Source organism: Halopolyspora algeriensis, from assembly GCF_003337235.1.
Taxonomy (GTDB): domain Bacteria; phylum Actinomycetota; class Actinomycetes; order Mycobacteriales; family Pseudonocardiaceae; genus Haloactinomyces; species Haloactinomyces algeriensis.
On the sequence record NZ_QPJC01000002.1, the window covers coordinates 286,184 to 647,379 of the forward strand.

The following is a 361,196-nucleotide window of genomic DNA, read 5'->3' on the forward strand; positions in this document are numbered from 1 at the left end:
GCAGATCCGCGGTGGCCGCGGCTTCGAGTCCGCCGAGTCGCTGGCGGCCAGGGGTGAGCGCGGGGTCCCGGCCGAGCAGGTCCTGCGCGACATGCGGATCAACCGGATCTTCGAGGGATCCACGGAGATCATGCACCTGCTGATCGCACGGGAGGCCGTGGACGCCCACCTGTCGGTGGCCGGCGACATCATCGACCCGGACGCCGGACTCGGCCGCAAGGCCAAGGCCGCGGCGCGGGCGGCCAAGTTCTACGCGGGCTGGCTGCCGACGCTGGCGACGGGCAAGGGACAGCTGCCGAACTCCTACGCCGAGTTCGGCCCGCTGGCCGGTCATCTGCGCTACGTGGAGCGCGCCAGCCGCAGGCTGGCGCGGCAGACGTTCTACGCCATGTCGCGCTGGCAGGGCAAGATGGAGCTCAAGCAGCGGTTTCTGGCTCGGATCGTCGACATCGGTGCGGAACTGTTCGCGATGAGCGCGAGCTGCGTGCGTGCGGAGATGCTGCGCAAGCAGGATCCGGAGCAGGGGCGCTCGGCCTACGAGCTGGCAGGGACCTTCTGCGCCCAGTCCAGGCTCCGGACCGAGGAGCTTTTCCGCCGCCTGTGGACGAACACCGACACGGTGGATCGATCCCTGGCCCGGACGGCCCTGGAGGGCAGGCACACCTGGCTGGAAGAAGGCGTGCTCGACCCGTCCATCGAAGGCCCCTGGATCGCCGATACCCCGCCGGGGCCGTCGGCGAAGGAGGACGTCCACCGCAGAGCGGGATAGGCGAGCCGGAGACTGCGCCCGGGACGCCGGTTCGCCGGCGTCTCGGGCGGTCGCTGTCCGCGGTGAAGTGCGAGACCATGTCGGCACGCTCTCGGTGACCGGCGAGGCGTGCGGTTTCTCGGCAGGCGGCCACCGCCGCGAGCAGTACCGTGCGAATCGGGGCGGTCACGCAGGGTGGATGCTCGTAGGGTGGGTCGAGGGGCGCAACCGTTTCCTGACAGGCTTGCACCGAGGCCGACGTTCGGCTCGCCCAGCCGTCGCAGGTCGGCAACGACAAGATCGCTTGTCCGAAGGAGGAAATACCGTGTTCAGCGACGATATGCGGCTGATCGCACAGCAGATGGTTGCCGAGGGTAAGGGCATCCTCGCGGCTGACGAGAGCACCGGCACGATGGAAAAGCGCCTGCACGCCGAGGGGCTGGACTCCACCGAAGAGGTGCGGCGGCAGTACCGCGAGCTGATCGTGTCCACGCCGAAGCTCGGCAACTCGATCAGCGGTGTGATCCTGTACGACGAGACGATCCGTCAGTCTTCGGACGAGGGAACTCCGCTGCGCCGGATCGCGGCGGACAACGGGGTCATCCCCGGCATCAAGGTGGACAAGGGAGCCAAGCCGCTCGCGGGCAGCGACGGTGAGAAGGTCACCGAGGGGCTGGACGGGCTGCGCGACCGTCTCGCCGAATACGTCGAGCTCGGCATGAAGTTCACGAAGTGGCGGGCCGTGCTCGACATCGGCGACGGCCGTCCGAGTGACTACGCCATCCACGCCAACGCCCACGCTCTGGGCCGGTATGCGGCGCTGTCGCAGGAGGCGGGACTGGTGCCGATCGTCGAGCCCGAGGTGCTCATGGACGGCGACCACTCGCTGCAGGCCGCCGAGGAAGCGACCACGCGCACGCTGCTCGCGGTCTTCGACGAACTGGCCAAGCAGAACGTCGAGCTGGAGGCGATGGTTCTCAAACCGAACATGGTGGTGGCGGGCAAGGACCACCAGCCTCAGCCCAGCTCCGAGGAAGTGGCCGAGGCCACCGTGCGCACGCTGCGGCGCACCGTGCCCGCCGCGGTACCGGGCATCGCCTTCCTCTCGGGCGGGCAGAGCGACGAGATGGCCACGACGAACTTGAACGCGATCAACCAGCTCAGGCCGCTGCCCTGGCAGGTCACCTTCTCGTTCGGGCGGGGCCTGCTGGCGCCGACGCTGCACGAGTGGGCGGGCAAGAGCGAGAACCTCGGCCGTGCCCAGGAGACACTGGCCCACCGGGGGAAGCTGAACGCGGCTGCCCGTGACGGCCGCTACAACGCCGAGCTCGAACACGCCTGATCCCACTCACGGCGTTTTCGCCGTGCCGTGGGGCGCTGCCGGGACCCGGGCTCGCACGCTCGGCTTCCGGCACCGCCCGGCTACGGACGGACCGGCACTCTTGCTGTGGTGCCGGCCGGACCGGGATCAGGAGGAAGCGTTGCCGAAGTCCTCCGGGGAGATCCGATCCAGGAATGTCCGGAACTGGGTGATCTGATCCTCCGAGGGCTCGTCCTCGGCAGCGGTCTCATCGGTGATGTCGTCGGCGGCGATACCCTGCTCGGCCAGCAGGGTGTCGTCGGCGACGATCGGGGTCCCGGTGCGCACCGCAAGGGCGACCGCATCGCTGGGGCGGGCCGACACGGTCCGGCCCTCGGGAAACACCAGCTCGGCGTAGAAGGTTCCCTCGTGCAGCTCGGTGATGCGGACTTCGTCCACGTGCGTGCCCAGAGCTTGGATGACATCGGCGAGCAGGTCATGGGTCATCGGCCGGGCAGGGCGCTGCTGGGTGCGAGCCAGCGTGATGGCCATTGCCTCGGCTTCCCCGATACCCAGTGCCAAGTACCGCTGGCCGGAAGTCTCCCGCAACAGCAAAAGAGGCGTGTGTTCCGGCTCCGTGATTCCCACCGTCTGGATGTGCATTGGCAACCACACCGCGCTGCACCTCCTCGATCGACTGTCCGGCCACGTACGGACCGGTCGGCGTGGGCTCGGGCGTTTTTCGCCCGGATGCGCCGAGACCGTCCGGCCTCGGCGCGAGGCCCTACGCCCCACCCTAGAGAAGTGGTTCCGACATGGTGGTTGCGGCGCTGCGGTGGACCACCACGTACGGCGCTCCGTAGCGCTCGCGGAGCTGCTCGTTCACGAGAAGAGAATAGTCTTCTGGTATGAAGAACAAGCCGCCGTATGCGCTGGCGTCCGTGGACAACGCGTTGCTGCTGCTGCAGATGCTTCGCGATCACGGGAGTCTGCGGGTCAGTGAAGCCGCCGAGGAACTGGACATCGCCCGCTCGACCGCGCATCGCCTGCTGTCGATGCTGGTCTACCGGGATTTCGCGATGCAGGACGATCGCCGCACCTACGTTCCCGGCCCCGCGTTGACCGCCAGCCAGGTGGTCGGGCGCCCGCTGCAGCAGCTCCGCCGCTGCCTCGGTCCGCACCTGGACGCGCTGTGTGAGCGGGTGCAGGAGACGGTCAACCTCATCGTTCGGGTCGGTGTGCAGGCACGCTTTTTGGCCAGCGTGGAATCCACGCAGGTCCTGCACGTCGGGGACCGGCAGGGCACGATTCTGCCCGCGCATCTGACCTCAGGTGGTAAGGCCTTGCTCGCGGAGCTGGAACCCGAACAGCTCGAGCGGCTGTACGCTTCCTCGGCTGCCGGCCCGAAAGAGCCCGGCGAGACCGGAACCGGCGATCCGCACCTGTCCGAGCAGGCGTGGGCGGAGCTGCTGCGGGAGCTGGAAGCGGTGCGCACGCGCGGCTACAGCCTCAACATCGAGGGAACCGAAGCGGGCGTGTCGGCGGTCGGTGCTTGCGTCTACGGTGCCTCGGGGGAGGCGCTGGGGGCGGTATCCATTTCCGCGCCCTCGGCGAGGTTCGACAAGCAGCGCATCCCCGGCTTCGTGCGCGAGCTCAGGGCCATGGCCGCCGACGCGCAGGGTGACCTGCGTTCCCTGTCGCAACTGTGAGCGCCGGACGTGCCCGGTCATTCTGGAGAGTGGCAGGGACCGATCCCGGCAGAGCGATGTCGCCGATGGTGAGCAGTTCCTCCGGAGGGTGCCGGAGGTTTCGCTACCGGCGCCGCTACGCACAACGGCCCCAGCCACTCTCATTCACTCGAACATGCGGTAGACGGCTTCGGCGATGCAGGCGGGCCGCTCGCTGCCTTCGAGTTCGATGGTGGCGTCGACGGTGACCTGAACACCGCCTTTGGGCAGTTCCTCGTGCTGTGCGAGGGTGGCGTTCAGGCGCACTCGGCCGTCTGCGGGGACGGGGTTGACGAAGCGGACCTTGTTGAGCCCGTAGTTGACCTTCGTGGTCACGCTGTTCACGGTGAGCACTTCCTCCCACATGGGGATGATCAGTGACAGGGTGAGGTAGCCGTGGGCGATGGGGCCACCGAAGGGGCTTTCGGCCTGGGCACGTTCGGGATCGGTGTGGATCCACTGGTGATCGTCGGTGGCGTCGGCGAAGGTGTTGATGCGGTCCTGTCCGATGGCGAACCACGAGCTGGCTCCGAGTGACTTGCCCTCGAATGCTCGGAGTTCGGCCAGGGTGTCCAGTGTGGTCGTGTTCGTGGCAGTGTCGGTGGACACGGTTCCTCCTGTGGGAGTTGACCTGTGGGGTGAGGAGCTCTCGCGTGACGTGCTGGGTCAGTCGCCGAGGCCCAGCACCCGGAGTGCGTTGTCCTTGAAGATCAGCGGGCGGACCTCGTCTTTGATGTCGAGCTTGTCGAAGTCGCGCATCCAGCGGTCGGGTTGGATGACGGGGAAGTCCGAGCCGAACAGCACTTTGTGCCGCAGGAACGAGTTGGCGGCCTGCACCAGTTGCGGCGGGAAGTACTTCGGCGACCAGCCCGACAGGTCGATGTGGACGTTGGGTTTGTGGGAGGCGCTGGAGATTGCTGCGTCCTGCCAGGGCACCGACGGGTGAGCCATGATGATGGTCAGCTCGGGGAAGTCGGCGGCGACGTCGTCGAGCAGCATCGGGTCGGAGTAGCGCAGCTTGATGCCGTGCCCGCCGGGCAGTCCGGCGCCGATGCCGGTCTGCCCGGTGTGGAACAGGGCGGGCACCCCGCATTCGGCCAGCGTTTCGTACAGGGGGTAGAAGTCGCGGTTGTTGGGTTCGAATCCCTGCAGGCTGGGGTGGAACTTGAACCCTTTGATCCCGTAGTCGTCGACGAGTGTGCGCACGCGCTTGATGGCCGTTTTGCCCTGCCAGGGGTCGACGGAGCCGAAGGGGATGAGCACGTCGTTGTGGCGGGCGGCGCCTTCGGCGATCTCCTCGACGGAGTTGACCGGGTGACCGGTGGCGGAGGAGGCGTCGACGGTGAACACGATCGCGGCCATGTTGCGCTCGCGGTAGTGCTCGGCCATGGTCTCCAGGCTCGGGGTGCGCTCCTGGCCGGACTTGAAGTACTTCTCCGAGGCCGTGATCAACTCGTCGTCGAGCGATTTGTGGCCGCAGCCGTCGATTTCGACGTGGGTGTGCACGTCCAGCGCGGTGATGGCCTCGGAGTCGAGGCCGTATTCGTAGCGGCTCATTGCGCGGATGCCTCCTCGGGGAGTTTCTCGCCGACGGATTCGAGGTGATCGGCGAAAGTGGTCGGCCATTCCTGCTCGATCGCCTCGGCGTCCCAGCCGCCGTCGTGGTAGGCGGTGGTGGTCATGTCCGGGTGCGACCACAGCGCCAGGCGGTCGCCGCCGACGCCGACGGCTTGGCCGGTGACCTCGGCGGCGGCGTCACCTGCGAGGAAGGCCACGATGCCTGCGGCGTCTTCGGGGCCGCCGAAACCGAGCTCGCGGCGGGCGAAGGACGGCAGCTGTTCACCGTTGTGCATGGCTTCGACGTAGGGCTTGAGGAACGGCACCGTTTCGGTCATCGCGGTGGCCGCCACCGGCACGACCGCGTTGACGGTGATGTTCGCCCGCTGCAGTTCCATGGCCCAGGTGCGGACCATGCCGAGGATGCCCGCCTTGGCGCCGGAGTAGTTGGTCTGGCCGAAGTTGCCGCGCTGGCCGGCCGGGGAGCCGATGCAGATGATGCGGCCGCCCTCGCCCTGTTCGCGCATCCTGATCGCCGCGGCGCGCACGCAGGTGAACGTGCCGCGCATGTGCACGTTCAGCACCTGGTCGAAGTCCTCGTCGGTCATCTTCCACACGACCTTGTCGCGCAGCATGCCGGCGTTGGTGACCAGGATGTCCAACCGTCCGAAGGTCTCGACGGCACCGTCGACCAGTGCCTGGGCGACCTCCGTGCTGCCCACGGCGCCGGTGACGGCATGCGCCTTGCCGCCTTCGGCGGTGATCGCGGCGACGGCGGCGTTGGCGGTGTCGGCGTTGATGTCGTTGACCACGACCGCGGCACCACGCCGGGCGAGTTCCCGGGCGTAGGCCAGACCGAGTCCCTGGCCGCTGCCGGTGACGATGGCGACCTTGCCGGTGAGATCCATGGCGACTCCTGATGTTCGAGGCCGATTGCCTAATTTAGATGAAAACAACTACTATTGAGAATGTCAATGATTGATGAATGGTGTATTGTGCGCGGTACGAACGAGAGGACTGTTGATGAGTACGAACCATCCGTTGGCCGAGGACCTCGGCTTCCTGCTGTCCCGGGCCAGTGGCGTGGTGGCCCGCTCGGCCAGCGCGTCGCTGGCGCCGCTGGGATTGCGGGTGCGCTCCTACTCGGTGCTGGCCTTCGCCGGCGAGGACAGCGCCGGGGTGACCCAGCGACGTCTGGCCGCCCTGATGGGGTTGGATCCCAGCCAAGTCGTGGCCCTGGTCGACGATCTGGAAAGCAGCGGTCTCGTCACCCGAGCCCCCGACCCGACCGACCGCCGCAACAAGCTGATCATCGCCACCGAGAAGGGGCACCGGATTCGCGAGGAGGCCCAGCAGCGGGTGGATCGGGCGCAAAGCGGCCACTTCGACGGGGTGCCGCAGCAGCACCTGGAGCAGTTGCGCTCCATGCTGCGACGCATTGCGATCCCGGAGGAGGTGCCGGCGGGCTCCGGTACCGAGTCGGCGAGCGGTGCGCAGTGACGGTCGACCCCCGGGGCGCCGAAGCGGCCCCGGGTCGATGACCTCGACGAGACGCCATCACTGCTCGAGACGCGGAGAGACCTGTCAGAACTTTTCCTGGGTGAGCTCGTTGTCCTTGCTTTCGCGGGTGAGCAGGATGGCCACCATGCTGGCCGAGCTCACTGCGGCGAGGATCCCGAAAACGGACAGGATGTTCTTGCCGGAGGCGGCATACAGCGAGGTGAGCAGTATCGGGGTCAGTCCGGCACCGATGAGGGTGGCGAGCTGGTATCCCAGAGAGGCGCCGGTGTAGCGGGCCGTGGTGCCGAACTGCTCGGAGATGAACGCCGCCATCGGACCGTAGGTCATGGCGTGGCAGTTCAGACCCAAGAAAAAGGCCAAGAAGATGAGCACCACGTTTCCCGAAGCCACCCAGTGCAGGATCGGGTACAGCAGGGCTGTGAAGAGGACGAGACCGGCGACCATGACGGGGCGTCGGCCGAGGGTGTCGGACAGGCGCCCCAGGCCGATGACCGTGAAGATCTGGCTGAAGGAAGCCAGGCTGAAGCAGAACAGAAGGACCGACTCCTCGGATCCCTGGGCCGCTCCGTAGGTGATCGCGAAGGTCGCGAACAAAATCTGCATCGCGAAGCTCGCGCTGCATCCGAACGTGGTCAACAGCAAGTTCTTCGGCCGGCGCAGCACCTGCAGGACCGGCACGGTGGGTTTCTTCCCGGTGGGTTCGGCCGTCGCCGCCCGGAAGATCGGACTCTCCGAGACACGGGCGCGAACGAACAAACCGACGACCAGCAACACTCCGGACAGCAGGAAAGGCACGCGCCAACCCCAGTTCAGGAACTGGTCGCGGGGCAGGGATGAGAAAATGCCCATCATCACGGTACCCAGCACCGCGCCGGTGGGGGCTCCGGCGTTGGTGAACGAGGCGGCGAACCCGCGCCGCTTCTTCTCCGAGTGTTCCAGGGCCATCAGCGCGGCACCGCCCCACTCGCCACCGAGGGCCACGCCCTGCCCGATCCGGAGCAGGACCAGAAGGATCGCTGCCCAGGACCCGATGAGAGCGGGCGGTGGGATGAGGCCGATGCAGAAGGAAGCCAGTCCCATGATGCTCATGGAGATGAGCAGCATCCGCTTGCGTCCGAGGCGGTCACCGAAGTGCCCGAAGAGCGCGCCACCGAGTGGGCGGGCGAGGTAGCCGGCGGCGAAGGTCCCGTAGGAGGCCACCGTGGCCGCCAGCGGATCGAGTCCGGCAAAGAAGACCGGACCGAAGACCAGCGAGGCGGCGGTGGCGTAGAGGAGGAAATCGTAGAACTCGATCGTGCTGCCGAGGTAACTCGACAGTACGACTCTTCGGATTTCTTTTCTGCGTTGCGCAGCCGGCATGGCGGCGGCGACATCGGTGACCGTCATGGATACTCCCGGTCGGTGGTGGGCGGTTTTCGGGCAGGATCGGGTGCGACAGCGAGTCCCGGATGAAGAAAGTCCCGGGGATCGAAGGTGTTTGGAGCCTGCGGTCGAGGAGTTATCCGGCGTAGTGTTCGCGGAGTTCGTGCTTGCGGATCTTGCCGCTGGCGTTGCGCGGGATCTCGTCGAGAACGAGGAACGTTTTGGGGATCTTGTACTTGGCGAGGCGTTCGGTGAGGAAATCAACCATGTCCTGTTCGGACAGATGGGTGCCGCTTTCGAGGGTGACGGCGGCGCGACCGACCTCACCCCACTTCTCGTCGGGAACGCCGAAGACCGCGCAGCTTGCCACGCCGGGCAGGTCCATCAGCGCGGCCTCCACCTCGGCGGGGTAGATGTTCTCGCCACCGGAGATGATCATGTCCTTCATCCGGTCGACGACGGTCACGAAGCCGTCCGCGTCGGCGACCCCGACATCTCCGGAGCGGAACCAGCCCTCATCTGCGGAAGCATCGGCGGTGGCGTCCGGGCGGTTCCAGTAGTCGCGCATGACGTTGGGACCGCAGATCTGGATCTCACCGCGCTGCCCGGGATCCACCGGTTCGCCTTCCGAATCGGCCAGACGGACGTCGGTGAAGAAGTGCGGAACACCGGCGGTGCCCAGCTTGTGCTCGACGTTGCCGGGGGTGAGGATGAGCGCGCCCGGACCGGTTTCGGTCAGGCCGTAGGCCTGGCACAGCTTGATCCCGCGGTCGGCGTAGGTGCGCAGGGTGCGCGGCGGGACCGGTGCGGCGGCGACGATCATCCGGCGGATCGACGACAGGTCCGTGGCCTCCCAGTTCGGGTGGCTGCTGAGGGAATCGCACATCGTCGGCGCGCCGAACATGTAGGTGATGCCCTCGCGTTCGACGACGCTCAGCACCCGCTCGGCGTCGAAACCCTCCTCGACGCACACGGTGCCGCCCTTGAGCAGGGTGGGCAGCGCGACGAAATCCAGGGCCGCGGTGTGGAACAGCGGCGCGCAGACCAGCGACACCTCGTCGCTGAGCAGGTCGAGGTCGACGATCGCGTTCATCGCGGAGAACACGATGTTGCCGTGGGTGAGCACCACACCCTTGGGGCGTCCGGTGGTGCCGGAGGTGTACATGATGAAGCACGGATCGTCATGGGAGACCGGCTCGTCGATGCGCGCCGTGTCGGCACCGGCGATGATCTCCTCGTAACCGACGGCGTCGGTGTCGGGCGTGCCGTCGACGACGACCCGCTGTGGCGTTCCGGCCTGCTCGGCGGCTGCGATGCCGACCTCGGTCAGCTCGGCGGAGTGGAGGAACACCGAGACACCCGCGTCCTGCAGGGAGAACGCGACCTCGGGAGCCGTCAGACGTGCGTTGAGCGGGACGAAGATCGCTCCCAGCAGGCCCGAGGCGAACAGTGCCTCGAGATAGGAGGGATGGTTCCTGCTCAACAGGGCCACGCGGTCACCCTTACCGACACCGAGGTCGCGCAGGGCATGGGCCAGGCGCGTCACCCGGTCGTCGAGCTGGGCGTAGCTCCGGTTTTCCCCGCGGAAGGTGATCGCGGTCTTGTCGGGATTCAGCCGGAGCCGGCGGTAGGGCCAGGAGCCCACACCTTCATTGCGCATGGTTGCGTCTCCTTGCGGAAAATGCGGACTATTGTTTGGTGAGCTTGCGGCCGATGATTTCCTTCATGATCTCGGTGGTGCCCGCGTACAGGGTGCCGCCGCGACAATCGAGGTAGTCCTGTGCGACGTCGTACTCGGCCATGAAGCCGTAGCCTCCGTGCAGTTGCAGGCAGCGTCCGACGACCTTCTGCTGCAGTTCGGTCACCCACCACTTGGCCATCGCCGCGGTGACCTCGTCGAGCTTTCCGGCGGAGGCGTCGAGAATGCAGCGGTCGACGAAGGTCTGGGCGATCTCGATCTCGGTGGCCAGTTCGGCGAGGTAGAAGCGGTTGGCCTGGAAGTCGGCGATTCGCCTGCCGAAAGCCGTGCGCTGGCAGCTGTGGCTCAGTCCCTGCTCGAAGGTGCGCCGCAGGGCCGCCATCGCGGTGACCGCCACGCTGAGCCGTTCCTGCGGCAGGTTTCCCCGCAGGTACTCGAAGCCCCTGTTCTCCTCGCCGAGGATGTTGGCTCGGGGCACGCGGGCGTTGTCGAAGGCGAGTTCGGCGGTGTCCTGTGCGGACAGACCGACCTTGCGCAGCGGGCCGCTGCGGGTGAACCCGGGGGTGTCGGCGTCGACGAGGACGATGCTCATGCCCTGCCGCCCGGCGGAGGGGTCGGTACGTGCCACGACCAGGAAGACATCGGCGATCATGCCGTTGCTGATGAAGGTCTTGGCGCCGTTGAGCACGAGGTCGTCGCCGTCGGGGATCGCCGTGGTGGTGATGGCGGCGAGGTCGCTGCCTGCCTCGGGCTCGGTCATCGCCAGGGCGCCGATGAGTTCCCCGGAGCACAGCGGTGCCAGCCGGCGCTGCTTCTGTTCGTCGTCGGCCAGGGAAGTCAGATAGGGCGCGACGAGATCGTTGAAGCCGCTGAGGTTCATCGCCACCGCGGTGGCGCCGACCCGGCCGAGTTCCTCGATGAGCACGGCGTGGAACCGGAAGTCGTCGACCCCGCCGCCGTTGTACTTCTCCTCGGCGCTGATGCCGAGCAGCCCCAGCTCACCGGCACGGCGGTAGATGTCGCGGTCGACGTGCCCCTGCTCGGCCCACTTCTCCAGGTACGGAGCGACTTCCTGCTCGGCGAAGGCGCGTGTGCTCTGGCGGAATATGTCGTGTTCGTCGTCGAAGATCGTCCGTTGCAGCGAGACCGAACTCATGCTCGTCCTCTCCTCGTGTCCGGAGCAGGTCGCACCGTGATCCGCCGGACTGGTGGAGCCTGCCGCGCACGACCGCCGTGGCCGTGAAGCTTCGGCACGGTTTCCATGGTGCGAATCACAGGGAAACACCAACCATTGAATATGTCAATGGAGTTATTTCTCAATGGTCTGGCGGCGAGCTCCGTCCGGCGGTGCTCGGGCTCGGCTCCGCGGCGCATTCGGGAAGGACGGTGCTATGCCCTGTCGTCGCCGGGCTCGGTGCGGAAGCGCGCGGCGAGCTCGCCGCGCGAGCCGATGCCCAGCTTGGCGTAGATCCGTGTGAGGTGGAACTGCACCGTCTTCACCGACACGAACAGTTCCACGGCGGCCTGCTTGTTGCTCATGCCCGCGGCCACGAGCTCGGCCACGGCCTGTTCCTGGGCGGTGAGCTGCGTGAGATCGGCACCCGAGCGTTGGGCCTTGAGGCCGCTCGCCTTCAGTTCGCGGTCACAGCGTTCGACATAGGCTCGGGCGCCCAGGGTCGCGTAGGCGTCTCTGGCGTTGCGCAGGACGACATCGGCTTCCCGTCGCTTGCCCGCTCGGCGCAAGGTCTGCCCGTAGGCGAAATTCACCCGCGCCCGGTCGTAGGGCAGTGGCAAGTCGGTGAGCTGGGCAAGAGCGTTGCCGAAGTGGCCCTTCGCCGCCTCGATATCGCCTTCCGTCCCCGCGATGCGCCCGCGTACGTAGCCCAGGCGCGCCAGGGTGGAACGATGCCCCCGCTCGGCAGCCAGGGCCTCGTACGGGGTCAAGAAGGCGTCGGCCTCCGCTGCCCGGTTGGTCATGACGAGCGCGTTGGCGTAGACGTCCTGCCAGGGCCAGAGGCCGGGTTCGTCGATTCCCTGCCGTGGCTGTATCTGGAGGAGGGGTTCCAGGGAGCGGATGACGGTCTCGTAGTCGGCACGGGCTTCGGCGTACTGGGCTCGCGCCAGGCAGGCGGGCACCAGCATGATCTCGTAGGTGTGTGCTGCCACCGAGGCCCGCTGCAGGTGCTCGTGCGCGGCTTCCCAGTTTCCGCGCAGGGCATGGGTCTGGGCTCCGGTCCAGTGCACCAGGGGACGCACCAGCTCCAACCCCGTGTGCTCCAGTTGCGTCACGGCGCGGTCGACGGTGTGCATGGCATCGTCCCAGGCACCGAGGACGAACTCCGCCCGGGCCAGCCAGGCCTGCGCCCACAGCGAGATCCGCGCGGACCCCCTGCGGTACCTGGTGGGGGAGGCGCCTTCCAGTTCCCTTCGGGCGGTTTGCGGGTCGTCGAGGGCCAGATCCAGCCAGCCCTTGCCCATCTGCACCCGTTGCAACTGGGCTCCGGCGCCGACTTTCGCCGAGACTTCCCGATAGGCGGATTTGGCTTCCCGGATCCGTCCGGTCGCGGCCAGGCCGAGCCCTATGATGGCTTCCGATTCGATGGCCGACGGGTTCTGAGGATCCACCGCCAGCTCCACGGCCCGGCGGGCCCATGTGACCAAGTCGGCTCCATGCAGGCGACTCAACGAGTGCAGCACCCGGCGTTGACAGATCAGGGCGGCCGTGTCCGGTTCCCGGTTCGGGTCACATTGCTGCCAGGCGCGTGCCAGGAGCAGCTCCGCTTCGTCCGGACGGCCGAGCAGGATGGCGAGGTAGCCGAGCACGGCATCGCGGGGAGCGCCGGCCGGAAAGCTTTCGATGGCCGGGGAGAATGCGATGGCCTTGGGCAACTCACCCGCACCGACCAGGGCATCGACGGCTCGGACCAAGCGGCGCTCGCGGTCCGCCTGGGCGGGGCTGAGGCGGATCGCGCTGATCAGTGCGTCGCCGACGGCCGACCACGCTCCCAGGGCGGCTTGCCGGGAGGCGAACTCGTCGAGCTCATCGGCCAGACCCGCGTCCGCGAACGGGGCGGCTGCCACCCGATGCATCAGTCGTGTGCCCTCGTTCTCGGTGATCTCCGCTGCTTTCCGGTGCAACTCCTGACGTCGCAACGGCTGCAGGTCGGCGTAGACGGCGGCCTGTACGAGAGGGGACGGGAAAGTGAGTGTGGTCAAGCCGCGACCGACGCCGACGGTCAGCAGGCTCGCCTTGCTGGCCTCGTCCAGCGCGAGGACGGGTTCTTCGAGTTCCGCCAGTGCCGTGGCTTCGGTGAAGGAGATGGTCTGCCCCAGAACGGCGGCGGATTCGACCAGGGCACGTGCCGACGGGCCGCAGGCATGCATGGCGCGCACGACGGTGGCTGCCAGCTGCCGAGGTGCCGGCAGCATCGGTTGCCATTCCAGCCAGACCTCGGAGGGGGCCTCGTTCAGCAACTGCCTGACGTGGAGGGGGTTGCCGCGGGTGTGGTCCGACAGGCGCTGCGCGGTCGAGGAGGACAGGTCCACCCCGGCCCACCGGATGGCCAGGTCCTGCACTTCCGCGGGGGTCAGGGGTGCCACCCGCACGGTGGGACCACGGTGGCCGGAGAGGAACTCGTGGACCTCCGCCGGGGAGTTGTCCTGTCGGTCCTCCCGGGTGGCCAGAATGATCAGCACCTTCTCGCGGGCCATCCGTCGGAAGGCCGACGACAGTGCTCGCAGAGATTCGACGTCCGCCTGGTGAGCATCGTCGACGACGATCACCACCGGTTCTTGCTCCTGGATCCGGGACCAGGAATCGAGCAGGTGACAGCCCGCGTCGACCGGATCCTGTTCCCCCTCGCACGGCCGGGCCGACGCGGCGAACTCCCCGGTGCCGCGCTTCAGCTGCTCCACGACACCGAAAGGCAGGGAGGATTCCCAGGAAACGCCGCTGGATCGGAAAACCCGAACGCCGCCCTGGTGCGCGAGGAACTGCTCCAGCAGTGTCGTCTTGCCGATTCCCGCGGGGCCTTCCACCAGGACCATGGTCGACCGCCCCCCGCGAGCAGTGGTGAGCAGGTGCTCCAGCTCGGAGAGTTCTCGTTGACGGCCGACCATGCCATGCAGTCCTTCGGAGTCCGTCACAGCGTCGACAGTAGTCCCGGCAATCGGCCGGGCACCGGGCACCGCGTCAGGTGTGGAACGCTCTCCTACCCGAGATCACCACCGGCGACGGGCAGTACCGTCCCGGTGATGTAGGAGGCCTCGTCGGAGGCCAGGAACGCGATCGCAGCCGCTTGCTCGTCCAGGCTGCCGTAACGCTTCAGCAGGGACGATTCCGTGGTCTGGTCGACGACCTGTTGGGCCCACCGCTTCTCCTGCTCGCTCTCGGTGCCGGGGCCGCGCGCGATCCGTCGGGGAGGTGCTTCGGTCCCACCCGGTGCGGTGGCCACCACCCGGATGCCGTGCTCGGCGACTTCCCAGGCCAGCGAGGCGGTGAGCGCTCTGACTCCGCCCTTCGACGCCGAGTAGGGGATCCGGTTGATTCCCCGGGTGGCCACCGAGGAGACGTTGACGATCGTCCCGGAGCGCTGCTCGATCAGGTGCGGCAGCACGGCCCGGCAGGTCCACAGCGTGGGGAACAGGGAGCGCTGCACTTCCGCCTGGATCTGCTCGGCGGTGAAGTGCTCGTAGGGCCGCATCCGGATCGCGCCACCGACGTTGTTGATCAGCACGTCGATGCGACCGTACTGCTGCCGGGCCTCGTCCATCGCGGCCTCGGCACCGGCGAACTGCTCCAGGTCGGCGGTCACCCCGTGCGCCCGACCACCGCCGTCCCGGATCTCCTCGGACACCTCGTGGACCAGTTCGGAGCGGTCCACCAGCACGACCGAGGCCGCTTCGGCGGCCAGCCGCCGGGCCACGGTCATGCCGATGCCCTGGGCCGAGCCGGTGACCACCACCACCTTGTCGCGAAAGCGCTCGGGAGAGATCGTGCCGGTCATGCGGGCACGCTCGCTTCCGCGTCCGCCTCCTGCACGGCGGCCACGTTGAACTTCTCGAAGAAGAAGTTCGCCGGGGCGATCCCCTCGGCGCTCAGGTAGGCCCGGACCGCCTCGACCATGGCCGGAGGCCCGCACAGGTACACGTCGACGTCGCCGCCGTTGAGGTGCTCCTGCTCGAGGTGGTCGGTGACGTAGCCCTTCTTGGGGGCACTGCCGGCCTCGTCGGACATGCAGTAGTCGAAGGTGAATCCGTCGATGACCTCGGCGTAGTGCCGCAGCTTGTCCAGCTCCACCAGGTCGGCATCCCGGGAAACCCCGTAAACCAGGTGTATCGGGTGTTCGAGCTCGGTGCCTGCCAGCTTCTCCAGCATCGACAGCAGCGGTGCCAGGCCGGTGCCGCCTGCCAGCATCAGCATCCGGCGTTTCGGCTCGCGCAGGAAGAAACTGCCCAGCGGGCCGGTGAGTTCGAGCTTGTCACCCACCTCCGCGCGGTCGCGCAGATACTCGGACATGAGACCGCCCTCGGTGATGCGCACCAGGAAGGACACGGTCTTGTCCTCGGGACCGCTGGAGAACGAGTAGGACCGCGTGGCCTCGGTGCCGGGAACGGAGACGTTGACGTACTGGCCGGGCAGGAAGGCCAGCGCGTCGCGGTCGTCGAGCTCCAGCCTGAAACCGACCGTGGTCTCGGAGAAGCGCCGGATCTCGGTCATCGTGGCCGAGTGGGTGGCCGCCTGCGTCTTGGCCGCTGCTGAGGTGCTCGGAATCTGCAGCACGAGGTCGCTGTGCGGCGTCATCTGACACGGCAGCGCGTACCCCTGCTCGGCCTCGGAATCGGTGAGCGCGTCCTCGATGTAGTCGCCACCGTCGTAGTCACCGGACTCGCAGAAGGACTTGCAGGTGCCGCAGGCACCGTCCCGGCAGTCGAGGGGAATGTTGATTCGCGCCTTGTAGGACGCATCGGCCACGGTCTCGTGCGGAGCGCAGGTGATGAACCGGGTAACACCGTCCTCGAAGCTCAAGGCAACCTGATGAGTCATGGAAAAGCTCGATTCGCCAACGAAAGAGGGATAGAGGAAAAGAGAAAAAGAGCAGGAGAATCAGATGTGGTAGATGTCCACCACGTGATGGATGTAGTCGTTCGTCAGCACGACCTTCTTGCGGGTGATCAGCGGACTCTCACCCGAGAAGTCGATGGTGTAGAACGACGTCCCGAAGTACGTGTCGGTGTGGTGGTAGCGGTAGTACAGCGTGAACCAGTTGAACCGGACGTCGACCACGTCGCCGCGCTGCTCGGTGATCTCCACGTTGGTGATGTTGTGCCCGGTGCGGGGCTCGGGCATGCTCGTGGCCGCCGAGCGGTCGGTCCGGATGCGAAACACCCGGTCCTCCAGCCCGCCCTTGTTCGGGTAGTAGATCAGCGAGATCTCGCTCTGGGGGTCCGTGGTGAGTTCGCCGTTGTCGTCCCAGGCCGGCATCCAGAACTCGACGTCCGGGTGGTAGCACTCCAGCCAGGTCTCGAACTCGCGGTCGTCGAGAAAGCGCGCCTCGCGGTAGAGGAACTGCCGCACGTCCTCCACGGTCACGGTCGCGGTATCGGCCACTGCGGTCATGGTGCTCGCCCTTCTTCTGCTGCTGAAAAGCCTTACCGGCTGCTCTCGGCGGACTTCTTCTCCTCGGCTTCCACGGCCTCGCGCATGGCCTGCTTCCAGTAGCCGTGCTGAACGGGGTACAGGCCCTCGTCCTCGTTCTTCTTGCCTGCCGACAGGACACCGGTCATGCCCAGCGACTGGGCCACCTCGTCCGGGCCGGAGAGCTCATGGGTCATGCCGCGGGTCATGTCGTTGAACGGAGCCGCCGTGGCCAGGTAGGTCTTCTGGCAGGAGCGGAACTCCTCGAGGTCGTCCGGGGTGGCCATACCGGAGGCGTTGAAGAAGTCCTCGTACTGCCGGATCCGCCACGCACGGGCCTCGGCGCTCTCGCCCTTCGGGGCGATGCAGTAGATGGTGACCTCGGTCTTGTCCGGTGCGATCGGGCGGAAGTGCCGGATCTGGGTGCTGAACTGGTCCATCAGGTACACGTTCGGGTACAGGCACAGGTTGCGGGATCCCTTGACCATGAACTCGCCCTTGGCCTCGCCGTGCTCGCTTTTGAGCTCGTCCATCTTGTCCCACAGCGGGCGGTCCTGCGGGTTTCCCGCCCAGGTCCACAGGCACAGGTGCCCGTTGTCGAAGGACCAGTAGCCACCGCCGGACTTGCCCCAGCTGCCCGCGTCGAGCGTCTTGGTCTCGTTCTTCGACTCGCCGGTGTCGCGACGTGCCGTGGTGGCGGCGTAGTTCCAGTGCGTGGCGGAGACGTGGTAGCCGTCGGCGCCGTTCTCGGCCTGCAGCTTCCAGTTGCCGTCGTAGGTGTAGCTGGAGGAACCGCGCAGCACTTCCAGACCCTCGGGGGACTGGTCGACGAGCATGTCGATGACCTTGGTGGTGTCGCCGAGGTGCTCGAGCAGCGGCTTGACGTCCGGGTTGAGGCTGCCGAACAAAAAGCCCCGGTAGCTGTCGAAGCGTGCGACCTTGGTGAGGTCGTGCGAGCCGTCGGTCTTGAACTGCTCCGGGTAGCCGGCCTCGCGCGGGTCCTTGACCTTGAGCAGCCTGCCGTCGTTGCTGAACGTCCAGCCGTGGAACGGGCAGGTCAGCGTGGTGCGGTTGTCCGTGCGGCGGCGGCAGATCATGGCGCCGCGGTGGCTGCAGGCGTTGATGAGCGCGTTGAGCTCGCCCTTCTTGTCCCGCGTGATGACGATCGGCTGGCGACCCATGTAAGTGGTGAAGTAGTCACCGACGTCGGGGATCTGACTCTCGTGGGCGAGATAGATCCAGTTGCCCTCGAAGATGTATTTCATCTCGAGCTCGAACAGCTCCTCGTCGGTGAAGACATTGCGGCGGATCCGGCGGACACCTTTCTCGTGATCCTCCTCCACCGCGTTGTCGAGGATGCTGCGGGCATTGTTCAACGTCTCGATCATCGATGCCTCCAAATCGCCGGTGCGGGTCCCGCCGAGTCACTCGGTGTCGAGCAGTGCGCAACCCGCTCGCAACGTTGTCGCAACACCCTGGCACCGACGTGTCCGCCGTCACGTCAGGTATTTGCCTAGTGTTGACCTAGACATCCACTAAGAGGCATTGACTCTGAATCGGATGGCACTGAGTATTTGTTGACACTCAATGGTGTGGCTTACGCTCGGCCGGACACACTGCTGTGTCCGGCAGCACAGGCGAGCCGGCCGCGCCACCGTTCGAGCCGCCGTTCTTCGGCAATCACGCGCAAGCCCGACAGGTGTGCGGCGTGGTGCCGTACTCGGCAGGGCAGCTTGTGGGGCCGGTTTCGTAGGGAGGCGTCCGTGGAGCTCAGGCATCTTCGCTATTTCGTCGCCGTTGCCGAGACACGCCACTTCGGCAAGGCGGCGGAGCGACTGCACATGGCACAGCCCCCGCTGTCGCAGGCCATCCGGCAGCTCGAGGCCGACCTCGGAGCCGAGTTGTTCACCCGGACCACGCGCCGGGTCCAGCTCACCGGTGCCGGGGAGGCCTTCTACGACGATGCACTGCGCATCCTGCAGTCCGTGGACGACTCCGCACGCCGGGTGAAGCGCATCGCCGAGGGATCCCATGGTGTGCTGCGTCTCGGCTTGACCGGGCTGGCCTCGTACCGCTACCTGCCGGAGATCGCCCAGGTCGTGAAGCGGGACATGCCCGGCGTCGCTCTCGAGATCCACTCGGAGATGCTCACTCCGGCTCAGGAGCTCGCTCTGATCGGTTCCACCATCGACGTCGGGATCCTGCGACCGCCCATCCGCGAGGACGGGATCGCCCAGCGCGGCATCGCCCGCGAACCGCTGGTGCTGGCGCTGCCGGAGAACCACTGGCTGGCGGACGAGCCCACCGTCAACGTGGGAGACCTGAGGATCGAGCACTTCATCATGTACTCGGCCGCATCGCGGTCGGTGGTCAACGATGCGGTGGTGCGGAGCTGTCTGGCCGCCGGCTTCTACCCGCACCGGGAGCACGAGGGGGCTGAAACCTCCATCCTGCTGGCTCTGGTGGCGGCCGGACTCGGAGTCGCCCTCGTACCGGATTCGGTGCGGGCCATCGCGCTGAACGGCGTCGTGTTCAAAACGGTCCACGGTGCCGAGAGTGTCGAGCTGGCGCTGGCCTGGCGGGAGAACGACCCCTCCCCGCTGCTGCGGAACCTGCTGTCCACGTTGGACAACAACAATCTTTTCGTCACCGCTGATGCCGTCGAGGATGTCCGTGAAGATCACCAGAGTTGAGGCGATCCCGTTCGCCATTCCCTATACGAAGCCGCTGCGATTTGCCAGTGGAGAGGTGCACACCGCCGATCACGTGCTGGTGCGGGTGCACACCGACGAGGGCCTGGTCGGTGTGGCCGAGGCTCCACCGCGGCCGTTCACCTACGGCGAGACCCAGGCTTCCATCGTCGCCGTGATCGAGCAGGTGTTCGCGCCGGAGATCGTGGGCCTGCCGGTGACGGACCGGGAGGGGATCCGGGACCGGCTGGAACGGACCGTGGCCAACCCGGCGGCCAAGTCCGCCATCGACATGGCGGTGTGGGACGTGATCGGCAAATCGGTGGGGCTGCCGGTGACGGAACTGCTGGGCGGCTACACCGACCGGATGGCGGTGGCGCACATGGTCGGGTTCGCCGCACCGGAGAAGATGGTGGCCGAGGCCGAGCGGATGCGGGCCGAGTACGGGATCACGACGTTCAAGGTCAAGGTGGGGCGCCGACCGTTCAGCCTCGACGTCGAGGCCTGCCGCGCATTGCGGGAGGGGCTCGGCGACGACGTCGAGCTCTACGTCGACGGCAACCGGGGCTGGACTGCCTCGGAAGCCGCCCGGGCGTTGCGCGCGATGGAGGATCTGGATCTGACCCTGGCCGAGGAGCTGTGCCCGGCCGATGACGTGCTGAGCAGGCGCTGGTTGACCGGGCAGAGCCGGATCCCCGTCGTGGCCGACGAGAGTGCCACGACCCCGGGCGAGGTCACCCGGGAGTTGCTGGGCGGATCGGCACATGCGATCAGCATCAAAACCGCCCGGAGTGGTTTCACCACCTCGCAGCGCATCCTGTTCCAAAGCGAGGGGATGGGGGCCGAGGTCGTCATGGGCAACCAGGTCGACGGCCAGATCGGCACCCTGTGCACCGTCACCTTCGGCACGGCCTATTCGAGCACCTCCCGACGAGCGGGCGAGCTGTCCAACTTCTTGGACATGAGCGACGACCTGCTGACCGAGCCGCTGGAAATCGTCGACGGCACCGTGTTCGTCCGTCAGCGTCCCGGTCTGGGCATCGACATCGACGAGGACAAGCTGGCCCACTACCGCCAGGACCGCTGACCGGTAAAAGTTCCGCGCAGGACATGTCCCCGACGCGGTTGTTGAAGTGACGAAACAGGAGTAAGGCAATGACCGAACAACTCACCGAGCAGACCGCGACCGCCGCCGCCTCGGGCAATTCCGCCACCGAACGCTTCCTCGAGAAGGGGGTGGGCGCCGACAGCAGCACCGAGCGTGTGGACATGCTGGCGTCCGAGCTCGTCGGGGCGGTGCACGACATCATCCGCCGCCACAAGGTCACCTACGCCGAGTACGACGCCCTGAAGGCGTGGTTGATCCAGGTCGGCCTCGACGGGGAGTGGCCGCTGTTCCTCGACGTGTGGATCGAGCACGTCGTCGAGGAGGTCGCCAACGAGAGCCGCGAGGGCACCGCAGGCAGTATCGAGGGGCCGTACTACGTGCCCGACTCGCCGAAGCTGCCCGCCGAGGCCACGCTGCCCATGCGTGACGACGAGCCCGGCACGCCGCTGCTGTTCCAGGGGCAGGTCACCAGCACCACCGGGCAACCGCTGGCCGGGGCGCACGTGGAGATGTGGCACGCCGACGACTACGGATACTACTCCCAGTACGCGCCGGGGCTGCCGGAATGGAACCTGCGCGGCACCGTGGTGGCCGACGACCAGGGCCACTTCACAATCCGCACGATCCAGCCCGCGCCGTACCAGATCCCGCACGACGGGGCCTGCGGCAAGCTCATCTCCGCCGCCGGCTGGCACGCCTGGCGCCCGGCGCACCTGCACCTGAAGGTCTCCGCCGCCGGCCACCAGTTGATCACCTCGCAGCTGTACTTCGCAGGCGGCGACTACGTCGACAACGACATCGCCCAGGCGGTCAAGCCGGATCTGGTTCTGCACCCCACTCCGGCAGGCAGTGGTAACGGCAACGAGGTCACCTACAACTTCGTCCTCGACCCTGCCTAGAGGGATTCGTGATCGCTTTGCGTGGCGGTGCCGGTGGCGGAACCTCAGCCGCCGCCTCGCTGCGGGATCCCGGACTCAGGTAGCCACCTACATCACGCTCGGGCTTTCCTCGCGAGGCGACGGCTGAGAACCCGCGGCGGTGCACGTTGCTTACGGGGGTGCAATGCGGCTTCGCCGCATTGTGAAGAATCCCTGAGGAATGGTTCCGACAATCGACCGTATGATTCGGAGGAGGAGACCGTGCTGTTTGCGGTGAAAATGGACGTGCACTTGCCGCCGGACATGGATTCCGACGTCAAGGCCGATATCCTCGCGCGGGAGAAGGCCTACTCGCAGGAAGTGCAGACGTCGGGTGAGTGGCCACACATCTGGCGCTGCGTGGGCCAGTACTCCAACCTGAGCATCTTCGATGTGGACAGCAACCAGCGGTTGCACGACATCCTGTCGCAGTTGCCGTTGTTTCCCTACATGCACATCGATGTGACCCCGCTGGCCACGCATCCCTCCGACATCGCATTGCTGGAGCGGAACCCCTGACCTTTCCCGGGCTCCTTCCGTTCCCGGGCGAGTCCGCCGCCGGAGCCGTGGGTGAACGCGCCGATGCCACGCGCCGCCCACGGCTCCGGTGACTGTGCACCGTCCACACCACTGACGATTCCACTGCCGCACCGCCGAATGCGAGGCATTCGGCGGTGCCTTCGGCGTGCGCGAGAGGCGAGGACACGGCGAGTATGACCATCGAGCAAACGGAACGCACGGACAGCGGAAACCGCCTGTTCGAGCCTCCCGTGCGGCCATTTCCCACCGTGCGCCGCATGGCCCGGGATTTCGGCGCCCTCTACGCCGCAAACGGGCTGATCGGCCTGATCTTCGCGGCCACCGGACCGGTTGCGGTGATCCTCGCGGTCGGCAAGCAGGGTGGACTGTCACAAGCGCAGCTGGCCTCGTGGATCTTCGGGGTGTTCTTGCTCAACGGCATCCTCACGGTCCTGGCGTGCTGGGCCTACCGGCAGCCGCTGTCCTTTTTCTGGACGATCCCCGGCACCGTGCTGGTCGGTCCCGCGCTGGACCACCTGGCATGGCCGGAAGTGGTCGGCGCGTTCCTCGCCACCGGGGTGTTGATCCTCGTTCTCGGCCTGAGCGGATGGGTCGGCCGGGTGATGGAAGCCATCCCGATGCCGATCGTGATGGGCATGGTCGCCGGAGTGTTCCTGAGCTTCGGTCTCGATCTCGTGCATGCGCTGGTCGGCGACATCGCGATCGCGGGCCCGATGGTGCTGCTGTTCTTGCTGTTGAGCCGGCGCAGCTCGCTGGGCCGATGGATCCCGCCGATCATCGGGGCATTGCTGGTCGGCGGGATCGCGGTGGCACTGTCCGGGCGCTTCGCGCCGGATCCCGCTGCGACGCAGTGGATCGCCACCCCGATGCTCCAGGCCCCGCAATGGTCGTGGCAGGCAATGCTCGAACTGGTCGTTCCGCTGGCGATCACGGTGCTGGTGGTGCAGAACGGGCAGGGCGTGGCAGTACTGCGCTCGGCAGGCCACACCGCGCCGGTCAACACGGTCGCCATCGCCTGCGGAGCCTGGTCGATGCTGACGTCGTTCGTCGGATCCGTGTCCACCTGTCTCACCGGGCCGACGAATGCCCTGCTGACGGCCTCGGGGCAGCGGTCACGCCACTACATCGCCGGAATTTCCTGCGGAGTGCTCGCGATCGTGTTCGGGCTGTTCGCCCCGTTGTTCACCGACCTCATGCTGGCCACGCCCGGTGCGTTCATCGCCACGCTCGGCGGGTTGGCGATGCTGCGGGTGTTGCAGTCCTCGTTCGTCACCGCGTTCAACGGCCGGTTCACCTTCGGTGCGTTGATCACCTTCGTCGTCACCGTGGCCGATGTGGAGATCCTCAACATCGGTTCGGCCTTCTGGGGTCTTCTCGCCGGCCTGACCGTGTCGTGGCTGCTGGAGCGCTCCGACTTCACCACGCTCGACGAGGAGCGGGCCTGAATCCACGGGCCGGCGAAAAAATCGTTCCCGGTGGGTTGCCGGTCGTTCTCAAAGGGCAGCCGAGCAGTGCCTGCTGCACGTGGCAGCCGAGCAGTGCCTGCGGTAATTTCCTGCGGGATGACACGTCGAGCGGTGATAGTGGCAACCGATCCGACGGGACGTAGCCGATGAGTGCCGTTCTCCGATGGACGGGGATCGGAAAGCTGATCTCCTTCTACCGACACATCCAGTTCAGTGCCCCGTGGACGACCACGGGATCGGCGAGCATGCTCGTCTGCGGCATCGGTGCGATTCATCTGTACCTGCTGAGCGGCAACTTCGGTTTCCCGACCTACCTCAATGCCTATTTCGCGCTGCTGTCGGCCGCTGCGCTGCTGTCGGCGGTGGGGATGCTGCTCGGGCGCAGGCCGGGATGGGGACTGGGAAGCCTGGTGGCCCTGGCGGCGATCGCGGTCTACGTCGCAAGCCGCACCCTGGGACTGCCCGGCCTTCCCGAGTTGGTGAGCCGGTGGGACGACCCGCTGGGTACTTTTTCCCTGGCGCTCGCGGTGCTGTTGTTGTTCGTGCACGTGTCGGTGGTCACCGGCATGAACGTCGCCGTTCCCCGGCGGCGGGACTGGCACGACTAGGAAGTCACCGGCACGATCCGCGCGAAAGGAAAGCGCGATGTACGAGCTTGATTTTCCCGTCTGGATCCGCATCACACACTGGGTCAATCTGCTGTTCATCACCCTGCTCATCCGCAGTGGGGTGGAAATCCTCGGTACTCACCCCAAGCTCTACTGGCGCAACGACAGCAAGCCGGGCACCGAGTGGGCGAGATTCACCCGCAAGACCATGCCGACCGACAAGCTCTACGACACGTTGGACGAGGAGGAGAGCTACTCCTCACTGGTGTCCATGCCCGGTCACAAACAGCTCGGGCTGGGGCGGCACTGGCACTTCTTCAGCGTGATCGGCTGGATCCTGACCGGCCTGACCTATGTGATCCTGCTGCTGGCCACCGGTCAGTGGCACCGGTACTGGCCGTACTCGTGGTCGATTTTCCCGACGGCGTGGCACGACCTGCTCACCTACCTGAGCTTCAACCTTCCGCCTCTGCTGCCGGGACAGCCCTACGACGCGCTCCAGAAGCTGACCTACGCCTTCGTGGTGTTCGTCCTGGCGCCGTTTCAGATCCTGACCGGGGCCGCGCAGTCACCGGCGATCGAGGCCCGCTTCCCGCGGTACGTCCGCTTGTGGGGAGGGCGCCAGGCGGCCCGCAGCCTGCACTTTTTCGGCCTGATTCTCTTCGTGCTGTTCATCGTCGTCCACGTGACGCTGATCGCCGTCTGGGGCTGGGGGATGCTCACGTCCCTGATGATCTTCGGTGACGTCGAAAGCAGGCAATGGGCCATTGTCCTGTCCCTGGTCATCATCGCCGCGGTCGTGGCCGTGCACTGGGCAGCCACGAAATACACCCTGAGATATCCCCGCCGCACGCAGCGAGCGCTCGGTGCGGTGGTCATGGGAGTTCGGAAGTGGTCCCTGAAACCGCTGGTGTCCAAGCAGAACTACTCGGCAGCCGAGCTGTCCCCCGAACACCGGGTCAACGGCAAACCACCGATCAGCGACGATTACAAGATCATGGCTGCGCACAACTTCGCCGACTGGAGACTCGAGGTCGCGGGCCTGGTCGAGAATCCCATGACCTTCACCCTGCAGGAGCTGCAAGAACTGTCCGGCACGCAGACTCAGCGAGTCCTGCACAACTGCGTCCAAGGCTGGTCCAGCATCGGGGAGTGGAGCGGCGTGCCACTGCGGACGATCGTGGAGCTGGTCGGGCCACTGCCTGAAGCTCGCTTCCTCTGCGTGCTGAGCATGCAGGACTCGGGTCGGGACGAGCCGAGCGCACCGGGTCAGGGACAGTTCTACGAGATCATCGACCTGAGCCTGGCACGGCATCCCGACGCCCTGCTGGCCTACGAGATGAACGGCGGCTTGCTGCCCATCGAACACGGCGCCCCCCTGCGTCTGCGACTGGAGAACCAGGTCGGTTTCAAGATGGCCAAGTGGATCGACCGCATCGAGTTCGTCTCCGACTACTCCGGTATCGGCGAGGGAATGGGGGGATGGCGCGAGGACAACGTGTTCTACGACAAGAACGTGGAGATCTGATGGGCACCGAGAAGACCCGTCCGGAGAGCACGGTGCTCAGCGACCGGCAGAAGCACCGGGTCACCGAACAGCTCCGGCACGAGCAGACCACGTGCGCAGGCTGCGGTTCCGGGGATTTCACGGTCGGACAGGCCCTGTATGTGGGATTCTTGTTCCTCGACGAGGAAAACGGGAATTACATGGTGGCACTGACCTGCAACAATCCCGAATGCCCCGCTCCTCGTACCGGGATCACCCTGCACGAGTCGGCGTTCCTCGACGTCGGTTAGCCGACCGGGAGCAGGCGGGACGTCGGCTGCGGCCGAAAACGGCTCCCGGGCGGCCACCGGCAGGCCCGGGAGCCGGTCAACGGCGGTCCTCCAGCGGGATGGTTGGGCGCGCGATGCCCAGTCGCTCGGCCAGCGGCTGCACATCGCGCAGCTCCGTTCTGAGCTTTTCGTACCGTGCCTGCTCGTGTGGGGTGAGCTCTCCCCGGTGGTGGTAGTGCGCCAGGCGCTGCAGCCTGCCCGACAGCAGCGCTCCCCACCGGATGCCGAAGTCGTAGACCCGCGCACTGTCCCGCGCCTTGTCCGAATCGGAAGCCAGCTCCCGCAGCGCCTCCACCTCGGCGAACAGCGAGTCGAGGTCGGCACCCACTCCCACCACGCCATTGTTGTCCCGCTCGCCGGTCATGCTCCTCCTTGCTGCGGCCGGGCGTTCTTCGTCTTCACGGATCCGGCTCCTCACAGGCTCGGTTTGTCGATGCTCACGGCAGCCGGTTGCCCGCGGAGCGTGAGGTAGACCCGGTCGGAGCCGACGGCCAGGCCCGACAGCGGTGCGTTCCTGAGTGCCCGGTTTTCGAGGTGTCGCCGGAACTCGATGGTGTCGACCTTCGTGAAGTGCCCGTGCTCGAAGCCGGTGAAACTGTTCGTCTCCAGCACCACCAGCTTGTTGTGGGTGGCCGCATAGATCCGGGTGTGATCCACGCCGAGGTGTTCCACCGGCTCACCCAGCCTGGCCTCGGCCGCGACCCTCAGGTGCTTTCCCTGCTTGTCCAGCCCCACGGCCAGAAGGCGATCGGTTCCGGCTTCGGCGACATAGACCCGCGAGACCTTGATGGTGTCGCCGGCGACCGCACTGACACCGATACCGATGTCGTCGGTCTTTTCCAGCGGGGCCGGGTGGCCCTCGTAGACAGCGATGCCGCGAGGACCGAGCACGAAGAACTCGGCCGGTCGTCCCCGTTCCGGGCCGTGCAGTTCCGCCTCGGGCCCCGCTCGCACCTCGACAGGAGGGATACTGGTGGAGTTGTTCAGGTTCGTGCCGGTCACGGTTCTGCCGCTCTTCGACAGGGCGAACAGGATGTCCGATCCCACGTCGGTGGCCACCCGTGACGGAGTATGCCCGGTGGGCAGGGTCCCAACCCGGTGCAGGTTCGCGATGTCGAACACGGCGATCCGGCCGAGAGCGGGCTGAGGCAGGTAGACCTCCTCGCTGCCGGTGGGGCTGAGGGCGAGGTTCTCTCCGGTATCGGGCAACCGCGCGGAGAGGGTGGTGCGGGCCGTGGAGCCGGTGCCGGAGCTCCGCGCGCCCGGATCGATCCGGGCGATCCGGGACGACTTCTCCGTCAGGGCGAGCATGTCGCCCGTGTCGTGGGACCAGATCGGCTCGTGCACGGGGACCTCGATGGGCAGGGTCGTGACGCTGTCCGCGCTGCCGGCCGCACCGCCGCCCACCGCGCACCCGGTGAGCACGGACATCCCTGTCAGCACCAGTGCGAGCGCGCTGCGGAGGCTCCACCACAGCCGCATGAACATGATCGCTCCTCCTCGTCCGTGGCGGTGCACGAATGGCCCTGACCCGCGAGGTTGCTGGGTGGGGGCGGTATGCGGCCGGGCCGCACGGCGGATGCCGGTGTTCGCTCGTTCGTACCGCAACTCTTTCGATGATCTCGCACGCTGGGTGAGCCGCAACCGGATGGCTTCACGCGCGTCTACTCTGGTGGTGAAGCGAGAGAGGACGGGCGGTACAGCGGATGTGGCGTCGGCTGCTGTTCATCGTGGCGGCGGGTCTCCTGGCGGTGAGCCTGCTCGTGGCGCTGGGCGTCGTTCCGGTCCCGCCGCTTCGGGAGTCCTCCGACACCGCGGGACCGTCCGGAGCCACGAACCCACCGCCGACCACGGCCTCGCCGCCTTCCCCGTCTTCGCCACCACCGTCGCCCGCACCGACGGCGGGGCCACCGGTACTCGCGGTCAAGGTGGACAATGCTCCCGTGGCCCGGCCACCGGTCGGCATCGGTGCCGCGGACGTGATCTACGTCGAACCGGTGGAGGGCGGGATGAGCCGGTTGATCGCGGTGTTCGGTTCGCACAAGCCACCCGTGGTGGGGCCGGTGCGCAGCGCGCGGGAAACGGACCTGCGGCTGCTCCCGCAGTTCGGGCACCCGGCGCTGGCGTTCTCGGGTGCGGCGCCCGAGCTGCTGCCCCGGGTGAGGAGTTCTCCGCTGCGGAGCGTATCGCAAGACCGCGTGCCCCGAGCCTACTTCCGGGGCGAGTCGCGGGACGCTCCGCACAACCTGTTCGTCCGCCCGGCCGAGCTGCCTCCGGGAGGACGGTGGGCCCCGGATGCCCGGCTGGAATTCGGCCCCGCACCTCCGGGAGGCGTGTCGGACGGGAGTCACACGGTGCACTACACGTCCGCCACCATGGGCTTCGACTGGGCACCGCAGCAGGAGCGATGGCTGGTCTCCCTGGACGGGCGCCCGTTCCACGCCGCCGACAGCGGGCGGTTGAGCCCGAGCACCGTCGTGGTGCAGCGGGTCCCGGTCGTGAACTCGGCCATCACCGACGTCCTGGGCAACCCGTCTCCGGTTGCCCGGACGGTCGGCGAGGGGCGGGCACTGGTCCTGCGCGACGGCCGTGCTTTCGAGGCGAGATGGTCGCGCCCCGCGCCGGAAGCCGCCACGACCTATACCACGCCTTCCGGGCAGCCGATCCCGTTTGCCCCCGGCCAGGTGTGGGTCGTCCTGGCCCCGGCCGGAAGATAAGGCGGTAAGGCACCCTGGAGAGGACGAATCGCGTGCCCGTGAGGCGCTCCGGCGCCACGACGGGTCGCAAGTATCGAACGGAGGTCCCCGTGTCCGCTGCCAGTTCCGCATCCCCGCTGCCCACCCGGCACCTCGGCACGAAAGGCCCGGAGGTCAGCGCCATCGGGTATGGCGCCATGGGGCTGTCCGGCGTCTACGGGCCGGCCGACGATGCGGAATCGACGGAATTGCTCCGGCACCTGCTCGACACCGGTCTGACGTTCCTCGACACCGCCGACGTCTACGGCGACGGCCACAACGAGCGGCTGATCGCACGCGCCATCGCGGGCAGGCGCGACGAGGTGTTCCTGGCCACGAAGTTCGGGGCGGGCAGCGACACCGGGCGCGGCCGGCCGGAGTACGTGCGCACCGCGATCGAGGCGAGCCTCGGTCGCCTGGAAACGGACCGCGTCGATCTCTACTACCTGCATCGGGTCGACCCCACGACGCCGATCGAGGACACCGTCGGTGCCCTCGGTGAGCTGGTGCAGGAAGGCAAGGTGCGCCACATCGGGCTGTCCGAGGTCAGTGCCGAAACCCTGCGCAGAGCCCACGCCACGTATCCCGTCACCGCGGTACAGCAGGAGTACTCCCTGTTCACCCGGGAACCCGAGACTCGTCTGCTGCCCACGTTGCGCGAGCTCGGGGTCGGTTTGGTGGCCTACTCACCGCTCGGGCGGGGCGTGCTCGGCGGTGGCATCCGGGATGCCGAGCAGGTGGAAAACCTGCAGCAACGCAGGCAGCGCTACCCGCGCTTCAGCGAGGAGAACCTACGCCGGAACCTGACGCTGGTGGAGCGTCTGCGGCAGCGCGCCGAGGAGCTGGGACGTACTCCCGCCCAACTGGCGCTGGGGTGGTTGCTGGCCCAGGGTGAGGACGTCGTACCGATCCCGGGCAGCCGCAAGCTCGGCAACGTGATGGCCAATGTCGAGGCCGCTCGCCGGCCGCTGGAGGACTCCGTCGTCGCCGAACTGGCCGAGCTGTTCCCGGTCGGCGCAGCGGCCGGGGACCGCTACGCCCCGGAACTGTCCGCCCGACTGGAGCAGTGATCCTTCTGCGCGGTGCCCTCCTCCGCGCTCGCGGGATTCCGAAAGCTGCGGGACCGTCCCGTTCTCGTCCGGTGCAGGTGAACGGGTCACCGGGTGTTGCCGGGACCGCTCGCGGAGTTCCGCCGCACTGCGCGGGTCAGGGACCAGAGCATGGCGGTGAACGTCGCCGCCCACGCGGTGAGGGCGATCCAGAGCTCGTGTGTGCCGATCATGGTCAGCAGGGGAAGGTGCACGGTGTCGCCGAGGGTGCGGGTGGCGACTCCGTACATGCCGAGTGGAAAAACGATGTTCCACCACAGGGATTCGTACCGCAGCGGAACCCGGTGCGTGACGTGTCGCCACCATCCGGCGGCCAGCAGCGCGGGAATGAGCCAGGTGCCGAACGCCCAGAAGAGCACCGAGACACCGGTGACGAGTTCTCTCGTGGCGGTGATCACTGCCGTGTCGGCCATGCTCAGGATCCGCGCACCGGCCAGGACGGTGATCGCGGTGGCGCCCATGCCCACCCAGTACGGCGGGCTGAGATCCGCCGGGCTCGGTCGGTCGAGCATCAGCCGAGTGGCAACGAGGATGCCGACGACGGCATAGCAGAACACGCCGACCGACCAGGCGAATACCGCGAGCAGGGCCAACTCCTGCCTGGCGGTGCCCGTCCCGCCCTGTAGCGCTGCTGCGAGCACCGCAACCGACTGGGCGGCGACCACCCAGGTGAACCACGTGCCGTCGGCGCGCGTGGCAGCCGACCAGCCACGGTGATGGAGCATCACGGTGACCGGAAGGAGGTAGCCGAGCACGAGCCAGGCCAGTCCACCCACCACGAGCAGGACTGCCGCGGTGGTGGTGTGCCCGTCGAAAGCCAAGCGGGTACCGAGCACGTTGGTTCCGGCCACGAAGGTGAAGAACCCCACTCCTCGACTCGAGCGCGTCAGGTCCTGCCGCATGTCGTGGCGGAACACTGCGGCCCGCCGCACGTTCAGGGCGACGAGGACGAGGTAGCAGGCTGCCGCCAGCCACAGCAACGCGGTGGACAGGGTCCGCAGACCCTGCATGAGCAGGCCGACCGAGACAATGCCGGTCGCCATGACCAGAGCGAACAAGCCCGGATTGAGGGTTCGTACGGCCTCGTGGGCCGTGGCACGGGGTCCGACTGCGAACTGTGAACTCAGCAGAGCCTCCCCTCTTGCGCCGACTGCGCCCGCTGGTTTTCGGATTCGGGCGGCCAGCCGGGAACGCGACTACGGTAGATGATGGAGGAGAGCCCGGGAACGGCGGCGGCACGCTGCTCGGCAATGCCGGCGACAGTGGCTTTGGCGGTGCGGTCGTGTGTGCGCGGTCTACCGCGCAGTGGTCGCCGTGGAGTCCTGGAGGTCTCTCCAAGTGGGAACGGCGAGTGCTGTGGCCAGATCCTGCAGGAGCTGGATGAGGCGATCCAGCAGGTTGAGGGTGCGGTGCAGCGAGGTGGGATCGCTGGTGACCGACTCCACGATATCGTGCAGGCTCTCGGTCCGGGCGCAAGCGGCTTGCAGCGCTTCCCGGAATTCCCGGGAGGCTTCGCCGGTCAGCGACTCGGCGGCGTCGGCCGTCTCCCAGAGCGTCTCGGCCAGGCGCTCTCGCGTGTCGGCATCGACCATCTCCATCGTGCTCGGCAGTACGCTGGCCAGGTTGCGCACGTAGTACGCGCATCCGTCGACCATGGTCAGCCACCGGTCGAGCTGGCTGCGATGGGGGCGTAGCCGATAGTTGGTCAGCGGCCGGACACCGCTGCGCAGCCGATGCAGGCGATCATCCAGCTCGCGTACCGACTCCCGCATGCTCGTGACGGTGCCGCGGGTACCGGCCTCGGTGCCGGTTCCACGCAGCACGTCACGCAGGCACAGCAGGAAATCCTCGGAACGGGCTTTCACGATCGAGCGGGTCCGAGTCGGCAGGATCACCAATGCCGCGAAGATCCCGGAGGCCGCTCCCGCGGCGGTCTCCACCAGTCGCGTTCCCAGCACCGTGATGGTGAACGTGCCCAGGATCCCATAGACGATGCCCAGCATGGTGGTGAGGAAAAACGTCATCGCCGCATACGAGTATCCGAGGAAGTAGAAGGCCAGGAACACGCAGAGCAGGATCAAGGCCAATTCGGTGGCGGGATGGCCGACGACCTGGCCGGCGACCAGGATGCCCGCCACCACGCCGAGCACGGTTCCCGCCGTGCGCTGCCACGCACGAACCAGGAGTTCACCCCGGCTGTGGGCGCTGATGAACACCACGAAGGCGGTGATCACCGCCCAGTACCAGCGGTTGGGTGAGATGAGTTGGCCGAGAACGATGGCCAGCCCCGTCGCGCAGGTGACCTGGATGGCCGTGCGGACCTCGGGACGTTGCAAACCCGTTTCCTCGGCAGTGTCGCCTGCGCGCTCCTCGTCGGTGTCCTCCTCGTCTTCGGTGCCGTTTCGCTCGTCGTGCCGGTCGGTGTCGGGGCTGCTGCTGCCGAGCTCGGCGGTGGCGGTGGCCAACTCCGCGATGCCGGTACCGAGCCGCCGGATCGTCATCGCGACCTCGGCCGATTCCTCCTGCTCGAGCCGGTCGGCCACGTTCCTGCCGATGTGGCGGATTTCGGTGGGGTCGGTGCCCAGCATCTCGAGCAGGGGGCGGAGGTCGTGCGGCAGGGGCATCGCGCCACCGGGAGTGTCGATCGCGCGCAGAAACGGTGCGAGCAGATTTTCGGCCGCGAGTTCGATGTCGAGAATGCGCTGGCGCAGGTTCTCGCGGTCGGATTCGTCGAGACTGTCGAGCTGTTGCACGGTGCTTTCCAGCATCAACGCGGTCTCGTTGAGCCGCATGGACCGGATGCGCAACTGTCTGCGGCGCTGCGAGGACTTCGGGTTCCGGACGACGTCCCGCAGCGCGTGCAGCAGACCGTGCACCTGGGCACGAAGGGTGCGCCGCCCTCGACTGAGAATGCCCTGGGGATCGTCGTGCAGCACCAGAAAGCGCAGAACGAGTGCGACCAGGGCACCACAGCCGGCGGCCACGGCCATGGAGGGAAGCTGCGGCGGGTCGGGACGCAGGAACATCGCGAAGAAGTAGCCGAAGAAGCCGACCATCCCCAAGGCGAAGTAGCGCGGGCCGAAGCGCCGGATGTAGGTCGCCAGGAAGATCACCACGAGGAACACGAGGATGTTGCCCACCGGCCAGGGACTGATCGCCGTGGACAGGGCCAGAGAGGCTGTGATGGGCAGGGGCATCAGCAGCGTGGTGATTCGGCGCTGCCGGTCGGTGCTGTCCTTGACCGATACCGACGACTGGATCGCCACGATGGCACCGATGATGGCGTTGGTCAGTGGCTGCTCCCACCATGCGAGCAGAGGTAGCATGATCAGCAGGGTGAGTGCTGTCGACAGAGCCACGCGGAAGGCTGTGCGCAGCCGGCGCAGAGCCGGGTCAGAGGCGACGAAGCGATTCCACCACTCGCTCCACATCCGAGGTCGGACCCCTTTCCTCGCCGTGCGTGGTGTTCCCGGACGTCCGGGTGCCGAAAAGCGCAAGATTACGCGCCGGCGTTCGCAGCGGCATCGAAAGTGCTCTGCGCCGGGGCGGTCAGGGGCCGCGGTGGCGGCGGACGCTCTCCTCGACCAGATCGAGCACCGGCCCGAGGTCGTCGGCGGGGAGCCCCATGGCCAGGTGGGAGACGAGTCCTTCGAGAACCAGTTCGAGGTAGGCGGTCAGGACATCGACGTCGACGTCATCGCGCAGATTGCCCGCACGCTCCTGCCACTTCAGGCGGGCTTTGGTGGCGTTGGTGAGCTGCTCGGAACGCTGTGCCCACCGCAGGCGGAAATCGGCATCGGTACGCAGCCGGCGAGACACCTCCAGCCTGGTTCCCAGCCAGTCGGCCTCGGGCATCTCGCCTCCGTCGCTGCCGGGATCGGCAAGGAGGTTGCGCATGACCTGGACCAGTCCTTGCTCGGCCACGACATCGGCCATCCGCCCGGCGTCGTCCTCGGCCAGAGCGAGAAACAGCGACTCCTTGTCCTTGAAATGATGGAAGATCGCGCCTCGGGACAGACCGGTGGTCTCTTCCAATCTGCGGACGGTGGCGCCCTCGTAGCCGTGGCGTGCGAAGCAGGCCCGCGCCCCGTCCAGGATCTGGCGACGCCTGGCTTGCAGATGGTCCGGACTTACGCGGGGCATGCTCTGATCGTCCCAGGTCGACGGAGCTTCTGGCAATCCGTACGTACGTTTTGCTTGCTGCTCACGCGGACCGCGGTCCTGTCGCTGCCGGGTACGGCATGGCCGGTGCAGGAGCATTGCTTTAGCAAACCAGCGCGGGCGGTACAAGAGGGTGCGGTCCTCGTCCCGTGCCGGTAGCGTCGATAACGGACAACGACAGGTGGTGATCCACGTGACCGTGTCGATCGACCCGAGTACCCACGATTTCCCCACGTCCCGTCTCCGTACCCGCGCAGAGGCCGAAGCCTACGTCGCCTCCGTGTGCTTCAAACACGGCCCGCCACGATTACTCGGTATCGAACTCGAGTGGACCGTGCACCATGCCGACAATCCCGGCAAACCCCTCGACGTCGAGGTGCTGACCGAAGCTCTCGGCGTGCATGCTCCCCCCTCCCTGGCCCCGCAGAGCCCGCACCGACCGTTGCCGAACGGCTCGGTGCTCACCATCGAGCCCGGTGGCCAGGTCGAGATCTCCAGCCCGCCACTGCGCTCCCTGTGCTCGCTGTTCGACGCGGTCGACGCCGATGCCACCTACGTTCGGGAGATGCTCGCCACCGCCGGTCTGATGCTCGGTGAGCAGGGCATCGACCCCTGGCGACATCCGCGGCGAGTCCTGCAGGTGCCGCGCTACGCGGCGATGGAGGCCGCCTTCGACCGCATCGGCCTCAACGGGCGACTGATGATGTGCAGCACCGCCGGGATCCAGGTGTGCCTGGACATGGGCGAATCCCATCGGGTGGCGCTGCGCTGGGCGGCGCTGCACGCGCTGGGACCGGTGATGATGGCCACCTTCGCCAATTCGCCGACACTGTTCGCGCGCCGCACCGGGTGGGCCTCGACCCGAACGCGCGCGCTGCTGCGCACCGACCCCCCGCGGACCCGGCCGGGACCGATCACGGCCGACCCGGCAGCAGGCTGGGCCAAGCGGCTGCTGGACACGGCGCTGATGTGCCTGCGGCGCGATGGCGACGACTGGAGCGCGCCGAGCGGAATCAGCTTCGCCGAGTGGATCCAGGGCGCGCTGCCCGCACCGCCGACCCTGGAGGACCTGGACTACCACCTGACCACGGTGTTCCCCCCGGTGCGGCCGCGTGGCTACTTCGAGGTGCGCTACCTCGATGCTCAAGCGGGCCGGGACTGGATGCTGCCTGCCGCCGCGCTGATCGCGTTGCTGCGGGAGGAATCCACCGTGGACGAGGTGCTTCGGCTGACCTCGCCGACCACCGGTCGGTGGATTCACGCCGCCCGGCACGGTCTGGCGGACCCCGAGCTGGCCCGCAGCGCTCGGGCGGTCTTCGCGCTCGCGAGCCGGTGCCTGGACAAGCACTCCGATGCCCCGGAGGGGATGGCCGAGTGGCTGGACACGGCTGTCGAGCAGCGACTTCGTGCGGCACAGCACCGTCAGCGATGAACCGAAGGGAGATGCCGGTGGCAAGCGAGACGGTTCGCCCGGATCCGGCCGATCTGGGTATCGAGGCCCTCAGGACTCACGTGGCCGGTGAGATGCAGCGGACACGGGACCGCAGTATCACGTTGACCAGCGCTGTCGACGACGACGAGCTCGTCGAGCAGCATTCGCCGCTGATGTCTCCCCTGGTGTGGGACCTGGCACACGTGGGCAGTCAAGAGGAGATCTGGCTGGTGCGTGATGTCGGTGGCCGGTCCGCGGTACGGCCGGACATCGACGATCTCTACGATGCGTTCCAGCACGCGCGAGCCGATCGCCCTTCGCTTCCGCTGCTGGGGCCGACCGAGGCCAGGCAGTACGTGACGACGGTGCGGGACAAGGTCCTCGACCTGCTGGAACGGACTCCGCTGGAAGGGCGGCGCCTGGTCGAGCGGGCGTTCGCCTTCGGCATGATCGTGCAGCACGAACAGCAGCACGACGAAACCATGCTGGCCACCCACCAGCTCCGCAGGGGAGCGCCCGTTCTCGACGACGTTCCCCCGCCCGCGGCGATGGAAGCGGACTCGCTGCCCGCGGAAGTGCTGGTACCGGGTGGCCCGTTCGTCATGGGAACCTCCACGGAACCGTGGGCGCTGGACAACGAACGCCCCGCCCACGAGGTGCATGTGGCGGACTTCTGCATCGACACCACTCCGGTCACCAACGGTCAGTTCCTGCGGTTCATCGACAGCGGCGGATACGACCAGCCACGGTGGTGGAGCGAGCAGGGCTGGCAGTACCGACAACATGCCCAGCTGCACGCCCCCTTGTTCTGGAGCAACGAGGACGGCACGTGGTGGCGGCGCCGCTTCGGCCGCGTGGAACCGGTGGCGCTGGACGAACCCGTGGTGCACGTGTGCTTCCACGAGGCCCAGGCCTATGCCAACTGGGCGGGCAAGCGCTTGCCCACCGAGCAGGAATGGGAGAAGGCCGCGCGGTTCGATCCGCACAGCGGTCGCTCACTGCGCTACCCCTGGGGTCAGGAGGATCCCCGGCCGGAGCAGGCCAATCTCGGTCAGCGGCACCTGCGGCCGGCGCCGGCCGGGGCCTATCCGGCCGGCGCGGCACCGTGCGGGGCACGGCAACTCCTCGGTGACGTCTGGGAGTGGACGGCCTCGGACTTCCTGCCGTATCCGGGCTTTGCGGCGTTCCCGTATCGGGAGTATTCCGAGGTGTTTTTCGGAACGGGGCACAAGGTGCTGCGCGGGGGCTCGTTCGGCACGGATGCCGCCGCATGCCGCGGTACCTTCCGCAACTGGGATTACCCGATCCGGCGTCAGATTTTCGCCGGGTTCCGCTGTGCCCGGACACCCGGCCGGGACGAGCTGAGCTGAGCGGCAGCCGATGTGTCGCCATGTGGGGTACCTGGGGCCACCCGTGTCCCTGGAGGAACTGTTGCTGCGACCGACGCATTCGCTGCGTGAGCAGACCTGGGCGCCCAGCGACATGCGTTCGGGTGGAACGGTGAATGTGGACGGTTTCGGGGTCGGCTGGTATCCGGCCGGATCCGACGTGCCGACCCGGTACCGCGCCGCGGACCCGATGTGGACCGATGCGAGTTTCACCGCGCTGGCCTCCACGGTCTCGAGTCCGGCGATCGTGGGAGCGGTGCGATCGGCGATGGTCGGCACTCCGGTCGTGCCGACGGCCTGCGCGCCCTTCGGCGACGGGCACTGGTTGTTCAGTCACAACGGGCGCGTGTCCGGCTGGCCGGAGTCGCTGGCCTGCCTCGCCGAGAAACTCGATCCCGTGGATCTGATGACGCTGGATGCACCGGTGGATTCCGCCGTGGTGTGGGCCCTGCTGCGGCATCGCCTCCGCCGGGGGCAACCGGCGGAGGAGGCCGTCTGTGACGTACTTCTCGAGATCGTGGCAGCTGCCCCGGAATCGCGGATGAACCTGTTGCTGACCGACGGCACCGTGCTGATCGCCACTACATGGACCCACTCGCTGTTCGTGCGGCGTGACCGCGGAGCCGTGACCGTGGCCTCGGAACCATTCGGGGACGGCACCTGTTCGCAAGATCCCGGAGAGGGTGGGGTCCGCTGGGAGGAAGTCCCGGATCACCACCTTCTCGTCGCCAACACCGACCACGTCGCCCTTACTGCACTACCGGAATCGGGAGCATCATGAGTCGACCGGAACTGATCGTCGGATTCACCGAGGCCGAGGCGGCCCGCGCACTGCGCGCCGATGCCCACGCGGGATTGAGTGACACGCCGAAGTGGTTGTCCCCGAAATGGCTCTACGATGCCCGCGGCAGTGAGCTCTTCGAACGTATCACCGAGCTCGACGAGTACTATCCCACCCGCGCCGAGCACCGGATCCTGCAGCGCCGCGCGATGGAGATCGCCGAGATGACCGAGGTGGACACGCTCGTGGAGCTGGGATCGGGATCGTCGGACAAGACCAGGCTTCTGCTCGATGCCATGCGCAAGAACGAGACACTCGAGCAGTTCATCCCGCTGGACGTGTCCGCCTCGGCGCTGCGGGCCGCCACCGACGCGATCGCCGTCGACTACCCGGAGTTGACGGTGCGGGGTGTCGTCGGCGACTTCACCACCGGCCTGGCGAACCTGCCTGCCGGAAATGCCCGCATGGTGGCCTTTCTCGGAGGTACGATCGGCAATCTGCTCCCCGCCGAACGTGCCGAGTTCCTCGCCGCCGTGCGCACGGCCCTGCACCCGGGGGAGTGGTTGTTGCTCGGCACCGACCTGGTCAAGGATCCGGACCGCCTGGTGCGTGCTTACGACGACGCCGTCGGGGTGACCGCCGAGTTCAACCGCAACGTGCTGCACGTGCTCAACCGCGAGTTGGGTGCGGACTTTCCGGTCGCCGAGTTCGAGCACGTGGCTCGCTGGAACCCCGAGCGGGAGTGGATGGAGATGCGGCTGCGTGCCACCCGCCCGATGCGAGTGTCGGTGCCGGAACTGGAGCTGGTGGTGGATTTCGCCGAGGGCGAGGAGATCGGCACCGAGATCTCGGCGAAGTTCCGGCTCGAGCGGGTTCGCGACGAACTCGACGCCGCCGGATTCGCCCTGCATCGGTGGTGGACCGACGAGGCGGGGGATTTCGCGGCCTCGCTGGCCTCGGTACGCTGAAGCCGCCTCGGAAGATCACCCGGTCGCCGGCGTGATGTGGCGCCGGCCGCCGCGTACGGCCGTGCGGCGGCCCGGCACTCGACTCACTCCGACAGCTGTACCGATAACCCGCACTTTCACTGTGGTCGGTCGCGCCTTTGCCACGAAAGCCGGGTCTCGGGTGCAGCGGGCCTCGATGCCTGGTATGCCGTGTTGCGGCGTCGGAATTCGCTGCTTTCGCGCGACGCGACGATGTCCGGGATGGACGGTGAGCGTTCACGTGCGAAGTAACGTGAGACCGACCGTGGAGACCGCGAACAGGGATCGGAGAATGAATCGTGATGGCCGCAGACATCGAGTGGGTGGTCTTCGACCTCAACGGCACCGTCCTCGACCCCTCGGGGATCAGCGCGGAGCTGCCCGAACCCTTCGACACCGAATCGGTCGCGCTCGGCCTGCTCGACGAAGCGGTGCAGCAGGCGATGGTGGACACGGCAGTCGGGCAGTACCGCCCGTTCACGCAGTACCTTCGCGCGGCGTTGACCCGGCGGCTGCTGCTGGCCGGGATCGACACGGTGCAGCCGCACGTGGAGACCGCGCTGGATGCCGTCGGGCGGCTGCGAGCCTTCCCGGAGGTTCCGGCGGCCCTGGACGCTCTGCGCCGCGCCGGATTCCGAGTGGCGGCGATCACCAACAGCGTGACCGGGTCGGCCGAGGCGACGCTGGAGTCTGCGGGAATCGGGGACTACTTCGAGAGCGTGGTCGGCAGTGACCAGGCGCGGGCGTACAAGCCGGCCGCGGTCGTCTACGAGACCGGCCTCGCCCGGATCGGTACCGAGCCGTCCCGCGCCTGCATGGTCGCCGCGCACGGATGGGACATGCACGGTGCGAAAGCCGCCGGGATGGTCACCGCATGGGTGAGGCGCAAAGAGGGGATGCTGCTGGACACGGTCAATCCCCCGGACTTCTCCGGCGGTGATGTCGCCGAGGTCGGCGATCACCTCGCCGGGCACTCATCCGCATGAGTCCCCGGCTTCCACGGCGGGCCCGGTTCCTGCCGCCGAGTGCATCAGGCACGGCAGGCACGGCATCCCGTCCGGCCCCTGGGACACCTCGGCGACTTCGACGGGGATGTGCATGCCGCAGAAGGTGGTCCAGAACTCGTGTGTGGCGCCCGGAGCGGGGACGGAAGCCAGGTGGGCCTGCCGCCGCGTTTCCCCGACCACGCCGGAGGCGAACCGAACGGCCACCATGGTGCTCAAGCCGGGACACCGATGCGGCGCTTGGCGGCTTCCATGCATTCGCTGCAGGTGGGCCACAACCACGTGATCTCGGTGCGGACAGCGGCCTCGACGGAACGCTCGCACAGCGTGACGATCCGCTCTCCGGCCTCGTGCTTCTGTCCTGCGGGCAGGCGCCCGGCAATCGCGTGCCGCTGCTTCTCGGCGGGCTGCCAGTGATGCTTGAGTTCAGTTGTCATGATCACACCTCCGGGAAGAAGACGGAGACACCGGCACGGTGCGATGCACACCCCTGCGCTGAATGTGACTCATATCACTATTGTGTGGCGTAGCCTTCTGTAACGCGCGCTGATTCCAGCCCCGGAAGGAGGAAATCTCCCGCTTGGAATCCGCGGCTCACGGTACCGGCGCCCGCTCATGGCCGGTGCACGGGCATCGCCGATGTCGCCCGAGGAACGGATCTGCGGTGACCTCCCCGGGGCTTGTGACAACAACGGGGCCGCCACGGCGAGAGCGTGGCGGCCCCGTTGCGTTCCGGCGGGTGGATCAGGAACGGATCATGTTCCGCAGCACGTACTGCAGGATGCCACCGTTGCGGTAGTAGTCCGCCTCACCGGGGGTGTCGATGCGGACATCGGCATCGAACTCGACGGTGGAGCCGTCGCTCTTGCGAGCGGTGACCTTGACCGTACGCGGGGTTTCGCCCGTGTTGAGTGCGGTGATCCCGCTGAGGTCGTAGGTCTCGGTGCCGTCCAGCCCCAGCGACTTCGCCGTGGAACCCGCCGGGAACTGCAGCGGGATGACGCCCATGCCGATGAGGTTCGAGCGGTGAATGCGCTCGAAGGACTCGGCGATGACCGCCTGCACGCCGAGCAGCCGGGTGCCCTTGGCCGCCCAGTCGCGGGAGGAGCCGGAGCCGTACTCCTTACCGGCCAGCACGACCAGCGGGGTGTCCTCGGCGGCGTAGTTCTGCGCGGCGTCGTAGATGAACGCCTGCGGACCACCCTCCTGGGTGAAGTCGCGGGTGTAGCCGCCCTGCACGTCGTCCAGCAGCAGGTTGCGCAGCCGGATGTTGGCGAAGGTGCCCCGGATCATCACCTCGTGGTTACCGCGACGGGAACCGTAGGAGTTGAAGTCCTTGCGCTCGATGCCGTTGTCGCGCAGGTACTGCCCGGCGGGGGAATCCGGCTTGATCGCACCGGCCGGCGAGATGTGGTCGGTGGTCACCGAGTCGCCGAGCAGCGCGAGCACACGCGCACCCGAGATGTCGGTCACCGGATCGGGCTCGGTGCCCATGCCCTCGAAGTACGGAGGCTTGCGCACGTAGGTGGATTCCGGATCCCACTCGAAGGTCTCGCCCTGGGGCGTGGGCAGCGAGCGCCACCGCTCGTCACCGCGGAACACATCGGAGTAATCCTTGGTGAACATCTCCTGGGTGATCGCGGAGTCGATGGTCTGCTGGATCTCCTGCGGGCTCGGCCAGATGTCGCTCAAGTAGACCGGATTGCCCTCGGTGTCGTGGCCCAGCGGGTCCGTCTCGAAGTCGAAGTCCATCGACCCGGCCAGCGCGTAGGCGATCACCAGCGGCGGCGAGGCCAGGTAGTTCATCTTCACGTCGGGGTTGATCCGACCCTCGAAGTTGCGGTTGCCGGACAGCACCGACACGACCGACAGGTCGTTGTCCTGCACCGCGGAGGAGATCTCCTCCGGCAGCGGTCCGGAGTTGCCGATGCAGGTGGTGCAGCCGTAGCCGACCAGGTGGTAGCCCAGCTTCTCCAGGTACGGCCACAGGCCTGCCTTCTCGTAGTAGTCGGTGACCACCTGCGAGCCGGGAGCCATCGAGGTCTTCACCCACGGCTTGACGGTCAGGCCCTTGTCCACCGCGTTGCGGGCCAGCAGCGCGGCACCGAGCATCACCGACGGGTTCGAGGTGTTGGTGCAGGAGGTGATCGAGGCGATCGCCACCGCACCGTGGTCGAGTTCGAATTCGCCCCGCTCGGCGGAGGAGACCCGCACCGGGTTCGACGGGCGGCCGTTCGCACCGTCGGCCGCCGAGAACAACTTCGGTTTGTCGCCCTCGTCGTGGTGGGTCACCGCGGGCGCGTCGCTGGCGGGGAAGGACTCCTCGCCGGCCTCGTCAAGAGCGGTGTCGTCGGAGTGGACGGTGACGTAGTCGGTGAGCGACGCGCGGAACGAGGACTTGGCCTCGGACACGGCGATGCGGTCCTGCGGCCGCTTCGGGCCGGCGATCGAGGGCACCACGGTGGACAGGTCGAGCTCGAGGTACTCGGAGTACTCGGGCTCGTGGTTCGGGTCGTGCCACAGGCCCTGCTCCTTGGCGTAGGTCTCGACGAGGTCGAGCTGGTCCTGCGGGCGGCCGGTGAGCTTGAGGTAGCGCAGGCTCTCCTCGTCGATGGGGAAGATCGCCGCGGTCGAGCCGAACTCCGGGCTCATGTTGCCGATCGTGGCGCGGTTGGCCAGCGGCACCGAAGCCACCCCGGAGCCGTAGAACTCGACGAACTTGCCGACCACACCGTGCTCGCGCAGCATCTCGGTGATGGTCAGCACCACGTCGGTGGCGGTCGCGCCGGGCGGGATCTCCCCGGTGAGCTTGAAGCCGACCACGCGCGGGATGAGCATCGACACCGGCTGGCCCAGCATCGCGGCCTCGGCCTCGATACCGCCGACGCCCCAGCCGAGCACACCCAGACCGTTGACCATCGTGGTGTGCGAGTCGGTGCCCACGCAGGTGTCCGGGTAGGCCTGCCCGTTGCGGGACATGACACTGCGGGCCAGGTGCTCGATGTTGACCTGGTGCACGATGCCGGTGCCGGGCGGGACGACCTTGAACTCGTCGAAGGCGTCCTGCCCCCAGCGCAGGAACTGGTAGCGCTCCTTGTTGCGTCCGTACTCGAACTCGACGTTGCGTTCGAAGGCATCCGGCTTGCCGAACACGTCGATGACCACCGAGTGGTCGATGACCAGTTCCGCCGGTGCCAGCGGGTTGACCTCGGAGGCCTCGCCACCGAGCTCGGTCACCGCCTCCCGCATGGTGGCCAGGTCGACCACGCAGGGCACACCGGTGAAGTCCTGCATGATCACCCGGCCCGGGGTGAACTGGATCTCGGTGGACGGCTCGGCCTGGGAGTCCCAGTTGGCCAGAGCACGCACGTGCTCGGCGGTGATGTTGGCACCGTCCTCGGTGCGCAACAGGTTTTCCAGCAGAATCTTGAGGCTGTAGGGCAGGCGCTGCGCGCCGCCGACCGCATCGAGTCGGAACACCTCGTAGGAGGCGTCACCGACCTTCAGCGTGCTGCGGGCGCCGAAGCTGTCCTTGCTCGCAGGTGCAGTCACGTTCAACTCCATCTCGCGACGGGCGCAAGTTCGGGAATGACAGCGAGTCTCGCGCACGTCGGCCGAGCGTGCGCGGGGACCCGAGTCTCACCGTAAACAGTACGCTTGTCCTGTATTTGCCCTCAAGGCAGGGTCGTCGAAGAAGCGCCCCGACATCACCATGCGTGCAATCGCGCACTTTTTTCGCCGCAATCGGTGCGATGCGATCCGATACGGGCAACATGCCCGTCGGGCAGCAGGCGGATGATCGGTCTCGTTCCGGGGTTTCCCGCGGCTGCAGTGTGCAATATATTGCATTCCGGTTGGGAGGTGGAGCATGGCGAAGCTCGGGCGGGCCGCACTGCCCAGAGTCAGTGCGGCCGAGCAGGTGTACCGGGTGTTGCGCGAGAAGATCGAGGACGGCTCACTCGCTCCGGGGGAGCACCTTGCCGACGGCGAACTGGCCGAGGAGCTCGGCGTGAGCCGGACACCGGTGCGGGAGGCGCTGCGCCGGCTGGTTGATCAGGGCGCGGTGGAGACGGTGCCCGGCAGGTACACCCGGGTCGCAGCGCTCGACGAGACCGAAGGAGCCAAGGTCTTTCCGCTGCACGCCCTGCTGTACGGCTTCGCCACGGAATCGGCGTTGGAGACCCTCGACAACACGGACCTGACGGAGATGACCGCGTACAACGAGCGCATGCGCATCGCCGTGGGAGAGGGCGACCTGGAGGCCGCCCGGGAGGCCGACCGGCAATGGCACGGTGTGGTCCTGCGCCGCGTGGACAATCCGTACCTGTCCTTGCTGCTGGACACTCTGTCTCTCCACTCACGACGGCTGGAAGCGCTGTACTTTCAGGACAGTCGGCGTGCGCGGGACTCCTACCGCCAGCATGCGGACATCATCGCCGCCCTCCGGCAGGGGGACCGGGCAGCGGCATGCGCGCTGGTCCGCGCCAACACGGGGCAGGGCCCGTGTCCGCGGTGACGGCCTCGAACAACATCCGAGCGGTCGGACTGTCCTGTGCGGTGGCATCGGCGTTCTGCTTCGGCGGTTCGGGACCGTTCGCCAAACCCCTGATCACAGCGGGCCTGACCCCGCTGCAGGTCACCTGGCTACGCCTGGCCGGGGCGGCCCTGCTGATGCTGCCGTTCGCCGTGCGTCATGTCGATCTCGTGCGTCGCGCTCCGAGATTGCTGCTCGGTTACGGGTTGTTCGCCATTGCGGGAGTACAGGCTTTCTACTTCGCCGCGATCGCCACGGTCCCTGTGGGGGTGGCGTTGCTGATCGAGTTCCTGGGGCCGGTGATCGTGCTCGGATGGCTCCGCTTCGTCCTGCGCAGGACGGTGACGCGGGCGGCCGCTGTCGGTGTGGTCATCGCCGTGGCCGGTCTGGCCTGCGTGGTGGAGATCTGGGCGGGGCTGAGCTTCGATCCGCTCGGGCTGCTGCTCGCACTGGGAGCGGCCGGATGCCAGGCGACGTATTTCCTGCTGTCGGACAGTGGAGCCGACGTCGAGCCGCGCGCATTGGCCGCTTATGGACTGGTGCTCGGTGCGGCGGTGGTCACCGTGATCGCCGAGCCGTGGCACCTCGACTGGTCGACACTGGGCTCCGGGATCGTGCTCGCCGGGTACGAGTTCCCCGCGATGTTGGCCGTGTGCTGGATCGTCGTGGTCAGCACAGTTGCCGCCTACCTGACCGGCATCGTCGCGGTGCGCAGGCTGTCGGCCCCGATCGCCGGTGCGGTGGCCTTCCTGGAACCGGTGGTCGCCACGGTATTGGCGTGGTGGCTGCTCGGCCAGCATCTCGGCCCCGTTCAACTCGTGGGGGGCGCCCTCGTGCTCACAGGGGCGTATATCGCCCAGCGCTCGGCGCCGCACACCGTTCGTGAGGACGAACCACTGATGACGTGAGGGGCCGCGGTCCGACTCGGCGAGGTATCCGAGAGCGTTTCCGGAAGGCCGAGTGGGACTGTGCCTCAGGCCGGACCGTTCACGGTCACGCGGGCCAATGTGGCCTTGGCCAGGCGTACGAGCAGTGCCTCGACCACGGCGGCAGCCACACCGGTCAGTACGGTCGTGAAGAAAGCGGGCATGGTGATCCGTTCGTATCCAATGCTTGGGGTACTGCCACGGACAGCATGGCCGGTCCGGGTGAGCAGCGAGTGCGCTGCAGGTAACCAGCAGGTGAATCGGCCGCGAAAACCCGCCGTAACCCCTGTGGGGGTCATCACGGTCCGCCTGCACCGGGCGGGTACCGCGTTCGATATGCCGTCCAGTGTGCCAGATCGTGGCGGCGAGGGCGGTCATGATCGCCGTGCCGAGTGCGGTATCCCACCGGAGGCGACAGCAGTGGTCGGTTGCCGCAGATGATCCCCGGCGGTTGCACTACTGTCGGGACGTGCCCTGTGTGCCGGGAACCGGCGGTAGGGCAATGGCGTGCCGGGGAATGCGTGCGTGCTCGACGAGGGCAGGTCTGCCTGCGGCTTGCATGCCCGAGAACGTGCCGAGCCCGAGGGCGCACAGTGTCGCTGCGTGGACCGGCATCGAGGCGCGGGAATCGGCGCCGAGTTCGGGCCCGAGCGCTGCCAGCAGGGCACCGAGGCCGGATCCCGTCGCCGAGAGTGCGGCGCTGCGCCTGCTGAGGGTGCGGGCGTTGTCGGCAGCAGCCAGCAGAGTGCCCACATGGGCCGGACTCGAGCACAGCACGTGGGCGTTCCACGGGACGGCGCCGGACTCGGCGGGTATCCCGAGGCCGATATCGGCGGCAGCCAGCGCGGCATGCCCGCGGGCCGAGACGAGGGCCACGGCACGGCCGTCGGCTTGCAGTTCACCGATCGAGTTCAGCAGGCGGTTGCCGCCCGCCACAGCGCCGTCGAGCGAGAGCCGCCGGTCGAGATGACCATCGAGGCCCGCCACCAGGACGGTCCCCGCCCCGCGGGCGGCTCCGGCGAGAGCCTCGGCGTACGGATCGAGTTCGGCGACCACCCGGACCAGCGCGACCGGATGTGACCGGTAGGACAGCGCGAGGACGTTACCGCCGTGCTCGGCCTGCTCACGAGCGGTGTCGCGGGCATGCTCGGGGAGTTGTTCGGTGACCTCGCCGACCGGGGCGACGGCCCAGTCGCCGTGCTGGGCGTGCTCCCGCGGTCGTTGTGGATCGAGCAGTTCGTCGGCGCGGTGGAACAGGGCGGTCGGATCGTCGTCCTGGTCGACGGGGATGACCGTGTCCACCACTTGCCGCCCGGTCAGCAGGATGGGTGCGTCGAGTACCACCGTGTCGACCCGGTCCAGGCGTCGCAGTGTATCGGGCTCGAGAATCAGGTCGCCGCGTGTGGAGATCGTGCCGGCCAGATGCGCGGCGAAGGCCTCTCGGCCTGCCTTGCTCGCGCGAGGCAGGCCGGCCTGCAACAGGGCGCGAGCGCGCTGAGGTGAACCGATGATCGCCGACGCGGTGCCGTAGCCGGCAAGTGCGAGCGCTCCCGATATGTTGGCGACGTATTCGACGGGCCCATCGGGCAGCGGGCCGGGGCGGGGCGGAGTTTCGACAGGCTCGGTGCGATGCGAACCGGGGCGGCTTCCCGTGGTGCGTTCCCATCGACGCCACGCCTGATTCCTGGCGAAGGCCTCCTGTGCGGTGCAGAACCGCTGACAGGTGGCGATGAACAGGGGGAGTGGCTGCTGAGCGAGGGTCTGGGCGACCGTGGTGCCGAGAGCGAGAGCCGTGTCGGTGGCAGGACGTCCGAACCGGGATTCCACTGTCGAACGGATCCACGGTACGGAATCCGTCAAAGACAGGGCTGTGGGCAGCAATGGGGGCAGGGTGCGCACCGGCAGCAGCGAGGTGATCGCCGTGTACCCGATCCCGGTCAGGCTCGTTGCGAGAGCTCCGACTTCGCGCAGGACGGGAGCGGCGTTGCCGGGGTGGCGGGCACTGGCGGGCGCGTAGCCGGAGCTTTCCAGGCCGTGCTCCCGTTCGACCTCGGCGATCACGTCGGTCAGCACGGTCGGGGCGACGGGTTCGGCGCCGTGGAAGATCACCACCCGGCCGAGGGCGGCGTTGACTTCGGCGCTGTGGACGTGTTCCACCTCGGTGAGCCTGCGTTCCAGCGCACGTGCCGCTTCCTCCGTGCCCGGGCGGTGCATTCCCCGGACTTCGAGGTGGATTCGGCCGTGGCCGGCCCAGCTGCGCCTGTCCGCGGGAGAGTCGGTCAGGGTGCGTACTGCGTCCAGCATCGGGCTTGCGATCTCCGAAGCTGCGGAGACCAGTCGGCCAAGCGCCATCGGCGTTCCTTTCACATCCGCAGGCGGCAGGAGCGGCGCGCGGTCACCCGAAGGGCTCTCGCCAAGCCGGTGGCACGACCGGTGTCATCCGGAGGAGGGTTCGGAGTGCTGGTGGCGGTTCAGCAGCGCGTGCCCTGCACCGATGGCCAGCGCTACGGGCCATTCGATGAATGCGAATGCGGTTCCGAGAGCGAGACCGCCGTAGAACAGCGAGTGTTCTCGGGAAGGCATGTGCGCGCGCACCGATTCCGTGACCGAGGAGAGGTCCTGCCTGCTTGTGGGCAGAGAGATTTCGGGTACGTGGAATCGTGCGGTGACGAACGGAAGCTCGACCGTGGTGCTGTAGCCGTGGTCGTGCCCCTGCTGCGCGCCGTCCGAGCGTTGCGTGCCGGCCGACTGCTGTGTGCCGGTCGAGCGTTGTGTTCCGCTCGACCGCTGTGTGCCGGTCGAGCGTTGTGTTCCGCTCGACCGCTGTGTGCCGGTCGAGCGTTGTGTTCCGCTTGACCGTTGTGTACCGCCTGAGCGCTGTGTACTCGACTGCTGCGATTGCTGCTCCGGTTGCTTGGCGGGCCGACTGGCCCGGCGAGACTGTTGCTGCTTGGTTCGGCCCGAACCGGCTGCCGTGGTCATCGCCCACTCCTCTCGCGCCTCCCGGAATCCTTGCAGATTACGACACGATAAACAGCGAACGCGGTGCTCGCATGTGGCGTCCTTCGAACGAGTGGCGTGCTTGCGCGCTGGCGACGCTGCGTCATGCAGCACAGGAGCACCCACGGCTCGCGCTGCGGTAACGCCGGCTGATCAGATCCACCACGTGTGGATGCGCACGATCGGCTCGGCCACGGCATCGGCTCCCCGGATCGCCTGCCTGACCAGGGGCGTGGCACGGTGGACGTGTGACTGAGCGTGGTAGCGACACCGCTGTGGAGTGGCAGCGGGCGCGGGAGTTGTTCGCACAAGCGCAGCGGATCACCGCATTGACCGGTGCCGGGCTGTCCACCGGATCGGGGATCCCCGACTTTCGAGGACCCAACGGCGTGTGGACGAAAGATCCCGATGCCCAGCGCCTGAGTGACATCAACAGTTACGTCGCCGACGCCGAGGTACGGCGCCAGGCCTGGCAAAGCCGTGCGACTCACCCGGCCTGGGGCGCCGTGCCCACTGCCGGGCACCGCGCTTTCGTGGACCTGGCCTCCTCCGGACGCCTGCGCGCAGTGCTGACCCAGAACATCGACGAGCTGCATCAGCGAGCCGGTCTCGATCCGGCTCTGGTTCTGGAGTTGCACGGCTCCATGTTCGGCACGATATGTCTGAGCTGTGATCTCCGCGGGGAGATGCGCGAGGCTCTCGACCGGGTCGCAGCAGGGGAGGACGATCCCGACTGCCCCGACTGCGGCGGGATCCTGAAATCCGCCACCATCTCGTTCGGGCAGTCCCTGGATGAAGAGGTCGTGCGTGAGAGCCAGCGCGCCGCGCTGGATTGCGACCTGTTCCTCGCGGCGGGAACCTCGCTGACCGTGTTCCCGGCCGCCGGGTTCGCCGAGCTGGCCGCCAGGGCGGGCGCGGAACTGATCATCTGCAATGCCGAGCCCACACCGTTCGACGAGCAGGCCGCCGCCGTGCTGCGGGAGCCGCTGGACGAGGTCCTGCCCGAGCTTGTGGCCGTGCCGCAGAGCACGCAGCAGCACGCGGTACGTACCTGGGGCGACCCCAGCACCTGGAGCTGAGCATCGCCGGTCGGCCCGTGGTGCCGTGCCGATGTCGACTCGTGGCTGTCCCCGCCGGTGCGGTCCCCGGCCCTCATATCACCTGAGTAGTGGATGTTGGACGTGTGGCCGGGGTTCCAACTGGTGGAGAAGTGATCGGGATGGCACAGTCCGTGATCGTCTCGCCAGTCCATTCGGAGTAGTCCCGCGCGGGTTTTGCCTCCCTCCACCCGGGACTGCGGTAGGAGGTGACGGTCGTGACGCGATCCCGGGACAGCGGCCACTTCGGGCAATACGGCCGCCTGCGATGTCTGTCCGTGCTGCTGGCTGCCACCGTCGTCGGCCTGGTGCTTCCGGCGGGCAGCGCCGCCGTGCCACCCCGGCCTCCCAATCCGGGCGAGGAGCGCATCGACGCCGAGCGTGCCCGGGCGCGCGCGATGGCCGAGCGAGTGGGCGCACTGGCCAATCGGCTCGCCGCCACCGACTCCCGGTTGCGGAAACTCTCCGCTCGCGTCGAGAGACGGATGGAGGAGGCCAACAAGGCCAGAGTGGACCTGCGCCGTGCCGAACAGGCTTACCGGCGGGCGAAGCAGGATGCGGAATTCGCCGCCGCCGAGGCCGATGCGGCCCAGCGGCGGGTCGACGAGCAGCGCCACCGGCTGGACGAGTTCGCTGCGAACAGCTACCAGCAGGGCAGTCGCCTCGGCTCGATCCCGGCATTCGTCGGTGCCGAGAGCCCGCGGGAAATGCTGGATCGAGCTGCCCTGCTCGACGCGGTCAGTGACTCGCAACTCGATGTTCTCGGCGCACTCCGGCGCGCTCGAACACAGCAGGCGAACAAGGATTCCCTGGCACGTCAGGCAGTCCGGGAAGCCGAGAGCAAGCGCGCTGCTGCCGACCGCGCCCGTGCCGCTGCCGAGAAAGCCAAGGACGCCGCCGTGTCGGCACGGCAGGGACAGCAGGAGCAGGCTCGCCGGCTCCGTGCCGAGAAGGCCAGGGTCGAACAGCGGCTCGAGCAAGCGCGTGCGGAGGTGGCCGGGCTCGAACAGCAACGTGACCGCTACCGGGAATGGCTGGCGGCCAAACGGCGTGAGGAGCGCGCAGCTGCGGCGGTCGCGCAGTCCGGAGCGGGCACCACCGAGCAGCAGACCTCGCCCGGCGCTGCTCCGGAGGACAGCAGTGCCGTCGAGACCGTCGTCCAGCGTGCGGTCTCACAGGTGGGAGTGCCCTATGCGTGGGGCGGCGGCAATGCCCACGGGCCCACCCGGGGCATCCGCGACGGCGGAGTGGCCGATGCGCACGGCGACTACCGCAAGATCGGCTTCGATTGCTCGGGGCTGATGGTGTACGCGTTCGCCGGAGTCGGCATCGAACTCCCGCACTACAGCGGCTACCAGTACCAGTCGGGCCGGAAAGTGCCGGTGTCGCAGCGGCAGCGCGGGGACATGCTGTTCTGGCGGGACGGGGGAGGGATCCACCACGTCGCGCTGTATCTCGGCCAGGGACGGATGGTCGAGGCCCCGTACTCGGGCGCACATGTGCGGGTGACCTCGGTGCGCTACGACGGGCTCGCTCCCTACGCCGTCCGCTTGCTGTGAGCTGCGCTGTACGCGTGCGGGAGCATGTCGGGTATGGCAGAGGAATTCGCGGCGATCATCCTGGCGGGAGGCCGAGGCAGCAGGCTCGGTGGAACGGACAAGGCCGCGCTCCGGATCGAGGGGCGTTCCCTGCTGGAACGGACACTGGCGGCGGTGGAGTCGGCGGAGCCGGTGGTGGTGGTCGGTCCGCCGCGTGTGGTGAGCCGCGAGGTCGTGTGGACACACGAGGATCCGCCCGGTGGGGGGCCGCTGGCGGGACTGGATGCCGGGCTGCGGGCCGTGCCACCTGCCGTGGAGTTTGTCGCGGTGTTGGCCGTCGACCACCCGTATCTGGCGCCGGCCACACTGCGCCGCTTGGTGCGGGCGGTGGTCACGGAGTCGAGAGGAGCGGGGGCCGTGCTGACCGATACCGAGGGCATTCCCCAGTGGCTGCTGGGGGTGTGGCGCACCGGGGCGCTTCGTGCCGGGATTCCCGGACAGGTGGGTGGTGGGTCGGTTCGGTCCGTGCTGCAGCCGCTGGAGCCCGTGCTCGTGCCCGGGGAAGGCTCCGAAGTCTCCGATGTGGACACACCGCGGGATCTGTGGCGCGCGGGTGAGCAGCCCCTGAGTTGACCCGACCCTCTCCCGGGTCGGCTCGTTTCCTGGGCTGTTCGACTCGACGCCGCCGTTCTCGAGTGCGCGACCGAGGGTTCTGATACGTTTGTTGAAACTGTTGTTTCAGTGCAGACAAAAATAAATCCACGACCAACGACCACACGACCAAGCCGGGAACCGGCGGCCTCCTTCACAATGACCACACGGTTCCTCCGTTTCACTGGCACCGAGTTGGTGGAGCAATACCGACGCATGCCACGATCCTTTCGGAGACCGTGTGGCACTGGTGGGCGGTGAATCCCGCTGTGGTTTCGACAGGAGGATGCTCAAGTGACCGATCCCGGGCAGGGCGAGGGTGGGAACGGCAGCGCGGGGCCGGACACGGCTGCGTCGGCCCCTTCGGCAGGCCAGGTGAATACGCCTGCTCGGGACGCGCAGTTGCTCGAGCGCACGGTGTTCGAGGTCAAGCGCGTGATCGTGGGGCAGGACCGGCTGGTGGAACGTGTCCTGGTGGGCCTGCTGGCCAAGGGACACATCCTGCTCGAAGGTGTTCCCGGGGTGGCCAAGACGTTGGCCGTGGAAACGTTCGCCTCCGCCGTGGGCGGGACGTTCTCCCGCTTGCAGTTCACCCCTGACCTGGTGCCCGCCGACCTTCTGGGCACCCGCATCTACCGCCAGCACAGCGAGCGGTTCGATATCGAACTCGGGCCGGTGCTGGCCAACTTCGTGCTGGCCGACGAGATCAACCGTGCTCCGGCGAAGGTCCAGTCGGCTCTGCTGGAGGTCATGGCCGAGCAGCACGTCTCCATCGGCGGTGAGACCTACCCGATGCCCAGCCCTTTTCTGGTCCTGGCGACGCAGAATCCCATCGAGAACGAAGGGGTTTATCCCCTTCCGGAGGCGCAGCGGGACCGGTTCCTGTTCAAGCTGCAGGTCGAGTACCCCACGGCCGAGGAAGAGCGCGAGATCGTCTACCGGATGGGGGTGGCCGCGCCGGAGCCGCAGACGGTGCTGACCCCCGGCGAGCTGACCCGGCTGCAGACCGTGGCCTCGAACGTGTTCGTCCACCATGCCCTCGTCGACTACGTCGTGCGGTTGGTGCTGGCCACGCGGATGCCCAACGACCACGGGCTCTCCGACATCGCGGGGTGGGTCTCCTACGGCGCCTCGCCGCGCGCCACTCTCGGCGTCGTCGCCGCCGCGCGAGCGCTGGCACTGGTCCGTGGACGCGACTATGTCATCCCGCAGGACGTGGTCGACGTGGTGCCGGATGTCTTCCGGCACCGCCTGGTGCTGTCCTACGACGCCCTGGCCGACGGTGTCCCGGTCGATCACATCGTCAACCGGGTGCTGCAGACGATCCCGTTGCCCCAGGTCTCCGCCCGCCCGCAGCCCGGTACGCAGGGTCCATCGGCGTATCAGCAGGCACCGGCCGGTGCGAACCCCCATCAGTGAGGAGCACATAGCCGTGTCGGCAGCCGATGACCAGCGGCCTTCCTGGTCCCCGCCCTCCCTGCACAGCGGCCGGCTACAGGTGGCGTTGCGCAGCCTCGAGCTGACCGTGCGCGGACGCCTGGACGGTCTGCTGCAGGGAAACCACCTGGGGCTGGTGCCGGGCCCGGGAACCGAGCCGGGGGAGGCGCGGGCCTACCAACCCGGTGACGATGTGCGCCAGATGGATTGGGCGGTCACCGCCCGTACCGCCGAGCCGCATATTCGCCAGACGATCGCCGATCGTGAACTGGAGACGTGGGTGGCGCTGGACCTCTCGCCGAGTCTCGATTTCGGTACGGCGGCCTGTGACAAGCGGGAACTGGCGATCGCCGGTCTGGCCGCCGTCGCGCACCTGACTCAAGGAGGCGGCAACCGGATCGGCGCGGTGGTGGCCAACGGCCAGCAGACCTGGCGACTGCCTGCGCGGGGAGGCACCGAGCACGCGCGTGCGATGCTGCGTCGGGTGGCCGAGACGCCGCGTGCTCCGGAAGGCACGCGCGGCGACCTGGCGGAGGTCCTGGAGTCGCTGCGCAGGCCACCGAGGCGGCGTGGGCTGGCCGTGGTGATTTCCGATTTCCTCGGCAGTGTCACCTGGCAGCGCGCCCTGCGCGGGCTGGCCGCGAGGCATTCCCTGCTGGCGATCGAGGTGCTCGACCCGCGCGATCTGGAGTTACCGGATGTCGGCACCGTGCTGTTGTCCGATCCGGAGACGGGCAAGCAGCGCGAGGTGCGTACCACCCCGGTACTGCGCCGCGAGTTCGCCGCTGCCGCGGCGGCGCACCGCAGCGAGGTGGCGACTGCGCTGCGCCGTGCGGGCTGTGCCCACCTGACCCTGCGGACCGATTCCGACTGGATCGCCGACATCGTCCGGTTCGTGGTGGCGCGCAAACGTGGTTGGTCCGGGGGCGTGGCGTGATGCTGAGTCTGACCGGATTCACCGCACCGGGCTGGTTTCTGCTGCTGCTGGTGGTGGCTGCCCTGGCAGCAGGCTACGTCTGGGTTCAGCGCAAGCGTGAGCGTCACACCCTGCGTTTCAGCAATCTGGAACTGCTGGAGCGAGTGGCGCCGAGGCGGCAGGGCTGGTCCAGGCACGTGCCGATGGCGCTGCTGGGAGTGTCGCTGATCCTGCTGACCGTCGCGCTGGCCGGTCCGACCGCCGAGCAGCGGATTCCGCGCAACCGCGCGACCGTGATGCTCACGATGGACGTGTCGTTGTCGATGATGGCCAAGGACGTCCGCCCGAGCAGGTTCGAGGCGGCCAAGGCGGCGGCCAAGGAATTCGCCGACAAGCTCACTCCGGGCATCAATCTGGGGCTGGTGTCGTTCGCCGGCACGGCCACGGTCATGGTGATGCCCACGACGGACCGCAAGAGCGTCAAGCAGGCGATCAGCAGTCTGCAGCTGTCCGAGGCCACGGCCACCGGTGACGGCATCAAAGCCGCCATGACGGCGATCGACTCCTTCGGCCGGATGGTCGGCAGTGCCCAGGGGCCACCCCCCGCGCGGATCGTGCTGATGGCCGATGGTGGCCAGACCATCCCGCGGGAGCTCGACGCGCCGAGGGGGGCCTATACCCAGGCGCGGGAAGCCGGCCGGGCCCACATCCCGATCTCGACGATCTCGTTCGGTACCGAGTACGGCACCATCCGCATCGAGGGTGAGTCGCAGCGCGTCGAGGTCGACGACGAGGCGATGCGTTCCATCGCGGAACTGTCGGGGGGCGATTTCTACAAGGCCGCCAGTGCCGAACAGCTTCGGCAGGTCTACGACACGTTGCAGAAGCAGATCGGCTACGAGACCAAACGGACCGATGCCAGCAAGCCGTGGCTGGTGCTGGGCACGCTAGCGGCGATCGTTGCGGCCGGGGTGTCGCTGTTCGTGGGCCGTCGCCTGCCGTAGACGGGCTATCGCGGGCCTCGGCGTGTGGGGCGGCCCTTTTGTGGACGGTCGGTGTCGACTGCTCGGCTCATCGGCCGGTGGTCGGCGCTTCCACGGGATGGCAGTAGGGGAGATCGTCGATGGCTTGGTCGGTGCAGAACCTGGTGACCAGTTCGGAGAATTCCCGCATCCGTTCGAGGGGGAGCAAGTGGTCGGCTTCGTGCACGGTGGTGAACCGGGCGTTGGGGAGTTTCGTGGCGAGTTCGCGGCCCATCGCAGGAGGGGTGAGGGTGTCGGACTCGCCGGTGAACACCAGCGAGGGTGTCTCGGGCACGATGTCGGGCCGGTAGCAGTCGTGCGTCACCAGCCGCTCGTTGTGTTCGGCGGCCATCCGTATCTGGTTGCGGGTCTGGCTTCGGAACTGGTGGTAGAGCATCCGTGAGACCGCCCCGTGCTTGCGGACCGGTTTCGTCGCTGCCGAGGGTGACATGAATTGGGCGACCAGCTCGGCAGCCACGGTGTCGTGTTCTCCGCGTTCGATCATGCGCCACCAGCGTGGCACCGCATCCCAGTAGTCCTGCGGGATGCGGGTCGTCATGCCGACGAGCGCCATGCGGCGTACCAACTCGGGATGGTGCTGGGTGAATCGGAGTCCGATGATGCCACCGAAGCACGCGCCGACGAGATTGACGCGGGAAATGCCGGTTTCGTCGAGCATGTGCCGGACGGCCTCGGCGAGGAAGTCGATGCCGTACCGGGAGGGCAGGAAGTCGGAATCGCCGTAGCCGGGCAGGTCCACCGTGATCACGGTGCTCACCGCGGCCAGCCACCTTTCGTGCCGCGTCCACGAATATCTGTCCTGCGATGATCCTCCGAGTATCACGATGGGTTCGGTGCGGGGTTCGTTCTGGCCGACGATGCGGCAGCGATACTCGAATCCCGAGAACGCAAGGTTCCGTTCCGTCACCTCTCCGGTTTCGGAGGGGACTCGAGTGGGGTCTGCAAGATCCGAACCGGGTCCTGGTGCGGTGGGAGTGGACATGGATGACTCCGCAGCTGTGATCGGGGATCGTCCCCCTTGCCTACCAGCCGGCCGCGTGGTTTCTCTCTGTGGCGACACGGTGGAAGGACAGAGGGAATCCGCACGGGTGAAGCAGGGGCAGGAGCCATTCTTGTCGCCGAGCCCGGTGGTTCGATGATGGCGCGGCGAGCCGAGGACGGGGAGGCACCCCGCTTCGGGGAAGCTCGGAGGTGAGGGGCGGATCACGAGTGTGTGACATGCCCGCTCTCGGCCGGTTGCGTTAGGTTCGTCCGATGAAGGGTGCGCTGCCGGGACTGGCCGAGCTGCCACTGCTGGTGGAGCTGGGTGCCGCGCTGCTGCTTTCCAGTCTGATCGGGCTGGAACGCGAGGTTCGTGCCAAGAGTGCGGGGCTGCGTACCCATGCGTTGGTCGGGGTCGGCGCCGCCCTGTTCGTGCTGGTGTCCAAGTACGGCTTCACCGACATGCTCGGCTGGGAGAATGTGCAGTTGGGGCCCTCGCGGGTGGCGGCCCAGATCATATCCGGGATCGGTTTCATCGGCGGCGGATTGATCTTCGTACGCCGGGACGCGGTGCGGGGACTGACCACTGCGGCCACGGTGTGGGTGGTGGCCGCGGTCGGCATGGCCTGCGGCAGCGGGCTTCTCGTGTTGGCCGCGGCCACCACCCTGGCCCACTTCCTGGTGGTGGTCGGCTACCAGCGTCTGGCGATGCTGCTGCGCAAGGCCATGCGCGAGCCGCAGCTGGTGCGCATCGGTTATCTCGACGGCCACGGTGTGCTGCGCAGCGTGCTCACGATCTGCACCAGTCGCGGATGGCGGGTGCTGGATCTGCAGGTCGAGCAGGAGGACACCGACGACGAGCAGGGCCGTACGGCCGTGGTCGCGTTGCGGCTGCAGGGCAAGGGGCAGATCGCGGCACTGGTCGACGAGCTCGGCGAGTTGGGCGGTGTGCTGCACGCCGCCGTGGGAGAGACGGCGGAAACCAGCTTCTGAGCCGCCGTGCCCCGAGATGTGCCGACCCGGCGGGCACGCTCGATCAGCACGATCCGGCCACGCCGAGGGCGCGGGCGACGAGCGTGGCCAGGTGCACCGGTTCGGTGCCGAGAGCCTGGCGCAGCTGGGTGCGGCAGCTGAACCCGTCGGCGACCACCTCGGTGCCGTCCTCGGCGGCACGCACGGCAGGCAGCAGGGAATCCTCGGCACAGGCCATCGACACGTCGTAGTGCCCGCGCTCGAATCCGAAGTTGCCCGCCAGCCCGCAGCAGCCCGAGTCCAGCACCCGCGCCTGCACCCCGGAGGCCTCCAGTATCGCGCGGTCGGACGCGAACCCCATCTCCGCGTACTGGTGGCAGTGCCGCTGCACCAGTGCCTCGGGCACCGTCTCCGAGGGGGTCTGCTGCCAGTGCCGCCGAGTCGGCTCGGCCCACTCGGCGAAGGTCTTCGTCGCTCCCGCCAGCGCTGCGACATCGGGATCGTGGGGGGCCAGTTCGAGCGCGTCGTTGCGCAGGAACGCAGTACAGCTCGGCTCCAGCCCGACGACCGGCATCCCGGCTTGCACCTGCGGACGCAGCACGCGCGCGGTGCGGCGCACCACCGCACGTGCCACCTCCAGCTGCCCGGTGGAGTGCCAGGTGAGTCCGCAGCAGACCTGTCCCGGTGGCAGTTCGACCGACTGTCCCAGCGCCTCCATCGCGGTGATGGCATCCCGGCCGATCCGGGGATCGAAATGGTTGGTGAACGTGTCCGGAAACAGCACGAGCCGTTCACCGCCCGAGGGACCGGCGCCGCCGCCGGCGCGGCGATGCCGGTCCCACCATGCACGCAGGGTCTGCGACGCGAGTGCGGGCAGGTCACGTTCCGGGGCGAGCCCGCCCAGCCGTTTGAGTATCGGCGCCATCCGTCCGGCCAGCACCCGGTTGATCACGTGGGGAACGTACTGCCCGGCTGCCAGCCACAGCGGCAGGAACCCCATCGAGTAGTGCGCGGCAGGCCGTAACCGGTTGCGGTAGTGCTGATGCAAAAACTCCGCCTTGTAGGTGGCCATGTCCACGCCGACCGGGCAGTCGGTCTTGCATCCCTTGCACGACAGGCACAGATCCAGGGCGTCATGGACCTCGGTCGAGCGCCAGCCGCCCGTGACGGTCGTGCCCGCCAGCATTTCGAACAACAGGTGGGCCCGCCCGCGGGTGGAGTGCTTCTCGTCCCGGGTGGCCCGGTAGCTCGGGCACATCACTCCGCCGCTGGAATTCAGGCACTTGCCGATTCCGACACAGCGGCGCGTGGCCGGGGCCATGTCCCCGTCATCGTGGTGCAGCGCCAGCATGGTGCGGCTGGGAATGCGTGGCGGGGCCACCAGCACCCGCAGGTCGGCATCGAGCGGGCGCGGGTGCACGATGTGACCGGGATTGAGCAGATCCTCCGGGTCGAAGGCGGCTTTGAAGCGCTCGAAGGCGCTGATGATCTCGGGTGGGTACATCCGCGACAGCAGCTCCGAGCGTGCCTGGCCGTCGCCGTGCTCGCCGGAGACCGAGCCGCCATAGTCGGTCACCAGGTCGGCCGCCGACTCCAGGAACGCCCGGTAGTCCGCCGCGCCGGTGGCCGAGCGCAGCTCGAAGTCGATGCGGACGTGGATGCATCCGTCGCCGTAGTGGCCGTAGGTGACACCGCGCAGACCGAACCGGTCCAGCAGCGCATCGAACTCCCGCAAATAGGCGCCGAGATGCTGCGGGGGCACGGCGGCGTCCTCCCAGCCGGACCAGCGTTCGGACCCGTCGGCCATGCGGGTGGAGTAGCCGGAGCCCTCCTCGCGGATCTTCCACAGCGCGGCCATCCGGGTGGGGTCGGTGTGCACCACGGTCTCGGCACGGTCGCCGAGTGCGCGCACGATGCGCTGGGCGGCGGCTTCGGCCTCGCCGGGTTCGTGGCCGCCTGTCTCCACCAGCAACCAGCTGCGCCCGCCGGGCAGCAGCCGCAGGGCGGGAGAGTCGGGGTTGCGATGGGCCACGACGTCGACGAGTTCGGCGCTGAGCCCTTCGATGGCCAGCGTGTCCAGGTCGCGCAGCCGGGTCACCTCGTCGGCGGCGGCGTAGGTGTCGGCGAAGCCGAGCACGACCATCGCGCGGGACCGCGGTGATTCCACCAGCTCCACGGTCGCGCCGAGCAGGGTGGCGCAGCTGCCTTCGGTACCGACCAGGGCGCGGCCCAGATGGAAGCCGTTCTCGGGCAGCAGCTGGTCGAGGTTGTATCCGGAAACGCGCCGTGTGAGCTCGGGGAAGCTGCGCCGCACCTCGTCGCCGACGTCGTCGGCCAGTCCTCGCAGCGCCTGATACAGCCGTCCGGTGCGGTCGCCGCGCGCGCACAGTGCCTCGAGTTCGGCCGCCGAGGTCGGACCGGCCTGCAGTCGAGTGCCGTCACTGAGCAGCACATCGAGTTCGCGCACGTTGTCGACCGTTTTGCCCCAGGCCACGGAATGGGTACCGCAGGAGTTGTTGCCGATCATCCCGCCGAGCGTGCACCGGCTGTGCGTGGAGGGATCCGGGCCGAAGGTCAGCCCGTACGGCGCGGCGGCCGACCGCAACGTATCCAGGACCACACCGGGCTGTACCCGGGCCAGACGCCGCTGGGGATCGATGTCGAGGATGGTGTTCATGTGCCGCGAGAAGTCCAGGACCAGCCCGACCCCGGCGGCGTTGCCCGCGATGCTGGTTCCCGCACCCCGGCTGGTCACCGGCAACCGGTGGGCGCGGGCGACGGCGAGAGTGGCTGCCACGTCGTTGTCGTGCCGCGGGAAGACGACCCCGGCCGGAACCCGGCGATAGTTCGACGCGTCCGTGGCGTACAGCGCGCGGGTGCCGGGATCGAACCGGGCCTGGCCGTCGAGGCCGGAGCGGAGCTCGGCGGCGAACTCCGGAAGGGGCGCCGCCGCGGAAGGTGTGGTGGTCAACGATGCGCGCTCCTGGACGGGTCGGGACGTGAAGGCGGCACCGAGAAGCCCGGTCCCGGCAGGCCCCAGTCTGTCGTGTGGAGGCTGCGAGGGAAAGCCACGACAGGTGAGCGACCACGCCGAGATCGGGTCCGATGCGGGGATACGCGCCGGTAGCCGATAATCTCGCGCTCGATCGACGACAGTCGTGGAAGACACGTCTCAGCGGTGCGCACCTCGGGTTGCCGCGTGGTCACACGCCGGCGGCGGGGCACAGGGCCCGTGACGGCGGTTTTCGCAACGAAACGCCTTTCGTGCAGGAGGAGGATCGACAGTGGCACGGTCCGTACTGGTGACCGGCGGCAACCGCGGTATCGGGTTGGCCATCGCCAAGGCATTCCAGGCTGCCGGGGACAACGTGGCGGTGACCCATCGCGGTTCCGGTGCTCCGGAAGGCCTGCTGGGTGTCCAGTGCGATGTCACCGACCCGGACCAGGTGGCCGCCGCTTTCGACGAGGCCGAGGCCGCCCACGGCAGGATCGAGGTGCTGGTGGCCAATGCGGGGATGACCGACGACGGGTTGCTGCTGCGAATGGGCGAGGAGCAGTTCGATCGGGTTCTCGACGCCAACCTCGCCGGCTCCTACCGGGTGGCCAAACGCGCGGCAAGCAGCATGCTGCGCAACCGCAAGGGACGGATGATCTTCATCTCGTCGGTGATCGGTTTGTCCGGCGGAGCCGGTCAGGCCAACTATGCGGCGAGCAAGGCCGGACTGGTCGGACTGGCGCGGTCGATCGCCCGTGAGCTGGGGTCGCGCAGCATCACCGCGAATGTCGTGGCCCCCGGCTTCGTCACCACCGACATGACCGACGCGCTGCCCGAGGAACGCAAGCAGGAGATCCTCGCTCAGGTCCCGCTGGCGCGTCTCGCCGAACCCGACGAGGTGGCCGGGGCGGTCACCTGGCTGGCTTCCGACGCGGCGGCCTACGTGACCGGGGCGGTGATCCCGGTCGACGGTGGTGTGGGTATGGGCCACTGAGCGGTTCGTGTCTTCCCTGCTGTTCCCCTCTCCGTAGTTTTCGATTCGCGAAAGGATGCAACATGGCCGGACTGCTCGAGGGCAAGCGGATCCTGATCACCGGTGTGATCACCGATGCCTCGATCGCCTTCCACGCCGCCAAGATCGCCCAGGAGCAGGGCGCCGAGGTCGTCCTGACCGCCTTCGGTCGTGTGCGGCTGGTCGAGCGCATCGCCGATCGGCTGCCGAAGAAGGCACCGGTGATCGAACTCGACGTCACCAACTCCGAGCACCTCCACGGCCTGGCCGAGCAGGTGCGCGAGCACGTCGACGGGCTCGACGGTGTCGTGCACTCCATCGGTTTCGCCCCCGAGTCCTGCCTGGGCGGGGATTTCCTCGAAGCGCCGTGGGAGGACGTCTCCAACGCCCTGGAGATCTCGGCGTACTCGCTGAAATCGTTGACCACGGCCTGCCTGCCCCTGATGAGCGAGGGCGGCTCGATCGTGGGGATGGACTTCGATGCCCGCGTGGCCTGGCCCGCCTACGACTGGATGGGCGTGGCCAAGGCGGCGCTCGAATCCACCTCGCGCTACCTCGCCCGTGAACTCGGACCGAAGGGGGTCCGGGTGAATCTCGTCTCGGCCGGCCCCGTGCGCACCATGGCGGCCAAGTCGATTCCGGGATTCAAGGGTCTGGAGGACACCTGGGGCGAACGCGCGCCGCTGGGTTGGGACGTGGAGGACCCGACCCCGGTGGGGCGGTCGGTGTGTGCGCTGCTGTCGGACTGGCTGCCGAAAACGACCGGTTCGATGGTCATGGCCGATGGGGGTTTCCACGCCGTCGGCGCCTGACCGAGCGAGAGATCCCACCCGGCTGCTGCACAGCGGTCGGGTGGCCGCGCTCGCAAGGGTGATTGCCGTGCGCAACGGGTGCGCAGCCTCTGTGGAGATGATCACGCGTGTGGCCGCTCACCTGGGCAGACCCCGGGTGGGCGGCTGCGAGTGCGCAGCGTCATCATGGTCGGGTGAGCTACCCGGGAAGCTATGATGCGTTGCTGTATCTGTCGTTCGGCGGGCCCGAGGGCCCCGAGGAAGTCCGGCCGTTTCTGGAGAACGTGACCCGGGGTAGGGGAGTGCCCCCGCAGCGCCTGGACGAGGTCGCCGAGCACTACCACCACTTCGGGGGTGTCTCGCCGATCACCCGTCTCAACCGGGACATCATGGCGAGGTTGGGGACCGAACTCGCCGACCGGGGGATGGACCTGCCGGTGTACTTCGGCAACCGCAACTGGCATCCACTCGTGGAGGACACCGTCGGTCGGATGGCCGATGACGGGGTGCGGCGGGCGCTGGTGTTCGCCACCTCGGCCTGGGGTGGCTACTCGGGCTGCAAGCAGTATCACGAGGACATCGCCCGGGCCCGTGAGGCCGTGGGGGACCGAGCACCGGACCTGGTGAAACTGCGGCAGTTCTACGATCATCCGCTGTTCGTGCACGCCAATGCCGATGCCGTCCGCCGTGCGTACGCCGAGTTGGACACCTCGTCGCGTGAGCAGGCCCGGCTGGTGTTCACCGCGCACTCGGTGCCGCTGAAGGCCGACGAGCAGCCGGGAGCCGACGGCAGCCCGTGGTGGTACTTCCGGCAGGTGCACGAGACGGCACGGCTGGTCGCCGAAGCAGCCGGGGTCGACGGCTACGACGTGGTGTGGCAGTCCCGGTCCGGTCCGCCCAGCGTTCCGTGGCTGGAACCGGACATCGTCGATCATCTCGACGAGCTGCACGCCCAGGGCGTCGGCGCGGTCGTGACCAGCCCGATCGGGTTCGTCTCCGACCATCTCGAAGTTGTCTGGGATCTCGACAACGAGGCCCGCCAGAAGGCCGAGGAACTCGGGATCGGATTCGCCCGGGCCGACACGGCAGGCACGGATCCGCGGTTCGCCCGGATGATCGTCGACCTTGTCACCGAGCATCTCGACGGGCAGGAGCCTCGGAAACTGTCCGCGCTGGCCAGTGCGGGATGCACCACCAACGGCGAGCCCTGCGCCCCCGGTAGCTGCTGAGACCGTGCCGCCGGGCGCTTCAGCTCGGGTGTGTCCCGGCGGCACGGCGGAAACGGGTCAGTGGTGCTCGGCGCGTTCGGCCAGGACCCGCACCATTTCCGCCACGGCCGAGCGCCGGGCGGCGCGCACCGAGTCGAACAGCGGCCGCAGCGCATCGGTACGCGCGCGGGTGGCCGACGCGGACAGCGCACCACCGGGGGTGTCGTCGGTGGCCGCCCAGAGAATGGCCTCCACTTCCGAGGCTCGCTGCAGGATCCGCAACGAGCGTTGCGGCACACCCTCGGGCCACGAAAGATCCGGGCGGGCCGAGACGGTCTCGGCGATCTCGGCGCGAACACCGGGACGGTGCTTGGCGATGTCGAGATCGGTCAGGGCACTGGCGGCCTCCCGCATGGCCGAGGACATGCCGTGTTCGGCCTCTCCCAGGGGCAGATGTTCGGCGGGGGGCATGTCTCCGAGTTCGAACACCGTCCACCGCAGGATGCCCTCGGCGGCAGGGTCGGGGCGCTGGGGCACCAGTCCCAGACCCGCGTCGGCGAGCACGGCTGCCTCACCCCGGCTCAGCGCCGTGCGGGAGAACGCGGTGGCCCCGTCGAGGCCGCGCACGTCGCCGGCCACCGGCATGACCAGTTCCCCGCGGGACGCTCCGGCCTTGCGCAGGGACGCCAGGAGCAGCGCCGGGCCGGCGGGAGTGTCCTCGGGTCCCGGAAGCTCCAGCCGTGCGGCCAGGTTCTGCTCGGCGGCGCGCACTTCATGCGCCTCGGCCCACACCTGCAGGGCATCGAGCACGTCGTCCGATGCGGCGGTCCCGTGCAGCCACGCGGACGCCCAGACGACCATGGTTGCGCTTGGGCATGGCACGCTGACCAGGATACGGATGTGCGTGCCGCGTTCGCGATCGGGCCTGCGATCGTGCGCGTTCTTCGCTGTGTCGCTGTGCCGGTGGCGAGTGATCGCGGCTAGGGTGGCGCATCGTGCGTTCGATCGACTATGGCAGTGCTGTGGGCAAGGGTGGCAGGACTCGCCGGACGGTTCCGGAGATCGCCGCGGAGACCGGCCTCGTGGTCGAGGACGCCGCCAGCGGCTTTTGCGGTGCGGTCGTGCGCGTGGAACGCGGTAACCAGGTCAAGCACAACGTGGTGCTGGAGGACCGGCACGGCCGCCACCGGGTGTTTCCGATGCGCCCGGCGGCCTTCCTGTACGAGGGCACCCCGGCCACCCTCGTGGCGGTACCGGAAGCTGTCGGCACCACGCCGGCACGGTCGGCTTCCGGCTCGGTGCGCGTGGACGGGCTGGAGGCTCGTCGTGCCCGTGGCAGTCGCCTCTGGGTGGAGGGGCTGCACGATGCCGAGCTGATCGAGCGCGTGTGGGGACACGACCTGCGCGTGGAAGGTGTGGTGGTCGAACCGCTGCACGGCCTCGACGCCCTGCCTGCCCTGCTGGCGGAGTTCGAGCCCGGGCCGGGCCGGCGTGTCGGGGTGCTGGCCGACCACCTGGTGCCGGACAGCAAGGAATCGCGCCTCGTGGCCAGTATCGACGACGCGAACGTGGCGATCGCCGGCCACCCGCACGTCGATATCTGGCAGGCGGTCAAGCCGCAGTCGCTGGGCATCACCGCCTGGCCCCGGGTGCCGCGCGGCATCGCGTGGAAAGACGGCGTCTGTGCCGAACTCGGCTGGGGTGAGCCGGCCGAAGGGTGGCGCCGCGTGCTGGGGGCGGTGTCGAGCTTCCGCGATCTGCAGCCGCCGCTGATCGGGGCCGTGGAGAGACTGATCGACTTCGTCACGGCCGAGGCCGACTGACCCCGGGTCGGCGGTACAGCGTCGGCCTGGTGAAGCAGGCGCCGTGATGGCTGGTGCCACGTCCCCGGCGATCAAGCTTCGATTACTTCTGTGATCGAGTGGCCACGGTATGTGGACACGTCTGACACTATTGGGGTATGGCCGCATTGCTGTGGCTGATCGCGGGAGTAGTCCTGGTGGCAGCCGAAGTCGTCTCCGGTGAACTCGTGTTGTTGATGCTCGGCGCCGCGGCGATCGGTACCGCCGGGGTGGCGGCCCTGGGTGCGCCGCTGTGGGTCGACGCCATCGTGTTCGCGGTGCTGTCCGGCGGGCTGACCGTGCTGGCCAGGCCCGCGCTGAAGCGCCGCCTGGAGCGGGGACACGAGCTGCGCACCAACGTGGACGCCCTGATCGGGGCGCGGGCGACGGTCGAATCCACGGTGGATGCCACGGATGGCCGCGTGCGTATCGGTGGTGACGTGTGGTCGGCGCGAGCGTTCGACGAGACACAAGTACTGGAGCAGGGCCGAACGGTGACGGTCATGGAAATTTCCGGGGCCATCGCCGTGGTGTGGGCCGAACCGTGAGGAGGCTGATGTGGACGCGGTACCGCTGATCATCGCGGCCGTCGTCGTACTGCTGGTGATCGTCATCGCGGTGAAGACGATCCTGTTGATCCCGCAGGCGACGAGTGCGGTCATCGAACGGTTGGGGCGCTTTCGCACCGTGGCCGAGCCGGGACTGAATTTCCTGGTGCCGTTTCTGGACCGCGTGCGCGCCAAGATCGACCTGCGCGAGCAGGTGGTCTCGTTTCCGCCGCAGCCGGTCATCACCCAGGACAACCTCACGGTCTCGATCGACACCGTGGTGTATTTCCAGGTCACCGACTCGCGCTCGGCGGTCTACGAGATCTCCAACTACATCCTCGGCGTGGAACAACTCACCAGTACCACGCTGCGCAACGTCGTCGGGGGGATGAGCCTGGAGGAGACGTTGACCTCCCGCGACCAGATCAACACCCAGCTGCGCGGCGTACTCGACCAGGAGACCAGCCGGTGGGGGATCCGGGTCGCGCGGGTGGAGTTGAAGGCCATCGATCCACCCCCGTCGATCCAGGACTCGATGGAAAAGCAAATGCGCGCCGACCGTGAGAAGCGCGCCATGATCCTCAACGCCGAGGGCGAGCGGGAGTCGGCGATCAAAACGGCCGAGGGCTCCAAGCAGGCGGCGATCCTGTCCGCCGAGGGAGCCAAGCAAGCGGCGATCCTGTCGGCGGAAGGGGAGCGCCAGTCCAGCATCCTGCGGTCGCAGGGTGAGCGGGCAAGCCGCTACCTGCGGGCGCAGGGCCAGGCGAAGTCGATCGAGAAGGTCTTCGCCGCGGTCAAGCGGGGTAAGCCGACGCCGGAGTTGCTGGCTTATCAGTACCTGCAGACCCTGCCCGAGATGGCGCAGGGGGATGCCAACAAGGTGTGGGTGGTGCCCAGCGACTTCAACAAGTCGCTGGAGGGCTTCGCCCGGATGCTGGGTGCCCCCGACGAGCAGGGCGTGTTCCGCTACGAGCCCCCGGAGGAGGAGCCGCCGGAAACCGCCCCGGAACAGGACGAGGAATCCATCGCATCCTGGTTCGACATCTCGACCAGCCCGGAAGTGGCCGAGGCGGTGCGTGCGGCCGAGGCCGTGGCCCGCAAGGAGGTTCCCGACATGGGCAGTCTCGGCGGTGGCCGGTCCTCCGCGCCGTCGCCTACCTCGCCGACCGCAGCCCAGTCCGCGACGTCGTCCGGGACGACCGAGGAGTCCGAATCGTCTGCGGCCACGGAGCTCTCCCGGCAGGACTCGGAATCCGGCCGGCCCAGCTGAGCAGCTGAACGCAGCGAAGTGACCCGCTGGGGTCTGCGGCACCGGATGCCGCAGACCCCAGATCCGCTGTGACGGCTGCGCCCTGCTGTGTCGCAAAATTACAGTAATCATTATTTCTTCAGTACTCGCCGAAACAGACGCATCAATAATCATATGAAGTCCGAGCAGCAGACACTCAGAACCCTCCACTGAAAACGGTCATCCCTGGTCAGGATGACATTCAGGGAGCCGATGCCGATTTGACGAGCACTGCGTGAGGCATCCGGCAATCCGAGTCGGCGAGCCAGTCCGCTGATCCGCTGCCCGCGCACGCTACAGGAGTGTCCGAAGTGGTCTCGACTGGTCTTGTTCACCGGACCCGTCCGGAAGGGTCGTCACTGAGCTGGTCGAACGGCGTGACCGTGCCGTCCTTGACGGTCTGGATCGTATTGCGATAGTTCCAGGCGAACTGGGCGATTGCGAGTATCCCGTACAGGATCGACAACACGATGATCGTTATCCGGTTGACCTGAGTGCCTGCGGAAACGCTGACGAAGAACTGTACGAGGAACAGCGACAGCAGGGCGATCGCGCCTTTGAAGGTGAGGCTGCGGTCGATCAGGATCGACACCGCGAACAGCGACTGTGCCGCCGTGATGAGCAACTCGAAGCGCTGTTGGGTGTCGATCGGGAGCCCGTGCATGGTCAACGCCGATATCGCGAACACGAGCGGCAGGCTGCCGACCAGCAAAGTCCACTGGTTGACCTTGCTGGACAGCAGCGTGCCCAGCGAGTCGCCCGCCTTGAGTCGCCAGGCGTACAGGCAGGCCACGATCAGCTCGGGCGATTCACTGGCCAGCGGTGCGACCCATTGCACGAGCAGGAACTGGGATATCCCGAGTTGCTCGCCGGTTTGTACCAGGCTCTCCGCGAAGTGTTCTGCCGTCAGCAGGATGATGATGGCCGCAACCACGAACATCCCGATCACCCAGCTACGCCTCGGGCGTTTCTCCTTCGAGCCCACCCAGTGCGACACGCCGATCAAGTCCGGTTCGGTCGGGCTCATCCGCGACAGCCGCCACGCGTACAGCGCGAAGATGAGTATGAACACCGCCGAGTCCCACAGCGTCAGAGTGCTCTTCAGCGGCAGGGTCAGCGAGTAGAGAGTCGCGATGCCGAGAAAGGTGACCTCCGTGGCCATCGCGGGGGCCAAGCGCACCTCCCCGCCACGAGTGGAGGGCGAAGTGGACTCCTCCGAGGCCGTCCCGGCCTTGCGTGCGCGCCACACGGCGAGAGCGGCCACCAGCACCACCAGCGGCCAGCCGATACCGACCAGCACTCGGTTCGCGCCCGTCATATTGGCCAGTGCCAGCGAGCACACGTTCGATTCACCGGTCAGCCCCGGCGGGCCTTGTGCCCACGTGTTGCCGCATCGCCAGGTGAACACGAAGTCCACGGCGTACTCCGGCAGCACCGCCAACAACGCCAGCAGTGCCAGCGCGAGTCCTGCGTTGATGTCGACCTGCGCTGCTTCGGCCGCCCACGACAGGATGAAGGCGCCACCGACGATGGCGATGCCGTAAACAAGCGCGGCCAGCACGGGCGGCAGGTCCAAACTGGGCAGACCAAGGTAGGCCGCCGCGCCGAGGTAGGCACCGAAAGCGGAGGCCAGCGCCGCGAGCGGCAGCTGGTATGGCAACTTGTGTGAGGCCTGCTCGTCCTGCGCCGATGTGGTCACGTCCGACTCTTACCCGCTGCGGCAGCGACCACAAACTGGCGCTGGGCATTGAGTCCGCCCGGAGTCGGGGAAAGCAGCAGCGTCATCACGGCGAGCGGAAAAGATGCCAGCACACGGTCATTATAATATAATTAGTACTGTCATTTCAGTATTGAATGAATTCAAAAACCAGCACAACTAACACCCCCACAGCCTCCAAAAACAAGCAACGAAGACGTCAACCCTCGTTCATCGGTGTCAGGAATGTGCTTCCTGCCGTGCCGAGGGCTTGCGCGGTGTGCGCGAGGTGTTCCCGGAGCCGGGTTTTGGCGAGCTCGGGGTTGCCGTCGCGGAGGGCTTCGGCGACTTGGGTGTGTTGGTGGGCCACGGTGGCTCGGCGGGACGTCTCGTGGGTGCGGGCGGTGGCGGTGATGCGCAGTTGCCGGTCGCGCAGGGTGTTGTAGAGGTCGGCCACGACGGGGTTGCCCGCTGCGGTCACGAGATGGGCGTGGAAGGCGCGGTCGGATTCGTGCATGGTGGCGTCGGGAAGTTCGGCGGGGTGGCAGGCGGGGTGTTCGAGGAGTTCGCGGCCGACGGTGCGTAGTGCGTCGGTGCTTTGTCCGGCGAGTTTGTCGATGGCGAAGCTTTCCAGGGCCAGCCGCGTTTCCAGGAGAGCTTGTGCCTCGGCCGGGTTCACCGGGACCACGAGGGCTCCGCGCTTGGGATACAGGTGCAGGAATCCCTCGGCTTGCAGGCGCAGAAAGGCTTCGCGGACCGGGGTGCGCGACATCTGCAGGGTTTGGGCGATCTCGCCTTCGGACAGCAGGTCGCCGCCCGGGTAGTTGCCGTCCAGCAAGCCGGCCTTGACGTGCTGGTAGGCGCGATCGGCGGCCGGTTGTTCCCCTCCTGCGCGACCGGAACCGGTCCGGGTTGGGGAGCCGGGTGTTGAGGAGTTCGAGGGTGTTGCGCGCGACACGTGCCCATCGTCTCACATACGGCTTGTATCTAAGCTGTATACGAGTTGAGGAGGTGGCAGTGCGCGCGACTGCGGAAGAGGTGATCCCTGCCGGTCCGGATGCCGCCGGGCGGGCGCTGAACCGGGCTGTGCGCTCGTGGCGCGGGGCCTGGGTGGTGTGGGGTCTGGCAGCGTTGTGCTATTTCACGTCGCTGTTTCACCGGGCGAGTCTCGGGGTGGCCGCGCCGCAGGCATTGGAGAGGTTTTCGGCCGGTCCTGCCGTGTTGTCGCTGTTTTCGGCGCTGCAGCTCGGTGTGTATCTGGCACTGCAGGTCCCCTCGGGGTTGCTCGCCGACCGGCTCGGGCCGCGCAGGGTCATTACCGGCGGCATGGCCGCGCTGGCGGCGGGGTCGGTGGTGTTCGGTCTCAGTGGTTCGCTGCTGGGCGGGATCGCCGGCCGGATGCTGATCGGCTTCGGGGACGCGTTCATGTTCACCAACGTGCTGCGGCTGGCGGCGCACTGGTTTCCACCCCGCCGGTTCGGCAGGATCGCGGCACTGACCGGTTTGGTGGGTGGTTTCGGTCAGGTCGTGGCCACCGTGCCGCTCAGCGCCGCTCTGTACGGTCTCGGCTGGGTGCCGACCTTTGTCGGGGCCGCTGCGGTGACCGCGGTGCTGGCCGGAGTGGCTGCCGCGATCATCCGGGACAGACCGTCGGTCGACGCGGCGAGGGAGTCCGGCGGATATGAGCCTGCCGAGGGGATCGGGCAGGCGCTGCGCACGGTGTGGGCGCAGCGCGGTACGCGTCACTCCTTCTGGGTGCATTTCGTGCTGATGGGCCAGTTCGTGGCGGTGACCGCATTGTGGGGGCCACCGTGGCTGACCCGGGCTCAGGGCTACAGCAGTGCGGATGCGGGGATGCTGGTGTTGGTGTGCGTGCTCGGTTTCCTGGCCGGGTCGTGGTTGGCGGCGCAGTACGTTGCCGGTCGGCCGCAGCGCCGCGAGGGGGGCACGCTGGTGGTGTCCTCGGTGGTGGTGCTGGCTTGGGGCCTGGTCATCGGGTGGCCCGGTGCGTTGCCGTTGCCGCTGCTGCTGGGGGTGCTGATCGTGATCGGCGCAGGCGGGGGCGCGGCGATGCTGGCGTTCGACGGGGCTCGCGCGGCCAATGCCGCACACCGATCGGGTGCGGCGTCCGGGGTGGTCAACATGGGAGGTTTCACCGCGGCGGTGCTGATCCAGCTCGGGGTCGGTGGCGTGCTGCGGATGGTCGGGGAAGTTCCGGCGGTGCAGGCCTATCGGTGGGGGTTCGTGCCGGTGCTGGTGCTGCTTGCCGCCGGTACGGTCGCCCAGTGGTTGCGGTGTGCGCGGCGTGTGGGCCCATCGGTGAGTCGGTGCGATGGTTCCGGGGCGAGCACCGAGGTCTCGCCGCGCTGATCGCCGGCCGCGGCGGGCACGCGTCTCGGGGCAGCGGGATCGGCTACGGACGCTCGTGCGGTGTGCGGCGGGGGCGGTCGGATTTCGGCCACTCGTAATCGAGGTCGGGTGGTACATCGGCGAACCAGCGGCGATAGTGCTCGGGAGCTTTGCGCAGGAGTGCGGATTGATGGCTGTGGTGGAACTGCGGGTCGCCCAGCCACGGGGGCAGCTCGCCGGCTGCGGCCAGCGAGTCCTGCGTGCGTATCTCGGTGGTGCCGGTGGCCCGTTCCAGCTCGTCCCGCAGGGAACGGGCGCAGGTGTCGGCTCGCCCGGTCGCGCACCACGCCCGGCATATCTCGATGCCGTAGCGGGCCAGGGCTTCTTCGTAGCCGGACCACATGCTCGCGGCGGGATGGTGGCGCCAGCCGTATCCGGCGGTGGTCAGGGCACGGAGCACTTGCAGCGCCTCCACTCGCTGCTTGCCCAGTCGCCGTGGATCGAGAATGTGTGCGGTCGCCGAGAAATCCGGCCACGGGAGAAACGTTTGCACCACAACCAGTTTCCCCCGGTGAACGGCATGTTGTCGACGGAGGGCGGTGTCGGTGTGTCCCCGCATGGCGCGACGGTGACCGGCCCGGATAGTGTTGCCGTTTCCCGGAGTGTGCGCGGGAGGGTGGTAGGACTTGTTGTTGCCATACCGAGCGGGAAGCTCTCCTGACATCGCCTTGCGGTTCTCCCGGTATCGGTGAGACGAGAAAGCGCTCCTCGGCATTCCCGAAAAGGCCCGGAAGGCGTTGCCATGTCCTCGTGTTCGTCCCCGTGCTCGCGATCGGCCGTCGTCAACAGGCTTCGAGTTGCCGGTTGTGTCTTCGCCGAGGAGGAGGCGCGGTTGCTCATCTCCGCGGCGCGGACGCCGTCCGAGCTCGCCACGATGGTCGACCGGCGGGTCGGTGGTCTTCCGCTGGAGGTCGTCCTCGGCTGGGCGGAATTCCGCGGTTTGCGGATCGCCGTGGACCCCGGGGTGTTCGTGCCTCGCCAACGTAGCCGTTTCCTGGCCGAGCAGGCCGTTTCCTTGGCTCGGCCGGGAGCTGTTGTCGTCGACTTGTGCTGCGGCTCGGGCGCGCTCGGTGCCGCGGTGGCTGCGGCGCTGGGGCGGGTCGAGTTGTATGCCGCCGACATCGACCCGGTCGCGGTGCGATGCGCCCGCCGCAACATCGCCGCCGCCGGTGGGCGGGCCTACGTCGGTGACCTGTACTCCTCGTTGCCTGCGACGGTGGCCGGCCGCGTCGACATCCTGATCGTCAACGCCCCGTATGTTCCCACCGGCGCGATCGAGCTCATGCCCGCGGAGGCTCGTGAACACGAGCCGCAGGTCGCGCTCGACGGTGGCCCGGAGGGGCTCGATGTCCAACGGCGGGTGATCGCCACGGCGCCGTTGTGGCTGGCCCCGGGTGGCCACCTGTTGATCGAAACCGGCGAACATCAGGCGCCGCGGACTGTCGAAGCCATGGCCGAGAGCGGATTGGTTCCGCGGGTGGTCGGTTCCGAGGAATCGAACGCCACCGTCGTCATCGGAACCGGCCCCGCCCTGCAGCGAGGGGCCGAATCGGGGGTGCCTGCATAGTTCCGTGCCGGTGTGCGAAAACGTCGGTCACGTTTGGGCAGGCGCCGCCACGGGAAACCTCCGCGTGTTCGGCGGGAACATGTGCCCGGGCAGAAAGGTTGTTTTCGGTGCGGTGGTTGAGCCAGCAGCTGCCGACGAATTGTCCCCTGATGTTGGGAGCTGCTGATGGCTTTCGTTTTTCGTGCCTCGTCCACCGATGATGGTGGTTCGTCGGCGACTTCTTCGCCGCGGACTTGCGAGGTGTGCGGCAGGAATGCCCTGGAAGAAGCCACTCCCCACGAGTACGCCACCGGACTGTCCGACCGTCTGACCTGCGGTGTCTGCGGTGCCCACCACGCAGGCACGGTCTGATCCACCTTCGTTCGCCCACACACGCGGGCTTGCCGGGTCGGGGCTGCGCGGGGAATATCCGGTGGTGATCGGTTGGTTGTGGGGGAGAGCTGCCGATTTTTTCGAGTTCGTGCAGGACTCGTGAGCCCATCGGCTTTCCGCCGTCGTGTGGATGACCGGCAGTTCGATTCAGTGACGAGTTCTCCAGAGCCCCAGGCGTACCGCAGGCCGGCGGCGTGCGCGCGTTGTGATCCCCTCTCCGATGGTGCCTCGGCCGGCCAGGCTGCCGTCGGCAGGCAACCCCCGGGGTCCCAGAATGCACAGCCCCCTTTCCACTGTGGGGAGGGGGCTGTGCGGATTCGGTTCTCTCCGGGGGAACCTGCCAAGATCAGGAAGGAACTTCATCACCACGCCAACACAGCACCGCAACCAGATCACGCATCGACAGGACATCCCCTTCCACCGTGGCCTGTTCCGAGCCGCTGCCGGGGCAGGCGCCCCCGAATCTCGGCCACCGGCCGGCCATGGGGGCACCCGCACCACCACACCGGTCCGCCCGGTTCGGTTTCAGCAACCGCCGGGCCGCACCGAGACCACCGAGCGGCACTGCCCGGCTGTCGACAGCAGCGAGGCCGCGATGCGCCGACTGCGCCACCCTTTCGAGGTCGATCCGGCCTGAGTCTCCGTGGCCGGCCACAGCACCCGGCGAGCCCGTGCCGGCGCTCTCACGTCCTGATCCGGTAGCGGACGTGGACCATACCGTTGCCGAAGCGGCGTTCCTCCAGCAGCTCGAGCTTCACGCGAGCATGGTCGGGGAAGAACCGCGTGCCACCTCCCACCACGACGGGTGCGAGAAACAGGTGGCACTCGTCGATCAGCCCGGCCATGAGCGCATGGGAGGCGAGGTCGGGGCCGCCCACGGCGAGGTCATGCCCTGCGGCTGTTTTGAGCTGCCGGATCGTTTCGGGGTCGAAGTCTCGTTCGATCCGCGTCCTGGCGGTGGAGACCGTCTCCAGCGTCCTGGAGTACACGATTTTGTCGGCTGCCTGCCAGAGTTCCGCGAAGTCCCGCATGACGGGCGATTGGTCGGCGAGGGTGGGGTCGGTCTCCCAGCCGATCATCACCTCGTACAACCGGCGTCCGTACAGATACGTGCCGATCGGTCGTTGAAGGTCGTTGATGAAGGCGTGCACCTCTTCGTCCGGCACGGCCCAGTCGAATGTGCCGTCCTCGTCGGCGATGTAGCCGTCGAGCGACGCCAATGACGAGTAGATCAGCTTGGCCATGGTGTTCCTCCGCTCTGCGGTGCACTCAGCCGGCGCTTTTCGCCTCCACCGGTGGATCGGCGATCCTCTCGTGCCTCGCCGTCGACGACGCCGGGAAGAGCGCTCATCACATTCGGACCTTCGCGTGTTGCCGCACTCATCGGCACATTGCGCATGAACGACGGACAGGCTTCGCCTGCCACATCCGACCGCGTGTGCGTCCTGCTGGTTTCAGGGGCTGTCCTCGTCGGTGACGAGGGGGACGAAGCCGACGGAGCTGAGGGTTTCGCGGTGGCCGTTCCGCAGGCGCACGAGGTCGCCGAGGCCGCCTTGCCCGACCGGGCACACCAGGGTGCCGTGCGGGGTGAGCTGGTCCAGCAGGGGCTGGGGCAGTGACTCGGCCATGGCGGTGACCGAGATCGCGTCGAAGGGCGCGCGGTCGGGGGCGCCCCGAGCGCCGTCGCCGTCGCGGACCTCGACGGTGGAGTAGTTCAGCTCGGACAGTCTGCGGCGGGCCTGTTCGGCCAGGCCCTGGTGGCGTTCGATGGTGGTCACCCGGCGGCAGCACTGGGCCAGCACCGCGGCGGCGTAGCCGCTGCCCGTGCCGACTTCCAGAACGTTTTCGGTGCCCGACAGTTCCAGCGCGGCGGTCATGCGGGCCACGATCCAGGGCACGGAAATCGTCTGCCCGGATCCGATGGGCAGCGGCTGGTCGTCGTAGGCCTCGTCGGCCCATGCGGGGTCGACGAACCGCTCGCGGGGCACGGTGGCCATGGCCTCGAGCACGAGGCGGTTGTGGATGCCGTTGTGGCGCAGGGTGTCGACCATGGCTGCTCGCCGTGTCCGGTCGGCTTCTGTCACGGCGTTCCTCCCGTGACCGCGGGCTGCGATGGTCTCGACGATAGTGGTAGTTGTCTCCAGCGGCAGCTTGTCGACGTGGAGACGTGGCCGGCCCTGGCGTGCTCGATACCCCTGTGGATGCCAAGCCGTATCGGTCAGGTGCTGTCCGACCCGCTGACGTAGCCGCGGTGCTTGTCGACGGCATTGGCCGGTTCGTTGCCGTGGAAGTACTCGCGCAACTGGGTGGTAAACAGCTGCACCAGGTTCTCGGTCCAGCCGGTGGCGTCGCCGGACATGTGCGGCGAGATCAGCACGTTGGGCATGTCCCACAGCGGGGAGTGCGGGGGCAGCGGTTCGGTGTCGAAGACGTCCAGGGCCGCTCCGGCCAGATGCCCGGCGGTCAGTGCCTGCACGAGGTCGTCTTCGACGAGCAGCCGGCCGCGGCCGACGTTGATCAGCCGGGCGGTCGGCTTGAATTGGGCCAGGACGGCACTGTCGATCATGCCCGTGGTCTGGGGGGTCAGCGGGGCGACCAGGATGACGTAGTCGAACTCGCCGACGATGTCGAGCAGGTCTGCCGAGGCGTGGACGGTGCCGAAGTCGGGGTCGCCGTTGCGGGCGGTGCGGCCGGCGCCGGTCACCGACAGCCCGGCGGCGGACAGTTGCGCGGCGATGGCCCGGCCGATCGGGCCGGTGCCCACGATCAGTGCCGCTTTGCCCGCGATGCGTTCGGTTTCGCGGTGCTGCCAGCGTTTGCGGTCCTGCAGTCGCAGGCTGGTGTGCAGATCTTTGGCGAAGGTCAGGATGAGCCCGAGGACGTATTCGGCCATGGGGCGGTCGAAGACGCCACGCGAGTTGGTCACCGCCACCGTCGAGCGCCGCAGCTCGTCGAACAGGAGCCGGTCGACACCGGCGCCGGCGACGTGGATCCAGCGCAGGTGGGTGGCGGCGGGCCAGGCTGCGGCGACGGCCTCGGACAGGAAGTGCCAGACGAACAGCACGTCGGCGCCGGGCAGGGCGTGGGCAAGCTCGTCTTCGGTGGCGTAGCGAACGTGGGCGAGGCGTTCGATCTCGCCCATCCCGGGAGGGTGGGTGCCGTCGTGCAGGACGACGACGGTGGGTGCCGTGTCGATCATGACCTGCTTTCGCTGCCGAAACGAAACGATCGCCACCTGGGGATCTCGGACAGGGGCACACTACGAAGCGCTCGCAGGAGGGTCAACGATCTGCGAAGTCGGCGGGGCGAGCACGCCGGCCCAGCAGGGGCCGGCCCATCGTGCCACGGTCGCACGCCGTGAGATCTCCCCGATGATGCCGCGCCTCGCAGGCCTGCACTCCCGAAGCTGTCCTGAGCTGCAAAGTAACTGGCTGGTCAGCCAGCGCTCGTGGTCCATGCTCGATAGCGTGCACGTGTGCAACGTGAGTGGGCTCCGGATGAGCTGGTGGGGTCGTGGACGCTGGTTGGCGACGACTGGCGCTGGGTGGGCAACAGTCCGGAGTGACTCGGCTGGGGTTTGCCCTGCTGCTGAAGCTCTTCGAGGTCGAAGCGCGGTTCCCGCGGTATGCCGAGGAGGTCCCGCCACAGGCAGTTGGCTACGTCGCCGAGCAGGTCGGTGTGCCGGTCGAGGAGTTCCGCCGCTACTCGTGGCGTTCCCGCTCGATCGAGTATCACCGCGCCCAGATCCGGACCGCGTTCGGCTTTGGTGAGTTCTCCCGCGGTGATGAGGACAAGCTGGCTGGGTGGTTGGCCGAGGAGGCCTGCCCGGTCGAGCTACGTGAGGACCGGTCAGGTCGGGTTGGAGACGGTGCTGGCCGAGATCGACAAACTGACGTCGGTGCGCCAACTGGGGCTGCCGGGCGGGTTGTTCACCGACGCCTCGGAAAAGCTGGTGGCCGCCTGGCGGGCGCGGGCGATGCGTTCGCACCCGTCCGGCCTGCGTGAATCCCCACGCGAGGTGTGGCTGACGCTGTTGGCGGCGCTGTGCTGGATGCGGCAGAGCGAGATCGCCGATGCGTTGGTCGACCTGCTGATCGAGCTTGTGCACAAGATCAATACGAAGGCGGAGCGGAAGGTCGAATGCGAGCTACGACGGCACGTGCGCCGGCACTTCATCACCCGCGGCAACCTCCGCCCGGATCGCGGGTCAGGTCGGCGTGGTTGAGTCTTGGCCCTTGGTCCGGGCGGACAGCGCGATCATGGCTCGTCGCCTGACTCGGCGAGAAGGTGGCGGATTTGTTCAGCGGCGGTGGGGTCGTGCTGGGCCGTGGTGGTGATCATGGCGAGGAGTTGGTCGGTGAGCCAGGTTTCGAGTTGCTCGCGGGGTAGGTCGGTGTGTTGCAGCCAGGACAGCAGGGTGGTTTCGACCACGGCGATCCAGCCGCGCAGCGTTCTCTCCAGCATCGGGGACGATGAGCTGTGGCCGAGGCGTTCGCGGAAGAGGTCGACGACGTGGTCGCGGACTCGGTCGACGAGAGTGTCGGTGGTGCTGGTGGCGATGGTGGAGCCGCTGCGCAGCAGGGCGGTGTAGCTGGTCGCGTAGGTTTCGACGAAGGTGACAAACTCGGCCAGCGTGTGGTGCAGCTGCTGCCGAAAGTCGCCGTCGGGTGGCAGGGTGAGCCGGCCGATGAGCTCGTCGACGACGGTACTGAGTGCGGCGACGTGGACGTCGCGGATGTTGGTGAAGTAGCGGTAGAACAGGGCGCGGGAGACGTCGGCGGTGGTGACGATGTCGTCGATGGAGACGTCTTCGAGGGACTGTTGGCTGTAGAGCCGCAGTGCGGTGTTGATGAGGTGTTCGCGGCGCCGTGCGGGCGTCATTCTGCGGGGTGAGCGGCCACCTGCTTGCGGGTGTCGGGCGCTACCGGCCGGGTGGGGGGTCATCGACTGCTCGTTGTGGACGACATCGGTGTGCATGGTGGCATCACAGATCGAGTTTCAGGTGTTGGCTGGTGGCGCGGGAGACGCAGATCATCATGTTTTCAGCACGTTCGGTGTCGGTGAGCACGTGGTCGCGGTGCTCGACCTCACCGGCCAGCACACGGGTCTTGCAGGTGCCGCAGAAGCCTTGTCGGCAGGAGTAGGCGACCTCGGGCACGTGCTCGCGGATGACTGACAGCGCGGAGCGGTCGGCGGGTACCTGCAGGCTGTGGCCGCTGTGTGCCAGGTCGATGTGAAACGGCGTGCCGTTGACGATGGGTGGGGCGGAGAAGCGTTCGAAGTGCAGTGCCTCGGCGCGACTGGCCGGTAGGTCGAGGCGCACGCCGGTGATCATGGGAGCGGGCCCGCAGCAGTAGACGGTGGCCCCCTCGGGGGCGTGTTCGAGGAGTTCGGCGCCGGAGGCGGGGATGCCGTAGTGGGTGTCGGGGCGGATCCACACGCGGTGCGGGTCGAGCTGGGCGATCTCGTCGAGGAACGGCATAGATTCACGAGAGCGCCCGGCGTAGACGAAATGCCAGTCGACGCCGCGGGCAGCGGCCGTGCGCACCATCGGCAGGATGGGGGTGATGCCGATGCCGCCGGCGAGGAACAGGTAGCGCTCGGTGGTGACGAACGGGAAGGCGTTGCGGGGTCCGCGCACCGTCACGCCGCTGCCGGCCTGCAGGGTGTCGTGGACCTCGACCGAGCCACCGTCGCCGTCGGCGAGACGACGCACGGCAATGCGGTAGGAGTGGCGGTCGGTCGGATCTCCGCACAGCGAGTACTGCCGCATTCGGCCGGAGGGCAGCACCACGTCGAGGTGCGCCCCGGGCTGCCAGGCCGGCAACGTGTGCCCGCGCGGGTGCACCAGGCGCAGGCTGACGACCTCGTCGGCCTGCTGGCGCACTTCGTCGACGACGAGGTGCAGGTCCCGGTTGACGGCCACGACCGGAGGGCGGCGGCGCCAGCTGTACCGGGACAACCGTTCGTAGCCGGTGATCAGCGCGCCGAGCATGCGGTAGGAACGGTCGGCCCGGCGGCGTCGATACAGGTCAGGAGGAATCTGCTCGTGGCCAGCCATACTCGTCGTCGTTCCTGTCTTCTCCGGAGCGGTCATGATCCGTGCTCGGCTGCCTGCGCCGCGGGAGATTTCGCGAGGTAGGCGATCGCTTGGCTGGTCGAGCCGTGCTGCGACGGGTGGTACTGCGCCCGGAAGTAGGGCGGCAGCGAGCGCAGGAACTGCCGATAGCTCGGGGTCAGGCCGCGTTTGCCGGTGCGCAGCCAGTCGCGCCACCGGGCCTTGGCTTTTTCGTCGAGTGTGGGGTCGTGGGCCATGAGGTAGCGCACCCCGCGGGCCCACAGCCACGCGAAGACCGGGGCGGCGATGGCCATGGTGCGCACACGCCGGAAGTAGCGCCCGTCGAGGTGGAGGAACAGGTCGTAGGCCACCGAGCGATGTTCGACTTCTTCGGCGCCGTGCCAGCGCAGCAGGTCGAGCATGGTGGCATCCGCTCCGGCGCGGTCGAGTTCGGCGGCATCGAGGACCCACTGGCCGAGGAACGCGGTGAAGTGTTCGATCGCGGCCACTATCGCGACTCGTTCGATGATCCATTCCTGGCCCTGCTTGCCGCCGTAGCCGCGGTCGCCTAGGACTTTTCCGAACAGCCACGCGATCTGGTCGACGTAGGGCCGGGTGTCCAACCCGTGGGCGTCGAAATGATCGAGCACGCCCTGATGGGACTCGGCGTGCATGGCCTCCTGGCCGATGAACCCGCGCACGTCCTCGGCGAGCTGTTCGTCGCGGATCAGCGGCAGGGCTTGCTTGAACACGTGGCAGAACCAGCGCTCCCCTTCGGGCAGCAGCAGGTGCAGCACGTTGATCATCTGGGTGGCGAACGGATCGTTCGGCACCCAGTGCCTGGGCAACTCGGCCCAATCGAAGGACACGTTGCGCGCGTGCAGCGCCACGCGGTCGGGATCGCCGACATCGCCTGGCGGGGAAACGTTCTTGTCGCTCGACATGTGCTTGTCCTCCTGGTTCGTGGTGTGTGGCTCAGCCGGGGGTGAGGTCGGCTCGAGCGGCGGCCCGCAACAGGCCGGGTGTGAGCCGGGACAGCACCAAACCGGCCGTGGCCTCCGGGGTGATCGGGGTGAGCGCGGCATTGGTTTCGACCGTCCGCAGGATCTCGCGTGCGGCCCTGTCCGGCGTGAAATTGCGGCGCCGATACATCCGGGTGGCAGCCTGTTGGCGCTGCTGCTGACCGTCGTCGTTGAGACCGACGAACCGGGTGCGTGCGGTGATGTTGGTGTGCACGAAGCCCGGGCACACGGTGCTCACCCCGATGCCGGAGCTGGCGAGTTCGGCGCGCAAGCACTGGCTCAGCGTCAGCACCGCCGACTTCGTGGTGGCATACGCCGACAGCGTGCGCGACGGCAGGTATGCCGCCGCCGAGGCGACATTCACGATCTGACCGCCCTCGCCGCGGTCGGTCATCTGTGCGGCGAAGGCGCGGCAACCATGGATGACGCCCCACAGGTTGACGTCGATGACCCGTTGCCAGTCCTCGACACTCGTCTCGGCAAACGGGCCGGCCACGCCGATGCCGGCGTTGTTGACCACCACGTCGGGCACGCCCAGCTCGGTCTGCACGTGCTTGGCGAAGTCCTCCATCGCCGCCCCGTCGGAAACATCCACCGCATACGGTGTGGCCTGCGGCCCGAGCAAACCTGCCAGCTCGGCGGTGCGGGCCGCGGCGGTCTGGTCGCGGTCGGCCGCGACGATCTCGGCGCCCTGCTCGGCGAACGCCAGCGCCGTCTCGCGCCCGATCCCGCTACCCGCTCCGGTGATCACCACAAGCTGGTCGGCGCACCGGGGCCGCTTCCCACCAACCCGAGCACGCCGCAGTGGCCGGGCCTGTCGGCCGTGCTCGACGTCCTCGACGAGTTCGCTCGTGCATCGGGTGACCACGTCCGGTCGTGTCCGGGGCAACCAGTGTCCGCCCGGCACTCGACGAATGCGCAGATCGGGCACCCACCGGGCGATGTCGGTCTGCAGCGCCGGAGACACGAACGGGTCACCGGTCGGTGCGAGCACCTGGACCGGGATGTCCGCGCGACGTTCACGCGGCCCGCCGAGGCGGGCGAGCATGTTCGCGCGATACAGCGCCAACCCGCGCAGCCCGTCAGAAAGGCTCGGCCGCGCCGGCTGGGCAGCGGCTGCCGGGTCGAGGCGTTCGAGCGTGCCGAGCAGGCGAGGCAGCAGCCGGCTGCGCCAGGCGAGTTCCGGCAGCAACGGCAGCTGGAAGAAGCCGATGTAGCCCGAACACGCCAACTGGGTCACCAACTCGCGCAGGCGCTTCGGACTCGGGCGACGCAGCCGAGAGCGGAACCAGTGGCCCGCGTGGTCCAGGCACGGTCCCGAGACCGAGGTGAACGAGGCGATCCGCCCGCGCATCCGGTCGCCGGTGACCGCGTGCCAGGCCTGAATGGAGCCCCAGTCGTGGGCCAGCAGATGCACCGGTGCATACGGGCTGACCTCCTCAACCACCACGGCGAGATCGCACTCGAGCTGATCCAATCCGTAGGCCGATCGCTGCGTCGGTGCCTCGGAGTGACCCGCGCCCCGCACGTCGTAGGTCACCACGTGATAGCGCTCGGCCAATGCGGCCACAGCGCCGTCCCAGACAACGTGATCGTCCGGGTAGCCGTGTACCGCCACGATCGTCGGATTCGTTCGATCACCGTGCTCCTGCACGGCCAGCCGCACCCCGTCGGAGGCGGTGATCTGTCGCGTTCTCATGCCGTGGCCACCTTCCCGGACCAACGCCGCACGTGCGGCAGGTCGTCATCGAGCCAGTACGCGTCCCCGTCGGTAGTGACCACCAGGATCTCCTCGAACTTGACCCCCACGCCGCGGAAGCCGATGTGCGGTTCGACGGCCCACATGCCCGGCGTGGCCGGGTGGTTGGAGATCTCGCCGTCTGCCCACAGCGGCGAGCGGTGGTGCATCCGCTCCACGAGCAGGTCACCGAAGAGGGTTTGCAGCGAGCGGATCCCGAAACCACCCACCATGAACGTCGGCAACCGCGAGTGCACTTTGCCCACCTGGTGTGCGATCACCCGGCCGGGATAGACCTGATGCCGGTTGTCGTAGCCCTGCTCGGAGATCAACGCATCGACGGCACCGTAGATATCACGCAGCGTGTTGCCGGCCCGAACCTGCTCGACGATCAGCTGGCGATAGGCACCCAGGTCGTCCATGAGCCGCTCGAAAACCCGGTTCTCGCCCAGGCAACCCGCGTAGCCGATATCGGCGACGTAACCGTCCCGCACCGGGGCGCAGTCCAGGATGAACGGCATCCCTTCGGCCAATCGGCGGTTCGTCGGGAAGAACTGCAGCGGCACCTTGAACCGGCGAAAGGCGGTGCGGTCCCCGAACCACGCGAACGGCGTGTGAAACCAGTCCTGCACTCCGCGAGCAACGAGGTACTCCCGGATCCGCCGCGCGGCCTGGCGCTCGGTCACCCCCGGCTCCAAGCCCTCGCCGACGGACTGAGCCGCCTCGTAGGCAAGCTGCTGCAACTCCCGAAACCGCGCCAACTCCGCAGCGTCCACCACCGCACTGTGAGACATAGTGTCAAGGTAGACATCATGTCAATAGTTCGTTCGGTAGGGGCCCTTGCGCACACCCGCCGACGAAGCGACCGGCGGCCCGTGGCCTGGACCTGCGGCGTTGCAGTTGCCCCGTACGGTGAAAATTCCGGTCGTCGGGGGTAGACGTACGCTCGCGCGCCATGAGCGAGACGATCATCGGCTACGCGCGGTGCTCCACCGACTAGCAAGAACTCACCGCCCAACGCCAACGGCTGGGCGAGGCGGATCTACCTCGATCACGGACTGACCGGCACCACCCGAATCCGCCCTGCTCATGTATGGGACTGGCGAGTACACCATCGCCGACCTCGCCGAGGCCTTCACCGTCTCCCGGACCACGGTCTACCGCACCCTGCATCGAGACCCGACCTCAGCCAAGGCTCGATGACCACCGACTTCCCACTACTTTGCGGCTCAGGACAGCTTCAGGAGCACAGGGCCTCGCAGGGCTGAAACCGGCGAAAGTCCTTCTCTGCGGGGAGGGCGTCGAGCAGCACGGGTAGCATTGTCGACAATCGACCGGCCAATCGGCGTGGTGTGGCTCGACGAGCTCGAGGTGTGCTTGGGCAAATCGGTGCTCACCGCCAACACCGCCGGGCCGGCAGGGGAGAGGGAAACCGCCCCGGAGTGAGGAAAGGGTGTGTCGTGCTCGGAATCGACGAGCAAAATCAGCCCGGCGAGTTGGAGCCGGTGCAACGCAAGTCCACGGCGGCGATCGTGGCCGACCAGCTGCGGTCGGCGATCATGTACGGTTCGCTGCCGCCGGGCAGCCAGATGGGCGAGGCGGACCTGGCCGCGCGGCTCGGAGTCAGCCGGGGCCCGTTGCGGGAGGCCATGCAGCGCCTGGTGCAGGAGGGTCTGCTGCACAGCGAACCGCACCGGGGGCTGTTCGTGGCCACGATGGACGCCGACGACATCCGCGACCTCTACACCGCGCGGCTGGCGGTGGAGCGGGCGGCCTGCGAACAGATCATCCGGTATCGCCGAGTGGAGGCAGTGGCCGAGCTGACCGCCGCGCATTCCCGGATGGTCGCGGCGGCGAGCAGGGGCGACCGCGGCGAGCTCACCGATGCCGACCAGGAATTCCACGAAACCCTGGTGCGGGGCTCGGGTAGCCCGCGACTGCAGCGCATGGCCCGGACACTGCTGGTGGAAAAGCGGATGTGTCTGACCGCGCTGCAGGACAAGTACCCTGCCGACGCGCAGGCCCTCGTCGACGAGCACCGTGGCTTGGTCGCCGCGCTCGAGGCCGGTGACGAGCTGTTGCTGCTGACGCGTTTGGAGGCGCACATGAACGATGCGCTGGAGCGGCTCAACGGCTCTCTGGCCGAGTAGCACTGTTGCCGAACACGCCCGGGCGTGTTCGGGGCGTGCTGCGGTCCTTTCCCCGGCGGCCGCGCTGCACAAGCAGGTGTGGTCGGGCAAGGTCGTCGAGGACGACACCCTTCCTGTGCGGAAAGGACATGGCATGGCAACGCTGACCCTGGACGATGCGCGGACGGTGATCGCCGCGGCAGAGCAGAAGGCCACCGAGATCGGGCAACCGATGAACATCGCCGTCGTGGACGGCGGTGGCAACCTCGTCGCGCACGTGCGTATGGACGGGGCCTGGATCGGCAGCATCGACATTGCGATCAACAAGGCGTGGACGTCGCGGGCCTTCGACCTCGCCACCCGGGACCTGGCCGAGAATGCCCAGCCGAACCAGCAGTTCTACGGCATCCACGCCAGCAACGGCGGCAAGGTCATGATCTTTGCCGGTGGGATCCCGCTGAGCCGGGACGGTGCGGTCGTCGGAGCGGTCGGCGTCAGCGGCGGAACCGGCGAGCAGGACCAGGCCGTCGCCGAGGCCGGAGCCGGGGCGTTCTGATCCGGCCACCGCCGGCCTCGAGCGTCGGGCCGGTGCGTGCGCTGCAGGCCCTTTTCGGGGGTGGGGTCACGGGGATGGTGTCGTGGCCCCATCCCGCTGGTGTGTGCGGCTCACAGGCCGCCGATGGCGACGTATTTGGTTTCCAGGAACTCCTCGATGCCGACCTTGCCGCCCTCGCGGCCCAGCCCGGAGTGCTTGACCCCGCCGAAAGGCGCCGCCGGGTTGGACACCATGCCCTGGTTGAGTCCGACCATGCCGGTCTCCAGTGCTTCGCTGATGCGCAGCGCGCGCTGCACGTCGCGGGTGTAGACGTAGCTGACCAGGCCGTATTCGGTGTTGTTGGCCTCGTCGAGGACGGCCTGCTCGTCGGTGAAGGTGGTGATCGCCGCCACCGGCCCGAAGATTTCCTCGCGGGTCAGCCGAGCGTCGGTGGGCACCCCGGTCAGCACGGTGGGCTGGTAGAAGTGGCCCTCGCCTGCACCCGGCCGGCCGCCGGTGACGACCTCGGCGCCGCGCTCGACGGCGTCGTCGACCAGTTCGGTGACCTTGCTGCACTGGTCGGCGTCGATGAGGGGGCCGACCTCGACGTCGTCACTGACTCCTCGGCCGACGCGCAGCCCCTGCATCCGCTCGGTGAGCTTGGCGGAGAACTCCTCGACGACATCGGCGTGGACGTAGAAGCGGTTGGCCGCCGTGCAGGCCTCGCCGATGTTGCGCATCTTGGCCAGCATCGCGCCGTCGACGGCGGCGTCGATGTCGGCGTCGGCGAAGACGAGGAACGGGGCGTTGCCGCCGAGCTCCATGGAGGTTTTGAGCACCTGCTGGGCCGACTGCTCGATGAGTGTGCGGCCGACCGCGGTGGAGCCGGTGAAGGTGAGCTTGCGTGCCCGTGGGTCCCGGATGACCGGTTCCATCACCCGGCCCGCGCTCTGGGAGGTGATGATGTTGAGCACGCCGTCGGGCAGCCCGGCTTCGGTGAGCAGGTCGGCCAGGGCCAGCATCGTCAGCGGGGTCTGGTGTGCGGGTTTGAGCACCATCGTGCAGCCGGCGGCCACGGCGGGCCCGATCTTGCGGGTGCCCATGGCCATCGGGAAGTTCCACGGGGTGATCATCACCGCCGGGCCGACCGGTTGGCGCAGCACCAGGAACCGGCCCTTGCCGTTGGGGGCCACCGCGTAGTCCCCGTCGATGCGCACGGCCTCCTCGGCGAACCAGCGGAAGAACTCGGCGGCGTAGGTGATCTCGGCGCGGGATTCGGTCAGCGGCTTGCCCATCTCCAGGGTCATCAGCAGCGAGAGATCCTCGTGGCGGGCGGTGATGAGCTCGAAGGCCCGGCGCAGGATTTCCCCTCGCTCGCGGGGTGGGTACTGCGCCCAGTCGTGCTGGGCCTCGTCGGCGGCGGCCAGGGCCGCCAGCGCGTCGTCGGGGCCGGCGTCGGCGACCGTGCACAGGCTGCGGCCGGTGGAGGGGTCTTCGACGTCGTAGGTGCGGTCCTGCTCGGCTGCGCGCCACTTCCCGCCGATGAGCAGTTGTTTGGGGGCCGCCTCGACGACGGTGCTCTCGCGGGGGTGGGAGGGCTGCTCGTGCGCATTCATGCTCGGTGACGCCTCTTCTTGGCTCGGCGGTGGACAGGACGCAACCGCGATGGTTGCATGTCAGCATAGATTGTCAACAATCATACCGATTGTGCCGCGTTGACAGGGTCCACGCGGGCGGTGACCTGCCCGAGGAGGTTGGGTTCGATCATGGCTGAACTCTCACCGGTGTTGAAACAGGCCACGCCGGTGCTGGCCGCCCGGGGCGAGGGGGTCCATCTCTACGACGAGGACGACCGTCGCTTCCTCGACTTCACCGCCGGCATCGGCGTGACCAGTACCGGCCATTGTCACCCGCGCGTGGTCGAAGCGGCCCAGCGCCAGGTGGGTACCCTCATCCACGGCCAGTACACGACCGTGCTGCATCGGCCGCTGCTGCAGCTCACCGAACGACTCGGGCAGGTCCTGCCCGCCGGGCTGGACCGGTTGTTCTACGTCAACTCCGGCAGCGAAGCCGTGGAAGCCTCCGTGCGTCTGGCGCGGCAGGCCACCGGGCGCCAGAACATCGTGGCCTTTTCCGGCGGGTTTCACGGCCGCACGATGGGAGCCGGCGCACTGACCACCTCGGGCACCAAGACCCGCGCCGGGATCGGGCCGATGATGCCGGGGGTGGCCTTCGCTCCGTTCCCGGAGCCCTACCGCCACGGGTGGTCACAGTCCGAGGCGGTGCGTTTCGCGCTGACCGAACTCGACCACGTGCTGGCCACCGTGAGCCCTCCGGCCGACACCGCGGCGTTGATCGTCGAACCGGTGCTCGGCGAGGGCGGCTACATCCCGGCACCGCCGGAGTTTCTGACCGGGTTGCGGCAGCGCGCCGACCGGCACGGTGCGCTGCTCATCGTCGACGAGGTCCAGACCGGGGTGGGCCGCACCGGCCGGTTCTGGGGCCTCGACCACGCTGGGGTGCGCCCGGACGTGGTGATCACCGCCAAGGGACTGGCCAGTGGGTTTCCGCTGTCGGCGGTCGCGGCGCCGGACGAGCTCATGAGCCGGGCCTGGCCGGGCTCGCAAGGCGGCACCTACGGCGGCAATGCCGTGGCCGCCGCCGCGGCCGTGGCCACCCTGGACATCGTGCACGAAGAGGGGCTGGTGGCCAACGCCGCCGAGCAGGGCGCCCGGCTGGCCGAAGGGCTGCGCACCGTGGCCGCCGACCACCCCGTCCTCGGTGACGTGCGCGGGCGTGGGCTCATGATCGGCAACGAGTTCACCGCCCCCGACGGAAGCCCGGATGCGGCCGGTGCGGCGCGGGCGCAGCAGGCCGCCGCCGAGCGGGGGCTGTTGCTGCTGACCTGCGGTCCGCACGGCAACGTGGTGCGGATGATCCCGCCGCTGGTGGTCACCGCCGAGCACGTCGACGAGGCGGTGGCGGTGTGGGCCGAGGCGATGCAGGCGGCCACCGCATAGGACATCCGGGCGGCCCCGCCAAGGAGGCTTTCCGCCGGGCGGGCGTGACCTGCGGTGATTGTCGACTGTGGCGGTGATGCGGTAGTGGTGTGTCGGCGACCGCGGCGCTTCTGGAATGCTGCCGGGCGCAGGTCGGCATGTCACCACGGGTGCCGGCGAGTCGATACCGCGGGTGTGAGGTCATGAGCGATTGGTCGGCCAACCAGCCCCCTCGAGGTCGGCGGCCCCAGCCGAACCGGCCCCAGGGTGGCTACGACTACTACCAAGGCATGCAGCCACCGCAGCCCCCACCGCCCCAGCAGCCACCCCGGCAAGCGGCCCCGCCGCCCCAGCAACCCACTGCCCCGCGCCGCCCGCAGGCGGGCGGGGGACGGCCCCCCGCGCCGCCGCGGAAGAAGCGGTGGCCGCGCCGGGTCGGCATCGCCTTGGGGCTGGTGGTGCTGCTGCTGGCGGGCCTGATCGGCTACGTCGACAGCGTGCTGCAGCGCACCCCGGCCCTGGCCGATTACGAGGGGCGGCCGGCCGACACCCCGGGGACGAACTGGCTGCTGGTGGGTTCCGACAGCCGCCAGGGGCTCGACGAGTCCCGGCGGGAGGAACTCTCAGCCGGTGATGCCGGAGGACGCCGCACCGACACCATGATGCTGGTGCACATCCCCGCCGGAGACGGGCAGCCGTCGCTGATCAGTCTGCCGCGGGACTCCTCGGTGCCGATCGCCGGGCACGGGCGCGGCAAACTCAACGCCGCCTTCTCCTACGGCGGCCCGAAACTGCTCGTGCAGACGGTGGAAACGGTCACCGGAGTGCATCTGGACCACTACGCCGAGATCGGCCTGGGAGGATTTGCCGAGCTGGTCAACGCCGTCGGCGGTGTCGAGATGTGCCTGGATCAGCCCCTGCGCGACCCGAAGATCGATCTCGCCCTGGAAGCCGGCTGCCAGCAGCTCGACGGGCCCCAGGCGCTGGGTTTCGTGCGCAGCCGCGCCTTCGCCCAAGGCGATCTGCAACGGGTGCAAAACCAGCGCAAACTGCTCGGGGCGCTGATCGGCAAGGCCACCAGCCCAGCCACCCTGTTCAACCCGTTCCGGCTGTTTCCGCTGATCTCGGGAGCCGGCGACACCTTCCTGGTCGACAACAACGATCACGTCTGGCATCTGGCCTGGTTGGCCTGGACCATGGGCGACATCAGCAGCGGCCAGGGCGTGACGGCCACGGTGCCCATCGCCGGGTTCGACAGGCTCAACGGCCAGTCGGTGGTCAAATGGGACTCGGCGCAGGCCTCGGCGATGTTCGAAGCCATCGCCAACGACCGGCCCATCCCGCCCGGGGTGCTGCCGGACTGAGCCGTGTCAGCCGGCGAACCGCACCAGCTGCCGTCTGTCGCCGTTGAACGTGTTCTGGTCACCGGGAAACGTTCCGTGGTCGTTGAACTGCCAGATGGTGTGGTAGTTCCACCCGGCGGGCAGCGCCCCCACCTCGGGGCCGTAGCGGGCCACCCACAGCGGGTGGGTGGCCGCGAAGCTCTCGTTGCCGCCGGTGCAGGTGTTCCACCAGTGGCGGGTGGTGTAGATGGCCGGATATCGGCCCGTGCGGGCCTGGTAGGTAGTGCTGAACTCGGTGATCCACTGGGACAGCTCGTCCGGGCTCATGCCGTAGCACATGGGCCCGTACGGGTTGTATTCGATGTCCAGGGCCCCGGGCAGGGTGCGCCCGTCGGCCGACCAGCCGCCGCCGTTGTCGACGAAGAAGTGGGCCTGGGCCGCCCCGTCGGAGACGTTGGGCAGCGCGAAGTGGTAGGCGCCGCGGATCATGCCGACTCGGTAGGAGCCGGTGTACTGCTGGTTGAACACGGGGCTGTGATACGTGGTGCCCTCGGTGGCTTTGACGTAGGTGAACCGAGCGCCGTCGGCCCAGGCCTGCTGCCAGTTCACCGTGCCCTGGTGGCCGCTGACGTCCATGCCGGCCACCCCGTCGCCGGAGGGGCCTGTCGAGGCCGTGCGGGCCGTGCTGCTGTGGCCGAGGCTGTAGCCGGCCCATGCGCCGTGCGGGGCGCGGGGATCCAGCAGCGGCGCACTGCGGCCGGGGGAGGGCGCACCGGCCGAGGAGGCGGCACCGCCCACACCGGGGGCGGCCAGGGCGAGCAGCATCGTCGAGAAGGCCACGACCACCCGGCGGGTCGTGGGCAGGCAGCGGTGGAGCACGCGGGTGCCACGCGGGACAGGGGTGGTGCACGGCAGTACCACTCGGTTCGCCTCCTTGGCGACGCGTTACCGGGCCACCGCGCGGCGACCGCAGTCGCCACTGCCGGCCCGTCACACAGAGTAAGAGATCATGTGCGCGCCGCAGAATAACCCGATCTTGCCGGCTTCGCCGTGTGAAGCCGGCCCCGCACCCGTTGCAGGCCTGCGGTGAGCTGTGCCTCGGCGGCCGAGACCGGCATTGGATATTCCCCGCGCTGTCGGGTACTTGTCGGGGAGATGGCACAGCGAACAGGCAGGCAGGGCGGCCCGGCAGGCCGCGGTCGCAGCACCCCCGCAGACCGGCGCGATGCCGCCGGTCTGCGCCACGAGCTCCGCGGTATGCACGGCTCCAGTTACGGCCGGTACAAGGCGTTGATGGGCACGTGGCACTTCGACGGTTTCACTCTGGAAGTGCACAAGGTCCAGCCGGACCCGTACGCGCCGGCCAGTCGCTGCCAGGTGCGGGTACCGGCGGCCACCGCCGGTTTCCCCGAACAGCTGTGGTCCACGCCGGTGCGGGCCCGGGGGTTGGCCGGGGTGCTGCTGCGTGCGGTGCACCGGCAGCTGCGGGACAGCCGGCTGCGGGTGGACGCCGGCCACCAGCAGGTTCTCGACCGCAGCGCCTGCCAGATCCTCGACGGTGAGGTGGTGCTGCGGCTGGGCATCGACCTGCCCGGCAAGGGCCGCACGATCGACGGGAAGCAGGCCGAGCAGGCACTGTGCACTGATCTGCCCGAGGCTGTGGCGGCCGCACTGCGGTGGTCGAGCGCCGATCAGCAGCGTGTGCGGGAATTCGTGCACTCGGTCGAGGACACCGACGCCCTGCGGCGGCAGCTGCCCGAGCTGGGGCTGGTGGCGTTCGTGGCCGACGGGGCGGTGCTGCCTCGCCGCAGCGGGGTCGACGACCGGCCTCTGCCGGACGGGTTGCCGTTTTCCTCCCCGGATTCGCTGCGGGTGCACGTCGATCTGCCCCACCGGGGCCGCATCAGCGGCATGGGCGTGCCCGAGGGGATCAGCCTCATCGTCGGTGGGGGCTTTCACGGCAAGTCGACGCTGCTGCGGGCTTTGGAAAACGGCATCTACGACCACATCCCCGGCGATGGGCGCGAACTGGTGGTCTGCCGGGACGACACGGTCAAGGTCCGCGCCGAGGACGGCCGCCGCGTGCACCGGGTCGATGTCAGCCCGTTCGTCAGTCATCTGCCCACCGGCACCGACACCAGCGACTTTTCCACCGACAACGCCTCGGGATCGACCTCGCAGGCAGCCTCGCTGGTGGAGTCGGTCGAGGCGGGAGCACGGGTGTTGCTGCTCGATGAGGACACCGCCGCGACGAACCTGATGATTCGTGATGCGCGGATGCAGTCGCTGGTGGCCAAGGAATCCGAGCCGCTGACTCCGTTTTTGGACCTCATCCGCCCGCTGCACCGTCAGCAGGGCGTGTCCACAGTGCTGGTCATGGGGGGCTCGGGCGACTACATGGACGTGGCCGACCGGGTGGTGATGATGGATTCCTACCGGACCTATGAGATCACCGACCGCGCTCGCGAGGTCGCTGCCAACCCGACCGGGCGGCATGCCGAGGCCGAGCACTTCCCGTCCGTCCGCGCCCGCGTGCCCGACCCGCGTTCGATCAGCACCGACCGCCCGAAGGTGCGCAGCCGGGGCACCGACGCGCTGACCCTCGGGGAGGCCACGGTGGAGCTGCGGGCCGTGGAGCAGCTGGTCGATCCCAGCCAGGTCACCGGCATCGGCCTGGCCCTGGTGACGTGTGTGCGCTCCGGCCTGCTGGATGGCACCCGCACGATCGCCGAGATCCTCGACGCGTTCGGCGGCGAGGTCGACAAACGTGGTATCGCCGCGGTCGACGAGCGCTATGTGGGCGACTTCGCCGTTCCCCGCCGGTTCGAACTGGCTGCGGCGCTGAACCGGTTGCGCACCTTGCGGGTGTCGGCGTTTCGCCGGTGACGTCGCCGGCGGCACCGCCGCGACGGGTGGTGGTGTTTTTCCCGACGCGATTGCGGGCATCATCGAAGGCAGCAACAACGCGCACCTGCCGAGACCGCTTGCGGGCGGGTTGCTGGAGGAGACCACCGATGTCGCGTCCGGATCTGCCCGGACCCGCCGAGCACGGCTTCGCCGACCGGCGCCACGGCGGGCGGGTTCTAGCCGAATCGTTCACCGCAGGCGAGCTGGTCGATCCCGTCGTGATCGGTCTGGCCCGCGGTGGGGTACCGGTGGCTGCCGAAGTGGCGCGGGCCCTGCACGCCCCGCTGCGGGTGGGGGTGGCCCGCAAGATCGGCGCGCCGGAGCAGCCGGAACTGGCGCTGGGTGCGGTCACCGCGCACGGCCCGGCCACCTACGATCAGCGGCTGCTGCAGTCCTTCCACACCGACGAGCAGCGCCTGGCCGAGGCCTGTGCCCGGGAGCAGGAGGAGGCCCGCAGGCGTGAAGAGCTCTACCAGCAGGGTCCTGCACCGGCGCTGGAGGGCCGTGATGTGCTGCTCGTCGACGATGGTCTGGCCACCGGTGCCACGGCCCGTGCGGCTGTGCGGATGGTGCGCCAGTACGCGCCCCGCAGCATCGTGCTCGCCGCCCCGGTGGGGGCTGCCGATGCGGTGGCCGCGCTGAGCGAGGAAGCCGACACGGTGCTGTGCCCGCTGCAACCGTCCTCGTTCCACGCCGTCGGTCACTGGTATCGCGACTTCCGGCCCACCGAGGACGCCGAGATTCTCGCCCTGCTGGGCGAGTTCGCACCCGGTTGACCGGCCCCGCCCCGGTGTGTGCACCGGGGCGGGCCGTCGTTGTCAGTCGCTCGGCCGCTCCTGCGGGGGAGGGGGTTCCGGCCGCATCCGGGTCTCGGGGTCGTCGTCGGCCGGGGGTTCGGCGTCGAGGGACTCGTCGGACCGGGTGGGGTGATTGCCCTGCAGCAAGCCCTCCACGTCTTCTTCCAGGGCGTCGTCCTGGCGGGGGTTGTGCTTGTCGCTGCCTCGTTGCACGGTGCTTCTCCTTTCGCCGTCACCGGGGTGCTACCCACCCTCGGGGGTCACCAATCCGGGTGCTGCGGGGTGGGTGGGGCAGGACCGGCGGGTTTGCCGGAGGCCGCAGCGTGGATATCCCCCGGCTCGGCGGCCTTGCCCGACGCCGGAAGGGGACATCGACGATGAAGGCAGTGACATGGCACGGCAAACGCGATGTGCGCGTCGACACCGTGCCCGATCCCGCCCTGCAAGACCCCACCGACGCCATCGTGCGGGTGACCACCACGGGGGTGTGTGGTTCGGATCTGCACCTGTACGAGGTGCTGACCCCGTTTTTGGAGGAAGGCGACATCCTCGGTCACGAACCGATCGGCATCGTCGAGGATGTGGGCAGCGAGGTGACCGCGATCCAACCGGGTGATCGCGTGGTGGTGCCCTTCCAGATTTCCTGCGGTTCCTGCTTCATGTGCGACCGGGGCCTGTACACCCAGTGCGAGACCACCCAGGTGCGGGAGCAGGGCACGGGCGCGGCCCTGTTCGGCTACACCAAACTCTACGGGCAGCTGCCCGGCGGCCAAGCCGAGTACCTGCGGGTGCCGCAGGCGCAATTCAGCCACATCAAGGTTCCCGACGGTCCTTCCGACGACCGGTTCGTGTACCTGTCCGATGTGGTGCCCACCGCCTGGCAGGCGGTGGAGTACGCCGAGATTCCACCCGGTGGCAGCGTCACCGTGCTCGGGCTGGGGCCGATCGGCAGCATGTCCTGCCGGCTGGCGCTGCAGCGCGGCGCCGGTCAGGTCATCGGTGTGGACCGGGTTCCCGAACGGCTCGACCGGGCCCGCGCCGATGGGGTGCAGGTGTTGGATCTGCGGGAGCACAGCGGCGGCGGCACCTCCCTCGGTGACGCGGTGCGCGAGCTCACCGACGGGCGCGGCACCGACTCGGTCATCGACGCGGTGGGGATGGAAGCCCACGGTTCCCCGGTCGGCCGGTTGGCCCAGCAGATGGCCACGGCCCTGCCCGACAGCCTGTCGGTTCCGATGATGAATCGGATGGGGCTGGACCGGCTCGGGGCGTTGTACTCGGCCATCGACGTGGTGCGCCGGGGTGGGACGATCTCGCTCAGCGGGGTCTACGGCGGCCAGGCCGACCCGATGCCGATGCTGACCCTGTTCGACAAGCAGATCACGCTGCGCATGGGCCAGGCCAACATCAAACGCTGGATCGACGACGTCATGCCGCTGGTGACCGACGATGCCGACCCGCTGGGGTTGGAAAGTTTCGCCACCCACCACCTGCCGCTGCAGCAGGCCCCGCACGGCTACGACATGTTCCAGAAAAAGGACGACCAGGCGATCAAGGTACTGCTGCAGCCCTGAGACGGTCCGGCCAACCGGAGGGCGGTGACGGCAATGGTACGGCTGGGTCTGATCTGTGACCCGGACTTTCCCACCCGTATCGCGAAGAACCTGGCCGAGGTACTGCCCGACAAGCTCCAGCACCGCGGGGAGGATCCCGCCTCCTGGTCGGTGGAAGTGGTCAGCGACCCGCTCGCGGCGGGCCGCACCAGCAGCGAGGAGATCCTGGCAGCCACCCGGGACCAGCTGCGCCACCACGGCTGGGATTATGCGGTGTGCCTCACCGATCTTCCGCTGCGCCGGCACAAGCACCCCGTGCTGGCCGACATCGACACCGACCACCGGGTGGGGGCGGTGTCGTTGCCCGCCCTGGGCGGGCTACAGCCGCACCGGCGGGCACGGCAGATGGTCCTGCAAGCCCTCGACGACGTGGGCGCCACCACCCGGCAACCCCCGGGCGGTTCCCAGCACGAATTGCGCAGCAAGCTGACCGAGATTCTAGCTCCGGTCCGGCGCTACACCCCGCAGCACGACCGCATCGACATCCGCTACACCGCCACGGCCGGACGAGGCCGGGTTCGGCTGCTGACGGGCATGGTGCGCAGCAACTCCCCGTGGCAGCTGGTGCTGGGCCTGTCCAGCGCGCTGGCGGCCGCGCTGGCCACCTCCGCTTTCGGGCTGACGTCGTCCACGGTGTGGCAGATCGGGGATCTGCTGGGGCCCTGGCGCAAACTCGTGGTCACCTTCGGCGTGATCGCGCTGATGACCACCTGGCTGGTACTGAGCCACAACCTGTGGGAACAGCGCCACCGCATCGGTGACCGCGAACAACGCTTCTTGTACAACGCCTCGACCGTACTCACTCTCGGCATCGGAGTGGGGTGCCTCTACGCCGCGCTGTTCCTGATCAACCTGACCGCGACCGTGTTCCTCATCGATGCCGCGCTGCTGCAGAGCAAACTCGGCCACCCCACCGGGTTCGGCAGTTATCTCGTGCTCGCCTGGGGCGCGACCTCGATGGGAGTCGCCGCTGGTGCCCTGGGATCGGGACTGGAATCCGACTCCGCCGTGCGCCAGGCCGCCTACGGCTACCGCGAGGAGCAACGCCGCGCCGAGCAGCAAGAACTCGACCGGAACGCCCGGCAGCAGGACCGGTGACCGACCGGCGTCGGACACAGCGGCAGGCAACCCCGGTGCCGGCTGCTGGGACACCGGGGGACGATGACGACCATGACCGAGCAGACAGCAGGCCCTGCGTGGGTGTCGTTCACCACCGACTACGGGCTGGCCGACGGGTTCGTCGCCGCGTGCCACGGCGTGCTGGCGCGGCTGGCACCGCAGACACGGATTCTGGATGTGACCCACCAGGTGCCCCCGCAGGCCGTGACGGCCGGGGCGGCGGTGCTGGCCCAGACCGTGCCGTACCTGCCGCAGGCGGTGCATCTGGTGGTCGTCGATCCCGGCGTGGGCACCACTCGCCGCGGCGTGGTCGTCGCCGCCGAACAGGGGCTGCTGGTCGGGCCGGACAACGGGGTACTCCTCCCGGCTGCCGAAGCGCTCGGCGGGATCCGCGCGGCGGTGGAGCTGACCGAGCCACAGTGGTGGCTGCCGCAGGTGTCGCAGACTTTCCACGGCCGGGACATTTTCGCCCCCGTGGCCGCGTGGCTGGCTCGCGGAATCGCTCCCCAGCGGTTGGGGCCGCCGGTGCCGGTTTCCGAACTTCTGCGGCCGCCTGAACCCGAGTGCACCGTGGACGGTGACGCCGTACGGGCCGAGGTGGTCACCATCGACCACTTCGGGAACCTGCAGCTGGCGTTGCCCGCCGAGCGCAGCCCGCATCGCCCGGGAACACGGCTGCGGCTGCACGCCGGGCCGGTCACGGCCGAGGCCCGCATGGCCACCACCTTCGCCGACGTCGCCGCCGGCGAGTGCCTGGTGCTGGCCGATTCCGCGGGGCAGCTGGCCGTCGCGGTCAACGGCGGTTCGGCTGCCGAGAGACTCGGCGCCGGCCGGGGCCTGCTGGTGCAGCTGGAACCGGCGGCCACCTGAACGCCACCGCAGAGGGGAATACCGCACTCGGTCACCGGGTATGCCGGGGCCATGGCCGCCCCGCGGGTATTTCCCTTCCGTTTCGCCCCCGCCTACCGCCTGGCCGGGCTCCCGTTCGGCGTGACCGGCGCGACCACCCGGGTCGAGGTCACCGACGGGCAGCTGCTGGTGCGTTTCGGGCCCTGGAGTCTGCGCAGCCCGGTGAGCAACGTCGTGGCCACCACGACGACCGGGCCGTTTTCGTTCTTGCCCACGGCCGGTCCGGCACATCTGTCGCTGACCGACCGCGGCCTGACGTGCGCCACCAACGGCGAGCGCGGCCTGTGCATACAGTTCGCCGAGCCGGTGGGCGGCATCGAACCGTTCGGGCTGATCCGGCACCCGGCCGTCACCGTCACCGTCGCCGACTGCCGCGGCCTGGCCCGGATGCTGCACCGGACACGCCCACGCAGGCTGCGCCGGTAAGTCACCGAACCACACGACACGATCCCGTGCTACAGCTGCTCGCGGACTCCGGCCTCGTTGTCGATCCCGACGAGCTGCTCAGCCGTCGTTGCCCGCATCGATGTTGCGCCCATGCCCATGCGCAGCACGGGCAACACCGTGCGGCGCCGGACGTCTTCCAGCGCCAGCGCCAGCGCGGCATACAACGCGATGGCCACCAGCACCACCCCCACGACACCGGCCGCGAACTGCACCGGCGCCAGGGTGGTGACCTGGTGGGCCCCGCTGAGCAGGAGCCGGGCCGCGGCGGTGAACAGCACCAGAGCCGGTACGAGCTTGCCGAAGGAGGCAGCCAGCGCCGGGATCATCAGCGCGGCACCGGCGAACAGCAGCAGAATCCCCAACGCCGCGCTGGTGGCCCCGGGCGGGGACAGGAACTTGACGATGCCGGTGGTCAGCCAGCTCACCGCGAGCACACCCATGCCGGTCGCGGCTGCCCCGTCCCGAGCCAGGAACCCGAAGATCGACGCCAGAAGCTGCAGCGGGAACCCGAACAGCACCAGCACCAGCGCGGCGATGTTCGTCTCACCGGAAGCCAGCCACCCCAGCTGCAGCCCGCTCAGCACGAGCGTGGCCCCGCCGAGCGCGATGAATCCCAGAGCCATCGGTGAGGCAATCGGCCGCAGCACGATCCGGGCCCTGGCCGCGCTCTCACTCGTGGGCTGCTGTGTGCCGCTCTCGCCGGCCATGGTCACTCCCTTGCCGCGTCAGCCGTCCGCGCGAGCACCGCATCGCGCGCCGCGTGCGGTGCTCACTGTGCACCAGGACCGTGCCGGTGGCAGGTCGAAGGATAGGCTTCACCCCGAAGGAACAGGCGCGGCACACGGCAGGAGGCACCGGCAATGACAGTGCGCAGGCTCGGTTTCCTCGCTGTGCGCACCGCGGTGTTCGTCGTCGTGGCCTGGATCCTGGCGGTCACTACCGGGTGGTCCATGCCGGCTGCAGTGGCCGTGGCGCTGACCACGGCGGCACTGGTGGTGCAACTGGCCGGCATGGTCTGGCTGCGCCACCGGACACAGGGCTCGGTCACGCAGAACTCGGCGAAGCACTAGCCGGTTTCGCACCGCTTCCTGGCGACATGGTCGGCAGGCAGCGAGCGCCACCGAGGCGCAGCACCCGGGTCCTCTCCGCCGGCGCGCACCGGTGATCGTTTCAACGTCCGGGACCGCGGGTAGTCCCACCGTGGACGGCGGCACTGGTGGACCGTGCAGAAAGGGTAGCGTTCGATGGCACGCAATCTCGCCCGCAAACTCATCGCCTCCCACCTGGTCGAGGGCGATATGTCGCCGGGCTCGGAGGTGGCCGTGGCGATCGATCAGACGCTGACCCAGGACGCCACCGGAACGCTGGTGATGCAGGAACTCGAGTCGCTGGGGCTGCGCCGGGCCCGCACCGAGGTCAGCGTGCAGTACGTCGATCACAATATTCTGCAGACCGACGAGAAAAACGCCGAGGACCACGAGTTCCTGCGTTCGGCCGCGCAGCGCTACGGCATCTGGTTTTCCAAACCCGGCAACGGTGTCTCGCACCCGACACACATGCAGCGGTTCGGGATCCCGGGCAAGACGATGGTGGGATCGGACTCGCACACCTGCGCGGCCGGCTCGCTGGGCATGCTCGCCATCGGTGTGGGCGGGCTGGAGGTGGCGCTGGCCATCGCCGGGCAACCGCTGCGGATCCGCATGCCCGAAATCTGGGGGGTGCGGCTGACCGGCGAACTGCCGCCCTGGGTCTCGGCCAAGGACGTGATCCTGGAGATGCTGCGTCGTCACAGCGTCAAAGGCGGCGTCAACCGCATCATCGAGTACCACGGTCCCGGCCTGGCCGACCTGTCGGCGATGGATCGCCACGTCATCGCCAACATGGGCGCCGAACTCGGGGCGACCACGACGGTGTTTCCCGCCGATGAGGCGGTGCGCGACTTCCTGCGCAGCGAGGGACGCGAGCAGGACTTCGTCGAACTGGCCGCCGACGACGGCGCCGACTACGACGTCACCGACGAGATCGACCTGTCGCAGCTGCAGCCGCTGATCGCCGCACCCTCGGCGCCGGACAAGGTCACCCCGGTCAGCGAGGTCAGTGGCACCCCGATCAGCCAGACGGTGATCGGTTCCTCGGCCAATCCGGGATTGCGCGACTTCGCCATCGCCGCGGCCATGGTGCGCGGCCGCCAGACCAGCGATGCGGTCAGTTTCGACATCAACCCCACCTCGCGGGAAATTCTCGAAGACCTCACCCGCATGGGCGCCACCTTCGACCTGATCACCTCCGGTGGGCGCATCCACCAGTCCGGCTGCATGGGCTGCATCGGCATGGGCCAGGCCCCCGCCGTCGGGCAGAACTCGCTGCGGACGTTTCCCCGCAACTTCCCCGGCCGTTCGGGCACTGCCGAGGACTCGGTGTGGCTGTGCTCACCGGAGACCGCCGCTGCCTCGGCGTTGACCGGGCAGATCACCGACCCGCGTGTCTTCGCCGAGCAGACCGGGATGGAATATCCGAAACTGGCCCTGCCCGAGACGGCCTCGGTCAACACCTCCATGCTGCAAGCCCCGCCCGACGAGCAGCAGGCCCTGTCCGTGCAGCTGGTCAAGGGCCCCAACATCTCCGCGCTTCCGGAATTTCCGCCGCTGCCGGATCGCCTGGAACTGCCGGTGCTGCTGAAAACCGGCGACAACGTCTCCACCGACGAGATCTCCCCGGCCGGGGCGCGGGCACTGCCGCTGCGCTCCAACATTCCCGCGCTGTCCGAATTCACCTTCACCCGCCTCGACGAGACCTACCCGGCCCGAGCCGCCGACCACCGCGACTCCGGGGGACACGTGGTGGTCGGCGGCGCCAACTACGGGCAGGGCTCCTCCCGGGAGCACGCCGCGATCACCCCTCGCCATCTGGGGCTGCGTGTGGTGCTGGCGCTGTCGTTCGCCCGGATCCACTGGCAGAACCTCGTCAACTTCGGGATCCTGCCGCTGGAGTTCGCCGATGCGGCCGACTACGACCGCATCGCCGACGGCCACACCCTCGTGTTCGACAACCTGCACGAGACACTGCCCAACGGGGCCGAACTCACCGTGCACAACACCACCCGCGACGAGAGCTACTCCCTCCGGCACCGGCTGTCGCCGCGGCAGATCCGCGCGGTTCTGGCAGGCGGGCTCATCCCGATGCTGGCCGAACATTCCCCCGCGTGACACCACCGGCATTGTCACTCGAACGTGGCAGCGCTTGTTGCCGTGACGTGCGGATTCTAGGGTTGGAAGTGCGGTTGAGCAGACAGCCACGACAACCACCGTCGCCGGCGTGAATCGAACTCACGAACGCGTGGCTCGACCGACCCGGTGCCGAGTCCGTCACGCGGCGCTCCCGCGCCACCGGCGGCGGCTGACCGAGGGAGGTAGTGTGATTCTTTCGCACTCGGCCGCGAATTCACCCACGCAGGGCGGTGACGCGGCGACCACGCCCCCACAGCCTGCCCCGCCCGTTTCCCACGCTTTCGTCCCACCTCGCCGAGCACCCGACCACGACATCAGCCGGGATCAGCAGCGCATCGATCCCACACTGCGTCTGGCCGTCGAGCGTCCCGTTCCCGGCGTGTCGGTGGTGCACATGCACGGCGAGATCGACCTGTCCTCGGTGCCGCGCCTGACCGAGCTCATCCGGCAACGGTTGACCGCTGCCGTGCTGAACGCCCTGGTGCTCGACTTGACCGAGGTTTCGTTCGTCAGCAGCCACGGCATCGAGCTGCTGCTGCACACCCAGCACCGCGCCGAGCAGCGCGGCATCGAGTTGTCTGTCATCGCCGAGTCCACCTGCGTGTGCCGCATGCTGGAGCTGACCGGCCTGGTCGGACGGTTCACCTGCTACAGCAGCGTCACCGAAGCCGTCGCCGCGGCCCGAGCCTGAAGCCGCGGCAGGCATCCGGCGGCCGGCCAAGCGAAACACCCACTCGGCACGGCTCCGCGGAAAATGCGGGATGCTGTGGCGATACGGTGCACGGGCACCGCATCGCACCACAAACGGGAGGTTCCGTGGACACCGGCCACACAGCCGCGCACCGGCCCGCCCTCGGTTTCGAGGGCCATGAACCGCAGCTGGCCGAGCAGGCCTGGGCCGCACCGGGCAGCACCGTGCTCGGACAGGTTCGCCTGGGCGAGCAGGCCAGCGTCTGGTACGGCGCGGTCCTGCGCGCCGACCTGGATGCCATCACCATCGGTGCCCGCAGCAACATCCAGGACGGCTGTGTCCTGCACGCCGACCCCGGATTTCCTCTCACCGTCGGTGACGGGGTCACGGTCGGGCACCGCGCGGTCCTGCACGGCTGCACAGTCGGGGAGGGGTCGCTGATCGGCATGGGCGCGGTCGTGCTCAACGGCGCCACGATCGGTCGGGGCTGCCTCATCGCGGCCGGGGCGGTGGTGCTGGAAGGCACCGACATTCCGCCGGGCTCGCTGGTGGCAGGCACACCGGCCAAGGTCCGCCGGGAACTCACCGAGGAGGAGCAGGACGCGCTGCAGCTCTCGGCGCAGCAGTACGTCGACCTGGCCGGGCGGCACCGCCACGCTGCCGCCGATTCACCGGCCCGGTGAGGGAGTCCGAGCAACACACGTCATCGTCCCGGCCTCGCCGTCGAGCTCCACCAGCTGGCCGTCCGAGACCTGCTGGGTCGCCTTGTCGATACCCACGATGCACGGCTTGCCGTACTCCCGGGCGACGAGAGCACCGTGCTGGAAGCTTCCGCCGGTCTCCAGGACGATGCCTGCAGCGTTGACGAACAGCGGGGTCCAGCCCGGGTCCGTGGCCCGGGCCACCAGAACCTCGCCGGGCAGCACGGGTTTCTCGCCGACGTGGCTCAACACCTTCACCGGTCCGCGTGCCGTCCCGGTCGAGACGCCCTCCCCGGAGAACACACCGGGCCCTGCCGCCGTGCTCGCCGGGCGCGGTATGTTGCCGCGGGAATCCACCAGGACCGGGAATCCGGCACCCGGCGTGCGAGCGATCTCTCTCCGGTAGCGGGTGTTGCTGTGCGCCCGGGCGCGCAGATCCGGCTCCGAGACGTCGAAGCCGCCGTGCAGATTCTCGTAGTCCAGGTCGAAGACCTGCTCCGCCGAGTCCAGCCGTCCCCGTTCGACGAGTTCGCCGCCCACCTGCAGCGCGCGCCGGCGCACCTCGTAACCGGCCATCACGAGATGGTACTTGTGGATCTCCCGGAAACCGCTGAATGTCTCGGCGGCGCGGTAGAGCCTTGTCACCAACCACCTCGTGACAGGGTTCCGCGTTCCGTCGAGCAACTTGCGGTAGGCCTCGCGGCGCTCGCGCTGGCGGCGCTCGTAGGCGTGCCCGGGGCGCTCCTGGGTCGACTCGTCGAGCAGCACGTACTGCCGCATCTGCTCGAGGGCCAGCATGGGATCGTCGGCGTAGCGGACCGAGGCGAGGTCCAGCTCGTTGGGCCCGCGGAACCCGTAGCGGTCCATAAACGCGTCCCACTCGCGCAGGAACTGCTCGGGCAGCTCTCGCGTTTCGATCCGCCGGGCCAGAGCGGTGAGGTCGGCGTAGCCCTCCTCGCCGACGGACTCTTCGAGCGACCGTGCGAGGCGATACAGCGCAAGACCCATCTCGATGGTGATGTTGTGCGGCATCGAGCGAAAAGCCGCATCGAGCAGCTGCCGCTGCCGGCTCGGAGCACCCAGGTAGAGCAGCCGGAGGAGCGCTTTGGCCGCCTCCGCCGCGTACGTCAGCGGCAGTCCCTCGCGCATCAGCAGGTGCACAGCCGGCATCAGCACCCCGTCACCGAGCTCCGGCACCGACCGTGCCTGGCGCGCCACCTCGGCCAGTTGCCGGCGATGCCGCTCCACAGCGGCCTCGTAGCGCCTGCGAGCGCGGTCCGGTGCTGCCACCCCGGCCAGCATTGTGCCGACCGGTCCGGCGAAGCCGGTGAGGGTGCCCCACGCCAGGCCCGCGATCTTTGCGACCTTCGGCTGTGCGGCCGCTTTCCGGTAACGCTGCACCTCGACGTTGCGCATGACCTGCGCCGCGTGGACGTCGAGAGCTTCGAGGGACGTCGCGAGCCGTTGCCTGCCCAGCCACAGAACCCGGGAGACGTTCATGTACCACCGGCCTCCGACGGTCAGCACGAGCCCATCCCCGTCCTGCGTGGAGATCCGCCGACCGGTCGCCTGCCGGATCATCTCGACGATGGCATCGGCCATCCACCGACTGCCGAGCACCGACAGCGGCTCGTGCAGGCCCTCCTCGAGCAAGGTGCTGTCCGCATAAAGCCGCCTGGGAGCACCCGGTGCCGTGCGGAGTTCTGCGGGCAGCGGGAAATACGTCGTGACAGGGCGAGCCTGCAGCAGAGACAGCGTTCCGTCGGAGCCGTAGGCCCACTCGACGTCGACCGGCACCGCGGTGATCGTCTCGACGCGCTGCACCATCCGTGAGATCTGCACGGCCTGCCGGTCCGTCAGAGCGAACCGGCCGCCGTTGTTGCCGTGCTCGTCGTGTGCCTGCACAGAGCCGCCCTCCGGGCGGGACCACAGCGAGGTCTCCTTGGTGCCGGGCTTTTTCTCGACGAGGCGCTCGGAGGGCTTGTCCACGATGAACCGGTCCGGGCCGACGCTGCCCGAGACCACTGTCTCGCCCAGTCCCCAGTTGGCGTGGACGACGGCCTCGTCGTAGTCGTTGTTCTGCGGATTCAGTGAGAAGGCGACCCCTGCCGACTCGCTGTCGACCTGCTGTTGCACGACGACGGCGATTTCCACCTGGAGGGGGTCGAAGCCGCGGCGGCGCTTGTAGGAGACCACCTTGAACGCCAGGCCGGAGACGAACACCGCGCGAACCGCCTCCCGGAGATTCCCGGCCGTGATTCCCACGAAGCTCTCGTACACCCCGGCGAAGGACGCTCCCACCAGATCCTCCTGCGGCGCCGACGAGCGCACGGCGACAAGGCCGGAGCCCGACACGGGGCCTGACGGGGACTCCGGGTCGCGCAGTTCCTCCAGCGCCTCGGACAGCTGCCGCTGTTGCGGTTCGCTGAACGACAGGTCCTCGCAGGCAGCCTCGAGGTCCGCAGTGCGCTTGCGCAGTTCCTCGTCCGATGGTTCGTCTGCGCCGACAGCCGCCACGAAAGCGTTCCACTCCGCCGTGGCCCGCAGCTCTTCGAGCCAGGGCCGGAAAAAGCCGGTGGTCAGGACGAAGCCCGGTGGGACCGGCAGTCCCGCGCGGGTCATCTCGATCAGTGCCGACCCCTTGCCGCCGACCTGCGCCGGATCGGGTGTTCGAGTGGTTGCCAGTGAATACAGCGCTTCGTTGCTCTCTGGGCGCATACCCTTTCCTCTGCCCCCGGGGGCTGTAGGACTTCATGGTATGCCGCGCTGCGCCCAGGAGTCGTCCTGGTGATCGCCCGTCCGGACCGGGACGGGCGCTGCACTGCTTACCTGATCGGATTACTCGACGAATTCGGCGCATCTCCGTCGTGCCGGGGCCGCACTCCACGGTGCGGCCCCGGCACGACCCGGCACCACGATTCGTTCCCGTCGCATGCTGCGGCGGTGCCCGATCGTCACCGTGCCGGAGACTGTGGGTGCCGCATCATCTCCCGAGCCCGTTCCATCTCGCGGGCGAGGTTCCCGAGCCAACGAACCAGACCTGTCATTGTTGTGCCTCCGGCTTCTTTTTCACCGACGGTCCAGTGAAATTCGGTACCGGAAACTCTCGGTTCCCGGTGAAGGAGACAACTTCTCTCGGCGCGAGGATTCCCCGGTGCATGCCACCCCCGCAGGGCCAGTGCCACGGGAGCGGAAAGCAAGGAAAACGACCACCACGGCCGTCGACCGCCGCGACATCACCGTATCCGGGCCGAGGAGAACGCGTTGCTTCTTCTGCCCGGAATATCGCCGCAGGCGCCATTTCCGTTACAGCCTCGAATCCGGCCACATCGCCGATGCCGATCACGGCCCCACGCCGTCACCCGGGGTGGGCTCCCACGGCATCGCGCAGCTCGCCGGCCATCGACGCACCCGCCTGCCGGGCGCAGTGTGCACAGCAGAAAAACTGCCCACTGTCTTCCACACCGTGTCCGAGAACGCGGCACCCGCAGTGTTCACATCGCGGCGCCAACCGGTGCGCGGCGCACTCGAACGAATCGAACACGTGCACATTTCCGCCGGCGGTGTGCACTTCGAAAGTCATCCAGTACTCGTTGCCGCACACTTCGCATGTGGCCATGATCTGCCTCCTCACCGGTCCTGCGAAGTATCCAGCATGAAAGGTGCCCTCCGGACCGGCAACCGCAGAAACCCGGGCAGGCCACCACACCTTCGCCCGTGTTTGTCGACTCCGCTTCGCATTCGTCAGCGAACAGGCCCGCGGCTACCCTCGATGCCATGCATTCCTGTTGACAGTTCCTTCCCCACCAGGCACGCACCCTGGCCCGACGCAGCCTCGGCTGGGCGCTGCTGGCCGACAGCGTGCCGCTGTATCCGCTCTACGCACTGCTGTTCGCCGACACGGGCCTGTCCACCGCCGAAATCTCGGCCCTGTTCGCGGTCTGGTCCGCCGTGGCCCTGCTCGCCGAGGTGCCCTCCGGCATCCTGGCCGACCGCTTCTCCCGCCGCAGCGCTCTCGTGGCCGCAGGCATCCTGCAAGCCCTCGGATATGCACTGTGGACCGTGCTGCCCGGCTTTCCCGCCTTCGCGGCCGGATTCGTGCTCTGGGGAATCGGCGGCTCCCTGGTCTCCGGCGCGCTCGAGGCGCTGCTCTACGAAGGACTGGCCGCCGCAGGCGCCGAAACCCACTACGCACGACTGCTCGGCCACGTCCAGGCCGCCGGACTGCTCGCACAACTGCCGGCCGCGGCCTCGGCCGCGGCACTGTTCTCCCTCGGCGGCTACGTCCTCGTCGGCTGGGTCAGCGTCGGCTGCTGTCTCACCGCCGCCGCACTGGCCTGCCGACTGCCCGAACCGCCTCGTGCCGCAACACCCCCCACCGGCTACCGGGCAATGCTGCGTGCCGGCTTCACCGAATCCGCGGCCCGGCCGACAGTGCGCTACGCGGTCCTGGCCGTGGCGGTGCTGACCGGGCTGGATGCCTTCGAGGAATACACCCCGCTGCTGGCCCAGGCCTGGGGCTGGGCGACCGGACTGATCCCCCTGGCCGCGCTGAGCGTGCCGATGGCCGCAGCCGCAGGCGCCGCACTCAGCGGGCCCGCCCACCGGCTCCATCCCCGCGCCCTCGCCGGAATCCTCGGCGTCGCCGTGCTCGTCCTCGTCCTCTCCGGCCTGCTGCAGCATCCGGCCGGGCTTGTCGGGCTCGCCGCTTTCCACGGCCTGCACCAGCTGGTCCTGGTCGTCACCGAAGCCCGGCTGCAGCACCACATCGAGGGATCGGCACGGGCGACGGTGACCTCGGCAGCCGGGCTCGGCGGGGAAATCGCCGCCCTGGCGCTGTATGCAACATGGGCGCTGGGAGGACTCATGCCGGTGGCCGTCCTGGCCGCGATGATCGCGGTCGCCTTGCCCTTCTGGCTGCGCACACCGGAGCCCGCCCCGCATCCGGATTCCCTGCCGAGCCCTCACTGAGAGCAGGGCATGGGGTCGACAGCTGCCAGCGCGCCCACCCCAGCATCGAGGTCAATGCCACACCGGGAGGAATCCGGCAGCCCGACCCGGTAGCGTGGACACGCACCCCGTCGAGATCCGGAGGACACTCGTGCGCCTGGAACGCCCCACGCGCCAGGCGTGGCTGGTCTGGGGATGCGCAGCCCTGATCTACCTCGCCGCCGTGTTCCACCGCGGCAGCCTCGGCGTCGCCGGCCCCCAGGCACTCGAGCGATTCGCCGTCGGCCCGGCCGCCCTGAGCACGTTCACCGTGCTGCAGGTCGGCATCTACGCCGCGATGCAGATCCCCACCGGCATCCTCGTCGACCGCTTCGGCGCCCGCCGCGTCCTCACCGCCGCCGCGCTGCTGCTGGGCTTCGGACAGGTCCTGTTCGCCGTGGCCGAAAGCTACCCGCTGGGGCTGACCGCTCGCGCCGTCCTCGGCATCGGCGATGCCCTGACCTGGGTCAGCGTGCTCCGGCTCGTGGCCGCGTACTTCCCACCACGCATCTACCCCCTGGTGGTGACCTTCTCCTCGGCCCTCGGCGCCCTCGGCGGAGTCGCCGCGACCTTCCCCTTGACGATCCTGCTCGACCAACTCGGCTGGACCGGCACGTTCCTGCTCGTGGGCGCTGCGACCGCCGGCTACGCCGCTGTCGCGGCGACCGTCGTGCGAGACGTCCCGCGAGGCGAGCACGCACCATCCCGCCCCCGGGTGGGCTCACCGGCCGAACTCGCCCACGGGGTCCGCTCCACCTGGACGATCCCCGCAACCCGGTTGGCGTTCTGGGTGCACTTTTCCACCATGTTCGTGATGAACGCCCTGACCCTGCTGTGGGGATACCCGTACCTGATCGAAGGGCTGGGCATGCGCCCACGCCTGGCCGGCGTGGTCCTGAGCGTGCTGATCATCGGCCAGATCGTCGGCGGCCCCATCATGGGAACGATCATCGGACGCACCCCACCGCACCGCATGCCGATCGTGCTGACCTACCTGGTGATCGCGCTGCTCGGCCTGGCACTGCTGATCGCCTGGCCGGGAGGGCAGCCGCCGCTGCCCGTGGTCGTCGTGGCCTTCCTGATCTTCGCCTTCGGCGGCCCCGTCTCGGCCACCGCCTTCGCGCTGGTCCGCGACTACAACCCGCGCTCCAGCGTCGGCACCGCCACCGGCATCGCCAACACCGCCGGGCACACCGCCACCGCCCTGGCCGTGCTGGCCATGGGGATTCTGCTGCAGCTGACTGCCGACCCGACCGACATCACCGACTACCGCATCGCACTGCTGGCACCGCTGACGCTGCTGCTGCTCGGCCTGGAACGCACCACCACCTGGTGGCGACGTACCCGCTCAGTGGTGCTGGCCGCCCAGGAACGCGGTGACGAAGTCCCCGTCCGCGTGCGCCGCCACCGATGGGATCGCCGTTCGACTCGATGAGCGAAAGCCACCGGCCGTGCTCGGGAAGCGGCCGGCCGAGTGGCTGCTGACCAACACGACCAGCGAAAAAGGCTTCGGCGCCGGACTGCTCACTCGTTCCGTGCCCGAACAGCGGTCACTTCATTCGCCGACTCCCGGTCGCAACCCGAGCAGCACACGATCGAGGGTGCGACCGGTCTCCTCGCGCGCCGTGGCCGGGTCGGTGGACCGGGCGATGTAGAGACTGGCCTCGGCGATGAGCGCGGCCAGCAGCCGTGCGAGCGGGTCGACGGGCAGCGCGTCGATCTGGCCCTCGTCGACGGCCTGGCGCAGCCAGTCACGCAGCAGACCCAGACCGTGCTCCTCGACCAGGGCGTCCCAGGCGGCATGGCCGAGTACGGCCGGTCCGTCCACGAGCACGATCCGCTGGAAGTCACCGTCCAAACAGGCGCCGAGATACGTCTGGATGCCGTTGCGCAGCTGGTCCCACACACCCGCGGTGGACTCCTCGGCCCGGGCGGTCTGTTCCTCGACCAGCCGCCCGGCGAGCTCGGCGGCGACCGTGCGCATGACGGCGCGGAACAAGTCGGCCTTGTCGCGGAAGTGGTGATACAGCGCGCCCCGGGTGACCCGGGCGCGCGTGACGATCTCCGCCGTGCCCACCGCCGTGTAGCCACGCTCGGCGAAGAGCGCGCGTGCGGCCTCCAGCAACGCGTCGCGGGTATCGGCCACGTGCTCGGCGCGGCGGGAATCAGCAGGCATGCGCAAAGCCTAGAACATACACTGCGTTTCGGGCATACACGTTGTATGTTGGCTGAGTCCGGAGCGTATCGAACACACAACCGCACGTCACCGACGATGAATGGGGCGAGGCAGTATGGCCATGCCGGCACGGTTGAAGGCTCGGATGGGCACCTACGTGCTCAAGCAGAAACTCGCAGGCCGCAAGAAGTTCCCCCTGCTCGTGGAGCTGGAGCCGCTGTTCGCCTGCAACCTGTCGTGCGGGGGCTGCGGCAAGATCCAGCATCCCGCCAGCGTTCTCAAACAGCGGATGCCGGTGGAGCAGGCCGTGGGGGCCATCGAGGAAAGTGGTGCGCCCATGGTCTCGATCGCCGGTGGCGAGCCGCTCATGCACCCGCAGATCGCGGAGATGGTCGACGAGCTCATCAAGCGCAAGAAGTACGTCTTCCTGTGCACCAACGCGCTGCTGATGCCCCGCAAGATCGACCAGTTCACCCCCTCGCCGTATTTTACCTGGACGGTGCACATCGACGGGCTGCGCGAGCGTCACGACGCCTCGGTCGAGAAGGAAGGCGTGTTCGACCAGGCCGTCGCCAACATCAAAGACGCCCAGCAGCGCGGCTTCAAAGTCGCCACGAACACGACGTTCTTCAGTGACGACACCCCGCAGAGCGTCATCGACGTGCTCGACTACCTCAACGACGAGCTCAAGATCGACAACATGCAGATCTCGCCGGCCTTCGCCTACGAGAAGGCTCCCGACCAGGATCACTTCCCGGGAGTCGAGCAGACACGGGAGCTGTTCAAAAAGGCTTTCGCCAACGGCCGCCGCAAGCGCTGGCGTCTCAACCACTCACCGCTGTTCCTGGACTTCCTCGAGGGGCAAATCGACTTCGAGTGCCAGGCATGGGCGATCCCCTCCTACTCGCTGTTCGGCTGGCAGAAGCCGTGCTACCTCATGTCCGACGGCTACGCGCAGACCTACCGGGAACTCGTCGAGGAGACCGACTGGTCGAAGTACGGCCGTGGCCGCGACTCCCGGTGCGACAACTGCATGGCCCACTGCGGCTACGAACCGACCGCCGTCATGGCCACGACCAACTCCCTCAAGGAATCCATCCGCGCCCTGACCGACGTGTAACAACGGGTACCGCCACAGGATGTTCACCCGTCCTGTGGCGGGGGAGCACAGCGCTCTTTGCCGGGCGGTGAACCCGAACCGGCGCGGTGGCAGCCCGCCCCCGTCGTCCACGAATGGGACTACCGGGGGCGGCCATCGCTTCGAGGTCGCTGATCTCCCTGACGCTCGGTACCGCGTTGGGAACCCCGGAGTTGCTTACGACCGCTGGGGGATTCGGGGCCCGAAGGCAGCCGAACGAGTTGCCAGCACTCCCAGTATGTCGTGCGCCTGGCCGGCGCACGCGCTCACCACATGCAGCGTCTCGTCCGTGCGCTCGTCCAGCCACGACGTGATGTGGCCCTGGAGCAGGCGCAGCCGACGAGACAACGGAGAATCCTCATCGGCATACGGCTCGTGCCATGCTGCCCAGTCCCTCGCAGCTACCACGGTCAATGATCCTGCCACCCCGCATCGAGCTCCCGAGTCAGGCATACGGTGCATTCCGGAACGGGATCCCTGAGCGCGCAGAGTCAGAAACGTGCGGAGAACGCTCCGTCGGTGTGAAGAAGCTGTCCAGACACCCAGCGGCCCTCTCCTGAGACCAGGAAGGAGACGACGCCTGCGATCTCTGTTGGTGTTCCCAGCCGTCCGAGCGGATGGTGTTCAGTGAGGCTGCCTCGCAAGCCATCGTCCATCCAGCCGGTGTCGATGGGGCCGGGGTTGACTACGTTTGCCGAGATGCCCCGAGGGCCGAGTTCACGTGCTGCGGAGATGACGATGCGGTCGAGGGCACCCTTGGACGCTCCATACGGCAGGTTTCCAGTGGTGTGATCGCTGGTCAATGCGACGATCGCCCCGCCGTCGTCGGGAATCTGTCGCGCGAACGCGGCGATGAGCAGCAGGCTTGCGCGCGCGTTGACGGCCACGTGCCTATCGAAGCTCTCGGCCGTCGTGTCGAGGATTCCCGACTCGACGACAAGACGGGCCCAGCAGCTGATAGGGGTCTACTTTGCAGCTGGCCGCAACCGGAGAACTGGGCCTATTCCGCCTGTTCTTCGGGCTGTTGGGGTGGTGGATGGAGGGCTGTGGCGGTGGTGGTGATGGTGGTCAGGGCGGTCGTGATGACGGGATGATCGCGGCTGCCGAGACGGGTGGCGGCAAGGATGCGGCGCGCGGGGGCGGGTTCGCCGTGCAGGGGGATGCGGGCGACGGGCCAACCTTCGTGGAGCCGGGCGAGTCGGGGTACGAGGATGATGCCGAAACCATGGGCGACCAGGGCGGTTCCGGTGTCCCACTCATCGGCGTAGTGGGCGATGTTGGGGGTGAATCCGGCGGTCATGCAGGCAGTACGCACGAGATGGTGGTAGGTGCTGCCGGGTCGCCCCAGGATCCACGGCTCGTCGGCGGCGTCGGCGAGGGTGACAACCCGGCGGGTGGTCAGCGGGTGCCCGCTGGGCACGACCAAATCGAGGGGGTCGTCCAGCAGGGGCTGCTGGTCGAAGCGGGTATCCGATGCCGGTGGAGTGTCGGCGGTGGCGATCAGCAGTGCGAGGTCGGCATCACCGGCCAGTAGCAGGTCGAAGCAGCGGGCGGGTTCGGCTTCGATGACCCGCACCGCGGACTGGGGGTAGTGGTCCCGCAGGGTTGCCGCGGCCGGGGGCAGCAGGTGGGTGGCCGCAGTGGAGAAGCCGCACAGGGTGACCGAGCCGCCGGTCTCGTCCGCGGCGGCGGCCAGTTCGGCCCGGGCGCGCTCGGCTTGGGCCTGCAGCACGTTGGCGTGACGCAGCACGGTGGTCGCTGCGGCGGTCAGTCGGATGCCGCGGCCGGACTGGGTCATCAGCTCGACGCCGAGTTCTGCGGCCAGCTGGCGCAACTGGTGCGAGACCGCGGAGGGCGTGTAGTGCAGTGCCGCTGCGGCGGCGGTCACTGTGCCGTGGTGGGCCACCAGCTGCAGCACGCGCAGCTTCGGATCGATCATGTCATGATTTTACACGGTTGCGTGTATGAACGTTTGCTTCTCTTCACCAATTGTGCGCGCCACGCTGGGAGTGTGCTGCTTAAAGGGATCTTCGACGATGGTTGTGCCGGTGCCTCCCACAGCCGGATCGTGCACCGGACTCGCCGCGACACGCGCGAGGTGCGCACGGCGGTATACCTGCTGGTGGTACTCACGGCCGGGGCATACCTGCCCAGTCCGCTGTATCCGAGCTATCAGCACGCCTTCGGGTTCAGCGACCTGACGATGACACTGATCTATGCGATGTTCGCGCTGGTCAGCGCGCCCGCGCTGCTGCTGTTCGGGTCGGCGGCGGATACGTTCGGGTGTCGAGCAGTGCTGCGGATCAGTGTGGTGGTGGCCGCGCTCGCCTCAGGTTGCTTCGCACTCGCGACCGGCCCGAGCTGGCTGCTGGCCGGCCGCGCCGCGCAAGGGCTGGCGTTGGGCGCGGCCACGGGAGCAGCCACCGCGTTGATCACGGAACCTGCTCCCGCAGGAAACCGAGCCCGGGCATCGGTGCTGGCCAGCACGGCGTTCGTGGCCGGCACCGCCGCGGGCCCGATCGCCGCGGGTGCGCTGGCGCAGTACGCTCCGGCACCGCAGGTGCTGCCGTACGGGGTGCACCTGGTCCTGCTGGCGATCGGGTGGAGCCGCATCTCCACCCTGGCCGTCCCCGCGTCGCGCGTGCGCCGCTGGAGGCCCACGCGACCGCACATACCGGGCGGCATGCACCTGCTGTTCACCACCGCTGCGGCGACCGGCTTTCTCGCCTGGACCGTCGCCGGTCTCTTTTTGGCGGTCATACCGACAATACTCAGTCGAACAGCCCAGATCGACAATCTGGCGACCATCGGAGGCGTCGTCGGCGCCGTACTGGCCAGCTCCGTACTGTCCCAACCCCTCGTGGCCCGCTGCGGCGCAAGCCTGGCACAGCTCACCGGCCTCAGCGCCCTCTTGATCAGTCTCGGCACCCTGTCCTGGACCGGCGGGGGCTCGGTACCTGTCACCGTGCTCGCGGCCGTGGCAGCCGGAATCGGACACGGACTGGCCTACGGCGGGGCTTCCGCTGCCATCGATGCGGCCGCACCGGCGGGCAAACGCGCGGCGATCAACTCCACGCTGTATCTCGCGTTCTATCTCGGCGCCGGAGGACCGGCGATCACCATCGGCCTCCTGACCCTCTGGTACCCCCTGGCCACGGCGGTGTCCTGGCTCAGCGCCGCCGCAGCCGCACTCGTACCGTTTGTCGGAACCGCCATCGTGCTCACCCACCGCACGCCACGACCGCCACTCACCGACTCCGGGCAGAACCACCACCGCAGGCAACACACGACGACCCCGACCGGAAGGACGCAGCAATGACGACGATGACCGCGGCTGTCCTGAGAGGACACGGTGGGCCGGACATGCTCGACGTACGCACCGACTGGCAGGCACCGGTCGCTGGCACCGGCCAGGTGCTGGTACGGGTCACCGCTGCAGCGATGAACAACACCGACATCTGGACGCGGGAAGGTGCATACGGACTGCCCGGCGATCCCGACGCCTCAGCGGGATGGCGTGGGGAACTCTCGTTTCCCCGGGTACAGGGCGGTGACATCGCGGGGGTGGTCGCCGACGTCGGAACCGGAGTGCCTGCAGGGTGGAGGAACTGTCGCGTACTCGTCGATCCGGCCCTCTACGCACACGAGGGAGACGACGCGCCCCCGGCCGGGCTGCTCGGCAGCGAGGCCGATGGTGGCTTCGCCGACTATGTCGCAGTGGCAGCGGACCAGGTCCATGACATGAGCGACTCGCCGCTATCGGATGAAGAGCTGGCCTGCCTGCCGGTCGCCTACGGCACAGCGCTGGGCATGCTCGAACGTGCCGGGATCGAGCCCGGGGAGACCGTGCTGGTCACCGGGGCCTCCGGCGGGGTGGGGTTGGCACTGGTTCAGCTCGCAGCCGCCCGCGAGGCCAGGGTGATAGCCCTGACCAGCGGCGCGAAACAGGATGCGGTCCGGGCCGCCGGAGCCACCTCGGTCGTCTCCCGCGAGACCGGTGACCTCACCGACGCGGTCGCCGCAGCGGCCGGTGGGCAACATCTCGACGCGGTCGCCGACGTCGCCGGCGGGGCGTTTCTCGACCAGTTGATGCCTCTGGTGCGCGACGACGGACGCTGGGTCATCGCCGGTGCGGTCGCCGGGCCGGTCGTGACTGTCGATCTGCGTCGGCTATACCTGCATAACCGGCAACTCATCGGGTCCTCGATGCACACCCGGGCACACTTCCGCCGGCTCGCCCGCATCGCCGCGAACGGCACCCTCCGCCCCCGCATCGCCGCGCGCTACCCGTTGACCGACATTCACCACGCCCAACAGGCCTTTCTCAACCACCACCACGTCGGCAAGATCGTCCTTACCGTCTGATCCAGCACCGACCGCGCAACCGGATGGTGCGCGATCGCCCGCGGACCCTTTCCGTACGTCAGGGGAGTGCGGTGCCGAGGTGGGGTGGGGTAGTGCTGGTTTCGCAGATAGTCGGTGCCTGTCTGCGGTAGCGTGCTCGACGATCTCGGAGAACACCGCCCGCCGGCGCGGTGGCTCCACTTGCTCATCTGCGATAGCGCTGGGAGGGCCGGTGGTCACTGCAGCAGCTGGAGCCACTGCGGGTCGAGCATGCCTCGGAGGCTTTCTCCGTATTCAACGACGTGCGACTGCATGTCTGGACCGGCGGGTCACCGTGCTCACGGGAACAACTCGAAGCCCGATACCGGCGGCAGTCGGCCGGGCAATCGCCGGACGGCACGTACGGGTGGCTGAACTGCTCGAACGACTGTGGACCTGTTCATGCTTGCTGGTTCTGTCGTTCGGAGAAGCGGCGTATCACCTCCGCGGCGGCGCCGAGCGTGATTCCTACGGCCACTGACAGCAGCAGGGTCAGCCACGGCTTGCCCGAGAACGCCTCGCCGAACGCCACGGTTGCGCCCACGTGGTATCCCGCCCATAGGACGACGGCGACCACGTCGGCGAGGATGAAGCGGCGCCACGGTACTCGCAGAGTTCCCGCGGCGAACATCACCACAGTGCGACCGCCGGGAAGAAACCGTCCGCCGATGATGATGACGTTGCGGTGCCGATGCATCCGCCGACGCGCCCAATCCAGGCGCTGCCGAGATCTATCGCTCCGAAAGAGGTAGTTGACCAAACGTCCGCCGCCGTACTGGCCGATCAAGTACAGGATGTTGTCGCCGACCAAGGCCCCGACGACGGCAGCGGCGGCCACGCCCACGACCCACAGGTCGCCGTGCAGGGCAATCAGCGTCGCGGTGATGACCACCGTCTCGGCGGGCACAATACCGATGATGTCGAGAACGGCCAGCGCAGAGATCACGGGATAGGTGACCGGCGACCCGGAGATCCACTGTGTGATGAAGTCGAACACCGTATGTACGTACCCGCGTCGCGCAGCCATGACCCGCGCGCGGTTGCGCCGTGGCCGATACCGACAACGCCGTAGCGGCGCACTCCGCCGACCACTCGAAACTGCTTCGGGGATCAGGGGGAGGGGATCACCGTCAGCCGCTCCCGAGCACGCAGGACGGGAGAGCCGTCGGCAGGCAAGACACTCGTCCGGTGGCCCGGAAAGATCCGCCGACCAGGATGCCCCGAGGGTGCTCGGTGAGAGCAGGGCCGGGCACAGCACGACCGGCACGATCGAGAACACACCGAAGTGATGGATAACGTTTATTATCCATCACTTGGAGAAGGAGAGAGGAGGGGCACGTACGGCAGGGGACGGCACTTGGCCGCATCGTTGAAAGCCGGCCACAGAGCTGCGCCGAGTGGCTCGCGTCCGGCCTTGGCGTCGGCTCGTGCACCGCTGTGGAGTCGGCTCGGCAGTATCCGGGACCGGCGGCTTCCGGGCCTTGCGGATGATCACAAGAAGCCGATGCCGCCGTCGCGTCGCGCTGCATGGAGCAATGGAAGGCGCCCGACTACAGCACCGCCTCTTCGTCACTGTGACGAATATGGGGACAGTGAAGTCCCTCTTGAGAGGCCGACCCTGTGTCCGCCACCAGCGCTGGCCTGGCCGCACGCGGAAAAAGTGCCTCGCAGGGATGCGGCAAGGCAGGCACACCGGCACAGCGCCCGGCTCGTGCTGTCGCACGCGTCCCGTGCGGGCCGGCACTCGCGGCGGCCGCGCGGAGATCACCGAATCGGCGCCGACGGCAGCCGGTGGTCTTGCGTTGCACGGAGTCGCGAGGCCGCCGAGAAACCCCTCTCGGGCTCGTGCTCTGCCGCTCCCAAAGTGCCGATAAGATACATTATGTCAAGTAATGCCGTCGAAAGGCCTCTCCTGCCGCATGCCAGGATCAGACCATGGCGATGATCGAGTGGGACGACTTCGACAAGGTCGAGTTGCGTGTCGGCACGGTGGTCGACGCGGTCCCGAATGCGAAAGCACGCAAGCCCGCCTACGTGCTGACGGTGGATCTCGGCGAGTTCGGCGGTATGAAGACCTCCAGCGCGCAAATCACCGAGCACTACCCCACCGAGACCTTGATCGGACGTCAGGTGCTGTGCGTGTGCAATTTCGAGCCCAGGCGGGTCGCCGGCGTCAAGTCCGAAGTCCTCGTGACCGGTGCTCATGACCAGGACGGGAAAGTCGTCCTCGCCGGTTTCGATCACCCTGTTCCGAACGGTACTCGACTTCTGTGACGAGGAGTCCTGTGTGGACACCCGGGCCGGATCAAAAAACAACTGGACGGGTCGTCGACAATGAGCAGTGTGCTTTCCTCGACGCCGCTGTGGACGGTCACCGATGTGCCGGTCTCCGACCGGGATGCTGCCGATATGTTGCGTACCTATTTCGCCGAGGTGATCAGCCGCTACACCCACCACCCCGCCGGTGCGGACGAGATCGATGCCGCCATGGCCGAGGACCCCAGCGATGCGTTGGCTGCTCCGTCGGGGGTTTCCTGCTGGCGCGGTATGCCGATCGCCCGGCCGGGTGTGTGGGTGTGAAGCTCCTCGGCACGCACGTCGCCGAGCTCAAGCGGATGTTTCTCCGTTCCGAGGTGCGTGGTCGAGGGGGCGGTGGGCTGCTCCTCGATGCGGCGGAGAGGAAAGCTCGTGCGCTCGGTGCCACGAGCATGCGGCTGGACACCCGTCACGATCTCGTCGAGGCGCGCCGCCTGTACGCCAAGCACGACTATGTCGAGATCGCACCGTATTCGGACTCTCCCCACGCCGAGCACTGGTTCGAAAAGTCCCTCGTGTGACGAAGGCAGGACTGCACGGGAGGTGTTCGCCCGGGTGGTCTGGTGAGGTTGGTGTTCATCCTCCGGTGGCGTGCACGGTACCACTTCCCCGGCGGGGATGTCACTGCTGCCTGCTCTTCTGAACACAGCGGGACCCGACACAGATCGAGCGGTGGGGGGCGCTGCGGAAGGTCGCCCCGGGACGTGCGCACCGGTGTGTTTCGGGTTGGTGAGCGAGGCACGGTCATGCGGTCGGCGCCTCGCCTGGCTGGTGGCCGGAGTCGCGCGGGCCTGCGACGTTGGCCTGGAGGCGGGCAAGTAGGTCGCGGAGGCGCTCGACGTCGTCGGTGTCCAGGCCGCTGCGCAGTTGTTCGTCGAAGGCGACGGCTGCCCGGCGCAGGTCGTGGAAGGCGTTCTCGCCGTGCTCGGTGAGCTCGACCAGGTGGACCCGTCGGTTGGCCGGGTCTCGGCGCCGGGTGAGCAGGCCGGCGGATTCCATGGCGTTGAGGTGGTGGGTCAGGGTGGCGCCCTGGATGCCTACTGCGGCGGCGAGCTGGCGCTGGTTGGCCGTGGGTTGCTTCTTCAGGGCCATCAGGACCAGCCAGGTCGGTCGGGAACCGCCTGCAGCGGTGAGGGCGTCGTCGAAGGCCCGGCTGATGGTTCGGGCGGTGTCGGCGAGCTGCAGGCCGAGTGGGGGGTTGGCGGGTCCTGCGGGCATGATCGCACGTTATCACGAACCGTTTGCCATATAACTCATTGACGACTAATGATTAGATATCTATCGTTTATGGTGTTCCCCGGAGCACGAAGGAGAAGGACGATGGCAGACCGTGACCGCTGTGCCCAGGTGCGCGACGTGGTGCAGAGCTGGGCCGCTGCGGAGGGTTCCGGCGACGCCGCGACGCTGCGCACGTTGCTGACCGACGACTTCACCGGCATTGGCCCGCACGGGTTCGTGCTGGACAAGCAGCAGTGGGTGGCCCGCTACAACGCCGGAGAGCTGGTGAACGAGGAGTTCGCCGTCGACGAGACGGCGGTGCGCACCTATACCAGCACCGCGATCGCCGTGGGGGTGCAGAACCAGCAGGCCACCTACCGCGGCCATTCCGTCGACGGGAGCTTCCGGCTTTCCGCCGTGCTGGTCGACGGGGACCGCGGGTGGTCGATCGCCCACATTCAGCTGTCGAACCTGCCCAGCCGGTAGTCCCCTCCCGCCATCGGAGCTCGTGACCTGCCGCCCAGGAAGAGAACTCCAATGCGCATCAGCCTGAACATCACCAACTACTCGTGGCCCGGCGGGCCCGCGAACCTGGCCGGACAGCTCGGGCGCATCGCCCGCGCCGCCGACCGGAGTGGTCTGGACACCGTGTGGGTGCCGGATCATCTGCTGCAGGCCGACCCCACCAGCCACCCGCGGGCCGAGATGCTCGAGGCATACACCACGCTGGGATTCCTCGCCGCGCAGACCCGCCGGGTACGGCTCGGCACCATGGTCACCGGCGCACTGAACCGGCCCCCCGCCCTGCTGGTCAAGGCCGTGACCACTCTCGACGTGCTCTCCAGCGGGCGAGCTTGGCTCGGCATCGGGGCTGGATATCACAACGACGAGGCCCGCGCGATGGGTCTGCCGGTGGCCTCGATGCCCGAGCGGTTCGCCCATCTGGAAGAGATCCTGCAACTCACCGAACAGATGTGGGCCGGTGACGACGCGGCCTTCGCGGGTCGTCACTACCGGCTCGAGCATCCGGTCAGCAGTCCCGCGCAGGTGACCCGGCCGCACCCACCGATCTTGATCGGCGGTATGGGCGAACACCGTACCCTGCCGCTGGTCGCCCGCCACGCCGATGCGTGCAACCTGTTCGACGTCCCCGATGGCGGCCGGACCATCACCCGCAAGCTGGCCGTGCTGGCCAAGCAGTGCGCCGCGGCCGGACGGGATTACGACGCGATCGACAAGACGGTGAGCACGCGCCTGGAGCCGGGTGAGTCCGCAGTCGGCTTCGCCCGGCGCTGCGCCGAGCTGGCCGAGTTGGGCATCCAGCATGTGGTCGCCATCACCGCCGGTGCCTGGACTGGGGACACCGTGGAGACGCTGGCCGAGGCCACCGCGGTGGATCCGATGGGCGGTACGCGATGAGCAGTCCCGCCGCGGCCCGCGGTCGGCGCCTGGGACCGCGCAGAAGGAAAGGCGTGCTGGTGCTGCACATCGTCACTGCCGGGGCGTGGATCGGCATCGACGTGGTGCTGGCGGTCCTGGTGTTCACGGCCCTGCTCACCGACAACGCCCGCACAGCCGCAGTGTCGTACCAAGCGCTCGGGCTGTTCGCGATCTGGCCGCTACTCAGCGCGGGCCTGGTCTGTCTGGCCAGCGGGATCGTGCTGGGGTTGGGTACGAAGTACGGGTTGGTGCGGTACTGGTGGGTCGCCGTCAAGCTGGTCATCAACGTCGTGTTCGTGCTGCTGGTGCCGCTGGCCCTGCAGCCGACGGTGACCGCTGCCGTGCGGCACGGCCGCGGTCTCACCACGGGAGAACCGCTCACGTTCGCTATCACCGAACTGATCTTTCCGCCCGTCGTGTCCCCGGCCGGGTTGCTGATCGCGGTGATCCTGGCCGTGTACAAGCCGTGGGGCCGGATCCGCAAGGGACGGTCCTGATGTGCATCGCCGCAGCACGGCCACAGGCACGGCGCTGGGTCGCGCTGGTGTTCATCGCGCTGGCTCAGCTGAGGGTGGCCCTGGACGCCACCATCGTGACCATCGCCCTGCCCTCGGCCCAAGCCGACCTGAACATCGCCGCCGCCGATCGGCACTGGGTGATCACCGCCTACACCCTGGCCTTCGGCGGTCTGGTGTTGTTCGGCGGTCGGGTCGCCGACCAGACCGCCGGGATTCTGACCACCGCGGCGGTTCTCGCCGCGGTACTCGTCAACGCCAACAAACCGGTCGACGCGAACGACGGCAGCGGATCCCCGGACTGCCGGCAGTCCGAACCCTGACAAGAACGATCACTACCGCGCACGAGGAGTGCCCATGACTACGAGCACCACCGCCCCTGCTCGCCCGAATCGGCCCCACCGCGCGGGGCCGCCCCTACCCGTTCCCGCGCTCGCCTGGGCCGGCCTGACCATCGCCGGAGCCGCTCTGCATCCGGGCACCCGCCCGAGCGCTGACGCCGCCTCGATCCAGACCACCCTGCAGTCCGCTCCCCTGCTCGCCATGGTCTCGGCAGCACTGCTGGTCGCGTCGGCGGTGCCGCTGGCGGTATGGGCCGCCACGGTGCACCAGCGCCTGCACGCCCTCGGGGCCCGCGTGGCCGGGCCGACCATCGGGCTGGTCGGCGGGGTCACCGCCGTGGTGGCTCTGGCGGTCAGCGGCCTGGCGAGTTGGACCGCGGGCGCCGTGGCTCCGGCCGCCGACGCGACGCTGGCCCGGGCGTTCACGCTGTTGGCCTTCGGGGCGGGTGGCCCGTTGTTCGCGGCGGCGTTCGGCCTGCTGATCGCCGGCGTCGCCGTACCGGCGCTGATCCTGCGGTTGCTGCCCCGCTGGCTGGCCCTCGCCGGACTCGTCATCGCCGTGTTCGGCGCCGTAGCCGTGCTCGTGCTGCTGGTGCCCGCGCTCGGCCCGCTCCTGCCCGTGGTGCGATTCGGCGGTCTGCTTTGGCTGGTCGCAGCCAGCATCGCCCTACCGCTCAGCCGCACCCGTGCCACCGCCTGAATCACCGCGCCCACAGGTCGGTTCGCTACCGGTCAGCTGTTGGCGCCCAACGCCTTGGCCACCGTACCGTGACGGCGTTGTGGCGGTTGTCTCCATCGGGTAGCTCGGCCGGTTCGACCCCGAGCCGCGTCGTGGCAGGCCGTGCGACCCTGCCGCGGATCCGAGGGTGCGGGGGGAAGGCAGTGGGGAATTTCTAACCGGTCCGCTCGGAGGTTTCCCAGGCTTTCCGGATGTCCTCGCGGTTCACTTTGCCGATGGCGTTGCGGGGCAGTTCCTTGGTGGTGATCTCCCATTTTGCCGGCACTTTGTAGTGCGCGATGCCGGCGCTGGTGTGGGCGTGCAGTTCCTCGGCGGTGACTTCGGTGCCGGGTCGCAGTACCACCACGGCGGCGACTTCCTGTCCCCAGTCGTCGTCGGAGATGCCGAACACGAGGCATTCCAGTACCGCAGGGTGGGTGGCGATCCGGTCTTCCACCTCGGCGGGATAGATGTTCTCTCCTCCGCGCAGGATCAGATCCGAGCGGCGGCTGGAGAGGTGCAGGTGCCCGTCGATGATCGTGCCGAGGTCGCCGGTGCGGTACCAGCGATGTGGGTCGGTGGAGGCCGTGGTCGCTTCCGGGTTGCGCCAGTAGCCGAGCATCAGTTGGGCGCCGCGGAGGTGGATCTCTCCTTCGGTGCCGTCGGGGACCGGGTTGTCGTCGGCGTCGCGCACCTGCAGTTGCAAGGTCGGCACCGGTCGGCCGACGGTGTTGGGGTCCTCCCGCAGCTCGGCGGGGGAAGCGAGAGTGGCCGCCGTCGACGATTCCGTCATGCCGTACGTCGTGCCCAGGGATTGTCCGGCTTCGGGCAGGGTCCGGCGCAGTCGTTCCTTCAGGTGCGCTGACGACGGTGCGCTGTTGATCGACAGGGTGCGCAGTGAGCTCAGGTCGTAGTCGGTGATCCGGTCACCGAGCTCCACCAGGCGGGAGAGCATCGTGGGGACCGCGCCCCAGTTGGTGACCTGCTCCTGCTCGATGAGCCGCAGCACCCGGTCGATGTCGAACCGGCCCAGGTGCATGACGGCGGTGTCGCCGGCGGCCAGTCGGACGACGGCCAGGTTGTGCAGCGCGGCGATGTGGAACAGCGGTGTGGCCAGCAGGAAGCGCCGGTCTGTCGGGGGGTGTCCCAGTTGTGTGGCGACAGCATCGTTGAGGAGGTTGAACCACAGGGCCGCGATGACGTTGCGGTGGGAGTGCGTGGCTCCCTTGGGTCGGCCGGTGGTGCCGCTGGTGAAGAGGATGACCGCGGGGTCGTCCTCGTCGACGGTTTCCTCGGCCGGGTCCGCGCCGCGGTATCGGTCGATGAGGCCGGGGATGTCTTCCTCGACGGAGAGCACGGGCAGGTCGGGGGCGTCGATCAGCGCACGACGGCGCGCGTCGGCGATCAGGACTTTCGGGTCGGTGAGTCCGATGCTGTGGGCGATCTCCGGTCCGGCCCACATCGAGTTCATCCCGACCGCGATGGCGCCGAGCGATACGGCCGCCCAGAAGCCGACGACCCACTCCGGGCAGTTGGCGCTGCAGAGTGCCACCCGGTCGCCCTTGCTCACGCCGTAGTCCTCGCGCAGTGCGCGGGCCAGTGCGGCGACCTGCTCGTAGTGCTCGGTGAAGGTGAGGCGGCTTTCCCGGGTGACGAGGTATTCCCGGGTGCCGAACCTGCGTGAGGCGCGCAGCAGCTCCCCCAGCGACCGCTGTCGATGCGCGAAGACCTCGAGCTGCTCGCCGAGCACGTCTTCGAGGCGGATCTCGAAGGGTGCGCCGGGGGCGGTCAGTCGTGTCATGGCTTCGTCACGAGTGGGCATCGGGCTTCTCCTCGTCTGCGTCAACGGAGCACTCGTCCGCGTTGGAGCGTGGGGCCAGGAGCAGGTGGCAGGCGAGCCGGATCTCCGGTTCGGCATCGGTCATCGAGGTCCGGCCGTTGAGAGTGGACATCAGCACGCCGTACCAACACTGCTCGACCAACCGGATCAGGGTGATGTCGTGGGTCGTGGGGTGCCGGATTCGCAACATCCGCGCCATCAGGTCCTTGAGGGCCCGGTCGATCTTGTCGGTGTCGTGCGTCGTGGTCGCTTGCGCTGCCTGGCTGGACTGGAGCATGGCGTGCGCGAGAAGCGGACGGAAGAGCAGCTGTCTGCTGACATCGATCAGCAGGTCCGCGACCGCATCGACCGGGTCCTGGCCCGGCGCCGGATCGGGTGTCTCGGTGCTCAGGCGGCCCAGCTGATCCGCGAGGACGGCGGTGAACAGGTGGGTTTTGGACGGGAAGTATCGGTACAGCGTGGCGATGGCGACCCCGGCCTCCTTGGCGACGTCGTGCATCTGCATGCCGTCCAGGCCCTTGTCCGTACCCAGCCTTGCGGCCGCCCTGACGATACGGCGGTGGCGCGCCTTCTGGTCGGCAGAGCTCGGCTCGGCTGCGGGCCTGCCTCCGGATCGTCGTGGCACCTGTTTCTCCCCGTGCGTCCTGGCCGTGCGGCGGCCCGGGTCATGGGATCTCCTCGCCGAGTCGTGGGCTCATGCGGGCGGTCACGGTGCCGAGTCCGGCGAACTCGGCGCGGAACTCGTCGCCGGGGCCGATGTCGATGGCGCGGGTGCACGAGCCGGGCAGGATCACGTGGCCGGCTTCCAGGGTCACGCCGAACGACGCGACCTTGCGGGCGAGCCAGGCCACCGCCGTGGTCGGGTTGCCGAGCACCGCGCTGCTGTTGCCGCGGGTCACCTCGGTGTCGCCGGTGTAGAGCACCGCTTCGATGTCGGCGAGGTCGAGGTCGTCGGGCGCCGCCTGCGTCGAGCCGAGGATCACCCCGGCGGAGGAGGCATTGTCGGCGATGGTGTCGGCCAGCCCGATCTTCCAGTCCTTGATGCGGCTGTCGATGAGTTCCAGGCTCGGAGCGACGTACTCGGTGGCGGCCAGCACGTCGGCCTCGGTGCAGCTCTGGCCGGGCAGTGTCGTGCCGAGCACGTAGCCGATCTCCACCTCGATCCTCGGGCAGCAGTAGCGGCTCGTGTCGACGGGGGTGTCTTCACTGAGCACCATCGTGTCGAGCAGGTGGCCGTAGTCGGGCTCGTCGACACCCATCATCTGCTGCATCACCGGCGAGGAGAGGCCCACCTTGTGGCCGCGGACGAGTGCGCCGGTGTCGAGCCGGCGGCGGATGTTGAGCCGCTGGATCTCGTAGGCGTCCACGACGTCGATGCCGGGGAGCAGTTCGGTGAGCGGGTCGATGGGGGTGCGGTCCTGCTGCGCCTGCCAGAGCAGGTCGGCGGCGTGTTGACGGGATGTCGCCTCGAGCATGCGCTCACGGTTCCATCGGCTTGCCCGCCCCGGGACCGCTCTCCCGCTCACCGGGACGTGTTCGGGTGCTCGGCCGGAGCGCCACCACGGTCGCCGAGCGTGCTCCTGCGGTTCACAACCGGTCGTTGGATTTCGCGGCGAGCATCCGGTCGAGGGGCTCCCCTGGCACCGGGTTTCGGGGTTCTGTGGGAACCGCCGCCATCCGGCGTTGTGCCCACCGGGTTTCCATGGCCGGGTGCAGCGCCTGGGACACTTGGCGGGCCGCGTGCACCACGAGCGGGGCGGCTTTTTCCAGCGGGGTGTTCACCTGTCCGACCAGCGAGATGCCGGCCAGTGGGCCTTCGGAGCCGCGCACAGCAGCTGCGGCGCAGGCGATGGTGGGGATGCACTCCCCTCGTTCGAAGGCCAGTCCGCCGCGCCGGCGGATCCGGTCGAGTTCCTGGTGCAGCAGGCCGAGGTCGCTGATCGTGCGAGTGGTCAGCCGGGCGACCGCGGTACCGAGCAGCGTGTCGACCTCCTCCGGGGCCAGCCAGGCCAGCATCGCTTTGCCCAGCGCGGTGGAGTGTGCCGGTGCGCGTCCGCCGACGCGAGACGGGACGCTGGCGGCGAATCGCCCGCCGACTTTGTCGAGATAGAAGACCTCGGGGCCGTCCAGAGTCGCCAGTTGCACGACCATTCCCGTTCTCATCTGCAGGTCGTGCAGGAATGTCGCGGCAGCCGCGCGGATTTCCCCGTGGCCGTTGTCGAGTCCACCCAGGCTGAGTGCGCGCCGGCCCAGTGAGTAACCGAACGAGGTGTGTTCCAGCCACTGCAGTTTGACCAGCTGGTCGAGGATGCGGTGCGCGGTGGAGCGCGGCAGGTGGGTGCGTCGTGCGACGCCCTCCAGCGTCAGCCGCGTCAGGGGGCCGTCGAACGCGTCGAGGATCAGAGTCATCCGCTCCACCATCGACGGCGGCAATTCGCGGCGGGGGGAATCGGTCTCCTCTGCGCTGCCGGCCGACATGGTTGTCCCTCCACGAAAACTGAAACGAATTTCGCTTCGTGGGCAAGCTAGCAGGCCACCCGGGGCGCAGACGAGACTTCGATCGTGTTCGGCTTCCGCCCTGCACCAGGTCCACTCGATCCTCGACGACCACGTCAGCACGGAGGAGCTGGGCGGCATGCTCCGGCTGCGGCAAGCGGGGTTCGCCCCACTCAGCGGGATTGTCGGCCAGGCAGGAGCACGCCTTCTCCTAAGGTCGACGACCCACAGGTCGGCAATGATCCCATGCACTGCAGGACAAGGAGTGAGTCGATGAGCAAGACAGATCTCACGGGCCGCACCGCCATCGTGACCGGCGCCGGTGCCGGTCTGGGCCGGGCCGAGGCATTGGCGCTGGCGGCCCGTGGTGCCCATGTCGTCGTCAACGACATGGGCACCGGCGCCGACACGGTCGCCACGGAGATCGAGCAGGCCGGCGCCGAGGCCCTGGCCGTCCAAGGCGACGTCAGCGACTGGACGTTCGGTGAGGAGCTGGTGAACGCCGCGGTCGACACGTTCGGCAGTCTCGACATCGTCGTCAACAACGCCGGGATTCTGCGCGACACGATGCTGTTCAACCTCACCGAGCAGCAGTGGGACGATGTCATCCGGGTGCACCTCAAGGGCCACGCCGCGGTGTCGCGTGCCGCCGGTGCCCACTGGCGGGCTGCCTCCAAGGCCGCGGGCGGTCCGGTGTACGGCCGGGTCGTCAACACTGCTTCGGAGGCGTTCCTGTTCGGCGCCGCGGGCCAGCCGAACTATGCCGCGGCCAAGGCCGGGATCGCCGCGCTGACCCTGTCGACCTCGCGTGGCCTGTCCCGCTACGGCGTCACCGCCAACGCCATCTGCCCGCGGGCGCGTACCGGCATGACGGCGGACGTCTTCGCCGGGGATTCCGGCAGCGGCCAGCTCGACCTCATGGCTCCGGAGCGGGTCGGCACTTTCGTGTCCTATCTCGCGGCGCCGGCTTCCGCCGAGATCAACGGGCAGGTCTTCATCGTGTACGGCGACATGGTGGCGCTGATGGCGGCCCCGACGGTGGAGAACAAGTTCACGGCCGAGTCGGGCACCTTCTCCGTCGAGGAACTCGACGCCCAGCTCACGCCGTACTTCGAGGGACGCCCGGAGTGGCGGACCTACGCCGCGTTCAGCGTCGCGGAGCTCGACACCACCGGTGCCGGCAACAACGCGAACTGATCCGGCAGCAAACGCGATTACCTGCGAGGTGGGCAACGTATTCCTCGGTGACCATCGGTGGTGGTCGAACACCCCGGCGGGGTGGGCACGAGACCCACCGCGGCGGTCTTCCGGTGGCAGCCGCGGTCGTGGTTCTGCCTCAGGCGCCGTAGACGGGCTCGGGCGGTTCGGCCTTCGCCAACAGGTCCCGCAGGGCGGGGCCCACATCGGCGGACTCCCAGCGTCGGCCGATGTCCACGGCAGGGCCGTGCCGCCAGCCCTCCTCGACACAGATCCTGCCGCCTTCGACCTCGATCACGCGGCCGGTCACGTCGGCCGAGTCCTCGCTCGCCAGCCACGCGACGACCGGCGAGACGTTCGCCGGGTCCACCGCGTCGAAGCCCGACTCCGGCTTGGCCATGGTCGCGGCGAAGACCTCCTCGGTCATCCGCGTCCGGGCAGCCGGAGCGATCGCGTTGACGGTCACGCCGTAGCGGCCGAGCTCCTGGGCCGCGACAAGGGTCAGTCCCGCGATGCCTGCCTTCGCAGCGGTGTACGTCCCCTGCCCGACGCTGCCCTGCAGACCGGCGCCGGAGCTGGTGTTGATCACTCGCGCCGCCCGGGGCCGGCCTTCCTTGGCTTCGGAGCGCCAGTAGGCCGCCGCATGCCTCAGCAGGGCGAAGTGGCCCTTGAGGTGGACGCGGATCACCGCGTCCCACTCGTCCTCACCGGTGTTGACCAGCATCCGGTCTCGGAGGAATCCGGCGTTGTTGACGAGGATGTCGAGCCCGCCGAACGTGTCGATCGCCTGCTGCACCATTCGTTGGGCACCGTCGAAGTCCGCCACGTCGTCGCCGTTGGCGACCGCCTCTGCACCGAGCTCGTCGATCAGGGCGGCGACGTCGTTGGCCGGGTCGGCCGAGGTCCCCATGCCGTCTGCGGAGGCCCCGAGGTCGTTGACCACCACCTTGGCCCCCTGCCGCGCCAGCTCGAGCGCGTGCTCGCGGCCGATGCCGCGTCCCGCGCCGGTGACGATCGCGACGCGTCCTGCACAGATCCTGCTCACATCCACTCCTGGTTTTCTCGGTGCTGAGGTCGGGACTTGAACGGAGGCCGCGACCGCAAGGAAGCGCCCGGTCGTGTCGAGTCGGTGGCCACGCGACCTTCGTCGCCTTCCGACCGAACCAAGCAACTGTTAGGGTACCAAGCAAATGTTAGGTTAGGAAGGCGACATGGGCATCAGCTCGACCCTGCACGACGGGGGCATCCGCGTCGTGACGATGGACTTTCCCCCGGTCAACGCACTGCCGGCGGCCGGGTGGTTCGGCGTCGCGGAGACCCTGGACGAGGCGTCGAAGGACAGGAACACCCACGTGGTGGTGCTGCGTGCCGAGGGTCGTGGGTTCAACGCGGGTGTGGACATCAAGGAGATGCAGACCACCAGCGGCTTCGACGCGCTGATCGAGGCGAACCGCGGCTGCTACGCGGCGTTCAAGGCGGTCTACGAGTGCGCGACGCCGGTGGTGGCGGCGGTGCAGGGGTTCTGCCTCGGCGGTGGGATGGGCCTCGTGGGCAACGCGGACACGATCGTGGCCTGTGACGATGCGTTCTTCGGACTGCCGGAGGTGGACCGCGGTGCGCTGGGGGCGGCGACACACCTGTCCCGGATGGTGCCGCCGCATCTGATGCGGACGCTGTACTTCACCGGCCGCACCATCACCGCCCAGCAGCTGCACCACCACGGATCGGTGCTCGAGGTGGTCTCGCGCGAGGAGCTCGACGACGCGGCGATGCAGGTCGCCGGAGAGATCGCGAGCAAGGACCCCCGCGTGATCCGCGCTGCGAAGGAGGCGATCAACGGGATCGACCCGGTCGACGTCAACCGCAGCTACCGCTTCGAGCAGGGCTTCACGATGGAGCTCAACCTGTCCGGCGTCGCCGACGGGCACCGCGACGAGTTCGCCGGCACGAGCAAGGCGGACCGCAACGACGAGGCGGGAAACCACTGATGACCGAGGCACGCACGAGAAACAAGGTGATGTCGGTCGACGATGCCGTCGCCCGGCTCGAGGACGGCATGACGATCGGCATCGGCGGCTGGGGGTCACGCCGCAAGCCGATGGCGCTGGTCCGGGCGATCCTGCGCTCCGACCTGAAGGACCTGACCATCGTCTCCTACGGTGGGCCGGATGTCGGCCTGCTGTGCGCGGCGGGCAAGGTCACGAAGCTGGTCTATGCGTTCGTGTCGCTGGACTCCATCCCGCTCGAGCCGCTGTTCCGCGCGGCGCGGGAGAACGCGGCCGTCGAGGTCGAGGAATGGGACGAGGGGATGTTCCAGACCGGCCTGCGTGCCGCGGCGCAACGTCTGCCGTTCCTGCCCATGCGCGCCGGCCTCGGGTCGGACGTGATGACCCACAACCCTCGCCTGAGGACGGTCACCTCGCCGCACGACGACGGGGAGGAACTCGTCGCCGTACCGGCACTCGACCTCGACGTGGCCCTGGTGCACATGAACCGCGCCGACGAGCACGGCAACGCGCAGTACTTCGGACCCGACCCGTACTTCGATGACCTGTTCTGCCTCGCGGCCTCGCAGCGGTTCGTCTCCACCGAGCAGATCGTGGACACCGCCGAACTCACCGCCGACGCACCCGTGCAGACGCTGCTGCTGAACCGGATGATGGTCGACGGAGTCGTGGAGACCCGCAACGGGGCGCACTTCACCACCTGCGTGCCCGACTACGGCCGCGACGAGAAGTTCCAGAAGACCTACGCCACCGCCGCGGCGGACCCGGCGAGCTGGGTGGAGTTCGAGCAGCGGTTCCTCTCCGGTGACGAGCGGGCCTACCAGGACGCCGTCGCCGCCTTCCACGCCGAGCAGAGCGGAGGCAACTGAATGGACGCGACGAGAGCGGAGGTGTGCGCCGCAGCGCTCGCCGACTTCTTCGAGGGCGACGGCGAGATCATGGCCAGCCCGATGGGACTGCTGCCCACGCTCGGGGCACGGCTGGCCAAACTGACCCACTCCCCCGGCCTGCTGCTCACCGATGGCGAGGCGATGGCCCTCGACGGTGTTCCACCGCTGGGGGAGAGTTCCGGCGTCGTCGAGGGCTGGATCCCGTTCCGTGCGGTGCTCGACGTCGTCGTGCCCCACGGCAAGCGCCACGTCATCATGGGCGCGACCCAACTCGACCGGCACGGCAACCAGAACATCTCCTGCATCGGCGACTTCGCCCGGCCCGAACGCCAGCTTCTGGGCGTGCGCGGCGCACCCGGCAACACCGTGAACAACAAGACCAGCTACTGGGTGCCCAAGCACAGCGCCCGGGTCTTCGTCGAGCAGGTCGACATGGTCTCCGGTGTCGGCCGCAAGCGCGCCGGGCAGGCCGGGGCCGCGGCGACACGTTTCCACAACGTCCACCGCGTCGCGAGCAACCTCGGGGTGTTCGACTTCCACGGTCCCGACCACGCCCTCCGGCTGGTCTCGGTGCACCCCGGCGTCACCGTCGACGAGGTCCGCAAGGCCAGCGGCTGCGATCTCCACGTCGAGGGAGACGTCCCCGAGACCAGGACGCCCTCGGCGGAGGAGCTGGCCCTGATCCGCGAGGTGCTCGACCCCACGTCCCTGCGCGACCGCGAGGTTCCCGCGGCATGATCGAACAGCTGATCCGGACCCCGCTGACCGAGCTGGTCGGTGTACGCCACCCCGTCGTGCAGACCGGCATGGGTTGGGTCGCCGGCCCCCGGCTGGTCTCCGCCACCGCCAACGCCGGCGGCCTGGGCATCCTGGCCTCGGCCACGATGACCTACGACGAGCTCGCCGCCGCGATCCGCGAGGTCAAGCAACGCACCGACGCCCCCTTCGGGGTCAACCTCCGCGCCGACGCCGGTGACGCCGGTGAGCGGGTGAAGCTGCTCATCGACGAGGGCGTGGCAGTGGCGTCCTTCGCGCTCGCGCCGAAGCGGGAGATGATCGCCGAGCTCAAGGACGCAGGCATCGTCGTCATCCCCTCGGTCGGCGCGCCGCGCCACGCGGAGAAGGTCGCCTCCTGGGGGGCCGACGCCGTGATCATCCAGGGCAGCGAGGGTGGCGGCCACACCGGCAACGTTCCCACCACGCTGCTGCTGCCGACCGTGCTCGCCGCCGTCGACATCCCCGTGCTCGCCGCCGGTGGCTTCTTCGACGGCCGCGGCCTCGCGGCGGCGCTGTCCTACGGTGCCGCCGGTATCGGCATGGGCACCAGGTTCCTGCTCACCAAGGACAGCGCCGTGCCCGACGCGGTGAAGCAGGAGTACCTCCGGCACGACCTCAACGGCACCGTCGTCACCACCAAGGTCGACGGCATGCCCCACCGCATGCTGCACACCGACCTCGTCGAGGAGCTCGAGGGAGCCGGCCCGCTCAAGCGGCTCGCCCCGACGATACGCCGCACGCTGGAGTTCAAGAGGGCAAACGGCCTGTCCTGGCGTCGGCTCCTCGCAGACGGACGCTCCATGAAGCACGGCAGCGGCCGGAGCTGGTCGCAGATGGTGCTCGCCGCGAACACCCCGATGATGCTCAAAGCCGGGCTCGTCGAGGGCCGCACCGATGCCGGTGTTCTCGCCTCCGGCCAGGTGGTCGGCGTGATCGACGATCTTCCCACCTGCGAGGAGCTCCTCGACCGGGTCGCCACCGAGGCGGCCGACCAGCTGCGACGGAGGGGCACCCTGCTCGTCTGACCGGCCCCGCCTCGGCAGCCCACGGAGTTCAGACGGCGTCGACGAGGCAGGCCTCGGGCGCATCCGACCGCAGCAAGGGCGCCCGCTCGGGGTCTGAGGAGCAGCCGTACAGGATCCTCCGGAGGTCGCGGCCGGCGGCCGGGACCAGGGCGGCGGGCCCAGTCGAGCGGCGAGATCGTACGTACACGCCCGGCCGGGCCGCCCCGGGCCACGGTGCCCTGAGCACTCTCCACTCAGCCGGCGTTGAACGCCTCGTCGACGGTCAGCGTGTCCTCGTACAGGTGCATGCGGACGATCCGACCGTCGTCGACCACCAGGTGCATGGCCGCCGGTGTGGTGAACTCCTTACCGCTGGCCACGACGGTGTGCGTGAAGTTCGCCAGCAGCATCACGTCACCACCGTCGACGATGACGCGCTCCAGCACGACCTTGCTCCTGCCGTGCGCGAAATGCGGCCACATCGTGGTGAAGTACGGCGCGACCTCCTCCCGGCGGGTACGGCGCCCGGTCCAGGGCAGCGCGTCACTGCCGGGAACGTGCCAGTCGATCTCCTCGGCGAACAGTTCCTGGATGCCGTCGGGGTCCTGCCTGCCGAGGCGCTCCACGAACTTCTCGGCCACGGTCCGCGAGGTCTGAGTATCTGTTGCCATCGCCCTTGCCCTTTGTCTTTTTGCTCGCACGAGGTGTGTCGGTCGGGCCTCAGCCCTGGAACAGAAAGTGCTTGCCGCTCAGCGGCCCGCCGAGCTGCATGAGCGCCCCGCCTTCGCGCAGCGCGCCAAGATCGACCGGCGCGAACCCGAATTCGGTCAGCAGCCGTGTGAACTGTCCCATGAGAAGCTCCCATTCCTTTTCCTTGATGTAACCATTTTTGTTACATTTATGGGCGCGGGCTGTGATCTGCCTCGATCAGGGGAAGTCAACAGTCCGAGGTCAGGCGGCTTTCAAGACGTCCCGCAGCACGTCCTCCAGCGTGGTCTTGGCCAGCTCCCCGCGCAGGGCTGCCTCCACCTCCTCGTACACGGCGGCCATCGCCGGCCCGATGCCGTGGCCCACGACGCACTCGGGGTCCGGTGTCGCGCGGTGCAGGGCGAAGACCGGTCCCGGCTCGATCGCCTGGTAGACGTCGAGCAGGGTGATCGCCGCCAGGTCCCGCACGAGCATCCAACCCGCCCCCCGCTGCGAATCGACCAGGCCGGCCTTGCGCAGCTCGGCCAGCAGGCGGCGGATCACCACCGGGTTGGTGTTGACACTCGTCGCGATCTGCTCGGAGGTGGCGACCTCATGGCCGCGCCGCTGATACAGCCCGATCCATGTCAGGGCGTGCGCCGTGATGGTCAGTCTGCTGTTGGCGCTCACGTCGGACTCCATCTCCCTCACCCCTCGGCTCTACTCGTAACAGTATTTGTTACAAAGACGTACGACAAGTCCTGCGGGCAGCCCCCGACCGGACCGGGCGCGCGCCCGGTCACAGGGCGGAGTCGAGAGCATTGCTCGGCCCTCCGCTGCTCGCCCGGGGATCTCGTTCCGGACGCCGGGTCGCCCGATCGGCACCCTTTGCGACGCAGACGGATCCCCCCGTCGAGCTGATGGCCACCACCCCGCTCACGGTGCCGACGCGCTGGCCACGCCCCCTGCCCGAGCAGGAATGGTCTCCACCCGTGTCCAGGTTCGCGCCGCCAGAAACTCATCCACCTCGCTGGTCGACTGAGCCGTGCCTGCCTTGGTGACTGCGCGGAACGGCACATTCGTAGGGGGCGATGCCGTGCTCACGGCCGCAGCAGTTGCCGCACCCGTGCGGTTTCGCGGGTGAGGTGGTCGCGCTCCGGCACGCTGGTAGCGGCGCGGGAGGCCTCGGCATACAGCTCGGCGGCGCGGGAGAGGTCACCGGCGCGTTCGTGCAGGTATGCCGCCACCGCGGTGTAACGGGGCAGGCCGGGATCCACGTCGGCCAGCGCCGCCAGGCCGGCCTGCGGTCCGTCGGCCTCGCCGGCGGCCACTGCGCGATTGAGCCGCACCACCGGATTGCCGGTGAGCAGCAGCAGTTCGTCGTACCACTCCACGATCTGCACCCAGTCCGTCTCGCCGGCGCTGCGGGCGTCCGCGTGCAGGGCGGCGATCGCGGCCTGCGCCTGGTATTCGCCCAGCCGGTCGCGGGCCAACGCGACCTGCAGGATCATCACACCCTCGGTGATCAGCTCGGTGTCCCAGCACGATCGGTCCTGCTCGGCAAGCGGCACCAGACGGCCTCCGGGGCCGGTGCGAGAGGCGCGACGCGCATGATGCAGCAGCATGAGCGCGAGCAGCCCCACGACCTCGGGCTCGTCGGTCAGGGCGGCGAGGTGGCGGGTGAGGCGGATCGCCTCGGCCGCCAGGTCGACGTCCCCGCCGTACCCCTCGTTGAACACGAGGTAGAGCACCCGCAGCACCGTGGCCAGATCGCCGGGCTGGTCGAGCCGCAGCCCCGCGATCCGCCGCTTGGCCCGGCTGATCCGCTGCGCCATGGTGGCCTCGGGGACGAGGTGTGCCGTGGCGATCTGCCGCGTCGTCAGGCCACCGACCGCGCGCAGCGTCAGGGCGACGGCCGAGCCCGGAGACAGGGTGGGATGCGCGCACAGAAAGTAGAGCCGCAGCGTGTCGTCCGTGTCGGGCACCGGGCCGGCCGGGGGTTCGACCTCCACGGCAAGCTCCCGTCCCCGCCGCGACGCCTCGGCGCGGGCGGCGTCGAGGAACCTGCGCCACGCGACCGTGACCAGCCACCCCTTCGGGTCGCGCGGTGGATCGTCCGGCCAGGTCTCCAACGCACGGATCAAGGCCTCCTGCACGGCATCCTCGGCCGACGCGAAGTCGGCTCCGCGTCGGACGAGGACACCGATCACCGCGGGCACCAGCTCCCGCAGCAGCGACTCGTTCACTCGGCCACCGTGGACTGCTCGGACAGGAACGGGCGCACCTCGAGCCACTCGTGGATCGGCTCGCCGCCGGCCCCTGGAGCGGCGGACAGCTCCCCGGCCAGCGCGACCGCGCGGTCCCAGGACTCCACGTCGATGACCATCCAGCCGGCGATGAGGTCCTTGGTCTCGGCGAACGGACCATCGGTCACCGGTGGGCGCCCCTCGCCGTCGTACCGCACGAACGTGCCCTCGGGCGCCAGTGCTTGTCCGTCGACGAACTCGCCCGTGGTTTCCAAGCGTGCGGCGAAGTCGCGCATGAACCGGATGTGCGCGTCGACCTCCTCCGGTGTCCACTGGTCCATCGGCGGATGATCGGCAGCGGGGGTCGGGCCACCTCGGTAGTGCTTCAGCAGCAGGTACTTCATGGTGGTTCTCCTTCTTCGTCGTGCGGCCCGGCGTGGCCGCTGGTGTCCCTGGGACGGAGCCGGCGGGACATTCTCGACACCCGCAAGCGTGCCGAGTTCCAGGACCTGCTTCCGGGCGCCACCGCTCCTGGGACATCCGTGTCCGAGCGGCCGACCGCAGCAACCGGAGAACTGAGGCTACTGGCGCGTTTCGTCGTCGGAAAGCAGGTGCCTCCAGCTGTCGGTGAGCAGCTCGAGCGCGCGGGGATCTCCACTGCTCTCGTCGTGGAGGCCACACCCATCTGGTGGACCTCGCGTGACCACAGCGCCGCCCGCTCACCGCGCTGCTATTCCTGTTCGGTGAGGACGGCCTGGGTTTGGGTGGTGTGGGCGACGAGACGCTGCTGATCGTCGAACAGCTCGGTCCGGACGGTGATCGTGGTGCGACCGGCGTGGAGCGGCCGGCACACGCCGTGCAGTCTGCCTGCCCGGATGCCGTGGAAGAAGTTGCTTGTGGATTCGATGGTCGAGGTGGTGGCGCCGTCGGACAGGTGCAGGTAGCCGCAGATCGCGCCGAGGCTGTCGGCCAGCGTCATGATGGCGCCACCGTGCAGGTATCCGCCGAGGGTGCACAGGCTTGCTGCCCAGTCGAGGTGCCCGCGCACCTCGTGGGCTTCGGCGGAGTCCAGATGTATTCCGAGGGATTCGGCCAGGGGCATGGAGGCGATCAGCAGATGGGTCTGGTCGGAGGACGGCTCGGTCATCGGGGCTTCTCCTTGTGATCGGGGTTGCGGTCGAGGGCTGCGGTGACGAGTTCGGCGTTGTCGGTGGCGATGCTTCCGTCGGGCAGTTGCAGCGTGTCTTCCAGACCGATGCGGATGTCGAGCCGTAATCGTGTGGCCATGTCGAGCACCGGCCAGGCACCTGCGGCCTGACCGTGCAGCAGGATGGGTGCGGGGGTCTGCGCCAGCCGTTGCAGGAAGGTTCGGGCGGTGCCGACCGAGCCGCGTGCGGTGCGGTCGGTGATGGTGGCCAGCACGCGCAGGGTGCGGTGGCGCAGGGGTGAGCGCAGGAAGTCGCGTTCGGATCCGGTGCCCGAGTGCAGGCCTGCTTCGAGGCCGATGCCGCGTTCCAGCAGGGCCGTGGCGATCTCGTCGGCGCCGTGTTCGTGCCAGTTGACCGAGGCGTGGTCGGGCAGCAGTGTCCAGGTTCGGATGGCTGTGATGCGTGCGCGCGGGTCGGGGATGGTCCAGACGCCGGTGGGGATGCCGATGGGAGTGCCGGGGACGGCCGCGCGCACAGCACGCAGGGTGGTGGCCAGAACGGGAGCTTCGAGGCTGTCGGTGCCGTCGGGGGCTTTGGGATGCAGGTGGATGTCGCGGGCTCCGGCAGCGACGCTGATGGCGGCGGCACGAGCCAGGTCTTCGGGGCGCACCGGCAGGTGGTGGTGTTCACGGGGAGAGCGGGCGCCGTTGAGACAGACCTGCAACATGGGTTGATTCTGCGTGATGAGCCCGGTGCGGGGCAGGTCGCGACATTGTCTCGTGTTCGCCACCCGTGTCTGTTGACATCTCACCGTGTGGAACACGACGATCATTCGTCATGGATCTGTCGGCGGACCGGGCGGTGGTCGAGGCGCGCCGGGTAAGGGCCAGTGGAAAGGACTGAGTCCCGTGGACTTGCTCAACGGCGTCATCGTCGCTGTCAACGATGCGTTCTGGTTTTATCTCATCATTCCCCTGCTCGCCGTGCTGAGCGTGTATTTCACGGTGCGTTCGGGCGTGGTGCAGCTGCGATTGGCGCCGGAGATGGTGCGTTCGCTGCGCAGCCGGTCCGAAGTGGCCTCCGACGGGGGCAAGGCCATCTCGTCGTTTCAGGCCTTTGCGATCTCGGCGGCGGCCCGGATCGGGACCGGCAACATCGCCGGGGTGGCCACGGCCATCGCCTTGGGTGGTCCCGGGGCGGTGCTGTGGATGTGGATCATGGGGTTTCTCGTCGGTTCGACGAGTTTCGTGGAGTCGACCCTGGCGCAGCTGTACAAGGTTCGTGACCGGTCCGGCTTTCGAGGCGGTCCGGCGTATTACATGGAGCGTGGCCTGGGGGCGCGCTGGATGGGTGTGCTCTTTGCCGTCGTGATCACGGTGACGTTCGGTTTCGTGTTCAACGCGGTGCAGAGCAACACCATTTCCGGTGCGGTGCGGAATTCGGCGCAGGCCTCCGGTGTGGACACGACCGGCTGGCTGGCCCCGGTGGTGGGTCTGGGGCTGGTGGTGCTGACCGCCGTGGTGATTTTCGGTGGTGTGCGTCGTATCGCGCAGGTGGCGCAGACGCTGGTGCCGTTCATGGCACTGATCTACCTGGGGTTGGGCCTGATCGTCGTCGCGCTCAATGTGGAGCGTGTTCCCGGTGTGCTCGCCGAGATCGTTACCCACGCCTTCGGGTTCCGCGAGATGGCTGCGGCCGGTATCGGTGCCGCGATCGTGCAGGGCGTGCGCCGGGGCATGTTCTCCAATGAGGCCGGTCTGGGTTCGGCGCCCAATGCGGGGGCGAGTGCGTCGGTGAGCCATCCGGTCAAGCAGGGGCTGGCGCAAACGTTCGGGGTGTATTTCGACACCCTGGTCGTGTGCTCGACGACGGCGTTCATCATCCTGCTGGCGGACCCGTCCTACGGCCAGAGCCGTGGTCCGTCGATGACGCAGGAGGCGCTGCAGACCCACCTGGGGACGTGGTCGCTGCACCTGCTGACGCTGATCATCCTGCTGGTCGCGTTCACCTCGGTACTGGGCAACTACTACTACGGGGAGTCCAACATCGGTTTCATCACCGATCGCCCCGCGGTCATGACCGGATACAAGTGGGTGTTTTTGGTGATGACGTTTCTGGGCGCGATCGGCTCGGTGGAGTTGGTGTGGAACCTGGCCGACACCACGATGGGCGTCATGGCGCTGGTCAATCTGGTGGCGATCGCTCCGCTCGCTGCCGTTGTCATGCGTTTGATCTCGGATTACACCGAGCAGCTCGGGCAGGGGCGCGATCCGGTGTTCACGCGGGACCGGATGCCCGATGTGTCCGGGGTGGAGTGCTGGCCTCCCGAGGAGGAGATCGAGCAGGATCGCCAGGCGGCGCGGACCTGACGTCTCGGTGCGGAGTCGCAGACGACGGTGTGACCATCGTCTGCGAACCGCTGTCAGGCCGAGTGACCCACGGTGCGGGTGAACTCGGCCACGACGCGTCCGAGTTCGGCTCCGGCGTCTTCCTGCAGGAAGTGACCGGCCCCGTCGATGGTGGGATGGTCGAGCCCGGCCGCTCCGGGAATCGTGCGGCGCAGGATGGGCCCCATGGCGCCGGTGATCGGATCGTTGTCGCTGAAGGCGGTCAGGAAGGGAGTGTCACCGGCCGCCAGGGCCTTCCAGGCCGTGCGGTTGGCCTCGGTGGCGGGATCGTCCGGGCTGGTGGGCACCAGGGTCGGCATGACACGGGGGCCGGCCTTGTACTCCTCGGACGGAAACGGTGCGTCGTAGGCGGCGCGGGCTTCGGGCGCCAGCGGCCGGTGGCAGCCACCGGCGACGAAGCGTCCGACGTCGAGGGTCTCGGCGCGTTCCACGGCGTGACGGAACTGCCACCACACCTCGGGCATGCCGTAATCGCCGGTGGGCATGCCGGTGTTGGCGGCGACCGCCCCGGCGAAGCGGTGCGGGTGTTCGGCCAGCAGGCGCAGCCCGATCAGCCCGCCCCAGTCCTGGCCGACCAGGGTGACGCGCTGCAGGTCCAGGTGGTCGAAGACCAGGCTGCGCACCCATTCGACGTGGCGGGCGTAGCTGTGGTCGGCCTGCTCGGCCGGTTTGTCCGAGCGGCCGAACCCGACGAGGTCCGGCGCGATCGCCCGCAGGCCCGCGGCGGCCAGCTCGGGCATGACCGTGCGGTACAGAAACGACCAGCTCGGCTCGCCGTGCAGCAGCAGCACGACCGGACCGTCGGCGGGCCCGTCGGTGACGTAGGCCATGCGCAGTGTGCCGCCGTCCTGGTCGGGCACATCGGCGTAGTGTGGTGGGTAATCGAAGTCGCCGATCTCGGCGAAACAGTCGTCGGGCGTTCGCAAAACACGCATGAGCGGACGCTACAAGGTGGTGTGCGCACCGTCCACGAGATGGCGACTGAATCGGTCCCGCTCCCCCGGTCCGGTGGTGTGGGTGTGATCCGTGGCGGGGCTTGCCCTGGTCGCCGGCCGGCGTGGATAGCATCGCTGCGACAACCACCCGGCGAGCAGGAGAGAACTGCATGACACCGTCTCCCGTCACTGTCACCGTTACCGGTGCGGCCGGCCAGATCGGCTACGCGCTGCTGTTTCGGATCGCCTCCGGCCAGCTGATCGGGCCGGACATCCCGATCAAACTCAAGCTGCTGGAGATCCCGCAGGCGGTCACCGCCGCCGAGGGCACCGCGATGGAGCTCACCGACTGCGCGTTCCCGTTGCTGCACAGCATCGACGTCACCGACGATGCGCGGCAGGCCTTCGACGGCACCAACATCGCCCTGCTCGTCGGCGCTCGCCCGCGGACCCAGGGCATGGAGCGCGGTGACCTGCTCGAGGCCAACGGCGGTATTTTCAAGCCGCAGGGCGAGGCCATCAACGCCGGCGCGGCCTCCGACGTGCGGGTGCTGGCCGTGGGCAACCCGGCCAACACCAACGCGTTGATCACTCAGGCGCACGCACCGGACGTGCCTGCCGAGCGGTTCACCGCGATGACCCGCCTGGACCACAACCGTGCGCTGGCCCAGCTGGCCGCCAAGCTCGGCGTCGGTGTCGGCGACATCCGCAAGCTGGCCATCTGGGGCAACCACTCGGCCACCCAGTACCCGGACCTGTTCCATGCCGAGGTCGGCGGCAAAAGCGCCGCCGAGCAGGTGGACCGGTCCTGGCTGGCCGACGAGTTCATCCCGACCGTGGCCAAGCGGGGCGCGGCGATCATCGACGCCCGGGGGGCCTCGTCGGCGGCCTCGGCGGCCAACGCCGCCATCGACCACGTGCACACCTGGGTCAACGGCACCGCCGAGGGGGACTGGACCTCGGCCGGTGTGGTCTCCGACGGCTCCTACGGTGTGCCCGAGGGGCTGATCTCGTCGTTCCCGGTGGTCGCCCGCAACGGGCGCTACGAGATCGTGCAGGGGTTGGACATCGACGAGTTCTCCCGCGAGCGGATCGACGCCTCGGTGGCCGAGTTGTCCGAGGAGCGCGACACGGTCCGCAAGCTCGGCCTGGTCTGATCCCGGTCGCTGTTCGGGGCCGCGCCACCACCGGTGGTGGCGCGGCCCCGAACAGCCGACACCGCTGCCCCTGTGACGGTTCGCCGGTGTTTCAGGACTTGCGCATCGACCAAAAGCCCGGGCCGACCGGTTCGACGAAGTCACCTCGGGCCACGAAGTATCCTTCCGCGTTGACCGTGATGGGCAGTTGCGGCAGGGGGCGGGTGGCCGGCCCGAAGACCGGCTTCGCCGATGCGGTGATGAGAAACTCCGACTGGTGGCACGGGCAGAGGCTGATGTGGTTCTGCGAGTCGTACTGCGAGGCGGGACAGCCCAGGTGCGTGCACACCTTGGAAAAGGCGTAGTAGTCGCCGTAGTTGAAGTCCTCCTGGCCGGGACGTTTGGTGACGTGCGTGCCGGGGCGGAGCCGGATGAGCATCACCGGCGCGTCGGAGGCGCGCTCGGCGGCCAGCAGCAGTTCCTTTTCACCGCGGTCGGATTCGCGGAACGGGAACACCGTCATCATCGAACCCGGCTGCATGTCCTCGGGCCGAACCCGTTCGATATCACCGAGAACACCGGTCTGGGCGCGCAGGTAGACGGTTTCGCCGTTGACCGGTTTCCAGCCGGTGACCCACAAGGCGGCCTGGCTGCCGCCTGCCCAGGGATTGCGGACGAAGCCGCCGATCAACAGCACACCGGTGGCGGCGCCGAACAGCCCGGCCGCGGTGAGCATCGCACGTTTGATCAGCGGACGACGAGGGATGCTGGTGTCTTCGCCGATCTCGGCGAGTTTGGCCGCTGTCGTCAGACGGGTCGTCTCCTCGGACGGGCCGTCGTGGCGCTGTTGCACCGCCAGCTCGTCGGGAAAGAACTTCTTGATGTGCAGGATCAGGCCGATACCCAGCGACAGCACGGCGAGTCCGAAGGTGCCCCCGATGACCGGGGTGTAGAGCGCGTAGTAGGTGTAGCCGTCCTCGGACGGGCGCACGTACTCGTCCGGCCAGATGCTGTAGGTGACCACGAACGCGACCGCCGACAGCGCCGACAGCACGAACCACAGTGCCACCGTCCATTCGGCCCGTTTCTCGGTTCGCCTCTCGGCGCTGGAGGCAGAGGTCGGCCACTGGGGGGTCTTGGCCACCACTTCGACGTCTTCGAGGTGGTCGGCCAGCCGGGCCAGCTGCTGGTGGCTCATGCTCCTCGGGTCGCGTTCACCGGGGCTGTCTTCGGTCACGTCCTGGCTCCCAACCACAGGGCGATGGCCACCAGCGCCACCACCCCCACCAGCCAGGCGACCGCGCCTTCGGCTGCCGGGCCGATCTCGCCGAGGTTGTAACCGCCCGGGGTGTTCTTCTGATCGCGCACCGACAGGACGTAGGCGATGATGTCCTCCTTTTCTTCCGGGGTGAGCTGGCGGTCGCCGAAGGTGGGCATGGCTTGCGGACCGGTGAGCATCGCGGCGTAGAGCTGATCAGGGGTGGCCGGGTTCAGGATGGGGGCGTACTTGCCCGCGGTCAGTGCGCCGCCGCGGCCGGTGAAGTTGTGGCAGGAGGCGCAGTTGAGGCGAAACAGCAGACCACCGCGGGCGGTGTCTTCGCCGATCAGGGCGGTGCCGCTCTGCGGTGGCATTTCCGGGCCTCCTCCGTGGGCGTGGACATAGGCGCTCAGTGCCCGCAGGTTCTTCCTGCCCCGGGCGGTGTCCGGGTCGAATTCCGGCAGCGGGGGTTTGCGCAGTGCCTGTGCCTCCTGCCGGGCCAGCGGCATGCGTCCGGTGGAGACCTGGAAGTGGACGGCGGCCTCGCCCACCCCGATGAGGCTCGGCCCGCGGTTGTGCACGCCCTGCAGGTTTTCCCCGTGGCAGCTGATGCAGGTGTTGTTGTAGAGCTGCCGTCCCTGGGCGAGCAGGGTGTCCTGGGCGGTGACGACCTGTGGCTGCGGAACGAGCATCGTGTAGAGGACCCCGGCTGACAGCAGGCCGATTCCCAGGGTGAGGCCACCGCGGAGCCTGCGACGGAGCTTGCCGCGCGGCCGCCGGCTCCGACGAGCAGTGCGGGAATCCGGGGAGTCCATCGTCGGCGTCGTCCACCCCTCAAAGCAGTCGTGGTTTCGCAGCGTGCGACGGGAGAAGTGAAACCGTCACGGCAAACCGGTGCCGACCCGTCGTGCCCACCTTCTCGAGCGCCGGTTCCGCAGGCCGCTGCACCGATTCGGTGGTGAGCGCACGCCCGGCCTCGTCCACGGGGCCGACCGGCGCGGTCCATCATGGCCGATCGTGCCGGCGTGTGCACGGCGCCGGCGCTCTCATTGCCGCAGGGACACGAAAAGCACTCGGTCGAGTGATGCCCGAGTGAGCCCCAAGGAACTATCCACTGTGGAAATCCGCGTGCCCGGTCCAGCAGTGACCAGGCAATCCGGCAGTTCCTCCGCAGAGGACCGAAAAACTCCGGAAGGGAGCTGCCACCCGGCTCACCGTTTTGACAGGGGGTAGTGGGGACTCCACCCTGAGTAGGCGCTACATCATCACGCGTACTCACCGGCATGATCGAATCGCTCCGTCGGGATGCGGGAGTGCCGGGCGGGCACGCCATTCCTACATCGCCGAGTCGCAGCAATACCCGGGACTCGCCCGGAGGAGGTCGCATGCCGTTTTCCACCGTGTTCGACCAGCTCTTCACCGTGTGGGCAGCGATTGCCGGGGGTGTGTTCGTCCTGGTCACCGGTATCGTGCTCGTGGCGGTCCTGATCAACCGCGCCAAGCGGCGTCGGAAACTGCCCTTTCGCGCCTCGGAGAACAAACCAGTGGAACTGGGCTACGTCGTGGTGCTCGCCGGCATCGTCGCCGCCCTGTTCTACGGCAGCTACCAGGCGAACTCCGCGCTCAACCACGGCAAGGGGCTCGCCGCCGAGACGACGACCCCGGCCGCACGCATCGACGTCACCGCCTACCGCTGGTGCTGGGACTTCGCCTACCAATCGGCCCCGGTGACCGTGACCGGAACGTGCACGACCAACGACTTCCCCACCGTGGTGGTGCCTGCCGGCCAGCCGGTGGAGTTCAACCTCACCTCACGCGACGTGGTGCACGCGTTCTGGCTGCCCGACTTCGCCGCCAAACGCGACGCCTACCCCGATCACGTCAACACGCTGCGGATGGTCTTTCCCGAGGAGGGGCGGTGGCGGGGGCGCTGTTCGGAGTACTGCGGCACCCACCACGTCACCATGGACTTCTACGTGCGCGCGGTTTCCCCGGCCGAATACCAGCAGTATCTGGACAGCGGCGGGGCCGCGGTATGACGACCACAGCAGGTCGGTCCACGCCCACCGAGCCCCGACCCGGTGTCAAGGCCGGCTCGGTCGTCGGCTGGCTGGCCAGCACCGACCACAAGCGGATCGGGCTGCTGACCGTGGGCACGTCGCTGGTGCTGCTGCTGGTGGCCGGTGGTCTCGCGATGGCCATGCGCGCCCAGTTGACCCAGCCGCAACTGGAGGTGCTGTCCAACGACCTGTACAACCAGTTCTTCACCATGCACGGCTCGATGATGATCTACATGGTCATGACACCGTTCGCCATCGGAATCGGGCTGTATCTCGTCCCGCTGCAGATCGGTGCCCCGAACGTCGCCGCGCCCCGCACGACCATGCTCTCCTACTGGCTCTACCTCACCGGCGCGGTGGTGATGCTGTCGGGATTCTCCGCCGATTCCGGAGCGGCCGATCACGGCTGGTACGCCTACCCGCCGCTGGCCAGCAGCCGCTACACCCCCGGCCAGGGGGTGAACCTGTGGATCATCGGGGTGGCCCTGTCCAGCCTGGGCATGCTGCTGATGGCAGGCACCGTGCTGTGGACGGTGCTGCTCAAGCGCGCCCGGGGCATGGCCATGTTGCGGATGCCGGTGTTCAGCTGGTCGATCGTGGCCACGAACCTGATGGTGATCGGGGCGTTCCCGACATTGCTGGTCGCGGTGGGCATCCTCGCGGGAGGCCGCGTATATCCGGACATGTTCACCGAGAACATATGGAACATCGGCTACCAGCATCTTTTCTGGTTCTTCGGGCATCCCGTGGTGTATGTGATGTTCTTTCCGTTCGTCGGTGCGGTGGCCGAGGTGCTGGCCACCTTCGCAGGCCGCCGGTTTTTCGGCTACAAGTTCCTCGTGCTGTCGCTGTTGCTGTTCGCAGCGCTGTCGATGAGCGTGTGGGGCCATCACATGTTCACCACCGGCCAGGCGGCGAGCAACTACTACTCGCTGACCTCGATCATGCTGGTGATCCCGGCAGGCATCGAGTACTTCGACATGCTCGCCACGGTCGTCGGTGGGCGGCTGCGATTCACCACGCCGATGCTGTTCGCGCTGGCGTTCCTCCCGCAGTTCCTCATCGGCGGCCTGACCGGCATCATGGTCGGCACTCCGGCACTGGATTACCAGATGCAGGACAGCTACTTCCTCGTCGCGCACTGGCACTACACACTCGCCGCGGGCAGCCTGTTCGCGCTGTTCGCCGGAGTGTATTTCTGGTTTCCCAAAGCCAGCGGCCGGATGCTGCGCGAGGGGTTGGGCAAGGCGCATTTCTGGCTGTGGGTGGCCGGTACGAACCTGACGTTTCTGCCGATGTTCTGGCTCGGGCTGAACGGCATGCCGCGGCGGATCCCCACCTATCTGCCGCGGGACGGGTTCACCACCGAAAACCTCATCGCCACCATCGGTGCCGGTCTGCTGGCGGTGGGCGGCCTGGTGTTCATCGCCAACGTCGTGGTCGCGCTGCGGCGTCCGCACCAGGCCCCTCCGGACCCCTGGCAGGCCCACACCCTGGAGTGGGCCACCTCCTCGCCGCCGCCGACGTTCAACTTCAGCGAGCGCTACCCGATCCCGCCGATACGCAGCTACGCCCCGCTGCTCGACCTGCGTGAGCAGGAGCAGTCGAGTCGGGCGGAGGCGGGATGAAATCCGCGCACGCCGTGGTCGGGGCCTGGGCGACGGGCAACCTCGTGCTCGCCCTGATCCTGCTGTTCGCGTTCCGGCCCGCCGGGTTCATCGAGCAGCTGCTCTACATCTGGTCGACCGCCCTCGTCGCGGGATTCGGGGTGGCCGTCCTGCTGGCGACCCGGGCGGGCCGGGTCGGCACGCAACGGCGCCAGCCCAGGCGCGCCGCCGCCGGGATATTCGCCGCGCTCGGGCTGGCGGTGGGGCTGACCGGTTTCGCCTACGGCTGGTGGCTGTCGGTGATCGCGTTCTACCCGCTGGTGCTGGCGGCGTGGCTGGCCCGCGGCGAGCGGCTGCGTCGCGGAACGCGCCCGTGGCCGGCCGCGCTCGGCGACACCGAGCCCGCGGGCCCGCCGCGTTTTGTCCACTACGGTTCCTCCCTCGGCACCGCCACGGCGGTTCCCGCCGAGCACGCCGCTCACGGGCCCCCCGCACCGCCGCCTCCGCGCCCGCCGCACCGGCTGCGCAAGGCGGCTTTGCTGGCTGCCGGGGCGCGCGCCGTCGTGGAGATGCTGAGGAGGCGCCGGCGATGACCGCGCACATGGCCCACATGGCGATGATGGGATTGCTCGTCTCGGTGGCCGCGCCGGTGCTGCTGCTCGTGCTCACCCGCCTCGCCCCGCGCTCGGACCGGTGGACCGTGCCCGCTGCGGTGGCTCTGCCCGGGTTCGTCGTGCTGCACGCTGCCGTCACCGTGGCAGGTCATCTCGGGGTGCCGCCGCCGTGGGATTCGGCGGCGCGGATCACGATGCTGGTCGGGGCGATGCTGTTCTGGGCGCCGGTGCTGGGAGTGCGCCACCGGCTGCCGGACACGGGTCGCACGCTGTACCTGTACACCGCCATGCCGCTGCTGGACCTGGCCGGGGTCTGGCTCGTGATCGTCGGCGACAGCACCGGCGGCCTGTCCATGATCGTCGGGATGCTTCCGCTGGGCATGAGCGCGGTGGTCGTCACCTGGAACTGGATCCACCGCGAGGAGCGGCGCGTCGCCGCCGACGAGCCGGTCGAGCAAGGAGTGGGGAGGTGAACGCGTGAGCCGCCGCGGAGGCCCCAAGCAGTCCATCGCCCAGCGCGTTGCCGACGGGGCCGACCAGCGCTACCTGCTTTCCGGTTCCCTGCGCAAGGAACTGTCGCACGTCTTCCCCAAGCACCACTCGTTCCTGTGGGGCGAGTTCGCGCTGTACTCGTTCATCGTGCTGGTGCTCTCCGGTACCTTCCTGTCGCTGTATTTCGTCCCGGACACCACCGAGGTCGTCTACACCGGCTCCTACGATCCCCTGCGGGGTCTGCACGCCTCCCGCGCCTACCAGTCGGCGTTGGACCTCTCCTTCGAAGTGCGTGGCGGCCTGTTCATCCGCCAGATGCACCACTGGGCCGCGCTGGTGTTCGTCGCCACGATCGTGCTGCACATGATCCGCAATTTCTTCACCGGCGCCTTCCGCAAGCCGCGTGAGCTCACCTGGGTCAGTGGCGTGGCGCTGCTGCTGCTCTCCCTCGTGGAGGGCTACACCGGCTATTCCATGATCGACGACCTGCTGTCGGGCTTCGGGGTGCGCATTTTCTCCGGAATCTTTCTGTCCATACCGGTCATCGGCCCGTGGGTGCACTGGCTCGTCTTCGGTGGCGAGTTCGAGGGGGATCTGTGGATCTCGCGCTTCTTCGTCGGCCACGTGTTCCTGATTCCCGGCCTGTTGATCGCGCTGATCACGGTGCACCTGGTGCTGGTGTGGTACCAGAAACACACCCAGTTTCCCGGGCGGGGTGCGCACGAGTCCAATGTCGTGGGCGATCGCACCATGCCCGGCTTCGGCAGCAGGACCCTGGCCAACGGGCTCTGCGTCTTCGGTGTGCTCGCGCTGCTGGGCGCGTTCTTCCAGATCAACCCGATCTTTTTGTGGGGTCCCTACACCCCGGCCGACATCTCCACCGGGGCGCAGCCGGACTGGTACATCGGGTTCATCATCGGTGCCCTGCGGCTGTTCCCGCCCTGGGACATCCATCTGGGCCCCTACACCGTGGTGGCGCCGTTCTGGCCGGGCGCCGCGATTCCCCTGCTGATGTTCCTGTTGCTGTTCGCCTATCCGTTTCTCGAGAGACTGGCCAGCAAGGACAGGCACCTGCACAACCTGCTGCAGCGGCCACGGGACGCCCCGGTCCGCAGCGGCCTGGGTGCGATGGCGCTGACCTTCTACCTGGTGCTGTTCATCGCCGGAGCCGACGATGTGCACGCGATCGCGTTCAACATCCCCTTCGAGTGGTTCGTGTGGGGAGGGCGGGCCATGGTGCTCGTGTTGCCGCCACTGGCCTACATCGTCACCCACCGGATCTGCCGCGGGCTGCAGCGCGCCGACCGGGACGTCCTCGAACACGGTGTTCGGACCGGCCTGCTGCAGGAACGCCGGCAGGGAGTGTTCGTCGAGGTGCGCCAGCCACCGGGCGGGGTCGATCACGAGGGCCGGCCCGTGCCGATGGCCTACGGCGGGATCCGGATCGACCGCAGCGTGTCCGGGGACGAGGACGGCGATGAGCGTTCCGACTGAGCCGCTCGCCGCCGGCGCCGGCACGCCGGCGAACCGGTCCGGAGGGGCCGTCCCCGGATCGGGGTGTGCCGAGGACGGGGCAGCATAGTGCGAGCGGTGATGGGTACACAGCCGGGTATGCCGAGACACCGGACAGGTGCGGCCGATGCGTGCCGAGCAGCCCGGCTACGCACCACGGTGCTGATCGCCACGGTGATGGGCCTGGTGGCGCTGATCGCCGGATGCGGTACCGGACAACTCGGCCCCCGGCATCTGCAGCGAGTCGGAGCCGGTTCCGAGGGCCAGGTGGGCAGCATCGCGGTCCGCGACGCCATGTTCGCCCACACCTCCTCGATCGAGGGCGACACCGTCTACCGGCCGGGTGAGACCGTTGCGGTGCAGGCGACCATCGTCAATGAGGGCACGCGCCCGGACCGATTGGTGTCGGTGAGCAGCCCGATCGCAGGTGAAGGCCTCGTCCTCGGGGAGAGCACCCTGCCCGGCCATCACACGCTCACCGCCGGCTATGTCGAGCCCGTCGCCTCGATCGAGCTGCCCGAGACGACCTCGATCGAGCTGCGGCTGACCGGGCTGACCACCACGATCCGGGCCGGCCGCACCTACCCCGTCGTGTTCACCTTCGCCCACGCCGGACAGGTCCGGCTCCCACTGCGGGTGGCCAACCCGGACGTACCTCGCGAGTACTGCCCGCTGCCGCCGAACGGCAAGGCCCCGAAAGTGCTCACCGCGCCTCTCGGCCGTGCCCCGGCACCACCCCGCAATCCCCTGCCGGACTGTTCCAGCCTGCCCACGAGCATCCCCGAGGTGCAGGTACTCGACGTCGCACACCCCCTGAGCCATCCCACCTGGGCCACCGAGCGCAACGTGCTGCTCGGTTTCGTCGAGCAGGACGGCCGCCGGCGGCTGGTCCGGGTGGATTCGGAGACCGGCGAGGCCCTCGGCTCGCGCACGGTCGAGGGTGCCGGCGAGAAATTCGCCCTGATCACCCGGCCCGACGAGAGGGTGGCTGTTCCGCTGACCGAGGCCGGCCGGATCGCCCTGCTCGACACCGAGACCCTGACCGAGGTCGGCAGTCTCGGCGACATCCCGACACCGTCTTGGGTGGTGGTGGAGAAAGCGGCGAAGTCGCTGTTCGCTCTGTCCGAGGACGACTCGACGGTCACCGGCGTGGATTACGAGCGCAGCGAAGTGCTGTTCCGGCACGAGGTGCAGGCGGGCCCGGAGGCCGTGGTGGAGCCGGGCAACCACGTCGACCCCTCGTTCTGGCTGGTCACCCGGGAGGGATTCACCTACTTCCACGAGACGCCGCAGGGGCCGCAGCCTGCGGGCACGCGCCGGGTCGCGTTGAGCCACACGACCTTCAGTTCGGACGACAGCGTGTCGAAGAGCGCCTACTTCGCCGAGGAGGGTTCCCGCCGCGTGCAACTGGTGGAGGGAAACGCCCACGGCGGGCTGGAGGTCGTGGCCGTCAACGAGCTCAGCGAGACGGTCGAGCACGTCGTGGCCGAGCCTCAACAGGAGCACCGCGTGTATGCGGTGACCGCCGACAAGCTGATCAGCATGCGGCCCGAGACCCTCGAGGTCATCACCATGATCGATTTCCGCACCACCCTCGAGCAGTCCGGCCTCGGCCACGCCCGGATCTCGGGCGTGGCCGTCGGCGACGACTACGTGTACCTGGCGGTGGAGGGCGAACCGTATGTGGTCAAGGCCAGGAAGGAAGAGGCACTGACCGAGTAAAGCCGCCGAGTAAAGCCGCAGCGCCCGGCAGTGTCAGCGATCGCCGTGCCCGCGCTGGGGTGGCGACAACGGCTCGACAGCGGCGTCGTACAGATACGCCTCGGTCGTGTGCTTGCTGTAGAGGCCCCGCTGGACGTAGGGCACCTTCTGCGACGGCATCGACGAGTGCAGCTGGCCCACGGTGCCGGTGACCCGCACCCGCTGACCCGGTACGACCTCGACCGGATGGCCGGTCACCGGGGGCATCACCAGCAGCGTGTCGTCACCGGCGTCGCCACCGGACAGCTCGAACGCGTGGGGTCCGCGCACCTCGGCCACCGCGGCACTGACCGTGACGGTCCGCCCCAGGTGTTCACCCTGGTAGAAGTACTCCTTGTGCTGGATGTCGCCGACAGTGACGCCCCGTTGCGGGCCGGCGGTGTCACCACTGCTGCACGCGGCCGCCAGCGGCACGGCCAGGGCGCCGATCAGGATCATCCGCCCGATCCTGCCCGGCACGGACTCCGCCCGAACTTCCATGGTCCGGGGTTACCCCGCACATCGTGCGGTACACGCCCCGACAACGGCAGGGCACTGTTGGTGTGCGCACAAGGCTCTACCATTGTCCTCCGCACAGGCCGGTGATCAGCGAAAGATCGAAACCCGAGCTCGCCGTGCAAGGAGTTGAGTACAGTGGCGGCGATGCGAAAATCGGGGTTGGCCCAGGACGCGCGGGGCCTGAGCAGGCACGATCACCTGTGCTGGCGCTATGACGAGCCGGCCGAGTTCCGCTCCCGGATGCGGGAGTTTGTCGCCGAGGGCCTGGCATTGGGGCAACGTGTCTGCTACGTGGCCACGGGCACGGCCGAGGCATTGACCGACGAGCTGCGCGAAGTCGTCGGTATGGACCAGGCGTTGCTTTCCGGCGCCGCGCAGGTGACCTCAGTGGGCGGCACCTGTGCCGCGGACACGGCCATCGAGCCGAGCACGCCCGCCAGTACGCCGCCACCGCCGTACTCCGCACCTCCCGGCCGGGGCCGGCCCGCATCGTGGAGGTGCTCAACCTGGACACCGTACGTGTGGAGTCGCTGACATGACCCCGAGCGCGGCAACGCACCCCGATCGATTCGTCCACGAAGCCCTCTTCTACGACTCCGACACCGACTATCTCGACGAGCTGGTGCCGTTCATCACCGACGGCCTGGCCCAGCGCGATCCCGTGACCGTGGCAGTGCCCGCCCCCAAACTCCGGCTGCTGCGCGAAGCCCTGGACGAGGACGCCGGGCGGGTCCGCATGCTCGACATGACCGAGGCCGGCCGCAACCCCGGCCGCATCATCGCCGACGTGCTGCACGCCTCCGCCGACGAGCACCCACACGAGCATGTCCGCATCATCGGCGAACCCATCTGGTCCGGCCGCACCGCCACCGAATACCCGGCCTGCGCCCAGCACGAAGCTCTGATCAACACCGCCTTCACCGGACGCGACGTCACCATCGTGTGCCCGTATGACACCGCCGGGCTCGATGCCTCCGCTCTGGCCGACGCCCACGCCACGCACCCGTGGCTACGGGTCACGGGCCGGCGGCACGCCAGCGAGCACTACGCACCCGAGGAGGTGCTCGCCCGGCACAACCAACCCCTGGGCAGCGTGCCGGACGCCGCGACCTACCCGGTCACCACAGCGGGCGCACTGCCCGGCGCGCGTCGCTTCGCCACCGACCACGCCCAGCGACTCGGCCTCTGTCCGGATCGGACCGTCGAATGGGAACTCATCGTCACCGAACTGGTCACCAACGGTCTGGTGCACGGCGGTGGAGACTGCCTCCTGCGAATCGGGCGCGACGGTGACGATCTCGTCTGCGCCGTCGAAAACAGCGGAACACTGGCCGACCCGCTGGCCGGGCGCCGACCACCCCAGCCCGGCCAGCTCGGCGGCCGCGGTCTGCTGCTGGTCCACAACCTGGCCGACCTCGTGCGCACCCACACCAGCCTGGCAGGTACCGCCATCCACGCCCACCTGCGCCTCACTTCCCCCCGGTAGACACGCGCGCCGACCGCCCCGGCTGACCACGGCCTGGCGCACGTCCGCGGACGGTCCCCGGTGCTGTACCTCCACCGTCCGCAGATCGCGCCGCGGTCGTTGGCAGCACGAGGTACGAGTGTGTGCCGGACGGTGACGGGTACACGCGAGTGGTGACCTCTCTCGACACGTTCCGGACCAGGACTGATCGGCCATGAGCGAGGACCGCGACTCGAAGAGCCCGGCTCGTTGCCGACCGCACGAGGCCGATCACGGAGACGCATCCGAGCATCGGGACGGTGGAACCGGCCGGGAGCAGCACGAGGAGCCGCCCGATGCGCGAAACGACGAGGACCGGCGCGCTGACGAGGACCTCGGCGACGAGGAGGGACTGTCCGACGACGAGGCGGCCCGGCGGCTCGACCGCTACGGGGCGAACGAGCTCGGCGAGCGGGGCCGGTCCACGATCGTGGAGTTTCTCCGGCACTTCTGGGGACCGATCCCGTGGATGATCGAAGCGGCCGCTGTGCTCTCCGCCGTCGCCGGGAAGTGGCCGGATCTGGCGGTCATCCTGGTGCTGCTGCTGATCAACGGTGTGGTGGGTTTCTGGCAGGAACACCAGGCGGGCAGGGCGATCGAAGCGCTCAAGCAGCAGGTGGCCGTGCACGCCACGGTCAAGCGAGGCGGGAATTGGCAGGAGCTGCCCGCGCGGGAGGTGATTCCGGGAGACCTCGTGCACGTGGGCGTGGATCAGATCGTCCCGGCCGACGGCCTGCTGCTGTCCGGCAGCCTCTCCTCCGACGAGTCGGCACTGACCGGAGAGTCCCTGCCGGTAGACAAGGAACCGGGCGATGCAGTGTATTCGGGATCCTCGGCATCGCGCGGGGAAGGGCATGTGCGGGTGGCCGCCACCGGCACGAGCACGCGCTTCGGACGGACCGCCGAACTGGTGCAGGGCGAGGCACCCCCGTCACACTTCCGGCGGGCGGTGCTGCGGATCGGTCGCTACCTCATCGCGCTGTCGTTGGTGCTGGTCGCCGTCATCGTTGCCGTGTCATTGCTCCGCGGCAACCCACTGACCACAACCCTCGAACTCGCACTGGTCGTCACGATCGCCTCGGTTCCGGTGGCGTTGCCCACGGTGCTGTCGGTGACCATGGCCGCCGGTGCTCGCGCGCTCGCCCGCAGGAAAGCCATCGTCAGCAGACTGCCCGCTCTGGAGGAGCTGGCCGGGATGCAGATCCTGCTGGTCGACAAGACCGGCACGATCACCCGCGACGAGATCACCGTGCACGAGGCGGCAGGCTCGGACACCGGAAACGGCGATGCGGCAAGCTCGGACGAGGTCCTGCTCGCCGCCGCACTCGCCTCCCAGCGGGAGCGCAAGGATCCCATCGACCTGGCCATTTTCGATGCGACAGAGGAAGAACAGCTGGCCGGATACGAACTGCTCGAATTCACTCCGTTCGACCCGCAACTCAAGCGCACCCAGGGGCACGTGCGCGGGCCGGACGGCGCCGAGTTCCACGTGGCCAAGGGGGCGGTGCAGTCGATCACCGACCTGGTCGACGCCTCCGGCGACGTACGCGAGCGGGTCGAGGAGCAGGCAGGCGGATTCGGCGAACAGGGCATGCGCACGCTGGCCGTGGCGCGCACCGACGGCGGTGGCGACTGGGAGCTCCTGGGTGTGCTGGCTCTGCGCAACCCACCGCGCGAGGACGCCACCGAAACGCTGGAGCAGGCAGCGGAGCTCGGCCTGCGGGTTCGGATGCTCACCGGTGACCGCGTGGAGATCGGCAGGCAGGTGGCGGACGAGGTCGGACTGGGCGACGACGTCCGGCAGGCCGACGCCGTTCGCGAGGCCGCCGACGAGCGCGAACTCTCCGAGCGGGTGGACACGGTCAGCGGATTCGCCCAGGTGGTGCCCGAGGACAAGCACCGCATAGCCGCCGCGCTGCAGGACCGCGACCGGATCGTGGGCATGACCGGCGATGGCGTCAACGACACCCCGGCGTTGCGGAGAGCCGAGGTCGGCATCGCCGTGGCGGGCTCGACCGAGGCCGCCACGGCGGCCTCTGAGGTGGTGCTCACCGAGCCCGGGCTGTCGGTCATCGTCGAGGCGCTGCGTCGTAGCCGGGAGACGTTCCGGCGGATGACCAACTACACCGTCTACCGCATCAGCGAGACGATCCGCATCGTCGTGTTCGTGACGCTGACGGTCGTGGCGCTGAGGATCTTCCCGATCAGCCCTATCCAGGTGATCCTGCTGGCGCTGCTCAACGATCTGGCCATCCTGTCCATCGCCTACGACCGAACCGAGCCGGCAGGCAAACCCGTGCGATGGCGGATGCGCCAGGTGCTGGGCGTGGGCTCCGCACTCGGGATCGTCGGCGTGATGTCCTCGTTCGTGCTGGTTGTGCTCGCCCAGGGCCCGCTCGGCATCACCGGCCCCGCCATCACCACACTGGTCTACCTCAAGCTGTCCGTGGCGGGCCACCTGACCTACTTTGCGGCGCGCACCCGCGGTCCCTTCTGGTCCTCCCGGCCCGCCATGATCGTCCTGGTCGCTGTGGTCGGGACGCAGATCCTGGCCACCGCCATCGCGCTGACCGGCTTCCTCATGCCGTCCATTGGTTGGTCGCAGGTCGGACTGGCCTGGGGTTGGTCCGTCGTGTGGCTGTTCGCCCTCGATGCGGCCAAGGTGCTCCTCAATCGCCGCTTGGCGGGTGACGACTCGGGGGCCACCGCCGGGTCGTCACAGTAGTCGGGTCGGCGATGCTGCCACCCCTGAACGGCCTCGCCCGGCATCATCGACGTGTCGAATTCCACTGTGGAGAACGTGGACGGTCTGGCCGCCCGCATCGACGTCGCCGCGACCATCATGGACGTCGACGACATCGCGATCTCCACCAACGGCGGCTTCCACGTCGTCGGGAGCGCCGCGGCCGAGTCCGAGCACGCCAAGCTCCAGCTGGTCGAGATGGTTGCCCGTTACGTCTGGGGCAACGAGCTGTGATCTCCGCTCTCACCGCGACGTGATGGTAGTTTGCGCCCATGGCCACGCCTCCTTTTCCCTCCGCCGTCGGTGTCTGGTGGACCAGCGACACGTTCCCGATCACCGAGGTTCGGCATGCGGCCGGCGAGCTGGAAGAACTCGGTTACGGGTCGCTGTGGTTCGGCGAGGCCGCGGGCAAGGAAGCACTGACGCAAGCCGGTGCCCTGCTGGCCGCCACGCAGCGCCTGCGGGTGGGCACCGGCATCGCCAACATCCACGCCCGGGACGCGATGGCCGCCGAGGCCGGGGGCCGGACACTTCTCGCTCAGCACCCGGGGCGTTTCCTGCTCGGTTTGGGCGTCAGCCACGGACCGCTGGTTCAGCACCGTTCGGGCACCTACGAGAAACCACTGGCGACCATGCGGGACTACCTTGCGCGCATGGACGCGGTGTCCGACAAGATCGAACCGGGATCCGGACGGCCTCCTCGACTGCTGGCGGCACTGGGGCCGAAGATGCTGGAGCTCTCCCGCACCGCCGCCGACGGTGCCCACCCGTATCTGGTGACGCCGGAGCAGACCGCGCGCACCCGGGAGGCGGTCGGTCCGGACAAGATGGTCGTCGTCGAGCAGGGCATCGCGGTCACCACCGACAGGGAGACCGCACTGCGGCGGGCACACACCCACCTGGACACCTACTCGACGCTGCCGAACTACCGCAACAGCTGGCTGCGCCAGGGATTCACCGAGGATGACCTCGCACGTGGGGGCAGCGACCGCCTGGCCGAGGCGCTGGTGGTCTGGGGCCGGACCGAGGACATCGTCGCGCGAGTACGTGCGCACCTCGACGCGGGCGCCGACCACGTCCTGGTGCAGGTGCTCGGCGACAAACAGACCGACGACCCGCGTCCCGCGCTGCGTGAGCTGGCCCCCGCACTGGCCGCCGCGCCGTAGGCGGACACGCTTGCAGGGGTCGCAGACCGGGTGCTCGCTCGCGGCTGCGCAAGGAATTCGAAGATCCGCGGTGCGCCGGCAGAGCGCATGCTTGGTCAGGGTGTCGGGGTTGTTCCGTCGCGGAACCGGCCTCAGCCGGGAAGCCATCGCCGCAACCGGCTGCGGACACCGGTGCCACCGATGATGTCCTGGGCGACAAGGTGGCCGCTGGCACCGGCGAGTCCGGGCCCCGGGTGCGTGCTCGCGCCGATGTGCCAGAGTCCCGCCACCGACGTCCGGTGACCGGGGGCGCGGGCCATCGGGCGCCACAGCAGAAATTGGTCGAGTCGGCAGGAGCCCGCGTAGGGGTCGCCGTTGACCAGATTGCAATTTGCCCGCTGCAGGTCGGCCGGGCTGATCACCGCGCGATCGACCAGCGCGCTGTCGAGATTGTCGATGTGCTGAGAAAGCCGGTTCAGCACACGATCGGCATACCGGTCGGCGAGCTCGGGTGTCCACTGGCCGTCACCGACGTCGATGTCGCCCGCGGCGTCTCCGGTCGGCCGGAAGGGTGTTTCCTGCAACTGGATCCACAGTGCACCGCCGCCCGCCGGGACGCGGGTGGGATCGAGCGCCGCGGGCTGCCCGCAGACGATGGTGGGCGAGCTGGGCAACAGGTTCCGGTCGGCCTCGCTCACGGCCGCGCTCACCCCGTCCAATCCCGGTGTCGCGTGCACCACGGCGGTCCGGGAGAGTCGCTCGTGATCGTGCCGCCACCGCGGTGGCTCGGACATCGCCAGATGCACCTGCATGTCACCGCGCCCGTAGCGGTAGCGATCGGCGGCGGCGCGCACACTGCCGGGCACGGTCGGCTCGTCTGCGAGGAGGTCGAAGTAGAGCGCCTGCGGGGTGACGCTCGCCAACACGCCCTCCCGCGCGCCGATGCGCTCCCCGTCGCACAACAGCACACCACGGGCGCGACCGTCCTCGACCAGCACGCGGGACACGTCGGCGCCGGTACGTACCTCACCGCCCGCGTCGCGGACGATGCCGCTCAGCGCTTCCACCAGGCGGATGCCACCACCCTCCGGAACCGGGCAGCCGCCCTGAGCCAGCGCCAGCGCGATCACCTTGTTGATCAGCGCCGAGCCCGCGTCCTCGGGCCCGAGTCCGTTGTGTCCGATCCATGGGCTCAGCAGCGCGCGAGCACCCTCGCCGGCGAAAGTGCGCCGCAGCCACGCCCTCGCCGGCTCCAATGCCGACTGCGCGAACTCCAGCGTGCCCAGAGCGCCGAGCCGGCGGGCAGCCCGGGCACCCAGTTTCATCCCGTCGACCGACCACAGCTCGGTCCCCAGCGCGGCGAACGCGAGGTCGGCCCGCTGCCCGAACTGCTCCAGCATCCCGCGCCAGGCGTCACCGTCGCCCGGATGCAGGTCGTCCAGCCCCGTCGCCGTGGCTTCGGTGTCGGTGGACAGCACGGCAGTGGTCCCGTCGGCCAGCGCCACCCCGGCCGGAAGGTCGGTGTTGCGGTAGACCACACCCCGGCGCTGCAGCTCGTCACGTAAGCCGGGGTGGGCGGGCCCGCCCACGAACAGCGGATGCCAGCAGGAGAACACGTCGGTGGTGTAGCCCGGCGCCGGGAAGTCGGACTCGGTGCGGATCGCTCCGCCCGCTCGAGAGTTGCGCTCACACACCAGCACGTCGCGCCCTTCACGGGACAGCTCCGCTGCCGCAACGAGCGCGTTGATGCCACTGCCGATGATCACTACGTCGTGCTCGGTCACGCACCGGTGCTACCCGAACGACCCGGTAACGGAAACCACGCGGCTGCCTCCGGTCGGTTTGGCAGCGTTTGTCCGCACAGCACAGCGGGAAAACCAGCGGGCGCGCAGCCGAGCCGAAAGGTGCCGCAATGCCCACACGGATACAGGCCGCAGTGGCCCGAGAGAAAGGACAGCCATGGTCGGTCGAGGATCTGGAGCTCGACGACCCGCAGCGTGACGAGGTACTGGTCCGGGTGCACGGCACCGGGGTGTGCCACACCGATCTCATCGCCCGCGACCAGCTCTACCCGATCCCGCAGCCGATCGTGGGCGGCCACGAGGGCGCCGGTGTCGTGGAACGAGTGGGCGAGGCGGTGCGGGACGTGTCCGTCGGCGACCACGTCGTGCTGTGCAACCTGTCCTGCGGCACCTGCCGGCTGTGCCTGACCGGCAACCCGTCCTACTGCCTACACTTCGCCGAGCTCAACTTCGCAGGCACTCGGCCTGACGGCACGCAGACGCTGCGCCACGAGGACGGCCCGGTGCACGGCTCGCTGTTCGGCCAGTCCTCGTTCGCCACCCACGCGTTGGCCAAGGAGCGCGGCGTGGTCGTCGTCGACAAGGAGCTGCCGCTGGACATGCTCGGCCCGCTGGGCTGCGGGATCCAGACCGGCACCGGGGCCGTGCTCAACTCGCTGCAGCCGCAGGCGGGCAGCCGGCTGGTGGTCTACGGCGCCGGCTCGGTCGGACTCTCCGCGATCATGGGCGCGAAGATCGTCGGCTGCCACCCGATCGTGGCCGTCGAGCCGTTCCGCAACCGGCGCGGCTTGGCCACCGAACTCGGTGCCACGCACACCATCGATCCCACAGACCAGGATCCCGTCGAGGCGGTCAAGGACCTCACCGGCGGCGAGGGAGCCGACTACAGCCTGGAATGCGTGGGCAGCGCGGACACGTTCCGCCAGGCTGTCGACAGCATCACCCAGTGCGGCGAGGCCGCGATGGTCGGCGCCGCCCCGATGGGCACCGAGTCCGCCATCGACATCAGCTCGCTGCTGTTCGGTCGCCGTGTTCGCGGGGTCGTCGAGGGCAGCAGCATGCCCCAGGTGTTCATCCCGCGACTCATCGAGCTGTGGCGGGCCGGTCTGCTGCCGTTTGACCGGCTCGTCGAGCACCACCGCCTCGACCAGGTCAACGACGTCTTCCGCGGTGCGTTCGAGGAAGGCAGCCAGCTCAAGCCCGTGCTGTATATGTAAGGGTGCTCTCCGGTCCACACCGTTTCATGATGGTCTCGCCGCGCAGCACTACCTCGCCGGTGGCTCCGGTGGGCACGTCACTGCCGTGTTCGTCGGCGACCCTGGCCTCGGTGTACAGCCGCACATCGGGCGCGGCCTCGACCAGTCGTTCGATGGTCGCCGGTGGCATCGCCTGCGCTACCGGATTTCCCCGTCGGATGATTCGGCCTCTGCCTCCGACAGAGCCGAAGGTTGTCCGGCGTTGTCCTGCTTGCCGGCGTCCCGCAGTGCGTGCAGTTCGGTCAGCGCCGCATCGAGCTGGCTCTCGGCGCGCTGAGCACGAACCAGGGTCTGCGCTCGGGCGTCGTCGAGAGCCACCAGCCGTTGCGCCACCTCGTCTTTGGCTTGCTGCACGGACACGGCGGATTCCCGGCGCAGCGTGGCCACCTCGTCGGCGTGCTGCTTGCGCAACTCGGCCAGCTCGGCGCGGCTGCTGCGCTCATCCTGCCGAGCCTGCTGCAGTTCGGTTTTGACCTCGTCGAGTTGCGTTTCGGCATGCTCGCGGGCCTGCTCGGCGCGCGCCGCGCGTTGCAGCGCCGCATCGCGCTCCCGTGTGCGTTCGGCCAGCTCCTCCCGCGCGGCACGGACCTCGTCGGCGGCTTCGCGCTTGGCCTCCTCGGCTTCGGCACGTGCCTGCTGGCGCTCCTGCGTGGCTTCCCGCTGGGCCTGCTCGGTCTCCTCCCGCGCGGCCGCGACCTCCTCGGCGGCCTGGCTGCGGGCTGCTGCCACGGTCTGCTCGGCTTCGGTGCGCGCCGCCTCGACTTCTTCGGTGGCGCGCTGCCGAGCCGATTGCGCCTCGGCGGTGGCCGCGTCGCGTTCCTGCCGAGCCTGCTCGGCCTCGCTCTCGGCGTGTTCGGCGGCGACAGTGGCGTCCTCGGCTGCGGCTTCGGCAGCTGCCCGGGCCTGCTCGGCCTCGTGGTGGTGCTGCTGCTCGGCGGCCAAGGCCTGTTCGGCCGAAGCGACACGCTGGGCGGCATCGGCGTGCACCGCCTGGATCTGGGCCTCGGTCGCGCTCGGATCGCTCAGTGTGCGCAGCTCGGCCACGGCCTGCTCGAGCGTGTGCGACAACTGCGTCGACACCGACCGGAACTGGGTCAGAAGATCATCGGCCCGCAGCCTCGCCGCCGTCACCGGCCCTTCGGATTCCGTCACAGTGACGGGCTGAGTGGAGGATTGCTGCTCGTGGTCCCGGCGCTGCCGTTCCTTCCAGGCCCGCCACCGGGTGTGGCCCGGCAGGTCGCAGTACTCCGCGGGCCGGCCCGGCCCCCCGGAACGCGGCACCACGCGGTCGCATCCGGGAAAATTGCAGGTATTGCCCGCAGCTTCTCCACCGGCCTCGGTGCCCGCCGCCTCGGTCATGGCTCCACTCCTCGTCACACCCGGAACTGCCCGTCACTGCACCCCATCACGGCTCCTCGTGGCCTGCTGCCGGTGTGTTCCCGCCGGTGGCCGCGGCCACCAGATGTGCCGGGTCCCGCGTGACCGACAGGGCGACGTGGTCATACAGCTGCGTGATCGCCGCCGAGGAATGCCCGAGCGCATCCCGGCGATCCTCCAGGGAGGCACCCCGCTGGCGGGCGATGGTGTTGAACGCGTGCCGCATCGAATGCGGCGTGATCCGTTCCGGCATCGGCACTCCGGCTTCCCGCGCGGTGCGCTGCACCAATCGATAGATCTGATGCCGGCTCACACGCCGCCCCCGCCGCGTCACCAGTAGCGCCTCGGGATCCCCGTCATCGGGACGGCAGGCCAGGTATTCGTCGAGCAGCGCGGAGGCCTGCGCCGGAAGGGGACGCAGGCGCACCGTTCCCCCCTTCATCCGTACCGCCAGGATCCGCATTCCCGCCTGCTGACCCAGATCGGTCAGATTCGCCTGGCACAACTCCGAAACACGCACCCCCAGGTCGACCAGCAGCACCATCACCAGTGCGGCACACTCCGCTCCCAGGATGCGGTGCCCCCCTGCGCGGCTGGCGGCCAGCATCGTGGTGGCCTGCTCTTCGGTCACGCTGGCGGTCGGGGAATGCTTGCGATCATAGCGTGGCCGGGAGACGTCCCGGGCGGGATTGGCGTCGATGGCATCGGCACGCACCAGGAAGGTGTACCAGCTCGAGATCGCCGCCAGCTTGCGGGCACTGGTCGAGGCCGCATACGGGCGTCCCGTCCGCGGGTTGGCAGTCACGGCGAGCTCGGTGGCATACATCTGCACCTCGGGAAGCCGCACCTCCAGCGGGTCGAGCCCACGGCGGGTGCACCAGGCGACGTACTCGCGCAGATCGCGGGCATAGGCCGCGCGCGTATCGGCCGAGGCGGTGAACGATCCCAGCCACGCCGAGATCAGCCTGGATACGGTGTGGCCCGTCCGCGTCGTGGTGGCCAGAACCTGCGTCTGATCGCTGTGGACGATCCCGTCCCGGTCCGTTGCTTGCGCCATCGCTGCCCCCGTGGTTGCCGACCGATCATCGAACCGCTGCGATCATGGCAGAACCGGATCGGCCTCGCTCACGGCACCGGGGCGCGCCGGCGCTCGGATCATCCGGAGGACCGGACTCGGCGCGTGAACCGGTGCCACCACCGGGGCCGCCGGGACGGCGTCGCCGGTTGTTCGACCGGTGCGGTCGCAGCGGCCCGGCGCTGTGCTGCCTGCCGATCCGCGCGCCACTGCTGCACCACGGCCTCCGCATCGACCGGGCCGACCGGCACCTGTGGGCCCGACGGTGCCCGCAGCCAGTCCACGATCCGCCGGTTGAGCTCCTCCACGGTCTCGCGCACCGCCTGTTCGGAGGGCAGTTCGCGGACGGTGTCGGGCAGCCGCTGGATCTCCTTGCGCAGCTGTACCGGGGTGGGCAACAGGGCCTCGGCCGACAGCCCTTCCCGCTGGATGTAGTTCTTGACCCACCACAGCTCGTCGTGGGGCTTGCCCGCCCCGGGCAGCGGCTTGCCCGCACCGGGCAGGTCGTCGAAGTCGCCGCGCTCCTGCGCCGTGCGGATCTGCTTGTCGATCCACGTCTCGAAGGTCATGCCCGGTGGCTTGCGCTCGGTCATGGTGCGATTCTCCCCGCGCAGGTCGCGTGTTGCCCTCTTCCTCAGACAACACAGAAGGGCCCCGGCAGCCATCCTGTTCCGTCACGGTGACGTCCTCGGGTTGTGCCGCCCGCAGGGCAGCACCGTGCCTCGCACGGCCGGTGCGGGCCTGCGCGGGCAGCAGGCCCGCAGACAACGACTACAGGAATGATGGTCTTGGGGCCACGCGCGAAAGTGCGCACGGACGCGTCGGATACTGTGCCTGTCGGGTCGTTCCGATGATCGGCCGCCGGTTCCGATGTCGACCTCGAGTGAGTTCTGTCCGTGTCGAAACACGTCACATACGTACCGAAGCACCTCCTGCCACGCCTGGGCGCTCACGCAGGGAAACACCTGGTGTTGAGCCGATGACCGTGGCCGACCTCGCCCCCGAAACGCGGATCGTGCTGCTGGCCGCCGGCCTGGTCTTCCTCTGGGCGCTGTCGCTGGGCGTGGTGAAATACGCCCAGATCCGGCAGTCGCCGAATGCGGTGGCGCACCCCTACATCGACATCGCCCACCGGTCCGCGCTGCTGTACGCGTTCGCGATCGGACTGATCGCGGTGTTCGCCGAGCTGAGCGACTGGCCGACGTGGGTCGATCTGACCGCGGCGCTGGTGCAGATCGCGTTCTTCGTGGCCGCGATCGCGTCGTACCAGTGGCACGGGCTGCGGCGCGACACGGACAACCAGCTCCGGGACCCGTCTCCGGCGATCGGATGGTTCATGGTCGCCCTGATCGTCGGCGAGATCGGTGGGTTCGCCGTCCTGCTCGCCGGGTTCGTGCACGCCTGGGCGTGACGTTTCCCGGACAGGACGTCGCCCCCGCGTCGAGTGCGGTAGTCGAACTGCTCCCCGGCCGGACCGCCCTTCTCGACGAAGCCCATCGCGAGCACGGTCTCCCGGCTGGGCCGTCCTCTCCGCGAGCGCCTGCTTGGTGCGGGACACCGTGCAGCGCGTACGGTCCCGTCAGGATCTTGTGCCGCGAGGCTTTCCGGTCCGTTTGAGGAGATTATTGTGAATGGTGCCATTGCCGGTGAGCACAGTCCGACGATTCGCGCCGCGGCGATCCAGCTACAAGGTGTGGTGGGCGACGTCGCCGAAAACGTGCGCAGGCTCGAGGTGATGATCGACGAGGCCGCCGGCAAGGGCGCGACGCTGATCGGTGTGCCCGAGTTCGCGACGTCACCACTGCCGTTTCGCCCCGAAGTGCATCAGAGCGTTTTGACTCCGCAGAATGCGGCAGTCGAGATGTTGCAAACCACAGCGAAGCGGCACGGCTGCCACATCGGCGGGTCGATGCTGATCGCCGACGGCGGGCAGATCTACAACCGGTATCACCTGGTCGAACCGGATGGGCAGATCCATCTGCATGACAAGGATCTACCCACCATGTGGGAAAACGCCTTCTACGCGCCCGGTCACGACGACGGCGCGTTCGAGACCAGTATCGGCAGGATGGGCGCGGCCGTGTGCTGGGAACTGATTCGCACCCGAACGGTGCGACGCCTGCTGGGCCGCGTCGACGTCGTCATGACCGGCACCCATTGGTGGACGCTGCCTTCGAACTGGGGCCGGCTCGTTGACCGCACCTTCGCATCACTGGCCCAGTTCAATCGCTACCTGTCGGAGAACGCGCCGGCCGAGTTCGCTCGCCGGGTTGGAACTCCGGTCTTGCAGGCGTCGCACTGTGGGCCGTTCCGGTCCGACTTCATGCTCGCGCCGGGCCTGCCCATCGCAGCGCCGTACGACACCGAGTTCGTGGGGGCGACCCAAATCGTCGACGCTGACGGTCACGTGCTCGCCGCGCGCAATACCGCTGAAGGACCGGGTGTCGTCGTTGCCGACATCGAGCTGGGTGCGCGCGAGCCAGTGCAGCCGCTGAAAGACACGTTCTGGATTCCCAAGCTTCCGTTGGCTTTGCGGGCGTATTGGCATCACCAGAACATGTGCGCCAAACCGTACTACCGCAAGACCGGCCGCGCCGCTGGTCTCCGGGCAGCAGAAGCCAACCTTCCCGCTGAGTCCGACGAAACGCCGGGAAGAACAGCGGCGATGTGACCAGCTCTGCCCGCAGGCTTGGTGAGCCCGAGCAGGGTGCGGCGCATGCCACTGGCGCCAGTGTTGCAGCGCATCCGGGAGCTCCACGCCACGAGCGTTCTGGCGGTCGAAATCGAACCGCGCCCGGGCGAGATCAACCACGAAACCGAGCCGCGTCGTCCGAGCCGTGTCGACCAGATGGGCGACCACGTCGTGCACGGTCCACTCTCCGCAGAGCGACGGCTCCTCCCACCGCTGGTCGTCGAGATTCTTGAGATCGTCGATCAGCGCTGCACGCTCCGCATGCACCATCGACCAGACATCTCCCACGGTTTCTCCCTTCGGTCGGCCACAACGCATCCCGGGAGAGACACGCGGAGCCGTGGGAACTCATCGCTCCTCGGGGCGGCTTCACGAGATGCCCCCTTTCCCGACCCTATTTCGTCACGGTGACGAACCTCTGGTTTCACCGGCTCCACAGGACGCCACCCCATTGCGCCCGGCGCCGGCGCCGGGCTGCGCGGGCGCGGTTTCCGCGCATAAGCGTCCTTATGCGCGGTTCTTCTTCTGTATTTTGTTTGGTTTGTAACGTAATTTCCAAACGAAACATAATAGTAAGCACGTGTGGGCGCGAGGCAACGCGAAAAGGGGGCGCGACGGGAAGGCGGCGAAGCTGTAGCGGGCCCGGACCGTTGAAAGTGGACCGCTTCAGTGGGCAGCCGCGCGGGGCCGTCCTCGAGGCCGGGAGCCGGTCAACGGCGTGCCGTTTCCGGCGACGGCACACCGTCGGCCGGCACAGAGCCTCTCCGGCCTGCGTCGGTGTCGCGGTGCAGGCACAGTGCAGTGGACAAGGCATGTGCTTGTTCGCCCGGATATCGGGGCCGGTCCGCACAGGAATCCCGGCTACGGGGCCGCGAACAGTTCCGGGGCAGGCACATCAACCCTGCGAGGCAGTTCTCGCACGAGCAGTACCCGTCACCTGTCCGGGCCGTGATCCCGGGACCGGCAGCGTCCGGTGGTGGCAGACAAGGCGGCGTCATGGACAGTGCACGACGAAGCACCCTGCGGACCGTGGACACGATCGCCGACTTCCTGCGGGTGCTGAGCCTGGTCGGCCTCGTCCTGGCCGGGATTCTCTACTCCTGGTCGACGGCGTTGGTGTTCATCGTCGTCGCGGCAGTGATGCTGGTGCCCAGGATCGCCGCGTTGCCCCGGCCGATCGATCTCGCGGTCGGGGCCACCTGGCTGTTGGCCGGCTGGGCCAACGTCGCCGGCTGGTACCTGACCGTCCCGTGGATCGACATACCGATCCACGTCGTCACTCCCGGGGCCACCGCAGCGGCCATCTACCTGCTGCTCGTCCGTGTCTCGCTGGTGCCGCCCCTGCAGCAGCGCCAGGTCCGCTCCCTCGCGCTCGTGGTGCTGACCTTCGCTCTCGGTGCCGCGCTCGCTGTCCTGTGGGAGTTCTACGAATGGTTCCGATACGCCGGTCCGCAGTCGCCGTTCGTCGGCTACAGCGACACCATCGGCGATCTGTTCAACGGCTGCCTCGGTTCGGTGATCGCAGGAGTGGGTTTGGCCGTGTGGGCCTGGCGCGGGTGGGGGACCCGGCGGATCCCTCTCGGGTCGCCGCACCGAGCCTCCGCGTCGTGATCGAGGCGGTTCGAGATTGCCGAAGTCGTCGTCCTCCCACTTCCCGAAGCCGGGAGCACGGCGGTGCGCCCGCTGAGTGCACCGGTCATGGATGTTTGCGGGCTCGGAGGACGGTGTCGTGCAGGGTGATCTCGCCTTCGCCGTGGCCGGTGGCCGATCGGGTCCTGGTCTCGGCGACGGCGATGTCCCACCGGTCGGGATCGAGGTCGGCTGCGATCTCCTCGGCGGTGAAGTGCACCTGGGGTCCCGAGGCGTGCGCGGTGGAGTGGGAGTCGCAAGGGTGGTGGCCGACGACGAGCAGCGTGCCGCCCGGTGCGACCGCTGCCGCCAGCCGACCGAACAGCGCCTCGCGCGATCCCGCCGGGTGCACGTAGTGGGTGGTGACCAGATCGAAGGTTTCCTCGGTCGGTGCCCACGCGGTCAGGTCGGCCTCCACCCAGGTGATCCGGTTGGTGACCTCGCCACCGAGGGCCTCGGCGCGCTCGCGCGCGTGGTGCAGCGCGGTGGTGGCGAGGTCCACCGCCGTCACCTGCCAGCCGCGTGAGGCGAGCCAGCGGGTCTCGGTTCCGTGTCCGCATCCCGCGTCCAGTGCGGTGCCGGGCTGCAGTTGTCCGGCTTCGGCCACCAGGTGCGGATTGGGCTGCTCGCCTCGGGGTGCGGTGCGGCCGTGGTAGTGCTCTTCCCAATACGCCTTGTCGAACTCTTCGGACACGGGCGATTCCTTTCCGTGATTCACAGGCCGTGGCGACGGTCGCCCGTCACCAGTTCGCAGGTGCGGGCTTCGGAGTCGGCCGAGAACGGGTCCCGGTGGGCGGCGACCGCCTGGCGGGTGTCCTCGGTGACCAGGTCGGCGTTGATCCGGGCCGCCGCGGTGGTACCCGCCGCCGCGGCGGCACCGACCTGGGCGGCCGGATCGGTGACGTTGCCCGCGACCCACACCCCGGGCACCTCGGTACGGCCGGTCGCGTCGGCGGGGATGTGCTCGCCGATCCCCGAGGGGTGTTCCACCGCACGCAGTCCGAGCGGCTCCAGGAAGTCGGCGCGGGCGACCATGCGCGGCGACACCGCCAGCGCTTCGCGGCCGACCACCGTGCCGTCGGCGAGTCGTACGCCGGTGAGGCGGTCCTCGACGATCTCCACCGCCGCCACCGCACCGTGCACCACGCTGATACTGCGGGCGGCCAGCTGCTCCGCTTCCTCACCGGTCGGTGCCGGCCCGGTGTGGGTGAAAAGCGTGACATCGGCGCTCCACTGCCGAAACAGCAACGCCTGATGCACCGACGGTGGCCCGCAGGCCAGCACACCGATGGCCCGGTCGCGAACCTCCCATCCGTGGCAGTACGGGCAATGCAGCACGTCCCGCCCCCACCGGCCCCGCAGCCCGGGGATGTCCGGCAGCTCATCGGCCAGTCCGGCAGTCACCAGCAGCCTGCGCGCACGCACCGTCCGGCCGTCGGCCAGTGCCACGGTGAACCCTTCCCCGAACGGTCCCCGGTCCTCGCGCGCCACGGCACCGACCTCGCCGGAAATCACCTGGCCGCCACAGCCGCGAACTTCCGCCCGGCCGCGCTCCAGCAACTCGGCCGGTGGTGTCCCGTCGAGCGCCAGCAGCCCGTGCACGCCCGCGGCCGGGGCGTTGCGCGGGGCGCCCGCATCGATCACCAGCACCGACCGCCGTGCCCGAGCCAGCGTCAGCGCCCCGTTCAACCCGGCGGCGCCACCGCCGACCACCACCACGTCGTAGTCGTCTCTCGATTGCTCGGTCACCTCGACCACCTCCACGGCCACCATGCGTCCGTACCAGCCATTTCAGCAAATTTCTTTGCCGTTCTGGCAAAATGGCGGCATGGACGACGACCTCGAGCAAGCGCTCGGCGCGGCCGGGCCCCGGCTCCGCGCATTGCGGCGGCAGCACGAGACCACGCTGGCCGACCTCTCGACGGCGACCGGCATCTCGGTGAGCACCCTGTCCCGGCTGGAGTCCGGTGCCCGCCGGCCGACCCTCGAACTGCTGCTCCCGCTGGCCCGAGCCCACGGCGTCACGCTCGACGAACTCGTCGACGCCCCGCCCACCGGAGACCCGCGCGTCCACCTGCGCCCGATCACCCGCGGTGGCATGACCATGCTGCCCCTGACCCGCCGAACCGGCGGTATCCAGGCCTACAAGCTCGTGCTCCCGGCCGACAGCCGCCCCGGCGATCCGGATCCCCGAACCCACGAGGGCTACGAATGGCTCTACGTTCTCAACGGACGGCTGCGGCTCGTGCTCGGTGAACACGACCTGGTGCTCTCGCCCGGTGAAGCCGCCGAGTTCGACACCCGCACACCGCACTGGTTCGGTGCCGCCGACACCGAATCCGTCGAGTTCCTCAGCCTGTTCGGCAAGCAGGGCGAACGGGCACATTTGCGCGCCCGGCCCCGGACAACACACGCATCCGGGCGAGCCGAGTAAGGCGCCGCACGGTGCGAGCGGCGGAGCCGGAAGCTGCGCCACGCTCCGTCGAGCCCCGACATCAGGAGGCCGTCTACGGGGTCGGACGGGCCACGGCCGTTGCCTGTCTCGCCGCTGACCAGCACCGCAGTCTGTGAACAGGCCTCCACGGCACGTATCGTGGAAGGTGGCGGAGCGTTGCTGTGCACTCCGCCACCGCGCCCACGGGCGCACCTCTCTCCGGTTGCTGCGTGGTTCGGGGCCGACGCCGACCGGAGGTCCGCGGCCGTGCTGCACGCAGCACGGCCGCACCCGGGCGCGGGGAGAATCGCAGGCGCCGTTCGGGGGGCTTGCGATCTTCCCGCGCCCAACCGTACCTCTTTCGCACGTGTCCGTACCGCTACGGGCGCTGCGGGATGCAGCAACCGAAGTTCGCGGCCACGGCCATCGCGGCCGGGCCGCCGCGAGCGAGGTGGGGTTATTCTCCGCGGTGTCGCCGGTCGTCGACGAGATCGGCGTATTCCGGATGCTTGCGGATGTAGCCGGCGACGTAGGGGCACAGCGGGGTCACCCACCGGCCCTCGGCACGGGCGGCGTTCAGCGTCTCCCGCGTGAGCTGCCCGGCCAGTCCCCGGCCCCGATGGGCGGGGTCGATCTCGACATGGGGCAGCACCATCCGGTCCGGATGGCGCTGGTACTCGGCGAATCCGATCACCCGGTCCTGGAGGCGGAGCTCGAATCGGGTCTGTTCCGGGTTGTCGAGGACCTGCGCGTTGTCGGTGTGGCTCATCTCGGTGTCCCGGTCGGTATCGGTGTGACAGGCTCGCTGCCCTCACGATAGCGGTTCGTGCTCGCACGGGCCGCGCACCGCCTCGGCCCCGTGGTGGGTGGTCGGGGCGAGGCCGTCCCGAGAGGGATGTCACAACCGGCAGCGGAAACATCACCCGAGGGCCACGACGTTGTCCCGGTGGTCGAAACGCACCCGTCCCCCGGGCCACACGTGCCGGCCTTGCACCGGATCCCTCCGGTGGGAGCCGACCGGGCGTATCGACCGGCCCTCGTTTCTCTCGGCCGTGCGCTGCCGGACAGCCGCAGGGCCGACAAAAGAGGTCTTCCACAGTCAGCTCGCCGCACGCCGGCCGGGGTACGGCCCGGCTGCGGCACCACGTCATCACACACGCCTCGAAAGGGGGCGGCAGGCCATGGACGAACACGACAAGACCGACTGGCGGCATCGCGCCGCCTGCCGCGACGAGGATCCCGAACTGTTCTTTCCCATCTCCGACATGGGCCCGGGCGCCCGGCAGGCCGAGCAGGCCAAGGCCGTGTGCGCGCGCTGCCCGGTGCGTTCGGAATGCCTGAACTATGCCCTGAACAACGGGCTCAACCACGGGATTTTCGGCGGCATGACCGAACGGGAGCGGCACCAATTCAACCGCACGTCCCACAGCCGGTCCCGGGCCGCCTGACCCGCCGCGCCGGCGGGCGGCGGCTGTGGGCCGGTGCTGCTGTGTCAACAGCAGCCGACTGTGGTGCTTGTCGGGTCGCCTCACTCGGGCACGTGCCCGGATGAGGCGACCCGACTTGTCTCGGTCCCGCCCGGAAGGCGGTACCCGACCGTGCGTGACCAGCGGATATCGCTTGTTGCGGCCGGGCGGACCGGTGTGAGCTCGGGCGCGCTGCCGCGACCCCGGGCATGTGGGGGTGTTTGATCGAATCGTGACCGGTAAGGTCAGGCCCGCCGGTGGGATTCACTCGCCGGTGGTACTGGCCGCTGCTTCTCACCGAGTCGATACGGATGACACTTCAAGACGACCTTGCTCGAACGTGGTTCCAGCCGATGGACCCGAGGGAGCCCTCGCAGCAGGACCGGCAACGGCCGGAATCAGGGCCGCTGACCACTCGTGTCGTGGGCGAATTGCCGCTCGACGAGCCGCACCCTCCAGCACCGCCCGAGCCCGAACGGCTCGAAGTGACCCAGCCCTACATCCCCGCCATCAGCGACCGTCCTCCCGAGTTCGCCAAGCGTCTCAATCCCGACCGGCCTCCCGAGCCGGCCACCGGCGGGTCGGCCGTGGACGGGCCGACCACATTCACCCCACCACCTCCGGCGGCGACCGATCCCCCACCCGCTGTGGAGGCACCGACCACCGGTGTCCCCACCCACGCGCAGGGAGCCACACCGGCAGGCAGTGCCCCTTCCGGTAAACGCCGAAGCCTGGCGCGGCGCGTGGTGCGCCGAATCCTCGGCCCGGACTTGCTGCGCAAGGACCCGGCACCGAAGCAGCGCTGAGCCGGCGGCCGACGTCCGATCGCCGCCCGCATGATCTCTTCCACCGGCAGTGCGCCTTCCGCGCAGCTGCCCGCGTCCCCGTCCGCCCGAGGGTCTCTGGCAGCACCGGCCGTCGGGCCGGTGCTGCTGGTGGCCGCAGCGCTGGCGGCCGCGTTGCTGCTGACCAGCCACCGCTACGGCTACTTCGGGGACGAGCTGTACTTCCTCGCAGCCGGTCAACACCTGTCCTGGGGCTATGCCGACCAGGGTCCGGCCGTGCCGCTGATCGCCCGGATGATGCAGACGCTGGCTCCGGGCTCGCTGGTGGTGCTGCGCATTCCGCCGCTGCTGGCCACGGTGGGCTGTGTGGTGCTGGCTGCGGCCATGGCCCGGGAGCTCGGCGGCAACCGCCGAGCTCAGGTACTCGCCGCGGGTGCCTGTGCGATCTCGCCGCATTTCCTCGGTTCGGGACATCTGCTGGCGACCTGGTCGTTCGATCAGGCCTTGTGGGCGTTGATCACCTGGCTGCTCCTGCGGTGGGTGCGGTTGCATGCCCGGGGCGATCCCGATGATCGGTTGCTGCTGGGGGCCGGTCTTGTCACGGCGGCAGCCCTGCAGGTCAAGTTCCTCATCCCCGCGTTCTGGCTGGCGCTGGCCGTGGCCGTGCTGACCGACGGCCCCCGCGTGTTGCTGCGGCGCCCCCTGTTGTGGGCCGGTGGGGGCGTGGCCGTGCTGGCGAGTGTGCCCGCGCTGGTGTGGCAGGCCACGCACGGCTGGCCGCAGGCGAGCATGACCGAAACGGTGGCCACCGAGACGGGCAGCGCCTGGTCGTTTCTGGCCGTGGCCGGGAATCAGGCCGGGGCGGTCGGCGCCGTGCTCGCCGTGCTGGGCCTGTGGTTCCTGCTGCGCGCTCCCGGGTTGCGGCAGTACCGGTTTCTGGCAGGCACGACCCTGCTGCTGCTGGTGGTGTTCCTGACCGCCGGGGGCCGCCCGTACTACATCGCCGGGCTGTATCCGCTGCTGTTCGCCGCGGCGGTGGTGGGGTTGCAGCATCACCGCGTCGCGGCGGGCGTGCTGCGCCGCGGGTGGCTGATGGCCGGGATTTACGGGGTCTCGGCGGGGATGGCGATGACTGCGCTGCCGATCCTGCCCGCCTCCACGATCCGGCCGTCCGAGGTCGTCAGCACCGCCAGCCTCGGCTGGCCCGAACTGACCGCCGACGTGGCCGAGGCCTACCGCACGCTGCCGCCCGGGCAGCGCCCCGACACGGCCGTGCTCACCCACGATTACTGGTCGGCTGCTGCGATCCGGCACTACGGTCCGCAACGCGGGATCGCCGAGGTCTACAGCCCCAGCCGAGGGTTCTGGTACTTCGGGCGCCCCTCGGCGGCCACCGAGCAGGTGGTCTACCTCGGCGCCGACCGGTCGGTGCTGGCCCGCCACTTCCGCAGCGTGCGCCGGGTGGGCACGGTGCGCACCGGGCAGGCGGTGGCCACCTACTACGAGGGGATGCCGATCTGGGTCGCGCGAGGACCCGAGCAGCCGTGGCCGGTGCTGTGGCCACGGCTGCAGCACATGAGCCTGTGGGGGTGACGATCACGCGCCGGCTGCGGCCGGTTCGGTGCCGGCGGTGCAGCACCCGGAGGCATCGGCGCCGCCGGGTCCGAAGGTGGCGGAGTCGGCCTTGACGACATAGATCTCCCAGGGTTCGCGGCCGGGGCCGTGGACCCAGACCTTGTCCTGCTGGGCGTAGCAGCAGGTGCTGTCCTGCTCGGTGTCGATGGCCAGTCCCCCCTGCCGCAGGCGGGCGGTGGCCGCCGCGACTTCCTCGGTGGTGGCGACTTCGGTGCCCAGATGATCCAAGACGGTGTCCTGGCCGGTTTCCCCTTCGAGCAGCACCAGCTTCAGCGGGGGTTCGGCGAGGGCGAAGTTGGCGTATCCGGGGCGGCGCTTGGCGGGTTCGGCGCCGAGCAGCTTGGTGTAGAAGTCGATCGATCCGTCCAGGTCACCGACCCGGAGGGCGAGTTGCACGCGGGACATGCCGGCTCCTTGCTCGTGGTCTTCTGATTCGATGTGTATCGAATCAATGGTATCGGCAAGTGTGTCCCCTGTGTTGACAGATGTCAATACAGAGATATGTCGAAACAGCGGTGGGATCGGCCCGCGCCCCGACAGCCACTGCGGGCGGGGCTTCGCCGAGAACGGCGCACCGCAGGGCGGCAGGCACGTGTGACCGGCCACGTCGGTGGGCATCCCCGCAGGTGCGGTGGTTGCCGCCACAGCAACCGCCGGGCGTGAACGACGACCTCACCGCAGGACGAAAAAAGGGGAGTTCCGATGCCTCTGCTGCTGACCCGCATGGCAAACTTCACCCGCGAGATCAACCGGTGCCGCAACTGCATGTACGGCCGCACCACGCGCAGCGACCGGGGCAGCCGTCAGTAGCCGTCCCACTGCAGTCCTCTCCCACTGCGCCGCACCCGCAACCCGGCTACGGCGCCGACATCCGCACCCGCCCCACCGCGTGAACCCGTCCGCCGGTCGAAGCCCCGGCCGCGACTGCCCGGAGCCGCCCGGGGCCGAGGGCGCGGTTCGACGCAGGAGGGCGGGAAGCAGGCCTGGGGCAACCGCGTCGACCGAGGAGCAACCGTGGTGAATCCGAGCATCCCGCAGCGGCACTCGCCGCTGGCACCCCCCGGGGAACCGACGAGCCGCTGGCGGGCCACGCTGGACGCGGGAGCCAAGGTGCTGCAGGAGACCGGTCCGCTGCACGGATTCGACGTGTACGTGGTGGGATTTCACTGCGCCAAGGGCGACCCGGACATGCAGATGGAGGCCCACCACTACTGCCGGGTGGTCAACGACGAGATGCTGCAGTGCGTGCTGTTCGACGGCAACACCACCGAGGCGAACCTGATCGGGATCGAATACATCGTCTCCGAGCAGCTGTTTGCCACCTTGTCGCAGGAGGAGAAGTCCTTGTGGCATCCGCACAACTTCGAGGTGCTGTCCGGGCAGCTGGTGGCCCCCGGGCTGCCGGAAAAGGCGGAAAAGGCCTTGATGAAGTTGCTGGTGAACTCCTACGGCAAGACCTGGCACACCTGGCACACCGGCCGCCACGACGGCGAGCCGGGCACGGCGTTGCCGCAGGGAGAACCGACGCTGATGTGGTCGTTCAACCGCGAGGGGGAATGCGACCCGGCGCTGGCCGCCGATCGCAACCGGCTGCTGGATATCGATACCGCGGCCAAATCCGCCGACCGGCAGGACTTCGTGCCGCTGGCCCGTCCACAGCACGGTGTCGACGACATGGCCGCGGACTTCACCGACACCCGCCCCATCCCCGGGGTGGTCGACGAGCGGGCCGAGGAGCGCCCGGACCACGGCTGAGCGTGCCGGTTCACCCGGCCTTCGGCCGATGTCGGCCCGGCCGGGGATTCAGGGGGCGGTGAGCACCCGCGGGCCGTGCTCGGTGACGGCCACCGTGTGCTGCACGTGGGCGGATCGCGAGCCGTCGCCGGTGTGCAGCGACCCGTCGGCGGCGCGTTCGAGGTCCTGCCGGCCGCCGGCCAGCAGCACCGGCGCGATCGTCACCACCATGCCGGGACGCAGCGGGGTTCCCTGCCCGGGCCGCCCGTCGTTGGGCACGAACGGGTCCTGACGCTGCTGCCGCCCGATGCCGTGACCACCGAGCCGAGCGGGAACGCCGTATCCGCCGCTACGGCTCACCACCCCGATCGCGCGGGCGATGTCGCCGGTGTGGTGGCCGGGCACCGCTGCGGCGATACCGTCCTGCAGCGCCTGCCGCGCCGTGTCCGCCAGCACCACATCCTCCTGGCGAGGGGTGCCGACCGGAACGGTCATCGCCGCGGCGGCATGCCACCCGTCGAGGCAGGCGCGGCAGTCGATGCTGAGCAGGTCCCCGCCGGTCAGGTGATAGCGCCCGGGGAGGCCGTGCAGGACGACGTCGTTGACCGAGGTCGCCACCATCTGCGGAAACGGGGTGGGTGCTCGGCTCGGTCGGTGGTGCGCCTCCGCCGGTGTCGCCCCGGCCTCGGCGAGAACCGTCCCGGCGAGCTCGTCGAGCTCGGCCAGGGCCGTGCCGGGCCGGGCGTGGCGGCGCACCGTGGCGAGCACGTCGGCCACCACCAGCCCCGTCCGGCCCATCGCGTCGAGCTCCGTGGGAGTCCTGAGTTCGATCATGTTCCACTCCGGGTATTCCGGCAGAGGCCCGCTCGTGTTCGGCCGCCGCACTGCCGAAGGGGCCCGGCAGCATCGCTTGCGAACGTGACGCTGTTTCAGCGTTCGTCGTCCGGGCCGGCGCGCTGAAACGACGTGGTCAGGGTGTGGTTCTTCGTGGGCCCGGCCACCGTCCAGAGCTGCTGCCAGTGGTCCGGGCCGAACACGTGGAACTCGCCGCGGTAGAGATCGTCGCGGCACGGGTGCCGGGTGCGCCACCAGCCGGTGCGCAGGTCCAGGTCGTGGAAGAAGTCGCCGTAGTCGAACGAGACCTGTGCCTGTCCCGGCCCGATGATGCGGTATCGCAGCCTGCGGTGGGCCGGTCCCCGGTAGGTGTCCCACTGCAGGGTGCCCTGCTCGTGATACATCAGCGTGTCGGTCTCGGCGGTGAACGTTGCCGTTCCGGTGAACGTGCCCCGGGGTGTTCCCGCCGCGTCGGTGATCCGCCGCTGCAGCAGCCACCGGCCGGTCAGGTAGCCGGCCAGATCCGAGACCGGATGCATGGGCCCGCCCTCAGGCTCCGGTCGAGCCACCGACCACCGCCTCGGATGCGGATTCCTGCTCGTCCTTCGGCGGCAGCACCCCGGACAGGTCCGAGCCGGTGTCGTTGGTCTTGATCACGAACGGCCGCGTTTCGGTGTAGCGCACCACGCTGATCGAGCACGGCTCGACCACGATCCGCTGGAAGCTGTCCAGATGCAGCCCCAGCGCGTCGGCCAGCACCGACTTGATCACATCGCCGTGGCTGCAGGCCGCCCACACCGCGTTCGCACCGTGCTCGGCGGTGATGCGCGCATCGTGCTCGCGGAGGGCGGCCACCGCGCGGGCCTGCACCTGCGCAAGTCCCTCACCGCCGGGAAACACCGCCGCGGACGGGTGCTGCTGCACCACTTTCCACAGCGGCTCCTCGGTCAGTTCCTTGAGGGCGCGGCCGGTCCAGTCGCCGTAATCGACCTCCGCCAGACGCGGCTCGGGCGTGGGAGTCAGGCCGCGCTCTGCGGCCAGCCCGGCCACCGTGTCCGTGCACCGCTGCAGCGGCGAGGTCACCATCGCATGCAGCGGGATGTCGGCGAGCCGGCCGAGCAGCCCTCCCGCCTGCCCGGTACCGGTCTCGTCGAGACCGATTCCGCCGGTGCGTCCGGCCAGAGTGCCCGAACCGTTGGCCGCCGAGCGTGCATGCCGCAGCAGGATGAGAGTCGCCACGGCGCCGAGGGTACGACCCGGCCCGGCCGGGCGGGCCGGGCCCCCGGCGCTGCATCAGGGGTGCATCACCCCGAATCCCAGCAGCGCATACACCAGCAGGCCCACCACGACCCGCCACCACACGAACAGGTGGACGCTGTGACGCTGCACGTAGTGCAGCAGCCAGGCGATGCAGGCATAGCCGACCAGGCCCGCCAGCACCGTGGCCACGACCATCTGGGCCACGCTCGGCTGCAGACCCGGGCCGGCGGCGTCGAACACGTGCTGCAGTTCCAACAGGCCTGCGCCGAACACCGCCGGGATCGCCAGCAGGAACGAGAAACGCACCGCCGTGGGGCGGTCCAGCCCCAGTGCCAGGCCCGCGGTGATCGTGCCCCCGGAGCGCGACACTCCCGGCACCAGCGCCAACGATTGGGCCAGCCCCATCAGCACTCCGTCCCGCAGCTGCAGCTGCTGCTGGGTGCGAACCTGGCGCCCGTAGTGCTCGGCCAGCCCCAGCAGCAGGCCGAACACGATCAAGGTGGTCGCGGTGATCCACAAACTGCGCAACGCCCCCCGGATCAGGTCCTGGAAGAAAAAGCCCAGTATCCCGATCGGGATGCTGCCCACGATGACGTACCAGGCCAGCCGGTAGTCCTGCGTGCGGCGCACCGCGGCATCACCGAACCCGCGAAACCAGGTTGTCACCAGCCGCGCGATATCGCCGAAGAAGTAAATGACCACCGCCAGTTCGGTGCCCAGCTGTGTCACCGCCGTGAACGAGGCGCCCGCGTCGGCGCCGAAGAACAACTGCGACACGATCCGCAAATGTCCGGACGAGGAGACCGGCAAGAACTCGGTCAATCCCTGTACCACCGCAAGCACCACGGCCTGCAACCACGTCAACGAAACCCACTCCCACATGCCTCGACAGCTCGTGCGCGCCACCTGCGCACGCTTGTATGACCCCTGGCCGACGATCTTGCAATACGCACCCACCGTCCCCAGGACGCCCCGCACCTGCACCGGAAACCGCATCACCGCAGGGCACGGCGGCTCCGTCCGCTCGCCGCCGGTGCTCGCCACCGTGTGGCGCCTTCTCGGTACCCCCGACGGCATCGGTGTGATCCGGCCCACGATCGTGCCGGGGGACGGTGCCGGTCCTGCTCACCGGGCACGGCCTGCAACAGTTCCGGCACGGACCGAATAAGCTCCCCACCGTGGATCATCGACAGCTCGGCCGCAGCGGCCTGCGCGTCTCCCGGCTCGCGCTCGGCACGATGACGTGGGGACACGGCACCGACACCGACGAAGCAGCCGACCAACTGGCCACGTTCTGCGAGGCGGGCGGCACCCTCGTCGACACCGCTGATGTCTACCAGGACGGCCACAGCGAACAAATCCTCGGCGAGCTTCTCGGCACCGTCGTCGCCCGCGACGACATCATCGTGGCCACCAAGGCCGTGGCGCGCCGCACCGACGGCCCGTTCGGGGGCGGCGCCTCCCGCGGCGCGCTGCTGACCGCACTCGAGGGATCCCTGCGGCGGCTGCAGGTCGACCACATCGACCTGTGGCAACTGCACGCCTGGGATCCGTCGGTGCCGCTGGAGGAAACTCTCGCCGCCCTGGAGACCGCCGTGACCGGCGGCAAAGTCCGCTACATCGGGGTGTCCAACTACACCGGTTGGCAATTGGCCACCGCGGCGACGCTGCAACAGGCCCGGCCGGGCCGCAGCCCTCTGGTCTCGACGCAGCTGGAGTACTCGTTGCTGGAACGCGGCGGAGAACACGAGATCGTTCCGGCGGCCCAGCACCACGGTATCGGTCTGCTGCCCTGGGCTCCTCTCGGACGTGGCGTGTTGACCGGCAAGTACCGCAACGGCACGCCGGCCGATTCCCGCGGCGCCGACTCGCGGCTGGCCCGCTACGTCGAACATCACCGCACCGAACGCGCCACCCGCATCGTGCAGGCCGTGTTCACCGCCGCCGAGGGACTCGGAACCTCGCCCCTGGCCGTGGCGCTGGCCTGGATCCGCGACCGTCCCGGTGTCGCCGCTCCCGTGGTCGGTGCCCGTAACGCCACCCAGCTGACCATGGCGCTGACGTCCGAGGACATCCACCTGCCCGCGGCCATCCAGGCCGCACTCGACGATGTCAGTGCCGGTGAGCACGCCCCCGCTGTGACCAGCGGGTAATCGAGAACACGACATTCGACCCCACCCGCAGGGGTGACGCGCCGGTCGGTGTCGGGGATGCTGGACACGGAGACTTTCCGCCCACTCACGGCGGTGTTCACCTCGAGGAGGTCGTCGGTGCGTCGTCTGGTAGTCGCCTGCCTTGCCGTCTGCGCACTGCTGGCAGGATGCGGTACCACCGGCACCGGAAGCCCCCTGCAGGTCACCGATACGCTCGTCGCCGCCCGCCCGGACCGGTCCCCACCGACCGGCACCGCCCCGGCCGGCACGGTTCTGCCGGGTCCTCCGGCCGACCTCAGTGCCTTCGATCCCGCCACCCACACGCTGGTGCTGGCCGGCGCCGATCGCCCCGCACTCACTCTGATCGACCCCCGCGCACCGGAGCAGCGCTCCCGCACCATCGCGCTGCCCAGCCCCGCCGCCGGTCTGCACCTCACAGGCGGGACCGTGCTCGCCGCCCTTCCCGACCACGGCAGCGTCGCCCGCGTCGACCTGCGCAGCGGCAGCGTCGAGCACACCGCGGTGCCGAACCGGCCCGTCGACGCCGTGGAGACGAACGGGCGCCTCGTCGTGGCACGGCAGGGCAGCAAGGACATCGCCGTCCTCGACGGCGGCACCCTCGTGCGCACCATCGGCGGCTTCAACGGCCCGGCACGACTGCTGCGGCAGAGCAGGCAGGAGGTCCTCGTGCTGGACCGGCTGGCCACCTCCCTGACGCCGGTGAACATCGTCACCGGCGACAAAGGGGCCGCGCTCCGCGCCGGGGAGGGCGCCACCCACGCCGTCACCGACCGCTACGGGCGCGCGCTGACCGTGGACACCCGCGGCGGTGAGTTCCTGGCCTTTGCGACCGACCCGCTCATCCTGAAGCAGCGCTACCCCGTGTCCGGGTCCCCCTTCGGGCTTACCTACGACCCCACCCGCGACCTCGCCTGGATCACCTTGACCGCCCGCAACGAACTCGTCGCCTACGACGTCGCCGGCGGCCAGCCGGAGGAAAAGCACCGGCTTCCCACCGTGCGTCAACCCGAGGCGGTCTCGGTCGATCCCGACACCGGAACGGTCTACGTCGCCTCGGCAACCGGACGGGGAATACAGGTGGTGACAGTGTGAGTAGCACGCGAACCGACAGCAAACGGCAGGCCGGCGATTCCGATTGGGAATACCGGCCGCTGCGCCTTCCGGCGGGAATCACCCGGTTGAGCGCGGCGACCCAGTTGTCCATCCACGCCGAATTCGCCGGATGGGAATTGTCCCGGGTACTGCTGTATTCCGACGGCAGCCGTCAGGTCTGGCTGCGGCGACGCCGCACCACACCCGGGATCCCGGAACCGCCGACCTGATCCCGGGGCGGGTCCGGTGGTCACGGCACCCGGTGGGGCCGTTCCGGTGTCGCGAACTTCGCGGTGATCAGTTCCTCGGCGCGGTGTTGCTCTGCGGTGGTGACCGTATCGCCGACCAGTCCGTGCCTGCGGCGGGCCGAAATGGACGCGAGGCGGGCAGGATCGCAGACTGTGGTGCGTGGCGAGGTCGTCCAGCGGCGAGTCCGTGCTGTCGCGGGTGGTGCGGATCGTCGAGGTTTTCGATGCCGAGACGCCGGCTCTGCGGGTCTCCGAGATCGCCCGGCGGGCGCAGCTGCACATTGCCACCGCATCGCGGCTGATCGAAGAGCTCGTCGGCTACGGCTGGTTGCAGCGCGACGCCGACCGGCGAGTGCGGATCGGGGTGCGGATGTGGGAGCTGGCCTCGCGAGCGTCTCCCGCCCTGGGACTGCGCGAAGCGGCGATGCCGTTTCTGGAGGACCTGCACGCCGTCGTCGGGCATCATGTCCAGCTCGGTGTTCGAGACGGTGACGAGGTCCTGTTCCTCGAGCGGCTGTCCGCCCCGGGGGCCGTCATCAACGTCACGCGCATCGCCGGCCGGATTCCCCTGCACGCGTCCTCCTCCGGGGTCGTGCTGCTGGCGCATGCTCCCGGCCACGTGCAGGAAAAGGTACTCGCCGGCCCGTTGCGGGCCTACACGCCGCACACGATCGTCGATCCCAAGCAGCTGCGGGGGCTGCTCGCCGACGTACGCAGAGGCGGGGTCGCCGTGTGTCGCGGCTTCATCGACGTCCGTGCCACGGGTGTGGCCGTGCCGCTGCGTGACGCGGACAACACGGTGGTCGCGGCGTTGTCGGCGGTCGTGCCCAACGACGACAACGCCCGTGTGCACATTCCCGCCCTGCAGGCCGCCGCGCGCGGTATCTCCCGCGCCATGGGCGTCCATGCCCCGCGAGACGGATCACAGCATTTCTCTTATTGAATGAGAATGCTGTAGTGGTGTGCACCACGGCCGCTTCATCCTCGGCGTCAATCACGGACCCGAGGAGCAGCAATGGCAATGGAATCCACCCCTGCGGGTGCAGCGACGGCGATCGAACTGCGTGTCGCCGCCAGGACCGAGGTGGCCGACGGGGTCGTCACGCTGACCCTGCAGCATCCCCGCGGCAAGCGCCTGCCGGACTGGGCTCCCGGAGCGCATGTGGACCTGACGCTGCCGTGCGGACTGACCCGGCAGTACTCGCTGTGCGGAAACCGGTGGGACGCCTACACCTACCGCGTCGGGGTGCTGCGGGAAGCCGACAGCCGCGGCGGCTCGGCCTTCATCCACGACGAGTTGACCGAAGGTGCGCGGGTCGCGCTCGGTGGGCCGCGCAACAACTTCGCGCTCGTGCCGTCACCGCGGTACGTGTTCATCGCAGGCGGCATCGGGATCACCCCGCTGCTGCCCATGATCGCCCAGGCCGAGATGGTCGGCGCCGACTGGCGGTTGCTCTACGGCGGGCGTTGCCGGGCCTCGATGGCATTTCTGGACGAACTGCACGCCTACGGCGACAAGGTCACCGTCGCCCCGCAGGACGAGGACGGCCTGCTGGACCTGTCGGCGTGGCTGCCCGCGCCACGCCAGGACACCAAGGTGTACTGCTGCGGGCCCGGCCCGCTGCTGGATGCCGTGGAGCGCCGCTGCGCCGACTGGCCGGCCGGTCTGCTGCGCACGGAACGCTTCCTGGCCAAGGACCAGACCCCGGTCCGCAGCGAGGCCTTCGAGGTCGAACTGCGCCGTTCGGGAGTGTCGCTGACGGTGCCGCCGGATCAATCCGTGCTGCAGGCGATGAACACGGCCGGAGTCCACGTGCTCTCGTCGTGCCGCCAGGGACTGTGCGGAACGTGTGAAACCACCGTGCTCGCCGGCGAACCCGACCACCGGGACTCGATCCTCGACGACGAGGAGCGCGCACACGGCGACTGCCTGTTTCCCTGCGTGTCCCGCTCCTGCACCGACCGCCTCGTTTTGGACCTGTGAGCCTGTCCCCGCCTGCCGAAGGAAGAACCATGACCTCCACCCTGCCGAACCGGCAGCTTCCCTCCACCGACGTCGATCCCTTCTCCCCCGAGGTGCTCGAGGACCCCTTGCCGATGCAGGCCGCGTTGCGCGAGGCCGGTCCGGTGGTGCGTCTGAGCCGCTACGGCATCTACGCCATGGCCCGCTACGAACAGGTCCACGCCGCGCTGACCGACTGGCAGTCGTTCCAGTCCGCCGCGGGCGTGGGGCTGAGCAATTTCCGCTACGAACAGCCGTGGCGACCGCCGAGCCTGCTGCTGGAAGCCGACCCGCCGCACCACGACGCCCCGCGAGCGGTCCTGTCGAAAATTCTCGGCCCTCGCGCGCTGCGCACACTGCGCGCGGACTGGTTCGCCGACGCCGAGCAGCTGGTCGACCAGGTGCTGGCCGAGCACGAATTCGATGCCGCCACGCAGTTGGCCGAGTCGTTTCCGCTGCGGGTGTTTCCCGACGCGGTCGGCCTCCCCCGACAGGGCCGGGAAAACCTCCTGCCCTACGGCGATTTCCTGTTCAACGCATTCGGCCCGGCCAACGACCTCGTCGAGCGGGGCCGACCGCACGTCGCCGAGCTGTCGGCGTGGGTCGACGAGCAGTGCCGGCGCGCGAACCTGGAGGCCACCGGTTTCGGCGCGGCGATCTGGGCCGCCGCGGACCGCGGCGACATCACCCACGAGCAGGCACCGCTGGTCGTGCGTTCGCTGCTGTCGGCCGGCGTGGACACCACCGTGCACGGCCTGGCCGCGGTGCTGTACGCCTTCGCCACCCACCCCGAGCAGTGGCAGCGGCTGCGCCGGGAACCGGGCCTGGCCCGCGTGGCCTTCGACGAGGCGGTGCGCTGGCAGTCACCGGTGCAGACCTTCTTCCGCACGGCAACGACCGACGTCGACCTCGCCGGGACGCGCATCGCCGAGGGCGAGAAGGTCCTGATGTTTCTCGGTGCGGCCAACCGCGATCCCCGCGCGTGGCACGATCCCGACGTCTTCGACCTGTCCCGCGACCCGTCCGGCCACGTCGGTTTCGGCATGGGCATCCACCAGTGCGTCGGCCAGCACGTCGCCCGCCTGGAAGCCGAAGCACTCCTGACCGCACTCGCCCACCGCGTCGAGCACCTCGAGCTCGCACAACAGCCCCGGCGCCACCACAACAACACACTGCGCGCCTGGCACTCGCTGCCGCTGCGCGTGCACCGCGCGCCGTAGCCGGGCGCCGGGGGTGCACGGCGCCGTGCACCCCCGGCGATCACCCCATCGGGGCTTGCCCGGTCGCTTCCCGGCGCGTCGACCTGCGCAGAGACACCGCAGCGCGCACCATCGACGTCGAACACCCCGCCACACCGGAGGAGCCGCACGTGATCTCCGACGAACACGACGCCGCAGCACGGCACCGGAGCGCCGCCGACACCGCGACACCGCCGTCCTCGCTGGTGCCGCCGCAGGCAGCCCCCTCCCACACACTCCGGCGCACTGCGATCCACGACCGTGACGACGCCGACGAGAGCCACCTCGTGCGCGGCTACGACTGACCCCGCCGGCCCCGAGCGGGCACCACGACCGAGTTCCGGCAGAGACCCGGCTTCCTGTGTGATCACCTCGCTGCGAGGGCTACTCGCACACGGGGTGATCTGATATCAACGAACTCCTGTCGACGACGATGGGAGTGTCCATGCCGGCGCCTGCCGATCGCACACTTCGCCGAGCACCGCTCGGCTTCCGGCGATGGTCACGCGCGCACACCGAACCGGCCGGGACACTGGCCATGGCGCGCCGTGTGGCCGGCGACCTCAAAGACGGGCTGAGCGGCCCCCGCGTCCCGGCCGCCGCCCGTGACCTGCGCCGCCTGCTCGGTACCGAGGCGGCCGTCGGGCTGGGTGATCTGTCCGGCCGGCTGCAGTGGGCGGGCCATCCCGCTGCCGAGACCACCGCGGTGGCCCTGGTCGACGAGGTCCTGCACACCGAAACCCGCCGCGGCAAGCCCCCGCTGACCGCCGTGCCGCTGCACGTGCACACCGAACTCGCCGGCGTTCTCGTCGTGGCCGGGCCGGTGGGCACCGCCGCGCTGCGCGAGGTGACCGGCTGGGTCGAAGACGCCCTGGAACGGGGCCGGCTGGAATCCTCCGCCGAGCAGGCCGCCCAAGCCGAACTGCGGGCCCTGCGCGCCCAGATCTCTCCGCACTTCGTCTACAACGCGCTGACCGTCATCGCCGCGCTGGTGCGCTCCGACCCCGACCGTGCCCGCGAGTTGATGCTCGACTTCGCCGATCACGCCCGTTACAGCCTGGCCGGGCACACCGAGTACACCACGGTGGCCGACGAGTTCCACGCGATCGAAACCTACCTCACGCTGCAGCGGGCGATGCTGGGCGACCGGCTGCGCATCCAGGTCCGCGTCGCCCCCGAGGTCCTGGCCGTGGCCATCCCCCACCTGGTGCTGCAACCCCTGGTGGAAAACGCGGTCCGGCACGGCATCGAACCACACGGCAAGGCCGGGCTGGTGCAAGTACGCGGCGAGGCCGAAGGCACCGACCTCGTCATCAGCGTCGACGACGACGGAGTCGGCATGGACCCGGCCACCGCGGAGGCGATCCTGGCCGGGCGGGGCGACGACAACAGCGTCGGATTGACCAATGTGGACCGACGGTTGCGTACCGTGTACGGTCCCTGGTTCGGTCTGGTCGTGGAAACCGCCGAAGACGCCGGGACGCGCGTCGTGGTCCGAGTGCCCCTGTTTCAGCCGGGAGTGATGCCGTGACCGCGGCGGGATTGCACGTGCTGGCCGTCGACGACGTCTCGCCGGCCCTGGACGAGCTGTGCCTGCTGCTGCGCGAGGCCCCCGAGGTCGCCGAGGTCACCGCGGCCGGTGATCCCCTCACCGCCCTGAAGACGATCCGGGCCGGGCGCTTCGACGCGGTGTTCGTCGACATCGCCATGCCCGGGCTCGACGGGTTGGAACTGGCCTCGCTGCTGGCCCAGCTCCACCGACCCCCGGTGATCGTGTTCGTCACCGCCTACGACGGCCACGCGGTCAGCGCCTTCGACATCGGCGCCGTGGATTACCTGCTCAAACCCGTGCGCGCCGAACGCCTCTCGGCGGCCCTGGACCGGGTGGGCAAAATGGCCTCGAGCGCTGCACCCGACACCGCCTCGTTCACGCCCCCACCCGATGCCATGGCCGCGCTGCCCGTCGAAACCGCCGGCCGTACCCGGTACGTGCGGCGCAGCGAGGTCTTCTTCGCCGAGGCCCACGGCGACTACGTGCGGCTGCACACTCGCTCCGGGGCTCACGTGGTCCGGATACCGATCTCGCGGCTCGAGGAATACTGGGAAGGCCACGGTTTCGCACGCGTGCACCGCAGTTTCCTGCTCGCGTTGAGCGCCGTGCGGGAACTGCGCAGCGGCTCGGCCGGCGGGGTGATCGCCCACACCGATCTCGGAGACGTTCCCGTCAGCAGGCGACACGCCCGCGAGCTGCGGCAACGACTGCTGCACAACGCCCAACGCAGCGAACTCGGCCGGACCGGGCGGAGACAGTGATGACCACCAGCAGGCGAGTGGCCGTGACCAGCCCGCAAACCCGGCTCGCCCGCTCGCGCCGCCGAACCCGCGGGCACATCCACCTTTCTCGGTGGGATCTGGCCGAAACCGAACGGGCCACCGCCCTGTACCGGGCGCAGCGCCGACGAGCGCTGCCCGCGCTGCTGTTGCTGTTCACCCTGCTGTTCGGGCTGCCGGTGGTCTTTGCCGCGTTGCCGCAGCTGGACACGCTGCGCTTGCTCGATTTTCCGCTGTCCTGGCTGGCGCTGGGCGTGCTGCCCTACCCGGCGATGGTGCTGCTGTCGTGGTGGCAGCTGCGCCGCGCGGAACGCATCGAGGAACGACGATGATCGCCGCGCTGGCCGTGGTGCCGGTGGTGCTGGCAACCCTGCTGATCGGGCTGCGCGGGGTGGCCGCCATGCGCACCACCTCGGATTTCCTCGTGGCCTCGCGGCGGGTTTCGCCGCTGCTGAACTCCGCCGCCGTGTCCGGGGAGTACCTTTCGGCCGCCTCCTTTCTCGGGGTGGCCGGGCTGATGGTCAAAGACGGGGTGGGAGCGCTGTGGTATCCCGTGGGCTACACCGCCGGCTATGTCGCCATGCTCGTGCTCGTCGCCGCCCCGATGCGCCGCTCGGGTGCGCTGACCGTGCCCGACTTCGCCGAAGCCCGCCTGGCCTCTCCCGCACTGCGCCGCCTGGCCGCCCTCGTCGTGCTGACGATCGCCGGTCTCTACCTCGTGCCGCAGTTCCGCACCGCCGGGCTCGTGCTGAGCACGGTCAGCCCCACCCCGTACTGGGTCGGCGTGGCGCTGGCAGGGGCTGTCGTGAGCACCACGCTGGCCCTCGGCGGGATGCGCGCGGCCACCTACGTGCAGGCTTTCCAGTTCTGTCTGAAGCTGATGCTGTTCACCGTGCCCGCACTCTGGCTGGTGCTGCAGGCGGGAGCAGACGTGCGTCACCAGGCACTGCACCCGGTGGAATTCACCCACTTCACCCACGACACCCCGGTGGAGTTTCGCACCGATGTGACCCTGCGACTCGGCAGCGAGCTCACCGTGCACACACCGCGCGGCGACACCGTCGTGCTCCCGGCAGGCACCCGCACAGTCCCGGCCGGACGGACCCTGATCTTTCCCGCGGGCAGCCCCGCCCCCGATGTCCGCGGAAGCACCGCACCGGGCGGGCCGCAGTGGCAACGCCCCCTGCTGGATCTGCGCGAGACGGGCTATCCCCTGCTGGGCACGTGGGCGGTGCTGATGGCCACCATGTTCGGCACCATGGGGCTGCCGCACGTGCTGGTGCGTTTCCACACCAGTCCCGACGGCCGTGCCGCCCGGCGCACGGCCGCGCTCACGGTGGGCCTGCTCGGCACGTTCTATCTCTTTCCCGGCGTCTACGGGGCGCTGGGCAGCGTCCTGGTGCCGCAGCTGTACCTGTCCGGGGCCACCGACACCGTGGTGGTGGCCCTGCCCGCCCAGGTCGACTCCGGCCCGCTCGGCACCCTGTTCACGGTGCTGCTCACCGCGGGGGCCTGTGCCGCGTTCCTGGCCACCTCCCTGGGGCTGCTGCTGGTCGCGGCAGGAGCGCTGTCGCACGACCTCGTCCCCGGAGGGCTGCAGCGGCTGCGGGGCACCGTGGTGGCCGTGGCCGCCGCCGTGGTGCTGCTGGCGCTGCCCGCTGCGGGCGTGGACGCGGGCATCCTGGTGACCTGGGCTTTCACCGTGGCTGCCTCCACGTTCTGCCCGCTGCTGGTGCTGGGCATCTGGTGGTCCCGGCTGACCGTGGCCGGCGCGATCAGCGGGGTGCTGGTGGGGTTGCTGGCCTCGGCGGGGGCCATCGCCGTGGCCCTGTTCGCTCCCTGGCTGGGGGGCTGGCCGGCGCTGCTGGCGGCCCAGCCCGCGCTGTGGTCGGTGCCGCTGGCCTTCGCCACCATGGTGGCCGTCTCCCTCGGTGGGCAGCCACCACCACGAGCCGCCGCGGCGATGCTGCGGCTGCATCTCGACGAATCCCGCCTGCCGCGCCATCGGGACCCCGCCGGCAAGCAGTAACGCTCCCGGATCCGGCGGGCCGGACCGTTCGGCGCGCCCGGCCCACCGCTCGTGGACCACTCGTCGCACACGCCGTCGATCGAGCCGCCGACGATACCCATACGGGTGTGACCTGCCTAACGTGTCGTCGATTCGTCATCGCCGCCCGAGGAGGCATGCGTGAGTACCACCGACCCTGTGGCCGGGGAGCCGAGCCCCGACGTGTGGACCGAGGTCCACTCCAGCGCGGAGTTCGTCGCCCTGCGCAGGAGATTGCGGAGCTTCGTGTTCCCGATGACCGGGCTGTTTCTGGCCTGGTACCTGCTCTACATCCTGCTGGCCGACTACGCCCACGGGTTCATGTCCATCAAGCTCGTCGGCAACATCAACGTCGGGCTGGTGTTCGGGCTGCTGCAGTTCGTGTCCACCTTCGTGATCACGGGGCTGTACGTGCGCCACGCCAACCGCAATCTGGACCCGATCGCCGGCAAGATCCGCAGCGAGGTCGAAGGAGACGAGCAGTGACAGTGAGCACCCTCGCCCAGAGCATCGAGGGCACCAACCCGGCTCTGAACATCAGCATCTTCGCGGCCTTCGTCGTGATCACCCTGCTCGTGGTGTTCCGGGCCAGCCGCAACACCAAGACCGCTTCCGACTACTATGCCGCCGGGCGCGCCTTCTCCGGCCCCCAAAACGGCATCGCGATCTCCGGTGACTACCTGTCGGCGGCCTCCTTCCTGGGCATCGCCGGCGCGATCGCGGTGTACGGCTACGACGGGTTCCTCTACTCGATCGGGTTCCTCGTGGCCTGGCTGGTGGCGCTGCTGCTGGTCGCCGAACTGCTGCGCAACACCGGCAAGTTCACCCTCGGCGACGTCCTGTCCTTCCGGATGCGGCAGCGACCCGTCCGCGCCGCGGCAGCCACCTCCACCCTGGCGGTGAGCTTCTTCTACCTGCTGGCCCAGATGGCCGGGGCCGGGGTGCTCGTCTCGCTGCTGCTGGGCATCACCGGCGAGGTCGGCCAGAGCATCGTGATCGCCATCGTCGGGGTCATCATGATCGTCTATGTGCTCGTCGGCGGCATGAAGGGCACCACCTGGGTCCAGATCATCAAGGCCGCGCTGCTCATCGCCGGTGCGGCGGCCATGACGCTCTGGGTGTTCGGCACGTACGGCTTCAACCTCTCGGCCCTGATGCAGGCCGCCGTGGACCGTGCCGGCGCGGGAGGCGAAGAGCTGCTCAATCCCGGCGCCAAGTACGGCGAATCCGCAGCGAGCAGGCTCGACTTCCTGTCGCTGGGGTTGGCTCTGGTGTTCGGTACCGCCGGATTGCCGCACGTGCTGATGCGTTTCTACACCGTGCCCACCTCCCGGGATGCCCGTCGTTCGGTGGTGTGGGCGATCGTGCTGATCGGGCTGTTCTACCTGTTCACCCTGATCCTCGGCTACGGTGCTGCCGCCCTGGTCGGGCCGGAAGCCATCCAACAGGCCCCCGGCGGGGAGAACTCGGCGGCACCGCTGCTGGCTCTGGCGCTGGGCGGGCCCGTGCTGCTGGGCTTCATCGCCGCCGTGGCCTTTGCCACCATCCTGGCCGTGGTCGCCGGCCTGACGATCACCGCCTCGGCCTCCTTCGCCCACGACATCTACGCCAACGTGATCAAAAAGGGCCAGGTCGACAGCCACAACGCCGAGGTCCGGGTCGCGCGGATCACCGCCGTGGTCATCGGGGCGCTGGCCGTCATCGGCGGCATTCTGGCCAAGAACCAGAACGTGGCCTTCCTCGTCGCGCTGGCCTTCGCCGTGGCCGCCTCGGCGAACCTGCCCACGCTGCTGTACTCGCTGTTTTGGAAGCGGTTCAACACCTCCGGTGCCCTGTGGAGCATCTACGGCGGGCTGACCACGGCGATCGTGCTGATCGTGTTCTCCCCGGCGGTGTCCGGCAGCGAGTCGGCCATGCTCAGCAGCGTCGACTTCCACTGGTTCCCGCTGCAAAACCCCGGGCTGGTGTCCATCCCGCTGTCGTTCTTCTTCGGCTGGCTCGGCACCGTGCTCTCCAGCGAACACAACGAAGCCAAATACGCCGAGATGGAGGTGCGCGCGCTGACCGGTGCGGGAGCCGAGAAGGCCACCACGCACTAGCGACACACTGCTGGATGGCGGGGCCGTGGGTGCGGATACCGTGCCGCGGTCCCGCCGTTGCCGCCGTGGTGTGCGCCTGCAGGCAGGGCACACCACGGGCTCGCGGTCAGGACGGGGGTCGGGTGAGTTCGGTGAGATCGCCTGCCGCCGTGCGCACTTCACCGGCCAGCGTTGCCAGGGACTCCGGCAACGCGGGCAGCTGCAGGTCGCCTACCGGCAGGGCCAGGGCGTGCGCGTGTTGTCTGCGCTGGTCGTCGAGGGGGTCGGTGGCGAAGGTGTCGGCTGCTGCGGCGAGGTCGTCGAGGGCCTGGATGAGCGGGGCGGGGGCTTGCGCAGACTGGGGCATCGCCGCGTGCAGGGCGCGGGCGATGAGCACGGTGTCGGTGTGGACGCGTTCGATGTTGACCAGGCGGGCATCGAGTTGTCGCACCCGGTTTCGTTGACGGTGTCCGCGCACGGTCTGTTGGGTGATGGCCCGGCTTCTTTCCCGGGCCGTTTCGAACGTGGCGAGTTCCTGGTGGCCCTTGCGCACCAGGTCGAGAACGTCCGCGGCGGCTTCGGGATCGGCTTGGTGCAGGGCGTGGGCAGCGCCGCGCAGCCCCCGGGTGGCCGGGGTCAGCGCGTCCCGGGCGGCATCCGCGAGCAGGGCTGAGGGGTTCGGTGTGACCAGCACCTGGCTGACCACCAGGGCGAGCAGACCGCCGAGCAGGGCGCTGTAGAGGCGGTCGAAGCCGAGATCGGGGGCGTGCAGGGCGATGACCAGCATCGCTGCGATGCCGGCCTGGATGAGGGTCAGCGGGTTGGTGCTGAACGCCGACACCAGCAGCATGGAGATCGCCATGGCGGCCACGATCTGCCAGGGCCCCGTGTCGAGGTAGCGCACCAGGACTTCGCCGACCACGACGCCGACCAGCACACCGCCGATGAGGCGGAAGACGCGGCGGCCTCGCACCCCGGGCTCGTCGATGAGACTGACGATGGCGGCGATGGGCGCGAAGATGGGCGCCGGCTGCTCGAGAATGCGCTGGGCCAGCCACCAGGCCAGGGCGCCGGTCACCGAGGCCAGCCCGATCCGCCACGCGGTGTGGCGAACGCGCTGCTCCGCCGCACGCAACACCACCATGGTCACACCGGTGCCCGGAGGGATTCGAGGGGCGTGTCCCCACCGTGGGGCTGAGGGGGTATCACCCCGACCACGATCCGCCGAAACGTCAGCAGCGAGATGGTGGTGCATTCGCAAACGCAGGCCGCGCGCGGCAACCCGGTGCCGGAAGGCGTCATGGGCTCATGATTGCAGCCAGACGGAGACACGGCCTGCTTACTGCGCCGAGGTCGGTTCCGGACAGGTGGGTGTGCGGGTCCATGTGTACTGCCCCGGTGGGTCGGCAGCCGGGGACATCGTGCGCACATCGCGCCGCTGCTCGCAGCCGGTTTCCGACCCACTGCGGCACTGAGTGCCATTCACTGGTCGTCGGAGAGTTCCGCCAGGGCTCCGGTGACCCGTGCCCGCACGGTCTCGGCCGAGGCGGCCGTGCGCACCACGCCGACCACGACCCGCTCGTCAGCGGCGGACTCGCTGCCTGCGGGCTGCTCGCCCCAGGGGCTGTGCACCGATGCGGTGGCCAGCCGCAGTGCCTCGCGCAGCTGTGCGCGGGCATCGAGGGAGCCCGCGCTTTTGAGCCATTGCCGCAGGATGTGGTTGTGCGTGGCCACGACCGCCGAGGCCCCCACCGCCGCCCGCAGGTCCCCGTGCGGCTCGCCGCAGTAGCGACCGCGCAGGTAGCGCGCGAAGACGCGCTGGTAGCGGTCGATACTGGCGATCTCCTTGTCCCGCAGCGACGGCACCGCGCGGGTCAACTCGAAACGTTTGAGCGAGATCTCCGGTTCGGCCAGATACATCTCCAGCACCATCTCGGCCGTGGCACCGACCACCGCCAGCGGCGGCTCGGCCGGATCGGCGGCCTCGAGCCGGGCGACCACCTCGGCGAGTCGCTCGTCGTGGTCGGGGAAGACGACCTCCTCTTTGGACCTAAAGTAGCGGAAGAAGGTGCGGCGGCCGACCCCGACCGCGTCGACGATGTCCTCGACGGTGGTCGCCTCGTAGCCCTGCGAGGCGAACAGCTCCAGCGCGGCCACCGCCAGCGCACTGCGCAGTCGCCTGCGCCCGGTGGCGGTGCGCCCGGCACGGGGCTTCGGGGCGGGTGCGGCGGCCTCGGACATGGTCGCAATGTAGCAGGCCCCGATTGTTAGTGGCACTCAGTGCCGCTACGATTGGCGTGTCGGCATGCAGGCGGCATCCCGTGCTCTCGGCACGAGGTCCCTTGTTCTGCCCTGCCTGATGCCGCCGGCCCGAAACAGGCACGACCCGCGGTAAGCCCGCGGACAGGAGGCACGTGGTGGACCCCAGCTTCGAGACCTACCAGCTGACCGACGAGCACAACGCCCTGCGCGAGGCGGTGCGGGCGATGGCCGAGAAGGAGATCGCCCCCTACGCCGCCGAGTGCGACGAGCAGGAACGCTTCCCGCGCGAGGCGCTCGATGCCCTGGTCAAGTCCGGTTTCGCGGCGGTACACGTTCCCGAGGACTACGGCGGCCAGGGTGCGGACTCGGTGGCGACCTGCATCGTCATCGAAGAGGTCGCCCGCGTGTGCGGCTCCTCGTCACTGATCCCGGCGGTGAACAAGCTGGGCACCATGCCGATCCTGCTGTCGGCCTCCGAGGACCTCAAGCAGCAGGTGCTGCCCTCGATCGCCTCCGGCGAGGCCATGGCCTCCTACGCTCTGTCCGAACGCGAGGCCGGTTCGGACGCGGCCTCGATGAAAACCCGCGCCCGGCAGTACGGCGACAACTGGGTGCTCAACGGCTCCAAGTGCTGGATCACCAACGGCGGCGAATCGAGCTGGTACACGGTCATGGCCGTGACCGACCCGGACAAGGGCGCCAGCGGGATCAGCGCCTTCGTCGTGCACGCCGACGACCCGGGCTTCGAGGTCGGCGGCAAGGAGAAGAAGCTGGGCATCAAGGGCTCGCCGACCACCGAGCTGCACTTCACCGACTGCACGATACCCGGCGACCGCATCATCGGCGAACCCGGCACCGGGTTCAAAACGGCCCTGCGCACCCTGGACCACACCCGGCCCACCATCGGCGCGCAGGCGCTCGGCATCGCCCAGGGAGCGCTGGACGCCGCGACCGACTACGTCAAAGAACGCAAGCAGTTCGGCACGGCCATCGCCGACTTCCAGGGCGTGCAGTTCATGCTCGCCGACATGGCCATGAAAATCGAGGCCGCCCGCCACATGGTCTACGTCGCCGCCGCCCGCGCCGAGCGCGGCGAGGGCGGCGAGGGCGACCTCGGGTTCATCTCGGCAGCGGCCAAGTGCTACGCCTCCGACGTGGCCATGGAGGTCACCACCAACGCGGTGCAACTGTTCGGCGGCGCCGGCTACACCCGCGACTTCCCGGTCGAGCGGATGATGCGCGACGCCAAGATCACCCAGATCTACGAAGGCACCAACCAGATCCAGCGCATGGTCATGGCCCGCTCGCTGCTGAAATGAGCCACGCCCCCGGAGGGCCTCGTTACGGTGCCGAGGCCCTCCGGACAATCATGTGGCCTGCGATGCCGCACGCTCGTCGCAGCCGTAGCGCCGCAAAAGGATGCACAACCACGCAGACCCGACTCCCCGGTGGGAGTGTCCGTTCGGATCCTCGCCGGACTGACACTGCCGGTCGGCGCCACTGCAGAAACGATCGTGCGGTCGAGTACATCGATGGCGACGACCTCGGCCATGAACTGCGCAAGCATGCTCGTCTGGGCCGCCGCTGCGGTGGCCGCAGGCGTGGTCATCACCCGATTCCTCACCACGCGGCAACAGGCCCGGCGTGGCAACGGCGCGGGACTCACCGGGAAACGCTCCCCGCCCCGGTAAGAAGGTGCTTCGAGGGGCCGAGCCTGCTGCAACCACACCGCCGCCCCGGAACGTTCACCCGGACGAACATCGCCGACTTCGTTACCGTCGTGCTGACTGCCCTTCCTTCGGATCCCTGCGCGCACCGCCGTCAACGGCACCGACCGGAAACGAGGACTCCCCGTGGTCGACCAGGCCAAGACACCGGCCGGAACCCGCTCCCCCTCCCTGGGCCGGGCCAGTGGGGCCATGGCCATAGCCACCCTGACCAGCCGGATCAGCGGGCTGCTCGCCAAGATACTGCTGGTGGCCGTCCTCGGCCTGAGCATCGTCAACGACTCCTACACCGTGGCCAACACCCTGCCGACCGTGATCAACGAGCTGCTCCTCGGCGGTGTGCTCACCAGCATCGCCGTCCCCCTGCTCGTCCGCGCCCAGCAGGACAGCCCCGAATACGGCGAGTCCTACGCCCAGTGGATGATGACGATGGCCGCCGTGCTCCTGGCCGTCGCGACCCTGCTGGCCGTGGCCGGCGCTCCCCTGCTCACCCAGCTCTACCTCGGATCACAGACCCGCGCCAACGCCGCACTGACCACCGCCTTCGCCTACCTGCTGCTGCCGGGCATCGTCTTCTACGGCATGTCCGCCCTCCTGGCCGCGATCCTCAACGTCCGAGGGATCTTCGGCCCACCCGCCTGGGCCCCGGTCGTCAACAACCTCGTCGTGATCGCCACCGTGGGCCTGTACGCGGCCGTACCGGGCGAGATCTCCACCGACCCGGTCCGCATGGGACAGCCCAAACTGCTCATTCTCGGCATCGGCACCGCCCTGGGTATCACCCTGCAGGCCGTGACCATGGTCGCGGTCCTCAAACGCACCGGCTTCCGATTCCGCTGGCGCTGGGGATGGGACCGGCGACTGTCCGAATTCGGCTCGCTGGCGTTCTGGGTCCTGATCTACACGATCTTCAGCCAGATCGGCATGATGGTGGCCATCCGCGTCACCAGCCAAGGCACCCCCGGCAGCGTGTCCACCTTCCACTACGCCTGGCTGCTGTCCCAAATGCCCTACGGCGTGCTCGGCGTCTCCCTGCTGACCGCCCTGATGCCCCGGATCAGCCGCGCAGCCACCGAGCAGGACACCGGCAACTTCGTCAACGACCTCTCCCTGGGAACCCGCATGAGCACGGTCCTGCTCATGCCGATCAGCGCGCTCATGCTCGTCGCAGGCGGAGCCATCGGCATCGCCTTCTTCTCCCTCGGCGCAGGCAGCGTGGCCGCCGCGGACCGGCTGGGAGTCACCCTGGGCTTCTTCGCCGCAGGCATGGTGCCGTTCGCCATCACCATGCTTCAACTCCGAGCGTTCTACGCCCTCAAGGACTCGCGCACCCCGGCGATCATCAACGCGATCATGGTCGCCGTCCGCTGTGCCCTCTTCTACGTCTTCCTGGCCGTGCTCGACCCACAACACCTGGTCGTGGGAGTCGCCGTGGCGATGTCGCTGAGCTTCCTGCTCGGCGCCGTCGTGGGACAGATCTGGCTGCACGTGCGGCTGGGACGACTGCACACCGGCAGCGCACTGCTCAGCATCGGACGCGCCGCCGCCGCATCCGGCGTGGCCTGCGCGGCCGCGGTCGGCGCGGTCGGCGGCATCCACACCCTGACGGGACCACTGGCGCCCATCCCCGACGCCTGGCTGACACTCGGCGTGCACAGCACCGTGATCCTCGTGGTCAGCTTCGGTCTGCTGGCCCTGTTCCGCGCTCCCGAACTCACCCCGGCCACCGAACGCCTCCGCCGGATCCTGCGCCGCGAGTGACCCGAAACCGCCGGACCTCTTCGCCGACTACGCCCGCCGAGCCGCCACCGTGCGGATCCGTTCAGCACGCAGAGCGGTCAGTTCCGGAAACTCCGGCAACTCGGGCAACGGCGCACCGACCGCCCATTCCAGGACAGTGTCGGCCAGCGCCGGGTTCCGCGCCAGCACCGGGCCGTGCAGGTACGTGCCCACGATGTGCCCACTGACCACACCCTCCACCGCCCCGTGACCGTTACCGGTGCCGTGCAACACGTGACCGAGCGGCCGGGCCCCCTCGGCAAGTCTCGTGCGGCCGAGGTGGTTTTCGAACCCGGTCAACGTGCCGACCCCCTCCAGAGTGGATTCGACCGTGATCTCGCCGATCGCGCGGCCGGACCCCGGTTCACTGACGACCTCGACCAGCCCGAGCCCCTCGTGCTGCGCCCCGTCCCCGGTCCGGAAACGCGTCCCCAGCACCTGCAACCCGCCACAGATACCCAACACCGGGCTGCCCGCCTGCGCGGCACGCTGCAACCCCCGCCCCCGGGACAGGAAACGCACCGCGGCCTGCTGAGCGACGTCTTCCCCCCCACCGAGAAGATAGAGGTCACAGGAGTCGGGAACCGCATCCGACGAGGACACGAACGTCACGATCTCACTGGGGATCCCCCGCCACTCCAGCCGCCGCTGCAGCACGACCGCATTACCGCGATCACCGTACGTACCCAGCAGATCCGGCAGTACCACCGCGATACGCAGCACCGATTCGTTCGTCATGGCCGCACGCCCTTTGCGAACAGGTCACGGAAGGCCGTGTAGTTGGCAATCACATCCGGAGTCTCCTGCGGCATCGCTGCCAGCGCGGCAGGCACGCTCGAAGCCACCTCACAGCGCACCCCGGCATAGCGCAGACGCACGGCCAGGTCCAAAGCCCGATCCCCGGACACCGTCACCGCCCGGTCCTGCAAGGACTCGAACTCGATGTCCCACAGCCACGACACGTCGTGGCCGTCGGCTTCCCGGCTGTTGAGCACCAGCAGCAACGGTCGCCGATGCGTCGCAACCAGATCGAGCATCTCCAGCCAACTCGCCGGATTCTTGGCCAGCAACAACCGCACGGTCCGCCCCGCCAGCGACACCGCACCGTAGCGGCCATTGGCCTGCTCGATACCACTGATCCGATCCAGCACCGCCCCGGCCTCGCCCCCCAACACCAGGGCCGCCGACAACGCGAACGCGGCATTGACCCGGTTGACCTGACCGGGCAGCCTCAACGAAAGATCACGGTGCTCGCCGTCCGGACCGATCAATCCCGTCGCATCGACGGTCCAATCCGCCGCCGGACGCGCCAACCCACAGGCACACTGCCAGTCGCGCTCGACATCCTGCAGGAACGCACCACACCGCGGGCAGTTGAGAGCATCGTCCTTCCAGCGGCCACCCCCCGAGACCCAGGTGACATTCGGATGGTCGGCAGCCGCCGAGACGACGTTGGGATCATCGGAGTTGGCGACCACGTGCGCCCCCGGCGCCTGCCGCAGAGCCCGGCGGATGCTGTGCTCGACGGTGCGGATCTCCCCGACCCTGTCGAGCTGATCCCGGGTGAGGTTGAGCAGCACGATCACCGCAGGCTCGAACTGCTCCGTGACCTGAGCCAGGTGCAACTCGTCGACCTCGAGGGCGGCGTACGGTGCCTGCGGACGCCTCATCAGTGCCGCGACATGACCATCGAGCATATTGGCGCCGGTGGCGTTGCTGACCGTCTCCCCGGCCGCTCGCAACGCCTCGGCCACCATCTGGGTCGTGGTCGTCTTCCCGTTGGTCCCGGTGATCATGACCACCTGCTTGCCCTGCCCCAGATACGGCAGCGCTCTCGGTTGCAGCGCCATGGCCACCCGGCCACCGATGATGGCACCACTGCCCATCCCCAGGCGCCGGGACAGGCCCGCAGCCAGCTTGCCCACCTCGAACGCCACCCTGGTCCGAAGATCCTTCGCCCGGGACGCGGCGGGCAGCACCGTCGGCGCCGGCCGAATCACGCGCCATCGCTGCTCGGAAGAGTCCTCACGCGCAGAGACCGCACCGCTGTGCCGTCGCGTGCCCGTTTCCCCCGACCGGGTCTGTTTCATGCGGCGCCCCCTCCCTCGTCCGGCACACCATCGGTGAACATCCGCGCCACCTCCTCGCCGGCGCGGTGTTCCCCTCGGGCGATCATTGCCCTCGCCCGCCGGAGCGAAAACCTCTCGAGCGCCTGCGCCCTCCGCCCCGAGGACAACAGCCCGCAAAAATGCGCACGAGACGTGATCGTCACCAGTCTATGGTGCTTGCCCGGTTCCAGCGCGCTGACAACAAGATCCGAAAATGCCACACCGCCGTGTGGATCCTCGTTTTTTCCGACATTACGCGACAGCACCGGCCACCGGACACAGCCGAACAGGCTATGTCCGTACCGGCGCTTCCCCGGATCGGCAGCCGGCGTGCCACTCCGGGGATGCGCAGGGACTTTTCCCGCCATACCGGTTGACGCGGGCACATCGGGCCCCGCACGCTCGTGGAGAGCACATCAGCAAGCACCGGCAACGTTCGCGGTTGGCCCCTTTTCGCCAAGGAGCGACGTCATGACCGAAATTCTGATTCTGATATTGCTCTCCGGTTTCGTGTTCACCGGAATCGTGTGGACAGCCTGGGATCTCAACCTGGACCGCCGCCGCAAACGGCGGTGACATTCCGCACCGGACCACACGCACGGCCTGCATCCACTTCCTCCCGGCAGGCAGGCATCGTCCTGGCCGGACACCGGCAGCAACAGTTCGTTCTGTCGGTCGGTGCTTCTTGGTTGGTGAGGTTGGTTGTGTGATGGCCGTGTTTGGAAGGTGATTTATTTTAGTTAACACTGAAACTATAGATATTATTATCTGAGTAAGTCACATCAGGTCCGCTGCCGGTGCACACGCTTCAACAGCGTGCGGTGGCGGAAGTCTTCGGACCTGTGCAGAGGGTTCGGTATCCGCAAGCGGATGCCGAACCCCCGTCGTCAGGGCAGAGATCACTCGCTGTGCAAACCGTCCGTATGCATGGCCCGGCGCAGGGCGGGCAGGGTCAGCGCGGTGACCACCAGCACCGACAGCGCCGCGATCGCCACCAGGCCCAGCATGCCCGGCAGGTCGAAGGTGAGCGTATCCAGCGAGGCCACCCCCACCACGAGCATTCCGAGTCCCAGACCGACCAGACAGGCCAGCACCACGGCGACCAACATCGGCACGGCATTCTGCAGGAAGGCCGCCCAGCCCAGTGTCCTGCGGCGGGTCCCGACCGCGGCGAGCACGGCCATTTGCCGACGCCGCTCCTGGATCTGCTCGGCCGCCGTCACGAACAGGCTGCAGCCGATGAGCGCGAAGGTGACCAGCGCGCCGAGCAGCAGTCCGTAGCGGATGAGCGCGTAGGTCGTCATAGCGTCACTGCCGGCGGAGGCGGTACCGTACTGGTGTGCCCCGCTGAAGTCCAGGTACTCCGCGGCGACATTGCGCACCCGCTCAATGGCATCCGGGGAGGCCGAGTCCGTGAAGTCGAGCCCCACCTGCACGCTGCGCGCCCACCACGGGATCTCCTCGGCGGCCTGCGGAGTCAACACCAGGCCGGACAGCGAGAAGGTCCCGGACGGTCCCGTCTGTTCCGGGAGTTGCCGGAACTCCTGCGGTGCCTGCCAGGTGGCGGCCTCGGCAGTGTGCTCCTGTGCACCGGCGGGCCCGTGGTGGCGAGCCATGGCCGACAACCGTTCGCCGGGACGCACCGGTTCCCGCCACGGCTGACGATCCCGCGTCCGCTGCGGATCCTGCGGAGCTTCCCGGAAAACCTCGCCGTTACGGCACCGGCTGATGTCGCGCAGTTCCCTCAGCATGGCGCAGTCGACGATCGTCGCCCGGGTCCGATACCTCTTTACCCGGGTTTTCCGGGGTTCCTCGACCTCGAGGGTTCCGAACCGCACGGTGGTGACACCCTCGACGTGGCGCGTCGCCGGAAGACCCGCCAGGGCCTCGGTCAATTCCTCCAGGCTCTGCTCGGGCCCGGCGAGTTCACCGCGGACGGAGACCTCGTGCCGTGGCTGGAACGAGCGAGAGCTCGGCGATTGCGTGCTCTGGCTGCGTTCTTCTGCCTCGATGGTGGCCATGAACGTCTGCAGTCCGATGATCCCGGTCAGCACGACGGCGATCGCGCTGACCGAGCGTGCGGCGGTGCCGCTGCTGAGCTGCAGTCGCCGCAGCGCGAGCTGCCACGGCAGCGATTTCGCGCTCCCCCGCTGCACGACACGCTCGACAGCCCAGGGCAGCACCAGCGGCACCCCGATGAGCAGCAGCACGATCGAGCCCAGGAAGGGAATCTGGAGATCGGTGACACTTGCCGAACTCGCCCCCACGAACAGCAGCCCCAGTACCCCCAAGATCATCGGCACCAGTCGCCAAATCATCCGGTGCCGTCGCGGCGCGACCTGACGCACCACCCCCAATGGCTCGATGATCGTGCGTCGCATGGCCGCCTGGGCGGTGGTGACCGTGATGACCGGGATGGCCAGCGTCACCAGCAGTGCCATCCACCAGTCGGGACGGATATCGGAGACGAAGGTGGAGAATCCGAGGATCGACAGGTGCCCGGCCAGTTGCCGCCCGCCGAGGAAGAACAGCCACCCGGCCAGCACGCCGAGCACCGCGCCCACGAGCGCCTCGCCGGAGGCGATGCGACGGATCTGTGCGCCGTCGGCGCCGACCAGCCGCAGGGCCGCCAGCCTGCGCGAGCGGGCGGCCTCGGCCAGCCGGGTGGTGCCGGCCACGAACACGACCACGGGCACCAGCAACACGACCACGCCGAATGCCAGCATGATCCACAGTTGCGGGGGCAGCGCGTCGCCCGGTTGAGTCCGTGAGGATTTCTCCGGGTAGACAGCGGCCACGCCTACACCCGCTGCCGACAGGTCCGTGACACCGGTGTAATAGCGCAGTTCGCCGGGACTGACCAGTCCTTCCTTGTCGATCACGCCGACGACCTCGCCGGGCAGGCGCGGCCGCAGCAGTTCCGCGCCCGGGCTTTGCAGCAGGTCCTGCAGTGCGGGTGAGACCACCATCTCGCCCGGTCCGGGCAACTGCTCCAGGCCCGCCGGAACCGGCGGATCCGGAACCTGCGGCTGCAACGCCCGGCCGGTGATGTGCTCACCGCGAAACGTCGTGCCCTGCGGGGCCGTCAGCAACACGGGTTCCTGATCGACCGAAGACGGGCCGGCGGAGTAGGCCCCGTAGACCCCGGCAAGACGGGCCTCCTGCCGCTCGTCGCGGGCCTGCTTCATGTTCGGCACCGAGGAGGCCAGCAGCAGCACCGCCACCCCCAGACCGATGCCGATCGCGGCCAGGGACAACCGCCCCCAGGGGGTCCGACTGCCCCCGACAGCCAGCCGGACCCCGAGCCGGAAGTCGCCGATCCGGGTGCGCAGGGCACGGAGAGTCCGGGCATTTCCGCGCGCGCTCATCGAACCGGCTCCTGCTCTCGCTGCGTGCTCCCGTCCCGGATCACGACCTCGCGGTCGGCATAGGCGGCCACCCGGGGCTCGTGGGTCACCAGTACCACGGCCGTGGTCGACTCCTCGGCCACATCGGACAGCAGGGTCATCACCTGCTCACCCGCCAGGGAATCCAGGGCCCCGGTGGGTTCGTCGGCGAAGACGACGACCGGGTCGGCCACCAGTGCTCGGGCCACGGCGGTGCGCTGTCCCTGGCCGCCGGAGATCTCCCCGGGACGGTGATCGGCGATTCCGGTCACCTCGAGCCGCTCCATCCAGTGCGCGGCCCGGCGCCGTGCTTCCTTGTGGCCCACACCCGCCAGCCGCAGCGGCAGGGCGACGTTTTCGTCCACGGTCAGTTCCGGGACCAGCTGACCGAACTGGAACACGAAACCGAAGTCGGTGCGGCGCAATGCGCTGCGCTGTTTGTCGGGCAAGGCCGTGATGTCGTGGTCGCCGTAACGCACCTGACCGGATTCCGGCATGAGGATGCCCGCCAGGCAGTGCAGCAGCGTCGACTTTCCGGATCCGGACGACCCTGTCACGGCCACCGTTTCTCCGGCGCCGACGGACAGGCTCGCCCCTCGCAAGGCTGGTGTCGGGCCGAAGGACAGGTGCAGGTCCGAACCGGCCAGGACCGGTTCGGCGTCCTCCCGGTGATCGGGTGATGCGTCCAGAGTCATGGAGCGATCTCCTTGGTGAGTTGTTCGAGGCGGCTCACGGCCAGTTCGAGCCACCGCAGGTCGGCTTCCAGGTGAAACAGCGAGAAGTCGTGCACGAGCTGGGCTGTCGGGTCGGCTTTGGACTTGCGGCGCGTCAGATCGCGCATCACGTCCATATGCGCCCGGCGCTGCGCATCGAGCACCTGGTGGGCATCGCGCCCGGACAGCACTGCCAGCACCACCTTGGTGAACAGGGTGTTGTGCAGGTCGGCCACCGGCTTCTCCGAGGTGGACAACCACCGCTCGAGCGCTTCCACCCCTTCGGGGGTGATCGAGTACCGCTTGCGTTCCGGCCCCTCGCCGGACTCGACGCCGTCCACGGCGACCAGACCGTCCCGGAGCAGTCGCGACAGGGTCGAGTAGACCTGCCCGTATGCCAGGGAGCGGTTCTGGCCGAAGCGATCGTCGTAGGCCCGCTTGAGGTCGTAACCGTGCCGCGAGCCGCCTTCCAGGAGCCCGAGCAAGGTGAGACCGATCGACATGGAAAGCACTATACACTCGGTATATACCCGTCGTCTATACACCCGATACATAGTGCCCGCACGAGCACTGTCGATGTCGTGAGCAGGACATTCGGGAAACGAAGAACCGATGTCCGGAGGCAGCGCGGGCTACTCGCCGGTGACCAGCGCGGTGTCGATGGCCCGGGACCGGTCGGCGGAGGAGGACCGGGCGTGCACGCGGGTGGAGTCGAGTTTGGCGTGGCCCATCAGATCGGCGACGGTGACCACATCGACGCCGCTGCGCAGCAGTTGGGCGGCGAAGGTGTGCCGCAGCGTGTGCGGATGCACGCGAGCCTTGCCCGCGTGCGCGCCGGACTCGTGCACCAGCCCGGCCACCACGGCGATCTCCCGCACGATCGTGTTGACACTGCGCACGCTGAGCCGACCACCACGCCGGTTGAGCCACAGCGCCTCCGAGCTCCCGGAGCCTGGCCAGCTGGAGCGCTCCTGCAACCAGACATGAACGGCTTCGCGGGCAGCGCGATGCAGCTGCACCTCACGACGGGTGCCACGGTCCCGTCCCCTTCCGGCGCGCACGAGCACCGTGCCCCGCCGCGCCGAGACCGGCACATCGGCGACATCGAGCCGAGCGAGCTCCTCGGCCCGCAACCCGGCGTAGAGCAGCATCAGCACGATCGCACGGTCTCGCGTGGAGGCGTGCTGCTGCACCGCCTGCAGAAAACGACGCTGTTCGCCCTCGTCGAGTGCCGCAGGCGCGGTGGCCGGCCGGTTCTCCCGGCAAGCCACCGGACGCCCCAGACCGAGGTGGTGGGTGTAGAAATGGTCCAGAGCGGTCAGCACCGCATTGATCGTGTTCGGCTTCGCCCGGCGCACGGTCTTGAGATGAGCCCTGTAGTCACGCACCGCGGCATCCCGCGCGGGTGCCTCCCGCAGCGGGTCATCTCCTGCCTGCGGATCCCGTCCCGTTGCCAGCCAGTCGAGGAATCCGGCCACCCGGGAGGCATAGGCTCGCCGCGCATCGTCGGAGAGATTCGCCCGCGCCAACGCAGCCCGGTACTCGGCAAGGATCCGGTGTGAACGCGGCGACGAAGAGGAGCCGGGCCTTCCGGGCTCGGCAGGCTGCTCGGCGGCGGGCACAGTCACCCGGCCCTCCCTCACCTCGGACGTGGATTGCCGTCAGTGCGTCCGTGATCATACTCCAATATCGGAACCCATCTGCTATGATCACTTCCGATATTGGCGGATATCAGCATAATCGAACCGAGGTCATGGAGGCCTGCTGCATGCACGGAACCGATCCCGGGTGGGACAAACGGACGGAGCAGCAGAACCGTTCGTCCCGGGATGCGGAGGGTAAGCAGCGCAGATCCATGGCCGAGGTGGCGCGAAATCTCCCCAGGAACTCATCGGCGGCCGATCCGCCCGGCCGACGGGCCGACCGCGTGATCCGGCGCTCGCACCGATCGGGGACACGATGAGCTTGCAGCAGCTGTACGTGGCGCTGCTGGCAGGCGGCCTCGTCCTGCTGGCCAGCATCGTCTCCACCCGCATTGCCGTGCGGATCGGACTGCCCAGCCTGCTGGTGTTTCTGGCCGTCGGTGTCGTCCTCGGCGAGGACGGCCTGGGAGTGGACTTCGACAACGCCCAGCTTGCCCAGAACCTGGGCACGGCAGCCCTGGCGGTCATCCTGGTCGAAGGCGGATTGACCACCAAATGGTCCGACGTGCGCAAGCTGCTGGCTCCCGCCGGCGTCCTGGCCACCGTCGGAGTCGGAGTCAGCACGGTGCTCACCGCCGCGGGGGCGCACCTTCTGCTGGGGATGAACTGGCAGCTGGCGCTGCTGCTCGGCGCGATCGTGTCCTCCACCGACGCCGCTGCCGTGTTCTCCATCCTGCGAGTGCTGCCACTGCCCAAGCGGGTTGCCGGTCTGCTGGAGGCCGAGTCCGGCTTCAACGACGCCCCCACCGTGATCCTGGTGCTGCTGTTCAGCACCACTCCGCTCCAGCTGGACCCGTTGAGCATCGCCGGTAACCTGCTCTACCAGCTCGCGGCCGGCACGGCGATCGGACTCGCGGTCGGCTGGCTGGGCTCCAAACGGCTCCCCCACATCGCGCTTCCGGCCTCCGGCCTGTATCCCCTGGCCATCTTCGGGCTCGGTGTCGTGGCCTTCGCCGCCGCCGGCGCGGCCCAGGCCAGCGGGTTCATCGCCGCATACCTCGCCGGAATGGTGCTGGCCAACGCCGGACTGCCGCACCGCTCCGCCACGGAGTCCTTCGCCGAGGGATTGGGCTGGCTCGCCCAGATCGGCCTGTTCGTCCTGCTGGGCCTGCTGGTCACCCCCAGCGAACTGCATCACGAGCTGCTGCCCGCATTCGTCGTGGGACTCGTGCTGCTGCTGGTGGCCAGACCCGTCTCGGTTCTGGTTTCCGTCGCCGGCTTCAGGATGCCGTGGCGGGAACAGACCTTCCTGTCCTGGGCCGGTCTGCGGGGCGCGGTCCCGATCGTGCTGGCCACCTACCCCGTCGTACAGGGCGTTCCCGGCAGCGACCGGCTCGTGGACATCGTCTTCGTGCTGGTCATGATCTTCACCCTGGTGCAGGGACCGAGTCTGCGTCCGCTGGCTCGCAGGCTCGGGCTGATTCCCGCCGAAGCCGCCCGGGAGATCCAGGCGGAATCCGCCCCCCTGGACGTCCTCGACGCCGAACTGCTGACGATCACGGTGCCACCCGGTTCCCAGTTGCACCACGTGAGCATCGTCGAACTCCGGCTTCCCGAACCCAGCGTCATCACGCTGATCGTCCGCAAGGGGCAGGCATTCGTCCCCCAGCCCGACAGCTGGCTGGAAGCCGGTGATGAACTGCTCATCGTCACCACCGCCAGGCAGCGTGAAGCCGCCGAACGCCGGCTACGCGCAGTCAGCCGCCGCGGCAAACTCGCACACTGGTTCGGCGAGTACGGCGATCTCGATTGAGGGCCGTGTGACCGGATCGCTACTCCTCCTCGGGGTCTCCGAGCCGATGCGACCGGTGGAGCTGCTCCACGATCTGCGCGATCCGTTGAGCACTCTCGTACAGGCGAGCTTCCTGCATGGCTTGCCGCATCCGTTCGAAGGCCTGCTCCATTTCGGAGGTGAAGAGCTGATTCCTGGCGGTCGGCAGCACCCGCTGCAGCCGGTCGACAGCGATGTTCCGGTGCTCGGAATCGAGGACGGGCAGCACATCCGCCAACGTCATGATCGCATTGCTGCAGGTCTGGTGCTGTCCCGACGAGCCGCATGCCGCGATGACACTGGTCAGCGCATCCAGGATCTTGCCCAGGAGCCGATCGTTGTACACCACCGGCAGTGGCCCCCCGAACGATTCGGCCGAGAAGCTTTCCGACACCCGCAGCCTCACGAGCAGGCCGTGCAGTGTTGCCACCGCGACCTGCGCCCCCTGGGGATCCCCGGAGGCCGCTGCTGCCGACCACGCCATGCTGCCCAGATGGTCCACGGCGTAAGCGGTGTCGTGGCCGAGATCGCGCATGCGCCCCAGCAACACCGCATCGAGTACCGCATCGGCGAGCTGGTGCCGTTGCCCGGGGTCGGCACCGCGCACCTCGGCGATGACCGAACCCGGCACCAGATGGCTGCCCATGGCGATGCGGAACTCGATCTCCACCGGACCGTCCACCCGACGCAGGGCCCTGGCCAGCACACCATCGTCGATGTGCACCACGTAGCCGATCAGGTCGGCGGTGACCCGAGTGGCCGGCGCGTCCGGCAGGTGCGGTTCCCGGCGACACCGGGCCAGCAACGGCTGCTGAGCAGCCCGGGAACGCAGCGCGATGCCCTGAATCGTCCAGACCGCGGAACTCGGGCGCATCTGATCGACCGTGGTGTAGACGAACACCAACAGCAGCGTGAACGTGACCACGCCGAGCACGAGAGCCAGCGTGCTCGCCAGGACGGCCTCGTTGGGCGGCACCAGCGCGAGAGTCATCAGACAGTACACGGTCAGGCCGACGAAGGTGCCGAAAAAGAGCCGGTTGCTGCGTCGCCGCAGGAACTGGTCGAGTACCACGGGCGTGTAGCTCGACGATTCGTGCTGCACGGCCATGAGCAGCACGAAAAAGATGATCGAGATGATGGTGATCAGGCCTGGCGTGATGGTCGACAGCACCACGGTGCTGATTTCCGGGGGGACGACCATGGTCAACCCCTGGCATACGGCCTGCCCCCACATCCCCTTGTTGCGATCCAGGACGATCGCGACGATGGCGAGTGCGATCCACACTGCGAGGATCAGCAGCGGCAGGAACAGGAACTCCCGGAGCGCGTACTCCACCCGGTTGCGTTGCCGGGGGCGGTTCCGCTTCCGGGCCGTGTTGTTGCCGTCGGTGAACTCGTCCATGGCACTCCGATCCCGCGTGGCCGACCGTGGTGGCCACGCGCCGGATTCCCGTGGTCACGCCTCGTCCAACCTGCCACGAACGACCCGTGAGTTCTCCCGCGAAAAAGACTCGGCACCACGACCGGGAGGTCGTGCATGCCCCGGTCGGCGAGTCTTCGCTCAGCGCACGGTGATCAAGTGCTCTGCCTGCGGGACGAGTTCACCGACCACCGGAGCGCCCGGCACCTCGCCGGCCACCAGCAACCCACCGGAGGTCTGGGCATCGGCCAGCAGCAGGGACTCCTGCTCGGACACGGCCGACAGGTCGGTGTGCGGCCGGATCCAGTCCAGATTCCTCCGGGTCCCGCCGCTGACATAGCCATCGCGCAGCGCCTCCCGCGCGCCGTCGAGATAGGGCACGGCCGCCGAGTCCACGATCGCCGACACACCGCTGGCACGGACCATCTTGAACAGGTGCCCGAGCAGACCGAACCCGGTCACGTCGGTGGCACACGTGATCCCGGCTGCGACGGCGTCGGCGGCAGCGCCGGCGTTGAGCGTCGTCATCGTCGCGACGGCCTCGTCGAAGACCTCGCCGGTGGCCTTGTGCCTGCTGTTGAGCACACCGATGCCCAGCGGCTTGGTCAGCGACAGCGGCAGCCCCGCGCGCCCCGCGTCATTGCGCAGCAGCGACTCGGGCGCGCACGTCCCGGTGACCGCCATGCCGTACTTGGGCTCGGGGTCATCCACACTGTGCCCACCCGCGACGGGGCATCCCGCCTGCCTGCCGATGTCGGCGCCGCCACGCAGCACTTCCTTGGCCAGCTCGAACGGCAACACCTCGCGCGGCCAGGACAGCAGGTTCACCGCCACCACCGGCCGGGCGCCCATGGCGTACACGTCGGACAGCGCGTTCGCCGCCGCGATCCGGCCCCAGTCGTAGGCGTGATCGACCACGGGCGTGAAGAAGTCCGCTGTGGACACCACGGCCGTATCCGCCGAGATCCGCACAGCGGCGGCATCGTCTCCGTCGTCCAGGCCGACCAGCAGGTCCTCCGCCGCTGCCTGCTGCGACCCCGCGAGCCCGGCCACCACGGACTCCAGCTCGCCGGGCGGGATCTTGCACGCGCACCCACCACCGTGCGCGTACTGCGTCAGCCGATACGTCCGCTCCTGGGCAAGATCAAGGCTCGTCATCGCTTTGAGGCTAGGCCATGCCGACCGCGCCCGCACCCCTCGATAGGGTGGGCTGCGGAGGCGTATGGGTGCCTGGTGGCCCCCGCGGTCTTCAAAACCGACGTGGCCGAGTACCTCGGTCAGGCGGGTTCGATTCCCGTCCGCCTCCGCCACCCACTTCCCGTCCGGCCGGATGAACAGCGACGGTTCGCGCGGGTCAGCGGCCGCACCACCCGACTCCACTCGCCTCGCACGGCGCCGGGTCCCGTGCGAGCCTGGCACGGTGATTCGCACCAGGCGCCTGCCGAGACTGCCGCTCCGGCCGGAACGCAGGAAGGAACTGCTCCACGCGGGGATGCGCGGAGCGATCGCCGCGATGAGCATGAGCGGGATGCGCACGTTCACCGTGCACATGGGCCTGCTCGGGGAAACTCCCCCCGAGACGATCGTGGGCGAGCACGGGCCGCAAGCACTGCGCAGCCTCTCGGAGGATTCCCGAGAGGTGGTCGTGGAGTTGTTGCACTGGACGTACGGCGCGGGAGGTGGCGCGGTCTTCGGCTCCCTGCCCGACGCCGTCCGCCAGCGCCCGTGGGCAGGACCCGTGTACGGGATGGTGCTGTGGTTCGGCTTCCAAACGGTGCTGGCGCGCCTGCTGGATCTGCCGCAGGAAGGCGGCCGTTCCGTGCGGGAACGGATCGCTCTCGTCCTCGATCACGCCCTGTACGGGGCGATCCTGTCGGAGCTGCGTCGGCGGCCGCAGCAGTAGCCGTCTCCTTTTGTTCGTTCGGTACGTGGGTCAGCTTGTTGATCTGTGTGTTTTGCAGTTTTTTCATTCAATACTGAAATAATTATGAGTGCAATAATAGCTGTGCCGGTGTGCTCACGGCGCTGCCGGACGGCCACGGATCCGGACCACTCCCGGCTCCGCCTCGCACCCGTATAGTGATCGGTATGCACGATCATCGACGACGTGTACCGGGTACCGACCGGGTGCTGAAGGAACCACAGGTTGCCCTCGCCGCCGTGCGGCTCGGGCAACAGCGGGTGAAGCAGGCGATTCGCTCGGCCCAACAGCAGGCCCGCGACGGGGGAATCGAACCGGAGCACGTGGTCGAGACCGTGCTGGCCGAGCTCCCGAAGTCGGCCACGAGTCTGCGGTATGTTCTCAACGCGACCGGCGTGCTGCTGCACACCAATCTCGGACGCGCTCCCCTGTCACAAGCCGCCGTGCGGGCGCTGGTGACCGCGGCGGGCACCACCGATGTCGAACTCGACCTGAACAGCGGGCACCGGGGCTCCCGAGGTGCGGGTGCGATGGCCGCACTGCTCGAGGCCGTACCCCCGGCGCAGGCGGCACACGTGGTCAACAATGGCGCGGCCGCCCTCGCCCTGGCCGCCACCGCGCTCGCGCAGGGACGCGAGATCGTGGTGGCGCGTGGCGAGATGGTCGAGATCGGGGACGGTTTCCGGCTGCCGGACCTGCTGGTCTCCACCGGCGCACGCCTGCACGAGGTCGGCACCACCAACCGGGTGCATCTCGAGGACTATCGCGCGGCCCTCGGGCCGGACACCGGCTTCATCCTCAAGGTCCACCCCTCCAACTTCGTCATCAGCGGATTCACCTCCTCGGTCCCGGCCGCGGAACTGAGCGAACTCGGTGCCCCCCTCGTGGTCGACATCGGTTCGGGGCTGCTCGGGCCGCATCCGGTACTGACCGAAGAACCCGATGCCACCACCGCACTCGACCACGGCGCGGACCTGGTCACCGCCAGCGGTGACAAGCTTCTCGGGGGCCCTCAGGCCGGGCTGCTGCTCGGCAGCGAGGAGCTGGTGCACCGGCTCCGGCGCCACCCGCTGGCCCGCGCCCTGCGGGTCGACAAACTCACCCTGGCCGCGCTCGAAGCCACCGTGCGGGGCCCGGTCACACCGACGGAGCATTCGCTGCGGCAGGGACAGGCGGAGCTGCTCCGGCGTGCCGAGCGGATCACCGGGGTTCTCGCCGGAGCGGGCATCGCCGCCACGAGCCGGGCCACCTCGGCGGCCGTCGGCGGTGGTGGCGCCCCCGGTGTCGAGCTGCCCAGCGCGGCGGTCGTGCTTCCACAGCGCTTCGCCGCGCGGTTGCGTGGTGGCGATCCGCCCGTACTCGCGCGGGTGGAACGCGGCCACTGTGTTCTCGACCTGTATGCGCTCGCCGCCGACGACGAGTCCGACCTGATCCAAGCGATCCTCGCAGTGGAGGACTGATGCACGTCATCGCCACCGCAGGGCATGTCGACCACGGCAAGTCGACGCTGATCCGGTCGCTGACCGGGATGGAACCCGACCGGTGGTCGGAGGAACGCCGTCGCGGCATGACGATCGATCTCGGCTTCGCCTGGACCACGACCGCCGACGGCACCACGCTGGCCTTCGTCGACGTGCCCGGCCACGAGCGTTTCGTCCCGAACATGCTGGCCGGGATCGGATCGGTCCCCGCGGTGATGTTCGTCGTGGCCGCCGACGAGGGTTGGATGCCCCAGTCCAGCGAGCACCTGCAGGCCTTGCACGCCCTGGGGGTCCGGCACGGCATCCTGGTGGTGACCCGCAGTGATCTGGCCGATCCCGAACCGGCGGCCGAGCAGGCCAGGCACCACCTGCGTGACACGTCGCTGGCGCAACTGCCGGTGATCCGCGTCAGCGGCGCCACGGGCGACGGCGTCGCCGAGCTGCGATCCGCGCTGCACACCCTCGTGGACGGTCTTGCCCGGCCGGATCACCACGCAGATCCCCGGTTGTGGGTGGATCGGGCGTTCACCGTCCACGGCGCCGGAACCGTGGTGACCGGCACCCTGGCCGCAGGCACACTGCGGACCGGGCAACAGCTGCTCCTGCATCCCCACGGCCACGAGGTCACCGTGCGCGGGATGCAGTGCCTCGGCACCGAGGCCTCCTCCGCCGGGGCGGTCGCGCGGGTCGCGCTCAACCTGCGTGGCACCCGGCTCGAGAACGTGCGCCGGGGCGACGTTCTGCTCGCCCCGGGCCGGTGGCTGAGTACCGACGTGGTCGACGTGCGGCTGCGCGGCACCGAGTCCCGCGAACTGCCCCGCCAGTTGATGCTGCACATGGGTTCGGCGGCCGTGTCCGCGCGGGTGCGCCCGCTCGGGCCCGACACGGCACGACTGTCACTGCGTACCCCGCTTCCTCTCCGGATCGGCGACCGGGCTCTGCTGCGCGATCCGGGCAGTCACCGGGTCCCCGCCGGGGTGACCATGCTCGATGTGCAACCTCCTCCTCTTCAGCGGCGTGGGGCGGCCGGCCACCGTGCCCGCGAACTGGAGGAGATCGGCGACCGGGCGGACGGTGCGGCCGAGCTCCGCCGCCGCCGCGTCGTCCGTACCGACGACCTGATCGCGATGGGAGCCACACCACCGTCCGGGGCCCCGCAGGGCGGCGGGTGGCTTCTCGATCCGGCGCACCGCGACACCCTGGCCGCGCGGCTGATCGACCTGCTGTCCGAGTATCGCCGGAAGTATCCGCTGGAGGACGGGATGCCCGTCGAAGCGGTCCGTCGCGCTCTGGAGCTTCCCGATTCCGCGCTGCTGCCCTCCGTGCTCCGGGCGATCACCTCGGCCGACGTGACGACCAGGGACGGCCGCGTGTGCCGGGGACCCGCCCCGCTTCCCGAAGCCGTTCGCAATGCGCTGTCGACTCTGCACAGCACCCTGACCGACAAGCCTTTCGTCGCTCCCACCGCCGAAGAGCTCGACGAGCTCGGTCTGGGTTCCAAGGAGATCGCCGCCGCCGTCCGGGCCGGTGAACTCCTCAAACTCGACCAGGGCATCGTGCTGCTCCCCGATGCCCTGGAGCAGGCCGTGCAGCGACTGTCGCAGCTTCCCGCGCCCTTCACGGCCAGCCAGGCCAAGAAGGCGCTGGCCACCACACGCCGGGTCGCCATTCCGCTGCTGGAAACGCTGGCCCACCGGCGCTACACCGAGCGGCTCGCCGACGGCTCGCACCGGCTGCGGTGAACACCGCAGCGCCCTTCTCGCCGGAAACCGCCGGAGGCCGCCACGGTTTGACATCGAGCCCCGTGGGCACCCCGGAAGTGGACCGCCCCGGCTGAATGCGGTCCGCAGTGTGCTCATCCTGCCCGCACGGGACGAGCGCGGGGACGGTGGCGGCCGAAGCGGAGCCGGGCACTCCGGAGGAGGCATGTCATGGCACACAAGGTCTGGACGGGATCGATCAGCTTCGGCCTGGTGTCGATCCCCGTCGGTCTGTACAGCGCCACCGAGAGCCACACCATTCATTTCAACCAGTACCAGCGCGGCACCTCCGACCGGGTGCGCTACCGCAGGTTCAACGAGCGCACCGGCGCCGAACTCGACTACGACGACATCGTCAAGGGCCGCGAGGTCGGCGGCAACCTGGTGACGGTGGAGCAGGACGAACTCGATGCCATCGCACCGGGTCGCTCCCATACGATCGAGATCGTCACCTTCGTCGACCTGGCCGAGATCGATCCGGTGTACTTCCAGAAGACCTACTGGCTCGCGCCCACCGACGAGCAGCACGACCGCCCGTACCACCTGCTGCGGCGGGCTCTGGATCGGACGGATCGGGTGGGGATCGCCCGCTTCGTGCTGCGTGGCAAGGAGTACCTCACCGCTATCCGGGCCGAGGACACCGCCCTGGCCCTGGACACGCTGTTCTTCTCCGACGAGGTGCGCGATCCCGCCGAGGTCGTGGATCCGCGCTCGGCTCGCCAGTCGCTGTCGGGACAGGAGTTGCGGATGGCCACCGATCTCATCGAGTCCATGAGCGGTGATTGGCAACCGCGCGACTACGCCGACACCTACACCGCCCGCGTCGAGAAACTCCTCGAGGACAAAAGCCGGGGACGCACGCCGGAACCGGAGGCGACCCCACCCGAGCCCACCGACATCGTCGACCTCGCCGATGCCCTGCGTCGCAGTACCGATCAGGCACGCCACGGTGAGACAACCGGCGATCGGGAAACCTCCGACACAGCGGCGGAAGCCGAGGCCGAGACCCGCACTCCGCGGCAGCGGAGTGCGAGCACACCGCAAGACCCCTCCCAGCTGTCCAAGAGCGAGCTGGCCAGGCGCGCACGCGAACTGCAGATCAAGGGGCGCTCCAAGCTGAGTCGCAAGGACCTGGAAAAAGCGATCCTCGAGTCGGCCGGGACACGCTCGGGCCGCGGCCGCCGTTCCCGGAAGGCCTCGTGAGACCACCGCGCTGCCGCGACCGGTGAGGGCGGCGTCGTGCTCCCTGCCGAGCGAGCACGACGCGGGAAAAGACCTGTGGCCTGCACTCATGTTTGGCCGAACGAGCCTGCAGGGAATTCCGGAACCGGAGCTTGCGAACGAAAGAGGTAATGATGACCAGCTTCTTCGGCCCTGGCGGATACGGTTCAAGTCCCTTCGACGACTTCCTCGCCCGCTTCCTCGGGGGCCAAGGAGGCTCCCCTCGCCCCCAGCGTGTCGACATCACCCGGCTCATGAGCCAGCAGGCGCAGGAGCTCGTGGCCGCAGCCGCGCGGTTCACGGCCGAACGCGGTGGCCGCGATCTCGACGCGCATCACCTGCTCTGGGCCGCGACGCAGACCGAGACCACGCGCGGGATGCTGGAGCGGGCCGGGGCCAATCCGGCTTCGATCGCCGAGGAGATCGAGCAGCGGATCCCTCGGGCGGAGGCCACCGAGCAGCCGCCTGCGTTGACGCCCGCAGCCAAGCGGGCGCTGCTGGATTCCCACCAGATCGCCCGGGCGGTCGGCTCGTCCTACATCGGCCCGGACCACCTGCTGCTGGCACTGGCGGCCAACCAGGAGTCCACGGCAGGGCGGCTGCTGGCGGCGGCCCATGTCACCGTGGAGTCGCTGCAGTCCAGCGCGGCCGGGGGGCGTGCCCAGCAGCACTCCGCGACCGAGGCACAGCAGGCCAGCTCCACGCCGACGCTGGATCAATACGGGCAGGACCTCACCGCCCGCGCCCGTGAGGGCGGGCTCGATCCGGTCATCGGGCGGAGCGACGAGATCGAGCAGACCGTCGAGGTGCTGGCCCGGCGCACGAAGAACAATCCCGTGCTCACCGGTGAGGCGGGTGTCGGCAAGACCGCCGTGGTCGAGGGCATCGCCCAGCGCATCGTCGACGGCGAGGTGCCCGACGTGCTCTCGGGCAAGCGTGTCGTGCAACTGGACCTGTCCGGCGTCGTCGCGGGCACCCGCTACCGGGGTGACTTCGAGGAGCGGATGAACAAGCTTCTCGACGAGATCAGCCAGCACAGCGACGAGCTGATCATCTTCATCGACGAGTTGCACACCGTTGTCGGCGCCGGTGGGTCCGAGGGAGCCGTCGACGCAGGCAACATGCTCAAGCCGAAGCTGGCCCGGGGCGATCTGCACATCGTGGGCGCCACGACGCTGGACGAGTACCGCAAGAACATCGAGAAGGACGCCGCGCTGGAGCGTCGCTTCCAGCCGATCGACGTCCCCGAACCCAGTGTCGACGACACGGTGCAGATCCTGTGCGGGCTGCGGGACCGCTACGAGGCGCACCACCAGATACGGTTCAGCGACGAGGCCGTCAGCGCCGCAGCGGACCTGTCGCACCGCTACGTCACCGACCGGTACCTGCCGGACAAGGCCATCGACCTGCTCGACCAGGCCGGTGCCCGCAAGCGGCTGCGCACCAAGACCCCGACCACCGACGTGCGCGATCTCGAGCAGCAGGCCGACCAACTCCGGAGGGACAAGGATCAGGCCGTGTCCGACGAGGAGTACGAGCGCGCCTCGGAACTGCGGGACCGGATCTCCGAGATGCAACGCAGCATTCAGGAGCAGCGGCAGGGCTCCGACGGGATTCCGGTGGTCGAGGCCACCGATATCGCCGAGGTCGTCTCGCGGGCGACGGGGATCCCCGTCACCCAACTGACCGAGGAGGAAAAGGGCCGGCTGATGCGCCTGGAGGAGCACCTGCACCAGCGCGTGGTCGGCCAGGACGAGGCGGTCCACGCCATCGCCCGGGCGGTGCGGCGCTCCCGTACCGGTATGGGCGACCCGAACCGCCCCACCGGCACGTTCCTGTTCCTCGGCCCGACCGGCGTCGGCAAGACCGAACTGGCCCGTGCGCTGGCGGAGTCGCTGTTCGGCGATGACGAGCGCATGGTCCGGCTGGACATGAGCGAGTTCCAGGAGAGTCACACGGCCAGCCGGATGGTCGGTGCCCCTCCCGGCTACGTGGGCTACGAGGAATCCGGGCAGCTCACCGAAGAGGTGCGGCGCCGGCCCTACTCGGTGGTGCTGCTCGACGAGATCGAGAAGGCGCACACCGACGTGTTCAACATCCTGCTGCAGGTCATGGAGGACGGTCGCCTCACCGATGGCCAGGGTCGCACGGTGGACTTCAAAAACACCGTGCTGATCATGACCAGCAATCTCGGCTCGGACATCATCTCGAACCGGTCCGGTGTGATCGGGTTCAGCACCAGGGACGAGGATCAGGCCGAGGAGCCCGCCCGGGACCGGCTGATGGCGCGGCTGCGGGAGTCGTTCCGGCCGGAGTTCCTCAACCGCATCGACGAGGTCGTCATGTTCCGCAAGCTGGAGGGCGAGCAGCTGCGGCGGATCACCGAGCTGATGCTCGACGAGACGAAGCAGCGGTTGCAGTCCCAGGACATCGACATCGAGTTCGACCGGCCCGCGGTGGACTGGCTGACCGAGCACGGCCATCAGCCCGAGTTCGGGGCTCGCCCGCTACGGCGCACCATCCAGCGCGAGATCGACGACGCGCTGTCGGATCTGCTGCTGGAAGGAAAGCTGGAGCACGGCCAGCGCGTGGAGGTCGACGCAGCCGACGGGCAACTGCGGTTCTCGGTGCAGCAGCCGGAGCCGGCCTCGTCCTGATCCGGGCTCGTACCGGCCTCGGGCTCATGCCCTTTCGGCCACCGAGGTCGGAGCACCGTCACACAATCCCCATCGCGACAGACGACTCCGGAGTGTGCGATCGCGGCACACTCCGGATTCGTTTTTCCGTGCGGGGCGCGCCGAGGGGCACCCCACCACCCTGGCCGCCTCTGGCGCGGCAGGCACCGGTGGTTCACCGCGGCCTCGATGTGTCGTGCACCCATATATCACCACTGGAGTGTGTGATCAGAACACATAGGTCCGTGGCTGTGAGGTAGTTAACGTGCTCCGGTATGACGGATGCCTCCACACCGGGTGCCTCCCCGCCGCCCGGCGCTGCTGCTGATGCCGACCTGACCACGGCGACGGCCCTGGTCACCGGGGCGGGCAGCGGAATCGGCAGAGCCTGCGCACAGGTACTGGCAGCCGCAGGCGCGCACGTCCACCTCCTCGACCGCGAGGCCGAGGCGGTGCGGGACACCGCGCGCGAGACCGGGGGGACGGCGCATGTGGTCGATCTGGCCGAAGCCGGCGCCGTGGCGGCGCTGCCCGCCGAGGTCGACATTCTCGTCAACAACGCCGGGATCCAGCACGTGGCACCGATCCACGAATTCCCCCCGGAGACCTTCACCCTGATCCAGCAGGTGATGGTGACCGCCCCGTTCCTGCTGATGCGGCACTGCCTGCCGCACATGTACGCCCGGGGCTGGGGGCGGTTGATCAACATCTCCAGCGTGCACGGCCTCCGCGCCAGCCCCGACAAGTCCGCCTACGTGGCGGCCAAGCACGCACTCGAGGGGATGAGCAAGGTCGCCGCCCTGGAAGGGGCTGCCCGCGGTGTCACCAGCAACTGCGTGGACCCGGGCTATGTCCGGACCCCGCTGGTACAGGACCAGATCGAGGCTCAGGCCCGTTCCCGGGGCATCGCCCCCGAGGAGGTCACCGACCAGGTGTTTCTGCACCGGACCGCGATCAAACGCCTCATCGAGCCCGAAGAGGTGGCCGCACTCGTGGGGTGGCTGTGCAGCTCGCGGGCCGGCTACATCACCGGTGCGTCCATTCCCATCGACGGGGCCTGGACCGCCCACTAGCCGCGAACGGAGGCATCCCCACCCGACCACCACCCGTTTTCCCACCCACTCAACCACCTACGCAGGAAGCGGTAACGCCATGTCCGCAGCATCACCAGCACACGCAGACCCACCTCGCCGCTCGATCTTCAAGATCGTCGGCGCCAGCATGATCGGCACAACCATCGAGTGGTACGACTTCTTCCTCTACGGGTCGGCCGCGGCGCTGGTCTTCAACGTCCTGTTCTTTCCCACGGAAGATCCGCTGATCGGGACGTTGTTGGCCTTTTCCAGCTTTGCGATCGGCTTCGTGTTCCGCCCGCTCGGCGGGCTGGTCTTCGGGCACTTCGGCGACAAGATCGGCCGCAAGAAACTGCTCGTCATCAGCCTGTTGATGATGGGAGGGGCCACCTTCGCGGTCGGGTTGATGCCCACCTACGCCACCATCGGCATCGCAGCACCGATCCTGCTGACCCTGCTGCGGGTGATCCAGGGCTTCGCGCTCGGCGGTGAATGGGGCGGTGCCGTGCTCATCGTCTCCGAGCACGGCGACAGCGAGCGCCGCGGATTCTGGGCCTCCTGGCCCCAGGCCGGTGTGCCCACCGGCAACCTGCTGGCCACGGCCGTCCTCGCGATCCTGGCTGCGGTGCAGTCCGACGAGGCGTTCCTGGCCTGGGGCTGGCGGATTCCGTTCCTGCTGTCCGGGCTGCTGGTGCTGGTCGGGCTGTGGATCCGGTTGTCGGTCAGCGAGTCGCCGGTGTTCACCGCTGCCGCCGAACGCGCCAAGGACAAGGCCGAGCCGGAACAGATGCCGATCGTGCGGGTGCTGCGCTACCAGTGGCGTGAGGTCCTGATCGCCTCGGGAGCCCGGTTCGCGGAAAACGTGTGCTACTACGTCATCACCGCGTTCATCCTCACCTACATCACCAACGCCCTGGGTCTGCCGAGGGGGATGGCCCTCAACGCGGTGCTCATCGCCTCGGCGGTGCACTTCGTGACCATTCCGATGTGGGGCGCGCTGTCGGACCGGATCGGGCGCAAACCCGTCTACCTGGTCGGCGCACTCGGCATCGGCGTGTGGGTCTTCGCGTTCTTCGGCCTGCTGAACACGGAATCGTTCGCGCTCATGACGCTGGCGGTCACCGTGGGGCTGATCCTGCACGGGGCCATGTACGGCCCGCAAGCGGCGTTCATGTCGGAGCTGTTCGGCACGCGCGTGCGGTACTCGGGCGCCTCGATCGGCTACCAGCTCGCCTCGGTCGTGGCCGGGGGCCTGGCACCCACGATCGCCACGGCGCTGCTGGCCGTATCCGGCAGCTGGGTCCCGATCGCGGTGTACGTGGCAGCCGGTGCGCTGCTGACCTCGGTGGCCATCCTCTTCGCCACCGAGACCCGGGGCAGTTCGCTCGACGACGCCGACACCGACGACACCCCGGGCGTACCGGCCGCCCGGTGACCACGGCCGCGGGCAATCCCGGCACATCCCGATGCCGGGATTGCCCGCGGTGCCAGGATGAACGTCATGGACGACCCGGCCGAGCACCTGCTGCACCTGTTCGAGCTGCTCGCCGGCGACGGTACGAGCGAGGACCTCGCCCAGATCCCGGCAACGGCCCGCGCGGCGGGGGCCGATGCGACCGCACTGGCACGGATCGAGCGAGCCGGCGTGCTCGCCCTGCGCCTGCGCCACACGCTCACCGAGCAGCGCCGCCGCGAGGCCGAGCTGGCGGCACTGTTCGACACCGCCGGTGACCTCGCGCGGGTGCGCGACGTGGATGCGGTGCTGCGTGCGATCGTGCACCGAGCCCGCATGCTGCTGGGCACCGACATCGCCTATCTCAGCCTCAACGACGATGCCGCGGGCTCGACCTACATGCGGGTCACCGACGGTTCCGTCTCGGCACTGTTCCAGCAGGTCCGGCTGGGAATGGGTGAAGGACTGGGCGGTCTGGTGGCACAGACGGTGCGTCCCTACGCCACTCCCTCCTACTTCGACGACGAGCGGTTCAACCACACCGAAGCCATCGACACCGCCGTGCGCGACGAGCGGCTGGTGGCCATTCTCGGCGTTCCCCTCAAGGTCGGCAGCTCCGTGATCGGCGTGCTCTACGCGGCCGAGCGCGCCTCCCGCGAGTTCTCCCCCGACGAGGTGGCCCTGCTGTCGTCGCTGGCCGATCATGCCGCGATCGCCATCGACACGACCCGGTTGCTCGAAGAGACCCGCAGCGCACTGGTCGAGCTCAACACCGCCCACGACACGATCCGCAGCCACAACGAGGCATTGCGCCGCGCGGAGCGGGCGCACGATCGGCTGACCGACCTGGTGTTGCGCGGCGGCAACGTGCCGGAGGTGGCCGGAGCTGTCGCGGAGATCCTCGGAGGCGGCATCCTCGTGCACGATGCCGAGGGAACCGAACTGGCCCGGATCGAGGCCGCACCCCTGCCCCCGCACGCCGTCTCCGTCCGGCGCTCGCACACCAGCGGCCGGGCCGTGCTGTGGCAGGACAACTGGGTCTGTGCCGTGCTGGCCGGTCCGGAACTGCTCGGCAGCCTCACCCTGGTCGGCCGGAGCGAGCTGGCCGACGCCGACCGGCGGCTGTTCGAACGCGCCGGAGTCGTCACCGCGCTGCTGCTGTTGCTGCAGCGTTCGACCGCCGAAGCCGAGGACAAGGTGCGCGGCGAACTCGTCACCGATCTCCTGACCACCTCCGACCGGGACCGTGCGGGCGTGCTCGCCCGCGCGCGCCGGCTCGGGGTCGACCTCGGTGCCGCCCATGTCGTGGCGGTGGCACACGTCGATGCGATGGTTCGCGAACGTCTGGTTGCCGCGGCGTCCCACCACGCCGCCCAGGCCGGCGGGCTCGCGGGAGCGCACGGTAAGCACGTGGTCCTGGTGCTGCCCGCCCGCGAGGCCGGCGCCGTGGCGACCGCGCTCGCACGAGAACTGGGTGCGGCCGTGGGTGGTCCGGTCACGGTCGGCGCGGCAGGGCCCACCGAGGGGATCGACACGATCGCCGCGACCCATGCCGAGGCGGCCCGCTGTCTGGAAGCCATGCTGACCCTGGGCAAGCAGGGCCAGGGCGCCGCGCTGGCCGATCTCGGTTTCCTCGCGGTGCTGCTCGGCGACCGCACCGACCTCGCCGGCTATGTCACCCACACTCTCGGGCCGGTGCTGGACTACGACGCCCGCCGGGGCACCGACCTCGTGCACACCCTGGAGACCTACTTCGCCTGCAGCACCAATCTCACCCGCACCGGCCAGGCGCTGCACGTGCACGTCAACACCGTCACCCAGCGGCTGGAGCGGATCGCCACCCTGCTCGGTGCGGACTGGCACCATCCCGCGCGGGCGCTGGAGATCCAGCTCGCGCTGCGCCTGCATCATCTCACCTGCCGAAACGAGCCGCCCTCGCCGGAGTGAGCACTCGGCTACGGCCGCCGCTCCCGCGACCGTCGAGATCGGCGAACATCGTGAACCGGGTGCTGTTCGATCAAGCGGGTTGTAGCGTGCCCGACAGGCGCGGACCGGCGAGTACACGGAGGGCGAAAGTGCGCGTTCTCATCACCGGCGGTGCCGGTTTCATCGGCTCGCACGTGGCGGACCTGCTCACCGCCCGGGGACACGAGGTGCGACTGCTCGATGCGCTCCTGCCCGCCGCCCACGGAGATACCGGGCGTCCGGATTACCTCGGTGACCACGAGTTGCTGATCGGAGACGTGTCCGATCCGGACATGCGGGCACGGGCACTGCGGGGAGTCGACGTGGTCTGCCACCAGGCCGCGATGGTGGGACTGGAAACCGGGGTGGCCGACATGCCCGACTACGTCGCCCACAACGATCTCGGCACCGCCCGCCTGTTGAGTGCGATGAGCGAGCACGCGATCGGACGGCTGGTGCTGGCCAGCTCCATGGTCGTCTACGGGGAGGGCCGCTACTTCTGCCCCGCACACGGAGAGGTCCGGCCCGGGCCGCGCACCGCCGAGGACCTGCGGCAGGGGGTGTTCGAGCCGCGGTGCCCCCGATGCGGCGGCCTGCTCGACCCCGGCACGGTCCCCGAAGAAGCGGCCACCGACCCGCGTAACGCCTACGCGGCGACCAAGCTCGCCCAGGAGCATCTGGCCGCGGTGTGGTCGCGCCACACCGGCGGGTCCGCCGTGGCCCTGCGCTACCACAACGTCTACGGTCCCCGGATGCCCCGCAACACCCCGTACGCGGGAGTGGCCTCCCTGTTCCGCTCGGCACTGGCCCGCGGTGAGGCTCCCCTCGTGTTCGAGGACGGAGCACAGCGTCGCGATTTCGTGCACGTCCGCGACATCGCCGCCGCCAACCTCGCGGCGCTCGAACACGGCCCGCCCGGATTCTCCGCCTACAACGTGTGCTCCGGCCACCCGCACACGATCGGCGAGATGGCCGTCGAACTGGCCTCGGCAGCCGGCGGGGCGCAGCCGGTCGTGACCGGTCGGTTCCGTCTCGGCGACGTCCGGCACATCGTGGCCGACCCGCAGCGGGCACAGCGGGAACTGGGATTCCGCGCCGAGGTCGGTTTCACCGAGGGCATGGCGGAATTCGCCGCGGCCCCACAACGCGGGTGAACCGTACAGCGCGACCGACCCCGGGATGTCATCGCCGGCGGACGCTGCCTGCGGGCCGGTCGGCCTCGCCGCTGCTCCTGGTCGTGGATTCCGCCATGACTGCCCGCCCCTCCCCGCCGCTTGCTGCGGCACGGACAGCAGCGGCGAATTCGGACCCGGGTATCCGCGCGGCCACGCTGCGAGCCGCGGCCATCGTGTCGACATCGGACAACTCCGGAAGCAGCTGTACCCGCAACCCCGCGGAGCGCAGCGCCTCCAGGGTCCGGTCGCCGGTGTCCGCACGGGACATGGGTACTTCGCCGAGAACGTCGGCCCACCGGGGGTTCCTGAGCCCCAGCGCCCACCAGCCGCCGTCACAAGCGGGCCCCAGCACGGCATCGGGCCCACCCTCGCGGTGCAGCGGCTCGGCGGATCGCTCCAGGAGCGCGCCGGTCACCTGCGGGGTGTCCATACCGATCTGCAGCACCGGATGCTGCGGCATCAACTCGGCGACGTCGGCGTGAGCAGCGGCCAGTCGTCGGGCGAAGTCCTCTCCCCGCTGCCGCACGATCCTCGTCGTGGCCAGCACCGCCGCGATCTCGTCGTGCCGCACGGCCCGCGCGGGCTCACCCGTCCACGCCACCACGGCTCGTCCTCCCGCCACGGCGTGCACCGCGCGCATCGTGTCCAGCAGGCTGCCCGCCGCGATCGCTGCCGCTTGCTCCGGGGTGGCCGGCGGGGACAGGCGGGTCTTGGCGCGGCCCGGTTCGGGGGACTTCGCGACCACCAGCATCGCCGTGGAATTCATCGCAGAACTCCGATCATGTCCCGGAGCGCGCGTGCGGTCCCGGCCACGGAGCCACTCACCTTGGATTCGGTGCCCGCGGCGCGCGGCCGGTACCGCACCGGCAGCTCACACACCCGCCAGCCGGCTCGGCCGGCACGCAGCAACAGTTCCAGGGGATAGCCGAACGCGCGATCACACACACCGAGCTCCAGCAGCTGCGCACGCCGCCCCACGCGGACCGGGGCCAGGTCCCGGACCGGAACCCCTCTCCGGCGCAGCATCGAGGCCAGGACCGCATTGCCCGCACGCGCGTGCCACGGCATCGCCGCGCGCTCGGTCGGGACCCGCCGCCCCACCGCCAGATCGCAGGTGCCCTCGTGCAGCGGGGCGATGAGCGCGGGCAGTGCACCGGGGTCCACCGAGCCGTCGGCGTCGAGCACGCACACGATCTCGGCCGTGGCGTGGAGCAGGCCGGTGTGCACGGCCGCGCCGTAGCCGCGGGCCGGTTCCCGCACCACCCGGGCTCCGCATTCCTCGGCGATGTCCGGTGACCCGTCCGTGGAACCGTTGTCCACGACCAGTGCCGGGCAACCGACATCCTCGATGACCGAACGCACGACGGCGGGCAGCGCCGCCGCCTCGTCCAGGCACGGCAGGACGACCTCCACCTGCGCGGCCACGGCAATCAGACCGTTCGGCAGTGATCGAGGCCGCCATGAGCAGTGTCTTCGACGGTGATGCGCATCATGGTCCTCTCGGTCGAGCGCCGTTGCCGCCGGCTGCGCTTCCACGACGACCGCCTGTGGCGGTGCTGTCGAGCTCCCGGACTTCACCTTGTGTAACAGAGATGCCCCGGCAACGCCCTGCCTTCCCCGGGGCGCGCAGCCGGCACTCACCCGAAAGAGCCAACCGGCCTCGGACGAGCCCCTGCGGCACGTTCCGGTTCCGAAGCGGGTTCCACGGCGGCACCCTGAACGGCGGCACCCTGTCGGCACGGCGACCCGAGAGGCGTTGCCGGCAGCGTATCCTCCGGCCGGATGAACATCTCGGGCACGCCGGACCGGCACGTTGAGCCGTTCCGGCCCGGTTTCTAGACTTGCCCCGCCTCGCCGAACCTCCAGGAGTCCGCGGCAGTTCGCGATGGGCACGAGCCGCCGCCACGACGTGGCTCGGCGGCGACGGTGACCCGGCGAGTGCGGATGATCCGCCACGCACACCGGAGAGGAGAACCATGCGCACCGTTGCCGGACGTACCGATCGCGTCGTCGTGGTGGGGGCGGGACTGTCCGGTCTGGCCGCCGCCCTGCACCTGCTGGGCAGCGGGCGGGAGGTCGTCGTCGTGGAGCGCGATTCCCACCCGGGCGGCCGGGCGGGCCGCCTCGACCTCGAGGGCTACCGCATGGACACCGGCCCCACCGTGCTCACGATGCCCGAACTGCTCGACGAGGCACTCGCGGCGGTCGGGGAATCCACCGCCGAGCGGCTGGACCTGATACCGCTGCATCCCGCCTACCGGGCGCGGTTCGCCGACGGCACGGCCCTGGACGTGCACACCGATGCCGAACGCATGGAACACGCGGTGCGGGAGTTCGCCGGACCACGCGAAGCGCTCGGGTATCGACGGCTACGGCACTGGCTCGAACAGCTCTACCGCGCCCAGTACGCCACGTTCATCGACGCGAACTTCGACTCCCCGCTGGATCTGCTCGGCCCGGAGCTCGCACACCTGGCCGCGCTCGGAGGGTTCGGGCGGCTGGACAGCGCTATCGGGCGGTACCTCACCGACGAACGACTCCGCCGGGTGTTCTCGTTCCAGGCACTGTATGCCGGCATGTCACCGCGCGACGCGCTGGCCGCCTACGCCGTGATCTCCTACATGGACACCGTCGGTGGGGTGTTCTTCCCGCGCGGCGGGATGCGCGCCGTCCCCGACGCGCTGGCAGCCGCCGCGACCGACGCGGGGGCCACGGTGCAGTACGGCACCGAGGTCACCGAGCTGGAGCGCAGCGGCTCCCGGATCACCGCGGTGCACACGTCCCGGCAGGAGCGTCTCCCCTGCGATGCGGTGGTCCTCACCCCGGACCTGCCGGTGACCTACCGACTGCTGGGCCGGACCCCCCGGCGGCCCGTGCCGCTGCGAGCAGCACCTTCGGCGATGGTTCTGCATCTGGGCACATCCCGCGAGTACACCGGACTCGGCCACCACACGCTGTCCTTCGGCGCGGCGTGGCAACGCACCTTCCGCGAGATCATCGAGCAGGGTCGGTTGATGAGCGACCCGTCCCTGCTGATCACCAACCCGACACGGACCGATCCCGGGCTGGCCCCGCCGGGCAGGCACCTGCATCACGTCCTGGTTCCCTGCCCGAACCTGCACCGGGCGCGGCCCGACTGGGATCGGATGGCCGATGCCTACGCCGAGGAGATCATCGGTCGGCTCCAGGATCGGCTCATGCCCGAGTTCGCAAGCTCCGTCGAAGTCAGCCGTGTGGTCACACCCCACGACTGGGCGGCACAGGGCATGCTGGCGGGGACCCCGTTCAGTGCCGCCCACAGTTTCGCCCAGACGGGGCCGTTCCGGCCGCGGAACCTGGTCCGCGGCATCGACAACGCCGTCCTCGCCGGATGTGGGAGCACCCCCGGTGTCGGGGTGCCGACCGTCCTCGTCTCCGGAAAGCTGGCAGCGCAGCGCATTACCGGCCGCCGGCGACACCCGACCCGCACCCGAGCGGCGACGGCGGGGCTCGACACGGCGGCAGGTACGGGTGTCGACCTGCCATGACGCGACACGAACTGCGTACCGCCGGGATCCGGGAACCCGCGGTGTGCGCGGCCTACGAGCGATGCCGGCGCCTCAACGCCCGGCACGGCCGCACGTACTTCCTGGCCACCCGGATGCTCACCCCGGCTCAACGCCCCGCCGTGCACGCGTTGTACGGGTTCGCGCGGTGGGCCGACGACATCGTCGACGATCTCGATCCGACCCGTAGCACGCAGGCGCGTGCCGAGGAACTCGAGAGGCTGGGCACAGCGCTGCACGCCGGACTGCGACACGGCCACAGCGAGCATCCCGTGCTGGCGGCGCTGGTGGATACGGTCACGCGATACGGAATCGACCACGAGTACTTCACCGCGTTCCTGAGGTCGATGCGCCAGGACCTCACCGTCACCGACTACCCCACCCGTACCGCGCTGAACTCCTACGTCCACGGCTCGGCGGACGTGATCGGGCTGCAGGTGCTGCCGGTACTGGGCACGGTGACCGGCCACGAGCATGCCGCCCCCCGGGCGGCGGCGCTGGGCAATGCCTTTCAGCTGACCAATTTCCTCCGGGACCTCGGAGAGGACCTGCAACGCGGGCGCGTCTACCTGCCCGCCGACGAGCTCGCCGCGTTCGGCGTGGACCGCGATCGGCTGCTGTGGTGCCTGCGAGCAGGGCGTCCGGACCGCCGGGTCCGACACGCTCTGGCCGATCAGGTGGCCCGCACCCGGGCGATCTATCGCTATGCCCAGCCGGGGATCAACATGCTCGCCCCCGTGTCGCGTCCGTGTGTGGCCACTGCCTTCACCTTGTACGGGGAGATACTCGACCAGCTGGTCGATGCCGATTACAACGTGTTCGACACGCGGGTCTCGGTGCCTGCAACACGCCGGCTCGGCGTGGCCGGAACCGCCGTGTTCGGGGCCCTGACCACCCGGGCACGCGCACGGCTGGCCGGACAGCGCCACGCCGGGACCGCGCCGACTGCTGCGAATTCACCCGACGTGAGGTAACTGTGAGCACATGAACTCGATCTCCTCCGCGACCACCCCGGAGCTCGTCGTCCTGCTCGACGAGAACGGCCACTCGATCGGCAGCGCTTCCAAGACCGAGGTGCACTGCAACGACACTCCCCTGCACCTGGCCTTCTCCTGCTACGTGTTCAATCCCGCCGGACAACTGCTGGTCACCCGGCGGGCTTTGGGCAAGCGGACCTGGCCGGGGGTGTGGAGCAACTCCTGCTGCGGCCATCCGGCACCCGACGAGCCCACCGAGGAGGCCGTGCACCGCCGCGTGCGGGAAGAGCTCGGGGTCGCGCTGCACGACGTCCGCGTGTGCCTGCCGGAGTTTCGCTACCGGGCCATCGATGCGACCGGAACGGTGGAAAACGAGCTGTGTCCGGTGTACACGGCCGTCACCGCGGACCGTCCCGAGCCCGAACCGACCGAGATCGTCGACTGGGCCTGGGCGGAGTGGCCGGAGTTCGTGCGGCTGGCCGAGCGGGCGCCGTGGGCCATCAGCCCCTGGGCGGCCGAGCAGGCTCCACTCGTTGCGAACCTCCTGGGCAACGACCAGGGCCGGTGACCGATGGACCGGTTTCAGTACCTGCTGCTCATGGCCGGGTGCCTGGCGATCACCCTGCCCCTGGAGATCCTGGGTGCGCGGGTGTATCGCCGGCCCGGCCGGTTGGTGCGCACCCTGCTGCCGGTTCTGGGTGTCTTCCTCGTCTGGGACGTTGTCGCGATCGCCCGGGGACACTGGACATTCCATCCCGACTACGTCACCGGGTGGTCCCTGCCGGGAGGTCTGCCGATCGAAGAGCTGGCTTTTTTCGTGGTCATTCCGATCTGTGGCCTGTTGACCTATGAGTCCGTCGACAGGATGCTCACCGCGCTGCGGCGGCCCGCGGATGCCGGAGAGGACCTGCTCGACTCCCCCGGGAAGCGGTGATCCTGTGCTGTGGGAATACACCGTCCCTGCGGTCGCGGCCGTTGTCGTCGTGGTGGCCGGTGAGCTGCTCTGGCTGCGTACCGGCCTGTTTCGCCGTCCCGCGTACTGGCTGAGCATGCTCATCATGCTCGCGTTCCAGATCCCGGTGGACGGCTGGCTGACCAAACTGTCCGCACCGATCGTGCGCTACGCCCCGCAGGTGATGACCGGCCTGCGGGCGCCATGGGACATCCCCGTGGAGGACTTTCTGTTCGGTTTCGCCCTGATCACCGCGACCCTGCTGCTGTGGGAACATCACCGGCGAGCGAGGGAGGTCCGGTGACGGCATCGCAGGAAAGGCCCCCGCACGGGGTTGTCGACGAGTTCGACGCGGCAGCCGGTTCCTACGACCGCCTCGTCGGTGCCAATCCCGGTTACCACCGGCATCTGGCCCTGTCCGCGAGGCGGTTGCGGCTGCCCGATGACGGCCGGGGTCTGCGGCTGCTGGATGCCGGCTGCGGCACCGGCGCCTCGACGGCCGCGCTGCTGCGAGCGGCTCCCCGGGCGCACATCGTGGCCGTCGACGGATCGGCCGAGATGCTCGCCCGTGCCCGTCGCAAACCATGGCCGGTCACGGTCGAGTTCGTCCACGCACGGCTGGACGAACTCACCGACGCGGGGATCACCGGACCCTTCGACGGCATCCTCGCCGCGTACCTGGTGCGCAACCTCCCCGATGTGGAGGCCGGGTTGGCCACCCTGCTCGCGCTGCTGCGCCCCGGAGCGGGGTTGGCCGTGCACGAGTACTCGGTGCGCGGGCGTATCCCGGCACGGCTGATGTGGAGCGCCGTGTGCTGGAGCGTCATCATCCCGGCGGGGCGGGTCGCCACCGGGCGTGCCGACCTCTACCGCTACCTGTGGCGCAGCGTACTGGACTTCGACAGCACCGCGGAATTCCGGCAACGGATGCGTGCGGCCGGCTTCACCGATGTCCGCAGCTCTCGGATGACCGGCTGGCAACGCGGGATCGTGCACACCTTCCTCGGCCACCGCCCCGTCCCCGCGCCGGGGAGGGCGCGATGACCGGCGGCACCGTCCCGGACCGCACCGCCCCGGCCCGATCCAGGCCCGGACGGGACAGGAAAGCGGTCCTGCACCCGGCCCGCGGCGGCCATCCCGATGTCGGACACCTGCCGCATCGGCCGCGCGTGGCGGTCGTCGGCGCCGGTATCGCGGGACTGGCCGCGGCCACCTGCCTGGCCGAGCGAGGTGTCGACGTCCGGCTGCTGGAGCGCGAGCACTATCTCGGCGGACGTGTGGGCGGTTGGCGGACCGAACTCGTCGACGGATCCGTCGCGAGCATGAACCGCGGTTTCCACGCCTTCTTCCGCCAGTACTACAACCTCCGCAACCTCCTGCGCCGGGCCGACCCGGCCCTGACCGGGCTCGTGGGAATGCCGGACTATCCCCTGGTGCACAGCGACGGCTACCGCGACACCTTCGCCGGTCTGCCCCGCACCCCACCGTTGAACGCCCTGGCGTTCGTGGCACGCAGCCCCACCTTCACGTGGCGCGACGTGACCAAGCTGCGTACCCGCGCGGCATTGCCCCTGGCTCACGTGTCGGTGCCCGACACCTACGAGCAACTCGACCATCTCGACGCCGCGAGCTTTCTGGACCGAATCGGGTTCCCGAAAGCCGCCCAGCACCTGGCCTTCGAGGTGTTCTCCCGGAGCTTCTTCGCCGACCCGACCGAGCTGTCGGCCGCCGAACTGATCACGATGTTTCACATCTACTTCCTGGGCTCCAGTGAGGGGCTGCTGTTCGACGTCGCCTCGGACTGCTTCCCGCAGGCGTTGTGGCAGCCCCTGCAGCACTACCTGACCCAGCGGGATGTGCACCTCCACACCGGCACCTCCGTGGAGTCGGTGCGGTTCGGGCACCGGCGCCGGTTTCACGTGCGGTGCACGCCACCGCTGCGCGGGCACGGCGAGGAACTCGACGTCGACGCCGTCGTGCTGGCCACCGATCCGGCCGGGCTGCGCACCCTCGTGCAGCACTCACCGCAGCTCGGTGACAGCACGTGGCAGCGCAGCATCGCGGATCTGCCCAGTGCTCCCCCGTTCCTGGTCTCCCGGCTGTGGCTGGACCGCCCGATCGCCGGTGACCGTCCCGGTTTCCTCGGCACGAGCGGGTACGGACCGCTGGACAACATCAGCGTGCTGGAACGCTACGAGCACAGTGCCTCCGAGTGGGCTCACCGGCACGACGGATCCGTGCTCGAGCTGCACGCCTACGCCCTGGCGGGCACCCCCACTGTCGAGCAGCTGCGTCCCCGCGTGCTGGCGGAGCTGCATCGCATCTACCCGGAGACCGCCCGGGCCGGCATCGTCGACGAGCGCCACGAGTTGCGTGCCGATTGCCCGCTGTTCCCACCGGGCGGTTTCCGCGATCGACCCGGCGTGCGCACCCCCGACCCGCATCTGGTGCTGGCGGGCGACCTCGTCCGGGTCGACCTGCCGGTGGCCCTGATGGAACGTGCCGCCACCACCGGGATGTGCGCGGCCAACGAGCTGCTGGCCGGGTGGGACACCCGCGGCCACGCCCTGTGGAGTGTGCCCGACCGAGGGAGGTTCGCCGCTCTGCGACGGCTGGCGCCGGCGCATTAGAGAGTGCACGGATTGGTTTGTGGGCGGTGCGGGTGGCGGAACCTCCGGCTGCGCCACGCTCCGTCGAGCCCCGACATCAGGGAGGCCAGATCCGCGCGGTCAGTCAGGTACTCGCCACGGGGTCACCGTCAGCTGGCGGTGAAGGAGATGCTGTCCGATCCCCGGTCGCAGGTGTAGTCGAAGCCACCGAGTGCGTTGCCGGTGGGCCGCCCCTGGCAGGTGAAGCCGTGGCTGCGGTAGGACTCCCCGAGCCGTCCCTCGACGTCCGCGGCGACGTCGCGGGCGAGGTCGCAGCCGAGGCCGTCGGCACGGATGGTGAACGCCCCGTAGTCGGAAGCGGGCGCGAAAGCCACGTCACCGCAGTCGCGCCGGTCCGCTCCGGTGGTGGTCGAGACGGCCGTATCACCGGCACGGGGGGACGGCGCGGGCTGCGGGGAGGCCGCAACCGTTGCCGCACCGCCCAGCGCGGTGAGCGTCGCAGCCACGAGCGCCGCTGTTCTTCCCATCATGTTCGGCAGCCTCCGTCCGTTCGGCGAGTGCTTGTTGTGCTGGTCATCCCGGGATGCGCCGCAGCGCCCGCAGGGTGACGACGTCACCGCCCGAAAACGGCCACGACAACGATACTAACCCGGAAAGTGGCCTGTGCTGCGCAGTGCGTAACGACGCTCGGCATAGGCGAGATCGTCGCGCCACAGCCGCAGCGCCGCCCAGCGCATCGCCGGGCGCATCACCCCGGCCGCGCGACGCGCCACGCGAAAACCCCGCCGCTCGGAATGGGCCACCGTCGCCTCGATCACGGCAGTGCGCGGCCGACCGGCGCTGTCGTGGCCCAGCGGTGTCGCGTGGGTTTCGACGACGCTGCCCGCCCCTTCACCCTCCACGATGTGCATGACCACGGTGCGCGGCTCCGGACAGGTGAAGGTCGCGGTCACCGGCACCCCGAGGTGCCGAGACAGCCGGAAGGACACCTCGACGTCGAACCGGTCGCGATCGGCGTCGTCGGGAGCGTCGATCTCCGGCGCGCGAAGCACCCGCAGGTTGGCGAAGGAGTACGGATGGAACCAGGACCCGTGCCACGGGTCCAGCCGGTTGGCCACGACATCCTCCGGCTCGCACACTCCCGTCACCGTGGCCACCGCCTCGATACCGGTTTGCCGTGGCGGACGGCGAGGAATCACGGGCTCGGGCAACGGTTGCTCGCCCCCGGCCTCGTCCAGGCGCACCCACGCCAGCACACCGTCGTCATGGACGGGAAACGGTGTCCACCACGGTGTTGCCCGCTCCCCCAGTTTCAGGCCGTGCCAGCGGCACACGAGTTCGCCGCAGTGCACCCGGGCCTGGCTGAGCGGGGCACCGAGGTGTGGGCACGCGCCGGGGCCCGCGTGCAGCCGGCCGTCGCCGGTACGCCAGGCCACCACCTCCACTCCCGCGACCGTGCGACCGAACGGCCGGTCCGTGGTGACTTCCCGGCTGGCGGCCAGCACGAACCAGTTCCCCGACGGACGTGCCAGGGCTCGTTTGAGTGCCGCTTCGATCAGCGCCGGATTCGCCGATTTCCAGGTGCCGCCCTGCTCGGCCCAGTGCGGGATCCGCAGGCGCCGCAGCGGGAGCTCGCGTATCCGCCCGGGTCGTTTCGCCGCCACTCCGCCCACGGTCACATCCCTTCTGCCGGTATCGGTACCTCGACTGCGGTGATCACAGCTCGGCGGCGAGAGTACCGCGCACCACCCGACCCCGCCGGGTGCTACGGGCACGGCAGCCCCACCCGCCAGGCGGAGTTCGACCGAGCAGGGCACGGGTCCGTCTCGGGATCAGTGACCGCTCTGGAGTGCCTGGGCGGCCCTGCGGGTGCACGCGCCGAGGTCCTCGGCCGCTGCAGCGGCCTGGTCGAGCGCGAGGTGCGCCACTCGCTGCTCCGGCACCCCGGGATTCTCGTATTGGGTGGCCAGAGCATCCAGGAGTTTGGCCAGCTTCGTTCCCACTTCGGTCACGGTCAGGAGCGCATCCCGCGTCGAACCCGGCTGTTGGGCGCCCGGCACCGTCCTCCAACTGGCTTCCAGATTCTCGATTGCTTGCGTCAATGCCCCGGCATCGTGGGCAACCATGCTCCACGAACGTGCCCCAGTCATGGTTTCCCTTCTTTCCGGCGTGCACGCGCACGCCCTGCTGATCACCAGTCGTCCGCCACCGTCTCGCGGCGGCGGTGCGCACGTCATACCCGGTGAGCAGTAGTGATCACACTTCGCATTCGTTGTGATCCCGCTCTCCACCTCGTTCGGGGATGCATTCCCCCGGCCGTGCCTCCTTGCCGTATGCATCCGGTACAGACCCGGCTTTGCCCTTCCCGGCACGGGGTCCCCCTCATGGAGCCACTCCGCCCCGTGAGCACTCGTCGGGATGGCGCCCCTCGACAACACTCGGGCACACCACGTGTACTGGAAACCGGCACAACGGACCTCTCTTCCGGAGACCCCCTTGAGCAACGAGCGCACCATCGTCGTCGGAATCGACGGGTCAGCCCCCTCCACAGCCGCGCTGCGCTGGGCTCTCGGCCAGGCCGAACTCACCGGCGCCGCCGTCGAGGCGATCACCGCGTGGGAATACCCGGCCTTCTACAGCTGGGAGGGCGGGGCCGTGGCTCCCCGGGAATTCGAGGAGGCCGCCGGTATCGCGGCCGAGAACACGGTGAATACCGTACTCGGCGAGCGCGATTTCTCGGTGCCGGTCCGCACCCGGGTCGTGCAGGGGAACTCGGCCCAGGTCCTTCTCGACGCCGCCCGGGATGCCGAGCTGCTCGTCGTGGGCAGCCGCGGGCACGGGGGATTCGTCGGTGCTCTGCTGGGCTCGGTCAGCCAGAAGTGTGTTCACCACGCGAAGTGCCCGGTGGTGATCATGCACGCCACCCCGGCCACGACCGAGTCCTAGACGACCAGGAGAGTGTACGGATCGGTGTGCGTGGCGGTGCGGTGACGGAACTTCCGGCTGCGCCTCACTACCGAAGAGCCGCCACCTCGAGCGGTTCCGAACCGACGTGGCGGCGCCCTGCGACACCGGCATCCACTCGGGCAACGGCCTCGGCGGCCACACCACCGGGTCAGGAACCGGGTTCCTGCGGCCGCCCCGCGGGCAGCTCGCGCTCCTCGCGCTCGGCTTGCTCGCGCTGGTCCCGCTCGGCCTCCTCCCGCTCGGCCTCGTCCAACCTGCGGGTCTCCTCCGTCGGGTCGGGTTGGAGCAGGCTTCCGGGCACAGGTCTTCCCGCCGCGCCGAGCTTGTTCATCCGTTTCGGCACCGGAGCCCCCTGGTAGGGAAGTTCCTCGGGATGCCCGTGCTCGTCGACCGGCCCCAACGGCTGATGCACCTCGATGAACTCGCCATCGGGCCTGCGCCTGATGATGCCGGTTTCGATGCCGTGCTCGAGCACGGCTCGATCGGCGCGCTGCAACCCGATGCAAATCCGGTAGGTGATGTAGTACGCGAGGGGCGGCCCGATCAGCAGCCCGATACGTCCGGCCCAGATCGTGGCGTTCAGCGAGATGCCGAACTCGAAGGAGATGATGTCGTTGACGCCCGACAGCAGCAACAGCACGAAGAACGTGATCGCCATCATGCCCAGGCTCGTGCGCACCGGGACGTCCCGCGGCCGCTGCAGCAAGTTGTGGTGGGCGGTGTCTCCACTGAGCTTGCGCTCGAGCATGGGATACAGCGCTGCCAGGACGAAGATCGCACCCATGAGAAACGCCGTCGGCCAGAACACCGCCGGGATGGTGAACGAATCGGCGATGTAGATCTCCCAGGGTGGCCACACACGGCTGGACCCCTCCGTCCAGAGGATGTACCAGTCCGGCTGGGCCGCCGCCGAGACCTTCGAGGGGACATAAGGACCGAGGTTCCAGACGGGGTTGATCTGGAAAACCCCACCCATGATCGCCGTGACACCGGTGACCACGGCGAACAACCCACCGGCCTTGATCGCGAATCCCGGCATGATCCGCACGCCGACGACGTTCTCCTCCTTGCGGCCGATACCGGGGAACTGGGTGTGCTTCTGATACCACACCAGTGCCAGATGCACCGCGATCAATCCCAGAATGATCCCCGGCAGCAGGAAGATGTGGATCAGGTAGAAGCGGGGGATGATCTCGTCCCCGGCGAATTCACCACCGAACAGCAGCCAGTGCAGCCACGTACCGATCACGGGAACCGACAGGGTGATCCCGGAGGCGATCCGCACGCCGGTACCGGACAGCAGATCGTCGGGCAGCGAGTAGCCGGTGAAGCCCTCGAACATGCCGGTGATGAACAGCAGGATGCCGATGATCCAGTTCGCCTCACGCGGACGCCGGAACGCCCCGGTGAAAAAGATCCGGAACATGTGGGCCACCAGCGAGGCCATGAACAGCAATGCCGCCCAGTGGTGAATCTGGCGGGCGAACATCCCGCCCCGGATCTCAAAGGAGAGGTCCAGCGTGGTCTCGTAGGCGCGCGACATCGCGACCCCGCGCAGGTTGGTGTAGACGCCCTGATAGACGACCTCGGACATCGACGGGTCGAAGAAGTACGCCAGGTAGGTGCCGGTCAACAGCAGGATGATGAAGGTGTAGAGCGCGACCTCGCCGAGCAGGAACGACCAGTGCGTCGGAAAGACCTTGTTCATCTGCCGCCGCAGGCCCGAGGCCATCTGGTAGCGCTTGTCCATCTCGTCGGCCTGCTGAGCAGCCATGCGAGAGAAACCACTCGATGGTTTGGTCGGCCGCGTCAACCTGCTCATGACACGCACGCCTCCCTTCCGAGGACCACGCGACCATCCGCAGGCAGCCGCGGAGAGAGCCACCAGCGGAGAGCCTAATCAGGAGTCCGGCCACGCGCGACCGGAAGCTCCGGCAACCGGCGACGATCATGCAGGCAGCTTGCGCACTACGCCACTCGGCGTAACGTCTGGCCCGTGACACGCGAGACGGGACAGCTCGGTGCGGAACTCCACCACTACCTGGTGGAGCACGGAGCTCGTCCCGACGAAGTCCAGCGGGACCTCATCGCCGAGACCGAACGGCTGCTGCCCGAGCGGGCACAGATGCAGATCTCACCCGAGCAGGGGGCGCTGCTGACGATGCTCGCCAAGATCGGCCGGGCCCGATTCGCGGTGGAGGTCGGTACGTTCACCGGTTACTCCGCTCTGGCGATCGCCCGGGGGCTGACTCCGGACGGTCATCTGCTGTGCTGCGACATCAGTACCGAATTCACCGAGGTCGCCCGCCGGTACTGGGAGCGCGACCGGATCCGGGAGCGGATCGAGCTGCGGCTGGGTCCCGCCTCCGAAACACTGCGGGCACTCCCGGAGGAACCGGAGATCGATCTGTCGTTCATCGACGCGGACAAGACCGGCTACATCGACTACTGGGAGCAACTCGTCCCCCGGACACGGCCGGGTGGGCTCCTCACCGTCGACAACGTGCTCGCCGGCGGGCGGGTGCTGGACGACGACGAAACGGACATCAACGCGCAGGCGATCAGGGCGTTCAACGAGCACGTTCTGCGCGACGACCGCGTGGAGCTGACCATGCTTCCGATCAGCGACGGGATCACCATCGCCCGTCGGCGCTGAGCCGGAATGTTCTCACCACCGCCCCGAGGAGACCGTGGACGCTCTCTCGGGCGACTGTCCCCCGCTCTCGCCGGGATGCCCCGATGATCCTGAGGGATGCCGTGACGGGTCGCTCGAGCGCTTCCCCCGAACACCGTATCCACACCACCCGAACGGGTTGTCTTTCAGCGGGCTGAGCGAGACGAGTTCGGTTAATCTTCCTCCAACTCCGCGATCTCGTCGAAAGGACGCTGCACGGTGACCCCGCCATCCACGCAATCACCACGGCGTGTACTGCTGGTCAGCGCCACGATCGGCGAGGGGCACAATGCCACCGCCCGCGCGATCGAGGACGCGGCACGGCGCCTGTGGCCCGAATGCGAGGTGGCCTGGCTGGACAGTCTCGAGGTGATGGGGCGCGGCGTCGGCCCCGCGTTCCGGTGGATCTACGTGTTCAATGTGGAATCCACCCCGTGGCTGTACAACCTGTTCTACCGGGCGCTGTGGCGTTACCGGTGGTTCGCCGACTCCTCCCGACGCTTCGTCGGCTCCTGGAGCGGTCGGCGGCTACGGCCCCTGATCGAGCAGTATCAGCCGGACCTCATCGTCTCGACCTATCCCATGGGCACGGCCGGCCTGGACTGGCTGCGGCGCCGCGGGGAGCTGGACACCACCGTCGCCGCCGTGGTGTCCGACTTCTCCCCGCACCCGTTCTGGGTGTACTCCGAGATCGACCAGCACTACGTGATGAGCCACGCCAGCCTGCGCGAACTGCACCGGGCTCAACCCGACGCCGCCGGTGCGGTCTGCGTACCACCCGTGATGCCCGCGTTCCGGCCTGCGGACAAGGCAGTGTCCCGCCACCGAATGGGCCTGCCCGAACAGGGATTCCTGGCGCTGATCTCGTGCGGATCACTGGGATTCGGCTCGATCGAACGAGCCGTGCAGGCCGCACTGCAGGCACCGGGCGTGGATTGTGTCGTGGTCACGTGCGGCCGCAACGAGCGACTTCTCCACCGGCTCACGCAGCTGCACAGCTCCGAACCCCGGCTGGTGCCCCTCGACTGGGTGGACGACATGGCCACCCTCACCGCGGCGGCCGACGTGGTGATCACCAACGCAGGTGGCGCCACCGCGCTGGAAGCGCTCGCGTGCGGCCGCACCGTCGTGATGTTCGAACCGATCGCCGGGCACGGTCATGGCAACGCGGAACTGATGGCCCACGCCGGGCTCGCCGAATTGTGCCCGGACCGACCCGGTCTCGTCGAAACGCTGCAACGACTCACCACGGACCCGCAGCGGCTGCACGACATCGAACAGCGCGCGCTGCGCCACACCGAGTCGGGAGACTTCACTCAACAGGTCGCAGCGCTCGCGGAATTGCCCCGACACCGGGGCAAGCAGACCTTGCGCGCCCAGGACGCCTTCTTCGTGCACGCCGACACCCCGACGGTGCCGCAACAGACCGGCGCGATCCTGCTGGTGGAAGAGGGGCGCGCCGAGATGTCGATCGAGCAGTGGACCGACCACCTCGCCGACCTGATCACCCGGCGTGCCCCACACCTTCCCATGCTGCACCGGCGCCTGGTCCGGCGCCGTGGCCGCCGTGCCGCCTGGGTCACCGAGTGGCCCGACCCGCACAGGCACCTGCACAGCCGGGTGGTCGGCACCCGGCACGATGTGCACTGGCAGGAGGCGGTCACCGAGTTCTTCGCCACCGCGGTGCGCACCGATCGCCCTCCCTGGGAGCTGCTTTTCCTGCACGATGCCGACGACGGCAGGACAGCGCTGCTGATCAAGCTCCATCATGCGTTGGGCGACGGCGTGGCCGTGACGAGCACCATGACGCGGTTGCTCGCCGATCCCGATACCACGCAGCGGACGGGATCGCCCGCCCGCCCGCGCACGCGTGCCCGGCCTCGAATACGGCAACGAGTACAGCAACGTGCGCGCCAGGCCCGGACCGTGGCGCGCGGGCTGGTGAGCCTGGCCGGCGCGGGACCCGCCCCGGTCAGCGAGTTGGACGGTCCCAGCACACCGGAACGTCGATTCGGGTGGGTGGAGCTGTCCATGACGAAGGTGCACGCGAGTGCCCGTACGCACGGTGTCCGCACCAGTGTGTTGCTGGTGACGCTGCTGGCGGAGGCCCTGCATCGACTGCTCGACGAGCGTGACGGCACTGTCCCGGGGCAGTCCTTGCGGGCGATGGTGCCCCGCACCACCCGATCCTCGCGCACGAGAGGCGATACGGAGGCTTCGGGCAATCGAACGGTCGCCGTGTCCGTGGACCTCCCGGTCGGGCCGATGGCACCGGAGGAACGGATGGCCGAGGTGACCGCGCGCCTGGAGGCCACGCAGTGCTACGGGCAGCCGATGGCGGCCGGTTCGGTACTGACCGCGCTGGGAGTGCTGCCCGCCCCCGTGCACCGGTGGGTGGTTCGCCGCATGTACCAGCGCCGCTTTTTCAACGTGATCGTGTCGGCGTTGCCCGGCTCTCGCTACCCACCGCGGGTGGCGGGTGCACTCATCGCGGGCGTGTTGCCCGTACTCCCCCTGGCGCGCGGTGTCGGGCTCGGAATCGGTGCGATCACCTGGGGGGAGATGGTCGGCGTGGGGATCACCGCCGACGCGAGGTTGACCCCGGCACCGCAGCAACTGGCCGACCATGTACGCGCCGCGTTCGATGACCTGCAGAACCTGCTCGAACAGGACCACGAATCGTGAGTTCCGGCGGTGCCTGGCTCGTTGTGGCCGTACCGTGCGCCGTGGCGGGAGCGGCCAGTTTCGGGATGGCCAGTGTCGTGCAGCAGCGCGCCACGAAACAGGTGCCGGACACCCGCGCGTTGAATCCCCGGTTGTTGCTGACCCTGGTGCGTAAGCCGATCTGGGTGGCCAGCGTGCTCACGGTGATCGTCGGGTTGTCCTTGCAGGTCGTTGCCCTGGCTTTCGGGCCCTTGATGCTGGTGCAGCCACTGCTGGTGACCAGTGTGCTGTTCGGGGTCGTGTATTCGGCCTGGATGTCCGGGCGCCGTCTCGACCGGACCATCATGGTGGGCTCGTTGAGCTGTGTGGCGGGGTTGTCGGCGTTTCTGCTGCTGGCTCGCCCCTCGGGAGGTGGCGACCTCATCGAGCGACGCACCGTACCGCTGGCCCTCGCACTGGGGCTCGTGTTCCTGCTGTGCATGCTGGCCGCATCGTTCTTTCCCGGCGAGATCCGGGTCATCGCGCTGGCTCTGGCAACGGGTGTGCTCTACGGGGTCACCGCGGCACTGATGAAGGTGGTGACGAGCCAGATCCGGGCGGGAGGCATCGCCGAACCGTTTCAGCACTGGGTGCTCTACGCGGTGTGTGTGATCGGCCCGTGCGGTTTTCTGCTCAGCCAGAACGCATTCCAGCAAGGCAAGCTGATCTCCCCGGCGCTGGCGATGATCACCAGCGTCGACCCGCTGGTGGGAGTCGCCATCGGTGTCCTCTGGTTCGGTGAGTACACGGTGTCCACACCCGCTGTGCTGGCCGGCGAGGTGCTCGCGGGTATTACGATCATCGGCGGGATCGCCGTACTCACCCACCGCGGGGAGCACTTGCGGCGGGAGACGGAAAGCGCCGAATCCGATGATCCGTCCGGGAGAATCACATGGGGATGACCCTGCGCGGTCGCACTGCGCTGATCACGGGAGCCTCGTCCGGAATCGGTGCGGCCACCGCCTCGGCGCTGGCCACCGCAGGCTGCACCCTGATTCTGGTGGGCCGGGACGAGGAACGACTCGCCGAGGTCGCCCGGCGCACCGGCGGCAGGGTCCTGGTGGCCGATCTGAGCAGCCAGGCCGGTATGGACAGTGTCGCCGCCGCGGGCCACGAGGCCGATCTGCTGGTCAACAACGCCGGTGTCGGATGGGCGGGTCCGCTCGACGCGATGACTTTCGAGGACGTGTCGACCATGATGGCGGTCAATGTCACCGCCGCTGTGCAGCTGACGCGGGCCCTGCTGCCCGTACTGGCACGGCGGCACGGCGGCCACGTGGTGTTCGTGTCCTCCATCGCGGCCGTGGGGGTGCGCGACGAAGCGGTCTACGCGGCGAGCAAAGCCGCGATCCGCGCCTTCGCCGCGAGTGTGCGCCACGAGGCCGAGGACCACCACGTCGGTACGACGACGGTGTTGCCGGGAGCGGTGCGCACCCCGTTCTTCAGCCGTCGCGGCAGGCCGTACGACCGCCGGTATCCCCGGCAGGTCAGCCCCGAAGAGGTGGCGACCGCCCTGGTCAGGGGCGTCGAGCGCGGTGGCGGTGAGGTGTTCGTGCCGAGCTGGTTGACCGTCGCGGCCCGCTTCCAGGGAGCCGCTCCCGCGACGTTTCACCGGCTGGCCCGGCGCTTCGGTTAGCTCGCTTCGGCGAGCCCACGTTGCGCATGCGCTCGCCGCTCCGCTGTGGAGACCACCGGCACTACGGAACCTCGTGTGACGGATCGGACCGGACGGTGTCGTCCGCACAACTTGTGCCGATTGCGGTCGCCCACCGGACCAGGGGTGCCCCGATGTGGCGCAACCGCTGCAGCGCCGCCACTGCTCGGCGAGCGCTGGCCACATCCAGCAGTGGTTCACGGGGCGTGTCCAGCACGATCCGCACCACCGCGACGGGGCGGTTCCCTGCCGCGGCGACCAGTTCGGCCGATTCCATGTCCACGACCAGCGCGCCGGTGTCTGCCAGGGCGGCACGCTCGGCACCGTGGACCAGGTGACCGGTGGTCACGATCGGACCGGTGTGCACAGCAAAGCCCTCACTGCGCAGCTCCTCGGCAGGCCGCCGACAGGCCAGCTCGCGCGGCCGGGACCGCCGGCCACGGACCTGACTTCCCACGACGATGTCGCCACTGCGCATCTCCGGTGTCAGTCCCCCGCCCAGGCCGGCGATCACCAGCACGTCGAAGTCGCTGTCTGCCAGCGCAGCGGCGCTGCACGCGCTACGCCGCATCCCGAATCCGCTGCGGTGCACGACCACCCGTGCCGGCTCGCCCCGATGCCGGGTGACGTCGCTTCCGAAACCGCGGCGCAGGGCACGGGCCTCCGTCCGGAGTGGTGCGCACACCAGCAGCATCGGTGTCATGACTTACCCGCCGTCGACGGCGCGCCGGTAACGCCCGAGGGCAGCGAGCGGGAAGATCTGCCGATACAGGTGGTAGTTGATATAGAAATCGCCGGGGAATCCGGTACCGGTGAACTGGGGCTCGTCCCATCCGCCGTCCTGGCGCTGGTGTGCCTCGAGGTATCCGATGCCGCGGCGTACCGCGGTGGTCTCGTGCCGTTCGAGGGCCAGCAGCGCGAGCAACGCCCACGCCGTCTGCGACGGTGTGGACACTCCCCGGCCGATCCAGTCGGAGTCCACGTAGGAGCGCAGATCCTCGCCCCAGCCTCCGTCGGCGTTTTGATGTTCCTCCAGCCACCGCGCGGCACGGGCGAGCGCGAGGTGATCGCGAGGCAGTCCCGCCTGCACCAGCGCGGGGACCGCGGCTCCCGTGCCGTAGAGGTGGTTGGCACCCCAGCGGCCGAACCACGAACCGTCGCTTTCCTGGTGAGCGAGCAACCACTGCACGCCCCGGCGCACCGCGGTGTCGTGCCCGTTGCCGAGTACGCACAGGGCTTCCACCGCGTGCGCGGTGACATCCGCGGACGGGGGGTCGATGACTTCCCCGAAGTCGCAGAACGGGAGCTTGGTGACCAGTTGACGGGTGTTGTCGGCGTCGAAGGCGGCCCACCCACCGTCGTGGGATTGCATGCCCCGCAGCCACCGCCTGCCCCGTTCGATCGCACTGCGCACGTCCGGGCTGGCGGGGTCACCGGCACGGTGCAGTGCCAGCAGCGCCTCGGCGGTGTCGTCGATGTCGGGATACCCGTCGTTTTCGAATTCGAAGGCCCAGCCGCTCGGCGGCAACGCGGGACGGCGGACCGCCCAGTCCCCGCGTACTTCGATTTCCTCGGCGCAGAGGTACTCCGTCGCCCGGCGCAGCGCGGGATGATCGCGGGGGACGTCGGCGTCCCGCAGCGCTTGCACCGTCAGCACTGTGTCCCAGACCGGCGACTGGCACGCCTCCAGGCGTCGCACGACGCCGGTGTCGGTCTGCTCGCGGATCAGGAAGCCTTCCAGCCCGGCCAGGCCCTCTCGCATGACCGGGTGGTCGAGCGGATATCCGAGCAGGTACAAAGCCAGCAGCGAGTACACCCACGGCGGTTGGATGCCACCCCAGGACCCGTCGGCCTCCTGGTGGGACACGATCCACTCGGCGGCCCGCCGCATCGCGTGCCGTCGCACCGACCGCACGGGGAAGCGCTCGTAGCCGTGCAGGACACGGTCGAGGCCGTGAAAGAGGCGGTCCCAGGACATCAGCGGAGCAGGGGATGTGTCGGGACGTCGGCCCGAGCGCAGTTCCGCGGCGCTGATACCGAGGTCGTGCTGTGGCCGCAGGGTGCACACGATGGTCAACGGGACGACGGTCTGGCGGGCCCAGCAGCCCCAGTCGGCGATGTTCAGCGGCACCCACGGTGGCAGCAGGATGAGTTCGGGAGGCATCGCCGGAAGGTCGTCCCAGGACCACTCGCCGAACAACGCGAGCCAGATCCGGGTGAACACCCGGGTGTTCTCGATCCCGCCGTGCTCGAGGATCCACCGCCGGGCGTCGGCCATGTGCGCGGCATCCACATCATCACCGGCGAGTTTGAGCCCGATATAGGCTTCCACGGTGGTGGACAGGTCACCCGGACCACCGTGGAAGGTGGCCCAGGTGCCGTCCGAGCGCTGCTGGGAGCGGATCCAGCGTGCCGCCTCGACGGTTTCCACGTCGGTTCGGATGCCCAGGAACTGGCGCAGCAGCAGGTCCTCGACATCCATCGTCACGTTGGTCTGCAACTCCCCTTTCCACCAGCCACCGGCATGCTGGAGCGACAGCAGGTGGTCGCGCGCCGCCGCGAGGGCGTCCGTGCCCGGATCGGCGGTGGTGACCCTGGCACTGCTCTCCGGCCGGGCGGCCGTTTCGGGGGACTCGAACACTCCCGAATCAGCCACCGGCGACTGATCGGCCGCATCGGCCAGCTCGGTCACGTCGGACAGCTCGTTCTGCCGGTACAGCGATTCCGTCAACGTTGCCTCCGCAGAATGTAATCGGCGAGTTCGGACAGCCCTTCGGTCGCGGCTCCGCAGTCGGCGAGTTCGAGATGCCGCTGCGCGGAAATGAGTCGGCGCTCGCATTCGGCCTGGGTCCACTCGCGTGAACCGGCCTTGTCCACCATCTCGGCGGCTTCGTCGAGCTGGTCGTCACTCAAGGGCTCGGATTGGACGTAGAGTTCGCGGAGTCGCGCCCCCTCGGGCTTGCCCGACGTCATGGCGTGCACCACCGGGAGCGACTTCTTGCGGGAACGCAGATCGGACAGCACGGGTTTTCCGGTGATCTCCGGGTCTCCCCACAGACCGAGCAGGTCGTCGACGAGCTGGAACGCCATGCCCAGCTCGCGGCCGAAGGCATCCAATTGTTCCACCGTCTGCCGGGGTGCACCGACGAACAGTGCCCCGATCGAGGCCGAGCAGCCCAGCAGTGCTCCGGTCTTACCGGCCACCATGGTGCGGCACTCGTCGAGGGTGACATCCATGCGCTGCTCGAAGTCCAGATCGGCGGCCTGCCCCGCGATGAGCCTGCTGATCGCACTCGACAGGGACCGCGCCGCGTCCACAGCCTGCGGAGACGGGTCCTCCAGGAGCGTGTCGGTGGCCAGTGCCAACAGCGCGTCCCCGGCCAACAGTGCCGCAGAACGGCCGAAGACGGTCCACGCGGTGGGGCGGTGCCGCCGGGAGAGATCCCCGTCCATCAGATCGTCGTGCAGCAACGAGAAGTTGTGCACGAGTTCCACGGCGGCGGCCGCGGGCAACGCAGCGCCGTAGTCGTCGCTGCCGCTGCGAGCGGACAGCATCACCAGAGCGGGACGCAGCGCCTTGCCGGAGCGCGTGTCCGGAACCCCGTCGGCATTGACCCAGCCGAAGTGGTACTCGCTGACCCTTCTGGTGTCCGGATCGAGCCGGCTGAGGATCTTGCGAAGCTCCGGATCGACGAGCTCCTGCGCGGCAGCCAGAGCAGACGGAACGGTTGCTGTCACGTGGTCACCTCCACGCCACTCGGTAGTCGGTGCTGGTGGCGAGATCGACGATTTCGGCAGCGCGGTGGCCACTGGAGACCGCGCCTTCGAGCGTGTCGGGCCAACCCGTGTCGGTCCATGCTCCGGCCAGGACCAGTCCGGGAACGCCGGTCCGTGTCTCCGGGCGCAGTGCCCGCACCCCTGGCTTGGGCAGGAAGGTGGCGGCGGGCTCCCTGGTGACGAAGAAATCCAGGACTTCGGCACGGTGCGCCCGCGGGAACAAGTCCCGCAGAGCGGGCAGAAAGCGCTCACGCAGGTCTTTCGTGCGCGCCGTCAGGTATTCGTGCGCTGCCGACAGGGACACCACCAGGTACTGGCCCTGATCGATCCCGGCGGCGGCAGTGCGATCGAAGACCCACTGCACGGGCGAGTCGATCGCCGCCGCGAACTCGAGATCGGTGACCGGGCGGTCGTAGTGCACGTGCACATTGACGATCGGCGCCGAGGACAGCCGGGACCAGCGATCTGCCTCCGGCAGGGCGAGAGGGTCGAGCAGTTTGGCGGCTGCCGCGTGCGGCACCGCGACCACGACGGCATCGGCGTCGAGTTCCTCCTCACCCCGGGTGCCCACCGTGACCCGCAGACTCTGGTCCGCCTGCTGTACCGACAGCGCCTTGGCGCGTAACCGGACCGTGGCCCCGGCCGCGGCCAGGGCCCGGCGTGCGGGGAAGTCGTGCAACTCGCCGAGCGGCCGTTGCGGAATACCGATGTCGCCACCGGTGACGGTGTCCAGCACCCCGGTTCGGAAGACCTTCACAGCCATGGCCAGCGAGACCTGCCGCGGCTCGGCGTTGAGCGCGGCCACGATCAGCATGCCCCACAACACCTGCACGGTGCGTTCCGGCTCGCGGCGAGCACGGAGCCACTCGGCGAAGCCGATCTCGTCCAGTGCCGGATCGTGCGGATCGAGGCGACGCAGTGCCAGCGCGGTCCGCAGTGCCGCCGACCGTTGCCGCCATGTCAGTGCCCGGTGCCCCAGCAGTGCAGGCAGCAGATGAGCCGGAGCGGGCAACCGGCCACGCCGCAGCAGCCAGCCGCGCCCGCCGGGAGCGACCACGGGAACACGGAAGCGCGGCTGGATGCGCACACTGTCGAACACCCCCAGCCGCCGCAGCAGTGCGGCATAGGAGGAGTAGCAGCGCAGAAAGACATGCTGACCGGTATCGATCATGCGCTCCCCGCGGCGGAACGAGCCCGCGACACCGCCGAGGCGGGGACGGGCCTCCAGCACGGTCACCTCGAAGCCGGCATCACAGCAGTGCAGTGCCGCGGCCGTTCCGGCCACACCACCGCCGATCACGACCACTCGCCCACGGGTCACGACGCCATCCCCGCCAACGACCGCGCCGCGACGGCGATCTTCTGCCTACTCGGTAACGACACTCGTGTGCGCAGCACCGTTCGAGGATCGTCGGTGATGCGCCGCAGCAGCTCGTGGTAGATACCCGCCATGGCCGCGCAGCAGGCGCGGCTGCGGTGATCGAGCATCGGCAGCAGGAGCAGCCCCTCGGCATACCACTGCTCGGCACGGCCGGCTTCGAAGCGGATCAGCTCGGCCAGAGCCGCGGGGTCGTCGGCGGGCATCCCGTCCTCGGTCAGATCCAGCCGGACGCCGAAGCGCTCCATGTCCTGCCGCGGCAGATACACCCGGCCGTTGCGCCGGTCCTCCAGGACATCGCGCAGGATGTTGGTCAACTGCAGGGCCACACCGAGTGCGTCCGCGCGTGCTCGTGCCGTCGGCGAGTCGTCGTCACCGAAGACCGCCAGGGACAGCCTGCCGACCGAGCCCGCCACGCAGCGGCAGTAGTGCAGCAGTTCGTCGAACGTCTCGTATCGCCGACCACGAACATCGGCCTCACAGCCCTCGATGAGCTCGTCGAACACCTCCAGCGGCACCGACATCCTGCGGGCGGTGTCCGCCAGTGCCACGAGGACCGGATCGGCCGAGTCGGTGTCGGCCGACCGCAGTTCGTCGCGGGCATGGTCGAGCCCGGCGAGTTTGTCCTCGTCCGGCCGCTCACCGTCGCCGATGTCGTCGATGCGTCGGGCGAACGCGTACACCGCCGACAACGCCCGTCGCTTCGGTCCGGGCAGCAGACTGATGCCGTACGAGAAATTCTTCGCCTCGCGGCGCGTGATCTCCTCGCACCGCCGGTAGGCGCTACGCACCCGCACCGCCTCACCGCCGGGTGCTGTCCCGCTCAGACACAGCCGCGCCCACTCCCCGAACACTCGGATCCTGTTCGGCCGTACCGCGGCCGAAACCGGATCGTGCCCGGCCGTCGCGAAAGCACGCACGGTGGCTCGTCCACCCGCGACATATCCGGCGACGGCCAACCGGGCGAGTCCCGACAGCCGACTCACCAGCGGGGTGGCCTCGTCGAGGAGCTGCCGGGCACGGTCCACTTCGAACCAGATCAGGTCACGCAATTCCGGAGAGGCACTCGCACTCACAAGGTCCTGCTCCGGGCAGGAGAAGTACTCCAAGTCCTCTGTGGGCAGATACACGCGGCCTCGACGACCGTCCTCGGTCACGTCCTGGCAGTGCTCGAGGATCTGCAACGCGGTACAGACCCGGTCGGACAGCGCGATCAGGTCGGGCCGGGCACAGCCGAAGATGTGCAGGACCAGCTCTCCCACCGGGTTCGCCGAGTAAGCACAGTAATCGGCGAGTTCGGCGAACGTCCGGTAGCGGTGGACCTGCTGATCCTGCCGGTTGGCCGTGATCAGTCGTGCCAGGAGCTCCTGTGGGATACCGCATTCCCGCACCACCGGTACCAATGCCTGCAACAGCGGGATGCGCGGCGTGCCGGCATAGACTCGCCGGAGGTCGTGCTCCAGCAGATCGAGCAAACCCTCACGGGGACCGATCGCCTCGTCACCGACGTAGTCGACGAGCCGGGCGTAGCCGTACACGGCGAGCAGGCGACGACGGATGCTGCGCGGCAGCACGCGTGCGGCGACGGTGAAATTCTCCGAGTCGGCTTGCGTGAGGAGTGTCTCGGCTGCAGGCAACTGTCCGGGAGGGACCATCTCGAACGAGCCCGTCGATTGCTGACCGGTCTGGGCACGATCCGGGAGCGCAGCCATTACCATCTCCCCACTCAGCACAGACGATCTCGAAGGCAACTTCGCTCATCGTATGGCTTCGCCATCGCCGATGCAGGTCGCAGCATGTCACCCGAAAGAAGGTTTTTCGTTTTTTGGTCCTTTTGAGACAGGTGATCGATCCGTTCCGATTGCCGGTACCGGGAACCGGGGCGCCTGAGAAGGCAGCGGCCGGGCCCGCAGCCCGCACTGCTAGGAAGAATCCGTCCGTACCTGCCTGCCCTCGGCCATACGTTCGATGATCCGCGTCGGGTCGGCGGCCACCAGCTCCTTGCCGCGTGCCACCCGCTCCCGGCGCTGCCGGGGATCGCGGTTCAGCTCGTCCAGCGCACCGAGCAGGCCTTGCTCGTCCAGGACGATGTCGGTCAGGCCCAGCCGGGCCAGTGCCTCGGTGTCGTCACGACCGTGTCCGGTGATGGGGCGGAAGCTCACCACCGGCAGCCCACAGACCAACGCTTCCTTGGCACTGAGCCCGCCGGCGTTTTCCACCAGAACGTCGGCTGCGGCCATCAGTCCCGCCATGTCCTCCACCCAGCCCAGGACGATGCCGGCCCGCAGCTGCTCGACACGCCGGCGTAGCTGCTCGTTGCGACCGCAGACGACGACCGGTACCCACCCCGGGTGAGCCGCGATCGCGGTGACCGCCCGTTCGATGGACCCCATGCCCAGCGATCCTGCGACCACCAGCGCGATCGAGTTCTCGCTCGGAGCGCCGATGTCGTGCCGGATCCTCTCCGGCTGCGGGTGCGGCTCACCGAAGCCGGGACGGACCACCGGACCGCAGACGACCGCCGGGCGGCCCGATCGGAGCCTCGCCTCCTGGGCCGCCTCGGCCGAGATGCACACGTTGAGATCGGCGTCGGGATGTGTCCACAGGTCGTGCACGGAAAACGTCGTGATGACGGTGACGGCGGGACAGTGCAGCTCTCCGCGCCCGCGGAGATGGGCCACGGCCAGCGCGGACAGGTGGTAGGTCGAGGCCACGACGTGCGGCCGGAAACGAGCGATCAGCCGGCGCATCCCGGGCAAGGACAGCAGGACGGGCACGCGCACCCGCTCCCCGGTTCGCTGCCGGGCACGGAAGAATCTCTCGTAGATCACCTCGTAGAGCCGAGGGACGCGGTCGACCAGCCACGGGTACAGGCGTTCCAGCCACCGGCCGGTCGGTCCGGGCATCAACCGATTGAGATCGGCGATGAGCACCTCGTGACCACGAGCCAGCAAGCGCCGTTCGAGCTCTCGGCTGATCTGCAGGTGCCCGCCGCCCATGGCGGCCGACACGATGAGAATCCGCTGGGAAGCCGGTGCCCGATCACCGCTCACATTGCTGTCCACTGCTGCTTCGACATCCACGGTCACAACACTTCCCCTCTCTGCTCGAGGGAAACGGCAAGCCGACTGTTTACACCTGCTCGTGTTAGGGAAGGTGCAGGTTCACAAGGCCCCGAGGGCCGCCGGGCCCGTTCGGAACCGAGACCGGAGGAAACCGCCGTGGTCTATCCCCTGACGATCCTCGCCGCGTTCATCGTGGGAGTCGGGACCGTCGTCGAGCAACGAGCCGCGGCACAGTCTCCCCCCGAGTACAACCTGTCGGTGAAGCTGCTGCTGTGGCTGGTGCGGCGGCGGCTGTGGCTGCTCGGCGTCGCCTGTTCCCTGGTGGGCAACATCCTGTTCGCCATGGCGCTCGGGGGAGGCAACGTCGCTCTGGTGGAGGTCGTCTACCTCGCGCGGCTGCTGTTCGCCCTGACCCTGGCAGCTCTGTGGCGCAGGCATCGGGTGGCTCTGCGGGACGTGACGGGCGCCCTGATCATCAGTGCGGGGCTCGCCGGGTTCATCCTCGGCATGGAGCCCCGCGAGGGATCGGGGGCGCACGTGCCGAACCTGGCCTGGGTCCTCAGCGGCGGCTCCGTGGCCGTGTTCGCCCTGGTCCTCGCTCTCATCGCCGCACGCAGGACCCCGGTGCGCAAGGCGACCCTGCTCGGCGCCGGAGGCGGTGCCCTGTTCGGTCTGCAAGCATCGCTGACGCACTCGGCCGTGGTCCTGCTGAGCGGGCCCGGACTCCTGGCCCTGCTGACGAGCTGGCAGGGATACACCGTGGTCGCGGTGGCGTTGTTCGGCATGCTGCTGGTGCAGAGCGCCTACGAGGCCGCCCCGTTGCCCGCCTCGTATCCGGCCATCGTGACGCTCCAGTTGCTGACTGGAATGGCCCTCGGCGTGTGGCTGTTGAGCGGCCGGATCCAGCTCGATACGGGCAGTATCGTCATCGGCAGCGTGGCCATGGTGGGCATGATCATCGGGGTCTACCTGCTCACCACCTCCCCTCTGGTGACCGGCCAGCTCGATCAACTGGTGCGCCAGCAGGAGGTGGGACGCGCCCAGCACCTCGAGGAGCGCCTGGAGCGCGAGCTGCGCCGCACCACCCGGGAAGAAGCCCGTGTCGAGGCAGCACATGGCGCGCGGTCCGGGACACGGCTCAATCGGCGGCTCGAGCAGGATGTGGCCGGACTCGAAAACGGCATCGCCCGGCTGCAGCAGTTGCAGGAGGACATCCGGCGACACCGGGATGCCGAACGGGAACGGCTGCCCGAACTGCCACCTGCGGAGCAGGAGAGCCTGACCCGGCAGGATCGCACGCTGAGCGAGCAGGAACGTCGCATCGACGAGCATGCACACCGGCTGCAGGAGACCATCGCCGACGTGAAGCGGCGAGCCGGGCAGCACCCGCAGGGACGCAGACCATGACGCCGCTCTGCGTATCGGGCGGACGAGCGGTGGGGGGACAGCCGTGAGCCAGAATCTTCAGCTGGTGTTCTCGGGACTGGCCGCACTGGTGGCCGGGGCCTGCCTTGCAGCGACGGGCCTGCTGCAACAGCGCGCCGCCAGCAGCCGCCCGAAGGACGAGCAGCTCTCGCTGAAACTCATCGTCGCCCTTGCTCAGAACAAGGTGTGGCTTGCCGGGATCGGCATGGCATTCCTGTCCTATGCCTTTCAGGCGGTGGCACTGTCCCTCGGGCCGCTGGCGCTGGTGCAGCCCCTGCTCGTCGCCGAGCTGATATTCGCGATCCCGATCTCGGTGCGCTGGCGGGGAGTGCGGATCGGGGCTCGGGAATGGGCTGCGGTGGCCGCCGTCGTGGCCGGTCTGGTCATCGGCATCGTGTCCGCCTACCCGCGCGGGGGCGATCCCCTGCAACCCATCTCGCTGTGGGCCTACGCCCTGGGCGGTGTCTTCCTGATCGCAAGCGTGTCACTGGTCCTCGGCCGAATGACCGGGGGGCCACCTCGCGCCTCCCTGTTCGCGCTGTCCGGAGCGACCGTGCTGGGACTGCAATCCGCGCTGTTCGCCGCGACGATCGCCCTGCTCAGGCAGGACATCGGCCACACGTTCACAACATGGCAGCCCTACACGTTGATCGTGGTGAGCCTCACCGGCATGTACCTGGTGGAAAACGCCTACCACGCCGGCCCACTGGCGGCGAGCATGCCCGTGATGGATGCGACCCTGCCGCTGGTGTCCATCGCGATCGGCGTCACCTTGTTCGGTGAGCAGGTCCGTACCGGCATCCTCGCCTTCGCCGGAACGTCGGTGGGCCTGATCCTGCTGATCGGCGGCATCGTCATGCTGGACACCTCCTCCGTGATCCGCAGACAGCAACAGATCGAACACCAGGACAAGGACAGAACCGAGGAGAACGAACGCGACACCCACAGCTGAATCACGCGTCCTCATAGAACAATTCGATCGCACATGCGCGCACCTCGGCCACCCGAGACGGGTGGCCGAGGTGCGGCTTCACGAGCCGAGCAGTCCTTCAGTCGCGGACCGAGCGCACGGCGAGACGACCGAGCGCGAACGCGGCCAGCGTCGTGGTCAGCGCACCGAGCGCGAAGAAGTAGCCGAGTTGTTCGAGGACCTGGATGACGGTCGAATCGGTGGTGACACCGAACGGCGCGTCCGGCCCACCGGATCCCCACAGCAGGGCGATGCTCGGCCCGACGAGGAACCACATCCCCCCGGCCAGGGCCAGCCAGGCACCCAACCCACCGGTGATGCGGTTGGCGCTGGGTGCCAGCATCAGGCCACCCAGGAGGACGGCCAATCCGGGCAGAATGGACAGCCACAACCGGTCCATGGTGAACAACCACGGTTGGTCGCTGCCGAACCCGTACCCGAAGTACGGGCCGATGAACGGCACCAGCGCACCCCAGATGCCGAGCGGAATCAGCAACATACCGCTGATCATGCCGCGACTCCGGCGCACCGACAACGGCGATCCGCGCTCTTGGCCTTGCTGCGCATAGGCTCCCGATGTTGTCCGATCCTCGCCCTGAGGCCAGTAGTGCTGCGTGAGCCGCCATTCGGCCTCGGGCTGCAGTTCGGAGCCCGCCGGGATCTCGGGGGCGGAGCTCACTTGCTGTTGGCTCGCCGAGACCTGCACTGTTCCTCCGCCGGCCCCGGCCTGGTGCAGCGGCACGAACTGCTGCCGCTGACCGGCCCGAACCAGACCCCAGGTGGGTTGGTTGTCGCTGCGTCCGAGGTAGACGTGCTCCAGCTCGCCGAGAGGAGTCCCGTCTCGATCCACCACGGTGCTGCCGGTCCATTCCCGCACGCGGGGATCCTCGGGTTGAGGTGCTGTGGACATCGTTGTGTTCCCCCTCGTCACATCGCTCGATATGAGCCGCCGTGCTCGGGGCCGGGCTCACCACGCCGACTCGAGGCCGGGCCCGACACGGAGCCCTCCGTTCCGGGCCTGCCCTCGGCGGAGGTGCCGCCGGCACCTGCTTCCTGCATGCTCCAGTTCTGCGTCTCGGCCCTGGCACGCTCCTGGCCGGTCTGCATATCGCGCCGCACGGTCTCCTGCTCCTGCTGGGCGCGCCGATACCCGGAATTGATCATGTCGGCGGCGGCTTCCCGGCCACCGAGTCCGAAAGCCAACGCCGTTCCCAGTGCAAGCGCGCCGATCAAGGCGATGTAGGTGGCCGTGACGATCACCGGAGCGATGCGCAGCTGGGTGAGGATCATGAACACCGCGATGGCCATGACCAGAGCAGGCGCCGCGGTCCGTACCACGCGCCCGGTGGGGGTGTCGCCCATGGCCCGCTGGGCGATACCGCCGATCGCACCCGCGATCGCCGTGGCCACCAGGAAGATGAGCAACGCCGCGATGATCCGCGGCAGATAACCCAACACCGTGTTCATGAAGCCGGTCAGGGCCGGTATCCCCAGGGTGCCGATCGCCGAGGACACCACGAAGAACATGAGCACCGTGAACACCACGGTGCCCACCAGGCGCGCCGGACTGCCCCGGGGGCTGAACCGCTGAGCGTACTGCCCCCCTTGCCCGGAAGTGAGCCGCTCGTCGACGCGGAACCGGTTCAGCAACTTGGTGATTCCGGCCTTGATCAGTCTGGCGATGATGTAGCCGATCGCCAGAACCAGCAGTGCCCCGATGATCTGAGGAAGGTAATTCATCAGGGTGGTGAACGCGTTCTGCAGGCTCTGGAGCACGTTGAACCCGGTCTGTTGCGCAAGGATCATGGTCATGGTGCCTCTCCTTGGCAGGTTTGGTGTCACCGTTGTGGCCTGGTTACCCACCGTGGAAACTCCACAAAACCGGCGCATCCGCACAGTCTTTTCCCACCGTCTTCCACCCGCAGAGCACCGGCGTCCTCGTTGTCTCCGGGCGGGTACGTCCGGACACCGGGTTTCGGTGCCTGCCCCGGTGGGCAACCTGCGGGCGTGGAACAGATGACCTTCAGGCACGAACTGGCGCAACAGCTCCGGGTGGATTCGATTCGGACCAGCGATGCGGCGGGTTCCGGCCACCCGACCTCGTCCATGTCCGCGGCGGATCTCATGGCGGCGATGCTCGACGGTCACCTGCGGCTCGACTTCGACCGCCCCGACAATCCCCGCAACGACCACCTGATCTTCTCCAAGGGGCATGCCTCGCCGTTGCTGTACTCCTGTTTCAAGGCGGCGGGCGCGATCGACGACGCGGAACTGCTCACGTTCCGCACGTTCGGCAGCCGCATGGAGGGCCATCCGACCCCTGCGCTGCCCTGGGTCGACGTGGCCACCGGCTCGCTCGGTCAGGGCCTGCCCATCGGAGTCGGGATTGCCCTGTGCGGCAAGCATCTCGACGCTCTGCCCTACCGGGTGTGGGTCGTCTGCGGCGACAGCGAGATGGCCGAGGGGTCGATCTGGGAGGCCTTCGAGCATGCCGCTCATGCCGGCCTCGACAACCTGGTGGCCATCATCGATGTCAACCGGCTCGGCCAGACCGGTGAGACCATGCACGGCTGGGACGTGCAGTACTACGTCGATCGGGCGCGGGCCACGGGTTGGCATGCGATCGACATCGACGGGCACGACCCCGAACGCGTGGAGGCCGCCCTCGCCGAGGCCGAGGCGCACACCGGCCAACCGACCGTGATCGTGGCCCGCACCAAGAAGGGCAAGGGAGTCAGCTCGGTCGAGGACCTGACCGGTAAGCACGGCAAGCCTCTGCCGGATGCCGCGGAGGCCATCGAGGAACTCGGTGGCGCCCGCGACCTGCAGGTGGAGGTCGCCAAACCGGACAGCGGTGAACCGGTGCGGGGCTTCCGGGTCGAGGGGGCGGAGCTGCCCCGGTACGAACTCGGCGAGGAAGTCGCCACCCGCAAGGCGTACGGGCAAGCGCTGCGCGCCCTCGGTTCGAAGCGGGGCGACGTGGTCGCGATGGACGGAGAGGTGTCCAACTCCACCCACTCCGAGCAGTTCCGGGAAGGACATCCGGAGCGCTACTTCGAGATGTACATCGCCGAGCAGCAGATGCTCGCGGCGGCCGTGGGGATGCAGGTGCAGGGGTGGCGGCCGTTCGCCTCCACGTTCGCCGCTTTCCTGACCCGGGCCTACGATTTCATCCGCATGGCCGCGGTCAGCCGGGCCGACCTGAACCTGATGGGTTCACACGCCGGGGTCGCCATCGGTGAGGACGGGCCGTCGCAGATGGCGCTGGAAGACCTCGCCGCCTTGCGCGCGGTGCACGGCAGCACGGTGCTGTACCCGTGTGATGCCAACCAGACGGCGAAACTGCTGGAACCGATGGCCGATCGCGCCGGGATCTCCTACCTGCGGACCAGCCGAGGCGGTCATCCCGTCATCTACGGCCCGGACGAGCAGTTCGAGATCGGCGGATCGAAGGTGGTGCGCGAGGGCAACGACGTCACGCTCGTCGGGGCGGGTGTCACCCTGCACGAGGCGGTGCGCGCCGCGGACATGCTGGCCGAGGAGGGCGTGCAGGCACGGGTGATCGACCTGTACTCGATCAAACCGGTCGACACCGCCACGTTGCGCGCCGCGGCCGAGCAGACCTCGGGTCTGGTCACGGCCGAGGACCACTGGCCGGAAGGCGGCCTCGGGGACACGGTGCTCGCCGCGCTCGCCGAGAGCGGAACCGCGGCCCCGGTCCGCAAGCTGGCCGTGTCCGGGATGCCCGGCTCCGGCAAACCGGCCGAGCTCCTGCAGCAGGCGGGCATCGACGCCGATGCCATCGCCGAGGCGGCCCGGCAGCTCGTGCGCCAGCCCAGCATGGCCTGACCGCTCGTTCACCTCCGCGAGACCTTGCCTCGCCACGGGCCCGGCATTCGAGAGCCACTCGAGAGCCCTGCCGGGCCCGCGCGCTCGCCGATCGGTGAGAATGTCACCCGACACGTCAGGCGGCAAGCGGATCAGGGTGGCAATGTCGGTTCTTCACAGGATCGCCGAGGAACTCGGCGTGCGCGTGGACCAGGTGCAGGCAGCCGTGGAACTCCTCGACGGTGGCGCGACCGTGCCGTTCATCGCGCGCTACCGCAAGGAAGTCACCGGCATGCTCGACGACGCGCAATTGCGCACACTCGACGAGCGGCTGCGCTACCTGCGGGAACTGGAGCAGCGCCGCACCACGATCCTCGACGAGATCCGCTCGCAGGGCAAGCTCGACGAGGCCCTGCAGGAACGGATCATGGCCGCCGACTCGAAGGCGCGGCTGGAGGACCTCTACCTCCCGTACAAACCCAAGCGGCGCACCAAGGGGCAGATCGCCAGGGAAGCCGGCCTCGAACCGCTCGCAGACCGGCTGCTGACCGACCCCTCCCGAGATCCGCAGACCGACGCCGCCGAGTTCGTCGATGCCGACAACGGTGTGACCGACGAGGCAGCGGCCCTGCGTGGAGCCCGCGCCATCCTGGTCGAGCGCTTCGCCGAGGACGGCGACCTCATCGGAGAGCTCCGGGAACGAGTCTGGTCCCGGGGACACCTGCTCTCCCGGGTGCGCGAGGGCAAAGAAGAAGCCGGTGCCAAGTTCGCCGACTACTTCGACTTCTCCGAACCCCTCACCAAGCTGCCCTCGCACCGCGTTCTGGCGCTGTTCCGGGGCGAGAAGGAGGAGATCCTCGACCTGTCGCTGGAGCCGGAGGCACCGTCCGAGGTGACGCCGGAGGGCCCGAGCGACTACGAACTGCGCATCGCGGAGCGGTTCGGCATCGCCGACCGGGGCCGGCCCGCCGACGCCTGGCTGCGGGAGACGGTGCGCTGGGCCTGGCGCACCCGCATCCTCGTGCATCTCGACGTCGATCTGCGCACGCGTCTGCGGCAGGCGGCCGAGGACGAGGCGGTGCGCGTGTTCGCCGGGAACCTGCGCGATCTGCTGCTGGCCGCACCTGCGGGCACCCGCCCGACGATGGGGCTGGATCCCGGCTACCGTGCCGGAGTGAAGGTCGCGGTGGTCGACGCCACCGGCAAAGTGCTGGCCACCGAGACCGTGTATCCGCACGAGCCACAGCGCCGCTGGGACGAGGCCGTGGCCACCTTGACCCGCCTCGTCCGGGAGCACGGCGTCGAGCTGGTCGCCATCGGCAACGGCACCGCCTCCCGGGAGACCGACAAGCTCGCCGCCGAGCTGACCGGCGCACAGCCGGGTCTGACCAAGGTCTCGGTGTCGGAGGCCGGCGCCTCGGTGTACTCCGCTTCCGCCTACGCCTCACAGGAGCTGCCCGAGCTGGACGTGTCCCTGCGCGGCGCCGTATCGATCGCGCGCCGCCTGCAGGATCCGCTCGCCGAACTGGTCAAGATCGATCCCAAGTCCATCGGTGTCGGCCAGTACCAGCACGACCTGTCCGAGGGGAAACTCTCGCGCTCTCTGGATGCCGTCGTGGAGGACTGCGTCAACGCCGTCGGTGTGGACGTCAACACCGCTTCCGCGCCGCTGCTGACCCGCGTGTCGGGCATCAGTGCCGGGCTGGCGGAAAACATCGTCCTGCACCGGGACCACCACGGCCCGTTCCGGTCGCGCCGGGAACTCACCGGGATCTCCCGGCTGGGACCGAAGACGTTCGAGCAGTGCGCGGGCTTCCTGCGCATCCCCGGCGGGAACGACCCGCTGGATGCTTCCAGCGTGCACCCCGAGTCCTACCCGGTGGTGCACCGGATTCTCGAATCGACCAAGCGGGACATCACCTCGCTGATCGGCAACACCTCGGCGTTGCGTGCGCTGACGCCCGCTGATTTCGTCGACGACACCGTCGGACTTCCGACCGTCACCGACATTCTCCAGGAGCTGGAAAAGCCCGGGCGGGATCCGCGCCCGGAATTCCGGACCGCGGCGTTCACCGAAGGGGTGGACACGCTCGCCGACCTCTCCCCCGGCATGGTGCTGGAAGGAGTGGTGACCAACGTCGCCGCCTTCGGCGCGTTCGTCGATGTCGGTGTGCACCAGGACGGCCTGGTCCACGTTTCCGCGATGTCGAAGTCCTTCGTCCACGACCCGCGCGAGGTGGTCAAGCCCGGGGATGTCGTGCGGGTGAAGGTGCAGGAGGTCGATATCGCTCGCAAACGCATCTCGCTGACGCTGCGGCTGGATGACGAGGTCGAAGCGGGTGGCCGCAAGCAGCAGAGCGGCAGCGGTGGTGGTCGCGATGCCGGCGGCGGCACTGCGCACCGAAACGGCGGGCAGGGCGGCACGTCGCGCCGCAATCGGGGCAAGCAGGGCGGTAACCAGGCCCGGGGTGCCGGGAAGGGCGGTGCCCTCGCCGACGCCCTTCGCCGGGCCGGTTACGACAACGGCTGACCGTGCCGGGCAAGCGGCTCTCCCGGCACGATCCGTCCCGGCGGGAGCGCTTCTCCCGCACCGCGATCTCGGGCAGCGGCAGGCAGAGTTGACTTCGACCCGGCTCGAGATTTCAGGATGACTTCGCCGAGGGCCGCGAACGCTGCGCGAGGAAGGTGGGCGTCATGGACAACGCCGGAGTGAGCTGGGCAACGATGCGCTCGCTGGCCAGCGACAAATCGGTCACCCAACAGCAGCTTCCCGCAGGCCTCGCCCATCGGATCCTGCGCTACGCGCGGCCCTACATCCGGATCATCCTGCCGTTTTTGACCATCGTCGCGGCCGTGGCCGTACTCGGCATCGTCACCCCGCTGCTGCTCAAGGCCATCATCGACAGGGGGATCGTGCCCGGCGACATCGGCGTGGTCGTCTGGCTGGCCGTGGCCGTGGCGGGCGTGGCACTGCTGGAAGCGATCCTGTCGCTGCTGCAGCGCTGGTACTCCTCCCGGCTCGGTGAAGGATTCATCTACGATCTGCGCTGCGAGGTCTTCGACCACGTGCAGCGCATGCCGCTGGCCTTTTTCGTCCGTGCCCAGACCGGAGCACTGACCAGCCGCCTGAACAACGACATCATCGGCGCGCAGCGTGCGCTGACCAACACCCTGTCCTCGGTGGTCTCCAACGTGCTGAGCCTGGTGCTGGTACTGGGAACCATGTTCACGCTGTCCTGGCAGATCACCCTGATCGCACTGATCCTGTTGCCCCTGTTCCTGCTGCCGGTGAAGTGGGTCGGCAAGCGGCTGCAGCGGGTCACCCGTGAGCAGATGGCCGTCGATGCCGAGATGAGCTCGCTGATGACCGAGCGGTTCGGTGTCGGCGGCGCCATGCTGACCAAGCTCTACGGCCGTGCCGACGAGGAGACACGGATGTTCTCCGGACGCGCGGCACGCGTGCGCGACCTGGGCGTGCTCTCGGCGATGTACAGCCGGGTGTTCTTCGTCGCGCTGACCCTGCTGGCCGCCCTGGCCACCGCCGTCGTCTACGGCCTCGGCGGTGCCCTGGTGATCGGCGGTACTTTCCAGCTGGGCACGCTGGTGGCGCTGGCCGCACTGCTCACTCGCCTGTACGGGCCGCTGACGGCGCTGTCCAACGTGCATGTCGACATCATGACGGCGCTGGTGAGCTTTCACCGCGTCTTCGAGGTCCTGGACCTGCGGCCGATGATCGAAGAGCGCACCGACGCGGTGGCACTGCCCGCCGATGCGGGCAGCCTCGAGTTCGACTCGGTGTCGTTTCGCTACCCCGGCCCCGAGGAAGTGTCGCTGGCTTCCCTGGAGTCGGTGGCCCGTCAGGAAAGCACTCCCTCCCACCAGGTGCTGCACGATGTCTCCTTCCGCGCCGCTCCCGGCGAGATGATCGCACTGGTGGGGCACTCCGGTGCGGGCAAGACCACGATCACGCACCTCGCCGGCCGTCTGTACGAGGTGGATTCGGGCAGCGTGCGCATCGGCGGGCACGACGTGCGCGACGTGCAGCTGTCCTCGCTGTACTCGACCGTGGGCGTGGTGACCCAGGAGGCACACCTGTTCCACGACACCATCCGCGCCAACCTCGCCTATGCGCGGCCCTCGGCCACCGACGAGGAACTCCTGCAAGCACTGCGTACGGCCCAGCTCGAGCATCTGCTCGCCGAGCTGCCCGACGGCCTGGACACCGTTGTCGGCGACCGTGGTTACCGGTTGTCCGGAGGGGAGAAGCAGCGGCTGGCGATCGCGCGGTTGCTGCTGAAAGCCCCGCCGATCGTGGTACTCGACGAGGCCACCGCGCATCTGGACTCCGAATCCGAGGCGGCCGTGCAGCAGGCGCTGCGCACCGCGCTGTCCGGACGAACATCGCTGGTCATCGCCCACCGCCTGGCCACCATTCGCGAGGCCGACCGGATCCTGGTCATCTCCGACGGACGTATCGCCGAGCAGGGCACCCATGCCGAACTGCTCGCCCACAACGGCCTGTACGCCGAGCTGTACCGCACGCAGTTCGCCGCACAGCCGGACACGGTCCCGCCGGCCGGGGCACTGCCGGTCGGCACCCACAACGGATCCCGCAGCGGGGCGCCGGTCGGCAGGGGCGAGGCCTGAGGCGGGTCTACTCCTGCTGCTCCTGGCGGGGCGCGTCCGGATCGAGCAGCTGCGACCGTGCCAGCAAGATCGTGCCCGCACCGATGAGCACCGCACCGGCGACCGTGCCCACCAGGAACAGCCCGCCTCGGGCCTGCTCCCCGAACACCGCCAGTCCCCACGCCACCGACACCAGCGGGTTGGTCAGGGTGAATCCCGGCTGAGAGGCGACCAGGTTGCCCGCCTGCAACGCGTTCTGCAGCAGAAAGAACGACACCGGCCCCAGGACCGCGACGCCATAGGTCTGCCAGGTCGTGAACAAGCCGCCCCCGTGGCTGACCACGGCACCGACCCCGGCGATCAGCGCGGAGTTCAACCCGAAGGCCGCACCGGTGGCAACTCCCAGAGCGGCGGCCCGATGCTCGCGCCTTCCGCGGTAGCCCAGCACCACCAGCACGGCCACCCCCGCTGCCGTCGCCCCGATCCCCAGCGCCCATGTCGTGATCGACACGCGCGGGTCACCGCCGGTCGGGGCCAGGCACCCCACGAACGCGGCGAGGCCCACCGACTGCAGGCCGATCGCCGACCAGTCCCGGCGCGGTATCCGCGCTTGGAACATCCACGACGCCAGGATCAGGGTGAACGGCAGTTCGGAGACGAGCAGCGGCTGCACCAGCGCGATCCGCGACAGCGAGATCGCTATCCCGTGCAGGACGAAGCCGGTGATCATCGCGAGAATGCCGAGTATCCACGCCGGGCGCCGGGCCAGGTCGAGGACCATCCCCAGTGAGAACGAGGCCGACTCGGGTTCGTCCTTCGTCGCACGGCGCTGCAGCACTGATGCCGACGCGTTGAGCAACGCCGCCACGATCATCACAACAATCCCGACCACACCCTGCGGGTCCCCACATCGCACTCGTCCCAATAGTGAGACAGCGACATCGGGAGTCTCGGGTGAGTGCTTTTCCGGTGTGCTGCGGTGCTCATGAGCTGTGTCGATCGTGTGAACGGTGGATTTTTTTCAATCAACACTGAAAAGGTAGCATCTGTAGAAATATTGGCACAGGTGTTACCCGGGCAGACGCCTGCGCCACACGGCACACCGAACAGAGCCTGCCGAGCACGGCGCCGGCAGGCCTGCAGGCACACTCGTTACGTACCCGCGCGGGCGCTGGGTGCGACCCGCAGGTCCGCCTCGATCCGCGTTGCCGTCTCCAGCAGCGGTGGGAGCAGGACACGCCGGGCACGCTCACCACTGGTGCGACTGGCGTGGGAGGACACGTTCACCGCCGCCATGATCCGCTCGGAACGGCCGCGTATCGGCGCCGCCAGCGAGCGAAGGCCCGCCTCCAGCTCCTGATCGATCAAACACCAGCCCTGCGACCGGACCCGGTCGAGTTCCTCCCGCAGGGCGTCCGGGGTTTTCAGCGTGTGTGGGCCCAGCGGCTCGAGTCGCACACGCTCCAGGTAAGCCTCCCGCTCGGGGTCGGGAAGGTGCGCCAGCAACACCCGCCCCATGGAGGTGGCGTAAGCGGGAAAGCGGGTGCCGATGTTGATGGACACGGTCATGATCCGCGAGGTGGGCACGCGAGCCACGTAGACGATGTCGTCTCCGTCGAGCACCGACACCGACACCGACTCGTGCACCTGTGCGGCGAGCTTTTCCATGTGCGGCTGGGCGATCTCGGGCAGCGATACGCTCGACAGGTACGAAAAGCCCAGCTCCAGCACGCGAGGGGTGAGCGCGAAGACCCGGCCGTCGGTCCAGACGTAGCCCAGTTGCACCAGGGTGTGCAGGAATCGGCGCGCCGAAGCACGGGACAGATCGGTGGCGCGAGCGACCTCGCTGAGTGTCATCTCGGGGCGGGACTCGTCGAACGCGCGGATCACCGTCAGTCCGCGAGCCAGCGACTGCACGAAGCCGCCGCCGGGCTCGGTATCGGCTACCGGGTCCATCGTTCTCCTCTGGGCCGTTCCACCGCGCGGGCGGAAATCGCCATCAGCGCGGAGCGCTTCCGGCGTCGTCGTGTTCGGCGATGATGGTATTGGCGATCTTGAACGCGGTGTTGGCGCGGGGCACCCCGGCGTAGATCGCCACGTGCATGAGCACTTCCCGGACCTCCTCCGGTCGCACGCCGTTGCGCAGGGCGGCCCGCACGTGCATGGCGAACTCGTCCTCCAGGCCGGTGGCGGCGAGGATGGCCAGGGTGATGCAGCTGCGGGTGGTGCGCGCAATGTCCGTGCCGTTCCACAGCTCCCCCCACGCGTAGCGGGTGATGAAGTCCTGGAACCGCTCGGTGAACTCGGTGGTACCCGCGACCGCGCGGTCGACATGGGCGTCGCCGAGCACGTCACGGCGCACGCGCATCCCCTCGGCGTGTCGGGTGGTGTCATCGCGGTGTTCGGGCATCGGTCCTCCTCGACGAGGTGACGCGGGGTGGCTCACGCGCCGCGCGTGAAGTGCTCCAGCAACAGCGGGTTGACGATCTCGGGTTGCTCGGCGTTGGCCAGGTGCGCGGCCTGCGGCACCACTTCCATGCGTGCCGTCGGTATCGCGTCGACGATCTGCTCGGCGTGGGGCGGCGGGGTGGCCGGGTCGTCGGCACCGGCCACGGCCAGGGTCTGCGCGGTGATCTCACTCAGCCGTGGCAGGAGGTTCATGGTCGCGATCGATTCCGCACAGGCGGCGTATCCCTCGTCATCGCAGGCACGGAGCATGCCCCCGAACTTCTCGGCGATGTCGCCGCGCCCGGCCGCCTCCGGGGTGAACCAGGTGGCCAGGGAGGACTCCACGAGCGCGGCGGTGCCCTGTTCCCGGACCACGGCAGCTCGATCGGTCCACTTCGACGGTGGCCCGAGCTGAGCCGAGGTGCAGATCAGCGCGAGCCGATCGATGCGATCCGGAGCGTGCTCGGCCAGCCACATCCCCGTCATGCCGCCGAGCGAGACACCGGCGAAGTGCACTCGCTCCAGGCCGAGTTCGTCGAGCAGCTCGAGCACGTCTCCGCCGAGGTCCTCCAGGGTGTAGGGACCGGGCTTGGCCCCCGTGCCGCCGTGGCCGCGCTGGTCGTAGCGCAGCACCCGGAAGTGCTCGGTCAGGGCGGGGACCTGCTCGTCCCACAGCCTCGAATCGGTGCCCAGCGAGTTGGAGAGCACGATCACCGGTGCCTGCTCGGGTCCGGTCAGTTCGTGGTGCACGGTCATTGCTCGTTACCTCCTGTGGTGCGCGCGTGGACGGCCAGCGCCCGGTCGACGAAGGCGCCCGCCGAGCCGAGGTAGTCGGCCGGTTCGGTCGCGGCGAGAATGTCGGACTCGGACAGCACCTCGCGCACCGCGGAATCCGCCAGCAGTTCGGCGCGCAACGTGCTGCCGTTGTCGACCACCCGGCGGCACACCTCCGCGACGAGGTCCTGCGCCCGGCTGCGCCCGAGGGCGCCCGTCAGGACCGAGGCCGCACTCTCGGCCATGAGCAGCCCGCCGGTGAGGTCGAGATTGCTGCGCATGCGGTCGGGGTCCACGCGCAGGCCTGCGAGGAGTTCGCGGGCGGCCGAGGCTGCCGCGCCCACCAGGCGCAGCAGCTCGCCCAGCGGCTCCCATTCGGCCTGCCACGCCCCCGCTGCGCGTTCGTGCTCCTGCGGCATGGCCGCGAGCAGGCCACCGACCAGCGCGGGCACACGCTGGGTGGCTGCGGTGATCAGGACCGCCCGTACGGGGTTGCGCTTGTGCGGCATCGCCGAGGAGCCACCGGATTGCCCTTCGGCGAGTTCACCTGACTCGGTCTGTGCGTGCAGCTTCACATCGAGCGCGATCTTGCCCAGCGTTCCGGCCACCGTACCGAGCGCGCCCGCGAGCTCGCCGATGCGGTTGCGGTCGGTGTGCCACGGCACGGTCGGTTCACCCAGCCCGAGCTCCTCGGCCAGCAGGCCGAGCACTCGCTGTCCGTCGTCGCCGAGGGAGGCGAGCGTGCCCGCCGGTCCCCCGAGTTGCACGGCCAGCCGCTGCCGCCACACACGCTCCAGCCCGTCGCTCGCCTCGGTCAGCGCGACGAGCCAGCCCGCACACTTGCGACCGAACGTGGTCGGCAGCGCCTGCTGCAGGAGGCTGCGAGCGACCACGAGGGTGCCGCGATGCCGCTCGGCCAGTCCGGCGCACTGCTCGGCCGCGGCCCGCAGATCCGCCAGAACGAGTTCCACCGAGCGGTGCGCGACGAGCATGGCTGCGGTGTCGACGATGTCCTGACTGGTGGCGCCCCGGTGCACGTGGGGTGCGGCCGTCTCGTCCACGAGGGCGGTCAGGTCACGGACGAGGGCGATCACCGGCGTGGCCGAGGACGCGGCACGGTCACCGATCGATGCCGTGTCGAAATTCTCGGCCCGGCAGTGCCGGGTGATCTCCTCGGCCGCCCGGTGCGGGATGACGCCGGCCCGGGCCTGTGCCCGGGCGAGCGCACTCTCGACGTCCAGCATCGCCTGCAACCACGCCTGCCCGGAGAGGGCAGCCGTGATCGCGGGCGTGCCGAACATCGGTCCGAACAGGTCGGAGGCCGATTCAGACGGCGAAAAAGAGGGTCTCGTCATCGCCTTGCAATCGGATGTCGAACTGGTATCCGCCGGAATCGGCGGCCGCGATCAGGGTACCGCGCCTGCCGGCATCCACAGTGGAAAGGACCGGGTCGGCCGCATTGGCCTCCTGCTCCTCCGGGAAGTAGATCCGTGTCACGACCCGGTTGAGCAGCCCCCGGGCGAGCACGGTGACATCGATGTGCGGGGCTTCGGTGGCACCGTCCGGTGTCGGCAGGGTGCCGGGCTTGACGGTGCGGATCCAGTACCGTCCCTCGGGGTCGGTACCGCAGCGGCCGAAACCGCGAAACGACGTGCTCTCGCCGCGGGAATCGTCGAAGTGGTCGAACCGACCCTGCGAGTCGGCCTGCCAGGTCTCGACGACCGCGTCCGGCACCGGATCACCGTTGCCGTCGAGCACCCGGCCGTGGACGACGATCGCGCCCGGCTCGTCGGCGCCGACGACCTCGGGGCCGTCCTCCCAGAGGATGCCACCGGAAAGAGCGAAGAACGGGCCCACGGTCTGCGACGGGGTGGTGCCCAGCGTGTCACCGGCCATCAGTCGTCGTCCTCCTCGTCGTCCTCGAACGGTGTGGCCTCGCGACCGCGCAGTACGATGTCGAACTTGTAGCTCAACGCCCACTCCGGCACCGTGGTGTCGAGGTCGAACCGGGAGATCATCCGCTCGCGCGCCTTCGGGTCCCGCACCGAGTTGAAGATCGGGTCCTGGTAGAACAGCGGATCACCGGGGAAGTACATCTGGGTGATCAGCCGCTGGGTGAAGGCCTGCCCGAACAGCGAGAGATGAATGTGCGCGGGCCGCCACGCATTGTCGTGATTGCGCCACGGGTAGGCACCGGGCTTGATGGTGATGAACTTGTAGAACCCGTCGGAGTCGGTCAGGCACCGGCCGGTTCCGGAGAAGTTCGGGTCCAGCGGCGCCGGATGCCGATCGCCGGAGTGTTCGTACCGACCCGCGGAGTTGGCCTGCCAGATCTCCACCAGGGTGTTCGGCACCGGCTTGCCGTCGGAGTCGAGCACCCGGCCACTGACGATGATCCGCTCGCCGAGGGGCTCACCCGCGTGCTGGGCGGTGAGGTCGTGGTCGGTCTCGCCGACCCGGTCGTGGCCCAACAGCGGGCCGGTGACTTCGGTGAGGTAATGCGGCAGCACCTGCAGGGGCTGCTGCGGCGCCCGCAGGTGGGTGGAGTTGTACTCCTCCGTGTCCAGCGCCGGGTGGCTGGACTCATCGCGCTTGTAGGAGGGCAGGACCAGCCCGGAAGGTGCCGGTGTGGTCGCCGCTACGTCGTAGGCCGTGTCTTTCGGGTACATGGTTGCTCCTGAAGATTACCGGTCACGCGTGCAGGACGACGGCCAGACCCTGACCGACACCGATGCAGATCGCGGCGAGTCCCCACCCGCCGCCGGCACGGTGCAGCTGGTGCGCCAACGTGCCGAGGATGCGGGCTCCGGAGGCACCGAGCGGATGGCCGATGGCGATCGCACCGCCCTGCACGTTGACGATCTCGGGGTCGAGTTCGGGCCACTCGGCCAGGCAGGCCAGCGACTGGGAGGCGAAGGCCTCGTTCAGCTCGACCGCGGTGAGGTCGTCCCAGCCGATGCCGGCTCGGCGCAGGGCGGTTCGGGCGGCCTCGACCGGACCGATCCCGAACACATCGGGGTCGACCCCGGCCACGCCCCGGCTGACGATGCGCGCCAGTGGGCTCGTGCCCAGTTGCTCGGCGGCGCTCTCGCTGCCGATGAGCAGGCCCGCCGCACCGTCGTTCATCGGCGAGGAGTTGCCCGCGGTGACCGTCCCTTCGCTGCGGAACACGGGCTTGAGCTTGGCCAGCGATTCCGGCGTACTGTCCGCGCGGATGCCCTCGTCACGGGTCACGTCCGTTCCCGGGACGGCCACGACCTCCCTGTCGAAGGCACCGGCCTCCCACGCGGCCGCCGCGCGGCTGTGGCTGCGCAGCGCGAACGCGTCCTGGTCCTCGCGGCTGATCTTGTAACGGTCGGCGAGGATCTCGGCGCTCTCGCCCAGCGAGATGGTCCACTCCGAGGGCATCTCGGGGTTGACCATGCGCCACCCCAGCGTCGTGGAATGCAGCGTCTCGTGTCCGCGCGGGTAGCCACGCTCGGGCTTGGGCAGTACCCACGGCGCCCGGCTCATCGACTCGACGCCACCGGCGATGAGCAGGTCGGCGTCACCGGTCTGCACCGTGCGGCTGGCTTCGATGGCCGCCTCCAGCCCCGAGCCGCACAGCCGGTTCACCGTCGCCCCGGCCACGCTGGTGGGCAATCCGGCCAGCAGCGACGCCATCCGGGCGACGTTGCGATTGTCCTCGCCGGCACCGTTGGCATCACCGAAGAGCACATCCTCCACCCGGGCCGGGTCGAGGTTCGGTGCGCGGTCGACGATCGAGCGGACGACGTGGGCGGCGAGGTCATCGGGACGCACCTCCGCCAAGCCCTTGCCGTAGCGGCCGATCGGGGTGCGCACCGCGTCGAGCACGTAGACGCCGTTGCTCACGACGTGCCTCCTATCGTTGCCTTGAGCTCACGAAGCACCGACAGCTCGTGGTCGGTCGGTGGCTGCAGCACGGACAGTTCCTCGGCCACCTGCAGCGGCCAGCCGGTGGCCTCGCGGACCTGCTCGACCTCGATATCGGGGCCGAGGTGGGTCAGGGTCAGCTCGCGGGTGTCCGGGTCGGGTTCGAGCATGCCGAGATCGGTGATGACTTTGACCGGGCCCCGTCCGGTCATCCCGTGCCGCTGCCGGTCGTCGCCTCCGCGGCCGTACCCCATCGAGGTCACGAAGTCCACCGATTCGACGAACGACCGGGTGCTCTGGCGCATCACGATCAGCACCTCCTGGCAGGAGGCGGCGATCTCCGGAGCGCCTCCGGCGCCGGGCAGGCGAACCTTGGGATCGGCGTAGTCCCCGCCGATGACCGTGGTGTTGATGTTGCCGTACTTGTCGACCTGGGCCCCACCGAGGAAGCCGGTGTTCACCCGGCCGGGCTGCAGCCAGTAGTTGAAGATCTCGGGCACGCTGACCACGGAGTCCGCTGTGTCGGCCAGGATGCCGTCGCCGATGGACAGGGGCAGCCGGTCGGGTTTCGTGCCGAGCGTGCCGGACTCGTAGATCAGCACCAGCTCGGGAGCGTGGGTACGACGGGCCAGGTTGGCCGCCGTGCTCGGCAGCCCGATCCCCACGAAGCACGCGGTACCGTCGCGCAGCGAGCGCGAGGCGGCCACCGTCATCATCTCGTCGGTGGTGAACTCCGGGACCGGGGCCCCGGCGGTGCCGTCGGCGGAAACCGCCTGCGTCTCGGTGCTCATCGCGCACTCCTCTCCACGTTCAACACCTCGGTGTCCAGCCACTGCTGGAAGCGCTCCCGGTCGCGACCGATCGGATCCCAACGCTGGTAGTAGTCGTTGTCCCGCTCGTAGTAGCCCTGGGCGTACGAAGGATGGGCACCACCCGGCACCTCGGCCACCGCGGTGACCGCCCATTTCGGCAGCACGACCGAACCCGGGCGCGGCTCGAGCTCGTCGACGATCTCCTCGACCGTCACCAGCGACCGCTTCGACGCCAGGACCGTCTCCTTCTGGACTCCGGTGATCCCCCACATCTGCACGTTGCCCTCGCGGTCGGCCTGCTGGGCGTGGATGATGCCGACATCGGGGTTGATGGCCGACACCGCGGCCAGCTTCTCTCCGGTGAAGGGGCACTCGATGGTCTTGATCGACTCGGTGTGCTCGGGCAGGTCGGTACCTGCGTAGCCGCGCAGGACGGCGAACGGGAGGCCGGAGGCTCCGGCGGTGTACCGATTGGCCATGCCGGCGTGGCTGTGCTCCTCGATCTCCAGCGGTACCGGCCAGGAGTGCTGGATCGCGTCGCGGAACCGGTGCAGGGATCCCACCCCGGGGTTGCCACCCCAGGAGAACACCAGCTTGCGCGCGCAGCCGGCGCCGATCATCTGGTCGTAGATCACATCCGGCGTCATCCGACACAACGTCAGATCCCGCCGCCCCTGGCGAATGATCTCGTGACCGGCGGCCACCGGGATGAGATGGGTGAAGCCCTCCAGGGCCACGACATCACCGTCACCGACCAGTTCCGACACGGCCACGTCAAGCTGCCGTATGCGAGACACCTACCCACTCCTTCACCAAGAGGCGTTCACATAGAGAACGTTCGTGCTACATGCGAACACTAGCCGAAAAAAGTTCGAGGGGTCAATGCCGGTGAATCGGTTCAAGAGAGCATCGTGCCGCTGGGTGACCGCGCGGCGTCTTCTCCGCCACACACCCGCTTCGGCAAGAACGGGACGTTTACCGGCCCGCTTCCCCCGGGACCCTGCCGGTGGAGGTGATCACCGTGACACGGAACCACAGCCACCCCCCGGCCCGGCTCGCAGGCACCGGAGCGGCTCCAGCGGGGGCAGCCGTCTCCCGGCGGGGGAGCCCCTGAATGGTGGACAATGATCACGGCACCCGGACCTCGGCATTCCTGGCCGTGCTCGGACTGCCCGCCTTCGGCATCGCCTTGGCCTACACGCTGGTCACCACCTACCTGCCGGTGCTGATCGAGCGCCTGTCCGGTCCTGCGATCACCGGAGCCATGGTCGCGGGCGAAGGCGTGCTGTCCCTGATCGTGCCGACCGTGGTCGGGTCGTGGTCCGATGCGACCGGAACCCGGATCGGGGGCCGGATGCCCTTCGTGCTCGTCGGCGCCGTCCTGGCGATCACGGGTCTGGTACTGATCCCGGTCAATGCCGGCTCACTGCTCGGTATCGGCATCGGACTGACCGTGTTCTTCGTGGGCTACTTCGTCTACTACTCCCCGTACTACGCCCTCTTTCCCGATCTCGTGCCCGATGCGCAGCGAGGCCGCTCCCAGGGGGCTCAGGGCACGTTCCGGTCGGTCGGCATGCTCGCGTCGCTGTCGGTCGGCGGTTTGCTGCTGCACTGGTGGCAACCGCTGCCGTTCTTGCTGGGTGCCGTGGCGATCATCGGGGTCACCGTGGTGCTGTATCTGTCCATACGCACGCGGCTGCAGACCACCTCGCCCGAGTCCACGCGGAACCGGACCGGCCGGGCACGCGAGTGGGAACTGCTCAGGGACCAGCCCGATATTCGCCGCTGGGCGGTGGCGAACTCGCTGTGGGAAACGGCGGTGGGTGCACTGCGGGTGTTCGTCGTCCTGTATTTCACCCAGGGGCTGGGGTTGTCCTTGCCGCAGGTGTCGGGAGCCTTGGCGCTGGTCGGCGGCGCGGCGATCGTGGCCGCTCCCGTCAGCGGCAAACTCGCCGACCGCTACGGCCATCGACCGGTGATGACGGCAGCACTGTGGATTTTCGCGCTCGGCCTGCTGCCGCCACTGCTGAGCACCAACACCTACTTCATCGCCGCGATCGTTCCGATCACGTTCGCCGCCGTCGTGCTGATCACACTTCCCTATTCGGTGCTGATGGGCCTGTTGCCCGACCGGCAGCAGCACGGGATCGGAGCCGGGTTGTTCGGTTTCAGCCGTGGCATCGGAGTCCTGCTCGGACCGTTGCTCGCCGGGCTCGCCGTGCAGCTGTGCCGATCGGTGGATGTCCTCGTCTTCGCCGAAACCGACGGATATTCCGCGGTGTTCGGGGTCACCAGCGCGGCCCTGCTGGCCAGCATCCCCGTTCTGCGCCGTATGCCGACCCATCGCGACGGGGCTTGAGCCCGCGTGCCCTCGGGGATACTCACGCTCCCGCTGAAGCGGCAGAGCATCGCGGGGTTCTCACCGGCAATGTGTGGACAGGCCGGATGACGGGTATCCGAGCAGCTGAACACGCCGGTATGACGGGGAGGTCGTCTTGTCCGAACGCCACGTGGTTCCCGACCGTGCCACCGGAGGCGGATGGAAGGTGGTCGGTGCCGGTTCCGATGGGACGGAACCGCAGACCGACACCCAAGCCGATGCGATCGACGAGGCCGAGCGGGAGCTGCGCCACAACGGCGGTGGCGAACTCCTGATCCACGGGATCAACGGCCAGGTCTGCGACAAGCGCCTCGTGCAACCGCAGACCGAGGAGGCCTGAGAAGAGGCCGGGCGGCCCCGGTGGTCACGCCGGTATCCGGGGCCGCAGCTCACGCGAGAAGGCATCGAAGAACTTCTCCTGCTCGGGGCCGATCTGCTGCAAGTACACCTCGTCATAACCCGCATCGGCGAACTGCTGCACGATGTCGAGCAGCCGCTGCGGGTCCGAGCCGCAGGGGAACTGCTCCCCCACCATCTGCTCGGTGACCAGGGTGGAGACCTGCTCGAATTCGCGCGGAGTGGACAGCGTCTGTCCCAGCCCACCGGGCAGCAGCTCATTGCGCCACAACCGGTGCGCTCTCGTCCTGCCCTCTTCCTCGGTGTCGGCCCAGCACAGCTTCAAACCGGCCTGTGCAGGCTTGTTCCCGGCGCCGTCCCGGAAGGTGTTCACCAGCCCGGGGTCGGGCATGGTCGAACAGAATCCGTCCCCGATGCGGCCCGCCACCCGCGCTGCCTGCGGACCGAACGCGGAGACATAGATCGGCACCGGCTGCTCCGGCAGCGTGTAGAGCCGGGCGTTTTCCACGGTGTAGTACTGCCCGCGGTAGGTGACTTCCTCTCCGGTATGCAGCTTGCGGATGATCTCGCAGGCCTCGTCCAGCATCGACAGTCGCACCGCGACCGGGGGCCAGCGATCGCCGGTGATGTGCTCGTTGAGTGCCTCACCCGAGCCGACTCCGAGGACGAACCGGCCCTGGCACTGCACTGCGGCCGTGGCGGCGGCCTGGGCGATCACCGCAGGATGCGTGCGCACCGTCGGGCAGGTGACCGCCGTGGTGATCGGCAATGACGTGACCTGGGACAGCGCTCCGATCACCGACCACACGAAGGGACTGTTGCCCTGCTCGTCCAGCCACGGGTGGAAGTGGTCCGAGATCCACAGCCGTTCGAAACCCGCCTGCTCGGCCATCCGGGCCTGGCGCAGCAGTTCCTCCGGCCCGAAGGCCTCGCAGGACAGGAAATAACCAACACTGACCATTCCGCCGCCGTACCCGATCATCGCCCTGCCCAATCACCACCGGGCCTTCGTCACCACACCGGGTGTTGCGACCGCGACGACGGGGAGGCTCCTGCCCTGTCCGGGTGTCGTCGTCGGCGTCCCGGTTTGGCCTGGGCACCGCCCGGGCAGCCCCCTACCGACCGCGGTGACGGGAAAGGGCCGGCGTATGGATACCCGAATCGAGTTGCGGGTGGACGGCGAGCAACGCTCACTCACCGTCGACACACGCACGACACTGCTGGACGCCCTGCGGGAACGGCTCGGGGTGACCACACCGAAGAAGGGCTGCGATCACGGGCAGTGCGGTTCGTGCACGGTCCTGCTCGACGGGCGCCGCGCCACCACGTGCCTGGCCCTGGCGGTGGCCCACGCCGGATCGGAGATCACCACGGCGGCGGGATTGGCCGACGGCGAGGAACTGCACCCCGTGGCACGGGCCTTCCTCGAGCACGACGGCCTGCAGTGCGGGTACTGCACTCCGGGACAGATCTGCTCGGCGGTGGGCATGCTCGACGAGGCCGAGGCCGGATGGCCGAGCTCGGTCACCGAGCACGGTGAGGGCGGCGCCGCACTCGACGAATCAGAACTCGACGACGAGGAGATCCGCGAACGCATGAGCGGGAATCTGTGCCGTTGCGGTGCCTACGCGAACATCGTCACGGCCATCCGGGAAGCGGCGAACGGGAGCGGCCGATGATTCCCTTCGATTATCAGCGAGCCGACCGTGCCGACGGCGCTGTCGCCGCCGTGGGCGTCCGGCCCGCAGCGGCGTTTCTCGGTGGCGGCACCAATCTCGTCGACCACCTCAAGCTCGGTGTCGCCGAACCCGAGTTGCTCGTCGATGTCACTCGGCTGCCGTTCGACGGCATCGACACGCTGCCCGACGGTGGCGTGCGCGTCGGCGCGACCGTGCGCAACAGCGACCTCGCGGCCGAGGCGATCGTCCGGCAGCGCTACCCCGTCCTGTCCCAGGCGCTGCTGTCCGGAGCGTCCGGGCAACTGCGCAACCTCGCCACCACGGGCGGGAACCTGTTGCAGCGCACGCGGTGCCCGTACTTTCAGGATGTCACCACACCGTGCAACAAGCGCGAACCCGGGCAGGGATGTTCGGCCCGGGGCGGCTACACGCGGTACCACGCGATTCTCGGCGCTTCCGAGCACTGCGTGGCCACGCATCCTTCGGACATGGCCGTGGCCCTGACCGCGCTGGACGCGACCGTGCACGTCACCGGCCCGAACGGACAACGCGACATTCCGGTGACCGAGCTGCATCGGCTTCCCGGAGACGAACCGCACCGCGACACGGTGCTCGAACACGGCGACCTGATCACGGCGGTGGACCTGCCGGAACTGCCGATGGCCGCCCGGTCGCGGTACCGCAAGGTCCGCGACCGGGCGTCGTACGCGTTCGCGCTGGTGTCGGTGGCTGCCGCACTCGACGTCGAGGACGGCACCGTGCGCGAGGCCCGGATCGCGCTGGGCGGAGTCGCACACAAGCCGTGGCGTGCGAATACGGCCGAGCAGGCGCTGCGTGGCGCACCGGCGACCGAGCAATCGTTCCGCGAGGCCGCCGAAGCCGAACTCGCCGAAGCGCAACCGGTGCGGGACAACGCTTTCAAGGTGCCCATGGCCCGCAACACGCTCGTGGCCACGCTGCGCGACCTGGCCGGGGAGGAAGCACGATGACCACCGCCGAGGAGAGCATGCTCCGGGCGAATGCGATCGGCACCCCGTTGACCCGCCTCGACGGAACGGAGAAGGTCACCGGCACAGCGCCGTACGCCGTCGAGCATCCGGTCGACAGTCCCGCCCACCTGCATCCCCTGCAGGCCGCGATCGCGCTCGGGCGTGCAACCGGGATCGACACCAGCGCCGCCGAGGCCGAACCGGGCGTGCTGGCGGTGCTCACGCACGCCAACGCACCGCGGTTGGCGTCCACCGGCAACGGTGAGCTGGAGATCCTGCAGTCCGGCGAGGTCGGCTACCGTGGCCAGTTCCTCGGCGGCGTGATCGCCGAGACACCCGAGATCGCCCGCCGTGCGGCCGATCTGATCCGGGTGCACTACGAGCGGTACGAGCACGATGTGGAACTGCGTGCCGACCGGGACGATCTCTACAAGCCGGAGCAGGTCAATCCCGCATTCGACACCGACACCGCGCAGGGCGATGCCGACGGTGCGCTGGCCTCGGCGGCGGTGACACTGGATGCGACCTACTCCACGCCGATGGAGCACAACAATCCGATGGAGCCGCACGCCACCATCGCGTGCTGGACCGACGGCGAGCTCACGCTGCACGACTCCACCCAGGGCGTGTACTGGACTCAGGCAGCCGTGGCGCCGCTGTTCGAGCTCGATCAGCAGCAGGTACGCGTGATCTCCCCGCATGTCGGAGGCGGTTTCGGCTCGAAGGGCATCCCGCACCCGAATGTGGTGCTGGCCGCGATGGCCGCGCGGCTCGTGCCGGGGCGGCCGGTGAAGTTCCCGCTGACCCGCCAGCAGATGTTCTCCGTGGTCGGCTATCGCACTCCGACGATCCAGCACGTGCGGCTCGGTGCCGACGAGCAGGGCAGGCTTTCGGCGATCACGCTGGACGTGGTCGAGCAGACCGCGAAGGTCAAGGAGTTCGCCGAGCAGACGGCCATCCCGACGCGCACGATGTATGCCGCGCCGCATCGCCGCACCTCGCACCGGCTTGCGGCGCTGGACACGCCGGTGCCCACGTGGATGCGGGCTCCCGGCGAGTGCCCCGGCATGTTCGGGCCCGAGGTGGCCATGGACGAGATGGCTCTGGCCTGCGGTCTGGACCCGATCGAGTTCCGGGTGCGCAACGAGCCGGAGACCGACCCGGAATCCGGCCTGCCGTTTTCCAGCCGCAACCTGGTGGCCTGCCTGCGGGAAGGGGCTCGGCGGTTCGGGTGGCACGACCGCGACCCACGGCCGGGTACCCGGCGGCACGGCGAGTGGCTGGTCGGGACGGGAGTGGCCGCGTCCACCTATCCCGTCTTCGCGATGCCGGGCTCACAAGCCACCATCCGCGCCACCCCCGACGGGCGCTATGCCGTGCGGATCGGTGCGGTCGACATCGGCACCGGAACCTGGACGGCACTGACCCAGATCGCCGCCGATGCCCTGGAGGTTTCCGTCGGCGAGGTCGATCTGGAGATCGGCAGCACCACGTTGCCCACTGCCTCGGGTGCGGGAGGCTCCTCCGGCATCAACTCGTGGGGCTCCCCCATCGTGGCCGCGGCCCGCACGCTGCGGGCACGGCTGGACGAGCACGGTGGCACCGTCCCCGCCGAGGGGGTCGAGGCCACCGAGGGAATGCCCGACAACCCCCACACCAGCCAATACGCGATGCACAGTTTCGGCGCCCAGTTCGCCGAGGTGTGGGTCAACGCCGACACCGGGGAGGTGTCGGTGCCCCGGCTGCTGGGCATCTTCGCCGCGGGCCGGATCATCAACGCGCGGACCGGGCGGTCGCAACTGCTCGGGGGGATGACCATGGGACTGTCCATGGCCTTGCACGAGGAAAGCGTGCTCGATCCCCGCTTCGGGCACGTGGTCAACCATGATCTCGCCGAGTACCACATCGCCACCAACGCCGATGTCGGCTCTCTCGAGGTGGACTGGCTGGACGAGCACGATCCGTACGTCAATCCCATGGGTTCCAAGGGCATCGGCGAGCTCGGGATCACCGGTACCGCGGCGGCCATCACCAACGCCGCTTACCACGCCACCGGGATCCGCGTGCGGGAACTCCCGCTGCATCCCGACAAGTTCCTGCGCTGACGGGCCACGAACACGCCTGCGGATGCCGGTGCGGGTCGGCACGTTACTTCCGCCTTCCGGCGGGGAAACCTCAAGAGGCGGATGGCGCGTGCCCTCCGGCACGCCCACGTTGTGCGCAAGGCCCGAAAAGGGCCGGACACTCGCGAGGAGGTTCCCACATGAGCAGGGACCCGAAGGGGGAAACATCGGGCCGGAACGACAGGGGGACATCGCTTCGCCCGCATCCGGTGTACATCGTGCAGCGGGTCTGGGCAGCGCTGTTCGGCCTCGGCCTGTGGGTTTTCGCGGGCCTGGGCTTCGCCAACGGACTGGCGTTCTTCTCCACTCAGGGGCAGATGGTCGTGGGACTGTCCAGCAACGGTGCGCTGTCGACCATCTCGGTGGTCGTGGGAGCCATCCTGATCGGCTCGGCCGTGTGGGGAGGTCCGACCGCCTCCACCGTCACCGCGGCGATCGGCGTGATCTTTTTGATCTCCGGCATCGTGCATCTGGGAATTCTGCACACGAGCTTCAACATTCTCGCATTCCGGTTGCCGAACGTGTTCTTCAGCCTGATCGCCGGCTTGCTGCTGTTGATCGGGGGCATGTACGGCCGGGTCTCCGGAGGGCTCCCACCGGACAACCCCTACCGGCGATCCCATCCCGTGCGGGAACGGCCGGACCCGGATGAGCAGCTCAACGTGCCCGCCCAACCCAAGGACGAGCGGGAACGAGAACAGATGGAGGCCGAGGTGGCCATGGGGGAAGGGCATCCCACACCGGAACAGCAGGCTCTGGTCGAGCGCGAGCAGGCCCGGCGGCAAGCCCACGAGCGTGCTCACGCATACGAGCAGGCCCGCCGGGAGACACCTCGCCGCAGTGACGCCTGACCGTCCCGGCTCCCTGCTGCCGCTCCCGTCGGCACCCGGCTGATTTCCGAACGAAGCAGCAGAAGCAGAAGACACAAAAAAAGAGCCCGGCCTGCCGCTGATCCTCACAACCGCGTACACACGGATCAGCGGCAGGCCGGGCTCGTGGAATTCGGTGAGCAAGGGCGATTCGATCGGGCACGACCGGGCACAGCCGGCCACGTCAGGCCGACATGCTCAATTCCGCGACATTGCCGCTCTCGAGCAATTTACGCCGTTCGTCCTCGCCAAGCCCGCCCCAGACACCATAGGGCTCTCCAACGCTCAATGCGTGATTCAGGCACGCCTGCTGCACCGGGCACCGTGCGCACACCTGCTTGGCCTGCGACTCGCGAGCGTGGCGAGCCCCACCGCGCTCGTTTTCCGGATGGAAGAAGATCTCGCTGCCCAGCTTCCGGCAGGCAGCATCCCGCTGCCAGTCGTAATTGTCCACATGCGGAACCGGAAGACGAGTCGTCGCTGTCACCGCTCTCCTCACTCCCCCGCGCCCATGCCACACCGGTGTGCAAACACCGGCCGTTCCGGCATACGGGGCATTCTCGACTGTCGGTACGTGGTGGGTTCCTGTCGAAACCTCTTCTCACCTTCCCGCCGCGGGCAGTGTTCTAAACATGCCGCTGTGTCACGGTCGAAGACGGCAACCGCACGGCGCCGGCCGCGACGGTGGTTCGGCGACCACGCCCGCACGTCTTCGGCATCCCTGCGCCGTGTGCCCGTCTTTGAGTCCGGCTCTTTCGCTGCCGTGATCAGTCCGGGCAGGTGGCACGGATCCTGGGCAGGATCTATGGCAGCAGCGGACCCATTCCGAGCGGCAGGACCACTCCTCCTACGACGCCCAGGGCCAGGGAGGCGGCTCCGGCGGTGTAGGCGGCCAGCGCTGACCAGCGCCCGGCTGGGGCAAGCACGTCCGTGTCCGTCTCCTGTTCCGGTGCGGGTCGCAGGAAGGCGGGGGCGATCCAGCGCAGGTAGTAGAACAGGCTGGCGACGGTGTTGACGACCGCGACCACGGCCAGCCAGGTGGCGCCGCCGTCGATGGCGGCGCTGAAGATCTCGAGCTTGCCGAGGAACACCGCTGTGGGCGGTGTGCCGACGAGTCCGAGCAGGCACACGACGAGCACCGCGGCCAGGCCGGGGTGGCGGCGGGCGAGACCGCGGTAATCGGCCAGGCGGGAGGCGCCGGGCAGTTCGGCCACGACGGCGAAGGCGCCGAGGTTGGTCACGGCGTAGGCGGCCAGATAGAACAGCAGGCTCGGCAGCGCGATCTCGCTGCGGGTGGCCACCACGGCGGCGATGAGCAGGTAGCCGACCTGGCTGATCGTGGAGTAGGCCAGCAGCCGGCGGACGGTGTCCTGGAAGAACGCCGCGAGATTGCCCAGGGTCATCGACGCAGCGGCCAGGATGGCCGGCAGCAGCGGCCAGTTCACGGCCACACCGGGCAGCGCCTCGGCCACCAGCCGGTAGACCGCGATGAGCCCGCCGATTTTGGGCACGGTGGTGACGAACGCGGCCACGGGGATGCTCGCGCCTTCGGTGACATCGGGGACCCAGAAGTGGGCGGGTACCGCGCCGATTTTGAACAGCAGTCCGGCGAGCACGACCACCAGTCCGACGGCGACCGCTGCACGTGGGGCGGCGGGCAGGTTCTGGGCCAGCGTGGCGTAACCGGTGGAGCGACCGACTCCGTAGAGGATGGTCACACCGGCGAGCATGGTGACGCCGAGCAGAGCACCCATGAGGTAGTACTTCAACGAGGCCTCGGTGCCCGGCGCGTCCTTGAAGAATCCGGCCAGGGCATACAGCGGGATCGAGGCCAGCAGGTAGCCGGCGACCAGCAGCAGCAGATCCGAGGCACCGGTGAGCACGATCGTGCCGAGCGCGGCGAGCAGCATCAGCACGTGGAACTCGGTCTCGCGGTGATGGGAGTCGACGGTCTCGATCGACAGACACAGCGTCAGCAGCGTGGCGGCGAGCACGATGATCCGGCCGGCATTGGTAGCGGTGTCGACGGCGTAGCTGCCGCCGAAGACCATCCGGGCGGGGGATCCCATCGCGGCTGCGGTGGCGGCCAGGCCCACCAGGCAGGCCAGCGCGGCGAGCAGACGCACCGGCCACTGGTGGTGCCGTGGCAGCCAGGAGCCCAGCAGCAAACCGAGCACCGCGCCCGCGACGAGTGCCAGTTCCGGGATCAGGGCGGCGGGGTGCATGTTCATCGACCGACCATCCCGATCAGGGCCGTGGCAGCCGGTTCGATCACGTCGAGCAGGAATCGCGGGAGCACGCCGATGGCGATCGCCATTGCCAGCAGCGGCAGGATCGAGGCCGCCTCGCTCGGCCGCAGGTCGGTGAAATCGCGAGCGGCGCCGGGTGCGTCGGGGATCCGCAGTGACCCGAGGAAGACCCGGTGCAGCGCCCGTAGCAGCAGCCCGGCGGTGATCAGGATGCCCAGCAGGGCCAGCGCGGTGGCCACGGTGGCCGAGGCCAGACTGCCGGTGAAGATCTGGAACTCTGCGATGAACCCGGAGAATCCGGGCAGCCCGAGGGAGGCGAACGCGACGAGTCCGGTCACGCCGGCGAAAACCGGTGCCGGTCCGGCCAGCCCGGAGTAGGCACTCATGTCATAGCTGTCCCTGCGGTCGTAGAGGATCCCGGCGAGCAGGAACAGCGCACCGGTGAGCAGCCCGTGGCTGACCATCTGAGTCACCGCGCCGGTCACGGCCAGCGAGCGGGCCTGCTCGTCGCTGCCCGCGAGGATGCCCGCCGCACCGACCGCCAGAATGATGTAGCCCATGTGGTTGACCGAGGTGTAGGCGATCATGCGTTTGAAGTCCTCCTGGGCCAGCGCCACCAACGCGCCGTAGAGGACCGAGAGCACGCCGACGACGACCACGACCGACGCGTACTGCCGCCAGGTCTCCGGCAGCAGTGGCATCGCGATGCGCACGAAGCCGTAGGTGCCCATTTTCAGCAGCACTCCGGCCAGGATCGCCGAGCCGGCGGCGGGGGCGTCGGTGTGCGCGGGCGGCAGCCAGGTGTGAAACGGCACGGTCGGTGTCTTGATCGCCAGTCCGATTCCGATGGCCAGCAGCACCAGCGCTCCGTAGGCGCCGCTGCCTGCCAGCGGGGCGGCCCGGGCCAGGGCGACGATGTCGAAGGTGTGCGGCTGTGCGGCCAGGGACAGCCCGATGAATCCCAGCAGCAACGCCAACGACCCGATGAAGGTGTAGAGGAAGAATGTCAGCGCCGAGCGTTTCGCGCTGCCGTGGCCCCAGCGGGCGATGACGAAGTACATGCCCACGATGGACAGGTCGAAGTAGACGAAGAACAGGATCAGGTCCAGCGCGGTGAACAATCCCTGGCTCACCGTCTGCAGACCCAGGAACAGCAGCACGAAGCTTTTCACCCGGTGGGTTTGCCGCAGCGAGTAGATCGCGCATGCCAGGAACAGCCCCGCCGTCACCGCCACCAGCGGCAGCGACAGCCCGTCGATACCGACGTGATAGCTCACGCCGGCGGTGGGGATCCAGGGCAACTGCTGTTCATAGGCCATTCCGCCGCTGGGGTCGTAGCCGATCCAGGCGGCCACGACCAGAGCGAGATCGGCCGCCGCGACCACCACCCAACTCACCGCGAACACTCGCCTGCCGACGGAGGCGGGTACGGCGGCCAGCACCGCGGCGGCCACCAGTGGCAGGAACACGATCAACGACAGCACGGGCTACCTCACGAACACGAGGAACAGGGCCAGCACGGCCAAGGCCACCGCAGCCTGGGCGTAGTACTGGTGCAGCTGGCCGGTCTGCGGACGGCGCGCGAGCGAACCGAGTCCCCTGGCGGTCTGGGCGGCAAGGCGCACCAATCCGTCGACCGGGCTCTCGGCGCCACGGTTGATCAACCGTGCCAACCACAGTCCGGCGGCGGGCACGGCCAGCACGATCCGATGCAGCGCCCGATCGTCGAAGGCCGCCAGCCCGCGAGCCAGCACCATTACCGGCCGCACGGCGAGGACGTCGGCGGCATGTTCGAACCGCAGCCACTGCCCCGCCCAGCGGCGAGCAGCCGCCGGAACCGGAATCGGCCGGTCGCCCCACCACCAGGTGACGGATGCGGCGGCGAGCGCCAGCAGCGCGGACAGCGTGAGCTCCCACACCGCGGGTGACGAGGCATTCCCCGGGGCGTTCGACCAGACCTGCATCACCGGGGGGAGGGCCAGGATGCCGAGCACGGCAGCGGAGCCGGCCAGAAACACCAGTGCCGGCGGAGCCGAGACCACGACCCGCCGAGTACCGGCGTGCTCGGTGTCCCATCCGGCTTCGGCATCGGCTGGCTCCGGCTGCCAGAGCACCCACGCCGCTTTGGTGCTGTAGACCGCAGCCATCACCGCGGCAGCCAGGCCCACCGCATACAGCCAGGGACTTCGCTGCAGCGCCGCGGCGAGCACCGCGTCCTTGGTCACCCACAACGACAGCGGTGGTAGTCCGGCCAGCGCCGCGGCGGCGACCGTGAACGTCACCCCGACCAGCCGGTACCGCCGTGCGGCACCGCGCAGCGCGGGCAGCGCCTTGGTGCCCAGCGCGGTCAACCACGCCCCCGCGGCCAGGAACAGCGCCGACTTGGTGGCCGCGTGCGCCACGAGGTGCATCGTGCCCGCGGCCACGCCACCCGCACCGGCGGCCAGCACGATGAATCCGATTTGGGCGGAGGTCGAGGCGGCCAGCAGCTGCTTGAGGTCGGTCTGGGCGACGGCGACGAGACCGAGCACCAGCGCGGTCGCCGCACCCGTCCAGGCGACCACCGGCTCTCCCCAGCCGGAGGCGGCCAGCAGCGGCTGCAGCCGCAGCAGCAGATACGCCCCGGCGGCGACCATGGTCGCCGAGTGCAGCAGCGCCGACACCGAGCTGGGGCCCTCCATGGCGCGCGAGAGCCAGAAGTGCAACGGCAGCTGGGCCGACTTGCCCAGTGCGGCGGCCACGATTCCCGCGGTGAGCACCGTCAACCATGGCCGGCTCACATCGGGCAGTGCGGGCAGCGCGAGTGTGCTCACCCCGCCGGCGAGTGCGGCCCCGGCCGCCAGGTACAGACCGAGGTCGGCGGCACGGGTGGTCACGAAGGCGACGTTGGCGGCTCGGACACGATGCGGCTGGTGCCACCAGTATCCGATCAGCGCCCAGCTCGTCGCCCCCATGACCTCCCAGCCCATGAGCAGCACCGCCAGACCGGTAGCGGTGACGGTGACCAGCATCGCCCCGGCAAACAGCAGCATCAGACCCGTGAATCGCGCCCGCGCCCGGCCGGGACCGAGCTCCACGGTGGCGAAGACCAGCACCGCCAGGGTGATCGTCGCGACCGTGACCACGAGGATCGCCGAGAGCCCGTCGACGGCCAACCCCGCGTCGATCCCGGCGAACAGCGGCACCGACACAGCCGGGCGCAATACGGCGGCGGTGGCAGCCAACACCAGCGTCACCGACGCCGCCACGATCCCCACCGCGGGAGCGAGCCGGTCGCCGCGGCGACCGGTGCAGGCCAGCACCGCCCCGGTGCCCAGCGGCACCGCGATCAGCAGCCACACCAGCGCCCCCATCGGCTACTCCTTGAGATCGGCGGCCATGTCGGTCATGTCCACATCGCGAGCCCGGAAGATCGCCGTGACCACGGCGAACCCCATCGCCATCTCCACCGCCATCGCCGTGATCACCACGACGATCAGCACCTGACCGTCGGCGGTGGCCGGGGCGAGGAAGTGCCAGAAGGCGGCCGCAGCGACGATGACGCCGTTGAGCATCAGTTCCAGGCCCATCATCAGCATCACGACCGACTGCTGAGTCAAGGCGCCGAACAGGCCGATGGCCAGCAATCCGGCACCGAGAACGAGGAACAGTTCGAGACTCATCGGCCCACCCCACCGGGAATCGGATCGTCGGGGCGGTCCGCGCACAAGTCGTCGCCGAACCGCTCGTAGCGGCCCCGGTGGGTGGACAGCACCACCGTGGCCACGATGGTGGCGAACAGCGCGAGGCCGAGCGTCATCATCGTCAGCATCTGTGGGCCCATGAGTGCCTCACCCAGCGCCCGGGTCGGCTCGGCCGGTGGCCGTCCGGCCCGCTGCGGCCAGTCGACGAGGAAGATCCCGGTGGTCAGCGCGACGAAGAGGCCTCCGGCGATCGCCGCCGCGCCGCGGGTGTTGTGCAACATCGCCATCGGCATCAGCCCGGCCGGGTTCATCATGTACATGACCATGAACACGGCCATGATCACCATCTCCATGGTCATCATGAGCACGATGACCACGCCGAGGTAGCTCAGGCCCAGCAGCAGCACCTCGCCGGCGACGAACAGGAACGAGGCCAGCAACGCGAACGTCACCCGCGCCATCGAGTCCAACCGGAACACCAGCGCGCCCGAGACCAGGGCGAATACCCCGAGGATCCAGAACAGCACCGTGATCACCATCGAGCCTTCCTCCCCGTCATCAGAGCACCACCAGCGCCACGATCAGGGCCTGCAGGATGGTCAACGGGATCAGCACCACCCAGGCGAACTCGGCGAACCGCTCCATCCGCACCGTGGGGAACCGACGGGCCAGCCACACGATCGCTGCCAACACGGCCACCGTCTTGACCAGCGTCCACAACCACGGCGGCAACAGCGGGCCGTTCCCCCCACCGAGGAACAGTGGTACTGCCATCGCGGCCGCGACCACGAGCAGCAGCCGGCGCCCGCCGAGGAACGCCAGTCGGTCCACTCCGGACAACTCCGCGGCAGCACCCCCGGCGAGATCGCCCCCGACCGGAGCGTCGAACGGACCCCAGAACGCCATGGCCGCAGCGCTGAGCAGGTACACGACGAAGGCCACCGGCATCCAGGTGACGAACCACAGCCCGGACTGGGCCTCGACGATGCCGCCCACGCGCAAGGTGCCCGCCGCCGTCGCGGCGGTGATCAGCGCGAACATGTGCGGCAGTTCGTAGGCCAGCCCCTGGGCGACGAACCGGTAACCACCGGTGAGGGAGAACGCGGAGTTCGGCCCCCACCCGGCCATCCACACCGCCGCCCAGGTCAGGATCTCCATCGCGTTGAACCACACGACACCGACGGCGAGATCGGCCACAGCAACCCCACCCAGCGGCAGGACCACCGCTGCCAGCAACGCCGCGATCGGAACGGTCAGCACGCCGGTCCGCCACAAAACACCGTCGGCGGCCACGGTCGTACGACGCTGGGCCACGAGCAACCGTGCCACCTCGCGCAGTGGAACCATGGCCGTCTGCGATGGTGAACCCGTCGCACCGGTGGCGCGTGCCGCGAGCACCGCATCGAACGCGATCGTGCCTGCGGTGATCACCGCCAGTACGGCGGGCAGCACGAGCACCGACCACAGGGGAACCTCAGTCACCGGCCACCCCCGTGACTTGCCGGCTGTCCAGAGTGGTGATGTTCGGATGGAGACTGGCCACGATCAGCCGCACGGCGGCCAGTTCGGCCCCTTCCAGCAGTTCGGGAAGCACGGCCAATGCGGGCATCGATGCCGGATCCTCTTCGGAAAGCCCCTGCGCCTGCCCCTCTCGCGCGGGAAGCACAGCGGGGTCGTCGACCTCCGGGAGCGTCCGCTCGATCTCGGCCAGCCAGGCCTGCCAGCGCGCCGTGACATCACCACCGGATCGGCTCGCGTTCAGCGCCGGTCCCCGGATCCCGGCGGCCTCGGCGCGGTCGAAGGGCAGCACACCGAGCCCGTCGGTGAGCCACCGCAGCGTCCGCGCCCGGCGCAGTTGCCGGACCAACCGCCGCAGCCGGGTCGTCACCTGGTCAGCGCGTGCTCCGGCGAGTACCTCGTCGCGCAGCCTTCCGGCACCGACCGCGGGGTCGAGCCATCCGGCCACCCGTAGAAGCCTGGCGAGGCCATCCAGGTATGCGGCGACACAACGCCGAGCCCTCTCGCCACGACTCACCTCCTGCCCGGCCGCAGCACGACGCCAGGGTTCGTTCCAGAAGTCCCCGTCAGCGCCGTCCTCGTGGAGAACGTCCACCCGGGCCTGCTGGACGACATCGCCCTGCAGGGTCGTGTGCACCACCAGCCCGACAGGCCAGTCCGGCAGCAGCGGGCCTAGGGGAACGTGCAGCTGATCAAGCTGGAGACCGTCGCGGTCAGGGCCACGATCGGCCATTCCCAGCCCTCCGGGCATCTCCATGCCATCACCGTGGTCATGCCCGCCGCCATGGTCGTGACCGCCATCGTGACCGTCCTCGGCACCGTGGTCATCGCCACCGCTCTGCTCGCTCTCGGCACCGTGGCCGTTCCCGTGGCCGCCACCGTCTGTGTTCTCGTCGTTCTCGTCGTCGTGGTTTCCGCCGCACCGGTCGGCATCACTGCCGTGCTCGTCGTCGTGGTGCTCCTCCTCGGACTCGCCGCTGTTTTGCTCCTCGCCGTCGAGAACCTCGCTCGCCTCTCCTCCGGTCGCCAGCCTGCGACGACCCTCGTCGAGCAATTGCGGAACATCCGAAGGACTGTCCACATGAACGAAAACCCGGGGCTTGGGCATCTGCCGCCACACACGGCCCACCAGGGGCATCAGCCACGCACCGATGTGTCCGGTCAGGACCAGAATGTCGGCCTCGGCGGGACTCGCCGCAGCCGGCCAGCACCGATGACGCAGCTCGGCTTCGACGGCGAACCGCTCCGCGGTGCCGCCGGGGACCTCCAGCAGCAGGATGTGCGGCCGTCCCGCGGCGAACCGCAGCAGAGCACCGGTCACGCCCATCGCAGCGCTCCCTCCCGCCACGCGTAGGTGACACCGGCGAGCAGGATTCCGAGAAAGACGAACATCTCGATCACCGCGCCTGCCCCGGCCGAGGAGACGACGAGTGTCCACGGGTACATGAACAGCATTTCCATCTCGAAGGCCAGATAGATCATCGTCAGCGTGTACCAGCGCACATGGAACCGGGAAACAGCGTGCTCGACCGGCTCGTGACCACTCAGGAACGGGCCGAGGTCGGTAGCCGGCGGAGCCACCGTCACCAGCCGCGCGAGCCCGTAGGTTCCCGCGGCGATCACCACGGCCAGACCGAACAGCGCCGCCACCGCGGAGAAACCGCTCACCGTGAGGCTCCCCGCACCCGAACCGACTGGCGAGGTGGGACATGCCCGGGGCCACGGTGTCCCCGATGGACGTGCACAGTCGGCCTCCCTCCACGACGACACGGCGTCTCACATCCTGACGCACTATCCGCAGTGGCGCCTGCTCAAACCCGGGCGCGAGAAGCGGCGTTGCCGGAGCCGGTGTCTCAGGAGTGCAGTACCGTGTCCAGGGCCCGATGCAGTTGCTGCTGTGCCTGTTCGGGAGTGTCCGGACCCGAGGTGTGGCGCCAGGCGATGTAGCCGTCGGGGCGCACCAGCAGGCAGCCGGACTCGTCGATCTCGCAGACGCGGCGCCAGTCGCCGTAGGCGTCGCGTGCCTGCGGGGTGCCGATCCGCACCAGCCGCAGCGGCAGGCCGAGCTGCTCTCGGCAGTACTCCACCGCCGAGGACCACGCGGTGCCGGACAGGCCCGTCACGAGGCTGAACTGTCCGCGCCCGACCAGATCCAGTGTGGAGACTCGCCGGCCGTGCTCGTCGACCAGCCACACGTGCGGCAATTTGGCGCCGGGCCGTGTCGTGGACTGGTGATGCAGCTCGGGGTCCCGCTGCCAGGCTTCCTCGCTGTCCTCGGCGAGCACGGCCGAGGAGCGGTAGCGTTGGTTGAGCTCGACCCCGTGGGCGTTGAACTCGTAGTTCTTCAACTCGATGGCCTCGGTCAGGGCGAGGCGGCGCTTCTCGCCGTCGGCGTTTTCCTCCCGGCAGGCGGCCAGCCCTCGGGTGATGCCCTCGTCGTCGCTGCCTCCGGCGATGCCCAGCGCCTCGAAGATCGGCCCGAACTGGTCCCGGCTGAGGTTGGCGCGCTCCACGATCTGCCGCCCCACCGGCGCCCGCTCACTGCTGTAGGTCTCCAGCAGCTCCGGGCCCGCTTCGCCGCGAATGACCATCGCCAGCTTCCAGGCCAGGTTGAACGAGTCCTGCACGGAGGTGTTCGAGCCCAGCCCGTTCGACGGGGGATGGCGGTGCACGGCGTCACCGGCACAGAACACCCGACCCGAGTGGTACTCGGTGGCGTAGTTGTGGTTGACCGTCCACAGTGACCGCGAGGTGATGGTCACCGGCACGTCCGCGTCACCGATGAGGTCGTGCACGATCTCGCGCGCCTGGGACTCGGTCAGCTCGTCGGGCGGGTCGTCGATGTCGTAACCCCAGGTCAGCAGCCACTTGTGCCAGGGACGCACCATGCGCACCAACCCCATGCCGATACCGCCCATGTGCGCGCCCGGCCGCATCACCCAGTACAGGACACTCGGCCGATGTGCGACGTAGTGGGACAGGTCGGCATCGAAGACGATGTTCATGCTGCCTGCCTTGCCCTCCTGCCCGGCGATCGGCAGCCCGATCTGCTCGGCGACCCGGCTGCGGGCACCGTCGGCGCCGATGAGGTAGCGGGCCCGCACGGTGAACTCGTCGCCGCGCAGTCGGTCCCGCAGCCGCGCGGTGACCCCGTCGGCATCCTGCTCCAGGTCGAGGAACTCGGTATCCATGCGTACCGTGGCCCCGCGCGAGGCGGCTCGGGTGACCAGGATCGGTTCGAGGTAGATCTGCGGCAGGTCCAGCATCGTGCACGGGCTGGCCGCGTTGTACTCGGTGGCCGAGTCCTCCCCGGTGCCCCAGCTGCGGATCCGGCCGATCTCCTCGCCGGCCAGGGAGGTGCACAGCACGGTGTCGCCCATCAGCTCCGGCGGGGTGCCCTGCGCCAGCGCCTCGTCCTCCACGCCGAGATCGCGCAGCACCTCCATGGTGCGCTGGTTGGTGATGTGCGCACGGGGCGTGTTGGCCACCCAGCCGTACTTGTTGACCAGCAGCGTGCGCACACCGTAGGTCGCCAGCAGCAGTGCGGCCGCCCCACCGGCCGGGCCCGTGCCCACAACGAGCACATCGGTGTCGTGGTTCTGCTCGGTGCTCACGTGTCTTCTCCGTGGTCCTGCTCAATCTCGGCGGCGATGTGGAAGGTGAACTCCAGCAGACGCCAGCTTCCGTCCATGTCGCGCCCGTCCGGTGTGGCGCCGTGCTGCCGTGGCATGTCGACGATGAGCTCGTCCTTGACGCCGAACACCGCATCGGAATCCAGGTAGGCACCGCCGGCCACGAACAGTTGCGTGATCAGACGCGGCCGCCCCGGCGCCATGATCATGAAATGCACGTGCGGAGCCCGGTAGGGGTGCCGCCCGACCGCGTCGAGCATGCTGCCGACGGGACCGTCGTCGGGGATCGGGTACTCCGAGGGGGCGATGGATCGGAATGTGAACCGGCCCTTCTCGTCGGTGCGGAACCGGGCACGCAGCACCGGGCCGTCCAGGTCCGGCAGTTGCACGTCGTAGTAGCCGTCCTCGTTGGACTGCCAGACGTCGACGACCGCGTCCCGGACGGGAACCCCCTCGGTGTCGACGATCGTGATGTCGCCCCACAACGGCTCACCGGGCAACCCCTGGGAGATGTCGGTTCCGTGTTCGGCCGTCGGGGGTCCTTCGACGTAGAACGGGCCGAGCACCGCCGAGGGGGTCGTGCCGGGGGTGCGCGAATTCGTCAGCAGGTCCACCGCGCTGGAGACACCGAGGGTGTCCGACAGCAGCACGAATTCCTGCCGGGTGTCGCTGCACATCCGGCCGGTGCGGGTGAGGAAGTCGACGGCGTACTGCCACTCGCCTTCGGTGACGTCGTTGTCGGCCACGAAGCGGTGCAGGTGGCGCACCAGGTCCGTCAACAATTGCCGCACGCGCGGGTCTTCGGCCTGGTCGAAGCCGGCGACGACCTGCTCGGTCAGCCGGTGCAGCGCCGCCATCGGACGTCCGCCGGAAGCCGGGCGGTTGCCCGCCCAGGCTTCGCGCAGCAGAGCCGCGACGCCTTCGGTGGTCACTTCCCGAGGGTTGGGGTAGGACTTCGCGGTGGCCGACTCGGCGGCGGTACCCAGGTCCTGCTCGGCCATCCCCAGCTGGTGCAGCGAGGTGGGCCCACCCAGCGAGGAGATCAGGTCGTGCACCCCGGCGGGCGCGTCGTCGGTGCCCAGGGCCTCGGCGATGCGCCGCATCACCTCGGGTGCGGCCGGGGCGTTGTAGGCCATGGCATACGGCAGCACGACGGTGTGGGTATCGGCGTGCGGCAGGTCGAAGGAGCCGCCCAGGGTGTGGCACAGCTTGTGGTGCAGTCCCATGCCGACCAGGCCCAGGCAGGTCCCGGCCAGCCACGCCGCGTGCAGCGCCTCGGCGCGGGCGTCGACATCGGCCGGATCGGCCGCGATGGCGGGCAGAGCCCTGCCCATCAGCCTGATGGATTCCAGCGCCCAGCCGTCGACGACCGGGTTGGTCTGCTGCGAGTACAGCGCCTCCACCGCGTGGGCCATCGCATTGATGCCGCTGGTCACCGACATCGCCACGGGCAAATCGAGGGTGAACTCGACGTCGTAGACCACGGTTTCGGGCAGGATCGCCGCATCCGAGCGGGTCATCTTGGTGCCCTGCGCCGTCTCACCCAGCACCGGGGTGACCTCGGAGCCCGCGTAGGTCGTGGGCAGGATGATCTGGTCGATACCGGTGCGCCACGCGAGGGCCTTGGCCAGTCCGGTCGTGGAGCCGCCCCCGACGGCCACCACGCAGTCCACGGAGTGCTCACCGACCAGTTCCATGGCCTGCTCGGTGACCTCGACGGGCGTGTGCATGGCCGCTCCGTCGAAGCGGGCCACGGCCAGCGACTCCAGCGCCTCGTGCACCCGGTCGCCAAGCGCTGCCAGTGGGGGGCTGCCCAGCACCAGAGCCCGCGCGCGTCCGAGCCGCTCCACCTCCTGGCGCACCTGCGCGCTGGTGCCGTACCCGAACACCACCCGGTTCGGGTTCGTGGCGTGGACGAAACTTCTCATCTGGCTGCTTCTCCCGCATTGGTGAAGTGTTGTTCAGCTCACGGTGTGTCGAGTATGGGGAAGGCATGCCCGGTTCTCCTGCAGGTTCCTGCTGCGCTGGCTGCACGAAATCGGCATCACCACGCCCGTGCGGCAGGAGCCTGCCCGGCCCGCGCGGCGGGACGAGACCACTCAGCCCGCGCGGCGCAGCGCGGCCGGCGTGACTCCGAGGTGTTCGCGCATCGTCCGGGTGAGGTGTTCCTGGTGGGAGAAACCGCACCGGACGGCGATCTCGGCGATCGACAGCGTGCCGGTGCGCAACAAGCGGCTCGCCTGTTCCAGGCGCAGCCGCAGCAGGAACCGGTGCGGGGGTGATCCGGTTCTCGCCTTGAACTTGCGGGAGAACTGGCTGACGCTCAGGCCGACCAGCCCGGCCATGCTCGCCAACGGGATCGGCTCGTCCAGCCGGTCGCACATCCACTCGCGGACCGTGTCGAACTGCCGATCGGTCAGGGCCGTGCGTTCGGCTTTCGCCGGTTCGACGAGCCGGCCGCGGCTGTGGTTACGCGCCAGCCGGGCCGCCAGCAGGTTGCCGATGTGGTCGACGTAGGTGCGTGCCGAGGTGTCTCGTTCCCGCAGCACCTCGTCGAGGGAGAGCACGAGCTGCTCCAGCAACGGGTCGTGGCTGCCGAGCACCTCGTCGAGCTCGACGGCGTGCCCGCAGGCCTGCCGGATCGCCGCCTGGTCCAGGTAGACGTGGACGGTGTCGAGCTCACCACCGAGTTCGACCGTGAGGTCTTTGCCCGCGGGATGCAGGAAGTAGCCACCCGTGGGTATCCGCCGGGAGCTGGTCAGTCGGTTGCGGCCGCGCCGCACGGTCACCGGTCCGCTGCGGTGCAGGATCAACTGGTGGCAGCCTGCCGCATCGAAATCCGCCCGGTAGGGCTGTTCCCGCTGGGTCGACACGTACAGCCCGTCCCAGCCGAGCCCCGCACTCGTCCGCTCGGGCCGGATCCAGGGCAGGCAGAGGATGCCGTTCGTATCGCGCAACCCCAACTCCGCCATCACGGCCACTCCGTTCCCCGATCAGGCACTGCACGAGGACGCATCCCGCGGAGGGCGCGCGCAGGATGCCGAGAGCCCTTTCCGGGCAAGGTGGCGATGCGACGTGCGAAGCCTCGGCGGGTCGGGCGAACCACGCGACGAAGCCGGCCCTGCCGACGTTCTGCTCTCCCCTGCGGAGTGAGTCGCATACCCGAGGTGGCTGCCTTTCGCTCGCCTGGAAGACTGCTGTCCCGGTCGATCTCCTACGCTGGAGCATACCGACCCGAGGAGGATTCGTGTCCACCGCTGAACAGCCGCACACGGACTCGAGCGTTCCGCTGCGGGACCAGGTTCGGAAGGCGCTGCACACACGCATCGCGCAGGGCCTGCTCCGTCCCGGGGATCGCCTCTTCGAGCAGGACCTCGCCACGGAATTCGGTACCTCGCGGGTTCCCGTCCGGGAAGCGATCCGCATGCTGCAGAGCGAGGGTTTCGTGGAGGTCCGCCCGCGGCGACGTGGGGTGTTCGTCCGCACTCTCGACCGGCGCGAGACGGAAGAGCTCTTCGATGTGCGGGAGGCACTGGAGGTGCTGGCCGCCCGCCTGGCGGCCCAGCGCAGCCACTCCGACGAGGTGATCCGCATGGGCGAACTGGCCACCCGGGCCCGGCAAGCCCTCGAAGGCGGTGACATCGAGAGCATGTCCGACGCCAATTCGACCTTCCACCACGAACTCGTCGCACTGTCCGGGAATGCACTGCTGGCCTCCATGCTCGAGCCGTTGCACGGCCGGCTGGCTTGGCTGTTCCGGCTGAACATGGAGCCGCAGCGGGTGTGCGACGAGCACGAGCAGTTGCACGCCGCGATCGCCGACGGCGATGCCGCTCGGGCCGAAGAGGTGGCGCGCAGGCACGTCCGCTCCAGCAGGCGCATGGTTCTCGAACGCGCCGTGCAGTAACGATTCGGTGTGGCGGCGAGCCGACGACCCTTTCAGAAGCGGTGTTGGGCCGCTCCCTTCGTGGGAACGGAGACCATGACGTGCAACCCCTGGCAGCCGCAGTGGCACCGGCAGTACTGCCGGATCACCGTGACGGCGTCGACGTTCTCGGACGAGGGCGTCGACCAGGGATGTTCATCGGCGTGGCATCGGCAGGCATCCCGGCTGCTCGGCAACCGGTCGACGACAGCGGCGGAATCCTGCGAGATGGTGCCGGACAGCGTGCTCACGTCGGGTCTCCTCTCGGCAACAGTGGGCGCGGAGCCCGGCCGGTGTTTCGACGATGACGTTGTGGCTGCGGGACGTTGTGCTGTTGGCTCGATACGGGCATTCTGCGGCGCTGCCCCGGCACCCGCATCACGGTTCCGATAATCGGACACAAGCGTGCGCACGACCTCGCGGGCGCGTCTCGCGCACACCGAAGCTCCGAGACCGGTCGACGGGAGGCAGGCACCGGTACTGTCCGGCGGGGCAGGCAGAACGGAGAGTGACACGCATGTCCACGGGCCCCCGGCAGAACCGGGCGCGAGGCACGAGCAGCAAGATGCCCGCGGTGCGGCACGCGATCGGGGTGCTGCGCCGTCTGGCAGCCAGTCCCGACCCGCTGCCCGCTGCCGCGCTGGCCCGTTCTCTGGAGGTACCGCGCAGCACCATGTACCACCTGCTGTCGGTACTGGTGGAGGAAGGACTGGTGGTGCACCTGCCCGAGCAGCACCGCTACGGACTCGGGCTGGGCGTATTCGAACTGGGTTCGGCCTACTTGCGCCACGATCCGCTGGAGCACCTGGCCCGCCCGTTGCTCGCCCGGCTCGTCGGAGACGTGGGCGATACCGCTCACCTGGGCATCCTGCACGGCGCCGAGTTGCTGTACCTGCTCAAGGTGCAGCCCGAACATCCCACCACCCTCGTCACCGACGTCGGGGTCCGGATGCCCGCCCACCTGGCCGCCTCCGGGCGGGCTCTGCTGGCGCACCTGCCTGCCGAGCAGGTGCGCGCCCTGTTCCCCTCTCCGGCGAGCTTCGTGACCCGTACCGGCTCGGGGCCGCGCAACCTGCCCGAGTTGCGCTCGATGCTGACCACCGAGCGGCGGCAGGGATGGTCGGTGGAGGACGGGCTGATCACTCCCGAGGTGGCCTCCGTCGCAGCGGCCTCCTTCGACCACAATGGGCACCCCGTGGCCTCCGTGGCCGTGCCGTTCCGCCGCACGGCGCGGCCTCCGGAGTCCTGGCCGCAGCTGGCGCGGCACGTGCTGCGGGGCGCCGATGCGCTGACCCACCGACTGGGCGGGACTCCGCCGCAGCGCCCGACCGGCCCTGTCGACGACACCGGGCGGTGACCCGTCCTCGGGGCGGGTCGGAGCACGCGCGGGAATCCTCAGAGCCCGCCTTGGAATTTGGTCAGGTGGTTTCTGAACCGCCGTCTCAGGCGGCGCCTTGCGGCGTTGCAGGCCACATCGAGTAGCCACTTCTCCGCCACGTGGCCTACTGCTTGCTGATGCCCGCCTGCGGGCATTCCGATCGAATACGCCGGAGCGGGTCACCCTGCTCAGGCTGATCACCCGAGCGAAAGAGCCAAATCAAAGACAGACACTCAGTCCCCCTCACGGACGGCGGCAAGTGCCGCCGCCAGCAGGGGACCGACCTCGCCCAGCCGCTCGTGCACCCCGTCGCGAGCCACCACTCGGCCGTTGACCACCGTGGTGTGCACATCGGCGGCGGTGGCCGCCATCGGCACCTGTTCCGGCAGGCACCCCGCGGTGGTGGCGGTGTCGGTACGCACCGCGACCAGATCGGCCGGGGCCCCGACCTCGATCCGGCCGGCCCCCGGCCAGCCGAGGGAGGCGTGGCCGTGCTCGCCGAGCGATGCCACGAGCTCGGCCGGGCGGAACCGCCCGCGCTGCCCGGTACGCAATCGTTCCCCGGCCTCCAGGCCGCGCGCTTCCAGCAATGGATCGACCACCGCGTGCTGATCGCTGCCCAGGCAGATCGGCGAGCCGGCATCGGCCAGCTCCCGGGCGGGCCCGATCCCGTCGGCCAGATCGGCCTCGGTGGTCGGGCAGAAGCAGGACGCCGTCCGCGACGAGCCCAGCAGCGCGATATCCCCGTCCTGCAGGTGGGTGGCGTGCACCGCGGTGGTTCGCGGCCCGAGGACTCCGGCGTCGTGCAGCACCTCGGTCGGGCTCGCCCCGTATGTCCGGGCACAGGCCTCGTTCTCGGCGGGCTGTTCGGACAGGTGCACGTGCAGCGGGCGGTCCGTCCCGGCTCCGGCCACCACATCGGCCAACCGCTCCCGCGGCACCGCGCGCACCGAGTGCACCGCGGCGCCGATCCGGGTGTCGGCGTCGGCGTCCATGTCGTGCAGGCGCCGGGCCCACTCTTCGACGCCGCCGTCTCCGAAACGCCGTTGCGGTCCACTCAGCGGCTGTCCGATATCGCCGGTCAGGTAGCACGTATCCAGCAGAGTCAGCCGGATACCGGCCTGCCGGGCGGCCTCCTGCAGGGCCTGCCCCATGATGTTGGGCTCGGCGTAGCAGCGACCGTCCCGGTCGTGGTGCACGTAGTGGAACTCGCCGACACACGAGATCCCGGCCACCGCCATCTCGGCGTAGACCGCACGAGCCAGGGCCAAGTAATTGTCCGGGTCCAGCCGCTCGGCCAGGTCGTACATCTCGCTGCGCCACGTCCAGAACGTGCCACCTGCGTCGTGCGTGCGGCCCCGCAACCCGCGGTGGAACGCATGCGAATGGGCGTTGGCGAATCCGGGCAGCACCAGACCAGCCAGCCGCTCGGCTTCCGCCGGGGCTCGCACTCCCGGCCGCAGCTCGGCGATACGTCCGTCGGGCGCCACACCGACCAGCACCGACTCGGCCGTTCCGGCGGGCAGCCAGGCCCGCTCACACCAGAACCACTCCATTCTCGCTCGCCTCCGGCTCCGTCCTGCAGTCACCGCCGTCCAGCAAACCCCGTTCGGCGGCCTCGGCGCTGCCCGGAGCGGTCACGGAGTGTCTGAAATGGCAGAGAACCGGCAGCGGCTCGTGCACCATCGCGCGCGGAAAGACGGCCGGGTCGGCCTCAGGCCGTGCCTGCGGTGGTCCGGTAGCGCTCCTTGAGCGGCCCCTTGACCAGTTTCCCGGTCGGTGTCCTCGGCAGCTCGTCGACGAAGTCGACGCTGCGCGGCGCCTTGTAGTGGGCAATGCGTTCCCGCACGTACTCCAGCAGCGTGCGTTCCAGATCCGGGCCCGGCTGCTCTCCGGGAGCGGCCTGCACGACGGCTTTGACCGACTCGCCCATCTCCGCGTCCGGCACCCCGATCACGGCGACGTCCACAATGGCCGGGTGCAGGGCGAGCGCGTCCTCGACCTCTTGGGGGTAGATGTTCACACCCCCCGAGATGATCATGAAAGCCTTGCGGTCGGTGAGGAAGAGGTCGCCCTCGGCGTCGACGTAGCCGATATCGCCCACGGTGGCGCAGTGCGGCCGGTGCGGGTGCATCGCTTCCCGCGTCTTCTCCGGGGCATCCAGGTACTCGAACTCCAGGTCCTCGCGTTCGAAGTAGACCGTGCCGACCTCACCGGCAGGCAGTTCCTCCCCGTTCTCGTCGCAGATCCGCAGCGTTCCCAGTACGGCCTTGCCCACCGAACCGGGCTTGGCCAGCCACTGGTGCGAGTCGATGAGCGTCATGCCCGCGCCTTCGGTGGAGGCGTAGTACTCGTACAGGATGGGACCCCACCAGTCGATCATCGCGCGCTTGACGTCCATCGGGCAGGGCGCGGCGGCATGCACGGCGAGCCGGTGGCTGGACAGGTCGTAGCGGGAACGCGTCTCCGCAGGCAGTTTGAGCATCCGCACGAACATCGTCGGCACCCACTGGCTGTGCGTGACGCCGTAGCGTTCGATGGCCCGCAGGGCCCCTTCCGGATCGAAGCGCTCCATCATCACGACCGTGCCGCCCAGTGCCTGCGTCGAGGCGGCGTAGCGCAGCGGTGCCGCGTGATACACCGGCGCGGGGGAGAGATACACCGTGTCCGGACCGAATCCGTACACCTTCTCGAGCAACTCGACGAGCACGTCACCGGGTTCGTCGACCCGGCGCTCCGGGAGTGCGGGCTTGATGCCCTTGGGGCGCCCCGTGGTGCCGGAGGAGTACAGCAGGTCGATTCCGCGGGGCTGGTCGGCGGGTGGTTCGGTCGCAGCGTCCGCGAGAGCCGACTCGTAGTCGTCGAATCCCTCCACCCGCCCGCCATAGGCCAGTCGCGTGTGCACACCGGGGATCTCCGCGCGCAACTCCCGGGCCACATCGGACAGCGTCGCCGAGGTCACCAGCGCGGCGGCTCCGGAGTCATTGAGAATGTAGGAGATCTCGGGGGCCGTGAGGTGATTGTTGACGGCCGTGAGGTACATGCCCGAACGCACCGCCGCCCAGTACACCTCGTAGGCGTACATCGAGTTGTCGGTCAGCAGTGCGACCACGTCGCCCCGGCCCAGCCCGGCCTCGCGGAACACGTGGGCCAGCCGGATGGAGCGTTCCTCGAGCTCGCCGTAGGTCAGACGTTGCCCGGACTCCGCCATGATCACAGCCGGGCGTTGGGGGTCCGTCGCGGCGTGGGCACCTGGATACATGCGACTCCTCCTCGAACCTGCGCGAGAGAAACCGAGCCTCGCACCACGGAATCAAAACGGTCAATGCCGACTGTTCGATTTCGCCGGTACGGACGTCGACATCCTCGGAGGTACGCTGATCCGGTGGCCATGCCCGAACCGACTCCGTCCCGCAGCCGCCAGGAACGCACCGCGGACAGTCGTGCCCTCATCCTCGACGCGGCCGTGGACTGCCTGATCGAGTACGGCTACGCCGGGGCTTCCACCGTGGCCATCCAGGACAAGGCCGGGATCTCCCGCGGGCGGCTGCTGCACCACTTCCCCTCCCGGGACGAGCTGCTGGTCGCCGCGGCACAGCACCTGGCCAGCACTCGGCTCGCCCAGCTCGAGGAGCGCGCGGCACGGCTGCTGACCCACGAGCCCGAGGGGCGCCAGCGGGTCGATCGCTGCGTCGAACTGCTCTGGGCCACGTTCCAGGAACCCCACTTCTGGGCGGCCATGGAGCTGTGGAACGCCGCACGGACCAACCCCGCGCTGAGTGCCGTGCTGCGCCCGGAGGAGCGCAATCTGCGCACCGCCATCCGCGCGGTCACCGACCGCATCTGGGGTCCGGCGGTGACCGCCCACCCCCGTTACGGCGAACTGCGCGAGCTGCTGTTCACCAGCATGCGCGGGGCGGCCATGCCCTACGCGTTCGAAGACCGCCCCGCCGCCACCGACCCTCATCTGGACCTCTGGAAAACCACTGCCCACCGGCTGCTGTTCGACGAGTGACCGCGAGCGCGGAATTCCTCTCCGGCAGGCGCGACTCCCGACAGCGGTCAGACTTGACCAGAAGCCCCGCTGGAATCAGTATGACCTGAGTCACTTTCATCTGTCTGCGCGCTGTGCCGTTGAAGCGAGGGAAGCCGATGCACGCCACCGAGCACGCCATGTCCGGATGCGGTATGACCATCAGCGATCAGCTCGCCAGGCACGCGCGCACGATCCCGGACGAGGTGGCTCTGCGTTTCCAGCACATCAGCCGCACCTATCGGGACCTGGACGAGCGGGTGACCCGGCTGGCCAACGCGCTGCGCCTGCGCGGTGTCGAGCCCGGGCAGCGCATCGCCGTCATGGGGTTCAACGGCCTGGAGGTCGTGGAGTCCTACCTGGCCTCCGCGCGGCTCGGGGCGATCTGCGTGCCGGTCAACTTCCGGTTCGTCGCCGATGAGGTCGCCTACGCGCTCGACGACAGCGGTGCGGTCGCCGCGGTGGTCGACAGCGCGATGGCCGAGACCATGGCCAAGGCACGCGCGCAGGTTTCGGCCGTGGAGACCTGCCTGGTCCTCGGGGAGGATCCGCGTGCGGCCGGTCCCGGTGCGGAAAGTTACGAGCGGGTACTGCGCGATGCCTCCACCGAGCACGTCGAGATCGCCGTCGACGAGCGCGGCCCGGCATTCATCATGTACACCTCCGGCACCACCGGTCGCCCCAAGGGAGCGGTACTCACCCACCACAACCTGCTGATGCACGCGTTCAGCTCGATGGCCCATCTGGGCACGGCCGCCGACGACCGGGTCTGGATGGCGGCCGCTCCCCTGTTCCACATCGCCGGGCTGTCGGGCATGCTGCCCACTCTGCTGCTCGGTGGCCGTACGGTCGTCATGCCCTCCGGCCGGTTCGATCCCGCCGAGACCGTCGACCTGCTCGAACGCGAGCGAGTCTCCTCGGTGTTCTTCGTCCCGGCCCAGTGGCAGGCGATCTGCAGCGTGCCGGACATCGCCGAGCGCGACCTGTCGGCGCTGCGCCGGATCTCCTGGGGAGCCGCACCCGCCTCGACCACGTTGCTGCGCACCATGATCGACACCTTTCCCCAGGCCGAGGTGATCACCTCGTTCGGACAGACCGAGTGCAGCCCGGTCACGACCACGCTGCGCGGTGAGGACGCGATCCGCAAGATCGGCTCCATCGGCACCCCCATGCTCAACGTCGAGGTGCGCGTCGTCGACGACGACATGAACGACGTGTCTCGCGGCGAGGTCGGCGAGATCGTCTACCGCGGCCCCACCGTCATGAAGGAGTACTGGAACAAGCCCGCCGAGACCGCCGAGGTGTTCGCCGGCGGCTGGTTCCACTCCGGTGATCTGGTGCGCCAGGATTCCGACGGCTACTTCTACGTCGTCGACCGCAAGAAGGACATGATCATCTCCGGCGGCGAGAACATCTACTGCGCCGAGGTGGAGGATGTCCTCGCCGGGCACCCCAAGGTCGGTGACGTGGCCCTGATCGGTGTGCCGAGCGAGCGCTGGGGAGAGACCCCACTGGCGGTCATCGCTGCGCACGACCCCTCCGACCCGCCCGGCGCCGGCGAGATCGACGCCTGGTGCCGGCAGCACCTGGCCGGGTACAAGCGTCCACGGCAGGTGGCGCTCGTCCCGGAACTGCCCCGCAACCCCAGCGGCAAAGTCCTCAAGACCGAGCTGCGCTCCGAGCACGCTGCGGGGAACCTACCCGTGGAGTAGACGATGTCCCGCGTCACGTTTGTGGCTCGGTTCGAGATCGGGAGAAACCGTGGGAGTCGGGCCGGCCGACGTAGCCGGTCAGGCCCACGGTGATCGAGCATGGTCACTCGTCGCGGGGCGTGTGCGGCTGGTGACGATGCCGCAGCGACGTGGTCAGAGCACGCCCGCCCAAGCCGACCAGCAGAACTGCGGTGCCGGCGAGCACGCCGGCCAGGGGCAGGGTCGCGGCCAACAGCAGGCAGCCGGCAAGGCCGAGCACGGTCAGCGGGCGCAGCCACCGGCGCCGACGGCCGGGCAGCGTGAACGCCGAGGCATTGGCCAGAGCGTAGTAGATCAGCACGGCGAAGCTGGAGAATCCGATCGCACCGCGCACGTCGGCGATCAGCACGATGACCAGCACCAAGGCACCGAGTGCGAGTTCGGCACGGTGGGGCACTCGGTGGCGCGGATGGATGGCGGCCAGCCAGCCGGGAAGTTCGCGGTCACGGGCCATGGCCAGGCTGGTGCGCCCGATGCCGGCCATCAATGACAGCAACACCCCGGCCGAGGCCACCGCCCCGCCGATACGCACGAGCACCGCGAGCCCGTCGAGGCTGCCTGCGCGGACGGCAGCGGCCAGCGGCGCGGTGGCCTCGGCCAGTGTCCGGGGCCCGACGGCCAGCAGCGCGGCCAGCCCCACGAGCGCGTAGACCGCCACGACCACGAACAGGGCCAGCGGGATCGCCCGGGGGATGGTGCGTTCCGGGTCGCGGACTTCCTCGCCGAGAGTGGCGATGCGGGCGTAGCCGGCGAAGGCGAAGAACAGCAATCCGGCCGCCTGGGTGATGCCCAGGATGCCATTCGGGACCCAACCGGTGAGGTTGGCCGGGCTGGCTTGCCCGCCGCCGAGGCCGGCGGCGACCACTCCGGCCAGGGTCAACAGCGTCAGCGCGACCAGCACGCGGGTGACCCGCGCGGTCTTGCCCACCCCCAGGTAGTTCACCCCGGTCAGCACCACGACCGCCGCGACGGCGATCGGCACGGGATGGGCAGGCCAAGCGTAGGCGCCGAGTGTGAGGGCCATGGCCGCGCAGCTGGCGGTCTTGCCGACGACGAACCCCCATCCGGCCAGGAACCCCCACACCGGCCCGAGCCGGCGCCCGGCATAAACGTAGGTGCCGCCGGACTCGGGGTAACGTGCGGCCAGCTGGGCCGAGGCCGTGGCGTTGCAGTAGGCCACCACCGCCGCCAGGCCCAGCGCGATCAGCAGCCCGGATCCGGCCGCGGCCGCGGCGGGGCCGAACGCGGCGAACACCCCGGCGCCGAGCATCGACCCCAGCCCGAGTACCACGGCATCGAACACCCTCAACCGGCGCGCCAGCTGCGGGGACGACTCAACAGGTGTGGAGGGCACGATGGTGCTTGCTTCCTTCCCGCACGAACGGAATGGGCGGAAACCGCCGGAGAGGCCTCGGCGAGGTCAGGAGCAGAGGATATCGGGCTGCATGCCCGGGTACGGCGGGGTGGCCAGGCGTCGGCAGCCGCCACAGGCAGAAGACGCAGGGCCGACGCGGTACTGCCCCGCAGCCGGTGCGCCGGCCACGAGGTCTCCGGCCTCGCAGCAGCGGCAGTGACGACACACGTTCGGAACGACTATTCGGCCGCCGTCCGTGGCGCCGACGGTTCCGCCGGGGAGTACTGCGCCTGCCCGAACAGGCGCCGGACCTGCTCTTCGGACGGCACGAGAAACGCTCCCTCGGCTTCGACCAGGACGGTGTCCGGTTCCTCGGCCGTGGTGATCGTGGCGGTCGGGGTGGACCTGCGGGTATCGGCATCGTCCTGCCCGCGCCATCCGGCGACGCGCAGCGGTGTCTGCAGGGGTACCGGATTCCGGTACCGCACCGACAGGGTCACCGTCATTCCCGGCCGCCCCCCACTCGCGTGGGCGTGCCCGAGGATCTGGTCGAGCAGCAGCGCGCTGACCCCTCCGTGCGCGTAGCTGTGCGGTCCCTCGTGGATCAATCCCAGCGTGCAGCTGCCGATCGCACCGCCGTCGACCATCTCCACGTTCATCGGCGGGGCGAACGGGTTTCCCCAGCCGATGGCCGGGTTGTACATGCGCCACCCCGCGCGCAGGTCGTCCACCGAGGGAACCGTCTGCCGGGATCTGCTCGCTTTCTCCAGCGGTGGCACCATGTCGCGGGCTTGCCGGGCGACCTGCAGCATGGTCTCCGCATCGACCTCGGTGGACACTGCGGCCTCGGTCAGCTCGCGCAGTGCCGTACCCAACTCGCGCGCGGCTCGCCGACGCTCGTCGAGCCCGGTTCCGGGTTCGGACGATCCCGGCACGCTGTCACTCACGCGATGTTCCCTCCGCCGCTGTCCCTGCGACCCGAAAACGGGACGCCTCAGTTTCGCCCGTCCCTCGGGAGCAGTCAAGACGGACTGTTCCCGAGGGCGTGAGGCCTTCGCCACGGACGGAGCCGTCCGGTGCACGAGCCCCGGAGTGCCGGTTCCGCCTGCCGGGATCGGTGACAGTCGATCCCGGCACGGTTACCCGGTGCTCACCGGGGGGCCATGCGGATGGCGCCGTCGAGACGGATGGTTTCGCCGTTGAGCATGGGGTTTTCGACGATGTGGGCGGCCAGGTCGGCGTATTCCTCGGGTTTGCCCAGCCGCTGCGGGTGCGGCACCTGCTCGCCCAGCGACCGGGTGGCCTCCTCGCCGAGCCCTTCGAACAGCGGAGTGTGGAACAGCCCCGGGGCGATGGTGTTGACCCGCACCTGCTTGCTCGACAGGTCCCGGGCGATCGGCAGGGTCATGCCCACGATGCCGCCCTTGGACGCCGAGTAGGCCGCCTGGCCGATCTGGCCGTCGTAGGCGGCCACCGAGGCGGTGTTGACGATGACCCCGCGTTCCTCGCCGACCGGGTCCTGGGCACAGATACGCTCGGCGGCCAACCGGATCACGTTGAACGTGCCCACCAGATTGATCTGGATGACCTTGGTGAACTCCGCCAGCGGAAACGCCCCGGACTTGCCGACCGTTTTGATCGCGTTGCCGATACCGGCACAGTTGACCGCCACCCGCAGCGTGCCCAGCCGCTCGGCCTCGTCGAGCGCGGCGGCCACCTGCTGCTCGTCGGTGACATCGGCACCGACGAAGACCGCCTTCTCCCCCAGGCTCTCGGCCACCGCCTTGCCGTCCGAGGACGGCAGATCGACGATGACCACCCTGCCCCCGGCCGAGACCAGCCGCTTGACCGTGGCCAACCCCAACCCCGAGGCGCCCCCGGTCACCACCGCAACACTGCCCTCGATCCGCATGCATGCTCCTTCCCACGTGCCGGTGGGCACGGCCGCGCCCACCGGAAGTACCCGGTTGATACAGCGTCACTCATCGCTCGACAAGTGCGCTTGACGCTAAGGTTCCGGACCGGTGCCGTCAACGCATCTGCGCCTCCGCCGCCGTCAGCGAGCGGGCACCGCTGTCCGGGGACGCAGATCGATCGGCTGCCCGTCCTTCGGATACGGCAGGGACGTGAAGTCCAGCGGTGCCCGGTAGCCCGGATCGACCGACCACTCGTAGCGCTGCAGCATGTGGTGCATGATCGTCTTGATCTCGGCTCCGGAGAAGTACATGCCGAGACATTTGTGAACACCGCCGCCGAACGGCTGCCACGCGTAGCGGTGCACCTTGTCCTCGCGGCGGTCCTCGGCGAACCGGCCGGGATCGAACCGTTCGGGATCCGGCCAGTACTCGTGCATGTGGTGGGTGAAGTGCGGCGTGATGGCGACCATGGTCCGTGCCGGGATGAAATGTCCCAGCACCTCCGTATCGGCCACGGTCATGCGCATCATCGACGGCACCGGGGAGACCAGCCGCATCGACTCCTTCATGACCAGGTCCAGCGACACCAGCCGATCGAGCTGATCGAAGCTCACCGAGGAGGTCCCCAACGCCGCGGACTCCTCGCGGCAGCGTTGCTGCCACTCCGGGTGCTGGCCGAGATACTGCATCATCGTGGAAATCGTGATGGTCGAGGTGTCATGGGCGGCCATGAGCAGGAAGACCATGTGGTTGATGACGTCGTCGTCACTGAACCGCTGCCCGTCCTCCGACTCGACGTGGCACAGCGCGGAGAAGAGGTCCTCGCCGTCACCGGCACGACGGGCGGGCAGGTAGCTGCGCAGGAACTGCTCCAGCACCTTCCGGCCGACCAGCCCACGACGCCACCGCCCGCCCGGCACGGGAACGCGCACGATGGCGGTCGCCGCCTGCACACAATCCATGAAGGACCGGTTGATCCGGTCCATGCGGGCGCTGCTGGTGCCCTCGGCTCCGCCCATGAAGATGCTGGTGGCCAGATCCAGTGTCAGTTTCTTGACCGCGGGATAGATCCGGAAGTCCTGCTGCGGTTTCCACTCGTCCAGGCCTGCCTCCACGGCGGGATTGAGCGCCTCGGTGTAGCGGGCCAGGCGCTGGTTGGTGAAGGCCTGCTGCATGATTCGTCGATGTTCGAGGTGCTCGTCGAAATCGAGCAGCATCAGACCGCGGTCGAAGAACGGCCCGATCAGACGGCGCCATCCCGGCCCGTTGGCGAACGCCTTGTCCTTGTTGACCAACGCGACACCGCAGGCATCCGGTCCCAGCAACGAGACCGTCCTGCCGCCGATGGCACCGAACCAGGACACCGGCCCGTACTGCTCGTAGCGGCGGCGCCACAGCGTGACCGGATCACGCATGTACTCCCGGACATAGCCCACCAACGGTGGTCCGGAATCTCCTTCGACCGCGTGCAGATCGCTGCCCTGCGGTGCGGGCATCAGGACCTTGCTCACCCGAGCCTCCTCGATCAGGTGGAAAACCACAAGTGACATGAGTCGCTGTCACATATGGCAGCCTCGATCAATGAGGGTGTGCGCGTCAAGATGTGGGTATGCCATCCACCACCCGCCCCTATCGGGGGCTCAGCGCCGAGCAGCGCAAGGCCCAACGCCGCGCACGTCTCCTCGAAGCGGGCCTGGATCTGCTGGGCACGGCCGGTTGCGAGCGGGCCACGATGACCGCGATATGCAGCCGAGCCAAGCTCACCGAGCGCTACTTCTACGAGAGCTTCCGCAGTCGTGAGCAGCTCCTGCTGGCCGTGGTGGACCAGGTCGCCGACGAGGTGCGCTCCACGGTGCTGGCCGCTGTCGAGACCGCCCCCGACGAGCCGCACGCCAGGGCCAGGGTGGCGATCTCGGCTTTCGTCGACCTGCTGACCGCTGATCCCCGCAAAGGGCGAGCAGCGATCGTCGAATCGGCGGCCGCCGAAACACTGCGCCCCCGCAGGCACGAGTTGCTGCGCGAGTTCGCCGACCTCATCGTCACCCAGGCGCGCTCCCTGTACGGAACGGCCGCACACGCTCCCCCACGGGACGAGATCAACGCACTGCTGTTCGTCGGCGGGCTGGCCGAGCTGCTCACCGCCTGGCTCGGCAACGAGATCGTGGCCACTCCTGCCGACATCATCGAGGCGGGCACCGAACAGCTCGCCGCGGCGCTACACCGCTGACCGCCTGTCGCGTGTACAACGCCTCGCAGGCGGGTACTTCGCGGCGTGTGCGCCGGCGATGCGCCGGTGCGGGGACTCTGCAGCCGGAGCCGACCAGGAGGAACAGGCGAATGCGGACCGTCACGTCCTTCCCGTACCCGGTCACGGAAGAGGAGCACCGCTGGATACCGCTTCCGGACGGCACTCGCCTGGCCGCACGTATCTGGCGACCGGTGTCCTCGGACGACGACCCGGTTCCGGGCGTTCTGGAATTCATCCCGTACCGCAAGCGCGACCTCACCGCCCGGCGCGACTCCATCCACCACCCGTACATGGCCGGGCACGGCTACGCGTGTGTACGCGTGGATCTGCGCGGCACCGGCGATTCGGAAGGCGTACTCACCGACGAGTACCGGGAACAGGAGTTCGTCGATGCCGAAAACGTCCTGGCCTGGATCTCCGAACAACCCTGGTGCACCGGGCGCATGGGCATGATGGGGATTTCCTGGGGCGGCTTCAACGCGCTCCAGGTCGCCGCACGGCGCCCGCCCGGGCTCGACGCGATCGTCACGGCATCCTCCAGCGACGACCGCTACGGCGACGATGTCCACTACATGGGCGGCTGCCTGCTCAGCGACAACCTCTCCTGGGCCTCCACGATGTTCGCGTACAACTCCTCCCCACCGGATCCCGCGCTGGTCGGCGAACGGTGGCGGGAGATGTGGCATCAGCGCCTGGAGCACAGCGGGCTGTGGATCGACGAGTGGCTGCGTCACCAGCGGCGGGACGACTACTGGCGGCACGGCTCGATCTGCGAGGACTTCTCCGACGTCGAATGCGCCGTCATGGCGGTCAGTGGCTGGGCGGACGGGTATTCGAACTCGGTGTTTCGTCTCATGGCGAACCTGCAGTCCCCCCGCAAGGGACTCATCGGTCCCTGGTCGCACAAGTATCCGCATCTCGGCCAGCCCGGTCCGGCCATCGGTTTCCTCCAGGAGATGGTGCGCTGGTGGGATCACTGGCTCAAGGACATCGACAACGGCGCCACGGACGGGCCGATGCTCTACACCTGGATGCAGGAGAGCATGCCGCCCTCCACCGCCTACCACGAGCGGCCCGGACGGTGGGTCGGAGAACCGAGTTGGCCCTCACCCCACGTGCAGCGCATCGACCATCCGCTGGCTCCCCACCGCATCCAGAAACCCGATGAGGACACGCAGACCGAGGAGATCCGTCTCGAGTCCCCCCTGTCGGTCGGTCAGTTCGCAGGCAAGTGGTGCTCGTACAACGCGCCGCCGGACCTGCCCTACGACCAGCGGGAGGAGGACGGCGGGTCGATGGTCTTCGACAGCGATGTCCTCACCGAGCGGTGCGAAATCCTCGGCGGCCCCGTGCTGAACCTGGAGTTCACGGTGAGCCGGCCGGTGGCGATGGTCGCGGTACGGCTCTCCGACGTCAATCCCGACGGCCGCACCACGCGTGTCACCTACGGCCTGCTCAACCTGACCCACCTGCAGGGGCACGACAAGCCGGAAACGCTCACGCCCGGCGAGCGCTACCGCGCGCACGTGCAGCTCAACGGAGTGGCTCAGGTGTTCCCACCCGGCCACCGCATCCGGGTGGCACTGTCCACCTCGTACTGGCCCCTGGCGTGGCCGCCACCGGAACCGGTGGAGCTGACCGTGTTCACCGGGGCGAGCTCGCTGCAACTGCCGATCCGTCCGACCGAAGAGGCCGACGAGTTGCCCACCCCGACGTTCGGCGAAGCCGAGGGTGCAGAGCCGCTGCACACCGTCCAGGTACGTCCCGGGGAACAGCGCTGGACCGTCTCCCGCGACCTCGTCGAGTACGAATCGGCGCTGGAGGTCGTCAAGGACCTCGGAGTGGTGCATTTCCCCGATATCGACCTCGAGGTCACCCGGCGTGCCTATGAGCGGTATCGCTGGGTCGGCAACGACTTCCGCTCGGTGCGCGGCGAAATCGAATGGGAAATGGGCTTCGCCCGCGGCGACTGGCGGGCCGAGACGATCACGCGCACGGTGCTGGATTCGACCACGACCGAATTCCGGCTGCACGCCCAGCTCGACGCGTTCGAAAACGGGCGACGGGTCTCCTCGCAGAACTGGCTCCGGGAAATCCCGCGGGACCACGTCTGACCGAGCGAAAGATCCCCGCCGGCCGCGGTTTGCGCACACCGGCGCCCGGGTAAATCGACGAGGCAGCAGCGGCCCGTCCGCAGATCGTCCCTCGGCCACCGGCCCTGAGACGTCCGGCGACAGCGGTGCCTTCGCCGATCGCCGGGGACGCGGAATCGCCGCCTATTACCACGGCAACGGGTGGAGGAGCAGGAACATGCCCACGAACATCTTCGTTTTGGGACTTGACGACGAGAACCGCAGGACACTGGAATCCCTGCCCCATGCCGAGCAATTTCGCTTCCACCCCCTGCTCAGCGTCGACGAACTGATCCGCGGAGAGATCCATCTGGCCGAGATGCTCGACAAGGCCGAGCAGGAACTGGATTCCTTCGACGGCACCGTGGATGCCATTGTCGGATACTGGGATTTCCCGGTGAGCACGATGGTGCCCATCCTGTGTCACAACCGGGGCCTGCCGAGTGCGAGCCTGGAGGCCGTGCTGAAGTGCGAGCACAAGTACTGGAGCCGGCTGGAACAGCAGCGATCGATCGAGGAGTATCCGCCGTTCGCACTGGTGGGACTCGACGACGAGACCGCGCCGGACAGTCTCCGCTACCCGATGTGGGTCAAGCCGGTGAAGGCGTTCTCCTCGGAACTGGCGTTCCTGGTCGAGGACGATCAACAGCTCCGGGAGGCCCTCGGTGAGATTCGCGCGGGTATCGGCCGGGTGGGGTCACCGTTCGACTTCGCGCTCTCGCATCTCGAGTTGCCCCCGGAAATCGCCGAGGTCGGCGGCCAGGCCTGTCTGGCCGAGGAATCCGTGTCCGGGCAGCAGGTGACCATCGAGGGGTACAACGACGGCGAGACCATTCATGTCTACGGGGTGATCGACTCCTACAACTACGAGGGCGCCCCCTCGTTCCAGCGTTACCAGTACCCGTCGAAGCTGCCGGAGCAGGTCATCGAGCGCCTCGTCGATGTGTCGAAACGCATCATCGGCCGGATCGGGCTGAGGTCGGTGTTCAACATCGAGTATTTCTGGGACCCGTCCGACGGTGCCATCAACCTTCTCGAGATCAACCCGCGGCACTCCCAGTCCCATGCGATGCTGTTCGAGCAGGTCGACGGCGCACCGAACCATCACTGCATGGTGCAACTCGCTTTGGGGCGCACCCCGCAGCTGCCTCACAGGCAGGGTGCGTACGCGGTCGGTGCCAAGTGGTTCTATCGCCGCTTCTCCGAGGACGCGCTGGTGCGCCGCAGTCCCACCTCCGAGGAAGTGGCGGCCGTCGAACGCGACATCCCCGGCGTGCACGTGGAAATCGAGGCACAGCAGGGGACCCGCTTGTCGGAACTGACCGGTCAGGACAGTTACAGCTACAACCTCGCCGTCATCCACGTCGGTGCAGGCGACGAGGAGGAACTGCAGGACAAGTACGAGCGCTGCGTCCGGGCGCTGGCTTTCGAGTTCGAGGAGTGACGGTAGCTGGCCCTGTCGGCGGGGCCCCTTGGCAGGGCCCTGTCAAGGGGCCCTGTTGGCCCCGCCGGAGCCCACCTCACTGATGGCTGCGTCGATCCGTCGGGCCAGCTGCAGGTCGAGTTCCGTGACAGCCCCCAGGGAACGGGTGTGCAGCGAGAACACCACCACGCCGTCGGAGCGCTCCTCGACCGCCGCATGGTGGCTGAGTTCCTGCTGGGCGGCCTCCACTTGCCGGTATATCGGTGTCCACCGTTCCGGCGGAAGGGTCACCTCGCGGCTGATGCGTTCGGTGTCGCCGGACCACCCCACGAGCTGATTCAAGGCCCGCTGCAGCTCGTCGGCGTCCAGGGGCCGTGGCCGGTCGTCGGCACTGGCCGCGCCCCAGTCGGGCGGCGGCCCGCCGCCGGGTGCGGTGAACAGCGCGGAGAACCCGTCCGGCAAGCGGTGTTGCAGCGTGTCCGCCAGGGCGCGATCCTGCTCGGTCAGCGCGGACAGGACGCCTTGGACGAGGTAGCGGGACCGTTCCGGCGTGCTGTCGGTCCGCTGAGCGACCTCCTGGAGGAACTCCTCGAGACTGTGGGCCGACGCATTCTCGATGTCCCAGCGCACCGAACTGCGTAATCCCTGCGGAATCCCCGTTGCCAGTTGCTGCCGGTCCACACCGTCCAGGTGCCGGGCCATGGCTTCGATGACGTGCACCGTGGCCTGTCGTGCCTGTTCGGTCTCCGACAGTCCGGCATGGGTTCGTACACCGTCGAGGAATTGTTGGTACTGGGCGACCATGACTGCTCCTGAGGGCACGGAGACGATGTCGCAACGCGAATGTCCGGTGCCCCGGCAGGGGGCCGGTCGCGACGCGGCGAGACCGGCCCTGCCGGGGGCGCTCACCCGGTCATTCGTGCTCGCATTTCCGGAAGGAATTCCAGGTCCTCGCTTTGGATTCCCTCCAGGTCGATGTCGTGCGGCAGCGCTGTGACCGGGGTCCGCTGAAGCAGGTACTTCATGGACTCGGCGACGAAGCGCTGTTCGTCCGGCTCCGGCATCTCCAGCGCATCGAGCAGGTCCTGGGTGAACATCACCCGGTGTTCGGTGGTCTGGTTGCTTTCGTGGACTTCCGCCGCGTATTCCCGCTCTCCGAGTTGAAGAACCTTCACGTCTTCGGCCATCGTTCTCCTCCTCTCGGGGTCTTACGGTTTGCCCGCCCGGTTGCACCCGCAAACACGGGCGCCGCCCGCCGCCGGCTCTTGCCGCAGCGGCGGCCTCCTGCCTGCTGGAGCAGGCACTACCGGGTGTCCTCGTCCTGCTCGGCAGGTTCGGTGGGTTCGTCACCGTCGAGATCGATCGTTTCCAGTTCCGGACTCTGGCCCAATCCGTCGTCCGGCAGCCGGCGTGGGTCCTCAGGGGTGTCCGCGCTGGGATCCTCGGACTCGGGTGGTTCACTCATCGTCTCCCCCGCGAATGCAGGCTGGTTTCTGCGCGCTTGCGTTGTCGCTTCTCCAGAAGGGATTGACACGATGACGTGGTCGTTAATCCTGCCGGGGACGGGCAACTCACCCGGTGTGTTCGGTGTCGGCGGCGGGATTGTGGCGAGGGTCGGGGTTTGCCCGGACCGCGCTCGCCGTACTGCGGGTTTGGCTGCCCCGAAAGCGGGTACGCCAGGCACGGATCCGAGTCACAGGACGTTACCGGCGCCGGTGGTGAACCACCAGCTGTGACGAAAGGGGTGAGCACGTGCCGAACTCGTACACCTCGGCAACCACAACCCCGAAGTTCGACCGGTGAGAACCGGTCTCCCCACACGGAGAGAAAGAGGGGCTTCGTCATGACCAATGCCGCCAGCGCGCGATCCCAGAGTGGTGACTCCTCCGATTTCGCCTTCTGGAAGGACCATTCACAGATCTCGTTGTCGCCGGTGGCCGCGCCTTCCGTCCTCGGGTTGTACGGTTTCGCGGCCGCGACCTTCATGGTCTCCGCGAATCTGGCGGGATGGTACGGCAATCCGGTGGCCACACCGTTGATCCTGTTCCCCTTCGCGATGGCCATCGGTGGTATCGCCCAGTTCCTCGCCGGAATGTGGTCCTACCGTGCCCGCGACGCGGTCGCGACCGCAGCACACGGCAGCTGGGGCGCGTTCTGGATCGCATACGGGGTCTACCACATCTTCATCGCGGTGGGATTGCTGCCGGGGCCCTCGACCAGCACGACGGCAGCCGTGGCGTTCGGGTACTGGTTCATCGTCCTGGCCGCCATCACCTGGGCGACGGCGTTCGCCGCGATGGCCGAGAACCTCGCCGTGTCCGCGGTACTTCTCACCCTGGCGGCCGGTGCGACGGTGCTCGCGATCGGCTTGATCACGCAGGCGGGAGCCGTGGAGACCGCAGGTGCCGTCATCCTGATCGCCTCGGCCTGCCTGGCGTGGTACACCGCCACCGCCATGATGCTGCAGGCCACCTACGGCCGGGTGATCCTGCCGATGGGCAAGCCCGACAAGCAGAGCAACGTTCCGGGTGAGATCCCGCAGCAGCGCATCCAGTACGAGTCCGGCGAACCGGGCGTGAAGGTCGGCCAGTAACCGCCGATCCCTCTCGTGGAGGCGGTCCGGGACCAGCGAGGCTCCGGACCGCCGACGCGTGATTCCAGCGAGGACAAGGAGCAGCAATGGCCACACCCGAAGGACCGAGTACCCAGCGCCAGAGTCTGGTCGACGTCATCATCGCCGATCACCGGGCCGTGGACGAGGTGTTCGGCCAGCTGGAGACAGGAAGCGGCTCGGACGAGCACCGCAGGCAGCTCGTGGAGCACGTGATCACCGAGCTGGTGCGGCACTCCGTGGCCGAAGAGCAGTACCTCTACCCCGCCGCGCGGGAGAAGCTCTCCGATGGAGACCACGTCGCCGACCGCGAGGTCGAGGAGCACGCCGAGGCCGAGCAACTGATGAAACAGCTCGAAGCCACCGAGGAGGATGATCCGGAGTTCGACCGCATGACCGGTAAGTTGATCACCGATATCCGGCACCACATCGAGGAGGAGGAACGGGACCTGCTGCCACGGCTGTCCGAGGCGTGCACAGCCGACGAGCTCGACGACCTGGGCAAGAAGGTCATGATGGCCAAGAGCTCGGCGCCGACACGTCCTCACCCCACGGCACCGGACACACCACCCGCCAACATGATCCTCGATCCCGGCGCCGGCATGATCGACCGTCTCCGGGACGCGCTCTCCGGCCGCAACCGATGACCCGCCCGCACCGGCGGACCCCTGTGGCCCGCCGGTGCGGACCTCGGGCGACGGGCGAGCCGGCACCGAGTGCGCTCCCCCCGCCCGCACGATGCCCCGGCGCCACCTGCCGGTGACCGGTCACCACATCGGCCGGTTCCACCTGTCGGCACGGCAGGCAATCGGACGCAGCGCGCATGCCACTGTCCAACCCCGACAGAATCGGCCCTCACCCGGATTTGGCAAGATACGGCCCTCGGGTTGATGATCATCGCTCGCCCGGCCGTATACGAAGGAGGGATCCTGGTGAACGCCGAGACCGCCCAGTTCGACGAACTCCGCCTCGTGGCGCTGCCCAGTGCTTTGAATTGCACCGAACTCTTCGCGCGCTTCACACTCACCGAGTGGTCCCTGCGCTCGCTGGCCGAGGATGCCGCGCACGCGGCCAGGCAGTTGATCGAGGCGGTGCTCGGCAGCGCCGATCCGCAGTCACCGGGCTTTCTCTCGGTGCGGCTACGGCTGCACGGCGGCTCCCTGATGATCGAGATCGAAAGCGACCGGCTGGAGCGAGCTCCTGCCGTGCCCACGCTGGAATACGGCCGCACCGACCTCATCACCCTGGAGAACCAGGGCACGCTCATGTGGTGCGAACTACCGCTTCCCGCGGGCACCACCGCCTCGGAGGTGCCACTGCCCCGGCGCGAGCCGAGGAGGTCGGAAGCCGCCGCGCGGATGACCGACGACACCGCCGAAGTGGACCCGCGGGTCATCCAGCGACTGCTGAGCGGGCTGAGTCAGCTCTCCCCCGACGGGCCGTCGTAGTCACGGCCCGTTCCGGGGTCAGGACCGCGGCAGCACGGTCAGCATTCGATGAGGTTGACGGCCAGGCCGCCGCGGGCGGTTTCCTTGTACTTGACCTTCATGTCCTTGCCGGTGGCGCGCATGGTGGCGATGACCTTGTCCAGCGACACGTAGTGGTTGCCGTCGCCGCGCAGTGCCATCCGTGCCGCGGTGATCGCCTGGACCGCGGCCACCGCGTTGCGCTCGATGCACGGGATCTGCACCAGCCCGCCGATCGGGTCGCAGGTCAACCCGAGATTGTGTTCCATGGCGATCTCGGCGGCGTTTTCCACCTGCTGCGGCGTGCCGCCGAGCACCTCGGCCAGGCCGGCCGCGGCCATCGAACACGCCGAACCGACCTCGCCCTGGCACCCGACCTCGGCCCCGGAGATCGAGGCGTTCTCCTTGAACAGCGCTCCCACCGCACCGGCGGCCAGCAAGAACCGCACCACACCGTCGGCATCGGCACCGGGCACGAAATGCCAGTAGTAGTGCAGCACCGCCGGGATGATGCCGGCCGCCCCGTTGGTCGGTGCCGTGACCACCCGGCCACCGGCGGCGTTTTCCTCGTTGACCGCCATCGCGTACAGCGTGACCCATTCCATCGGGTCATCGGCCTCGGTCAACTTGTTGCGCAGCACGGCCGCCCGGCGGGCCACATTCAGCCCGCCCGGCAACTCCCCGATGTTGGTGCACCCGGCCTCGACGCACTCGCGCATCACCTGCCAGATGCGGATCAGTTCGCCACGCACCGAGTCCTCGTCACGCCACGAGCACTCGTTGGCCAGCATCACCCCGCTGACCGGCAGGCCGGACTCGGCCACCCGCTCCATCAACCGGGCACTCGTGGCGAACGGGTAGGCCACCTCGGTGGCATCGGGCTTGATCCGGTCGGTGCCGGAGGCCTCCTCGTCGACGACGAACCCCCCGCCCACCGAGTAGTACACCGCCGCGAGCAGCTCGCCACCGGCACCGTCGGTGGCCGAAAACCGCATCCCGTTGGGATGCACCGGCAGCGATCGACGCCGATGCATCACCAGGTCACGGTCGGCCGAGAAATCGATCTCGTGCGTGCCGTCCAGCCGGATCCGGTTCGTGGCTCGGATCTCGTCGAGACGGTCGGCCACCGCCGCCGGATCGACCGATTCCGGGCGGTGCCCTTCCAGACCCAGCAGCACCGCCTTCGGACTGCCGTGTCCGTGCCCGGTCGCGCCCAGTGACCCGAACAGTTCCGCCTTGACGCAGACGACCTCGGGCAACAGGCCTGCGTCGCGCACCTTTCCGGTGAACAGCATCGCCGCCCGCATCGGGCCGACCGTGTGCGAACTCGACGGGCCGATGCCGATCGAGAAGAGATCGAAGACACTGACGGTCATCCGCTACCACTCCCGTACTCAACCGCGGCGTCGGCCAGCCAGTCCGCAACATACCTGGCGAAGGAGGAACGCACGATCACCCAGTAGCTCGGTAGCTGCGTGTCGCGGCACACCAGGATAACCCCGGCACGGGCCAGCATGGTCTGCGCGCACCGGTCGACGGCGAAGCTGCGGGGATGCAGATCGAGCGCACACCCCTTGTTCAACAGTTCGCGGGTCTTCGGTCCCGTGATGCTGAGGATCGTGCGGTTCGCCGAGACGTCCACCACTGCCGCGTGGTCCCCGTCCAGCGCGGCGTTCACCGTGTCCTGGATGGTCTCCTGGCTGCCCTCGGGCCCCAGGATCAGCCACTCGTCCGGACCCAGCCACAGCACGGACAGCTCACCGGCGACCGCGACCTCGCCGGGCTGGTTGGGCAGCATCGCCCCGAGCGCGGTGCCGATGCGCTCCGCGGCCGGGCTCTTGGGATCCACCCGCACATCGACCTGTGCGACGAACGGCCTCTCGGCGATGTCGATGCGTCCCGGTACCGAGTGCCGGGACAGCACCTCGGTGTAGGTGGCCAGCGGGGATTCGGCGTAGGGCTCAGCCATCGCGGCGGGCTCCTTCCTTGTCGTAGAAGACGGGCTCGGTGATGGTGACCGCGGCGAGCCGGTCGCCGACGGGGCTGTAGATCGTCTCGCCGATGCGGTCGCGGCCGGCCTTGACCACGGCCAGTGCGAAGCCCCGATCCAGGGCGGCGCTGCGGTAGCTGGAGGTGACGTGGCCGAGCATCGGCACCGGGGGTTCCGGCAGCTCGGCGGTGTCCACCAGCTGCGAGCCCTCTGGAAGCACCAGGTTCTCGTCGGCGGGCAGCAGTCCGACGAGCTGCTTGCGGTCGGTGCGGGCGGTATCGGCCCTGCTGAAGGAGCGTTTCCCGAGGAAGTCGGTCTTCTTCTTCGACACCGCCCAGCTCATGCCGAGGTCATCGGGGGTGATGGTGCCGTCGGTGTCCTGGCCGACGATGGGAAAGCCCTTCTCCGCGCGCAGCACGTGCATGGTCTCGGTGCCGTACGGGGTGATGCCGAACGGCTGCCCGGCCTCGTGGAGGGCTTCCCAGACCTCGCGGCCGTACCACCAGGGCACGTTGATCTCGAAGGCCAGCTCCCCGGAGAAGCTGATCCGGCACACCCGCGCCCGCCGCCCGGCCACGAGCCCGTCGCGGAAGGACATGAACGGGAAGCTGTCGTTGCCCACCTCGATCCCGCTTGCCACGCGGGACAACACCTGCCGTGAATCCGGCCCGACCAAGGCGATGGTGGCCCACTGCTCGGTCACCGAGGTCAGATACACCCGCAGGTGCGGCCACTCGGTCTGCAGCCAGTCCTCCAGGTGCGCCAGCACACCGGCGGCGTTGCCGGAGGTGGTGCTGATCAGGTAGCGCTGCTCGTCGGTGCGCGTGACGGTGCCGTCGTCGAAGACCATCCCGTCGGCGGTGCACATCACCCCGTAGCGGATCCGGCCGACCTTGAGCGTGCTCATCATGTTCGTGTAGACCAGATCCAGGAACTCGGCCGCGTCCGGCCCCTGCACGTCGATCTTGCCGAGGGTGGAGACGTCCTGGATGCCCACGCTCTCCCGGGCCGCGCGGCATTCGCGCAGCACCGCGGTCTCCATGTCCTCACCGGGACGGGGGTAGTACCACGGGCGCTTCCACTGGCCGACGTTCTCGAACGGTGCGCCGTGTTCCACGTGCCAGTCGTGCATGGCCGTCACCCGCACCGGGTCGTACAGGTCCCCGCGGTCGCGGCCGGCCAGCGCGGCGAAGGTCACCGGCGTGTACGGCGCGCGGAACGTCGTCGTGCCGAGTTCGGCGACATCCCGTCCCAGCATCTCGGCGATGACTCCGGTGGACAGCGTCCCCGAGGTCTTGCCCTGGTCATGGGCGGTGCCGAGCGTGGTGTAGCGCTTGACGTGCTCCACCGAGTCCATCCCCGCCCGGGTGGCCTTGCGGATGTCGGCGACCGTGACATCCCGCGCGAGATCGACGAACCGGGTGGAGCCATCGGAGTCCGCAGGGCTCGGCAACAGCCACACGCTCCTGCTCGCCAGGACAGGAGCCTTCTCCGCGCGGGGCAACCGCCCCGGTTCGGCGTCGAAACCGGCAGCACGGGCCGCATCCCTGCCCGCCTCGGCACCGCTGCGCAGGGACTCCGACGTGGCGAACAGTCCCGCAGCGGCCCCGGCCGACCGCACCGACCGAACATCCTGTTCGGGCACGAACGCGCCGATGTCCTCGGAAAACCGCAGCGAACCCCGAGCCTGGCTATGCAGGTGCACGGCCGGGTTCCACCCACCCGAGACGAGCAACAGATCGCAGCCGACCACCTGCCGCACGCTCGGGGTGCGGCTGCCGTCGGATCGCAGGCTGCACAGGTGCGCGCTGGAGACCCGATCGGTACCGGAGGTGCTGACCACAGCGGTGTCGGCATGGATGGTGATGCCGCGCTCGATGCACAGCGAGGCCCAGTGGGTCGAGACGACCTCGCGGGCATCGACGATGGCGGCGATCTCCACACCCGCGTCCGCGAGGTCGATCGCCGCGGCGTAGGCACTGTCGTTGGTGGTGAACACGACCGCCCGGTTGCCGGGCCGAACCGCGTAGCGGTTGAGGTAGGTCCGGGCGGATCCGGCCAGCATCGTGCCGGGGCGGTCGTTGCCTGCGAACACCAGCGGGCGCTCGTGCGAGCCGGTGGCCAGCACGACCTCGCGGGCCCGCATCCGCCAGACCCGCTGACGGCTGTGCGCCTGCTCGCCTCGATGTTCGAGTGCGACGAGGTAGTTGTCGTCGTAGTGGCCGAACACGGTGGTGCGCGGCAGCAGGCGCACCTCGGGGCAGGCAGCGAGCTCTGCGGTCGCACGCCGTACCCACTCGGTCCCCGGGGCCCGGTCGAGGGTTTCACCACTGCCCAGCAGGCTGCCACCGAACTCGGTGTCGGCCTCGGCGACGATCACCCGTGCCCCGCTGCGGGCCGCGCTCAGCGCGGCGGCCAGCCCGGCCGGCCCGGCTCCGACCACCAGCACGTCGCAGTGCGCGTGCATGGTGTCGTAGCGCGCGGGATCGTCCCCGGTGGACAGCTGCCCCCGTCCGGGAAGTCCGCTGGCCTGCAGGCCCTCGCGCAACTCGACCGTGGTCGCGGTCAGCATCGGCTCCGGAAACGGCCGCTCGATCTGCACCAGCGCGTTGGGTTCTTCCGCGCCTGCGGCCATGATGCCGCGCGGGCGGCCGTGTTTGATGCTGGTGGCGACCTGGTGGATGCCGTTGGCCAGCAGCGCCGAGGCGAGGGTGTCGCCCTGGTAGCCCTCGTAGTCGCCACCGTCGAAGCGGAACCGAATCGGGCGGTCGCGGTCGATCCGGCCGCGGTCGGCAAGCCTGAACTCGTTACTCACCTCGTCACCGTCCTTGCTGCGCTCGCACTGTCGTCGGGGTGAATCTCGTTGGTGACGGTGTCCCGGTGCACGGTGAACCAGCGCCGGCACCCGGCCGCATGCGACCACCGCTCGGTGAACACGCCTTTGGGGTTGTCCCGGAAGAACAGGAAGTGCGCCCAGTCCTCATCGGAGGTCGACCGGGGGTCGGACGGGTAGTGCACGTCGGCCTGGCCGCCGTAGTGGAACTCGATCTCGTTGCGCGGCCCGCACCACGGGCAGGGAATGAGCATCATGGCGCGATCTCCTCGTATCAGTGAGCGACCCCGGCGGCGCCGTGCTCGTCGACCAGCGCGCCGGTGGTGAAACGTTCCAGGGAGAAGGGAGCGTTGAGCGGATGTGGCTCGTCGCAGGCGATGGTGTGCGCGTAGCACCAGCCCACACCCGGGGTGGACTTGAACCCGCCGGTGCCCCAGCCACAGTTGACGTACAGTCCCTCGAAGGGCGTGAGCCCCATGATCGCCGAGGCGTCCGGGGTCACGTCGACGACACCACCCCAGGTGCGCAGCACATGGGCGCGGGCGAACATCGGGAACAGCTCCACCGCCGCGGTCATCTCCCGCTCGATCGTGTGAAACGCTCCGCGTTGGCTGTAGGAGTTGTGGGCATCGATGCCCGCGCCGAGCACCAGCTCGCCCTTGTGGGCCTGGCTGACGTAGACGTGCACCGAATTCGACATCACCACGGTCGGGTGCACCGGCTCCAACAGCTCGGAGACCAGCGCCTGCAGCGGGTGGCTCTGGATCGGCAACCGCAGGCCGAGCGTGTCGGCCAGCACCGAGGTGTGCCCGGCCGCAGCCAGCGCCACCTTGCCCGCCCGGATCGGACCCCGGCTGGTGTTCACCCCCACCACGCGGTCACCGACCCGTTCGAATCCGGTGACCTCGCAGCCCTGGATGAGATCGACACCCATCCGGTCCAACGCGCGAGCGAAGGCCCAGGCGACGTGGTCGTGTTTGGCGATGCCCGCCCGCGGCTGCCAGGTTGCGCCCAGCACGGGATAGCGCAGGTCTGGCGAGGTGTTCAGGATCGGGCAGATCTCGGCGACTTGGTGCGGGTCGAGCCATTCGGCGTCGATGCCGTTGAGCCTGTTGGCGTTGACCCGGCGCACCCCGTCGCGCACTTCCTGCAGGGAATGGGCCAGGTTCAGCACCCCGCGCTGGCTGAACAGCAGCGGGTAGTCGAGTTCGTCCTCCAGTCCTTCCCACAGCTTCAGCGCGTGCTCGTACAGCCCCGCGCTTTCGTCCCACAGGTAGTTCGAGCGGATGATCGTGGTGTTCCTGGCCATGTTGCCGCCGGCCAGCCAGCCACGTTCCAGCACGGCCACGTTGGTGATCCCGTGGTTGACCGCAAGGTAGTACGCGGTGGCCAGACCGTGTCCGCCACCACCGACGATCACCACGTCATACGACGGCTTCGGATCCGGCGAATGCCACAGCCAATCCGGATGCTCCGGCAAGTCGGCGCCGGGAGTGCGCGGTGCCATCGCAACCTCCGTTCATCGAGGAGGAAACATCGAGCGTTTTCAGGTGTGAGCCACAGCATGCCCCAGCGTTTCACTCAAAGCAACACTGTTGCGGTTAATTTTTCGAGTCGGAAGTGTCGACCTCTCACAACAGGGGGCGGGAGCCCCGCATCGCAGCTCACACACGGGCACATACCACAGGGGAACCCCCTTTCTTCCCCCGGTTCTGACCACGCCCCGATGCGACGCGGGGACACGGGCCATCTTGTGCCCTGATACCGCGATCGGACCAGTTTCATGTGAAGCAACAGAGTTGCAAAACAAAATTCCCCGGGATACGCTGCGACGTGCCGCCGCCGCAGGTGGCAATGGCCGGGACTCTGCGCGCTGACGACGCCGGCTCCTTCGCACGGTTTTCCGCCGGTCGAACAGCGCAGCGCTCCGGTACGGCATCGCCGCAACAAACTCCGGTGCGCGCGGGGCCCCACCCCCCGTGCGCACCGGTCACCACACGAGTACGGCCCGCACCACGACTCGGCGTCGTGGTGCGGGCCGTGAATCGAACGCTCGACTCACCGGCGGGTGGCACACACCGCGGGCGAGCCGAGCGCTTTCTCAGTCTTTGATCTGGTTCTTTCGCTCGAATGATCAGCCTGAGCAGAGTGACCCGCTCCGGCGTATTCGATCGGAATGCCCGCAGGCGGGCATCAGCAAGCAGTAGGCCACGTGGCGGAGAAGTGGCTACTCGATGTGGCCTGCAACGCCGCAAGGCGCCGCCTGAGACGACGGTTCAGCAACCACCTGACCAAGTCCCAAGACGGGCTCTCAGGCAGGCACCTCGGAGATCCGCTCAGGCACCCGTGCCGATCCGCACACGCTCTCGGCGTGGGCAGCGATCTCCTGCAGTGTCGTCACCCACATGCCTTCCAGGTCCTTGGTCTGCTCGATCAACTGTTCCAAGGCATGGGCCTTGGCGGGCCTGCCGGACAGGAACGGGTGATTGGTCAGCACGAAACAGCCGCCCTCGGCGTGGCGGGCCCGGGCTTCGAGGCCCCACATCCGCAGAGCCTTCTGCGGGTCCTCGATCACGCCGCTACCGGTCCAGCCCGGGTAGAAGGCGTACTGCTCCCAGTCGTCCAGCGCCCAGTCCACCGGGATCTCGATGAGCGAGGCCGAGCCGGGCCCCGAGCTCGCGAGACGATACGGCACATCGTCGTCGAGGAGGCTGGAGTCGTAGCGGAAACCGCGGTCGGCCAGCAGCCGTGGCGTGTGCCAGTTCATCTCCCACCACGGTGCTCGGTAGCCTACGGGGGACGCCCCCACGCGCGCCAGCGCTTCGAGTCCGCGATCCAGGTAGCCGGCCTCCGTGCTCTCGTCGACACCCTGCATCGGCTCGTGCAGGTAACCGTGGTGGGCGATCTCGTGCCCACCGTCGACAATGGCACGGACGATGTCGGGATAGCACTCGGCCGTATACCCGGGAACGAAGAACGTCGCCCGGATGTCCTGGCGCTCCAGCAGCCGCAGCAGTCGCGGAGTGCCGACGCGGGGCCCGTAGGCCTGGTGCCCCATCAGCGACATGCGACTGCTCGCACCGGGGTCGTTGACCAGCACGCACGACTCGGCGTCGACATCGAAGGTGAACGAGGCAGCCGCCCGGTAGCCGTCCGGCCACGGGAAGGAGCCGTCGGGAAGTATCACGGTCACTCTCCACAATGCGTCATCGAAATCGGGATCCGGCGGGTGCCGGACTTCGTTCAGGAGCCGTCGGTGACCGTTGCGGGCGAATCGATCCGGTCGTGCTCCTGCGCGGCGGTCGCAGGCGGCGTCACGTCCCGCGCGAGGTAGCGCCGGTGCACGGCGGGCCCCAGCAGGGCGTACAGGGTCGCCGACACGATGCCGCCTGCCAGCCAGGACAGATCGAGCCCGCCCATGGCCGTGGCGATGGGGCCCTGAAAGATGTCCAGGGCGCCGTACATGAACAGCCAGGTGGAGATCACCCCGGCGCCGAAGGCGACCATGGCGGCCCAGTTGACGTTCGGGAGCCGGTCGGTGCCGACGGGCTCGAACAGCCGGGTCGTATGGCGGGCATCACGCTCGAGCCAGTAGAAGTGCACGAGCATGACACCACCCCAGGAGGCGATCCAGGCCACCAGCGAGACGAGCCAGGAATCGAGCACGGTGGCGAACTCGCCCTGGAAGATGAAAAACACCACGCACAGCATCGAGAAGGCGCCCACGAGCACGCTCAACGCCCGGCGGGAGATCTTCAGGTCCATGGCCTGTGCGGCCACGCCGAAGGTGTAGATGTTGAGGATGTTCGTCGCGATCGGCCCGTGGACGACGAGGAACAGCACCGGGACGGCCAGGGAGCCGTAGTTGTCGACGATCAGCCGACCGGGATCGACCTGGCCGTTCTTGGTCGCCAGGGAGGCACCGAGCACACCCAGCCACACCACGGGCAGGAACTGACCCAGCGTACTGGCGAGGTAGAGCCTGCGGCGCGGCACCGCGGTGCTGACGAACCGCGAGTAGTCCGCTGCGTAGGTGAACCAGGTGATGCCCCAGCCGATGCCGATCGCGGTCATGACGGCGGTCATCGCGGCGATGCGTTCCGTGCCGGTGAGCACCTCTCCCGGCGGTCCCGCGTAGCTCCAGTCGATGTCCAGCTGCGTCCACGCCACCAGCGACATCGCGATCAGCACCACGATCGTCGGCGGCACCGTCCACCGCTCGAAGCCGGAGATGGCCCGGTATCCGATCCAGGAGATCACCACCTGGATGCCCATGATCACCGCGGCCGTCGCGATCTTGGCGGCGTAGTTCGACGCCTCGGGGTCCACCATCCCGAGCTCGCCGAACAGCGCCATGACCAGGTCCAGGATGATCCAGGTATTGACGGCGCACCAGCCGATCGCCAGCACCGCCTGGATGGCTGCGGGCACGTAGCCGCCCCGCCGGCCGAAAGCCGCGCGCGCCAGCACCATCCCCGTGGCTCCGGTTCGCTGGCCGAGCAGCACGAACAGGCCGAACAGGGCCATCCCGACGAGGTTGCCCGCGATCAGCACGATCAGCGTGTCGGTCAGCCCCAGACCCAGGTGGATCCCCAGCGCACCGAGCACCCAGTTGATCGGCGCGATGTTGGCCCCTGCCCAGATCCAGAACTGTCCCGACACGCGGGATGTTCGCGCTCGTTCGGGAATCGGTTGCAGGACCTGCTCCAGGTTCTCCTGCTCGCTGTCAGCGCTGTGTACAGCGTTGGTTTCCATGTGTTGCCTCCGCACGGCATCAGTTGATTCCGCCATGCTTCTGGTCCAAAGGAGTCAGGACAAGGTACGTTTTGTCACTCAGAATCTTCGACGGAATGGACACAACGTCATGCCGATACCGTTGAGCGGGGTGCTGAGCCATCCCAGCTTGTCGCCCGCCGAACCGGTGTTGCTGACCGGCCGGGAACACACGGCGCGCTCGGTGCGCTGGGTGCACTCCAGCGAGATCCTGGATATCGCCCCACTCCTGCGGGGCGGAGAACTGCTGCTCACGGGGGGTTTCGTCCTGTCCGAAGCATCCCCCGAACGGCAACGTCGCTACATCCGCGAGCTGGCCTCACGCGGGGTCACGGGCGTGGCGGTGGAGACCTCCGAACAGGGCACCGGACTCCCCGAGGCCTTGATCGACGAAGCCGAGCAGCAGGGGTTCGCGTTGATCCAGCTCGGTCGCACCGTGCCGTTCGTGGAAGTCACCGAGAGCATCAACGCCGTGCTGATCAACGACTCGGTGCACCGGCTGCGGATCGCCGACTCGTTGTCCGACCAACTCTCGACCCAGCTGACTTCCGGCAGTGATCTCCAGGGGCTCGCCGAGACTCTCGCGGCGAGCACCGACACGCACATCACGGTGTACGACGAGTCCGGGGAGCCGCTCGCAGCCACCCACACCGCACCACAGGACCCGGAGGAATCCGCCGAACCACTCGAGGCGCCGATCACCGTCCACGGCGTGGTCACGGCACGGCTCGTTCTTCATCCCGGCCCCGAACCCGACCCCGCCGTGCTCGACGCGGCCCTCGACCGTGCCCCGCAGGCGTTCGGGCTCGCCCTGCTCCGCACTCGATCTCCCGCACCGAGCAGCCAGGCCACCCGAGCTCTCTTTCACGCGCTGCAGCACCCCGATCACTCCGAGACCGAGTTCCTGCCGCTGGTCGAAGCCTCGGAACTGTCCTCGGCCGGCACTTTCGTGGCCGTCACCGCAGCACACGTCAGCAAGGGACATCTGGGAGCGCTCGAACACGCCATGCGGCGGCACGGCAGGCAAGTCCTCAGCCATCTCGCGGAGGGGGAACTACTGGCCATCGTCGCCCTGCCGTCCCACATCCCCGAGCAAGCCAGGCAGACACTCGTCGACGACCTGCGTCAGGCCCACGACACCGATACCCGGTTCCACACCCTCGCCGTGGGGCCGCTGGCCCGCAGCACCGAACACCTCCCCCACACCACCGCCGAAGCACGTCGTTGCCTCGAGGCGGACCTGCCGACCACAGCCGTACGCGGGGTGGTCGACGCGGCCGACTGCTCCCTTCGCAGGCTCGCACACCGGTTGGATGCCGATACGGCCCTGCACGATTTCGTCGCCGAGCAACTCGGCGGGATCCTGCAGCAGCCCGCGCAGGTCCGGGACAGGCTTCTGGGCACGCTCGAGACCTTCTTCGACTGCGCGGCCAGCAAAACCGAGACCGCACAGCGGCTGCATCTTCGGCGGCAGACGCTGTACCAGCGACTCGGCAAGCTCTCCCGGTGCCTCGGGTACGACATCACCGGGCCGGATTCGCCTGCGGCCCTGCACGTCGCGGTACGCCTGCGGCAGGTACTGGATCGGAGTTGAGCAGAGACCGGCGTCTTCAGTCCCGGTCCTCGGGCGGCGATTCGGTGTCGGCCCAGAAGTGCTCGACGGTCGACCAGTAGTTCTCGGCGTCGGCCACGGCCATGTTCAACACCCGGCGCAGATTGTTCAGGTGCTCGATGGCGTGCTCGACCGCCTCGTGCGGATGGTCCCGAAGAGCCTCCCGGCGAACACGCTCCCGATCGATCTGCTCGAGCTGGTCGGCCAGCACGCGGGTGAGCCCGCCGAGTGCGCTCAGGGTGCCCAGCAGCGCCGAGCCGTAGGCGGGCAGGTCCTGCCGCGCGGGATCGGCGTGGGCCTGGGCGGTGGTGGCCTGCTGCAGCGCGTCGCGGGCTCGGTGAACCGATTCGAGCGGATGCTGCGGTGAAGAGCCCATTACATCCTTGCCTTCCTCCTCCGACAGAGGGCAGGGTCCCGCAACGGACTCTAGTGCGTCCGGTCCGGTGGCGCGGTGTGCGCATCACCGGAACGAGCTTGCTCACCGCGGCGCAGCCGCTCGCGCTGGGGAACGACGGTGTACTTGGGATCGTCGGCCGAGGCCGTGCCCGCGTGGAAGACGCCCCACCGGGTGGCGGCGGAAGCCGCGAGCAGAGTCGCGCCGGACAGGGCGTTGACGAGTCGATTGCCCCGCCCCAGCAGCGCACCGGCCAGCCCGACCACGGACAGCACCTTGCCCGCCCGCATGTACCGCCCCGAACGCCCGGACGAGTACGGTTCGGCGACCATGCCGAGGCGGTGCTCCATCCACTGCCCCGAGGTCAGCTCCGTGGCCACTCCGAACGTGGCCATGTTGCGGGCCGGGGCTGCCTGCGCGGCCGGAGCGGCGAGCAGGCCGAGGCCACCGGCGGCAGTGGCACCGGAACCGACGAACACGAACGGCATCTCCCGGTAGCCGTCGTGCCAGGCCGGTACCGCGGTGTCGCTGACGAGCGCGGCGGTGTAGGCGGCCACGGCGGGGCCGAGCGCGGCCGCCCCGGCGGTGGCGGTCGCTCCCCAACGGGGCGCGCGGCCGGTCCATGCCGAGACCGTGGAAATACCCGCCAGGGGGGTGAATCCGGCCAGCAGCCAGGACCCGACGCTCATCGGCGAGGTCACTTTGAACACCCGCAGCATGTTGAGGAACCGGCCGGGTTTGCCGAGATCGTGCACCAGCGCGGCGACCGACAGTGCAGCCCCTCCGAACGCGCCGGCCTTGGCCACGCGCGCCAGCTCGGGTCGGCGGGTGAGGTCCGCGCCGGATGCCAGCAGGGACGCGGCACCGGCGAGGCCGCCGAGGAACAGGTACCCGGGGATGTCGGGGCTCTCCCAGACGGGGCTGTTGATGACGGGGCGGCCGTAGTACGAGGTGAACTCGGTGTCGCCGCCCGGGGGTTGCTCGCCGTCCCGCCCCGCGGCGACGCCGATCAGAGCTTCCCGGTCGGGCCTGGTTCCGCGCAGGCCCTGCCTGGTGACTTCCGAATCGCTCATGGCCGCCTCCCGAACATCGCACCGGCGAACGAGGCCGCCGCTGTGGCGGCGAGAGTGAGCGCGGCGGCGCCGACGCAGCGCCACATCGCGGGCAGGTCCCGGGTCGTGACCACCGGGTCGGGCGGGAACCCGTAGACCTCCGGTTCGTCCATCAGCAGGAAGAAGGCGCCGTCGCCGCCGACCCCGTCGTGGGGATCCTCGCCGTAGAGCCGGGCACCGGTTTCGCCTGCCTCGACCAGTTGGTCGACCCGGCCGCGGGCACGCTCGCGCAGCTCGTCCAGCGGTCCGAACTGGATGGAATCGGTGGGGCACGCCTTGGCGCAGGCCGGTTCCATCCCACCGCTGAGCCGGTCGTAGCACAGCGTGCACTTCCAGGCCCGGCCATCTTCCTGACGCTGGTCGATGACCCCGTACGGGCAGGCGGGGATGCAGTAGCCGCAGCCGTTGCAGATGTCCTCCTGCACGACGACGGTGCCGAACTCGGTGCGAAACAGCGAGCCGGTGGGGCACACGTCCAGGCAGGCGGCGTGGGTGCAGTGCTTGCAGACGTCCGAGGCCATCAGCCAGCGCATCTGCCCGGGTTCGCCGGGAGTGGTCGGGGTGATCCGCGCCTGTTCGGGCGGGGTGCCCGACCCCTGGGAGGCCAGTGCCAGCACGTCGACGTCCTCGTGCTGCACGCCGGGGTCCTGCATCGCCAGCGGCTTGCGCTGCTCGATGAAGGCCACGTGCCGCCAGGTGTCGGCCCCGAGGCCCTCGCTGTTGTCGTAGGACATGCCGGTGAACACGAGGCCGTCCTCCGGGATGGCGTTCCACTCCTTGCACGCCACCTCGCAGGCCTTGCAGCCGATGCACACCGACGTGTCGGTGAAAAAGCCCATGCGTGGCGGGGGCTCGTCGTAGCCGCCCAGCGTGGCCGGATCGGCCTCTCCGTACAACGCGTGCGAGTTCGTGGCCACCTCACACCTCCGTTCCGGTCCGCTCGGTGATTCCGGCGCGCTGCTGGTACTCGTGCACCAGTCGGGCGCGGTCCGCCCCCACCGGGCGACGCCCGGGACGGATGTCGCAGGACAACGCCTTCACCTCCTGAATGTGGGAGTTGGGGTCCAGCGAGATCGAGGACAGATCGTTGAACGAGTCCCCGGTGCTGTAGCCGTTGGGACCCCAGTGGTAGGGGATTCCGACGTGGTGCGTGCGGCGGCCCTGGATGGTCATCGGCGTCATCCGCTCGGTGACCAGCAAGCGGGCCTCGATGGCGCCTCGTGCGGTGACCACGGTGGCCCACCCCAGGTGTTCCAGGTTCCGCTCGGCCGCCAGTTCCGGCGAGACCTCGCAGAAGAGTTCCGGCTGCAGCTCCGAGAGGTAGGGCAACCAGCGGGACATGCCGCCCGCGGTGTGGTGTTCGGTGAGCCGGTAGGAGGTCAGCACGTACGGATACACCTCCGTGCCCGGGTCTTCACCGCTGGGCTGGTAGCGGTTGTTGGGGTGCGGCTGGATCTGGCGGACCGGGTTGCGCTGCTGGGTGTAGAGCAGGTTGCTCACCGGCGAGTCCTGCGGCTCGTAGTGGGTCGGCAGCGGACCGTCGGTCAACCCGGCGGGCACGAACAGCCAGGCCTTGCCGTCGGCCTGCATGATGAACGGGTCCAACCCGGACAGTGCCTCCGCGCCCTGCGCGCCGTCGGGTGGGCGGTAGTGCGGCGACTTGGACTTGTCGTAGTCGGGGATGTCGTGCCCGCTCCACTGCGCTTTCTCCGCGTCCCACCAGATCAGGGCCTTGCGCTCGCTCCACGGGTTGCCTTCCGGATCGGCCGAGGCACGGTTGTAGAGGATGCGCCGGTTGGCCGGCCACGCCCAGCCCCACTCGGTGGCGACCCAGTTCTGCTGCACCTGCGGCTTGCGCCGGGCCGCCTGGTTGACGCCGTCGGTGTAGACGCCGCAGTAGATCCAGCAGCCGCACACCGTCGAGCCGTCGGCGTTGAGCTGCTCGTAGTTGGTCAACGGGTTCCCGTCGGCACCCCAGCCGTTGATCTCGGCGAGCACCGACTCGGCCTCGGGCTCGTCGATCTCGCCCTTGGTGGGATAGTCCCAGGTCAGATCGAGGATCGGAAAGTCCCTCTCGTCGATGCTGCCTGCGAGCTTGTGCCGGATGCGCCGACCGAGGTGGTAGGTGAACCACAGATCGCTGCGCGCGTCGCCTGCGGGTTCGACGGCCTGGTGGTGCCACTGCAGCAACCGCTGCGTGTTGGTGAAGCTGCCGTCCTTCTCGGTGTGCGCGGCGGCGGGCAGGAAGAACACCTCGGTACCGATGTCCTCGGTGTGCAACTCCCCGGTGGCGATCTCCGGGCCGTCCTTCCACCAGGTGGCGCTCTCGGTCAGCGAGAAGTCGCGGACCACCAGCCAGTCCAGGTTCGCCATTCCCAGCCGCTGCATCTTCGCGTTGGCCGATCCGACGGCGGGGTTCTCCCCCATCAGGAAGTAGCCCTTGCACTCCCCGTCCAGCTGGGACTGGACCGTCTCGTAGGTGCTGTGGCTGCCGGTCAGCCGGGGCAGGTAGTCGAAGCAGAAGTCGGTTTCCGGAGTCGCTGCCGAACCCCACCAGGCCTTGAGCAGGCTGACCATGTAGGCCCGCATCTCGGCCCAGTACCCCTTGCGGGTGGCCTCCGCGGTGATGAACGCGTCGAGGTCCTCGTTGGAGTGCGCGTGCGGCATCGGGATGTAGCCGGGCAGCAGGTTGAACAGCGTCGGGATGTCGGTCGAGCCCTGGATCGAGGCGTGTCCCCGCAGCGCGAGCACCCCACCGCCCGGGCGGCCGATGTTGCCCAGCAGGCTCTGCAGGATGGCGGCCGACCGGATGTACTGCACGCCCACCGTGTGCTGTGTCCAGCCGACCGAGTAGACGAACGCGCTCGTCCGGTCCCGTCCGGAGTTGCTGGTGAGCAGTTCGCACACCCGGAGGAACGTCTCCTGCGGCACGCCGCAGATCTCCTCGATCACCTCCGGCGTGTAGCGGGCGTAGTGCCGCTTGAGCACCTGGAACACGCAACGCGGGTGCTCGAGTGTCTCGTCGTTGGTGATCTGGGCGGTGACCTCGGCCCCGCCCGAGCCGTGCGCCTCACCGCGACCCGCCTGGCGCACGCCGGAACTTCCCTGCACCCGGTCGGAGTACTCCTTGTCGCGCTTGCCGGAGGCGGCCTGCACCTCGGTGCCCTCGTACTGCCAGGTGTGGAAGTCGTAGATCCGCGACTCCGGATCCAGCCCCGAGAAGACACCGTCGAGGTCCTCGGTGTCGGCGTAGTCCTCGGTGAGCACCGTCGGAGCGTTGGTGTAGGTGACCAGGTACTCCCGGAAGTACTTCTCGTTCTGCAGGACATGGTTGATGATCCCGCCGATGAAGGCGATGTCGCTGCCCACGCGCAGCGGCACGTGGATATCGGCCAGCGCGCTGGTGCGGGTGAACCGCGGATCGACGTGGATCAGGGTCGCGCCGCGTGCCTTGGCCTCCATGACCCACTGGAAGCCGACCGGATGGCACTCGGCCATGTTCGAACCCTCGATGACGATGCAGTCGGAGTTCTGCAGATCCTGCTGGAAGGTCGTGGCCCCACCGCGCCCGAACGAGGTTCCCAGACTGGGAACCGTGGAGGAGTGTCAAACACGCGCCTGGTTCTCGATCTGGACGGCTCCGAGCGCGGTGAACAGTTTCTTGATGAGGTAGTTCTCCTCGTTGTCCAATGTGGCCCCGCCGAGGCTGGCGATGCCCATCGTGCGGCGCGTGCGCACCCCGTTCTGCTCCCACTGCCAGCCCTGTCGCCGGGTGGCGATCACGCGATCGGCGATCATGTCCATCGCCGTGTCGAGATCGAGGGTTTCCCACTCGGTGCTGTTCGGGCGCCGGTGCAGCACCTGGTGCATGCGGGCCGAGCCGGTGGTCAACTGCAGGCTCGCCGCGCCCTTCGGGCACAACCGACCCCGGCTGACCGGCGAGTCCGGGTCGCCCTCCACCTGGGTGACCTTGTCGTCGGAGACGTAGACGTTCTGGCCGCAGCCCACCGCGCAGTAGGGGCAGACCGATTTGACGACCTTCTGCGCGGTTTGCGTGCGCGGGGTGAGGTGCTCGCTGGTCGAGCTCTTCGCCGCAGCGCCGCGCCCGTAGGGGTCTCCGGCGCCGAGCTGCCGGAAGAGCGGCCACCCGAGCCAGTCACGCACACCCATCGGATGCCTCCCGAATCATGTCTGTCGATGCCGGCTCACCGGCTGCTGTCCTGGCTGCCTGCCCGGCGCAACGTCTCCCCCAGTTCCTCGAGCTCACCGGACGGCATCGCCCGGTGCAGCTCGAGGAACAGGTGGTCCTGGTAGGCCGCATGCTGGTGCGACTGCGAGATCAGCGTCCCCACCAGCTGGTCGAACTCCTCGCTGTCGGCGGGATGCTCACCGAGCGCGGCCAGCGTCTCCTGCCCCTGCTGCTGCCGTTGCGCAGCGCCGTCGGCCCAGCTGTCCCCATCGGGCAATACCCGGCGCACGATGGGCCAGAAGTGTTCGTTCTCGATCGTCTCGTGCCGGCTCATCGCGGTAGCGATCATCTCGACGAGCTGACCGCGCTGGGAGATCTGCTCCTGTGATCCACCGTCACTGTGGCCGGGCAGTGTCTTGAGTTCCTTGACCATCGCCGCGATCCGGTTGTGCTCGCGAGTGAGGACCGCGAGGCCGTTCCCGACGTCCGGCTCCCGGATCCGGCCCGGCACGGCATCACGCCGCGCGGTGGCCTCGCGCAACTGGGGGTCGGCCCGGACTCGGGACCGGATCCACTCGCGCACCATCTCCTTGGACGTCGGGTTCTCCGTGGGCGGGTTGGCCAGGTGCTGGCTCGCCGGCTGCGCTCCACTGCGCCGCCGATCGTCGGCCGTGACCGTGTCGCCACCGTCGGCGGGCACGCCGGTGGCGATCAGATGGGCCTGCCCCGCCGGGATGCCCAGGCGCTCGCCGATGGTTCGATAGTCCAGGCCCTGGTCGAGAAGTTCTCGCACCTGCCGCCTGCTGACCATCGGTCACCTCCGCTCGCCCTGCGCCGCCTGCCTTACCGTGCCTGCGAGCGGAGTGGTACGCCACTCGATTCCCCCAACGAGTGAGACAAGGAGACGGGACGGCTTCCCGTCCCGCGCTGCGTGGGGTGCAGCTGCCCGCAGTGCCACCGGCTTCCGCGTGGAACCGTCCCCGGCTGGGTACTTCGACGGCATGCGGATCAAAGATCGAGTCGTGGTCGTCACCGGTGCCTCCAGCGGCATCGGGCGAGCGGCGGCGTTGGCGCTCGCCGGACACGATTGCGCGCTCGTGCTCACCGCGCGGCGCGAAGGCGCCCTGCAGCAGGTCGCCGAGGAGTGCACCGCTCGCGGTGGGCAGGCGATCGTGGTGCCCGCCGATGTCACCGACGCCGATGCCGTGCAGCAGGTCGCCCGGCAGGCCCTGGACCGGTTCGGGCGCATCGACGTGTGGATCAACGCCGCCGCGGTGACCGTGTTCGGGCCTTTCCAGGACACTCCGCTGCAGGACTTCCGGCGCGTGGTCGACGTGAATCTGATGGGTTACGTGCACGGCTGCCGTGCCGCGCTGGCCGTGTTGCGCGAGCAGGGTCGGGGAGTTCTGATCAACGTCTCCTCGATCGTCGGCGTCATCGCCCAGCCCTACACCCCCGCCTACGGGACGACGAAGTTCGCGATCAGGGCGCTGAGCACGAGCCTGCGCCAAGAGCTGTGGTTGGACGGTGCACGTGGGGTGAAGGTGTGCACGGTGCTGCCCGCCACGATCGACACGCCGCTGTTCCAGCAAGCGGCGAACTACACCGGGCGCGAGGTACGGGCGATGCCGCCGGTCTACACCCCGGAGCGGGTGGCTCATACGATCGTGAGCCTGGTCCGCCGCCCCCGGCGTGAGGTCGTCGTCGGCCCGATGGGGAGATCGCTGGTGCTGCAGTCGAAGTTCACGCCCGGTTTCGTGGAGAAACTGATGGCGTTCCAGGTGCATCGCAGGCACCTGTCGCGCAAGCATCCCGCACCGGCCGGTTCCGGCAATCTCCACGAACCTGCGGCGGGAACCGGTTCAGCCCGCGGGGGCTGGCACGGTGGGCGGCGTACCGCGCTGCGCCGCACCGCCACGGCCGCGATGCTGCTCGGGGCTGCCGTGGCGTCGGCGAGCAGGCGGCAGCGTTGACCGGCTGGGGCCGGCCCGAATTCACCGCGTCCGCAGGTACCCGCGTCCACGCGGCCGTTCTCGGACCGGCGGACGCGCCCGACCTGGTGTGCGTGCACGGGTGGGGATGCTCGCACCGCTACTTCGGCCCGCTGGCGCGGCGTCTGTCCGGCAGGTTCCGGGTGGTCGCCGTCGACCTTCCCGGTTTCGGGAGCACTCTCGGGCCTGCGGAGCCGTTGGACGTGCGGGGACTGTCCACCGCCCTCGGGGACTGGATGCGCGCGACCGGGCGGGGCGGTGCGGCGTTGGTGGGCAATTCCGCAGGCTGCCAGGTGATCGCCGACCTCGCGGTGCATTCCCCGGAACTGCTCGGCCCCGTCGTGCTCAGCGGCCCGTCCGTGGATCGCCGAGCCCGCTCGTACCCGCGCCAGTTCGGACGGATACTGGTCGACATGCGCTGGGAGAGGGTCGGGTTGACCCGCCTCCTCGTCCGCGATTACCTCAGGTGCGGCCCCCGCAGGCTCCGGGCGACCGCGCGGTTCCTGCTCGCCGACCCGGTGGAACGCAAACTGGGCCACATCCGCACCCCGGCGGTCGTGGTACGGGGAAGCAGGGACACGATCGTCCCCCGTGCCTGGACGCGGGAATGCACCGCACTGCTGCCGCAGGGGTATTCGGCCGAGATTCCGGGAGCAGGACACATCCTCAACTACTCGGCACCGGCCGAGCTCGCGCGGATCACCTGCTCGCTGCTGGACCGGACCGGAAGCGAGGACCGATGAGCGGCATGCGGCAGCACGCCCGGGCGGCACGACTGCTGACCGACTTCGACTCGTCGGTCAACATGGTTCGTGCGCTCGGCCGGTTCCTGCGCGGCAGGGATCACCGGGCCATGTCGGCGGGCCCCGCCTCCCCGCTGCTGGCCGGAGCCCTGGCCGCTCTTCCGCACACCGCGCGGCGGGATCTGTTCGAGGCCATGGGGTTCCTGCAGGCCGTACCGCTCGACCGGGTCTCCCGGTTGGACGGTGACGAGCTCGCGCACTGGGCCACCCGGCAGTACCGGGGTGAGCGGTACCCGGCGGTGGTGCTGGGAGCGGCGAGCGGGGCGGCGGTGCATCTCGCCGCAGCGCTGCGGGCCCCTTTCCTGCCCCAGACGCTGCTCGTCGGCGCGCGCGACACCGCCACGGATCCGGACGATCCCGTGGGGGCGATGCGGGCCGTCGCTCCGACGGCTCGGCGGATCGCGCAGCGCAATCCCGAGCTCGCGGTGTATCACATGCACGATCCGGCTCAGGACCGTCCGATGCTGCAGAACCTGGCCTACCTGCGGCTCAAGCGGCTGCGCCTGGGCAGGATCCACGAGCGCTTCCTGGAGCAGCGACTGGCGCCGGGTGCCCCGATCATCCTGCTCGACTGCACCCGCACGTGGCGCACCCGCGAGGTCGGCGAGCGGGCGTATTTCCAGTTCGGATGCCTCGGCGGCCTTCCCGAGGAGGAGTATCACCACAGCGGCGAGCGGGTGGCCGAGTACCTGCGGCAGCAGGGCTCGCCGTGGCGGCACTGGGATCCACCGGAGCCCGATGCGCGCCGTCCCGAGGCGGAATGGGGGTTCGACCCGGCACTGGAGTCCGACGTGGCGTGGTTCGCCGAGCGGTTCGGCCACCCGGTGCACCGCATCACGGTGGCCGAGCCGCAGGACCTCAGCCCCGTCGTCGCCGATCTGTACCGGTGGTGGTACCGCAGGCGCGGCCTGCCCGGCGATCGCCTGCTGGCCGAGAGCTACGTCCAGTTCGATCCGATGTGGGCGTTGCGGCTGGGGGCGGTGCCGTTCTGGCTGCGGTTCAACATGGAGCCCGCCTACGAGGCCCTGCGGGATTACCTGCACGCGACCGAGCGGTTCCGCGACATCCACGTGAATCTCTTCTCGCAGGGCCTGTGGTCGCCGGGCGTGGTGCCCGTCGACCGGTGGCGTGCGCTGGCGGCCGAGCAGGCCGCCGGCGCGGGCGAGGTGCTCGGGGTCGACGAGGATGCCTACCCGCTCGATGCGGGCAGCAGCCTGCGCTACACACCCGCGTTCCGGTCCCTGCCGCCGCGCCACTCCCTTCCCCCGCCGCTGTCCATCGAGGACATCGACGAGTTCCGCGCGCAGACATCGACCATGCACGCGGTCGACTGGTCGTGAACCGTTCGCCGCAACGCATCCGTGTGCACCCGTCGGCGGCAGGTATCGTCATCGGGTGTCGGTTCGGGAACTGGTCGTGCTGGGTACCGCAAGCCAGGCACCCACGCGTCGGCGCAACCACAACGGGTATCTGCTGCGCTGGGACGGCGAGGGGCTGCTGTTCGACCCCGGAGAGGGCACGCAACGGCAGATGCTGCAGGCCGGGGTGTCCGCCAACGACATCACCCGCCTCTGCCTCACCCACTTCCACGGTGATCACTGCCTCGGGGTGCCGGGAGTCGTCCAGCGGCTCTCCCTGGACCGGGTGGCCCACCCGGTACGCGCGCACTATCCGGCGTCGGGGCGGCATTTCTTCGAGCGGCTGCGCCATGCCAGTGCCTTCCACGAGATCGCCGAGCTGTGCGAGGAACCGATCGAGCGCGAGGGGTGGATCGCCGCCGGGACGTTCGGGGAATTGCGGGCCCGGCGGCTCGATCACCGGGTCGAGACCTTCGGGTATCGGCTGGTCGAGCCGGACGGGCGGCGGATGGTGCCCGAACTGCTGGACCGGTTCGGCATCAGCGGGCCGCGGGTCGGTCTGCTGCAGCGCAACGGCACCCTCGACGTCGACGGGCGCACCGTCGGCCTGGGCGAGGTCAGCGAGCCGCGCCGTGGCCAGCGCGCCGCTTTCATCATGGACACTCGCCTGTGCGATGCGGTCCACGAACTCGCCGACGGCGCCGATCTGCTGGTGATCGAGGCGACCTTCCTCGCCGAGGACGGCTCGCTGGCCGACGAGTACGCGCACCTCACCGCGGCCCAGGCGGGGCGGGTGGCCGCCGAGTGCGGCGTGCGCAAGCTTGTGCTCACCCACTTCTCGCAGCGGTATCCCCATCCGGAACGCTTCCGCGACGAGGCCGCCGAACAATTCGGCGGTGAGATCGTGCTCGCCGAGGATCTCATGCGGGTGCCGGTGCCCACACGCCGCTGACTCCCCGTGTGGCCACGCCGAGCATGCGGCGCCTCGCCCGATCGGCGAGGCTGGAGCATCAGAAAGCGAGCCGGTGGTCACGAAGCCGAGCGTCACCGTGGCCGCTCGGTGGCGTTCTTCCGTATCGGAACATCGATCGAGACGATCAGGAGCCGACGTGGCGGGAACGCACCAGCACTACCCGAAGAAGTATGCCGACGTACTCGGGAACCGGATGGCCTATGTGGAGGTGGGCACCGGGGACCCGATCGTGTTCCTGCACGGCAATCCGACCTCGTCGTACCTGTGGCGCAACGTCATTCCGCAGGTTGCCGAGCTCGGCCGGTGCATCGCGCCGGACCTGCTGGGGATGGGCGATTCGGAGGGGCTTGCCGATTCCGGCCCCGGCAGCTACCGCTTCGTCGACCACCGCCGCTGTCTGGATGCGTTGCTGGAAACGCTCGGCATCGACGACCGGGTGACCCTCGTCGTGCACGACTGGGGCTCGGCACTGGGGTTCGACTGGGCGCACCGGCATGCTGCGGCGATGCGGGCGCTGGTTTACATGGAAGCGATCGTCATGCCGGTGACCTGGCAGGACTGGCCCGAATCGGCACGGCGCATCTTTCAGGGGATGCGCTCGGACGCCGGGGAGGAGATGGTCCTGGAGCGCAACATGTTCGTGGAGACGGTGCTGCCCGGCTCCGTCCTGCGGGATCTCTCCGACGAGGAGATGGCCGAATACCGCCGCCCCTACGCGAACCCGGGTGAGAGCCGGCGGCCGACGCTGACCTGGCCACGCGAGGTTCCCATCGAGGGTGAACCGGACGACGTCGTCGAGATCGTCCGCTCCTACGGCCAATGGTTGGCAGGCAGCGATCTGCCGAAGCTGTTCGTCAACGCCGAGCCCGGCGCGATTCTGACCGGCAGGCAGCGCGATTTCGCGCGTTCCTGGCCGAACCAGACCGAGGTGAGCGTCGCGGGCAGTCACTTCGTGCAGGAGGACTCGGGCGAGGACATCGGCACGGAGATCGCGGCGTTCCTGCGGTCCCTGCCCTAACTCGCCACTCACCGGGCCGGGAAGTCCGCCCGGGTGCGGTAGCCGGACTTCCGGTCCCCTCGCATCCGGCTGCGAGGGTCGCAGCGGCGCCATAGAGTGATGCCGGACCGTGCACGCTCCACGATCACTCGGGAGGACGGGCGTGATCCTGCCGGAACACCACACCCGGTCATTCGTCGGTACTCGAGGCCCCGGCTGCCCGTCTTCGGGATCACTCGGTTCCTCGGAGAGCACGGGAGCGCAGACCAGGTCCGCCGGGCTCTGACGTGGCCGACGTACCGGATTTCCGTCCCGAGGTCCTGCGCGAGTACGCGCTGCTGGCCGACGGGGAGCGCGGCGCGCTGATCGGCCCGCGCGGTGACATCACCTGGATGTGCGCCCCGCGCTGGGATTCCGACGCGGTGTTCTCCTCCCTGATCGGTGGAGCCGGTGCGTACGCGGTCAGTCCGAGCGATCCCTGGTATGTCTGGGGTGGCTATTACGAGCAGGGCACGCTGATCTGGCATTCCCGGTGGATGACCTCCTCCGGGGCGATCGAGTGCCGGGAGGCCCTGGCCTTTCCCGGCGATCCGCACACCGCTGTCGTTCTCCGCCGCGTGCAGGCCCTCGACGGGCCTGCCGAGGTGCGGGTTCTGCTCGACCCGCAGGGTGGCTTCGGGCGTCATTCGCTGCGCAAGCTCTCCGTCGACGACGGTGTCTGGACCGGCAGGGTCGGACCGCTGTACCTGCGGTGGTCGGGCGCGGAGGAGGCCCGGCAGGACGGTGATGCCCTCGCGTTCACGCTGACCGTCCCGCACGGATCGTTTCACGATCTGGTGCTGGAGCTTTCCGACCGGCCGCTGCCCTCCGGGCCCGCGGAGGCCGCCCCGACCTGGGAAGCCACCGAGAATCGCTGGCGGCGCAGCGTGCCCGACATGGGAGCGACGCTCGGCAAGCGGGACGCGCACCACGCCTACGCCGTGCTGCGCGGGCTGACCAGTGCAAGCGGCGGAATGGTCGGTGCCGTGACCACCTCGCTTCCCGAACGGGCCGAGGCCGGTCGCAACTACGACTACCGCTACACCTGGATCCGCGACCAGTGCTACGCCGCTCAGGCCGTGGCCGCCGACGGGCCGCATCCGCTGCTGGACAACGCGGTGGGCTTCATCGCCGAGCGTCTGCTGGCCGACGGGCCGTCGCTGCACCCGGCCTACACAGTGGAGGGAGGACGGGTACCCGAGACGTACACGCTGCCGCGCGTGCGCGGCTACCCGGGTGGCGGTAACCGGGCGGGCAACAAGGTCACCGACCAGTTCCAACTCGACGCGTTCGGGGAGGCACTGCTGCTGTTCGCCGCCGCGGCACGCCACGACCGCCTCGACACCGAGCACTGGCGCGCCGTGGAGGTCGCGGTGGCCGCGATCGAGCAGCGCCGAGGTGAACCCGACGCCGGAGTGTGGGAACTCGCTCCCGACCGCTGGGCGCACTCTCGACTGATCTGTGCCGCCGGGCTGCGTGCCGTCGCCAGGTCCGGTGCCGCCACCGCGCAGGCCGCGTCGTGGACCTCGCTGGCCGATGCCATCGTCGCCGAGACCACACGGGACTGCCTGCATCCCTCCGGGCGCTGGCAGCGCAGTCCGAACGATCCCGGAGTCGACGCCGCACTGCTGCTGTGCGCCGTCCGCGGGGCCATACCCGCCGACGATCCCCGCAGCCTGGCCACACTCGGCGCCGTGCGCGACGGACTGACCCAGGACGGGTACGTCTACCGGTTCCGGCACGACCAGCGCCCGCTGTACGAGGCCGAGGGGGCTTTCCTGCTCTGCGGGTTCATCACCGCGCTGGCCACCCACCAGCAGGGCTGGGAAACCGAGGCCCGGGCGTGGTTCGAACGCAACAGGGCGGCCTGCGGCCCCGCGGGGCTGTATTCCGAGGAGTACGACGTCAACCAGCGTCAACTGCGCGGAAACATCCCGCAGGCGTTCGTGCACGCGCTCATGCTCGAAGCGGCCTCCCGGCTCGCTCGTCCTTGGGAACACCTCTGACCGCAGGTGTCACACCTTCCCCTGCCGGGTAACGACCACGTTGTCGGGCATGTTCGACACGGCATGGCCGGACGAGACGACCAGGACGAGGAAGTGGTGACATGGCTTCGACAGCGAACCGCGAGGTGGCCGTGGTGACGGGCGGCACGGCCGGTGCCGGCCGAGCAATCGTCCGGGAACTTGCCGTTTCCGGCTACGATGTGGCGATCCTGGCTCGCGGCCGGGCCGGCCTGGACGGTGCGGCCGGAGACGTCGACAGCGCGGGCGGAAAGGCCCTGCCGATCACGGTCGACGTCGCCGACCAGGACGCGGTGCGGCAGGCGGCCACGCAGGTCGAGGACACGCTCGGCGAGATCGCCGTGTGGGTCAACACGGCTTTCGCCGGATCGCTGGCTTTCTCCTGGGACACCGACATGGCGGAATTCCGGCGGATCACCGAGGTGAGCTACTACGGCCAGGTGCACGGCACACTGGCCGCGCTGGAACGGATGCGCCCACGTGATCGGGGCGTCATCATCAACGTCGGCTCGGCCATGGCCTACCGCTCGATCCCGTTGCAGGCCGCCTACTGTGGAGCCAAGCACGCGGTGAAGGGGTTCACCGAGTCGGTGATGACCGAGCTGGTGCACGACAAGAGCAAGGTCGAGCTGTGCACGGTGCAGCTGCCGGGGCTGAACACCCCGCAGTTCAACTGGAACGCCTCGAAGATGCCGCGCCACCCGATGCCCGTGCCGCCGATCTTCCAACCCGAACTCGCGGGCAGGGCCGTCGCGTTCCTCGCCCGGCACCCGCGGCGCAACATGTGGGTGGGCATCGCCACCGCCTACACGATTCTCGGCGAGCGGATCGCCCCGAAGGTGCTCGATGTCTTCCTCGGCCGCACCGGGGTGAACTCGCAGCAGACCGACGCCGATCTTCCCCGATGGGGAGCGAACCTGTTCGAACCGCAGGACGAGCAGGCCGATCGCGGTGCGCACGGGCCGTTCGACGACCAGGCCCATTCCCGGGATCCGGTGCTGTGGCTGTCGAGGCACCGGCGTGCCGTGCTGACCGGGATGGCCGGCCTCACGGCCACCTGCTCGGCGCTGGCCGCCCGATCCGGCCGCAAGCGCCGGTGAGTCGCACCGAACGGAAACAGGAAAGGAGGCGTGAGCGCGGCGATCGGCGAAAGCCACCGATCCGGTGGCACCGGACGATCCCGCGTGATGCGCTGCTCGACATGGCCGAGGACGACAACGAAGAACGCCGGGACGCGTCGAACCAGTCCGAGCAGCAGGAACAGTCCGAACAGGATGACCAGTCCGGACAGGAGGATCGTCCCGAGCAGCAGGGGCGGTGGGAGGTCTACGGCCGCGGGGTGCGCACGGCGCTGCGCAACAACGCCACGGCCTACGGCTTCTCCATCTCGATCACGGCGGCCTACGGGCTGGTCACCGGGTCGAACGGCACGGCGACCGCCTGGGAGACGATGGCCTTCGCGCTCGGTGCGGCGGTTGCGTTCGTCCTGGTCGGCCTGGTTTTCATCGTGCGCTTCCGGGAAGGCAGCCTCGGCGAGGGCGGCCAGGTCGAGACGATGAGCGGCGCCATCGACCTGATGTCGGTCATCGCCGCCGTGGCGGTGGCGTTCGGCCTGTCCCGGATCCCCGGGTTCTTCGGGTGGCCGCTGACCGCGCTGGGCACGGTGATCACGTACCTGATGGTCGGCGGTCTCGACGTGCTGCTGGCCCGCAGTGCCGCGAGCCGCACCTCCGTCGGGCGGGAGCAGTGAAGCCCGCCACGGCGGGAGGAGGCGGGCCGCCCCGATCAGTGCACGCGGTAGGGCTCGAGGTCGGCGTGTTTGACTTCCAGCCCGAGGCCGGGGCGGGAGCGGTCCGGGCGCAGCAGCCCGCCGGGTTCGGGTTCCAGTGTCCCGTCGAAGGCGATCCGTTCGATGCGGACGTGGTCGTGGAAGTACTCCAGGTGCCGCAGGTGCCACACGGCGGTGCCCACCTGGGCGCTGACCTGCGGCGCGCAGTGCAGTGACAGATCCATGGTGCGCGCGTCGCACAGTGCGGCCACGCGCAGCAGCCCGGTGATCCCCAGGCAGCGGGTGACGTCGGCCTGCAGGCAGTCCACCGCCCCGGCATGGAGCATGTGGTGGAAGTAGGGCAGGTGGTAGCCGTACTCGCCTGCGGCGATGTCCATACCGGCCGGTCCCCGATCCCGCAGCAGCCGCAGACCTTCCAGGTCGTCGGAGCTGACCGGTTCCTCCAGCCAGGTCACCCCGAAGCCGGCGAAGATCTCCGCCCATTTCGCGGCGTCCTTGCGGGTGTAGGCGCCGTTGGCATCGACGAACAGCTGCGGCCCCTCGCCGATGGCGAGTCGGGCGGCGCGCAGCCTGCCCCGATCGGAGACCGGGTCCCGGCCGACCTTCATCTTCACCCGGTAGATCCCTGCTTCGACCCAGCCGCCCAGTTGCCTGCCGAGGGTGTCGTTGTCGTAGGAGGTGAATCCGCCGCTGCCGTAGATCGGTGTGGCCGCGTGCAGGGCACCGAGGGCGATCGCCAGCGGCAGGTCGAGCAGCCGGGCCTGCAGGTCCCACAGCGCGATGTCGACGGCCGAGATCGCCTCGGCCACCACGCCGGGCTTGCCGAGGTTGCGCACGGCGTGCTGCATCGCCTGCCACGACTCCGCCGGGGTCAACGCGTCCCGGCCGGTCACCACCCCGGCGAGCTTGCCGTGCACCACGGTGGCCGCCGACGGGCCCGCATAGGTGTAACCGATCCCGGTTCGGCCGGCGGCGTGCGCCCGCACCAGCACCAGCGTGGTGGAGTCCCAGGTCAGTGTCCCGTCGGATTCGGGCGCGTCGGTGGGGATCTCGTAGGCCGCGACATCGAGGTCCTCGATCGGGACCGCATCCGTTGCTCTGCTCGTCACGACCACGGGCGTACCACGCGGCCCGGACGTGTATTCCCGCCGCGCGTTTCAGCACTGCCCGCCGGGGGTAACGCGGAGCCGACATCCGGCAGCCGCGTGCGAAAGGCTCACTCATGCCGCAGACCGCCGACTTCATTCTCGACCGGCTCCGCCAGTGGGGTATCCATCGGATCTTCGGGTACCCGGGCGACGGGATCAACTCCCTGCTGGGGGCCCTCGATCGCGCCGACGGTGACCCGGAGTTGATCCAGCCGCGCCACGAGGAGATGGGCGCGTTCATGGCCACCGCCCACGCCAAGTTCACCGGCGAGATCGGCTGCTGCATGGCCACATCCGGTGGCGGGACGATCCACCTGCTCAACGGGCTCTACGACGCCAAGCTGGACCACCAGCCCGTCGTGGCCATCGTCGGCCAGCAGAAGCGGATCGCCCTGGGCAGCGGGTACCAGCAGGAGATCGACCCCAACACGCTGTACAAGGACGTCTCCGAATACGTGCAGACCTGCATGCATCCCGCGCAGGCCCGCCAACTGATCGACCGCGCGTGCAAGGTCGCGCTGGCCAACCGGACCGTGGCGACGGTCATCGTCCCGGAAGACGTCGCGATGGAGGAGGCCCAGCCCTCACCGCCGCGCGAGCACGGCGCCGTCTACACCACCGCGGGCTGGTCCGGCTCGCGCACCCTGCCCGAGCAGAGCGAGCTGCGCAAAGCGGCCGACGTGCTCAACGAGGGGGAGAAGGTGGCCATCCTGGTCGGGCAGGGTGCGGCCGAGGCCACCGACGAGGTCACCGAGGTCGCCGAACTGCTCGGAGCGGGCGTGGCCAAGACTTCGCTCGGCCGGGAGGTGCTGCCCGACGACCTGCCGTACGTCACCGGGCCGATCGGGCTGCTCGGCTCGACGGCCAGCCACGAGATGATGATGAACGCCGACACGCTGCTGTTCATCGGCACCAGCTTCCCGTACGCGGAGTGGCTGCCCCCCGAAGGCCAGTGCAAGGGGGTGGAAATCGACATCGACGGGCGGATGATCGGTACCCGCTATCCGATGGACGCCCAACTCGTGGGGGGCTCGCGGGACACCCTGCAGGAGCTGATCCCGCTGCTGCAGCGCAAACAGGACCGGTCCTGGCGGGAGAAGATCGAGTCCGAGGTCGACGAGTGGTGGCGGGTCCTCGACGATCGCGCCCACGACGATGCCGATCCGCTCAATCCCGAGCTGGTGACCCACGAGCTGTCCAAGCGGCTGCCGGACAACTGCATCCTGACCACCGATGCCGGATCGGTCGCCAACTGGTGGGCTCGGCACCTCAAGCTGCGCACGGGCATGAAGGCGTCGCTGGCGGGCAATCTCGCCACGATGGGCCCGGGCACGCCGTATGCCATCGGCGCCAAGTTCGCGTTCCCGGACCGCCCCGTGGTCGCGCTGGTCGGCGACGGCGTGTTCCAGATGAACGGGATGCTGGAGCTGATCACCATCAAGGGCTATCTGGACCGGATGAACCAGTCTCCGCTGATCTTCTGCGTGTTCAACAACCGGGACCTCAACCAGGTCACCTGGGAGCAGCGGGCGATGGGCGGGGAACGCAAGTTCCCGGGTTCGCAGAACATCCCCGACGTGCCCTACGCCGAGTGGGCGAAGTTGCTGGGATTCACCGGGATCCGGTGCGACAGCCCGGACAACATCGGGGCGGCCTGGGACGAGGCGCTGGCCGCAGGCGGGCCGGTCGTCCTCGAGGTCGTGGTCGACAGCGAGATCCCGCCGGTGCCGCCGCACATCAAGAAGATGCAGGCCCAGAAGGTGGCCAAGGCGCTGCGGGAGGGTGACCCGCAGACGTGGGGCATCGTCGCCAAGGGCGCCAAGCAGAAGATGCACGAGTTCACCGAGTCGGCCCGGGAAGCGATGCCGGGACGGGAGCGTTGATGCCGGCCGAACAGGTCACCGTCCCGGCTCACCCGGACTCCCGCTTCTCCACCGGAATGGCCGGGACGGCCACGGTCAACGTCCAAGGGCTCGAAGCGCACCTGCGGCGGAATGTCCGGGGCGAGGTGCGCTTCGACACCGCCTCGAAAGCCCTGTATGCCAGCGACGCGTCGAACTACCGGCAGGTCCCGCTCGGCGTGGTGCTTCCCGCCACGCTCGACGACGTGGTCGCCACGACCGTGGCCTGCCACCGCTACGGGGCGCCGCTGCTGTCCCGTGGCGGCGGGACGAGCCTGTCCGGTGAGACGGTCAACGTCGCCGTCGTGCTCGACTTCTCCAAGTACCTGACCGGTACCGAGGACGTCGACGTCGCCCGCAGGACGGTCACGGCCCAGCCCGGGGCGATCAACGAGGAGGTCAACCGGCTCACCGGTGAGCACAACCTCGTCTTCGGCCCCGATCCCTCGTCGCATTCGCGCTGCACGATCGGCGGCAACATCGGCAACAACTCCTGCGGTATCCACTCGGTGCAGGCCCACTTCTACGGGCCCGGCCCCCGCACTTCCGACAACGTGCACGCTCTCGAGGTGCTCACCTACGACGGTGCGCGGTTCTGGGTGGGGGTCGACGAGGAGGAGTCGCTCGACCGCATCATCGCCGAGGGCGGGCGCAAGGGGGAGATCTACGCCAAGCTGCGCGATCTCCGCGATCGCTACGCCGCCGACATCCGGGCCGGTTTCCCCTCGGTGGACGAGATGCCTCGGCGGGTTTCGGGGTACAACCTCGACGAGCTGCTGCCGGAGAAGGGGTTCAACGTCGCCCGCGCGCTGGTCGGCACGGAAGGGACCTGCGCCACCGCGCTGAACGCCACGCTGCTGCTCACCCCGGCGATGTTCGAACGCACCACGGTGATCGTGGAGTACGAGAACATCGTCGACGCGGCCGAGCACGTGACGCAGATCCGGCAGTGGCAGCCGATCGGGCTGGAGGCGATCGACTCCCGGCTCGTGCACGACCAGCAGCAGGAGAAGATCAACCTCGAGGGTCTGCACGAGCTGCCCCGGCTGGGCGGCAACCACGCGTGGTTGATGGTGCAGTTCGGCGCGGACTCCAAGGAGGAGTCGGTGCACCGTGCCGAGCGGTTCACCGAGTGGTTGCGCAGCGATCTCGGCTACGACGCCGATCGGATCGTGGTGTCCAGAAGTGTGCAGGAGGGCGGCAACAGTCAGATCCTGTGGAACATCCGGGAAAGCGGCCTGGGCTCCACGGCGTTCCCTCCGGGGCAGAAGGACCACTGGCCCGGCTGGGAGGATTCCGCGGTCCCGCCCGAGCATCTCGGCGACTATCTGCGGCGGCTCAGGGCGCTCTATGCCGAGTACGGGTTGCGCGGGGCGATGTACGGCCACTTCGGTGAGGGCTGCATCCACTCCCGGATCGATTTCGACCTGCGCAGTGCCGAGGGGCTCGCCACCTACCGGTCCTTCATGGAGGCAGCGGCCGATCTGGTCGTCTCCTACGGCGGGTCGGTCTCCGGCGAGCACGGTGACGGCCAGCAGCGCGCGGAGCTGCTGAGCAGGCAGTACGGGCCTCGGCTGATGGAGGCCATGCACGAGTTCAAGCGGATCTGGGATCCGGCCTGGAAGATGAACCCCGGCAAGGTCGTCGATGCCTACCGTTTCGACGAGAACCTGCGCCTGGGCACCGACTACAACCCTTCGCGTCCGGAGGTCAAGCTCGCCTATCCGCAGGACAACGGGGATTTCTCGCACGCCGCGCTGCGCTGCGTCGGGGTCGGCACCTGCCGCGTGCCGGAAGCCGAGAACACCATGTGCCCCAGCTACCAGGTGACTCGCGAGGAGAAGCACACCACGCGCGGTCGGGCTCGTCTGCTGTTCGAGATGCTGCAGGGCGAGGTGATCACCGACGGCTGGCAGTCCCGGGAGGTTTCCGAGTCGCTGGATCTGTGCCTGGCCTGCAAGGGGTGCACCAGCGACTGCCCGGTGGGCGTGGACATGCCCTCGTACAAGGCGGAGTTCCGGTATCACCACTACCGGTCGATGCGCCGCTGGCGCCCGCGCTACGCCTACGCGTTCGGGTTCATCGACCAGGCGTCGCGGCTGGCCGCGCTGATGCCGGGCGTGGTCAACACGGCGACGCGGACTCCGCTGCTGCGGTCGCTGGTGAAGTGGGCCGGTGGCATCGACCAGCGGCGCGAGCTGCCGACGTTCGCCCCGATCACCCTGCAGCAGTGGTTCGCCGATCGGGGCGGGACGGCCAACCCGTACGGCAGGCGCGTGGTGTTGTTTCCCGACACCTTCAACAACCATCTGCACACCGATGTCGGCGTGGCCTGCGTCGAGGCGCTGGAGGCGGCGGGCTGGCAGGTCGTCATGCCCGAGCGGCACGTGTGCTGCGGGCGCCCGCTGTACGACTACGGTTTTCTCGATGCGGCCCAGCGCTATCTGCACAACGTGCTGGGCATGCTGCGCTCCGACATCCGTGCAGGCACTCCCGTGGTGGGGATGGAGCCCAGTTGTCTGGCGGTGTTCCGGGACGAGATGGGCAAGATGCTGCCGCATGACGACGACGCGACCCGGTTGGCGGCCAACGCCTACCACTTCGCCGAGTTCGTCGAGGCGTTCGACATCGAGGTGCCCGAGCTGGCCCACCAAGCCCTGCTGTGGGGGCACTGCCATCACCGCGCCACCGGCGGCATCGATCCCGATCGGACGATGCTGGAACGGATGGGGGTCGAGGTGCAGCCGGTCAGCGGCGGCTGCTGCGGAGTCGCCGGGGCGTGGGGCTACGAGCAGGGCAAGTTCGACATCTCGGTGGACTGCGGGGAGCAGGCGCTGCTGCCCGCGGTGCGGGGGGCCGACCCCGACACTCTCGTCGTCGCCGACGGCTTTTCCTGCCAGACCCAGATCGGTCAGGTCGGCGGGGGACGCCGTGCGCTGCACAGCGCGCAGGTGATGCAGCTGGCCCGGGACGGTGCCCGTGACGGCCAACCGGGTGAGACGGCCCGGGGTGAGGCGGCGGAGAGCGCCTATCGCCGGCAGCGGCCACGGCCGGGCCGGCGGCGGCGGGCGGTGCGGCTGGCGGGGCTCGCCGGCGGGCTGGGCGTGCTCGGAGGAGCCGCAACCGCCCTGGCCCGGCGCGGGCGGAGCCATATCGGCTGAGAAGGTGCGCGGGTTGGCCGGGTGCGGCCCGGTCGGCCGACGGGGAGTCCTGTCCCCGCTGCCCTGTTCGGTGTGGCGGGGACACGACTCTTGTGCTTGGCCTGCGTGGTGAGCACCGGGTCCATCATGGCCGGTCGGCGAGCACGTGGAAGGCGATGCCGGCCTTGGCCCGTGACACGGCCTCGATGCGGAATCCTGCCTGTTCGAGCAGCGGCACCGGATCGCGCGTGAGGTGGTCGGCGGCGAAGCGGGCGGTCCCGTGCTCGGCCAGTCGCATCCCCGCACGCAGGATCGCGTTGTCCGACGGCCCGTGCTCGGCCAGCACGAAACGCCCGCCGGGTCGCAGCACCCGGTGGGCCTCGCGCACCGCGGCGGCCGGGTCCGGGATGGTGCAGATCGTGAAGGTGGACACCACCGTGTCGGCACTGGCATCGGGCAGCTCCAGCGCCTGCACGTCCCCGGCACGCAGCTCGACCCGATCGGCGAGCCCCTGCCCGGCCACGCGCTCGCGCGCGAGCTGCAGCATCCGTTCGGACAGCTCGATCCCGACCACGGTGACCTCGTCCGGGTACAGCGGCAGGTTCAGCCCGGTACCGACCGCGATCTCGACGACCCGACCACGGGCGTGCTCGACGGCCCACTGCCGGCTGCCGGGGAACAGGAATCGTTCACACGTTCCGATCTGGCGGTCGTAGCGGTCGGCGATCCTGTCGAAGAACCGACGTACGTCGGTGTTGGTGGACGTGTGCATGGTCTCCCTCTCCGCTGGGTCTGCGATGGGTCGGGCACTCGAAGCAACGCTACTTCCCGCGCGGCGGTCATGAGTTGCGCAGCGCGCGTAGGAGCTTGGCGAGCACGGCCGGGTCGCGGGGATCGGCGAAGCGGATGCAGCGCCAGGAGAGCTCGTGGGGCTGCGGGTGGTGCGGGGCGGGTTCGGCCGGGTCGGGCGTGGTGAACCAGCCGAAGCGGAGTTGGGCCGGCATCGGCGGTTCCGGCGCGGGGTTTCGGTGGGAGAACTCGATGTGTGCGGTGTTCACTGCGTTCCTTTCGAGGCGAAAGCCGTGTGCCGGGACGCCGTGCCGGGGCGTGCGCGGGCACGGGGGTTCGGCTGGGGCGAGCACAGGCGCGGTCGGACGCTCGCCCCAGCCGGGGCCCGGTGCGGTGGAAGAGAGGCCGCACCGGTACTCCGGTGGGGACGCCGTTGTCCCGCACCGGAGCGGGCCCGGCGCGGCGATCCGGGTCGGCGTCCGGTCACCGCGCCGGGGCTGGAAACCCGGCCGGGCGGGTGGGGGCGCCGCCCTGCCCGTGTCGGTTCTCGGCCGGGCACAGGCCCGGCGCCGGGCGGAGACGGGCGGCACCGGGCCGGGTCGAGGGGAGGTCAGGCGGGGACGACGGTGCCGGGCGGCAACACGCCCTCCGGGAGGTCCGCTGCGGTACGCGCACCGGTTCCGGGTGGCCGGGAGTCGAGCAGCAGCTCCAGAGCCTCCCCCAGCAGGGGGCATCGCCGGGTGGGCGTGTCGGCACCGGCCGCCCCGCCGTGGTCGAGGGGCCACCCGGTCCCGTCCGTTCCGGGGCCGGGCGAATCGTCCTCGGTGGGCCTATCGGGGGTTGCCGGTGTTCGCGGGGTGTCGGGGTCCGCGGTGGGCCACCGGATGCGGGCGCTGACCCGCACCGGCCTCGGCTCGGTCCATCCCACTCCCTGCGCGCAGGGTGGGCAGATCGTGCGGGTCCCGTCCTGCGGCGGATCCGTGCCGAGTCTGCGGTGCACGGGCCCGGTCAGGCGGTGCCCGCAGGTCGCCACCGGTGTCTGGCCCGGCTCGGGGGCGGGAACGGCGTGCCAGGTGGATTCCCCGATTCCGGTCATCCACACTCCCGCTCGGGCGACGGCGGGGGCGGTCATGCTTTTCCCCGTCGAGTAGCCGCTGCCCGCACGGCCGCCTCGCGGCGTTGCCGCCGGAGCTCGTCCCCGTGGTGTCGGTTCTCGTCGCTGTCGGGGTCCGTGTCGCGGGGCCAGGCCAGCAGCATCCCGAGTCCGGTGAGGACCGCGACACCGGCCAGGAAGATCGCAAGTTCCATCTCGTCGTGCTCCGTGATCGCTGGTTACTGCCGCGCGGCGGCGCGGCGCGGCAGGGGTGGCTGTGCGGTGGCGGGTTCGGCCAGGCCCGCGCACACCGCGCAGCGGGAGTGCTCGGTCGGTGCCCGGGACGGTTCTCCGGGGGCCACGGCGACTCCGCAGGCGCCGTTGCTGTACCGGACCAGCAGCAGGTGCATGTCCGGGTCCCGGTGGTCGCGGGCCGGTAGCCATCCGGCCCAGCGGGCGGGCGGGTTCATCGTGGGAGCCCGTCTTCGCCGTGCTCGTCCACCAGGCGCTGCCGAGCCTCGCCCCGTTCGGCGGCGGCCAGGGCCTGCACGCAGGCCACGCACGGCATCCCACCTGCTGCCTGCTCCATCCGTTCCGGCCGGAACCACCGGCCGCACGCGGAGACCAGCAGCCCGCCCGGCTCCGGCACCGCCATGTGCACGCAGCGCCACGACTCTCCTGCCGCACCGGCGCGGTAGCGCACCGGCCGCATCCCCGATTCGGGGCCGCTCGGATCGGGATCGGACCGCTTCGGCTCGCCCGAACGCTCGGGATCATGCGATACCATCGACACTCCCTTTCGATAGGGGAACTGGTGAAAGGCCTCCCCGCGTGTGCCGCCAAGCTCAGCGCGGGGAGGTCTTTACTCGTGGTGGCTCTCTGCTGTCTTCGGGCAATGCGCTCCGGAAGTACCGGATCAAGGCCACTCGCCCGTGCCCGGCACAACCGCAAGCGCGACACCCTCGAAGAGGTGCTGTCCGTCCCTGCCAGGAAGGGTTATTCTTCCCGCAAGATCGTGCAGCTCGCTGCTGGATGACAACATCATGACTGCAACTTGCAGGATTTTGTAGTCCGCCGATCGGGTGATCATGCGAGGATCGCGCCCAGCAGCAGCATCCAGCAGGTTGGGAACGGACGAGGGAGCAGCGCCCCATGGCCTTGCGCAAGACCGCACGGAGCCGACGATTGGGCGGTCAGATCCGCCGTCTTCGGGAAGATGCCCAGCTCAATCAGGAGAGCATGGCCGAGCGCATCAATGCCGCCGGGACCATTCGTCGCATGTCCGCCTCGCATCTGTCTCGCGTCGAATCGGGCCTGTCGCGCATCGAACCCGACCAACTCGACTGCTTCATCACCGCGCTCAAGGTCAGCGAAGCCACCGCCGCGCAACTCAAAGAACTACAGCGCCGCGCCAACGAGAAGGGTTACTGGCAGGAGTACCGCGACATCGTGCCGGAACCGGTCGAGATGCTCGCCGAGCTCGGCGAAGATGCGATCACCGCGCGCAGCTTCGACTACGCCTTCATCCAAGGGCTTCTGCAGACCCGTGCCTACGCCGAAGAAGTGGTCAACAATGCGCGGGCCTTCGTGCGCCCCATCGACATCGATCGCCTCGTCGAGCTGCGGATGCAGCGCCAGAAGCGCCTCAACGATCCCGGCTTCGAGGGGCTGACGGCTGTCATGACCGAGGACGTTCTTCGTAGGGTGGTCGGCAGCCCCGCGCTCATGCGGGCTCAGCTACAGCATCTGAACGAGGTGGCACGCGATGCCAAGGTCACGATCCACATCTATCCGCACACAGCCGGAGCTTTGCCCGGCGCGGACAACCTCGTGATCTTCACCTTCCCGCACGAGGACGACGGGGAGGCGGTTTTCGTGGATTCCGACACAGCCTCGCGCATCTACGAGCACGAACGTGATCCGATCCGGCAATGCACCTACACGTTCGACGCGGCGCTGGCACGGTCGCTACCCGCCCGGGAGTCCCTGGACCTCATCGCCGCCGTTGAGAAGGAGTACCGATGACCCCAGCACACAACCCTTACCCGGATGTGGACGATGCTCAGTACGAGGCCGTCGTCCACGGCGACTACACCAAGTCCAGCTTCAGCTCCGGCAACGGCGGCTGTTTGTCGCTGACCAGGGTCGGCGACCACATCGGCCTCCAGGACGACAAACTCCCCGAAGCCGAACGCAAGGCCCGCACCCACGTCTACACCCGCGAAGAGCTGCGGGCTTTCATCGACGGCGCCAAGGCCGGGGAGTTCGACCACCTGCTCTGAAACGAACCCGGTCGCACGGCCCCGCCCGACCTGCACAATCGGGCGGGGCTCACTGGCCGCGATAGGTGCCGCTATTCAGCTCCCCTCCCTTGTTCATGGGCTGCGCCTTGGAGAGAGGGCCATGGGCGGAGTCGTTTCGGGTAAGACGGCCACGGGGCTGTGACCGTGCTCGTCCCCGACGGATTCACCCCCGGACAGCGGGCGGTGCCCGCATCGGTGGGCAGGTGTCGGGGTACCCCGGTGGCACCACCACGTCGGCGTTCCTGCCATCAGGAGCACGGGCGGCGGGGGAACTCGTCCGGCGAGAGCACCGTTGCACCGGGAAAGGCAGGCACCACCGGCACGAGAACGCAGCCCACCGCAGGCCGCACCGCCACTTCCACAGTTTTCCGAACAGGGGGAATCCGTGGCTTCGGAGCACACGAGGCCGGACGTCGTCGACTCCCCGGCCGGGGACGAGCTGTCCGGCTGGATGGACCTCGCGGAAGACCTCGCGCTGCCGCACGCCCCCGTGCTGCTGACCACCCCCGGCGGTATCGTCGTCCGCGCCACCGAGCAGGCCGCGGAACTCGCCGGGCAGCCCTCCCCGGCCGCGCTGCTCGGGCAGTGCCTGACGAACCTGGTGACCTGGACCGACCCCACCTCGTGGCTGCGCAGGCAGGGGAAACCACCTCTGCCGGTGCGCGAGGCGAGCTGGCCGCACACCGGCGACGAGCGGCTGCGCGTGACCCTGCTCGTCGACGTCTCGAACCTGGTCACCGACGAGCAGAGCCACATGCGCCCCGAGCAGTGGAACTGGCTGGCCGAGGCCCAGCGCTTCACCCGCATGGGCACCTCTCCCCTGCAGGAAGCGCAGCAGGAAGCCCGCATCGGCACCTGGGAGTGGAACCCGGCCACCGGCACCATGCGCCTGTCCGGGCTGCTGCACGAACTGTCCGGCATCCCGGCCGAGAAGGACAGCCTCGCCTTCGACGACTACCTGGAACTGGTGCCTCCGGAGGAGCGCGCGCGGGTGCGGGAAAGCTGGACCCCGCTGATCGAGCACCACCAGCCGATCGTCGTCGAACACCACCTGAGGGTCGACAACGGCACGGCACGCGTCTTCCGCGTGCGCGGCATGGCGATCGAGGAGACCGGCGTGCTGGTCGGCACCTCGCAGGACGTCACCGACCAGTACCGGGAAGAGCGCACGCAGCTCCCGGACCCCTCCCTCGACACGGTGACCGGGCTGCGCAACCGCGCCGGGATCCACGACCTGCTCGAAGAACTGTCGAACCGGTCCGGTTCCGAAAACGTCGCGATCCTGTCCTGCAAGGTCGACAACGTGGAGCGCATCACCACGGGACTCGGCCACGAGGCCGGTGACGAGCTGCTGGCCGCACTGGCCCGGCGGCTGACCGACGGCCTGCCCGACGTCTGCACAGCGGCACGCCTGTTCGACCAGGACGTGTTCGTCGTCCTCTGCCTGGACCTCACCGCTGCAGGCGGCCTGGAAGCACTGGCCACCCGGCTCTCCGGACTGCTGCGCACGACCGTGCCGGTGCACGGCCACCTCGTCCGGGTCTCGGCCTCGATCGGGGTGGCCCTCCCTCCCGGCAGCGGCACCAGCGGCCAGGACCTGCTGCGCTTCGCCGACGCGGCCATGCTCAAAGCCCAGCAGCAGGGCCCGGACCAGGTCGCGCTGGCCGACCCCGATCTGATCACCGTCACCGACCGGCAGCTCCCCCTCGAAGAGCAACTCCAGGAGGCACTGCGCAACGACGAGCTGGCGCTGCACTACCAGCCGCTGGTTGCCTCCGACGGCACGATCACCGGCGCCGAGGCCCTGCTCCGGTGGCCGCATCCCGAGCACGGCCTGGTCAGCCCCGGCGTCTTCCTGCCGGTGGCCCGGCGGGGCGGCCTGCTGCGCGACATCGACCGCTGGGTGCTGCGCACCGCGCTGCACGAAGCCGCCGGCTGGCCACTCTCGCACGGGCAACCCGTGGACATCGGGATCAACCTCTCCGGGCTCGTCCCCGGTGACTCAGGCTTCATCGACCTCGTCACCGACGCCGTCGCCGAATCCGGCATCGAGTGGCACCGCATCGTCCTCGAACTCGTCGAGACCGACCTGGTGGACCTGTCCCTGCCCACCCGGCGGGCCATGGAAAACCTGACACGGCGCGGGGTGCGGTTCGCCATCGACGACTTCGGCACCGGCTACTCCTCCCTGGCCCGGCTGAAAGGGCTGCCCGCGCAGGAAATCAAGATCGCCCGCCAGTTCACCTCCGCGACCACCGAGGACACCGCGGACCTCGCCGTCACCAGAGCGATCGCGGACATGGCCCACGCCCTGGGACGACGCTGCGTCGCCGAAGGCGTCGAAACCGCACACCAGCTCCAGCTGCTGTCCGACATGGGAGTGGAGTCCTACCAGGGCTGGTTGTTCTCCCCGGCCCTGCCCGCCGACGAGTTCCGCACCCTCCTCACCCGCGACCGGGGCCGGATTCCGGCCGTCACCGAACGGGCCGGCTGAGCAGGCCGGAGATGACCCCCGGAGGGATCGCTGCTCCGCGGTGCGGAGGAAACCCTTCTCCGGCTGCTCGCTCTCAGAGCAGTGCCGCCTCAGTGGCGAGCGAGGTATTCCTCCAGAGCCTCGCGGACAACCTCGGACTCGGCGCGATGTTGAACGCGGGCAAGACGTTCGAGGCGACGTTTGACGTCGCTGGGCACGCGCGTATCCACCCGAGGCGAGTGCACGCCGGGCGAACTCAGCGAGGGGCGACCACGCTGCGGGAAGACCGCCTGGGTTTCGTCGAGCACGACGTCGTCGGATTCCACCTCGTCGACGGCGGCTGCCACGTACTCGGCGGTGATGCGGCGTCCCCGACTGTCGTAGAGCTCTTCCTGATCGAGATCGACGAACTCGTCTTCGGTACTCATCGCGTTTCACCCTCCCGAACGCGGACCGACTTGGCCTGCTCGTACAACGGGCGGAACTTGGCGCGGAGATCCATCACGTGGGCGACCAGCAACGGGCGCGACCAGCCGCAACCCTGTGCTTGCGCGCTGACTGGGTAAACCGGATCCGCGCCACACGCTTATTGTGTCCGACACAAAGAAAAGCGTCAACACGAACGCGACGCCATCCGACTGATCATCGTCGTGGACACACAGACGTGTCCGAGAGGCCTCGGACTCCGGTGACGACAAACCTCGGCAAAGCCGGGCAGCGTGCGGGGCGGCTACCCGGCGAGCAGGTCGGGGCCGAGTTCGTCAGGGCTGCGGTGCCCGGACAGCGCGACGGTGAGGTCGAGCTCGGCCAGCAGGCAGCGCAACACGTGCGTCACCCCCTCCTCGCCACCGGAGGCGAGACCGTAGGCATAGGTCCTGCCGATCAGCACCGAGTCGGCACCCAGCGCGAGCGCCTTGACCACGTCGGCGCCGGTGCGCACACCACTGTCGAACAGCACGGCCAGCTCCCCGCCGACCGCGTCGACCACCTCGGGCAGCGCGTCCAGCGCCGCCACGGCGCCGTCGACCTGGCGCCCACCGTGGTTGGACACCACGATGCCGTCCATGCCCTCGTCGCGGGCGCGGCGCGCGTCGTCGGCGTGCAGCACCCCCTTGAGCACGATCGGCCCCGACCAGTGCTCGCGGATGAAGGCCAGGTCCTGCCAGGTCTTGGTGGGGTCGGCGAACATGTCCGCCCAGTGCGCGACCGCGGCCAGCGGATCCTCCTCGACCGGCTTGTCCAACCCGGCCAGGAAAGCGGGATCGGACAGATAGTTGGCGATCCCGGTGCGCTGCAGAAACGGCAGATACGCCCGGTCGAGGTCGGTGGGCCGCCACCCCAGCAGCCAGGTGTCCAGCGTGATCACCAGCGTGTGGTATCCGGCGGCTTCGGCCCGCTGCAGCATGCTGACCGTCACCTCGCGGTCCTTGGGCCAGTACAGCTGGAACCAGCGCGACGAGCCCTCTCCGGATGCCTCCGCCACCTCCTCCAGGGTGTAGGACGAGGCGGTGCTGAGCACCATCGGCAGCCCCGCCTTCGCCGCCGCCCGGGCCACCGCGAGCTCGCCGTCGGGATGGACGATGGACAGCACCCCCACCGGGGCGAGCGCCACCGGCGCAGGCATCCGGGTGCCCAGCACCGTGCGGGAGAGGTCGCGGGTACCCACGTCGCGCAGCATGCGCGGCACGACGCGGCGCCGGTCGAGCGCCTCCCGGTTCGCCCGCACCGTCGCACCCCCTCCGGCACCACCGGCCACGTAGCCGTAGGCGCTCGGCGACAGCGCCTGCCGCGCGGTGTCCTCCAGCGCCTGCAGGTCGGTGGTCAGTTCCGGGACCTGCTCGGTGAGCAGGCCCTGCAGGTAGATCTCGTTCTGGAACGAGGAGTACGACTCCGGGCTCACGGTGCGGTCCTTCCCGTCGAGGATGCTGTTTCCGGTGATGCGGCGAAGAGCTCGTGGCGAATTCGTTTCCGGCGCCTGCCGGTTATGCGAGGTCGCGAGCCAGGGCGCGGCCTGCGGCGCGTCCGGAGAAGAGGCACCCGCCGAGGAAGGTGCCCTCCAGCGCTCGGCATCCGCTGCCATGCTCGCTCCTCGCTCGAATTCGGCTGCACCGGTGGAGAGGTCCACCCTTGCCGGGACAACGAGCGGGAGCACCGGCGGTTTCTCCGCCGGCGTCGCAGCGGCCGGGCACAGTTAGCTCCCCCGAGGAAGACGGGACGGGGCTGTTCGGCTCACCGGCCGGCTGATGTGGACACCGGTTGATCGTGGGGGCGCGGCGTGCTGCCGGCTCGATTGGTGAGCACGAGGACGGGCACCAGGGCCACCGCGATGATGCCTCCGGCGAGGGCGAGCAGGGTGTAGCTTCCGGCGGCCACGACCATGCCGGAGGCCAGGCCTCCTCCGGCTCCCGAGACGGCGATAGCGACGTCGACCAGGCCCTGGGTCTTGGCACGCGTGGCCGGCGAGGTGCTGTCGGTGATGATCGCGGTGCCGCTGACCAGCCCGAAGCTCCATCCCAGGCCCAACAGGCCGAGCGCGACCGCCAGCAGCGCGACCGACTGCGGTGGGGAGAACGCGGCCACCAGCCCCGCCGCCAGCAAGGTGAGGCCGGAAGCGCCGGCGATGGGCAACCGGCCGAAGCGGTCGACCAGGAAGCCGCTCAGCGGGGACGGCAGGTACATCGCCGCGATGTGGACGGCGATGACCATTCCGGCCGCGCCCACGGAGTGGCCGTGGTGCTGCATGTGGACCGGCGTCATGGTCATGATCGCGACCATGACCAGCTGGGTCACGACCATCACCGCGGCCCCGAGCACCACGTGGCTCCTGTTGCCGGTTGCCGTGGTGGAAGTCGGGTGGGACTCGGCGCCGGGATCGGCCAGCGTGCGCGCCGTGAGCAGCGGGTCGGGGCGCAGCAACAGCCACAGCACGAGCCCGGCGGCGGCGTAGGCGGCAGCGGCCAGCAGGAAGGGGCCGGCCAGGGGCGGGATGCTCCAGGATCGGGCCAGTGCGCCCAGCGGAGTGACCAGGTTGGGGCCGACGACAGCGCCGAAGGTGGTGGCGACCAGCACGGTACTGAGCGCTCGAGCACGGTGGCCGGGGGTGGCCAGGTCGGCTCCGGAGTAGCGGGCTTGCAGGTTGGTGGCGGTCCCGGCCCCGTAGATGACCAGGGCGATGAACAGCAGCCCCACGTTGCCGATGGTGGCGGCGATCACGACACCGAGAGCACCCAGGGCCCCGGTGGCGTAACCGGCCGCGAGCCCCGTGCGGCGCCCCAGGCGCTGCGAGGTGCGTCCGATCACCGCGGCCGCCGCAGCCGAGCCTGCGGTGAACAGGGCACTGGGCAAGCCGGACAGGCCCGTCGTGTCGAGCATGTCCTGGGCCAGCAGGGCGCCGACGGTGATGCCCGCGGCCAGTCCCGCGCCGCTGAAGATCTGAGCGGTGACGAGGACGGCGAGGATCCGTCGTTGGGCAGGGTGCAGTGCGGCCGCGGTCGCGGTGGCCATCGAGGTTCCTTCGGGGAAGTGGTGGATCAAGCAGCGGTGACGAGCAGGCCATCGCGGCGCCATTCGAGGATGCCGTCCTCCAGCAACGCGGCGTCGCGTCCGCTGGCCTGCAGCAGCCGCACAGCGTCGTAGGACAGCACGCAGTAGCGTCCGCGGCAGTACGCGACGACCTCGGTATCGGCCGGGATCTCGGCCAGCCGGTCGGCCAGCTCCTCCAAGGGAACGGAGACCGCGCCGGGCACGTGCCCGGCCGCGTACTCCTCGGCAGGGCGCACGTCCAGCACCAGCGCCCTGCCCTCGGTGGCGGCCTGCATGAGCTCCTCGCGACCGACCAACCGGATACCCTCGTTGTCGAGATAGGTGCGACGGACGGCCGCCACGTCGGCGCGGTGGGTATCGGCGACCCGGCACAGCACCGACAGCAACCCGGCCACATCCTCACCGGCCAGCCGATACATCACGCTCGTTCCCTGTCTGCGTGTGGCCACCAGCCCGGCCTCGTTCAGCACCTGCAGGTGGGCGGAGGCGGTGGTCAACTTCAACCCCACAGTCCGGGCCAGCTCCTGGACCGAGCGTTCGCCCTGGGCCAGCAGTTCCAGCATTTCCAGACGCTTGCCGTGCGCCAAGGCCTTACCGGTGCCGGCGATGGTGTCGTAGAGATCGGTCTTGTCGGCCACACCGTCATCATTCCACAATTCCATGGAACAATGGACACAAGGTGCTCGACAGAACTTGCCGCGCACGTCGAAGAGCTACCTGCCGGGATCGGCCGAGCTCATCGCCGCGGCCCTACTGGACCTGAGAAGGTGCGCGGATCGGCTGTGTCGCGGTGCGGGTGGCGGAACCTCCGGCTGCGCCTCGCTGCGGGAGGCCGGCACCTCGAGTAGCCACCTGCGCCACGTGCTGACCGCCCTCACGAGGCTGTGCCGGAGAACCCGCGGCGGTGCCGACTGCCTGCGTGGGCACCGGCCGGTTATGCGAGGTCGCGGGCCAGGGCGCGGCCCGCGGCGCGTCCGGAGAAGAGGCACCCGCCGAGGAAGGTGCCCTCCAGGGCGTTGTAACCGTGCACCCCGCCGCCACCGAAACCGGCGACCTCGCCTGCGGCGTACAGGCCGTCGAACACGCTGCCGTCGGGGCGCAGCACCTGGGAGTCGAGGTTGGTTTCCAGCCCGCCGAGGGTTTTGCGGGTCAGCAGGTGCAGCCGCACGGCGATCAGCGGGCCGTGGGCAGGGTCGAGCAGCTTGTGCGGCTTGGCGATGCGGATGAGTCGGTCGCTGAGGTAGCCACGAGCGGCCCGGATCGCGCTGACCTGCATGTCCTTGCTGTAGCTGTGGTCGAGCTCGCGGTCGCGGGCGACGACCTCGCGTTCGACGTCGTCATGGCTCAGCAGCGGTGTGTCGGTCAGCGCGTTCATCCCGTCGACGAGATCGCGCAGGTTGTCCCGCACGACGAAGTCCGCCCCGTGGCGCTTGAACTGCTCGACCGGCCCCGGCGCGCCCTTTTTCACCCTGCTGAGCAGGTCGGAGAGCTTCTTGCTCGTGAAATCCGGGTTCTGCTCGGAGCCGGACAGCGCGAACTCCTTTTCGATGATCGACTGGTCGAGCAGAAACCACGTGTGGTCGTGGCCGGTGTCGAGGATGTGGCGGAACGTGCCCATCGTGTCGAACCCCGGGAAGTAGGGCGCGGGCAGCCGCTTGCCCGTGGCATCCAGCCACAGCGACGAGGGCCCGGGCAGGATGCGGATGCCGTGGCCGGGCCAGACCGGGTCCCAGTTGGCGATGCCCTCGGTGTAGTGCCACATGCGGTCGCGGTTGACGGTGCTGCCGCCGGCGCTTTCGGTGATCTCCAGCATCCGCCCGTCCACGTGCGCGGGCACCCCGGTGAGCATGTGCTCCGGTGCCCGGCCGAGCCACGACGGCCAGTGGCGGCGCACCAGCTCGGGATTGCCGCCGATGCCGCCGGAGGTGACCACCACGGCACGGGCGTGGAAGTCGAACTCCCCCACCGCGGTCCGCGACGACGGCACACCCCGGGCTTCGGCGGAGGGTTCCAGCACGGTGCCGCGCACTCCCTCGGCGGCACCGCCGTTCACCAGCAGCTCGTCCACCCGGTGGCGGTGCTTGATCGTCACCAGGCCGTTGCGCTGGGCCTCACGGACTCGCTCGGCGAAGACCCGGACCACTTCGGGACCGGTCCCCCAGGTGATGTGGAACCGCGGCACCGAGTTGCCGTGCCCGGTGGCGGTGCCGCTGCCCCGCTCGGCCCAGCCGACGAACGGCAGGAACCGCACACCGAGATCGCGCAGGTAGTCCCGCTTGTCTCCGGCGGCGAACTCGACGTAGGCCTGCGCCCACTGCCGCGGCCAGTGGTCCTCGCGCTGCCGGTCGAAGGCCGCGGTGCCCATCCAGTCCTGCCAGGCCAGCTCGGCGGAATCCTTGACGCCCATGCGCCGCTGCTCGGGACTGTCCACCAGGAACAAACCGCCCAGCGACCAGTACGCCTGGCCGCCGAGGTTGTCGGCGCTTTCCTGCTCGACCACGAGCACCGAGCGGCCGGCCCTGGTCAGTTCGTACGTGGCCACCAGCCCCGCGAGTCCGGCCCCGACCACGATGACGTCGGCATCCGCTGCCATGCTCGCTCCTCGCTGCGTCCGACTTGCGCTGGTGGGACACCCACCTCGCCAGGACAACGAGCGGGAGCACCGGTGGTTTCTCCGCAGGCGGCGGCAACCGAGCGTCAAACTACCTGCGCGAGCGGGATCGCCGCCGACCAGCCGACCAACACGGCCGAACGGCCCGCGTGGTGCGCCACGCCGGTCGGTGGCTGGAGCACCACCCCGGCGACCGGCTGCGCGACGACGAAATCGTGGTGACCTGGGCCGTAGCCGATGCCGAACTCATCCGCTACCAGCTACGTGAGCACCTGCTGCCCAGCCGCGTGTTTCCCGCCGCCCCTCGCGTGCGCACCGGAAAAACCTCTCGCGCCCGCGAAGCGGGTGAGATTCCTCCGCCCCGCGGCCGCGACGAAGACGCCAAGTAGGTCCGGTCTCGTAGCGCAGCAAGCAAGCCCCGTTTACCTCTCCGGACTCAATTGCTCGTCGCCGGTGGTTCCTCTCGGCTCAGGAAGCTCTGGTCGAAGCTGCGTGGCAGGTTTCTGGCGTATTCCGGGAATGTGTGCGATTGCATCAGCTGCGATTTCCACACTCGTGTAGGACACCGGTGACCTCGCCTGCAGCGCGGCTGAGTAGAGCCCACTTTCCACGGATGCGACTGCGCTGAAGCGGTGACCAAAACAACCCCCGGTTGGCCACTATTTGCGGGGTCTGGCCCGCGGCACGATCGAGCTCTCCCACGGGCTGGCCGAGCTGGACAGCCGGCGCAGCACCACGCCGCCGGCGGCGGCACCTGGTCGCGCGACACGAACCCGGACTCCTGACGTGATCGGCCGCCAGGACAGCAAAAGGTCCCCGCGACCAGCACGGTCGCGGGGACTACGATGCTGCCGGTCCCCTCTCGCTGAGGGATCCTCAACCGTGAGGGTCCGCTACGATGTTGGCCGCGGGCGCCCAGTTCGCAGACCCCTGGGTGGCGGTTCGACCGGTGTTGGCGCTTCCGAAGTTTCGCGGACCAGGGATCGGGCCCACCGTCTGGCTTCGTCGCGGGTCCTGGACCAGACCGTGGCCTGCCCGGTGTCCGGGCTGAGCACGGTCCAGCCCGGCCCGGAGTTGACGATGAGTGCGTCCGGCATCGGTGTCTTCATGGGCTCACTTCGGGATGGCGAACTTCGGCTTGTCGGTGATGTTCGTGGTCACGGCCGCGGAATAGAAGACCGTCCCCTTCGGGGCGTGCAGGTTGGCCGGGAGCGTGAGCTCGTCGCGGCCACCGGGCTCGACCAAAACCTGCCGCTGGCCGATGTATTGATAGTCGGACTTGCTGAAGATGATCTCCTGCCGGATGTGGCCGGTGGAACTGACGCGGCCGACAGCGATACCGGGTTGGCCGTTGAAGGTGGTGGTCTCCTCGGTGACGGTGACGCCGGGGATCTTCAGAGCCGCATCGTAGAGGGCAGCGCGTAGGTCGGACGGCACCAAACCGCTGGTCAACACCCCGGCGAGGTGCCTGAACTGGGTGTCGGCCCGGCTGTGGTTGAACATCACGGCCGAGTCGCCGTGTCCGGTGGCGAGCGCATCGAGCAGCGCTTCCGGATCGCGGGGCAGCGAGTCCAGGAACGCAGGCGTCGGGAGGTACCACGTAGCGGGTTTGTCCTCGATCGTCGTGCGCTGACCGTCCTTCGAGCTCTGGTCGCCCGTCGCGATGGCCGGATGTCCGGGTTCGAACGAGTGCATGGTGCGGCCGGTCTGCTTGCCGTTGTGACTCGGTCCCGCGAAGTACCGGGTGTTCGGCTCGAACCGGTCGGGATAGTGGTTCATGACGTAGCGCTTGTCGGCAGCGCTGCGAAACTCCGTCGCAAGCGGTCCTGTCACGCTTCGGTACATCGTGCCCTGGGCGTTGGCCGGTATCCACACCTCCTCGCGAGTCTTCTTTCGGAAGTGAATGAACGCCCTCTCCTGAACGGGAACGGACGTGTCGTGCGCCTTCACGGGCGCCCCGGTCCGCCGCCAGCGCTCTGTCGTGATGTGGGTGTACTCGCCAGGGCCCGGCTTCGCGTTGTCCGTGTTCTCGGCCGCGGTGTTCAGCACGTGAGCCACCGTCCCCACATGCGCGGTCTGGGACGTGCCGCCGGCCGGCCCGAAACCGGTCACGCTCAGGCCGGCGCCCGCCACGACCACGGCGACCGCGGCGGCCCCGGCCGTGCGGGCGCGCCGAGCGAGCCGAGCGCGCCTGCCGTGCCGCAGCACCGTTTGCCAGGCCCGGCCCTGACTGTCCGGAGAAGGCCCCGAACCGAGGGACTCGTCTTCCAACGTCCGGAGGTTGGTGATCAGGTCTTCGTCGTCGATGTTCACGATGCCACCTCTTCGATGTCCGATCCGGTGAATAGGTCCCCATAGGCTTTGCGCAGGGTATCGAGTCCGTGGGTGGTCTGGCTTTTGACCGTTCCTGGCGAACAGCCCAGCGCCGCAGCGACCTCGTCGACGGGAAGGTCGTAGACGAATCGCAGCACCAGCACGGCCCGTTGCCGTGGAGGCACCCGTAACAGGGCAGCCCGCAAGCCTTGGCGCTCGAGCTCGCTGTCGTCCTGCTCCATCGAGCGTTCCGGCACGTCGGCCACAGTGTGCTCGCGGCCACGTCTGCCGCGGCGGGTGTCGATGAACAGCCGCGTCACGGTCTTGCGTAGGTAGGCCTGCGCGGTGGTCCGGCGTACCCGGCGCCAACGCGAATACAGCCGCACGAACGCCTGCTGCGCGATCTCCTCACTCTCTACGTGGTTCCCACAGAGGGTGTAGGCATACCGGCACGCGGAGGCGAACTGCGCGGCGAAAAAGTCGGCGAACTCGCCGTCCTTCCCCGCCGAGGACTGTCCATCGTCGTCTGTGCTCGCATGCTGCACCACAAGTCCCTTCCGGGTCCAATACCCGATCTGCTCGACTGCTCTACCCCTACTACAAGCAGGCAGCCAGCCAGGTTGTATGGCGCCACGAACCCCGCCCAGAATGTGACCTGAAACATTGTTCTCAACGGACACGGCAACGTGTGCGCATGCGCCGCCAGTAGGGCGGTATCGCAGGCGGGTTATTCAGCCGCAGGCACTCGCCGACGAACTCGTCCTGGGAGTCGACCTCGGCCAGGATCGGATTGGTGCGCCGCTCGAAGCCGACCGTGATCGACAGACGACTGCCGATGTTGCCTCCGCACAGCGAACCCGCCACGTGGGTCGGATACACCTGCACATGATCCGGCAGCGACAGCAGCTTGGTCTGGATCGTCTCGCAGAACACTCCGGCCGCCCGGCGCGCCTGCTCCTGCTCCCCTGGTGCATCGCGAGCAGCAGTCCGGCCTCGCCAGTACACTGCCGCCTTGCGACCGGGGGCGTATCCACCGCCTCGGGTCAGCAACCAAACAGTGGTACAGCGTTATGGTGTGGCGGCCGCACCAGCGAACCGGGTGCAGTCCGGGCATCGCACACACCCGACAGGTTTCCGCGGAGCTATCCCGCATCCTCGCCCGCGGCGCGTTCGGCGAGCCGTTCGCGCTGCGGCACGACCGTGTACTGCGGATCGCGGGCCGAGGCCATCCCGGCCTCGAAAACCCCGAAGCGGGTGGCCACCGCACCGGCGGTGAGGCTCAGCCCGGCCAGCACCGACAGCACGCGACTACGGCCGGCGAAAGGTGCCGCGAGGCCGCCGGCCACGGTGCACGCCCGCGCGAGACGCATCAGCTTTCCCGCCCGGTCCCGCTTGTAGGCCTGCCCGGGCAGCCCGATGCGCTTTTCCAGCATCGTGACCGCGGCGATCTCCAGTGCCGCTCCCCCTGCGGCCAACCGCCGGGCCGGTCCGGCTTCGCCGACCGGGACGGCCACCATGGCCACCGCCGCCCCGCTGGACAAGGCGCTGCCCGCGAAGACGAACGGCAGCTTGCGGTGACCCTCGTGCCAGGCGGGCACGGCGGTGTCGGCGAGCAGCACCGCCGTGTAGGTGACCATCGCCGGCCCGAGCACGCCCGAGGCGGCGCCGCTGATCCGGGCCGCCACGGGCAGCAGGCCCGTGACCTCGCTGACCGCCGTCGCCGAGGCCATCGCGGAAAACGGGGACAGGATCCAGGTCCCGACGCTCAGCGGGGAGGTCGGCTTGAACACGCGCAGCATGTTGAGGAACCGCTCCGGGCGCCCCAGGTCGTGGATCAGCGCCCCGACACTGGCCAGCGAGCCCACACTCCCGGCCAGCCGTCCGACCCGCCGCAGCCGGGGCCGTCCGGTCCAGGCGGCGAACTCCCCCACCAGTGACGACACGCCTGCCGTGCCCCCCAGGTACAGGTAGGCGGGCACGTCCGGCACCTTCCACACCGGCGGCTTGATCACCGGGCGTCCGTAGTAGGACTCGAACTCCGCATCCGGGACCATGGCCTGCTCGCCCCGGCGGCGCAGGTTGCGTCGGGCTTCACCGCCCACGTGCTGCTCGCTCACCGTCGCCCCCCTACGAACGCCATCGCCACCGCCGCCGCCGTGACCACCGCGGCGGCCCCGGCCGACCGCCACATCGACGGAAGATCCCGCGTCGTGACCACCGGGTCCGGGGGCAGGCCGTAGACCTCCGGCTCGTCGAGCAGCAGGAAGAACGCCCCGTCACCACCGACGCCGTCGGTCGGCTCGTGGCCGTAGAGGCGAGCCTCGGTGATGCCGCGCTCGTGCAACTTCTCCACCCGTTCGGCGGCGCGCTCGCGCAGCTCGTCCAGTTGTCCGTACTGGATGGAGTTGGTGGGGCAGGCCTTGGCGCAGGCGGGTTCGAGACCGTCTCCCAACCGGTCGTAGCACAGCGTGCACTTGAACACCCGCCCGTCGTCCGGGCGCTGGTCGATCACGCCGTACGGGCAGGCGGGCACGCAGTAGCCGCAGCCGTTGCAGATGTCCTCCTGGACCACCACGGTGCCGTACTCGGTGCGAAACAGCGACCCCGTCGGGCAGACGTCCAGGCAGGCGGCGTGGGTGCAGTGCTTGCACACGTCCGACGACATCAGCCAGCGCACCTCGCGGTCGCCCTGGAGCGCCCCCTGCGCGCCCGGCGTGACGGGCGGGCCGACACCGGGCATGCCCAGGTCGGCACCCCGGGTACCGGCCACCTCCTCCGGGGTGGTGCTCGCCGGGGTGGGCGAGCCGGCCCCCTCACCGTCGCTGCGCGCGGCGGACAGCGAGCCCAGCAGGTCGACGTCCTCGTGGACCGGCACGCTCTGCTCGATGAAGGCCACGTGCCGCCAACTGTTCGCTCCGAGCTCGGTGGTGTTGTCGTAGGACATGCCGGTCATGTCGAGCACGTCGCCGGGAACCAGGTTCCACTCCTTGCAGGCCACCTCGCAGGCCTTGCACCCGATGCAGACGCTGGTGTCGGTGAAAAAGCCCATGCGAGGCGGGTGCTGCCCGTCGTATCCCGCTTCACCGGCCGGGTCGTCGAGCGGCCCGGCCAGGCGCTCGTAGGTCGTGTACGTCCCGTCTGTCATCGTGTGGCTCCCTCGGTGCCGGTCTCCGGGCTGATGCCCGCCCGGCGGCGGTAACTGTCGACGAACTCCAGCAGCTCGGGTCCACGTGGTCGGCGTCCGGGGCGAATATCGCAGGTCGAGGCCTTGCTCTCCTGGATGTGCACATTGGAGTCCATGACCGCCGACAGCAGCTCGTTGGCGCCGTCGCCGGTGCTCAGCCCGTTCGAGCCCCAGTGGTAGGGCAGGCCGATCTGCTCCACGGTGCGGCCGTGGATGGTCAATGTCCGCATCCGTTCGGTCACCACCACACGCGCCTCCACCGCGGTGCGCGCGGTGACGATCGTCGCCCAGCCGAGATGCTCCAGCCCGCGCTCGGCGGCGAGCCGGGGCGAGACCTCGCAGAAGAACTCCGGCTGCAACTCGGACAGGTAGGACAGGAAGCGGCTCATGCCGCCCGCGGTGTGGTGTTCGGTGAGGCGGTAGGTGGTGAACACGTACGGGAACACCTCCGCACCCGCTGCACCGTTACTGGGTTGGTAGGGATTACTGCGATGCCGGAGCTCCTCCCTGGCCGGGTTCGACTGCTGGGTGTAGAGCGGGTTTTCGAACGGTGACTCGAACGGCTCGTAGTGCGTGGGCATCGGCCCGTCGGTGAGCCCGGTCGGCACGTAGAGCCAGGCGCGGCCGTCGGTCTGCATGATGAACGGGTCCGTGCCCGCGAGGGCGTCCTCGGACCGCGCATCCGGCGGTGGGGTGTAGTCGGGAGACTTGCTCGCTTCGAAGTCGGGGATGTCGTGGCCCGTCCAGCTCCCCTGCTCGGCGTCCCACCAGACGTAGGCCTTGCGCTCGCTCCACGGGTTGCCGTCGGGGTCGGCCGAGGCGCGGTTGTACAGGATGCGCCGATTGGCCGGCCACGCCCAGGCCCACTCCGGTGCCACCCAGGACTGCTCCCGTTCGGGTTTGCGCCGGGCCGTCTGGTTCACCTCGTCGGCATAGGACCCGCAGTAGATCCAACATCCGCACGCCGTGGAGCCGTCGTCCTCGAGCTGGGTGTAGGACGTCAGCGCGTTGTTGTCGGCGTCCCAGCCGCTGATCTCCCGCAGTACCGCCTCGGCGTCGGGCTCGGCGGTGCTGCCCTGCGTGGGGTAGTCCCACTGCAGCTCCAGCAGCGGGCGATCGCGGTCGCGCTGCTCGGCGGTGCGCTCGTCCTGGCGCTGCGCGAGCTTCTCCCGGATCCGCCGGCCCAGGTGGTAGTAGAACCACAGGTCACTGCGGCAGTCGCCCCGAGGTTCCACGGCCTGGTGGTGCCACTGCAGCAGCCGCTGCGTGTTGGTGAAACTGCCGTCCTTTTCGGTGTGCGAGGCGGCGGGCAGGAAGAAGATCTCGGTGCCGATCTCCTCGGTGCGCAGCTCGCCCGTCTCGATCTCCGGTCCGTCCTTCCAGAACGTGGCCGACTCGATCATGTTCAGGTCCCGCACCACGAGCCAGTCGAGATTGGCCAGACCCCGCCGCTGCATCTTCGCGTTGGCCGAGCCCACGGCCGGGTTCTCCCCTACGAGGAAGTAGCCCTTGACCTTGCCGTCGATCTGGTCGGCCACGGTCTGGTAGCTGCTGTGGTTGCCCGTCAGGCGGGGCAGGTAGTCGAAGCAGAAGTCGTTGTCGACCGTGGCGTGCTCGCCCCACCACGCCTTGAGCAGGCTGACCGTGTAGTCCTGCATGTTGCCCCAGAACCCGGTACTGCCGGAGTCGGCCTCGACGAACGTGGCGAGGTCCTGCTGGAACTCCGCGTGCGGCATCGGGATGTAGCCCGGCAGCAGGTTGAACAGGGTGGGGATGTCGGTCGAGCCCTGGATGCTCGCGTGCCCGCGCAGCGCGAGGATCCCGCCGCCGGGCCTGCCGATGTTGCCCAGCAAGGCCTGCAGGATCGAGGCGGTGCGGATGTACTGCGCACCCACGGTGTGCTGTGTCCAGCCCACCGAGTAGACGAACGCACTCGTGCGCTCGCGTCCCGAGTTGGTCACCAGTGCCTCGGCCACGGCGCGGAACTGCTCACGCGGGATGCCACACGTCTTCTCGACGAGTTCCGGCGTGTAGCGCGCGAAGTGGCGCTTGAGGATCTGATACACGCAGCGCGGGTGCTGCAGGCTCTCGTCGAGCTCCGGTTTGCCCGCGATCGACGGCCCGCCGGACCCCACGCGCTCGGTGTGGGCGGTCGACTTCTCCGCCTTCCCCCTGGACTCCTGCGGCCCTTCACTCTCGTCGCCGACGTACTCGGCCTTGTGCCGCTTGCCGGCCGCGGGTGCCGCCACGGTGCCCTCGTACTGCCAGCTCGCCGTTTCGTAGTGCTGGCCGTCGGGGTCGTAGCCGGAGAAGAGGCCGTCGAGGTCCTCGGTGTCGGCGAAGTCCTCCTTCACGATCGCCGGCGCGTTGGTGTAGGCGACGATGTAGTCGCGGAAGGCGAGATCGTTTTCCAGTACGTGGTTGATGAGCGCACCGAGGAAAGCGATGTCGGTGCCCGCACGCAACGGGAGATGCATGTCGGCGAGGGCGGAAGTCCGAGTGAACCGCGGGTCGACGTGGACGATCGTCGCGCCGCGCTCCTTGGCCTCCATGACCCACTGGAAGCCGACCGGATGGCACTCGGCCATGTTCGAACCCTCGATGACGATGCAGTCGGAGTTCTGCAGATCCTGCTGGAAGGTCGTGGCCCCACCGCGCCCGAACGAGGTTCCCAGACC

328 protein-coding genes, 1 tRNA gene and 6 pseudogenes (1 of these 335 cut by a window edge) are annotated in these 361,196 nt (G+C 68.9%); 169 read left to right on the plus strand and 166 right to left on the minus strand.

What is annotated here, in order from left to right; all coding sequences use genetic code 11:
• Window positions 1-769, plus strand: partial view of an acyl-CoA dehydrogenase family protein gene (locus DFQ14_RS04595; protein ID WP_114451798.1) — the 3' portion only. It extends 1,181 nt beyond the left edge of the window; only the last 769 of its 1,950 coding nucleotides appear in the window; the start codon falls outside the window, past its left edge; the stop codon is at window positions 767-769.
• 304 nt (window positions 770-1,073) lie between these two features.
• A complete protein-coding gene (locus tag DFQ14_RS04600; protein ID WP_114451799.1) occupies window positions 1,074-2,090 on the plus strand; it encodes a class I fructose-bisphosphate aldolase in 1,017 nt (338 codons plus the stop codon).
• Between the two features lie 126 nt (window positions 2,091-2,216).
• On the opposite strand, the gene DFQ14_RS04605 is transcribed toward DFQ14_RS04600, so the two are convergent.
• Complete coding sequence (locus DFQ14_RS04605; RefSeq protein ID WP_114451800.1) at window positions 2,217-2,711, minus strand: bifunctional nuclease family protein; 495 nt, start codon at window positions 2,709-2,711, stop codon at window positions 2,217-2,219.
• Window positions 2,712-2,956: 245 nt separating this feature from the next.
• Here DFQ14_RS04605 and DFQ14_RS04610 point away from each other — a divergent pair, with 245 nt between their 5' ends.
• A complete protein-coding gene (locus DFQ14_RS04610; protein WP_114451801.1) occupies window positions 2,957-3,757 on the plus strand; it encodes an IclR family transcriptional regulator in 801 nt (266 codons plus the stop codon).
• 144 nt (window positions 3,758-3,901) lie between these two features.
• Here the strand turns inward: DFQ14_RS04610 and DFQ14_RS04615 are convergent, their stop codons facing one another.
• Genes DFQ14_RS04615 through DFQ14_RS04625 form a run of 3 tightly spaced genes read right to left on the minus strand, consistent with a single transcriptional unit; the run spans window position 3,902 to window position 6,240 of the window.
• Complete coding sequence (locus tag DFQ14_RS04615; protein ID WP_114451802.1) at window positions 3,902-4,384, minus strand: MaoC family dehydratase; 483 nt, start codon at window positions 4,382-4,384, stop codon at window positions 3,902-3,904.
• A gap of 57 nt (window positions 4,385-4,441) precedes the next feature.
• Window positions 4,442-5,332, minus strand: a complete 891-nt coding sequence (gene couO, locus DFQ14_RS04620) for a 4-hydroxyphenyl-beta-ketoacyl-CoA hydrolase (protein ID WP_114451803.1) — start codon at window positions 5,330-5,332, stop codon at window positions 4,442-4,444.
• Window positions 5,329-6,240 (minus strand): SDR family NAD(P)-dependent oxidoreductase, encoded by a 912-nt coding sequence (locus DFQ14_RS04625; RefSeq protein ID WP_114451804.1) that lies wholly within the window; start codon window positions 6,238-6,240, stop codon window positions 5,329-5,331. The genes couO and DFQ14_RS04625 overlap by 4 nt, the downstream gene beginning before the upstream one ends.
• Window positions 6,241-6,355: 115 nt before the next feature.
• On the opposite strand from DFQ14_RS04625, the gene DFQ14_RS04630 reads away from it, so the two are divergent.
• Complete coding sequence (locus DFQ14_RS04630; protein ID WP_114451805.1) at window positions 6,356-6,832, plus strand: MarR family winged helix-turn-helix transcriptional regulator; 477 nt, start codon at window positions 6,356-6,358, stop codon at window positions 6,830-6,832.
• A gap of 84 nt (window positions 6,833-6,916) precedes the next feature.
• Here DFQ14_RS04630 and DFQ14_RS04635 read toward each other — a convergent pair whose 3' ends face one another.
• The 8 genes and pseudogenes from DFQ14_RS04635 to benA form a co-directional block, all read right to left on the minus strand.
• Entirely contained in the window at window positions 6,917-8,239 is a 1,323-nt protein-coding gene (locus DFQ14_RS04635) for an MFS transporter (RefSeq protein WP_114451806.1), read from the minus strand.
• 112 nt (window positions 8,240-8,351) lie between these two features.
• On the minus strand, window positions 8,352-9,875 hold the full coding sequence (locus DFQ14_RS04640) for an acyl-CoA synthetase (protein ID WP_114451807.1): 1,524 nt from the start codon (window positions 9,873-9,875) through the stop codon (window positions 8,352-8,354).
• A 28-nt stretch (window positions 9,876-9,903) separates the two neighbouring features.
• Window positions 9,904-11,070 (minus strand): acyl-CoA dehydrogenase family protein, encoded by a 1,167-nt coding sequence (locus DFQ14_RS04645; RefSeq protein WP_114451808.1) that lies wholly within the window; start codon window positions 11,068-11,070, stop codon window positions 9,904-9,906.
• 233 nt (window positions 11,071-11,303) lie between these two features.
• Window positions 11,304-14,033 (minus strand): helix-turn-helix transcriptional regulator, encoded by a 2,730-nt coding sequence (locus DFQ14_RS04650; RefSeq protein WP_114452121.1) that lies wholly within the window; start codon window positions 14,031-14,033, stop codon window positions 11,304-11,306.
• A 92-nt stretch (window positions 14,034-14,125) separates the two neighbouring features.
• The gene (locus DFQ14_RS04655; RefSeq protein ID WP_114451809.1) at window positions 14,126-14,920 is read right to left on the minus strand and encodes a 1,6-dihydroxycyclohexa-2,4-diene-1-carboxylate dehydrogenase; all 795 of its coding nucleotides are present in this window, start codon (window positions 14,918-14,920) and stop codon (window positions 14,126-14,128) included.
• Between the two features lie 2 nt (window positions 14,921-14,922).
• A pseudogene (gene benC / locus DFQ14_RS04660) lies at window positions 14,923-15,960 on the minus strand (benzoate 1,2-dioxygenase electron transfer component BenC); the annotation flags it as partial.
• Between the two features lie 60 nt (window positions 15,961-16,020).
• Window positions 16,021-16,533, minus strand: coding sequence for a benzoate 1,2-dioxygenase small subunit (gene benB / locus DFQ14_RS04665; protein WP_114451811.1), 513 nt, complete (start codon window positions 16,531-16,533; stop codon window positions 16,021-16,023).
• A 32-nt stretch (window positions 16,534-16,565) separates the two neighbouring features.
• Window positions 16,566-17,939 carry a benzoate 1,2-dioxygenase large subunit gene (gene benA / locus DFQ14_RS04670; RefSeq protein ID WP_114451812.1) on the minus strand — a complete coding sequence of 458 codons (1,374 nt, stop codon included), beginning with the start codon at window positions 17,937-17,939 and terminating at the stop codon, window positions 16,566-16,568.
• Window positions 17,940-18,314: 375 nt separating this feature from the next.
• On the opposite strand from benA, the gene DFQ14_RS04675 reads away from it, so the two are divergent.
• The 8 genes from DFQ14_RS04675 to DFQ14_RS04710 all read left to right on the plus strand — a co-directional run bounded on the left by DFQ14_RS04675 (window position 18,315) and on the right by DFQ14_RS04710 (window position 25,677).
• Window positions 18,315-19,244, plus strand: a complete 930-nt coding sequence (locus DFQ14_RS04675; protein WP_114451813.1) for a LysR substrate-binding domain-containing protein — start codon at window positions 18,315-18,317, stop codon at window positions 19,242-19,244.
• On the plus strand, window positions 19,225-20,328 hold the full coding sequence (locus tag DFQ14_RS04680) for a mandelate racemase/muconate lactonizing enzyme family protein (protein ID WP_114451814.1): 1,104 nt from the start codon (window positions 19,225-19,227) through the stop codon (window positions 20,326-20,328). The genes DFQ14_RS04675 and DFQ14_RS04680 overlap by 20 nt, the downstream gene beginning before the upstream one ends.
• Window positions 20,329-20,396: 68 nt before the next feature.
• Window positions 20,397-21,248: a catechol 1,2-dioxygenase gene (gene catA, locus DFQ14_RS04685; protein WP_114451815.1), complete on the plus strand. Its 852-nt coding sequence runs from the start codon at window positions 20,397-20,399 to the stop codon at window positions 21,246-21,248.
• Between the two features lie 240 nt (window positions 21,249-21,488).
• On the plus strand, window positions 21,489-21,785 hold the full coding sequence (gene catC / locus DFQ14_RS04690; protein ID WP_114451816.1) for a muconolactone Delta-isomerase: 297 nt from the start codon (window positions 21,489-21,491) through the stop codon (window positions 21,783-21,785).
• A gap of 194 nt (window positions 21,786-21,979) precedes the next feature.
• Window positions 21,980-23,251 carry a benzoate/H(+) symporter BenE family transporter gene (locus tag DFQ14_RS04695; RefSeq protein ID WP_114451817.1) on the plus strand — a complete coding sequence of 424 codons (1,272 nt, stop codon included), beginning with the start codon at window positions 21,980-21,982 and terminating at the stop codon, window positions 23,249-23,251.
• 167 nt (window positions 23,252-23,418) lie between these two features.
• Window positions 23,419-23,880, plus strand: a complete 462-nt coding sequence (locus DFQ14_RS04700) for an oxidoreductase (RefSeq protein WP_114451818.1) — start codon at window positions 23,419-23,421, stop codon at window positions 23,878-23,880.
• 37 nt (window positions 23,881-23,917) lie between these two features.
• Window positions 23,918-25,408, plus strand: coding sequence for a molybdopterin-dependent oxidoreductase (locus DFQ14_RS04705; protein ID WP_114451819.1), 1,491 nt, complete (start codon window positions 23,918-23,920; stop codon window positions 25,406-25,408).
• Window positions 25,408-25,677: a hypothetical protein gene (locus DFQ14_RS04710; RefSeq protein ID WP_114451820.1), complete on the plus strand. Its 270-nt coding sequence runs from the start codon at window positions 25,408-25,410 to the stop codon at window positions 25,675-25,677. Before DFQ14_RS04705 ends, DFQ14_RS04710 begins: the two co-directional genes overlap by 1 nt.
• A gap of 76 nt (window positions 25,678-25,753) precedes the next feature.
• Here the strand turns inward: DFQ14_RS04710 and DFQ14_RS04715 are convergent, their stop codons facing one another.
• Entirely contained in the window at window positions 25,754-26,080 is a 327-nt protein-coding gene (locus DFQ14_RS04715; RefSeq protein ID WP_114451821.1) for a hypothetical protein, read from the minus strand.
• 50 nt (window positions 26,081-26,130) lie between these two features.
• The gene (locus DFQ14_RS04720; RefSeq protein ID WP_114451822.1) at window positions 26,131-27,204 is read right to left on the minus strand and encodes a YncE family protein; all 1,074 of its coding nucleotides are present in this window, start codon (window positions 27,202-27,204) and stop codon (window positions 26,131-26,133) included.
• 218 nt (window positions 27,205-27,422) lie between these two features.
• Here DFQ14_RS04720 and DFQ14_RS04725 point away from each other — a divergent pair, with 218 nt between their 5' ends.
• Together DFQ14_RS04725 and DFQ14_RS04730 are read left to right on the plus strand one after the other, a co-directional pair.
• Entirely contained in the window at window positions 27,423-28,433 is a 1,011-nt protein-coding gene (locus DFQ14_RS04725; RefSeq protein WP_114451823.1) for a DUF3048 domain-containing protein, read from the plus strand.
• An 89-nt stretch (window positions 28,434-28,522) separates the two neighbouring features.
• On the plus strand, window positions 28,523-29,521 hold the full coding sequence (locus tag DFQ14_RS04730; RefSeq protein ID WP_246195316.1) for an aldo/keto reductase: 999 nt from the start codon (window positions 28,523-28,525) through the stop codon (window positions 29,519-29,521).
• 86 nt (window positions 29,522-29,607) lie between these two features.
• Here the strand turns inward: DFQ14_RS04730 and DFQ14_RS04735 are convergent, their stop codons facing one another.
• From DFQ14_RS04735 to DFQ14_RS04745, 3 genes are all read right to left on the minus strand, one after another.
• The gene (locus tag DFQ14_RS04735; RefSeq protein ID WP_257233574.1) at window positions 29,608-30,618 is read right to left on the minus strand and encodes a tellurite resistance/C4-dicarboxylate transporter family protein; all 1,011 of its coding nucleotides are present in this window, start codon (window positions 30,616-30,618) and stop codon (window positions 29,608-29,610) included.
• Window positions 30,619-30,855: 237 nt separating this feature from the next.
• Window positions 30,856-32,919: an FUSC family protein gene (locus DFQ14_RS04740; RefSeq protein WP_246195318.1), complete on the minus strand. Its 2,064-nt coding sequence runs from the start codon at window positions 32,917-32,919 to the stop codon at window positions 30,856-30,858.
• A gap of 190 nt (window positions 32,920-33,109) precedes the next feature.
• Window positions 33,110-33,703, minus strand: coding sequence for a TetR/AcrR family transcriptional regulator (locus DFQ14_RS04745; protein WP_114451825.1), 594 nt, complete (start codon window positions 33,701-33,703; stop codon window positions 33,110-33,112).
• 211 nt (window positions 33,704-33,914) lie between these two features.
• On the opposite strand from DFQ14_RS04745, the gene egtA reads away from it, so the two are divergent.
• From egtA to DFQ14_RS04770, 5 genes are all read left to right on the plus strand, one after another.
• Window positions 33,915-35,153, plus strand: coding sequence for an ergothioneine biosynthesis glutamate--cysteine ligase EgtA (egtA, locus tag DFQ14_RS04750; RefSeq protein ID WP_246195319.1), 1,239 nt, complete (start codon window positions 33,915-33,917; stop codon window positions 35,151-35,153).
• Between the two features lie 11 nt (window positions 35,154-35,164).
• Window positions 35,165-36,523 (plus strand): ergothioneine biosynthesis protein EgtB, encoded by a 1,359-nt coding sequence (gene egtB, locus DFQ14_RS04755; protein WP_114451827.1) that lies wholly within the window; start codon window positions 35,165-35,167, stop codon window positions 36,521-36,523.
• A 10-nt stretch (window positions 36,524-36,533) separates the two neighbouring features.
• Window positions 36,534-37,322, plus strand: coding sequence for an ergothioneine biosynthesis protein EgtC (gene egtC, locus DFQ14_RS04760; protein ID WP_114451828.1), 789 nt, complete (start codon window positions 36,534-36,536; stop codon window positions 37,320-37,322).
• The gene (egtD, locus tag DFQ14_RS04765; RefSeq protein ID WP_114451829.1) at window positions 37,319-38,290 is read left to right on the plus strand and encodes an L-histidine N(alpha)-methyltransferase; all 972 of its coding nucleotides are present in this window, start codon (window positions 37,319-37,321) and stop codon (window positions 38,288-38,290) included. Before egtC ends, egtD begins: the two co-directional genes overlap by 4 nt.
• Before the next feature lie 320 nt (window positions 38,291-38,610).
• Window positions 38,611-39,294 (plus strand): haloacid dehalogenase type II, encoded by a 684-nt coding sequence (locus DFQ14_RS04770; RefSeq protein WP_114451830.1) that lies wholly within the window; start codon window positions 38,611-38,613, stop codon window positions 39,292-39,294.
• Here the strand turns inward: DFQ14_RS04770 and DFQ14_RS04775 are convergent.
• The 3 genes from DFQ14_RS04775 to DFQ14_RS04785 form a co-directional block, all read right to left on the minus strand.
• Complete coding sequence (locus tag DFQ14_RS04775; RefSeq protein ID WP_170206328.1) at window positions 39,283-39,522, minus strand: hypothetical protein; 240 nt, start codon at window positions 39,520-39,522, stop codon at window positions 39,283-39,285. The genes DFQ14_RS04770 and DFQ14_RS04775 overlap by 12 nt on opposite strands.
• 5 nt (window positions 39,523-39,527) lie before the next feature.
• The gene (locus tag DFQ14_RS04780; protein WP_114451832.1) at window positions 39,528-39,749 is read right to left on the minus strand and encodes an HC3 family zinc finger protein; all 222 of its coding nucleotides are present in this window, start codon (window positions 39,747-39,749) and stop codon (window positions 39,528-39,530) included.
• A gap of 307 nt (window positions 39,750-40,056) precedes the next feature.
• The gene (locus tag DFQ14_RS04785; protein ID WP_114452124.1) at window positions 40,057-42,864 is read right to left on the minus strand and encodes an aconitate hydratase; all 2,808 of its coding nucleotides are present in this window, start codon (window positions 42,862-42,864) and stop codon (window positions 40,057-40,059) included.
• A 316-nt stretch (window positions 42,865-43,180) separates the two neighbouring features.
• Here DFQ14_RS04785 and DFQ14_RS04790 point away from each other — a divergent pair, with 316 nt between their 5' ends.
• Both DFQ14_RS04790 and DFQ14_RS04795 read left to right on the plus strand, forming a co-directional pair.
• Window positions 43,181-43,828: a GntR family transcriptional regulator gene (locus DFQ14_RS04790; RefSeq protein WP_114451833.1), complete on the plus strand. Its 648-nt coding sequence runs from the start codon at window positions 43,181-43,183 to the stop codon at window positions 43,826-43,828.
• Window positions 43,780-44,754: an EamA family transporter gene (locus DFQ14_RS04795; protein ID WP_114451834.1), complete on the plus strand. Its 975-nt coding sequence runs from the start codon at window positions 43,780-43,782 to the stop codon at window positions 44,752-44,754. Before DFQ14_RS04790 ends, DFQ14_RS04795 begins: the two co-directional genes overlap by 49 nt.
• A 474-nt stretch (window positions 44,755-45,228) precedes the next feature.
• Here the strand turns inward: DFQ14_RS04795 and DFQ14_RS04800 are convergent, their stop codons facing one another.
• Window positions 45,229-47,124, minus strand: coding sequence for a heavy metal-associated domain-containing protein (locus DFQ14_RS04800; RefSeq protein WP_114451835.1), 1,896 nt, complete (start codon window positions 47,122-47,124; stop codon window positions 45,229-45,231).
• A gap of 84 nt (window positions 47,125-47,208) precedes the next feature.
• Entirely contained in the window at window positions 47,209-47,355 is a 147-nt protein-coding gene (locus tag DFQ14_RS04805; RefSeq protein WP_246195323.1) for a hypothetical protein, read from the minus strand.
• Between the two features lie 665 nt (window positions 47,356-48,020).
• On the opposite strand from DFQ14_RS04805, the gene DFQ14_RS04810 reads away from it, so the two are divergent.
• The 6 genes from DFQ14_RS04810 (at window position 48,021) to DFQ14_RS04835 (ending at window position 54,415) form a co-directional block, all read left to right on the plus strand.
• Window positions 48,021-48,851: an SIR2 family NAD-dependent protein deacylase gene (locus DFQ14_RS04810; RefSeq protein WP_246195326.1), complete on the plus strand. Its 831-nt coding sequence runs from the start codon at window positions 48,021-48,023 to the stop codon at window positions 48,849-48,851.
• 236 nt (window positions 48,852-49,087) lie between these two features.
• Window positions 49,088-50,428 (plus strand): NlpC/P60 family protein, encoded by a 1,341-nt coding sequence (locus DFQ14_RS04815; protein ID WP_246195328.1) that lies wholly within the window; start codon window positions 49,088-49,090, stop codon window positions 50,426-50,428.
• Window positions 50,429-50,461: 33 nt separating this feature from the next.
• Complete coding sequence (gene mobA, locus DFQ14_RS04820) at window positions 50,462-51,040, plus strand: molybdenum cofactor guanylyltransferase (protein WP_114451837.1); 579 nt, start codon at window positions 50,462-50,464, stop codon at window positions 51,038-51,040.
• Between the two features lie 312 nt (window positions 51,041-51,352).
• Entirely contained in the window at window positions 51,353-52,477 is a 1,125-nt protein-coding gene (locus tag DFQ14_RS04825; protein WP_420810132.1) for an AAA family ATPase, read from the plus strand.
• A gap of 13 nt (window positions 52,478-52,490) precedes the next feature.
• Complete coding sequence (locus DFQ14_RS04830) at window positions 52,491-53,432, plus strand: DUF58 domain-containing protein (protein ID WP_420810133.1); 942 nt, start codon at window positions 52,491-52,493, stop codon at window positions 53,430-53,432.
• Window positions 53,433-53,434: 2 nt separating this feature from the next.
• On the plus strand, window positions 53,435-54,415 hold the full coding sequence (locus DFQ14_RS04835; RefSeq protein WP_170206329.1) for a VWA domain-containing protein: 981 nt from the start codon (window positions 53,435-53,437) through the stop codon (window positions 54,413-54,415).
• A gap of 67 nt (window positions 54,416-54,482) precedes the next feature.
• Here DFQ14_RS04835 and DFQ14_RS04840 read toward each other — a convergent pair whose 3' ends face one another.
• A complete protein-coding gene (locus DFQ14_RS04840; RefSeq protein ID WP_114451839.1) occupies window positions 54,483-55,436 on the minus strand; it encodes an alpha/beta fold hydrolase in 954 nt (317 codons plus the stop codon).
• Between the two features lie 272 nt (window positions 55,437-55,708).
• On the opposite strand from DFQ14_RS04840, the gene DFQ14_RS04845 reads away from it, so the two are divergent.
• Window positions 55,709-56,428 (plus strand): MgtC/SapB family protein, encoded by a 720-nt coding sequence (locus DFQ14_RS04845; protein ID WP_114451840.1) that lies wholly within the window; start codon window positions 55,709-55,711, stop codon window positions 56,426-56,428.
• A gap of 43 nt (window positions 56,429-56,471) precedes the next feature.
• Here the strand turns inward: DFQ14_RS04845 and DFQ14_RS04850 are convergent, their stop codons facing one another.
• Window positions 56,472-59,378, minus strand: coding sequence for an FAD-binding and (Fe-S)-binding domain-containing protein (locus DFQ14_RS04850; RefSeq protein ID WP_114451841.1), 2,907 nt, complete (start codon window positions 59,376-59,378; stop codon window positions 56,472-56,474).
• A 313-nt stretch (window positions 59,379-59,691) separates the two neighbouring features.
• On the opposite strand from DFQ14_RS04850, the gene fabG reads away from it, so the two are divergent.
• From fabG to DFQ14_RS04865, 3 genes are all read left to right on the plus strand, one after another.
• Window positions 59,692-60,396 (plus strand): 3-oxoacyl-ACP reductase FabG, encoded by a 705-nt coding sequence (gene fabG, locus DFQ14_RS04855; protein WP_114451842.1) that lies wholly within the window; start codon window positions 59,692-59,694, stop codon window positions 60,394-60,396.
• 62 nt (window positions 60,397-60,458) lie between these two features.
• Entirely contained in the window at window positions 60,459-61,226 is a 768-nt protein-coding gene (fabI, locus tag DFQ14_RS04860) for an enoyl-ACP reductase FabI (RefSeq protein ID WP_114451843.1), read from the plus strand.
• Window positions 61,227-61,399: 173 nt separating this feature from the next.
• A complete protein-coding gene (locus DFQ14_RS04865) occupies window positions 61,400-62,434 on the plus strand; it encodes a ferrochelatase (protein WP_246195332.1) in 1,035 nt (344 codons plus the stop codon).
• 57 nt (window positions 62,435-62,491) lie between these two features.
• On the opposite strand, the gene DFQ14_RS04870 is transcribed toward DFQ14_RS04865, so the two are convergent.
• Window positions 62,492-63,274 carry a hypothetical protein gene (locus DFQ14_RS04870; protein ID WP_179951509.1) on the minus strand — a complete coding sequence of 261 codons (783 nt, stop codon included), beginning with the start codon at window positions 63,272-63,274 and terminating at the stop codon, window positions 62,492-62,494.
• Between the two features lie 134 nt (window positions 63,275-63,408).
• Here DFQ14_RS04870 and DFQ14_RS04875 point away from each other — a divergent pair, with 134 nt between their 5' ends.
• The 3 genes from DFQ14_RS04875 (at window position 63,409) to DFQ14_RS04885 (ending at window position 66,072) form a co-directional block, all read left to right on the plus strand.
• Window positions 63,409-64,236, plus strand: coding sequence for a DUF3097 domain-containing protein (locus DFQ14_RS04875; RefSeq protein WP_246195334.1), 828 nt, complete (start codon window positions 63,409-63,411; stop codon window positions 64,234-64,236).
• A gap of 137 nt (window positions 64,237-64,373) precedes the next feature.
• Window positions 64,374-64,802, plus strand: a complete 429-nt coding sequence (locus DFQ14_RS04880) for an NfeD family protein (protein ID WP_114451846.1) — start codon at window positions 64,374-64,376, stop codon at window positions 64,800-64,802.
• 10 nt (window positions 64,803-64,812) lie between these two features.
• Window positions 64,813-66,072, plus strand: a complete 1,260-nt coding sequence (locus DFQ14_RS04885) for an SPFH domain-containing protein (RefSeq protein WP_114451847.1) — start codon at window positions 64,813-64,815, stop codon at window positions 66,070-66,072.
• 349 nt (window positions 66,073-66,421) lie between these two features.
• Here DFQ14_RS04885 and DFQ14_RS04890 read toward each other — a convergent pair whose 3' ends face one another.
• On the minus strand, window positions 66,422-67,789 hold the full coding sequence (locus DFQ14_RS04890; protein ID WP_179951496.1) for a sodium:proton exchanger: 1,368 nt from the start codon (window positions 67,787-67,789) through the stop codon (window positions 66,422-66,424).
• 217 nt (window positions 67,790-68,006) lie between these two features.
• On the minus strand, window positions 68,007-68,744 hold the full coding sequence (locus DFQ14_RS04895) for a GntR family transcriptional regulator (protein WP_114451848.1): 738 nt from the start codon (window positions 68,742-68,744) through the stop codon (window positions 68,007-68,009).
• Window positions 68,745-68,803: 59 nt separating this feature from the next.
• Between DFQ14_RS04895 and DFQ14_RS04900 the strand changes: the two genes are divergently transcribed.
• Window positions 68,804-70,156, plus strand: coding sequence for an MFS transporter (locus tag DFQ14_RS04900; RefSeq protein WP_246195336.1), 1,353 nt, complete (start codon window positions 68,804-68,806; stop codon window positions 70,154-70,156).
• A gap of 43 nt (window positions 70,157-70,199) precedes the next feature.
• Here DFQ14_RS04900 and DFQ14_RS04905 read toward each other — a convergent pair whose 3' ends face one another.
• A complete protein-coding gene (locus DFQ14_RS04905; RefSeq protein WP_114452132.1) occupies window positions 70,200-70,688 on the minus strand; it encodes an MSMEG_6728 family protein in 489 nt (162 codons plus the stop codon).
• 249 nt (window positions 70,689-70,937) lie between these two features.
• On the opposite strand from DFQ14_RS04905, the gene DFQ14_RS04910 reads away from it, so the two are divergent.
• Both DFQ14_RS04910 and DFQ14_RS21635 read left to right on the plus strand, forming a co-directional pair.
• Window positions 70,938-71,762, plus strand: a complete 825-nt coding sequence (locus DFQ14_RS04910; RefSeq protein WP_114451849.1) for a putative protein N(5)-glutamine methyltransferase — start codon at window positions 70,938-70,940, stop codon at window positions 71,760-71,762.
• Window positions 71,763-71,927: 165 nt separating this feature from the next.
• Window positions 71,928-72,113, plus strand: coding sequence for a hypothetical protein (locus tag DFQ14_RS21635; protein WP_141921293.1), 186 nt, complete (start codon window positions 71,928-71,930; stop codon window positions 72,111-72,113).
• Window positions 72,114-72,817: 704 nt separating this feature from the next.
• On the opposite strand, the gene DFQ14_RS04920 is transcribed toward DFQ14_RS21635, so the two are convergent.
• From DFQ14_RS04920 to DFQ14_RS04930, 3 genes are all read right to left on the minus strand, one after another.
• Window positions 72,818-73,378 carry a dihydrofolate reductase family protein gene (locus DFQ14_RS04920; RefSeq protein WP_114451851.1) on the minus strand — a complete coding sequence of 187 codons (561 nt, stop codon included), beginning with the start codon at window positions 73,376-73,378 and terminating at the stop codon, window positions 72,818-72,820.
• A gap of 210 nt (window positions 73,379-73,588) precedes the next feature.
• Window positions 73,589-74,218, minus strand: coding sequence for a protein-L-isoaspartate(D-aspartate) O-methyltransferase (locus DFQ14_RS04925; protein ID WP_114451852.1), 630 nt, complete (start codon window positions 74,216-74,218; stop codon window positions 73,589-73,591).
• A gap of 134 nt (window positions 74,219-74,352) precedes the next feature.
• A complete protein-coding gene (locus DFQ14_RS04930) occupies window positions 74,353-75,333 on the minus strand; it encodes a D-2-hydroxyacid dehydrogenase (RefSeq protein ID WP_179951497.1) in 981 nt (326 codons plus the stop codon).
• A gap of 362 nt (window positions 75,334-75,695) precedes the next feature.
• Here DFQ14_RS04930 and DFQ14_RS22165 point away from each other — a divergent pair.
• Both DFQ14_RS22165 and DFQ14_RS22170 read left to right on the plus strand, forming a co-directional pair.
• Window positions 75,696-75,899, plus strand: a pseudogene (locus DFQ14_RS22165) (DUF4158 domain-containing protein); the annotation flags it as partial.
• Window positions 75,900-76,002: 103 nt separating this feature from the next.
• Complete coding sequence (locus DFQ14_RS22170; protein ID WP_246195583.1) at window positions 76,003-76,359, plus strand: hypothetical protein; 357 nt, start codon at window positions 76,003-76,005, stop codon at window positions 76,357-76,359.
• A gap of 32 nt (window positions 76,360-76,391) precedes the next feature.
• Here the strand turns inward: DFQ14_RS22170 and DFQ14_RS04940 are convergent, their stop codons facing one another.
• The 5 genes from DFQ14_RS04940 to DFQ14_RS04960 are packed head-to-tail and all read right to left on the minus strand — an operon-like array spanning window position 76,392 to window position 81,746.
• The gene (locus DFQ14_RS04940; protein ID WP_246195338.1) at window positions 76,392-77,111 is read right to left on the minus strand and encodes a TetR/AcrR family transcriptional regulator; all 720 of its coding nucleotides are present in this window, start codon (window positions 77,109-77,111) and stop codon (window positions 76,392-76,394) included.
• A 7-nt stretch (window positions 77,112-77,118) separates the two neighbouring features.
• On the minus strand, window positions 77,119-78,195 hold the full coding sequence (locus DFQ14_RS04945) for a PDR/VanB family oxidoreductase (RefSeq protein ID WP_114451853.1): 1,077 nt from the start codon (window positions 78,193-78,195) through the stop codon (window positions 77,119-77,121).
• A 32-nt stretch (window positions 78,196-78,227) separates the two neighbouring features.
• On the minus strand, window positions 78,228-79,136 hold the full coding sequence (locus tag DFQ14_RS04950; protein WP_114451854.1) for a metal-dependent hydrolase: 909 nt from the start codon (window positions 79,134-79,136) through the stop codon (window positions 78,228-78,230).
• A 31-nt stretch (window positions 79,137-79,167) separates the two neighbouring features.
• Window positions 79,168-80,913, minus strand: a complete 1,746-nt coding sequence (locus DFQ14_RS04955; RefSeq protein ID WP_246195340.1) for an SDR family oxidoreductase — start codon at window positions 80,911-80,913, stop codon at window positions 79,168-79,170.
• On the minus strand, window positions 80,910-81,746 hold the full coding sequence (locus DFQ14_RS04960) for a M24 family metallopeptidase (protein ID WP_114451855.1): 837 nt from the start codon (window positions 81,744-81,746) through the stop codon (window positions 80,910-80,912). Before DFQ14_RS04960 ends, DFQ14_RS04955 begins: the two co-directional genes overlap by 4 nt.
• A gap of 295 nt (window positions 81,747-82,041) precedes the next feature.
• Between DFQ14_RS04960 and DFQ14_RS22175 the strand changes: the two genes are divergently transcribed.
• The 3 genes from DFQ14_RS22175 to DFQ14_RS04975 all read left to right on the plus strand — a co-directional run bounded on the left by DFQ14_RS22175 (window position 82,042) and on the right by DFQ14_RS04975 (window position 83,637).
• A complete protein-coding gene (locus DFQ14_RS22175) occupies window positions 82,042-82,155 on the plus strand; it encodes a helix-turn-helix domain-containing protein (protein WP_246195341.1) in 114 nt (37 codons plus the stop codon).
• A 257-nt stretch (window positions 82,156-82,412) separates the two neighbouring features.
• A complete protein-coding gene (locus DFQ14_RS04970; RefSeq protein ID WP_114451856.1) occupies window positions 82,413-83,102 on the plus strand; it encodes a GntR family transcriptional regulator in 690 nt (229 codons plus the stop codon).
• Window positions 83,103-83,235: 133 nt separating this feature from the next.
• Entirely contained in the window at window positions 83,236-83,637 is a 402-nt protein-coding gene (locus DFQ14_RS04975) for a GlcG/HbpS family heme-binding protein (RefSeq protein WP_114451857.1), read from the plus strand.
• A 110-nt stretch (window positions 83,638-83,747) separates the two neighbouring features.
• Here the strand turns inward: DFQ14_RS04975 and DFQ14_RS04980 are convergent, their stop codons facing one another.
• Complete coding sequence (locus DFQ14_RS04980; protein WP_114451858.1) at window positions 83,748-85,232, minus strand: NAD-dependent succinate-semialdehyde dehydrogenase; 1,485 nt, start codon at window positions 85,230-85,232, stop codon at window positions 83,748-83,750.
• A 150-nt stretch (window positions 85,233-85,382) separates the two neighbouring features.
• Between DFQ14_RS04980 and DFQ14_RS04985 the strand changes: the two genes are divergently transcribed.
• Both DFQ14_RS04985 and DFQ14_RS04990 read left to right on the plus strand, forming a co-directional pair.
• Window positions 85,383-86,636 (plus strand): aspartate aminotransferase family protein, encoded by a 1,254-nt coding sequence (locus tag DFQ14_RS04985; RefSeq protein WP_114451859.1) that lies wholly within the window; start codon window positions 85,383-85,385, stop codon window positions 86,634-86,636.
• 182 nt (window positions 86,637-86,818) lie between these two features.
• Window positions 86,819-87,979 (plus strand): LCP family protein, encoded by a 1,161-nt coding sequence (locus DFQ14_RS04990; protein WP_114451860.1) that lies wholly within the window; start codon window positions 86,819-86,821, stop codon window positions 87,977-87,979.
• Between the two features lie 6 nt (window positions 87,980-87,985).
• On the opposite strand, the gene DFQ14_RS04995 is transcribed toward DFQ14_RS04990, so the two are convergent.
• Window positions 87,986-88,873: a lysozyme gene (locus DFQ14_RS04995; RefSeq protein ID WP_420810137.1), complete on the minus strand. Its 888-nt coding sequence runs from the start codon at window positions 88,871-88,873 to the stop codon at window positions 87,986-87,988.
• Between the two features lie 240 nt (window positions 88,874-89,113).
• On the opposite strand from DFQ14_RS04995, the gene DFQ14_RS05000 reads away from it, so the two are divergent.
• Window positions 89,114-90,844, plus strand: a complete 1,731-nt coding sequence (locus DFQ14_RS05000) for an ABC-ATPase domain-containing protein (RefSeq protein WP_114451861.1) — start codon at window positions 89,114-89,116, stop codon at window positions 90,842-90,844.
• Between the two features lie 128 nt (window positions 90,845-90,972).
• Window positions 90,973-91,641 carry a phosphoribosyltransferase gene (locus DFQ14_RS05005; protein ID WP_114451862.1) on the plus strand — a complete coding sequence of 223 codons (669 nt, stop codon included), beginning with the start codon at window positions 90,973-90,975 and terminating at the stop codon, window positions 91,639-91,641.
• Between the two features lie 42 nt (window positions 91,642-91,683).
• Here the strand turns inward: DFQ14_RS05005 and DFQ14_RS05010 are convergent, their stop codons facing one another.
• Window positions 91,684-91,875 (minus strand): hypothetical protein, encoded by a 192-nt coding sequence (locus DFQ14_RS05010; protein WP_114451863.1) that lies wholly within the window; start codon window positions 91,873-91,875, stop codon window positions 91,684-91,686.
• A gap of 164 nt (window positions 91,876-92,039) precedes the next feature.
• Between DFQ14_RS05010 and DFQ14_RS05015 the strand changes: the two genes are divergently transcribed.
• The 4 genes from DFQ14_RS05015 to DFQ14_RS05030 all read left to right on the plus strand — a co-directional run bounded on the left by DFQ14_RS05015 (window position 92,040) and on the right by DFQ14_RS05030 (window position 95,729).
• The gene (locus DFQ14_RS05015; RefSeq protein ID WP_114451864.1) at window positions 92,040-93,236 is read left to right on the plus strand and encodes a zinc-dependent alcohol dehydrogenase; all 1,197 of its coding nucleotides are present in this window, start codon (window positions 92,040-92,042) and stop codon (window positions 93,234-93,236) included.
• 33 nt (window positions 93,237-93,269) lie between these two features.
• Complete coding sequence (locus DFQ14_RS05020; protein ID WP_114451865.1) at window positions 93,270-94,373, plus strand: hypothetical protein; 1,104 nt, start codon at window positions 93,270-93,272, stop codon at window positions 94,371-94,373.
• 72 nt (window positions 94,374-94,445) lie between these two features.
• On the plus strand, window positions 94,446-95,264 hold the full coding sequence (locus tag DFQ14_RS05025; protein ID WP_114451866.1) for an SAM hydrolase/SAM-dependent halogenase family protein: 819 nt from the start codon (window positions 94,446-94,448) through the stop codon (window positions 95,262-95,264).
• 51 nt (window positions 95,265-95,315) lie between these two features.
• Window positions 95,316-95,729, plus strand: coding sequence for a hypothetical protein (locus tag DFQ14_RS05030; protein WP_114451867.1), 414 nt, complete (start codon window positions 95,316-95,318; stop codon window positions 95,727-95,729).
• A gap of 29 nt (window positions 95,730-95,758) precedes the next feature.
• Here the strand turns inward: DFQ14_RS05030 and DFQ14_RS05035 are convergent, their stop codons facing one another.
• The gene (locus DFQ14_RS05035; RefSeq protein ID WP_114451868.1) at window positions 95,759-96,457 is read right to left on the minus strand and encodes a GPR1/FUN34/YaaH family transporter; all 699 of its coding nucleotides are present in this window, start codon (window positions 96,455-96,457) and stop codon (window positions 95,759-95,761) included.
• Between the two features lie 153 nt (window positions 96,458-96,610).
• On the opposite strand from DFQ14_RS05035, the gene DFQ14_RS05040 reads away from it, so the two are divergent.
• The 4 genes from DFQ14_RS05040 (at window position 96,611) to DFQ14_RS05055 (ending at window position 100,351) form a co-directional block, all read left to right on the plus strand.
• On the plus strand, window positions 96,611-96,820 hold the full coding sequence (locus DFQ14_RS05040; RefSeq protein ID WP_114451869.1) for a hypothetical protein: 210 nt from the start codon (window positions 96,611-96,613) through the stop codon (window positions 96,818-96,820).
• 174 nt (window positions 96,821-96,994) lie between these two features.
• Window positions 96,995-98,956 carry an aconitate hydratase gene (locus tag DFQ14_RS05045; RefSeq protein ID WP_114451870.1) on the plus strand — a complete coding sequence of 654 codons (1,962 nt, stop codon included), beginning with the start codon at window positions 96,995-96,997 and terminating at the stop codon, window positions 98,954-98,956.
• 208 nt (window positions 98,957-99,164) lie between these two features.
• A complete protein-coding gene (locus DFQ14_RS22180; RefSeq protein WP_246195345.1) occupies window positions 99,165-99,668 on the plus strand; it encodes an STAS domain-containing protein in 504 nt (167 codons plus the stop codon).
• A 125-nt stretch (window positions 99,669-99,793) separates the two neighbouring features.
• A complete protein-coding gene (locus DFQ14_RS05055) occupies window positions 99,794-100,351 on the plus strand; it encodes a gamma carbonic anhydrase family protein (protein WP_114451871.1) in 558 nt (185 codons plus the stop codon).
• On the opposite strand, the gene DFQ14_RS05060 is transcribed toward DFQ14_RS05055, so the two are convergent.
• The gene (locus tag DFQ14_RS05060) at window positions 100,337-103,087 is read right to left on the minus strand and encodes a PEP/pyruvate-binding domain-containing protein (RefSeq protein WP_114451872.1); all 2,751 of its coding nucleotides are present in this window, start codon (window positions 103,085-103,087) and stop codon (window positions 100,337-100,339) included. The two genes, DFQ14_RS05055 and DFQ14_RS05060, sit on opposite strands and share 15 nt — an antisense overlap.
• A gap of 640 nt (window positions 103,088-103,727) precedes the next feature.
• Complete coding sequence (locus DFQ14_RS22185) at window positions 103,728-103,988, minus strand: Prokaryotic metallothionein (RefSeq protein ID WP_114451873.1); 261 nt, start codon at window positions 103,986-103,988, stop codon at window positions 103,728-103,730.
• A 242-nt stretch (window positions 103,989-104,230) separates the two neighbouring features.
• Between DFQ14_RS22185 and DFQ14_RS05070 the strand changes: the two genes are divergently transcribed.
• Both DFQ14_RS05070 and DFQ14_RS05075 read left to right on the plus strand, forming a co-directional pair.
• Window positions 104,231-105,340, plus strand: coding sequence for an MFS transporter (locus DFQ14_RS05070; protein WP_114451874.1), 1,110 nt, complete (start codon window positions 104,231-104,233; stop codon window positions 105,338-105,340).
• A gap of 94 nt (window positions 105,341-105,434) precedes the next feature.
• Window positions 105,435-106,793 carry an MFS transporter gene (locus tag DFQ14_RS05075; RefSeq protein WP_420810134.1) on the plus strand — a complete coding sequence of 453 codons (1,359 nt, stop codon included), beginning with the start codon at window positions 105,435-105,437 and terminating at the stop codon, window positions 106,791-106,793.
• A 120-nt stretch (window positions 106,794-106,913) separates the two neighbouring features.
• Here the strand turns inward: DFQ14_RS05075 and DFQ14_RS05080 are convergent, their stop codons facing one another.
• Window positions 106,914-107,534, minus strand: coding sequence for a TetR/AcrR family transcriptional regulator (locus DFQ14_RS05080; RefSeq protein ID WP_114451875.1), 621 nt, complete (start codon window positions 107,532-107,534; stop codon window positions 106,914-106,916).
• 115 nt (window positions 107,535-107,649) lie between these two features.
• Here DFQ14_RS05080 and hpnH point away from each other — a divergent pair, with 115 nt between their 5' ends.
• The gene (gene hpnH, locus DFQ14_RS05085) at window positions 107,650-108,654 is read left to right on the plus strand and encodes an adenosyl-hopene transferase HpnH (protein WP_114451876.1); all 1,005 of its coding nucleotides are present in this window, start codon (window positions 107,650-107,652) and stop codon (window positions 108,652-108,654) included.
• A 195-nt stretch (window positions 108,655-108,849) separates the two neighbouring features.
• Here hpnH and DFQ14_RS21795 read toward each other — a convergent pair whose 3' ends face one another.
• The 3 genes and pseudogenes from DFQ14_RS21795 to DFQ14_RS05100 all read right to left on the minus strand — a co-directional run bounded on the left by DFQ14_RS21795 (window position 108,850) and on the right by DFQ14_RS05100 (window position 110,611).
• The gene (locus DFQ14_RS21795) at window positions 108,850-109,080 is read right to left on the minus strand and encodes a hypothetical protein (protein ID WP_114451877.1); all 231 of its coding nucleotides are present in this window, start codon (window positions 109,078-109,080) and stop codon (window positions 108,850-108,852) included.
• Window positions 109,081-109,163: 83 nt separating this feature from the next.
• Window positions 109,164-109,607, minus strand: a pseudogene (locus tag DFQ14_RS05095) (SDR family oxidoreductase); the annotation flags it as partial.
• 65 nt (window positions 109,608-109,672) lie between these two features.
• Window positions 109,673-110,611, minus strand: a complete 939-nt coding sequence (locus DFQ14_RS05100) for a LysR family transcriptional regulator (protein ID WP_114451878.1) — start codon at window positions 110,609-110,611, stop codon at window positions 109,673-109,675.
• A 72-nt stretch (window positions 110,612-110,683) separates the two neighbouring features.
• On the opposite strand from DFQ14_RS05100, the gene DFQ14_RS05105 reads away from it, so the two are divergent.
• Window positions 110,684-111,991 (plus strand): MFS transporter, encoded by a 1,308-nt coding sequence (locus DFQ14_RS05105; RefSeq protein WP_246195346.1) that lies wholly within the window; start codon window positions 110,684-110,686, stop codon window positions 111,989-111,991.
• Window positions 111,992-111,996: 5 nt separating this feature from the next.
• Window positions 111,997-113,037 (plus strand): zinc-binding dehydrogenase, encoded by a 1,041-nt coding sequence (locus DFQ14_RS05110; RefSeq protein WP_114452140.1) that lies wholly within the window; start codon window positions 111,997-111,999, stop codon window positions 113,035-113,037.
• Window positions 113,038-113,455: 418 nt separating this feature from the next.
• On the opposite strand, the gene DFQ14_RS05120 is transcribed toward DFQ14_RS05110, so the two are convergent.
• Window positions 113,456-114,052 (minus strand): DedA family protein, encoded by a 597-nt coding sequence (locus DFQ14_RS05120; protein ID WP_158546657.1) that lies wholly within the window; start codon window positions 114,050-114,052, stop codon window positions 113,456-113,458.
• Window positions 114,053-114,990: 938 nt separating this feature from the next.
• Here DFQ14_RS05120 and DFQ14_RS05125 point away from each other — a divergent pair.
• The 3 genes from DFQ14_RS05125 (at window position 114,991) to DFQ14_RS22535 (ending at window position 115,892) form a co-directional block, all read left to right on the plus strand.
• Complete coding sequence (locus tag DFQ14_RS05125) at window positions 114,991-115,329, plus strand: tRNA-binding protein (RefSeq protein ID WP_114451880.1); 339 nt, start codon at window positions 114,991-114,993, stop codon at window positions 115,327-115,329.
• Window positions 115,330-115,398: 69 nt separating this feature from the next.
• A complete protein-coding gene (locus DFQ14_RS22530; protein WP_338072577.1) occupies window positions 115,399-115,635 on the plus strand; it encodes a hypothetical protein in 237 nt (78 codons plus the stop codon).
• The gene (locus DFQ14_RS22535) at window positions 115,632-115,892 is read left to right on the plus strand and encodes a GNAT family N-acetyltransferase (RefSeq protein WP_338072578.1); all 261 of its coding nucleotides are present in this window, start codon (window positions 115,632-115,634) and stop codon (window positions 115,890-115,892) included. Before DFQ14_RS22530 ends, DFQ14_RS22535 begins: the two co-directional genes overlap by 4 nt.
• Window positions 115,893-116,115: 223 nt before the next feature.
• Here the strand turns inward: DFQ14_RS22535 and DFQ14_RS05135 are convergent, their stop codons facing one another.
• Window positions 116,116-116,589 (minus strand): MarR family winged helix-turn-helix transcriptional regulator, encoded by a 474-nt coding sequence (locus tag DFQ14_RS05135; protein WP_114451881.1) that lies wholly within the window; start codon window positions 116,587-116,589, stop codon window positions 116,116-116,118.
• A gap of 102 nt (window positions 116,590-116,691) precedes the next feature.
• On the opposite strand from DFQ14_RS05135, the gene DFQ14_RS05140 reads away from it, so the two are divergent.
• From DFQ14_RS05140 to DFQ14_RS05160, 5 genes and pseudogenes are all read left to right on the plus strand, one after another.
• Window positions 116,692-117,075: a nuclear transport factor 2 family protein gene (locus DFQ14_RS05140; RefSeq protein ID WP_114451882.1), complete on the plus strand. Its 384-nt coding sequence runs from the start codon at window positions 116,692-116,694 to the stop codon at window positions 117,073-117,075.
• A 51-nt stretch (window positions 117,076-117,126) separates the two neighbouring features.
• Window positions 117,127-118,008 (plus strand): TIGR03560 family F420-dependent LLM class oxidoreductase, encoded by an 882-nt coding sequence (locus DFQ14_RS05145; RefSeq protein ID WP_114451883.1) that lies wholly within the window; start codon window positions 117,127-117,129, stop codon window positions 118,006-118,008.
• On the plus strand, window positions 118,005-118,526 hold the full coding sequence (locus DFQ14_RS05150) for a hypothetical protein (RefSeq protein ID WP_114451884.1): 522 nt from the start codon (window positions 118,005-118,007) through the stop codon (window positions 118,524-118,526). Before DFQ14_RS05145 ends, DFQ14_RS05150 begins: the two co-directional genes overlap by 4 nt.
• A pseudogene (locus tag DFQ14_RS05155) lies at window positions 118,526-118,747 on the plus strand (MFS transporter); the annotation flags it as partial. The gene DFQ14_RS05150 and the pseudogene DFQ14_RS05155, both read left to right, overlap by 1 nt.
• A gap of 154 nt (window positions 118,748-118,901) precedes the next feature.
• Window positions 118,902-119,585 (plus strand): DUF4386 domain-containing protein, encoded by a 684-nt coding sequence (locus DFQ14_RS05160; protein WP_114451885.1) that lies wholly within the window; start codon window positions 118,902-118,904, stop codon window positions 119,583-119,585.
• Between the two features lie 193 nt (window positions 119,586-119,778).
• Here DFQ14_RS05160 and casG read toward each other — a convergent pair whose 3' ends face one another.
• From casG to DFQ14_RS05180, 4 genes are all read right to left on the minus strand, one after another.
• Window positions 119,779-121,425 (minus strand): steroid-24-oyl-CoA synthetase, encoded by a 1,647-nt coding sequence (casG, locus tag DFQ14_RS05165; protein WP_114451886.1) that lies wholly within the window; start codon window positions 121,423-121,425, stop codon window positions 119,779-119,781.
• Window positions 121,412-122,068 carry a TetR/AcrR family transcriptional regulator gene (locus DFQ14_RS05170; RefSeq protein ID WP_114451887.1) on the minus strand — a complete coding sequence of 219 codons (657 nt, stop codon included), beginning with the start codon at window positions 122,066-122,068 and terminating at the stop codon, window positions 121,412-121,414. The genes casG and DFQ14_RS05170 overlap by 14 nt, the downstream gene beginning before the upstream one ends.
• Before the next feature lie 40 nt (window positions 122,069-122,108).
• Window positions 122,109-122,918 carry a 2-keto-4-pentenoate hydratase gene (locus tag DFQ14_RS05175; protein WP_114451888.1) on the minus strand — a complete coding sequence of 270 codons (810 nt, stop codon included), beginning with the start codon at window positions 122,916-122,918 and terminating at the stop codon, window positions 122,109-122,111.
• Window positions 122,919-123,030: 112 nt separating this feature from the next.
• Entirely contained in the window at window positions 123,031-123,921 is an 891-nt protein-coding gene (locus DFQ14_RS05180) for an IclR family transcriptional regulator (protein ID WP_246195348.1), read from the minus strand.
• Window positions 123,922-124,212: 291 nt separating this feature from the next.
• Between DFQ14_RS05180 and DFQ14_RS05185 the strand changes: the two genes are divergently transcribed.
• Window positions 124,213-125,136, plus strand: a complete 924-nt coding sequence (locus DFQ14_RS05185) for a 3-oxoacyl-ACP reductase (protein WP_114451889.1) — start codon at window positions 124,213-124,215, stop codon at window positions 125,134-125,136.
• A gap of 139 nt (window positions 125,137-125,275) precedes the next feature.
• Here the strand turns inward: DFQ14_RS05185 and DFQ14_RS05190 are convergent, their stop codons facing one another.
• Window positions 125,276-126,181: an SDR family oxidoreductase gene (locus tag DFQ14_RS05190; RefSeq protein WP_114451890.1), complete on the minus strand. Its 906-nt coding sequence runs from the start codon at window positions 126,179-126,181 to the stop codon at window positions 125,276-125,278.
• 166 nt (window positions 126,182-126,347) lie between these two features.
• On the opposite strand from DFQ14_RS05190, the gene DFQ14_RS05195 reads away from it, so the two are divergent.
• Genes DFQ14_RS05195 through DFQ14_RS05210 form a run of 4 tightly spaced genes read left to right on the plus strand, consistent with a single transcriptional unit; the run spans window position 126,348 to window position 129,834 of the window.
• Entirely contained in the window at window positions 126,348-127,124 is a 777-nt protein-coding gene (locus tag DFQ14_RS05195) for an enoyl-CoA hydratase family protein (RefSeq protein ID WP_114451891.1), read from the plus strand.
• The gene (locus DFQ14_RS05200; protein WP_179951498.1) at window positions 127,124-128,011 is read left to right on the plus strand and encodes a CoA transferase subunit A; all 888 of its coding nucleotides are present in this window, start codon (window positions 127,124-127,126) and stop codon (window positions 128,009-128,011) included. The genes DFQ14_RS05195 and DFQ14_RS05200 overlap by 1 nt, the downstream gene beginning before the upstream one ends.
• Window positions 128,012-128,770 carry a CoA-transferase subunit beta gene (locus DFQ14_RS05205; RefSeq protein WP_114451892.1) on the plus strand — a complete coding sequence of 253 codons (759 nt, stop codon included), beginning with the start codon at window positions 128,012-128,014 and terminating at the stop codon, window positions 128,768-128,770.
• Entirely contained in the window at window positions 128,767-129,834 is a 1,068-nt protein-coding gene (locus tag DFQ14_RS05210; RefSeq protein WP_170206299.1) for an NAD(P)H-dependent flavin oxidoreductase, read from the plus strand. The genes DFQ14_RS05205 and DFQ14_RS05210 overlap by 4 nt, the downstream gene beginning before the upstream one ends.
• A 233-nt stretch (window positions 129,835-130,067) precedes the next feature.
• Here DFQ14_RS05210 and DFQ14_RS05215 read toward each other — a convergent pair whose 3' ends face one another.
• The 7 genes from DFQ14_RS05215 to DFQ14_RS05245 form a co-directional block, all read right to left on the minus strand.
• Window positions 130,068-130,484 (minus strand): nuclear transport factor 2 family protein, encoded by a 417-nt coding sequence (locus DFQ14_RS05215; RefSeq protein WP_114451893.1) that lies wholly within the window; start codon window positions 130,482-130,484, stop codon window positions 130,068-130,070.
• A gap of 49 nt (window positions 130,485-130,533) precedes the next feature.
• Complete coding sequence (locus DFQ14_RS05220; RefSeq protein WP_257233578.1) at window positions 130,534-130,665, minus strand: hypothetical protein; 132 nt, start codon at window positions 130,663-130,665, stop codon at window positions 130,534-130,536.
• Between the two features lie 99 nt (window positions 130,666-130,764).
• Entirely contained in the window at window positions 130,765-131,190 is a 426-nt protein-coding gene (locus tag DFQ14_RS05225; protein ID WP_114452144.1) for an Rrf2 family transcriptional regulator, read from the minus strand.
• Between the two features lie 410 nt (window positions 131,191-131,600).
• A complete protein-coding gene (locus DFQ14_RS05230; RefSeq protein WP_114451894.1) occupies window positions 131,601-132,746 on the minus strand; it encodes an RNA polymerase sigma factor in 1,146 nt (381 codons plus the stop codon).
• Window positions 132,743-133,150, minus strand: a complete 408-nt coding sequence (locus DFQ14_RS05235) for a YciI family protein (RefSeq protein WP_114451895.1) — start codon at window positions 133,148-133,150, stop codon at window positions 132,743-132,745. Before DFQ14_RS05235 ends, DFQ14_RS05230 begins: the two co-directional genes overlap by 4 nt.
• 326 nt (window positions 133,151-133,476) lie before the next feature.
• On the minus strand, window positions 133,477-133,893 hold the full coding sequence (locus DFQ14_RS05240) for a PaaI family thioesterase (RefSeq protein ID WP_114451896.1): 417 nt from the start codon (window positions 133,891-133,893) through the stop codon (window positions 133,477-133,479).
• Window positions 133,890-134,621: a 3-keto-5-aminohexanoate cleavage protein gene (locus DFQ14_RS05245; protein WP_114451897.1), complete on the minus strand. Its 732-nt coding sequence runs from the start codon at window positions 134,619-134,621 to the stop codon at window positions 133,890-133,892. The genes DFQ14_RS05240 and DFQ14_RS05245 overlap by 4 nt, the downstream gene beginning before the upstream one ends.
• A 181-nt stretch (window positions 134,622-134,802) precedes the next feature.
• Between DFQ14_RS05245 and DFQ14_RS05250 the strand changes: the two genes are divergently transcribed.
• A complete protein-coding gene (locus tag DFQ14_RS05250; RefSeq protein ID WP_114451898.1) occupies window positions 134,803-136,263 on the plus strand; it encodes an alanine/glycine:cation symporter family protein in 1,461 nt (486 codons plus the stop codon).
• 53 nt (window positions 136,264-136,316) lie between these two features.
• Here the strand turns inward: DFQ14_RS05250 and DFQ14_RS05255 are convergent, their stop codons facing one another.
• Window positions 136,317-137,237 carry a haloalkane dehalogenase gene (locus tag DFQ14_RS05255; RefSeq protein ID WP_114451899.1) on the minus strand — a complete coding sequence of 307 codons (921 nt, stop codon included), beginning with the start codon at window positions 137,235-137,237 and terminating at the stop codon, window positions 136,317-136,319.
• A gap of 170 nt (window positions 137,238-137,407) precedes the next feature.
• Between DFQ14_RS05255 and DFQ14_RS05260 the strand changes: the two genes are divergently transcribed.
• The gene (locus tag DFQ14_RS05260) at window positions 137,408-138,394 is read left to right on the plus strand and encodes a malate dehydrogenase (RefSeq protein ID WP_114451900.1); all 987 of its coding nucleotides are present in this window, start codon (window positions 137,408-137,410) and stop codon (window positions 138,392-138,394) included.
• Between the two features lie 91 nt (window positions 138,395-138,485).
• On the opposite strand, the gene qcrA is transcribed toward DFQ14_RS05260, so the two are convergent.
• Together qcrA and qcrC are read right to left on the minus strand one after the other, a co-directional pair.
• Window positions 138,486-139,610: a cytochrome bc1 complex Rieske iron-sulfur subunit gene (gene qcrA / locus DFQ14_RS05265; RefSeq protein WP_246195349.1), complete on the minus strand. Its 1,125-nt coding sequence runs from the start codon at window positions 139,608-139,610 to the stop codon at window positions 138,486-138,488.
• Complete coding sequence (gene qcrC / locus DFQ14_RS05270) at window positions 139,607-140,446, minus strand: cytochrome bc1 complex diheme cytochrome c subunit (protein WP_114451902.1); 840 nt, start codon at window positions 140,444-140,446, stop codon at window positions 139,607-139,609. The genes qcrA and qcrC overlap by 4 nt, the downstream gene beginning before the upstream one ends.
• 570 nt (window positions 140,447-141,016) lie before the next feature.
• Here qcrC and DFQ14_RS05275 point away from each other — a divergent pair.
• The 6 genes from DFQ14_RS05275 (at window position 141,017) to DFQ14_RS05300 (ending at window position 147,638) form a co-directional block, all read left to right on the plus strand.
• Window positions 141,017-141,670 carry a cytochrome c oxidase subunit II gene (locus DFQ14_RS05275; protein ID WP_114451903.1) on the plus strand — a complete coding sequence of 218 codons (654 nt, stop codon included), beginning with the start codon at window positions 141,017-141,019 and terminating at the stop codon, window positions 141,668-141,670.
• Window positions 141,667-143,319: a cytochrome c oxidase subunit I gene (locus DFQ14_RS05280; protein WP_114451904.1), complete on the plus strand. Its 1,653-nt coding sequence runs from the start codon at window positions 141,667-141,669 to the stop codon at window positions 143,317-143,319. Before DFQ14_RS05275 ends, DFQ14_RS05280 begins: the two co-directional genes overlap by 4 nt.
• Window positions 143,316-143,891 (plus strand): hypothetical protein, encoded by a 576-nt coding sequence (locus DFQ14_RS05285; protein ID WP_114451905.1) that lies wholly within the window; start codon window positions 143,316-143,318, stop codon window positions 143,889-143,891. Before DFQ14_RS05280 ends, DFQ14_RS05285 begins: the two co-directional genes overlap by 4 nt.
• Window positions 143,888-144,385 carry a cytochrome c oxidase assembly protein gene (locus tag DFQ14_RS22195; protein ID WP_246195351.1) on the plus strand — a complete coding sequence of 166 codons (498 nt, stop codon included), beginning with the start codon at window positions 143,888-143,890 and terminating at the stop codon, window positions 144,383-144,385. Before DFQ14_RS05285 ends, DFQ14_RS22195 begins: the two co-directional genes overlap by 4 nt.
• Window positions 144,386-144,389: 4 nt before the next feature.
• Window positions 144,390-145,898 (plus strand): cytochrome bc1 complex cytochrome b subunit, encoded by a 1,509-nt coding sequence (gene qcrB / locus DFQ14_RS05295; RefSeq protein ID WP_114451906.1) that lies wholly within the window; start codon window positions 144,390-144,392, stop codon window positions 145,896-145,898.
• A gap of 117 nt (window positions 145,899-146,015) precedes the next feature.
• Window positions 146,016-147,638, plus strand: a complete 1,623-nt coding sequence (locus tag DFQ14_RS05300; protein ID WP_158546658.1) for a copper chaperone PCu(A)C domain-containing protein — start codon at window positions 146,016-146,018, stop codon at window positions 147,636-147,638.
• 33 nt (window positions 147,639-147,671) lie between these two features.
• On the opposite strand, the gene DFQ14_RS05305 is transcribed toward DFQ14_RS05300, so the two are convergent.
• Window positions 147,672-148,157, minus strand: a complete 486-nt coding sequence (locus DFQ14_RS05305) for a hypothetical protein (RefSeq protein ID WP_114451908.1) — start codon at window positions 148,155-148,157, stop codon at window positions 147,672-147,674.
• Between the two features lie 162 nt (window positions 148,158-148,319).
• On the opposite strand from DFQ14_RS05305, the gene DFQ14_RS05310 reads away from it, so the two are divergent.
• The 5 genes from DFQ14_RS05310 to DFQ14_RS05330 all read left to right on the plus strand — a co-directional run bounded on the left by DFQ14_RS05310 (window position 148,320) and on the right by DFQ14_RS05330 (window position 153,588).
• Window positions 148,320-148,709 carry an MEDS domain-containing protein gene (locus DFQ14_RS05310; RefSeq protein WP_114452146.1) on the plus strand — a complete coding sequence of 130 codons (390 nt, stop codon included), beginning with the start codon at window positions 148,320-148,322 and terminating at the stop codon, window positions 148,707-148,709.
• Window position 148,710: 1 nt separating this feature from the next.
• The gene (locus DFQ14_RS05315) at window positions 148,711-149,661 is read left to right on the plus strand and encodes a sensor histidine kinase (protein ID WP_114451909.1); all 951 of its coding nucleotides are present in this window, start codon (window positions 148,711-148,713) and stop codon (window positions 149,659-149,661) included.
• Between the two features lie 193 nt (window positions 149,662-149,854).
• Window positions 149,855-152,404 carry a plasma-membrane proton-efflux P-type ATPase gene (locus DFQ14_RS05320; RefSeq protein ID WP_114451910.1) on the plus strand — a complete coding sequence of 850 codons (2,550 nt, stop codon included), beginning with the start codon at window positions 149,855-149,857 and terminating at the stop codon, window positions 152,402-152,404.
• Window positions 152,405-152,455: 51 nt separating this feature from the next.
• Entirely contained in the window at window positions 152,456-152,656 is a 201-nt protein-coding gene (locus DFQ14_RS05325; RefSeq protein WP_141921294.1) for a hypothetical protein, read from the plus strand.
• 38 nt (window positions 152,657-152,694) lie between these two features.
• The gene (locus tag DFQ14_RS05330; protein ID WP_114451912.1) at window positions 152,695-153,588 is read left to right on the plus strand and encodes an LLM class F420-dependent oxidoreductase; all 894 of its coding nucleotides are present in this window, start codon (window positions 152,695-152,697) and stop codon (window positions 153,586-153,588) included.
• A 131-nt stretch (window positions 153,589-153,719) separates the two neighbouring features.
• Here the strand turns inward: DFQ14_RS05330 and DFQ14_RS05335 are convergent, their stop codons facing one another.
• Window positions 153,720-155,351 (minus strand): phytoene desaturase family protein, encoded by a 1,632-nt coding sequence (locus DFQ14_RS05335; protein ID WP_114451913.1) that lies wholly within the window; start codon window positions 155,349-155,351, stop codon window positions 153,720-153,722.
• A 128-nt stretch (window positions 155,352-155,479) separates the two neighbouring features.
• Here DFQ14_RS05335 and DFQ14_RS05340 point away from each other — a divergent pair, with 128 nt between their 5' ends.
• Entirely contained in the window at window positions 155,480-156,586 is a 1,107-nt protein-coding gene (locus DFQ14_RS05340; protein ID WP_114451914.1) for an NAD(P)-dependent alcohol dehydrogenase, read from the plus strand.
• Here the strand turns inward: DFQ14_RS05340 and DFQ14_RS21640 are convergent.
• From DFQ14_RS21640 to DFQ14_RS05355, 4 genes are all read right to left on the minus strand, one after another.
• A complete protein-coding gene (locus DFQ14_RS21640) occupies window positions 156,564-156,755 on the minus strand; it encodes a long-chain fatty acid--CoA ligase (protein WP_141921295.1) in 192 nt (63 codons plus the stop codon). The genes DFQ14_RS05340 and DFQ14_RS21640 overlap by 23 nt on opposite strands.
• A gap of 8 nt (window positions 156,756-156,763) precedes the next feature.
• Window positions 156,764-157,984, minus strand: a complete 1,221-nt coding sequence (locus tag DFQ14_RS05345; RefSeq protein ID WP_179951499.1) for a coiled-coil domain-containing protein — start codon at window positions 157,982-157,984, stop codon at window positions 156,764-156,766.
• Between the two features lie 46 nt (window positions 157,985-158,030).
• The gene (locus DFQ14_RS05350; RefSeq protein WP_114451915.1) at window positions 158,031-159,059 is read right to left on the minus strand and encodes a tyrosine-type recombinase/integrase; all 1,029 of its coding nucleotides are present in this window, start codon (window positions 159,057-159,059) and stop codon (window positions 158,031-158,033) included.
• A gap of 98 nt (window positions 159,060-159,157) precedes the next feature.
• Window positions 159,158-159,670 (minus strand): DnaJ family domain-containing protein, encoded by a 513-nt coding sequence (locus tag DFQ14_RS05355; RefSeq protein ID WP_114451916.1) that lies wholly within the window; start codon window positions 159,668-159,670, stop codon window positions 159,158-159,160.
• Window positions 159,671-160,056: 386 nt separating this feature from the next.
• On the opposite strand from DFQ14_RS05355, the gene DFQ14_RS05360 reads away from it, so the two are divergent.
• Together DFQ14_RS05360 and DFQ14_RS05365 are read left to right on the plus strand one after the other, a co-directional pair.
• On the plus strand, window positions 160,057-160,488 hold the full coding sequence (locus tag DFQ14_RS05360) for a hypothetical protein (RefSeq protein WP_114451917.1): 432 nt from the start codon (window positions 160,057-160,059) through the stop codon (window positions 160,486-160,488).
• Window positions 160,489-160,704: 216 nt separating this feature from the next.
• Entirely contained in the window at window positions 160,705-161,748 is a 1,044-nt protein-coding gene (locus DFQ14_RS05365) for a carbon-nitrogen hydrolase family protein (protein WP_246195353.1), read from the plus strand.
• Window positions 161,749-161,772: 24 nt separating this feature from the next.
• On the opposite strand, the pseudogene DFQ14_RS05370 reads toward DFQ14_RS05365, so the two are convergent.
• Window positions 161,773-162,057, minus strand: a pseudogene (locus DFQ14_RS05370) (maleylpyruvate isomerase family mycothiol-dependent enzyme); the annotation flags it as partial.
• A gap of 708 nt (window positions 162,058-162,765) precedes the next feature.
• Between DFQ14_RS05370 and DFQ14_RS05375 the strand changes: the two are divergent.
• Window positions 162,766-163,380 carry a DUF2238 domain-containing protein gene (locus DFQ14_RS05375; protein ID WP_114451918.1) on the plus strand — a complete coding sequence of 205 codons (615 nt, stop codon included), beginning with the start codon at window positions 162,766-162,768 and terminating at the stop codon, window positions 163,378-163,380.
• A gap of 85 nt (window positions 163,381-163,465) precedes the next feature.
• On the opposite strand, the gene DFQ14_RS05380 is transcribed toward DFQ14_RS05375, so the two are convergent.
• Complete coding sequence (locus DFQ14_RS05380; RefSeq protein ID WP_114451919.1) at window positions 163,466-164,092, minus strand: class I SAM-dependent methyltransferase; 627 nt, start codon at window positions 164,090-164,092, stop codon at window positions 163,466-163,468.
• 20 nt (window positions 164,093-164,112) lie between these two features.
• Window positions 164,113-165,171 (minus strand): NAD(P)/FAD-dependent oxidoreductase, encoded by a 1,059-nt coding sequence (locus tag DFQ14_RS05385; protein WP_179951500.1) that lies wholly within the window; start codon window positions 165,169-165,171, stop codon window positions 164,113-164,115.
• Between the two features lie 55 nt (window positions 165,172-165,226).
• Between DFQ14_RS05385 and DFQ14_RS05390 the strand changes: the two genes are divergently transcribed.
• The gene (locus tag DFQ14_RS05390) at window positions 165,227-165,832 is read left to right on the plus strand and encodes a helix-turn-helix domain-containing protein (RefSeq protein WP_114451920.1); all 606 of its coding nucleotides are present in this window, start codon (window positions 165,227-165,229) and stop codon (window positions 165,830-165,832) included.
• A gap of 457 nt (window positions 165,833-166,289) precedes the next feature.
• On the opposite strand, the gene DFQ14_RS05395 is transcribed toward DFQ14_RS05390, so the two are convergent.
• Complete coding sequence (locus DFQ14_RS05395) at window positions 166,290-166,601, minus strand: GNAT family N-acetyltransferase (protein WP_114451921.1); 312 nt, start codon at window positions 166,599-166,601, stop codon at window positions 166,290-166,292.
• Between the two features lie 412 nt (window positions 166,602-167,013).
• Between DFQ14_RS05395 and DFQ14_RS05400 the strand changes: the two genes are divergently transcribed.
• The 3 genes from DFQ14_RS05400 to DFQ14_RS05410 all read left to right on the plus strand — a co-directional run bounded on the left by DFQ14_RS05400 (window position 167,014) and on the right by DFQ14_RS05410 (window position 169,676).
• Complete coding sequence (locus DFQ14_RS05400; RefSeq protein WP_114451922.1) at window positions 167,014-167,280, plus strand: WhiB family transcriptional regulator; 267 nt, start codon at window positions 167,014-167,016, stop codon at window positions 167,278-167,280.
• A gap of 371 nt (window positions 167,281-167,651) precedes the next feature.
• The gene (locus DFQ14_RS05405; RefSeq protein WP_246195354.1) at window positions 167,652-168,104 is read left to right on the plus strand and encodes a hypothetical protein; all 453 of its coding nucleotides are present in this window, start codon (window positions 167,652-167,654) and stop codon (window positions 168,102-168,104) included.
• A gap of 30 nt (window positions 168,105-168,134) precedes the next feature.
• Window positions 168,135-169,676: a glycosyltransferase family 39 protein gene (locus DFQ14_RS05410; RefSeq protein ID WP_114451923.1), complete on the plus strand. Its 1,542-nt coding sequence runs from the start codon at window positions 168,135-168,137 to the stop codon at window positions 169,674-169,676.
• Between the two features lie 3 nt (window positions 169,677-169,679).
• Here DFQ14_RS05410 and DFQ14_RS05415 read toward each other — a convergent pair whose 3' ends face one another.
• On the minus strand, window positions 169,680-170,123 hold the full coding sequence (locus DFQ14_RS05415) for an ArsI/CadI family heavy metal resistance metalloenzyme (protein WP_114451924.1): 444 nt from the start codon (window positions 170,121-170,123) through the stop codon (window positions 169,680-169,682).
• A 609-nt stretch (window positions 170,124-170,732) separates the two neighbouring features.
• Here DFQ14_RS05415 and DFQ14_RS05420 point away from each other — a divergent pair.
• The gene (locus tag DFQ14_RS05420; RefSeq protein WP_246195356.1) at window positions 170,733-171,473 is read left to right on the plus strand and encodes an OBAP family protein; all 741 of its coding nucleotides are present in this window, start codon (window positions 170,733-170,735) and stop codon (window positions 171,471-171,473) included.
• A 48-nt stretch (window positions 171,474-171,521) separates the two neighbouring features.
• Here the strand turns inward: DFQ14_RS05420 and map are convergent, their stop codons facing one another.
• The 4 genes from map to DFQ14_RS05440 all read right to left on the minus strand — a co-directional run bounded on the left by map (window position 171,522) and on the right by DFQ14_RS05440 (window position 174,428).
• Entirely contained in the window at window positions 171,522-172,286 is a 765-nt protein-coding gene (gene map / locus DFQ14_RS05425; RefSeq protein WP_114451925.1) for a type I methionyl aminopeptidase, read from the minus strand.
• A 95-nt stretch (window positions 172,287-172,381) separates the two neighbouring features.
• Window positions 172,382-172,825, minus strand: coding sequence for a DUF6314 family protein (locus tag DFQ14_RS05430; RefSeq protein ID WP_114451926.1), 444 nt, complete (start codon window positions 172,823-172,825; stop codon window positions 172,382-172,384).
• Between the two features lie 10 nt (window positions 172,826-172,835).
• On the minus strand, window positions 172,836-173,525 hold the full coding sequence (locus tag DFQ14_RS05435) for a histidine phosphatase family protein (RefSeq protein ID WP_114451927.1): 690 nt from the start codon (window positions 173,523-173,525) through the stop codon (window positions 172,836-172,838).
• Window positions 173,526-173,579: 54 nt separating this feature from the next.
• The gene (locus tag DFQ14_RS05440) at window positions 173,580-174,428 is read right to left on the minus strand and encodes an undecaprenyl-diphosphate phosphatase (RefSeq protein ID WP_114452151.1); all 849 of its coding nucleotides are present in this window, start codon (window positions 174,426-174,428) and stop codon (window positions 173,580-173,582) included.
• A 296-nt stretch (window positions 174,429-174,724) separates the two neighbouring features.
• Here DFQ14_RS05440 and DFQ14_RS05445 point away from each other — a divergent pair, with 296 nt between their 5' ends.
• The 13 genes from DFQ14_RS05445 (at window position 174,725) to DFQ14_RS05500 (ending at window position 186,777) form a co-directional block, all read left to right on the plus strand.
• Entirely contained in the window at window positions 174,725-175,699 is a 975-nt protein-coding gene (locus DFQ14_RS05445) for an aldo/keto reductase (RefSeq protein WP_114452152.1), read from the plus strand.
• Window positions 175,700-175,816: 117 nt separating this feature from the next.
• Window positions 175,817-176,812, plus strand: a complete 996-nt coding sequence (locus tag DFQ14_RS05450) for a YncE family protein (RefSeq protein WP_114452153.1) — start codon at window positions 175,817-175,819, stop codon at window positions 176,810-176,812.
• Entirely contained in the window at window positions 176,809-177,042 is a 234-nt protein-coding gene (locus DFQ14_RS05455; protein WP_114451928.1) for a DUF5703 family protein, read from the plus strand. Before DFQ14_RS05450 ends, DFQ14_RS05455 begins: the two co-directional genes overlap by 4 nt.
• Before the next feature lie 178 nt (window positions 177,043-177,220).
• Window positions 177,221-178,003: an IclR family transcriptional regulator gene (locus tag DFQ14_RS05460; protein WP_114451929.1), complete on the plus strand. Its 783-nt coding sequence runs from the start codon at window positions 177,221-177,223 to the stop codon at window positions 178,001-178,003.
• 72 nt (window positions 178,004-178,075) lie between these two features.
• A complete protein-coding gene (locus tag DFQ14_RS05465; protein WP_114451930.1) occupies window positions 178,076-179,044 on the plus strand; it encodes a PDR/VanB family oxidoreductase in 969 nt (322 codons plus the stop codon).
• 29 nt (window positions 179,045-179,073) lie between these two features.
• On the plus strand, window positions 179,074-180,282 hold the full coding sequence (locus tag DFQ14_RS05470; RefSeq protein WP_114451931.1) for a cytochrome P450: 1,209 nt from the start codon (window positions 179,074-179,076) through the stop codon (window positions 180,280-180,282).
• Window positions 180,283-180,431: 149 nt separating this feature from the next.
• The gene (locus DFQ14_RS21800; protein ID WP_158546659.1) at window positions 180,432-180,605 is read left to right on the plus strand and encodes a hypothetical protein; all 174 of its coding nucleotides are present in this window, start codon (window positions 180,432-180,434) and stop codon (window positions 180,603-180,605) included.
• Window positions 180,606-180,745: 140 nt separating this feature from the next.
• A complete protein-coding gene (locus DFQ14_RS05475; protein ID WP_114452154.1) occupies window positions 180,746-181,831 on the plus strand; it encodes a sensor histidine kinase in 1,086 nt (361 codons plus the stop codon).
• A complete protein-coding gene (locus DFQ14_RS05480) occupies window positions 181,828-182,613 on the plus strand; it encodes a LytR/AlgR family response regulator transcription factor (RefSeq protein ID WP_114451932.1) in 786 nt (261 codons plus the stop codon). Before DFQ14_RS05475 ends, DFQ14_RS05480 begins: the two co-directional genes overlap by 4 nt.
• A complete protein-coding gene (locus DFQ14_RS05485; protein WP_114451933.1) occupies window positions 182,613-182,963 on the plus strand; it encodes a hypothetical protein in 351 nt (116 codons plus the stop codon). Before DFQ14_RS05480 ends, DFQ14_RS05485 begins: the two co-directional genes overlap by 1 nt.
• Entirely contained in the window at window positions 182,960-184,660 is a 1,701-nt protein-coding gene (locus DFQ14_RS05490) for a sodium/solute symporter (RefSeq protein ID WP_114451934.1), read from the plus strand. Before DFQ14_RS05485 ends, DFQ14_RS05490 begins: the two co-directional genes overlap by 4 nt.
• A 159-nt stretch (window positions 184,661-184,819) precedes the next feature.
• Entirely contained in the window at window positions 184,820-185,164 is a 345-nt protein-coding gene (locus DFQ14_RS05495; protein WP_114451935.1) for a DUF485 domain-containing protein, read from the plus strand.
• A 2-nt stretch (window positions 185,165-185,166) separates the two neighbouring features.
• Window positions 185,167-186,777: a solute symporter family protein gene (locus DFQ14_RS05500; protein WP_114451936.1), complete on the plus strand. Its 1,611-nt coding sequence runs from the start codon at window positions 185,167-185,169 to the stop codon at window positions 186,775-186,777.
• Window positions 186,778-186,883: 106 nt separating this feature from the next.
• On the opposite strand, the gene DFQ14_RS05505 is transcribed toward DFQ14_RS05500, so the two are convergent.
• Window positions 186,884-187,900, minus strand: coding sequence for an FUSC family protein (locus DFQ14_RS05505; RefSeq protein ID WP_158546660.1), 1,017 nt, complete (start codon window positions 187,898-187,900; stop codon window positions 186,884-186,886).
• A 338-nt stretch (window positions 187,901-188,238) separates the two neighbouring features.
• A complete protein-coding gene (locus tag DFQ14_RS05510; RefSeq protein ID WP_114451938.1) occupies window positions 188,239-188,997 on the minus strand; it encodes a TetR family transcriptional regulator in 759 nt (252 codons plus the stop codon).
• Between the two features lie 176 nt (window positions 188,998-189,173).
• On the opposite strand from DFQ14_RS05510, the gene DFQ14_RS05515 reads away from it, so the two are divergent.
• The 3 genes from DFQ14_RS05515 (at window position 189,174) to murJ (ending at window position 192,506) form a co-directional block, all read left to right on the plus strand.
• Complete coding sequence (locus tag DFQ14_RS05515) at window positions 189,174-190,337, plus strand: acyl-CoA dehydrogenase (protein WP_114452155.1); 1,164 nt, start codon at window positions 189,174-189,176, stop codon at window positions 190,335-190,337.
• Between the two features lie 213 nt (window positions 190,338-190,550).
• Window positions 190,551-190,709 carry a hypothetical protein gene (locus tag DFQ14_RS21805; protein ID WP_158546661.1) on the plus strand — a complete coding sequence of 53 codons (159 nt, stop codon included), beginning with the start codon at window positions 190,551-190,553 and terminating at the stop codon, window positions 190,707-190,709.
• 162 nt (window positions 190,710-190,871) lie between these two features.
• Window positions 190,872-192,506, plus strand: a complete 1,635-nt coding sequence (gene murJ, locus DFQ14_RS05525; protein WP_114451940.1) for a murein biosynthesis integral membrane protein MurJ — start codon at window positions 190,872-190,874, stop codon at window positions 192,504-192,506.
• Between the two features lie 27 nt (window positions 192,507-192,533).
• On the opposite strand, the gene DFQ14_RS05530 is transcribed toward murJ, so the two are convergent.
• From DFQ14_RS05530 to DFQ14_RS05560, 6 genes are all read right to left on the minus strand, one after another.
• The gene (locus tag DFQ14_RS05530) at window positions 192,534-193,262 is read right to left on the minus strand and encodes a type 1 glutamine amidotransferase (RefSeq protein ID WP_114451941.1); all 729 of its coding nucleotides are present in this window, start codon (window positions 193,260-193,262) and stop codon (window positions 192,534-192,536) included.
• A complete protein-coding gene (locus DFQ14_RS05535) occupies window positions 193,259-194,461 on the minus strand; it encodes a Mur ligase family protein (protein WP_246195358.1) in 1,203 nt (400 codons plus the stop codon). Before DFQ14_RS05535 ends, DFQ14_RS05530 begins: the two co-directional genes overlap by 4 nt.
• Before the next feature lie 1,070 nt (window positions 194,462-195,531).
• Window positions 195,532-198,000, minus strand: a complete 2,469-nt coding sequence (locus tag DFQ14_RS05545; protein ID WP_114451944.1) for an ABC transporter permease — start codon at window positions 197,998-198,000, stop codon at window positions 195,532-195,534.
• On the minus strand, window positions 197,997-198,713 hold the full coding sequence (locus DFQ14_RS05550; RefSeq protein ID WP_114451945.1) for an ABC transporter ATP-binding protein: 717 nt from the start codon (window positions 198,711-198,713) through the stop codon (window positions 197,997-197,999). Before DFQ14_RS05550 ends, DFQ14_RS05545 begins: the two co-directional genes overlap by 4 nt.
• Window positions 198,710-199,234, minus strand: coding sequence for a PadR family transcriptional regulator (locus DFQ14_RS05555; RefSeq protein WP_114451946.1), 525 nt, complete (start codon window positions 199,232-199,234; stop codon window positions 198,710-198,712). The genes DFQ14_RS05550 and DFQ14_RS05555 overlap by 4 nt, the downstream gene beginning before the upstream one ends.
• A 129-nt stretch (window positions 199,235-199,363) precedes the next feature.
• Window positions 199,364-200,359: a tyrosine-type recombinase/integrase gene (locus tag DFQ14_RS05560; protein WP_158546662.1), complete on the minus strand. Its 996-nt coding sequence runs from the start codon at window positions 200,357-200,359 to the stop codon at window positions 199,364-199,366.
• A 331-nt stretch (window positions 200,360-200,690) separates the two neighbouring features.
• Between DFQ14_RS05560 and DFQ14_RS05570 the strand changes: the two genes are divergently transcribed.
• The gene (locus tag DFQ14_RS05570) at window positions 200,691-202,187 is read left to right on the plus strand and encodes a potassium/proton antiporter (RefSeq protein ID WP_114451949.1); all 1,497 of its coding nucleotides are present in this window, start codon (window positions 200,691-200,693) and stop codon (window positions 202,185-202,187) included.
• Between the two features lie 19 nt (window positions 202,188-202,206).
• Here the strand turns inward: DFQ14_RS05570 and DFQ14_RS05575 are convergent, their stop codons facing one another.
• The gene (locus tag DFQ14_RS05575; RefSeq protein ID WP_114451950.1) at window positions 202,207-203,607 is read right to left on the minus strand and encodes a DUF2254 family protein; all 1,401 of its coding nucleotides are present in this window, start codon (window positions 203,605-203,607) and stop codon (window positions 202,207-202,209) included.
• Between the two features lie 159 nt (window positions 203,608-203,766).
• The gene (selD, locus tag DFQ14_RS05580; protein ID WP_114451951.1) at window positions 203,767-204,783 is read right to left on the minus strand and encodes a selenide, water dikinase SelD; all 1,017 of its coding nucleotides are present in this window, start codon (window positions 204,781-204,783) and stop codon (window positions 203,767-203,769) included.
• A gap of 56 nt (window positions 204,784-204,839) precedes the next feature.
• Here selD and DFQ14_RS05585 point away from each other — a divergent pair.
• The 10 genes from DFQ14_RS05585 to DFQ14_RS05630 all read left to right on the plus strand — a co-directional run bounded on the left by DFQ14_RS05585 (window position 204,840) and on the right by DFQ14_RS05630 (window position 218,328).
• Window positions 204,840-204,935: transfer RNA gene (locus DFQ14_RS05585), tRNA-Sec, on the plus strand.
• A 110-nt stretch (window positions 204,936-205,045) separates the two neighbouring features.
• The gene (locus tag DFQ14_RS05590; protein WP_141921296.1) at window positions 205,046-205,528 is read left to right on the plus strand and encodes a hypothetical protein; all 483 of its coding nucleotides are present in this window, start codon (window positions 205,046-205,048) and stop codon (window positions 205,526-205,528) included.
• A gap of 185 nt (window positions 205,529-205,713) precedes the next feature.
• The gene (gene selA, locus DFQ14_RS05595; protein WP_114451953.1) at window positions 205,714-207,006 is read left to right on the plus strand and encodes an L-seryl-tRNA(Sec) selenium transferase; all 1,293 of its coding nucleotides are present in this window, start codon (window positions 205,714-205,716) and stop codon (window positions 207,004-207,006) included.
• Window positions 207,006-208,769: a selenocysteine-specific translation elongation factor gene (gene selB / locus DFQ14_RS05600; protein ID WP_114451954.1), complete on the plus strand. Its 1,764-nt coding sequence runs from the start codon at window positions 207,006-207,008 to the stop codon at window positions 208,767-208,769. The genes selA and selB overlap by 1 nt, the downstream gene beginning before the upstream one ends.
• A 189-nt stretch (window positions 208,770-208,958) precedes the next feature.
• Window positions 208,959-209,990 (plus strand): non-homologous end joining protein Ku, encoded by a 1,032-nt coding sequence (ku, locus tag DFQ14_RS05605; RefSeq protein ID WP_114451955.1) that lies wholly within the window; start codon window positions 208,959-208,961, stop codon window positions 209,988-209,990.
• A 152-nt stretch (window positions 209,991-210,142) separates the two neighbouring features.
• Window positions 210,143-212,665 (plus strand): ATP-dependent Clp protease ATP-binding subunit, encoded by a 2,523-nt coding sequence (locus DFQ14_RS05610; protein ID WP_114452156.1) that lies wholly within the window; start codon window positions 210,143-210,145, stop codon window positions 212,663-212,665.
• Between the two features lie 293 nt (window positions 212,666-212,958).
• The gene (locus DFQ14_RS05615) at window positions 212,959-213,756 is read left to right on the plus strand and encodes a 3-hydroxybutyrate dehydrogenase (protein WP_114451956.1); all 798 of its coding nucleotides are present in this window, start codon (window positions 212,959-212,961) and stop codon (window positions 213,754-213,756) included.
• Between the two features lie 79 nt (window positions 213,757-213,835).
• Window positions 213,836-215,191 (plus strand): MFS transporter, encoded by a 1,356-nt coding sequence (locus tag DFQ14_RS05620; RefSeq protein ID WP_114451957.1) that lies wholly within the window; start codon window positions 213,836-213,838, stop codon window positions 215,189-215,191.
• Between the two features lie 66 nt (window positions 215,192-215,257).
• Window positions 215,258-217,156, plus strand: a complete 1,899-nt coding sequence (locus tag DFQ14_RS05625) for a helix-turn-helix domain-containing protein (protein WP_114451958.1) — start codon at window positions 215,258-215,260, stop codon at window positions 217,154-217,156.
• A 128-nt stretch (window positions 217,157-217,284) separates the two neighbouring features.
• Window positions 217,285-218,328 (plus strand): NAD-dependent epimerase/dehydratase family protein, encoded by a 1,044-nt coding sequence (locus DFQ14_RS05630; protein ID WP_114451959.1) that lies wholly within the window; start codon window positions 217,285-217,287, stop codon window positions 218,326-218,328.
• A gap of 28 nt (window positions 218,329-218,356) precedes the next feature.
• Here the strand turns inward: DFQ14_RS05630 and DFQ14_RS05635 are convergent, their stop codons facing one another.
• Together DFQ14_RS05635 and DFQ14_RS05640 are read right to left on the minus strand one after the other, a co-directional pair.
• Entirely contained in the window at window positions 218,357-219,115 is a 759-nt protein-coding gene (locus tag DFQ14_RS05635) for a TIGR04282 family arsenosugar biosynthesis glycosyltransferase (RefSeq protein ID WP_114451960.1), read from the minus strand.
• Window positions 219,112-219,774 (minus strand): glycosyltransferase family 2 protein, encoded by a 663-nt coding sequence (locus tag DFQ14_RS05640; RefSeq protein ID WP_114451961.1) that lies wholly within the window; start codon window positions 219,772-219,774, stop codon window positions 219,112-219,114. Before DFQ14_RS05640 ends, DFQ14_RS05635 begins: the two co-directional genes overlap by 4 nt.
• 551 nt (window positions 219,775-220,325) lie before the next feature.
• Between DFQ14_RS05640 and crtI the strand changes: the two genes are divergently transcribed.
• The 7 genes from crtI to DFQ14_RS05675 are packed head-to-tail and all read left to right on the plus strand — an operon-like array spanning window position 220,326 to window position 226,453.
• On the plus strand, window positions 220,326-221,876 hold the full coding sequence (gene crtI, locus DFQ14_RS05645; RefSeq protein ID WP_114451962.1) for a phytoene desaturase family protein: 1,551 nt from the start codon (window positions 220,326-220,328) through the stop codon (window positions 221,874-221,876).
• Complete coding sequence (locus tag DFQ14_RS05650; RefSeq protein ID WP_114451963.1) at window positions 221,873-222,868, plus strand: phytoene/squalene synthase family protein; 996 nt, start codon at window positions 221,873-221,875, stop codon at window positions 222,866-222,868. The genes crtI and DFQ14_RS05650 overlap by 4 nt, the downstream gene beginning before the upstream one ends.
• 10 nt (window positions 222,869-222,878) lie before the next feature.
• Complete coding sequence (idi, locus tag DFQ14_RS05655; RefSeq protein ID WP_114451964.1) at window positions 222,879-223,439, plus strand: isopentenyl-diphosphate Delta-isomerase; 561 nt, start codon at window positions 222,879-222,881, stop codon at window positions 223,437-223,439.
• A 3-nt stretch (window positions 223,440-223,442) separates the two neighbouring features.
• On the plus strand, window positions 223,443-223,805 hold the full coding sequence (locus DFQ14_RS05660; RefSeq protein WP_114451965.1) for a lycopene cyclase domain-containing protein: 363 nt from the start codon (window positions 223,443-223,445) through the stop codon (window positions 223,803-223,805).
• Window positions 223,806-223,809: 4 nt separating this feature from the next.
• Window positions 223,810-224,127: a lycopene cyclase domain-containing protein gene (locus DFQ14_RS05665; protein WP_114451966.1), complete on the plus strand. Its 318-nt coding sequence runs from the start codon at window positions 223,810-223,812 to the stop codon at window positions 224,125-224,127.
• Complete coding sequence (locus DFQ14_RS05670; RefSeq protein ID WP_246195359.1) at window positions 224,124-224,867, plus strand: class I SAM-dependent methyltransferase; 744 nt, start codon at window positions 224,124-224,126, stop codon at window positions 224,865-224,867. Before DFQ14_RS05665 ends, DFQ14_RS05670 begins: the two co-directional genes overlap by 4 nt.
• Window positions 224,864-226,453: an FAD-dependent oxidoreductase gene (locus DFQ14_RS05675; protein ID WP_114451968.1), complete on the plus strand. Its 1,590-nt coding sequence runs from the start codon at window positions 224,864-224,866 to the stop codon at window positions 226,451-226,453. Before DFQ14_RS05670 ends, DFQ14_RS05675 begins: the two co-directional genes overlap by 4 nt.
• Before the next feature lie 128 nt (window positions 226,454-226,581).
• On the opposite strand, the gene DFQ14_RS05680 is transcribed toward DFQ14_RS05675, so the two are convergent.
• The 3 genes from DFQ14_RS05680 to DFQ14_RS05690 all read right to left on the minus strand — a co-directional run bounded on the left by DFQ14_RS05680 (window position 226,582) and on the right by DFQ14_RS05690 (window position 228,582).
• On the minus strand, window positions 226,582-226,962 hold the full coding sequence (locus tag DFQ14_RS05680; RefSeq protein ID WP_114451969.1) for a hypothetical protein: 381 nt from the start codon (window positions 226,960-226,962) through the stop codon (window positions 226,582-226,584).
• 114 nt (window positions 226,963-227,076) lie between these two features.
• Window positions 227,077-228,105 (minus strand): Rieske (2Fe-2S) protein, encoded by a 1,029-nt coding sequence (locus DFQ14_RS05685; protein ID WP_246195361.1) that lies wholly within the window; start codon window positions 228,103-228,105, stop codon window positions 227,077-227,079.
• A gap of 159 nt (window positions 228,106-228,264) precedes the next feature.
• Window positions 228,265-228,582: a hypothetical protein gene (locus DFQ14_RS05690; RefSeq protein WP_114451970.1), complete on the minus strand. Its 318-nt coding sequence runs from the start codon at window positions 228,580-228,582 to the stop codon at window positions 228,265-228,267.
• 346 nt (window positions 228,583-228,928) lie between these two features.
• Here DFQ14_RS05690 and DFQ14_RS05695 point away from each other — a divergent pair, with 346 nt between their 5' ends.
• A complete protein-coding gene (locus DFQ14_RS05695) occupies window positions 228,929-229,378 on the plus strand; it encodes a universal stress protein (RefSeq protein ID WP_114452158.1) in 450 nt (149 codons plus the stop codon).
• Window positions 229,379-229,547: 169 nt separating this feature from the next.
• On the opposite strand, the gene qcrB (DFQ14_RS05700) is transcribed toward DFQ14_RS05695, so the two are convergent.
• Complete coding sequence (gene qcrB, locus DFQ14_RS05700) at window positions 229,548-231,221, minus strand: cytochrome bc1 complex cytochrome b subunit (protein WP_114451971.1); 1,674 nt, start codon at window positions 231,219-231,221, stop codon at window positions 229,548-229,550.
• Window positions 231,222-231,395: 174 nt separating this feature from the next.
• Here qcrB (DFQ14_RS05700) and DFQ14_RS05705 point away from each other — a divergent pair, with 174 nt between their 5' ends.
• The 4 genes from DFQ14_RS05705 (at window position 231,396) to DFQ14_RS05720 (ending at window position 236,412) form a co-directional block, all read left to right on the plus strand.
• Complete coding sequence (locus tag DFQ14_RS05705) at window positions 231,396-232,055, plus strand: O-methyltransferase (protein WP_114451972.1); 660 nt, start codon at window positions 231,396-231,398, stop codon at window positions 232,053-232,055.
• A 237-nt stretch (window positions 232,056-232,292) separates the two neighbouring features.
• Window positions 232,293-234,758, plus strand: a complete 2,466-nt coding sequence (locus tag DFQ14_RS05710; protein ID WP_114451973.1) for a wax ester/triacylglycerol synthase domain-containing protein — start codon at window positions 232,293-232,295, stop codon at window positions 234,756-234,758.
• Window positions 234,755-235,678, plus strand: coding sequence for a DMT family transporter (locus DFQ14_RS05715; RefSeq protein ID WP_114451974.1), 924 nt, complete (start codon window positions 234,755-234,757; stop codon window positions 235,676-235,678). The genes DFQ14_RS05710 and DFQ14_RS05715 overlap by 4 nt, the downstream gene beginning before the upstream one ends.
• On the plus strand, window positions 235,669-236,412 hold the full coding sequence (locus DFQ14_RS05720; protein ID WP_246195363.1) for an SDR family NAD(P)-dependent oxidoreductase: 744 nt from the start codon (window positions 235,669-235,671) through the stop codon (window positions 236,410-236,412). The genes DFQ14_RS05715 and DFQ14_RS05720 overlap by 10 nt, the downstream gene beginning before the upstream one ends.
• Window positions 236,413-236,473: 61 nt before the next feature.
• Here the strand turns inward: DFQ14_RS05720 and DFQ14_RS05725 are convergent, their stop codons facing one another.
• The 7 genes and pseudogenes from DFQ14_RS05725 to DFQ14_RS05750 all read right to left on the minus strand — a co-directional run bounded on the left by DFQ14_RS05725 (window position 236,474) and on the right by DFQ14_RS05750 (window position 244,674).
• Complete coding sequence (locus tag DFQ14_RS05725) at window positions 236,474-237,133, minus strand: phosphorylase family protein (protein WP_114451975.1); 660 nt, start codon at window positions 237,131-237,133, stop codon at window positions 236,474-236,476.
• A 3-nt stretch (window positions 237,134-237,136) separates the two neighbouring features.
• Window positions 237,137-239,071: a squalene--hopene cyclase gene (gene shc, locus DFQ14_RS05730; protein ID WP_420810138.1), complete on the minus strand. Its 1,935-nt coding sequence runs from the start codon at window positions 239,069-239,071 to the stop codon at window positions 237,137-237,139.
• An 86-nt stretch (window positions 239,072-239,157) separates the two neighbouring features.
• Window positions 239,158-240,168: a polyprenyl synthetase family protein gene (locus DFQ14_RS05735; RefSeq protein WP_114451977.1), complete on the minus strand. Its 1,011-nt coding sequence runs from the start codon at window positions 240,166-240,168 to the stop codon at window positions 239,158-239,160.
• Window positions 240,169-240,172: 4 nt separating this feature from the next.
• On the minus strand, window positions 240,173-241,528 hold the full coding sequence (gene hpnE, locus DFQ14_RS05740) for a hydroxysqualene dehydroxylase HpnE (RefSeq protein ID WP_114451978.1): 1,356 nt from the start codon (window positions 241,526-241,528) through the stop codon (window positions 240,173-240,175).
• Window positions 241,525-242,382, minus strand: a complete 858-nt coding sequence (gene hpnD, locus DFQ14_RS22600; protein ID WP_246195539.1) for a presqualene diphosphate synthase HpnD — start codon at window positions 242,380-242,382, stop codon at window positions 241,525-241,527. The genes hpnE and hpnD overlap by 4 nt, the downstream gene beginning before the upstream one ends.
• Window positions 242,383-242,448: 66 nt before the next feature.
• Window positions 242,449-243,303, minus strand: a pseudogene (gene hpnC / locus DFQ14_RS22605) (squalene synthase HpnC); the annotation flags it as partial.
• Window positions 243,304-243,507: 204 nt separating this feature from the next.
• Window positions 243,508-244,674: an MGDG synthase family glycosyltransferase gene (locus tag DFQ14_RS05750; RefSeq protein ID WP_114451979.1), complete on the minus strand. Its 1,167-nt coding sequence runs from the start codon at window positions 244,672-244,674 to the stop codon at window positions 243,508-243,510.
• Between the two features lie 132 nt (window positions 244,675-244,806).
• Here DFQ14_RS05750 and DFQ14_RS05755 point away from each other — a divergent pair, with 132 nt between their 5' ends.
• Window positions 244,807-246,057 (plus strand): DMT family transporter, encoded by a 1,251-nt coding sequence (locus DFQ14_RS05755; protein WP_114451980.1) that lies wholly within the window; start codon window positions 244,807-244,809, stop codon window positions 246,055-246,057.
• Between the two features lie 43 nt (window positions 246,058-246,100).
• Window positions 246,101-247,027 (plus strand): DMT family transporter, encoded by a 927-nt coding sequence (locus tag DFQ14_RS05760; protein WP_114451981.1) that lies wholly within the window; start codon window positions 246,101-246,103, stop codon window positions 247,025-247,027.
• Window positions 247,028-247,124: 97 nt separating this feature from the next.
• Here DFQ14_RS05760 and DFQ14_RS05765 read toward each other — a convergent pair whose 3' ends face one another.
• Complete coding sequence (locus DFQ14_RS05765; protein ID WP_114451982.1) at window positions 247,125-247,955, minus strand: PRC-barrel domain containing protein; 831 nt, start codon at window positions 247,953-247,955, stop codon at window positions 247,125-247,127.
• Window positions 247,956-247,972: 17 nt separating this feature from the next.
• Window positions 247,973-248,857: a mechanosensitive ion channel family protein gene (locus DFQ14_RS05770; protein WP_246195366.1), complete on the minus strand. Its 885-nt coding sequence runs from the start codon at window positions 248,855-248,857 to the stop codon at window positions 247,973-247,975.
• A gap of 204 nt (window positions 248,858-249,061) precedes the next feature.
• Here DFQ14_RS05770 and DFQ14_RS05775 point away from each other — a divergent pair, with 204 nt between their 5' ends.
• From DFQ14_RS05775 to DFQ14_RS05785, 3 genes are all read left to right on the plus strand, one after another.
• Entirely contained in the window at window positions 249,062-250,894 is a 1,833-nt protein-coding gene (locus DFQ14_RS05775) for a transketolase (protein WP_114451983.1), read from the plus strand.
• Between the two features lie 142 nt (window positions 250,895-251,036).
• On the plus strand, window positions 251,037-253,403 hold the full coding sequence (locus DFQ14_RS05780) for a Tex family protein (protein WP_114451984.1): 2,367 nt from the start codon (window positions 251,037-251,039) through the stop codon (window positions 253,401-253,403).
• Between the two features lie 164 nt (window positions 253,404-253,567).
• On the plus strand, window positions 253,568-255,520 hold the full coding sequence (locus DFQ14_RS05785) for an ABC transporter ATP-binding protein (protein ID WP_114451985.1): 1,953 nt from the start codon (window positions 253,568-253,570) through the stop codon (window positions 255,518-255,520).
• A 7-nt stretch (window positions 255,521-255,527) separates the two neighbouring features.
• Here DFQ14_RS05785 and DFQ14_RS05790 read toward each other — a convergent pair whose 3' ends face one another.
• The 10 genes from DFQ14_RS05790 to DFQ14_RS05835 all read right to left on the minus strand — a co-directional run bounded on the left by DFQ14_RS05790 (window position 255,528) and on the right by DFQ14_RS05835 (window position 264,224).
• Window positions 255,528-256,391 (minus strand): DMT family transporter, encoded by an 864-nt coding sequence (locus DFQ14_RS05790; RefSeq protein ID WP_114451986.1) that lies wholly within the window; start codon window positions 256,389-256,391, stop codon window positions 255,528-255,530.
• Between the two features lie 260 nt (window positions 256,392-256,651).
• Window positions 256,652-257,455: an IclR family transcriptional regulator gene (locus tag DFQ14_RS05795; RefSeq protein WP_114451987.1), complete on the minus strand. Its 804-nt coding sequence runs from the start codon at window positions 257,453-257,455 to the stop codon at window positions 256,652-256,654.
• Between the two features lie 43 nt (window positions 257,456-257,498).
• Window positions 257,499-257,909 carry a 4-carboxymuconolactone decarboxylase gene (gene pcaC / locus DFQ14_RS05800; protein ID WP_114451988.1) on the minus strand — a complete coding sequence of 137 codons (411 nt, stop codon included), beginning with the start codon at window positions 257,907-257,909 and terminating at the stop codon, window positions 257,499-257,501.
• Window positions 257,910-257,941: 32 nt separating this feature from the next.
• Window positions 257,942-258,703, minus strand: coding sequence for a 3-oxoadipate enol-lactonase (pcaD, locus tag DFQ14_RS05805; RefSeq protein WP_114451989.1), 762 nt, complete (start codon window positions 258,701-258,703; stop codon window positions 257,942-257,944).
• Window positions 258,700-260,022 carry a 3-carboxy-cis,cis-muconate cycloisomerase gene (pcaB, locus tag DFQ14_RS05810; protein ID WP_179951502.1) on the minus strand — a complete coding sequence of 441 codons (1,323 nt, stop codon included), beginning with the start codon at window positions 260,020-260,022 and terminating at the stop codon, window positions 258,700-258,702. Before pcaB ends, pcaD begins: the two co-directional genes overlap by 4 nt.
• A gap of 25 nt (window positions 260,023-260,047) precedes the next feature.
• A complete protein-coding gene (gene pcaG, locus DFQ14_RS05815) occupies window positions 260,048-260,617 on the minus strand; it encodes a protocatechuate 3,4-dioxygenase subunit alpha (RefSeq protein WP_114451990.1) in 570 nt (189 codons plus the stop codon).
• The gene (pcaH, locus tag DFQ14_RS05820; RefSeq protein ID WP_114451991.1) at window positions 260,617-261,390 is read right to left on the minus strand and encodes a protocatechuate 3,4-dioxygenase subunit beta; all 774 of its coding nucleotides are present in this window, start codon (window positions 261,388-261,390) and stop codon (window positions 260,617-260,619) included. Before pcaH ends, pcaG begins: the two co-directional genes overlap by 1 nt.
• Before the next feature lie 22 nt (window positions 261,391-261,412).
• The gene (locus tag DFQ14_RS05825) at window positions 261,413-262,594 is read right to left on the minus strand and encodes a thiolase family protein (RefSeq protein WP_114451992.1); all 1,182 of its coding nucleotides are present in this window, start codon (window positions 262,592-262,594) and stop codon (window positions 261,413-261,415) included.
• Entirely contained in the window at window positions 262,591-263,406 is an 816-nt protein-coding gene (locus DFQ14_RS05830; RefSeq protein ID WP_114451993.1) for a CoA-transferase subunit beta, read from the minus strand. The genes DFQ14_RS05825 and DFQ14_RS05830 overlap by 4 nt, the downstream gene beginning before the upstream one ends.
• Entirely contained in the window at window positions 263,403-264,224 is an 822-nt protein-coding gene (locus DFQ14_RS05835; protein WP_114451994.1) for a CoA transferase subunit A, read from the minus strand. The genes DFQ14_RS05830 and DFQ14_RS05835 overlap by 4 nt, the downstream gene beginning before the upstream one ends.
• A 317-nt stretch (window positions 264,225-264,541) precedes the next feature.
• On the opposite strand from DFQ14_RS05835, the gene DFQ14_RS05840 reads away from it, so the two are divergent.
• Entirely contained in the window at window positions 264,542-265,786 is a 1,245-nt protein-coding gene (locus DFQ14_RS05840) for an MFS transporter (RefSeq protein WP_114451995.1), read from the plus strand.
• 136 nt (window positions 265,787-265,922) lie between these two features.
• Complete coding sequence (locus DFQ14_RS05845; RefSeq protein WP_114451996.1) at window positions 265,923-266,147, plus strand: DUF2188 domain-containing protein; 225 nt, start codon at window positions 265,923-265,925, stop codon at window positions 266,145-266,147.
• A 24-nt stretch (window positions 266,148-266,171) separates the two neighbouring features.
• Here the strand turns inward: DFQ14_RS05845 and DFQ14_RS05850 are convergent, their stop codons facing one another.
• Window positions 266,172-267,125, minus strand: coding sequence for a TIGR03557 family F420-dependent LLM class oxidoreductase (locus tag DFQ14_RS05850; RefSeq protein ID WP_114452163.1), 954 nt, complete (start codon window positions 267,123-267,125; stop codon window positions 266,172-266,174).
• Window positions 267,126-267,312: 187 nt separating this feature from the next.
• Here DFQ14_RS05850 and DFQ14_RS05855 point away from each other — a divergent pair, with 187 nt between their 5' ends.
• From DFQ14_RS05855 to DFQ14_RS05870, 4 genes are all read left to right on the plus strand, one after another.
• Window positions 267,313-267,843 (plus strand): 2Fe-2S iron-sulfur cluster-binding protein, encoded by a 531-nt coding sequence (locus DFQ14_RS05855; RefSeq protein ID WP_114451997.1) that lies wholly within the window; start codon window positions 267,313-267,315, stop codon window positions 267,841-267,843.
• A complete protein-coding gene (locus DFQ14_RS05860) occupies window positions 267,840-268,832 on the plus strand; it encodes an FAD binding domain-containing protein (protein WP_114451998.1) in 993 nt (330 codons plus the stop codon). Before DFQ14_RS05855 ends, DFQ14_RS05860 begins: the two co-directional genes overlap by 4 nt.
• Window positions 268,829-270,937, plus strand: coding sequence for a xanthine dehydrogenase family protein molybdopterin-binding subunit (locus DFQ14_RS05865; RefSeq protein WP_114451999.1), 2,109 nt, complete (start codon window positions 268,829-268,831; stop codon window positions 270,935-270,937). The genes DFQ14_RS05860 and DFQ14_RS05865 overlap by 4 nt, the downstream gene beginning before the upstream one ends.
• 158 nt (window positions 270,938-271,095) lie before the next feature.
• The gene (locus tag DFQ14_RS05870) at window positions 271,096-271,806 is read left to right on the plus strand and encodes a DUF4383 domain-containing protein (RefSeq protein ID WP_114452000.1); all 711 of its coding nucleotides are present in this window, start codon (window positions 271,096-271,098) and stop codon (window positions 271,804-271,806) included.
• 202 nt (window positions 271,807-272,008) lie between these two features.
• Here DFQ14_RS05870 and DFQ14_RS05875 read toward each other — a convergent pair whose 3' ends face one another.
• From DFQ14_RS05875 to DFQ14_RS05930, 12 genes are all read right to left on the minus strand, one after another.
• Window positions 272,009-272,311 carry a WhiB family transcriptional regulator gene (locus DFQ14_RS05875; RefSeq protein ID WP_114452001.1) on the minus strand — a complete coding sequence of 101 codons (303 nt, stop codon included), beginning with the start codon at window positions 272,309-272,311 and terminating at the stop codon, window positions 272,009-272,011.
• A 316-nt stretch (window positions 272,312-272,627) separates the two neighbouring features.
• Entirely contained in the window at window positions 272,628-274,055 is a 1,428-nt protein-coding gene (locus DFQ14_RS05880) for an NADH-quinone oxidoreductase subunit N (protein WP_114452002.1), read from the minus strand.
• Window positions 274,052-275,557, minus strand: coding sequence for a complex I subunit 4 family protein (locus DFQ14_RS05885; RefSeq protein ID WP_114452003.1), 1,506 nt, complete (start codon window positions 275,555-275,557; stop codon window positions 274,052-274,054). The genes DFQ14_RS05880 and DFQ14_RS05885 overlap by 4 nt, the downstream gene beginning before the upstream one ends.
• 3 nt (window positions 275,558-275,560) lie before the next feature.
• The gene (locus DFQ14_RS05890) at window positions 275,561-277,426 is read right to left on the minus strand and encodes an NADH-quinone oxidoreductase subunit 5 family protein (RefSeq protein ID WP_114452004.1); all 1,866 of its coding nucleotides are present in this window, start codon (window positions 277,424-277,426) and stop codon (window positions 275,561-275,563) included.
• 3 nt (window positions 277,427-277,429) lie between these two features.
• Entirely contained in the window at window positions 277,430-277,735 is a 306-nt protein-coding gene (locus tag DFQ14_RS05895; RefSeq protein ID WP_114452005.1) for an NADH-quinone oxidoreductase subunit NuoK, read from the minus strand.
• Entirely contained in the window at window positions 277,732-278,295 is a 564-nt protein-coding gene (locus tag DFQ14_RS05900) for an NADH-quinone oxidoreductase subunit J (protein ID WP_114452006.1), read from the minus strand. Before DFQ14_RS05900 ends, DFQ14_RS05895 begins: the two co-directional genes overlap by 4 nt.
• A gap of 19 nt (window positions 278,296-278,314) precedes the next feature.
• Window positions 278,315-279,238 carry a complex I subunit 1 family protein gene (locus DFQ14_RS05905; RefSeq protein ID WP_114452007.1) on the minus strand — a complete coding sequence of 308 codons (924 nt, stop codon included), beginning with the start codon at window positions 279,236-279,238 and terminating at the stop codon, window positions 278,315-278,317.
• Complete coding sequence (locus DFQ14_RS05910; RefSeq protein WP_114452008.1) at window positions 279,231-280,601, minus strand: hypothetical protein; 1,371 nt, start codon at window positions 280,599-280,601, stop codon at window positions 279,231-279,233. Before DFQ14_RS05910 ends, DFQ14_RS05905 begins: the two co-directional genes overlap by 8 nt.
• Window positions 280,592-280,942, minus strand: a complete 351-nt coding sequence (locus tag DFQ14_RS05915; RefSeq protein WP_179951503.1) for an NADH-quinone oxidoreductase subunit A — start codon at window positions 280,940-280,942, stop codon at window positions 280,592-280,594. Before DFQ14_RS05915 ends, DFQ14_RS05910 begins: the two co-directional genes overlap by 10 nt.
• Window positions 280,943-281,127: 185 nt before the next feature.
• The gene (locus DFQ14_RS05920) at window positions 281,128-282,888 is read right to left on the minus strand and encodes an FAD-dependent oxidoreductase (protein ID WP_114452009.1); all 1,761 of its coding nucleotides are present in this window, start codon (window positions 282,886-282,888) and stop codon (window positions 281,128-281,130) included.
• Window positions 282,885-284,834 (minus strand): maleylacetate reductase and hydroxyquinol 1,2-dioxygenase domain-containing protein, encoded by a 1,950-nt coding sequence (locus tag DFQ14_RS05925; RefSeq protein ID WP_114452010.1) that lies wholly within the window; start codon window positions 284,832-284,834, stop codon window positions 282,885-282,887. Before DFQ14_RS05925 ends, DFQ14_RS05920 begins: the two co-directional genes overlap by 4 nt.
• Before the next feature lie 171 nt (window positions 284,835-285,005).
• Window positions 285,006-285,878: an AraC family transcriptional regulator gene (locus DFQ14_RS05930; RefSeq protein WP_114452011.1), complete on the minus strand. Its 873-nt coding sequence runs from the start codon at window positions 285,876-285,878 to the stop codon at window positions 285,006-285,008.
• Window positions 285,879-286,153: 275 nt separating this feature from the next.
• On the opposite strand from DFQ14_RS05930, the gene DFQ14_RS05935 reads away from it, so the two are divergent.
• On the plus strand, window positions 286,154-286,813 hold the full coding sequence (locus DFQ14_RS05935) for a GntR family transcriptional regulator (protein ID WP_276513324.1): 660 nt from the start codon (window positions 286,154-286,156) through the stop codon (window positions 286,811-286,813).
• 32 nt (window positions 286,814-286,845) lie between these two features.
• Here the strand turns inward: DFQ14_RS05935 and DFQ14_RS05940 are convergent, their stop codons facing one another.
• On the minus strand, window positions 286,846-287,082 hold the full coding sequence (locus tag DFQ14_RS05940) for a hypothetical protein (protein WP_114452013.1): 237 nt from the start codon (window positions 287,080-287,082) through the stop codon (window positions 286,846-286,848).
• Window positions 287,083-287,348: 266 nt separating this feature from the next.
• On the opposite strand from DFQ14_RS05940, the gene DFQ14_RS05945 reads away from it, so the two are divergent.
• On the plus strand, window positions 287,349-288,188 hold the full coding sequence (locus DFQ14_RS05945; RefSeq protein WP_246195368.1) for an IclR family transcriptional regulator: 840 nt from the start codon (window positions 287,349-287,351) through the stop codon (window positions 288,186-288,188).
• Window positions 288,189-288,442: 254 nt separating this feature from the next.
• On the opposite strand, the gene DFQ14_RS05950 is transcribed toward DFQ14_RS05945, so the two are convergent.
• Window positions 288,443-289,765, minus strand: a complete 1,323-nt coding sequence (locus tag DFQ14_RS05950) for a formimidoylglutamate deiminase (protein WP_114452014.1) — start codon at window positions 289,763-289,765, stop codon at window positions 288,443-288,445.
• A 158-nt stretch (window positions 289,766-289,923) separates the two neighbouring features.
• On the minus strand, window positions 289,924-291,471 hold the full coding sequence (locus DFQ14_RS05955; protein WP_114452015.1) for an acyl-CoA synthetase: 1,548 nt from the start codon (window positions 291,469-291,471) through the stop codon (window positions 289,924-289,926).
• 129 nt (window positions 291,472-291,600) lie between these two features.
• On the opposite strand from DFQ14_RS05955, the gene DFQ14_RS05960 reads away from it, so the two are divergent.
• Entirely contained in the window at window positions 291,601-292,224 is a 624-nt protein-coding gene (locus tag DFQ14_RS05960; RefSeq protein ID WP_114452166.1) for a TetR/AcrR family transcriptional regulator, read from the plus strand.
• Between the two features lie 173 nt (window positions 292,225-292,397).
• Window positions 292,398-293,954, plus strand: coding sequence for a long-chain-fatty-acid--CoA ligase (locus DFQ14_RS05965; RefSeq protein WP_257233584.1), 1,557 nt, complete (start codon window positions 292,398-292,400; stop codon window positions 293,952-293,954).
• 103 nt (window positions 293,955-294,057) lie between these two features.
• On the opposite strand, the gene DFQ14_RS05970 is transcribed toward DFQ14_RS05965, so the two are convergent.
• The 4 genes from DFQ14_RS05970 to DFQ14_RS05985 all read right to left on the minus strand — a co-directional run bounded on the left by DFQ14_RS05970 (window position 294,058) and on the right by DFQ14_RS05985 (window position 298,774).
• Entirely contained in the window at window positions 294,058-295,347 is a 1,290-nt protein-coding gene (locus DFQ14_RS05970) for an APC family permease (protein WP_246195370.1), read from the minus strand.
• A 239-nt stretch (window positions 295,348-295,586) separates the two neighbouring features.
• Window positions 295,587-296,294: a PaaI family thioesterase gene (locus DFQ14_RS05975; protein WP_246195372.1), complete on the minus strand. Its 708-nt coding sequence runs from the start codon at window positions 296,292-296,294 to the stop codon at window positions 295,587-295,589.
• A 203-nt stretch (window positions 296,295-296,497) separates the two neighbouring features.
• The gene (locus DFQ14_RS05980; RefSeq protein WP_114452017.1) at window positions 296,498-297,259 is read right to left on the minus strand and encodes a 3-hydroxyacyl-CoA dehydrogenase; all 762 of its coding nucleotides are present in this window, start codon (window positions 297,257-297,259) and stop codon (window positions 296,498-296,500) included.
• 144 nt (window positions 297,260-297,403) lie between these two features.
• A complete protein-coding gene (locus tag DFQ14_RS05985) occupies window positions 297,404-298,774 on the minus strand; it encodes a cytochrome P450 (protein WP_420810135.1) in 1,371 nt (456 codons plus the stop codon).
• Between the two features lie 98 nt (window positions 298,775-298,872).
• Between DFQ14_RS05985 and DFQ14_RS05990 the strand changes: the two genes are divergently transcribed.
• The 3 genes from DFQ14_RS05990 to DFQ14_RS06000 all read left to right on the plus strand — a co-directional run bounded on the left by DFQ14_RS05990 (window position 298,873) and on the right by DFQ14_RS06000 (window position 303,087).
• Window positions 298,873-299,490, plus strand: a complete 618-nt coding sequence (locus DFQ14_RS05990) for a TetR/AcrR family transcriptional regulator (RefSeq protein WP_114452019.1) — start codon at window positions 298,873-298,875, stop codon at window positions 299,488-299,490.
• 110 nt (window positions 299,491-299,600) lie between these two features.
• Entirely contained in the window at window positions 299,601-301,625 is a 2,025-nt protein-coding gene (locus DFQ14_RS05995) for a CocE/NonD family hydrolase (RefSeq protein ID WP_114452020.1), read from the plus strand.
• Between the two features lie 196 nt (window positions 301,626-301,821).
• On the plus strand, window positions 301,822-303,087 hold the full coding sequence (locus DFQ14_RS06000) for an ATP-grasp domain-containing protein (RefSeq protein WP_114452021.1): 1,266 nt from the start codon (window positions 301,822-301,824) through the stop codon (window positions 303,085-303,087).
• Window positions 303,088-303,129: 42 nt separating this feature from the next.
• On the opposite strand, the gene DFQ14_RS06005 is transcribed toward DFQ14_RS06000, so the two are convergent.
• The 3 genes from DFQ14_RS06005 to DFQ14_RS22000 form a co-directional block, all read right to left on the minus strand.
• A complete protein-coding gene (locus DFQ14_RS06005) occupies window positions 303,130-303,870 on the minus strand; it encodes a DUF2267 domain-containing protein (RefSeq protein ID WP_114452022.1) in 741 nt (246 codons plus the stop codon).
• A 101-nt stretch (window positions 303,871-303,971) separates the two neighbouring features.
• Window positions 303,972-304,253, minus strand: coding sequence for a hypothetical protein (locus DFQ14_RS06010; RefSeq protein WP_114452023.1), 282 nt, complete (start codon window positions 304,251-304,253; stop codon window positions 303,972-303,974).
• Between the two features lie 116 nt (window positions 304,254-304,369).
• Window positions 304,370-304,531 (minus strand): hypothetical protein, encoded by a 162-nt coding sequence (locus tag DFQ14_RS22000; RefSeq protein WP_170206302.1) that lies wholly within the window; start codon window positions 304,529-304,531, stop codon window positions 304,370-304,372.
• A 378-nt stretch (window positions 304,532-304,909) separates the two neighbouring features.
• Here DFQ14_RS22000 and DFQ14_RS06015 point away from each other — a divergent pair, with 378 nt between their 5' ends.
• The 3 genes from DFQ14_RS06015 to DFQ14_RS06025 all read left to right on the plus strand — a co-directional run bounded on the left by DFQ14_RS06015 (window position 304,910) and on the right by DFQ14_RS06025 (window position 307,125).
• A complete protein-coding gene (locus DFQ14_RS06015; protein WP_114452024.1) occupies window positions 304,910-305,659 on the plus strand; it encodes an acetate uptake transporter in 750 nt (249 codons plus the stop codon).
• An 86-nt stretch (window positions 305,660-305,745) separates the two neighbouring features.
• On the plus strand, window positions 305,746-306,324 hold the full coding sequence (locus DFQ14_RS06020; RefSeq protein WP_114452025.1) for a hemerythrin domain-containing protein: 579 nt from the start codon (window positions 305,746-305,748) through the stop codon (window positions 306,322-306,324).
• Window positions 306,325-306,609: 285 nt separating this feature from the next.
• Complete coding sequence (locus tag DFQ14_RS06025; RefSeq protein ID WP_114452169.1) at window positions 306,610-307,125, plus strand: ATP-binding protein; 516 nt, start codon at window positions 306,610-306,612, stop codon at window positions 307,123-307,125.
• Between the two features lie 38 nt (window positions 307,126-307,163).
• On the opposite strand, the gene DFQ14_RS06030 is transcribed toward DFQ14_RS06025, so the two are convergent.
• The 7 genes from DFQ14_RS06030 to DFQ14_RS06060 form a co-directional block, all read right to left on the minus strand.
• A complete protein-coding gene (locus DFQ14_RS06030) occupies window positions 307,164-308,519 on the minus strand; it encodes an L-serine ammonia-lyase (protein ID WP_114452026.1) in 1,356 nt (451 codons plus the stop codon).
• Window positions 308,516-309,112: a sarcosine oxidase subunit gamma gene (locus DFQ14_RS06035; protein ID WP_114452027.1), complete on the minus strand. Its 597-nt coding sequence runs from the start codon at window positions 309,110-309,112 to the stop codon at window positions 308,516-308,518. The genes DFQ14_RS06030 and DFQ14_RS06035 overlap by 4 nt, the downstream gene beginning before the upstream one ends.
• A complete protein-coding gene (locus tag DFQ14_RS06040; protein ID WP_114452028.1) occupies window positions 309,105-311,948 on the minus strand; it encodes a sarcosine oxidase subunit alpha family protein in 2,844 nt (947 codons plus the stop codon). Before DFQ14_RS06040 ends, DFQ14_RS06035 begins: the two co-directional genes overlap by 8 nt.
• Window positions 311,945-312,223, minus strand: coding sequence for a sarcosine oxidase subunit delta (locus DFQ14_RS06045; protein ID WP_114452029.1), 279 nt, complete (start codon window positions 312,221-312,223; stop codon window positions 311,945-311,947). Before DFQ14_RS06045 ends, DFQ14_RS06040 begins: the two co-directional genes overlap by 4 nt.
• A gap of 17 nt (window positions 312,224-312,240) precedes the next feature.
• Entirely contained in the window at window positions 312,241-313,473 is a 1,233-nt protein-coding gene (locus DFQ14_RS06050) for a sarcosine oxidase subunit beta family protein (RefSeq protein ID WP_114452030.1), read from the minus strand.
• Window positions 313,474-314,277: 804 nt separating this feature from the next.
• Complete coding sequence (locus tag DFQ14_RS06055) at window positions 314,278-315,153, minus strand: polysaccharide deacetylase family protein (RefSeq protein ID WP_246195374.1); 876 nt, start codon at window positions 315,151-315,153, stop codon at window positions 314,278-314,280.
• 56 nt (window positions 315,154-315,209) lie between these two features.
• Window positions 315,210-316,721, minus strand: coding sequence for a purine-cytosine permease family protein (locus DFQ14_RS06060; RefSeq protein ID WP_246195376.1), 1,512 nt, complete (start codon window positions 316,719-316,721; stop codon window positions 315,210-315,212).
• Between the two features lie 109 nt (window positions 316,722-316,830).
• Here DFQ14_RS06060 and DFQ14_RS06065 point away from each other — a divergent pair, with 109 nt between their 5' ends.
• Window positions 316,831-318,333, plus strand: a complete 1,503-nt coding sequence (locus DFQ14_RS06065; RefSeq protein ID WP_158546663.1) for a PucR family transcriptional regulator — start codon at window positions 316,831-316,833, stop codon at window positions 318,331-318,333.
• Between the two features lie 16 nt (window positions 318,334-318,349).
• On the opposite strand, the gene DFQ14_RS06070 is transcribed toward DFQ14_RS06065, so the two are convergent.
• From DFQ14_RS06070 to DFQ14_RS22545, 5 genes are all read right to left on the minus strand, one after another.
• Window positions 318,350-318,727, minus strand: a complete 378-nt coding sequence (locus DFQ14_RS06070; RefSeq protein ID WP_114452033.1) for a hypothetical protein — start codon at window positions 318,725-318,727, stop codon at window positions 318,350-318,352.
• 50 nt (window positions 318,728-318,777) lie between these two features.
• Window positions 318,778-319,818, minus strand: a complete 1,041-nt coding sequence (gene nrfD / locus DFQ14_RS06075) for an NrfD/PsrC family molybdoenzyme membrane anchor subunit (protein WP_114452034.1) — start codon at window positions 319,816-319,818, stop codon at window positions 318,778-318,780.
• Entirely contained in the window at window positions 319,815-320,696 is an 882-nt protein-coding gene (locus DFQ14_RS06080; RefSeq protein ID WP_114452171.1) for a 4Fe-4S dicluster domain-containing protein, read from the minus strand. Before DFQ14_RS06080 ends, nrfD (DFQ14_RS06075) begins: the two co-directional genes overlap by 4 nt.
• A gap of 79 nt (window positions 320,697-320,775) precedes the next feature.
• Window positions 320,776-324,027, minus strand: a complete 3,252-nt coding sequence (gene fdh / locus DFQ14_RS06085; RefSeq protein WP_179951505.1) for a formate dehydrogenase — start codon at window positions 324,025-324,027, stop codon at window positions 320,776-320,778.
• A 35-nt stretch (window positions 324,028-324,062) separates the two neighbouring features.
• Window positions 324,063-324,857: a hemerythrin domain-containing protein gene (locus DFQ14_RS22545; RefSeq protein WP_114452037.1), complete on the minus strand. Its 795-nt coding sequence runs from the start codon at window positions 324,855-324,857 to the stop codon at window positions 324,063-324,065.
• A gap of 190 nt (window positions 324,858-325,047) precedes the next feature.
• Here DFQ14_RS22545 and DFQ14_RS06100 point away from each other — a divergent pair, with 190 nt between their 5' ends.
• The 8 genes from DFQ14_RS06100 to DFQ14_RS06135 all read left to right on the plus strand — a co-directional run bounded on the left by DFQ14_RS06100 (window position 325,048) and on the right by DFQ14_RS06135 (window position 333,981).
• A complete protein-coding gene (locus tag DFQ14_RS06100) occupies window positions 325,048-326,019 on the plus strand; it encodes an SDR family oxidoreductase (protein ID WP_114452038.1) in 972 nt (323 codons plus the stop codon).
• The gene (locus DFQ14_RS06105) at window positions 326,016-326,780 is read left to right on the plus strand and encodes an alpha/beta fold hydrolase (protein ID WP_114452039.1); all 765 of its coding nucleotides are present in this window, start codon (window positions 326,016-326,018) and stop codon (window positions 326,778-326,780) included. Before DFQ14_RS06100 ends, DFQ14_RS06105 begins: the two co-directional genes overlap by 4 nt.
• On the plus strand, window positions 326,777-328,180 hold the full coding sequence (locus DFQ14_RS06110) for a hypothetical protein (protein WP_114452040.1): 1,404 nt from the start codon (window positions 326,777-326,779) through the stop codon (window positions 328,178-328,180). The genes DFQ14_RS06105 and DFQ14_RS06110 overlap by 4 nt, the downstream gene beginning before the upstream one ends.
• 55 nt (window positions 328,181-328,235) lie before the next feature.
• Window positions 328,236-329,150: a ribonuclease Z gene (locus tag DFQ14_RS06115; protein WP_114452041.1), complete on the plus strand. Its 915-nt coding sequence runs from the start codon at window positions 328,236-328,238 to the stop codon at window positions 329,148-329,150.
• Window positions 329,151-329,307: 157 nt separating this feature from the next.
• Entirely contained in the window at window positions 329,308-330,189 is an 882-nt protein-coding gene (locus tag DFQ14_RS06120; RefSeq protein ID WP_257233586.1) for a haloalkane dehalogenase, read from the plus strand.
• A gap of 266 nt (window positions 330,190-330,455) precedes the next feature.
• A complete protein-coding gene (locus tag DFQ14_RS06125; RefSeq protein WP_246195377.1) occupies window positions 330,456-332,213 on the plus strand; it encodes a glycoside hydrolase family 15 protein in 1,758 nt (585 codons plus the stop codon).
• Between the two features lie 101 nt (window positions 332,214-332,314).
• A complete protein-coding gene (locus tag DFQ14_RS06130) occupies window positions 332,315-333,331 on the plus strand; it encodes an SDR family oxidoreductase (protein ID WP_114452042.1) in 1,017 nt (338 codons plus the stop codon).
• A 101-nt stretch (window positions 333,332-333,432) separates the two neighbouring features.
• Entirely contained in the window at window positions 333,433-333,981 is a 549-nt protein-coding gene (locus DFQ14_RS06135; protein ID WP_141921298.1) for a hypothetical protein, read from the plus strand.
• A gap of 35 nt (window positions 333,982-334,016) precedes the next feature.
• On the opposite strand, the gene DFQ14_RS06140 is transcribed toward DFQ14_RS06135, so the two are convergent.
• Window positions 334,017-335,129 carry an enolase C-terminal domain-like protein gene (locus DFQ14_RS06140; RefSeq protein WP_114452174.1) on the minus strand — a complete coding sequence of 371 codons (1,113 nt, stop codon included), beginning with the start codon at window positions 335,127-335,129 and terminating at the stop codon, window positions 334,017-334,019.
• A 113-nt stretch (window positions 335,130-335,242) separates the two neighbouring features.
• On the opposite strand from DFQ14_RS06140, the gene DFQ14_RS06145 reads away from it, so the two are divergent.
• Together DFQ14_RS06145 and DFQ14_RS06150 are read left to right on the plus strand one after the other, a co-directional pair.
• On the plus strand, window positions 335,243-337,051 hold the full coding sequence (locus DFQ14_RS06145) for a thiamine pyrophosphate-requiring protein (RefSeq protein ID WP_114452044.1): 1,809 nt from the start codon (window positions 335,243-335,245) through the stop codon (window positions 337,049-337,051).
• Complete coding sequence (locus DFQ14_RS06150) at window positions 337,051-340,230, plus strand: FAD-binding and (Fe-S)-binding domain-containing protein (RefSeq protein ID WP_114452045.1); 3,180 nt, start codon at window positions 337,051-337,053, stop codon at window positions 340,228-340,230. Before DFQ14_RS06145 ends, DFQ14_RS06150 begins: the two co-directional genes overlap by 1 nt.
• A 124-nt stretch (window positions 340,231-340,354) precedes the next feature.
• On the opposite strand, the gene DFQ14_RS06155 is transcribed toward DFQ14_RS06150, so the two are convergent.
• From DFQ14_RS06155 to DFQ14_RS06180, 6 genes are all read right to left on the minus strand, one after another.
• Window positions 340,355-340,981, minus strand: a complete 627-nt coding sequence (locus DFQ14_RS06155; RefSeq protein ID WP_114452046.1) for a class I SAM-dependent methyltransferase — start codon at window positions 340,979-340,981, stop codon at window positions 340,355-340,357.
• 67 nt (window positions 340,982-341,048) lie between these two features.
• Entirely contained in the window at window positions 341,049-341,267 is a 219-nt protein-coding gene (locus tag DFQ14_RS06160; protein ID WP_114452047.1) for a hypothetical protein, read from the minus strand.
• A 341-nt stretch (window positions 341,268-341,608) separates the two neighbouring features.
• Window positions 341,609-342,130 (minus strand): hypothetical protein, encoded by a 522-nt coding sequence (locus DFQ14_RS06165; RefSeq protein ID WP_114452048.1) that lies wholly within the window; start codon window positions 342,128-342,130, stop codon window positions 341,609-341,611.
• Window positions 342,127-342,306: a hypothetical protein gene (locus DFQ14_RS06170; protein WP_114452049.1), complete on the minus strand. Its 180-nt coding sequence runs from the start codon at window positions 342,304-342,306 to the stop codon at window positions 342,127-342,129. The genes DFQ14_RS06165 and DFQ14_RS06170 overlap by 4 nt, the downstream gene beginning before the upstream one ends.
• Before the next feature lie 24 nt (window positions 342,307-342,330).
• Window positions 342,331-342,561 (minus strand): hypothetical protein, encoded by a 231-nt coding sequence (locus tag DFQ14_RS06175; RefSeq protein WP_114452050.1) that lies wholly within the window; start codon window positions 342,559-342,561, stop codon window positions 342,331-342,333.
• On the minus strand, window positions 342,558-342,878 hold the full coding sequence (locus tag DFQ14_RS06180) for a hypothetical protein (protein WP_114452051.1): 321 nt from the start codon (window positions 342,876-342,878) through the stop codon (window positions 342,558-342,560). The genes DFQ14_RS06175 and DFQ14_RS06180 overlap by 4 nt, the downstream gene beginning before the upstream one ends.
• 365 nt (window positions 342,879-343,243) lie before the next feature.
• On the opposite strand from DFQ14_RS06180, the gene DFQ14_RS06185 reads away from it, so the two are divergent.
• The 3 genes from DFQ14_RS06185 to DFQ14_RS06195 all read left to right on the plus strand — a co-directional run bounded on the left by DFQ14_RS06185 (window position 343,244) and on the right by DFQ14_RS06195 (window position 346,888).
• Window positions 343,244-344,116: a helix-turn-helix domain-containing protein gene (locus DFQ14_RS06185; RefSeq protein WP_114452052.1), complete on the plus strand. Its 873-nt coding sequence runs from the start codon at window positions 343,244-343,246 to the stop codon at window positions 344,114-344,116.
• Window positions 344,113-344,373, plus strand: coding sequence for a DUF397 domain-containing protein (locus DFQ14_RS06190; RefSeq protein WP_114452053.1), 261 nt, complete (start codon window positions 344,113-344,115; stop codon window positions 344,371-344,373). The genes DFQ14_RS06185 and DFQ14_RS06190 overlap by 4 nt, the downstream gene beginning before the upstream one ends.
• Before the next feature lie 406 nt (window positions 344,374-344,779).
• A complete protein-coding gene (locus tag DFQ14_RS06195; RefSeq protein ID WP_246195381.1) occupies window positions 344,780-346,888 on the plus strand; it encodes a putative bifunctional diguanylate cyclase/phosphodiesterase in 2,109 nt (702 codons plus the stop codon).
• An 89-nt stretch (window positions 346,889-346,977) separates the two neighbouring features.
• Here DFQ14_RS06195 and DFQ14_RS06200 read toward each other — a convergent pair whose 3' ends face one another.
• The 5 genes from DFQ14_RS06200 to DFQ14_RS06225 all read right to left on the minus strand — a co-directional run bounded on the left by DFQ14_RS06200 (window position 346,978) and on the right by DFQ14_RS06225 (window position 353,003).
• Window positions 346,978-347,295, minus strand: coding sequence for a ribbon-helix-helix protein, CopG family (locus tag DFQ14_RS06200; RefSeq protein WP_114452054.1), 318 nt, complete (start codon window positions 347,293-347,295; stop codon window positions 346,978-346,980).
• Between the two features lie 302 nt (window positions 347,296-347,597).
• Window positions 347,598-348,767, minus strand: a complete 1,170-nt coding sequence (locus DFQ14_RS06205; RefSeq protein WP_338072582.1) for an alpha-hydroxy-acid oxidizing protein — start codon at window positions 348,765-348,767, stop codon at window positions 347,598-347,600.
• A gap of 329 nt (window positions 348,768-349,096) precedes the next feature.
• A complete protein-coding gene (locus tag DFQ14_RS06215; protein ID WP_114452057.1) occupies window positions 349,097-350,371 on the minus strand; it encodes an MFS transporter in 1,275 nt (424 codons plus the stop codon).
• A gap of 26 nt (window positions 350,372-350,397) precedes the next feature.
• Window positions 350,398-351,048 (minus strand): ArsR/SmtB family transcription factor, encoded by a 651-nt coding sequence (locus DFQ14_RS06220; RefSeq protein WP_246195383.1) that lies wholly within the window; start codon window positions 351,046-351,048, stop codon window positions 350,398-350,400.
• A 296-nt stretch (window positions 351,049-351,344) separates the two neighbouring features.
• Window positions 351,345-353,003, minus strand: coding sequence for an FAD-binding dehydrogenase (locus DFQ14_RS06225; RefSeq protein ID WP_114452059.1), 1,659 nt, complete (start codon window positions 353,001-353,003; stop codon window positions 351,345-351,347).
• A 170-nt stretch (window positions 353,004-353,173) separates the two neighbouring features.
• Between DFQ14_RS06225 and DFQ14_RS06230 the strand changes: the two genes are divergently transcribed.
• Complete coding sequence (locus tag DFQ14_RS06230) at window positions 353,174-353,410, plus strand: hypothetical protein (protein ID WP_141921299.1); 237 nt, start codon at window positions 353,174-353,176, stop codon at window positions 353,408-353,410.
• Window positions 353,411-354,134: 724 nt separating this feature from the next.
• On the opposite strand, the gene DFQ14_RS06235 is transcribed toward DFQ14_RS06230, so the two are convergent.
• From DFQ14_RS06235 to fdh (DFQ14_RS06260), 6 genes are all read right to left on the minus strand, one after another.
• Entirely contained in the window at window positions 354,135-355,334 is a 1,200-nt protein-coding gene (locus DFQ14_RS06235; RefSeq protein WP_114452061.1) for a CU044_5270 family protein, read from the minus strand.
• Window positions 355,331-355,879, minus strand: a complete 549-nt coding sequence (locus DFQ14_RS06240) for a SigE family RNA polymerase sigma factor (RefSeq protein WP_114452176.1) — start codon at window positions 355,877-355,879, stop codon at window positions 355,331-355,333. Before DFQ14_RS06240 ends, DFQ14_RS06235 begins: the two co-directional genes overlap by 4 nt.
• A gap of 124 nt (window positions 355,880-356,003) precedes the next feature.
• A complete protein-coding gene (locus tag DFQ14_RS06245; protein WP_179951506.1) occupies window positions 356,004-356,384 on the minus strand; it encodes an MBL fold metallo-hydrolase in 381 nt (126 codons plus the stop codon).
• Window positions 356,385-356,476: 92 nt separating this feature from the next.
• The gene (gene nrfD / locus DFQ14_RS06250; RefSeq protein WP_114452177.1) at window positions 356,477-357,388 is read right to left on the minus strand and encodes an NrfD/PsrC family molybdoenzyme membrane anchor subunit; all 912 of its coding nucleotides are present in this window, start codon (window positions 357,386-357,388) and stop codon (window positions 356,477-356,479) included.
• Window positions 357,389-357,447: 59 nt separating this feature from the next.
• Window positions 357,448-358,479 carry a 4Fe-4S dicluster domain-containing protein gene (locus DFQ14_RS06255; RefSeq protein ID WP_114452062.1) on the minus strand — a complete coding sequence of 344 codons (1,032 nt, stop codon included), beginning with the start codon at window positions 358,477-358,479 and terminating at the stop codon, window positions 357,448-357,450.
• A partial coding sequence (fdh, locus tag DFQ14_RS06260; RefSeq protein WP_257233588.1) for a formate dehydrogenase occupies window positions 358,476-361,196 on the minus strand: 2,721 nt, incomplete at its 5' end. The genes fdh (DFQ14_RS06260) and DFQ14_RS06255, both read right to left, overlap by 4 nt.

Excerpts from the sequence above, each read along its gene's own strand:
- DFQ14_RS04605 (WP_114451800.1), bottom strand. The coding sequence starts at position 2,711 with ATGCACATCCAGACGGTGGGAATCACGGAGCCGGAACACACGCCTCTT.
- DFQ14_RS04610 (WP_114451801.1), top strand. The coding sequence starts at position 2,957 with ATGAAGAACAAGCCGCCGTATGCGCTGGCGTCCGTGGACAACGCGTTG.
- couO (WP_114451803.1), bottom strand. The coding sequence starts at position 5,332 with ATGAGCCGCTACGAATACGGCCTCGACTCCGAGGCCATCACCGCGCTG.
- DFQ14_RS04625 (WP_114451804.1), bottom strand. The coding sequence starts at position 6,240 with ATGGATCTCACCGGCAAGGTCGCCATCGTCACCGGCAGCGGCCAGGGA.
- DFQ14_RS04630 (WP_114451805.1), top strand. The coding sequence starts at position 6,356 with ATGAGTACGAACCATCCGTTGGCCGAGGACCTCGGCTTCCTGCTGTCC.
- DFQ14_RS04635 (WP_114451806.1), bottom strand. The coding sequence starts at position 8,239 with ATGACGGTCACCGATGTCGCCGCCGCCATGCCGGCTGCGCAACGCAGA.
- DFQ14_RS04640 (WP_114451807.1), bottom strand. The coding sequence starts at position 9,875 with ATGCGCAATGAAGGTGTGGGCTCCTGGCCCTACCGCCGGCTCCGGCTG.
- DFQ14_RS04645 (WP_114451808.1), bottom strand. The coding sequence starts at position 11,070 with ATGAGTTCGGTCTCGCTGCAACGGACGATCTTCGACGACGAACACGAC.
- DFQ14_RS04650 (WP_114452121.1), bottom strand. The coding sequence starts at position 14,033 with ATGGTCGGCCGTCAACGAGAACTCTCCGAGCTGGAGCACCTGCTCACC.
- DFQ14_RS04655 (WP_114451809.1), bottom strand. The coding sequence starts at position 14,920 with ATGACCGGCACGATCTCTCCCGAGCGCTTTCGCGACAAGGTGGTGGTG.
- benB (WP_114451811.1), bottom strand. The coding sequence starts at position 16,533 with ATGACCGCAGTGGCCGATACCGCGACCGTGACCGTGGAGGACGTGCGG.
- benA (WP_114451812.1), bottom strand. The coding sequence starts at position 17,939 with ATGATCGAGACGTTGAACAATGCCCGCAGCATCCTCGACAACGCGGTG.
- catA (WP_114451815.1), top strand. The coding sequence starts at position 20,397 with ATGACCGAACAACTCACCGAGCAGACCGCGACCGCCGCCGCCTCGGGC.
- DFQ14_RS04695 (WP_114451817.1), top strand. The coding sequence starts at position 21,980 with ATGACCATCGAGCAAACGGAACGCACGGACAGCGGAAACCGCCTGTTC.
- DFQ14_RS04700 (WP_114451818.1), top strand. The coding sequence starts at position 23,419 with ATGAGTGCCGTTCTCCGATGGACGGGGATCGGAAAGCTGATCTCCTTC.
- DFQ14_RS04705 (WP_114451819.1), top strand. The coding sequence starts at position 23,918 with ATGTACGAGCTTGATTTTCCCGTCTGGATCCGCATCACACACTGGGTC.
- DFQ14_RS04710 (WP_114451820.1), top strand. The coding sequence starts at position 25,408 with ATGGGCACCGAGAAGACCCGTCCGGAGAGCACGGTGCTCAGCGACCGG.
- DFQ14_RS04715 (WP_114451821.1), bottom strand. The coding sequence starts at position 26,080 with ATGACCGGCGAGCGGGACAACAATGGCGTGGTGGGAGTGGGTGCCGAC.
- DFQ14_RS04720 (WP_114451822.1), bottom strand. The coding sequence starts at position 27,204 with ATGTTCATGCGGCTGTGGTGGAGCCTCCGCAGCGCGCTCGCACTGGTG.
- DFQ14_RS04725 (WP_114451823.1), top strand. The coding sequence starts at position 27,423 with ATGTGGCGTCGGCTGCTGTTCATCGTGGCGGCGGGTCTCCTGGCGGTG.
- DFQ14_RS04745 (WP_114451825.1), bottom strand. The coding sequence starts at position 33,703 with ATGCCCCGCGTAAGTCCGGACCATCTGCAAGCCAGGCGTCGCCAGATC.
- egtB (WP_114451827.1), top strand. The coding sequence starts at position 35,165 with ATGCCGGTGGCAAGCGAGACGGTTCGCCCGGATCCGGCCGATCTGGGT.
- egtC (WP_114451828.1), top strand. The coding sequence starts at position 36,534 with ATGTGTCGCCATGTGGGGTACCTGGGGCCACCCGTGTCCCTGGAGGAA.
- egtD (WP_114451829.1), top strand. The coding sequence starts at position 37,319 with ATGAGTCGACCGGAACTGATCGTCGGATTCACCGAGGCCGAGGCGGCC.
- DFQ14_RS04770 (WP_114451830.1), top strand. The coding sequence starts at position 38,611 with ATGGCCGCAGACATCGAGTGGGTGGTCTTCGACCTCAACGGCACCGTC.
- DFQ14_RS04775 (WP_170206328.1), bottom strand. The coding sequence starts at position 39,522 with ATGGTGGCCGTTCGGTTCGCCTCCGGCGTGGTCGGGGAAACGCGGCGG.
- DFQ14_RS04780 (WP_114451832.1), bottom strand. The coding sequence starts at position 39,749 with ATGACAACTGAACTCAAGCATCACTGGCAGCCCGCCGAGAAGCAGCGG.
- DFQ14_RS04790 (WP_114451833.1), top strand. The coding sequence starts at position 43,181 with ATGGCGAAGCTCGGGCGGGCCGCACTGCCCAGAGTCAGTGCGGCCGAG.
- DFQ14_RS04795 (WP_114451834.1), top strand. The coding sequence starts at position 43,780 with ATGCGCGCTGGTCCGCGCCAACACGGGGCAGGGCCCGTGTCCGCGGTG.
- DFQ14_RS04800 (WP_114451835.1), bottom strand. The coding sequence starts at position 47,124 with ATGGCGCTTGGCCGACTGGTCTCCGCAGCTTCGGAGATCGCAAGCCCG.
- DFQ14_RS04805 (WP_246195323.1), bottom strand. The coding sequence starts at position 47,355 with ATGCCTTCCCGAGAACACTCGCTGTTCTACGGCGGTCTCGCTCTCGGA.
- mobA (WP_114451837.1), top strand. The coding sequence starts at position 50,462 with ATGGCAGAGGAATTCGCGGCGATCATCCTGGCGGGAGGCCGAGGCAGC.
- DFQ14_RS04840 (WP_114451839.1), bottom strand. The coding sequence starts at position 55,436 with ATGTCCACTCCCACCGCACCAGGACCCGGTTCGGATCTTGCAGACCCC.
- DFQ14_RS04845 (WP_114451840.1), top strand. The coding sequence starts at position 55,709 with ATGAAGGGTGCGCTGCCGGGACTGGCCGAGCTGCCACTGCTGGTGGAG.
- fabI (WP_114451843.1), top strand. The coding sequence starts at position 60,459 with ATGGCCGGACTGCTCGAGGGCAAGCGGATCCTGATCACCGGTGTGATC.
- DFQ14_RS04870 (WP_179951509.1), bottom strand. The coding sequence starts at position 63,274 with ATGGTCGTCTGGGCGTCCGCGTGGCTGCACGGGACCGCCGCATCGGAC.
- DFQ14_RS04880 (WP_114451846.1), top strand. The coding sequence starts at position 64,374 with ATGGCCGCATTGCTGTGGCTGATCGCGGGAGTAGTCCTGGTGGCAGCC.
- DFQ14_RS04910 (WP_114451849.1), top strand. The coding sequence starts at position 70,938 with ATGTCCTCGTGTTCGTCCCCGTGCTCGCGATCGGCCGTCGTCAACAGG.
- DFQ14_RS21635 (WP_141921293.1), top strand. The coding sequence starts at position 71,928 with ATGGCTTTCGTTTTTCGTGCCTCGTCCACCGATGATGGTGGTTCGTCG.
- DFQ14_RS04920 (WP_114451851.1), bottom strand. The coding sequence starts at position 73,378 with ATGGCCAAGCTGATCTACTCGTCATTGGCGTCGCTCGACGGCTACATC.
- DFQ14_RS04930 (WP_179951497.1), bottom strand. The coding sequence starts at position 75,333 with ATGATCGACACGGCACCCACCGTCGTCGTCCTGCACGACGGCACCCAC.
- DFQ14_RS04940 (WP_246195338.1), bottom strand. The coding sequence starts at position 77,111 with ATGCACACCGATGTCGTCCACAACGAGCAGTCGATGACCCCCCACCCG.
- DFQ14_RS04945 (WP_114451853.1), bottom strand. The coding sequence starts at position 78,195 with ATGGCTGGCCACGAGCAGATTCCTCCTGACCTGTATCGACGCCGCCGG.
- DFQ14_RS04950 (WP_114451854.1), bottom strand. The coding sequence starts at position 79,136 with ATGTCGAGCGACAAGAACGTTTCCCCGCCAGGCGATGTCGGCGATCCC.
- DFQ14_RS04955 (WP_246195340.1), bottom strand. The coding sequence starts at position 80,913 with ATGAGAACGCGACAGATCACCGCCTCCGACGGGGTGCGGCTGGCCGTG.
- DFQ14_RS04960 (WP_114451855.1), bottom strand. The coding sequence starts at position 81,746 with ATGTCTCACAGTGCGGTGGTGGACGCTGCGGAGTTGGCGCGGTTTCGG.
- DFQ14_RS22175 (WP_246195341.1), top strand. The coding sequence starts at position 82,042 with ATGTATGGGACTGGCGAGTACACCATCGCCGACCTCGCCGAGGCCTTC.
- DFQ14_RS04975 (WP_114451857.1), top strand. The coding sequence starts at position 83,236 with ATGGCAACGCTGACCCTGGACGATGCGCGGACGGTGATCGCCGCGGCA.
- DFQ14_RS04980 (WP_114451858.1), bottom strand. The coding sequence starts at position 85,232 with ATGAATGCGCACGAGCAGCCCTCCCACCCCCGCGAGAGCACCGTCGTC.
- DFQ14_RS04985 (WP_114451859.1), top strand. The coding sequence starts at position 85,383 with ATGGCTGAACTCTCACCGGTGTTGAAACAGGCCACGCCGGTGCTGGCC.
- DFQ14_RS04990 (WP_114451860.1), top strand. The coding sequence starts at position 86,819 with ATGAGCGATTGGTCGGCCAACCAGCCCCCTCGAGGTCGGCGGCCCCAG.
- DFQ14_RS05000 (WP_114451861.1), top strand. The coding sequence starts at position 89,114 with ATGGCACAGCGAACAGGCAGGCAGGGCGGCCCGGCAGGCCGCGGTCGC.
- DFQ14_RS05005 (WP_114451862.1), top strand. The coding sequence starts at position 90,973 with ATGTCGCGTCCGGATCTGCCCGGACCCGCCGAGCACGGCTTCGCCGAC.
- DFQ14_RS05015 (WP_114451864.1), top strand. The coding sequence starts at position 92,040 with ATGAAGGCAGTGACATGGCACGGCAAACGCGATGTGCGCGTCGACACC.
- DFQ14_RS05020 (WP_114451865.1), top strand. The coding sequence starts at position 93,270 with ATGGTACGGCTGGGTCTGATCTGTGACCCGGACTTTCCCACCCGTATC.
- DFQ14_RS05025 (WP_114451866.1), top strand. The coding sequence starts at position 94,446 with ATGACCGAGCAGACAGCAGGCCCTGCGTGGGTGTCGTTCACCACCGAC.
- DFQ14_RS05030 (WP_114451867.1), top strand. The coding sequence starts at position 95,316 with ATGGCCGCCCCGCGGGTATTTCCCTTCCGTTTCGCCCCCGCCTACCGC.
- DFQ14_RS05035 (WP_114451868.1), bottom strand. The coding sequence starts at position 96,457 with ATGGCCGGCGAGAGCGGCACACAGCAGCCCACGAGTGAGAGCGCGGCC.
- DFQ14_RS05040 (WP_114451869.1), top strand. The coding sequence starts at position 96,611 with ATGACAGTGCGCAGGCTCGGTTTCCTCGCTGTGCGCACCGCGGTGTTC.
- DFQ14_RS05045 (WP_114451870.1), top strand. The coding sequence starts at position 96,995 with ATGGCACGCAATCTCGCCCGCAAACTCATCGCCTCCCACCTGGTCGAG.
- DFQ14_RS05060 (WP_114451872.1), bottom strand. The coding sequence starts at position 103,087 with ATGCGCCCAGAGAGCAACGAAGCGCTGTATTCACTGGCAACCACTCGA.
- DFQ14_RS22185 (WP_114451873.1), bottom strand. The coding sequence starts at position 103,988 with ATGGCCACATGCGAAGTGTGCGGCAACGAGTACTGGATGACTTTCGAA.
- DFQ14_RS05080 (WP_114451875.1), bottom strand. The coding sequence starts at position 107,534 with ATGCCTGCTGATTCCCGCCGCGCCGAGCACGTGGCCGATACCCGCGAC.
- hpnH (WP_114451876.1), top strand. The coding sequence starts at position 107,650 with ATGGCCATGCCGGCACGGTTGAAGGCTCGGATGGGCACCTACGTGCTC.
- DFQ14_RS05100 (WP_114451878.1), bottom strand. The coding sequence starts at position 110,611 with ATGATCGATCCGAAGCTGCGCGTGCTGCAGCTGGTGGCCCACCACGGC.
- DFQ14_RS05110 (WP_114452140.1), top strand. The coding sequence starts at position 111,997 with ATGACCGCGGCTGTCCTGAGAGGACACGGTGGGCCGGACATGCTCGAC.
- DFQ14_RS05125 (WP_114451880.1), top strand. The coding sequence starts at position 114,991 with ATGGCGATGATCGAGTGGGACGACTTCGACAAGGTCGAGTTGCGTGTC.
- DFQ14_RS05135 (WP_114451881.1), bottom strand. The coding sequence starts at position 116,589 with ATGCCCGCAGGACCCGCCAACCCCCCACTCGGCCTGCAGCTCGCCGAC.
- DFQ14_RS05140 (WP_114451882.1), top strand. The coding sequence starts at position 116,692 with ATGGCAGACCGTGACCGCTGTGCCCAGGTGCGCGACGTGGTGCAGAGC.
- DFQ14_RS05145 (WP_114451883.1), top strand. The coding sequence starts at position 117,127 with ATGCGCATCAGCCTGAACATCACCAACTACTCGTGGCCCGGCGGGCCC.
- DFQ14_RS05150 (WP_114451884.1), top strand. The coding sequence starts at position 118,005 with ATGAGCAGTCCCGCCGCGGCCCGCGGTCGGCGCCTGGGACCGCGCAGA.
- DFQ14_RS05160 (WP_114451885.1), top strand. The coding sequence starts at position 118,902 with ATGACTACGAGCACCACCGCCCCTGCTCGCCCGAATCGGCCCCACCGC.
- casG (WP_114451886.1), bottom strand. The coding sequence starts at position 121,425 with ATGCCCACTCGTGACGAAGCCATGACACGACTGACCGCCCCCGGCGCA.
- DFQ14_RS05175 (WP_114451888.1), bottom strand. The coding sequence starts at position 122,918 with ATGCTCGAGGCGACATCCCGTCAACACGCCGCCGACCTGCTCTGGCAG.
- DFQ14_RS05180 (WP_246195348.1), bottom strand. The coding sequence starts at position 123,921 with ATGTCGGCCGGCAGCGCAGAGGAGACCGATTCCCCCCGCCGCGAATTG.
- DFQ14_RS05185 (WP_114451889.1), top strand. The coding sequence starts at position 124,213 with ATGAGCAAGACAGATCTCACGGGCCGCACCGCCATCGTGACCGGCGCC.
- DFQ14_RS05195 (WP_114451891.1), top strand. The coding sequence starts at position 126,348 with ATGGGCATCAGCTCGACCCTGCACGACGGGGGCATCCGCGTCGTGACG.
- DFQ14_RS05200 (WP_179951498.1), top strand. The coding sequence starts at position 127,124 with ATGACCGAGGCACGCACGAGAAACAAGGTGATGTCGGTCGACGATGCC.
- DFQ14_RS05205 (WP_114451892.1), top strand. The coding sequence starts at position 128,012 with ATGGACGCGACGAGAGCGGAGGTGTGCGCCGCAGCGCTCGCCGACTTC.
- DFQ14_RS05210 (WP_170206299.1), top strand. The coding sequence starts at position 128,767 with ATGATCGAACAGCTGATCCGGACCCCGCTGACCGAGCTGGTCGGTGTA.
- DFQ14_RS05215 (WP_114451893.1), bottom strand. The coding sequence starts at position 130,484 with ATGGCAACAGATACTCAGACCTCGCGGACCGTGGCCGAGAAGTTCGTG.
- DFQ14_RS05220 (WP_257233578.1), bottom strand. The coding sequence starts at position 130,665 with ATGGGACAGTTCACACGGCTGCTGACCGAATTCGGGTTCGCGCCGGTC.
- DFQ14_RS05235 (WP_114451895.1), bottom strand. The coding sequence starts at position 133,150 with ATGAAGTACCTGCTGCTGAAGCACTACCGAGGTGGCCCGACCCCCGCT.
- DFQ14_RS05240 (WP_114451896.1), bottom strand. The coding sequence starts at position 133,893 with ATGACCGAGCCGTCCTCCGACCAGACCCATCTGCTGATCGCCTCCATG.
- DFQ14_RS05245 (WP_114451897.1), bottom strand. The coding sequence starts at position 134,621 with ATGTTGCAGGTCTGTCTCAACGGCGCCCGCTCTCCCCGTGAACACCAC.
- DFQ14_RS05255 (WP_114451899.1), bottom strand. The coding sequence starts at position 137,237 with ATGCGTGTTTTGCGAACGCCCGACGACTGTTTCGCCGAGATCGGCGAC.
- DFQ14_RS05260 (WP_114451900.1), top strand. The coding sequence starts at position 137,408 with ATGACACCGTCTCCCGTCACTGTCACCGTTACCGGTGCGGCCGGCCAG.
- qcrC (WP_114451902.1), bottom strand. The coding sequence starts at position 140,446 with ATGGACTCCCCGGATTCCCGCACTGCTCGTCGGAGCCGGCGGCCGCGC.
- DFQ14_RS05275 (WP_114451903.1), top strand. The coding sequence starts at position 141,017 with ATGCCGTTTTCCACCGTGTTCGACCAGCTCTTCACCGTGTGGGCAGCG.
- DFQ14_RS05280 (WP_114451904.1), top strand. The coding sequence starts at position 141,667 with ATGACGACCACAGCAGGTCGGTCCACGCCCACCGAGCCCCGACCCGGT.
- DFQ14_RS05285 (WP_114451905.1), top strand. The coding sequence starts at position 143,316 with ATGAAATCCGCGCACGCCGTGGTCGGGGCCTGGGCGACGGGCAACCTC.
- DFQ14_RS22195 (WP_246195351.1), top strand. The coding sequence starts at position 143,888 with ATGACCGCGCACATGGCCCACATGGCGATGATGGGATTGCTCGTCTCG.
- DFQ14_RS05300 (WP_158546658.1), top strand. The coding sequence starts at position 146,016 with ATGCCGAGACACCGGACAGGTGCGGCCGATGCGTGCCGAGCAGCCCGG.
- DFQ14_RS05305 (WP_114451908.1), bottom strand. The coding sequence starts at position 148,157 with ATGGAAGTTCGGGCGGAGTCCGTGCCGGGCAGGATCGGGCGGATGATC.
- DFQ14_RS05310 (WP_114452146.1), top strand. The coding sequence starts at position 148,320 with ATGCGAAAATCGGGGTTGGCCCAGGACGCGCGGGGCCTGAGCAGGCAC.
- DFQ14_RS05315 (WP_114451909.1), top strand. The coding sequence starts at position 148,711 with ATGACCCCGAGCGCGGCAACGCACCCCGATCGATTCGTCCACGAAGCC.
- DFQ14_RS05320 (WP_114451910.1), top strand. The coding sequence starts at position 149,855 with ATGAGCGAGGACCGCGACTCGAAGAGCCCGGCTCGTTGCCGACCGCAC.
- DFQ14_RS05330 (WP_114451912.1), top strand. The coding sequence starts at position 152,695 with ATGGCCACGCCTCCTTTTCCCTCCGCCGTCGGTGTCTGGTGGACCAGC.
- DFQ14_RS05340 (WP_114451914.1), top strand. The coding sequence starts at position 155,480 with ATGCCCACACGGATACAGGCCGCAGTGGCCCGAGAGAAAGGACAGCCA.
- DFQ14_RS21640 (WP_141921295.1), bottom strand. The coding sequence starts at position 156,755 with ATGCCACCGGCGACCATCGAACGACTGGTCGAGGCCGCGCCCGATGTG.
- DFQ14_RS05345 (WP_179951499.1), bottom strand. The coding sequence starts at position 157,984 with ATGACCGAGGCGGCGGGCACCGAGGCCGGTGGAGAAGCTGCGGGCAAT.
- DFQ14_RS05350 (WP_114451915.1), bottom strand. The coding sequence starts at position 159,059 with ATGGCGCAAGCAACGGACCGGGACGGGATCGTCCACAGCGATCAGACG.
- DFQ14_RS05355 (WP_114451916.1), bottom strand. The coding sequence starts at position 159,670 with ATGACCGAGCGCAAGCCACCGGGCATGACCTTCGAGACGTGGATCGAC.
- DFQ14_RS05360 (WP_114451917.1), top strand. The coding sequence starts at position 160,057 with ATGACCGTGGCCGACCTCGCCCCCGAAACGCGGATCGTGCTGCTGGCC.
- DFQ14_RS05375 (WP_114451918.1), top strand. The coding sequence starts at position 162,766 with ATGGACAGTGCACGACGAAGCACCCTGCGGACCGTGGACACGATCGCC.
- DFQ14_RS05385 (WP_179951500.1), bottom strand. The coding sequence starts at position 165,171 with ATGGTGGCCGTGGAGGTGGTCGAGGTGACCGAGCAATCGAGAGACGAC.
- DFQ14_RS05390 (WP_114451920.1), top strand. The coding sequence starts at position 165,227 with ATGGACGACGACCTCGAGCAAGCGCTCGGCGCGGCCGGGCCCCGGCTC.
- DFQ14_RS05395 (WP_114451921.1), bottom strand. The coding sequence starts at position 166,601 with ATGAGCCACACCGACAACGCGCAGGTCCTCGACAACCCGGAACAGACC.
- DFQ14_RS05400 (WP_114451922.1), top strand. The coding sequence starts at position 167,014 with ATGGACGAACACGACAAGACCGACTGGCGGCATCGCGCCGCCTGCCGC.
- DFQ14_RS05405 (WP_246195354.1), top strand. The coding sequence starts at position 167,652 with ATGGACCCGAGGGAGCCCTCGCAGCAGGACCGGCAACGGCCGGAATCA.
- DFQ14_RS05410 (WP_114451923.1), top strand. The coding sequence starts at position 168,135 with ATGATCTCTTCCACCGGCAGTGCGCCTTCCGCGCAGCTGCCCGCGTCC.
- DFQ14_RS05415 (WP_114451924.1), bottom strand. The coding sequence starts at position 170,123 with ATGTCCCGCGTGCAACTCGCCCTCCGGGTCGGTGACCTGGACGGATCG.
- map (WP_114451925.1), bottom strand. The coding sequence starts at position 172,286 with ATGATCGAACTCAGGACTCCCACGGAGCTCGACGCGATGGGCCGGACG.
- DFQ14_RS05430 (WP_114451926.1), bottom strand. The coding sequence starts at position 172,825 with ATGCATCCGGTCTCGGATCTGGCCGGCTACCTGACCGGCCGGTGGCTG.
- DFQ14_RS05440 (WP_114452151.1), bottom strand. The coding sequence starts at position 174,428 with ATGTGGGAGTGGGTTTCGTTGACGTGGTTGCAGGCCGTGGTGCTTGCG.
- DFQ14_RS05465 (WP_114451930.1), top strand. The coding sequence starts at position 178,076 with ATGGCAATGGAATCCACCCCTGCGGGTGCAGCGACGGCGATCGAACTG.
- DFQ14_RS05470 (WP_114451931.1), top strand. The coding sequence starts at position 179,074 with ATGACCTCCACCCTGCCGAACCGGCAGCTTCCCTCCACCGACGTCGAT.
- DFQ14_RS05475 (WP_114452154.1), top strand. The coding sequence starts at position 180,746 with ATGCCGGCGCCTGCCGATCGCACACTTCGCCGAGCACCGCTCGGCTTC.
- DFQ14_RS05485 (WP_114451933.1), top strand. The coding sequence starts at position 182,613 with ATGACCACCAGCAGGCGAGTGGCCGTGACCAGCCCGCAAACCCGGCTC.
- DFQ14_RS05490 (WP_114451934.1), top strand. The coding sequence starts at position 182,960 with ATGATCGCCGCGCTGGCCGTGGTGCCGGTGGTGCTGGCAACCCTGCTG.
- DFQ14_RS05505 (WP_158546660.1), bottom strand. The coding sequence starts at position 187,900 with ATGGTGGTGTTGCGTGCGGCGGAGCAGCGCGTTCGCCACACCGCGTGG.
- DFQ14_RS05510 (WP_114451938.1), bottom strand. The coding sequence starts at position 188,997 with ATGTCCGAGGCCGCCGCACCCGCCCCGAAGCCCCGTGCCGGGCGCACC.
- DFQ14_RS21805 (WP_158546661.1), top strand. The coding sequence starts at position 190,551 with ATGGCGACGACCTCGGCCATGAACTGCGCAAGCATGCTCGTCTGGGCC.
- DFQ14_RS05530 (WP_114451941.1), bottom strand. The coding sequence starts at position 193,262 with ATGACGAACGAATCGGTGCTGCGTATCGCGGTGGTACTGCCGGATCTG.
- DFQ14_RS05545 (WP_114451944.1), bottom strand. The coding sequence starts at position 198,000 with ATGAGCGCGCGCGGAAATGCCCGGACTCTCCGTGCCCTGCGCACCCGG.
- DFQ14_RS05550 (WP_114451945.1), bottom strand. The coding sequence starts at position 198,713 with ATGACTCTGGACGCATCACCCGATCACCGGGAGGACGCCGAACCGGTC.
- DFQ14_RS05555 (WP_114451946.1), bottom strand. The coding sequence starts at position 199,234 with ATGTCGATCGGTCTCACCTTGCTCGGGCTCCTGGAAGGCGGCTCGCGG.
- DFQ14_RS05570 (WP_114451949.1), top strand. The coding sequence starts at position 200,691 with ATGAGCTTGCAGCAGCTGTACGTGGCGCTGCTGGCAGGCGGCCTCGTC.
- DFQ14_RS05575 (WP_114451950.1), bottom strand. The coding sequence starts at position 203,607 with ATGGACGAGTTCACCGACGGCAACAACACGGCCCGGAAGCGGAACCGC.
- selD (WP_114451951.1), bottom strand. The coding sequence starts at position 204,783 with ATGACGAGCCTTGATCTTGCCCAGGAGCGGACGTATCGGCTGACGCAG.
- selA (WP_114451953.1), top strand. The coding sequence starts at position 205,714 with ATGCACGATCATCGACGACGTGTACCGGGTACCGACCGGGTGCTGAAG.
- selB (WP_114451954.1), top strand. The coding sequence starts at position 207,006 with ATGCACGTCATCGCCACCGCAGGGCATGTCGACCACGGCAAGTCGACG.
- ku (WP_114451955.1), top strand. The coding sequence starts at position 208,959 with ATGGCACACAAGGTCTGGACGGGATCGATCAGCTTCGGCCTGGTGTCG.
- DFQ14_RS05610 (WP_114452156.1), top strand. The coding sequence starts at position 210,143 with ATGACCAGCTTCTTCGGCCCTGGCGGATACGGTTCAAGTCCCTTCGAC.
- DFQ14_RS05615 (WP_114451956.1), top strand. The coding sequence starts at position 212,959 with ATGACGGATGCCTCCACACCGGGTGCCTCCCCGCCGCCCGGCGCTGCT.
- DFQ14_RS05620 (WP_114451957.1), top strand. The coding sequence starts at position 213,836 with ATGTCCGCAGCATCACCAGCACACGCAGACCCACCTCGCCGCTCGATC.
- DFQ14_RS05625 (WP_114451958.1), top strand. The coding sequence starts at position 215,258 with ATGGACGACCCGGCCGAGCACCTGCTGCACCTGTTCGAGCTGCTCGCC.
- DFQ14_RS05635 (WP_114451960.1), bottom strand. The coding sequence starts at position 219,115 with ATGAATTCCACGGCGATGCTGGTGGTCGCGAAGTCCCCCGAACCGGGC.
- crtI (WP_114451962.1), top strand. The coding sequence starts at position 220,326 with ATGCGCACCGTTGCCGGACGTACCGATCGCGTCGTCGTGGTGGGGGCG.
- DFQ14_RS05650 (WP_114451963.1), top strand. The coding sequence starts at position 221,873 with ATGACGCGACACGAACTGCGTACCGCCGGGATCCGGGAACCCGCGGTG.
- idi (WP_114451964.1), top strand. The coding sequence starts at position 222,879 with ATGAACTCGATCTCCTCCGCGACCACCCCGGAGCTCGTCGTCCTGCTC.
- DFQ14_RS05660 (WP_114451965.1), top strand. The coding sequence starts at position 223,443 with ATGGACCGGTTTCAGTACCTGCTGCTCATGGCCGGGTGCCTGGCGATC.
- DFQ14_RS05675 (WP_114451968.1), top strand. The coding sequence starts at position 224,864 with ATGACCGGCGGCACCGTCCCGGACCGCACCGCCCCGGCCCGATCCAGG.
- DFQ14_RS05680 (WP_114451969.1), bottom strand. The coding sequence starts at position 226,962 with ATGATGGGAAGAACAGCGGCGCTCGTGGCTGCGACGCTCACCGCGCTG.
- DFQ14_RS05690 (WP_114451970.1), bottom strand. The coding sequence starts at position 228,582 with ATGACTGGGGCACGTTCGTGGAGCATGGTTGCCCACGATGCCGGGGCA.
- qcrB (WP_114451971.1), bottom strand. The coding sequence starts at position 231,221 with ATGAGCAGGTTGACGCGGCCGACCAAACCATCGAGTGGTTTCTCTCGC.
- DFQ14_RS05720 (WP_246195363.1), top strand. The coding sequence starts at position 235,669 with ATGGGGATGACCCTGCGCGGTCGCACTGCGCTGATCACGGGAGCCTCG.
- DFQ14_RS05725 (WP_114451975.1), bottom strand. The coding sequence starts at position 237,133 with ATGACACCGATGCTGCTGGTGTGCGCACCACTCCGGACGGAGGCCCGT.
- DFQ14_RS05765 (WP_114451982.1), bottom strand. The coding sequence starts at position 247,955 with ATGTCCACAGCACCTCAACCCGAGGATCCCCGCGTGCGGGAATGGACC.
- DFQ14_RS05770 (WP_246195366.1), bottom strand. The coding sequence starts at position 248,857 with ATGACCATGATCCTTGCGCAACAGACCGGGTTCAACGTGCTCCAGAGC.
- DFQ14_RS05775 (WP_114451983.1), top strand. The coding sequence starts at position 249,062 with ATGACCTTCAGGCACGAACTGGCGCAACAGCTCCGGGTGGATTCGATT.
- DFQ14_RS05780 (WP_114451984.1), top strand. The coding sequence starts at position 251,037 with ATGTCGGTTCTTCACAGGATCGCCGAGGAACTCGGCGTGCGCGTGGAC.
- DFQ14_RS05785 (WP_114451985.1), top strand. The coding sequence starts at position 253,568 with ATGGACAACGCCGGAGTGAGCTGGGCAACGATGCGCTCGCTGGCCAGC.
- DFQ14_RS05795 (WP_114451987.1), bottom strand. The coding sequence starts at position 257,455 with ATGGACCCGGTAGCCGATACCGAGCCCGGCGGCGGCTTCGTGCAGTCG.
- pcaC (WP_114451988.1), bottom strand. The coding sequence starts at position 257,909 with ATGCCCGAACACCGCGATGACACCACCCGACACGCCGAGGGGATGCGC.
- pcaD (WP_114451989.1), bottom strand. The coding sequence starts at position 258,703 with ATGACCGTGCACCACGAACTGACCGGACCCGAGCAGGCACCGGTGATC.
- pcaB (WP_179951502.1), bottom strand. The coding sequence starts at position 260,022 with ATGTTCGGCACGCCCGCGATCACGGCTGCCCTCTCCGGGCAGGCGTGG.
- pcaG (WP_114451990.1), bottom strand. The coding sequence starts at position 260,617 with ATGGCCGGTGACACGCTGGGCACCACCCCGTCGCAGACCGTGGGCCCG.
- pcaH (WP_114451991.1), bottom strand. The coding sequence starts at position 261,390 with ATGTACCCGAAAGACACGGCCTACGACGTAGCGGCGACCACACCGGCA.
- DFQ14_RS05830 (WP_114451993.1), bottom strand. The coding sequence starts at position 263,406 with ATGAGCACCGAGACGCAGGCGGTTTCCGCCGACGGCACCGCCGGGGCC.
- DFQ14_RS05840 (WP_114451995.1), top strand. The coding sequence starts at position 264,542 with ATGGTGGACAATGATCACGGCACCCGGACCTCGGCATTCCTGGCCGTG.
- DFQ14_RS05850 (WP_114452163.1), bottom strand. The coding sequence starts at position 267,125 with ATGGTCAGTGTTGGTTATTTCCTGTCCTGCGAGGCCTTCGGGCCGGAG.
- DFQ14_RS05855 (WP_114451997.1), top strand. The coding sequence starts at position 267,313 with ATGGATACCCGAATCGAGTTGCGGGTGGACGGCGAGCAACGCTCACTC.
- DFQ14_RS05860 (WP_114451998.1), top strand. The coding sequence starts at position 267,840 with ATGATTCCCTTCGATTATCAGCGAGCCGACCGTGCCGACGGCGCTGTC.
- DFQ14_RS05865 (WP_114451999.1), top strand. The coding sequence starts at position 268,829 with ATGACCACCGCCGAGGAGAGCATGCTCCGGGCGAATGCGATCGGCACC.
- DFQ14_RS05870 (WP_114452000.1), top strand. The coding sequence starts at position 271,096 with ATGAGCAGGGACCCGAAGGGGGAAACATCGGGCCGGAACGACAGGGGG.
- DFQ14_RS05880 (WP_114452002.1), bottom strand. The coding sequence starts at position 274,055 with ATGAACATGCACCCCGCCGCCCTGATCCCGGAACTGGCACTCGTCGCG.
- DFQ14_RS05890 (WP_114452004.1), bottom strand. The coding sequence starts at position 277,426 with ATGGGGGCGCTGGTGTGGCTGCTGATCGCGGTGCCGCTGGGCACCGGG.
- DFQ14_RS05895 (WP_114452005.1), bottom strand. The coding sequence starts at position 277,735 with ATGAGTCTCGAACTGTTCCTCGTTCTCGGTGCCGGATTGCTGGCCATC.
- DFQ14_RS05900 (WP_114452006.1), bottom strand. The coding sequence starts at position 278,295 with ATGGTGATCACGGTGCTGTTCTGGATCCTCGGGGTATTCGCCCTGGTC.
- DFQ14_RS05910 (WP_114452008.1), bottom strand. The coding sequence starts at position 280,601 with ATGGGCGTGACCGGTGCTCTGCTGCGGTTCGCCGCGGGACGGCCGCAC.
- DFQ14_RS05925 (WP_114452010.1), bottom strand. The coding sequence starts at position 284,834 with ATGAGAAGTTTCGTCCACGCCACGAACCCGAACCGGGTGGTGTTCGGG.
- DFQ14_RS05930 (WP_114452011.1), bottom strand. The coding sequence starts at position 285,878 with ATGGCGGAGTTGGGGTTGCGCGATACGAACGGCATCCTCTGCCTGCCC.
- DFQ14_RS05945 (WP_246195368.1), top strand. The coding sequence starts at position 287,349 with ATGTCCACGGGCCCCCGGCAGAACCGGGCGCGAGGCACGAGCAGCAAG.
- DFQ14_RS05950 (WP_114452014.1), bottom strand. The coding sequence starts at position 289,765 with ATGGAGTGGTTCTGGTGTGAGCGGGCCTGGCTGCCCGCCGGAACGGCC.
- DFQ14_RS05955 (WP_114452015.1), bottom strand. The coding sequence starts at position 291,471 with ATGTATCCAGGTGCCCACGCCGCGACGGACCCCCAACGCCCGGCTGTG.
- DFQ14_RS05960 (WP_114452166.1), top strand. The coding sequence starts at position 291,601 with ATGCCCGAACCGACTCCGTCCCGCAGCCGCCAGGAACGCACCGCGGAC.
- DFQ14_RS05965 (WP_257233584.1), top strand. The coding sequence starts at position 292,398 with ATGACCATCAGCGATCAGCTCGCCAGGCACGCGCGCACGATCCCGGAC.
- DFQ14_RS05980 (WP_114452017.1), bottom strand. The coding sequence starts at position 297,259 with ATGCGGATCGAGGGCAGTGTTGCGGTGGTGACCGGGGGCGCCTCGGGG.
- DFQ14_RS05990 (WP_114452019.1), top strand. The coding sequence starts at position 298,873 with ATGCCATCCACCACCCGCCCCTATCGGGGGCTCAGCGCCGAGCAGCGC.
- DFQ14_RS05995 (WP_114452020.1), top strand. The coding sequence starts at position 299,601 with ATGCGGACCGTCACGTCCTTCCCGTACCCGGTCACGGAAGAGGAGCAC.
- DFQ14_RS06000 (WP_114452021.1), top strand. The coding sequence starts at position 301,822 with ATGCCCACGAACATCTTCGTTTTGGGACTTGACGACGAGAACCGCAGG.
- DFQ14_RS06005 (WP_114452022.1), bottom strand. The coding sequence starts at position 303,870 with ATGGTCGCCCAGTACCAACAATTCCTCGACGGTGTACGAACCCATGCC.
- DFQ14_RS06010 (WP_114452023.1), bottom strand. The coding sequence starts at position 304,253 with ATGGCCGAAGACGTGAAGGTTCTTCAACTCGGAGAGCGGGAATACGCG.
- DFQ14_RS22000 (WP_170206302.1), bottom strand. The coding sequence starts at position 304,531 with ATGAGTGAACCACCCGAGTCCGAGGATCCCAGCGCGGACACCCCTGAG.
- DFQ14_RS06015 (WP_114452024.1), top strand. The coding sequence starts at position 304,910 with ATGACCAATGCCGCCAGCGCGCGATCCCAGAGTGGTGACTCCTCCGAT.
- DFQ14_RS06020 (WP_114452025.1), top strand. The coding sequence starts at position 305,746 with ATGGCCACACCCGAAGGACCGAGTACCCAGCGCCAGAGTCTGGTCGAC.
- DFQ14_RS06030 (WP_114452026.1), bottom strand. The coding sequence starts at position 308,519 with ATGACCGTCAGTGTCTTCGATCTCTTCTCGATCGGCATCGGCCCGTCG.
- DFQ14_RS06035 (WP_114452027.1), bottom strand. The coding sequence starts at position 309,112 with ATGGCTGAGCCCTACGCCGAATCCCCGCTGGCCACCTACACCGAGGTG.
- DFQ14_RS06045 (WP_114452029.1), bottom strand. The coding sequence starts at position 312,223 with ATGATGCTCATTCCCTGCCCGTGGTGCGGGCCGCGCAACGAGATCGAG.
- DFQ14_RS06050 (WP_114452030.1), bottom strand. The coding sequence starts at position 313,473 with ATGGCACCGCGCACTCCCGGCGCCGACTTGCCGGAGCATCCGGATTGG.
- DFQ14_RS06060 (WP_246195376.1), bottom strand. The coding sequence starts at position 316,721 with ATGGAAACCAACGCTGTACACAGCGCTGACAGCGAGCAGGAGAACCTG.
- DFQ14_RS06065 (WP_158546663.1), top strand. The coding sequence starts at position 316,831 with ATGCCGATACCGTTGAGCGGGGTGCTGAGCCATCCCAGCTTGTCGCCC.
- DFQ14_RS06070 (WP_114452033.1), bottom strand. The coding sequence starts at position 318,727 with ATGGGCTCTTCACCGCAGCATCCGCTCGAATCGGTTCACCGAGCCCGC.
- nrfD (WP_114452034.1), bottom strand. The coding sequence starts at position 319,818 with ATGAGCGATTCGGAAGTCACCAGGCAGGGCCTGCGCGGAACCAGGCCC.
- DFQ14_RS06080 (WP_114452171.1), bottom strand. The coding sequence starts at position 320,696 with ATGGGCTTTTTCACCGACACGTCGGTGTGCATCGGCTGCAAGGCCTGC.
- DFQ14_RS22545 (WP_114452037.1), bottom strand. The coding sequence starts at position 324,857 with ATGGTCAGCAGGCGGCAGGTGCGAGAACTTCTCGACCAGGGCCTGGAC.
- DFQ14_RS06100 (WP_114452038.1), top strand. The coding sequence starts at position 325,048 with ATGCGGATCAAAGATCGAGTCGTGGTCGTCACCGGTGCCTCCAGCGGC.
- DFQ14_RS06110 (WP_114452040.1), top strand. The coding sequence starts at position 326,777 with ATGAGCGGCATGCGGCAGCACGCCCGGGCGGCACGACTGCTGACCGAC.
- DFQ14_RS06130 (WP_114452042.1), top strand. The coding sequence starts at position 332,315 with ATGGCTTCGACAGCGAACCGCGAGGTGGCCGTGGTGACGGGCGGCACG.
- DFQ14_RS06135 (WP_141921298.1), top strand. The coding sequence starts at position 333,433 with ATGGCCGAGGACGACAACGAAGAACGCCGGGACGCGTCGAACCAGTCC.
- DFQ14_RS06145 (WP_114452044.1), top strand. The coding sequence starts at position 335,243 with ATGCCGCAGACCGCCGACTTCATTCTCGACCGGCTCCGCCAGTGGGGT.
- DFQ14_RS06150 (WP_114452045.1), top strand. The coding sequence starts at position 337,051 with ATGCCGGCCGAACAGGTCACCGTCCCGGCTCACCCGGACTCCCGCTTC.
- DFQ14_RS06155 (WP_114452046.1), bottom strand. The coding sequence starts at position 340,981 with ATGCACACGTCCACCAACACCGACGTACGTCGGTTCTTCGACAGGATC.
- DFQ14_RS06165 (WP_114452048.1), bottom strand. The coding sequence starts at position 342,130 with ATGACCGCCCCCGCCGTCGCCCGAGCGGGAGTGTGGATGACCGGAATC.
- DFQ14_RS06170 (WP_114452049.1), bottom strand. The coding sequence starts at position 342,306 with ATGGAACTTGCGATCTTCCTGGCCGGTGTCGCGGTCCTCACCGGACTC.
- DFQ14_RS06175 (WP_114452050.1), bottom strand. The coding sequence starts at position 342,561 with ATGAACCCGCCCGCCCGCTGGGCCGGATGGCTACCGGCCCGCGACCAC.
- DFQ14_RS06180 (WP_114452051.1), bottom strand. The coding sequence starts at position 342,878 with ATGGTATCGCATGATCCCGAGCGTTCGGGCGAGCCGAAGCGGTCCGAT.
- DFQ14_RS06185 (WP_114452052.1), top strand. The coding sequence starts at position 343,244 with ATGGCCTTGCGCAAGACCGCACGGAGCCGACGATTGGGCGGTCAGATC.
- DFQ14_RS06190 (WP_114452053.1), top strand. The coding sequence starts at position 344,113 with ATGACCCCAGCACACAACCCTTACCCGGATGTGGACGATGCTCAGTAC.
- DFQ14_RS06200 (WP_114452054.1), bottom strand. The coding sequence starts at position 347,295 with ATGAGTACCGAAGACGAGTTCGTCGATCTCGATCAGGAAGAGCTCTAC.
- DFQ14_RS06215 (WP_114452057.1), bottom strand. The coding sequence starts at position 350,371 with ATGGCCACCGCGACCGCGGCCGCACTGCACCCTGCCCAACGACGGATC.
- DFQ14_RS06225 (WP_114452059.1), bottom strand. The coding sequence starts at position 353,003 with ATGGCAGCGGATGCCGACGTCATCGTGGTCGGGGCCGGACTCGCGGGG.
- nrfD (WP_114452177.1), bottom strand. The coding sequence starts at position 357,388 with ATGGTCCCGGATGCGGAGTTCGAGTCCTACTACGGACGCCCGGTGATC.
- DFQ14_RS06255 (WP_114452062.1), bottom strand. The coding sequence starts at position 358,479 with ATGACAGACGGGACGTACACGACCTACGAGCGCCTGGCCGGGCCGCTC.